General features: G+C 40.4%; 400 protein-coding genes, 5 tRNA genes and 2 pseudogenes (2 of these 407 cut by a window edge). 189 read left to right on the top strand and 218 right to left on the bottom strand.

Going from position 1 to position 461,373, the window contains the following annotated elements; all coding sequences use genetic code 11:
* Positions 1-606 carry the 5' end (the start) of an aspartate--tRNA ligase gene (aspS, locus tag CJ263_RS07060; protein WP_094996620.1) on the bottom strand. 1,143 nt of this gene lie to the left of the window's left edge, so 606 of the gene's 1,749 nt are visible here — the first part of the coding sequence; the start codon lies at positions 604-606; its stop codon lies beyond the left edge, outside the window.
* Between the two features lie 263 nt (positions 607-869).
* Here aspS and CJ263_RS07055 point away from each other — a divergent pair, with 263 nt between their 5' ends.
* Entirely contained in the window at positions 870-1,217 is a 348-nt protein-coding gene (locus tag CJ263_RS07055; RefSeq protein WP_094999146.1) for a toxin-antitoxin system YwqK family antitoxin, read from the top strand.
* A 123-nt stretch (positions 1,218-1,340) separates the two neighbouring features.
* Here the strand turns inward: CJ263_RS07055 and CJ263_RS07050 are convergent, their stop codons facing one another.
* The 6 genes from CJ263_RS07050 to CJ263_RS07025 form a co-directional block, all read right to left on the bottom strand.
* Entirely contained in the window at positions 1,341-4,805 is a 3,465-nt protein-coding gene (locus CJ263_RS07050; protein WP_094996619.1) for an efflux RND transporter permease subunit, read from the bottom strand.
* A gap of 6 nt (positions 4,806-4,811) precedes the next feature.
* Entirely contained in the window at positions 4,812-5,975 is a 1,164-nt protein-coding gene (locus CJ263_RS07045; protein ID WP_094996618.1) for an efflux RND transporter periplasmic adaptor subunit, read from the bottom strand.
* 26 nt (positions 5,976-6,001) lie between these two features.
* Positions 6,002-7,342: a TolC family protein gene (locus CJ263_RS07040; RefSeq protein ID WP_094996617.1), complete on the bottom strand. Its 1,341-nt coding sequence runs from the start codon at positions 7,340-7,342 to the stop codon at positions 6,002-6,004.
* Positions 7,343-7,948 (bottom strand): TetR/AcrR family transcriptional regulator, encoded by a 606-nt coding sequence (locus CJ263_RS07035; RefSeq protein WP_094996616.1) that lies wholly within the window; start codon positions 7,946-7,948, stop codon positions 7,343-7,345.
* 216 nt (positions 7,949-8,164) lie between these two features.
* Positions 8,165-8,587: a hypothetical protein gene (locus CJ263_RS07030; protein ID WP_094996615.1), complete on the bottom strand. Its 423-nt coding sequence runs from the start codon at positions 8,585-8,587 to the stop codon at positions 8,165-8,167.
* Between the two features lie 13 nt (positions 8,588-8,600).
* Positions 8,601-9,134 (bottom strand): RNA polymerase sigma factor, encoded by a 534-nt coding sequence (locus CJ263_RS07025; protein ID WP_094996614.1) that lies wholly within the window; start codon positions 9,132-9,134, stop codon positions 8,601-8,603.
* A gap of 140 nt (positions 9,135-9,274) precedes the next feature.
* On the opposite strand from CJ263_RS07025, the gene CJ263_RS07020 reads away from it, so the two are divergent.
* The gene (locus CJ263_RS07020) at positions 9,275-10,249 is read left to right on the top strand and encodes a polyprenyl synthetase family protein (protein ID WP_094999145.1); all 975 of its coding nucleotides are present in this window, start codon (positions 9,275-9,277) and stop codon (positions 10,247-10,249) included.
* On the opposite strand, the gene CJ263_RS07015 is transcribed toward CJ263_RS07020, so the two are convergent.
* On the bottom strand, positions 10,246-11,394 hold the full coding sequence (locus CJ263_RS07015; protein ID WP_094996613.1) for a lycopene cyclase family protein: 1,149 nt from the start codon (positions 11,392-11,394) through the stop codon (positions 10,246-10,248). The genes CJ263_RS07020 and CJ263_RS07015 overlap by 4 nt on opposite strands.
* A gap of 48 nt (positions 11,395-11,442) precedes the next feature.
* Positions 11,443-13,707 carry a TonB-dependent receptor gene (locus CJ263_RS07010; protein ID WP_094996612.1) on the bottom strand — a complete coding sequence of 755 codons (2,265 nt, stop codon included), beginning with the start codon at positions 13,705-13,707 and terminating at the stop codon, positions 11,443-11,445.
* Positions 13,708-13,809: 102 nt separating this feature from the next.
* Between CJ263_RS07010 and CJ263_RS07005 the strand changes: the two genes are divergently transcribed.
* The 3 genes from CJ263_RS07005 (at position 13,810) to CJ263_RS06995 (ending at position 15,862) form a co-directional block, all read left to right on the top strand.
* The gene (locus CJ263_RS07005) at positions 13,810-14,472 is read left to right on the top strand and encodes a metal-dependent transcriptional regulator (protein ID WP_094996611.1); all 663 of its coding nucleotides are present in this window, start codon (positions 13,810-13,812) and stop codon (positions 14,470-14,472) included.
* A gap of 10 nt (positions 14,473-14,482) precedes the next feature.
* Positions 14,483-15,304, top strand: a complete 822-nt coding sequence (locus tag CJ263_RS07000) for a ZIP family metal transporter (protein ID WP_094996610.1) — start codon at positions 14,483-14,485, stop codon at positions 15,302-15,304.
* A 120-nt stretch (positions 15,305-15,424) separates the two neighbouring features.
* Positions 15,425-15,862 (top strand): hypothetical protein, encoded by a 438-nt coding sequence (locus CJ263_RS06995; protein WP_094996609.1) that lies wholly within the window; start codon positions 15,425-15,427, stop codon positions 15,860-15,862.
* Between the two features lie 4 nt (positions 15,863-15,866).
* Here CJ263_RS06995 and CJ263_RS06990 read toward each other — a convergent pair whose 3' ends face one another.
* Positions 15,867-16,295: a TonB-dependent receptor gene (locus CJ263_RS06990; protein WP_094996608.1), complete on the bottom strand. Its 429-nt coding sequence runs from the start codon at positions 16,293-16,295 to the stop codon at positions 15,867-15,869.
* 58 nt (positions 16,296-16,353) lie between these two features.
* Between CJ263_RS06990 and CJ263_RS06985 the strand changes: the two genes are divergently transcribed.
* The gene (locus CJ263_RS06985; RefSeq protein ID WP_094996607.1) at positions 16,354-16,740 is read left to right on the top strand and encodes a DUF423 domain-containing protein; all 387 of its coding nucleotides are present in this window, start codon (positions 16,354-16,356) and stop codon (positions 16,738-16,740) included.
* Here CJ263_RS06985 and CJ263_RS06980 read toward each other — a convergent pair.
* The 8 genes from CJ263_RS06980 to CJ263_RS06945 form a co-directional block, all read right to left on the bottom strand.
* Positions 16,737-17,459 (bottom strand): DUF4097 family beta strand repeat-containing protein, encoded by a 723-nt coding sequence (locus CJ263_RS06980; protein WP_094996606.1) that lies wholly within the window; start codon positions 17,457-17,459, stop codon positions 16,737-16,739. The two genes, CJ263_RS06985 and CJ263_RS06980, sit on opposite strands and share 4 nt — an antisense overlap.
* 102 nt (positions 17,460-17,561) lie before the next feature.
* The gene (locus CJ263_RS06975) at positions 17,562-18,314 is read right to left on the bottom strand and encodes a DUF4097 family beta strand repeat-containing protein (protein ID WP_094996605.1); all 753 of its coding nucleotides are present in this window, start codon (positions 18,312-18,314) and stop codon (positions 17,562-17,564) included.
* Between the two features lie 44 nt (positions 18,315-18,358).
* Positions 18,359-19,156, bottom strand: coding sequence for a HEAT repeat domain-containing protein (locus CJ263_RS06970; protein WP_094996604.1), 798 nt, complete (start codon positions 19,154-19,156; stop codon positions 18,359-18,361).
* Complete coding sequence (locus CJ263_RS06965) at positions 19,153-19,674, bottom strand: RNA polymerase sigma factor (RefSeq protein WP_158657104.1); 522 nt, start codon at positions 19,672-19,674, stop codon at positions 19,153-19,155. The genes CJ263_RS06970 and CJ263_RS06965 overlap by 4 nt, the downstream gene beginning before the upstream one ends.
* 121 nt (positions 19,675-19,795) lie before the next feature.
* Complete coding sequence (locus tag CJ263_RS06960) at positions 19,796-21,316, bottom strand: carboxypeptidase-like regulatory domain-containing protein (protein WP_094996602.1); 1,521 nt, start codon at positions 21,314-21,316, stop codon at positions 19,796-19,798.
* Between the two features lie 280 nt (positions 21,317-21,596).
* Positions 21,597-23,822 carry a ferrous iron transport protein B gene (gene feoB, locus CJ263_RS06955; RefSeq protein WP_094996601.1) on the bottom strand — a complete coding sequence of 742 codons (2,226 nt, stop codon included), beginning with the start codon at positions 23,820-23,822 and terminating at the stop codon, positions 21,597-21,599.
* Entirely contained in the window at positions 23,819-24,064 is a 246-nt protein-coding gene (locus tag CJ263_RS06950) for a FeoA family protein (protein WP_094996600.1), read from the bottom strand. The genes feoB and CJ263_RS06950 overlap by 4 nt, the downstream gene beginning before the upstream one ends.
* 107 nt (positions 24,065-24,171) lie before the next feature.
* Positions 24,172-24,840: an SCO family protein gene (locus CJ263_RS06945; protein WP_094996599.1), complete on the bottom strand. Its 669-nt coding sequence runs from the start codon at positions 24,838-24,840 to the stop codon at positions 24,172-24,174.
* Between the two features lie 163 nt (positions 24,841-25,003).
* Here CJ263_RS06945 and rseP point away from each other — a divergent pair, with 163 nt between their 5' ends.
* Together rseP and CJ263_RS06935 are read left to right on the top strand one after the other, a co-directional pair.
* Positions 25,004-26,356 carry an RIP metalloprotease RseP gene (rseP, locus tag CJ263_RS06940; RefSeq protein ID WP_094996598.1) on the top strand — a complete coding sequence of 451 codons (1,353 nt, stop codon included), beginning with the start codon at positions 25,004-25,006 and terminating at the stop codon, positions 26,354-26,356.
* A gap of 80 nt (positions 26,357-26,436) precedes the next feature.
* Positions 26,437-26,510, top strand: a tRNA-Asn gene (locus tag CJ263_RS06935).
* Between the two features lie 143 nt (positions 26,511-26,653).
* Here the strand turns inward: CJ263_RS06935 and CJ263_RS20905 are convergent.
* Positions 26,654-27,121 (bottom strand): CPBP family intramembrane glutamic endopeptidase, encoded by a 468-nt coding sequence (locus tag CJ263_RS20905; RefSeq protein WP_158657103.1) that lies wholly within the window; start codon positions 27,119-27,121, stop codon positions 26,654-26,656.
* 559 nt (positions 27,122-27,680) lie between these two features.
* Between CJ263_RS20905 and CJ263_RS06925 the strand changes: the two genes are divergently transcribed.
* A complete protein-coding gene (locus CJ263_RS06925; protein ID WP_158657102.1) occupies positions 27,681-28,523 on the top strand; it encodes a helix-turn-helix domain-containing protein in 843 nt (280 codons plus the stop codon).
* A 27-nt stretch (positions 28,524-28,550) separates the two neighbouring features.
* Here CJ263_RS06925 and CJ263_RS06920 read toward each other — a convergent pair whose 3' ends face one another.
* From CJ263_RS06920 to CJ263_RS06900, 5 genes are read right to left on the bottom strand one after another with little or no spacing between them, the layout of a single operon-like run.
* Complete coding sequence (locus tag CJ263_RS06920) at positions 28,551-28,976, bottom strand: DUF3052 family protein (protein WP_094996595.1); 426 nt, start codon at positions 28,974-28,976, stop codon at positions 28,551-28,553.
* Between the two features lie 6 nt (positions 28,977-28,982).
* A complete protein-coding gene (locus CJ263_RS06915) occupies positions 28,983-29,414 on the bottom strand; it encodes an SRPBCC family protein (protein WP_094996594.1) in 432 nt (143 codons plus the stop codon).
* Between the two features lie 13 nt (positions 29,415-29,427).
* Positions 29,428-29,940 carry a DUF6265 family protein gene (locus tag CJ263_RS06910; protein WP_094996593.1) on the bottom strand — a complete coding sequence of 171 codons (513 nt, stop codon included), beginning with the start codon at positions 29,938-29,940 and terminating at the stop codon, positions 29,428-29,430.
* A 13-nt stretch (positions 29,941-29,953) separates the two neighbouring features.
* Positions 29,954-30,799: a VOC family protein gene (locus CJ263_RS21245; RefSeq protein WP_158657101.1), complete on the bottom strand. Its 846-nt coding sequence runs from the start codon at positions 30,797-30,799 to the stop codon at positions 29,954-29,956.
* Positions 30,800-30,829: 30 nt separating this feature from the next.
* Positions 30,830-31,201 (bottom strand): VOC family protein, encoded by a 372-nt coding sequence (locus CJ263_RS06900; protein ID WP_094996591.1) that lies wholly within the window; start codon positions 31,199-31,201, stop codon positions 30,830-30,832.
* A 692-nt stretch (positions 31,202-31,893) separates the two neighbouring features.
* Here CJ263_RS06900 and CJ263_RS06895 point away from each other — a divergent pair.
* The 13 genes and pseudogenes from CJ263_RS06895 to CJ263_RS06840 form a co-directional block, all read left to right on the top strand.
* Positions 31,894-32,591: pseudogene (locus tag CJ263_RS06895) on the top strand (transposase); the annotation flags it as partial.
* A 396-nt stretch (positions 32,592-32,987) separates the two neighbouring features.
* Positions 32,988-33,290: a putative quinol monooxygenase gene (locus CJ263_RS06890; RefSeq protein WP_094996590.1), complete on the top strand. Its 303-nt coding sequence runs from the start codon at positions 32,988-32,990 to the stop codon at positions 33,288-33,290.
* 66 nt (positions 33,291-33,356) lie between these two features.
* Complete coding sequence (locus CJ263_RS06885) at positions 33,357-34,229, top strand: helix-turn-helix domain-containing protein (RefSeq protein ID WP_094996589.1); 873 nt, start codon at positions 33,357-33,359, stop codon at positions 34,227-34,229.
* 615 nt (positions 34,230-34,844) lie between these two features.
* Complete coding sequence (locus CJ263_RS06880) at positions 34,845-35,876, top strand: aldo/keto reductase (protein WP_094996588.1); 1,032 nt, start codon at positions 34,845-34,847, stop codon at positions 35,874-35,876.
* A 27-nt stretch (positions 35,877-35,903) separates the two neighbouring features.
* Positions 35,904-36,731, top strand: a complete 828-nt coding sequence (locus tag CJ263_RS06875; protein WP_094996587.1) for a dienelactone hydrolase family protein — start codon at positions 35,904-35,906, stop codon at positions 36,729-36,731.
* Between the two features lie 6 nt (positions 36,732-36,737).
* Positions 36,738-37,217, top strand: a pseudogene (locus CJ263_RS06870) (glutathione peroxidase).
* 3 nt (positions 37,218-37,220) lie between these two features.
* Positions 37,221-37,673, top strand: a complete 453-nt coding sequence (locus tag CJ263_RS06865; RefSeq protein ID WP_094996586.1) for a MarR family winged helix-turn-helix transcriptional regulator — start codon at positions 37,221-37,223, stop codon at positions 37,671-37,673.
* A gap of 39 nt (positions 37,674-37,712) precedes the next feature.
* Positions 37,713-38,039, top strand: a complete 327-nt coding sequence (locus CJ263_RS06860; RefSeq protein WP_094996585.1) for a hypothetical protein — start codon at positions 37,713-37,715, stop codon at positions 38,037-38,039.
* A gap of 10 nt (positions 38,040-38,049) precedes the next feature.
* On the top strand, positions 38,050-38,148 hold the full coding sequence (locus CJ263_RS21440; protein ID WP_373288335.1) for a DUF6526 family protein: 99 nt from the start codon (positions 38,050-38,052) through the stop codon (positions 38,146-38,148).
* A gap of 32 nt (positions 38,149-38,180) precedes the next feature.
* Complete coding sequence (locus CJ263_RS21240; protein WP_158657100.1) at positions 38,181-38,471, top strand: DUF6526 family protein; 291 nt, start codon at positions 38,181-38,183, stop codon at positions 38,469-38,471.
* A gap of 240 nt (positions 38,472-38,711) precedes the next feature.
* Complete coding sequence (locus CJ263_RS06850; RefSeq protein ID WP_229702442.1) at positions 38,712-39,647, top strand: MBL fold metallo-hydrolase; 936 nt, start codon at positions 38,712-38,714, stop codon at positions 39,645-39,647.
* Between the two features lie 290 nt (positions 39,648-39,937).
* Positions 39,938-40,201 (top strand): DUF6090 family protein, encoded by a 264-nt coding sequence (locus tag CJ263_RS06845; RefSeq protein ID WP_094996583.1) that lies wholly within the window; start codon positions 39,938-39,940, stop codon positions 40,199-40,201.
* A 166-nt stretch (positions 40,202-40,367) separates the two neighbouring features.
* Positions 40,368-41,258, top strand: coding sequence for a bestrophin family protein (locus CJ263_RS06840; RefSeq protein WP_094996582.1), 891 nt, complete (start codon positions 40,368-40,370; stop codon positions 41,256-41,258).
* Positions 41,259-41,433: 175 nt separating this feature from the next.
* On the opposite strand, the gene CJ263_RS06835 is transcribed toward CJ263_RS06840, so the two are convergent.
* From CJ263_RS06835 to CJ263_RS06820, 4 genes are all read right to left on the bottom strand, one after another.
* Entirely contained in the window at positions 41,434-44,604 is a 3,171-nt protein-coding gene (locus CJ263_RS06835) for an efflux RND transporter permease subunit (protein WP_094996581.1), read from the bottom strand.
* A 36-nt stretch (positions 44,605-44,640) separates the two neighbouring features.
* Positions 44,641-45,705: an efflux RND transporter periplasmic adaptor subunit gene (locus CJ263_RS06830; protein ID WP_094996580.1), complete on the bottom strand. Its 1,065-nt coding sequence runs from the start codon at positions 45,703-45,705 to the stop codon at positions 44,641-44,643.
* A gap of 8 nt (positions 45,706-45,713) precedes the next feature.
* Positions 45,714-47,051 carry a TolC family protein gene (locus CJ263_RS06825; protein WP_373288338.1) on the bottom strand — a complete coding sequence of 446 codons (1,338 nt, stop codon included), beginning with the start codon at positions 47,049-47,051 and terminating at the stop codon, positions 45,714-45,716.
* A 100-nt stretch (positions 47,052-47,151) separates the two neighbouring features.
* A complete protein-coding gene (locus tag CJ263_RS06820) occupies positions 47,152-47,592 on the bottom strand; it encodes a hotdog fold thioesterase (protein ID WP_094996578.1) in 441 nt (146 codons plus the stop codon).
* An 86-nt stretch (positions 47,593-47,678) separates the two neighbouring features.
* On the opposite strand from CJ263_RS06820, the gene CJ263_RS06815 reads away from it, so the two are divergent.
* The 4 genes from CJ263_RS06815 to CJ263_RS06800 all read left to right on the top strand — a co-directional run bounded on the left by CJ263_RS06815 (position 47,679) and on the right by CJ263_RS06800 (position 50,908).
* A complete protein-coding gene (locus tag CJ263_RS06815; protein WP_094996577.1) occupies positions 47,679-48,287 on the top strand; it encodes a TetR/AcrR family transcriptional regulator in 609 nt (202 codons plus the stop codon).
* 64 nt (positions 48,288-48,351) lie between these two features.
* Positions 48,352-49,224: a lysophospholipid acyltransferase family protein gene (locus tag CJ263_RS06810; RefSeq protein WP_094996576.1), complete on the top strand. Its 873-nt coding sequence runs from the start codon at positions 48,352-48,354 to the stop codon at positions 49,222-49,224.
* 197 nt (positions 49,225-49,421) lie between these two features.
* Complete coding sequence (locus CJ263_RS06805; protein ID WP_094996575.1) at positions 49,422-50,018, top strand: TetR/AcrR family transcriptional regulator; 597 nt, start codon at positions 49,422-49,424, stop codon at positions 50,016-50,018.
* An 83-nt stretch (positions 50,019-50,101) separates the two neighbouring features.
* The gene (locus CJ263_RS06800; protein ID WP_158657099.1) at positions 50,102-50,908 is read left to right on the top strand and encodes a universal stress protein; all 807 of its coding nucleotides are present in this window, start codon (positions 50,102-50,104) and stop codon (positions 50,906-50,908) included.
* Between the two features lie 95 nt (positions 50,909-51,003).
* Here CJ263_RS06800 and CJ263_RS06795 read toward each other — a convergent pair whose 3' ends face one another.
* Complete coding sequence (locus CJ263_RS06795) at positions 51,004-51,591, bottom strand: HD domain-containing protein (protein WP_094996573.1); 588 nt, start codon at positions 51,589-51,591, stop codon at positions 51,004-51,006.
* A 604-nt stretch (positions 51,592-52,195) separates the two neighbouring features.
* Between CJ263_RS06795 and CJ263_RS06790 the strand changes: the two genes are divergently transcribed.
* From CJ263_RS06790 to CJ263_RS06770, 4 genes are all read left to right on the top strand, one after another.
* Positions 52,196-52,735 (top strand): peroxiredoxin-like family protein, encoded by a 540-nt coding sequence (locus CJ263_RS06790; protein ID WP_094999144.1) that lies wholly within the window; start codon positions 52,196-52,198, stop codon positions 52,733-52,735.
* A 304-nt stretch (positions 52,736-53,039) separates the two neighbouring features.
* A complete protein-coding gene (locus CJ263_RS06780) occupies positions 53,040-53,411 on the top strand; it encodes a DoxX family protein (protein WP_094999143.1) in 372 nt (123 codons plus the stop codon).
* Positions 53,412-53,519: 108 nt separating this feature from the next.
* Entirely contained in the window at positions 53,520-54,350 is an 831-nt protein-coding gene (locus tag CJ263_RS06775; RefSeq protein ID WP_199768162.1) for a dioxygenase family protein, read from the top strand.
* A gap of 27 nt (positions 54,351-54,377) precedes the next feature.
* Positions 54,378-54,827: a MarR family winged helix-turn-helix transcriptional regulator gene (locus tag CJ263_RS06770; protein ID WP_094996570.1), complete on the top strand. Its 450-nt coding sequence runs from the start codon at positions 54,378-54,380 to the stop codon at positions 54,825-54,827.
* A gap of 162 nt (positions 54,828-54,989) precedes the next feature.
* Here the strand turns inward: CJ263_RS06770 and CJ263_RS06765 are convergent, their stop codons facing one another.
* Complete coding sequence (locus CJ263_RS06765; protein ID WP_094996569.1) at positions 54,990-55,763, bottom strand: NUDIX hydrolase; 774 nt, start codon at positions 55,761-55,763, stop codon at positions 54,990-54,992.
* A gap of 114 nt (positions 55,764-55,877) precedes the next feature.
* Here CJ263_RS06765 and CJ263_RS06760 point away from each other — a divergent pair, with 114 nt between their 5' ends.
* From CJ263_RS06760 to CJ263_RS06745, 4 genes are all read left to right on the top strand, one after another.
* Complete coding sequence (locus CJ263_RS06760) at positions 55,878-59,333, top strand: ThuA domain-containing protein (RefSeq protein WP_094996568.1); 3,456 nt, start codon at positions 55,878-55,880, stop codon at positions 59,331-59,333.
* A gap of 33 nt (positions 59,334-59,366) precedes the next feature.
* Positions 59,367-61,835, top strand: coding sequence for a beta-N-acetylhexosaminidase (locus tag CJ263_RS06755; RefSeq protein WP_094996567.1), 2,469 nt, complete (start codon positions 59,367-59,369; stop codon positions 61,833-61,835).
* A 4-nt stretch (positions 61,836-61,839) separates the two neighbouring features.
* Positions 61,840-62,703 carry a ThuA domain-containing protein gene (locus CJ263_RS06750; protein WP_094996566.1) on the top strand — a complete coding sequence of 288 codons (864 nt, stop codon included), beginning with the start codon at positions 61,840-61,842 and terminating at the stop codon, positions 62,701-62,703.
* 180 nt (positions 62,704-62,883) lie between these two features.
* On the top strand, positions 62,884-64,845 hold the full coding sequence (locus CJ263_RS06745; protein ID WP_094996565.1) for a glycoside hydrolase family 3 protein: 1,962 nt from the start codon (positions 62,884-62,886) through the stop codon (positions 64,843-64,845).
* Between the two features lie 248 nt (positions 64,846-65,093).
* On the opposite strand, the gene CJ263_RS20900 is transcribed toward CJ263_RS06745, so the two are convergent.
* Positions 65,094-65,330 carry a hypothetical protein gene (locus CJ263_RS20900; protein WP_158657098.1) on the bottom strand — a complete coding sequence of 79 codons (237 nt, stop codon included), beginning with the start codon at positions 65,328-65,330 and terminating at the stop codon, positions 65,094-65,096.
* An 81-nt stretch (positions 65,331-65,411) separates the two neighbouring features.
* Here CJ263_RS20900 and CJ263_RS06740 point away from each other — a divergent pair, with 81 nt between their 5' ends.
* Together CJ263_RS06740 and CJ263_RS06735 are read left to right on the top strand one after the other, a co-directional pair.
* The gene (locus CJ263_RS06740; RefSeq protein WP_067030315.1) at positions 65,412-65,681 is read left to right on the top strand and encodes a helix-turn-helix domain-containing protein; all 270 of its coding nucleotides are present in this window, start codon (positions 65,412-65,414) and stop codon (positions 65,679-65,681) included.
* A gap of 2 nt (positions 65,682-65,683) precedes the next feature.
* Positions 65,684-65,953, top strand: coding sequence for a hypothetical protein (locus tag CJ263_RS06735; protein ID WP_094996564.1), 270 nt, complete (start codon positions 65,684-65,686; stop codon positions 65,951-65,953).
* A gap of 22 nt (positions 65,954-65,975) precedes the next feature.
* On the opposite strand, the gene CJ263_RS06730 is transcribed toward CJ263_RS06735, so the two are convergent.
* From CJ263_RS06730 to CJ263_RS06720, 3 genes are all read right to left on the bottom strand, one after another.
* The gene (locus CJ263_RS06730; protein WP_094996563.1) at positions 65,976-66,227 is read right to left on the bottom strand and encodes a hypothetical protein; all 252 of its coding nucleotides are present in this window, start codon (positions 66,225-66,227) and stop codon (positions 65,976-65,978) included.
* Positions 66,228-66,266: 39 nt separating this feature from the next.
* Positions 66,267-66,512 (bottom strand): hypothetical protein, encoded by a 246-nt coding sequence (locus CJ263_RS06725; protein ID WP_158657097.1) that lies wholly within the window; start codon positions 66,510-66,512, stop codon positions 66,267-66,269.
* A 152-nt stretch (positions 66,513-66,664) separates the two neighbouring features.
* Positions 66,665-66,895: a hypothetical protein gene (locus tag CJ263_RS06720; RefSeq protein WP_094996561.1), complete on the bottom strand. Its 231-nt coding sequence runs from the start codon at positions 66,893-66,895 to the stop codon at positions 66,665-66,667.
* A 161-nt stretch (positions 66,896-67,056) separates the two neighbouring features.
* On the opposite strand from CJ263_RS06720, the gene CJ263_RS06715 reads away from it, so the two are divergent.
* Positions 67,057-67,443, top strand: coding sequence for a plasmid mobilization relaxosome protein MobC (locus CJ263_RS06715; protein ID WP_094996560.1), 387 nt, complete (start codon positions 67,057-67,059; stop codon positions 67,441-67,443).
* Entirely contained in the window at positions 67,440-69,752 is a 2,313-nt protein-coding gene (locus CJ263_RS06710; RefSeq protein ID WP_094996559.1) for a relaxase/mobilization nuclease domain-containing protein, read from the top strand. Before CJ263_RS06715 ends, CJ263_RS06710 begins: the two co-directional genes overlap by 4 nt.
* A 197-nt stretch (positions 69,753-69,949) precedes the next feature.
* Here the strand turns inward: CJ263_RS06710 and CJ263_RS06705 are convergent, their stop codons facing one another.
* Positions 69,950-71,266, bottom strand: coding sequence for a tyrosine-type recombinase/integrase (locus CJ263_RS06705; RefSeq protein WP_094996558.1), 1,317 nt, complete (start codon positions 71,264-71,266; stop codon positions 69,950-69,952).
* A 766-nt stretch (positions 71,267-72,032) separates the two neighbouring features.
* Between CJ263_RS06705 and CJ263_RS06695 the strand changes: the two genes are divergently transcribed.
* The 6 genes from CJ263_RS06695 to CJ263_RS06670 all read left to right on the top strand — a co-directional run bounded on the left by CJ263_RS06695 (position 72,033) and on the right by CJ263_RS06670 (position 76,401).
* Positions 72,033-72,302, top strand: a complete 270-nt coding sequence (locus CJ263_RS06695; RefSeq protein ID WP_094999142.1) for a helix-turn-helix domain-containing protein — start codon at positions 72,033-72,035, stop codon at positions 72,300-72,302.
* Positions 72,303-72,377: 75 nt separating this feature from the next.
* Positions 72,378-73,583, top strand: coding sequence for a primase-helicase family protein (locus tag CJ263_RS06690; protein WP_094996556.1), 1,206 nt, complete (start codon positions 72,378-72,380; stop codon positions 73,581-73,583).
* A gap of 208 nt (positions 73,584-73,791) precedes the next feature.
* A complete protein-coding gene (locus tag CJ263_RS06685) occupies positions 73,792-74,748 on the top strand; it encodes a toprim domain-containing protein (RefSeq protein WP_094996555.1) in 957 nt (318 codons plus the stop codon).
* Positions 74,745-75,050 (top strand): mobilization protein MbpA, encoded by a 306-nt coding sequence (gene mbpA, locus CJ263_RS06680; protein ID WP_094996554.1) that lies wholly within the window; start codon positions 74,745-74,747, stop codon positions 75,048-75,050. The genes CJ263_RS06685 and mbpA overlap by 4 nt, the downstream gene beginning before the upstream one ends.
* Complete coding sequence (locus CJ263_RS06675; protein WP_094996553.1) at positions 75,047-75,916, top strand: relaxase/mobilization nuclease domain-containing protein; 870 nt, start codon at positions 75,047-75,049, stop codon at positions 75,914-75,916. Before mbpA ends, CJ263_RS06675 begins: the two co-directional genes overlap by 4 nt.
* An 11-nt stretch (positions 75,917-75,927) precedes the next feature.
* Positions 75,928-76,401 (top strand): DUF6730 family protein, encoded by a 474-nt coding sequence (locus CJ263_RS06670; protein ID WP_094996552.1) that lies wholly within the window; start codon positions 75,928-75,930, stop codon positions 76,399-76,401.
* 241 nt (positions 76,402-76,642) lie between these two features.
* On the opposite strand, the gene CJ263_RS06665 is transcribed toward CJ263_RS06670, so the two are convergent.
* From CJ263_RS06665 to CJ263_RS06630, 8 genes are all read right to left on the bottom strand, one after another.
* A complete protein-coding gene (locus tag CJ263_RS06665; RefSeq protein ID WP_094996551.1) occupies positions 76,643-78,901 on the bottom strand; it encodes a xanthine dehydrogenase family protein molybdopterin-binding subunit in 2,259 nt (752 codons plus the stop codon).
* Positions 78,902-78,917: 16 nt separating this feature from the next.
* Positions 78,918-79,382, bottom strand: coding sequence for a (2Fe-2S)-binding protein (locus CJ263_RS06660; RefSeq protein WP_094996550.1), 465 nt, complete (start codon positions 79,380-79,382; stop codon positions 78,918-78,920).
* A gap of 96 nt (positions 79,383-79,478) precedes the next feature.
* Positions 79,479-80,081: a flavodoxin gene (locus tag CJ263_RS06655; protein ID WP_094996549.1), complete on the bottom strand. Its 603-nt coding sequence runs from the start codon at positions 80,079-80,081 to the stop codon at positions 79,479-79,481.
* Positions 80,078-80,461 carry a helix-turn-helix domain-containing protein gene (locus CJ263_RS06650; RefSeq protein ID WP_094996548.1) on the bottom strand — a complete coding sequence of 128 codons (384 nt, stop codon included), beginning with the start codon at positions 80,459-80,461 and terminating at the stop codon, positions 80,078-80,080. Before CJ263_RS06650 ends, CJ263_RS06655 begins: the two co-directional genes overlap by 4 nt.
* A 42-nt stretch (positions 80,462-80,503) precedes the next feature.
* Positions 80,504-81,628, bottom strand: a complete 1,125-nt coding sequence (locus CJ263_RS06645; protein ID WP_094996547.1) for an aldo/keto reductase — start codon at positions 81,626-81,628, stop codon at positions 80,504-80,506.
* Between the two features lie 44 nt (positions 81,629-81,672).
* Complete coding sequence (locus CJ263_RS06640; RefSeq protein WP_094996546.1) at positions 81,673-83,292, bottom strand: carboxylesterase/lipase family protein; 1,620 nt, start codon at positions 83,290-83,292, stop codon at positions 81,673-81,675.
* 30 nt (positions 83,293-83,322) lie between these two features.
* Positions 83,323-83,769, bottom strand: a complete 447-nt coding sequence (locus tag CJ263_RS06635) for a nuclear transport factor 2 family protein (RefSeq protein WP_026810978.1) — start codon at positions 83,767-83,769, stop codon at positions 83,323-83,325.
* Between the two features lie 26 nt (positions 83,770-83,795).
* On the bottom strand, positions 83,796-84,641 hold the full coding sequence (locus CJ263_RS06630; protein WP_094996545.1) for a DUF4440 domain-containing protein: 846 nt from the start codon (positions 84,639-84,641) through the stop codon (positions 83,796-83,798).
* Positions 84,642-85,001: 360 nt separating this feature from the next.
* Here CJ263_RS06630 and CJ263_RS21235 point away from each other — a divergent pair, with 360 nt between their 5' ends.
* Positions 85,002-85,100, top strand: coding sequence for a hypothetical protein (locus CJ263_RS21235; RefSeq protein WP_158657220.1), 99 nt, complete (start codon positions 85,002-85,004; stop codon positions 85,098-85,100).
* Between the two features lie 37 nt (positions 85,101-85,137).
* Here CJ263_RS21235 and CJ263_RS06625 read toward each other — a convergent pair whose 3' ends face one another.
* Genes CJ263_RS06625 through CJ263_RS06600 form a run of 6 tightly spaced genes read right to left on the bottom strand, consistent with a single transcriptional unit; the run spans position 85,138 to position 90,017 of the window.
* On the bottom strand, positions 85,138-85,569 hold the full coding sequence (locus tag CJ263_RS06625; RefSeq protein ID WP_094996544.1) for a putative quinol monooxygenase: 432 nt from the start codon (positions 85,567-85,569) through the stop codon (positions 85,138-85,140).
* A gap of 4 nt (positions 85,570-85,573) precedes the next feature.
* Positions 85,574-86,668 carry an alpha/beta hydrolase gene (locus CJ263_RS06620; RefSeq protein ID WP_199768173.1) on the bottom strand — a complete coding sequence of 365 codons (1,095 nt, stop codon included), beginning with the start codon at positions 86,666-86,668 and terminating at the stop codon, positions 85,574-85,576.
* A gap of 39 nt (positions 86,669-86,707) precedes the next feature.
* Positions 86,708-87,199 carry a cupin domain-containing protein gene (locus tag CJ263_RS06615; protein ID WP_094996542.1) on the bottom strand — a complete coding sequence of 164 codons (492 nt, stop codon included), beginning with the start codon at positions 87,197-87,199 and terminating at the stop codon, positions 86,708-86,710.
* Entirely contained in the window at positions 87,196-88,254 is a 1,059-nt protein-coding gene (locus tag CJ263_RS06610; RefSeq protein WP_094996541.1) for an alpha/beta hydrolase, read from the bottom strand. Before CJ263_RS06610 ends, CJ263_RS06615 begins: the two co-directional genes overlap by 4 nt.
* A gap of 4 nt (positions 88,255-88,258) precedes the next feature.
* Positions 88,259-88,999, bottom strand: a complete 741-nt coding sequence (locus CJ263_RS06605; protein ID WP_094996540.1) for a carboxymuconolactone decarboxylase family protein — start codon at positions 88,997-88,999, stop codon at positions 88,259-88,261.
* 34 nt (positions 89,000-89,033) lie between these two features.
* Entirely contained in the window at positions 89,034-90,017 is a 984-nt protein-coding gene (locus CJ263_RS06600) for an aldo/keto reductase (RefSeq protein ID WP_094996539.1), read from the bottom strand.
* A gap of 231 nt (positions 90,018-90,248) precedes the next feature.
* Between CJ263_RS06600 and CJ263_RS06595 the strand changes: the two genes are divergently transcribed.
* Positions 90,249-91,160, top strand: a complete 912-nt coding sequence (locus tag CJ263_RS06595) for a helix-turn-helix domain-containing protein (RefSeq protein WP_094996538.1) — start codon at positions 90,249-90,251, stop codon at positions 91,158-91,160.
* Between the two features lie 223 nt (positions 91,161-91,383).
* On the opposite strand, the gene CJ263_RS06590 is transcribed toward CJ263_RS06595, so the two are convergent.
* From CJ263_RS06590 to uxuA, 5 genes are all read right to left on the bottom strand, one after another.
* Entirely contained in the window at positions 91,384-92,604 is a 1,221-nt protein-coding gene (locus tag CJ263_RS06590) for a site-specific integrase (protein ID WP_094996537.1), read from the bottom strand.
* 513 nt (positions 92,605-93,117) lie between these two features.
* Positions 93,118-94,428 (bottom strand): TRAP transporter large permease, encoded by a 1,311-nt coding sequence (locus CJ263_RS06585; protein WP_188669462.1) that lies wholly within the window; start codon positions 94,426-94,428, stop codon positions 93,118-93,120.
* Entirely contained in the window at positions 94,429-94,902 is a 474-nt protein-coding gene (locus CJ263_RS06580) for a TRAP transporter small permease (RefSeq protein ID WP_094996536.1), read from the bottom strand.
* The gene (locus CJ263_RS06575; protein ID WP_094996535.1) at positions 94,902-95,909 is read right to left on the bottom strand and encodes a TRAP transporter substrate-binding protein; all 1,008 of its coding nucleotides are present in this window, start codon (positions 95,907-95,909) and stop codon (positions 94,902-94,904) included. Before CJ263_RS06575 ends, CJ263_RS06580 begins: the two co-directional genes overlap by 1 nt.
* A 9-nt stretch (positions 95,910-95,918) precedes the next feature.
* On the bottom strand, positions 95,919-97,115 hold the full coding sequence (gene uxuA / locus CJ263_RS06570) for a mannonate dehydratase (RefSeq protein ID WP_094996534.1): 1,197 nt from the start codon (positions 97,113-97,115) through the stop codon (positions 95,919-95,921).
* Between the two features lie 498 nt (positions 97,116-97,613).
* On the opposite strand from uxuA, the gene uxaC reads away from it, so the two are divergent.
* The 11 genes from uxaC (at position 97,614) to scpA (ending at position 112,163) form a co-directional block, all read left to right on the top strand.
* Positions 97,614-99,011 carry a glucuronate isomerase gene (gene uxaC, locus CJ263_RS06560; protein WP_094999140.1) on the top strand — a complete coding sequence of 466 codons (1,398 nt, stop codon included), beginning with the start codon at positions 97,614-97,616 and terminating at the stop codon, positions 99,009-99,011.
* A 24-nt stretch (positions 99,012-99,035) separates the two neighbouring features.
* Positions 99,036-100,076, top strand: coding sequence for a sugar kinase (locus CJ263_RS06555; protein WP_094996532.1), 1,041 nt, complete (start codon positions 99,036-99,038; stop codon positions 100,074-100,076).
* Positions 100,077-100,188: 112 nt separating this feature from the next.
* The gene (locus CJ263_RS06550) at positions 100,189-100,866 is read left to right on the top strand and encodes a bifunctional 4-hydroxy-2-oxoglutarate aldolase/2-dehydro-3-deoxy-phosphogluconate aldolase (RefSeq protein WP_094996531.1); all 678 of its coding nucleotides are present in this window, start codon (positions 100,189-100,191) and stop codon (positions 100,864-100,866) included.
* Between the two features lie 173 nt (positions 100,867-101,039).
* Positions 101,040-102,488, top strand: coding sequence for a tagaturonate reductase (locus CJ263_RS06545; RefSeq protein ID WP_094996530.1), 1,449 nt, complete (start codon positions 101,040-101,042; stop codon positions 102,486-102,488).
* A 4-nt stretch (positions 102,489-102,492) separates the two neighbouring features.
* Positions 102,493-104,109: a UxaA family hydrolase gene (locus CJ263_RS06540; protein WP_094996529.1), complete on the top strand. Its 1,617-nt coding sequence runs from the start codon at positions 102,493-102,495 to the stop codon at positions 104,107-104,109.
* A 288-nt stretch (positions 104,110-104,397) separates the two neighbouring features.
* The gene (locus CJ263_RS06535; protein WP_094996528.1) at positions 104,398-105,945 is read left to right on the top strand and encodes an aldehyde dehydrogenase (NADP(+)); all 1,548 of its coding nucleotides are present in this window, start codon (positions 104,398-104,400) and stop codon (positions 105,943-105,945) included.
* Positions 105,946-106,240: 295 nt separating this feature from the next.
* Positions 106,241-106,612, top strand: coding sequence for a hypothetical protein (locus CJ263_RS06530; protein ID WP_094996527.1), 372 nt, complete (start codon positions 106,241-106,243; stop codon positions 106,610-106,612).
* Positions 106,613-106,734: 122 nt separating this feature from the next.
* The gene (locus CJ263_RS06525) at positions 106,735-107,778 is read left to right on the top strand and encodes a sensor histidine kinase (protein WP_094996526.1); all 1,044 of its coding nucleotides are present in this window, start codon (positions 106,735-106,737) and stop codon (positions 107,776-107,778) included.
* Positions 107,775-108,539 carry a LytR/AlgR family response regulator transcription factor gene (locus tag CJ263_RS06520; protein WP_094996525.1) on the top strand — a complete coding sequence of 255 codons (765 nt, stop codon included), beginning with the start codon at positions 107,775-107,777 and terminating at the stop codon, positions 108,537-108,539. Before CJ263_RS06525 ends, CJ263_RS06520 begins: the two co-directional genes overlap by 4 nt.
* Before the next feature lie 92 nt (positions 108,540-108,631).
* Positions 108,632-110,017 carry a methylmalonyl-CoA mutase subunit beta gene (locus CJ263_RS06515; protein ID WP_094996524.1) on the top strand — a complete coding sequence of 462 codons (1,386 nt, stop codon included), beginning with the start codon at positions 108,632-108,634 and terminating at the stop codon, positions 110,015-110,017.
* Positions 110,010-112,163, top strand: coding sequence for a methylmalonyl-CoA mutase (scpA, locus tag CJ263_RS06510; protein ID WP_094996523.1), 2,154 nt, complete (start codon positions 110,010-110,012; stop codon positions 112,161-112,163). Before CJ263_RS06515 ends, scpA begins: the two co-directional genes overlap by 8 nt.
* 57 nt (positions 112,164-112,220) lie before the next feature.
* Here the strand turns inward: scpA and CJ263_RS06505 are convergent, their stop codons facing one another.
* Positions 112,221-113,462 (bottom strand): MFS transporter, encoded by a 1,242-nt coding sequence (locus CJ263_RS06505; protein ID WP_094996522.1) that lies wholly within the window; start codon positions 113,460-113,462, stop codon positions 112,221-112,223.
* A 235-nt stretch (positions 113,463-113,697) separates the two neighbouring features.
* On the opposite strand from CJ263_RS06505, the gene CJ263_RS06500 reads away from it, so the two are divergent.
* The 7 genes from CJ263_RS06500 to CJ263_RS06470 all read left to right on the top strand — a co-directional run bounded on the left by CJ263_RS06500 (position 113,698) and on the right by CJ263_RS06470 (position 119,123).
* The gene (locus CJ263_RS06500) at positions 113,698-114,261 is read left to right on the top strand and encodes a RidA family protein (RefSeq protein ID WP_094996521.1); all 564 of its coding nucleotides are present in this window, start codon (positions 113,698-113,700) and stop codon (positions 114,259-114,261) included.
* A 16-nt stretch (positions 114,262-114,277) separates the two neighbouring features.
* Positions 114,278-115,093 carry an alpha/beta hydrolase gene (locus CJ263_RS06495; protein WP_094996520.1) on the top strand — a complete coding sequence of 272 codons (816 nt, stop codon included), beginning with the start codon at positions 114,278-114,280 and terminating at the stop codon, positions 115,091-115,093.
* A 50-nt stretch (positions 115,094-115,143) separates the two neighbouring features.
* Entirely contained in the window at positions 115,144-116,016 is an 873-nt protein-coding gene (locus CJ263_RS06490; protein WP_094996519.1) for an SMP-30/gluconolactonase/LRE family protein, read from the top strand.
* Positions 116,017-116,028: 12 nt separating this feature from the next.
* Entirely contained in the window at positions 116,029-116,622 is a 594-nt protein-coding gene (locus tag CJ263_RS06485) for a HEAT repeat domain-containing protein (RefSeq protein ID WP_094996518.1), read from the top strand.
* A gap of 66 nt (positions 116,623-116,688) precedes the next feature.
* Positions 116,689-117,534, top strand: coding sequence for a fumarylacetoacetate hydrolase family protein (locus CJ263_RS06480; RefSeq protein WP_094996517.1), 846 nt, complete (start codon positions 116,689-116,691; stop codon positions 117,532-117,534).
* 15 nt (positions 117,535-117,549) lie between these two features.
* Entirely contained in the window at positions 117,550-118,314 is a 765-nt protein-coding gene (locus CJ263_RS06475; RefSeq protein WP_094996516.1) for an SDR family NAD(P)-dependent oxidoreductase, read from the top strand.
* Positions 118,315-118,316: 2 nt separating this feature from the next.
* Positions 118,317-119,123, top strand: a complete 807-nt coding sequence (locus CJ263_RS06470) for an SDR family NAD(P)-dependent oxidoreductase (RefSeq protein WP_094996515.1) — start codon at positions 118,317-118,319, stop codon at positions 119,121-119,123.
* A gap of 285 nt (positions 119,124-119,408) precedes the next feature.
* Here CJ263_RS06470 and CJ263_RS06465 read toward each other — a convergent pair.
* Together CJ263_RS06465 and CJ263_RS06460 are read right to left on the bottom strand one after the other, a co-directional pair.
* Positions 119,409-119,480, bottom strand: a tRNA-Arg gene (locus tag CJ263_RS06465).
* Positions 119,481-119,633: 153 nt separating this feature from the next.
* Positions 119,634-120,344, bottom strand: coding sequence for a hypothetical protein (locus CJ263_RS06460; protein ID WP_094996514.1), 711 nt, complete (start codon positions 120,342-120,344; stop codon positions 119,634-119,636).
* 480 nt (positions 120,345-120,824) lie between these two features.
* Between CJ263_RS06460 and CJ263_RS06455 the strand changes: the two genes are divergently transcribed.
* From CJ263_RS06455 to CJ263_RS06380, 17 genes are all read left to right on the top strand, one after another.
* Positions 120,825-122,276: an arginine decarboxylase gene (locus tag CJ263_RS06455; RefSeq protein WP_094996513.1), complete on the top strand. Its 1,452-nt coding sequence runs from the start codon at positions 120,825-120,827 to the stop codon at positions 122,274-122,276.
* A gap of 20 nt (positions 122,277-122,296) precedes the next feature.
* Positions 122,297-123,235, top strand: coding sequence for an agmatinase (gene speB / locus CJ263_RS06450; protein ID WP_094996512.1), 939 nt, complete (start codon positions 122,297-122,299; stop codon positions 123,233-123,235).
* Positions 123,222-124,199, top strand: coding sequence for a deoxyhypusine synthase family protein (locus CJ263_RS06445; RefSeq protein ID WP_094996511.1), 978 nt, complete (start codon positions 123,222-123,224; stop codon positions 124,197-124,199). The genes speB and CJ263_RS06445 overlap by 14 nt, the downstream gene beginning before the upstream one ends.
* Before the next feature lie 5 nt (positions 124,200-124,204).
* Positions 124,205-124,531 carry a hypothetical protein gene (locus CJ263_RS06440; RefSeq protein WP_094996510.1) on the top strand — a complete coding sequence of 109 codons (327 nt, stop codon included), beginning with the start codon at positions 124,205-124,207 and terminating at the stop codon, positions 124,529-124,531.
* Between the two features lie 215 nt (positions 124,532-124,746).
* A complete protein-coding gene (locus tag CJ263_RS06435; RefSeq protein ID WP_094999139.1) occupies positions 124,747-126,273 on the top strand; it encodes a bifunctional GNAT family N-acetyltransferase/carbon-nitrogen hydrolase family protein in 1,527 nt (508 codons plus the stop codon).
* Between the two features lie 2 nt (positions 126,274-126,275).
* A complete protein-coding gene (gene rimK, locus CJ263_RS06430; protein WP_094996509.1) occupies positions 126,276-127,643 on the top strand; it encodes a 30S ribosomal protein S6--L-glutamate ligase in 1,368 nt (455 codons plus the stop codon).
* 54 nt (positions 127,644-127,697) lie between these two features.
* Positions 127,698-129,053 carry a TrkH family potassium uptake protein gene (locus CJ263_RS06425; protein WP_094996508.1) on the top strand — a complete coding sequence of 452 codons (1,356 nt, stop codon included), beginning with the start codon at positions 127,698-127,700 and terminating at the stop codon, positions 129,051-129,053.
* A 267-nt stretch (positions 129,054-129,320) separates the two neighbouring features.
* Positions 129,321-129,458 carry a hypothetical protein gene (locus CJ263_RS20890; RefSeq protein WP_158657096.1) on the top strand — a complete coding sequence of 46 codons (138 nt, stop codon included), beginning with the start codon at positions 129,321-129,323 and terminating at the stop codon, positions 129,456-129,458.
* Positions 129,458-129,787, top strand: a complete 330-nt coding sequence (locus CJ263_RS06420; protein ID WP_094996507.1) for a zinc ribbon domain-containing protein — start codon at positions 129,458-129,460, stop codon at positions 129,785-129,787. The genes CJ263_RS20890 and CJ263_RS06420 overlap by 1 nt, the downstream gene beginning before the upstream one ends.
* A 129-nt stretch (positions 129,788-129,916) precedes the next feature.
* Entirely contained in the window at positions 129,917-130,354 is a 438-nt protein-coding gene (locus CJ263_RS06415; protein WP_158657095.1) for an SRPBCC family protein, read from the top strand.
* Positions 130,355-130,436: 82 nt separating this feature from the next.
* Positions 130,437-131,000 carry a hypothetical protein gene (locus tag CJ263_RS06410; protein ID WP_094996505.1) on the top strand — a complete coding sequence of 188 codons (564 nt, stop codon included), beginning with the start codon at positions 130,437-130,439 and terminating at the stop codon, positions 130,998-131,000.
* Positions 131,001-131,371: 371 nt separating this feature from the next.
* The gene (locus tag CJ263_RS20885) at positions 131,372-131,542 is read left to right on the top strand and encodes a hypothetical protein (RefSeq protein WP_158657094.1); all 171 of its coding nucleotides are present in this window, start codon (positions 131,372-131,374) and stop codon (positions 131,540-131,542) included.
* 155 nt (positions 131,543-131,697) lie between these two features.
* Positions 131,698-134,088: a glycoside hydrolase family 95 protein gene (locus tag CJ263_RS06400; RefSeq protein WP_094996503.1), complete on the top strand. Its 2,391-nt coding sequence runs from the start codon at positions 131,698-131,700 to the stop codon at positions 134,086-134,088.
* Between the two features lie 168 nt (positions 134,089-134,256).
* Positions 134,257-136,464, top strand: a complete 2,208-nt coding sequence (locus tag CJ263_RS06395; RefSeq protein WP_094996502.1) for a S41 family peptidase — start codon at positions 134,257-134,259, stop codon at positions 136,462-136,464.
* 884 nt (positions 136,465-137,348) lie between these two features.
* On the top strand, positions 137,349-138,365 hold the full coding sequence (locus tag CJ263_RS06390; RefSeq protein WP_094996501.1) for an amidohydrolase family protein: 1,017 nt from the start codon (positions 137,349-137,351) through the stop codon (positions 138,363-138,365).
* Between the two features lie 551 nt (positions 138,366-138,916).
* Positions 138,917-140,200, top strand: coding sequence for an HNH endonuclease family protein (locus CJ263_RS06385; protein ID WP_094996500.1), 1,284 nt, complete (start codon positions 138,917-138,919; stop codon positions 140,198-140,200).
* A gap of 6 nt (positions 140,201-140,206) precedes the next feature.
* Positions 140,207-140,905 carry a hypothetical protein gene (locus CJ263_RS06380; RefSeq protein WP_094996499.1) on the top strand — a complete coding sequence of 233 codons (699 nt, stop codon included), beginning with the start codon at positions 140,207-140,209 and terminating at the stop codon, positions 140,903-140,905.
* Positions 140,906-141,197: 292 nt separating this feature from the next.
* Here CJ263_RS06380 and CJ263_RS06375 read toward each other — a convergent pair whose 3' ends face one another.
* Together CJ263_RS06375 and CJ263_RS06370 are read right to left on the bottom strand one after the other, a co-directional pair.
* Entirely contained in the window at positions 141,198-142,328 is a 1,131-nt protein-coding gene (locus CJ263_RS06375; protein ID WP_094996498.1) for an IS91 family transposase, read from the bottom strand.
* Positions 142,328-143,167, bottom strand: a complete 840-nt coding sequence (locus CJ263_RS06370; RefSeq protein WP_308423278.1) for a tyrosine-type recombinase/integrase — start codon at positions 143,165-143,167, stop codon at positions 142,328-142,330. Before CJ263_RS06370 ends, CJ263_RS06375 begins: the two co-directional genes overlap by 1 nt.
* Before the next feature lie 252 nt (positions 143,168-143,419).
* Here CJ263_RS06370 and CJ263_RS06365 point away from each other — a divergent pair, with 252 nt between their 5' ends.
* The 10 genes from CJ263_RS06365 to CJ263_RS06320 all read left to right on the top strand — a co-directional run bounded on the left by CJ263_RS06365 (position 143,420) and on the right by CJ263_RS06320 (position 151,928).
* On the top strand, positions 143,420-143,827 hold the full coding sequence (locus CJ263_RS06365) for a hypothetical protein (protein ID WP_094996497.1): 408 nt from the start codon (positions 143,420-143,422) through the stop codon (positions 143,825-143,827).
* 115 nt (positions 143,828-143,942) lie between these two features.
* The gene (locus tag CJ263_RS06360) at positions 143,943-145,589 is read left to right on the top strand and encodes a S41 family peptidase (RefSeq protein ID WP_094996496.1); all 1,647 of its coding nucleotides are present in this window, start codon (positions 143,943-143,945) and stop codon (positions 145,587-145,589) included.
* Positions 145,590-145,668: 79 nt separating this feature from the next.
* Positions 145,669-146,220, top strand: a complete 552-nt coding sequence (locus tag CJ263_RS06355; protein ID WP_094996495.1) for an ASCH domain-containing protein — start codon at positions 145,669-145,671, stop codon at positions 146,218-146,220.
* A gap of 42 nt (positions 146,221-146,262) precedes the next feature.
* A complete protein-coding gene (locus CJ263_RS06350) occupies positions 146,263-146,805 on the top strand; it encodes a DinB family protein (protein WP_094996494.1) in 543 nt (180 codons plus the stop codon).
* Between the two features lie 31 nt (positions 146,806-146,836).
* The gene (locus CJ263_RS06345; RefSeq protein WP_094996493.1) at positions 146,837-147,550 is read left to right on the top strand and encodes a hypothetical protein; all 714 of its coding nucleotides are present in this window, start codon (positions 146,837-146,839) and stop codon (positions 147,548-147,550) included.
* 3 nt (positions 147,551-147,553) lie between these two features.
* Positions 147,554-148,006, top strand: a complete 453-nt coding sequence (locus CJ263_RS06340) for a pyridoxamine 5'-phosphate oxidase family protein (RefSeq protein WP_094996492.1) — start codon at positions 147,554-147,556, stop codon at positions 148,004-148,006.
* A gap of 101 nt (positions 148,007-148,107) precedes the next feature.
* The gene (locus CJ263_RS06335) at positions 148,108-149,154 is read left to right on the top strand and encodes a DUF4421 family protein (protein WP_094996491.1); all 1,047 of its coding nucleotides are present in this window, start codon (positions 148,108-148,110) and stop codon (positions 149,152-149,154) included.
* Positions 149,155-149,244: 90 nt separating this feature from the next.
* On the top strand, positions 149,245-150,135 hold the full coding sequence (locus tag CJ263_RS06330; RefSeq protein ID WP_094996490.1) for a cation diffusion facilitator family transporter: 891 nt from the start codon (positions 149,245-149,247) through the stop codon (positions 150,133-150,135).
* 99 nt (positions 150,136-150,234) lie between these two features.
* On the top strand, positions 150,235-150,996 hold the full coding sequence (locus CJ263_RS06325) for an SDR family oxidoreductase (RefSeq protein WP_094996489.1): 762 nt from the start codon (positions 150,235-150,237) through the stop codon (positions 150,994-150,996).
* A gap of 8 nt (positions 150,997-151,004) precedes the next feature.
* Positions 151,005-151,928 carry a helix-turn-helix domain-containing protein gene (locus CJ263_RS06320; RefSeq protein WP_094996488.1) on the top strand — a complete coding sequence of 308 codons (924 nt, stop codon included), beginning with the start codon at positions 151,005-151,007 and terminating at the stop codon, positions 151,926-151,928.
* Between the two features lie 3 nt (positions 151,929-151,931).
* Here CJ263_RS06320 and CJ263_RS06315 read toward each other — a convergent pair whose 3' ends face one another.
* Entirely contained in the window at positions 151,932-152,873 is a 942-nt protein-coding gene (locus CJ263_RS06315; RefSeq protein WP_094996487.1) for an L-threonine 3-dehydrogenase, read from the bottom strand.
* 65 nt (positions 152,874-152,938) lie between these two features.
* Between CJ263_RS06315 and CJ263_RS06310 the strand changes: the two genes are divergently transcribed.
* Positions 152,939-153,439, top strand: coding sequence for a hypothetical protein (locus CJ263_RS06310; RefSeq protein ID WP_094996486.1), 501 nt, complete (start codon positions 152,939-152,941; stop codon positions 153,437-153,439).
* Positions 153,440-153,648: 209 nt separating this feature from the next.
* Here CJ263_RS06310 and CJ263_RS06305 read toward each other — a convergent pair whose 3' ends face one another.
* The 4 genes from CJ263_RS06305 to CJ263_RS06290 all read right to left on the bottom strand — a co-directional run bounded on the left by CJ263_RS06305 (position 153,649) and on the right by CJ263_RS06290 (position 158,070).
* A complete protein-coding gene (locus CJ263_RS06305; protein ID WP_094996485.1) occupies positions 153,649-154,350 on the bottom strand; it encodes a tetratricopeptide repeat protein in 702 nt (233 codons plus the stop codon).
* Between the two features lie 133 nt (positions 154,351-154,483).
* Entirely contained in the window at positions 154,484-154,858 is a 375-nt protein-coding gene (locus CJ263_RS06300; protein WP_094996484.1) for a hypothetical protein, read from the bottom strand.
* 127 nt (positions 154,859-154,985) lie between these two features.
* Positions 154,986-155,792, bottom strand: a complete 807-nt coding sequence (locus CJ263_RS06295; RefSeq protein ID WP_094996483.1) for an SDR family oxidoreductase — start codon at positions 155,790-155,792, stop codon at positions 154,986-154,988.
* Positions 155,785-158,070 (bottom strand): M28 family peptidase, encoded by a 2,286-nt coding sequence (locus CJ263_RS06290; RefSeq protein WP_094996482.1) that lies wholly within the window; start codon positions 158,068-158,070, stop codon positions 155,785-155,787. The genes CJ263_RS06295 and CJ263_RS06290 overlap by 8 nt, the downstream gene beginning before the upstream one ends.
* A 119-nt stretch (positions 158,071-158,189) precedes the next feature.
* Here CJ263_RS06290 and CJ263_RS06285 point away from each other — a divergent pair, with 119 nt between their 5' ends.
* Positions 158,190-158,654, top strand: a complete 465-nt coding sequence (locus CJ263_RS06285; RefSeq protein ID WP_094996481.1) for a CBS domain-containing protein — start codon at positions 158,190-158,192, stop codon at positions 158,652-158,654.
* Positions 158,655-158,718: 64 nt separating this feature from the next.
* Here the strand turns inward: CJ263_RS06285 and CJ263_RS06280 are convergent, their stop codons facing one another.
* From CJ263_RS06280 to CJ263_RS06260, 5 genes are read right to left on the bottom strand one after another with little or no spacing between them, the layout of a single operon-like run.
* The gene (locus CJ263_RS06280; protein ID WP_094999137.1) at positions 158,719-159,033 is read right to left on the bottom strand and encodes a hypothetical protein; all 315 of its coding nucleotides are present in this window, start codon (positions 159,031-159,033) and stop codon (positions 158,719-158,721) included.
* Between the two features lie 40 nt (positions 159,034-159,073).
* Complete coding sequence (locus CJ263_RS06275; RefSeq protein WP_094996480.1) at positions 159,074-159,565, bottom strand: DUF6265 family protein; 492 nt, start codon at positions 159,563-159,565, stop codon at positions 159,074-159,076.
* Between the two features lie 52 nt (positions 159,566-159,617).
* Entirely contained in the window at positions 159,618-160,001 is a 384-nt protein-coding gene (gloA2, locus tag CJ263_RS06270) for an SMU1112c/YaeR family gloxylase I-like metalloprotein (RefSeq protein WP_094996479.1), read from the bottom strand.
* Complete coding sequence (locus CJ263_RS06265) at positions 160,001-160,573, bottom strand: pentapeptide repeat-containing protein (RefSeq protein WP_094996478.1); 573 nt, start codon at positions 160,571-160,573, stop codon at positions 160,001-160,003. The genes gloA2 and CJ263_RS06265 overlap by 1 nt, the downstream gene beginning before the upstream one ends.
* 16 nt (positions 160,574-160,589) lie before the next feature.
* Complete coding sequence (locus tag CJ263_RS06260) at positions 160,590-163,739, bottom strand: WD40/YVTN/BNR-like repeat-containing protein (protein ID WP_094996477.1); 3,150 nt, start codon at positions 163,737-163,739, stop codon at positions 160,590-160,592.
* Positions 163,740-164,072: 333 nt separating this feature from the next.
* On the opposite strand from CJ263_RS06260, the gene CJ263_RS06255 reads away from it, so the two are divergent.
* Positions 164,073-164,804: an SGNH/GDSL hydrolase family protein gene (locus tag CJ263_RS06255; RefSeq protein ID WP_094996476.1), complete on the top strand. Its 732-nt coding sequence runs from the start codon at positions 164,073-164,075 to the stop codon at positions 164,802-164,804.
* Between the two features lie 42 nt (positions 164,805-164,846).
* Here the strand turns inward: CJ263_RS06255 and CJ263_RS06250 are convergent, their stop codons facing one another.
* The 8 genes from CJ263_RS06250 to CJ263_RS06215 all read right to left on the bottom strand — a co-directional run bounded on the left by CJ263_RS06250 (position 164,847) and on the right by CJ263_RS06215 (position 172,213).
* Positions 164,847-166,400: a M20/M25/M40 family metallo-hydrolase gene (locus tag CJ263_RS06250; RefSeq protein WP_094996475.1), complete on the bottom strand. Its 1,554-nt coding sequence runs from the start codon at positions 166,398-166,400 to the stop codon at positions 164,847-164,849.
* Positions 166,401-166,469: 69 nt separating this feature from the next.
* Positions 166,470-167,768: a Zn-dependent hydrolase gene (locus CJ263_RS06245; RefSeq protein ID WP_094996474.1), complete on the bottom strand. Its 1,299-nt coding sequence runs from the start codon at positions 167,766-167,768 to the stop codon at positions 166,470-166,472.
* A 2-nt stretch (positions 167,769-167,770) separates the two neighbouring features.
* Positions 167,771-168,739: a 2-hydroxyacid dehydrogenase gene (locus CJ263_RS06240; protein ID WP_094996473.1), complete on the bottom strand. Its 969-nt coding sequence runs from the start codon at positions 168,737-168,739 to the stop codon at positions 167,771-167,773.
* A 172-nt stretch (positions 168,740-168,911) separates the two neighbouring features.
* On the bottom strand, positions 168,912-169,406 hold the full coding sequence (locus CJ263_RS06235) for a VOC family protein (RefSeq protein WP_094996472.1): 495 nt from the start codon (positions 169,404-169,406) through the stop codon (positions 168,912-168,914).
* 5 nt (positions 169,407-169,411) lie between these two features.
* On the bottom strand, positions 169,412-170,575 hold the full coding sequence (locus CJ263_RS06230; RefSeq protein WP_094996471.1) for a mandelate racemase/muconate lactonizing enzyme family protein: 1,164 nt from the start codon (positions 170,573-170,575) through the stop codon (positions 169,412-169,414).
* Positions 170,576-171,463 (bottom strand): sugar phosphate isomerase/epimerase family protein, encoded by an 888-nt coding sequence (locus tag CJ263_RS06225; protein WP_094996470.1) that lies wholly within the window; start codon positions 171,461-171,463, stop codon positions 170,576-170,578. It lies immediately after the preceding gene.
* Between the two features lie 27 nt (positions 171,464-171,490).
* Entirely contained in the window at positions 171,491-171,913 is a 423-nt protein-coding gene (locus CJ263_RS06220; protein WP_094996469.1) for a (4Fe-4S)-binding protein, read from the bottom strand.
* A gap of 6 nt (positions 171,914-171,919) precedes the next feature.
* Positions 171,920-172,213, bottom strand: a complete 294-nt coding sequence (locus CJ263_RS06215; protein WP_094996468.1) for a GNAT family N-acetyltransferase — start codon at positions 172,211-172,213, stop codon at positions 171,920-171,922.
* 282 nt (positions 172,214-172,495) lie between these two features.
* Here CJ263_RS06215 and CJ263_RS06210 point away from each other — a divergent pair, with 282 nt between their 5' ends.
* From CJ263_RS06210 to CJ263_RS06185, 6 genes are all read left to right on the top strand, one after another.
* Positions 172,496-172,795: a hypothetical protein gene (locus CJ263_RS06210; RefSeq protein ID WP_094996467.1), complete on the top strand. Its 300-nt coding sequence runs from the start codon at positions 172,496-172,498 to the stop codon at positions 172,793-172,795.
* Positions 172,792-173,334 carry a hypothetical protein gene (locus CJ263_RS06205; protein ID WP_094996466.1) on the top strand — a complete coding sequence of 181 codons (543 nt, stop codon included), beginning with the start codon at positions 172,792-172,794 and terminating at the stop codon, positions 173,332-173,334. Before CJ263_RS06210 ends, CJ263_RS06205 begins: the two co-directional genes overlap by 4 nt.
* A gap of 75 nt (positions 173,335-173,409) precedes the next feature.
* Positions 173,410-174,315 (top strand): IS1595 family transposase, encoded by a 906-nt coding sequence (locus tag CJ263_RS06200; protein ID WP_094996465.1) that lies wholly within the window; start codon positions 173,410-173,412, stop codon positions 174,313-174,315.
* The gene (locus CJ263_RS06195) at positions 174,308-175,477 is read left to right on the top strand and encodes a virulence RhuM family protein (protein ID WP_094996464.1); all 1,170 of its coding nucleotides are present in this window, start codon (positions 174,308-174,310) and stop codon (positions 175,475-175,477) included. Before CJ263_RS06200 ends, CJ263_RS06195 begins: the two co-directional genes overlap by 8 nt.
* Before the next feature lie 4 nt (positions 175,478-175,481).
* On the top strand, positions 175,482-176,387 hold the full coding sequence (locus CJ263_RS06190; RefSeq protein WP_094996463.1) for a S1 family peptidase: 906 nt from the start codon (positions 175,482-175,484) through the stop codon (positions 176,385-176,387).
* A gap of 660 nt (positions 176,388-177,047) precedes the next feature.
* Positions 177,048-177,380, top strand: a complete 333-nt coding sequence (locus CJ263_RS06185) for a single-stranded DNA-binding protein (protein WP_094996462.1) — start codon at positions 177,048-177,050, stop codon at positions 177,378-177,380.
* Positions 177,381-177,663: 283 nt separating this feature from the next.
* Here the strand turns inward: CJ263_RS06185 and CJ263_RS06180 are convergent, their stop codons facing one another.
* From CJ263_RS06180 to CJ263_RS06025, 32 genes are all read right to left on the bottom strand, one after another.
* The gene (locus CJ263_RS06180) at positions 177,664-179,325 is read right to left on the bottom strand and encodes a C45 family autoproteolytic acyltransferase/hydolase (protein ID WP_094996461.1); all 1,662 of its coding nucleotides are present in this window, start codon (positions 179,323-179,325) and stop codon (positions 177,664-177,666) included.
* Positions 179,326-180,201 (bottom strand): cupin-like domain-containing protein, encoded by an 876-nt coding sequence (locus tag CJ263_RS06175; RefSeq protein WP_094996460.1) that lies wholly within the window; start codon positions 180,199-180,201, stop codon positions 179,326-179,328.
* A complete protein-coding gene (locus tag CJ263_RS06170) occupies positions 180,201-181,742 on the bottom strand; it encodes a phytoene desaturase family protein (RefSeq protein WP_094996459.1) in 1,542 nt (513 codons plus the stop codon). The genes CJ263_RS06175 and CJ263_RS06170 overlap by 1 nt, the downstream gene beginning before the upstream one ends.
* Positions 181,739-185,422: a 1-acyl-sn-glycerol-3-phosphate acyltransferase gene (locus CJ263_RS06165; RefSeq protein WP_094996458.1), complete on the bottom strand. Its 3,684-nt coding sequence runs from the start codon at positions 185,420-185,422 to the stop codon at positions 181,739-181,741. Before CJ263_RS06165 ends, CJ263_RS06170 begins: the two co-directional genes overlap by 4 nt.
* On the bottom strand, positions 185,415-186,584 hold the full coding sequence (locus CJ263_RS06160; protein ID WP_094999136.1) for a DUF2062 domain-containing protein: 1,170 nt from the start codon (positions 186,582-186,584) through the stop codon (positions 185,415-185,417). Before CJ263_RS06160 ends, CJ263_RS06165 begins: the two co-directional genes overlap by 8 nt.
* A gap of 90 nt (positions 186,585-186,674) precedes the next feature.
* On the bottom strand, positions 186,675-187,157 hold the full coding sequence (locus CJ263_RS06155; protein WP_094996457.1) for a hypothetical protein: 483 nt from the start codon (positions 187,155-187,157) through the stop codon (positions 186,675-186,677).
* Positions 187,157-187,525: a 3-hydroxyacyl-ACP dehydratase gene (locus CJ263_RS06150; RefSeq protein WP_094996456.1), complete on the bottom strand. Its 369-nt coding sequence runs from the start codon at positions 187,523-187,525 to the stop codon at positions 187,157-187,159. Before CJ263_RS06150 ends, CJ263_RS06155 begins: the two co-directional genes overlap by 1 nt.
* Complete coding sequence (locus CJ263_RS06145) at positions 187,526-188,116, bottom strand: porin family protein (protein ID WP_094996455.1); 591 nt, start codon at positions 188,114-188,116, stop codon at positions 187,526-187,528. It abuts the gene before it with no gap.
* Positions 188,113-188,721: a hypothetical protein gene (locus CJ263_RS06140; RefSeq protein WP_094996454.1), complete on the bottom strand. Its 609-nt coding sequence runs from the start codon at positions 188,719-188,721 to the stop codon at positions 188,113-188,115. Before CJ263_RS06140 ends, CJ263_RS06145 begins: the two co-directional genes overlap by 4 nt.
* Entirely contained in the window at positions 188,702-189,319 is a 618-nt protein-coding gene (locus CJ263_RS06135) for a LolA family protein (protein WP_229702456.1), read from the bottom strand. Before CJ263_RS06135 ends, CJ263_RS06140 begins: the two co-directional genes overlap by 20 nt.
* Positions 189,312-190,088, bottom strand: a complete 777-nt coding sequence (locus tag CJ263_RS06130; protein WP_094996452.1) for a polysaccharide deacetylase family protein — start codon at positions 190,086-190,088, stop codon at positions 189,312-189,314. The genes CJ263_RS06135 and CJ263_RS06130 overlap by 8 nt, the downstream gene beginning before the upstream one ends.
* Positions 190,082-191,149: a beta-ketoacyl synthase N-terminal-like domain-containing protein gene (locus tag CJ263_RS06125; RefSeq protein WP_094996451.1), complete on the bottom strand. Its 1,068-nt coding sequence runs from the start codon at positions 191,147-191,149 to the stop codon at positions 190,082-190,084. Before CJ263_RS06125 ends, CJ263_RS06130 begins: the two co-directional genes overlap by 7 nt.
* A complete protein-coding gene (locus CJ263_RS06120) occupies positions 191,146-192,345 on the bottom strand; it encodes a beta-ketoacyl-[acyl-carrier-protein] synthase family protein (protein WP_094996450.1) in 1,200 nt (399 codons plus the stop codon). The genes CJ263_RS06125 and CJ263_RS06120 overlap by 4 nt, the downstream gene beginning before the upstream one ends.
* Positions 192,346-192,408: 63 nt before the next feature.
* Positions 192,409-192,663 carry a phosphopantetheine-binding protein gene (locus tag CJ263_RS06115; protein WP_094996449.1) on the bottom strand — a complete coding sequence of 85 codons (255 nt, stop codon included), beginning with the start codon at positions 192,661-192,663 and terminating at the stop codon, positions 192,409-192,411.
* Positions 192,656-193,267 carry a 3-oxoacyl-ACP synthase gene (locus tag CJ263_RS06110; RefSeq protein ID WP_094999135.1) on the bottom strand — a complete coding sequence of 204 codons (612 nt, stop codon included), beginning with the start codon at positions 193,265-193,267 and terminating at the stop codon, positions 192,656-192,658. Before CJ263_RS06110 ends, CJ263_RS06115 begins: the two co-directional genes overlap by 8 nt.
* A gap of 4 nt (positions 193,268-193,271) precedes the next feature.
* Entirely contained in the window at positions 193,272-194,333 is a 1,062-nt protein-coding gene (locus CJ263_RS06105) for a methyltransferase (protein WP_094996448.1), read from the bottom strand.
* A gap of 59 nt (positions 194,334-194,392) precedes the next feature.
* Positions 194,393-195,535, bottom strand: coding sequence for a beta-ketoacyl-[acyl-carrier-protein] synthase family protein (locus tag CJ263_RS06100; protein WP_094996447.1), 1,143 nt, complete (start codon positions 195,533-195,535; stop codon positions 194,393-194,395).
* Positions 195,528-195,965, bottom strand: a complete 438-nt coding sequence (locus CJ263_RS06095) for an acyl-CoA thioesterase (protein WP_094996446.1) — start codon at positions 195,963-195,965, stop codon at positions 195,528-195,530. The genes CJ263_RS06100 and CJ263_RS06095 overlap by 8 nt, the downstream gene beginning before the upstream one ends.
* Entirely contained in the window at positions 195,955-197,220 is a 1,266-nt protein-coding gene (locus CJ263_RS06090) for an ABC transporter permease (RefSeq protein ID WP_094996445.1), read from the bottom strand. Before CJ263_RS06090 ends, CJ263_RS06095 begins: the two co-directional genes overlap by 11 nt.
* The gene (locus tag CJ263_RS06085; RefSeq protein WP_094996444.1) at positions 197,213-197,956 is read right to left on the bottom strand and encodes an ABC transporter ATP-binding protein; all 744 of its coding nucleotides are present in this window, start codon (positions 197,954-197,956) and stop codon (positions 197,213-197,215) included. Before CJ263_RS06085 ends, CJ263_RS06090 begins: the two co-directional genes overlap by 8 nt.
* Before the next feature lie 16 nt (positions 197,957-197,972).
* On the bottom strand, positions 197,973-198,980 hold the full coding sequence (locus CJ263_RS06080; RefSeq protein WP_094996443.1) for a BtrH N-terminal domain-containing protein: 1,008 nt from the start codon (positions 198,978-198,980) through the stop codon (positions 197,973-197,975).
* Entirely contained in the window at positions 198,964-199,374 is a 411-nt protein-coding gene (locus CJ263_RS06075) for a hypothetical protein (protein WP_094996442.1), read from the bottom strand. The genes CJ263_RS06080 and CJ263_RS06075 overlap by 17 nt, the downstream gene beginning before the upstream one ends.
* Positions 199,375-199,376: 2 nt before the next feature.
* Positions 199,377-199,832 (bottom strand): ABC transporter permease, encoded by a 456-nt coding sequence (locus tag CJ263_RS06070; protein ID WP_094996441.1) that lies wholly within the window; start codon positions 199,830-199,832, stop codon positions 199,377-199,379.
* Between the two features lie 5 nt (positions 199,833-199,837).
* Positions 199,838-200,272 (bottom strand): hypothetical protein, encoded by a 435-nt coding sequence (locus CJ263_RS06065; RefSeq protein ID WP_094996440.1) that lies wholly within the window; start codon positions 200,270-200,272, stop codon positions 199,838-199,840.
* Complete coding sequence (locus tag CJ263_RS06060) at positions 200,273-201,406, bottom strand: beta-ketoacyl-ACP synthase III (RefSeq protein ID WP_094996439.1); 1,134 nt, start codon at positions 201,404-201,406, stop codon at positions 200,273-200,275.
* Positions 201,403-202,332 (bottom strand): flavodoxin family protein, encoded by a 930-nt coding sequence (locus tag CJ263_RS06055; protein ID WP_094996438.1) that lies wholly within the window; start codon positions 202,330-202,332, stop codon positions 201,403-201,405. The genes CJ263_RS06060 and CJ263_RS06055 overlap by 4 nt, the downstream gene beginning before the upstream one ends.
* Positions 202,329-203,216 carry an LpxL/LpxP family acyltransferase gene (locus CJ263_RS06050; protein WP_094996437.1) on the bottom strand — a complete coding sequence of 296 codons (888 nt, stop codon included), beginning with the start codon at positions 203,214-203,216 and terminating at the stop codon, positions 202,329-202,331. Before CJ263_RS06050 ends, CJ263_RS06055 begins: the two co-directional genes overlap by 4 nt.
* A 24-nt stretch (positions 203,217-203,240) precedes the next feature.
* Positions 203,241-203,483 (bottom strand): acyl carrier protein, encoded by a 243-nt coding sequence (locus CJ263_RS06045; RefSeq protein ID WP_094999134.1) that lies wholly within the window; start codon positions 203,481-203,483, stop codon positions 203,241-203,243.
* Positions 203,483-204,712, bottom strand: coding sequence for a beta-ketoacyl-[acyl-carrier-protein] synthase family protein (locus tag CJ263_RS06040; RefSeq protein WP_094996436.1), 1,230 nt, complete (start codon positions 204,710-204,712; stop codon positions 203,483-203,485). The genes CJ263_RS06045 and CJ263_RS06040 overlap by 1 nt, the downstream gene beginning before the upstream one ends.
* Positions 204,713-204,725: 13 nt before the next feature.
* Complete coding sequence (fabG, locus tag CJ263_RS06035) at positions 204,726-205,457, bottom strand: 3-oxoacyl-ACP reductase FabG (protein WP_094999133.1); 732 nt, start codon at positions 205,455-205,457, stop codon at positions 204,726-204,728.
* A 28-nt stretch (positions 205,458-205,485) separates the two neighbouring features.
* On the bottom strand, positions 205,486-206,607 hold the full coding sequence (locus CJ263_RS06030; protein ID WP_094996435.1) for a WG repeat-containing protein: 1,122 nt from the start codon (positions 206,605-206,607) through the stop codon (positions 205,486-205,488).
* Positions 206,604-208,139 (bottom strand): HAL/PAL/TAL family ammonia-lyase, encoded by a 1,536-nt coding sequence (locus CJ263_RS06025; protein ID WP_094996434.1) that lies wholly within the window; start codon positions 208,137-208,139, stop codon positions 206,604-206,606. Before CJ263_RS06025 ends, CJ263_RS06030 begins: the two co-directional genes overlap by 4 nt.
* A gap of 123 nt (positions 208,140-208,262) precedes the next feature.
* On the opposite strand from CJ263_RS06025, the gene CJ263_RS06020 reads away from it, so the two are divergent.
* Positions 208,263-209,507, top strand: a complete 1,245-nt coding sequence (locus tag CJ263_RS06020) for an NAD(P)/FAD-dependent oxidoreductase (protein ID WP_094996433.1) — start codon at positions 208,263-208,265, stop codon at positions 209,505-209,507.
* Between the two features lie 76 nt (positions 209,508-209,583).
* Here the strand turns inward: CJ263_RS06020 and CJ263_RS06015 are convergent, their stop codons facing one another.
* The gene (locus tag CJ263_RS06015; RefSeq protein ID WP_094996432.1) at positions 209,584-210,870 is read right to left on the bottom strand and encodes a serine hydrolase domain-containing protein; all 1,287 of its coding nucleotides are present in this window, start codon (positions 210,868-210,870) and stop codon (positions 209,584-209,586) included.
* A gap of 221 nt (positions 210,871-211,091) precedes the next feature.
* Between CJ263_RS06015 and CJ263_RS06010 the strand changes: the two genes are divergently transcribed.
* Positions 211,092-212,750 (top strand): solute:sodium symporter family transporter, encoded by a 1,659-nt coding sequence (locus CJ263_RS06010; protein WP_094996431.1) that lies wholly within the window; start codon positions 211,092-211,094, stop codon positions 212,748-212,750.
* Between the two features lie 3 nt (positions 212,751-212,753).
* Here CJ263_RS06010 and CJ263_RS06005 read toward each other — a convergent pair whose 3' ends face one another.
* Positions 212,754-213,584 carry a phosphatase PAP2 family protein gene (locus CJ263_RS06005; RefSeq protein WP_229702457.1) on the bottom strand — a complete coding sequence of 277 codons (831 nt, stop codon included), beginning with the start codon at positions 213,582-213,584 and terminating at the stop codon, positions 212,754-212,756.
* A gap of 127 nt (positions 213,585-213,711) precedes the next feature.
* Positions 213,712-214,614: a histone deacetylase family protein gene (locus CJ263_RS06000; RefSeq protein ID WP_094996430.1), complete on the bottom strand. Its 903-nt coding sequence runs from the start codon at positions 214,612-214,614 to the stop codon at positions 213,712-213,714.
* Positions 214,615-214,666: 52 nt separating this feature from the next.
* Here CJ263_RS06000 and CJ263_RS05995 point away from each other — a divergent pair, with 52 nt between their 5' ends.
* On the top strand, positions 214,667-215,623 hold the full coding sequence (locus CJ263_RS05995) for an L-threonylcarbamoyladenylate synthase (RefSeq protein ID WP_094996429.1): 957 nt from the start codon (positions 214,667-214,669) through the stop codon (positions 215,621-215,623).
* Positions 215,624-215,638: 15 nt separating this feature from the next.
* On the opposite strand, the gene CJ263_RS05990 is transcribed toward CJ263_RS05995, so the two are convergent.
* From CJ263_RS05990 to CJ263_RS05970, 5 genes are all read right to left on the bottom strand, one after another.
* Complete coding sequence (locus tag CJ263_RS05990; protein ID WP_094996428.1) at positions 215,639-217,789, bottom strand: Tex family protein; 2,151 nt, start codon at positions 217,787-217,789, stop codon at positions 215,639-215,641.
* A 107-nt stretch (positions 217,790-217,896) separates the two neighbouring features.
* On the bottom strand, positions 217,897-219,354 hold the full coding sequence (locus CJ263_RS05985) for a hypothetical protein (protein ID WP_094996427.1): 1,458 nt from the start codon (positions 219,352-219,354) through the stop codon (positions 217,897-217,899).
* A 7-nt stretch (positions 219,355-219,361) separates the two neighbouring features.
* Complete coding sequence (gene metG, locus CJ263_RS05980) at positions 219,362-221,437, bottom strand: methionine--tRNA ligase (protein ID WP_094996426.1); 2,076 nt, start codon at positions 221,435-221,437, stop codon at positions 219,362-219,364.
* A gap of 125 nt (positions 221,438-221,562) precedes the next feature.
* Positions 221,563-223,263 carry a DUF1501 domain-containing protein gene (locus tag CJ263_RS05975; RefSeq protein WP_094996425.1) on the bottom strand — a complete coding sequence of 567 codons (1,701 nt, stop codon included), beginning with the start codon at positions 223,261-223,263 and terminating at the stop codon, positions 221,563-221,565.
* 13 nt (positions 223,264-223,276) lie between these two features.
* Positions 223,277-224,770, bottom strand: coding sequence for a DUF1800 domain-containing protein (locus CJ263_RS05970; protein ID WP_094996424.1), 1,494 nt, complete (start codon positions 224,768-224,770; stop codon positions 223,277-223,279).
* A gap of 189 nt (positions 224,771-224,959) precedes the next feature.
* Between CJ263_RS05970 and CJ263_RS05965 the strand changes: the two genes are divergently transcribed.
* Complete coding sequence (locus CJ263_RS05965; protein WP_094996423.1) at positions 224,960-225,319, top strand: YraN family protein; 360 nt, start codon at positions 224,960-224,962, stop codon at positions 225,317-225,319.
* An 87-nt stretch (positions 225,320-225,406) separates the two neighbouring features.
* Positions 225,407-226,066 (top strand): aspartate kinase, encoded by a 660-nt coding sequence (locus CJ263_RS05960; RefSeq protein ID WP_094996422.1) that lies wholly within the window; start codon positions 225,407-225,409, stop codon positions 226,064-226,066.
* A gap of 23 nt (positions 226,067-226,089) precedes the next feature.
* Here CJ263_RS05960 and CJ263_RS05955 read toward each other — a convergent pair whose 3' ends face one another.
* The 6 genes from CJ263_RS05955 to mfd all read right to left on the bottom strand — a co-directional run bounded on the left by CJ263_RS05955 (position 226,090) and on the right by mfd (position 235,021).
* The gene (locus tag CJ263_RS05955; RefSeq protein WP_158657093.1) at positions 226,090-226,992 is read right to left on the bottom strand and encodes a hypothetical protein; all 903 of its coding nucleotides are present in this window, start codon (positions 226,990-226,992) and stop codon (positions 226,090-226,092) included.
* A gap of 132 nt (positions 226,993-227,124) precedes the next feature.
* Positions 227,125-228,441, bottom strand: coding sequence for a TlpA disulfide reductase family protein (locus tag CJ263_RS05950; RefSeq protein WP_094996420.1), 1,317 nt, complete (start codon positions 228,439-228,441; stop codon positions 227,125-227,127).
* 19 nt (positions 228,442-228,460) lie between these two features.
* Positions 228,461-229,762 carry a serine hydrolase domain-containing protein gene (locus tag CJ263_RS05945; RefSeq protein WP_094996419.1) on the bottom strand — a complete coding sequence of 434 codons (1,302 nt, stop codon included), beginning with the start codon at positions 229,760-229,762 and terminating at the stop codon, positions 228,461-228,463.
* A gap of 2 nt (positions 229,763-229,764) precedes the next feature.
* A complete protein-coding gene (locus CJ263_RS05940; protein ID WP_094996418.1) occupies positions 229,765-231,039 on the bottom strand; it encodes an APC family permease in 1,275 nt (424 codons plus the stop codon).
* An 83-nt stretch (positions 231,040-231,122) separates the two neighbouring features.
* Positions 231,123-231,458, bottom strand: coding sequence for a TerB family tellurite resistance protein (locus CJ263_RS05935; RefSeq protein ID WP_094996417.1), 336 nt, complete (start codon positions 231,456-231,458; stop codon positions 231,123-231,125).
* Positions 231,459-231,562: 104 nt separating this feature from the next.
* Positions 231,563-235,021 carry a transcription-repair coupling factor gene (gene mfd, locus CJ263_RS05930; RefSeq protein ID WP_394339922.1) on the bottom strand — a complete coding sequence of 1,153 codons (3,459 nt, stop codon included), beginning with the start codon at positions 235,019-235,021 and terminating at the stop codon, positions 231,563-231,565.
* Positions 235,022-235,163: 142 nt separating this feature from the next.
* Here mfd and CJ263_RS05925 point away from each other — a divergent pair, with 142 nt between their 5' ends.
* Positions 235,164-236,513 carry a dihydrolipoyl dehydrogenase family protein gene (locus CJ263_RS05925; RefSeq protein ID WP_094996416.1) on the top strand — a complete coding sequence of 450 codons (1,350 nt, stop codon included), beginning with the start codon at positions 235,164-235,166 and terminating at the stop codon, positions 236,511-236,513.
* 2 nt (positions 236,514-236,515) lie between these two features.
* Here the strand turns inward: CJ263_RS05925 and CJ263_RS05920 are convergent, their stop codons facing one another.
* The 5 genes from CJ263_RS05920 to CJ263_RS05900 are packed head-to-tail and all read right to left on the bottom strand — an operon-like array spanning position 236,516 to position 243,225.
* Positions 236,516-237,319: a hypothetical protein gene (locus CJ263_RS05920; RefSeq protein ID WP_094996415.1), complete on the bottom strand. Its 804-nt coding sequence runs from the start codon at positions 237,317-237,319 to the stop codon at positions 236,516-236,518.
* A 56-nt stretch (positions 237,320-237,375) separates the two neighbouring features.
* Positions 237,376-238,047, bottom strand: a complete 672-nt coding sequence (pdeM, locus tag CJ263_RS05915) for a ligase-associated DNA damage response endonuclease PdeM (RefSeq protein ID WP_094996414.1) — start codon at positions 238,045-238,047, stop codon at positions 237,376-237,378.
* A 13-nt stretch (positions 238,048-238,060) separates the two neighbouring features.
* On the bottom strand, positions 238,061-240,529 hold the full coding sequence (locus CJ263_RS05910) for a ligase-associated DNA damage response DEXH box helicase (protein ID WP_094996413.1): 2,469 nt from the start codon (positions 240,527-240,529) through the stop codon (positions 238,061-238,063).
* A gap of 6 nt (positions 240,530-240,535) precedes the next feature.
* Positions 240,536-242,206 carry an ATP-dependent DNA ligase gene (locus tag CJ263_RS05905; protein ID WP_094996412.1) on the bottom strand — a complete coding sequence of 557 codons (1,671 nt, stop codon included), beginning with the start codon at positions 242,204-242,206 and terminating at the stop codon, positions 240,536-240,538.
* On the bottom strand, positions 242,203-243,225 hold the full coding sequence (locus tag CJ263_RS05900) for a ligase-associated DNA damage response exonuclease (RefSeq protein WP_094996411.1): 1,023 nt from the start codon (positions 243,223-243,225) through the stop codon (positions 242,203-242,205). The genes CJ263_RS05905 and CJ263_RS05900 overlap by 4 nt, the downstream gene beginning before the upstream one ends.
* Positions 243,226-243,326: 101 nt before the next feature.
* On the opposite strand from CJ263_RS05900, the gene CJ263_RS05895 reads away from it, so the two are divergent.
* On the top strand, positions 243,327-243,749 hold the full coding sequence (locus tag CJ263_RS05895; RefSeq protein ID WP_094996410.1) for a tellurite resistance TerB family protein: 423 nt from the start codon (positions 243,327-243,329) through the stop codon (positions 243,747-243,749).
* Between the two features lie 43 nt (positions 243,750-243,792).
* Here CJ263_RS05895 and fbp read toward each other — a convergent pair whose 3' ends face one another.
* On the bottom strand, positions 243,793-244,803 hold the full coding sequence (fbp, locus tag CJ263_RS05890) for a class 1 fructose-bisphosphatase (protein WP_094999130.1): 1,011 nt from the start codon (positions 244,801-244,803) through the stop codon (positions 243,793-243,795).
* Positions 244,804-244,913: 110 nt separating this feature from the next.
* Between fbp and CJ263_RS05885 the strand changes: the two genes are divergently transcribed.
* The 3 genes from CJ263_RS05885 (at position 244,914) to CJ263_RS05875 (ending at position 248,563) form a co-directional block, all read left to right on the top strand.
* Positions 244,914-245,393, top strand: a complete 480-nt coding sequence (locus CJ263_RS05885; protein ID WP_094996409.1) for a GNAT family N-acetyltransferase — start codon at positions 244,914-244,916, stop codon at positions 245,391-245,393.
* Between the two features lie 23 nt (positions 245,394-245,416).
* Positions 245,417-246,664 carry an aspartate kinase gene (locus CJ263_RS05880; RefSeq protein WP_094996408.1) on the top strand — a complete coding sequence of 416 codons (1,248 nt, stop codon included), beginning with the start codon at positions 245,417-245,419 and terminating at the stop codon, positions 246,662-246,664.
* 84 nt (positions 246,665-246,748) lie between these two features.
* On the top strand, positions 246,749-248,563 hold the full coding sequence (locus tag CJ263_RS05875) for a GNAT family N-acyltransferase (protein ID WP_094996407.1): 1,815 nt from the start codon (positions 246,749-246,751) through the stop codon (positions 248,561-248,563).
* Between the two features lies 1 nt (position 248,564).
* Here the strand turns inward: CJ263_RS05875 and CJ263_RS05870 are convergent, their stop codons facing one another.
* The 13 genes from CJ263_RS05870 to CJ263_RS05810 all read right to left on the bottom strand — a co-directional run bounded on the left by CJ263_RS05870 (position 248,565) and on the right by CJ263_RS05810 (position 257,997).
* Positions 248,565-249,059, bottom strand: coding sequence for a GNAT family N-acetyltransferase (locus CJ263_RS05870; RefSeq protein ID WP_094996406.1), 495 nt, complete (start codon positions 249,057-249,059; stop codon positions 248,565-248,567).
* Positions 249,060-249,076: 17 nt separating this feature from the next.
* Complete coding sequence (locus tag CJ263_RS05865; RefSeq protein ID WP_094996405.1) at positions 249,077-249,562, bottom strand: DUF6428 family protein; 486 nt, start codon at positions 249,560-249,562, stop codon at positions 249,077-249,079.
* A gap of 15 nt (positions 249,563-249,577) precedes the next feature.
* Positions 249,578-249,901 (bottom strand): ArsR/SmtB family transcription factor, encoded by a 324-nt coding sequence (locus tag CJ263_RS05860; RefSeq protein ID WP_094996404.1) that lies wholly within the window; start codon positions 249,899-249,901, stop codon positions 249,578-249,580.
* An 82-nt stretch (positions 249,902-249,983) separates the two neighbouring features.
* Positions 249,984-250,370 carry a hypothetical protein gene (locus CJ263_RS05855; protein ID WP_094996403.1) on the bottom strand — a complete coding sequence of 129 codons (387 nt, stop codon included), beginning with the start codon at positions 250,368-250,370 and terminating at the stop codon, positions 249,984-249,986.
* A 54-nt stretch (positions 250,371-250,424) separates the two neighbouring features.
* On the bottom strand, positions 250,425-250,811 hold the full coding sequence (locus tag CJ263_RS05850) for a VOC family protein (protein ID WP_094996402.1): 387 nt from the start codon (positions 250,809-250,811) through the stop codon (positions 250,425-250,427).
* Between the two features lie 7 nt (positions 250,812-250,818).
* Positions 250,819-251,274, bottom strand: a complete 456-nt coding sequence (locus CJ263_RS05845; RefSeq protein ID WP_094996401.1) for a DUF1801 domain-containing protein — start codon at positions 251,272-251,274, stop codon at positions 250,819-250,821.
* 1 nt (position 251,275) lies between these two features.
* Entirely contained in the window at positions 251,276-251,647 is a 372-nt protein-coding gene (locus tag CJ263_RS05840) for a VOC family protein (RefSeq protein ID WP_094996400.1), read from the bottom strand.
* 32 nt (positions 251,648-251,679) lie between these two features.
* The gene (locus CJ263_RS05835; protein ID WP_094996399.1) at positions 251,680-252,624 is read right to left on the bottom strand and encodes a 2-hydroxyacid dehydrogenase; all 945 of its coding nucleotides are present in this window, start codon (positions 252,622-252,624) and stop codon (positions 251,680-251,682) included.
* An 8-nt stretch (positions 252,625-252,632) separates the two neighbouring features.
* Positions 252,633-252,998, bottom strand: coding sequence for a cupin domain-containing protein (locus tag CJ263_RS05830; protein WP_094996398.1), 366 nt, complete (start codon positions 252,996-252,998; stop codon positions 252,633-252,635).
* A gap of 295 nt (positions 252,999-253,293) precedes the next feature.
* Positions 253,294-254,646 (bottom strand): magnesium transporter, encoded by a 1,353-nt coding sequence (gene mgtE, locus CJ263_RS05825; RefSeq protein WP_094996397.1) that lies wholly within the window; start codon positions 254,644-254,646, stop codon positions 253,294-253,296.
* Complete coding sequence (gene rsmA / locus CJ263_RS05820; RefSeq protein ID WP_094996396.1) at positions 254,633-255,502, bottom strand: 16S rRNA (adenine(1518)-N(6)/adenine(1519)-N(6))-dimethyltransferase RsmA; 870 nt, start codon at positions 255,500-255,502, stop codon at positions 254,633-254,635. Before rsmA ends, mgtE begins: the two co-directional genes overlap by 14 nt.
* Positions 255,503-255,519: 17 nt before the next feature.
* On the bottom strand, positions 255,520-256,149 hold the full coding sequence (locus CJ263_RS21385; protein ID WP_308423266.1) for a DUF4286 family protein: 630 nt from the start codon (positions 256,147-256,149) through the stop codon (positions 255,520-255,522).
* Between the two features lie 63 nt (positions 256,150-256,212).
* Positions 256,213-257,997: a tetratricopeptide repeat protein gene (locus CJ263_RS05810; protein WP_094996395.1), complete on the bottom strand. Its 1,785-nt coding sequence runs from the start codon at positions 257,995-257,997 to the stop codon at positions 256,213-256,215.
* A 207-nt stretch (positions 257,998-258,204) separates the two neighbouring features.
* Between CJ263_RS05810 and CJ263_RS05805 the strand changes: the two genes are divergently transcribed.
* On the top strand, positions 258,205-259,512 hold the full coding sequence (locus CJ263_RS05805) for a ComEC/Rec2 family competence protein (protein WP_094996394.1): 1,308 nt from the start codon (positions 258,205-258,207) through the stop codon (positions 259,510-259,512).
* 3 nt (positions 259,513-259,515) lie between these two features.
* On the opposite strand, the gene serS is transcribed toward CJ263_RS05805, so the two are convergent.
* Positions 259,516-260,787, bottom strand: coding sequence for a serine--tRNA ligase (serS, locus tag CJ263_RS05800; RefSeq protein ID WP_094996393.1), 1,272 nt, complete (start codon positions 260,785-260,787; stop codon positions 259,516-259,518).
* A gap of 80 nt (positions 260,788-260,867) precedes the next feature.
* Here serS and CJ263_RS05795 point away from each other — a divergent pair, with 80 nt between their 5' ends.
* On the top strand, positions 260,868-261,248 hold the full coding sequence (locus CJ263_RS05795; protein ID WP_094996392.1) for a VOC family protein: 381 nt from the start codon (positions 260,868-260,870) through the stop codon (positions 261,246-261,248).
* On the opposite strand, the gene CJ263_RS05790 is transcribed toward CJ263_RS05795, so the two are convergent.
* A complete protein-coding gene (locus CJ263_RS05790; RefSeq protein ID WP_094996391.1) occupies positions 261,245-262,564 on the bottom strand; it encodes an HTTM domain-containing protein in 1,320 nt (439 codons plus the stop codon). The two genes, CJ263_RS05795 and CJ263_RS05790, sit on opposite strands and share 4 nt — an antisense overlap.
* Entirely contained in the window at positions 262,564-263,493 is a 930-nt protein-coding gene (locus CJ263_RS05785; protein WP_094996390.1) for a bifunctional riboflavin kinase/FAD synthetase, read from the bottom strand. Before CJ263_RS05785 ends, CJ263_RS05790 begins: the two co-directional genes overlap by 1 nt.
* 53 nt (positions 263,494-263,546) lie before the next feature.
* On the opposite strand from CJ263_RS05785, the gene CJ263_RS05780 reads away from it, so the two are divergent.
* A complete protein-coding gene (locus CJ263_RS05780) occupies positions 263,547-267,332 on the top strand; it encodes a reprolysin-like metallopeptidase (RefSeq protein WP_094996389.1) in 3,786 nt (1,261 codons plus the stop codon).
* Positions 267,329-268,012, top strand: coding sequence for a hypothetical protein (locus CJ263_RS05775; RefSeq protein ID WP_229702458.1), 684 nt, complete (start codon positions 267,329-267,331; stop codon positions 268,010-268,012). Before CJ263_RS05780 ends, CJ263_RS05775 begins: the two co-directional genes overlap by 4 nt.
* Positions 268,013-268,018: 6 nt before the next feature.
* Here the strand turns inward: CJ263_RS05775 and pth are convergent, their stop codons facing one another.
* The 3 genes from pth to CJ263_RS05760 form a co-directional block, all read right to left on the bottom strand.
* Entirely contained in the window at positions 268,019-268,648 is a 630-nt protein-coding gene (gene pth / locus CJ263_RS05770) for an aminoacyl-tRNA hydrolase (protein WP_094996388.1), read from the bottom strand.
* 83 nt (positions 268,649-268,731) lie between these two features.
* On the bottom strand, positions 268,732-269,379 hold the full coding sequence (locus CJ263_RS05765) for a 50S ribosomal protein L25/general stress protein Ctc (RefSeq protein WP_094996387.1): 648 nt from the start codon (positions 269,377-269,379) through the stop codon (positions 268,732-268,734).
* A gap of 50 nt (positions 269,380-269,429) precedes the next feature.
* Positions 269,430-270,371 carry a ribose-phosphate pyrophosphokinase gene (locus CJ263_RS05760; RefSeq protein WP_094996386.1) on the bottom strand — a complete coding sequence of 314 codons (942 nt, stop codon included), beginning with the start codon at positions 270,369-270,371 and terminating at the stop codon, positions 269,430-269,432.
* Between the two features lie 186 nt (positions 270,372-270,557).
* On the opposite strand from CJ263_RS05760, the gene CJ263_RS05755 reads away from it, so the two are divergent.
* Positions 270,558-270,639 (top strand) — tRNA-Leu (locus CJ263_RS05755).
* A 201-nt stretch (positions 270,640-270,840) separates the two neighbouring features.
* On the opposite strand, the gene CJ263_RS05750 is transcribed toward CJ263_RS05755, so the two are convergent.
* From CJ263_RS05750 to CJ263_RS05735, 4 genes are all read right to left on the bottom strand, one after another.
* Positions 270,841-271,845: a PorP/SprF family type IX secretion system membrane protein gene (locus CJ263_RS05750; protein ID WP_094996385.1), complete on the bottom strand. Its 1,005-nt coding sequence runs from the start codon at positions 271,843-271,845 to the stop codon at positions 270,841-270,843.
* A complete protein-coding gene (locus CJ263_RS05745; RefSeq protein WP_094996384.1) occupies positions 271,845-279,365 on the bottom strand; it encodes a T9SS type B sorting domain-containing protein in 7,521 nt (2,506 codons plus the stop codon). The genes CJ263_RS05750 and CJ263_RS05745 overlap by 1 nt, the downstream gene beginning before the upstream one ends.
* A gap of 933 nt (positions 279,366-280,298) precedes the next feature.
* The gene (locus CJ263_RS05740) at positions 280,299-281,651 is read right to left on the bottom strand and encodes a TolB family protein (protein WP_094996383.1); all 1,353 of its coding nucleotides are present in this window, start codon (positions 281,649-281,651) and stop codon (positions 280,299-280,301) included.
* Between the two features lie 98 nt (positions 281,652-281,749).
* Positions 281,750-282,661: a hypothetical protein gene (locus tag CJ263_RS05735; protein ID WP_094996382.1), complete on the bottom strand. Its 912-nt coding sequence runs from the start codon at positions 282,659-282,661 to the stop codon at positions 281,750-281,752.
* A gap of 185 nt (positions 282,662-282,846) precedes the next feature.
* Between CJ263_RS05735 and CJ263_RS05730 the strand changes: the two genes are divergently transcribed.
* Positions 282,847-283,959: a Gfo/Idh/MocA family protein gene (locus tag CJ263_RS05730; RefSeq protein ID WP_094996381.1), complete on the top strand. Its 1,113-nt coding sequence runs from the start codon at positions 282,847-282,849 to the stop codon at positions 283,957-283,959.
* 48 nt (positions 283,960-284,007) lie between these two features.
* On the opposite strand, the gene CJ263_RS05725 is transcribed toward CJ263_RS05730, so the two are convergent.
* Positions 284,008-284,967 carry a 2-hydroxyacid dehydrogenase gene (locus tag CJ263_RS05725; protein WP_094996380.1) on the bottom strand — a complete coding sequence of 320 codons (960 nt, stop codon included), beginning with the start codon at positions 284,965-284,967 and terminating at the stop codon, positions 284,008-284,010.
* A 16-nt stretch (positions 284,968-284,983) separates the two neighbouring features.
* The gene (locus CJ263_RS05720; RefSeq protein WP_229702459.1) at positions 284,984-285,805 is read right to left on the bottom strand and encodes a 3-keto-disaccharide hydrolase; all 822 of its coding nucleotides are present in this window, start codon (positions 285,803-285,805) and stop codon (positions 284,984-284,986) included.
* A 128-nt stretch (positions 285,806-285,933) separates the two neighbouring features.
* Between CJ263_RS05720 and CJ263_RS05715 the strand changes: the two genes are divergently transcribed.
* From CJ263_RS05715 to CJ263_RS05690, 6 genes are all read left to right on the top strand, one after another.
* Positions 285,934-287,148 carry a DNA polymerase Y family protein gene (locus CJ263_RS05715; protein WP_094996379.1) on the top strand — a complete coding sequence of 405 codons (1,215 nt, stop codon included), beginning with the start codon at positions 285,934-285,936 and terminating at the stop codon, positions 287,146-287,148.
* A 321-nt stretch (positions 287,149-287,469) separates the two neighbouring features.
* Complete coding sequence (locus tag CJ263_RS05710) at positions 287,470-290,517, top strand: DNA polymerase III subunit alpha (protein ID WP_094996378.1); 3,048 nt, start codon at positions 287,470-287,472, stop codon at positions 290,515-290,517.
* Between the two features lie 445 nt (positions 290,518-290,962).
* Positions 290,963-294,049, top strand: a complete 3,087-nt coding sequence (locus CJ263_RS05705; protein ID WP_094996377.1) for a SusC/RagA family TonB-linked outer membrane protein — start codon at positions 290,963-290,965, stop codon at positions 294,047-294,049.
* A gap of 41 nt (positions 294,050-294,090) precedes the next feature.
* Complete coding sequence (locus CJ263_RS05700; protein WP_094996376.1) at positions 294,091-295,836, top strand: RagB/SusD family nutrient uptake outer membrane protein; 1,746 nt, start codon at positions 294,091-294,093, stop codon at positions 295,834-295,836.
* A gap of 101 nt (positions 295,837-295,937) precedes the next feature.
* A complete protein-coding gene (locus CJ263_RS05695) occupies positions 295,938-297,014 on the top strand; it encodes a phosphatidylinositol-specific phospholipase C1-like protein (protein ID WP_094996375.1) in 1,077 nt (358 codons plus the stop codon).
* Between the two features lie 78 nt (positions 297,015-297,092).
* Positions 297,093-298,877 (top strand): alkaline phosphatase, encoded by a 1,785-nt coding sequence (locus CJ263_RS05690; RefSeq protein ID WP_229702460.1) that lies wholly within the window; start codon positions 297,093-297,095, stop codon positions 298,875-298,877.
* Between the two features lie 70 nt (positions 298,878-298,947).
* On the opposite strand, the gene CJ263_RS05685 is transcribed toward CJ263_RS05690, so the two are convergent.
* From CJ263_RS05685 to CJ263_RS05670, 4 genes are all read right to left on the bottom strand, one after another.
* Positions 298,948-300,393 carry a TolC family protein gene (locus tag CJ263_RS05685; RefSeq protein WP_094996373.1) on the bottom strand — a complete coding sequence of 482 codons (1,446 nt, stop codon included), beginning with the start codon at positions 300,391-300,393 and terminating at the stop codon, positions 298,948-298,950.
* Entirely contained in the window at positions 300,386-303,625 is a 3,240-nt protein-coding gene (locus CJ263_RS05680) for an efflux RND transporter permease subunit (RefSeq protein ID WP_094996372.1), read from the bottom strand. The genes CJ263_RS05685 and CJ263_RS05680 overlap by 8 nt, the downstream gene beginning before the upstream one ends.
* 22 nt (positions 303,626-303,647) lie before the next feature.
* Positions 303,648-304,730 (bottom strand): efflux RND transporter periplasmic adaptor subunit, encoded by a 1,083-nt coding sequence (locus CJ263_RS05675; RefSeq protein WP_094999127.1) that lies wholly within the window; start codon positions 304,728-304,730, stop codon positions 303,648-303,650.
* 138 nt (positions 304,731-304,868) lie between these two features.
* Positions 304,869-305,282 (bottom strand): hypothetical protein, encoded by a 414-nt coding sequence (locus CJ263_RS05670; RefSeq protein WP_094996371.1) that lies wholly within the window; start codon positions 305,280-305,282, stop codon positions 304,869-304,871.
* Positions 305,283-305,558: 276 nt separating this feature from the next.
* On the opposite strand from CJ263_RS05670, the gene CJ263_RS05665 reads away from it, so the two are divergent.
* A complete protein-coding gene (locus CJ263_RS05665) occupies positions 305,559-305,969 on the top strand; it encodes a VOC family protein (protein ID WP_094996370.1) in 411 nt (136 codons plus the stop codon).
* A 296-nt stretch (positions 305,970-306,265) separates the two neighbouring features.
* On the opposite strand, the gene CJ263_RS05660 is transcribed toward CJ263_RS05665, so the two are convergent.
* The 8 genes from CJ263_RS05660 to CJ263_RS05625 all read right to left on the bottom strand — a co-directional run bounded on the left by CJ263_RS05660 (position 306,266) and on the right by CJ263_RS05625 (position 316,234).
* On the bottom strand, positions 306,266-306,940 hold the full coding sequence (locus CJ263_RS05660) for a hypothetical protein (RefSeq protein ID WP_094996369.1): 675 nt from the start codon (positions 306,938-306,940) through the stop codon (positions 306,266-306,268).
* 12 nt (positions 306,941-306,952) lie between these two features.
* On the bottom strand, positions 306,953-307,306 hold the full coding sequence (locus CJ263_RS05655; protein WP_094996368.1) for a DUF4870 domain-containing protein: 354 nt from the start codon (positions 307,304-307,306) through the stop codon (positions 306,953-306,955).
* A gap of 88 nt (positions 307,307-307,394) precedes the next feature.
* Positions 307,395-307,601 (bottom strand): hypothetical protein, encoded by a 207-nt coding sequence (locus CJ263_RS05650; protein ID WP_158657091.1) that lies wholly within the window; start codon positions 307,599-307,601, stop codon positions 307,395-307,397.
* A 61-nt stretch (positions 307,602-307,662) separates the two neighbouring features.
* Positions 307,663-308,574: a DUF4412 domain-containing protein gene (locus CJ263_RS05645; protein WP_094996366.1), complete on the bottom strand. Its 912-nt coding sequence runs from the start codon at positions 308,572-308,574 to the stop codon at positions 307,663-307,665.
* A gap of 10 nt (positions 308,575-308,584) precedes the next feature.
* Positions 308,585-309,085, bottom strand: coding sequence for an outer membrane beta-barrel protein (locus tag CJ263_RS05640; protein WP_094996365.1), 501 nt, complete (start codon positions 309,083-309,085; stop codon positions 308,585-308,587).
* A 51-nt stretch (positions 309,086-309,136) separates the two neighbouring features.
* Entirely contained in the window at positions 309,137-309,454 is a 318-nt protein-coding gene (locus CJ263_RS05635) for a hypothetical protein (protein ID WP_094996364.1), read from the bottom strand.
* 354 nt (positions 309,455-309,808) lie between these two features.
* On the bottom strand, positions 309,809-312,616 hold the full coding sequence (locus CJ263_RS05630) for a response regulator (protein WP_094996363.1): 2,808 nt from the start codon (positions 312,614-312,616) through the stop codon (positions 309,809-309,811).
* Between the two features lie 9 nt (positions 312,617-312,625).
* On the bottom strand, positions 312,626-316,234 hold the full coding sequence (locus CJ263_RS05625; protein ID WP_094996362.1) for a sensor histidine kinase: 3,609 nt from the start codon (positions 316,232-316,234) through the stop codon (positions 312,626-312,628).
* Positions 316,235-316,586: 352 nt separating this feature from the next.
* On the opposite strand from CJ263_RS05625, the gene CJ263_RS05620 reads away from it, so the two are divergent.
* Complete coding sequence (locus CJ263_RS05620; protein ID WP_094996361.1) at positions 316,587-317,849, top strand: site-specific integrase; 1,263 nt, start codon at positions 316,587-316,589, stop codon at positions 317,847-317,849.
* 30 nt (positions 317,850-317,879) lie between these two features.
* Here the strand turns inward: CJ263_RS05620 and CJ263_RS05615 are convergent, their stop codons facing one another.
* Entirely contained in the window at positions 317,880-319,007 is a 1,128-nt protein-coding gene (locus CJ263_RS05615; RefSeq protein ID WP_094996360.1) for a Fic family protein, read from the bottom strand.
* 340 nt (positions 319,008-319,347) lie between these two features.
* A complete protein-coding gene (locus CJ263_RS05610) occupies positions 319,348-321,243 on the bottom strand; it encodes a phospholipase D-like domain-containing protein (protein WP_094996359.1) in 1,896 nt (631 codons plus the stop codon).
* 566 nt (positions 321,244-321,809) lie between these two features.
* Between CJ263_RS05610 and CJ263_RS05600 the strand changes: the two genes are divergently transcribed.
* Entirely contained in the window at positions 321,810-322,781 is a 972-nt protein-coding gene (locus tag CJ263_RS05600) for an IS110 family RNA-guided transposase (RefSeq protein WP_094996355.1), read from the top strand.
* Positions 322,782-322,910: 129 nt separating this feature from the next.
* Here the strand turns inward: CJ263_RS05600 and CJ263_RS05595 are convergent, their stop codons facing one another.
* Both CJ263_RS05595 and CJ263_RS05590 read right to left on the bottom strand, forming a co-directional pair.
* A complete protein-coding gene (locus CJ263_RS05595; RefSeq protein ID WP_094996357.1) occupies positions 322,911-323,798 on the bottom strand; it encodes a glycerol kinase in 888 nt (295 codons plus the stop codon).
* A 44-nt stretch (positions 323,799-323,842) separates the two neighbouring features.
* Complete coding sequence (locus tag CJ263_RS05590; RefSeq protein WP_094996356.1) at positions 323,843-324,640, bottom strand: Rcat domain-containing protein; 798 nt, start codon at positions 324,638-324,640, stop codon at positions 323,843-323,845.
* A 359-nt stretch (positions 324,641-324,999) separates the two neighbouring features.
* Here CJ263_RS05590 and CJ263_RS05585 point away from each other — a divergent pair, with 359 nt between their 5' ends.
* Complete coding sequence (locus CJ263_RS05585; RefSeq protein WP_094996355.1) at positions 325,000-325,971, top strand: IS110 family RNA-guided transposase; 972 nt, start codon at positions 325,000-325,002, stop codon at positions 325,969-325,971.
* A 136-nt stretch (positions 325,972-326,107) separates the two neighbouring features.
* On the opposite strand, the gene CJ263_RS05580 is transcribed toward CJ263_RS05585, so the two are convergent.
* Positions 326,108-327,094, bottom strand: coding sequence for a type I restriction enzyme HsdR N-terminal domain-containing protein (locus CJ263_RS05580; RefSeq protein WP_094996354.1), 987 nt, complete (start codon positions 327,092-327,094; stop codon positions 326,108-326,110).
* Between the two features lie 974 nt (positions 327,095-328,068).
* On the opposite strand from CJ263_RS05580, the gene CJ263_RS05570 reads away from it, so the two are divergent.
* From CJ263_RS05570 to CJ263_RS05515, 12 genes are all read left to right on the top strand, one after another.
* The gene (locus CJ263_RS05570) at positions 328,069-328,359 is read left to right on the top strand and encodes a helix-turn-helix domain-containing protein (protein WP_094996352.1); all 291 of its coding nucleotides are present in this window, start codon (positions 328,069-328,071) and stop codon (positions 328,357-328,359) included.
* Between the two features lie 139 nt (positions 328,360-328,498).
* Positions 328,499-328,837: a plasmid mobilization protein gene (locus CJ263_RS05565; protein WP_094996351.1), complete on the top strand. Its 339-nt coding sequence runs from the start codon at positions 328,499-328,501 to the stop codon at positions 328,835-328,837.
* Positions 328,838-328,917: 80 nt separating this feature from the next.
* Complete coding sequence (locus CJ263_RS05560) at positions 328,918-329,709, top strand: type IV toxin-antitoxin system AbiEi family antitoxin domain-containing protein (protein ID WP_094996350.1); 792 nt, start codon at positions 328,918-328,920, stop codon at positions 329,707-329,709.
* Positions 329,706-330,497, top strand: a complete 792-nt coding sequence (locus CJ263_RS05555) for a nucleotidyl transferase AbiEii/AbiGii toxin family protein (RefSeq protein ID WP_094996349.1) — start codon at positions 329,706-329,708, stop codon at positions 330,495-330,497. The genes CJ263_RS05560 and CJ263_RS05555 overlap by 4 nt, the downstream gene beginning before the upstream one ends.
* Positions 330,494-333,559 carry a type I restriction endonuclease subunit R gene (locus CJ263_RS05550; protein ID WP_094996348.1) on the top strand — a complete coding sequence of 1,022 codons (3,066 nt, stop codon included), beginning with the start codon at positions 330,494-330,496 and terminating at the stop codon, positions 333,557-333,559. The genes CJ263_RS05555 and CJ263_RS05550 overlap by 4 nt, the downstream gene beginning before the upstream one ends.
* Positions 333,559-335,178, top strand: coding sequence for an HsdM family class I SAM-dependent methyltransferase (locus CJ263_RS05545; protein ID WP_199768161.1), 1,620 nt, complete (start codon positions 333,559-333,561; stop codon positions 335,176-335,178). Before CJ263_RS05550 ends, CJ263_RS05545 begins: the two co-directional genes overlap by 1 nt.
* Complete coding sequence (locus tag CJ263_RS05540; RefSeq protein ID WP_094996346.1) at positions 335,171-336,958, top strand: restriction endonuclease subunit S; 1,788 nt, start codon at positions 335,171-335,173, stop codon at positions 336,956-336,958. Before CJ263_RS05545 ends, CJ263_RS05540 begins: the two co-directional genes overlap by 8 nt.
* Positions 336,955-338,802, top strand: a complete 1,848-nt coding sequence (locus tag CJ263_RS05535; RefSeq protein WP_094996345.1) for an AAA family ATPase — start codon at positions 336,955-336,957, stop codon at positions 338,800-338,802. Before CJ263_RS05540 ends, CJ263_RS05535 begins: the two co-directional genes overlap by 4 nt.
* On the top strand, positions 338,795-339,772 hold the full coding sequence (locus tag CJ263_RS05530; protein WP_094996344.1) for a hypothetical protein: 978 nt from the start codon (positions 338,795-338,797) through the stop codon (positions 339,770-339,772). Before CJ263_RS05535 ends, CJ263_RS05530 begins: the two co-directional genes overlap by 8 nt.
* Positions 339,772-342,036 (top strand): McrB family protein, encoded by a 2,265-nt coding sequence (locus tag CJ263_RS05525; protein ID WP_094996343.1) that lies wholly within the window; start codon positions 339,772-339,774, stop codon positions 342,034-342,036. Before CJ263_RS05530 ends, CJ263_RS05525 begins: the two co-directional genes overlap by 1 nt.
* Entirely contained in the window at positions 342,029-343,246 is a 1,218-nt protein-coding gene (locus CJ263_RS05520; protein WP_094996342.1) for an McrC family protein, read from the top strand. The genes CJ263_RS05525 and CJ263_RS05520 overlap by 8 nt, the downstream gene beginning before the upstream one ends.
* A 492-nt stretch (positions 343,247-343,738) precedes the next feature.
* Complete coding sequence (locus tag CJ263_RS05515; protein WP_094996341.1) at positions 343,739-344,962, top strand: site-specific integrase; 1,224 nt, start codon at positions 343,739-343,741, stop codon at positions 344,960-344,962.
* A gap of 425 nt (positions 344,963-345,387) precedes the next feature.
* Here CJ263_RS05515 and CJ263_RS05505 read toward each other — a convergent pair whose 3' ends face one another.
* Positions 345,388-349,353, bottom strand: coding sequence for a hybrid sensor histidine kinase/response regulator (locus CJ263_RS05505; RefSeq protein ID WP_229702320.1), 3,966 nt, complete (start codon positions 349,351-349,353; stop codon positions 345,388-345,390).
* Between the two features lie 225 nt (positions 349,354-349,578).
* On the opposite strand from CJ263_RS05505, the gene CJ263_RS05500 reads away from it, so the two are divergent.
* From CJ263_RS05500 to CJ263_RS05440, 13 genes are all read left to right on the top strand, one after another.
* A complete protein-coding gene (locus tag CJ263_RS05500) occupies positions 349,579-351,387 on the top strand; it encodes a glycoside hydrolase family 2 protein (RefSeq protein WP_094996338.1) in 1,809 nt (602 codons plus the stop codon).
* Between the two features lie 46 nt (positions 351,388-351,433).
* On the top strand, positions 351,434-351,625 hold the full coding sequence (locus tag CJ263_RS05495) for a hypothetical protein (RefSeq protein ID WP_094996337.1): 192 nt from the start codon (positions 351,434-351,436) through the stop codon (positions 351,623-351,625).
* 328 nt (positions 351,626-351,953) lie between these two features.
* Complete coding sequence (locus CJ263_RS05490) at positions 351,954-354,959, top strand: SusC/RagA family TonB-linked outer membrane protein (protein WP_094996336.1); 3,006 nt, start codon at positions 351,954-351,956, stop codon at positions 354,957-354,959.
* Between the two features lie 31 nt (positions 354,960-354,990).
* Positions 354,991-356,523, top strand: a complete 1,533-nt coding sequence (locus tag CJ263_RS05485) for a RagB/SusD family nutrient uptake outer membrane protein (protein ID WP_094996335.1) — start codon at positions 354,991-354,993, stop codon at positions 356,521-356,523.
* Positions 356,524-356,661: 138 nt separating this feature from the next.
* A complete protein-coding gene (locus tag CJ263_RS05480; RefSeq protein ID WP_158657090.1) occupies positions 356,662-360,270 on the top strand; it encodes a VCBS repeat-containing protein in 3,609 nt (1,202 codons plus the stop codon).
* Positions 360,267-361,352, top strand: a complete 1,086-nt coding sequence (locus CJ263_RS05475) for a glycoside hydrolase family 43 protein (protein WP_229702321.1) — start codon at positions 360,267-360,269, stop codon at positions 361,350-361,352. Before CJ263_RS05480 ends, CJ263_RS05475 begins: the two co-directional genes overlap by 4 nt.
* A gap of 17 nt (positions 361,353-361,369) precedes the next feature.
* The gene (locus tag CJ263_RS05470; RefSeq protein WP_094996333.1) at positions 361,370-362,452 is read left to right on the top strand and encodes a glycoside hydrolase family 43 protein; all 1,083 of its coding nucleotides are present in this window, start codon (positions 361,370-361,372) and stop codon (positions 362,450-362,452) included.
* Between the two features lie 44 nt (positions 362,453-362,496).
* Positions 362,497-363,510 carry a glycoside hydrolase family 43 protein gene (locus CJ263_RS05465; RefSeq protein WP_094996332.1) on the top strand — a complete coding sequence of 338 codons (1,014 nt, stop codon included), beginning with the start codon at positions 362,497-362,499 and terminating at the stop codon, positions 363,508-363,510.
* 164 nt (positions 363,511-363,674) lie between these two features.
* The gene (locus CJ263_RS05460) at positions 363,675-364,838 is read left to right on the top strand and encodes a glycoside hydrolase family 43 protein (RefSeq protein WP_094996331.1); all 1,164 of its coding nucleotides are present in this window, start codon (positions 363,675-363,677) and stop codon (positions 364,836-364,838) included.
* A 28-nt stretch (positions 364,839-364,866) separates the two neighbouring features.
* Positions 364,867-365,940: a cellulase family glycosylhydrolase gene (locus tag CJ263_RS05455; RefSeq protein WP_094996330.1), complete on the top strand. Its 1,074-nt coding sequence runs from the start codon at positions 364,867-364,869 to the stop codon at positions 365,938-365,940.
* A gap of 4 nt (positions 365,941-365,944) precedes the next feature.
* Positions 365,945-367,126 (top strand): aldose epimerase family protein, encoded by a 1,182-nt coding sequence (locus tag CJ263_RS05450; protein ID WP_229702322.1) that lies wholly within the window; start codon positions 365,945-365,947, stop codon positions 367,124-367,126.
* A gap of 201 nt (positions 367,127-367,327) precedes the next feature.
* Complete coding sequence (locus CJ263_RS05445; protein ID WP_094996328.1) at positions 367,328-368,008, top strand: SGNH/GDSL hydrolase family protein; 681 nt, start codon at positions 367,328-367,330, stop codon at positions 368,006-368,008.
* Between the two features lie 65 nt (positions 368,009-368,073).
* Complete coding sequence (locus tag CJ263_RS05440; protein ID WP_094996327.1) at positions 368,074-370,386, top strand: GH92 family glycosyl hydrolase; 2,313 nt, start codon at positions 368,074-368,076, stop codon at positions 370,384-370,386.
* Positions 370,387-370,555: 169 nt separating this feature from the next.
* Here the strand turns inward: CJ263_RS05440 and CJ263_RS20875 are convergent, their stop codons facing one another.
* Positions 370,556-370,720 carry a hypothetical protein gene (locus CJ263_RS20875; RefSeq protein WP_158657089.1) on the bottom strand — a complete coding sequence of 55 codons (165 nt, stop codon included), beginning with the start codon at positions 370,718-370,720 and terminating at the stop codon, positions 370,556-370,558.
* A gap of 333 nt (positions 370,721-371,053) precedes the next feature.
* Here CJ263_RS20875 and galK point away from each other — a divergent pair, with 333 nt between their 5' ends.
* Genes galK through galE form a run of 3 tightly spaced genes read left to right on the top strand, consistent with a single transcriptional unit; the run spans position 371,054 to position 374,326 of the window.
* Positions 371,054-372,217 carry a galactokinase gene (gene galK, locus CJ263_RS05435; RefSeq protein ID WP_094996326.1) on the top strand — a complete coding sequence of 388 codons (1,164 nt, stop codon included), beginning with the start codon at positions 371,054-371,056 and terminating at the stop codon, positions 372,215-372,217.
* Positions 372,217-373,260, top strand: a complete 1,044-nt coding sequence (locus tag CJ263_RS05430) for a UDP-glucose--hexose-1-phosphate uridylyltransferase (protein ID WP_094996325.1) — start codon at positions 372,217-372,219, stop codon at positions 373,258-373,260. The genes galK and CJ263_RS05430 overlap by 1 nt, the downstream gene beginning before the upstream one ends.
* Positions 373,261-373,282: 22 nt before the next feature.
* Positions 373,283-374,326, top strand: coding sequence for a UDP-glucose 4-epimerase GalE (gene galE, locus CJ263_RS05425; protein ID WP_094996324.1), 1,044 nt, complete (start codon positions 373,283-373,285; stop codon positions 374,324-374,326).
* A 739-nt stretch (positions 374,327-375,065) separates the two neighbouring features.
* On the opposite strand, the gene CJ263_RS05420 is transcribed toward galE, so the two are convergent.
* Both CJ263_RS05420 and CJ263_RS05415 read right to left on the bottom strand, forming a co-directional pair.
* Complete coding sequence (locus tag CJ263_RS05420; RefSeq protein WP_094996323.1) at positions 375,066-377,366, bottom strand: relaxase/mobilization nuclease domain-containing protein; 2,301 nt, start codon at positions 377,364-377,366, stop codon at positions 375,066-375,068.
* The gene (locus CJ263_RS05415; RefSeq protein ID WP_094996322.1) at positions 377,363-377,749 is read right to left on the bottom strand and encodes a plasmid mobilization relaxosome protein MobC; all 387 of its coding nucleotides are present in this window, start codon (positions 377,747-377,749) and stop codon (positions 377,363-377,365) included. The genes CJ263_RS05420 and CJ263_RS05415 overlap by 4 nt, the downstream gene beginning before the upstream one ends.
* 574 nt (positions 377,750-378,323) lie before the next feature.
* Between CJ263_RS05415 and CJ263_RS05410 the strand changes: the two genes are divergently transcribed.
* On the top strand, positions 378,324-378,857 hold the full coding sequence (locus CJ263_RS05410; protein ID WP_094996321.1) for a hypothetical protein: 534 nt from the start codon (positions 378,324-378,326) through the stop codon (positions 378,855-378,857).
* Positions 378,858-378,916: 59 nt separating this feature from the next.
* Here CJ263_RS05410 and CJ263_RS05405 read toward each other — a convergent pair whose 3' ends face one another.
* The 10 genes from CJ263_RS05405 to CJ263_RS05360 all read right to left on the bottom strand — a co-directional run bounded on the left by CJ263_RS05405 (position 378,917) and on the right by CJ263_RS05360 (position 389,273).
* Entirely contained in the window at positions 378,917-379,813 is an 897-nt protein-coding gene (locus CJ263_RS05405; protein ID WP_094996320.1) for a nucleotidyl transferase AbiEii/AbiGii toxin family protein, read from the bottom strand.
* Entirely contained in the window at positions 379,800-380,573 is a 774-nt protein-coding gene (locus tag CJ263_RS05400; protein ID WP_094996319.1) for a type IV toxin-antitoxin system AbiEi family antitoxin, read from the bottom strand. Before CJ263_RS05400 ends, CJ263_RS05405 begins: the two co-directional genes overlap by 14 nt.
* 137 nt (positions 380,574-380,710) lie before the next feature.
* The gene (locus CJ263_RS05395; protein WP_094996318.1) at positions 380,711-380,956 is read right to left on the bottom strand and encodes a hypothetical protein; all 246 of its coding nucleotides are present in this window, start codon (positions 380,954-380,956) and stop codon (positions 380,711-380,713) included.
* A 2-nt stretch (positions 380,957-380,958) separates the two neighbouring features.
* A complete protein-coding gene (locus CJ263_RS05390; RefSeq protein ID WP_094996317.1) occupies positions 380,959-381,228 on the bottom strand; it encodes a helix-turn-helix domain-containing protein in 270 nt (89 codons plus the stop codon).
* Between the two features lie 149 nt (positions 381,229-381,377).
* A tRNA-Asp gene (locus CJ263_RS05385) sits at positions 381,378-381,454 on the bottom strand.
* 72 nt (positions 381,455-381,526) lie between these two features.
* Positions 381,527-382,456, bottom strand: a complete 930-nt coding sequence (locus tag CJ263_RS05380; RefSeq protein ID WP_094996316.1) for a DUF58 domain-containing protein — start codon at positions 382,454-382,456, stop codon at positions 381,527-381,529.
* Positions 382,457-382,527: 71 nt separating this feature from the next.
* On the bottom strand, positions 382,528-382,845 hold the full coding sequence (trxA, locus tag CJ263_RS05375; RefSeq protein ID WP_094996315.1) for a thioredoxin: 318 nt from the start codon (positions 382,843-382,845) through the stop codon (positions 382,528-382,530).
* A 98-nt stretch (positions 382,846-382,943) separates the two neighbouring features.
* Entirely contained in the window at positions 382,944-384,179 is a 1,236-nt protein-coding gene (locus CJ263_RS05370) for a multiheme c-type cytochrome (RefSeq protein ID WP_094996314.1), read from the bottom strand.
* Positions 384,180-384,197: 18 nt separating this feature from the next.
* Complete coding sequence (gene dnaE, locus CJ263_RS05365; RefSeq protein WP_094996313.1) at positions 384,198-388,634, bottom strand: DNA polymerase III subunit alpha; 4,437 nt, start codon at positions 388,632-388,634, stop codon at positions 384,198-384,200.
* 183 nt (positions 388,635-388,817) lie between these two features.
* On the bottom strand, positions 388,818-389,273 hold the full coding sequence (locus CJ263_RS05360; protein WP_094996312.1) for a ferritin-like domain-containing protein: 456 nt from the start codon (positions 389,271-389,273) through the stop codon (positions 388,818-388,820).
* A gap of 275 nt (positions 389,274-389,548) precedes the next feature.
* Here CJ263_RS05360 and CJ263_RS05355 point away from each other — a divergent pair, with 275 nt between their 5' ends.
* Together CJ263_RS05355 and rimM are read left to right on the top strand one after the other, a co-directional pair.
* Complete coding sequence (locus tag CJ263_RS05355) at positions 389,549-390,133, top strand: 30S ribosomal protein S16 (protein ID WP_094996311.1); 585 nt, start codon at positions 389,549-389,551, stop codon at positions 390,131-390,133.
* Between the two features lie 11 nt (positions 390,134-390,144).
* The gene (rimM, locus tag CJ263_RS05350; protein WP_094996310.1) at positions 390,145-390,672 is read left to right on the top strand and encodes a ribosome maturation factor RimM; all 528 of its coding nucleotides are present in this window, start codon (positions 390,145-390,147) and stop codon (positions 390,670-390,672) included.
* On the opposite strand, the gene CJ263_RS05345 is transcribed toward rimM, so the two are convergent.
* Positions 390,669-391,712: a sugar phosphate isomerase/epimerase family protein gene (locus tag CJ263_RS05345; RefSeq protein WP_094996309.1), complete on the bottom strand. Its 1,044-nt coding sequence runs from the start codon at positions 391,710-391,712 to the stop codon at positions 390,669-390,671. The genes rimM and CJ263_RS05345 overlap by 4 nt on opposite strands.
* Entirely contained in the window at positions 391,709-394,522 is a 2,814-nt protein-coding gene (locus tag CJ263_RS05340) for a DUF7133 domain-containing protein (protein ID WP_094996308.1), read from the bottom strand. Before CJ263_RS05340 ends, CJ263_RS05345 begins: the two co-directional genes overlap by 4 nt.
* A 93-nt stretch (positions 394,523-394,615) precedes the next feature.
* Between CJ263_RS05340 and CJ263_RS05335 the strand changes: the two genes are divergently transcribed.
* Together CJ263_RS05335 and CJ263_RS05330 are read left to right on the top strand one after the other, a co-directional pair.
* Complete coding sequence (locus tag CJ263_RS05335) at positions 394,616-396,058, top strand: sulfatase family protein (RefSeq protein ID WP_094996307.1); 1,443 nt, start codon at positions 394,616-394,618, stop codon at positions 396,056-396,058.
* On the top strand, positions 396,055-396,768 hold the full coding sequence (locus CJ263_RS05330; protein ID WP_094996306.1) for a tRNA1(Val) (adenine(37)-N6)-methyltransferase: 714 nt from the start codon (positions 396,055-396,057) through the stop codon (positions 396,766-396,768). Before CJ263_RS05335 ends, CJ263_RS05330 begins: the two co-directional genes overlap by 4 nt.
* A gap of 5 nt (positions 396,769-396,773) precedes the next feature.
* On the opposite strand, the gene CJ263_RS05325 is transcribed toward CJ263_RS05330, so the two are convergent.
* Positions 396,774-397,274 carry a hypothetical protein gene (locus tag CJ263_RS05325; RefSeq protein ID WP_094996305.1) on the bottom strand — a complete coding sequence of 167 codons (501 nt, stop codon included), beginning with the start codon at positions 397,272-397,274 and terminating at the stop codon, positions 396,774-396,776.
* Between the two features lie 106 nt (positions 397,275-397,380).
* Here CJ263_RS05325 and CJ263_RS05320 point away from each other — a divergent pair, with 106 nt between their 5' ends.
* Positions 397,381-398,559, top strand: coding sequence for an acyl-CoA dehydrogenase family protein (locus tag CJ263_RS05320; RefSeq protein ID WP_094996304.1), 1,179 nt, complete (start codon positions 397,381-397,383; stop codon positions 398,557-398,559).
* Positions 398,560-398,720: 161 nt separating this feature from the next.
* Here the strand turns inward: CJ263_RS05320 and CJ263_RS05315 are convergent, their stop codons facing one another.
* The 4 genes from CJ263_RS05315 to CJ263_RS05300 form a co-directional block, all read right to left on the bottom strand.
* Positions 398,721-400,064 carry a GH1 family beta-glucosidase gene (locus tag CJ263_RS05315; RefSeq protein ID WP_094996303.1) on the bottom strand — a complete coding sequence of 448 codons (1,344 nt, stop codon included), beginning with the start codon at positions 400,062-400,064 and terminating at the stop codon, positions 398,721-398,723.
* Between the two features lie 17 nt (positions 400,065-400,081).
* Positions 400,082-401,083 (bottom strand): glycosyltransferase family protein, encoded by a 1,002-nt coding sequence (locus CJ263_RS05310; RefSeq protein WP_094996302.1) that lies wholly within the window; start codon positions 401,081-401,083, stop codon positions 400,082-400,084.
* A 23-nt stretch (positions 401,084-401,106) separates the two neighbouring features.
* On the bottom strand, positions 401,107-401,967 hold the full coding sequence (locus tag CJ263_RS05305) for a UDP-2,3-diacylglucosamine diphosphatase (RefSeq protein ID WP_094996301.1): 861 nt from the start codon (positions 401,965-401,967) through the stop codon (positions 401,107-401,109).
* Between the two features lie 527 nt (positions 401,968-402,494).
* A complete protein-coding gene (locus CJ263_RS05300; protein WP_229702323.1) occupies positions 402,495-403,370 on the bottom strand; it encodes a nucleotidyltransferase family protein in 876 nt (291 codons plus the stop codon).
* Between the two features lie 206 nt (positions 403,371-403,576).
* On the opposite strand from CJ263_RS05300, the gene hemN reads away from it, so the two are divergent.
* Together hemN and CJ263_RS05290 are read left to right on the top strand one after the other, a co-directional pair.
* Positions 403,577-404,938 (top strand): oxygen-independent coproporphyrinogen III oxidase, encoded by a 1,362-nt coding sequence (hemN, locus tag CJ263_RS05295; protein WP_094996300.1) that lies wholly within the window; start codon positions 403,577-403,579, stop codon positions 404,936-404,938.
* 25 nt (positions 404,939-404,963) lie between these two features.
* Entirely contained in the window at positions 404,964-405,785 is an 822-nt protein-coding gene (locus CJ263_RS05290) for a universal stress protein (RefSeq protein WP_094996299.1), read from the top strand.
* A 62-nt stretch (positions 405,786-405,847) separates the two neighbouring features.
* Here CJ263_RS05290 and CJ263_RS05285 read toward each other — a convergent pair whose 3' ends face one another.
* The 11 genes from CJ263_RS05285 to CJ263_RS05235 form a co-directional block, all read right to left on the bottom strand.
* Positions 405,848-407,239, bottom strand: coding sequence for a Gfo/Idh/MocA family protein (locus CJ263_RS05285; RefSeq protein WP_094996298.1), 1,392 nt, complete (start codon positions 407,237-407,239; stop codon positions 405,848-405,850).
* A gap of 145 nt (positions 407,240-407,384) precedes the next feature.
* Complete coding sequence (locus tag CJ263_RS05280; RefSeq protein WP_094996297.1) at positions 407,385-407,780, bottom strand: group III truncated hemoglobin; 396 nt, start codon at positions 407,778-407,780, stop codon at positions 407,385-407,387.
* 196 nt (positions 407,781-407,976) lie between these two features.
* Positions 407,977-408,465: a GTP-binding protein gene (locus CJ263_RS05275; RefSeq protein ID WP_094996296.1), complete on the bottom strand. Its 489-nt coding sequence runs from the start codon at positions 408,463-408,465 to the stop codon at positions 407,977-407,979.
* A gap of 7 nt (positions 408,466-408,472) precedes the next feature.
* Entirely contained in the window at positions 408,473-409,177 is a 705-nt protein-coding gene (locus CJ263_RS05270; RefSeq protein WP_094996295.1) for a sulfite exporter TauE/SafE family protein, read from the bottom strand.
* Positions 409,178-409,180: 3 nt separating this feature from the next.
* Positions 409,181-409,627 (bottom strand): FixH family protein, encoded by a 447-nt coding sequence (locus CJ263_RS05265; protein WP_094996294.1) that lies wholly within the window; start codon positions 409,625-409,627, stop codon positions 409,181-409,183.
* Between the two features lie 16 nt (positions 409,628-409,643).
* Positions 409,644-411,062 carry a cytochrome c oxidase accessory protein CcoG gene (gene ccoG / locus CJ263_RS05260; RefSeq protein WP_094996293.1) on the bottom strand — a complete coding sequence of 473 codons (1,419 nt, stop codon included), beginning with the start codon at positions 411,060-411,062 and terminating at the stop codon, positions 409,644-409,646.
* Between the two features lie 139 nt (positions 411,063-411,201).
* Positions 411,202-412,185, bottom strand: a complete 984-nt coding sequence (locus CJ263_RS05255; RefSeq protein WP_094996292.1) for a cbb3-type cytochrome c oxidase N-terminal domain-containing protein — start codon at positions 412,183-412,185, stop codon at positions 411,202-411,204.
* Entirely contained in the window at positions 412,182-412,373 is a 192-nt protein-coding gene (locus tag CJ263_RS05250; RefSeq protein ID WP_094996291.1) for a CcoQ/FixQ family Cbb3-type cytochrome c oxidase assembly chaperone, read from the bottom strand. The genes CJ263_RS05255 and CJ263_RS05250 overlap by 4 nt, the downstream gene beginning before the upstream one ends.
* 2 nt (positions 412,374-412,375) lie before the next feature.
* Positions 412,376-414,577: a cytochrome-c oxidase, cbb3-type subunit I gene (ccoN, locus tag CJ263_RS05245; RefSeq protein WP_094996290.1), complete on the bottom strand. Its 2,202-nt coding sequence runs from the start codon at positions 414,575-414,577 to the stop codon at positions 412,376-412,378.
* A gap of 6 nt (positions 414,578-414,583) precedes the next feature.
* On the bottom strand, positions 414,584-414,787 hold the full coding sequence (gene ccoS / locus CJ263_RS05240) for a cbb3-type cytochrome oxidase assembly protein CcoS (protein ID WP_094996289.1): 204 nt from the start codon (positions 414,785-414,787) through the stop codon (positions 414,584-414,586).
* Positions 414,788-414,890: 103 nt separating this feature from the next.
* Positions 414,891-417,287 (bottom strand): heavy metal translocating P-type ATPase, encoded by a 2,397-nt coding sequence (locus CJ263_RS05235; protein ID WP_094996288.1) that lies wholly within the window; start codon positions 417,285-417,287, stop codon positions 414,891-414,893.
* A 121-nt stretch (positions 417,288-417,408) separates the two neighbouring features.
* Between CJ263_RS05235 and CJ263_RS05230 the strand changes: the two genes are divergently transcribed.
* Together CJ263_RS05230 and CJ263_RS05225 are read left to right on the top strand one after the other, a co-directional pair.
* Positions 417,409-418,098, top strand: a complete 690-nt coding sequence (locus CJ263_RS05230) for a Crp/Fnr family transcriptional regulator (RefSeq protein WP_229702324.1) — start codon at positions 417,409-417,411, stop codon at positions 418,096-418,098.
* An 86-nt stretch (positions 418,099-418,184) separates the two neighbouring features.
* Positions 418,185-419,090 (top strand): universal stress protein, encoded by a 906-nt coding sequence (locus CJ263_RS05225; protein WP_094996287.1) that lies wholly within the window; start codon positions 418,185-418,187, stop codon positions 419,088-419,090.
* On the opposite strand, the gene CJ263_RS05220 is transcribed toward CJ263_RS05225, so the two are convergent.
* The 6 genes from CJ263_RS05220 to hutH all read right to left on the bottom strand — a co-directional run bounded on the left by CJ263_RS05220 (position 419,083) and on the right by hutH (position 426,795).
* Positions 419,083-419,310, bottom strand: coding sequence for a hypothetical protein (locus CJ263_RS05220; protein WP_094996286.1), 228 nt, complete (start codon positions 419,308-419,310; stop codon positions 419,083-419,085). The two genes, CJ263_RS05225 and CJ263_RS05220, sit on opposite strands and share 8 nt — an antisense overlap.
* Before the next feature lie 62 nt (positions 419,311-419,372).
* Entirely contained in the window at positions 419,373-420,581 is a 1,209-nt protein-coding gene (locus CJ263_RS05215) for a hypothetical protein (RefSeq protein WP_229702325.1), read from the bottom strand.
* A 344-nt stretch (positions 420,582-420,925) separates the two neighbouring features.
* The gene (hutG, locus tag CJ263_RS05210) at positions 420,926-421,900 is read right to left on the bottom strand and encodes a formimidoylglutamase (protein ID WP_094996285.1); all 975 of its coding nucleotides are present in this window, start codon (positions 421,898-421,900) and stop codon (positions 420,926-420,928) included.
* Positions 421,901-421,966: 66 nt separating this feature from the next.
* Positions 421,967-423,967 (bottom strand): urocanate hydratase, encoded by a 2,001-nt coding sequence (locus tag CJ263_RS05205; protein WP_094996284.1) that lies wholly within the window; start codon positions 423,965-423,967, stop codon positions 421,967-421,969.
* Positions 423,967-425,217 carry an imidazolonepropionase gene (hutI, locus tag CJ263_RS05200; protein WP_094996283.1) on the bottom strand — a complete coding sequence of 417 codons (1,251 nt, stop codon included), beginning with the start codon at positions 425,215-425,217 and terminating at the stop codon, positions 423,967-423,969. The genes CJ263_RS05205 and hutI overlap by 1 nt, the downstream gene beginning before the upstream one ends.
* Positions 425,218-425,220: 3 nt before the next feature.
* On the bottom strand, positions 425,221-426,795 hold the full coding sequence (gene hutH / locus CJ263_RS05195; RefSeq protein ID WP_094996282.1) for a histidine ammonia-lyase: 1,575 nt from the start codon (positions 426,793-426,795) through the stop codon (positions 425,221-425,223).
* An 86-nt stretch (positions 426,796-426,881) separates the two neighbouring features.
* Here hutH and CJ263_RS05190 point away from each other — a divergent pair, with 86 nt between their 5' ends.
* Positions 426,882-427,769, top strand: a complete 888-nt coding sequence (locus CJ263_RS05190) for a LysR family transcriptional regulator (protein WP_094996281.1) — start codon at positions 426,882-426,884, stop codon at positions 427,767-427,769.
* A 38-nt stretch (positions 427,770-427,807) separates the two neighbouring features.
* Positions 427,808-428,362 carry a nitroreductase family protein gene (locus tag CJ263_RS05185; RefSeq protein ID WP_094996280.1) on the top strand — a complete coding sequence of 185 codons (555 nt, stop codon included), beginning with the start codon at positions 427,808-427,810 and terminating at the stop codon, positions 428,360-428,362.
* Here CJ263_RS05185 and CJ263_RS05180 read toward each other — a convergent pair.
* On the bottom strand, positions 428,359-428,874 hold the full coding sequence (locus CJ263_RS05180) for a DUF456 domain-containing protein (protein WP_094996279.1): 516 nt from the start codon (positions 428,872-428,874) through the stop codon (positions 428,359-428,361). The two genes, CJ263_RS05185 and CJ263_RS05180, sit on opposite strands and share 4 nt — an antisense overlap.
* Before the next feature lie 116 nt (positions 428,875-428,990).
* Between CJ263_RS05180 and CJ263_RS05175 the strand changes: the two genes are divergently transcribed.
* From CJ263_RS05175 to rfbD, 19 genes are all read left to right on the top strand, one after another.
* Positions 428,991-429,434, top strand: a complete 444-nt coding sequence (locus CJ263_RS05175) for a hypothetical protein (RefSeq protein ID WP_094996278.1) — start codon at positions 428,991-428,993, stop codon at positions 429,432-429,434.
* A 110-nt stretch (positions 429,435-429,544) separates the two neighbouring features.
* Positions 429,545-431,770 (top strand): TonB-dependent receptor, encoded by a 2,226-nt coding sequence (locus CJ263_RS05170; protein WP_094996277.1) that lies wholly within the window; start codon positions 429,545-429,547, stop codon positions 431,768-431,770.
* Between the two features lie 119 nt (positions 431,771-431,889).
* A complete protein-coding gene (locus CJ263_RS05165) occupies positions 431,890-432,252 on the top strand; it encodes a BlaI/MecI/CopY family transcriptional regulator (protein WP_094996276.1) in 363 nt (120 codons plus the stop codon).
* Positions 432,249-434,153, top strand: coding sequence for a M56 family metallopeptidase (locus CJ263_RS05160; protein ID WP_094996275.1), 1,905 nt, complete (start codon positions 432,249-432,251; stop codon positions 434,151-434,153). Before CJ263_RS05165 ends, CJ263_RS05160 begins: the two co-directional genes overlap by 4 nt.
* 55 nt (positions 434,154-434,208) lie before the next feature.
* Positions 434,209-434,646: a tetratricopeptide repeat protein gene (locus tag CJ263_RS05155; RefSeq protein ID WP_094996274.1), complete on the top strand. Its 438-nt coding sequence runs from the start codon at positions 434,209-434,211 to the stop codon at positions 434,644-434,646.
* Entirely contained in the window at positions 434,580-435,356 is a 777-nt protein-coding gene (locus CJ263_RS05150; RefSeq protein WP_233726898.1) for a tetratricopeptide repeat protein, read from the top strand. Before CJ263_RS05155 ends, CJ263_RS05150 begins: the two co-directional genes overlap by 67 nt.
* Positions 435,357-435,397: 41 nt before the next feature.
* Positions 435,398-435,874, top strand: a complete 477-nt coding sequence (locus CJ263_RS05145; RefSeq protein ID WP_094996272.1) for a hypothetical protein — start codon at positions 435,398-435,400, stop codon at positions 435,872-435,874.
* Between the two features lie 3 nt (positions 435,875-435,877).
* Positions 435,878-436,480, top strand: coding sequence for a crossover junction endodeoxyribonuclease RuvC (gene ruvC, locus CJ263_RS05140; RefSeq protein ID WP_229702326.1), 603 nt, complete (start codon positions 435,878-435,880; stop codon positions 436,478-436,480).
* 53 nt (positions 436,481-436,533) lie between these two features.
* Positions 436,534-437,679 (top strand): radical SAM family heme chaperone HemW, encoded by a 1,146-nt coding sequence (gene hemW, locus CJ263_RS05135; RefSeq protein ID WP_094999122.1) that lies wholly within the window; start codon positions 436,534-436,536, stop codon positions 437,677-437,679.
* A gap of 24 nt (positions 437,680-437,703) precedes the next feature.
* On the top strand, positions 437,704-438,456 hold the full coding sequence (locus CJ263_RS05130) for a cyclase family protein (protein ID WP_094996271.1): 753 nt from the start codon (positions 437,704-437,706) through the stop codon (positions 438,454-438,456).
* Positions 438,453-438,812, top strand: coding sequence for a DUF4260 domain-containing protein (locus CJ263_RS05125; RefSeq protein WP_094996270.1), 360 nt, complete (start codon positions 438,453-438,455; stop codon positions 438,810-438,812). The genes CJ263_RS05130 and CJ263_RS05125 overlap by 4 nt, the downstream gene beginning before the upstream one ends.
* Complete coding sequence (locus CJ263_RS05120; protein ID WP_094996269.1) at positions 438,805-439,434, top strand: DUF4230 domain-containing protein; 630 nt, start codon at positions 438,805-438,807, stop codon at positions 439,432-439,434. The genes CJ263_RS05125 and CJ263_RS05120 overlap by 8 nt, the downstream gene beginning before the upstream one ends.
* A gap of 72 nt (positions 439,435-439,506) precedes the next feature.
* The gene (locus CJ263_RS05115; RefSeq protein ID WP_308423199.1) at positions 439,507-439,830 is read left to right on the top strand and encodes a Dabb family protein; all 324 of its coding nucleotides are present in this window, start codon (positions 439,507-439,509) and stop codon (positions 439,828-439,830) included.
* A gap of 9 nt (positions 439,831-439,839) precedes the next feature.
* Complete coding sequence (locus CJ263_RS05110; protein ID WP_094996267.1) at positions 439,840-440,196, top strand: MmcQ/YjbR family DNA-binding protein; 357 nt, start codon at positions 439,840-439,842, stop codon at positions 440,194-440,196.
* A 138-nt stretch (positions 440,197-440,334) separates the two neighbouring features.
* A complete protein-coding gene (locus CJ263_RS05105) occupies positions 440,335-440,934 on the top strand; it encodes an ExbD/TolR family protein (protein WP_094996266.1) in 600 nt (199 codons plus the stop codon).
* 3 nt (positions 440,935-440,937) lie between these two features.
* A complete protein-coding gene (locus tag CJ263_RS05100) occupies positions 440,938-441,435 on the top strand; it encodes an ExbD/TolR family protein (protein ID WP_094996265.1) in 498 nt (165 codons plus the stop codon).
* A gap of 224 nt (positions 441,436-441,659) precedes the next feature.
* Positions 441,660-443,432: a MutS-related protein gene (locus CJ263_RS05095; protein ID WP_094996264.1), complete on the top strand. Its 1,773-nt coding sequence runs from the start codon at positions 441,660-441,662 to the stop codon at positions 443,430-443,432.
* Positions 443,433-443,649: 217 nt separating this feature from the next.
* Complete coding sequence (gene rfbC, locus CJ263_RS05090; protein WP_094996263.1) at positions 443,650-444,198, top strand: dTDP-4-dehydrorhamnose 3,5-epimerase; 549 nt, start codon at positions 443,650-443,652, stop codon at positions 444,196-444,198.
* Positions 444,199-444,207: 9 nt separating this feature from the next.
* Entirely contained in the window at positions 444,208-445,086 is an 879-nt protein-coding gene (rfbD, locus tag CJ263_RS05085) for a dTDP-4-dehydrorhamnose reductase (protein ID WP_094996262.1), read from the top strand.
* A 27-nt stretch (positions 445,087-445,113) separates the two neighbouring features.
* On the opposite strand, the gene tamL is transcribed toward rfbD, so the two are convergent.
* Together tamL and CJ263_RS05075 are read right to left on the bottom strand one after the other, a co-directional pair.
* Positions 445,114-447,438 carry a translocation and assembly module lipoprotein TamL gene (gene tamL / locus CJ263_RS05080; RefSeq protein ID WP_094996261.1) on the bottom strand — a complete coding sequence of 775 codons (2,325 nt, stop codon included), beginning with the start codon at positions 447,436-447,438 and terminating at the stop codon, positions 445,114-445,116.
* A 16-nt stretch (positions 447,439-447,454) separates the two neighbouring features.
* Positions 447,455-452,437 carry a translocation/assembly module TamB domain-containing protein gene (locus CJ263_RS05075; protein WP_094996260.1) on the bottom strand — a complete coding sequence of 1,661 codons (4,983 nt, stop codon included), beginning with the start codon at positions 452,435-452,437 and terminating at the stop codon, positions 447,455-447,457.
* Positions 452,438-452,731: 294 nt separating this feature from the next.
* On the opposite strand from CJ263_RS05075, the gene CJ263_RS05070 reads away from it, so the two are divergent.
* The gene (locus CJ263_RS05070; protein WP_094996259.1) at positions 452,732-453,094 is read left to right on the top strand and encodes a VOC family protein; all 363 of its coding nucleotides are present in this window, start codon (positions 452,732-452,734) and stop codon (positions 453,092-453,094) included.
* Here CJ263_RS05070 and CJ263_RS05065 read toward each other — a convergent pair whose 3' ends face one another.
* From CJ263_RS05065 to CJ263_RS05055, 3 genes are all read right to left on the bottom strand, one after another.
* A complete protein-coding gene (locus CJ263_RS05065; protein ID WP_094996258.1) occupies positions 453,095-454,195 on the bottom strand; it encodes a DUF4407 domain-containing protein in 1,101 nt (366 codons plus the stop codon). It lies immediately after the preceding gene.
* Between the two features lie 117 nt (positions 454,196-454,312).
* Positions 454,313-456,340, bottom strand: coding sequence for a M56 family metallopeptidase (locus tag CJ263_RS05060; RefSeq protein WP_094996257.1), 2,028 nt, complete (start codon positions 456,338-456,340; stop codon positions 454,313-454,315).
* Positions 456,340-456,705 (bottom strand): BlaI/MecI/CopY family transcriptional regulator, encoded by a 366-nt coding sequence (locus tag CJ263_RS05055; RefSeq protein WP_094996256.1) that lies wholly within the window; start codon positions 456,703-456,705, stop codon positions 456,340-456,342. Before CJ263_RS05055 ends, CJ263_RS05060 begins: the two co-directional genes overlap by 1 nt.
* Positions 456,706-456,843: 138 nt before the next feature.
* Here CJ263_RS05055 and CJ263_RS05050 point away from each other — a divergent pair, with 138 nt between their 5' ends.
* Positions 456,844-457,422, top strand: a complete 579-nt coding sequence (locus tag CJ263_RS05050; RefSeq protein WP_094999121.1) for a PhnA domain-containing protein — start codon at positions 456,844-456,846, stop codon at positions 457,420-457,422.
* A gap of 15 nt (positions 457,423-457,437) precedes the next feature.
* Here the strand turns inward: CJ263_RS05050 and CJ263_RS05045 are convergent, their stop codons facing one another.
* From CJ263_RS05045 to CJ263_RS05035, 3 genes are read right to left on the bottom strand one after another with little or no spacing between them, the layout of a single operon-like run.
* Entirely contained in the window at positions 457,438-457,860 is a 423-nt protein-coding gene (locus tag CJ263_RS05045; RefSeq protein ID WP_094996255.1) for a hypothetical protein, read from the bottom strand.
* Positions 457,861-457,882: 22 nt separating this feature from the next.
* Entirely contained in the window at positions 457,883-458,770 is an 888-nt protein-coding gene (locus CJ263_RS05040) for an alpha/beta hydrolase (RefSeq protein WP_094996254.1), read from the bottom strand.
* Positions 458,771-458,791: 21 nt separating this feature from the next.
* Positions 458,792-460,180: a dipeptidase gene (locus CJ263_RS05035; RefSeq protein ID WP_094996253.1), complete on the bottom strand. Its 1,389-nt coding sequence runs from the start codon at positions 460,178-460,180 to the stop codon at positions 458,792-458,794.
* Positions 460,181-460,454: 274 nt separating this feature from the next.
* Here CJ263_RS05035 and CJ263_RS05030 point away from each other — a divergent pair.
* Both CJ263_RS05030 and CJ263_RS05025 read left to right on the top strand, forming a co-directional pair.
* A tRNA-Leu gene (locus CJ263_RS05030) sits at positions 460,455-460,536 on the top strand.
* 381 nt (positions 460,537-460,917) lie between these two features.
* A protein-coding gene (locus CJ263_RS05025; RefSeq protein WP_094996252.1) for a ParB/RepB/Spo0J family partition protein crosses the window boundary here: on the top strand, positions 460,918-461,373 show its start. Its footprint extends 1,332 nt past the window's final position; the window shows 456 of its 1,788 coding nt (coding positions 1-456); it begins with the start codon at positions 460,918-460,920; its stop codon lies off the right edge, out of view.

Below are 461,373 nucleotides of genomic sequence, written 5' to 3'. Positions count from 1 at the left end.
CTGTTTAAAAGTCTGTGGGGATTGGGGTAGGGCATAGAACTGTCCTTCGTTCATTCTACTTGGAACCACAAAATCCCGGGCTCCCTCTGGTGTAGACTTGATTAAATAAGGAGTTTCCACTTCTATAAACCCTTCTTGGGATAAATAGTTTCGAACTTCCATGGTCACCTTGCTCCTAAAAATAAGGTTGTTTTTTACGGGATTACGACGGATGTCCAGATATCGATATTTCATCCGAAGGTCTTCGCCACCATCAGTTTCGTTCTCAATTGTAAAAGGAGGGGTTTTGGAAACATTAAGAACCGTAAGTTCTTTGACCAATACCTCAATGGCTCCCGTTGGTATTTTATCGTTTTTAGAGGCTCTCTCTATTACAGTACCCTTAATCTGTATTACGAACTCACGTCCTAGATTTCTGGACTTTTCCAATAGCTCCGCTGAAGTACGGTCTTCATCGAACACCAACTGTGTGATACCATAGCGATCACGCAAATCTACCCAAACCACAAATCCTTTATCTCGGGTCTTATGGACCCAGCCAGATAAAACAACATCGGTATTTATATGTGAATCCCTTAATTCTCCACAGGTATGGCTTCTATACATAATGGTCTTATTATAAAAAGAAAGGCAAATTTAAGAAGTCTTGGTCGATTAAAGATTTATTTGTGACACTACCTTTTTTAAAATGTAAGGAAGGGTATAATTGTTAAAGTTCAAATTGTAAAACACTGTAACACAAATAATTATATTTTCAATGTAAATTTAATGTTAAGTAAACGTTATCTAAATATTGATTTATAGTAAAATAATTATATATTTGTAACGTTAATGTTATGTCGAAGATAATTATAAAAAATATATATCCTATGAAACGTATTCTAATCATGGCCGTTCTAGCACTTTCTTTTAGTGCCCATGCACAACAAGTAGAACCAAAATTTGAAAAAGTAGGGGACAAGGTAAAGGCTACCTATTTTCATGCCAATGGTGAAATTTCCCAACAAGGTTTTTTCTTAAATGAAAAACTAGAAGGCAAGTGGACCATGTTTGATGATAAGGGGGAGAAAATTGCAATGGGTAATTACGACAAAGGAGTGAAAACTGGTAAATGGTTGTTTTGGGAAGGGGATACCGTAAAAGAAGTTAATTTTGATAATAACAGGATTGCCAGTGTAGAAAAAATGGATGCTAAGGAAGCCATTGTAACTAACTAGTAATACGAATACTCTTCTAAATTATAAGAAAAGCCCGATACTTTAGTATCGGGCTTTTTTTCTTTACATAATTTTAAAGCGCTGAATCCATTGTCTTTTCTCATCAAAACAAATACATAGGTTTTAGTTATTTACCGCACCCCTTACTTTAATCTTGATACGGTATATAATATTGAATAGTACCGGTACAATGATCAAGGTTAAAAAAGTGGCCACTATAAGACCAAATATTACGGTCCAAGCCAATGGCCCCCAGAATACTACGTTATCCCCACCAACATAAATATGTGGGTTGAACTCGGAGAACAAGGCAAAGAAATCGATATTCAAACCTATGGCTAAAGGTATCAATCCCAGTACCGTGGTTATGGCCGTTAGGATTACAGGTCGTAACCTTGCTTTTCCACCTTTAACAATGGCCTCCGTCGCATCTGATAAGGTCAAAAGCGCCTTATCGTCCATGTCCAGTTTTACCTTTTTACGATCTACCAGGATTTGGGTATAGTCCAATAGTACCACACCGTTGTTTACTACGATTCCTGCCAAGGAGATAATTCCCATCATGGTCATCATAATTACAAAGGACCACCCCGTAATCATTAGCCCTCCAAAGACCCCAATAAAACTTAAGAATATGGCAATCATTATAATTAAGGGCTTGGAGATTCCCCCAAATTGGAAAATAAGAATCAGCATAATCAAGCCAAGTCCAGAGAAAAACGCTCCGATCAAAAACATCTGTTGCTTGTTCTGTTCTTCAATCTCACCGGTGTAGTCTACTTTGACGTTGTTCGGCATTTCTTCAAACTGTTTCATTTCCTCCTGAATCTGGGCAACAATGGCCGCTGCGTTTCCTCCAGCTTTTAAACCGGAATACACAGTTACCACACGATTACCGTCCCGGTGCTTGATAGCACTAAATCCAGAAGTATTCGTCTCTTTGGCTACGGCGGAAATAGGAATTTCCTTAATCTGCCCGTTTGCGGGATCCCTAAAAATGATATTCTGATTGAAGAGCGCGCTCTTGTTATACCTTAACTCTTCATTAAAGCGCACGTTGATGTCATAATCCTCACCATCTTCTTTGTAGACCCCTGCTTTTTCACCAAATAAGGAACGCCTTAATTGATTTCCTACTTGGCCCACGGCGACACCAAGTTCCCCAGCTTTTTCACGATCTACTACAACCCGCATGGCCGGTTTACTCTTGTTTACATCCACTTTTAACTCCTCAATACCCTCAATGTTCTTGGTGTTGAGGAAATTTCGGATATCCTCCGCCGTGTTGATCAATTGGTCGTAATCCCTACCTTCCAATTCTATATTGATCGGTGGTCCCGCTGGTGGTCCGTTTGCTTCTTTTTCTACGGAAATGGCCACTCCAGGATAAATACCACTAACAGCTTCCTGTACTTTCGCCCTAATATTCTCCGTATTTATGCCGTCCCTATACTTAAATTCGGCGAAGTTGACGGTCACTTTTCCCTTGTGCGGCATTTCTGCGGAAGATCCACCATCCGTCAGGGGGTTTCCAGCTCCTTCACCCACTACGGAGACGGCGGAAGTAACTATAAAGTTCTCGCCATTTTTCTTATAGGCAGGGTCGTCCATGATTCCATATACCTGATTTTCGACCTTCTTGGTAATTTCATTGGTTTTTTCAATCGCGGTTCCTTCCGGATATTCGATATAGACATAGATTTCGTTGGGAGTATTATCCGGGAAGAATTCAACCTTGGTTCTTCCAGATCCTAATGATATCCCGAAAAGGATAAATATGGTTATCAGCAGGAGGAAGGTCAGACTAAAATACCAATACACATTCTTACCTCTCAAAGCATGCTTCAATTGCTTTTCATACCAATCCTCGAATCGGGACATGGTCTTTTTCTGGAAACGCTGTGCCGCACCTTTAATGACATACTTGTACACCCAAAACATAATTCCGGTAAGTATGAGTACGGATCCCAATCCTCGCATTGCACCACCAAATACAAGAATTAAAATACCCAGCCCACCTAAAATAATACTCATTCGTATAAGCTGTTTTCTGGTCAACTCCTTTTCACTGGTACTCATAAATTGGGAAACCAACATGGAGTTCATAAAAATGGCCACAATCAAAGAAGAACCCAATACCACCGATAGCGTTATTGGAAAATACTTCATGAATTGCCCAAAAATCCCCGGCCATAACCCAAGAGGTACAAAGGCGGCTACCGTAGTGGCCGTGGAAATGATAATTGGAAAAGCGATTTCCCCGATACCCTTCTTGGCCGCTTCAATTTTTGGCATGCCTTCGTCCATCAATCGGTATACATTCTCAACAACCACAATACCGTTATCTACCAACATTCCCAGACCCATAATCATCCCAAATAGAATCATTGTGTTTAGGGTGTACCCTAGCCCAGAAAGTATCATAAAGGACATGAACATGGACATTGGGATGGCAAAACCAACAAATAGGGCATTCCTAAACCCTAAAAAGAACATAAGAACGGTAACCACGAGGATTATCCCGAAAATGATATTGTTCACCAAGTCATCAACTTGGTTCAAGGTTCGGCTAGAAGAGTCGTTGGCAATGGAAATATGAAGGTCGGCGGGGAAATAATTAGCCTGTTCCTCCTTAACGATTTCCTTAATTTTATCGGCAGCCGAGATGGCATTTCTTCCGGCACGTTTTTTTACATCCAACATGACCACATTGTCCCCGAATTCCCTGGCATAGGTAGTTTTGTCCTTTTCCTCGAAGGTAACTTTGGCGATATCCTTTAGGTAAACCGCCCCATTTTCGGACTTCACTACAAAATTGTCCAAATCACTGGGGTTTTCGATTTCACCCAATACCCTTATGGTTCGACGTTGTCCGCTGGTTTTCAAGTTTCCCGCGGAAATGGTCATGTTTCCATTCCCTATGGCGTTCAAGACATCCTGAAAACTTATTTTGGCCGCCATCATCTTATAGATATCTACCGCCACTTCTACTTCTTTCTCTTGTGCTCCACGAATATCCGCTTGTTTGATTTCCGGTAGGTCTTCAATTTCATCCTGTAGGTATTCCGCAAAATCCTTTAATTTTTCCACAGGATAATCCCCAGTAAAATTGATATTCATAATGGGTACCTCCTCGGAAAAATTAAGGTCGAACACATTAGGTTCTACTTTAGCACCGTTGAATGTTGGCCAATCCTCACTTGCTTTTTCGGAATCCACCTCATCCTTTACTTTTTGCTTGGCCTGCTCCACGGTTATTTCCTCATCAAACTCTACCGTAATAATGGCGTAGTCCTCTTGGGAAGTAGAAACGATTTCCACCACGTTACTTATGTTTTTGAGTCGGTCCTCGAGGGGGTCGGTTATCAATCTTTCTATATCCTCCGCTGTGTTGCCAGGATATGGGGTGCTTATATACACCTTGGTTTCCACGATTTCGGGGAAATCTTCCCTTGGCATTGCCATGTAGGCTGAAAAACCAAGCCATAGAAATATGGCGATCATGACATAAATGACCGAAGGATTATCAATGGCCCAAGAAGATAATTTAAACTCCTTATCGGCGTTTTTCTTTACTTTATCGCTCATTGAATCTTACTTTTGAATTTTTACTTTTTGACCGTCCTTCACACTTCTCGCACCTTCTTTAACCACATGGTTTCCGCTTTCTAAACCGCTAAGTATTTCAACGGATGGGCCTTGGGTCTTACCAATGGTGACAAAGGTTCTTTTTACTTTTGCCTCGCCATCGGCATTCGGTTCTTCGGCCACATACACATATTGGTCGCCCTCCGCATTTTCAGAAATGATACTTGATGGTAAAAGAATCGCATTTTCACTGGTATAATCATTTAGGTTCACCTTGCCCGTAAGGTTTGGCTTAATTTGTCCATCCTTGTTCGGTACTGGTATTTCAACACTAAAGGAGCGGTTCGCCGGATTGATGAAGTTGCCGGTTTCCCTGATTTCGGTTTCAATACTATCGCCCAAGACTGGGAAATACACTAAGGCCTCTTTACCCTTGGAAATAGAACCAATATATGTTTCGGGAACATCAACTTCAATGTACATGTCCGAAAGGTTTACAATTCTGAAGATTTCAGAACCTGGGCCTGGGGAAACTACGGTTCCTTGGTCTTTGATGACATTGTCGATAATACCGGAAAAAGGGGCCCTAATGGATGATTTTCCTAGCTGACTCTCCGCTTGTTTTACGGCATCTTGTCGTGCCTCATACTCTGCCTTGGCCGATAAATATTCGATTTCGGAACCAATTTGCTGTTCCCAAAGCCTTTTTCTTCTTTCAAAAGTAGTTTTGGCCAGTTCTGCCTGGGTCTTTAATTGGGACAATTGACTTCCCATACCACCATCGTCTATGGTAGCCAAGAGTTGTCCTTTATTGACCCGTTGACCTTCTTTTACATATACGCGCTGCAATGTCCCGGACATTTCTGGGTAAATAAGAACGTTCTGTTTGGTGCTTACACTACCTTGAAGTTCCAAATAGTGCTTAAAAAGCTCGGGTTCTACGGTTATCGTATTTACCAATGGCAGTTTTTCGGCTGGTCCATATAGAGAAATAGCAGAATCTATCTGAATCAATTGGTATTCAAGTTCCTTCTGTTGACTTACTATTTCGTTCTTTTTGGCTCTTAAAGCCTCCACATCACCATTTTCTATTAAGCCGGATACGGATTGGTTTTCACCTCCGCAGGATAATAGTCCCAATGAAATGGCTAGGAAAAGTAGTTTTTTCATAATGATATATTTAATTGATTGATTGCTTAGGATTGTTCGTTAAGGATTATTTCTAGTTCTGTTTTCTTGTTGATGACCTCCACCATATTCTGTAAGTATTCTTGCTGGGCCGTGTATAACTGTGTTTGTGCCTGGCGTAACTCAAAACTACTGGCAAGCCCTTCGGTATACTTTATCTGGTTCTTCGTTTCTATTCTTTCCGCCAACTCCAAATTATTTTTAGAGGTCTGATATTGTTCAATGGCCAGTACGTAGTTACTTTTGGCATTCTCCAATTGTAGTCTGATCTGTTGTTCTGCTTCGGTTAATTGGGTCTTTGCCTTTTCCAGGGCGATTTTTGCCCTTTGGGTACTTGCACTTCTTTTTAATGAGCTAAAGATGGGAATGTTAAGGTCTATCCCAAAGGAGGAAAATTCAAAATAATCCTGTCCTCGATCCAAAAACGAGAATTCGTTCCCAAAAGATAGGGCACCATAGCTCACAAAACCATTTAACGTAGGTAAGGCCCGGCTTCGTGCAAGTTTCCATTCAAAATAGCGTTGTTCATTTAGGTTCTGCGCAATTCTGTAATCCACATTATTTTCTAGGTTCAAGTCCGCCTCCATGATTCCCAAATCAATTTGTTGCTGGGTAAGATTTTCCAGGTCTTCCTTTAAACGTGTAGGAGCATTCAGATCTAATCCCATGACGAGGTTCAACATTTGTAAGGTGATTTCCTCCAAACGAACCGCGTTCTTCAACTGATTTTCAATGGAGGAAAGGGTGATCTTAAGCTGGTCTACACTTTCTTCGTCACTAAGCCCATTTTCAAAAAGTTTGGTGGTCTCATAAAGGTTTTTGTCTAAGGTCTCTTTATTCTTTTTAAAGATGGCCACACTTTCACGGGCCAAGAGCACGTTTCCATAAGATTCAACTACGGCCTTTCTAACGTCTTGGGCCGTCTTTTCATTGTTGTTGGCACTATATCGAAGAAAAGCCTTGGTCGCCTGTACCCCAACGATATAGGAACCATCAAAAATTTTCTGCCTTAAGGTGGCCGAAGCATTCACTTGCTGAGGTTGGCCAAAGACTACCTCCACAAAGGTACCGGGCTCGCCACCGGCAATTTCACCCGGCAATTGTACTACTTGTTGTATCAGTTGGTTTTGATAGCTAACGGCCCCTGAAATCTGTGGCAGTCCTTCCGCAATAGTTTCCCATTTTTGTTTTTGGGCGTCTATAAGGTCCCTGTCCGCATTAATGGCGCTATAATTATTCTCCAAGGCAAAGCTAATGGCCTCTTCCAAGGTAAAACTATAGGTTTCTTCCTGTGCATAGCCGGTTGTAAGAGCTAAGAACAATAGTAAAGTGATTAGTTGATTACGCATTTATTGGTGATTTGAATTGATGATTTCGTTTAATTTTTTTAGTCCTTCCGGCGATACAATGGCCCTTAGGTGGTATTCCAAATAGGATTCCATTAAGAATACCATGGAAAATCTTTCCGAGGGGAAGATTATAGGGTCCTTTAAATAATTAATGCCCGCAAAGTAAATCCTAAAGATGAACTGTACATGCAAATCGGAGCGGTACAGCCCAAGTGTCATACCCCGTTCAATATTTGAAATTACACAGTGCTGCATTATGTCCCACTGTTCTTTTTGGAATTTGGCAAAGATTCTTGGGTAGTACTTGGTCAATTGATACTGTGGGGAACTTTTTTGGTTTTTTAGATTACTCATTACGTACTGTTTAATCTCAAAAACCTCCTCTATTGGGTTTTTTTTAAGGGAAATGATCTTATTGATACCTTCCTTCATAATAGAGAATTTGGACATCACACAGGCCTCTACCAATTCCGTTTTATTTTGGTAAACCGCATAGATAGTCTTTTTTGATATACCTATGGCTTGGGCTAAATCGTCCATGGTAACACTTTTAAAACCATAGTTTAAGAACATCTCCATCGCTTTTTCCCTAATTTTGTCTTCCATAATGGGGACAAATGTACAAAAGGAAACTTTAAAAACAATAAAAGTTTCCAAAGTTTTATTGTTTGTTAACAAACCACGGCAGATTAGTTGCTTTCATTGGGTAATATGGATTGTTTTACAAGTTTTGCTTCGTCTTCCAAGTCCCTTGGATTAGGTAAGTTCAAGCTCCAAAAGAAAGCCTTGTTAAAAAAATTATATTTCTTTTTTGATTTATGCTTAACCTCCTTCATGATTACCGTTATTAATTCTTTTCACATAATTTTTATAGGCCTGTTCTCCTTCTTCCTTCCAAAATTCATCATAGTGATCCCAATCTGAAAAGTCTCTTCGCATGCCTTTACATCGATTTGTAAAGAATTCCTTCTTTTTGGATTTTTTCTTGTTATTGTGGCTTCCGCCTCCACCAAATCCGAAGATAATTTTAGCTAGAATCAACACACCTACGGCTTCCCAGTAACTCACTTGTGGCAGTCCGAACAAATGCGGCATCAACCAATTCCATAAACGCATTACGATGTAGCCGACCAAAAAGGCAATGGCTATTCCCAACAGAATAAAAAAGAAGATTTTTACTCCTTTTTTCACCGATTTCTTAACGGTGTCCTCGACCTTTCTCTCAATGTTTTCCTTTGTTTCCATATTTCTTTGTTTTTTATTTTTTTACCAATTCCAATTTTTTTAATAATAGGGACATTGCCCTGTGCCTCCTTGACATTAATGTGCCCGTGGGTATTCCCGTTTGTTTGGAAATCTCTCGGTAGGTATACCCTTCAAAATCTACCGCGATTACGATGTCCCTATAAACAGGTTTAAGTTCTGCAATAGCCTGTTGTAGCTTTTCCTTTAGTTGGTCCGGATATTCTTCCGAAAAATCTTCGTAGAACATACTCGCGAATTCTGTCCAAAGCAGCTCTAGGGTTTTTTCGTTACGTATCCTTTCCTTTTTTGTACGCATTACATCGATAATCCTATTTCTTATGGCGTTGTATACAAATCCGCCAATATTTTGGATGGGCAATGCGTCCAATGGCCTAGAAAATATCCGAAGGGCAACATCCTGAATAATATCTTCGGCATCACTTTCTGCCGTATGCGTTATTTTTGAGCGCACATAGCCTTTGAGGGAACTATATTCCTCTTCGAAGAAATCGGTTAGGTTGTTATTCTGTTGTTTTCTAGAAACCACTGACGGTTTTTCTTTAGGTCTTCAATAGTAGAGACGATGATTTTAAAAACTATTGCATTTTTTTTGAATCTTTTTTCTATATCATCTGACGTATATATCCACTTTTTGTAACAATGGATGTATTTTTGAAAAAAAAGTGCATGCATTCCATTGATTTTTATAGGGCTGAATTCATGGATTATTTGGATTCCAAGTTTGTTGTTCAGGAGCCAACGAATCTTTATGAACCCATAAACTATATTTTAAAATTAGGGGGAAAGCGTCTTAGGCCGGTATTGGCTTTATTGACTGCGGAAATTTTCGATGGTAGCTATAAAGAAGCTCTGAATGCGGCCTTGGCGATTGAAGTATTCCATAATTTTTCTTTGGTGCACGATGATATCATGGATGCCGCACCGGTACGAAGAGGAAAAACTACGGTACATGAAAAGTGGGATACCAATACCGGAATTCTGTCAGGGGATGCAATGCTTATTTGTGCCTATCAGCTTTTTGAAAATTATGAACCCAAAACTTTTAGGGCTTTGGCGGAATTGTTCAGTAAAACGGCACTACAGGTTTGTGAAGGACAACAGTACGATGTAGATTTTGAGACACGAGATGATGTTTCGTTACCGGAATACTTGAAAATGATAGAGTACAAAACCGCTGTTTTGGTTGCCGCTGCAATGAAAATGGGTGGCATAGTGGCCCAAACCAGTAAAGAGAACCAAGAACTTATTTATGGGTTCGGTTTAAATCTTGGAATTGCCTTTCAATTACAAGACGATTTACTTGACGTATTTGGGGATCCAGAAACTTTTGGCAAGCAGGTAGGTGGGGACATTATAGAGAACAAAAAAACCTATCTCTTTATAAAAGCGATCGAGTCCGGATCTACGACAGTTAAAAAGGAACTTTTAGACCTGTATTCCATACAACCTAAGGAACCTGAAGATAAAATTGAAGCTGTAAAATCGATTTTTCAGGAAAGTGGAGCCTCGAAAGCCACTCAAGAGGCTATTTCATTATACACCGAAAAGGCATTTGAAATTTTGGAATCCCTGGATATTTCGGATGACAAAAAATTAATACTTAAAGATTTCGGGGAAAACTTAATGCGAAGAACGGTTTAAAATAGCCTTTTGAAAAAAGCTTTTAGGAACGGCATTTTGGGACAACCCAATATATAATATATTTCTTCCCACAAATTGGTTTCCTCATCCAGAAACTTGAAAATTAATTGGGGCTGTCTGCTTTGAAATAGGTTCGTAAAAATTTGATGTCCAATGGCATTGTTGGAGTGGAGGACATCCAAGAATAACAGGTCATAGAACCAAAAACGTTTTTTCGCTTTTAAACCCTTAAATTCTGTTTCCGATTTAAGAAGGCTTACAAGCTGAGGGACTTTTTTAGAGGTACTCATAAAAGTATATCCCGTACTTGGTTTGGCCCAACCCCCACCCGTTCCTATGTGGAAAATTCTTTGGGTATTGTTCTGGGTGAAATCGAAGCACGTCATGGGGATATTACCTTGTTCCTTTTCTAAAATTTCAAATGGCTCGCAGTTGAGGTGTTCCTTGATATAATTCTGGATAGCAGCTTCATATTCCTGTTTAGGCAGCACATTCTCGGAGAACAGCGTGTACTCCACTAGGGCCACATTTTCTTCATAGGGGAGCACATACATGAATCTTGTATTTCCTTTCTGGGGAATGGAAAAATCCATGTAAGTGGCCTTGTCCACATCAAAAATTGGAGTTTTGGTCTTTATGACCCATCCCACAAAATGTTGTTGGAGAACGGGGTATTTACTTGAGGAATTCGTTAAGGTATAATCAAAACGACTATCAAACACTTTACGGCAGGTATAGGTGTTTGATGGTGTCGATACAATCACTTTTTCCGGGTTTTCCTTGACATCTTCTACCCCTTCTTGTATAAATGTAATGTTGGCACAATCCTTTATCCTTTTCAAATAATCGGAATAAAAATCAATGCCCCGGACCATTTTGTAGGAATACGGGCCAATATCATAACTTTTGGAAAAATCCTGAGCCTTAAAAGAAATATGACCCCAGCTTTTATAAAGGATATCATCAAATTTACCTTTTCCTTTTTCCCAAAAGCACCAAGTTCTGTCATTGGTATTTTTGCTGTCCTTATCCAAAAGTAAAATGGACATATCTGAAAAATACTTATCCTTTCCCATGGCCTCGGCCAACATAAGACCTGCTGCTCCCGCCCCAATAATGATGTAATCGTAGTCCAAATTGGCCATATCCAAAAATAGGTATTTAAGATGGGAAGTTATTGGAAAGAAAAGGGATTAATTAAGTCTATACCGCATCCCGAAAAAACCACGGATACCTTGGTTGGGCCCGTAGACATAAGAAGGGTCAAAGGTTAATGCATTGGGATTATTCGGTGTGGAAACCGGGTTTCCATTGGTGTCAAAGGTTACTTCCCTATCAAAAGGGTCGTTAGCCCTGGCAATGATAAAGGGGTTGCCACGGTTGGGTGTCCAGTTCAATAGATTCTTAATGCCTCCGTAGAATTCAAAATTATCCAATCCCTTATAGGTAAATTGAATGTTTTGAATACTCCAAACCGGCGAATAATCACTTCTTGGGTCACTTTCACCTAAAGTAGGTAGCCGCATAGGGCCATATAAATTCCCAGTGTAATCCAGGGTAAGGTCGAGATTGTTGAACGTATAGCCTAAATTCCAAGTCCCTGTATAGCTTTCCGTTAGAATTTGTCTTGTTGTGATTCCACTCTCGGTCTGACTCACATCTTGTAACGTTGCACCCAGTAAAAATTTGAATCCGTTAGGGAACACTACATCCAGATTAGCACTTATTCCTTTGGAAACCGATTTTCCATCTAAATTGTCGTATATAATCTGATTGGGATTCGTATCATAATCGGGTAAAATGGCATTGCTAAAGTGAGTATAAAAAAATGATGCATCAATGTTGGCAAACGTACCATTAGACCCATATATTTTTTTTAGATAGTTGAGGTTGACATTAAACGAACGTTCTGGTTTTAATTCCTCGGTAACGATTACATCTCGAGCTCCCGTTAGTGCGGCATGTTCTTCAGTGAAAAGGTTTACTACCCTAAAACCGGTGCCCGCGTTAAAACGCAGTATATCATTATCGGACACTTTAAATCGATAGGCAGTTCTAGGTGTAAAAATAGCACCGTGTCTTTGGTCATAGTCATAGCGTAGACCTAAGAGCAAAGAATGTTTTTCGGCCAAATTGATTTCATCTTGCAGAAATAAACTGGGAATTAGAACCTCATCGGCAACGACAGTGGCCGTAGTATTATCGTCATAAAAATTATACCTAAGGGAGGTGCCCAATAAAAGGTCATGCTTGCCTAATTTTTTATCCCAAGTCAATTGTGAAAACCCAATCCGCTGGTCAGCTACGTAAGGAATATCCCCGTAAACCGAATTTTGGCTATGGTCATTGTAGGAAAAGGAAAACAGTAGTTTTTCCCGTACGGGTAATTGATACTTTCCAAGTATTTCCCATCGTCGGGTATAGATGCTTTCACCATAAATTTCGTTTCCACCTCGGTACTCTGGTGTCCATTGTAATTCTCCACCCCAACGGTCCTCATAAAAATAGCGACCGGCCAAGGAAAATATACGGTTGTCCTTTCGTTCAAAACTCCATTTTTGAAAAATAGATATGCGATTTTGAAGGGTTAAATCCGTAAAATTATCTCCGTTATTATCCACCAATTGGTCGAAATTAAAATAGTTTACCCCCAAAAGGACATTCGTTTTTTTTCCGAATTCAAGTTTGGCCCCTAAATCCAGATTGTATTCTCCCCAACCTGTTAGGAATGTGTCGGCGGCAAAGTCGGGTGCCTCCAAATTGTTTTTGGTTATAATATTGATCAAGCCTCCCACCGCTTCACTACCATAAAGACTAGAAGCGGGACCCTTAACGATTTCTATCTGCTCTATAAGGGAATTGGGGATTCCAGAAAGGCCGTAGACCGTACCTAATCCACTGACGATAGGCATGCCGTCTATCAGCACCAAGGTATAGGGACCTTCCAATCCATTGACATGTATGTCGCCCGTATTGCAGACATTACAATTGATTTGGGGTCTTACACCGTTCACGTTTTGTAGGGCCTCAAAGATGTTTGCCGTTGGATTTTGTTTTAAAAATGTGGGGCTATAGACTTCTACGGGAACCGGGCTTTCGGAACGACTCACTGCTTTTAATGTCCCGGTCACTACCATTTCCTCCAAATTTTCGGTGGATGGTTCTAGCTCAATATCTAGCAGTAGTTTCTGATTTTTAGTAAAGGTTATTTTCTTTGAAAAAGGTCTAAAACCAATAACGGAAGTCACCAAAACATAGGTACCGGGTCTTATACCTTCCAAAATAAATTCCCCACTTTCGTTTGAAGAAGTTCCTATTTCCGTGTTCTTAAGAAAAATGTTCGCAAAGGGTACTGTCTCCTTTTCAGACGTAATTACACCCGAAACACTTGCATCTTGGGTGTAGGCCAGAAAACAATTAAAAATTAAAAAACAGAATGTCAATAGTTTTAATGACATATCCTAAAATATTATTTTAATGGTTCTAAATATAATTTTAGATAAAACTAAATATTAGTTTTTAGATATAAAAATGTAATTTAGTCTTTTGAAAAACTTGAAATGACACTTTCAGAAGAGGATTACATAAAAACAATATATCATTTGGGCAGCGGGAAGGAACAGCCTATATCCACAAACGCCATCGCAGATCAAATGAATACGAAACCGTCTTCGGTTACGGATATGCTTAAAAAGCTGTCCGAAAAGAATATGGTGAACTACAAAAAATATAAAGGGGTTTCGCTTACCGAACATGGAGAATTGACTGCGCTTTCCATAATCAGGAAACACAGGCTATGGGAGGTTTTTTTAGTGGATAAGTTAGGTTTTGCTTGGGATGAGGTACATGAGGTTGCTGAACAGTTGGAACACATCAAGAGCGATAAACTTATAGATAAATTGGATACCTATTTGGGTAACCCACGGGTGGATCCCCACGGCGACCCCATACCATCAAAAGAAGGAGAATTTAAGAAATCGGTTAAAAAATTGATAAGCGAACTCCCTACAGGCTCTGAAGGTGTTTGTGTAGGAGTAAACGATTCCTCAGTGGCCTTTTTAAAATTTTTGGACAAAAATCAAATATCCTTGGGCGACACCTTAAAAATATTAGAAAAGGAAGATTTTGACGGTTCGGTAAGCATCATTATCAATGATAGGGAAATGAGAATATCCGATCAAATTGCCTCCAATTTGTTTTTGGAAGTATTGGAAAAAAATTAATTGAATAGATATGAATCAAGTAATAGATTATTTTGAATCGATAGATCCTATCTTGGCGGCATTTTATGCCACTTTGTTTACTTGGGGTCTTACCGCAGTCGGAGCCGCCCTAGTGTTCCTGTTCAAAACTATGAATAGGGCCGTTTTAGATGGAATGCTTGGATTTACGGGAGGAGTTATGGTGGCAGCCAGTTTTTGGAGTTTGTTGGCACCGGGAATTGAAATGAGTCCAGGCGATGGTTTTGTAAAAGTTATACCCGCAGCCGTAGGTTTTCTATTGGGAGCAGGCTTTATCTTTGGACTGGATAAAATTCTCCCCCATCTACATATCAATTTTAAGGAAAGTGAGGCCGAAGGAGTCAAAACCCCTTGGCATAGAACCACCTTGCTTACGCTTGCTATTACTTTGCACAATATTCCGGAAGGTCTTGCCGTAGGAGTACTTTTTGGAGGTGTTGCCGCTGGTTTTGAAGGTGCCACTATCGGTGGGGCGGTGGCCTTGGCCTTGGGGATTGGATTACAAAATTTTCCGGAGGGTTTTGCCGTTGCCATGCCTTTAAGAAGGCAAGGATTGAGCAGAAAAAAGAGTTTTTTATATGGTCAGGCCTCTGCAATAGTGGAGCCCATCGCCGGTGTTTTGGGCGCGTGGGCCGTACTTACCTTTCAGCCTATATTACCTTACGCCCTTTCCTTTGCAGCTGGAGCCATGATTTTTGTTGTCGTGGAAGAAGTAATTCCCGAAACCCAACAGGATAATTATACGGATATTGCAACGATGGGCTTTATCGGAGGTTTTATAATCATGATGACCTTGGATGTAGGGTTGGGCTAACCACAATTACAAGTTGTGTTTTAAATAATTTTTTTGGGAATACGCAGTTATAGTTATTGAACGTACGCTTTTCAATTTGAATAATCGATGGTTCAAGTACTTATAATTTGATAATTGAATATGACTTCTAAAAAGAGGCATTGGTTTTGGAACTTATTATTGGTCATTACGATAGTAGTCTGCGTTACCGTCTTGACCATGCACTATAAAAACTGGATTAAGAACACGCCAGATCATGTACGACTCCTGTCTGGTTTTTACTTGGAAAAGGTGCCGTATTCGGACCTGGACAGTGTTGTTTTCGTAGAAAGAATTCCGCCTATGCTTCGCTTGAACGGTTTTTCTGCACTTGAAAAGGAAAAGGGAATTTTTCAAGAATTCAAGGATTCCTTGACGGATAAAAAAATCTATGTTTTTGTGGACAATATTTCGCAGCCCAAAATTAAGTTAGTCTACAAAGACTCCCTAAAATTATATTTTAATCTCAAGGACTCCGTTGAAACGGTAAATATGTTCAATGATTTAAAGGGGAAATTACAGGTTGACCCCCTGAATTAAAGTACTATTGAAAAGTTGTTATTATAATAACCCCGTTTCCTCCCTGCGTTCCATAGCTTGAAGCTTCCGGTCCTGACAATATCCTTATCGATTTTACATTAAAACTGTCAACGAGGTCATTTATGGAATCAAACGAATTGCCAATAACCTGAGAGTTTACAACATATAAGGGTTCCTGACTTCCTTCCGAACTAAATGAATTGGCAGACTTATTCAGTAAAGGCACTCCATTTCTAACAATCACACCACTTTTTTTACGTATTCTATCCAACAAGGAAATATCTGTACGCTCCCTATCTATGGTTTTCGTTTTGGAACTATTTTCTACAGCACTTTTTGGAGTTCCACAATTTGATAAAACTATGGGGATTGCAATCAAAATAATTAATATGAGTTTTTTCATTTTCTTTATTTCTTCTTTAAAGTTAGTCATATCTTAAAGCTTTACTTTTAAAGCTGAAATAAATTACCATTATATTTGAGAAAAAGTCATGGTACTACTTTCACAGGTCATGGGAGCTATACTTGGTATATTGGCCGTAATTTTTGGTGCCTTTGGTGCACATATCCTCAAAAAATCTTTTACTCCAGAACAATTGACAAGTTTTGAAACTGGGGTTAAATATCAAATGTATCACGCTCTCGTGCTTTTAATGATTGGGTTTAACTTCAATCTGGATACTGGTTTGGAGAAGTATATGGTTTATTGCTTTATAATTGGAACATTGCTTTTTTCCTTTAGTATCTATGGTTTGTGTATAAGCGCATCAAAAGGGAAGAAATTGAAGTTTTTAGGTCCAGTAACTCCCCTTGGTGGGCTATTTTTGGTAACAGGTTGGAGCTTGCTGCTCTACTATTTTGTTCGAAATCTTGTTTAAAGTCTCAGATACATATTCCCATTAATGGTATTTAAGCGTAGCCTGTTTTTACCCTCCGCTATTTGACCGGCAATTTTTTGACCTACATGACGGTCCTCGGAACTGAATTTCAATTTTTCATCCGCATAGATGTCCCCATGAATTGTCTCGGCCACTAGGATGGCATTTACCATTTTCAAGTCTATTTCGCCATTTATGGTTGTTAGGTCCAAGTTACCCGAATATTGTGCTATATCGATATTGCCATTGATTAAATCTGCTGTAAAATCACCTTCAATGATTTCGGATTTTAGGTCTCCATTGATACTGCTTACTTTAAACTTGGCTTTTTTTGGCACATATATCACATAGTTAAAATCATACCAATCGCCTGTATTATAGTACCTTCTTTTCTTGTCCTTATTGTTCTCGTTCCACTCACCTTGAAACTTTTTAAACACGCCTTCGGCCATGGAAGTTATTTTTATTTCGTTTGAAGTTTTATTAATGTCCAATTTATACTCATCCAAGAATTTTGCATCTTTGGTGTGAATATTGGCCTTAAAGTAAACTGAATTCTTATCCCAAGTTTTCACTTCTATTTCCGAAGCGAATTTTACATCCAAGTCTATAAATTGACCATTATAATCGAAGGATTCTTCTATAATTTTTTGAGCATTTAACGTAAGGCTGATGAGGCCTAGCAACAAGGTAAGTTTCAATGTTTTAATCTGTTTCATTTTGATTGATTTTTAAAGGTCAGATAGAATTCGCCATTTATATTCTAGAATACTAAGAACTTTAGTTGGCTCATTTCATGACTGTTCGTTTTTATGATTGTTTTATTTTTTTCTTAAATAAATATTTCCATTAGTGGATTTAAGCCTAAGGGTGGTTCCACCTCCATTAATGGCCCCTTTTATATTCTTGCTGGATATGGATTTGAGTCCATCTTTGTCCGGCCTTGCAATGTCAAAGTTGGAGTAGATATCCCCGTTCCAAGTGCTAAGTTCCAAATCTGCTTTGGCAGAGGAAGGGATAGTGACATCAATTTCACCATTAGTCGTGCTTAGCACAATGGGAGCATTTGGATTAAGTTCGTCGAACGATAGCTGTATCCCATGATTTAGGGAATAGGCGGTAACGGGACCGGAGAGATTCTCCAAGACAAGCTCTCCGTTTAAATTAGAATTGGCTTCTACTTCCCCTGAGAACCCGGAAACGTTTATTCGTCCTCCCCAAGAATTCGTAATGGAAACATTTTGTGATTTGGGTAAATAGATTTCCGCTTCCTGATTTTTTCTAATGTTTTCTACAAGCAGGTTATTCCCAGCTTGGGCTACGTTAAACCCTACATTGGTATTATCTACTCCAGTGGCCCCAAGGAGTTTTAAACCTGCAGCCTTTTCAGGCTTTGGCTTAGGATCACTTATTTTGATTAACACTTCATTTTTATCGTGTGTTTTAATTGTGATACTCGATTTTGTTTCGATTTTCACCCATTCGATTCCGCTTAACGACTTACTGAATTCTGACTGTGCCTGTAATCCGATGGATAGGGCAACCGTAAATAGAAATAATTTAATTTTTTTCATGATTTTTCGTTTTTAGATGCCTCGCCTAGGCTCAGCAATGATGTTTATATAATTTGTGGTAATCCTTTTTTGATTTCTTCTTTGATAAAAGGTTGGGTTTCTTCCAGCTCCAGCAATTTTTTCATTGGTGCAGTAGCTTTTTTCTCCTGAACCCTGACCAGGTTTTTTATAATGGCAATTTGTACACTCGGGTTCTTTTCAGTTTCCAAAGCGGTTATAAAGGCCGATTTAACAAGTTCCGAATCGGAAAAGTTAGACAGGGCTTCAACTGCAGCTATACGCACATTGGTGTTTTGGTCCAACAACATTCTATCCTTTAAGGCATTCAATACCTCCACATCAGGCGCTTTAAATGCCTCGATAAAATTGACACCTTGAATTCGCTTACTTGCAGATTGGTTTTCCATAAGGGAAAGCATAGCCATTTCCTTGGATTTCAATGCCTCGTTCTCCAATAAGGCATACTCCAGTTCGGACTCTTTCGATTCATATAATTTACCCATCATAAAAGCGGTGACCAATATGGCAAAACCGGCTGCTATTTTGCCCAATACCATAAAGTTTAACCCGTTGTTGGATTTTTTGTTCATGGTAATGATTTTACCTTGGCTCATCTTTTCAGTTTCCAAAGCTTCCAGAAATTTAAGACGGAGGTTCGGGGATGGAGCCTGCAACTCTTCTTCTTGAAAGGTTTTGGACAGACTTTTGAATGAATCAAGAGTGTCCCTGCATTCCTTACAATCTTCTAAGTGCTTTTCTACCATTTCTATCTCTATGGGGTCTAATTCACCAGTTAGATATAAGGGTAATAAAGAATCTATTTTTTCGTGTGATACCTTCATAACTCTTTAAAATATATGGTCTTCAACTTTTTTAAAGCCCTACTGACTTTAGTTTTTACGGCACCCGGCGTACTTCCGGTTATTTCTGCCAGTTCTTTATATTTTATCTCCTGAAACCGATTAAGAACCAGTAATTCTCGATCAGAAGCGTTTAGTTTTGCCAAGGCCAATTGTAACTGCGAATATTCCTCGGAATTACTCTCATTTTCGGCAACGAGGTTAAATGACACATTTTCAATATCATCATGCGGTCTATTTCTTTTAAAATGTGTTTTTAAACTATTTCGGGCAATGGTGAACATCCAGGAAACAAAACTGCCATGATGATAAGAGGTTCTATACTTCATAATTTTATAAAATACCTCTTGCGTCAAATCTTCACTTAACATTCTATCTCCGCACATCTTATACAAAAAATTAAACACATGAACATGGTGCCTTTCAAAGAGAATCTTTAAAGTGTCCAATTGTCCGTTTGAAACGGATGTCATTAATTCTTCGTTGGTTAGTTCTTCCAAAAGGTGTTCTTTGTTATTCCTTTACACTATATAGTCAGGAATTTATAAAAGGTTACATCAACGCATAAAAAAATCGCTTCTTAGGGAGCGATTTCTTGAAATGTATTCCTTTATATATGGATTACTCTTCTTCTTTCACGACGGAAGTAAATTCCTTAATGGCCGTATTAGGCTCCATAATACTATATCCTTGCCAGAATTCTGGATCGTAATTGGGCATGTATTGGGGAAGTACATCCTTTTTTTCCGTAAAGGATTCGAACGTGGACTCAGAAATGGGATCCGTCTCAAAAACGACTACTTCGTATTTGTTGCGTCCGTTAAAAGCTGCATCTATTTTTAGATGAAGTTCATTTTGTTTCCTTCGTCCCTTTACGTTTTTATTTTTCTCAATGATTTTTACGGGCCTTTTGAAACCGACCCTATTTCCTTTGGTAATTTCGTAATAACGGAGGCTATATTTACCATCGTCATCCTTCCCAAATAGAATACTTCCCTTAGCCAGGTATTCGTTCAATGAAATCCCTAGTAGTTTAAATTTTCTGAGGGGTTCCACATTTTCAAAATCCATTTTTACCAAGGCAAAGTCATTGGCGTCAATATATAATTTACCCCTAAATTCTTCTGAGCGCTTGGGCTTAAAATCGATTACATATAGTGCCTTGTCCCCAATAAATGTAAATGCTTCAAGCGTAAGGTCATATCGTCTGGATTTCCAGAGTACATTATAATCGGTATCCTCAAAGATGGGAAGATTGGTATATAAATTGGCGAGGGTACTTTTTTTGTAGTTAGAAAAGAACTTTTTTCGTTCCGTTGTTTCCTCAAGCTCTTCATTCAAGGATTTAACGTCATTAGAATCCACTTCCGTTTCAAAAAGTTCGTCTGCATCTACCTTCGTGCCGAACAATCCGGATTTTATCTTGAAATAGGAATCGGTTTTTACATTTTTCTTGATAATCTCATTAAATCTCTCTTCCAAGTTTTCAAGGTCCAGGCGACTGCTCTTATCATATAGTTCGGAAGCTTTTATCAAGTCCAACTTCTGTTCGTCCTCGTCTTCGTTTCCGTAAAGATCACCCAAAACTTCGGTATAGTACGTGTCATTTGTGGGTACGGAACGTAGTACACTATCTAGAAATTCCCTGTTCAATTCAGGTATCGTGGACTCCTTAATGCGATAATCGGATTTTGAAATATAGTTTGAATTTGATTCTCTGAGGAACAGTCTTTTTTTAGTAAAACCAAGCCGATAGTTTTTCTCGATGTTGTCTTCTACGAATTCAAGTATTTCCTCTGGAGTATAGTCCTTATTGGAAACAATGACCTCTCGAAGTTCTATAGCTTTTGGTGCTAAAAGAATCGTTTTTTCCTTGAACTCTTTTAAAGGTTTGCCAATAGATTCATATCCGATACAGGAAATAAAAAGCGAGTCGGTTTCCTGAACACCTTCATCAATCAAAAAAGTAAATTTACCTTCTTCGTTCGTAATTACTCCTTTATTGTTCAGTAGAACCGTGGCATAAGGAACGGGTTTTTGAGTAACGCTATCCAGTACGGTAGAAGTTAAGGTTTGAGCAAAAAGAAAAGGACTAAATAAAATGTGAAGCCCCCAAATAAAAATGGGTAGTACTCTATTCATATGGTAATTCTGCTAGAATACAAACTAAAGTATCCCCTGGTACAAAACCATACCCTTTTGGATATTATTGTGAAATTTTTATTGATTCCTTAACATAGCAAGGGGACAAATGACAATGTACAAACCTCTTTTAGTGGCAACCACAATCGTCTTGGCCACAAGATTTTGTATTGTTCTTTCCGTTTGAGAATAACGTTTTGGGCAGTACAAACTTAAATAGAAGATACACGAAAGAAATCGCTACGGTAATATAAACTAATATATGTTGGAGTATTTCCATTTATTTTAAGATTTGATAGGCAACCAAGGCAATAATATAAGCAAACAAACTCATAAATACTAATTGATAAGTGGGCCATTTCCAGGAGTTGGTCTCCCTTTTTACTATGGCCAATGTGCTCATACATTGCATGGCAAAGGCATAGAAAAGCAATAATGAAATACCCGAGGCTAAATTAAATAACGGTTCCTTGGTTACCGGGTTTACCTCCGCCGCCATTCTGTTTTTAATCGTTTCTTCTTCATCGTTCCCAACACTATAAATTGTTGCCAAGGTGCCCACAAAAACCTCTCTTGCGGCAAAAGATGTCAATACGGCAATTCCGATTTTCCAATCGTATCCTAAAGGACTAACAATGGGTTCTATCGCTTTTCCCATATAACCCATATAGGAATGTTCCAATTTATAGCTTGCTATTTCTTGATTCAACGCCTTTTCTTCCAATGTTGAATTCATTGCTACGATAGAGTCCTTAAAAGAGGAAGATGTTTGGTCTATTTCGGCATTGGTCAATGAAGATTTGTACTCTTCTAGATTATTTGCGATATAGGTTTTACTGTTATCGGAAAAGCCATTTTCTGCAATGCGATTGGCTACGATAGATTCTGCATTTTTAAAATCGTCAGAGTATCCATTGGATCCCAGGAACCAAAGAATTATGGAGATGGCCAAAATTATCTTTCCTGCGCCAAAAACGAAACTTTTGGTCTTTTCCAAAACCGTGTATCCCACATTTTTTAGAAGTGGAAGTTTATAGTTTGGAAGTTCTATAACGAAGAAAGACCTGCTTTTTATTTTTAATATTTTATTGAGTGCCATAGCGGATAAAATAGCCGCGGCAAACCCTAAAAGATATAAGAGCATTAAAGTTAAAGCCTTAAAACTAAGTCCTAGGAAGCTTCCTTCAGGAATTACTAAGGCAATAATGATGAGATACACCGGTAACCTTGCCGAACATGTTGTAAATGGGGTTACCAAAATGGTAATCAGTCGCTCTTTCCAGTTTTCAATGGTTCTAGTCGCCATTACTGCCGGTATGGCACAGGCCGTTCCAGAAATCAAGGGAACAACACTTTTTCCACTTAGACCAAAGGGTCTCATGATTCTGTCCATTAGAAATACCACCCTGCTCATATACCCGGTTTCTTCCAAAAGGGAAATGAACAGAAAAAGAAACGCTATTTGAGGTATAAAAATCACTATCCCGCCAATACCAGCCAAAACGCCCTCGGCAATAAGATTAGTGAATACGCCGGGAGGTAAGGTTTCCTTTACCCACTCCGTAGCAGAGGCAAAGAAACCGTCTATCATATCCATCGGATATTCACTCCAGCCATAAATGGCCTGAAAAATGGTCAAAAGGATAATAAAGAAAATAAGATAACCAAAGACTTTGTGGGTCAGCACCTTATCTAGTGTAGCCCTGAATCCTTTGGCAGCATTTATATCTACTTTGTATGTTTCTTTTAAAATGCCATTGATAAACTGATAACGGAGTATGGTTTCCTTTTGCTGTAACCTTTTTAACTCGGATTTTGACTTTGTACTAAATGAGGAGGCGTCCTTAATCAGGTTTTTTTGGATGGGCATGAAATTGACATCCTGGGTTATGACCAACCATAGTTTGTAAATATCCTCCTTTGGAAAGGTGTTTTTGAGCTTTTCAAAATACTCCGGGGCTATAACGGTAGTATCAACATTCGGAGTTTTGGACAAGTTTTTATAATCCGCAATAAGTTCTTTAAGTTTTTCTATACCCGTACCTTTTCGTGTACTTACTAATGCGATTTTTGCATCTAGTTTTTCCTCTAAAAGTTCAATATCGATGCTAATGCCCTTACGGGTCATTCTATCGGCCATATTAATCACTAAAATGGCCGGGATTTTTAAATCCTTTATTTGTGTAAAAAGAAGAAGGTTTCTTTTTAGGTTCTCCACATCCGATACTACCAAGGCGACATCGGGGTGGTCCTTATCGTTTTTATTGAGTAGAAGTTCCACTGCGACACTTTCATCCAGTGAGGTGGTGTTTAAGCTATAAGTTCCGGGGAGGTCAATGATGTGGGCTCTAACCCCTCTAGGTAGCTTACAGATGCCCTCTTTCTTTTCTACCGTAATACCAGGGTAATTCCCAACTTTTTGATTGAGTCCGGTTAATTGATTGAAGACGGAGGTTTTTCCAGTATTAGGATTTCCAATAAGAGCTACATTGATTTGTTTGCTCATAGCACAACATCTTCATCAATGATCTCTAAAGCGATTTGCTCCGCAATCACGCGCCTTATGGCAATATGTGACCCATTGACATTTATATATATTGGATCCTTAAGGGGTGCCACTTGTACCAGTTCTACTTCGTTGCCTGGCAGACAGCCAAGCTCCAGAAGTTTAATGGGAAGTAAATCCTCGGTAAACTCCTTGATAATTCCCTTTTGACCTCGCTTTAAACGTGCAACTGTTGTCTCCAATTCTTATTTAGATTCAATATAATTAAGCAAAAATAACGCAATTTTTATCATAAGCAAGAATTATTAGGCTAATATCTGTACTGCAGACATTCCAATGATGGGAAAATCTATTCTTCGTAGCTGCATTTGAGAATTTTCAAATCTTCCAGTAGTTTTTGTACCTCTTCTTCGCTGGTGCCGTCGTAGAAACCGCGTATACGCTTTTTTTTGTCGACCAAAATGAAATTTTCTGTATGAATCATATCATAGGGACCTCCATCTCCGTCTGTTTTTACGGCCAAATAGGACTTACGTGCCAATTCGTAGATTTGTTTTTTATCGCCGGTAACCAAATTCCATTTTGAGTCGTCCACCCCTTTTTCCAAAGCGTATTTTTTTAACTGTGCTACGGAATCTATTTGCGGAGTTACGGAATGGGAGAGCAGCATGACGTCATCCCCAACTTTATCTTGGATGGATGCCATGTTCTTGGTCATAATTGGACAAATGGTAGGGCATGTAGTAAAGAAAAAATCCGCAATGTAAATCTTGTCCCTATAATCATCTTGTGTAATGGTATCCCCATTTTGGTTTATCAGGGAAAAGTCCGCAATCGTGTGATATTTACGGATGTGTTGAATTTCCTGGTCCACCAAGTCGCTGTTTACCATAGCGGGAGAGTAGACAGGGAGCGTTTTTTGGGGCTGTAGGGCATTATAAAAGAGGTAAATGATGACCGCCGAAATCCCCAGCATTACCATGCCGAAAAATTTGAATTTATTGAAAAAAGAGCCCATGATGCTTTTTGTACAAAGGTAAGTGAGGACACGGTGTGATTCAAATTATTAATACGTTGATGTAGCCAAAATATTCTTAAAAATAACGGGTGTATAGCGAGTTTCTTTTTTTAAGACTTCGTAAAGCCGTACTTTTGTCCGATTTAAATTTTAGAAGACGCTAATGAGTCCCATTGCCATTAAGACCATCCAATTTTTTCTAAGCCTTTCCCTTTTGATCGTGCTTCATGAACTTGGACATTTTATCCCCGCCAAATTATTCAAGACCCGTGTAGAAAAGTTCTATTTGTTCTTTGATGTAAAATTCTCCCTTTTTAAAAAGAAAATAGGGGAAACTGTATATGGAATTGGATGGCTTCCTTTGGGAGGGTATGTGAAAATTGCCGGTATGATCGATGAGAGTATGGATACCGAAGCCATGAAGGAAGAACCCAAACCTTGGGAGTTTAGGAGTAAACCCGCTTGGCAGCGCTTGATCATTATGTTGGGTGGCGTTACGGTCAACTTTATTTTGGCAGTAATCATTTATATTGGAATGGCCTATTCTTATGGAGAACAGTATATTCCTGCAGATAGTTTAAAGGATGGTTTTTTGGTCACTGAAAAGAATATTGGGGATGAGCTGGGTATTAAAACTGGAGATTTAATTGTTGCAGTGGACGGTGAAAAGGTGGAAAAATTTAGTTCATTGCCCTTGGAAATTATTAATGGTAATACCATTACGATTCAACGGGACGGTAGAACCTTTGATCAAGAAATCCCGGTTGATTTTATAGCTACTTTGTTGGAGGACGAGGATAAAGCACGATTCTTAAGTTTAAGAACGCCATTTGTAGTTCGTGAAATACCTGAAGATTCTCCTAATTTAAATAGCGGCTTAAAGGAAAAGGACGAAGTTATAGCGGTAAATGGACAGAGCGTAATATACCAAGATGAAATAGTTCCCATTTTGGAGGAAAATAAAGGAAAAAAAGTTGAACTGACCGTTAAAAGAGATGGAAAAACAATACCTATTGAGGCGCAGGTTACCAACGAAGGGAAATTAGGTGTTTTTGCCGGTTATAACTCCTTTGATGAATATGCGGAGAATGGTTATTTTAAAATAGAAAAGGTAAAGTATTCTTTTTTGGAGTCCATCCCCGCCGGCATAGACAAGGGTGTAAGTACCTTGAGCGGCTACGTAAAACAAATGAAGAAGATTTTTAACCCTTCAACGGGGGCCTATAAGGGCGTTGGTGGATTTGCCGCCATAGGAGGTCTTTTCCCCGATGGTTGGGACTGGCCAGCTTTTTGGAGCGCTACTGCCTTTATCTCCATTATACTTGCCTTTATGAACATTCTTCCCATCCCGGCATTGGATGGTGGACATGTTATGTTTCTTTTATATGAAATGATAACAGGAAGAAAGCCAAGTGATAAGTTTTTGGAATACGCTCAAATTACTGGATTTTTCCTCTTAATAGCGTTATTGTTGTTCGCAAATGGCAACGATTTATACAAATGGTTATTTAAATAGAAAAACCACTTTTTTTTGTTTGGCAAATTTTAAAAAACAATTATATTTGCAGCCGCTTTAAAGGATAAAGTAAGGTATTTTCCTCCTTAGCTCAGTTGGTTAGAGCATCTGACTGTTAATCAGAGGGTCCTTGGTTCGAGCCCAAGAGGGGGAGCTTTAAAATCAGGCAGTTACATGAAAATGTAGCTGCCTTTTTTATTTGACGGCGTGCTTTTGGCGTGCTTTCTTGAAATTGACTTTATAGTTACCACTAAGACAAGAGATGTCTGTTAAATTAAATCAACGTGACAGTTATTGCTATAATTTCTTTCCTTTGATATGTTTCAAATAGGCCAGTGATAGCAAAAACATAACGACGAACCCGAAAAGCCCCAATATTCCGGCTTCAGGACCATATTCTCCACCAGTCAGCAAATCGGCACCTTTGTTTTCAATTTCGTAAAATGAATTTACAGCCTTGTTACCACTCATTGTAAATCCCAATTGAGTTTGTGTAAAATTCCATGCCATATGAAGGCCGATTGACAGTCCTAAATTTTCGGTCATTATAAACGGAATACACCAAACCATGCCATTTATTGTAAGTAATACTATTGAAAGAATGGAAGCGTCATTGTTGCTAAAATGAGCTAACCCGAAAAAAAGTGATGATAACATCAAGGAAATTAAAAGTGCTTTTTTTTTAAATAATCTCTTTGATTTGAATCCATCATAAAGATTAGTAAATAAATAACCTCTAAAAAATGTCTCTTCCAAAATGGCCACAAGGAGCATTTTAAAAGCGAAGGGAATGACCAACATAGGTTCGGGCATCGATAAAAATTCAGAAACTAGTAGTATACCCGTTATCTTTCCAATTAACAACATCAAAGCAACCGAAATTATGGCGATCAAAATTCCGAAAACTAAATGAACGAGAGTTTCTTTCTTGAAAACCAGACCATACTCATTGATATTCCTTTTATCCAGATATTTCGCATTAAGGTATAAGCCAAAGATCAATATCAATGTGGCTCCGATGAATTGTAAGTATGAGTTGCCTATCAGAATAAGTGGCGCTATTGAAAAGGATAGCAAGGAGATAAAAATCAGGATTCTCCAAAAAGCCCTTATTCGACCGCTATTATTGTAAAAAAGCATTTGAAAATCCATCACGTCAAATATATCAAATAAGATTTTGGACTATTTATTGAATTCTTGAAGAACTATGAAAGCCAAATACAGTAAACTGGTCGTACCCCAAACCATTTTTTATGGGATTATAGCGTTTGGTGCATCCTCTTACAAAATAATCGTTCTACCTTGAATCTTTAGCGTATATTCAATGTTCAATAATTTAGTTTTGAATATCATTCCTCATATTCCTAGTCCAGTTTTAAGACCCATTATCCGGCAGATGTGGATTGTTGAAGAGGAAAACGGGGTCGAAATCGAAGTAAACTCATTTCCTGTCGGTTATCCCTTCATCAATGTAATCAGTTCGGGTAAATTCATTCTAAAAGGCTATCAAAATGATATTTTGGAAACCAATAGTTACTTGGTCGGTCAGACCCTTTCTCCTTTTTCGTTATATATGAAATTAATCAAAAGGGCGATTACGATACAGTTGGTTCCCAGTGCCATTCCCTCTATTTTTGGACTAAGTGCCCACGAATTTCTCGATAGGCGCATTTCATTGGCCGATCTGTGCCCCGACCTGGCGCATCGACTTGAAGACTTGATCGAAAGCGATCTTCCGAGCCAGGAAGTTTTATCGAGGACGGACAGGTATCTTTCCGTGTACATCAAGGAAAATGATGATGAGCCAAGGATAAATCGTACAATAGAGCTTTTAATAGAGACAAAAGGAATCCTGAGGATGAAAGAACTTGCTTTTGAGCTGAACCTTTCCCAAAGAAGGATGCAGCAGCTTTTAAAAGAAAATATTGGAATCCCCGGTAAGTCCTACGCCAGGATCATCAAATTACAGTACCACACCTTCAGACTATTGCAAAAGGAAACGATAGCGGATATGGTTCCCGAGGGCTATTTTGACCAATCGCATTTTATTCATGATTTAAAAGGCCAAACAGGAATGTTGCCCAACGCTTTCAATGCCTATATAAATGACCCTTCAAAAAAAAAGGCATACTATTTTTCAAATCTTTATTTCGGATACAAAGAATAGTAAATTGATGATGGACCGATAACACTATCATCTATCCTTCAACCTGTACATGAATTTATGCCCGCCCCAATCGTCATCAATAGCGGCAACTTTGGTATCCACAAGTCCATTTTGCAATCCATGTTCCAAGATGGCGAACTTATCTAATTCTGTATTCATACCAGAGGATTTTTTTGGCCAGCTGACCCATAGGATACCGCTCTTTTTCAAACGTGCTTTTGCTTCGGCGAAATAGGTGTCTAATTCTAGTCGGGATTTCACGAAAATGTGTATAAAGTCAACTCTTGAAAAGGAAACTGATCGAACATTTTCGGCAAGTGTTACATGTGAGGGGAAATCCATAAAGAATTCCACGTAGGGCTTCGGAGAGTTATAAACTTTTAAGATATATCCTGCCTTGATTCCCAATTTTTTGGCGAGCGGTGTTCCAGAGTATCCGGCCTTAGTTGTCATAATCGGTCATTCACGGTCCTCAAAGGAAACAATAGCCCCTTTTTCACAATAGTTCTTCAATCCGTTCAACAACATGGCCCAACAAAAGGAAGACCTTCTAAAGTGGTGGTTACGTTCAGGCCAGGACTCGTGGAAGAATTTTAAGTTCATATCCTCTACATTTGGTTCAATATCAAACCCGAAAGAGGTGTTTTCCCAATCTGTATCCGCGTCGGTCATTCTTATGTGGAAGGCGAAATCGGGTTTACATTTAATGACTTTGCCAACCCAATCGTATTCCGGTGTAAAATAGAAATTGTAGATGGCTCCGAGCTCAGGTTTTCCCGAACATCGCCTTGGCCACCAATTCTCTAGGTGTCGCGGTTCGGTAATTCGTTCAAAAACTTGGCTTGCTGAAGCCTTAATTGCAAGATCATGATAAATATCGTACGTTTCCATTTTTAGCGGTTTTTCATTCTTTGAATCGCGTATACAGAAAGGGAACTTCTTCGCGCTTACCCTTGTTTTCGATAACTACATAAATGGTCATTTCGTCATCGCTAATTCTTTCAAAGGTAAATTCATCAAAATATACTTTATCCTCCGAAATTTTCACAAGTTTGAAGTCAATGGATTCATCCTTGGCCTCCCAACCTATCATTTTACCATCGAAGTGCTTCAGGCGCATAATCAGCGTTCCATTCTCCTCGCTGATCGTTACCAGTTCATAAAACTGAACCTCATTTTTTACGATTAGCTTGAAAGCACACATCATTGAATTACCGTGAGGGGGTGTCCATACTTCTTCGGTAACACCACCGAATGCCTCGCCTCGCCAATGGCCCTGAATCCAATCTATATCGGAAAGGCTCGCGCTTGGAGATGCTGACCTGTCATCGAATTTCAGGGTATTCTTAAAAAGGTTCTGAGCGGATATTCCACAATGACTTATCAGTATAATGAAGGTACAAATGGTTTTTTTCATCGAGATATAAGTTTTAGTTGCTCTTCATACGTTGTTCGGTAATCTCGTCATAAATGCTATCGTTGGGCTGCCATAGTTCTACCTTTCGGCCCTCCAGATCTAATATCCAAGCAAAACTTCCGTAATCGTAGGTTTTGGTCTCTCCCACGATTTCAACCCCTTTTTTACGAAGGTCTTCTAGAAGGCCTTCCAGGTTTTGCACACGATAGTTAATCATAAATTCTTGGCCGGCAACATCAAAGTAATCGTCGGTTTTCGAAAAAGCATGCCAGACCGTAAAGCCCGATGATGTAGGATCATCGACTTTCCGCCATTCGAACGAGGTTCCCTCATCCCCACCTTCGATTCCTAAATGTTCTCTGTACCAAATTCTTAATTCTTCCGGATTTTTGCTCCTAAAAAAGAAACCTCCAAGTCCTTTTACCTTCGGCTCCTTTTTCTCTAAGGTATTCTTGTTGTTGACCACATAACCGGAATAAAAAATATCGAAGGGATACAATGCCACATCGAACGTTTGGAATATCACTGAAGAATCCCTTTGAACAATAGCTTCGGCCTCCTCAATATTTTTTGCTTTCAGAAGCATAAACCCCTTGTCGTCATACCGGCCGCCCATAACAATTTTATCTGTTTTTCGAAGCAGCGCAAGGTGTCTGGAATGTGCCGTAAAATAGGATTGGTCATGAACGGGAATCTCATCGTTCCAATTTTTTCCAACGGTATAGACCATTGCATACATGCTGTCAACTTCGATTTGTTGGGCGAATGAGGTAAAGCTCAAAAAGAGAAAGAAGTATGTTGAAATAAAGAACCTATATCTTTGCATCGGCTTCTGTAATGAATGAAACGTATTGGTCATTATCTTTTTCTATGAAAAGATAGCAATTAATTATTTTTTGGAATACAGACCTACACGGTTTCCTTCGGTATCCTTGAAGATCCCGAAAAAGCCCATTCCGGGACCCAACTCCGTCTTGGGAAACAATTCCTTGCCACCGGCTGTGGATACTCGGTCCAGGAACGGTTGCAGGTCTTCCCCCGCCTGCAAATAAACAAGGGTGCCGTTATCCGAAGGTTCGAGCCACTCCGCCTCGATAATAGTGCCTCCAACCCCGTCTTTTGTGTCGTATCGGAAGATTGCCATTTTAGCGCCTTGAAATTCCATTATCTGCAAGTCATAGCCCATTACGGTAGTATAGAACTTTAACGCACGGTCAAATTCAATGACCGGTATTTGAAAGTTTTGGATTGCGTGTTTCATAATCTAGTGCTTCTTAAAAATTGGCAGTATAGTTAAATTAGGGTTGAACAGATTTTTACAGAAGCGAAAGTTAATGTTTAGAGGTCTTTGTGGATTGTAAAAAAGCGAAAAAAATCTTTTTACTGAAATTGGGATGATGCTTCAACTTCCAACTTTTTCGATCGAAAGTCCATGAATTTCCTGTCGTAAGATATTTTATGCCTGTATATTCAGAACCAAAAACTGCCGTCTATTAGAACCTATTGAAAAAGTAAAAATGTCTAAAAAAAGGTCTATTTTACCGGACTAATCACCAACAGGCTCGCTAGAGCCTTTCATAGCATACGTTGAAAATTTCTTATTTCAATCAATACTGTTTCCTTTTTCTGATTCAATTCCAATTCTCCATCCAATCTTAAGACTTTACAATTGAATAATTCAATCCAGTTGTTATGGGTTTTAAGCGACCTACCATCAAAATTAACGTCTTCATATTGTCTTGCCCATTTCAAAAAAGCCTCCGAATTTTGTCGTATTGCAGCTTTTCCCCGTTACGGTCGATTTCACGCTTTTCAAGGCGTTCCATTCTTTTTTTGTCATTTAGTTGAATGAATATTGCCAAATCAAATAACGTTTGCCACTCATTCCCCCAACTTACCAATGAACCACTGATAATAATATTTTTATGTTTCTCGAAATCGGCTTTTAGATTTTTATTCCGTTCTACTATCACCGAGGTCAGCTACACGGCACAGACCACTGTCGATGACGAACATAAACTGCTTATCGACTATAAGCTCGCGAACCAGAACGATAAAAAGGCCATGGGTACGATGCTCCGAACGGCAAAGGCCATTTTAAAGACCAACAACTTTACGGCCTTGTACGATAAAGCCTATCACACGGGAAGTGAGTTCCAGACCGCCCATTCCCTGGGAATCAAGACCCTAACGGTCATACCGGCCATCGGTAGGGCGAGCCAGGCACCCGACCCCGAATACAACTCGGAACATTTTCAATACAATCCCACCAACGATCGATATACATGCCCCCAAGGAAACCTGCTCACCAGTAACGGCTCATGGTACAAAGGAAGAAATTATCGATTCAAACAGTACAAGACTAAGGCGTGCAAAAATTGCCCCGTACGGAATCGATGCACTTCGCCAAAGGCAAACGGGAAAATTATACAACGAAGTGAATTTACCCGATATATCGAGTACAATGCACAAAGAATCAAGGCTAGCGGTAATACTTACAAAAAACGGCAGGCCATCGTCGAACATCCTTTCGGAACCATGAATCGGCAATGGGCTTCGACCATATCATGACCAAAAAAGGTATAGCAGCGGCATCGGCCGATTTCGGGCTCATTGCCCTTGCCTACAATCTGAAAAGAATAATGAACCTAAAAGCGGTGGTTGAAGACGGCATAAAAAATGCATTGTTAAGCCCTTATAACATTGCAAAGACCCAAATGATGACAGAACAAGGTCAGTAAAACATTGTTCGGATAACTCGATGAAAAACTTGTTTGCCAAACCAATCCTTGATTTTTATCTTAATCACGTAATTTAAACCTCAAAACAGGTAGTTTTGAGACAGACTGTCGTTATTTGCAATTCTAGAAATCAAACCAATAAACCCTGTTAATTCTCGAAAGTAATCTTATAAATATTAAGTTGAAATAGATACTTTTTTGATTTGTCATAGAAAAAAATGTCCATCATTAATCCTAAACTGTCTATTTTCAGAAAGAAACCTTAGCTATAGATTTATAGTATTATTAATCATTAAAATAAAAAATATGAAATTCGCATTATTAGTCAGATTGCAAGCAAAGACAGGAAGAGAGCAAGAGGTAGAAAACTTTATTACAAACGCGCTTCCTCTAGCGATTGATGAACCAGATACAATGACTTGGTATGCTATTAAAATTGATGCTTCTACTTTTGGCATCTTTGATACTTTTCCACACGAAGAAGGAAGACAAGCACATTTATCAGGTAAAATTGCTAATGCACTTATGGCAAATGCTTCAGAATTATTAGCTGAAGACCCAACAATTGAAAAAGTGGACATATTAGCAGCAAAAACGCAAATGAGCTAATTTTAAATTTATACCTGAAGATTAAGTTAAATTATAAAATCTTCAGGTATTTAAATTATTTTTAGAGTGAAAAATAAAGCATCAACACTTATCAATGAGACAAATGGAGAACTAGCATTTAAGCTATTTTCTTTTAGTGACGATAGTAATTTTGACCATATACAAAGGCATAATTATTATTCTATTATACTTCTTCTCAAAGGTGAGGCCCAGTTACAAATAGAGCTAGAAAAATATACGATTTCTAATAAAAAAGTTATCTGTATTTCACCTTATCAGCCCTATTCCTTAAAGTCTATCAAACTTATTTCCGGAATCGTGTTGAATTTTCATTCTGACTTCTTCTGTACTTATAAGCATCAAAATGAGATTGAAACAGAAGGCATCTTATTTCATAATATTTTTGGACCTTCCTTTTTCAATTTGCCAAATGAGGAAACACTTCTAAATATTATGACTCAAATGGAGTTGGAAATTACACATGGCAAAATAGGACAACACGAATCACTTGTGTCTTATTTAAAGATATTTCTTATTTCAATCTTAAGGATAAAAAACTTAGATACAGATAGTGAAAAAATAGCATCTAAAGGAAATAGTAAACCTCAGATTTTACAATCGCTGATAAATTCTATTGAAGCAAATTACAAGACAAAACATACTCCCAAAGACTATTCTGAAGTTTTAAATATTTCTTCGACTGTGTTAAGTAAACTTGTTAAAGACTATTTTAACAAAACACTAACCAAACTTATAGCACAACGAATAGTTGTTGAAGCAAAAAGAGAGTTATATCTTACATCAAAATCCGTAAAGGAAGTCGCTTTTTTACTCGGATATACAGATGAATATTATTTCAGTAGATTTTTTAAAAAACAAGTCGGAGTCTCTCCTAATATTTACCGTAAAACAGTTGGTTTTGCAAAGGCGGAACGTTAATCAAAAGCACATAAGAGGTGCATAACTCATTGCTAGTTATAGTCTACTTGCGAACATCCTAGCGGATTTCCTATCAGTGATTTATTTGCCAATCTTAGGGCTTACACACGCAAGGAAATCATACAAAAGGGCGATGATGTATAATACACCTGGGGCGTACCTTTTTCTGCACTCCTCTGCAGACAATGCATCAAAAAGCAAGTCGACATCATCACCACGCTCCGTCAGATTGCTAAAAACTTAGGATAAGTAACTTTTTTGTCAAAACCGCCGCTACTGCTCAATAACTCCAAATATCAGGATGCTATATGCAATTTGGTGCGTCTAATTTTGATCCCTATACCTAAAAATCTACAAGGAAGCGTTTTCCTTGGCGAATAATGATATTTGATTAAACGGAAGTCAACTTTGAATATCATCGTTGATGGGATTTTGCTATAGTTCCTTAAAATTAGCCGGACTTCACATGGCGCGACATTACCAGTCAGTGTAAAAGAAGCCACAGAAAAGTAAAAAATGAGAATCTAACTTTTTACAATATAAATCGCTTGCGATTTAATCTACAAAGATTTATATTTACATATTAATATTTGCAAAAATTAAAATTTTAATAAGATGAAGTATAATCAATTAGGAAATTCAGGGATTTTAGTTTCAGAACTGTGCTTGGGAACGATGAGTTTTGGAAGCAGTGGCTACTGGAGTGTAGTGGGGTCTCTAGATTATAAAGACAGTAAGAGATTGGTGGACATTGCTATAGATTCGGGTATCAACTATTTCGACTCGGCAGATGTGTACTCTCACGGTCAATCAGAAGAAATATTGGGAAAAGCAGTTAAAGACAAACGAAAGGACATGATCATCGCTACCAAAGTACGTGGCAGAATGAGTAAAGAAATTAATAATGTGGGGCTTTCCAGAAAACATATTATAGAGAGCTGCCACAATAGCTTAAAACGATTGGGCACAGACTATATTGACCACTACATCCTACACAGTTATGATCCCATCACTCCATTTGAAGAGACCATCTCTACCCTTGACGACCTCGTATCACAAGGAAAAATAAGATATTATGGAGTAAGTAATTTTCCAGCCTGGCAGCTAATGAAATTTATCAGTACCGCTGAAAAAAATCACTGGCAAAAACCAGTTTCATTGCAAGCCATCTATTCCCTTATTTCAAGAGATGTAGAATATGAATTGATGCCTCTTTGTTTGGATCAAAAATTAGCCTTTACCCCTTGGTCACCATTAGGTGGAGGATTTTTAACAGGTAAATACCGAAAAGACAAACCTATGCCTGAAGGAGCAAGAAGAACTAACGAAGAGCAGAATTTTATCCAAATAGACCCTGAAAAAGGTTATGCCTTGGTTGATGAGTTAGAAAAAATTGCTATTAAATATGATGCTACAGTTCCGCAAGCTGCACTCAACTACCTTTTGAGAAAAGATGGTGTAACCTCGGTACTTATTGGTGCTACCAAGCCACACCAATTAGAAGACAATATTAAAACCACTGACTGGAAAATGGAAGCTGAAGATGTAAAGAAGCTTGACGACTTAACCACACTTAACCCAATCTATCCACATTGGATGCTTCAATTTACTGCAAAGGACAGAACCAATGGCGAATTTTTCATGTAAACGTTAAAGCAACTAAATCTTATAAAGATGAAAAACACAAAAACATTCCTTTTATTGCTTCTTGCAATAACACTTAGTGCGACTTCTTTGATAGCACAAAGTAGAGACCAAGAAAAAAGTAAAATAAAAACTGAAGAGATTTCTTATAAAGACGGAGAAGTTAACCTTAAAGGTTTTGTTTATTACCCTGCAAAGCAAAAAAGCAAACAACCGGCAATTTTAGTAGTGCCTGAGTGGTGGGGTCTTAATGAATATGTAAAGAGCCGTGCCAAAATGCTGGCTGAACTTGGGTATGTAGCTTTTGCAGTAGATATGTACGGAAATGGTTTTGTGGTAGATAATCCAACCGATGCCCAAGCAAATGCCGGAAGTTTCTATAGCGACCCTAATCTGATAAAAAGCAGAATGCAGGCTGCCTACAAAACCGTTACTCAACTCGAACAGGTAAATGCTGCTAAGGTAAGCTCTATTGGCTATTGCTTTGGAGGAACGGTTTCATTATTTGCGGCTAGTTTGGGAGTGCCTTTAGAAACAGTGGTGAGTTTTCACGGTGGGTTAACAGGATTTCAGGCTAGTCCTGCCATGCAAAATACCGAGGTTTTAATATGTCATGGGGCAAGTGATTCTTTTGTACCTCAAGCTGATATCGATAATTTTCATGAACAGATGAAAAAAAATAATATAACCTATCAGTTTAAATCTTATGAGAACGCTACACACGCATTTACCAACAAAGAATCCACTGAGGTTGGAGAAAAATTCAACATCCCAATTTCCTATAATGAGGAAGCAGACAAAGCTTCTTGGAAAGACATGAAAGCATTTTTTAAGATGTATTTCCCAACAAACAAATAGAGTACTATGGATTCAAATATTTTTAAATTTGAAGTCAAAAAACTCAATGGGGAAAGTATTTCTTTAAAAGAGTTTGAAGGTAAAACCATTGTAATTATAAACACGGCCAGCAAGTGTGGCTTAACTCCCCAATATAAGGGATTGGAATATTTATATAAAAAATACAGCGACAAAGGATTGGTTATTTTGGGTTTTCCGAGCAACCAATTTGGTCAACAAGAAAAAGGGACAGCCGAGTAGATTAGTGAGTTTTGCGAAATTAATTATGGTGTAAGTTTCCCCATGTTTGACAAAGTGGAAGTGAACGGAACTAACACACACCCTGTATTTAAGTATTTGAAATCCAAACTTAGAGGGGTTTTTGGCAGTAACATCAAATGGAATTTTACGAAATTTATAATTGATAAAAACGGTAATCCTGCGAAAAGATTTGCTCCTATAACAAAGCCTGAAAAAATGGAAAGTTATCTTCAAAAAATTCTTTAAAAAATGAATGAAGAACCAAGTCTAGAATTAGAGAATCAATATTGTTTCCCCATTTACGCAGCTTCCAGAGTTGTAACAAAACTTTATACACCACTTCTCAATATGTTGGGGCTTACCTACCCTCAGTATTTAACCATGTTAGTACTTTGGCAATACCACACCCTAACAGTAAATGAAATTGGGGATAAATTAATGCTGGAGTCCAACACATTAACTCCTTTATTAAAAAGGTTGGAAAACCAGGAGTTGATAACTCGTAAACGCTCCTCTATTGATGAACGTGTGGTAGAAATTAGCCTGACAAAGAAAGGCGTAGAATTAAAACAGCAGGCAAATATCATCCCAGAAAAATTGGCTTATTCAATAGGTACTTTGGGTATAGACCAAGAAGAAATGGAAAAAATGAAACGAACCTTGCAAAAGCTCATTGCCATTTCAGTACAAAAAAATAGATAGTGAAGAATCAGTAAATTACATTCTAAAAAATTAAAATTTATGGAAATTTCAAACAATAAAAAATGGTATCATTATGTAGCTGCATTTTTTGCGGGTATGTTTCTTGCCAATGCTATTCCCCATCTGATAAATGGGATATCCGGCGACCCATTCCCTACACCGTTTGCAGACCCACCTGGAAAAGGCCTGTCTGCACCTTGGGTAAATGTATTGTGGTCATTTTTTAATATAATAGTGGGTTACTTCTTATTCCAATATGCAAAAATCACAATCAAAAATAAATTGTCATTAATCATCTTTATTATAGGAGCCTTGGTTATTTCAATCGTGCTGAGCATTGTGTTCTTAGATAAAGTAAAACTTTAAATCATCAACTATGCAAAGTTTTAAAAATCACACTCGTTACTATCCACTTCATCATTTTATTTTATCACCCCTTACCTTAATCGGGGTGACATTGAGCATCGTATTGTAGTCTTCTGATTATGGCCTTACTGAAAAATTTTTATGGTTGTAGCAGTCAGTGTTTTTCTTACTTCGTTGATAGCACGTATGTATGCTACTAAAAATCAGGACAGAACCATAAGAGCAGAACTAAGGCTTCGCTACTATATTTTAACAGGTAAAAAATTTGAAACCTTGGAAAGTAAATTAACTATGGGTCAAATTGTAGCCCTAAGATTTGCTTCAGATGAAGAGTTGCCTTCCTTGACAGTAAGAGCAGTTAACGAAAATATTAGCCCGAAAGCTATCAAAGAAAGTATTAAGAACTGGTTATCTGATGAGCACAGAGTTTAACCACAGTACAGCTCTAATGAATAAAAAAAGAAAAATTGCATTTTGGGCATGGCAGAACTTCTTACCGTTTTTTTGGTAATGATGGCAGCCAACAAACTTGTCCAAAACCCCGGAATGTTCTCCTCTCTAGTTAAAGGTAAAAAACCCTGAATTTGTGCAAAGATTTTTAAAAAATTATTTAAGATGTTGGGGGTAGCTTTAGGAGTTGTTTCAGTAATGATACTATCAATTGTACTCTTTATGCAACAAGATAAATATGGAGCAGTTCCCTCAAAAGAAGTCCAGCTTGGGTACAAGCAATTTTCAAATTATAAGGATGGTAAATTTCAAAATATCAACTCTACCCCAATGCTCACCCCAAATTATTCCTGGGCACAATTGCTAAAAGAACAGTTGTTTGAAAGACCACAGGAAGCTGTTCCCAAAGAGGCATTACCAATTGTTAAAACAGATTTGCAAAATCTATCACACGATAAAGATATTCTGGTATGGTTTGGCCATTCTAGTTACTTCATTCAGTTAGACCAAAAAATCTATTTAATTGACCCAGTATTTAGCGGAAATGCTTCTCCTATTCCAGGTACAAACAAAGCTTTTGCTGGAACAAATATTTATCAGGCAGAGGATTTCCCTGTAATCGATTACCTACTTATTACCCACGACCATTATGACCATTTAGATTATCCAACGATTTTAAACCTAAGAGAAAAAGTGGACAAGGTAATATGCGGATTAGGTGTAGGCAGTCATTTAAAAAAATGGGGGTATTCTTCTGACAAAATCATCGAGTTTAATTGGTATGAAAACACTAAACAAACTCAGGACTTAGCCATTCATTGTGAACCTGCCCGACATTTTTCTGGAAGAGGATTTTCTCGCAACAACACGCTTTGGGCATCATTTGTCATTCAATCGCAAACAATGACCCGTTATGTGGGTGGAGACAGTGGGTACGATAGGCATTTTGAAGAAATTGGCAATAAATATCCTTCCATAGATTTTGCCATTCTGGATAATGGACAGTACAATGCTGCTTGGCGGGCTGTACACTGTTTTCCCGAAGATGTTATCCAAGCTACCAAGGATTTAAAAGCAACTCGAATATTGCCAGCACACTCCTCCAAATTTAAAATGGCTAATCATAACTGGTTTGAACCCTTAGAAACCCTAATCTAGCTTAATCAAACAGAAAATCTAAACATAGTAACTCCAAAAATAGGCGAAGTTGTTTACCTGAAAGACACTACCCAAGTTTTTGAATTTTGGTGGAAAAGCAAGACATAAAATGTTTATTTTGAAAAACACCGAACCGCTAACATCACCTACCTAAAAGTGGAGGTTCAGTGTTTAAATCAAGCTTTGTGCTTCTATCGAAGTTTCTGCTTGGTTGACAGTAAATCGCTCCGAAATCGCCATCTTCGGGTAGCTGCAGACCGTTGTGCTTCATTATCCGAAACCGCTAACCAATGATAAAATTCTTTAGAAAAATTCGCCAGAACTTGCTTATGGAAAATAAAACTGGAAAATATTTTAAATTTGCAATGGGGGAAATTGTACTTGTTGTAATTGGAATTTTAATTGCGTTGCAAATTAGTAATTGGAATGAAAGGCGAAAAGATTTAGCTCAAGAACAATTAGTTCTGATGCAATTGCAAAGAGAATATATTAGCAATCTCAATCAACTAGATGAGAAAATACTTATGAGAAACGAAAGGATTAGTAGCTTGTAACATTTTACTAAATCAAATTGATAATCCACAATTAGTCAATACCGACGAATTTTATAAATCAACACGGAGTGGGAAATGGATAATGAGGTGTCCAATCCGTTTACCGGACAACTGGATTTGAAATTCAACTAAAAAAACTGGGATAGCTAAAATATTATCATAGAATATGAAAGGTTTTTATCAATTTTTTAAACGATTCGGACTTTCTTGGAGGTATATATTTTGGTCTTTTGCAGCGGCTTCCATTCCATTCTTTTTTACAAGTTTTTATAGCAAAACATTTTTGGTTTTTCCAATAATTATCTCGATTTTTTTAGGAATATTGCTCTACCTATATTTCGGTATCTTCTTAAAAAAAGCATTTCTTGAATGGCACGAAGCTCAAAAATTACGGAAGCAAATTATCGGATTAACGAAAACCTTTTTCTTTCAAATTGCAAATAACACGTTTGACGATAACAAGCTGGCTTCAGAAAAAATTATGGGAATCCAAAGAAGAATTATTTACAGACATCTGGCTTTCCTCATTTCAATGAAGGAATTGGCAATACAAAATACTTCTAAAGATTTTGAAGGATATCTCGATAAGAAGGAGTTCAATGTTGTAAAACGGGCACTTAATGTACCATTAAAAATTTTAAAACTTCAATCCGAAGAACTAAAGAACTTAAATAAAAAAGCTTACGTGCATGAACAAGCTTATGTGGATCTCCACAATCTAGGAATGAAGTTTATCCATTGTGTTGGTGATTGTGAATTTCTGGTCAATAAAGAATTCCATAATACCAATTACGAAATAGCCAATATAGGCATCTGTTTTTTTATAGTTATCACAACGTTAAGTACTGCTCCGTATTTAGGATTTTGGTCTATTTTTTTTGCTGCTTTTTGGGGCTATGGTCTTTTCTTGCTGCAAAATCTTCAACAGTATTATTTAACTCCCTTCAATAATTCGACGTCCAAAATTGAGATTGATAAGACCATAAATGAAATTGAATATGCCTCCTTGTCATTAATTGTTGGTGAGGAAGTGAACAATTTATTAGGAAAGATTTAATGCCCTAATTCCACCACATAACAAATGATGATAAAACGACAGCTATGATTTAAGAAAAAGGAATAACTATAATGACGAACATAGATCCAAAATCACCGAACAGGTTACCAAGAACTGCCACGGGATAGCATTTTAGAATTCGATAAAGCTCAACAACCGGAACACGGCCAGCATATTAGAGTGTGTGGTCCGGGTTAAAGCCATCTACCAATTTTTTATGCTCGTAATCGGCCACCATAAGCTCCTCATAATCAGTTTTTGTTCCCTTGGTAAACCTATGTACCAATTTTTCCATTAAATTATATATTACCGGTACTATTATCAAGGTCAAGAAAAGCGAACTTATCAATCCTCCGATGATAACCCAGGCAAGACCATTTTTCCATCCTGATCCTGGGCCTGAAGCCAACGCAATGGGAAGCATCCCGAAGACCATGGCAATGGTGGTCATCAGAATTGGGCGGAGACGTGCGTGGTTGGCCTGTATCAAAGCGTTCCTGACCGTTTCCCCTGACCGGACCCTTTCGTTGGCAAAGTCAACCAGGATAATGGCGTTTTTACACACCAGCCCGATCAGCATAATTATACCAAGAATGGTAAAGATGTTCAGGGAATTGTTTGTTAACGCCAATGCGAGCAAGGCTCCGATGAACGATAATGGAATGGAAAAAAGAACTACGAATGGGTGCACAAAACTGTCGTATAGTGAAACCATTACTAAATAGACCAATATAACAGCCGCCAACATAGCAATTCCCAGTGTTCCGAACCCTTCCGACTGCCTTTCTTTATCCCCACCCCATACGTAATCGACCCCTGTGGGCCGTTCGACATCTTGAAAGGCAGCTTCCCATTCATCCGCGACCGTACCGGCCGGCCGGCCAACGGACTGCCCTTTTACGGTAACCGAAGCGGTCTTGTCCCGGCGTTCCAATTGACTCGGGCCTGAAGCTTCCACAATGTCGGCGAATTGTGAGAGTTTTACTTCTCGCCCTTGATTGTTCGTAAGGATTAGATCCCCTACATCGGCAATGCTTTTTCTATTAAAACTATTGTAGCGTATGTTAATATCATATTCATATTCTCCCGCCCTGAATTTGCCATCGGTATTCCCGTTAAATGCGGTCTGCATTGTCAATCCTACCGTTTGTAACGATAAGCCGAGGGAGGTCATCTTATCCCGATCTACCTGAACATTGATTTCAGGGTTTCCCGTTTCTACGGACAATTCGATTTCCGTGGCACCGGGAATTTTATATAGTTCCGCCTCGGCCTTTCTGGCAAAGACCATGGCACTATCCAAACTAGGCCCGGTCACGACCAAGGCCAACGGGGCTTCCTCCGCCACTCCCAAAAGACTTATAGGTACCGTCTTTACCCTGGCACCTACCAATATTTTCTCTAAACGACGTTTTGTTTTGGCTGCAAATACATAAGAATCGTCCACCCGTTCCTTTTCATCTACCATTTGAACGTTGATTTCCGCCTTGTAAGCGGTGGCCTGTGAAGCACCTAAGCCCTCGCTGGTCTGGCCTACAGTAGTGATAAGGCTCTTGACCTCTTCCTGGGTATTCAAAAAGGCCTCTGCTTTTTGGGCCATAAAATTACTTTGTTCCAATGAGGCATCTTTCGGTAGTTCTATCTGCACCAAAAACTCGCCCCTATCCGATGCGGCAAAGAATTCGCCCCCAATAAATCCAGCCCCTACCAAGGCAATCGAAGCAAAGAATATAACTAAAACGACAGACAAAGTTGTTTTATAGTGATCCAAGCACCAAGTCAATAAACCGGAAATCCAATTCGTGAAACGTTTTAATTGTGTTTCGAATTTAATGATAAGCCTACCGAACAGGTTTTTACCTGTGATATGCTCCAATTTTCCAAAACGGGACGATAACCAAGGAATAATGGTAAACGATGCCAATAGGGACAACAGAGTCGAAATTATGATGGTCACACAAAATTGCGTAATGATTTTGGACACCAGACCGCTGCTCATGGCGATCGGAAAAAAGACGACCACGATTACCAACGTTATCGATGTTACCGTGCCCCCTATTTCAGCGGTACCGTCATAGGCCGCGCGGACACGGTTTTTGCCCATCTCCATATGTCGGTAGATGTTTTCGAGCACAACGATGGCATCGTCCACCAAGATGCCTACGACCAAAGACAATCCCAACAAACTCATTAGGTTCAAGGTATAGTCTAAAAACAAAAATCCTATAAATGTCGCCACCAACGAGGCGGGTATGGACACCATTACAATTAGCGAGTTTCTTACACTGTGCAAGAAGAACAGCATGACGATCGCTACCAATAACACAGCGATCAATAGGTCATGGATTACCGAATCGGCCGCTTCTAGAGTAAAAACACTACTGTCATTGGCCACATTGAGCTTGAGATCTATGGTTCTATAATCGCTCTCAAGCTGTGTTATCCGTTTTATAATATCTTCGCTTACGGCCACGGCATTGGCATCGGACTGCTTGATCACCTGCAATAGAATGGCACTTTTTTGATTTACCCTTGCAATTTTTTCGGGTGTTTTTTGACTGTCCTGAACATCCGCAATATCACTGAGCCTCACTTGGATGCCATCTTGATCAGCGACCACTAGGTTACGCAGCTCTTCAACGCTTTTATATTTTCCGGCCAAACGGATCAATATTTTTTGCTGTCTGGTCTGAATATTTCCTGTGGGGAAATCCAAATTCGAGGCCAGGATGGTCTGTTGGACCTGAGGTATGGAAAGGTTATATCCCTGTAGTCGGTCGGCGTCTAAATTTACCTGGATTTCCCTTTCTTGCCCCCCGATCAAATTTATCTGTGCCACACCATTGATTCGAGAAAGTAAAGGGGCAATTTTTTTATCGATAAGGTCGTAAAACTTAATTTCATCCATCGTGCCATTAGCACCGATTGTCATGATCGGAAGGTCGCTCAATGAGAATTTACTTAAGGAGGGTGTTTTGGCATCATCGGGCAAATCACTGATAATGGCGTTGATTTTCCGTTGTGCATCGTTTAGGGAAAAATCAACATTGGCACCATCCGTCAAGGTAATCGCAACCGTGGAAAGACTTTCATAAGAACGGGATTCTATTTTTTTGATGTTCTCCAGAGAGGCAACCGCATCCTCTATTTTTTTTGTCACGGTATTTTCGATTTCGCTGGGCGAGGCACCTGGGTAGATAGTGGCGACTGTTATAATATTTCGGTCGAATTTGGGTATCAATTCATATCCCAGTTGGTTATAACTAAAGAGGCCTCCGAGGGTAAGTATGGTAAACAGCACAATGACCAATGAAGGCCTTTTTATGGAAATTTCCGCTAATTTCATAGTATGGAATAAAATGTTTGAGGTTATTGTCCGGCTCTAGTCGATGATGTCTATCTTGGAACCGTCCTGTAGATTGATCTGCCCGGTAACTACTACAAGTTCATTGCTGTCCAGGCCATCTAATATTTCGACCTTATCACCGAATATTCTTCCGGCCGTTACGCCAGTCAGTTTTGCGACGCCATCCTCGGCCACAAAAACCTGGTTACTGCTTACACTTCCCAAGAACGCATTTCTAGGGGCTACCAGTATCATTTGGCTTTCCCGGTCCGACGAAGTAAACGTTGCCGTTCCGTACATGCCCGCCTTCAAGGCATTGTCCGGATTGTTCGATATTTCGATTTCCACGGGAAAATTTAAACTGCTATCCGATTTCGGTGCTATAAACGTAATTTTTCCAGAGAATGTCCTGTCAGGTAAAACACCGGCTTTCACATTTACCAGGTCGCCCACTTTTAAACTGGCCACTTGGGACTCGTTGACCGTAACCCTTAGTTTCAGTTTCGAGACATCGACAATTTCGAACATTGGCGTTGCCGCTCCTAGAACAGAACCCGGTTCGATATAACGTTTGTTCACAACTCCTTTTATCGTAGCTTTTATGTTGACATCCCCTGCATTTACCTTGGCCTGTTCCAGTCTCGATTGTGCGGTAACCAAGGTCAACTTGGCCTGGTCCATTTGTTGTTCGGTCACTCCACCGGTTTTTAGGGCATTTTCAAAACGTTTGAAATTTGTGGTCGCATTCTGATAGGCCGCTTCGGCCGCGTGCAGTTCTGCCGATACCTGCTCACTTCTCACAATTGCCAAAGTCTGGCCCACCCTGACATAATCGCCTTCTTCTACCAAAACCCTAACGACCCTACCTGGCTTTTCCGCAGAAAAATCCAGTTCTTTAAAAGGCTCAAAGTTGCCATTGGCGGTAAAATTGAGGGAACTGTTTTCCGTTTTTACCGTATCCACTTTTACGGCGACGCTAGCATTTTTTTGTGCAACGATATCCGTCTTTGCTTGATTTTCCTGTTTATTGTTCATTAAGGTAAAGGCGATTAGGGCCAATGCCACTACAATTACAAGTATGTATATTATGTTCTTTTTCATTGTACTTATTAATTTGTTAATGTCATTAATTCCCCTTTGGCCTTCAACAACAGGATTTCTGCCAGTTTGTATTGTAAAATTGCGGTGTTAAAGTTGTTCCTGGCCTTGGTCAAAGCGTTTTCTGCATCCAGTAGATCCGTTAGTGGAGCCAAACCTTGGACGTAATTGTTTCTTGTATTGTCCAAAACTGCCTGTGCCAACCTGACATTTTCGGTTTGATTGTCGATGGTTGCAATACTATTGTTTATTTGGGTTCGGGCATTTTCGTAATCAAGGTCCAATGCCAATTCGGTATCCTTGATATCCTCTTGTAAGATCTGCAGATCGATATCGGCCTGCCTTACTTTGGAACGCGTCCCAAAACCCGCGAAAATGGGAATTTTCAAATTCAATCCTATCGATGAAAAATCAGACCAATATACATTGTCCTCCGGCTTTTTGAACCAGGGAAGATCCGGGCCTTGGCCAAGATAATTGTACCCACCTGTCAGGGAAAGGGTTGGATAAAATTCCGCCTTGACAGCCATTTTTTGGTAGGTCAGCAATTGTTCCTGCTTTTTAAGAAGCAGATACTCCGTTCGATTCTCGGTATCCGGGAATGAAACTACCTCACTTGGTCTGAATTCGAACTCGATTTCCGGAATTTCGATTTGTGCGGTTATGGGCATACCCATAAAAAATTTCAGGGTATTTTCTTGAAGCTGCAGCGCATTGATTATCTGGAGCTGTTGGGTCTCGAGATTTGAAATTTTTACAATGATCCTGTCCAGATCGATTTTCTTAGCCAGCCCGTTTTGAAACTGGCCTTCAATGATATTTTTTGCCTTGATCGTGTTTGCCAATGTACTATCGAGTACCTGAAGGTTTAAACGTTGTAGATATACTTGATAGTAACTATTGGCTACCTTTTCTATTACCTGCTCTTGCGTCAATCGATTATTGATCTGATAAAACTCACGGGTAGTTTTTGCGGCCTTTAAACCTGTGAAAACCGATTGGTCAAATATGGTCTGGTTCAACGAAACACCGAAGATCGAATTCCATTTTTGGCCCAAAGTTGCCTGTATAATGGTGCCCGGTTGCCCAAATGAACTTCCATCTATCACATTGGTCTGTAGAATAGGATTATAGACCAAACTACCGTTCCCTGTGATCTGCGGCAATGCCCGCGAACGAACTTCCTGGATTTGGTACTCACTATTTTCAATGGCCAACTTCGATTTTTGTGCATCGGCCTTGTTCTCAAGTGCATAGGTAACGGCCTCCTTTAGGCTAAGCTGTTTTATTTCTTGGGCATTGGCTACGCAAACAAGGTATAAAAGGGAAATGCTTAAAAAATTTTTGATCATAAACGGATACGTATTTAATGGGAAGAAATATTTGGATGTCCTATAGTGTTTTTTAAGATTTCTCTTTTTTTTACAAAATTCTTTATCCCCTAAAGCCCTAGGAGCTGTTTCTATGTATGCTATAGATACATCTTGCCAAAGCCACTGGATCCTTTTGTTCACTTTGGAAAAGTTCCACGTCCACTACGGCGGTCGCCTTACCACTTTTAACGATCTTTGCCTTGGCCAAAATATCCTCTTCAACGGTAGGATGGAGATAATCGATGCGCATATCCAAAGTATTTATCCTATCCTGTAAGGAATCGAGGGTCGTCGCCCCGGCAGCTCCTCCTGCCGTATCGGCGATAGCGGCCAAAATACCTCCATGCCATCGTTTTTGCAGATAGTCGCCTATAAATTCTTTCTTAAAAGGGACTTTGATGCTCACGTACCGAGGTTTGATCTCCATGATTTCCAGCCCGAATATTTTATTGGCCGGCATCATGTTTTCAATGGCATGCTTTAGAAACGAATGGTCATCTTGCCCTTTTTCCTGCATTGGTTTGATTTTTAAAAATTAAAGGAATAATATTTTTCTTTTGCGAATATAAATACTATTTTCGACTTTCTAACTAAAAAAGTCAAATGGTCAATACTAAAAGTACCGATGTTTTTTCGTCGATAGTTGATTCCGCCGAGAAAAGATTTTGCCGTTATGGCCTTAAAAAAACAACCATGACGGAGATTGCCGGAGATATAGGTCTATCGAAAGCATCCCTCTACTATTACTTCCCCAATAAAGAAGAACTCTTCAAAGAAGTAGTAAGTCAAGGTCATCAAACGCTTTTGAACGAGTTTGAAGGTCTGCTTTCTTCAGATGTTCCTGCGGAAGAGTTATTCCATATTTACCTTAAAAAGCGATTGGTCTTCTTTCGTGATTTTGCACACCTCAGTTCATTGAGCCTGGAGTCCATAAACAGTTTGAAGCCTGTTTACGCCGAGCTATTCGAGAACTTTCGCAAAGAAGAAATACTGCTTGTAGGTAAAGTATTGGCAAAAGGTATTGCCGCCCGAGATTTTGACAATCTTGATATCGCCTATTTTTCCGAATTGTTCATCGCGATCTTCCAAGGGTTGCGCCACAATGTAATTATTAAAAAAGACATCATAAATATTACGGAAACTGAGTATTCTTTATTGCAGAAACAATATGAAAGTGCATTGAATATGTTCGTGAAAGGAATCAAAAAATAAATGATAGGCCTTTAGAGAGAGGAAACTAATTACTCGTTGCCTGTGAAGTTATAATTTTTGGAAAATGAAAAACAAGATGCTGCCCAAAATAAGGTATTTGCCTTTTTATGCAATCTCGGCACTGCCGATGCCTGTTCTGTACGTATTATCCGATATCTTGTTTGTGGTGGTCTATTACCTAATGAAGTATCGAAGAAATGTAGTATCGGACAATATCAAAAATTCCTTTCCTCAAAAGCCACAGATCACTCGGAGAAAAATCGAAAAGGACTTCTATCGGCATTTCTGTGATATACTTGTCGAATCCATTAAGACATTGACCATCAGTAAAAGGTCGGCGATGAAACGTTTGCGCCTAGAGAATCCGGATTTGGTCGAACATTATTTAAGCGAGAAGAAGAATATTTTGCTTTATACGGCCCATCAGGGAAATTGGGAATGGCTGATATTCCTACCACTATTTTTTCCATACCGATCAAATACCTTTTACAAACCGATTAAAAACCACTATATCAATGGCCTATTTAAAATTATCAGGGAACGATTTGGTGTCCATTGTATTGAATCTACCAAGGGATATAGGACCATTATAGACCTTGAACGAAAGAATGTCATTATGATGAACTGCATTATCGGTGATCAAAGCCCCGTTAGAATCAATGCTAAACATTGGTGCCATTTTTTGAATCGGGAAACGGCTTTTTTTGTAGGGGCAGAAAAGCTTGCCAAAAAAACCGGTGAAGTTGTTCTGTTTCCTTCTTTCAAAAAAATAAGAAGAGGATACTATGGACTACGTTTTAGTTTAATTACGGACAATCCCGTTTCCATGAGAACCAATGGGATTATAGAAGACTATGCCGGGGCCTTGGAAAACGCAATCTTGAAATCGCCGGGACTTTGGCTATGGAGCCATAGAAGGTGGAAGTTAAGTGCCTGAAGATGGGATTTTAAAGGTCCCAGCATTATCTGGTCTATCCAAAAAGCTATTGAAATTTAAGACCAATTATATTTGACTAGAAAGAACCGAGACAAAAGGTTTAACGACCTAATACTATTTATCATTTTGGTAATTCTTATCATATTCGCTATCGTGGTAAATATGTAAACTTTATATTGCCTTAATAATCTGACCCAATGATCAGTAAATCCGAACTTGTCGCGTGCTCCGCCTTAAACTTCACTCAATTTGGGAGCAAACGGTTCACACTCGATGAGTTGGCAAATCAGCTCGGCATATCAAAGAAGACCATCTACCATTATTTTAACAAAAAAGAGGAATTGGTTCAAGAGAGTACGGCCTATCTGTTGCAAAGCTATTCAAGGGAGATTCAAGAACCTGAGATTGCTTTCTGTAAAGATCCGCTCGAAAAGATCATACTGATATACAAAAAGGGTTTCGAACATTTAAAATATTTCAGTCCCACGTTCCTATTTGGGCTAAAGAAATATTATCCCAAGGCCTATGACCTCTTCAATGACTTTCGGAATGATCTGGTAAATAAAACCGTTTACGAACTCTTTGTCGATGCACAAAAATCGGGCTTTGTTCAAAAAGAAGTGAACTTGAAGTTGGTTTGTGAACTGTATTTTTTGAATTTGAACGCTATCGCTTTTGGTAGATCAAGTCTTTTCGATAAATATACACAGCAAGAGATTCTACAACATCTCATAATCAACACTATAAAAGGTATTGTGACGAAAGATTACACCAATAAGTTTATCCAAAAATAGACTGACAAATGTCATTTGGTACAAAAGTATTTCAAGGTAAATTTGGTTGAAGCGAAAACTACCAAATATAAATGCTTGCCGCAATGAAAAATATACTAATACCAACGGATTTTTCAAAGGATGCCCAAAAAGCAATCGACTATGCCATTCACATTTTTAAAAGGGAAGAATGTGTTTTCTATCTGTTACATGCTTATTTCATTGTTCCGTCCGCCCCTGACAATAGGGAAAATTACAAACAAAAACTTGACGAGTTAGCCGATAAACTTGACACTGAGGGTCATAATCCAAAACATGAATTCAAAGACCTGTTTGTATTTGGCACTCTTGCCAACGCTTTGGAAGAAACTATACCAACCTACAAAATAGATTATGTGTTCATAGGCACCAAAGGGTCTACGGCAATGCGGGAAATGTTTATGGGCAGCAATACCTTTAGGACGATTAAGACTGTTGATTCTTGCCCTGTAATGGTAGTACCGAACAACCTGCCATTTTCTACCGATGAAATAATATTTGCAACGGAATTTACGGACAATCCTGATGAAAATGAGTTGACCCCAATGCTGGATATAGCACGTATTTGGAATTCTACCATTATAGTTGTGCATATTGGGACCGGGAAAGAACTAAATGCCGGTCAATTAAAAAATAAGGAACGCCTTGAACAGCGATTGAAAGGATTGCCCCATAGATTTCTAGAGGTCAAAGAAACCGTTTCGGTCACCAAGGCATTGCACCGCTTGGCAAAAGAGAACAATAAGATTGGGCTGATAGCAATGGTAAGGCATAGGCATAGTTTTTTTGTAGAACTTTCCCGCGAATCCGTTGTGAAAAAAATGGCGTTCAAGGCAGAAGTTCCTCTTTTGGTCATACCCGATATCAATTAGCATTTTACACCTTTAAAGTACAAGTCTAAGTGGGAAGCCCGACTTTACAAGGCGGTATTGTTTTTGAAACACAAACACAATTCTTATGAGTTCCCTTAATTATAAAAGCTAAGAATATACTTCACTTTTGCCTCGTTGACCAGTTTCCCTTTTTCCAAAATATCTTTTCCATACCTCGTTTTGAAATGGTTCTCGTGTAAAAATTTCAGGTTTACATGGTGCCATTCCATTTCGTTTACATTCATTATCCCATTGACCGCCCATTCCCTTCGTAGTAGCAGTTTTTTAAAGAAAAAATTGGGCGTGCCAATATGAAAAAGGTCGGCGTCGCACAAAACCTCGGCATACTTGTTCTTGGGGCATTGTGGCATTTTGGTGGCATCGATACACTCAAGGACAGTATCCAACCTATTGGGATCATAATGCATTTTCTTTAAAAACCCGGAGGCCAATGCTTTGCTGACTTCCTCATGACCAATATAGGTTTTGGAAAGTCCGGTGTCGTGGAACCACGCAGCTATGAGAATTGGCTCGGTTTCATCGTCCGTGAATCCAAGATAGTTGGAAATAAGCCTTGCATTGTCCACTACTTCCTTGGTATGTTCTATATTATGAAAGGGAAGTTTGCTACAGGAACCGTTTAAAAGTAGTTGAGTGCAATGGTCTTTAGCTTTATCGATCATAGTAGTATGTTTTTACGATTGCCCAAAGGTTTTTTTGCTTTATTGTTGTTTGGCATTTTGATATAATTATTTAACGATGGATATATACTAAATCTTATTTGAAGATAGGGGTTTAACATCGATTTATGTAGAAACAAGAGCATTGGGCAAGTGGAAGGTTTAAGTATAATTCTTCATTTACGTCATGGTAATCCCACATTTTAAATATAGCGAGTGGCAGAATACCATGATGTTTTCCATTGCTTTTACTTTTAGCACTTTAAGGTTTGTTCAAAAAATTCTCAAATGATTTTCGGGGCAATAATTTCATGGGTTGCTGTTGACCAAGATTTTCGGACATAGGCTCTCGGCAAATGGTAAGACCTCCCTTCGATAATTTTGTAGAGAATTAACTTAGGATTCTCTTCGGACTTAGTCTTTTTCCAAAACCGTAGTTGTTCAATTTCATCATATTTCCATTGAAAGACCAGAACTGCCCACTAAAGGCAGTTACCGCTAATACTATTAACAAGTTCTTGAGAGTTTTTTAACAATATTATATGTTACAACACACTTTGTTTTAACTTATATTTGTATGCCTTTGAAATGAAATACAGGAATGGTTGTGAAATCGGTAAAGGAATGTAACGGATTACCTGTAGGAAATGCAGTCATTGAATTTAGTGGAACTGACCATAATGGAAATGAAATTCTGTTATCTGATTTACTAAAAAAAGGCAAATTGGTAGTTGTTTTTTATAGAGGACAATGGTGTCCCATATGTATGCCACATTTAAGAAAGTTACAGGAGGATTTAAAGAAAATAGAAGATAAAGGAGCAAGTCTTATAATTATTACTCCGGAAAAACAAGAAAACATTAAAAAAACCATACTAAAAACAAGTATTACCGTTCCCATAATATATGATAAAAACTATAAGATAATGAAGCAATTTGATGTAGCTTTTATTCCAAGCAAGGGATTAAGGTTTATGTATAATACAATGCTCCGTGCAAATCTAAAAAATGCACAATCTGATGATTCTCAAACACTCCCTGTACCCGCAACATTTATTATTGATACAGATGGTAAGGTAATTTGGAGACATTTTAATCGTGATTATAAAAAAAGATCAAAGATTAAAGAATTATTAAATCAATTATAAATTGATGTTTACCCCGTTGCAAATATTTTTTGGAACACAAAATGAAGGTATAATCTGAAAGAAACAAAAATTGCACAAAAGATGCTTTAGGTTATTGATGAAGAAATTCGTAAAAAATACTGGTGCACTTGCAGAGAGAACAGCATCCAACCCTATTATGATGGTATGCATAAAAGAACCTATTCCGTACTTCCGGACGTAGAAATAACAGAAGACCAAAAAGTAGAATTGTGTGGTTGTAATCAAACTGCTAAAGGTGCTTTTTGTGATGGGTCATATACTAAACTTTAAAAATAATTTTAATATGGAAACACAAGGATTAAGTAAAAAAAGAAAAATCGCGGGATGGGTATTTGCAGGGTTACTAACGGCTTTGCTTTTATTTAGTGCAATGGGTAAGTTCACTATGCCTGAAATGGCGGAAAATTTTACCAATTGGGGACTAGGTGATTGGCGTACCATTATTGCTCTGGGAGAAATAATTTCTGCCTTCCTTTTCTTGTTTCCCAAAACAAATGTTTACGGTGTATTCTTATTAAGTGCACACATGGGTGGTGCCATTGTCACACATATGAGTCATGGAGAACCATTTATTGTGCAATCTGTCATTCTCGTTTTAGTGTGGATAACTGCCTTTATTCGTAACCCGGAACTGCTTCCAAAATTCAAGAGCTAAGAGAAAACTTGGCCTGAGGGAGACAGGCTCATGGCGATTCGCCAGATAATTTATAGGTCAATAGCTATTATGGGAATTTTGGGGTCAGAAACATTTAAATTATCGGGATTGGCTAAAGCGTTAGAACAAATAAAGCCTACCGGCAAAAACTTACCGGTACTTTTTACTTCGCACGGAAGCCCAATGGATATTCCCGTACCCCATTATGGCAATCCTTTCAATACTTACCTTGGGGATTTAGGAAAAGAAATTAGGAAGAACTACTCCATTAACGCTATTTTGGTAATTTCTGCACACTGGTGTACCGAGGGAAGTTTTGTCAATATATCTCCTGCACCAAAAACGATATACGATTATTATGGTTTTCCTGACAACTACTATACTATTAAATATCCAGCATCTGGACATCCTCTATTGGCTAAACAGGTAGCTGAAGGTATAAAGGAAATACAAACAACTACCGAGTGGGGATTTGACCATGGAAATTGGCCAATGTTGATGCACCTCTTTCCAAATGCCGATGTTCCCGTATTTCAACTTAGTATTGATTATTACAAATCTGCTCAATATCATTATGATTTAGCAATTCAATTAAAAAAATATAGAAAACAGGGGGTGCTAATTATCGGGAGTGGGGCTTTGATTCATAATTTAAATTTAGCAATGAGTAAAATGCAAACAGGGGACACAGAAATATATGGTTGGGAAGCAGAATTTGACGATTGGATAAGAAAAAGAATTGAAGATAGGGATGTGAAAGCCTTGATTGATTACAAAAAAAACAAATTAGGGGAAATGGCCGCGCCCACTCCTGACCATTACGTTCCAGTTCTTTACGCAATGGCATTAGCTGATGACAATGACAATATTCGACATACTTTTTCGGATGTATTACCAGGGTTTAGCAACAGAAGCTTTATTATAGAATCTAATAGTTAACACTTTGTAATTGATTAATTGTGAAAAATGAAAATTGAAGATGAAATAAAAGGTAGATTTAGGAACGAGTACCACAAAGGGCTGATTAATTTAGTTTACACCGAGAAGCATGTTAGTTATCAATTTTTACAATATTTAAAAAAGTACAAATTGACAGAGTCGCAATACAATATTTTAAGGGTTATCCGCGGTGCTAGCGCAGAAGAAAATGTATCTATCCGTTATCTAAAAGAGAGAATGCTTGATAAGAATTCGGATGTAAGCCGGATTGTCGACAAACTCTTTCACAGAGAATATATTGACCGAAAAGAAAACTCAATTGACCGCAGACAAAAAGAAATTTCATTAACGACAAAAGGATTGACTTTGCTCGCTGAAATGGATGACTGTGAAAAAAAAGTAGATTTATTATTAAAAAACCTTTCCTTGCATGAGGTGAAAAACCTGAACAAATTATTGGATAAAATACGAGGGTAGGTTATAAATTTTACTAGTTCTGTAATATTGAAAATAAGTTGGGTAGTAAAGGTGAATTTCATAGAATTTTCTTATGTTATGTGTAAGCTACCCCAGTTTAGAATTGCTTTATTGTCTAAATTATCGACACTAGCTAACACCGGATACTTTCGGTTTAACTGGCTAAAATCCCAACTTCACATCTTGGGTCAAAGAATCGAGATATTTCTTTTCATTCAATTTATATAGAATGGGCGGGCGACTCCCAGTTTTTTCTTTGGACTGCCCAATCTTGATTAGAATCTTGGACTTCAAAATCCGCTGACGAAAGTTACCGCGATCCACAGGTCTTCCCAAAATGGCCTCAAACAATTTTTGTAATTCGGGTATGGTAAAGATTTCGGGCATGAAATTCGTAATCAAAGGCCTGCTTTGGAGTTCTGAGCGGAGGGTCAATAGTGCTTCCGATACCAATTGTGGATGATCCATTGCCAAATGATCGCTTTCAAGAACATTTATCCATTTGACTTCTTTGAAAAATGGACCAGTTTCCAATCCGATCTGCTCTTGTCCTACAATACTATAATACCCGATTGTAACAAAACGCTGCGAAATCCATTTTATAAGCTCTTCGGGAAATCCCAGCGTGGAAAATCTACTGATTTCTTGGGCAAACTCACGTTGCGCAGCTCCGAATGTACCAAACTGACTTAATAGAAGATTGTCCAGTTGGGTCTGTTCGAAAAGAATTCTTTTGGCGGCAAGGTCAATATCCTCGGTTTGACGGACAAAACCGCCGGGTATGGTCCACATATCTGCATGTACTTGTTGCACAACGGCAACCTGCAATGCTTCCCCATCAAATCTAAAAATAACACAGTTGATGGATAATTGGGGAATGCATGAATTTAATTCCTCCCGAATAAATTCAAGGGTTTCTGTTGTGAATTGGGTCATTCTGTATGCATAAACGATTGATTGCAAAACGAATATAATTGATAAAAATGTAAATGGGGTTCTTTTTTTTATATATTTGAGTGAATTTCACTCAAATAATTAATTCTATTAAAAATGACTAACTCTAAAAAGGGAAGGACTAAAAGGAGAATCCTTAGGGTTCTTGCCGTTCTAGGAATATTATTGGCAATTATCGCAATCGCCGCCTACTTCATGTTCAAACCCGCCGAGGTAAAGGTTCTGGTTTTCTCGAAGACCGACGGCTATCGGCATGAATCCATAGAATCTGGTATCGAAGCGATTAAAAAACTCGGACAACAAAATGATTTTACGGTTGAAGTCACAGAAGATGCCACCCTATTTAATGAAGCCAAATTAAAGGATTTCATGGCAGTCGTCTTTTTGAACACCACCGGCGATGTTTTGGATCCCGTACAGCAAAGTCAAATGGAACGTTTTATCCAAGCTGGTGGTGGTTATGTGGGCATCCATTCCGCCACCGATACGGAGTACGGTTGGCCTTGGTACGGTAAGCTATCCGGAGCCTATTTTGACAGCCATCCCATGAATCCCAATGTACAGGAAGGTAAAGTTACTGTTGTGCAACCCAATCATGTTTCAACGGACTCGTTACCAGAATCTTGGATGGTTGCGGATGAATGGTACAATTATAAGTCAATAGAACCGACCAACAATGTGTTGATTACCGTAGATGAATCGACCTATGAAGGCGGTACCAACGGAGCCAACCACCCGATTGCTTGGTATAAGGAATACGACGGTGGACGTTCTTTTTATACGGGGATGGGCCATACCGATGAGCAGTTTTCAGATTCAAAATTTTTAAGCCATCTTTTAGGTGGTATCAAATACGCTATTGGTTTGGGCCAACCTGTTGATTACAGTAAGGCATATGCTGAACTCATGCCTGAGGAAAACCGTTTTGCCAAAACGGTCTTTACTCAAAACCTGAACGAACCAATGGAGCTTGATTTTCTATCGCCAAATGAAATAATCTTCATCGAAAGAAGGGGCGACGTTCATATTTATGACCTTGAAAAAGGTACAGATTCCGTAATCCATACCATGGATGTTTTCTCAGGCTTGGAAGATGGCTTGTTGGGCCTTGCCGTAGATCCGAATTATAAGGATAACAACTGGGTCTATATGTACTACTCGATACCTGATGAAGACAAACAAAATTTATCTCGTTTTGTACTGAAGGATTATACTTTAGATCTTGCTTCCGAAAAAGTATTGCTTCAGGTCGATACACAACGTGAAGAATGTTGCCATTCGGCAGGTTCGATCGAGTTCGGCGCGGACGGACTGCTTTACCTTTCCACGGGAGACAATACCAGTCCGCGAGCCGATGGTTATGCGCCAATCGACCATCGCGAAGGCAGAATGCCATGGGATGCTCAAAAATCTTCCGCGAATACAAACGATCTTCGAGGGAAAATCCTAAGAATAAAGCCGGAAGATGATGGAACATATAGTATTCCCGAAGGCAATCTTTTTGCCAAAGGAGAAACGAAAACCCGCCCAGAAATCTATGTGATGGGCAATCGCAACCCATATCGTATTTCGGTAGATTCGCGAACAGGATTCCTGTACTGGGGTGAGGTCGGCCCAGACGGAAACAATGATTCCCTGAATCTTGGGCCAAGAGGCTATGACGAAATCAATCAGGCGCAAAAAGCAGGAAATTTCGGTTGGCCTTATCTTATTGCTGACAATGAGGCGTATCACGCCCGTGATTATGTGGCCAATACTACGGGAGCCGCTTACGACTCCTTAAAACCAATTAATGAATCCCCTAATAATACGGGATTACGTGAACTTCCACCATCGCAACCCGCAATGATTTATTATCCGTATGCAGTTTCAGAAGAATTTCCGAATTTGGGTACTGGGTCACGGAATGCCATGGCGGGCCCTATTTACCATAGCGAAGATTATCCTGATAGTGGTCGTAACTGGCCAGATTATTTCGATGGAAAATTGTTAGCCTATGATTGGATGCGGGGTTGGATATTCGCCGTGACCTTTAAAGAGGATGGATCGTTCGAAAAAATGTCGCAGATCGTTCCGAACATGAAGTTTAACAATACCATCGACATGGTCTATGGGCCTGATGGTGCGCTCTATATTTTGGAGTATGGCACGGGATGGTTTTCGCAAAATGTGAATGCCACGCTTTCCCGAATCGACTTTATAAAAGGGAATCGCGCGCCGAAAGCCGAAATCGCTGCCGACAAAACTATCGGGGCAGATCCATTGATCGTAAATTTTGCGGGAAGAAATTCCATCGATTATGATGGGGATGAGCTTTCCTATAAATGGACGTTCAGCGATACCGGCAACGAATCGACAGAAATAAATCCGTCATACACATTTACGGAATCCGGTAAATACAAGGTAAACTTGGAAGTAACCGACTCCGAAGGAAATACAGCGGAAACTGAAACCGAAATCATGGTGGGCAATGAGCTGCCCGAGCTATCATGGGAAATTACCGGTGGAAACAGTAGCTTTTTTTGGCCCGATTCCCCAATAGATGTCAAATACAAAGTTGATGTCAGCGATGCGGAAGATGGTAAACTCTCGAACGGTACACTTGATGCCTCGCGTGTGATCATTTCCTTTGATTATCTGGCCGAGGGGAGCGATAAGGTGCTAGCGATGAAAGATCATTCCGAAATGGCCGATGCATCGTATTCCTCTATAGGAAAAAGCTTGATCGGTGGCTCGGACTGCGTTTCCTGCCATAAGGAAAAGGAGAAATCCATAGGGCCTGCATATCTCGACATTGCCAATAAATATGCTTCCCATACGGGTGCATTTGAAATGCTGGCCGGAAAAATCATCAATGGGGGTAGTGGCAATTGGGGCCAAGTCGCTATGGCTGCGCACCCTGATTTAAGCGAGACCGAGGCCAAACAAATGGCCGAATATATTTTGAGCCTTTCTGAATCGGCTACGCCCAAAAAATCGAAATACCCACCTTCGGGAAGTTACACAAACGATTCTCATATCGGTAGCAAGACGAAAGGAACCTATATTTTGACCGCTAGTTATACCGATCAAGGAGGTGGCGAAATCGAAGGCTTAAATGCGCAACAGACATTTCTGCTAAATTACCCAAAAATTGAGGCCGAGGATTTTGATGAAGGTTCGTCACAAAAAATGAACGTACCTGCCGGTACGGTCCCTGATTTGGATGAGGCTTTGAGCATCGCCATTGGTCAAAAAGGAAAGTATTTCATGTTCAAGGATCTGGATTTGACTGGTGTCAAGGCCATAAAAGGAAGGTTTGCCGTAGCTGCCGGAATTATTAAGGGTGGCGATGTGGAATTCCGTGTGGGAGGTATAGATGGAGAGTTACTCGGCACGATAACAGTGGAAGTTGGTTTAACTGAATTTGGTCTGAAGGAGTTTCAAACAAATTTCAACAAATCGGTGGAAGGAAAACAAGACTTCTATGTAGTGTTTAAAAGTGAAGAGAAAGACGAATCGACCATGGTCGGTATTGTCGATTGGTTCGAGTTTTTTAACAAGCCGCTCTAGTGCTTTTTTTGCGTAAATGAAATAGATTTAGGAATGAAAAAATTCTTTAAAATTCTAGGAATAATAGTTGTTGTGCTGCTCATTGGGGCAGCGGTAGCTTGGTTTGGATTTTTAAAACCCGAACCACCACCGATTTCCGATGAAGATAGAGCGCTGGTCAATCTAATGCCATTGCCTTCTGAAATGGAACATGGCAATGGAAATTTTCTAATTAATGTTGATTTTGGCCATTCCCTAAAGGGTATGAGCAATTCGAAAATCGAAAAAGGCCTTGAACGCTTCTATTCTCGATTTGGGGAGATCACCGAAATACCTATTAAGAACAAAGAAGGTGTTGAATTGGTAATCGATTGTAAAAAAACCACTAAAGCATACCCTTCCTTAAATGACGACGAATCTTATTCCTTAATTATTTCCGATTCCAAAATAGAGCTGTCTGCGAATAGTGATACTGGTATTTTGTACGGATTGGAATCGCTCTTGCAATTGACAAAACAAGAAAATGGCGACTGGGTCTTTCCAGAATTGGAGCTAAAGGATAACCCTAGATTCCCTTGGCGTGGATTGATGATCGATGCTGGGCGACATTGGGTAAACAAAGAAACCATCCTTAGAAATCTAGATGCGATGGCTGCCGTCAAAATGAACGTTTTGCATTGGCACCTTTCGGAATACCAAGGGTTTCGGGTGGAATCGAAAAAGTTCCCGAAACTTCACGAAATGGGTTCACAAGGCAATTTTTATTCCCAAGAAGATATAAAGGAAATTGTCGCATACGCTTCCGATCGAGGTATACGTGTTATTCCTGAATTCGATGTGCCGGGGCATACGACGGCTTGGTTTGTCGGCCATCCTGAACTGGCGAGTGCCCCGGGCCCTTATGTTCTGGATTCCGTATTCGGTATCCTCGATCCGGTAATGGATCCGACTCGCGATGAGGTCTATGATTTTTTGGATGTGTTTGTTGGCGAAATGGCCGATCTGTTTCCTGACGAATATATGCACATTGGAGGCGATGAAGTGAAGACCGCTCAATGGGATGCCAATGATTCAATCCAAAACTTTATGAAGGAAAACAACATTGAAGATTCCCATGAACTACAGGCCTATTTCAACATCCGTCTTCAAAAAATACTGAAAAAGCACAGCAAAAAAATGATGGGCTGGGACGAGATTATACATCCAGATTTACCTAAAGATGGTATAGCCGTACAATCATGGCGATCACACAAATCGCTTTGGGATGTCGCCAGATCTGGTAATAAAGCGGTATTGTCTTCGGGATATTATTTGGATCACAAGCGACCCGCAGCCTTTCATTACACCGTAGATCCGATGAAAATCGAGGGCGGTGTAACCATCGATATCGATTCGACGAATTGGAAAGGGTATGAGTGCAAATTATATGTACAGGGTACCGAAATAGATGGTCATGTTTATTTCTTCGGGGAAGGCGAAAATCTAAGGGGGGTCATGAACTTTATGGAGACTGCCACTGACTTTTCCAATGTGCAGCTTGATGACGAAACGATGAAATTCGAGGCCGAGGCTTCCGTAGGAACAATTAATTATGAACTAACGACCAAGGCTGATTCCCTTCTTGGCGAGGCCAGCATTGCTATGTTTACAATTGATGTAAAGGGAAGGCAAACAGGAGGAAGCGATATGCCCGAGGGGGAAGCCTTGCCTAAATTTGAGAAAATTCAGCCGTTGACTGCCGAGGAAGAAAAAAATATCTTGGGAGGCGAAGCCTGCCAATGGAGCGAAATGGTCGATAACCGAACCATAGATTCCAGAATTTGGCCGAGGGCGGCCGTTGTGGCCGAAAAATTATGGAGTCCACAGGTGCTTACATCCAATGTAGATGATATGTACCGCAGGTTGATGGAGTTGGATGATGACTTGGATCAAATGGGAATCCAGCATCAAACCAGTGGCCCGGAAATCGTTCAAAATATTGTTCAGGAACCCTACCAAAAACCCCTCCAGAATTTGGTGGATGTTTTACAGGAGGATGAATTTTTTAATCGCATGCTGATTTACGAACCCCAGTTGTACACGACCACTCCTTTGAACCGAATCGTCGATGCCGCACGGCCGGAAAGTTATGTAGCCTATAGATTCAATAAAGATGTCGATTTGTACCTTGAGACCAATGATTCTGATGCCAAAGAACGTATTTTATATGAACTGCAAGTTTGGTCGAAAAATCATTCGCAATTGGCACCTGCCCTCGGAATTCCGGAAAAGTATATTGAAGATAGTCCGCTCTCGTTGGAAAAACTTCCCGAAGAAAACTCCCGTTTGAAAGAAGTCGAAGCTCATTCAAAAAACCTGTCGGCACTATCCGAATTGGCGTTGAGTGCATTGAACGGACAATCTGTAAATACAAATAACTCGGAGATGGATTCGCTCTTTATCGATGCAGGTAGGGGTCATGGCGGCACCAAACTTTCGATTGAGTCAGGACTGAAAAAATTGATTCAACATAATCAGGAATAGTAGTATGAAACGCAAACTAAAAATCGCCTTAAAGATTGTTTTGGGATTGTTTTTACTGTTCGTAATAGCAATAGGTCTTTTTATCTATAAAGCGCGCTATGGATTTAATTTTTACGAAAGCGACCCACCAGAGCTACCTGCGGATATGGTCGGACATACGGTCCTGCTATTCTCTAAAACCAATGGGTTTCGACATGGCGAAGCGATTGATGCTTCCATTCCCGCTTTTGAGAAAATGGCCAAGAACAACGGATGGAAACTTTTCTCTACAGATAATGGTGCTGTTTTTAATCCAGAGCAATTGCAAAAATTCGATGTGGTCATCTGGAACAATTGTAGCGGAAAGGTTTTGGACAAGGAACAACGTCAAAATTTCAAATCCTATTTGGAAAATGGAGGCGGTTATCTGGGCATTCATGCCTCTGGCGATAATTCACATCAATGGGAATGGTATGAAAAAAATGTAATCGGTACCCTGTTTTCACATCATTCGTTGAATCCACAATTTCAAATGGGGACAATGCATTTAGAGGAAGGAAATGCAACACTGACTAAAGCTCTACCGACCAAATGGGATCGTGAAGAGGAATGGTATGTTTTCTATGACAGTCCGCGCGATAAGGGTTTCAAAGTTCTTTACGCATTGGATGAAGGCAATATGAACATGAGCGGAAACATTCCACTTTTGGCTTCGGATAAGGATTTTGGTATGGGCGAAGACCATCCTATAGTTTGGTATAATACGGTTGGAAAAGGTCGGGTGTTCTATTCCGCCCTCGGCCATGCGGGTAGTGCGTTTGAGGAACCTGAACATTTACAAATGCTTGAAAATGCGATTCAATGGGCCGGAAAATTCAATGACGAATAGAAAAATAAGAATATCCTAACTTAAAAAAAGAACACATGAAAAAATCGATTGTTAATCTATTGGTTATGGCATTTATTATGTCAGGGGCGATCTTATCCGCCCAAACCGAAAAAACCCTTGGTTGGATTAACGATTAAGTTTTCCGGAGTCGGTTATTAGTTGTCACTTAAATACATAGAAATGAAAAAAGTCTTAAAATTTCTCAAATACGGGCTATTGGCGGTCCTAGGAATACTAATTGTCGCTTTCTTAGTGATTTACATAAAAATGGCATTGGCATCAAGTGGTAATTTTGATTTGCTTGGCGAAGAGGCGACTTCTAGTACCCAAAACGGAATCTTGTATAGGGATTTGAATAAAAATGGAAAATTAGATGTCTATGAAAATCCAAAAGCATCCCTAGAAGACCGTGCTAACGATCTCGTATCCCAAATGACCTTGGAAGAAAAAGCGGGATCTATGTTCGTCAATATGATCGGTACGACCCCTGAAGGGGAACCTATGGAAAAGCCTGTTTTTACATCCGACCCCATGACATTAATGATGGCCTTTATGCTGCCGTCCAATTCGGAGATGATCGCCAAAAAGAAAATGAACAGCTTTAATATTCTGACTTCCATAGATGCCGATCTTCTGGCAAAATACAATAACAGCATACAAAAAATGGCCGAACGCACGCGTTTGGGCATTCCCATAACCATTGCCTCTGACCCCCGTCACGGCACCGAAAATAATCCGGGAGCGAGTTTGTACACTCCGGCATTCTCGCAATGGCCTAGTTCGTTGGGCCTGGCAGCAACAAGGGATACGGTATTGGTTCGTGAGTTTGCCGATATCGCAAGACGGGAATATACGGCTGTCGGTATACGTTTGGCACTGCACCCAATGGCCGACTTGGCAACTGAACCAAGATGGGGTAGGTCGAACGGCACTTTTGGCGAGGATGCGCATCTCTCTGCAATGATGACCAAAGCGTACGTTTTAGGATTTCAGGGCGATTCGTTAGATCAAAATGGGGTCGCCTGTATGACAAAGCACTTTTCGGGGGGCGGCCCGCAAGAAGATGGCGAGGATGCCCACTTTCCATATGGCAAGAACCAAGTATATCCAGGGAATAATTTTGACTATCACGTAATTCCATTTACAGAGGGGGCTTTCGAGGCAAATACGGCCCAGATAATGCCTTACTATGGAATTCCGATAGGGCAGACCAACGAGGATGTGGCTTTTGGTTTCAACAGGGATATCATAACCACATTACTTCGAGATTCTTTAAACTTTAAAGGGGTAGTTTGTACGGATTGGAATATCATTACCGATTCACGAATGGGCGAGGGCCGTGCATGGGGCGTTGAAAATTTAACTCCTAAAGAGCGGGTAAAAAAGGTAATCGATGCGGGTTGCGATCAGTTCGGAGGCGAAAGCATACCGGAACTTATTGTAGAATTGGTAAATGACGGAGCCATTTCCGAAAACCGCCTAAATATTTCCGTAAAACGGATTATGCTTGATAAGTTTCGTTTGGGACTTTTCGATAATCCTTATGTGGACGAAAAAGAAGCTACACAGATTGCCGGAAAAAAGGCTTTCCGTGAGAAAGGAAAAATTGCACAGGGCAAATCAATGGTGTTATTGAAAAACAATGGATTACTTCCGCTTAAAAAAGGGACGAAGATTTATGCCGAGGGAATGCTGACCCCAGAAGTCATATACACCAATGGAGCATTAGTGGACAACCCTCAAGACGCCGATGTTATCTTAAAAAAGATACGAACACCGTACGAACCACGGGATGAGTATTTTCTGGAAAGTTTCTTCAATCAAGGAAGGCTGTATTATTCGGATGAAAAGAAAAAGGAACTATTGGAGCTGATAAATCAAAAGCCTTCGATCGTAGTCGCCAACCTGGAACGCGCTGCGATCTTGACAGAAATCGATAAAGCCTCAAGTGCCCTGTTTGGAGAATTCGGTACAAGCGATGAAGTATTGATGGACGTACTTTTCGGAAAAGTGAATCCCTCTGGAAAATTGCCTTTTGAGCTTCCGTCATCTTGGGAAGCCGTGGAAAACCAAAAAGAAGATGTTCCCTATGATTCGAAAGATCCGCTATACCCTTTTGGGTTTGGGTTGTCTTACAAGTAACTACAAATCATGATATTCTTTAATTTGAGAATTGAAGATGTTTAGACAACCTCGCCAAACCTTTATGGGATTTGGGCTATGAAATCTTGATTTATAGTATGACATTTTGTTACTCCCAATGTAAACTATCTTTTTGATCTCTTACTGATTACTATATAAGGGCGAGGTATCAATATGTTATTTATAAATGTCGCAAAGCCTTGTTTTAATCAGTAGTGAAACATTCATTTAATTAAGTAATTAAGTAATTAAGTAATTAAGTAATGCTTGGGTTTTCCCCAAGCCTCTGCGGAAATCGGGCAAACCTTCCACTGCAATCCTCCCCAAGCGGACACGCTTCGCCGGTCCGCCCGTGGCGTCTTTCCGTTCCAGTTTTGCCCGAAATCCTCGATGCCGCGCAAAAGAACAAGCGGCGGAAAACCGCTTGCCCTTTTCTCTCCCCGAACACAAAAGCTTAGGATGGGTCTATCCAAATTATACCCCACAACGATTTAACGAGTGATTTGTCGAAATCCAAAGCCTTTGGCTAACTAGAAAACATACCTTATTGGTGTATAAATCATTTTATGGAGGTGGTCGTTTTACATAAGGAAGCTTTTTATGCCCTGTTCAAAAAGGTGGTCGAACACCTTGAAGCGGATAGGAAGGACACCGAGGATAAATGGATCGATGGGGCGGAAGTGATGTCCATACTAAGAATAAAGTCCACGACCACATTACAGAAATTAAGGGACGAGGGAAAAATCAGGTATTCCCAACCTCAAAAGAAGATCATCCTTTACGATAGGGAATCGGTCATGGAATATATCGAGAAACACGCCAGAGAAACCTTTTAGTTATGGAAGAAGAAATTAGAGTGGACGAAGATTTTAAAAATTCCTTTAATATGGGCTACCGTGTAGCTCAGGAACTCAATCTAAAAACCCAAATACTTAGGGATCACGAAAAGCTCGTGCCCAATAACCCAATACACTTGGGCATGCAACAGTATATTGATGAAGCCAAACTAGCTATCAACATCAAAAAGAAAGAATCTTTAAATCAAAGTACAGATGATACACTAAAAAAGAAGAAAGGTAAATCCCGTGGGAGAGGGCCGAGCTTGTAATTGCCGGAAGATTCTATAAAAATCAATTTATCGCCGAGCAGTACATTTCCATTACTTCAAAGATATCCCTATAAGTATGTTCATCCACCAGCGACAAATCCAATTCACTGGCGAAATTACATAAGAGTAGTTTGAGTTCTTCCATAACATCCTCCTCCAATCCACTGGCAATAGGCTCATAGATTTTATAGGCCAGCGACCTGCCGAATTCAGTATCGAAATTTTTTCCCGAATAGTTGTCGCAGTCGGCTAAATAATCCTCGAAATAGCACATGTATTTTCGGTCCAGGCCCCAAAAGTACAGCGCGGTAAGTTAGTCTTTTTCAAGGCTGTTTTTGAACCGCCATAACTTTTCAAATAGGCCAAGTCTGATTTCATAGGGCAAGTCAAATCCATAGTGATTGACGCTTTGAAACAAGTCGGTAATAACGCTATCATTTGATAGCGGTTCGAAGGAAAAAGCCATCAAAAGTTTACGAAGAACCGACTTTTTAAAATAGGCCACGGTAGCCGAATTGACCTCTTTCGTGATGAACATTCTGTCGCTGATACTTATCAAAGTGCTTTAAATTTTAGAGATGTTTGCAGATTAAAATCTTGAGATTACCCAAAGATACCCAGTAAAGAAATTATCCGAGGATGCTATTCACAATTTAACTTTTGCACCCAATCGTATGTTCTCCAAGCCGTTGCGGAAGTCGCACAAACCCTCTACTCCAATCCTCCCGAGCAGGCGACCTTTGGCCGCCCGCTTTCGGTCGTCTTTCCGTTCCAGTTTTGCCCGACACCCTCGCGGCCGCGCAAAAGAACAAGCGGCGAAAAAGTCGCTTGCCCTTTTCTCCCCCTACCCACAAAAAGCCTGAACATTTCCGTATTTCCTTCCATTTTTTCAATGTCATATCGAACCAGATAAATTTCGTAATTGTACCCATTTGAGCCCATATGGTCTTATCTGATTTTACGAGTTAAATAATTGATTATAAGTTAGTTGTATTCATATTTCATTGATTATATTTATCCGTGAAACGGATAGCGAGGTGCATTCTGAGTAACTCAGAATTGTCTACTTCTTGCGAAGTGTTTTGCCTTGAAAAGCAATAAAAATGAAAGAACGGAAAAGAGGTCGAAAACGATTGGGGAACAAGAAGCGGTACCATAACATCATGCTGCGGTTCAACGATTCGGAATATGAAAAATTGAGGCAACTATGCCAATCCTATAATCTGGATATTTCGCAAAGGGGAACGATAAGTCCGCTTTTAAGAAGATTGGTTTTGCAAAGCGAATCCGGAGAAAAGGATATGCTCCCGGACACCTCGAACCTTGCCTACCATCTCAATAAAATTGGTAACAATATTAACCAACTGGTAAAGATTGCGCACCATAAAAATCTGAGAAGTCCGAACAGTAGTTTGCAAAACGAGATACAAAGAACAAACGAATTGCTTTACTCACTTATCAAAATTGCGACAGAAGAAAAACCAGCATGATAGCGAAGATCATTTACGGCCAAACCTGTACGGGAACGTTGAACTATGTCCTCGGCAAGGAAGGTGTGCAAGTACTCGGTTACGGCAATACGTTTTCCCAAAGTATTTCGCCAAAGTTTTTCGGGAGCGTGCTGTATTTTCAGGGACAGCGCAACGCCACCAAGAACCGCTATGCCCATATCTGCCTGAACCTTCCGCACGGGGAACATTTGGATGACAGGACCTTTTATAAAATTTCCGAGGAATATATGGAGAATATGGGCTTTGGACACCAGCCTTATATTGTCGTACGGCACAAGGATACCAAACACGAACACGTCCATATCGTAACCACTATCGTAAAAGAAGATGGAAAAGTCCTGCCTATTTACAATAGCCATAGAAGGAGCATGGCGACACGGCAACAGCTCGAAAAGAAATACTGCCTGACACCAGCTCCAACAATGAGACGAAAGGAACAGCTGCCGATACACAGATTGCCGAAACTAAAAGTAGGTGCGGATGCAAACCAAGGAACCCGATATTATTTACGGGATGTGCTCAACACCATCAATCAAAGATATAAGGTATGTAGTTTCGAGGAACTCGCGAGATTGGTCAAACCCTATCATATCGAAGTAAAGACCAGGGAAAACAAATCGGGACGGATAGGGGTAAAATATGGACTGGACAACCAAAAGGGCTATCGAACGAGTTTCATCAACGGCTCCGAGGTGCACCGTAACCTGAGCGGCCCGAAACTGCAAAAGGTATTCGATATCCATTCCAAGTCGAAGCTGTTGCCGATACACCGCAAACGCCTTTTGAAACAGATAGGGACAACTTACGACCTTTTCCAAACTATACATCCGTATGATCTGGAAGAAGTTGCCAAAGAATATCAAAATATCGATATCAAACTAGATAAGAACGAAAATCTCATCGAAGGATATACCGTATATGATAAATCGATGTACGTTTTCAGGGCAAGGGAACTTTCCCAAAAAATTCGAATGCAAAACCGTTTGGATATTTTCGGTAACGGCAACGAACCCACGCAAATCGATACCGAGAGCAAACAGTTCAAATTGGAAGTCCAAAAAACGATAAGGGAAGCATTGACAACATCCTACCTACAATCCCCGAAACGGGGAGGACTGCTATCGGAACATATCGCGACCAGGAATTTTGGCGATATCGTTCCGAACTTAAATACTTCGGAAAAATTTCGCTTTTTGGAAAGTTATGTACCCGAAACAAAAAAAGGGAAATTCAGGAAATCGTTACACGATACCTTTACATTGGTCAGAGCTAGATTGTATGAACTTGAGACCAAGAAAGAGAAGGCCGCCCTGCAGAACAAATTCAATCTCATAGGTAAGGTATTGAAAAATAAAATCTTCAACGTCGGCACGGAGCAGGGAAGCGTTCGTCTTTTGTTCCAAGCATTGGGTGTGAAGTATCATAATGACCGATTGTCCTTTACCAATTCGAACAAGCATGCCGTGCCTGTGAAGTTGGGTAAATTATCTTTTCCAAAGGAAATGGAAAACTATGTGTCTTCAGGCTTCGTGCGTCAAAACCATTTGATGTTGGAAATGTTGTCCGAACAGTCGTCCGAAAGGGGTCCGAAGTTGACGGCGGCCGGAATGTTCTTGCCGATGATATTCCCCAAGCTCTATAAACGAATGAACCCGGAATATAAAACGCGGTACGAAAACTTGGCATTAAGTGCATATATAAAACATGCCGAACGTAGGCATGCCCCTTTCGAAAAATCGGCAAAGGACTATATCGCCCTTTTCAATGCCAAGGGGTTCTATTTTGTAAAAGGGGAAGAGGGGCTGAGGGTCAAGTCGATTTATACAGGTAACGAATCGAGTCATACACTCTCTAGAAGAACAAGCCTTTATTTGAGTTCAATTCCCAATTTGACCGAAACATTAAAAGAACAGCAACCCGTTATCAATAACTTGGTTGAAGATAGGAGGAACAGGCTCGAAAACCTGTGGTCAGGACATCTAATAGAAAGAGGTGTGTACGATAAAGTGGCCTTTATGTTAACGGCCGAAAAAGTCTACCCGAACTTACATCGTGAGATGGTACAGCACCATATGGATAATGGTCTTCGTCAAAGTATAATCATCGCTTCCGAAAGGCAATCCAGTATCCAGCAAAATCAGGTACTGCGCAAAGGTGCCTATGCTATCAGTTCAATATTGGGCGGTAGTAGTACAAACACCGAAGAGATGTACAATGGGTTCAAGGACGAGTTTACTGATTTTGCAAAAAACAAGAGGAAAAGTAGGGGTATGGGGCTTCCGTGGTAAATTTAAGAGAATTGCCTTCGGTTAATGATTTTGCGCCCTGACGGGCGCTTTTTTGTGGATAGGGAGAAGAAAGAAAAGAATCTATTTGCTAGGACAAATAGAAAACCAAAAACCGCTTTCTGCTCATTTGGATAATCCCGAGACCAACCCCGGACATAACTAAGTTTATGGTAGTTATAATTGAACTAGTCTACTTCCTATGATGATGTGATTTTGGCATTTATTTCGTCCAGTATTTTCTCTGAAACGCTTTTTCCATAATGCTTTTCTGTTACCTGAACACTAGAATGCCCAAGTCCCGATGAAATTTTGCGGATGTCGATACCCATATCCAAGCCGATGTTTGTCCAAGTATCCCTCAATGTATAAGTAGTTATCTTTTTTTCAATCCCTGCCAATTTCGCAATTCTTTTAGCGTACTTATTGAATGTCTTGACCTTTCCATTGTTTACCATATGTAATCTTTCAGGCGTAGTACTCTCTGGAATTATAGGAAACAGGTACTCATCATCATTTTGGCCGTTCAGATAATATCCTATTATTTTAAGGGATTCTTCATTTTGTAGAACGCTAAAGTAATCTCCTTCATAAATAGTCTTTTTACGGAAATATTTGATGCGATTGTCGTTGAATTGAAAACGTTTTAAAATGGCCATGTCAAAATGGTTCATGCCCATATTGTTGAACATGAACAATAAAAAATTACGGGTATCCCATATCGGAGTGCGAGCTTCTAATTCTAACTTTCTGATAGCGTTTATATCTTCTAAACTAAGAGGGGCAGGTGCATTCTCATGGCTTTGTTTTTTAATACTCGACAATGGCTTATGGTCTTTTAGGTCTTGATATGTTTTTCCTGCATCGTTCATGATGGCCTGTAAGCTTCTAAGGTGTATAGCGGGCGTATTTTTTGATTTATAGCGGTTGCTCATGTATGCCTTAAAATCTTTTGAAAAGGCGTAGTCCATTGCTTTGATTTCCATATCCAAATCTTTGTAATCATCGAGCACTTTTAATTTGCCGTCTTTTAATTCGAAAAGTGTTTTGATTAAAACCGTATCATCCTCCCCTTTTAGACTTTTGCGGAATTTAATCAAGGCTTTCAGAGCGTCTTCGTAAGAACTTGCCGTGGAAAAACGTTCTTCAAGTCGCAGTCGATTTAGATATACCGCACCATGGTTGAGTATGGAATTAGATGGGGACTTCTTGAAGAATATTCGCTCGATTTCAGATTTCAATTTTTTTATCTCCCAATTCTTTATTTCGCCTGCATGCTCATCCATCCATAAATCTACATCCGAATAAATCTTACGGGTGCGCTTGGTATGTCTTGTAGCGTTCATAATTCCAGTAATCTTTCCGGTTGAAAAATCATACTGTTTTTCCTTCAAATGTAAATTGAAAGGAATATCTCGGGTTTTTCTGGCGTGCCCTACGCGCAATACCAAAGGAAATTTTTTATCTTTAGTTCTGTGATCTGCCCGTTTATCAAAGGCTATCTTGATTGTGGCCATAATTATTAGCTTAAAAAAGTGGCGTGCTTTTGGCGTGCTTTTTTTGATTTTAAATGGTTTGTAGTGATATTAAAGATAAGTAAAATCCCAGTAAAATGGGCATTTCAAGACATATAAAACCATATGGGACCATAAGTGAACCGACTGTTAATCAGAGGGTCCTTGGTTCGAGCCCAAGAGGAGGAGCTAGCAATAGCAAGGCTTCAGAGAGTTTTCACTCCTGGAGCCTTTTTTATTTGCACATAATTTGCACATAATCCATTTTAATTCTTGTATAGTTTTAATTGGTACTATTTGGATGTATTTGAAACCAAATCAGTACGAGATACGGATTTCTCATCAAAATTTAAATGTTTTACGATTTTTCATTGCACTGTAAAGCTTTCGATTTTCAAAACTTCTGGAAGATAATCCCTGCCGATTATAAGATTTTGAAGCTCTAGAATAAACTGGTTTGAATCTTTTCAAATAAGGCCCTATTTTCTTAATCCTCAATTTCAATTGTTGATAACTCCAAAATCCATCCATTTTTAGAAAAACGCAAATGGTAGCATTTGTATCGTTTTGAAACCAACTATTATTCACCAAATGATATTTGGTTTCATTTATACCGATTTGGTACAAGTCATTGTTTATCAAATATTTGTGGATAAAACTAGTCAATCAGCCTTACCTTTTCCCCTCCTTCTTTTTACCTTTATACCAGGAATTCTCTAAAAGAAAACAAAAGCGCTTTTGTTCATTTTTTAATCTAAAAAGAAACAAAATGGACAATTTTTTGATACTCGAACGGCTCGACCGTTTGGAAAGGCTGTTGATTGCCAATAAAGAGGTACTGACCTTTGAGGAAACCTGTGACTATACGGGAATATCCAGAAGCTATCTGTACAAACTGACGGCTGCGGGGCATATCCCGCACTCCAAGCCCAACGGGAAACTGATCTTTTTCGAAAGGAAGAAGATCGTCGATTGGCTGCTCCAGAACGAACGCAGACCCGTTCCCGAGACCGGAACTATAGCGGAACCAATTCGTTAGGTAATACGAATCCTGGATTTTTGTCGATTCACAATATGCCTCTGGAATCACCATTGGCCTCTAAAACCTTATCATATGAAATCAATTCCCTATTTAAGGGTGGGCACCTCGTACTACAAACGGGTACAGGCACCGACTATCGCCGGGCATTTCAACGAGATCCTGGTGCACTGGAACATCGAGACCATCCGCCAGGACCATGGGAAGGATTATTTGAGCAAGGTGCCCAAGTACGATGGCTTCACCTGTATCCCGAGCCACATCGGTTTCAAACAGGAATATAAGGGCTTCTACAATACCTATTCCCCGTTACCGGCAATCCCCAAAGAAGGGGAATACCAAACCTCATTGGGATTTGTCGAACACATATTCGGGAAGCACTATGAAATGGGGTTGGACTACCTGCAATTACTGTATACAAAACCGGTCCAGGTGCTGCCCATTCTATGCCTGGTCTCCAAGGAACGTTCCACGGGAAAGAGCACTTTCCTCAAGTGGCTGAAGGCCATCTTCGACAACAACCTGACCTATCTGACCAATGACAGTTTCAGCAGCCAGTTCAACGCGGATTGGGCTAACAAGCTGCTCATCTGTATCGACGAGGTACTGTTCAACAAGGAAGAGCTTACCGAGCGCATCAAGTACCTGAGCACTACCAATATCAACAAATTGGAGGCCAAGGGAAAGGACAAGCGGGAAGTGGAGTTCTTCGGGAAGTTCGTTCTCTGTAGCAACAACGAGGACAACTTTATCAAGATAGATGGGAACGAGACCCGGTTTTGGGTACTGAAGATACCAACGCTCAAAAAAGAGAAAACGGATTTCCTCCAACAACTGGTATCCGAAATACCAGCTTTCCTATACTATCTGCAAAAACGAAGATTATCGTCCGGGCATACCACCAGAATGTGGTTTGCCCCAAAACAGATTAGAACTGCGGCGCTAATAAAGTTGGTACAGAACAATCGGAATCGGGTGGAGAAGGAACTGGCCAGTATCCTGTTCAGTGTCATGGAAAAGTTCGATACCGAGAAAATACATCTCTGTCCAATCGATGCGCTGCACCTGCTGAACAAGACACGTGTCAAGACCGACCTGACCCAATTGCGGAAATTGCTGAAGAACGATTGGAAACTCGTCAACCAGGACAACTCCAACAAATACCAAAAAGTGACCATTTGGAGCGATGGAGATATCCACATGACCGATGCCAAGGGAAGATACTTTACGGTGGAAAAGGACTTTTTGACCAAAAATTTTGATGATACGATGACGGAATAGCACGGGGCCAATGTTCATGGGGTCCGAGGCTGTCATCATTCTGTCATCATTCTGTCATCAAAAAAAATAATGATGACGGAAAACACTTTGAAAAAATGAAGAACGATGACGTGATGACAAAACGATGACAGGGAAAACCTAATACCGTAGGGGCCTTAGAAGGTGTTGTCATCATATCATCAAAAAAACAGGTAAAACCATTCGGCTTATGAAAAAAGAAAGAACAAACAAGTTAACGTGCGAAAGAGCCCGGGCTTTTCCCATCGAAAAAGCGCTGGCAAAACTCGGGCACTTTCCGACCAGATCGACCGAAAAAGAAGCTTGGTTCCTGAGCCCGTTCCGCTCGGAGACCCAAGCCTCTTTCAAGGTGTCCAGGAAACTCAATAGATGGTATGACCATGGGGCGGGACAAGGCGGTAATGTAATCGACCTAATATGCCAAATCAATAATTCTTCCGTTAGCGAAACCTTAAGGTTCTTGGAGCAGGGCCAGACCTCTTTCTCTTTTCAACGGCAGCCTCCAGTTGGAACCCAAAAGGATACAGGGCTAGAAATTCTGCATGCACGTCCTATTCGGCATTACGGGTTGTTAAACTATCTATTTGAACGGAAAATTTCCATTTCTACGGCATCGACCATATGTAGGGAGGTCCATTATCTTCATAAGGGACGACGATACTTCGCCATAGGATTGAAGAACGATTCCGGTGGATGGGAACTACGGAACAAATATTACAAGAATTCCAGCTCCCCGAAGGATATCACCCACATCAAAAATGGAAACCGAAAACTCATCGTTACCGAAGGGATGTTCGACCTATTATCCATTTTGGAATTTAATAAAGAAGTAGAAACCGAATACGATTTTTTGGTCCTGAACTCTACGGCATTGGTCAAAAAAGCGATTAAGCCAATGGATAATTACGACCGAATCGACTTCTATCTGGACAATGATGCAACTGGTAAAGCAACGACCCAAAACTTGCTGGCCCATTCCAATAACTGTTTGGACAAATCAAGTTTATACGAGGGGTATAAGGACATGAACGAATGGTTGATTTTTAATGCTAAAAATGGATTTGGTCAGGAAGCGCAAGATGTGTTTTTGTTGCCACAAAAACGATCTTGCTTTGCTCCCGATGGTCGCAAAGTAAAAAAGAAATGAAGAGGACCTACATCAAGTTCCGGTGCTCCATCTACGAGAAGAAGCTGCTCAAGAAAAGGGCGGAACGGGCCGGTATTTCCCTCTCCGAATATTGCCGCAGTTCGGCTTTCGGGAATTCGGTCATCGAGCGTTTGACCGAAGAACAATTGGCCCACTATAGAATGCTGGTGAAGTACAAGGGAAATTTTACCCGCATCGGTAATATGTTCAGGAAGCACAATCCGAAACTGGCCAGTGAAGTCGAGACCTTGGCAGCGGAAATAAGAAAGCACCTCCATAATTTTAAAAGGACCAAGAAATGATAGGAAAAGGGACATCCATAGCGCACACCGGGACAAGTATCGATTACGGTTGGAACCAGGAGAAGGGTGCCGAGGTGGTCCTTAGTCAACACCTGGCAGGGGAAAACCCCAAAGATATCACCGAAGAGTTCAGGCTGGTCCAGGAGGAGAACACGCGTTGCCAAAAGAACACCCTCAGTTTTATCCTTAGCCCGACCCGGAAGGACGGTAGGAATTTGACCAAAGCACAACTAAGGGAAATGACCCAACGGTTCATAAAAGAAATGCAGCTGAAGGAACGACAGGCCATCGCCTTCGTGCACAGGGACAAGGCACATACCCACGTCCATTTATATGTGAACAGGATAGGGTTCGATGGCAAGGCCTATAACGACAGCTTTATCGGAAAGCGCAGCCAACTGGCGGCGGAGAACGTTGCCAAGGAAATGGGGCTCACTACGGTCAAGGAGGTACAACTGGAAAAGGAACTGGATTCCATAAAGGTCCGGATGGAAATAAAGGACATCCATCATAAAGTAATGGAAAGCGATAGACCAAAAACATTGGACTCCTACATCAAGGCCATGCAGGAAAGGAACGTGGAAGTCATCCCGACAATAAACCGGGCCAACAAGTTACAGGGATTCCGGTTCCAATATGAAGGCCATAATTTCAAGGCAAGCGAGGTACACCGTTCCATGTCCGGGGGAAGGATAATGGCACAGCTTTCCCGGAACAAAGGTGTAACCAAACCAAAGGAAATCGGCAAATCGGTCCAGCTGTTAGGGAAAACGGTGGAACTGGGTACCAACCTCGCAACGGGCATCGCCAAGAACATCATCAAGAAAACCATCAAAAAGGCCATCGACACGGGAATTGGAATTTAAAACCGAAAATTATGGGATATAAAAAATTGGACGAGGTAATGGAACTGCTCACCGACGAGTTGGACGGGTTCAACAGGTCTCTGGAAAAGCTGGAGAAACTGACCAAGAATGCGGACCATATCAAAATCAGGCCGGACACCTCGGAAATCGAACGATTGCTCCGAGAGCATCTGAATTCCGAGAAAGCGAATAATTCAAAGCTTGATGAATACGTTCGAGGAATTACCGAGCAGATTTCAAGTGCAAGATTGGTTCCGAAGGTACAGTTGTGGGTTCATTACTCGATTTGGTTCATATCCTTGGTTATCATAGGTTATCTGATTTTCAAAGTTTCTGGCATAACCTCTGTTCAAGAAAAGGCTTTTGCGAAGGGAGAGCAAGAAGTAATTTCAAATCTAAAAGGATATTTTGACCAAAACCCTAAGCATTATCAGTCGTATAAAAAATGGATAAAAGAAAAAGATAGCGTTCCAAATCAAAAGTAGTGTGCGCCCTATGGAATTTTTGCTTAACGCTTATCTGCCGGAACACTACAAAAATTCCACAGGATCCAGGCGCAAAGTTTGGGTAAGGATTTGGGACGATATGTGCAAAAAGATCAGTTTTTGATTGTCCAAAAAATTGTTCAATTCTTAAGACCATCTTTCAAAAAATGAATCCGGCAATAAATGAACGTTTGTATATAGCTGTTTATTAAAGGCCAACCGTTAAGTTAGGTATAATCGGTTATCCTACTATTTGATTTCCAGTAACAAAAGGTTGTTCATAATGCCTTTGGCCCGTTGCTTTGTACAAAGCATTGGCCACCGCTCCAAAAACAGGGGGAAATGGCGGTTCTCCCATACCTGTGGGGTCTATTTCATTCTGTACAAAATGTACGTCGATTTCCTTTGGCGCTTCGTTCATGCGAATCATTTGATATTGGTGGAAATTGTTTTTCTGTGGCACCCCATCCTGAAAGGTCAATTCCCCATAAAAGGCGTTACCAATACCATCTGTAATGGCCCCCTCTGCCATGTTTGTTGCTGCATCGGGATTTACCACCACTCCACAATCAATGGCACAAACTACTTTTTCAACTACGGGTTTACCGTTCTCCATCTTTAAATCCAGTACATGCGCCGCATAGGAGTTATGGCAAAAATAGGCCGATACACCTCGATGTTTTGTTGAATCATTTTCTTTCCAAGCCGATTTTTCACGAACCAATTCCAGGACTCCGGCGTACCTATCGGCATCATAATCATTCCGTTCGCCTACAGGATTTTCCTTGGCGCGTTTTAGCAGGTCCAAGCGAAATTGAATGGCGTCCTTGCCCATGGTTTCAGCAACTTCATCCAAGAACGCTTGTTCGGCACCGGCCATAAAATTAGATCGTGGAGCTCTAAAGGCACCTATGGAAATGTTGGAATCAATGGTCCACTCTTCTGCCATATAATTATCAATGGCCCCTGCCGGAAAACGATTGGCGAACAATGGACTCTCCGGCACCCCGCCTGCTTTAACATGTAATGCCGTTAAATTATTGTTTTCATCAAAAGCCGCGCGATAGGTTGCGTGATAGGTTGGGCGATAAATACCATTGGTCATATCGTCTTCACGGCTATATACTAACTTTATAGGGGCATTGACTTTTTGTGAAATCAGGGCCGCTTCCACTACAAAGTGGGCATAGGCCTTGCGTCCAAAACCACCGCCCATTCTTGGAAGGTCCATCTCAATATTCTCTTTCGGTATTCCCAGACTACTAGCAATGGTAGGGATGATCAAAGACGGAATCTGTATTGGTGCTGCAATTTTCGCCTTTTCGCCTGCTACATGGGCAAAAGCATTCAAGGGCTCCATGTTATTATGAGCAAGAAAAGGCGCCGAGTAACTTCTTTCCAAAATTGTTGTTGCATTTTTGAAGGCTACTTCTGGATTTTCATCTTTTCGGACAACTTTTCCCGGTTTTGCAGCAAGTGCTTCCATTTGTGATTTATGGATCTTGGTAGATTCTAGTCCTGCGGGTATGTTAATCGTTTGTTTTCCACCAAACCCAGCGATTATTTCCGAATAGGCGGTAATGGGTTGCCATTCAACTTTTAATTTCTTTTTAGCTTGCATCACCTCCCAAGTAGTGTTGCCCACTATCGCAACCAATTCAGGAAAAGCGTTGGTGTCGAAACCGCCTTTTTCATATCCGTCCTTAAAACTCTTGATCGTAACCACATCCTTGATTCCAGGCATGGCTTTGGCCGCTTCACCATCCACTGATTTGAAGGTCAAACCAAAAGCTGGTGGATGTTCGATCATGGCGATCAACATTCCTTCCTCTTGAATATCCATGCCAAATAAAGGCCTACCGGTTACAATGCTTTTTGCATCTACATTTTTTTGCGAACGGCTGATCAGTTTAAAATCCTTTACCTCTTTTAGTTGTACTTCTTCGGGTACGGTAAGTGTTGCTGCAACTGAAGCCATTTCTCCGTACCCGGCCGATTTTTTGGTGGCTGCATGTTGTAATACTCCTGCTTCTGCGGTAATCTCTTCCTTGGGTACCTGCCAGGTTTCTGCCGCCGCCGCTATCAACATCTGCCTTGCGGTTGCTCCGGCCATTCTAAGCGGCTCCCATCGGGCACTTATTCCCCTACTGCCCCCCGTAAATTGAAATCCATATTTGTCTGCATGATAGGGCGCCTGTTCAACCAGTACATTTTTCCAATCTACATCTAACTCTTCTGCTACCAACATGGGCATGGATGTCCTGATATTCTGACCGAATTCCGGATTGGGCGTATAAATGGTCACAACCCCGTTATCACCTATTTTCAGATACGAATTCATCTCGAACCATTCTTTGGGCATTTCCCTGACAGCCATCTCTTTTGCCTGCTCAGATTTGCAGGAGTTTAAAATACTAAAGCCAAGTACCAAACCGCCACTTGCCAAACTTGTATTCTTGATAAAGGCCCTACGTCCCATATGCGTCTTTAGCTTTGTCATCTCCTAATTTTTTTGATTAAACGTTTTCCGAACTAGCGGCTGTTTTTATTGCTTTTTTGATTCGCGTATACGTTCCACACCTACAGATATTCCCGTTCATAGCGCTTTCAATTTCTTCGACCGACGGATTGGGATTCCTTTTCAACAAGGCCGAGGCCGACATTATCTGCCCTGCCTGGCAATATCCGCATTGGGGTACATCGATTTCCAGCCAAGCTTTTTGTACAGGATGATCACCATGTTCCGACAGTCCTTCAATGGTCGTGATTTTTTGCTCCCCAACAGCCGAAACAGGTAATTGGCAAGAACGTACCGCATTGTCACCTAAATGCACCGTACAGGCACCACATTGAGCGATACCGCAACCATATTTAGTACCTACCAATTTAATATGGTCTCTTAGTACCCATAGCATTGGAGTATTTGAATCAACATCTACACTGTGTTCCGATCCGTTAATATTTAAGTTGAATATTGCCATTTTTAAAAAATTTACTTAAAAATAAAGATTATATATTGGGTGTTGCCTACGAAATTCAAACAGTTTTAACCTACTTTGTCAAAATCCTAATTGTTTTTAGTTTATGATAGTCAGGGGTTTAAGCTTTTCAAGCCATTCCACAAGTAATTCCTTCACTTCTACTTTACGGTTCCCTTTTATGGCCAAGTAAATTCCATCTCTCTCAATACCCCCGGTTACCGAAAACCCTTCTAAAATGTTGCAATCGGAGCAAAGGCTTTCCACCGTTCGAAAGGTACTGCCAATACCGTACCCAGCATTGGTGTTAAAAGGAATGACCGTTTTATCCTTAAGGTCGTGCCGGGTCAAAAAGCTTTTAATTGGTGGAGGCAGTTGCATTCCCCATGTGGGGAAGCCTAAAAAAACGGTATCATACTTGTCCATATTTATCTGTGTTTTTAGGGGCGGAAGAAACCCGGTACGATTTTCTTCTGCCACTTGTTCCACAATCGACTTGTAGTTTTGCGGATAAGGATTTTTTAATTCCAGTGCCACCAGATCACCGCCCACATTTTCATGGATCATTTCGGCCACAACCTTAGTATTGTTTGTTCTTGATAAATAGACAATCAATATGTTGTCCGCTTTATTCTCGTACCCTTGGGCACTACACCATACGGATACCAAGAAAATAATAAATAGTAAACGAGATATTATCATTTTTTAATTTTCAATTTTCTGAAATCTGTTGGCGTATGTCCTACATGTTTTTTAAAAAAGGTGCTAAAATGATTTACTTCCCTAAATCCTAAGACTGTAGCTATGGTAGTAATTGACCAGTCATTTCTTTTGAGCAATGCCCTTGCTTCCTGAATAAAACGTTCATTTATATTTTGGGTAGTCGTTTTTCCAGTATACAACTTGACGGACCTATTCAAGTGATTTACATGAATATTTAAAATATCCGCAAAATCTGAGGCTTTGCGCAACTTTATGGGTTGTGTGTCCTCTGTAATGGGGAATTGTCCGCTCAGTTGCATCAAAAAATTTTGGGCTATTTGAATATAGGTTTTTTGATTTGTTGAGAGGGACGAATCCATATTTTCAATATCGATAACTACAGTTTTTTTTGACGTATTCTTCTATTGATCTACCAAGGCAGTTTCCGGCCCACGGACACCTACCAGTTGTATCTTCTCCAAAGCATTCCTGAATTCCTTTAATTCCGTATCGGAAAAAGTAACGTTCAGTGCACCTTGGTTCTGTTTCACATGATGCAGTTTCGTAGTTCCTGGAATAGGAACAATAAAAGGTTTTTGTGCCATGACCCACGCCAATGCTATTTGGGCCGGAGTGGCATCCTTTTTTCGACCCCATTCGCGTACCAGCCTGAGCACCTCCATGTGAGCTTCAATAGCTTCCGGTGTAAAATAGGGCACTTGAGATAAGCGGGAGTCACTAGAAAAACGGCTATGCTCGTTAAACTTATCGCCTAAAAATCCACGACATACCGGTCCCCATGGCACGAACCCTATGCCCAATTCTCCACAGGTATCTATTACTTCATTTTCAAGGGCACGCTGAATAATGGAGTATTCGCTCTGAAGGGCAGCAACGGGCTGCTCTGCATGGGCCTTTCGTATGGTCGTTGGTGAAACTTCGGAAAGTCCAAAATGGAGCGCCTTCCCTTCCTTGATCAAATCCTTAACCGTTCCGGCAACGTCCTCAATCGGAACGTTTGGATCCAAACGATGCAGATACAACAAATCGATACGATCGGTACGAAGGCGTTTCAACATGCCCTCTACAGTGCTTTTAATATGCTCTGGCTTGCTATTTCTACCTGCCCTTTTTCCATTTGAAAAGTCAAACCCAAATTTACTGGCAATGACCACGTTGTCTCTAATAGGTTGCAGTGCCTCACCTACTAATTCCTCATCAGTAAATGGGCCGTACACTTCGGCAGTATCAAAAAAGGTAACGCCCAAATCATAAGCCCCACGAATTACGGGAATCATATCCTTGGTATCTCTTGGTGGATTGTAGCTGCCACTTTTCATGCTCATACAACCCAACCCAATTGGCGATACTTCCAATGCGCCCAACATTCGCTTTTCAGGGTTGGAAGCTGCTTTTAAACCCTCAATTGTACCAGGTGAATTTTTCTCATTGGCAAAGGCCATTGGGCCTGCCACTATACCTGCTCCCAAAAGGGCGGATTTCGAAATAAAATTTCTTCTGTTTACTGAATTACTTTTCTTTTCCATACCAATATGCTGTTATCGTAATATTTTAAAACCCAATAAATGGACTAAATTCCTCGTGATTGTAGTTTGTTTCTAAGTTTGACACCCTTTTCAACGACATCCAATCTGGCTTTTCTTGGGTCTGGTTTTCCAACGGCTTCACCATCTAACTGTATATCCATGATTTCACCTTCATTTTTAGTATAGACTGGCCAGTTTGGTAATCCATCTCCATTCGGGTTTCCGGTCTTGGCGAAATTTACCCAGTATCCGTTCATAAGTTCCGCCACCTTCTTGTCCTCTGGAGTGGTCTCGGGATTGCCCCAACGTGCATCAAGATTATTAAACACATAGCCAACTTCGGAACCATGGCCGGCACCATATTTCATTCTTTCCTTCATAGGTTCGGGTACAAACCCAAAATGGTAAATAAACGTGGGTTCACCTTGTTCCGCGAAAGCTCTTGCGGCAAAACGTCCTGGTTCTCCCCACACCCAATCGGTATTGAACTTGGTAATCACCTCTTCGAATGCTTTACTTCCATCAGGATCATAGGCAGCTTGTGCTTCCTCCTTAAACTCGCCAAAAAGTGAAAATAGTTCTTCTTTTGTTTTACTGTTGTTGACAAAACTACCTCCGATTTCGGCGCTGTTAGAACCGATCATCAACGGTATTTGCATTTGTCTACCAGCGTTGTAGGCACTTTCGGCAGTTTCCGTTACCAATTTGCCGTCCAAAATCGGCCCGGAATAGATTCTAGGGCCTCCTTCACCATCCGTTTCTTGACCGCTATCCACAATTTCTTCCACTGGCAATGCGCGCAGGTTGGTCAAGGCATCGGCATCCGTACCTTCTATTCCGTGTTTTTTGGCAAAGTTGATACCAATGGTTTCTGCCGATAAGGGGTAAAAAGCACTTGCATTTTCTTCCTTTATTGGCCTTCCGGTAAGGACACCATCTCGGGCACCACCAGATTCGCTAATGGCTTTATGAAAAAGTCCTTTTGCATCTGGAATGGTCATCAAAGAATGTACGGAAACCCCTCCGGCAGAAAAACCAAAAATTGTCACATTATCTGGATTTCCGCCAAAGGCAGCAATGTTCTTTTGTACCCACTGAAGTGCCGCAATCTGATCCATATAAGCATAGCTACCCTTGTGTTCTTCAGGATGTTCTGCACTTAAAGCAGGAAATGCAAAATGGCCCAAACGCCCCAAACGGTAATTAATGGTGATTAAAACCACTCCCATCTTCGCAAATTCATCACCCGCGATTCCAGCTCCGGAACCACTTCCTCCAACAAAGCCTCCACCATGAATCCAAACCATGACCGGCAGGTTCGCACCCGAATTTACATAAGCGGGTTTCCACACATTCAGGTACAGGCAATCTTCGGATGAACCTTCACTAATGGTTCCCGGGGCACCGCCCCATCCGGACTGTGCGCAGTTTGCACCGTACTCCGTAGCATCCAATTCACCTTCCCAGTGGGATAATGGTTGAGGGGCTCTCCAACGAAACTCACCAACTGGAGGAGCCGCAAAGGGTATTCCTTTAAAGCTATCAACACCATCTTCATAGACGCCTCGAATTACCCCTAATTTGGTCTTTACTTTGGGTGTACTTTCTTGCGCGGAAATAGTAACTCCAAGGAGTACCAACAATCCTAATATGTATTTTTTCATTTGAGTGTTTATTAAGTTGCGTTGTTCAAGTTATTCCCTTGTCATTGTTTTGCTAAAGGTCAGATCGGCCAATTTCCAAGTGTTATCCTCCTTTACATAAACCTCCGTTACCATAAAGGGATTGGTCACTTCATTACTGCCTACTACGGCCAAGAGTGTAATTTGGTTCCAAAGTATAACGGTATTATCATTCAAGACTTCGACCATGACTTCATGGACATCAGCTTTTTTATAGTGGATGAACCCACCTCTAATGATTTCTACTTCGCGGTCCTTTCCCCATGTGCCGCCCATGTGGACGAACTTGGCTTTATCATGAAAAAGGCCTTCCAATTTATCGGCATCCTTATCGGCCATCCATTGCCATTTATGAATGGACAGCTCTCTGATTTCCTTTTCTAAATCAGTCGATTGGGCAAGGGCGACTTTTCCTGTGATGAGCATAACTAATAGACTTAGTATTATTTTCCTGTTCATTTTTATAAATTATTTGTTCTGAAGTATTAATGCGCAATTTCATGGGTATCACGAACGCTGCTAAAGGTAAGGTCCAATAATTTCCAATCGTCGCCTTCTTTTTTATAGAATTCGGTCACGGTAAATTCATTGGATACATCGTTACCACGAACATGGGCCGTAAGTGTTATTCTGTTCCAAAGTACCACGGTATTGTCATCAAAAGTTTCCACGACCACATCGTGTACATCGGCATTTTTATACCAAATACTTCCCGTCTCGATGATTTCCAATTCCCTGTCCTTTTTCCAGGAGCCGCTCATGTGTACAAACCTTGATTTGTCATGAAACAAATTGGCCAACTTGTCCACATCCTTTTCGGCCATCCATTTCCATTTGGCTTTAGAAAGTTCCTTGATCTCATTTTCAAGACTTGAATTGTTAATTTCAGGAAGCGGTATTTTGTTATAATCCTCAACACTAAGTTCATCTGTCCATTTGGTAGGTGTGCTACCACCTATCGCCAAATAGGTCACTGCACTTTTAGGAGTGGCACCATGCCAATGTTCTACGTTGGGAAGGCATTTGATAACGTCACCAGCTCGCATCACTTGTACTTCCTTTCCTTTTTCCTGATAAAAACCAACGCCGCTAGTAATCAACAATTGTTGGCCGTCTGGATGTAAATGCCAATTGAGAAATGCTCCAGGTGCTGAAACCGCTTGGGCTACGTTATGTTTAAAAGTTTCATCGGCATCTACAACATGCGTAAGCCAAATATCACCTGTATGGTGTACGTTTTTCGCTTTTGCCCCCATCGGAAAAATAGCTTCTTGCGCAAAGGAAGATATGCTTAGCATACCTATAAACAAGCCTATCAATAATGCTCTCATTTTGTTTTATTTAATTGATTTAGATTATAAATTACCTTTTCCAAAGCTATGGTATAATTCATAGGATAGGCTTACCACAATTACGGATTCACCTACCATTATTACGGATTACAGGGGTATAAACCCTTTGTTCACAAAGTATTAACTAAATTCGAACAATAGTTTTCTTCTCTGTCCAACACAAAAGATTAGATATGGGTCGATGATTATTGTTCCGAATTTAAATTTAGGTACAGGGTACCCACTGAATGGTGAACTTGATTTAACTGAAAGAAATTAGATGAAAGAAAAACATTCAGTGCAACCTTATTCATGTAGCGAAACAAAAAATATCCGACCCCTGATAAATCGTTAAATAAAATTGCATGCGACCTTGGTTTTAAATATCCACAGCATTTCAAAAGACTTTTTAAGAAAATGGTGGGGTATATCCCTCAGGAGTATCGCATGTTGAACTAATAGTTTCCAGCATCCAAAGTTATTCGCCCATTTCGAACTAGAACTTGTATTTTTTAAAAACCATCGACATCGATTCAGGATCAATAGCTTCCATATCAATCAGTTTTAAATCTTTTACCATTTCTGCTGTGGTTGTTTTATACTTTTGAAAATGAGGTGTTTTCAAATGCAATTCGTAAGCCTCCTTATTGGCATAAATTTCCAAAAGTCGTATCTGTGTAGGATTTTGCTTTTGAAACATGGGGTAAATGCAGATTACCCCGGGCTCCAGCCTAAGTGATGCTTCCGATTCCTCTTTGAGTATCTCCAAATATTCATCCAGATAGTCCGTCCCAATTTCAAGTTCCGCAATGCGAACCATCATTTTCCCTTGATCAGCATCGGCTTTTAGGGCATCATCGCTTTGCCCGAAACCAAGTAAAGACAGATGCAGTAATACCAATAACAGCCCCAATTTTTTAGTCAGCATAGTGTCATTTTTTATCCAACCCTTTTTCTTTTAGCCATTCCGCTAGCAGTACGGCCACCTTTTCATTGTTCAGGTCGGACATCGGAAAGTGCGTATTTCCCTTAAGACCCTTTTCTGGAAGGTGTACCAAGGTGGCATCACCCCCATGCTTATTCACCGTTGCCGTCCAAAGCTTTGCCATTTGCAAGGCGGCTCGCCATTGTTCCTGACCAGGGTGCGCTACAGGTTCGTTGGGTATATAATCCCCATAATAGATAACAATGGGTATTTCCGTCAATCGGTTGAACTCTGTCATCGGTACGCTTCTCGCACTTAAAGCTCCTCCCACATAGTGGATGGTCTCGGGGACTTCGCCTTCCGGAAAGACAAAATTACTACCGGGTTCATAGGATGCAATGCCTTTGATGTTCCCATTTTTTAAGGCCGTCAACCAACCTTGACCGCCACTATGGGAATGGGTGACCAAAACACCTGGTCCAATCTTATCGAACAGCGTGGAAACCGCCTCTATGTTAAGGTTAATGTTCAATGGTCCCGTATCCGGGGTAATTTGCCTAAAGAACTGGTTCAGCGCCTCTGGGTCTTCGGAAAACTGAACATCTGGATAAAATGTGCTTCCCGTCCCCAATCTGAATATCCCAAACCACAATTGATCATCCGTGGCTGCCGAAATCGTAGTAGGTTCCGTACTCCTCCCTGATAATCCTCTACGGGGCTGGTCAATGAGGTATATGGGAAAATTACGTCTTAAAAATAGCGTTTGAAACCCCTCCCTGCCATCTGGGGTCGTTTGCCAGGTACGCATGCTCTGTCCATACCCATGCCAAAAAACCAAAGGTAATTTTTTTGCACTATCAGGAATTTGATAAAAAACAGTGGCATGGTCTCCATGCAAGGTTTGTCCTTCGGTAGCCTGATTGGAAGGATTAAATGCGCCATGGGCAACTGGGTCAAAAGTACCAGGGCTGGTTTTAACGCTACCACCCACGGTAAAACTGCCTTGTTCTACAAGGGTAATGGGCTGCTTTTGAGCATAAACGTCATTTACCAATAATTGAACCATTAAAAGCAATAACAATGTTGTCTTGATATTTTTCATCATTAAGATTTTATTAATTTAAAAGTATAGAGGTACTTCTTAATTTCCATTTAAATATTGTTCTTCGGTCACAGGATCTAGCCATTCCGTCGGACCGTCAACTCTACTTGTTATAGCGATTTGTATAAACGGTTTTTCTGCGCTTGCACCGTGCCAATGCGGAGTGTTTGCAGGGCATTTGACCACATCGCCTTTTCGTAGTATTCTTTTCTCACTACCTTTTTCCTGATAATAGCCTTCGCCATCTAAAGACATAATAATCTGTCCGTTGGGATGTGAATGCCAGTTGGACCTAGCCCCGGGATCAAAGGTTACCGTTCCCACTGAATTTTGGTTCACACTATCCGCCATCACTTGCATATGTACCCATACATCCCCAATGAAATTATTGTTCGTGACCTTTTCCCCTTTAGGGAAAATCAATTCTTGTTGGGAATTCAAATCGACGGTTTGATTTTTCTCGGCTGCTTGCTTACAGGAAAATATAAACGTTCCCATCAATATAATCGCTAAAAGATTTTTTCTGTTCATAGGTCTGTATTTGAAAGATGGTTTTGGTAAAAGTCCACTAATTTATTTACGGCTTGATTCACATATTCTGGCTTCCAATAGGTTTCTATATGCGTTGCACCTTCGATAAGGAACAATTCCTTGCTTTTCGAATTGGTCGCCTTTGGAAAAGCATCCAAGGTCAAATATAATGTTTGGGCATTGCTACCGGCGATCATTAATAAAGGTTGGTCTATGAGGTCAATATCGTCGGTAGCATTCCAGGCCATTAAATCCATTAAACTGCTTGTGGTGTAAAGAAACGTCGAATTGGGATGGGCGTGGGTTCTAAAATAATATTCATAGCCTTGACGATAAAAAAGCGTTGAAACTTTTGCTAGTTCTTCGTCGGTAATACCGTCTACTCCGGAATAAACAATTTCGCCGCCTCCAGCCTCCTGTTCTCTTGCCTTTGAAGCTTGCTTTAGCCTTTCTTGAATGGTCGAAATCTGCGAATTCAAAAAGCCATTTTTTCGTACAATTCCTGTATTGAACATACTCAGGGTTGCCACTGCTTTAAACCGTTTATCGGATTGAACCGCTTTCAACGTATAGCCTCCGCCGCCACAAATGCCCAAAGCACCTAAACGTTCTCTATCGACCCCAGGATACTGTGAAATAAAATCGGCCATTCCTCGGATATCTTCTGTACGAAATTGGGGTTTGTCCATATGGCGTGGCTGGCCCCCACTTGCACCCTGATAGGCAGCATCTGCCGTAATGGTAATATAACCGGCCTCTGCCAAATGCTGTGCATATAGGCCTGCTGTCTGTTCTTTTATCCCTCCGTTAGGATGTGCAATTGTTATTGCCGGATATTTCTTTGTTCGGTCATAATTGGCTGGTGTATAAACATTTGCCGCAATATCGATTCCGTTCAGTTTATACCTAACGGGAAGTATGTTGACTTTTCCATCCACATTCTCCGTAATTGCTCCCTCATATACCAATCCAAAAGGATTTTTCTCGCTTTGTGCCCTAATCGTCTTATGTATTGATAGCATACTCATTAAAATAAATAATCCTAAATATTTCATTTCCTTACTGCTTTTTAGATTCCAATAATTCGTTCAATACTTTTTTGGCCGAATCGATTTTTTCTTGATCTACATTTTTCCCCACCACATCCATCAATTCCTTTAATTGAATTGGCGTAATTCCTTGAATCAAACAGATGTTCATGTGCGAATGCAGCATAGGCTCCACACCGCCGATGGTTGCCAGAACGGAAACCGTGACCAGTTCCCTTTGCCGATAATCCAAAATGTCTCTGTCGAAAATATCCGCAAACAGATGCTCCTTCAAAAAGACTTCGATAATCGGGGCGAATTGGGCATAATCGGCCGGAGGACCGTCCAATTTGGCCTGTACCAAGGTTTCCAAATTCGCTTTGCCCCGTTCGTATTTTGTACGATTATCTTCTATTGGGGTAGCTTCCGCTCCTAGCTGATCTTCCACCCCTTCCGCCTTGCGTTTGTCCAAAACTTTGATAAACGTCCGTAAACCACGCAAGCTCCTTGGAAATCCACAATAGGCATATAGATGCACCATAACTTCCTTGATTTCTCTTACGGTCAATCCTGCATCCAGACCTTCCGTTAAAGCGGATTCCAAAGTTTGCAGGTCGCCTTTTGCGGTGAGTGAGGCAATGGCAATTATGGATTGTTGCTTCGCATCCAAATTCACGATTGTATTATCCTTGGATTGGGCATTCACATGATTTGTGACGCCAAGAAACGCAGTAATCACTATGGCAATACCAATTGTTATAAGCTGTTTCATCCTTTTGCTATTATTTTTAATTTTTCGCTACTTACTAGCGGTTTATCATTTTCTGGTTCGCTTCGGAATAGCGTTCACCCACCAAATCAATCTTTGAGGTGGCCTCCGTAATTTGTTGCAGTTCCCCATCTGTAAAAGAAATACCGGTCGCCCCTAAATTTTCTTCCAGCCTTGAAGACTTTGTAGTACCGGGAATGGGTACGATCCATGGTTTTTGGTAAAGAATCCAAGCCAAAGCAACTTGTGCCGGAGTGGCCTCTTTTTCCTTGGCAAAAGCCGTAACCAAATCTACCAAAACAAAATTATCCCTCAGGTTCTCTTTGGAAAATCGAGGCACGGTACTTCTAAAATCATTATCGGAAAAACTGGCGTTCCTATCTATTTTGCCTGTCAAAAAACCTTTCCCCAAGGGACTAAAAGGTACAAAACCGATACCCAATGCTTCCAATACGGGCATGATTTCTTCTTCCGGCTCCCGCCAAAACAATGAATATTCGCTTTGCAAGGCAGTAACCGGTTGCTCCGAATGTGCTCTTTTGATTACTTCGACACCTGCTTCGGAAAGTCCAAAATGTTGCACTTTTCCCTCAGCTATCAAATCCTTAACCGTACCCGCAACTTCCTCAATGGGAACCTTTGGGTCAACCCGATGCTGATACAATAAATCTATAGTATCTACCTGTAAACGCTGTAAGGAAGCATCCACCATTTTCCGAATAGTGTCAGGACTACTATCCAAGCCCGTCACTTTTCCATCTTGATAACCAAATCCAAATTTGGTGGCTATGTGTACCTGATCTTTAAACGGTTTTAAGGCCTTTCCTACCAATTCCTCATTAATATAAGGCCCATACACTTCGGCGGTATCAAAAAAGGTGACCCCCATTTCTACCGCTTTTCGGACGACTTGTATCATTTCCTTTTCGTCCTTCGCAGGGCCATATCCAAAACTCATCCCCATACAACCGAGACCGATATCTGATACTTTCAGATTCTTTCCTAATGTTCTTGTTTTCATTTTTTATTTTTTAAAGATTATCCCAATCAGTTCATCATGTTTTAAACTTTACAGATAAAAATAGTGGCCGAAATCTTGTTCCCTTTTATCGGTTTGATACAAAAGTAGTGGGTCAAAAACCAAATAGGCTTACCCAAATTACGGTTATACCTACCACTATTACGGATTTTCCAATAACCGTTTGAATTACTGGTAATCAATGGCTTATCTTTAACAAAAAATTAGAGGTTAATGAAAAATGTACTGCACATCGACACCGTTGGAGATTACCTTAATTTGAGAAAACAAGAGGTGTTGCACCCTCTAGTGGGTATTGTTGATTTTGAGGACGTAAACAAAGAAGGCTACGAAAACAAAGACTATGATGCCTTCCATTATAATTGCTATGCTGTTTTCTTGAAGGATGCCAAGGGATGCAAAATGCATTACGGAGGGAAGCCATACGATTATGATGAGGGAACCCTTGTCTTTATGGCTCCCGGTCAAACCATTGAATTAAGCGGTTTTGACCCTGATTATGTGCCCAAGGGGTATGCAATACTATTCCACCCTGATTTATTGATAGGTACGGAATTGGGAAAAAAATTGCATAGCTATAGTTTTTTCTCCTATTCAAGTAACGAAGCACTCCATCTTTCCAATAAAGAACGAAAAGTGATTCTAAGTTTGATCGAAAAAATACAGTTTGAGTTGGAACAAAACTTGGACAAGCACAGTAAAAAGTTGATCGTAGCCAACATTGAACTCTTTTTGGATTATTGCACTCGTTTTTATGATAGACAATTCATTACACGAGAGGTAGAAAATATAGGTTCTTTGGAGAAATTCGATGTTTTGCTGAGCCAGTACTTTTCATCAGATAAACCACAAAAGCATGGCACTCCAACTGTGGGTTACTTTGCGGATCGCTTGCACCTTTCGCCCAACTATTTTGGAGATTTGGTGAAAAAGGAAACGGGAAAATCTGCCCAAGAGTACATCCAGAACAAGCTGATAGAAGTTGCTAAGGAACGCGTATTTGACCCATCAAAATCTTTAAGTGAGATAGCATATGAATTAGGGTTTAAATATCCACAACATTTCACAAGGCTCTTTAAACAAAGGGTAGGACATTCGCCCAGTGAATTTCGGAATTTGAACTGATTTTTCAGTTAAAAAGAAAATAGGATAGAGAGTAGGGTTCTTTTTATTTTCAAACTCATTTTCAAAACTACAATTCTTTAAAATGGCCGATTTACGGCACACTTTTCCTAGTCTAGACGAATTTTGTGAAACGTGTCCCATTAGCCGTCTCTTTTAGTAGTTTCATTAAAAATGTTTTTACGAGACTTTTAATTCGTCGAATATATAATTGATTTGAGGGTCTTTAGAGAACATTCATCTCCTCTTGATAGGTATCTAGAACATTGCTTGGAAGAGATTTTAGGTAGATCTGTGTAGTAGATAATTTACTGTGGCCTAACATCGAGGAAATTGCCGGCAAGGGAATATTCTTAAATAGGGCGTGGGTAGCAAAGCTATGCCTTGAAACATAAGAGGTTAAACGCTCTTCAATTTTGCAAAGCTCCGCGATCTTCTTAAGGCCTTTGTTATAATTTTTTAATGCCCATTGCGCATCTTTGTATTGAAGTTCTAGCGAATCTCTCTTTAGAATTGGAAGAATAAAGTCTTTTCTTTTCTTTTTGGTGGTATAGAATTTTAAAATCTCCTGCATTTGCTCAGTGACTTTAATATCGTACATTTTAGATGTTTTCTTACGCTGGAATTTGATTCTGCCGTCCACAATATTCTCCTTTCGTAGAAACGCCATATCAATAAAGGACATGCCCATGGTCATGTAGGAAAGAAGAAAATAGTTTCGGTAATGAAATAAGGAATGTTCCTTACTTAAATCCAGCTCTAAAATTCTTTTGATATACCTTACCTTTATTGCTCTCTTTTCAGTTGGATTCGTTCTAATTTGATATTTGTAAAAAGGATAATATTCCCTCTCTATTATATCGTCCTTAATGCCTTTGTTATATATCGCTTTTATAGTCCGCATATAGGAAGCTAAACCATTTTGGCTATTACCAGGTTTTGATAAGTGAAATCGTTCGAAGCGTTTTAAAAAGTCATGGTTCAATTCGTTGAACTTTAAATCCTTTTGTTTTGTGAACACTTTTAGGATACTTATCACCCCTTCATAGTTTCTGGCAGTACCAAAGCGCTGCGCAACCCTTAATTCCTTAGCTTGATTCAGACCATATACATAGAAAGAATCATACTTCGTTTTTCGAACTATTTTATCTTTTAACTGCTTAACGGATAAAAAATCCAGTTCTCCTTTGTAATGCAGTCGGTTAACAATTTCTTGAGCTTTGGCCAGTTCTGTGAGGAGCAGGTTGTTCAAAAAATTTACAGATTTCACCCCTTTATAGGAACGTTTTACCTGTTTTTTTGAATCGTCCCAATACATTTTTTCTACGGATTGGCCAGTGGCAATCGAAGTGGTTTTTTGAAAGTGACCCAACCGAATAATTATAGGGAATGAATTATCCTTTCGTTTTCTTCGGGTATCCAAACTTAGGCTTAAACTCGTCTGCATATTTTAAAGGTAGATAAAAATTTGCACATAATTTGCACATAATTTGCACATAAATATACGGTTTCAAATCAGTTTATAAAAGATTAAATTTTATTAAAAAACTAATAAACAATTAATTATGAATTGAAACATATCAATATGTATCCATAATCCGACCGCTGTTAATCAGAGGGTCCTTGGTTCGAGCCCAAGAGGAGGAGCAAAAACAAAAAGAACTGCACGAAAGTGTGGTTCTTTTTTTTTACCCATTGGCGGCAAGAAGTTTACCCTGAGCATTTCGGCTACGCTCAATATAAACTTTGTCGAAGGGAGCCCAAGCCTGTACTGAGTATTTCTGTTTCGTTTAAAGTAAACGTATACAACAGATTGCCCAAGAGGTAGGTGAAAACTTTTAAATCTAATCGACTATACTTCAGTAATATTTTTGTCTTTAGAAAATCAAAATGCATTTAAAAGAATACTATTTATTTTCCAGCTAAAAACAGTATTGGGTCTCATTCTGGTATTTTGGCCTTAATCGATCAATCCAAAAAATTGGGGCAGCCACAATGATATACCAGAAAAATAAGTTATCAAAAATAATACAAGAACCATAGCCAACAAAAGCGGTATTAAGGGTTTAATAACCTTGCCAACCGGTACTTGGGCCACGCCACTGCCCACAAAAAGTAAAGTACCCACCGGGGGGGTACAAACTCCAATACACAAATTCAATACGATCACCATACCAAACTGTACGGGATGCATCCCAAGCGCCATGGCAACGGGAAGGAAAATAGGAGTAAAAATTAGAACCGCGGGCGTCATATCCATAAAAGTTCCTACGATGAGCAATATTATATTGATCAAAAGGAATATCAGTATGGGATTACTTACGGAGTCTACCATGAGTCCCGTAAGCAATTGCGGTATGCCCTCAAAGGAAAAGACCCAGGACATGGCCATGGAAGTGGCAATCAAGAACATGACAATGGCCGTTGTTTTGGCACTTTTCAACAAAATTCCCCTAATATCCCTAATACGTAGCTCCTTGTTCAGGAAACCTAAAAAAGCGGCATATACAACGGCTATGGCCGCAGCCTCAGTCGCTGTAAAAATACCGGCAACGATTCCTCCAACCACAATAACCAAAAGCGTAAGGCTGAGAAAGGCTTCCTTAAAATGAATAAAAAGCTGTTTAAAACCTACCCTATCTGCCTTGGGTAACTTCTTCTTTTTTGCATAAAAATAGACCATGATCATAAGTGCAAGGCCCACCAAAATACCGGGGATATACCCTGCCACAAATAGGGCGGCCACCGATGCCGTTCCACCACTTGCCAATGCAAAAATGATGAGTACATTACTGGGCGGTATCAATAGGCCCGTAGTGGATGAACTAATGTTTACGGCGGCACTAAATTGCCTGGGATAGCCCTCTTTTTCCATTTTGTCAGTTAGGGTACTCCCAATGGCCGATGCCGCGGCTATGGCCGAACCTGAAATCGCCCCAAATAGCATGGCTGAAATGATATTCACATAGGCCAGTCCTCCTGGAAGACTGCCTATTAGGGATTTGGCCAAAGCAATAAGCCTATTGGCCACGCCCCCACGGTTCATGAGCTCCCCGGCCAGGATGAAAAACGGAATAGCCAGGAGCGCAAAATTATCTATACCAGTGGTCATACGCTGGGCCACCGTAGTTACAGAGGGGTTAAAGGCCATATTGATAATAAGTACCAAAGTAGTGGAAATGCCTATGGAGTAGGCCACTGGTACCCCATAGAGCAATAAGAAGGCAAAACTTACAAAAAGGACCAAAACACTTATAAGTTCTATACTCATTTATATTCTATTTAGTTGTTTAAAGTTGTACCAAGAAAAGAACATGATGATAAGACCACATAGGGGCACAATACTGTACACATACCCTAAAGGTAAATGAAGTGCAGAGGAGGTTTGTCCCAACCGAAGTGTAGTATAAACCAAATTACCACCGCCAATGACCATAACTACCAAGGCAAAGACGGCCATACTTATTTGGATTACCTTTTGTCTTCTTTTTCGTTTGGCCTCAGGCAATTTTAAAAGCAAAAAATCCATGGACAAATGACCTTCTTGCTGTCCGTTGATATAGGCTGCGCCAAGTACCGTTAGCCAAATCAGTGAAAAACGTGCGAATTCCTCCGTAAAGGAACTGGATTGGCCCACGACATAACGGGATACCACCTGCCAAACGACGTCTATTACCAACAAGCCGAAGATAATTACTAAAAGGCTTTCGATTATTTTGTTGATGAGGTTGTAGGTTTTTTGCATTATTCTGACCGTATTTTTTCAATTACCGCTTTCATTTTTTCATCCTTCATCATTTTCTCCATGATCGGAGCGGCATTCTTTGAAAATTCGCTTTTATCCGGGTATAAAAATTGAACATTGGCCTTTTCCAACACCTTCATATTTTCTGCCACCGTTTCTTTCCAATATTGTTTTTGCTTTGCTACACTTTCATCGGCAGCTTCCTGAAGCCATTCTTTTTCTATATCGCTCAATGTTTCCCAAAAACGGGTCCCAATCACTACCACATCGGGTACCATGGTATGTTCATCGAACGAATAATATTTACAGACCTCGTAATGGTTACTGGTAACAAAGGATGGGATGTTGTTTTCCGCTCCATCAACCACATTTTGCTGTAAGGCGGTATAAAGTTCGCCATAGGCCATGGGGGTTGCGGAACCGCCAAGGGTGTTTACCATATCAACGGACATTTGGTCGTTCATGGTCCTAATTTTCATCCCCTCTAAATCCTCTGGACTTTTTATTTGATGGTTCTTGGCATAAAAGCTTCGGGCCCCGGCATCATAGAAACATAGCCCACGTAGTAAATATTCCGTACTACTCATCAATAGTTCCTTCCCAATTTCACCTTCCAATACTTTGAACAGATGTTCCCTGTCCCTAAATAAATAGGGAATACTGGTTACCTGGTAATCCGGGGCAAAGTTGGATAGGGAGGCCGCGCTTACCTTTGTCATGGAAATGCTTCCTATTTGTAGAAGTTCCAGGACTTCGCGCTCTGTTCCCAGTTGTCCATCAGGAAATACCTTTATTTGCAATTGCCCGCCTGATTTTTTGGCCAGGGATTCCTTCATGTCCATAATGGCCCTGTGAACTGGATGGGTAACAGGAAGGGAATGTGCAAAATAGAGCACCTTGGTGTTCGTTTCCAAAGCGCAGGATTGTAACAAAAGCAAAGTACATACCCACAAAATCCTTGTGCGTATTCCTTTCCAAGCGATAGTGTACATTTTGTGAATCAACATTATGTTTTTTTATACATCCAAGCTTGCCCGTACGCCCATTTCCAACCCGGAAAGTTGGGCAAGTCCCATGGCTCTACCAATGAGCGAGTAACCGGAGTAAAATTCCTGCTGGCGCTTTTTATCATCCAACAAAACATGTCCATGATCTGGTCTCATGGGTATGTCCACAACGCCATTTTGTGTCATATGTCGTTTTTGTTGCTGTTGTACGATGGCCTTCATGACCTTTTGCATAGGTACGGAACCACTAAGATGGTCGGCCTCATAAAAACTGCCATCTTGGTCACGGGATACGTTACGGAGGTGTATAAAATGAATCTTGTCCCCAAAATCCTCAATGATCTTCACCAAGTCATTGGTTTCCGATGCACCCAAAGAACCGGAACAAAAGGTTAGCCCGTTGCTGGGGGAAGGACAGCATTCCAGCAAAAACTTAATATCGTTATAATTGGAAACTATACGGGGCACTCCAAAAACGGAAAATGGAGGATCATCCGGATGTATGGCCATGCGTACCCCCAACTTTTCTGCCTCTGGAATCACCGCGTTGAGAAAATAGGACAGGTTTTCCTGAAGTGTTTCCTTTTTTATACCCAGTACGGTTGTGTGGTTCTTTTTAAACTCGCTTAAATCTATTTCTTTTCTGGAACCTGGCATACCGGCCAGAATAGCTGCTTTTAGATTCTTTTTTTCTGAATCGGACAAGGCTTCAAAATAGGTCTTTGCTTCTAGATACTCCTCTTTTGAGTATGACTCTTGGGCTCCTTCGCGTTCCAAGATAAAAAGGTCAAATGCCGCTGCTGAAATAGGACTATATCTAAGGGCCGAGGCTCCGGTTGGCAAAATATAATCGAGATCGGTGCGGGTCCAGTCTATGAGTTGCATAAAATTGTAGCATACGTTATAAATACCGTGGGCCGCCAAATTTTTCAAAGTTTCTATATAATTGGATATATACAGATCCCTTTCCTTGAGTCCGTACTTGATGGCCGTATGCACATTCACACTTTCCACCACGGACCATTCCATACCATGGTTTTCTATTTGAGCCTTAAGTGCCCCAATGGTGTCCTTGGGCCATATCTCGCCCAACGGTACTTCCTGGCAGGCCGCCACTATGCCTTGTACGCCCAATTGCCTTATCTCTGCTAACGATACACCAAAATCGGGTCCAAACCACCTAAATGTCTTCTTTAGATTTTTCATTCTTTCATTAAAAAATATATGTTATCCTCTTTTTCAAAGGTAGGTCACAATATACAGTTTTATGGTCATTTCCAAAGCATGGCAAAAGTATTAGAGATGTTTTCAGTAAAGAAAATTTATTACAACTATGGTGTTGAAAATGCTTTAAACAACAAAATATCAAGGTAGTAGGTCATAAAGCGACACTGTTTCAAAAACCCTAAGTCCAAACATACTGATTATCAAAAATTGCTATTATATACTGAGGCCTCTTGCTAAGGGAAAGCATTATTGCCCATCTCAAATAAAACCTAAATTTAAGGCGGACACTGCCATGTTGGTTGAATAATATAGAGACAACAATTAAATTTAACAAAAGCTCCAAAATATGGAATAATCCAATGAAAACTAAGCCTGGGTACCTCCGTATAGTACCAAAATCATTAATTTTAGCTATTTGGACAACATCCATTGTTAAAAAAGGATGAAAACCGAAGGACCAACCTTAAAAATGAACTTATGAAGTCCTTTATGGATAGCGACTTTTTATTGGAGAATGAATACTCCAAAATACTGTATCATGAGTACGCCCATGATATGCCAATTATTGATTATCACAATCATTTGTCACCTGAAATGCTGGCAAATGATACCAAATTTGACAATTTGAGCCAGGCATGGCTTTATGGAGACCATTACAAATGGCGGGCCATGCGTACCTTGGGAATTTCTGAGGAATTTATTACGGGGAATGCGAAGGACCGAGAGAAATTCGAAAAATGGGCGTACACGGTACCTTACACCATGCGAAACCCACTATATCACTGGACCCATTTGGAACTGCAGCGCTATTTTAATATCTCGGAAACTTTATCGTCGGATAACGCTATACAGATTTATAATCAGGCCAACGATCATTTAAAGGGTGAAGATTTTGGGAGTAGGGGATTGATCACACAAATGAATGTTGAATTTTTGTGCACCACGGAGGACCCCACGGATACTCTAAAGCATCACCAAACGTTGGCACTAAGCAATTTTAAAACCAAGGTGAGCACGGCGTTTAGACCGGATAATGCCATTTTCATTGAAGCGGAGGGTTTTGTTGACTATTTGGAAGAACTTTCGGAAGTTTCTGGGGTTGCCATTAAGAGCTTTGCCACCTTGTGCGATGCGCTTGAAAAAAGAATAGCATACTTTCATACCCATGGTTGCAGGATAGCGGATCACGGACTTCCCCATATGTACTTCGCTTCCTTCAATGAACATGATCTGAACACCGTGCTGAACAAAAGGTTTGACAGCAAAACCATCAGCAATGATGAAATGCATTCTTTCAAGTGTGCCATTCTCTTGTTCCTTTCGCGGAAATATCATGAGTATGGTTGGGTGCAACAATTTCATTTAGGGGCTTTAAGAAACAATAATAACAGGATGCTGGCCCAATTGGGACCTGATACCGGTTGGGATTCAATAGGGGATTGGCAGCAAGCGGAAGCTTTATCCAAGTTTTTAAATGAGCTGGATACCCATGACCAACTATGTAAGACCATAATCTATAATATCAACCCAAGGGATAATGAAATGATGGCGAGTATGATCGGTAATTTTAACGACGGTTCTATCCGGGGAAAGATCCAGTTTGGGTCCGGGTGGTGGTTCCTTGATCAAAAGGATGGTATGGAAAAGCAGATGAACGCACTATCCAATATAGGGCTGTTGAGTTGCTTTATTGGGATGTTGACGGATTCTAGGAGCTTTCTCTCGTTTCCACGTCATGAGTACTTTAGAAGAATTTTGTGCAATCTCATCGGAAGGGATATTGCCAATGGGGAGCTCCCCAATGACACAAAATGGCTAGGTAAAATGGTACAGGACATCAGTTATAATAATGCAAAGGAATATTTTAATATTTAAAACAATTTTCAATCTAAATTCATAATGAAAAAAGTAGTTACTTTCGGTGAGATCATGCTACGATTGTCACCTCCCGGTTTTTTAAGGTTTTCCCAAGCGAACGAATTCGATGTGGTATATGGTGGGGGAGAATCCAATGTAGCCGTTTCTTTGGCCAATTATGGTGTGCCCGTAGAGTTTGTGACCCGCCTACCTAAAAATGATATTGGTGAGTGTGCGCTTATGGAAATGCGTAAGAGGGGCGTAGGCACCAATAAAATTGTGTTCGGTGGGGACCGTTTGGGTATCTACTTTTTGGAAACCGGTGCGGTAAGTCGTGGAAGTAAGGTAATATATGATAGGGCACATTCCGCAATTGCGGAAATTAAATCGGGCATGATCGATTGGGACGATGTGTTTGACGGAGTAGAGTGGTTTCATTGGACGGGTATAACCCCGGCTATTTCCCAAGGTGCCGCCGATGTTTGCCTGGAAGCGGTAAAAGCCGCCGATAAGAAAGGGATTACGATTTCTACGGATTTAAATTATCGTGCAAAGTTGTGGCAATATGGGGGCGACCGTGAAAAAATAATGACGGAACTTACTTCCTATTGTGATATCATCTTAGGAAACGAAGAGGATGCCGAAAAGCATTTCGGTATACATCCGGAAGGCCTGGATGTCCATAAAGATGGGGCAGACGTGAAGGCAGAAGCTTTCCTGTCCGTATGCAAGCAGATGATGAAGAAATTTCCAAAGGCCAAAAAGGTGATTACGACCTTAAGAGGTTCCATATCGGCCTCCCATAATACATGGGCTGGGGTACTTTGGGACGGTTCCAAGATGTACGAGACCCGTCAGTACCAAATTACAGATATCGTGGATAGAGTCGGTGGGGGCGATTCCTTCATGGGCGGACTCATCTATGGCTTGATGAAGTATGAAGGCGATGACCAAACCGCATTGGACTTTGCCGTTGCCGCTTCCTGTTTGAAACATACGATCAAGGGAGATGCCAATTTGGTAACGGTCGATGAGGTCGAAAAGCTGATGGGAGGAGACGCCTCCGGTAGGGTGGCGAGATAGGCCTAAACAAACCCCTCCAAAGGAGTATGATGAATAGATTTATGTTTAAAATTGAGTATTAATAGTTAAAAAAATGAAGTTCTTCACTTTGGGAAGGATTTAGGATGGGCTTATGGCAAAATATTCGAGATTGGAAGTGGCTGCGGTCATGAAGGAAACAGGCATGGTGCCCTTGTTTTATCACGCAGATATAGAATTAGGTAAAAAAGTACTGAAGGCCTGTTATGAGGGCGGTGCCCGTCTTATGGAGTTTACCGCCAGGGGGGACTTTGCCTTTGAGGTTTTTTCCGAGTTGAACAAGTATGCCCTTAAGGAACTACCCGGAATGATCATGGGTGTTGGTTCCATTACAGATGCCGCCGCTGCCAGTATGTTCATGCAAATGGGAGCTAACTTTATCGTAACTCCTTCCCTGCGGGAGGATATCGCCCTTGTCTGTAATAGAAGAAAGGTACTTTGGTCTCCAGGTTGTGGTTCACTGACTGAAATCAATAGGGCCGAGGAACTGGGTTGCGAAATTATAAAGTTGTTTCCAGGTTCTACCTATGGCCCCGGTTTTGTAAAGGCAATCAAAGGGCCCCAACCTTGGACCAGCATCATGCCCACAGGTGGTGTAAGTACCGATGAGGGTAACCTGAAAGGTTGGTTCGACGCCGGGGTGACCTGTGTAGGAATGGGTTCGCAACTTATTGGCAAGGAAGTACTGGCAAATAGGGATTTTGATGGACTTACTAAAACGGTCAAGGATACTTTGGCCCTTATCAAATCCATAAGAAGAGTAGAATCTTAGAAGGAATTCCAGGTATTTATTACTATTTTGATGAAATTATTGTGTTCGGCACTCTATTTCCAAAATTAGATAGTGCGTTTTACCAAGGAATTGTTGTCCTTTTCCAAACGAATTACAGTAAGATTATTATAAAACTTTCGCAGGGTCTTGGAAGAAACTATCCATAGAATTTTATGAAAAATCTAAATAGGGAATTTAATAATAGCGTAAATAATTTACCCATAAAAGTGGTCCAGTTTGGAGAGGGTAATTTTTTGCGTGCGTTTGTGGATTACGCTTTTCAAGTTTTGAACGATGAGGTAGGCTTCAATGCCGGTGTGGCCGTGGTGCAACCCATTGAAAAAGGTATGGTATCCTTGCTCAACGAGCAGGACGGATTGTATACACTGTTTACCAAAGGTATTAAGGATGGGGCTGAGGTTCAGGAAAAGATACTTGTTAAGAATATTATCAAAGGTATTGACCCTTATAAAGATTTCAAAGCATTCTTGGCCTTGGCGAAGGAAAAAGAACTCGAGTTTGTCATATCCAACACCACCGAGGCCGGAATCAGCTTTGATGAAAATGATACGCAGGAAATGCAGCCTCCCAATTCATTTCCGGGAAAGTTGACCCTTTTTCTGCATGAGCGATTTCAATATTTTAAGCGAAGCAAGGATTCAGGGTTGACCGTTATTCCATGCGAGTTGATCAATTACAACGCAGATACCCTAAAGACCATCATCCTAAAATATATAAGCCTATGGGGGCTTTCCGGGGACTTTAAACACTGGGTGCTTAATGCCTGTACTTTTCACAATACCTTGGTAGATAGGATTGTCCCGGGCTATCCAAAGGATGATATTGAGGAATATCATGGTCAATTGAATTATAAGGATAGATTGATTGTCAGTGCCGAAGCCTTTTTCCTATGGGTAATAGAGGGTGATGCCTATTTAAAGGAGAAACTGCCATTTCATAAGACCGATTTGGATGTACGCATTGTTCCAGATATGCAACCGTATAGAACAAGAAAGGTACGGATATTAAACGGGGCACATACGGCCATGGTACCTTTAGGATTGCTCTATGGTAATGAAACTGTAAAGGATACGGTAGACGATTCTTTCACTGGTACCTTTATTCATTCCCTAATATTCGAGGAAGTAATTCCTACGTTGGAAATGGACAAAAGGGAATTGGAGGATTTTGCAAAGGATGTCCTTGACCGTTTCAGAAATCCGTTTATCAAACATCAATTGTCCAGCATCGCGTTAAATTCAATCTCCAAGTTTAAGGTCAGGGTACTGCCAAGTCTATTGGAATATGTTCAATTAAATAAAAGGCTGCCATTAAAAATGGTTTTTGCCTTTGCTTGTTTAATCCGATTTTATCAAGGCCAATGGAAGGGTGTGGATTTGCCATTGAATGACGATGCGGCTATTATTGATAATTTTAAAAAGCTCTGGGATCTTCCCAACCTGTCGAATACCGTTCATCAGGTATTGGGCAATACTTACTATTGGGATACCGATTTAAACAACGTGGACGGCCTCTCTGAAGCCATTGAGTTGGCCATAAACCATTTGGAAGCAAATGGTGTAGAGGAGGGATTCACGAAATTTGTGGACAGCTATAAATAAAAGCATGATGCAACAGTTGATTAAAGTACATAACGAGGACAATGTCGGCATAGCCTTGGCGGACTTAACCCAAGGCCACGTGGTACGTTTTGAAGGCCAGGACATTACCATATTAAATCCTACCAAGGCAAAACATAAAATAGCCCTCCAGGATTTAAAGGAGGGAGACAGCGTTTTTATGTACGGGGTTTTAGTAGGTAGGGCTCTCCACTTTATACAAAAGGGGGGACTTTTAACTACGGAAAATGTAAAGCATCAGAGTGCGGAAGTACAAGGAAGAACGGATAGATATACTTGGAACCCTCCCGATATTTCCCAGTGGAAGGAACGAACTTTTATGGGGTATCACAGGCTGGATGGCCAGGTTGGTACCCAAAATGTATGGCTGTTCTTTCCCTTGGTATTCTGTGAAAATAGAAATATAGAGATACTAAAGGATGCCTTTGAAAAGGAATTGGCCATTGGAAAAATAAGTAAACAAAGACGACTCTTGAGGCGACTTATACTAGGTAGTAGCCTCAATGATATTGATGCAGATGATACGGCGGGTGAACGAACTTTTGAAAATATAGAGGTTAAATTTATTACCCACCAAGGAGGATGCGGTGGTATTCGTCAAGATTCGGAAACTTTGGCCAAATTATTGGCAGGATATATCAAAAACCCCAATGTGGCGGGAGCTACGGTTTTAAGCCTTGGATGTCAAAATTTACAAATAGATCTTTTAACGGAGGCCTTAAAATCCTTGGATGCTAATTTACAGAAACCCGTATTGATCTATGAGCAACAGCAATTGGGAACCGTAGAGGATATGTTGAATATTATCATCAAGGAATCTTTTAAAGGGATTAAAGAAGCAAATAACATTCAAAGAAAACCCGCTCCCCTTTCAAAATTAAAATTGGGACTGGAATGCGGGGGTTCCGATGGATTTTCTGGAATTTCGGCTAACCCGGCGCTAGGTTATGCCTCTGATCTGTTGACCGCTCTGGGAGGTTCTCCTGTTCTTTCTGAATTTCCCGAGTTATGCGGGGTAGAACAGGAGCTGGTGAACCGATGCGTCCGCGACGAGGATGCCGAACGTTTTATGCAATTGATGAAGGCCTATGAGAATTCCGCGGAACGGGTGGGGTCTGGTTTTGATATGAACCCCTCGCCAGGAAATATCAAGGACGGTCTCATCACGGATGCCATGAAGTCGGCCGGTGCAGCTAAAAAAGGGGGCACATCCCCCATACAAGGGGTATTGGATTATGGCGAATATGTGACTAGACCAGGACTTAATTTGCTCTGCACCCCAGGGAACGATGTAGAAAGCACTACGGGAATGGTTGGCTCTGGAGCCAATATTGTTGTTTTTACCACCGGCTTGGGAACTCCTACGGGAAATCCCATCGCTCCGGTAATCAAGGTGTCCTCCAATACGGAATTGGCCAAAAAAATGCCGGATATCATTGATATTGACACGGGAGCGGTGATTAGAGGCGAAAGGTCGATTGAAGAAATGGGAGCTGAAATATTGGAATATGTAATCCAAGTAGCGAGTGGAGAAATAAAGGCAAAGGCCGATGCATTGGGGCAAGACGATTTTATCCCTTGGAAACGTGGCGTTTCCTTATAATGGACTTAGTTGTTTGTTTTTCAGGGAATTCTTCAATTCACATGGAGTCTAGTAGAAAGAATCGATTCAAAATTTATCGTTTGAATTCATGGTTATTGTTTTACTGTTGCCACAAAAGTGAAAGTCCATATTTCAGCACAAAAAAACATGTCAAAGAAACTGTGATTTATAGATTTTAAACAGATTACGAACAAAATAGTCAAAAATCCAACTACAAAACCCAAGGTCAACTGTTACACATTTAGTAATTTTAGGGATACATTAAAAACAAAGGAAAAAGATCATCAAATGAATAGTGATACAACGTATTATCAGGCTATAAATCCGGCAACAGGGGAAAAATTGGAAGGCGAGTTTAAAAATTCAACTCGAGAGGATGTGGATAAAGCGGCAAAAAATGCCGCAAAGGCTTTTCAGGCCTATAGGAAGCTGGACAATGAAACCAAGGCAAAATTTTTGGAACAAATTGCAGACGAAATCAATGCCCTTGGAGATGACTTGTTGGAACGTTGTCATTTGGAGACGGCATTGCCAATAGGCAGACTTACTGGTGAACGTGGAAGGACCATGAGTCAGTTACGATTGTTTGCCAGTGTGGTGAGGGAAGGTTCTTGGGTAGATGCTAGAATCGACTTGGCCCAGCCCAATAGGGAACCATTACCAAAATCGGATATACGACATATGTTGATTCCCTTGGGACCGGTTGCGGTCTTTGGGGCCAGTAATTTTCCATTGGCGTTTTCAACGGCAGGAGGGGATACAGCTTCAGCTTTGGCTGCGGGATGTCCTGTAGTATACAAAGGTCACCCTGCACACCCTGGAACCACTGAAATGATTACTGGGGCCATCCAAAAAGCCATAAAGGAGATTGGTTTGCCAGAAGGTGTATTTTCCATGGTGCAAGGAACTTCCATTGAAGTAGGGGGAAACTTGGTAAAACATGAGGATATCAAGGCTGTTGGTTTTACAGGTTCTTACAGAGGGGGAATGGCTATTTTCAATTATGCGAACTCGAGACCTGTTCCTATCCCTGTTTTTTCTGAAATGGGCAGTACCAATCCTATGTTTATTTTGCCCAGAGCGCTTAAGGAGAGGGCAGAACAAATCGCACAAGGGTATTCCAATTCCTTGAACATGGGTGTTGGACAGTTCTGTACCAACCCGGGATTGAGTTTTTATCCCAAAGGTGAAAAATCAGAGGAGTTTTTAGAAGAACTTTCTGCCCAAGTAAGTAAAACAGACCCGGCCATTATGTTGACCGAAGGAATTCAGTCCGCCTATAACAAGGGTTTGGAAGAATTGTCTAAAAACGAAAAGTTGATGGTTCTAGGCGAAGGCAAAAAAGTAGACCATAAGATTGGGGTTTGTTCAAAGGTCTTTAAAACCACTATAGATACCTATTTGAAAAGCAAAGAGTTATCGGAAGAAAATTTTGGGCCCTCCTCCATTGTCGTTGAGACCACTGCCAAGGAAGATCTTTTGAAGGCGGCCAGGGAATTGGAAGGTCATTTGACCGCCACGGTCCATGGTACTGACGAAGATTTGGAGGAATATGCTGAACTATTTAATATTTTGGAGCAAAAAGTAGGTAGGGTTCTGGTCAACGGATATCCTACTGGGGTGGAGGTTTGCCATTCCATGGTACATGGAGGTCCGTTTCCTGCCACAACGGCCCCAAGTTCTACATCTGTAGGTACCAATGCCATAAAACGTTTTGTAAGACCGGTATGTTATCAGGATTATCCTGAAAGTCTGCTTCCCGATGAACTTAAAAACGACAATCCATTACATATTTGGCGATTGGTGGATGGTGAATTTTCCCAAAAATCCATTTAGGTTTTATTAGTTGCATTAAACACTAATTCTGTTTTTTTTAGATATAGATAGTATCCCAATAGGGTACGGGCAGCATTTCAAGCCAGTACCCTATTGGGATTTCTCATTTTAGTCGAATTCAAGGGCTATTATTTACTTGAATTTGAGAATACCTCTGTACTTCGTTTAAGCATGAAGCAGTTTCAGGTTCATTTTCGGTCACTTCACTTTAATATTCCCAGGATGTAGGTACATAGCTCCTACATTTGTCCTGTAAAGAATTCACAATCAGATTTATAATTAAGAAATAAATATCATGAAAAAAATAAGTGTATTAATAGGAATTGGAATATTGGGAGCTTTATTGCTTTCTTCAAAAGCAGCACATTACTGTACAGGAGCAGATAATGATGGGCATAGTTTGGAAAATAACCCTTTTGCTGAAGGACTAAAAATGGAAATGGAATCTGCGAACATGGATCCTAGCGAAATCGTTTTGTTCGAAGAGGAAGAAGAGGTTGTATTGGGCTTTGACACTTCAGAATACCTGCCATTGGGATTTAACCCGTATGAAGGAATGGAATTGGACGCAAAGGATATTATCGTGCTCGAGGAAGAGGAAGAAGTAGTGTTGGATTTTGATGTGACACAGTACCTGCCCCAAAACTTTGATGCATATGCAAAATAGGTGGTTGATTGTTGTTAGTTAACACCCTTTGATGGGCCTTCATTCATTTGAGGGCCCATTCTTCTTAAATCCAGAGCAATAAAACCAACCAAATTTAATGTACATTTGAAACCATACCCACCATGCAGATTCCCATGATGTTAAAACCTATTAAGAATGGTCAGATAATTAAGATATCGCTCTTATTGGCCATTTTAATTTCCCTACCAAGGTCAATCTACCTGTACAATATGTTCAGTGGGGGTAATATTGACCTGTCCGGTGATTTGTTTATCGATTTTCTATATCGGTATGCTTTTTTTGTGGCCTTTTCATGGATGATATTGCAAGTAAATACCAATTTGGTATACCTCAAATTGAACGGTTCGCACACGTTAAGAATGATAGTTGCCATTTTGGCGGACACCATTATTATTCTACTTTTTCTGTATTTGTTCAAATCTTTTTTCATGTATGTAATTGGCCATGAAATAGACAGGAAGGATGAAGGTTTCACCAATTTTAACTATGTGGTTCTAGCAGTGGTACTATTCTTTATAGCCCGCGTTTTAAGATTGCAGACAGACCAGCAAGAAAGCAATTTGGAGAACGAAAGATTAAAACAGCAAAATTTACAGAATGAATTGGCGGCACTTAAGAACCAAATAGATCCACATTTTTTATTCAACTCATTAAACTCGCTTACTTCTTTAATTAGGGAAAATAAACCGGCGACCCAATTTGTAAACAAGTTGTCACACATGTACAGGTACATCTTGCAGAGCGGAGATTTGGATTTGGTTACCGTGAGGGAGGAACTTAAATATTTGGAAAGTTATGCCTATCTTATAGAAACAAGATATAGGGATCGGTTTAAGCTTAACATTCAAATAGGCGATGAATATCTTGATAAAAAATTACCTCCGCTGGCCTTGCAATTGTTGGTTGAGAATGCGGTAAAACACAACGAAATATCAGCTTCCAATCCCCTAATAATTGACATTTTCCAGAAAGGGGATTCCATTTTTGTAGAAAATAGGATTAGACCTAGAACAAATTTGGCTGATGGAACAAAAAATGGCTTATCAAACTTAAAAAAACGATATGCCCTACTTCTTAAGCAAGAGCTTACTGTACGTACAGATGACCAAATATTTAGCATAGAGCTTCCATTGACCAAAGAATGATGAAAGTAGTTATTGTAGAGGACGAATTGGCGGCAAGTGAAAACCTGGCCTATCTACTTCAATCTATAGATGATACCATTGAAATAGAACAGGTGTTAGAATCGGTTACCGATGCCGTTGCCTTTTTCGCCCAACCGTATAAAGCTTCCCTTATTTTTATGGATATCCATCTTGCGGATGGCTTATCTTTTGAGATTTTTGAAAAAGTCGAGGTAACTACCCCGATTATATTTACCACAGCCTATGATCAATACGCATTAAAGGCCTTTAAAGTGAACAGTATTGATTACCTCCTAAAACCTATCGACGAGGAGGAACTCCTTGAAGCTATAAATAAATTCAAAAGTAGAACGACCGAAAAAGGTATAGATAAACATCAGATCGAGGGTTTGTTGAACTTGATAGGGGGTAGTGCAAAAAACTATAAGGAGACTTTTCTTGTAAGTCAGCGGGATCAGCTTATCCCCTTAAAAACTAATAACATCGCCTATTTTAGAATAGATACGGGTATTGTCAAGGCCGTAACCAAGGATAATCAATCCTTTGTGATGGATAATAAATTGGAAGAAATTGAGGAAGAGTTGGATCCCTTTAAATTTTATAGGGTCAACAGACAATTTATTGTCCAGAAAGATGCTTTGGAAAGTATAAAATATTATTTCAATGGTAAGCTCATAGTAACCCTTACACCTTCTTGTGAGGAAAAGGTGGTGGTAAGCAAGGCCAAGGCCACGGCTTTTAAAAACTGGGTAAATTCTTAAAGTGCCCATTTTGTTTTAGGGCCACTTTTCCTAATCGTATATCCCTTTTTCTTATTGTATCTTTGAGTAACACCCATTGAGATATTTGAGTGATGTCAAAGAAAAAAGCAGAACTTCTTTTCGAAGAATTTCCTCCGGTTTCCGCTAAAGCTTGGAAGCAAAAAATCCAGTATGACTTAAAGGGAGCTGATTATAATGAGGAATTAGTATGGAAATCTAGGGAGGGAATCCATGTAAAACCCTTTTATCATAGGGAAGACCTTGGGGATATCTGCCTGTCAATAGATTCCGAAAAGACATGGAAAATAGGACAGTCCATATATGCCGGAGTGCCCGAAAAAGCGAATAAAAGAGCCCTTAAGTTTTTGGAAAGGGGCGTGGAAACCCTTCATTTTAGTGTTCCCAATGAAGAAGTTCAGTTTAAGGCCCTACTTAAGGATATAGATTTGCAACAGATTCCAGTATCTTTCCATTTTTCCTTCCTGTCGGTTTCATATATAGAGTCTCTACTTAATTATGCTGAAAAGGGATGTTCAAATTTCTTTCTCAATATTGATATCATAGGTAATTTGGCACGCACTGGAAATTGGTTCCACAACCTAACAAAAGATCATGAAATTCTGGAGCGACTTTTAAAAACCGAAGCCGATAACCTTTTGAGCGTTGACACCACGTTGTATGAAAATGCAGGTGCGGATATTGTGCAACAACTTGGCTATGGTCTTGCCCATGCCAATGAATATGTGCAGCATTTGTATGACAAAGGGGTGCTGGATGGAATGGAAAAATTCACTTTCAAGGTGGCCACTGGGGGCAACTATTTCTTTGAGATCGCAAAACTAAGGGCGCTACGTCTTCTTTGGTGTACTTTAATGGAGGAATATGGTCTAAATATTGACTGCCATATCGTTGCCGAACCAAGCCGAAGAAACAAAACGGTGTACGACTACAACATGAACATGGTCCGCACAACTACGGAATGTATGTCGGCCATTCTTGGTGGTGCACATGTCGTTTTTAATCAGCCTTATGACAGACTTTATCATAAGGACAATGCCTTTTCAAGTCGTATTGCCTTAAATCAGTTATTGATATTTAAGGAGGAAGCATATCTGGACAAAGTTCAAAATGCTGCTGATGGGGCCTATTATATTGAGTCCCTTACCCGCCAATTGGCCGAAAAGGCATTGATTTTATTTAAATCCGTCGAAAAGGAAGGGGGATTCCTAAAACAGTTAAAAGGCGGAATTGTTCAGCAAAACATCAGGGAAGCCGCTAACAGACAACAGGAGCAATTTAACAAGGGTACGGAGGTACTTGTGGGTACCAATAAATTTTTGAATGGTTCAGACCGAATGAAAGACGATTTAGAGTTATATCCCTTTGTTAAAAAGCGCCCCAGAAAAACCTTGGTCGAACCCATCATTGAATCCCGTTTGGCAGAGGCCATTGAACAAAAAAGGCTTAATGATGAGTAGAAGGGACGTACAGCATATCAGTCTTAAACCAGGGAGAATCGATAATCCTTCAAAGGAACCGCTTGGTGAATTTGAGACTGCAGAGGGAATACCATTGAAGCGAACGTATTCTGAAAGCGATTTGGATCCATTGGAACACTTGGATTTTCCTGCCGGATCACCTCCTTTTTTAAGAGGTCCCTATGCAACGATGTATGTTCAAAAACCATGGACCATCAGACAGTATGCCGGTTTTTCAACGGCCGAAGAGAGCAATGCATTTTACAGAAGAAATTTGGAAGGAGGGCAAAAGGGCCTATCGGTAGCCTTTGACCTTCCAACCCATAGAGGTTATGATAGTGACCATGAACGAGTAGTAGGTGACGTAGGCAAGGCCGGAGTTGCCATTGATTCCGTGGAGGATATGAAGGTGTTGTTCGACGGAATTCCGTTGGATAAAATGTCGGTTTCCATGACCATGAATGGTGCCGTAATTCCTATTATGGCCTTTTATATCGTGGCTGCCGAAGAACAAGGTCTTTCCAAGCAGCAATTGACGGGAACCATCCAAAACGATATCCTGAAGGAATTTATGGTTCGCAACACCTATATCTATCCACCAGCTCCATCGATGCGTTTGGTAGCCGATATATTCGAATATACCAGCCAAAATATGCCCAAGTTCAATAGCATCAGTATTTCCGGGTATCATATGCACGAAGCGGGTGCTCCCGCCCATATGGAACTGGCCTATACCTTGGCAGACGGTTTGGAGTATATTAGGACAGGTTTGGAGGCAGGTCTAAAAATCGATGATTTTGCGCCAAGGCTCTCCTTCTTTTGGGGTATTGGAATGAACCATTTCATGGAAATAGCCAAGTTACGGGCAGGAAGAATGCTTTGGGCCAAAATGGTCAAGGGGTTCAGTCCACAGAACGTAAAGTCGCTTATGTTGCGTACCCACAGTCAGACCAGTGGTTGGAGTTTAACGGAACAGGATCCTTTCAATAATGTCGCTAGGACCACTATAGAAGCCATGGCGGCAGTCTTTGGAGGAACGCAAAGTTTACATACCAACGCCTTGGATGAAGCCATAGCATTACCTACTGATTTTTCGGCAAGAATTGCACGGGAAACGCAATTGTTTCTTCAGGAAGAAACCAAAATCACCAAAACCGTAGATCCATGGGCAGGCAGTTATTACTTAGAAACCTTAACCGATGAATTGGCACACAAGGCTTGGAAGCTTATTGAAGAGGTGGAGGAACTTGGAGGAATGACCAAAGCGATTGAGGCCGGAATTCCCAAAATGAGAATCGAGGAGGCCGCCGCCAAAAAACAGGCCCGATTGGATAGTGGAAAGGACGTACTCGTTGGGGTAAATAAATATCGTCTGGAACAAGAGGATAACCTTAGTATTTTGGAGGTTGACAATGAAAAGGTACGAATCCAGCAAATAGATCGGTTGACTACATTGAAGGCACAACGTAATGAAGAACAAGTACGTCATATATTGAATCGTATCACCAGTGCAGCAAAAGATTCAATTAAAGAAAACAGTCAGCGAGATAATTTACTAGCTTTAGCTGTAGAAGCGGCAAGGTCAAGGGCTACCTTAGGCGAAATCAGTCAGGCACTTGAGGAAGCCTATGGCAGGCATACCGCAGCCAATAATACCATTTCGGGGGTGTATTCCAAAGAAATTAAACAGGACGAAAGTTTTAAAAGGGCAGTTCAGCTAGCGGACCAATTGGCGGAGCAAGAAGGACGACGACCTCGGATCATGGTGGCCAAAATGGGACAGGATGGACACGATCGTGGGGCCAAAGTGGTTGCTACCGCCTATGCAGACCTTGGTTTTGATGTGGATATAGGACCTCTGTTCCAAACTCCTAGGGAAGTGGCGAAACAGGCCGTGGAGAATGATGTACATGTTTTGGGAATCTCATCCTTGACGGCGGGACATAAGACCTTGGTACCGGCCGTTATTGAGGAACTTAAGGCCTATAATCGAGGTGATATACTTGTCGTGGTGGGAGGTGTCATTCCGAAACAGGATTACGGATTCTTACAAGAAAAAGGAGTAACTGCAATATATGGTCCGGGAACTAAAATTAGTGAAGCGGCTATCGAAATACTGGAAATTTTACTGAAGAATAATAAATAACATATAATAAAAAAGGGACCATAACTATGGTCCCTTTTTAATATTGATAATAAGGTATTAAGCAGTAGCCACTTCACCGGATTTTCTGTTTTTCATCCAAAAATATAGAATCGTGAAAAGAATTATTAAAGCTCCGGGGAAAAGAGTAAGTTTTTCTAACGTCATTTGTCCTGCTACTAATTGTAGTTCATCACCCGTAAAACCTTCTCTAGCTGCTTCAGCTAAATCACTATCGATCCATCCGCCAATAACCGGTTGGACGGCTCCTGTCATGAACATTCCAATGGCTCCTATAATAGACATTCCTAATGCTCCACTCTTTGGTATTTTATCGGCTACAAAACCAATCATATTAGGCCAGAACAGTGCTATTCCGAACGCAAAAAAGATAGCGGCCAAGTAAGCCATAGCACCTGTTTGGGTACTAAATAAATACACTCCTATGGTAGCTAAAATAGCAGAACCAAGAAGTACACCTGATTGGTCGAATTTTTTAACAAAATCACCGCCAAAATATCTCGTTATGGCCATTAATCCAGTGGTTAATGCAAGAATAATCATTGGATTGGCACCACTTTTATCTAAGATAAGACCCACCCATTGGTTTGGTCCAAATTCAGATATGGCGGTTAATGTCATACAGAAGGCAATAAAAAGAAATAACGGGGAGAATATTGATTTAAAATTGCCGCTTAAAGTTGCTGCCTCCTCCACTTTTGCTTTTGGCCAAGATTGTCCAAAAAATAGGAAAGCATAAATAATCGTAGGTACTAGAATTATCCATATTTGGGTCTGCCATGATAAACCGCCATCAGTCATGAATTTCGATAATAAACTACCTATTGCAATTCCTCCAGGAAACCACATATGAAAACGGTTAAGCATCTTGCTCATTCGTGAGCCTTGATAGGCATCTGCAATCATGGGATTACAAGCTGCTTCGGTACAACCGTTACCGAGTCCTATAAACAAAGTGGAAATCAACAAGCCAATATAGCTTCCGGAATATATAGTGAGAATAATCCCTAGAGTATGGGCAAAAAATGCAAATTGCATGATGGCTTTGCCGCCAACTTTATGGTATATAAGTCCACCTACGATCATTGCCAAAGGAAATCCAAGAAACCACATAGAATTAATAAATCCTAATTGCTCTCCAGTGAGGCTTAGCTCTTCGCTTAATTGGGGTAAGATACCTGCTCTAATGCTAAATGAAAAGGCAGTGGTAATCAAGGCGAAACAACTGGCATAGAACAGTCTGTTCGCATTTACGTTTGAAGTTGCTGTTGAACTCGTCATATTTGTTGGTTTTGTTATTATGTTTTTTGGTTAGCATGCTAAGCTAATAAAAATGCCATAATTTCCCTTGTTTTTTAAGAAAATCATAGTTTAACTGTATAAAATTGAATGATTAATAGGTTTTAAAAAGGTAGGATTGAATTTTAATTGAATGTAAATCAGGAGATATAGGTATTTGTAAAGTAAAATGTTAAAGATTACCTTGGTTCAATATTCACGCAATTTATTTTAGTTTATGAAAAAACTGATTCCCATATTTTTTCTTTTGGTCCTAACCAGTTGCCAAACCAAGGTTTCCGAAAACGAGACCACAGAGAAAAATGAACCTGCAGCAGACTATAATCCCGAAGCGAAACTGGAACAATTGGGCATTGCTTTAAGACCTATCGGAAAACCTGTTGCAAATTATGTGCATGCCGTACGAACGGGAAATTTGCTTTTTCTGGCCGGAAAAGGACCAAAGCAAGCAAATGGGGAAAATGTAGTAGGGAAAGTAGGGTCAGACCTGACGGTTGAGGAAGGCTACAATGCGGCTAGGGAAGCGGGTATCAACCAATTGTCCGTTCTAAAGGAGGAATTGGGCAATCTAAGTAAGGTAAAACGAATCGTGAAGGTAAAGGGCATGGTCAATGCGGGACCCGAATTTACCGATCACTCCAAGGTGATCAATGGATATTCCGACCTAATGGTCGAAGTTTTTGGTGAAAACGGAAAACACGCAAGGGCTGCCGTAGGGATGGGTTCATTGCCCGGAAATATGGCCGTTGAAGTTGAAATGGTAGTCGAAATTCAGGATTAATAAATATAAGTAGAGCATGAAAAGAAGTTTCTTTCTGATTTTGGTAATGTGCATAGGTCTTCCGGCCTTGGCCCAGGACCTGTCCTATACCCTAGAAGAGAATATTGGGTATTATAATGGACTCACGGATTCACAAACGGACTATCAAAAAGAGCGCTGCAAACTAGATGTCTATTATCCCAAGGACACTACAGATGTTCCCGTTGTGGTTTGGTTTCACGGTGGGGGATTGGAAGGCGGTGAAAAGCATATTCCTGATGGATTGAAGGAAAAAGGAGTGGTGGTCGTGACCGTGAATTATCGCTTACATCCAAAAGTGCAGCACCCTGTTTATATTGAGGATGCCGCAGCTGCGGTTGCTTGGACCTTTAAAAACATTGAAAAATATCACGGGGACAATAACAAAATCTTTGTAACGGGTCATTCTGCGGGAGGCTATTTGGCCAGTATGGTAGGCCTGGATACCGGTTACCTTTCCAAGTATGACATTGACGCCAATAAAATTGCCGGACTTATTCCCTTTAGTGGGCATTCCATCACCCATTTTACCATCCGGAAGGAAATGGGTATACCTGGTACGCAGGCGATAGTGGATGAGTTTGCACCTTTATTCCATATTAGGAAGGATGCTCCGCCCATGTTGTTGATTACCGGAAACAGGGAATTGGAAATGCTGGGCAGGTACGAGGAAACCGCCTATTTTTATAGGATGATGAAAGTTATTGGCCATCCTGATGTGGAATTGATGGAATTGGATGGGTACGGGCATAACATGGTGTATCCGGCCATTCCCCTTCTGTTGAATTTTGCAAAGGAAAAATCAAAGGAATAGTTAAGATCTTGCTTGTGAATATTCCAGAATTTCTGAAAGAAATATAAATCATGGAGGTAGAAGTTGTACATGGTCACCAATGTGAATTAGGCGAGGGACCGGTTTGGGATTCTAAAAACAATGTAATCTGTTGGGTGGATATTTTGAACGGGGAAATTCACGAGTATTCGCCGAGCAAAAAGAATCACAAGATTTATCCGGTTAAAAAAATGGTTGGCTGTATTGCGGTATGCAGCGACAACAATTTTATTTTAGCTTCTACATCGGGTATCGGTTTTTTAGACAGGGAAACTGGAAAGATAGAATATGTAGATAATCCTGAAAGCCATTTACCGGGTAATAGGTTCAATGATGGGAAGTGTGATCCGGCGGGCAGATTGTGGGTGGGCAGTATGTCCCTATCCGAAGATGCCAATTCAGGAGCGGTCTACGCCTTTTCAAATAATGAAAACGATTTAAAGATTAAGAACACTACCATTTCCAACGGAATGGCCTGGAGCCTGGATCACCAAACTTTTTATTTTATTGACACACCAACACAAACCGTTGTAGCTTACGATTTTGATAAGGCCGACGGAAATATTAAAAACAAAAGAGTGGTCATAAGGATAGAAGAGAAGGAAGGTTTTCCCGATGGTATGACCATTGATTCAGAAGGGATGCTTTGGATTGCCCATTGGGGCGGATGGCAGGTAACGCGTTGGAACCCCAAAACGGGAGAGAAGTTGTTAAGCATTAAGTTTCCGGCAGCAAAAATCACTTCCTGTACCTTCGGCGGAAAGGATTTAAAAGATCTCTTTGTAACTTCGGCAAAGGTAGATCTGACCGATAAGGAATTACAGGAACAACCTTTGGCAGGTGCCCTATTTGTAGTTAAAGATTGTGGTTATCAAGGTGCGCCCGGATTCTTATATAACATTTAGCTGTGACAATTTATGGACCTATATAATGAACTTAATACGGAGCTTAAAAAGCATGGAATTAAGGATATGGAAGTTTTTGGAGAAGTTCTTAGGCCAATTGATAGACTAGTAAATTCCAAAATGTCGTCCAAACCTTATGTAGATATTTTAATTAAATATCTTGATAAACTTAATGGAAATGAGGCGGAAATGGTTATCAGAGCTTTAACTGAAAAGGGGAATCAAAAGGCGGTTCCAACGCTAATCAACTTATTTAAAAGGGAAAAGGGAGAAAATTTATGGATTGTAGGTAACGCTCTTTACGTAATTGATGACAAAAATTCATATACTGAAATATTGGATATTTGTCGCAATAAATCCTTTGGAATAGCTAGACAAATGTTAATGGGAACTTTAGCTAGAATAAAATCCGATGAGGCTTATGATGTTTTGATTAATTGTTTATCAGATGCCTCTGTAAAAGGACATGCAATTGAAGGTTTAGGAAGATTTGGTAACCCCGAGGCAATTAAAATATTGGAAAAAATTGATGTGGAAAAAGGAAAATACGAGTATAAAGCCAAAAATAATGCAATTAGGAAATTGAAGAGGAAACAAATTATATAATACTAGACTTACATTTTTAAAATTTAAAAGTGCAAGACCACAGCTGAAAATTAAAATTAATTAAAAATGAAACTTATAAGATTTGGCAAACCTGGAGCGGAGAAGCCGGGAATTTTGGATGTTAAAGGCAAGAGAAGGGACTTATCCAGCACCTTTACGGACTGGGACCGCTCCTTTTTTCAAAATGGGGGACTCGAAAAACTACGTGGTCTGGAATTATCCAAGTATCCAGAGGTGGATGACAAGGTTCGGTTGGGGTCTTGTGTTCCCCGTCCGGGTAAAGTCATTTGTATAGGACTTAATTACTCGGATCACGCCGCAGAATCGGGCATGGCCATACCGGAGGAGCCCATAATTTTTCAAAAAGGGGCCAACACAGTAGTTGGGCCCAATGACAATATTCTTATTCCAAGAAATAGTGAAAAAACCGATTGGGAAGTGGAGTTGGGTATTGTGATTGGTAAAGATGCCAGATATTTGAGCAGTGCTGAGGAAGCCAAGGACTATATTGCCGGTTATTGTATATCCCACGATGTATCGGAAAGGGCCTTTCAACTGGAGATGGGCGGGCAATGGACGAAAGGAAAATCCTGTGATAACTTTAACCCTTTAGGTCCGTTTTTGGCAACTTCCGAGGAAATCGAGGATGTACATAATCTAAAAATGAAACTTTGGGTCAATGGGGAACAGATGCAAAACGGAAATACCAATACCATGATTTTCGATTGTTATTATGTGGTACACTACCTTTCGCAGTTTATGACCCTTGAGGCAGGAGATGTAATCTCTACCGGGACCCCACCAGGGGTAGGTCTGGGAATGAAGCCGCCCAAGTACTTAAAGGCTGGGGATAATGTGGCCTTGGAAATAGAAGGTTTGGGCAGACAGGAACAAACCTGCAGCAATGCATAACCAATTTTGTAAAATATGTTCAGTTTAAAGGATAAGATAGCCGTTGTTACGGGAGCAGGAAGTGGGATAGGACGCGCCATTGCAGTGGTCTTGGCAAAACGGGGTGCAACAGTTCATATTTTAGAAATAAATGAGGAAGAAGGCCAGGGAACATTGTCTATGATTCAAAAAGATGGGGGAAAGGGTCAGGTGCATATTTGTGATGTAAGCCATCAACAGGAGGTTGTTTCCACTTTTGAATCCATTGGAAAAATAGATATTCTGGTCAATAATGCAGGGGTTGCCCATATTGGTACGGCAGAGACGACAACCGAAGCAGATTTAGACCGAATTTATCAAATCAATATAAAAGGGGTTTATAATTGCTTGCATGCGGCCATACCCCTCATGAAGAAAAATGGTGGTGGGAGAATCATCAACATGGCAAGCATAGCGGCAACCATCGGAATTCAGGATAGGTTTGCCTACTCCATGTCCAAGGCCGCCGTGGCAAACATGACCCTAACCGTAGCCAAGGATTTTATCAAGGACAATATCACCTGCAATTCCATTTCGCCGGCCAGGGTACATACACCTTTTGTGGACGGCTATCTTGTCAAAAACTTTCCGGACAACCAAGAGGAAATGTTTGAAAAATTATCGCAAACGCAACCTATCGGTAGAATGGCAAAGCCCGAGGAAATAGCGAATTTGACACTATATCTATGTAGTGATGAGGCCGCATTTATAACAGGTACGGACTATCCTATTGACGGAGGATTTATAAAATTAAATAGCTGAACATGAGACTCGATAAAAAGATTGCGTTGGTAACGGGTGCAGGTAAAGGTATAGGTAGGGAAATTGCCCAAGGGTTTGCTGCGGAAGGTGCCATTGTCATCATAAATGATTTACCTGCAGCTGATTATGCAAAGGACGTTGTCGACGGAATTAGTAGCAGGGGAGGCAAAGCGGAATTGTATGCGGCCGATGTCTCCAAAGTGGAAAATATTCGCAATATGTTCCGATATATCGAGGAAAAATATGGACGATTGGACATTTTGGTCAACAATGCCGGCATCACAGGTTGGAGTGATTTTTTTAATACCGAGGAAGCCTTGTTTGATAAGGTCATCAATCTGAATATTAAAGGGACCTTGTTCTGTGCCATCGAGGCGGCCAAATTGATGAAAAAGAACAAAAACGGAGGTAGTATTATCAACATATCTTCCATATGTTCGGTATTGAGCGTAAAGAACCTAATTTGCTACTCCACGAGCAAAGGGGGAATCGAGGCTATGAGCAAGCAAATGGCCGTTGAACTGGCGCCGTATAAGATTAGGGTCAATACATTTGGTCCAGGCCCGATAAACACAGCAAGAAACTTGGAAGAGGATCCGGAATATCGGGAGAATTGGGGTCGTGTGGTTCCCATGAAAAGAACAGGTGAACCTGAAGAAATGATTGGCCCAGCCGTTTTTTTGGCCTCTGATGAATCCAGTTATGTTACAGGACAATTGTTTTATGTAGATGGGGGTTGGAGCGTCCAGGGAAAATTCGCTGAAGATAGTATGGATAGCCAGTTAAAAAATAGTGGAGGAAAGGATTAATGATTTTTGACTAGGATATTCCGGGTATTTGATAATGCGTAAATCCTATCTTTATGTCACCTCGAGCGCAGTCGAGTGGTCCTTTTTTATAGACAATATTTAGATTTTCTTGATATCTAAAATAAGCCTCGGCAAGAGATAACTTCGTTGTTCTTTGGTAGCTCATGTTGAAAATGCATACAGATGGCTATCGCTTTACAAACTCCAACAAAAAAAGGACCAGCAAGCTGTCCTTTTTTTATTTTCGGTTGCAGCACCTTCGGTGCATCTATATGCATTTATTTGTAGCCTCGGCAAGAATCGAACTTGCATCTAAAGTTTAGGAAACTTCTATTCTATCCATTGAACTACGAGGCCAATATTCACTTTTTCAAAGTTTTCAAGATTCAATTTATCGTATCCCTAAAACTCAATCTATTTATAGAACCCTATCTACCTTTAGGTAGGTACGAGGCCAAATAGGCTGGCAAAAATAGAACTTTTTGTCAATTTTATGCAAAAGGAACTACATCAATTTCTTTTGGACCAAATTTCATACATCGGTTCGCCCCGGCTATTTTGGCCCGTATGGTGCCAATCGTCGCCTTTTAGTTCGTAATTGAACTCTAAACTGGCCCCCACACGATTATTGTCCCTTGAGAAGAACTCAATGTTTTCTGTGTAAACTCCGTCCTTGGAAGTGAAGCTTCCCCCTCCGGTACCGGAAAATTGCATGGTCTCCGTTTGGTAGGCGATCCATTGAAAACGTCCATCCAGCAAGAATTTTAAAGTTTTTCTCGGATTTTCCTCGCCACGGCGTTCCTGCCCTGTATCTGGGCCACGAGTGGCAAATAACCATTGTCCATCCAAGTCTTGTTCAATGGGTTGCTTTTTTTCTAAGGTAACGGCTTTTTCCAACTGAAAAGTGATATTATTCGCATTAAACGAATAGGGTATCTCCATCACTTTAAGACTGTCCTTTTCAAAGTCGGAATTGAACTCGAGATTAATTTTGATGTTGTAGCCATCGGCCGTGTAGAAGCCTCCAAGCGTCTTTACAAACTCGGCGGGATTCGTCTTGTAGATAGTATGTGTGAGATAACCCTTATCGATTTTAAGCTCATGACGAATATTTTCCTCATTGGATAGGTACACGCCGGAAGAAATTTGGGCATTTGCCAAGGTGACCAACAAGGCAAAAATCGCAAAATGGATTTTTTCTATATATTTCTTATGTTTCATCTTAATGCGTTTATGTCTAAAGATAGGGATTAAGATACTGAATATAAATAACTTGTGGTTTTTATGAAATAAAAAAATCAACCTCTTTGGTCTATTTTGTTCCCTTGAACGTATTTTGTTTCAAAACCGTTGTTTTTTCAATTTTTTTGTTTTCATTTGTGCCGTAAAATAAGAGAAATCTCTTTGTAAGGCCTTTGCCTTTAGCTGAACAGAATGCAATTTGTTTCTATGTTCGGATTTTTGGGAATTAGGAAGTCAAACCCAAAAATGGCTTATAAGATAAGCAGCCGAATATTAAAGCTAACTTCCGCTTTTAATACTTCGATTGTGCAAAGTCAGCACATCTATTTCTTCATTCCCACTACTCAGGAACAAATTCTTATTTGATTGGACAATACATCATGTTTTCTTAACATGATATGAGCACACTTTTTTAAATTATATAACGTATTTTCCAACATAATAAAAGTACTTTTTTAAATGAATACTAAATATATTGATCTGATCGATCAAACCTATTTCTTTCCACAAGAGGAATTTGAACTGGATGGAGACAACTTGAAATTTCATAATATTCCTTTGAACGAACTGGTGGAAGAGTATGGAAGTCCCTTGAAATTCACCTATTTACCCAAAATATCGGAAAATATTGCCAGGGCAAAAAACTGGTTTTCTACAGCCATTAAAAAGAACGACTACAAGGGTAAATACCATTATTGCTATTGTACCAAAAGTTCCCATTTTCAACATGTAATGCATGAGGCCTTAAAGAACGAAATACATATTGAAACTTCCTCTGCATTTGATATCAACATTGTAGAGCAGCTAAAAAAGGATGGTAAACTAAAGGATAATGCCTATGTTATCTGCAACGGGTTTAAGCGCGAACAATACATTGAGAATATCGCGAGGTTGATCAATAACGGGCATGACAACTGTATCCCCATTATTGATAACTACGAGGAAATAGACCTTTTATCGGATAGCATAAATGATACCTTTAAGGTGGGCATACGCATTGCTTCGGAAGAAGAGCCAAAATTTGAGTTTTATACCTCACGACTGGGCATCGGGTACAAGAATATTGTGCCTTTCTACGAAAACCAGATCAAGGACAACGATAAGGTGGAACTTAAGATGCTTCATTTTTTCATCAATACCGGTATAAGGGACAACGCCTATTATTGGAACGAATTGGTAAAATGTCTTAAGGTCTACGTAAGGCTTAAAAAGATTTGCCCTTCTTTGGACAGTCTTAATATCGGTGGCGGATTTCCCATAAAGAATTCCTTGGCCTTTGAGTATGACTACCAATATATGGTGGACGAAATCCTGAACCAAATCAATATTGCCTGTGCCGAGGCCGACGTACCGGTTCCCAATATATTTACGGAATTCGGGAGCTTTACCGTAGGGGAAAGTGGTGGAGCCATTTATGAAATTCTCTATCAGAAACAGCAGAACGATCGTGAGAAATGGAATATGATCGATTCTTCTTTCATTACTACCCTACCCGATACCTGGGCCATCAACAAACGTTTTATCATGTTGCCCATCAACCGTTGGAACGATGAGTATGAAAGGGTTCTATTGGGTGGATTAACCTGTGATAGTGACGATTACTATAATAGCGAACAGAACATGAACGCCATCTATTTGCCCAAATACAAAAGGGACAAGCCTTTGTATATTGGTTTCTTTAATACCGGGGCGTATCAGGAAACTATAGGAGGCTTTGGGGGCTTACAGCATTGCCTCATTCCGCAGCCCAAACATATCCTTATTGACAAGAACGATAAGGGAGAATTGGTAACCACGTTATACAGTCCACAACAGACTGCTCAGGACCTTTTGGAAATTTTGGGTTATGGGGAGTATCAAAAAGAGAAAAATAAAAAAACGGCAAAGGCCAAAAAAGAACTATCTAATTAATTTGTTCAAACTTTAAAACAATGAGTACATCAAAGAATTATGCAGGTATACCTGACAAATTCGCACAATTGGAAACCGCTAAGGTTATTTTGATTCCGGTCCCTTATGAAGGTACCACGACTTGGGGTAAGGGAACGGTAAACGGACCCAAGGCCTTTTTGGAAGCCTCTGAGAATATGGAGCGCTATGATATAGAGACCGATACCGAGGTGTACGAACAAGGTATTTACTTGGCAGAAGCCGTTGAGGGCCACACCTCGCCGGAAGCCATGGTGAACGAAGTCCACAAAATCACAAAGGACTATATAAAACGAAATAAATTTGTAACCTTGGTAGGAGGGGAGCATTCCATTTCCATTGGTTCCATCCGTGCTTTTAACGAGTGCTTTGACAACCTAACCGTATTGCATATAGATGCCCATGCAGATTTGAGGGAATCTTATGCTGGCACAAAATACAACCATGCCTGTGCCCTACACGAAGCCAGCCAGACCACCAATCTGGTGCAAGTTGGGATACGTTCCATGGATGCCATAGAAAAAACGATTATGGACGAAGAGAAAACATTCTTCGCCCATGAAATGGTAGCCGATGAGTATTGGATGGATAAAGTCATCGAGGCCATGACAGACAATGTCTTCATTACCTTTGATTTGGATGCCTTGGATCCTTCCATTATGCCATCTACGGGTACACCGGAACCTGGCGGGCTTCTTTGGTACGAGACCCTAGAGTTTTTAAAGCAGGTCTTCGAGGAAAAGAATGTAGTTGGGTTCGATTTGGTCGAACTCTGCCCCAATCCATCGGCTAAATCCTCAGATTTTGTTGCCGCAAAGTTGTATTATAAGATGTTGAGTTATAAGTTTATGGGACAGGACGCAGATGAGGAGTATGACAACACTTATGATGTGGACTATAAATCGAACAATAGTTTAAAATTTAATGATGACGAAGAATAAGGGAGCAATCTCCAATTTTATTGAAAAATATTATTTACACTTCAATGCTGCCGCCTTGGTGGATGCCGCCAAAGGGTATGAGGAGCAACTGAATAATGGAGCCAAGATGTTGGTTTCCTTGGCAGGGGCTATGAGTACGGCAGAATTGGGAAAAATTTTCGCGGAGATGATCCGCCAAGACAAGGTGCAGATTATCTCGTGTACCGGGGCCAACCTGGAAGAGGATATCATGAATTTGGTAGCGCACTCGCACTATAAGCGTGTACCCAACTATAGAGATCTTACCCCACAAGAGGAGTGGGATCTGTTGGAAAAAGGATTGAACCGAGTAACGGATACATGTATTCCAGAGGAAGAAGCCTTCCGTAGGCTGCAAAAACATATTTTTAAAATATGGAAGGATGCAGATGATAAGGGAGAGCGTTATCTACCGCATGAGTTTATGTACAAAATGCTACTTTCCGGTGTTTTGGAGGAGTATTATGAAATAGATTTGAAGGACTCGTGGATGTACGCTGCAGCGGAAAAAAACCTGCCCATTATCTGTCCGGGTTGGGAAGACAGTACTATGGGGAACATTTTTGCCTCTTATGTTTTAAAAGGAGAATTGAAGGCCAGTACCATGAAATCGGGAATTGAATACATGACCTTTTTGGCGGATTGGTATACCGATAACTCCGAAAACGGTATCGGGTTCTTCCAGATTGGTGGAGGTATAGCCGGGGATTTCCCTATTTGTGTGGTCCCTATGCTGTATCAGGATATGGAACGTACGGATACGCCATTCTGGAGCTATTTCTGCCAGATCAGTGATAGTACCACCAGTTATGGTTCCTATTCCGGGGCCGTACCCAATGAAAAGATTACCTGGGGAAAACTGGATATAGACACCCCTAAATTTATTATAGAAAGTGATGCGACCATTGTTGCACCTTTAATTTTTGCTTATCTTTTGGACTTATAATTATTATGGACAAGAACGCACATTTAAAAAGAGTCATTGTAGATTTCAAGAAGTTGACCCCCGAGGTACTGAAACTTTTGGTGGAGCGATACCCTGATGGGTATGATGATCGTAATATCATATCCTTTAAAAATGCCCAAGGTGAACGTATCGAGGCCGTTGAGGTTTTAACGGAGGACACCAAATATTTGGTAAAGATTAGTGCCAAGTTGGAGTATACGATGGAAAACTACGATGAAGACGATTACGAGGATTTTGATGATGATGATCCAGATGCAATCATGGAGCCTGATCCCAAGGACATGGTGGATGGGGAAGATGACGTGGATTAACCTTGGGTCGTCTCAAACCGGAAGTACATCAATTACATAGAGAGATTATTGGGTTTGGGTTTTTTGCCTAAACCCATACTTTTTTGTCAAAGGTCGGTTTTGGTGTAAATCGATAAGGGAACATGCCATTAAACCAGACTTTTTTGAGCTGGTTACCGTATAAATATTCGAGCACGGGACACATCAGACCTTCCAAAAAAAAAGAATTTCAAGAGATGAAAGTAGAGGAAATTGAAAATATAGAACTGGAGTACCTTAACCTTTCGGACTATAAGGAGTTAAAGGCCGCCATGGTATCTTCCTATCTGAATATGCACGATGCTTTCTGGACGGAAAAGGAAATCGATAGATTGATCAAGAAGTTTCCCGAAGGTCAGGTAGTCATTAAGATCAATGGAAAACTGGCAGGTTGCGCCCTTTCCATTATTGTGGATTATGCCAAATTCGAGACGAGTCATACCTATAAGAAGGTAACGGGCAACTATACCTTTAATACCCATTCAGACGATGGCAATGTGCTCTACGGTATCGATGTTTTTATTGTCCCTGGCTTTAGGGGCATGCGTCTGGGCAGAAGGTTATATGATTACCGTAAGGAACTATGTGAGAAGCTCAATCTAAGGAGTATCGTCTTTGGGGGTAGGATGCCCAATTTTCATAAGTATGCCAACGAGCTTACCCCAAAGCAGTATATTGAAAAGGTACGCCATAAGGAAATCGAGGACCCCGTATTGAACTTTCAGATCAGTAACGATTTTCACCCCTCCAAGGTCATGAAGGGGTATTTGGAAGGGGATAAGGATTCCAATGATTTCGCCATTCTCATGGAATGGGATAACATTTATTACCAAAAGCCTTCGGAAGCGGTATCCGTAAACAAGACCATCGTCCGTTTAGGATTGATCCAATGGCAGATGCGTCCGTATAAGGATATTGAAGAACTCTTGCAGCAGGCGGAATATTTTATCGATGCCGTATCAGGGTATCGATCGGATTTTGCCCTATTTCCGGAGTTTTTCAATGCGCCCTTAATGGCGGGAAACAACCATATGAGCACTCCGGACGCCATCCGTGAGCTGGCCAAACATACCGAAGTTTTGGTACAGAAATTCTCGGAATTTTCCATCACCTATAACATCAATATTATCACAGGCAGCATGCCGGAAGTCATTGATGGTAGACTGTACAATGTGGGCTATTTATGCCGTAGGGACGGTACCATGGAACGCTATGAAAAATTGCATGTGACCCCGGACGAGGCCAAGGTATGGGGCATGCAGGGCGGCACCAAATTACAGGCCTTTGATACCGACTGTGGTAAAATTGGGGTGTTGATCTGTTACGATGTGGAATTCCCAGAACTTCCACGGCTGTTGGCCAAAGAAGGGGTGGACATTCTTTTTGTACCCTTCCTGACCGATACGCAGAACGGGTATTCCCGTGTGCGAAATTGTGCCCAGGCCAGGGCCATTGAAAACGAATGCTACGTGGCCATTGCAGGTAGTGTAGGGAATTTGCCCAACGTACAGAACATGGACATTCAGTTTGCACAAAGTATGGTGTTCACCCCCTGCGATTTTTCCTTTCCAACCAACGGAATCAAAGCAGAGGCAACGCCCAATACAGAAATGATATTGATTGCGAACGTGGACATTAGTCTGTTGCGGGAATTGAATCAATTTGGTGCGGTACGCAACCTTAGGGACCGCAGAACTGATATTTTTGAACTAAGAAAAAAATAACATTGGAAAATTTAGACATTATAGGAAGTGAAGAGTGGTGTATTTTTAAAGAGCTTGGTGTCCCGGCCATTAAGGCAAGGGTGGATTCCGGGGCAAAGACATCGTCCATTCAAGCGACCAACTTAAAAATATTCAATAAAGGTGCCCAGGAATGGGTGAAGTTTGAGGTGAACCCCTTACAGGAAAACCGAAGTATTGCCATTACCTGTGAGGCCCGTTTAATAGACCGCAGAATGGTGAAGAGCTCCAGCGGAATTTCCGAAGAACGTTTGGTAGTGCGTACGCCTGTTACCTTAGGGGATAACACCTTTGATATTGAACTGACTTTAGCGAATAGGGACACCATGGAGTTCCGGATGCTTCTGGGACGTGAGGCCTTAACAGATCGCTATATTGTGAACCCGGCAATTAACTATCAGGTACAGGATTTTACCGAGGAGGAAATCGGTGAAAAATATAAACCTTATTACAAGGAAAAAACGGGATTGAAAATCGGTTTGTTGGCCAGTAATCCCAATTTGTACAGTAACAAGCGCCTTATGGAAGCGGCCGAGGCCCGTGGGCATGAAATCGTATTTTTAAATGTGGAACAGGCTTACATGAAACTGGATGCCCATTCCCCGGAAATTCGATATCGAGGCGGGAATATTTTAAGGGATTTTGATGCCGTTATTCCACGTATAAAACCGGCCGTCACTTTTTACGGCTGTGCTGTAATCCGTCAATTCAATAATTTAGGGGTGTATTGCCAAAACTCAGCGGAGTCCATTACCCAATCCCGGGATAAATTGTTTGCCTCACAGCTGTTTTCAAAGTATGATATTCATATTCCAATCACGGGTTTTGCCAAGTCGCCCATGGATACCAAGGATCTTATCAAAATGGTGAACGGAGCCCCTCTGATTATTAAATTATTGGAAAGTACCCAAGGAAAAGGTGTGGTCTTGGCCGAAACAAACAAGGCAGCCGAAAGTGTGATCAATGCCTTCAAGAGTGTAAACACCAATATCTTGGTGCAAGAGTTTATCAAAGAGGCCAATGGCCAAGATATCCGTTGCTTTGTCGTCAACGGCAAGGTAGTGGCGAGTATGCAGCGCCAAGCGGAAAAAGGGGAGTTTAGGGCCAATATCCATCAAGGGGGTAAGGCTTCCATGATCAAGATTACCCAAGAGGAAAAGAAATTGGCGTTAAAGGCCTCCAAGGCACTGAATCTGGCCGTTGCCGGTGTGGACATTATCCGTTCCAATAAAGGGCCTTTGTTGTTGGAGGTAAATTCCTCTCCCGGTCTGGAAGGGATTGAAAATGCTACCGGCAAGGACATAGCCAATGAAATGATCAAGGCGATTGAAAGGAAGCTAAAATTTAGTTAGAAAGCACCTTTTTTGAAGCATGCGAACTACTTTTGTGATTCGTAAACTTGCGGAATGAAAAAGAAGAAAAGTCGGATTGAGCAATTCATTCGCTGGTATAAAAAGTTACAGATAAGCAAATCCCCCCAAATGAATTTGGTATGGGGCTTCTTCCTGTATACTCTAGTAGGGTTTGTACTGCTCTCACTCCCTATCTTTCATAAAACCAGTGTCGGCCTGTTAGACAATTTGTTCATTTCCACTTCGGCCATATCTACAACCGGACTCGTAACCGTAAGTTTATACGATTCCTACAATTTTTTTGGACAGCTCATTGTAATGGCCCTTTTTCAAATAGGGGGTATCGGTTATATGACGCTAACAACGTACTACTTGTTATTTACAACGCGTAACATATCGGCTTGGCATAATAAAATATTGGGTGCGGAGTTTACCATGCCTAAAGCTATAAAAATCAAGGACTTCCTAAAGAGTGTGGTGGTTTTTACTGTGGTTATGGAAGTACTGGGGGCCATCTGCTTCTTTATTGCATTCAGACAATCCGGCATGGAAACCCTAAAAGCGATTTGGTTCTCTATTTTTCATAGTGTTTCGGCCTTTTGTACCGCTGGTTTTGGCTTGTTCAATGACAGCTTTGAAGGGTATAGCGACAGTGTGTTTGTCAATACCATTATATCCGTATTGGCCATCGCGGGTTCTTTAGGGTTCATCGTCATCACTGATTTATGGTATCGAATAAGCGGTAGGTCCAAAAAAATCTCCTTTACCACAAAAATCATCACCTATGGCTTCGTGGTGCTTCTGGGGTTGGGAACCCTCCTTGTATATGCATCGGAACCTAGTATTCAAAATTCGGATTCAAAATTGACGGAATCCTTTTTTCAGGCCATGACCGCTATGACAACGGTAGGTTTTAATACCATCCCCACAGGGGGATTGAGCCTTCCCATTTTGTTACTGGTGATATTCTTAATGTACATTGGTGCCTCGCCATCAGGAACAGCGGGCGGTATGAAGATTACGACATTGACGGCCATGATATCCATACTCAAAAGTAGGTTGTTCGGCCAGCGAGAAATTACCTTTTTAAATAGGATCATTCCTTTTGAAAGACTCTATGTGGCTACTTCGACATTTATTCTATACACGAGTATCATTTTTCTGTTCACTTTCCTATTGACTTATACCGAAAGATTCGAATTGCGGCAAATCCTATTTGAAGTAGCATCTTCTTTAGGCACTGTAGGTCTCAGCACGGGTATTACTGGTGAACTTTCTGATCTGGGAAAGGGTTTGGTTATACTGTTAATGTTCATAGGCCGGGTGGGCGTTCTTACTTTTGGCTTCGCCTTGTTGGAACGCAAATCGAAAACATCCCTTGAGATCATAAAGGATGATTTGGCGGTTTGAAACAATTCGCTTTTGTTCTTTGATTAGTCAATGAAATGAGATAGATGAGGAAAGGTTTTTTATGTTCTGATGGGGCCTTTAATTTTTTGCGCACCAGGGATTTAAAACACGTTTATTGTACCTATTTATTTTATACATTTACCCATGATAATACAATACATATGTAGGCTAGGTTTTTGCACTTTTGTGATTTAATGGGTACACCCTGAGGGAGGTTAGAGCCTTTATCAATCAAGCAAAAAATTGTTAACTTAATATGTGTTTATTATGAAATCTTTTCAAAGACCTCAAAACCAATCTTTTTGTGAGTTTAGCAATTATGATCTTGGCCGTTTTTTGGGTATTCCATCACTGCAGGATACCTTGGTGAACGACCATCAATACGGGGTTCTTTCTACCAAATAATGGAGCGTTTTGAATGTAAACAGTGTGGAGCCAAGAATTCCTCGCTGGCCAAGTATTGTTCCGGTTGCGGGTATCGTTTACCGGAATCCATTGCAATAGTGACTGAAATACCAGATTCCAACATCAATAAACCTGAAAAGGGAATTGGTAAAAAGATCGATACCTTGTCATTCAGGGGTACCATGGAGCCCTTTTTAACTAATAATCTCATGACCAGTCCGGACATGAAGGTTTTTAGGGAACATAAAACCACCCTAGGGTATAACTATAAGGATAAAAATGGGGTTTTCGTGCTTAAGCTTCTGGTTTCGTCTCAAGTTTTAGAATAAAGGTAAAAGCAAATGAAATGAAAACTCATTTATGCAGTTTCACTTGTTTCAGTGTTGATTGCGACCTTTTTTATTTACGAGCAGTTTGAATATGACACAAATAGAACAAGAAACAAAAATATTGGTGATATGAATATTCCTATAAACAAAAATGCACCCGTACAATCAAGCTTCAATATTTATATAGATGCGCCAAAAGAAAAAGTATGGGGGCTATTGACGAATATCAATGACTGGCCAAACTGGCAATCTGATATTACACAAGCTATTTTGAACCAAGATTTAGGTGAAGGAGTTGCATTTAAATGGAAGGCAGGAGGCTTATCCTTTAATTCACAAATTCATACTATGATTCCCGAAGAAAAATTGGGATGGACCGGAAATACCATTGGAGCCAAAGCCATACATAACTGGTTCCTGTCAAGTGCAGGAAAAGGAACGGAGGTTTATGTAGAAGAAAGTCTTCAAGGTGTTTTCCCAAACCTTTTTACTGGATATTTCCAAAAGAATTTAGATAAAGGTGTACAAAAGAATTTAATGGAATTAAAACTGGTATCAGAAAAATAGGGCGTAACGCTATTTTAAGTCAAATAAATCTTCAGAGACTGGGGCAAATTTGATTCCACAACAATTAAAACTTAATATAAATATGAAAAAATATCTTTTTATAGTATTTCTAATCCTCATCACAAGTGGTGCTAGTGCACAATTTATAAAGGAAAAATCCGTAAACGCCCTGATTGGATATGGTTTGAGCTATCCCAACAATAGTTTGGGAGACATTTACAACGACGGACTCTACCTACAAGGTGAATTGGTGCTAAAGGCTGCTTCTTGGGTGTCCTTTAGACCCTATGCAGGTTTCATTTTCACCGGAAATCAAGGCAAGGATTTTAATGGGGAACCTACGGATGAAAGTGCCTCCTCCAAGGCCTTGTTGCTGGGAGGAAAGGCACGGTTGCGCGGCCCCATTCCGTGGGTAGCCCCTTATCTGGAACTGGGTGTGGGAACATCCATTGGTAGCTTTAGGACAATGACGTATTTTGATGATTTTGACAAGACTGGCGTAATCTATCACATGCCTCTTTCTTTTGGCCTGGAGTTGGGGAAACACCATAATGTGGACCTAGGGTTTACGTACTACTATCAACCAAATGTGGAACAAATGGTGGGCGCCTTTGCCGTTGGGTTGAACATCCCTTTGCGCTCTTAATAACCATAACCAACTAGTGGAGAGCATTCCTTACAAAGGTACGGAATGCTTTTTTTTGTTTTGGAAGCATATTTTGTTTTTGAAGGATGAGCTTGGACCTGTACAGGGCTAAATAGGGTTGGTAAAAAACCGATACCAAAAATCCGTAATCGACAAAATCAAGCCACCGAAATTATCACGGTGACATTTCTGTTGCCAAAAGGATTATAATCCGATCAAGGGGTTTGTTTTTTTAATACATTCAGTCTTAACAAAATGATTTTTATATAGTTAAGTTTTGTATTAAAGTGATTTTGAGGGTACGTCCCAAGGGTGATTTAGCCATCTAAAATCGAGCTAAAAAAATTAGTAACAAAAAAAAACAGTATCCTATGAAGCCATTTCAAAAACCTTCCCAGCAGAGCGAAAGCACAAACTTGTTTTTTCAAAGACCGGTCAACCGTTCCGCACAGGATTTGGTGCCCAAGGACAATTGCTTTCTTTTTGGTATCCAGCATACCTGGAATACGTTTAAAAGACAGCATACCTACAGTTTCAAGTAAACCGAGTAGCATCCGCTGTGGTGCCATGATGATTTAAAATTTTAAACCTTTGAAAAGCCCTTCATTTTGGAAGGGCTTTTTGTTTTTGGAAGAATTTTTTCTTTTAGTTTTATCTTTAGCCCAATGGTTATGCCCGTATTACTAACAAGAACCTCATGAAGAAATTATTGTGTCTTGGTTTTCTAATCTATTTGCTACCTTCAAAACTTTGCGCACAGGCAGATAAAGTCCTGTGGTATGACGGACCGGCCCAATATTTTGAGGAAACTTTGGTACTGGGCAATGGCACTATGGGTGCGGCCCTATTTGGCGGGATTGACAAAGAAAAAATATACCTGAACGAGGCCACTTTATGGTCGGGAGAACCGGTTGCACCCAATCCCAATCCCAATGCGTACAAAGCCGTTGCGGAAATACGTAAGGCGCTGGCTGAAGAAAATTATCGATTGGCCGATTCCCTGCAAAGTAAACTCCAGGGCCCCTATTCCCAATCCTATATGCCCTTGGGTACCTTGGAAATCGATTTTGGGCATTCCGGGGAATCGACGGAGTATTACCGGGAACTGAATCTTGGCAAGGCCATGGCGAAAACGACCTATACAAACAACGGTATTCATTTTACACGGGAGTATTTTGTTTCCCATCCGGACCAAATTATGACCATTCGGTTGACATCGGACAAAAAACAGGCCATCAATTGTAGTATTGATTTTCAAAGTTTACTCCAGTTTAAGACTGAAATCGAAGGGGATAAATTAATGGTCAATGGATATGCGCCCTACAATGTGGAACCCAACTATATTGACGATGCACCGGAACCGGTTCAATTCGATGAAAATCGGGGGACTCGGTTCACTTCCTTATTCGAGATACAAAGTAGTGACGGGGAGATAACTACTACCGATTCCAAACTGACCCTCTCCAATGCCACCGAAGCCGTAATCTATATTTCCATCGGGACCAGTTTCAATGGTTTTGACAAAAACCCTGTAACGGAAGGTTGGGATAACGAAGCCCTTGCCAAAGAGCGCCTGGAAATAGCCATGGAAAAATCTTATGCCACCTTACAAAAGAACCACTTGACCGATTATCAAGCCTTGTTCAATCGGGTGGAATTGAACCTTGAAGCTTCTGAAAAGGCAGCTTTGCCCACCGATCAACGTTTATTGCAATATACCGATGGAGCAGAGGATAAAAGTTTGGAGGAACTGTATTTTAATTTTGGTCGGTATCTGTTGATTTCATCGTCCCGAACTCCTGGTGTTCCAGCAAATCTGCAGGGAATATGGAATCCGTATATGCGACCTCCCTGGAGCAGCAACTACACCGTAAATATCAATGTGGAGGAAAATTATTGGATGGCGGAAACCGCCAATCTCTCCGAATTGCATCAACCTTTATTAGGATTTATTGGCAACGTGGCGACTACGGGCAGGGAAACGGCAAAAACCTATTATGATACAGAGGGTTGGGTCGTGGGCCACAATTCGGATATTTGGGCCATGAGCAATCCTGTAGGTGAAAACTCGGGCGGTCCCAGTTGGGCCAATTGGAACATGGGCGGGGTTTGGCTGTCCACCCATCTTTGGGAACATTATGCCTTTACCCAGGACAAAGATTATTTGGCCCAGGAAGCCTATCCCTTGATGAAGGGTGCCGTTCAGTTTTGTTTGGATTGGCTGGTAAAGGACAAGCAAGGCAACTACATTACCTCCCCAAGTACCTCTCCCGAAAATATTTTTATCACCCCAGAAGGGTATAAAGGGGCAACCTTGTACGGCGCCACGTCAGATTTGGCCATGATTCGGGAATTGTTCGAGGACTTTATCAAGGCCTCCGAAATTTTGGATCGCGATGGCGAATTCAGGGAAAGGGTAAAGACCGTCCATGATCAACTGTACCCGTATCAAATCGGGAAAAAGGGGAATCTACAGGAGTGGTATTACGATTGGGAAGATGAGGACCCAAAACATCGGCATCAATCGCATCTTTTTGGCCTGTATCCCGGGCACCATATCACGATGGAGGAAACCCCGGAATTGGCCCAGGCAAGCCGCACCACCTTGGAAATAAAAGGAGACGATACCACGGGATGGTCCAAAGGATGGCGAATCAATCTGTGGGCAAGGTTGTGGGATGGCAACCGGGCCTATAAAATGTACCGGGAATTGCTCAACTATGTAGGTCCGGATGACATGAAGGGGTCGCGTAGAGGCGGGGGTACTTATCCCAACCTATTGGACGCCCACCCGCCATTTCAGATAGATGGCAACTTTGGAGGTTCTGCAGCAGTCATTGAAATGTTGATGCAATCCCGGGACGATACAATTTTCCTTTTGCCCGCTCTGCCCGATACTTGGGAATCTGGGTCCATAACAGGTATCAAGGCCAGAGGGGGGTATGAGGTAGCGCTGGAATGGGAAAATACCCAATTAAAAAAAGTGGTGATTACCGCGACGGTAGCCGGAAACCCAACGCTGGTCTACAACGGCAAACAAAAAGAAATTACCCTTACACAAGGACAGACCTTGGAAGTGGATTGGTAGGATTTTGTTTATAATTGCGAACCCCAATCTAAATACAAGTCTTGGCCGTTTGTATTTATTATCAATACGTTAAAGTTCAGCTCTTTATTTGTCCCTACCAATTATTTGTAGGATTTTTAAGGCACTTCCCCCCAAAATTATAATGTATCGCTAATACCATTATTTAGAATGAAGAAATTCCTGTTTTTCCTTTTAGCATCAATAATGATTTCCTGTACCGCCCAAGAAAGCTCAAAATACAATCTGGGCTTCGAAACCCAGAAAGACCCACTGCAATTAGCCGATGGTTGGATTGAATGGGGGAAATATGAAATTTCAATAGATACCTTGGCCCATTCTGGGAACTACGCTGGGAAGATAAACTCCGGTGAATCGGAGGACGGTTTTGGAAGTATAGCCTATGAAATACCCGCTAATTATAAGGGTGAGCGCATCGAGTTGAAGGGTTATATGAAGATTAAAAATGTCTCCGACGGGTTTGCAGGGCTTTTACTGCGGGTAGATGGTAACGGAAGTACTTTGGCTTTCGATAATATGCAAAGACGGCAGATTACCGGTACAAAGGATTGGGAGCAGTATAGTATTACCCTGAATTATCCGGAGGATGCCCAGAGAATATACGTGGCCGGTATTTTGGTAGGAAAGGGAGAAGCTTGGTTCGACGATTTTGTACTTTCTATAGATGGAAAGGATGTGCAGATGCTCAAGGAAGTAGAATATAAACCTAGCAAGGCAGAGCTGGATAAAGAATTTATTGATGCTTCCCGGATTGAACTTACGGAGCCATCACCTAAGCAAATCGAGAGCTTGGAATTGCTAGGTAGGGTTTGGGGTTTTCTTAAATACCACCACCTGGAAATTGCAAAAGGCAATTACAATTGGGATTTTGAACTCTTTCGATTTTTACCTGCCTACATAAAGACGACGGATAAAAATGAAAGCAAGCGGCAATTAGTGGATAGGATAACGTCTTTGGGCAAATTGGAAGACTGTACAAATTGTGAACCCACGAATGAAAGTGCATTTCTAAAGCCAGATTTGGAATGGATATATCAACAGGAAGAAGATTTAAAATCGGCCTTATTGGATGTATATAAAAACCGCTCACAAGGAAAACACTATTACATTACAAAGGCCGCCAATGTAGGTAATCCGGAATTTAAAAATGAGAATTCGTACTATGACATGCCGTATCCGGATGATGGTTATAGGTTATTGTCCCTGTACCGTTATTGGAACATGATCAACTACTTTTTTCCATATAGGCACCTGATGGACGAAAACTGGAACACCAAACTGGCCGAATACATTCCTGTCTTTCTAAATGCTAAAAATGAATTGGAATACGAGCTGGCCGCGCTTCAACTTATTGCGGAGATACAGGACACGCACGCCAATATTTATGGTGATATGGAGCAGTTAGATGCTTGGAAGGGAATCAATTATCCGCCTGTGCATGTGCGTTTTATTGAGAACCAATTGGTAGTGACGGACTATTACAATGAGGAGTTCGCAAACAGGGACGGATTAAAAGTTGGGGATATAATTTCTGAAATCCAAGGAAAGCCCGTTGACGAAATTGTAGCGGAAAAAACAAAATATTATCCCGCTTCCAATGTCCCCACTCGGTTACGGAATCTTTCCGAGGATATATTGCGTTCCAACAACAAGGAATTGGATATAACTTTAATCTCGAAAGATAGGAAACCAAGGACACAAAGCGTGACCTTATATCCCAAGGATAGCCTAGAGATTTTCAGATGGTATAAAAAAAGCGAGGGAAGTTCCTATAAGATCCTGGATGGCAATATCGGTTATGTAAACCTTCAAAACATTAAGGAATCCGATGTTTCCAAAATAAAGGAGGAATTCAAGGGTACCAAGGGAATTATAGTGGATATCAGGAATTACCCTGCAATCTTTGTCCCCTTTAGTCTTGGTCCCTACTTTGTTTCCCAATCCACACCTTTCGTAAAATTTACTCAGGGCAATATTGACCATCCCGGTGAATTCACGTTTACGGATACTTTGGAGATTCCCAATGACGGTGAAGCCTATAAAGGCAAATTGGTAGTGTTGGTCAATGAACTCACCCAAAGTATGGCAGAATATACGACCATGGCCTTAAAGGCAGGGGAAAACATCACGGTTTTGGGCAGTACTACGGCCGGAGCGGACGGTAACGTATCCACCATTCTTCTTCCTGGCGGACTTAGGACCATGATTTCCGGTATTGGGGTCTACTATCCCAATGGGGAAGAGACCCAAAGAGTTGGAATTGTTCCAGATGTTGAAGTAAAACCTACCATTGTGGGCATTAGAAATGGGAAGGACGAGGTTTTGGAAAAGGCGATACAACTAATTTCTGAGGAATAGCAAGATTGCTAAATTGGGGAAAAGACTTAGAATTTTGTCTACGATGATGACCATAATTTGCTCCCAGGTCTTTGAGGGGATTATGGCGAACTCTCCTTTTTGAAATTCCAATGATCCACGTCCTTTTTTGCCATAATTACAACATACTCAATGTGGATGAGGAATCTCTTTTAGCGACGGATGCTTTGTTTCACACGGCATAACCAGTTATTGGGAATCATAGTCTTTCTATGACCCATATCCATTTTTGGACTTTATTGCTCCAATGGAAAAAGTATAGTTTATAAACCCCAACCCTCCCCGTTCCGATCTCTCGAAACACCCCTCCCTAACCAGGGAGGGGGAGCTTTTTTTGGTGTTACAATGGGCGATGTAACACAAATTCGTGTTTAGTCAAAACCGGCCTATGATAGGATAGGTAGTAAATCCGGGAGGACTTGGCGATTGCTGAAGGAAATCGTCCAAAAAGTATTCCGATGTAATCGGAAACGGTCTGGGCGATGTGGCCCAAGGACTGCTTGGATTTCAAGTATCCTAGAATCAGCCTAGCCTTTTTGGATACTTTTTCGGTGATGGAAAAAGTATCGTGACTTAAACTCCGACCCTCCCCGTTTCGCTGAACCGAAACACCCCTCCCTGACCAGGGAGGGGAGCTCTTTTGTTAAGTTCAATGAAGCTCTTGGTTATTTTGTGGAAATTCCCCCCATTCTTGTCCTTCTGACGACGATCATGGCGAGGAGTAAGAATCTGTTTTTACCTTTGCCCTTCAATTACCCAAAATATTATTTGCACCGACCAATTATTTATAGGATTTTTAAGGTACTCCCCCTAAAAAACAATCAATCCAAAGGCATATTTTAACTATATGCTGCCAATTTTATATCATGAGAACATTTAAATTATTAATTGTTTTAAGTATTATATCTGCCTTTAAATCAATGCTAATAAGTCAAGATAAAAAGGGCGATGTTTCCTTGTATAAGGGCCCAATTATCGATATGCATTTACATGCCGAAAACAATAGTACGTTGCCGCCAGAAGAATTGGGTCTATGTATCCCCCTTTCAAATTTGGTTCCTCATTTTGACCCAAAACAGGAGTTTGGTGAAGCTTGGACCGCTGCCTTAAAAAATCCTTCGTGTAAAAATCCAATGTGGTCCTCCACATCTTTTGAAGGATACACCTCAAAAATTCAATCACAATTGGAAACGTATAAAGTTAGGCCCGTGGTAAGTGGTTCAACACCTATATTGGAGGAATGGAAGCAAAAATTCTCCAATACCATGATTCCCAGTTTGGAGTTTCAACTGGAGCGTGATTCAATTCCTTTAGATAGTCTTAGAGGATTGTTTGAAAACAACGGTTTTCAGGTATTGGGGGAAATATCCAATCAATATGCGGGAATACCGCCAAACGATCCAAGAATGGATGCCTATTATGCCCTTGCGGAGGAGATGGAAATACCTGTGGCCATCCATATGGGGACGGGAGCTCCAGGTAGTCCCTATTTATTTAGCCCAAAGTATGTAGCGGCATATTCCAATCCCTTGTTATTGGAAGAGGTTTTAAAAAAGTACCCGAAACTGCGTATCTCCATAATGCATTATGGGGAACCGTTTATAGATGAATTAATTACCATGATGTACCATTACCCTCAGATTTATGTGGATCTGGGAGGAATCCAATGGGCGTATCCCTCGGACTATTTTTACCAGTACCATCTTAAAAAAATCATGGCAGCAGGGTTTGGAAAACGCATTATGTTTGGTTCGGACACGTTTCTTTGGCCAGAATTGCTGGGGAAGTCAATCGATATCATCAATGAAGCGGATTTTTTGACCTTGGAACAGAAAGCGGACATCTTTTATAATAACGCCGCTAGGTTTTTAAGGATAGATTAATGTGTGTGTATTTCAGTCGCAAGTATAGTAACAGAAGAATTCGTTTTAGGCAGCATTAGCAATCACTGTGCGTTGTAGTCGTTTATAGTAACAGAAGAATTCGTTTTAGGCAGCATTAGCAATCACTGTGCGTTGTAGTCGTTATAGGGCCATGCCCATTTATGAACATACGCATACCCGTTTTGTTATTCTGAGTACGCCTTTTTTTATCATTCTGAGGACGGTCGTAGTGTGGAGGAATAATCTGTTCTAGCTTGGTGGCGTGGAATGCTTCGACAGGCTCAGCATGACATCGCATATTCAATTGTCAGGTCGATCACTGTCACTTCGAGCGGAGTCGAGAACTTGGGAACACCTACGAATCACCTCTGTAAGGTCGAGTAGCTTGTTCTGAGCGAAGTCGAAGGGCAGTCGAGACCTAAAAACCCCGTATAACCAAAACTTTATTTGCACCAATCAATTATTTGTAGGATTTTTAAGGCACTTCCCCTAAAATAGAAATATGTGTAATTATACACATATACAATTGTTAGCACCTATTAAATTAGAAAATGCCAAGACAAACAGTACCAGATATAGACTTTGATCATTTTGCCCTTGGTGAAATACAAGAGCTTTTTGATAACGATAAGATATTTATTAATGAATCATATCAGCGGGGGGACATCTGGAAAGATCGACAGAAAATTGAACTGATTAAGTCGATCGATCAACGGTACTCTATAGGAGTGCTGGTTCTTTTTATTAATGAAAAGGACCAGTATGAAATCCTCGATGGACAACAAAGGCTACTCACTATCAAATCCTACCTAAGTGATGAAATAAAAGGTATTGACGATGACTTAACCAAGTACTCAGAGCTATCACGTAGGGATAAGCTTCAAATCGATGCATATTCTGTATACTACCTTAAACTCAAAAGTCACGATCCGGAAACGAAAGAAGAAGATATTGTCCAGACATTTCTGAGACTCCAAGAAGGGACTCCTCTGAACAAAGCAGAAAAGCTAAATGCCCATCGAGGGGAATTCAAAAATGTATTTAAGGACATCGCGATTACTCACCCACTTTTCAAATTCTTAGGGACAGAGAGAAGATTCAGATTTAGACAATTAGCAGCTGAACTTATGACTTTGGAGTTCGAAGGTGATTTTGACAACTTAATTTTCCCATCTCTCGACATCCATACCCTTACAGGAACAATTAAGAAATATGAAAAGAAGGTTCCCAAAAGGCAGCTTAAATTCTTCAAAGGAAACCTTGACTATATGCACAATAGTATAAACATGCTTTTGGGAGCCTTCAAAATTCGAGACGTCATTTCTTTCTATCTACTCATATCATACTTGCGAAAGAAGCGGGCAGGAAATAACAACTTAAACACAGAACTCTCTGCTTTTGCTAAAGAGTTCATGTGTAACCTAAACAAGTTCTCCATTTATGACTTGAAGCCTCCACGGGGTATGACCAAGAAGGAATTTGACACATATAAATCGTATAAAACCGAGTCAAAACTGATGACTACACCGGCTTCTTTCAAAACAAGACTGGAAATTATGATTTCAGAATTTGACAGGCTTCTGCCTATAATAGAAAAGGACCCTGAACGACTACACAATGAAGAACAAAGAAGAATTCTGTTCTTTAGACAAAGGGGGATTTGCCCTGAATGTAGTAAATCACTAGACTTTAAAAAAGCAGAAGCTCATCACGTCATTCATCATTCCAAAGGTGGCATAACAGACGACTTAGAGCATTCTGTACTTCTTCATACAAACTGTCACAAACGAGTTCATAAAAGAGAGAAAAAGAAACAAACTAAACTTGATATTTAAACAGAATTGAGGACTGTAAAAAAAATAGCGGAAGGTGTAGCAGGATGGCTTTTATATGAATTTCATTGTATGAATGCCGATATGTTCGATGAAAAGTATCTGACTCAACCTATTGGCAATATTCTCAAAGCAAAATATGGGAATAGAGTTGATGCGGAGTACAACCACCCAATTCTTAATCAAGGTAAAAAAGGAAGAGGAAGACCTCCTCAAATTGATCTAGTTATTAAGGATAACCAAAATCAAATGATAGCTGCTGTTGAATCGAAATGGTATGGAGATTCAGCTGTAAGTATAAAAGACATTATGTGGGATTTGGTGAGATTAGAAATAGTAAGACATCAATACGGCATACCATGTTTCTTTGTGATGGGTGGTATGAAAAAACGTCTAAATAATCTATTTACTTCAAAAACATTTTTGGAACCGAACACTAAGGGTGAAGATCGACCACTTCTAACTACTGAAAATCATGGTCGGAATTTTTTTGTTTTCACCAATCCAAGTTCAAAACGAAATCAGTTAATCAAGGATAAATTTGAGCAATATCCGGACCTAATGATACCTGAGAAAATTTCTGTACAAAATCCATCCTACTATCCAAGGGTTGGTAGAAATGCAGATCATCAAGTTTTTGCATGGGAAGTTCTTTCCAATAATTCTGTACCAAGGTTTAATGCTAGAAGGAGTAAAATATATAAATAAAAACAGGTGCTAATAACTAGCGTTCGTGTGGTCGGTACGACCCAGCATGAACGTCGTGTTGACTGAACCGGTTCTCTGTCGGTCAGCCTTCTATGGGTATTGGTCTGTTTTAGGATGGGTTATTTAAGGTCTGCACTTGAACCGTATAGTGATTTGGAGGTCTTGTTTTTCTCCCGAGTATGTCCATCACTTCTTAAATTCTATTGAACCTCCTGTTTTTGGGGTATTTTGGCCGCTTTTGCTTGGTTTCGGACATAGGCTTCCCTATCCCGTTCAAAGGGCGTTTATTTTCTTACTGTGCTTTAGTGTATTTTTTAAGTTTTGTGATCCAGTGTGCCGGTGGTCCCCGTGCGGTAAACGTATGCAGGGTCACCAGTTCTCCCTTTTTACAAGATGGGCAGATTCGGTGTTGCAGGGGCGGTTTTTCTTGGAGCTGTACCTTCCCCAGGGTTTTACCCAAGTGGTCAAGACTTTTGCGTTTATGGTAAGCACTTAATATCCCATAATGGCGGATGCGCACAAACCCCTTAGGGAGTATGTGCAGGGCAAAGCGCCTGATGAATTCAGTATCGCTCAGGTACATCAGGGATTTGTTTCCCCCGTGGCGGTAATCTTTTACCGAAAACACCACGCCGCTGTCATCCAGGTTTTTGATTCGGTGGTTGCTGATCGCAATTTTATGGGTATAGCGACCAAGGTATTCCACTACCTGAGGTGGCCCTAAAAACGGACGCTTGCAATAGACGACCCACTCTTTTTTGAACAGGCTTTGGTAAAGGGCCTCTGGTTGTTCTGTTTTAATTTTTTTACGTAACCCTGCAACAAAGCGGGCACGGAATACCTTGCTCATGGCCTTGACCGGGAACAGGTATTTCCCCTTGTTCCGGGCAGGTTTCCACTTACCACTTTTGGTTGCCCCACCACCGGGCACGATACAATGCAAGTGCGGATGCAGGGACAGGTTCTGTCCCCAGGTATGCAGGATGGCGATCATCCCGGGACCGGCACCTAAAAACTTAGGATTGGAAGCAAACCCCGCTATGACTTCCCATGAAGTTTTGAACAGCAGGCCATACAGCAGTTTGGGTTCGTACAGGCACAGGCGGTTGAGTTCTGAAGGCAGGGTAAATACCACGTGGAAGTAAGGAACGTTCAAGAGCTCTTCTTCCCGTGCCCTGATCCATTGTTCCCTTTTGTGCCCCTGACACTTTGGGCAATGCCGGTTGCGGCAACTGTTGTAGCTCAGGTGCAAGGTATTACAGGATGGATTCGTGCAGTGGTCAATGTGACCGCCCAGGGCAGCCGTACGACATTTGCGCAGGGCGTGCAGGGTCCTTAGTTGCCAGCTGGTGGCACAACAGTCTGCTAAAGACTCCCTGTTGCGATTTAATACCTGGGCCACTTCGTGAGCAGCGGATGCCATTACTCTTTGTAGAGCCGATCCAGTGGACTGAAAGGCTTTTGCCTGCCCAGTTGTGCCACGTGAAGGTAGGTCAGTGTGGTCTGTATATCTGCGTGCCCCAAAAGGTCCTTTACACTCATAATATCCAAGCCCATTTCCAGAAGGTGGGTAGCATAACTGTGGCGCAGGCTGTGGGTGGTCACTTCCTTTTGAATACCACTATGTTTACGGGCTTCCCGTACAATCCAGCGAACCCCTTGGGTAGAAAGCGGGACTGGACGCCCTTCGGTATTGTTCCCAGTGAAGCACCAGGTGCAAGGATTTTCTGCCGCAAGATATGTTTTAAGTCCGCGGATCTGCATCCTCGACAAGGGTACATACCGATCTTTCCTGCCTTTGCCTTGGCGGACGTGAAGCATCATACGATCAAAATCCAGATCTTTTAACTGTAGGTTGCACAGTTCAAAACAGCGCAGTCCGCAGCCATAAAGCAGCGCCAATACCAGACGGTGCTTCAGTAGTTTTGGGGCTTTTAAGAGTTGCTTTACTTCCCTACAACTTAAAACTACAGGGAGTTTTTTGGGACGCTCAATAGCGGGGAGCATTACCTGCATCTCTTTACGATTTGATATCCGGTAGGCATACCTCAGACCATAAACGGTATGCTTGAAGAAGCTGCTCGACGGGGTCTTGTGCCGGGACTTTAAAACATGTAGATAATCCAGCACCTGTTCTTCATCCAGATCGAGTGGACTGCACTTAAAATGCAGGGCTATGTGTGAAAGACAGCGGGCATAGTTGGTCAGGGTGCTTTGGCTTTTGCCCGATAGTTCAACAGAACGTTTTAGTTTGAGATACAATTCCTGGAATTCTGGAACACGTTCACAGGCTCGTTCGATCAGGGTACTACTTTTTTTTCATAATTTGCTAAATATTAGTTTTATACATCTTAAAGGTAGTGAATGGAGATTTAGATAACTCCTGAAGCTACCTTTAGGTTTAGTTCAACAATGGGTAAAATGCATAAGCTCCTACGGTCGCTTACGACATCTTACCCGAGACCGTTGTGTTTAATACTGGACAGATAAGATTTTAATTTTGAAATCTATTTAATGAAGAAAAAGATTGATTCTACATTGTATTTTTTTCAATACTTAATTTCTCGAATTAATGTAATCATTGGCTTTGGATTCTGGATTTATAGTATTGTAATGCAAAAAGTCGATGCAATTATTTTTAGTTCATTGTATTTGATTTCAGGAGTTTATATTTCAAAAAAGAAATTTCCCAAACCCGATGACCTTTCTTTTGACGGAGATTTCCTTTATCTCAACAAATTATCTGACCCAATAAAAATGACGGATATTAAATCTTTAGAAAATGGAGTAGTAATTTATAATTCCAGTGGAACGATTTGTAAGGCAAGTTTACCGAATTACTACTTTATTGACAAAAATTTTAAAAAACTTAAAAAAGTTATAGAAAATAAAAGCACTAAAACACAACACGGCGCTTCATGAATTGTTGTGGGATTTTCCAAAAGGTAATCCTTACAATCAATTATCTTTAAATTCAGAAGTATATCTTCCAATGGAGAAGTCCACAACTTATGATCCATGAACCGTTAGCCACAATATGAATAAAGCCTTCCTAATATTATTGGTTTTTGTTCTTAGTTCTGTTACAATCTATTCTCAACAAGAACTTTCTGAAAATGAAAAACTTTTCATAACTGCCAAAGTATGGGGCTTTTTAAAGTATTATCATCCGAATGTAGCAAAGGGAGAATTTGACTGGGACAAGAAACTAATTGAGTTATTTCCAAAAATAAAAAAGGCAAAAACAAAGGAGGATTTATCTATTGTTTTTTCTGTTTTGATTGATAGTCTTGGAAAAATCAAAGAATGTCGGTCATGCACATCCTCAAACAAAATAAATTATTTTAATAAAAATTTCAACTTGTCATGGACACAAGACAGTACTATTTTCACCAGTGAATTATCGGAGAACTTAAAACACATTGAGAATAATAGATTTCATGGCAAAAGTAATTATGTAACAAAAAACAAAAAAGCGAGTAATGCAATTTTGATTAATGAAAAAGCTTATCAAAACTTTGACTGGAAAGATGAAAATTTAAGAGTATTGTCTCTTTTCAGATATTGGAATGCGATAGAGTATTTTTTTCCATACAAATATCAAATGGACAAAAATTGGGATAGGGTACTAAAAGAAATGATTCCGAAATTTTTGAATCCCCAATCCGAAATGGATTATCATTTAGCGATGTTAGAGATCACCGTTAATTTAGACGATAGTCATGCCGGATTTAATACCAGTTTAACGAATGACTATTTTGGCTCAAAATATATTCCTGCAAAATTTACTATGGTAGATAATAAAGCAGTTATCACTAGTTTTTATAATGATTCCTTAGCTGATATAAATGATTTAAGAATTGGAGATGTAATTGAAAAAGTAAACGGTAAGACTGTAAATGAAATATTACAACAAAAAAGTAAATTTATCCAAGGTTCAAATACTTCGGCAAAGTTTGCATATGCTTTTAATAAAATTTTTAATGGTGCTACAGATTCCATTGAGATTGAGTTTTTAAGAAACGACAAGATTAAAGGAAATAAAATTGGAAGGTATTCTTTGGACCAATTCAAGTATAAAAAACCCTCAACTGATAAGTGGAAGATACTTGAAAACGATATTGGATATATAAACTTAGGAGAAGTTGAGGTATCTGATGTTTCCACTATTTTAGAAGAAATAAAAAATACAAAATCCATTATTTTTGATTTAAGGAACTACCCAAAATTTACATTACCATATATTTTGAATTTTTTAAACCCATCTGCCAGAGAGGTTTTAGTTTCCATTATTCCCGACTTGAATTACCCTGGAAAATTCTACTGGGAAGAACCAATATCAATGGGAGAAAATAACAATAATCCTTATCGAGGAAAAGTAATTGTTCTCGTTAATTCACGTACAATTAGCTATGCTGAATTGTATGCAATGGGCTTACAAACAGTAAATAATTCAATTACAATTGGCAGCCAAACTCTAGGAGCTGATGGCAATGTCAGTAGAACGGAGTTTATTGGAGGTTTTAAGACAGGTTTTTCAGGTATAGGCGTATTCTATCCTGATTTTACCGAAACACAGAGGAAGGGTGTAAGAATTGATTTAGAAGTAAAGCCCACTATTTTGGGTATTAAGCAAGGTCGAGATGAAGTTTTGGAGAAAGCGATTGAAATAGCAAATGAATAAACTACTGTTATCAACATTGATTTTAAGCAATGGTGTTGTTTTCGCCTATTTTATAAAATCCATTTCAAAAAAAAAATAAATGAAAAACCTCCCTTTTATTATACTACTCCTTTTGGCGAGCTGCAAAAGTGAACCCAAAACGGAAGCTCCTACGGAAACCGAAATTGATCCTACGGTTTACGCCATGTGGGAGGACTATAGCCAAGCCCATCCAGAAACGAAAAGCGAGGAGATGCCAGAATCCTGGTTTTTTCACGATAACCAAAAAGATGCCGATCGGTTGGCAAAACTGGTTATAGACGGGAAAAAGAGGGCTTCATCCGGGCTTTATAAGTGGTATGGGGATGCAGGGGCGGATTTGCCTGCTGTGGGCACCAAAAGCATCATCACCAATTTTGACGGTACGGCACAGGCCATTATTGAGATTGTACAAGTAGACACAATACCTTTTAAGCAAATTTCAGAAGCCTACGCCGCTATGGACATGGGTACGCAGGAAGAACCTCTTCCAAAATGGAAGAAGGCGCACCGTGCATTTTTTGAGAGTACCTTTGAGGATGGCCCAGAAACTTTTTCTGAGGATATGCTCGTGGTCTGCGAAACCTTTAAGACCATTTGGCCCATAAAATAAGTTTAAAAACAATTTCATATCAATCTTAAAAAATCATCGATTATGAAGCCTCTCTATTTTATCCTTTCCCTACTACTCGTTTCCACCATAGCATCACCGCTCTTCGCCCAAGAGGATGCATATATCCAGGAATATCTGGAACGTATGGAAAACTCCAAAAAATACCTGCTGCTGGTCGCGGAGATGATGCCCGAGGAAAAATATGACTTTAAGGCCACCCCAGAGTCGCTCAGCTTTGCTGAAAATCTTATGCATATCGCTTGGGCCATGGATTGGCACAGTCAGTCCCTTATGGGAGGCCGTCCCGCCCGCAATTGGGAAACGGATATGGAACTCCAGGTTGCAGAAAAGACCAAGGCGGAGATGATGGAGACCATCGAAAACACCTTTGATACCACCATCCAGTTTATCAAGGACTTTGATGTCAATAACCTCAAGGAAGAACTGGATTATTTTGGACTTACCCGCTCCAAGCGGCAGATTTTAATGCTGTTGGCGGACCATATTACCCATCATCGCGCGCAGATGTTGGTCAGTCTAAGGCTAAACGGACTTAAACCGCCCAGATATGTTTTGTTTCAGTAACTTGGGAACCCTTAAAACTGATAAGTAACCCATGTTGGCACAATTTGAAGCCTTTTATGTCACTATAAAACAAAACCGCTGGTATTGGCTATTTTCCCTTTTCTGTAGGATCAGTTTGGCCTTTGCCTTTCTAGTGGCGGGTTGGGTAAAGATCATTGGGGAACGTTTTGCCAGTGGCTTGGCGGTACAACATCCCATGGGGGCTTATTTGGAGGCCCTGCACCATACGGGCTACTATTACACTTTTATTGGTGTGGCACAGATCGTGGCGGCCATATTGTTGCTTATTCCCAGAACGGTGACCTTAGGCGCACTCTTATACTTCCCTATTATCGTGAATATTTGGTTGCTCTCCTATGCCGTGCGTTTTGAGGGATCGTATGTGACCTCCCCGTTGATGGTGTTGGCCTGTCTCTTTTTGTTGGTATGGAACTACGATCGGGTACGGTATCTCTTGCCCCTAAACCACTTTTCGGATTTGGGGATTGTTCAAAAACCGGAAAAATACAGTTGGAAGTTTCCATACCTGTTTGCCGGTTTTGTACTCTTGACCCTAGTGGCCACCGTGGCCTTTGCCGAATTTGGCCATGAAGTCATGCCCAGGAATTCCCTCAAGGACTGTAAAAAGCAATTTGTGGATGCACCCAACCAAGAAGCGGGATACCAATTTTGTGAATGCATTCATACTGTTGGAAATCCCTTGGATGCTTGTTTGGAAAACTATAAAAAAGCGGTAAGCCCTTAAAAAATGAAACTATCCAAAGAAATAAAGCGGTGTATGGACAAAAGTGTATTGTGCTGGTTGGCTACGGTAGCCCCGGATAATATACCCAATGTATCCCCAAAGGAGATTTTCACCTATTACCAGGAGGAGTATATCATCATAGCCAACATTGCCTCGCCCCAAAGTGTAAAAAACATAAAGCACAATCCGCAGGTATGTATCAGTATTTTGGCTGTACTGGTTCAAAAAGGGTTTCAACTCAAAGGAACGGCGGAGCTTGTAAAAAAGCAAGATTCGGGATTCGATAAAATGGAGCCATTGTTGAATACCATGACCGAGGGAAAATTTCCATTCAACACCATTATTAAAATTAGAGTGGAGCAGGCTAAACCCATTATCGCACCAAAATATATCCTGTATCCGAAAACCACGGAGGAGGAACAGATTGCAAGTGCCAGAAAGTCCTATGGATTCTAAAACCCTTTTCAGGGCATATGATTTTTTTGTGAAGGCCATGAAATCCAAAAGTCTACATTGGATTGTTTTGTATATTTAGTTGGGCATCCAATGCACTAACCATGAAACTTAAGAGCAATCTTTTCCATATCCCATTTAGATTACGTTTGTGTTTAGGTGTTCTTATTTTGGCCCACTTACACATGAAGGCCCAGGATTCCACATTGATCGTGGCGGATGGTTGGATTGAAAAAATGGACAATAAAATGGCCATGGACCTCTCCCTGAACAATGCCTATGAGGTTTTTGAGGTGCGCATGCCCAATGAGCGATTGGTTATCCACCCGAATGCGAAGACCCATCTAAGGTATAATCTCAATTATCGATTTATTTCATTAGGTTTTTCCCTAGCCCCGAACTTTATTCCCGGCAACGGGAACGAGAACCTAAAAGGGAAGACCAAAAGTGTTAGTTGGGGTACGGCACTTAACTTTAAGAAAAGCTTTTTTGAGGTGTCCTATGACAGGGTCAAAGGCTATTATTTGGCCAATACCAATGATTTTACGCCCCGTAATCATGGGGATCCCTTTATTCAGTTCCCAGACCTTAGGTATACCGGTTTCTCCCTTTCGGCGGGGTATTACAGTAATTCCCGCTTTTCCTTTAGAAGCCTTACCTCCCAAACGGAGCGGCAGTTAAAAAGCGCTGGCAGTTTTATTCCGGTATTCAATTCACGCTATTATATTATAGACGATACCTCCGAGACCCCAGGTACGCAAAAATCCAATAATTGGGAAACAAGTGCAGGTCCGGGATATGCCTATACCTTTGTGGCCAACAAAAAATATTACCTTTCGTTGGGGACGCAGGCCCAAATAGGGTATCTACATACCAAATTAACGACCCGGCTCAATTCTGGAGAAGTTATTACCGATCAGAATAATTTGTTGTTCCGATGGGGTGGTAAAATTGGCGCGGGCTATAATGGCAATCGCTTTTATACAGGGCTATATACCACACTTTCCGGTGCGCAATACAAGCAGGAATATACTACGGTCGTAAACCACGATACCAGAATATTCTACCATTTGTTTTTAGGTATTCGATTCAATGCTCCCGATTATTTGAAACGAAAGGTAGGGGCTTTTGAAGACAAATACCTAAAGTAGAAAAGAGGTCTAAAATTATCCCAGAAGTCGGTGACAGAAAGATGGGAAGGTGGTATTTTTGCTACAGTTTTGAAGGGTGTCCAAAGCAATATGACGAACGAGGAAAGTGCCATACGAACCACGTATTTCAGTATCATAGGAAACACCTGTTTGGCCTTGGTAAAAGGGTTAGCGGGATTTTTTGGAAATTCCTATGCCTTGATTGCCGATGCCATTGAGTCTACCACGGATATATTTTCCTCCTTATTGGTTTTATTGGGACTCAAATACGCAAAAAGACCGGCGGACGAGAACCACCCCTACGGTCACGGAAAAATAGAACCTTTGGTAACCTTTTTGGTCGTTGCTTTTTTGGTGACGTCGGCCACGGTCATCGCGTACGAGAGTATTGAAAATATCAATACTCCACATAAAGTCCCCAAACCATGGACCTTGATCGTACTTGGGGTCATTATTTTATGGAAAGAAGTCTCCTATAGAATTGTCCTTAAAAAAAGCAGGCAGACCCATAGTTCCTCGTTAAGGGCAGATGCCTGGCACCATCGTAGTGATGCCATTACCTCGATTATGGCATTTATCGGTATTTCTATCGCCCTTATTTTTGGCAAAGGCTACGAAACGGCGGACGATTGGGCGGCCTTACTGGCATCGGGCTTTATCCTCTATAATAGCTATCTTATTTTTAGACCGGCATTGGGCGAAATTATGGACGAACATCGCTATGATGATATCTTGGATAGCATCAGGACGGAGGCGAACAAGGTGGAAGGCATTGTGGGTACGGAAAAGTGTTACATCCGTAAGGCGGGCATGAAATATCATATCGACCTGCATGCTATGGTGAAGGCCGATATTTCCGTGCGGGACGGACATGACATTGCACACAGGTTACAGGATCACCTCAAAGCCGTGATACCCAATTTGGAGCATGTACTGATCCACATAGAGCCTGATGATTTGGGTGAAGGTGATGATGTTTAATCCTGTTTTAGGGCGAAAATTGGATTTGGCTCCTTAATCCATGGATATGGATACTTTTTTTGGATCTATCTTTTCGAACTTTGTAAAAAAACAAAACTTATGAGCACAAAGAAAATAGCGGTAATTACCGGAGGTAGTAGGGGTCTTGGTCGCGATATGGCCTTCCAAATTGCAAAAAAAGGTCTGGATGTTGTTATTACCTATCACTCCAACCAGGCTGCAGCGGAGGATGTGGTAGCACAGGTAAAAAAATCAGGGGTAAAATCGGTTGCTTTGAAATTAGACACCAGTGACGTGTCCACTTTTGATGCCTTTTATGGTCGATTGGAAGAAGCCCTTAAAGAAACCATGGGGAGCAGCAACTTCGACTTTCTCATTAATAACGCTGGAACGGGCATTTACAAACCCTTTGTGGACACCACCGAAGCGGATTTTGACGAAATGATGAACATTCACTTGAAGGGCGTCTATTTTCTGACCCAAAAGGCCTTAAAATATATGAACGACGGTGGGGGAATCATTAATATTTCCTCCGGTTTGGCACGATTTACCTTTCCCAAGTCCTCGGCCTATGCATCCATGAAAGGAGGTGTGGAGGTCTTTACCCGCTATCTGGCCAAGGAGCTTGGGGAGCGTAAAATAAGAGCCAATGTGGTAGCGCCTGGAGCCGTGGCCACTGATTTTGGTAACGGGGAGAACAAGACCAATGAACAGAAACGAAAAATGGTATCGAGCGTAACGGCCCTGGGAAGGGTAGGGGAACCTGAGGACATTGGAGGGCTTGTCGCGTTTCTTTGTACCGATGATGCCCGTTGGATCAATGGGCAGCGTATTGAAGCCTCAGGGGGAACTATGCTGTAAATTTGAATATGGAAAACAAACCCATACATAGAATCGATTCCATAAGCGAGTTCCATCGGATTCGTAAGCTTCCCAAGCCCGAGCATTCCTTGATCAGTGTGGTGGATTATAGTTCCATAGTACACACACCGGAGAACCACAACGTGAGTTGGCTACAGACCTATTACTCCATTGCGCTTAAAAAGGATGTTCCCGGTAAATATCGGTATGGACAACAGGAATATGATTTTGATGATGGACTCATGTCTTTTTTTGCTCCCAATCAGATTTTAAACATCAATTATGTGGAAAAAGACAAGGATAAGGAACCTTCCGGGTGGATATTATTGATTCATCCGGATTTTCTCTGGAACACCCCTTTGGCCACTTCCATCAAGAAATATGACTTTTTTAATTATTCCCTAACCGAAGCCCTCTTTCTATCCGAAAAGGAGGAAAAGGTCATTGCCGATATCCTTAGAAATATAAAACAGGAATATCAGGCGAACATGGATCGGTTCACTCAGGATATCATCATCGCCCAAGTGGAATTGTTGCTCAATTATGCACAACGGTTTTATGAACGCCAGTTTATCACCAGAAAAAAGAACAATCACGAGGTATTATCGCGTTTGGAGGAGATTATGGATGCCTTTTTTGATGTGAAGGAAGGGATGGACAAAGGCTTGCCCACGGTACAATTCATAGCGGATAGCTTAAACCTTTCCCCAAATTATTTGAGTAGTACCTTAAAACACTTGACGGGCCTAAACACCCAACAGCATATACATGAAAAGTTGGTAGAAAAGGCTAAAATTCAACTGAGCACGACCAATAGGAGTATTAGTGAAATTGCCTATGCACTTGGTTTTGAACACCCGCAGTCTTTTAGCAAACTCTTCAAGACTAAAACCAATTATTCTCCCAGGGAGTTTAGGCAATCCTTTAACTGATTCCTACACCTTTAAATTTTCCAACATAGTCGCCGTGGTACGTTCCAAATCGAAATCCGGTTGCCAGTTCCAATCTTTTTGCGCATCAGCATCATCAATACTTTTGGGCCAGGAATCCGCAATGGCCTGTCTAAAATCAGGTTCATAGGCCATTTTAAAATCGGGAATATGTTGTTGTATACTTTTGGCAATTTCCTCTGGATTAAAGCTCATGGCGGCAAGGTTATAGGCGGAACGTACTTTGATGTTTTCGGTATCTGCTTCCATTAATTGGAGTGTGGCCTTGATGGCATCGTCCATAAACATCATGGGCAGGGAGGTATCTTTTTTAAGAAAACAGGTGTAATGCCCTTGACTTAGGGCCTTGTGATAAATCTCAACGGCATAATCCGTGGTACCGCCACCCGGCATGGTCTTCCAACTAATAAGACCCGGATAACGGATGCTACGTACGTCCACACCAAATTTATTATAGTAGTATTCGCACCATCGTTCCCCGGATTGTTTACTTATGCCGTAAACCGTACTAGGTTCCATAATCGTATTTTGTGGCGTGTTCACTTTAGGGGTGTTAGGCCCAAAGACTGCAATACTGGAAGGCCAAAAGACTTTATTAATTTTTTTCTCCTTGGCCAAGTTCAAAACATTGAAAAGGGAATTCATGTTGAGGTTCCAGGCGCGCATGGGGAATTTCTCCGCGGTGGCACTCAACATGGCGGCCATTAGATAGACCTCTGTGATATCATGGTAGGCAACTACTTCTTCCAAGGCATCGTAATTGGTGGCATCCAGGATTTCAAAAGGTCCGGAATTCATCAAATTATCGCTTCCTTCGCGGATGTCACTGGCGATAACGCGATCATTGCCATAGCGTTCCCTTAGGGTGAGGGTCAATTCCGTTCCAATCTGTCCGCAAGCACCAATAATCAATATATATTTTTCCATCAAAAAAGAAGTTAAATCACCTATTGGGTAAAGATAACTTTTCTCAAAATTTGTACCTTCGATCCATGCCAAAATTCCTGTATTTTCTCGTATTGCTGTTGGTTCTGGGATCCTGTAGGCAAAGTGCCTCAGAGACGGTTACCGAAGAGGTGTCCAGCTTTGGGACCATGGCAGAGGAATTGCCTCCTGTTACATCCATCAATGCAAAGGCCAATTCCATTTTGAAGACTTGGAAGGAGTTTGATGACTTTGATAAGAGCTTTAATAGGATTTATACGATTGACTATAGAGAAGACCTTGTATTGGTCATTGATGATTTGGTGGAAAAGCAAAAGCTTTTGGAGAAAGGGGAGTACCCAGAAGAATTTAATATTCCCCAAATAAAAGGAAGACAGAAGGTGGTTAAAACCTATATATTAAAAACAAAGGGCGACCTGGAATATCGTTTGAACCCGGAAAATTCCATCAAGGAATTGATTGCTGCCTATAATGCGCTGCGGGAACAATTCAATGTGACGGTAAACAACACCCTGCCTTCTGAATTAATAGATAATCAATCCATTTAGTTCATACTTCTACACCGTACCCCTTTTAAGATACAGCCAAGGTAAGTGAGATAGCAAACTTGGAATCCCACGCATGGAGCGAGCAAAGAGGTCAATTTTGATGCTTGTTTTGAATTGATAACGGACGACTATGGCTTGTTTAGGGGAATTTCATAAAAAATAAAAAGCGGGCATCGCCCGCTTTTAAATGATATATTGGAATTGATTGCTTACTGTTTCGGTTCCGTAGTCGGTGCCTGTTTTCTGGAGGTGAGCGCCTGTTTGCTCAAGCTTGCCAAGTTAAAATTGGGATCAATGGCCAATGCCTCGTCAATGGTGGCAATCGCGGCATCAATGTTCTCTTTGTCCGTATTAAATTGTACCAACCCCTTTAAGTGGAGAAAGGCTGCCTTTAAAGGAACCTCATAAGGCTGCTGACGCTCATAAAAAGCATAGCGCATATCATCCTGGGCATTGGCAATACCATATTCAATATTGGTCAACGCTCCCGCATTGTCGCCAATCTGGATTTTTAAATCGGCAAGCTCATAGGCCAAATATGCATTTGGATTTCGCTGATTCAATATTTCAAATTGTTCCAACGCTCTTTTGGGTTGGTTCAAGGCCTTTAGGGAAATAGCTTTGACCTGAACGGCCAAATCAGAATCGGAATCCACTTTCTCGATACCAATAGTGTTAAGGGCCTGTAAGTGCTGATTGTCATTGGCGTAAATATAGGCCAAGGTATCCATACGCTCCTTGGAGGGCGAAAGTACATTTAAATGGGTCAGGGCATTTATGACACCATCTATATCACCCTGCAACCGCATTTGAGCATAAAATTCTTCATAATGCTTTTGAAGCTCACTTTTGGTCTGCGCGGTTCCATAAAGACCTATGGAAAGCACAAGCACCATAACTAATTTTTTCATCACGTAATGATTTATTTTTTGGTGCGCTAAACTATTAAAATATTCCGAATGAACTTGTTAAGGAAAGCTTTAATTGCAGGTAAAAGAAAAAAGGATGCCTTTAAGGCATCCTTTTTTATGATTTTTTAGGTATCTAGACGAGGGAATAGACTTCCTTTTCCTTTCTAAAATTGCTTAAAAGTTGTGCATAGAATCCAAGACTTTTTCTATCCCTGTCAATACAGGAGCGTAAAAAGGTCCTCAAGTTTCCAAACAATAGATTGGTATATATTATGGGCAAGTTGATATTTGGCTTGCCAGGTGTATATGAAGAATCGTCTGCAAGGACGGCCATCTCGATCCGGTGTCTATGATAATCGATGGAAACATCGGCTGCGTTATAGTACTTTTTTAAGAGAGCAATATGTAACTGTGTAAACCTTTTGGATTTTCGTTTCTCTCCACAACTTTTTGTAATTAAACCTTCCAACTCCATGATAATCCGTTCGTTAAGCTGAGAATTTTTCATGATACTTTATTTTTAAAGTTTACATAAAGTTATGTATTTCGTCGATAACTATTTAAAAATCAATACTTTATTAACATAAACAATCAACATTTGTTGTGAAATGCTCGAAATGTGTGGCGAACTGAGTTTAAATGGGGGTTAAAAATCGGTAGTTTTTTGTAAGAAAAGTATTACTTATTGTTATTTTTTTATGATTATTGCCCTTATTTTCTTGATATTCCGGGGCTTGCAGATTCTTTTTTAATGCCATTTGGGCATAGTATTCCCTTTTTGTAGGATGTTCGGGGTTAACCCCATTGATGAGTTCTCCCCAACCATTTTTCTCAATAATTGTGGTAATAATGCCGATACAATCATCTAAGTGTATCAGGTTCGTAGGTGCATCACCTCCACTGAGATTTGTTCTACCGGAGAGCATGGTAACCGGGTGTCTATCCGGACCGATAAGGCCTGCAAATCGGATAATGGTCGACTCAAAATGAATATTGTCCCGTATCAATTTTTCGGTTTTCAATAGTTGTTTTCCGGATTCGGAAGTGGGCATCGGTTGGGTTTCCTCATTGACTTCTCCCTGATCGTTGCCGTACACAGAAGTACTGCTCACAAATAGAACCTTGCTTACTGTTGAGATTTCTATTTCCTTGATCAACAACGCAATCTTACTAACATAATTCTCTTTGGTACCTTTTCCCCGTAGTCTGGGAGGTATGTTTACGACCAGTATATCCGTACTTTTTAAAAAATCGGCTATATCGCCTTCAATTTCTGTTTCTGAAATTTGTATCAAAGAAGGTGTAATGCTCGATTTGGAAAGCGTATTTATTTTATCCCTAGAGGTGGTAGTTCCCTTTACGGTATAACCTTGTTCCTTTAGTTGTATGGCCAAAGGAAGGCCCAACCAGCCACAGCCTATAACCCCTATGACCTTATTCAAACCTCATTTTTTGAATGGTGAGAATGGCATCGTTCAATACAAAAGGCATGGGAATAATATCTTCAGGCCTTTTCGGCACAGAAAACAAGGGGTTATCCAATAGATCATTACTGGCCTCGTAAAAGGTTAGTTCCAGATTCCCTTCGGAAGGATATTCCAACAGCAGCTTTGTGGTGTCGTTTTCGCTGATATAATGAGTCACCAATTTTCCATTTCTTCGGCCTTTTAAATAATAGTCGGATAGTTCTATATCATTTACCGTGGCCTTGCTGATGGTAGTATTATTCGTGAAAATTTCCAATCGGTTTACGTCCCTTTGTGGTATCACGTTAAGTTCAATAGACCTTTTGGTGCCAATAATGGTATCTGAAATAATCTCAATAACGGGAGTTAGGATATTCTTTTTAGGGGCGTCGGAGATATAGCTGAACCCAGACCCATACTTACTGCTTATGGTATTTTCCGATAAATCCTGTGGACGCTTTTTGTCGGCGCCAATGTACTGCTGTGTCCAATCCGACAATACCTTTTCATAAGTGGCCCAGCGACTTTCGTTTTTGTCGACATCCCATACATACAGCAAACTAGTGGGTTTTGGGTTATCCTTATTAAAATCGGAATTCATATGTGCCGATACCAAAAAGCCCAAAAAGAGCAAAAAGCTGAGGAAGGCCAAACCTCTTTTGTTGCGATATCGAATGAAAAGGGGCAGCAACAGAAAAAACGTCAAAGTCGCAAATATGGTACTTGCCACCATCATTTTAAGTCCTAGGGCAATAGGAAAAAGTTGAATAAAGGGAGACAGGATAAAAACGGCCGGCAAGCCCAAGAAAAGCATTAGAAACCCGTTAGGACTCTTTTGATTGATAAGAATGTACAGGGCAACCAGGCCTGCATACACGGGGATAATGAAAAATGCCGCACCATTTAGGTAAACACAGAGCAAGGTGCAAATGACCAACCATAAAAATAACGGGGCAATCAAAAGATTGGGGGTTTTAACGACCTGGAACTTATGATAGGCGTAAAAACAAATGCTCAAGGAGAAAAAAACAAAAACCAGGATATAGGCATGACCGTTATAGGTGAACCCATGTAGCATATCCAAATACCCCGGATATATTGACGTCAACGCTTTCCAAGAAAAGTAACCTACGGCTCCGTTTATTACCAAGGCCATTAACATGGGGACAAAACCTTTTAAGATATCCTTTCCGTTCAGTACTTTTTTTCTGATGCCCAATACCAATAAGGCGATAAAAAAGGCAATTCCTATAAAAAGCATGGGCCAAATCCACTCAAAGGGATAGGATACCATTTTAAAAAAGGGCACATTGAAATACACGGATTCTTTTAGGCTTCGGATACTATCCAGATCCAAAGCACTAAAATGGTCCAATAGTGCACTAAGATAACTCCCTTGGTGGGCCAAAGTGTTTTTATCCAACCGATCATGGGTGTCCAAAGCGGTATGATAGTCGAAATGGTCATCAATAAAGGCAAAATTAAACCCGTCAATGTCCCCTTTTTCCCGAAACACCGTAAGGTCCGTATCGTTAGGAAGTAATTTGTATATACTATAGGCCAGGGAGTTTGCCACAGGATATTCTGGATTTGCCCTGCTGAATTCCTTGATGAGATTGTAGTTGCCCCTATTGGTTTCCAACAACATGATTCCGGGTCCCCCACTTCCACGCGCCTCGAAATTGAGTACCAGGCCCACATCCTTGGCCCATGGATGCTCCCTTACGAACAAATCGGCGCCGTTAAGGCCCAACTCCTCGGCATCGGAAATTAGGATGATTATATCGTTTTTAGGGGCCTCGTTTTTTGCTAAAAAGGCCCTAATACCTTCTAGGATAGCAGCCACTCCGCTACCGGCATCACTGGCGCCATAGGAAGAATGTGGGCTACTATCATAATGGCTTAAAAGTAACAGTGCTTTTCCATTCCCTGATCCCTTTATTCTCGCCAAAATATTGGTGGCTTTGCTCAAGTTGGCCCAGTCCCCAGCCGTATATCCTGTTTGCAATTGGGTTTGTAACCCCATTTTCTCCAATTGTGAGGCGATATAGGACTGTACTTTTTTATGGCCTGGAAACCCAACTCCATGGGGCTCCTTGGAAATAGCTTCCACATGTGTCATGGCCCTATCCGTAGAAAATACCGTTTCGTTTTTATCTTGATCTGGGGAATAGGTGGGCATAAGTGAGGCAATACTCCAGTAAACGGCCAAGATCAACAGGAGTAATGTTATTACGGAGGTGGTCTTTTTCATTGGTGTTCAGTTCTGTTTAAAAGTATTAAATATTAAAGAGACGGCACCATTCATCTATTTTTTTTAGCATATTAACTTTTTTTTAATATATTTATTAATTAATCAACAAATAAATCGCTATGGGTATCAAAAGCTTTCAAGGAATCAGGAAGATTGTTAAAAAAGAATTTGAGGCCCCAATATTGGTGGCCGATTATATGACGACCAAATTAGTGACATTTAGACCAGATCAGTCTATTTTGGAGGTAATGGAAAAGTTTGCCAAACATCACATTTCAGGGGGTCCAGTATTGGACGACAATGGGTTCCTGGTTGGGATTATCTCAGAGGCCGATTGCATGAAACAAATTTCGGAGAGTCGTTACTTTAACCAACCTATTCTTGAGAAGAATGTAGAGAATTTCATGACCAAAAATGTGGAAACCATACCGGATGATATATCCATATTTGATGCCGCCGGAATTTTTGCTCAACATAACAGAAGAAGATTACCGGTAATGCGAAACGGAATCTTGGTAGGTCAGATAAGTAGAAAGGATATCGTAATTGCGGCCTTAAAATTGAGTGGTCACAATTGGAAATAAATTTTTAAACCAAGTTAGTTAAAGAAGGTGCTTCCGAAAGGAGGCATTTTTTAGTAAAAAAACACTATTCGCGTTTTACGATCATATAGTAATCGTTGTCCAAGGGAAGATATCCCAGGTCATATATAAAGTAATAGGTAGTTCCCTTTTTTGTCGTATAGAGATTGGTAATATACTCAAAATCAAACCCTTTGTCCATCAAACGGGTTTTGGTAGTTTTTGTTTTCCCATCGTTGAGTTTAAAGCTGTCCAGGATACGATAATTTTTTCTTAACCGATTATTGATGTTCCGCATCAAGTTTTTACTGTCCTTGTTGACCTTGTTATTGTAAGCGTTTCTGCAATAATCATTACAAAATTTCTTGTCTATTCGGCCCATGATTTCGGAACCACATTCCAGACATTTTCTTTTTTCCACTTTATTGTCTTTTGTAATTGAATTGAACTTCTTCCTGGTTCCCTTCATCGTCTCCAACGACAACATATAAATTAATTTCTTGGTCCGATATCCTTTCTAGTGTAAAGTCATCAAAAAACACCTTATTAGGTTCTAGTTTAACTAATTTAAAATCGACCGTATCGTTCTTTTCTTCCCAACCCTTTAAATCGCCGCCAAAGTGTTTCAATTGTAATAACAAGGTTCCACCCACCTCCTTGATATGTCCCAATTCATAAAAATTGACCATTCCATTCACTACAAGTTTAAAGGAAAACATCATACTTCCTCCCAAGGGCGGGCTCCAGATTTCCTCAGTAATACCTCCAAAGGCCTCTCCTTTCCAATGACCGGTCATCCATTCGACATCTAAAAGTGTAGCTTCTGGGGAGGTAGTACCTTCTTCGAAGGATACCGTGTTCTGCGCAACCAATGACTGAACAAATAATACGGAAAAGAAAAAGAAAAGTCTCATAGATGATTAGTTTACAACAAGGTAACAAATATCCGTTTACAAACGCTTAAAATTAGTTTTCATAAAATTCGATGGGCAAATTATCCGGATCGGAAATAAACGTGAATTTCTTTCCCGTGATTTCATCCATCCTGATAGGTTCAACGAGCATATCATGTTTTTTACAATGTTCAACAATACGCTCGATATTAGGAACCTGAAAAGCCAGATGCCTCAGCCCGCAGGCCTCCGGTCTTGAGGTTCTCTCGGGAGGGTTAGGAAATGAGAACAATTCTATGATATAGTCGCCGTTGAGGGCCAAATCCAATTTATAGGATGCTCGTTCTTTTCTATAGGTTTCATTATTGATAGTGAGTCCAAGAAATTGGGTGTAGAAATTTTTGGACTTTTCATAATCGGAACAAATAATGGCGATATGATGGACTTTTGAAATCATCAAGGGCTTACACGTATTTCATGTTTGCCCAAAAGGCCCGGCAAACTTGCCAAAGAAAATAGTGCATGCTTCAATTTGTTCTGCTCCGGGTCCATGGTTATATGGTACGAAGTACCCAAATCGGCATTGGATAGGTCCGTATTGATGAATATGGCCTTATCTAGATCACAGTTATCAAATTTTGAGCCGGATAAATTACTATCCGTAAAATCCGTGGCAACAAGATTACAATCAATAATCTGTATGTTTTTTAAATCCAATCCGTAGAACGAGGTGTAGTTTAGCGTACAATCCAAAAATGAAAAGTCCATTAAAAAATCGTTACAGTCCTCGAATTTCATACCCATCATTTTGCAGTGCTTAAAGTCCACTTCCTTAAAAATGGTATTGGTCAAATTGGCATTGCTAAGATTACAGTCCGTAAAAGTGCACTCCATAAAGTTTTGATTGTCCAAAAAACCATTGGAAAAATTACAGCCTTCAAAGGTGCAGTTTTCATATTCCGCCCTTTTCAATCGTATTTGCGTAAAGTCCTCGGATTTAAAGTTCCTGTCGCAGATAAAATCGGTCATCTCGTATGAATTAATATTATTCCATAATAATGGCCGGAAGTTCAAGTGTTTTGTAGAGGTTGTTATAACTGGCCATTTCTTGCTGAATTATGGTCTTTTGTTCTTGTTTTAAACTGCTCCAAGCAGTTAATAAATCCCTCAATCTTTCCTTGGCACCTGCCGTAACTTTAGGTTCGGGCACATCAACATAATCCTTGAGATTCAGGAATTGTGCATTGAGTTGGTTCTTGAAATTGATAACATCTTGAAATGTTTTCTGTTTCGGCTGAATTAATTTTTCTTCCCAATCCGTTATGTGTCCCAAAATGGAATCTCCCTGTTTCAGGAGTTCTGTTGCTTTTTCGTTATCCTTTAAGAGCTTGTTATAGGTTTTAAGTTGCGATTTGGCAGAGCGCATGGCATTGACCGCTTCATGAATTTCCATAACGGTTTTATCTATGGTGTTAAGTACCTCTTGCTGTTCTTGATAATCGGCAGGAGAGGCATCAATATTGGGATTGGCCAAAATGTTTACGCTGGTTTCGGAATATTCATCCGGTGTGGATAGTCGAAGGGTATATGTTCCAGGGCCAACGGTAGACCCTTGGTCGCCTCCATAAACAAAAACCTTGTCCACGGCGGGAAGCGGGTCTTTCCTAAAATTCCAAGTGTAGCGGTTGTACCCTTTTTTGGAAGGTAAAACTTCCGGTTTTGAAGGACCTCCCGGCCAAGATTTAAAATCCTTTGGTTTCTGGTTGGTAATGGTACGAATGACTTTGCCATTATGCAGGACTTCTAGTTGGAGTTCCGTGGAATCCAATTTCGACTCCAAGTAATAATCGAAGGTAACTCCACTTTTTGGGTTGGAACCTAATCCGGGAACGGGCTTTTCGTTATATCCTCCAATAAATAAATAGGTGTCCTTAGGTTGAAAAATGGAAACCTCCTGTTGTTTCTCGGTCTTTATGTTTTGTAGGGCCGATAGGTCGTCCAATATCCAAAAGGCCCTACCTGCTGTGGCGGCCACCAAATCATTGTCATGAATGATGAGGTCGTTGATGGGGACTACGGGCAGGTTCAATTGTAAAGGTTGCCAATTTTGGCCATCGTTTAAGGAAATAAACAAGCCGGTTTCCGTACCTGCATATAGCAGGCCTTTTACTTTTTTGTCCTCGCGAACGACTCTTGTAAAATTATGCTCCCCAGTGATGCCATTTACTATTTTGGTCCAAGTAGTACCGTAATCCGTAGTCTTAAAAATATAGGAATTCAAGTCCATGGACTTGTAGCGCATTACCACTACGTATGCGGTGGCGGGGTCGTGAGGGGAAACCTCTATACTATTTACGATTCCGTCCTTTATCCCTTCCGGTGTTACATTTTGCCAGTTTTGTCCTCCGTCCTTGGTCATATGCAATAGACCGTCATCATTGCCCGCCCAAAGAAAGCCTTCTTCGTGGGGGGATTCTACCAAATAGGTAATGGTGTTATAATTTTCGCCACCGGCGGCCTCATTGGTAAAGGGGGTACCCCCTGGACCGTGTTTATCTTTTTCGTTTTTGGTGAGGTCTGGACTTATAGTGGTCCAACTGATACCTTCATCCGTAGATTTGAAGACTACGTTGCCTGCATGATAAATGGTTTTTCGGTTGTGCGGTGACGTGATGATAGGGGCATTCCAGTTATATCGGTATCGTGCATCCTTGGGAGCAATACTTAGTCCAAGTTCTGGATATTCCTTGATGGGTTTTGAGGTTTTCGTAGCGGCATCCCACTTGTCTATATTTCCTTGGTAGGTGCCCCCATAGATGAATTTTGGGTCATTTGGGTCAAACGCCAAGAAGGCACTTTCCCCACCGGCTACAGCATGCCAATCCTTCCAGTCGATACCGGAATCGTTGGTTCTAGAAGCAATTGCGACCGTAGAGTTGTCCTGCTGTCCACCATAAACGTTGTAGGGGAATAGATTATCAGTAATCACCCTGTAGAATTGTGCCGTTGTCTGATTCTTTTGCGTACTCCAACTTGTACCGCCGTTGTTGGAAATATTGGCACCACCGTCATTGGAGTTGATCATCTTTTGATTGTCGTGTGGATTGATCCATAAATGATGATTATCTCCGTGTGGGGTAGGAACGGGGGTGAACGTTTTTCCACCATCGATGGATTTGGTCACCGGAGCATTTAACACATAGACGACGTTCTCGTTTTGTGGGTCGGCAAAAATTTCAATGTAATACCAGGCCCGTGCGATGTTAATGCGGTCCTTGTTTACCTGAGTCCATTTTTTACCGGCATCATCTGAGCGATAAACCCCTCCTTTTTCACCTTCGGCCTCAATAACGGCGAATACCTTTTCAGGATTTGCACGGGAAACGGATATTCCAATTTTACCCATCTCATCGGGTAAGCCTTCCTTTAACTGCTCCCAAGTGGCCCCCCCATCGGTTGATTTATAAATGCCAGAACCTTTTCCACCGGATTCCATCACCCATGAATAGCGCCTATGCTGCCACATGGCCGCATAGAGAATCAATGGATTGTTCATGTCCATGGATAGGGAAGAGGCCCCTGTATTGTTATCCACAAAGAGCACGTTTTCCCAAGTGGCCCCGCCGTCCATGGATTTATAAATTCCTCGTTGCGCACTGGGACCGTATTGAGCACCTTGGGCCGCTACAAAAACAATATCTGGATTGGTAGGGTCAATAATAACGTCAGAGATATGTCGGGTTTCATCCAAGCCAATGTGGGACCAAGTCTTTCCGGCATCGGTAGATTTATAAACCCCGTCACCCATGGAGGTCATTACACCCCTTGCGGCATGCTCGCCCATGCCAACGAACACGATATTAGGGTTGCTTTCGGCCACCGCAATGGCTCCAACGGTTCCAGTTTTTAAAAATCCGTCCGAAATATTTTTCCAAGTTATTCCGTCATCGGTCGTTTTGTAGATGCCACCGCCTACGGTTCCCATGTAATAGGTCATGGGCTCACCAATGACCCCGGTAGAGGCGACACTTCTTCCGCCTCGTGAAGGACCAATGTTACGCCACTTTAAGCTGGTAAACATGGAGTCCTGAACTTTTATGTAGTCTGATTGGTTTTTGTTTTTTTTGCGTTGTGATTCTACAGTTGTTGGTAAAATAAAGAGTAGGGCAAGGAGGAAGCTTAGTTTTTGTATCATGGTTATGGATGGTTTTAGGGCTATGAAGATAATGAATCGGTATTTATTTTTTTAATCCATAGCGAGGTTTTAAACATGAGGGAGAAGGAATCCAATGAGGAGATTTTAGAAATGAATTTTTTTTGAATATTTGGTACCTGCCATATTTTAAATTTCAATGTCAGGTCGAGCGCAGTCGAGACCTAAATTTTGATAAAATTATCTTCATTGGCCTCTCGACTGCGCTTGAGGTGACAGTTTGTTATGATTGGTTACGGACAATTAGTTTTTATTCCACCAGATTGATATTAATGTATAATACTGATGTACTTCTTGGTATAATGTACCTTTGCGATGAAGTATTTAGGAATGGATTATCTAGCGCGATTAAAATCGGTAGTTGCTGATTTTTGGAAACATTTGGGGTTTAACGGGTCTGCCGATAAGGTTCAGGATGACACAATGAGAACATCGCAGACTGACGGAGAAGACCCGTCCGATTTTTGGCGTCACCAGATTGACCGACTCAAAAGAAGGGTGCGGACCTTGGATCAACAGGAAAACCTAATTGTCTTTTATGGAAGCTCCTCCATACGGCTATGGGTTCATATGAAAAATGACCTAGCGCCCCTGAATGTGTTGAACCTAGGTTTCGGTGGTTCCAACTATGCTTGGTGTGCCCATTATTTTGATGAGATATTCGGTCCTTTACATCCTGGCAAAATTGTTCTATATGCCGGGGAGAACGATTTGGGCGAAGGCAAGTCGCCCGAGGTGGTGTTGACAGATTTCAAAAAACTCGTACAAAAAATCAAGGAAAAGGATATAACGATTGAACTTGCGGTAATCAGCTTGAAGCCCACCCTGGCCAGACAAGGGATGATTCCGGAAATTCTGGAAACCAATCACTTATTGAAACAGTACGTTATCCATGAACTTGGGGCCCAGTATATAGATGTGTTCAATAATATGATTGGGCCTAACCAAAAGCCCCTTTACGATATCTATATGTCCGATGGCTTACATTTGAACAAGGCCGGGTACGACATTTGGAGCCGTACAATTCGAGCGGCCATGCTTTCCTAGTTCCTTCAGATTCAAGAAATTATTAAAAAAAGCACCAAATTATTAATCCAATCCACCCCTACGATTAGGGCTTCGTTGGGATGGCCATTCCCGTTGTTCCCCCGTTCTTGGATTGATACCCAATACCGCTTTTTCCCTCGATGTTTTTTCAGGGTCCTCACAGGCCATATAGGTCAAAATGGCCGTTAGGATGGCGTTGTTGCGCACATCGTCAAACACAATTTTGTCATAGGTGTCCAAATTGGTGTGCCATGTATAATTCCAATAGGCCCAACTCAGGGAGCTTAAGGAAAATGCCGGTGCACCAGCGGCGACAAAGGATGCATAGTCGGAACCTCCTCCACCTGGAGTTCCGGGAAAAGTGGTTTCAATTTCATTTTTATAGGCATCGGGAACGGCTTCCAGCCATCTGCCCAAATATGCATAGGAATTTAAAAAACCTTGTCCTGAAATGCGTACCACTCTTCCCGTACCATTGTCCTGGTTGAACAGTGCCTGTAGGCCTTCAACAATTTTTGGGTTATCCTCCACAAAGGCCCTTGAACCGTTTAACCCCTGTTCTTCGCTACCCCAGTGACCAATAAGAATAGTTCTTTTTGGGTTGGGATATACTTTTTTCAAAATTCTGGCGGCCTCTAACATGGTAATGGTTCCCGTACCATTGTCCGTTGCTCCCGTAGCTCCATCCCATGAGTCAAAATGGGCGGAAAGGATTACATATTCATCGGGAAGTTCCGTTCCGGGAATGGTAGCGATGGTATTGAAGGTAGGTACCTCTCCCAAATCTTCCGATTCTGCTACAATTTTAATTTGTGGTTTTGCACCGTGTTCTACCATTCTATACAACATTCCATAATCTTCCAAGGAGATGTCCACCACAGGAATTTTATCCGTACCCGCGCTGAATATTTTATTGGCTCCGAAACCTCGAGACCAGCGGGATTGCGCAATGGCTACCGCTCCCGCATCTTCCAAAGCTTTGTTGATGGTCCTACTGGAATATCCGGTGTTTTTCATGTTTTCGTCCCAGGCTTTTTCCATCGCTTCCCTTTCCTCTTTCATTTTGGCAAAGGATGCTTCGGTAGCGAATTCTTCCCAGTTATCATCCGGTCTTCCTGTAGGCTGCATCATGCTGACCATGACTATTTTCCCCTTTACGGAGGGAAGCCACTTGGCAAATGCCATGGAATCCCCCACTGTGGGTAATGTAACCAATTCTGCGGTAACCCCTTTTTTGCCCGTACTTGGGCTCCATGCCAATTGAGTGGCTTGTAACGAGGCCACCCTAGGAGAAACCATATCCACATGGGTAATGCCCCTTTGCCAACCCTTCCAAGTTCCCCATTGCTGGTTTTCGGCATCAATGCCCCAACTTTTATACGTATTTACGGCCCAATCGTGTGCCGATTTCATTTCCGGTGTCCCCACCAATCGGGGTCCGTTGTAATCCATAAGCTGATAGGCCAATTCTTCCAGTTTTGAGTTTTCAGTGCCTTCTTTTTCAATGGCGGCTACGATTTCTTCAGTAGTCTGAGCCTTAAGGTTTATAATGGAACCAATAAAAAATAGAAAGAAAAATAGTAGTGGTTTGTTCATTTTCTGTTGCTTTACGGATGAAGCTCCAAGTTAGCAATTAAACCTCGAAAATGAATCTTACCCTATGGATTAATCCATCATTTTATCTAAGGAAAGCAGGGAACTCAGCAATACATTGGCCCCGTTTGCCATATCTTCTGCAGAAGTGAACTCTTTTGGGGAGTGGCTAATGCCACCTTTGCTGGGAACAAAGATCATTCCGGTAGGGGCAATAAGTGCCATATCCTGGGCATCGTGCCCTGCACCACTGGGCATATATTTATAGGTAAGCCCCAAGGACTCGGCATTTTTAGCAATGATTTTTTGGATTTGTGAATCCATAATGGCCGGGTCGGCCGTGGTATCAAGGGGCTGGATTTCGACTTTGACATTGGAAGCCTCCGCTATGTCCTCTGTTTTGGCTTTGATGGCATTAAATACTTTTTCAATAACCTCAGAAGAAAGATCTCTAATTTCAAGGCTGGCGACGACTTTTCCGGGAATTACATTCGGAGCACCTGGTTCTGCCTTGATGCGTCCTACAGTACCTACCTGGGCGCTCTCAAAACTATTGGTAATCTCGTTTACGGCAACAATATATTTAGCGGCTGCCAATAGGGCATCTTGTCTTGCATCCATAGGCGTTGTACCGGCGTGATTCGCAAAACCTGTAAATTCAACATTCCACCATTTAAGTCCAACAATACCTTCAACTACCCCGATTTCTATGTTCTCCTTTTCCAAAGTGCCTCCCTGTTCGATATGAAGTTCCAAGAAAGCGGTAACATCCCCCTCTTTTCTTGCGACTTCAGCGATGCGGGTAGTATCGCCTCCCAAACGCATGATTCCCTCACCCATGGAATACCCCGTGGAGTTTCTCACGCCCAAAGCGGTTTTACCCAAATGCCCGGCAATGGCCCGACTGCCCATGACCCCGCCTTCTTCATTGGAGAAAATGACAACTTGAAAAGGATGCTTCGTTTTGATGTTGTTCTCATTTAAGGTTTGGATGACCTCCAAAGCGGCCATGGAACCCACACAACCATCGTAATTGCCTCCGTTTGGGACACGATCAATGTGCGACCCAAAGACTATGGGTTTCATGTTCTTCTTAGTACCCGACCTGGTCGCCACAATGTTTCCCGCAAAATCGGTGTGGGTTTCCAATCCCATTTTTGTCAATTCCGATATGACCCACTTATTTGCTTCAATATTGGCATCGCTGAATGCGACCCGCTCCGTTTCCCCATTTTCCTGAAGTCCGAATTTTGCCAAATCGAAAATGCGCTGTTCCAATCGGTCCTGGTTTACGGATACTTGTGAATGCCCAGAAATAATGGTGAAAAGAGTGAATATGGATAGTAACGTCAGTTTGGGTTGATACTTCATGTTTATCGATTAGGCTCGTTTAATTCTTTTAAGTTATAAATACAGTTGTTTGCTGGAGCTTCTCCACGCAGAATGGCCAAGGTATTCTCAACAGTAGACAAACACATAAAGTCATAGGTAGTCTTTGTGAGACTTCCAACATGGGCGGTGATATACGTGTTGGGCAGTTTTAATAATGGGTCGTTTTTATGCGGGGGTTCTTCGGAAAGTACATCAGCAGCAAAACCTCCTAATTGATTTGCATAGAGTGATTCGGTCAAAGCTTTTTGATCAATAATCTTGCCCCTGGCCGTATTGATAAGCAATGCAGTGGGTTTCATCTTCTCCAATGCCGAAGCATCGATTAAATTTTCGGTCTCTGGGGTCAAGGGCAAGTGTATGCTAATAGCGTCCGATGTTTTTAATACGGTATCCAAATCGGTAAAGGCATAGGGCACATCTTCTTTTTTGTGGCTCCAATACACCACCTTCATTCCAAAGGCATCGGCAAGTTTTGCCACTTTTGTTCCTATATTTCCCATACCCAGAATACCTAAGGTTTTTCCATGTAATTCGTCCCCCACATAACCTGCCCTATCTTGCCATCGGTCTTCCTTCACCATGGTAATGGCATTATAGAGGTTTCTTTGCAAGACCAAAAGGAGGGAAAGGGTATGTTCGGCAATGGTATTTGCATTGGAGTTGGGCGCGTTTACTACCTTGATGCCTCTTTTTGTCGCTTCGGCTACATCGATATTATCCAAACCAACCCCACATCTAGAAATTACCTTTAAGTTAGGAAGGGCATCCATTAAGCTGGCCCTTACTTGGCCTTTTCCTCGGGTAATAATGGCATCGATTTGATTTTCGGATAGCTGTTTTTGCAGTGAACTTTCATCAAATCCGGTAAGGATGTTCATATCCTTGGCCGATTCCAATACGTTCATGGCTTCTTCGGCTACGGTTTCCAATAAAAGGATGTTTTTTGGCATTTAGTTACTTTATTGTTTTGAGGAAGTCTAAAAAGTATAATGGGTTATAAATTGTCAGGTTGAGCTTGTCGAAACCGATATTGATTTTCAATAATTCAAAAATATTTCGACAGGCTCAATATGACATTTGTTTAACTTTTTAGACAGTCTTTACGCTGTCCAGTAAATTAGTCTATTTGTTGTGATATAGCGTGGCATCCTTGGTTTTGTATCCCCTAAAATCGTTCCTGCCGGAAACGTAGATTCCCTCCTTATATAGTTCGTCCTCAAAAATTTTAGGGTCTATGTTATCCTTATCGTCCGGGTCCGAAGAGATTTCCACCAAATTCCCCGAAGGATCTCTAACGAACATCTGAATCGCTCCATCCGGAAGTTGACGTACCTTGCCCCAAGGGTTAATATCAATTACCCCAAGCTCCTTCATCCTGAAGAAAACTTCATTAATATCATCTACAGTAACGCACAGATGCCCCCTGAAGGAATAGGTGTCCTCCCACTCCGTCAGGTGCAATTGTTGTTCTTCGTTGAACTTGAAAAAGGCCGTAGGGTAGTCGAACAAAAATGCGGGGATGGGTTCCAGGCCCAGTTCGTGTTCATAGAATTTACAAGCTTCCTCCAAATTACTTACTACCAATGCTACGTGGTTAATCTTTACTGCTCTTGCCATGATATTTATTGTTTAAAATCTTTTACAAAATCCCAATTGGGGTTTAAGCCCAATCCGGGTTTATCCGGTGCCGAAATCATCCCCTTATCGTCCACACGTATGTGTTCCTCCACCAAATCGTACATCATTGGATTTCCGCCCAAGGAGAATTCTATGACGTTTGCGGACGGGGAGGCGAAGGCCACCGAAAGTCCGGCCATAAAGGAAAATGCGGAACCCCAACAATGAGGAGCCAGTTCTAATTGATACGTGTGTGCCAATTGCGATACCCGCATAGCTTCCGTAATTCCACCAATTATGGCACAATCCGGTTGTAACACATCCAAGGCTCGTTCCGAAATCATATCCCGAATGTCAAAGGCCGTGTATTCGCTTTCACCTGCCGCAATGGGGATATCGGTTTGCGAGCGAACTTCTGCAGTGCCGATTTTATTATCCGGATTGATGGGTTCCTCAAACCAATATAGGTTACAATCCGCCACACCGCGACAAAACTGTTTGGCCTCTGGTACACTAAAGGTGCCATGGGCATCGGTCATCAATTTTATGTTGTCCCCTAAAGCTTCTCGAGCTGCCTTTACACGTTCTACACTGGCCTTTACCGTTTCATCCATAATGCCTACGCGCATTTTTACTCCGGAAAATCCTTTACTCGTATAGCCTTTCAGTTGTTCCCCAATGGCATCCACTTTGGCCCATCCGCCACTGGCATAGGCTTCCATTTTATCCCTACAGCTTCCACCCAACAATTCCACCACCGGAACTCCCAGGGATTTTCCCTTAATGTCCCAAAGGGCGGTGTCTATGCCGCTAAGCGCTGAAATGGTGAGGCCCCGTCGTCCCAAAATGGGAAATTTTCGACCACGGGACAGCGAGTAGTGGTCCCGGGTGCCATTATAGACCATTTCCCAAATACGGGAAATATTTCGGGCATCCTGACCTATGAGTTGGGGTTTTAATTCGTTTTCCACACAACTGACGATGCTGGCGCAAGATCCTGATGAGCCCACGGCCGCTTTGGCTTCCCCAAATCCTTGTAGACCAGAATCCGTAGTGACCACAATCAAGGTCATATCAAAATTGGTCAATAGTCCATAATCGCTAAAATGCTGCTTTTCCTTGGGTATGGGGCAACGCAACCAGAAGGCCTCTATATTTGCTATTTTCATCTATTGGATAAGTTTGGTCAGGGTTTCCATGGATTTCTTCGTCAACATGGTATAAAATTCGTCGGTAATGGCAGAACTTCCATGGTCTTCCAAAAACTTTTTTTGTTCCGCCGTTAATTCCTTGGGGTCGGTCTCGATGGAGTTTGGAAAGGGATTCGCGGGAGTTCTATCCAACGGGGCACAAAATTCCACTGAAAGTACTTTGTCGTAATTGATTTCCCTTAAGGTATCTATAATTTTTTTCCAGTTTAAATGGCCCATGCCCGGTGCCATTCTATTATTATCGGCTACATGGAAATTTACCAATCGGTTGCCCACTTTTTTTATGGTCTCGAACATGTCCACTTCCTCAATGTTCATGTGAAAGGTATCCAGGCATACCCCACAGTTAGGCCCAACTTCTTTGGCCAAGGCCAAGGCCTGTTCACCCCGATTGATGAAATAGGTCTCAAAACGGTTAATGGGCTCAATCCCTATCCGTAGCCCTAAATCTTCGGTATACTTATATATTTCTTGAACACCTTCCACGGCCCATTCCCATTCTTGGTCCGGAGTGGCATCTGGGATTATTTTGCCCACTGTGGCAGGAACCAGGGAAATGACGGAGCCGCCCAAATCCGAAACCATTTTGGCCAAATCCTTTACATATTGTACGGACATTTTACGTTGTGCGGGGTCCTTGGCCAAAAGATTACGTTCTTCCAGCATCAGTGTTACCGAGCCCCAGCATTGAATTCCGTAGATATCCATCTGCAGTTTTACCTTTTGTGCATCATAACTTTCGGGTGCCCCCTGTATTTCAAGATACGTGTAATCCAGTTTTGAAATTCGGTCGAGGGTATGTTCCAGGGACTCTGCCCGCATCCAGTTGTGTATGGCTAATTCCATGAAATGCTATTTGTTTTATGCTATTTGTTATCCTTTAAATCCTGATTTTCGGTGTGTGCCATCGCAAAAGGGCTTGTTTTCCGAGGCACCACAACGGCAAAAACTCGTTGGACCATCCTTGTGAATGGTTTCCCCGGATGCTGTCTCAATTTTTACTTTGCCCATTATGCGAAAAGGGCCGTTTTCCAAAATCTTGATTTCAACATGTTGCGAATCTGTCTTGTTTTCTTCTCCTTTCATGTAATAGGATAAGGCGCCGGAAGGACATGCTTTGATTTGTGATTGCAGGTCTGAAACAGTAGCATTTTCCGGGGTAATCCACGGTTTTTCCTTCGGTTTATAGACATCGGGCAATTTTTCTACGCAAACCCCGGAATGGATACATTTATTCGGTTTCCACACAATGGTCAAGTCTTCTTTCGTGTATTCTTTGGTTATTTCTTTATCCATAGTTCTTTATTCTATATTGATGCCTTTCATGACCAATCTTCGCCACTCCGGATACTTTTTTAAGTACATGGCTACAAATGGGCAAAGAGGCACGAGGGTAAGCCCCTGCTTTTCGATATCCTCCAAAACCTTTAACACCAAAGAAGAACCGATGCCTTTTCCTTCCAATGCACCCGGTACTTCGGTATGGGTAAGATAAATTTTCTCCTTGGCCTTGATATATTCAATAAAAACAAGGGAATCTTCCACAATGGCCTCATATCGTTTTTTGGCCGGATTATCGGTTATATTGAATTGCATAGGGTGATTCTCGTTTAGCAGCTTTTAAGATAGGAAAAAGGATTTAATCTTTAACATGGCATAAACGATTATAGATATTCGAAAATCTATTTTCACATATTTGTTTTTAAATAATTAATAATCGGGAACTATATATCACTTTACACTAGATAAAAAATTAATCATTTTTAAAATAAAGTAATTACTTACATGTTTAAAAGGTATATTCTTGATTTTAAACCTGCTAGTCATCGAAAATTATGATATTTTTAATATGTTTGTCGCTATCTTTTTTTACTTTTAATGGGTTACGACATAAAAAAATCTCTTTCCGAATGGATTGAGCAAGCACTACAAGAATATGGACTTGTCATAGCATGTTTGATAATAGGCATGTTAATAGGGTGGTACGGAAAACTTTTATTTGCAGACCGGAAGTATAATAAACAGATTCAAAAAAGGTTTGATGAAAAAGATGAAAGAATCGCTCAACTAAACTTTATAGTACACGAAAAACTTAACAAAATAACTGTTCCGCAAGCAGATAAAGATTTCTTCAGAAGGGTGAAAAGATTTTTTAAAAAATTTGCGTCTAAAAAATGATGAACATAGTCTTACTCATATCGTCATTAATTATTCTGATAGTTTTTATTGTAGGTCAAATAATTAAATACAAAAGGTTTACCCATATAAATGCAATGAAAAGCATTTATGATGAAATGGAGATGCATTTTGTTACAAACAAAATTATATTAAAAAAGGATTATATAGAGCTTCTAAAAGTATTTAAAAATCTTTCTGTTAATCCTGACTTTTTAGATATTCAAATGCTCGCATTATCTAAAATAGCTGCTGATAAATCTGGGAAATTAAAAGATGATAGAGACTGGTTTGACAAAACATTAAATTCATTGGATAATAAATTCCATGAACTTTTTTTGAGATTCGACTATAACTCCAACAAGGTTATAGATCTTAGTTTTTGGAAGCCTGACTTTGTTTTTTTTGCAATCAGAATGCTTATAATGTACTTCTTTCTATCTAGGGCAAAATCATTGGCCAAATTAAAATTTGAATATAATTTCATTAAAAACAATGAAGGCGCGATTTCATATTCAGGAATGAAAATGGCAAATTGTTGAATTAGTATTTAATTACACTTTATTATTTGTTTTAGTGTAATTAACTACTTATCTTAGCTGTATAATATTACAGTTATGATCAACCAAGACTTCAACTCGATTTTAGAACTTCTAAAAGCATTTCCCGATGAACAAACCTGCATCGACCATTTAGAGCAACTAAGATGGAACGGAAACGTAGTAAGTCCATTTGACCCGACTTCAAAAGTCTATAACTGTAAGGGGAACAGATATAAATGTAAGAATACTGGTAAATACTTCAACGTAAAAACCAACACAATTTTTGATAACACTAAAATGGAACTTCAAAAGTGGTTTCTTGCTATTTGGTTGGTCACTTCACACAAAAAAGGAATTTCATCTTTACAATTGGGCAGGGATTTAAAAATTACCCAAAAATCCGCTTGGTTCATGCTTTCAAGGATTCGTCAATGTTTCGGCCTTAACAACGACGACCAATTAGATAATGAAGTTGAAGCGGATGAAACTTTTGTAGGTGGAAAGAACAAGAATAGACACGCCAATAAGAAGTTTAAAGAAACTAGAGAAGATAAAACCCCTGTATTGGGAATGGTAGAAAGGAACGGTAAATTAAAGGCCAAGAAGGTCAAAAATACCACCTTGGAGGCACTTTCATCCGAGATACTTAAAAACGTCAAGGAATCCGCTACAATTTATACAGACGAATACACCTCATACGCTAGATTAAAAAGGGTTTATGACCATGCAGTAGTTAAGCATAGCCAACACCAATATGTTAACGGTCGTGTACATACCAACACTATTGAAAGCTTTTGGGCATTGCTTAAAAGGGGAATATTCGGTATCTATCATTTCACATCAAAAAAGCATTTACAATTGTATGTTGATGAATTTGTATTCCGTTACAATTCAAGAACTTCTACCGAAGCAATGAGATTTAATTTACTTTTGCAGAACACCGAGAATAGAATCACTTATAAAGAATTAATTAATGGATAATTTGTCTCAAAACGAATCTGAATTTATTTTTTATCGATCAGATGAAGGAAATATCAATATTCAGGTAATAGTTGATGATAATTCAGAAACAATTTGGGTCAATCAAAAATCAATGGCAGAGATTTTTGATGTAACTACTCAAAGCATAACTATACATCTAAAGAATATTTTTGAAAGTGGTGAATTAGATGAAAGTTCAACTTGTAAAGAAATTTTACAAGTTCAAACAGAAGGAAAGAGAAATGTTCAAAGAGAAATCAAGTTTTATAATCTTGATGTAATCATTTCTGTAGGTTATAGAGTAAACTCATATAAAGCTACTCAATTTAGAATTTGGGCATCTACTGTTTTAAAGCAATACATGATTAAAGGTTTTGCTTTAGATGATGAAAGATTAAAACAAGGGAAGAATCTTTTTGGTAAAGATTATTTTGATGAATTACTCGAAAAGATTCGAGAGATTCGAGCATCCGAAAGAAGGTTTTACCAAAAGATTACGGATTTATACGCAACTGCAATAGATTATGATTCCAAAGCCCCTATAACGAGAGATTTTTACGCAACTGTACAGAATAAGCTTCATTGGGCAATTCATCAACATACGGCTGCTGAATTAATAGAAAAGAGGGCTGATGCTTCTAAACCAAACATGGGTTTGACTTCCTGGAAAAACTCTAAGGATAAAGGAAAAATTTTAAAAAGTGATACCGAAGTTGCTAAGAACTATTTAACCAAAGATGAATTGAGTGACATGAACGCCCTTGCTGCTATGCTACTTGACTTTGCAGAGAATAGAGCAAGAAGGGGTATGACAATGAAAATGGTTGACTGGATTGAAAAATTGAATGATTTCCTAAGGTTCAACGAGTATGAGATTTTGGATAATCTTGGAACTATTACGAACAAATACGCAAAGCAAAAAGCCTTTAAGGAGTTTGAAAAATTTAGGGTAAAACAAGATCAAGAATATGAGTCTGATTTTGATGAAGCAATTACTGTAATAAAAGAAACGGGTAAACTTCCCGAACCCCCACATGAAAGATTTAGCATTAAAAGTGCAATGAAGCAATTAAAGGAAAGAAACGAAAAAAAGAAGCTATCCGATTTTAATCAAAAATTAAAACAAGGTTTAGATTGGAATCCTAAAGAAAGTAAATCCTGAATATATGATTAGATTCTTTAGATTTCTGATTATTCCCCTTTTTATTTCTTGTCAAGTATATTCTCAATCATTGGGCTTGGATAGGGTTGAGAAACTAAAAAGATGTACGGTGCGCCTAGAAACAGAAAATAAAACAAGAATTGGAACTGGCTTTTTTGTATCGGAAAATGGACATCTTGCGACTAACTTTCATAATGTTAATAAAGCTATTAAAAGAGACTCGATTACCAACGACATTTTATCAATAGGAAATGTCTGGGCTTTTTTTGATGATGGGCGTAAGATTCGGATGGGCATAGCTCCTCACTTTCTTTATGAAGATGATGGTTCGTTCAATTATGATTTTTATAAAAAAGGCATTATTGGAGATTTCATATTATTGTTTCCGGCTGAATCTACTATCAAAAAATTTGAATATTTAAAATTAGGTAGTTGGGAAGATATATCGGAAGGTGACGAAGTGTACACGGCTGGGTATCCTTTAGGAAATATAGATTTATCATTTTTTAAAGGAATTGTATCTACTAAATTCATACAAACAAGAAGCATGAAGATCAATGGTATCGAAAATATTGAAACAATATCTGCGGCATATCTAGATGTTACTATAAATGGTGGTAATTCAGGTGGTCCATTAATCAAATATGAAAAAAAATCTAAAAAAGAACGTGTGGTCGGGATTATTGGATTTAGGAAAAATCCGAACAGTTCTAAAACACTAGACAAAGCGCTGAACTATATTAGAAAGTATAACGAATTAAATACTACAGACGACATAAAATATAAAAAAGAAATTGATGATAAAAAGGATGTTTTTTATGCCCTTTCACAAAATTCCGTTGGCATAGGTGGGGCTTATCCCATTAATATTCTAAAGAATATATTGTCGAAGTTGTATCAGAAACAATAATCAAACTGGATTTTTTTGAAAGTTTGCTTCTGTCAAAATTCTCGGGCGTAATTACAGAAAATTTTTTGTCACTTGAAAATTCCGCAGATGTTGTGGCGCAACTTGAAACTACAACCAAAATAAAAAGTATAATTGATGTTCTCATTTTTAATGTATTAATTTTTTCTAAATTATTCAGCTTATTATGTTTTATGAAATAAATGTTGTTAGATGACCTTAATGAGTTGTGAACTATTTAAATCATGTTATTTATTCAATAACTTTAATCTTCTACTGCATCGGTTCTGACCGTACAGTCTTGGAAACGTCCTAAGAAAACGATTCATCGACAATGCAATACGCTCTATGAAATACGGAATTACCCATAGTGCCAATTTGCCTTTGCTCTTTTGGTTTGAATCAGCGAACCGATAACAATGGGGTATCGACCGTAAAAAAAATAGGATGGTTCTCATCCGAAACAAAACTTTACCTATTGGTGTAAAGTGATATATAGTTCCCTAATAATCAATATTATAAAAGTTTTTAAACGACTATAAACGATTACAAACGAAAATAAGTGTTTTAGAACCGAGTAATCTTTTGAGCTGTAAATATGTTTGCCCTGTCAAGTCAAGGAGGCTTGATAGTATTAACTGTTTAACGCAAAAAATTAATATTATGAACGCACTTAAAAACAAAGTACAGTTGATTGGAAACTTGGGACAGGACCCAGAAATTATCACCATGGACAACGGCACTAAATTGGCCAAATTCTCATTGGCCACTACCGAGAGCTATAAAAATGCCAAAGGGGAGAAGGTAGATGATACCCAATGGCACAATATTGTGGCTTGGGGCAAGACGGCAGAAATTGTAGAGAACTATTTGCTCAAAGGCAAGCAGGTGGCCGTAGAAGGTAAACTTACCCACCGCTCGTATGAGACCAAGGAAGGAGAAAGAAGATATATTACGGAAATCCGATGCAATGAATTATTGATGTTGGGAAAATAATGTAATGTGAGTTCAATATTAGAGAGCCATTATCCATTTGACTTTCATGATTCTATTACAATTGTCAGGTCGAGCTGTCATATCGAGCGCAGTCGAGATGCGAGACCTACTGCGACTTGAAGATTTCAAAAAGACTTCTCGACTGCGCTCGAAGGGACCTTTTTATTGGCTTCAGCACCAATACAGTGTAGATTTCAATGTCGAATGCTCGTCAAACTAAATTGAAATTTGATATGCCCCGATGCCCTTTATGGGTTTCGGGGTAATTTTTTGGAATCCCTAGTTATCGCAGTTTACGTAGATACTTTTCCACATTCTCCCGGTCGGGTACTGTGGTGATTTCTTTTTCCAGGGCCTTTTCAAAATATTTCTTGGCGACATAATCATATCCCATGTTGTAATTGTATACTCCGGCCAAAAAATACCCTTCCCAAAAATTGGGGTTGAGTGCAACCAGATTTTCTAATCGGGATTGGTCTATATGGGCTTTTTCAGAAATGTCATCTTCTATTTCATCCCTCAACATTCTGTACCGCTCATAATTTTTATAAGCCTCACTTTGTAAAAAAGGGTCTTTAGGGATATTCAGGTCGGTCTGCGCGATAGGCTGGTTCGTTACCTTGGGAAGGTTGAAAACTTCTTTTAAATCATACGCTACAAATTCACCCAGTTGATAGGGATTGCTGGACACCCATACCAATAAATCTTCCGGTTGAAAAACAATACCATGATGCGCCAACAATTGATTCAAGGCCTTTTCATTTCCGTACCCTATTTGCTCCTCGTCCAAACCCTGTTTATCCCTTAAAATGGAAACCACTTCGGTAGGATTTACTTTGGATGTTTCTTCCAACAGCTCTTCCATCCGTTCGTATCGGTATTGGGAATGGCTTTCCAAAATGTGTTTTTGATTCTTTTTGTCATCCGCATAGGCAGCACTTTGGAAGTGGTTGGCACAAATCAACTGATTGTTGTTTTCCACCTCATAGACTCCGAAATTATGCGGTGAAACCTCAATAATAGCCGCTTTTTTATCCTTGGCACTACCCACGAATATCGATTCCGAGACAAAGACGTCTCTCTTTTTGGCAATTGCAATGGCTTCTTCTATGGTGGAAGCATATTGCAAAATTTCCCGTGTGACCAAGGAAACCGGAGTTTTGGCAATCAATGGAAATTGGGACTTTCCTGCGTTGATGGTTACGGTAAGCCCTTGGTCGTTCATCCCGGAGACCACTCCGATCATTCCTCCCCAGGTAACCGACATGAATTTGTGTCCATTTTCTGGTTCTACAAAGGCAATTATTTTGTTCTTGGCGAATTCATCACCTGCATAAAAATCGAAATTCCTACCGATGAATAATTTTCCGTCCTCGGTTTTGTCGCCCCAGGCTGCGAAGGAAGAACAGCCTACCAAAGCCAAATCCTGTAATGCATGACCTATATCATGTGCTCCATGGAAATACATGACGCGCTGATAGGGCTTAGCGATATAATCATAATCCGGAGAGGCATATTTGGATATTCCATAAAGCTCCGTTTTATATTGGGCATCTATGTTGAGGTACATTTTCCGGTTAAACCATGCCAAGAACTTTCTCAGCAAATTTTGATAGCCCTTGGAGGGCACCAATTCATCTATCTTCTTTACGAAAATATCCTCCTGTTCGTTAAATAATTCCTGAGTAAGGCTTCCCGTTTTTAAACCCAATTCCAAAGGATTTCCACTTACACGGAGCTCCCAAAGCCCTTGTTTATTCTTTCTCAAAAAATTATCCGACAGGGTGTAGGTAGAATCGTTGATTTTCTGCCGCTGGGGAATTTGAGTTTCGTAGGCGGCGATATCCGGTTTTTCCTGTAAGGATTTCCTAACCCCACAAGAGGAAAGAACACCTATACTTAGAATCAGTGTAATTGCACGGTATAGTATTTTTAATTTTCCCAATTAGGTAAGATTAAGGATGTTCTTATGCGTTTTTTCTATGGCCTTTCTATCCTTGTAATCTAACCACTTTTGCCCCCAATGTTTACGGGTGAAATTATCAAAATGACGCATTACCAACACATTATAGAGCATATTGGCAAATCTTTTGGGACTTCTGGGAAGCGCACGTAAGGTCATGGAAAAACCACCGTCCAGATATTTGATATAGTGCCAGTAACCACTGGGCATAAAAAGGGCGTCCCCATGTTCCATATTCGCCGTTATACCTTCAGCATATTGTAGGGCAGGATACTTTTCAAAATCGGGATGGTCCATATCTATGGATTCCAGATTATGGATGGAATAGGGAACCCGATATAGATATTTTGTCTGTTCCGGTGAAAAGAGGGTCACATGTTTGTGTCCATCAAAATGAAAATGCATGCTATCGGGCAAATCAATGTCATAGTGCATGAACACCTTGGATTCTCCACCACCAAAAAAGAGTGCGGGTAATTTTTTAAAAAACTTTAGGCCAATATCCGGATATTGGAAATCATCCACCAAATCCGGCATTTTCTTCAATATTTCATAAAAGAATATACGAAGGTCCGTGGGCTTCGTTTTTAATATTTCAATATAATCAAACAGTTTCATCTCCTTTACTGGAGCGTATACACTCTGTTTGTCCTTGGCAGGTTCGTTATTGTAGAGGGGTACAATTTGGTCACCTGCTTTGTCCTGTATATAGTCAAGGGTCCATTTTTTATAGGCCGGCCAGTCCTTGGTCAAGCCTTTTAAAAGCACTGGTTTCTGGGGCTTGTAATAATTTTCAATGAAATCTTCCTTAGAGATTGTTTCCAATACGGTAATTGGCGACGTTTTAAAAGTTCCCATTAGACTATGATTTTTTCATTGGACTTCTCATTGGTAATTTTATTGATTAAATAGGCACCACCCAGAATTTCAGAACAGGTAACCACGCCACTAATGGTGACACCAAGAATACCGTGCATATTTAGACTCTGACCTGTCAGATAAAGATTTTCAATTTTAGTTCTGGGAGAAATAAAGGATTTTAAGGGCTCGTTCACATCCTTTACATATCCGTACATACTGCCTTGATGGTTGCCTATATAATCCCTGTAGGATAGGGGGGTGGAGGCATGTACCGATTGTATGCAGTCCCTGATATTTGGAAATTTCTTTTCCAACTCCCTTAGAAAAATTTCAGTCTTATATTTTTTGAATTCTTCGTAGGATGTGCCTCGTTCATTTTTTAAGGCTACCGTATTAAAAGTATGTTCCCACTCCTTGACCTCCTCGTATCGCATATAGGTGATGGCCGTAAGTTGTTCGCCCCATTCATCTTGGTTCTTGCGTACACCCATGGATACCATATAGGTTTCCGGCCAGGATTCTTGTGTATAATTGTGTGCCTCCCATACCCTTCTATAGTCCTTAAAATGGTAGTAGTTTTTGTTGAGGTATTTAAAGGTTTTTGGTTTGAGAACGATATGAATACTGAAAGCGGAAATTATACTTTCCATTTCTTGAATCCGACGGTTGTAGGACTTTCTAAAATGCCCCTCCCCAATCATTTTCAAAGTATGTTTAGGTTCTATATTGGAAATAAAAAGGTCTCCGTAGACCTCGGTTCCATTTTTAAGGGTAACGGATATTAATTTCCGGTCCACACAGGTCATATCCACTACCTCGCTATGTTTGTAGGCTTCGCCACCATGTTCCCTTAACCTTCTTATCAGCAGTTTGGTAATCTGGCTCCCCCCATCTGCACATCTATAGGCACTCTCAATATAGGAGTTAATGGATAAGGCGTGAACGTATAGAGGGGTTTTATTTGGGTCGCCTGCATACAATAGGTTTGACCCGGCCAGCACGGCTCTCAATTTTTCGTTTTGGGTAATACTGTCTATATAGTTCTTGGCCGTTTGCTGAAATAGTTCAGGGTCATTGCCATAGGGCTTACCCTCTTCCAGATTGTAGAGCGGAAACTTATTGCAGATTTCCTGTAGTTTACGGCAATAGGTTTCTATAGCTTCTTTTTCCTGAGGAAACCTTTTGCACAGTTGAGCGGTAAAATTGTCATAGCCTTGGGCATGGGGATAAGTAGAGTCATCATTGTCAAAAGTGATGATGTCAAAACCATCTTCGTTCATTTTTTTCAAAGGAAGTCCATCCAAAATACCCAGATAGTCAAAATACCGATTTAGGTTTTGTCCTTTGGATAGGCCACCTATGTAATGTACACCAGTATCAAAAATGGTACGTTCCCTAACAAAGGTCTGCAAATTGCCCCCAAATTGATTGTTCTTTTCAAGAACACAGACACTACGACCTTCGCAAGCCATGATATTGGCGGCCACAAGGCCTCCCATACCACTTCCTATTATCACAACGTCGTACTGTTTTTTCAATTGGAACTTTTTGTGTTAAGTACAATAAAATTATCATTTTGCCCAGTAATCAAAAAATCTAAACCCAAAACTTCTTTATAGTCCAGGGATTTCCCGGCTTTTAGGAGTATGATGGTTCTAAAATTACGCAGGTTCACCTGATCCATTGGGACTTCTTCCATATTAACGATCAGCGTGTTGGCCGATTGGGAAAGTGCATCCTGTAAGGTCTTGTGAACCGTAATCTTGCTATAATGATGCGTTAGGAAATTTTGCGATAGTCCCATTCGTGCCTCTGGATTTTTTAAGTAAGTATGGATTTTTCTGTCTATGGAATCGAGGGACAATAGTAAATCCAATTGCCCATCATCCATGGTAAGATGTATCAGGGTTTCCTTTTTTGGAAGCACTTGTAGTATCTTATGGTATAAGGTGCCACTTTGCTGCAAATCTGTCCTGACCCTTCTATAGATGTGATTCCCCCTATACCGAAAATTTTCCAATATGGCTTTATCCCAGTAGCCGGCAACCTCAATTCCCTGCCTTAGTTGAAGAAACTGATTTCTAAAATAAGCACCGACCAATTTCGCTCTCTCCGTATAAGTGCTTCCAAAAGAATAGTCTTGAGGGGAAATTCTGGGTAGAATTTTCACCGTTATACTGCCATCCCTTATTACAAAACTTCCCTTGGGTAATACTTCTGAATTTCCATGAATCAAAATGGGAATGAGGTCCAATTGAAATTTTTCGGCAAGATAAAAAGCACCCTTGTGAAACCTTTTTATTTTGTTGGAAGTAGAGCGGGTTCCTTCCGGAAAGGCAATGATGGAAAAGCCTTGTTCCAGTTTTTGTTGTAGATAAGCTTCACCATTTTCAACACCTCCTGAAACGGGGTAAGCACCTGCTAATTTTGCTGCTTTTCCAAAAATAGGAGAGTTGTATACCCAATCGTTAACTAGAAATATAAGCTTGGGGTGCAGCATTCCGATGCATAAAATATCTAAAAAGGAAGTATGGTTGGCAATCAACATGGCAGGTTTTTCAAAAGTTTCCTTGGAAGGATACAATACCTGCTTTTTAACGAAAGGGTTGGTATATAAAACCGATTTCATCAATTTGGAGACTGCCTTGTGGAACCCAAGATTTTCTTTTTTAGCCTGATCGGGATTGAAAAGGGTGACAATCCAGGCATAGATGGAAAAGAATATTCCGCCCAAGCCGAAATACAAAAATGACAGTACAGAATGAATAAAATAGCGTAAAGAAATCGGTCGCTTATTTATATTGCCTATAAAAAGCCGAAACAATAAGGGTTGTATGGTAAAGGCGACAAAAGCTGCGGAGAAAATACCAATTAACGATACCCGGGAAATAGCATATAGTGCCGGGTGTTTGGCGAATATCATGACCCCCACACTGGCAATGGTCGTAATGACCGAAAGGATAATGGAGGTCTTATGGGTGGGTAGGGATTTGATTCCCGTTTGATGTTCCAACAATAATCCATTGGTGACAAAAATGCTATAGTCTACCCCAAGGCCAAAAATGAAGCTGCAGATAATAATATTGAATATATTGAATTCAATGCCCAACACGCCCATTAAACCAACAGTCAGAAACCAAGTAAGGAAAATAGGAACGGCCGTTACCAAGGTTAAGGATAGACTTTGATAAAACAGTGCCAGAATCAGGACGACGGTAATCAGGGATAAGAGTAAAAGTCTATTGAAATCGTTCTTTAAGGTGCCCAAGAATGATTCGTTCACTTCCTTTCGGTTGATGAGCAGGGTATTTGGAGTGTCCTCAAATTGAGATTTCAAGTTATCATATTGGTTTTCGTTTAACTTGATCAAGGAAGTGACCGTGGTTCCTGTGGAGTCGGATACAATGTAATCTTCCGTCGTTAGGACAGGGAAAGCTTTAAAATCCGATATGCTCATAGGCTCAAATCCGCTATTGAGCCAATCATAAAAATTTTGAAATGTATTGGGCTTAAAGCCGAGATTTTCAGAATTGAGGTTTAAATCGGTCTGCAAGGAATCCAATCTGGACTTTGTCCAAAAATGACGCCATTGGTTTATCTTGGCTTCCTGGGTCTTGCTCGATTTGACCAAACTGGACACCGAGGTAAAATTTAATAGTTGTCCTTCATTTTTTAATTGTTGAAGTTTTTTATAGATAACATCATTTTGCTGCAATACCTGTTCCTGGTCTTCGCCATATGTGGATAGGTAAACCGATTTGGACTCCAAATCTGTAAGGTTTTCCAGTTTTTTCCTGGCTTCATTTAATTGAGGGGACTCGTAATTAAGCTTGCTGATGTCTTGGTTGAAGGTTACCTTGTTATAATAAAATAGGCTGATGATACAAGCTATGGCAATCAACCCTATTGCCCACTTGCTTTTATGAAACTCGAAGGCCGCCACTTTTTCCAAGAAGGTGGATTTTCCATTTTGATCTCCTTCAAAAGCATATACTTGGGGAATGAACAACAAAGAAAAAACAGCGGCACCCACCACGCTTATGGAGGCAAATAGCCCTAGATCCTGCAAAGCTTGGGATTCAAGGAACAGCAAACATAAAAATGCCGATGCCGTTGTTAGGCTGCTCATGAGAATGGAGGGGGCCACTTCACGATACATGAGTTGCAGATTCTCTCCTTTTCTAATATGCGTTAGGATATGGAGGGCATAATCCAAGGTTACTCCCAAGAGAATAGCCCCTATACCAAGTGAAATGGCAGAAATATAATCCCGGGTCAAAGCCAAAATGGACATGGCCAAGAGCGCACCAAAAACCGTAGGGGTGAATAATATTAAGGGGAGCGAAATCCTTTTGTAGAACAGAATCAACAAAATGAGCAGGATAACCATGGCAATACTTACCGTGAAAAGAATGTCATTTTTTACCTGTTGCGCATTGGCCACCGCCACAAGTGCCGCTCCAAAAAAAGAAACATCGATGTCATTGCCATAGGTAGACTTCAATTTTTCCTTCAGTACTTTGAGTCCCTCCGCCAAGGGTTCGTTTTCTACAGTGGCACTAGAAGGGTTTACTGGTGTTAGAAAAAGAAGAATGTTGGTTTCCTCCTTGTTCAACAAAAAGCCGTTCTTCAATTTAAAATCTTCCGCAACTCCCAGTTTTTGTAGTTTCTTTAAGGCGATAAAGGAAAATCCCAAGGGATCTTTGATAATGGATTTCTTGGCAATAATACCGGAAGGGGACACCAAAGTGCGGTAGTTCTGTTCCATTTGTGATCGGATGCTATCACCTGAAAGTTTCCGGTCGATAGTCCTATAATCGCTTTCTTCCAAAAAAAGGGGAAGGTTATCATATACAAGGTCAAGTGTACTAAGTATTTGGGCGTCCGCTACCTTTCCTTGAACGGACTTGATGTATGCTCCGTAGTCCTTTTGTAGGCTATCTACAAGATTGGATGCATATTGGGTAAGTTCTTCTACGGTCGTAGCTTCTCCCTTTTCAATATTTACAATGATTTTGTCCGTAAAGGAAATCGACTTAAGGACCTTTTGTATGCGCCGAGTTTCCGGATTCGATGGGATAAGGGCAGTGATATCGTCCTTGAAATGTACTTTGGAAGCGTAATAGGCAAGGCCGGCGACTACCAATAATAGGTATATCAACCAAATAAATCTGTGTTTATTGATATAGCCATATGTCTTAAAAAAGAAATCACCCATTATTAACGGCCATTTTCCGCTTTCCAAAGTATGTTAGGGTAATATAGCCTATTCCTCCTAAAAGAAGGGCTCCACCACAAGCCAAAATCATACTTCCTATTAAATAGGCCTTTAAATGGGTCAAGAAATCAAAATTAGCGTTTATGGATTCCAATGAGAACGTAAAGGACTCACCTAAAATCCAACTGCCTGTTTGCAGGCTTCCCAATACGATAAACGGAATGAAGGGAGGCAGACTCACATTGGAAAAGGCAAAAGCAATGGGCTTGTTCAATTTTAGAATAAAGGATAAAAAAAGGACCAATATGGTATGTAGGCCCCAAAATGGGCTTAAACCTACAAATACCCCAAGGGCAATGGATAGGGCCTTTTTTGCCGGGGTGTCGTTACTGCCCAAAACATCGTTCAAAAGAAATGTTTTAAATCCTTTCTTTTTGATTTTCCTAAAAAAATCCCTGGGTTTTATATAGAATACAGTTACCAAAACGAACCATGTATTCAGGATGCTGATTCTTGTAAAATCCGGAACGGTTCTAAAATGTGACACTCGATCAACATCGTCATACAGAATTTTGACGGGTACATTTTTTACCAAGGTTCCATGCCAAGAAGCTTTTACGATGACCTCGATTTCAAACTCGAATTTTGGTGTATACAAGGAAAGCTTTTCTATTTCCTTCAAGGGATACAAGCGAAATCCACATTGTGTGTCCTGAAGCCACGTACCAGTCTCAAACCAAAACCAAAAATTGGAAAACTTATTTCCAAAACTACTTTTACCGGGAACATCGGCCTGGGCCATGTTTCGGGCGCCTATATATAAAATATTTTTAGTGGTTTCCCTTTCCAGGGCATCCAAAAAAACGACAATATCTTCGGCAAAATGTTGCCCGTCAGAATCCATGGTAATGGCATAATGGTATCCTTTCTTAAGGGCTTCTTCAAAACCTACCCTAAGGGCCTTTCCTTTTCCCTGGTTTTTTTCAAAATGAACTTGATCTATTTCAGGAAACCCCTCCAGTATTTTAGCGGTATTGTCGGTTGCGCCATCGTTTACCACGATGATGTTACTGGTAAACCGTAGAACATCCCTTAACACCCGGGCTAACGATTTTTCGTTATTATAAGTGGGTATTAGCACACAGCAGTGCCATTGTTGCATTCTTTCCTGTATGGTTTTTAGATTGGGCACTTGTTGCTGAATTGGTAGATTTTCTTTAGAATTTGAGTAAAGATACACAATAGTAATGCGTTAAAAAGTCGCCTTTTCCTCCTCGGTAAAGGCTTTCGAACTTTTGCAATAGGATTGTATCATTTCCTTTACTTTACCTTCCTTAAGTAGCGAATAATTTTTGAGAATTATGGCTTTATCGGATTCTATTTGGTCGTGGTAATTTACGATTCTGGGAGCGTTTTCCTGAACGGTAAGCCTAATGAAATGTAATTCGACATTTTCAGGGTCAGCAGCTATGGCATCCTCCATCATTTCCGCCCCCTCTTTAAAAAAGGCCTTTTTGTTCTTGATGCCTTTGGCATATTTGGCCTTTAGTGTAGCTATAGCCCCCTTATAACCATAGAGAACAAGATTGTCCTTTATCCCAACGGAAGAAAGTTGTGAATACAACGAATCTACAATGAATGCATCATCCTTCGCCTTTGGGTATAATTGTCTTACTTCCTGTAGGTTTATGGAAAATAAAAAAAAGTAAATAAGCCCTAACAACAAAGATTTCATTACCCGATTATTTTAAAGGTGGCATTCAACTTTAATGCCAAGGTCTCTTCAAAACGTACTGTGTTCTTGATTTTAACATCCCCTTCATCTTGTGCAAGTTGAATTTCAAATTGCACTACGTCATTTTTTTCCGGATTGATGACCGACATAAACTTTACATTGGAGGCCACGGACAACATGAGTTTCTTCTCTAGGGACTTTTCCGTTAATTCTTTAATAATCTGTATCACACAAACACCTGGTAAAACTGGGTGACCTGGAAAATGCCCTTCAAAGATTCTGTGTTCTTTGTTGAGTTTGATGGTGGCCCTTATATTAGGTTCCATGTATTCAAATTCCCGAATCTCGTATAATCCTTCTAATAACATCTATTTTAATTTAAATTTATAGGAGGCTCCCAATTGAAAAACACCGTTCAAGTTACTCCCATCTTCTTCGTAAAAGTCATCCGAACCAAAAAAATCGACACTAACGGTTCCTTGTTTATAGCGGGCCTCCAAGGTTAGGCCAAAATCAAATTCATAACCTATACCACCAAACACCACCATATCAAATGGTGATATCTCGCCATCACCGTCCCCATTAAAGAGATTTACAAAATTGTTTTTTAAGTTGACGTCCAGACCAAGGCCAAGATTAAAATGGAATCCTTTATTAGGTCCTACGTACAATTTATTGGCGGCCATAATCGATAAGTAGTCGATTTGCACATCTCCATAATCCGGACTTATAGAGGTTCCCCCTTGGGAGGAATAAAGGATTTCCGGTTGAATACTATATCTGGCCGATAAAGGAATATCAATAAATCCTCCAATGTACAATCCAGATTTTGGCTCTAGTCGTGTTTTGCTGATACGGCTTTCATTATAGCCCAACTTTATGCCCGGAGCTACCTGCGCACTTAAAAAGGATACATTTGCACCAACAAGAAACAATAATATGGTCGTTAACTTATTCATCTAATGGCCTGTAAAGATATGGTAAGTTTAATATTATAATGGGTGATTTGAATATGTCTTGCCACACTATCTTTAATTTCGGAGAATTCAAAAGTTACTTTTTTCTTTTGATTACCTACTCTAATGATTTCGGATAGTGTATCATTTTCAAATTTGTAGAAATGTAATTTAGAACCTATTTTGGCCTTGGTGAGCACTTTATTATCTTTTGCAAAGATTTCTAAAGGGGTAATTTCTTCCCGTATCAAGGTTCTAAAATCTTGCTCCAATACATTTAAAAGTATCCTACTGTCCATTTCCTTTAGGATGCGGTTTACCTTAAAATCTTGGTCACTGAGGTTAAAGTCAAAAATGGTATTTCCAAATTCCGTTGTAAAGGCTATTCTGTGAGCCGTATTGTCCAACTTTTTTATCACTAGAATTCCTCCAAACCGGTTATCAAAAACGGTTATATTGGCTTTGTACACGTAGTCTTTTTGGGAATCTGAAAAATACGGATTGATTGATTCGTGGATATCATTTTCCAAAGGTTTATAGCCCAATTTTTTGGGATAAGGGGTACAGCCCAAAAAAAGAAGGATAAGGCTACTGGCTAAAAACCTCATCGGGAATCTTTTTGTTTTCTACCCTATTTGAAAATACGATTTTGGTGTAATCACCACTAGGCTCGATCATTTTAACTTCGTCCACGGTCCCTTCGTTGGAAAACGTAATGTGAAATGCTTTTATGAACTCCGAAAATTGCGGGTCCTTGGGCAAAAAGTGTACTACTCTAGCACTATCTTCCTTCAGGTAAGAAATATCAAACTCATTGGCATTGAACATGTCCCCGTTGATACTGGCACTGATCAAGTGGTTCAATTGCTTAAACAATTCGTTGGAACCTAGGTCCAATTTGCTTTTATTCCCATTGTCGTTAATGAGCAATTTTTCATCCTTGAAAACAACCTTATATGAAAAAGGGGTTAGATATTTCCAGCTGATGTTCTCCGGGGCCTTGAACGCCATTTTTCCACTAGACTCAATATCATTGGATAAAAAATCCAGATGTTTATACTGTGTAAAATCACTGGTAATGGTCCTGGTTTCCTTGGACTTTTGCCTTACTTGTTCCTGAAGTATTCTGGCCTCCTCCTTGGTCATTTGGGTCTGTGGAAAAGCGATGCAGCTGAATAACAACGCTATTATCAGAAATCTATACATAGGCCTTTATTTGAAGTAAATCGTCCACAGTGACAGATTTAAGCTTACTTTCCTCCAAAAATACCAATAATCGTTCCAAAACGAGTATGGATTTTTCACTGGTATCGTGAAGGAGGATAATGTCCCCTTTGTGCGCTTTGGAGGTTATCCTTCGCAAAACCTGCTTTTCATTCCTGAACGTGGTGTCCAAAGACCTTACGTTCCAACCTATTGAGATTAGGCCCAATTTATTAACCGCTTCGGCTATACTGGGATTGGTTACTCCAAAGGCAGGGCGATATAACCTCATTTTTAAACCGACCAATTTTTCAACAAGATTGATGGACTTGGAAAGTTCATGGGCAACCTTGGAGGTACCGTAAAAACCGAAGGTATTGTCATGTGAAAAAGTGTGGTTTCCCACTGTATGTCCTTCCCTTATTATTTGCTTGAAAAGCTCGGGATGTTTCTCAATGTGTTTTCCGATGCAAAAAAAAGTGGCCTTCGCATCGTACTTTTTGAGTAATTCCAGCGCCATAGGGGTATACTGTGGGTTTGGGCCATCATCAAAAGTAATGGCAACTTCGTTTTTGGTAGTACTCTTATTTGAATGTAGGGAAACTAAGTGATAGTTCCATCGCACAAAAAAAGAGCCGAATAAGGTCAATAAGAACCATATAAAACCAACAAGTAAAAAAATATACCAAGGAAAAGACAGAAAAAAAGACAGGCCTACAAGTACTATTAAACCTATGATGAAAATACTATTTACAGTTTTTCTTTTCAGCATTTTTCCAGCAACACTAGACTGTGGTTTTTACCCCTATATTGATTGTAGATCAAGAGTCTTTTGGGGTTATTGATGGGTAGATCGTTCCAACGAAGGGTTTCTGGAACTTTGCCCGTTTTGAAAATTTTGTTCGCCAACCAAAAAGCGAATCCCGAGGCCGTGTCATACTCTCCCGAAAGATGTTTATACACCAATTGTGGGATTTCATGAAACAGGGAAGTACCAAGCTCATGATAAATGGTGTCATGTTCCACATCGCCATTATTTCCCAAAATAACACCGTCCAAATCCTTAATGGATGCCCCGTTCTTTTCCACGAAATGCCTAATGGTTTCTGAAACCTCGTCATTTGAAAGGGTATTGTAAATTCCCATATCCAACAATTTGGAGTAGGTGGATTGCTGTTTCTTGTTAGACAACACGAAAAAGTGGGAGCCTTCCCCAAATACGATTCCTTTGGTACCTGAATTAAGTACATCTCTCATGGAAACCGGTTCCTTTTTTATATGTTCAATAAATTGATGGGTAATTACGTGGTGGTCCACCACTTCATCTACCGCACCGACCAATATTTTTTCGGCTTCGTTATTTGCCAACTGGAGTTTGGCATCCCATAGGCTGGATTCGAACGAAATATTGGAATGCACATAGGTAAAGTTGTATCCCTTGCATCCCATGTCCAAAGCTATGGAGCCCGCAACCGTGTTGTGGGACGATTGGATAAATTTTGTGGGAGTCAGATATTGCTCATCATTGTCCAATAAGTCCCGTACAAATTTCTCCGAGTCGCCCAGGCAACCAAGGCCAGTACCTACGATAATGGCGTCTACATTTTCAAGACCCGCTTCCTTCATGGCATTCTGCGAACTTACAGCACTCATTTTAATACCTTTTGCCATTCTTCGGGCAGCCGCTGGCGGTATGTATTCCTTATAGTTGGGGTCCACGGCCTTAACGGAAATACCTTCGTAATCAACAATTTCGTTCAGAAATTCTGAATTGTTGAAGGTTTTTTGAACCGAAACCGATCCGATGCTATTGATGTAGACTTCCTTTTTCATCCTTCCTTGGTAAATATAAGGGTGGAACAATTCCCTCCAAAACCAAAGGAATTTGAAAGTACGGTACTTATCTCCTTGTTTTTTAACCGTGTTTCAGGGACCAAGTTAAACTCGCTCATGGGAGTTTTAAAGTTGAGGTTGGGATAGATAACATTATTTTGAATGGACAAAACGGAATAAATAGCTTCAACGCCCGCAGCTACGGCCAAGGTATGACCCGTAAAAGGTTTGGTGGAACTAAATTCAGGTATTTTGTCCTTAAAAACCCGTAGAATTGCCCTTCCTTCCGAAAGGTCATTGTTGGGAGTGGCCGTTCCATGTGCATTAATGTAATCGACTTGGCTTGGTGGTATCCCTGCCACTTTTAACGCTTTTTCCATGGCCAGTACCGCACCGTCCCCATGTTCAGATGAAGCGGTTTGGTGAAAGGCATCGTTGGCATTGCCATAACCCTTCACATAGGCCAAAACCTTTTTGTTTTGCTTGGAAACGATTTCATCCGATTCCAAAATCAAAAAGGCTGCCGCTTCACCTAGATTAAGTCCCTTTCTGTTTTCGTCGAATGGAGTATTGTACGTATCCGATAAAATCATCAAGGTCTTAAAGCCGTTGATGGTAAATTTTGAAAGGCTATCGGAACCCCCTACGATAACGCGATCGAGTTCACCACTTTTTATCATTCTAGCGCCAAGCATAATGGCATTGGCCGCAGAGGAACAGGCTGTGCTAATGGTAGTGACAAAGCTCTTGGATAGGCCAATGGCTTCCGCGATTTTTTGGGTGGAGTCTCCGGCATGTAGTCCGTTGATATGATTCCAGTGGGCCTCACTTTCATAATAGTCGTAAAAGTATTGCTCCGCTTTGTCCATACCTCCAACCGTTGTTCCAGAAATAAGCCCTGTTCTATAGGCTAAGATGTCCTTTATACCTGCTTGGTCCAGCGCCTCTTTAACGGCAATAATGCCCAAAAGTGGTGTTCGGGAAAGCGTATCTGGGCCCAAACCTAAAACTGTTTCAAGGTCGCGGTTCGTCATTGGAACTTCGGCTACCATGGTCTCATTCTCGTGCACCGTCCTAATATGTCTGATTTTGGAAATACCCGTTTTACCGGATATCAGGGAAGCATAGTTTTCAGCCACATTGTTTCCAATGGCTGAAATCATGCCCATTCCTGTAATCGCAACTCCTTGGTTCATTGAAAATGTTTAGACAAAACAGCAGATTACACGCTTAGTAAGGATGTGTAATTAGATGTCCGTTTAAGCTTTGTTGGCGCTGATGTATGCGGCCATAGTGTCTATGGATTCAAAAATCTTTCGTCCTTCCTTTGGGTCTGCCAATTTTATACCATAATCCTTATCCAGCATTACGATGAGCTCCAAAGCATCAATAGAGTCAAGACCTAAACCATCGCCAAATAGCGGGTCGTTGTCCGCAATTTCATTGGCGGTAACATCCTCTAGGTTCAACTGCTCTATAATTTTTTCCTTTAATTCTTGTTTCAAATCACTCATGGGTCGTCTTGTATAATCTGTTTATTTCAGCATCGGAATGCACAAAAGTACCTTTCTTTGCCACAACATACAAAAATGCATTATATTTTCCATTATCCACATCTACCCAGCCACATAATACTTTTTTTGCCTTGTTTTCATCCAGTAATTGGGAGGTGTAGGAGCTAAGGATTTCAGGCGAAAATTCATCATTGACAAAGAAGCAGTTTTCTGAATGTATCTTATGTTTGATACTTATTTCGCCCATACAGATATTGGCTAGGGTATAAACAAATACGGCCGGACTTGGATAGTATTGTGTGGCGTCCTTTATCGAGTCTTGATACCCCCGGTCTGTATCCAAACTGGATGCCCTGTTCGAGAATACCATGGCCATATTCTTTTCATTTTCATCCTTTAGAAGAACTTCCGCGGCCAAAAATCCCAATTTACTCAGATTGTCCATTTTAAAGAACTTGGGGTAGTCAATGATTAAATTTTTATAGGCCGCTTTCATGACCGACTTAAAATTGGTCTCCAAAGTCTGAAAAATGATGTTTCCGTTTACGGACACCTTTCCATCCCTAATCTGGCTGTAACGTTCTATATAATAATCGTTCTTCAAAAAATCAGCTTTTTTTACAAACAAACAAGGTATGGAATTCCCCCAAACTTATATCGTCCCTTACTTCTAAACCTGCTTGCTCAACAAGTTCCATAAGATCTGTGGCCTTGTACATTTTACTATTTCCATTGGCCATTGCGGTAAAATAGAGTGAAGTTGCCTCTAATGTAAATTTTGCATTATCGAACTTTTGTCTATCGGTATAGGTTTCGATGAGTATTAACTCGGTATCAGAATCCATGGCATTGGCGGCAGTCCTGAGAATTTTGAGGATTTCCTCCTTGGAGAAGCAATCCAAAAACTGGCTCATCCAAATGGTATCCGCTCCTGCAGGAATTTTTGGGTTTTCGGAAAGCCAGTCTATTTCCGTTCCTTCAACCCTGTTTCCAAAACCTTGGTCGGCCGTGTTCTTTAAAGCAACTTTTAACTGTCCGGGCAAATCAAAAATGTGTACGTTCACTTCCTCATTATAGGCACAGCATTGTACTGCAAATTTACCGGTGTTCCCACCTATATCGAATAGCAATTTGGGTTGGTGTCTAAAAACTACCTTTAAGGCTTCCTCAAAAATACCATCGGAATAAAAATGATCAAAATCAAACCATGACTTTTGGATTTCCGGTTTTAATTGGGACAGACCCTCATAAATCGTTTTCCAATTTCCCAATTCTTTTAGTCCGGCAGGTTTGCCCTCGCGAATGGCCTCCTCCAAATGATAAAGCCCTTGGTAACAGACATCCTGGGTGAAATTCATGTTCACCTTTGTCATGGGGTTATAGTTTAAAAAGTAACCGATCTTTGTAAGCTCATATCTTCCACGTTCGTCCATGGAAACAATCTCTGAACTTTCGGCCATCTCCAAGAGTACACCAAGTCCATATTCACTGATGGAGAGCTCTTTGGATATTTCCTGCAAGGTAACTCCACCTTTGGCCACATTTTTAAAAATGAAATCGAAAACCCCCAGGTTTTTCAAGGAAACGGTCGTTTGGAATACAAATGGGGCAAAAGCTATCTTTTGTGCTTCCTGCAGGGCATCGATGGCCTTTATGTACTTTTTTGGCATTTGCTCAATTCAAGAATTAAAAATGGCGAATTTAATACCCCACATATTAATAACAAAGTTTAGACCTTTTTAAAGATTACCGCAGTATTGGAACCTCCAAATCCCGATGCTGTTTTCAAGAATGTCCCTATTTCCTTTTTCTTAGTTTCCTTAATAATGTTCAAGGGTCTGGACACCCCTAATTCTTGAAACCCTAGGGATGCAAAAAGCGTATTTCGATGCAGGGAATGCATGCCGATTATACTTTCCAATAAGCCTGAGGATCCCAAAGTATGGCCAAAATAGCTTTTTAGGCTGTTCAGGGGTGTCTTGGATAGCCCGGCCCTATCGAAGGCTATGGATTCCATTTCGTCATTGAACATCGTGGCGGTGCCATGACCTGAAATATAATCTATGTCTTTTTTTTCTATACCCGATTGTTGTACAGCATTTTCAATGCACCTAAAAAGTCCTTCCCCTGTACGTGACGGACCAGAAATATGATTTGCGTCATTACAAGAGGCCTCTCCCATAATTTGAACCGATTCTTGGGCCAATTCATTGGGGTTTTTGGTGACCAAAACACTAGTAGCCACTTCGCCGATGTTAATTCCGGTCCTGGAATTACAATAGGGCCTACAAGGCTCCAAACTTAGTGCTTGAAAAGCATTGAACCCGGAAAGGATGAATTGGGTTACCATATCTCCGGCTACGATGAATATACGGTCGTATTTACCTTGTCGTATCATTCTTTTGGCCACGGCAACGGCCAAAATTCCGGATACACAGGCATTGGAAACGATAATGGCCTTATCCTTAAAACCAAAAAAATTCTGTATTTGGTCACCCAATTCGGAAAGATAGGCCCGGGATTCGGGAAAATTGTTGTCATCCTCCAAAACATCAATGTTTCCTTTGGTAGTGGAAATGATCAGGCCGGTACGATCGTCCAAGGGTAAATTGGATTTTAAAATGGTATCCGATAGGGAAACAAGCATCATTTTTTCCAAACGGGTATGCTCTGATTTGGGGTCGAGGTCTTTATATCTTTTTTGAAGTTCGTTTTGATCAATTCTGGAAGAGCAAAAGGGGACATGCAGCACCTTTTTATCCTCATAAACGGACAATCCACAGTTTCCGTTTTCGATATTATCGATTACAGAAATACTATCAAATCCCAGTGAAGAAACAATGTTGTTATGTGACAAGTAAACATTATCCATCCAATAACCCTACTTTTTTCTTCCACTCCTTAAAAAAATCAGGAATGACCAAGGATAACTCTCCCTGGAGTTCCACAAATACCTGCACCGTTTCCCCAGTACAGACCACCTTTCCCTCCGGATTTAATATTTCGTATTTGAAAATCATTTTGGCGGCGGCAGAATCCACATAGGTTGTCTTAATCTCCGCAACATCACCATATCGTAAGGGTAATTTGTGTTCACAGGTGGATTTAACTATAGGTGATGAGAAGTTATGTTTTTTTTGGTCTAAATAGGATATACCATGATGTCTACCAAAGGCCTCCCGGCCATCCTCAAAATATTGTATATAGTTCCCGTGCCAAACAATACCCAATGGGTCGGTTTCCGTGAAACGGACGCGTACCTTACTTGTGAAACTGATTTCCTTGGAATTCTTAGACGGCATTCTTTTTTTCGTTGTAGATAATTGCAATTGCTGTTGTGACTATAAAAAATAACAATAAAGCCGAAATTTCAGGAATGATTTCCCCAATTCCAACATTTCTCAAAAATACGTCATAAAAGGCATTTAATCCCCAATTCATTGGAGAGAGCCTGGAAAGGGTCTGCATAAAATTGGGCATGGCAAAAACAGGTACCCAAACCCCACCAATAGCCGCAAGTATGACCACAAAGGTGGCTCCAAATGGTGCCGATTGCTCCTGTGACTTAGCAATGGTTCCCAATAAAAGTCCTAGACCAATGGCCGCCAAACCCGCAAAAAAGGCTACGGTCAACAATAATGGAATTCGTCCGGTTACCTCCAATTTAGGAAGTCCCATCAATGGAAAAATATAAATGCCCAATAACAACATTAAGATGAACTGAATAAGGGATACCCATAGAAAAATAATGGTTTTGCCTCCCAATACCGTCGCATAGGGGATAGGCTGTGTTCGTAATCTAATAAAGGTTCCCTGGTTTTTTTCGTTTACCATATTTATGGAAAGTGGTAAAATAATAAAGAAGATAGCGAATAGAGTCCACGCCGGAATATTGTGCTGGGTGGAGTTGGGGATACCTTCTTTTTTATTCGTATTTGGAACGATTTCCGTGAAGGAAATAAAGCTTTCCGTATCAAAAATAGATGCGTTTTCGTCCTCGCCCAATTCCTCTTGAAACGCCCGGTAAATGGATTGACTCTCAATTTGGGAAATCATCTTGTCGATATTGTTCCTTACAGAACTTTTAAAAGACTGTTGGGTGGCGGGATCAAAGTACAGCCTGATTTCTTTTTTTTCTATGATAATGGGAGAGCTTTCATGATCTGATTCCACACCAAATTCTGCTAATATGCCGGATACATTTTGATCGATTTTCAGGTTTAAATCCTTTGTGAGGTCTTTGGGTAGTATTATGGCCAGTTGAAAATCTCCTTTTTGTACTAAATCTTGGGCATTGGCCTCGCTTTCTTCCTTTACGATATCAAATAAACTGGATTCCTTTAGGTTGATGATAACTTGGTTGGAGACTGCTCCTTGGTCCAAATCAACCAAAAGAATAGGTATTTTGTTTTCCTGTATCGTCTTAAAAGTATTATCCTGAATGAGAGTTATGGTAATGACCAGCAGCAATGGCATCAGAAATAATACGGCCAGCCCTCCCAAATCCCTGGTTAGCAACCAAAATTCTTTTTTTGCGGATACCAAAAGTTTATGCATAGTCCCGTAATGCTTTTCCAGTGAGGGCAAGGAACACTTCCTCCAAATGTTGGGCGCCTTGTTCATTTTGGATCAACTCCTTTGGCGTGCCCAAACATATCAGTTTGCCATGATCAATGATTCCCACGCGAGAACAAAAATTTTCAGCTTCGTTTAGGTGGTGCGAGGTATATATGATTGTGGTTCCATTAGAATTTAGCTCCTTCAAAAAATCAATGATTACCGTCTTGGATTGCACGTCTACCCCAACAGTGGGTTCATCCAAAAAAAGCACTTTAGGCCGGTGTAACATACCTGCAATAAGATTTACCCGTCGCTTCATTCCCCCAGAGAAGGCCTTTATCTTTTTATGGGCAAATTGTCCAAGCCCTAAAATATCTAGATATTCTTCAATTAAGGCATTAAAGGATGGCCCCTTTAGCCCGAACATACTCCCAAAATAATAAAGGTTTTCATATGCCGTTAGGCTGGGATACAGCGCATATTCTTGAGGCACAATTCCAATAAGTTGTTTAAGTTGATTTTTGTGGGATTTAAAATCCAATCCGTCAATGGTAAAAGTGCCGGATGTAGGCTTTATCAATCCACAGAGTATGGAGATAAGTGTCGTTTTACCAGCCCCATTTGGCCCCAGTAATCCAAATATTTCTCCTGAATTAATCTTTAAATCCAGGTCTAACAAGGAAAAATGTTCAGCATCCTTATATTTTTTCGAAAGTTGTTCGATTTGAATCATAGGACAATTGGTGCTCTTATACCGCTTTTTTCAGGGATTTAAAAAACTGTTCTTCCCTATTGGCCAATGCTTCTAGCTGTAGGGCCACTTCATCATAACCACTACTCGCTGCATTTCTATTCTTGTAGATTCGGGAGGCATCTACGGCAAAATCGCGCCATGCATCTCCGATAGAGGTCATATCCTTTGAAAGTTCCATTAATTTAGGATTGTCCAAAATTGCACTGGCCTCTTGTAAAAATGCAGCATAAATGTATCTGAAACCACCGCCACCGGTGCCTATCTCCTCCTGCATACGAACAATCTGACCTAAATAATGGTTTGCTTTTTTTGGACCTAATTTCTTGGGCCATTTCCTAATATTTTTTGCTACCCATCTCATGGCCTTAACGCCTACTATAGGGACAGGGGCGGTCATATCTCGGGCGGTTTGCTTAATACCTTTCAAGATGGCAGATTTGAGCTCCAATTCATCCGGAAAGGAAATAGGGTAGTACATGTGTCCCTTCGGGGCAAAAGCACCCTTGGCAAAACGCACTTTTTCCAATTCCTTCTCAGTTAGGCTGGTAACTTCCTCCATGACCGGATCGCTAATGAGATACCGGTCATCCTGTTTGCCATAGACCACCATATTGTGCGCATTGAAATGGAAACGGTACTCATCCGGAAAATATACGAGATTATAAACACCTACCTGTAAACCGACAGGATTGTTATTGGCCAAATTTTGATCTAATCGTTCTTTGGCTTTTTGAGGATTTTTAAATTTTTCCCTTTTCATTTTAATACCGGTCCGTTTTGCGAATTTATTAAAGATGAATCCCGGCATAGAGCGGTAGGTGAATACAGGGGCGTAATTTACCTTTAAGAAGGGGAGATAACTGAACAGCAACCCGGAACCGATACCAAAGACCATGGGTTCGCTGATATTAAAGCCGTTGTGCTTCATTAAGTTTGAAACGACTCCGTTTTCGCAATGCGCAGACTGATTATGGGTAAAGTCTATTTTAAGATTCTCCGGCATCAATATTTTTTAATTGTTCAACGCTAATGTCAAAAACATCTGCATATTTTTTTAGGGTCTTTTGGTTGAGTCTTTTAAAAACGGAAGGTTTGAAATTCCTTTTCACCCGCCATTGCCACATACCCACATAACTGGCCAAAACGGGCAGGTCCATTTTGTGTACTTCCATGTAGTATTTTATGGGACTTGTTTCATTATTTAATACCCTGGTTTTTGCATTGGCGATGCGCTCTTCTATTTCTTTAATAGCATTATCCAGGGCAATTTTTTTTGGATTCCAGCCTGTACTTAAAGAAGTGGTATACTTACCATCGTTATCAACTGCGTATACCATCTCCCTAAAATTGGCAGAGGCAAGATTACTCTCGTCCTGAGGCACTTCTTCTTTCTTCATAATTATACTTCTTGAATCAAGCAGTTTAAAGTACAATCTACGATTAAATCATCATTTCTAAAAGTATTGGAACTCATGGTGCAGATGCTAACACCATTAAGGTCATATCTGGAAAGTAGCTTGGCCTTTGTGACCAATGTCTCATTAACTTTTGGTAGCGCGAAGATTTCCACCTTTTTTATCGCACTTATATACCCTATTAAATTGTTGCTATTCCCTTCTAAATCCTCATCGTCGTAAAAACTTTGGCCTACGATTGCCGAGCAGGTTTGGGCTGCGTTTTCGATGAGACCACCTTCGGTAAAAAAATCATTCTCTAGAAAAATGCACTGTGGAGTGATAATGAATTCCGTAATAACCGAAGTGTTATCTATATAGGGCATATTACTGACCAATAACATAGGTGGTCTGTGGGGCAAGAATTTTTTTATATCTATTTTTTGCCCGTTTCCTTCCATGTTTTTTAGGCTAAGGCCGTTTTAATTTCGCTAATTGCAATCAATTTTTCCTCACATTCTACTTTAGCCTCTACCAAGGTAACACCCATGATGTCGTGCAAAATAGTAACCGTGGTAAGCAGCTCCGAGCCCAGTTTGGGAAGGTCAAAGATTTCTACTTTTTTTATAGCGCCAATATAACCAACTGGAGCAGGTTCGTTTTTTAAGTAATAGGTGTAGCCCTTGTGCATGGCCACCGTTTGGGCCATATTTTCTATAAGTCCAGGCTCCAAAAAAATATTTTCAAAACAAAAAAGGTTATTTTCCTGTATCGTAAGGCCAGAGACAATTTTATCTTCAGAGAACTGATATAGCTTGTCCACCATAACAAAAGGTTCTTTCTGTGGAATCAGATTGATTACAAAATCCAAATTGGTTATAGGTGGCTGTACCAATTTCATTTAACAAACGGTTAGGTAAGCGTACATATATGAAAAACGTGCGCTTTCCGGTACATGTAATAGAATCTTATCTCCTTTTTTCAGTTTGCCCGAAGCTACTAATTCTTCTAGCATCACATATATTGAGGCGGCACCAATATTACCGATATGTTCAAGGTTTAAAAACCATTTTTCCCAAGGCATGGGTACACCCTGTTTTTCCATTTCGTTATAGAGACCTTCCTTAAAATAGTAGGAAGAAATATGTGGTAGGTAATAGTCCACATCTTCCGGGCCAATTCCATGCTTTGCGTAGGCCTGCTTAAGGCTGTCCACCCCTTTTACCAAAATGTTGGCACCTAATAATCTGGTATCCTGTTTCATGGCGAACAAGGCCTTTTTTCCCCATTCATCCGCAGGGAACTCGCTCCAAGGTTTTAAGTTACCATCCTCTTTTTTTTCCGCCCCGGCATACATACAGGCGTCCATTTCAAAGGCATAGGAATAACCATCCATCCACTCTATCTTTAATGGGTTTGGACCGTTTGGTTCGCCTTCCAAAAGAACGGCTCCTGCACCATCGGAAAGCATCCATCGCAAAAATTCTTTATTAAAAGCCAATATTGGATTGTCTTCCAAGTCTTTCAAGTGTTCTACCTCATTTTCGAACACATCACTTTTCATCCATGAAGAAGTACGCTCCGAGCCTGCGCAAACGGCATTCTGTACCTGCTCTGTCATCACCGAAAGAAAACCATATTTCAGTGCGTTCATTCCCGAACAACACGCCCCGGAAGGGGAGTTGATTTCCATGTTTCCGTTTTTCAAGTATCCATGTACCATGGCGGCATGGGAGGGTAGAATTTGGTCAGGACTGGAAGTGCCACAAGATAAAAGTTGAATATCCTTGGTCTTAAAGTTTTCATCGCAGAGTTTTTCTACAACTTCCTTCGTTAATTGCGCATTATTATGTGTGGTATTGCCATGCTCATCAATGGCATAGTATCTTTGTTTTATCTGATTGTTTCTTAAAACTACACGCCTAGCCTTGGAAGCTTTCCCATTAATAACTCCCAGTTTTTCCTCCATTTCCTCATTGGAAATTGGTTTGTTAGGTAAAAATTTGGCGATTTTAGTTATAAATACGTCCTTCATTCATTCTCTTTTAACGCAACCGAAGAATAATAGATTTTATCTTTTCTTCTTCGGTTGTAGCTAGGCAAATAAGTCAGCAAAAATACGATAAAAACTATAGGAGCTATGACCCAAATGGCAAATAACAAATAAATCTTGAAGAAACCAATCCATTTTAAGCGTTTAGGATTTCCGGGTGCTCCTTTCTTAATAATATGGTTTGCCCATTTGGAGAAAAGTACGTTTCCCCGCTTATCCGTCATAATTAAAAACGGATTAACCTTAACTCCGCCCAAAGCTAGAATTTGGTTCTGAAGTGTCCCAAATTCATTGTCCATAAGAGCCTTTTTTATAGGAGTCCCAAACCTTTCCGCATTTTGTATATCCTTTTCTGAAACACCTGGTTTAGGGAAAATACCGAGATAACGGTCCTTTCTCCCGGAGAACATCCAATGTGAAATGGTGATTACACTGATATGATTTATGTTTCTATCGACCAAGGCTATGTGACCTACCAAATTTGCCTCAACATCTTTTAACAGCTTTTTCATTTTCTCTTGCGCCATGATCCACATATTTCTACAAGCGACCACGGTGACAACAGGTGTCTCTTTCAAAAGGGCTTTCGAAGTTTCTGACTTAAGAAAGGTGTTAATAGGTATGGATGGAGTTAAGAACCAAACCTGATACCCTAATATTACCAAATCATATTTTTTGTCTAAAATATGCTTGGCGGGCAGTTCGTAATCACTTGGTATCTGAAGGAAGGACTCTGGAAAGGAGTCATAAAATTTTTCTTTTTCCCAAGGAAACTCATATTTTGGTTTGGGAATAATTTCAAAATAGGTGATATTCACATCATTTCCCTCAATTTTCGTTGCCATATTTTCCAATATGGATAATAATTGACCGGTCTGCGAATAGTATATAATTAAAACTTCTTTCATTTCTTAAGACCGTCTTTCCAAAAATCGAAATAATTAAACCATTGAAGCGGGTATTTTTTTAATATCCATTCCATACTTTGTGTGAATTCCTTCAGCAGAGCCTGCGGGTCCCTAGCTTTGGCTATGGCCTTTTTAGCATAGAGGTGGTATTCTTTTTTAGGGCCTTTCATCACATAGACAAAGAGTACAGGAACCTTTAACCTCGTGGCCAAAAGATATGGTCCTAGTGGAAAATCGGCCTCGGCCCCCAAAAAATCCTGTTTTAGGGTTTTGGACCCTGGCAGGTAACGGTCCCCCGTAAAGACCACCAACCCTCCTTGGTCTAACGCAGCGTGAATTTCAAAAATATGCGACATATCTTCCTGTACGACTATAAACTCCATAGATGACTTTGCTACTATCCCATCCATGTATTCTTTTATGTTCTCATGTTCCGCATGTGTAGTAACCATAAAAATTTTTGATATCGAATATCTATTTTCCAAAAAATAATGGGAAACCTCAAAATTTCCAATATGGCCACTTATAAGAATTCCTCCTTTATTTTGTTGTAACAGATGGTCTATATGTTCAATACCATCATGGGTATAGTTGTACTTGTCCCTGAAACTGGTAGAAATTGCTACCCTATCCGTTAGTACCCTTCCCAACATATAGTAACTCTTATATATAGAGGCAATACTTTTTGAAGTTGAGTACTTAAGTCTTCTTTTGAAATAATAGTAAATGCCCCTTGAACTCTTAAAAGAAAACAAAAAGTAATAAAACACCACGAACCGCAGTATAAAATATGCAGTTCCCAATCCAAAAGTGTTGAGGAAAAAAATGTATAGCTTATAGCCTAGGACGGTGCCTTTAGATTTTCCTTCCCACTCAGTCGCCATTCATCTAAATTCTAAGGATTGTTTTTAACCCAGTTTTCTGTCAATAAGATTATAGAAGTCCTGTAATGTAGTAACACCAACGAAGTCCTCACCTACCAATTTAACTCCAAAATTGCTCTCTACGGCAACCACTAAATCTACAAAATCCAAACTGTCCAAACCTATGGTGTCCTTTAGATTTGCACTGGGTTCCAATTCTTCCTCCTCTACTTCAAAGTCTTCGATCAAGAAATCGTTGATCTTCTCGATTATGGTTTGTTTGGTCATCATTTTTGGTCAAGATTTTTTACAATAAGAGCGGAGTTGGTCCCGCCAAACCCAAATGAATTGGACAAAAATACATCAATTTTTTTATCTAACGTTTTGTTCGTAAGGTTTAGTTTAGCAGAGTCTTCGTCGGGGTTTTCCAGATTAATGTTTGGTGCAATAAAGCCATGTTGCATCATGAGCATGGAATAGATAACTTCACTTGCACCGGCCATCCAACATTCATGTCCGGTCATGGATTTGGTAGAACTGATAACAGGTGAACTTTTTCCGAATACTTCAAAAAGTGCCTTGGCCTCATTTGCATCCCCAACGGGAGTTGAAGTTGCATGGGCATTTATATAATCAATGGACTTTGCATCCATGTTCGCGTCAACTAATGCTTTTTTCATGGCCCTTGCGGGTCCATCGACATTGGGAGTGGAAATGTGATCCCCATTAGAGGAAAAACCATAACCAATGACCTCACCTAGAATATGAGCACCTCTTTTAACGGCGTTGTCATAACTTTCTAATATAACAGTGGCACCGCCTCCACTGGGAATGAGACCGTTTCGGTCTTTATCAAAAGGTCTAGAGGCTAGGGTAGGTTCTTCGGGACGCATTCCAAATACGCCCAAACCATCAAAACTTGCCATGGAAATGTGATTCGTCTCCTGTGCACCCCCGGCAATTATGCAGTCCTGTAATCCACTTTTTATTAAATGGTAGGCCAATCCAATCGAGTGCGATCCACTGGCACAGGCGGCACTTAAGGTTAGATTGATGCCTCTAAGTTTGAAAATGGTGGAAAGGTTCATGGTCACCGTTGAGTTCATCGCCTTAAAAATAGCTCCCGATCCTACCAGGGTTGTATCCTTTTTTTCCTTGATGACATCTATGGATTCAACCACGGACAATGCGGTGCTATCGTTGCCGTATATGATACCTACCTCATTACTTTCAAAAAAATCCTCGGATATCCTGGCGTTTTGCATGGCTTCCATAGTAGCCATAAAGGCATACCTGCTCTCCTCGCCCATACTTATCCTTTGCCTTCGGGAAAGCATTTTTTTTAAGTCGGGGTCCTCAACAATACCCGTTAATGGGGACCTAAATCCAAATTCGGTCCTAACTGGGTCTATGCCAATACCCGATTTGCCTAAATACAGTGAGTTTTTAACTTCTTCTAGATTCTTGCCTATACAAGAATAAATGCCCATACCCGTAATTACGACTCGCTTCATCAACCTCTTCTTTTGCTCAAGAATAAATACCTCCGTTAATATTTATTACTTCGCCGGTAATATAAGATGTTTTGTCCGAAGCCAAAAATGAAACTACGTGGGCTACTTCTTCAGGTTTGCCGAATCTATTGACGGGAATCATTTTTTTAAGTTCCGTTTCATCCAATTCTTCGGTCATATCGGTCTCAATAAATCCGGGAGCTACCGCATTTACAGTGACTTTTCTTTTAGCGACTTCTTGCGCTAAGGCTTTTGTGGCACCGATTACCGCACTTTTGGCGGCGGAGTAATTGGTTTGACCCGGAGTTCCTTTGAGTCCAGATACAGATACAATATTTATGATCCTGCCGTACCTATTTGTGAGTAATTTTTGAATGAGAGCATTGGTAACGTTAAAAAAACCATTTAAACTGGTATTGATAACGGAGGACCAATCTTCCTTTGGCATCCACATAAAAAGGCCATCTTTTTTTATTCCGGCATTGTTGACCAATACTTCAATCACTGCATTCTTATTTTTTGTATGCCAATTATCCAAGGTCTCCTGTACTACATCAAAATCCGTAACATTGAACTGTAGTATTTCTCCGGAACCACCCACTTCCTTTACCATTGATAGGGTTTCCTCTGCAGCTTCTTTATTGCTGTTATAATTTATCAAAAGCTTATAATCCAAATCTTTGGCAAGCTGCACACAAACTGCCCTACCAATACCTCTAGATCCGCCAGTGACCAATGCGTATTTTATTTTTTCTTTTCCCATTAAAGAAATTATGTTAGTTTTTTACAAAAGGCTCTGCGTTTTGATACCATTTGTTCCCTAAAAGCTCGCCTTTGGCATTAAAGAAGCCCCAGCCTTCCTTTGATTTTAAGCGGGCATAATCCCCTATAAAACCTTTGTCATTATTTCCAGCTAAAAAAGCCAGCCCCGCGGTAATATCGTATTCCATGGGAATAATAAGGTTTCCGCTGGTGTCAATAAAACCCCAATCTTTATCTTTTACAGGCGCCAGACCATTTTCGGAGAACACTTCTGCGTCCCTGTATTGAAAATCGATAACTATTTTTCCTTCCTTGTTTATGAAACCCCACTCCTTGTTTTCTGCTACAGGTGCCAGTCCATTGGAAAATGCCCTTGCTTTTTTATAGATAGGTTGAATAACCCATTCCCCTTTGGAATTTACAAAACCTGTCATTTTATCCTTTCTGGCATAGGTTAGACCAGAGTTTCCATGAAAGTTCCAGACCTTATCGGCTCCATCGATAACGTTGAAGGAACCGTTATGTATTATACCAAAACTGTCACCTTTTTTACCATAAACCCCAGATTCGTTCCAAGTATTTCCAATTTCCTCATATTCAACTGGAATTACGACCTTGCCCTTGTCGTTGACCATACCCCATAATTCTCCTTTTCGTACTTTGGCATATCCCTCCCTAAAGGATTTTATCTCGTCATAAGTTGGTTCCATAACTATTTTGCCATCCGTTCCAATCAGTCCTATTTTATCGCCTTGTCGTATTAAGGCGACACCTTCCTCAAAATCGAAAAACTTCTCCGTTGACGGCACCTCCAGTTCTTTTCCGGTAGGGTCTATATACCTCCATCTATCATCTTTTAAAACCAGGGCATAACCAGAATTGAAGTATTTTACCTTGTCATAGGTGGGTTCAATGGCCCAATTCCCTTTGGTGTCGATATATCCCCACATTTTATCCTTTTCAACGGCTGCATACCCCTCTGAGAAGTTTTTTGCGCCTTCGAATTGTGGTTGAATCGCATATTCGCCAGATGTGTTGATGTAGCCAAAAAGGTCGTTCTCACGAACCAAGGCCAACTCTTGTCCAAAAGAAAGAACAAAGAAAAATAATGATAATAGTGTTAAAATTCGTTTCATGATTTTTTGTTTTGATGGTTAATAATATAGTTCTTAACTTGATTTACAAAGGGATACATTACAATATCCTCCTTGAATGGGGGAACTATTTTACGAATAGCATCGTACATTGTCTTGGTTTTGGAGGAAACTTTATCGGCCATTCCTAAGTATTCGATGGCTTGGACAACCGTTATCATTTCAATGGCAACTACCTCAAAAGCGTTCTCGATCACTTTTTTAGTAATGAGGGCCGCATTGGTGCCCATACTTACAATATCCTGATTATCGTTGTTGTTCGGGATACTGTGGACATACATGGGATTGGACAACATTTGATTTTCCGCTGTGGTCGAAGTTGCAGTAAATTGAACTCCCTGCATTCCAAAATTTAATCCTAATGTACCTAAATTAACAAAAGGAGGCAAGATATTGTTCAATTTGGAGTTCAATAAATAGTTTAATTGTCGCTCCGCCAACATACTCATTTTAGTGACCACGATTTTCAATTTATCCATTTCCAGGGAAACATAGTCGCCATGAAAATTCCCACCATGATATACGTGCTTTTTCTCCACATTTACGATAGGATTATCATTTGCGGAATTCACCTCTTCTATTAGGATTCTTTCTACTTCGTTCAAGGTGTCCAAAACTGGTCCAAGAATTTGGGGAACACAACGGATAGAGTAGTACTCCTGTACCTTTTCCTCAAAAACCGATACTTCATTATTATCGCTATACAAATGGTGCTCCCGCTTACGGGTCAAGGTACTATCCTTTAAATGGCTTCGCATGGCCCTGGCTATTTCCTTTTGCCCCCTATGCCTCTTGGTGTCGTTGAGCTCGCTGGAAAGATGGTCATCATAGGCTTGCATAATTTCATTAATGGCCGAGGAGCATGAAATGGCCCATTCCAGCAATCTTCGGGTATAAATGGTATTGACTATTCCGATTCCGGTCATTACCGAAGTTCCGTTCATTAGGCCCAAACCTTCCCTTAACTCAACCTTTATAGGCTCAATTCCTTCTTGTTTAAAAACTTCTTCAGTGGGTCTTCTTACTCCTTTATAAAACACCTCACCTTCACCTATCAGTACCAAAGCCAAATGCGCCAATTGAACCAAATCGCCACTGGCTCCTACGCCTCCGTGTTCATAAATTAAGGGAATTATATCCTTATTTAGTAGTTCTGCCATAACGGTAATTACGGAAACATGAACTCCGGAATTCCCTAAACTCAAAGTATTTAAACGGGCCAGCATAGCCGCTTTGACATATTTGGGTTCAATGGGGTTTGCCGTACCCGAAGCGTGACTTCGAATAAGGTTATATTGCAAATCCAAGGTTTCTGAATCCTTGATCTTATATTGGGCCATAGGGCCAAAACCTGTATTTACACCGTAGATAACCTTGTTTTTAGAGAATTCCTTTAAGAAATTATGGCTTTTCTCCACGGTATCCAATAATTCTTTGGAAAGTGTGATCGACTTTTGATCAAAAATTACATCGTAAAAATCTGTTATTCCTAGACTTCCTTTAATTTCTGGCATGTATGGTTGATTCTATAAGGTTTAAATAATACCTTAGTCTTTATAAATGAGCATCCTTCCTAAGTGGCAAATTTAAAATAATTAGTGAATTAGGTTCATGATTGTTCAGGAAATCATCTTACAATGGAAAATGAAAAGATAGATGTATTGGTTATAGGTGCCGGACCTTCCGGATCCGTGGCTGCTTCCTACCTTTTTAACGAAGGCTTTTCAGTGAAGGTAGTCGAGAAAAACAAATTCCCAAGGTTTGTTATCGGGGAGAGCCTGATTCCTAGATGTATGGATCACTTTGAGGCCGTTGGCCTTTTGGATTGCCTTAAGCAAAAGGGTTTTGAAGTAAAGACCGGTGCCCGATTTTTACAGGGGCTCAAAGTCTGTGAGTTTGATTTTAGTAAAAAACATACCAAGGGATGGGACTGGACATGGCAGGTTCCCAGAGCGGAATTCGATAAGACCTTAACGGATGAACTATTGAAACGTGGCGTAGATATTGAATTTGAAAGAGAGGTCACTGCCGTTGAGTTCAAGGGGAATGTATCGATTACAACGGTTTTGGATAAAGAGGGCAATACTTCCACAATCGAGGCTAAATTCATTATTGATTCTAGTGGTTTTGGAAGAGTTCTGCCCCGACTGCTAGATTTGGAAAAACCATCTGAAATACCCAAACATTCCTCCATTTTTACCCATGTAAAGGATGTTAGAAGGCCGGAAGGATGGGAAGGACATCGAATTACTTTTGATATTGTAAGCCGAGAAACTTGGCTATGGGTAATTCCATTTTCCAATGGGTATACCAGTATAGGGTATGTAGGACCTACGGAGTATTTGGAGTCCTTTAAGGGGACTACTGAAGAGAGACTTCGGCAAATGGTGAAATTAAGTTCGCATTATCAGGATAGGTTTAAGGACCTGCCCTATGAGTTTGAACCTAAAATGATCAAAAATTTCGCCAAATCCGTAAAACAGCTCTACGGAAAGGGTTACGTGCTTACGGGTAATAGTGCAGAATTCTTAGATCCTGTTTTTTCCTCGGGAGTTACATTTGCAACTGAGTCGGCACACTTATCGGCAAAGCTTATCGCCAAGGAACTTAGAGGGGATGCAGTAGATTGGGAAAATGAATATTCCCAATACATGCTGGAAGGCGTCCATGTATTTTCTACCTATGTAAAGGAGTGGTATACGGGGAATCTTCAGAAAATATTTTTTACCGATTCTGAAAACCCAGTGATCAAGGAACAAATATGTTCCGTTTTGGCTGGCTATGTCTGGGACAAGACCAACCCATTTGTAAAAAATCACCATCGGTTGGTTAGAACGGTGGCCCACATTACCGATATGGAAAAAGAAAAAGCCGGTCATTGAACCGCTTATTTTTTTACCACTTCCATGTATTTTTGTTTCCGAAAAGGATAAATGCAATATTTTTCTTGAGGGTTAGTTAATCGTCAAGGGCAGCAAAAACCATTTGTCTAAATTTCCAACCCGTATCATCATTTACAGGGCCCTGGGTCTGTTTCATGATGATTCCTATTATATTTTCTTGGGGATCCGCGAAATATTGGGTATTAAAATAGCCTCCCCAGCTAAATGTACCTTCGCTACCTTCAGCACCGGACATGGCGCCTTTTTCATTTACAATTTCAAAAGCAAGGCCGTAATCCTTTCCTCCATCCCAAATAGTGCCAATTTGATTGCTTAAAATGCTATAAACGGTAGTTCTACTCAAAAGTCGTTTCCCATTTAACTCTCCCCCATTTAAATACATTTGAAGAAAAGTGGCGTAATCCTTAGCGGTACTGGATAAACCAGCACCACCCGAAAAAAAGGTTTTAGCACCTTTAATTGGATAATCCGTATCATAAAACGTAACGGGGTATTTTAACCATTTACCATCTTTTTTGGCTTGAACTTCCACAAGTCTGCCTGCCTTTGCATTAGGTTGATAAAACCCAGTATCTTCCATACCCAGGGGCTCAAAAATGTGTTTTTCTAAAAATTCATCGAAAGGCTTTCCCGAAATTATTTCAATAAAATATCCCAATACGTCAAGTCCTTCACTATAGGTCCATTGCTCGCCCGGCTCGTGGTGTAGTGGTAATTTTGCCAACTTTTTAACGCTTTCTTCAATAGTAATGTTCTCTGTAGTGAACAAATCGGTAATTCCGGCCTTTGAGTAGATTTTTATAAAACGTTCGTCACCATCAATGACCCCATATCCTATACCGGAGGTGTGGGTAAGAAGATCACGAATGGTAATTTGATTTTTTGCGGGTTTGGTTGTGTAGGTAGAGTCGGCTTCGTTAAACGTGTCCAATATTTGTGCCGCTTCAAATTGGGGTATATACTTTGAAATAAGGTCGTCCAATTTGAACTTGCCCTCCTCCCAAAGCATCATTACGGCCGTAGCGGTAATGGCCTTTGTTTGTGAAGCGATTCTAAAAATGGCATCCTTTTCCATTTCCTTTCCTTTTTCTGCTTTGGCCATCCCATACGCTTCATGAAATACTATTTTACCGTTACGGGCTATGAGTGCCACTGCCCCGGGCAAATTGCCTTTTGAGATTTCGTTTTTCAACATCAGGTCAATTCTACCCAATCTTTCCGGGGACATTCCCTGTGAGGATGGATTAGCGGTTATAAGGGCTGGACTGTTTTTTATTGAATTTGTTTGTGCTGTTAGGCATAGAGAAAAAAGCACAAGGAACAATTGGAAAAGACGTTTCATATAGAATGACATTTGGTTGTTATTTTTTAAATGTAGCAAAAGTTTTTCTTATTTAATCGGTAAAATGTGTAGGCTAATATTGTATGTATTATATTAGTTGCCGTCCTTTTATGCAAATTTCATAATTTATGAGCTTCTTCGTATTTAGAAGGGATTCTAAATATTTGAAAAGCAGGGCGCAAAAAAGAATCAAACTATAATAACCAACTAATTCCCTCTTTATGGATTTTCTTGCAGTATTTTCCTTTCTCGGCTTTACATTACTTGTGGCGATTATAGCCTGGTACGCTACGCGAAGCACTAATGAAAAATCGTCTGATGGTTATTTTTTAGGGGGTAGGAGCTTAACAGCTGGTGTTATTGCAGGATCCCTCTTACTCACCAATCTATCCACTGAACAGATTGTTGGCCTTAACGGTAGTGCCTATAAGGATGGGTTATCGGTTATGGCTTGGGAAACCCTTGCCGCAATGGCGATGGTGGTAACGGCAGTGTTTTTATTGCCCAGGTATTTGAAAGGCGGACTGACCACTGTTCCCCAATTTTTGGCGGAACGGTTTGATGTAGCCACCAAGACTATCACATCTGCCCTGTTCTTAACCGGCTATGTAATCGTGTTATTACCGGTTATTTTATACTCTGGATCGGTGGCCATTAGCGGTATGTTCGATGTTCCGGGAATGTTCAATATTTCAGAATCGGCCGCTTTGGTCTATTGTATTTGGGGCATAGGAATCATCGGATCTATTTATGCCGTTTTTGGTGGATTAAAGGCGGTTGCGGTATCCGATAGTATCAATGCCATTGGACTTATCATCGGAGGTATTATGATACCTGTTTTTGGTTTAATGGCCATTGGCGATGGAAGTGTCACCCAAGGTATGGATGTTTTGATCAGCTCCAATCCAGAAAGGTTCGACTCTACCGGGGATAAGGGACAGGAAGTGCCTTTTGCTACCATTTTTACAGGGATGATGTTGGTCCAGTTGTTTTATTGGGGTACCAACCAACAGATTATTCAAAGGGCCTTGGGTGCTAAAAATTTGGCCGAGGGTCAAAAAGGATTGCTTTTGGCCGCTTTCCTAAAGATTTTAGGTCCTATTATACTGGTGTTACCGGGAATGATTGCCTATTATTATTTCGAAGGAGGATTGGCATCGAGTGACCTTGCCTATCCAGAATTGGTACGTGCAGTTCTCCCAAAGGCATTGGTCGGTTTCTTTGCCGCGGTGTTGTTCGGGGCCATTTTGAGTTCCTTCAATAGTGTACTAAATAGTTCGGTAACCCTGTTCGGTATCGATATATACAAACAGCACATCAATAAGGATGCATCCGAAGCTACTATTGTAAAGTACGGAAAGATTTTTGGTATATGTTTGGCCTTAGCGGCCATGTTCATTGCCCCCTTAGTGGCCGATGCCGGGAGTCTTTTCAATTATTTGCAGAAAATCAACGGAATCTATAGTATACCTATTTTCACAATCATTGTAATTGGATATTTGACTAAAAGGGTACCGGCAATCGCCGCAAAAATTGGTATTATTTCAGGTTCTGTACTTTATATCATCAGTGAGTTTATGATAGGGCCCAACTTAAGGGAGCAAGCTTTGCAGGTGGCGAAAGCATCGGGTATTACAGATCCCAGCGAATTAACGCTGGTTGAGGCGGAGGCGTACCCACATTATTTGCATGTCATGGCCATCCTTTTTGTGATGAATTGCGTTATTATGTTAATTATAGGTAAAATTTATCCAAGAAAGGAGAATTACGAACTAAAGTATACCCAACAGGTTGATATATCGCCCTATAAGTATGTAAAGCACGTTGGCTTGGTGATTGTGGCCATTGTTGTAGCTATTTATGTATACTTCGCCAAATAACCGCTAAAATTCAATGTTAAGGCCCACTTGTCCAGGGCCGAAAGTAAGATTCCAACTTAGCTTTTTACTTTGGTCATTATATTTCTGGTCATATTTGGAATCTAGATAGCGATCAATAGATTCAACGGTGGCAATACTGATGGCAAAAGCAAAGACCATGTCGCTTAACCAGTGTTGGCCGTCCCAAACCCTAGAAATTCCAGGAATGGCGCCCACCGTATAGATACCGGCCTTAAGCCACGGATTTTTAAACTGTTTCGCAATGGCATAAGCATTTGTAAAGGCTAATATAGCATGGCCTGAAGGAAAGGAGTGAAAGTTTCTACTGGAATTGAAAGGGTCAAAAGTATCTTTACCCAGTTCTGCCAAGGGCCTGGCCCTACCTACAGCTGACTTTAGGACTTGCTGTAAAAGTCCTGCTGAGGTCGCAGATGCTATCAACAAAACCCCAGTTCTTCTTAGCTTTTCATTCTTTAGAAATAGACCGGTTAAATATACACCGGTGGTAGCGATATAATTATTTTCAGGGCTTCCGTAAAGCTCTCCATAATCACGTATCCACCTTGGAACGCCTTCTCGATTGTTTCTTATAAGGCGAGACGTGTTGTCATCAAAAAGATATACAAGCCCTGTTCCACCCACGACCATTCCAAAATCGGCCCATTGCTCCCCTTTCCAATGAAATGGTCTGGAATAGGAGTGACCAACCCCCTTGAATATGTTGCCCATATCGTAGGTCAACATGTGCCATCGGCTGTTTACGGTGTCCAAATCCTTGGTCTGGGCGGTGGCGTATATAGGGATGGCCAGAAGCAATACGGAAAGGTATTTCACAATGTTAATTTAAGGTTTGAAAAGTATTAAAAAATTATTACCCTAAAAGGTCGTAAAAGTAAAAACCTTAACGCATACCCATATCATTTGGAAAATCTTGAACTAAAATTTTATAATATTAGGGAATTCAGCAAAAAAAATCCGCTGCCAATCTAAACGTATTGGCATGGGCCTCTACAATGGTTTTGATTTCCTTGGAATATCCACCTCCCATACTACATTGTACCGGAATTTCATGTTCTCTGCAGGTCTTTAGGACAAATTCATCACGTTGCTTGCAACCATCAATAGATAGTCCCAAGGTACCGAGTTTGTCCGTTGCCAGAACATCAACACCGCATAAGTAGAATATAAAATCAGGCCGATGTTTTTCTATCAGCCCGGGCAGGGTATTCCTTAGAATGGAAAGATATGCTTCATCGCCAGTTCCTTTTTCCAAAGGAATATCTAAATCCGATACCTCCTTTTTAAAAGGATAATTGCCCGAGCCATGCATCGAAAAGGTAAACACGGAAGCATCGCTTTTAAAAATTTCCGCCGTACCGTTTCCTTGATGTACGTCCAAATCCACGATCAGTATGCGGTTTGCCAAGTTTTTGGACTGTAAATATCGGGCACCTATTGCTTGGTCGTTCAGCATACAAAAGGCCTCTCCGCGATTGCTATAGGCATGATGGGTACCTCCTGCAATGTTCATAGCAACACCATATTTTAGGGCATACTCACAGGCTTTCATAGTGCCATCGGCAATGATCCGCTCCCGTTGTACAAGATTTCCGCTCAGTGGAAATCCAATTTTTCTAGCTTCCTTGTGTGGGATTTTTAAATTCAAAAGGTCATAAAAATATTCGGGGTCATGTGCGGCCAAAATGTACTTGTCATTGGGGATTTTGGGTTCAAAGAAATTTTCATCGGTACAGGTTCCTTCGTGCAGCAGCTGCTTGGGCAGGAGTTCATACTTGATCATTGGGAACCGATGCCCTTCCGGCAATGGATGTTTGTAGATGGGGTGATAAGCGATTTTTAGCATAGACGGGTTTCAAAGTACAAAAATATCCAAACCTTAACTACCTTTGGCCCCAATGGAAACTACAATTACAACGGATATTGAAAAAAGCCAAAAACTTCTGAAAGAAGGACAACTGGTTGCCATACCTACGGAAACCGTATACGGCTTGGCCGCCAATGCGCTGGATAGCAATGCGGTGAAACGTATTTTTGAAATGAAGGGTAGGCCAGCGTTTAATCCGTTGATCGTTCATATCCACCAAATGGAGCAACTGCCCATTTTGGCGAAGGATATTCCCCAAAAGGCCTATGACTTAGCAGAGGCTTTTTGGCCAGGTTCTCTAACCTTGATATTGCCCAAGCAGGACATAGTTCCGGACATCATTACGGGAGGAAAGCCTACCGTGGGTGTGCGAATGCCCAATCATAAAACAACCCTGGACCTGTTAAAAGGACTGCCTTTCCCTTTGGCCGCTCCCAGTGCCAATCCCTTTACAAGGGTCAGTCCAACCTCTGCCAAACATGTTCTGGATTATTTTGGCGACCAAATACCCGCTATTTTGGATGGAGGGCCCTGTCAGGTGGGTTTGGAATCTACGATTATCGGTTTTGATGGGGAGATTCCCATATTGTACCGAAAAGGAGGTATTCCCAAGGAAGCCATTGAGGCCGTGGTAGGTAAACTCAGGATATCCACGGAAAATGAAACGGCCCCCGAAGCCCCGGGGATGTTGCTCAAACATTACTCGCCCAGAACCCCATTGGTGGTCTGTGATAATCTTAAAGAAAAACTAAAGGAGAATTCTTTGAAGAAAGTAGGTGTTCTATCATTCTACGAGGAAGATTTTCCTTTGGCTACAAAAGTGATTGCCCTATCCAAAAACAAAATGTTGGAGGAAGCGGCCATGTCCCTCTTTGAAGCCTTACATACCTTGGATGCGAGCGGACTGGATTTGATCCTTGCCGAAAGATTTCCGGAAAAGGGCTTGGGCAGTAGCATCAACGACCGCCTGTTCCGGGCCGAGAACTAAAACACTTTTTAAATCCTAGCCTTTGTGAAGCTTTAACTGGATTCGTTTTCTTTGAATATCTATGGATAACACCTTTACGATAATCTGTTGATGCAGGCTTACATGGGCGCTAACGTCCTTTACAAAAGTATCGGCCAAGTTGGACACATGGATTAGGCCGCTTTCCTTGATGCCGATGTCCACAAAACAACCAAAATTGGTAATGTTGTTTACGATACCGGGCAGCAATTGCCCTTCCCTTAAATCTGTTAAGGACTTAATATTTTGATCAAAGGTAAATACCTTGGCCTTTTCCCTACGGTCCAAACCCGGTTTTTCCAATTCGGAAATAATGTCTTCTAAAGTGGGTAGGCCGATGGTTTCCGTGCAGTATTTTTTGAGATCGATTTCACGTAGCAGTGCCTTGTTTCCAATAAGTTCGGATAGTCCTTTCTTTTTGTCCGATGCCATTTGTTTTATAATGGGATAACTTTCTGGATGTACGGCGGAATCGTCCAAGGGATTTTTGGCATCCTTTATCCGAAGAAACCCAGCTCCTTGTTCAAAGGCCTTTCCTCCCAGTCTGGGCACTTCCATTATTTCTTTTCGGCTATTAAAGGAGCCATGCTTTTTTCTGTGGGCAACGATGTTTTCGGCCAATTTGGGCCCAATTCCGGATACATAACTCAACAAGGGAACACTTGCCGTGTTGATATTGACCCCAACGGAGTTCACACAGCTTTCCACGACTGTATCCAAGGATTTTTTAAGTTTTGTCTGATCTACATCATGCTGATATTGCCCTACACCGATGGACTTGGGGTCTATTTTTACCAATTCGGCCAAAGGATCCGCCAAGCGCCTTCCAATGGAAACGGCTCCCCTGACGGTAACATCGTAGTTTGGAAACTCATCCCTGGCAATTTTCGAAGCCGAATAAATGGAAGCCCCGGCTTCACTGACTACAAAAACCTCGATGGGATTTTTAAACGTAACTCTCTTTACCAATCGCTCCGTTTCTCTGGATGCCGTTCCGTTGCCAATAGCAATGGCCTCAATTTTATAGGCATCGGCCAAGGAGCTCAACTTTTTTATGGCTCCTGTGGTATCATTTTGGGGAGCATGTGGATATATGGTTTCGTTATGCAAAAGATTGCCCTGTGCGTCCAGACAGACCACTTTACAGCCTGTTCTAAATCCTGGATCAATCGCTAAAATTCGTTTTTCGCCCAAAGGAGCCCCCAATAATAACTGACGCAGGTTTTTGGAGAAAACGGTAATAGCCTCATCATCTGCCTTTTCCTTTGCGTTTTTGAGCAGTTCATTGGAAAGGGAAGGGAACAGTAATCTTTTATAGCCATCGGCAATGGCCAATTCAATCTGGTCGGCACATGCGTTTTTGGATTTTATGATCCTGCTATGAATACGATCCAAGACACGCTCATCGTCCAATTCTATTTTTACTCGAATAATTTTTTCGGATTCCGCACGTAAAATGGCCAATAATCGGTGCGAGGGACAACGGTTCAATGGTTCGCTCCAGTCAAAATAATCCCGGAATTTCTGCGCTTTTTCACTTGTGCTGAGCGCAGTCGAAGCATCTTCCTTCATCGCAGTCACCACTTTTGTGGTGATCAAGGCAAAACGTTCCAGTTGGTTTCGAATCATGTTTCTAATGTCCGTACGTTCATTGATCCATTCTGCAATGATGTGCCGGGCACCTTCCAAGGCTTCGTCCTCGTTTTGGATTTCGGGACCCAGGTATTTGGAAGCTATAAACTTTATATCGTCCGAACGTTGGGCCATGATAATTTTGGCCAAGGGTTCCAGGCCTTGTTTACGGGCTACTTCAGCTTTCGTTTTTTTGCTTTTTTTGAAGGGGAGGTAGAGATCTTCCAGTTGGGTCAAATCTTCTGCGGATTCAAATTTGGCCTTGAGTTCCGGTGTTAAAAGATCTTGTTCATCAACTGTTTTAATAATGGAGCTTTTCCGTTTTTCAAGAGCCTTAAACTGTTCCTTGTACTGTACAATACTGCCAATTTGAACCTCGTCCAAACCACCCGTGGCTTCTTTTCGATATCGGGAAATAAAGGGCACCGTGCATTCTTGGTTTAAAAGGTTGACCGTGTTTTGAATACCTTTTTCGGGGAGGTTGGTGTGTTTTTGAATGTAGGAAGTAAGTAACATGGATAATCGATTATTGGCTTGTCGAATAACTGCCAGAATGGAGTTTCTATCGGGATTGTAATCGAGACTTTTTTTAAAAATGTTTTTTAAGCTTTTTAGTGGGTTTTTTAAAATTTATGAATTTTATATTCACGTTCCCAATAATCATAGTAGCCTAAAAAATAGTTTTTTTCAATTCTAAAAATGGTTTTGCCAGCAGGAGATACTTTGTTCTGTTCTTCAAAGATTTTAATTCTTTCAAATGGATTTTCTGGTATTTCTCCTTCCATGTGATTAAAATCAGCATCGGCCAAAGCCTTGATTTCAATAGCTTTTGTAGTATAGTTTTCATATGCGAAATAAGCGGGGTTTATGAAAACTGTAACCGCACCTATAGTGGCAACAGGTATTCCCCCCATAGGCATATACGCAAAACCACTATTATTTTTTTCTTGTATTCCACCAAAAGAAACGACTTGCTCGCTACTATTTTTGTTTCTGTAAAGAGAAATACCTACATTATCTTTCCTAACTTTTCTGATAAGTTGATCAATCCGGTCTAAAGACCTATTATTGTTGAAAGTGCCACCTGTTTGAATAATGTCGGTATTGGAGAAACTAACAGATTCTCCAGAATTGAACGTATATTCACGAATGGTCTCCCCAGTATTTATTTTTTTAAATTGAAGCTTTAGTTGGTCCTTTATAACACCTACCATAGCAATTGTGTCACCTTTTATAAAGCTATTTGTCCTTTTATTTTTTGATTCTGAATATGGTTTTGGGATTATCCTAAATTCAGAAGTATATTCTTTTAGATTTAGGTTTAGTATTTGTGTAAAGTCATAATTTTCATCAAAAGTGAACGTAACGGTACCATCTTCATAGTCAAAATATTTAGTAAGGGTTGAAGCCATTTCTACGGAATGTGGGTTCTCTGTCTCGAACTTTACAAGATCCACGTTCTTTTCCAAACCATAAAAGCCTACATTTTCTGTAAGTAGTTTAAAAAAGGACGAAGTGTTTCCCCTGAAATCCATCGATTGGAAGGACGATAGGTCTAAAGGAATTTTTATAAAATTCTTTCGCTGGTTGTCAAATTTATAAGCATTGATAATAGAACTTTTGTGCGATATAGAAAGAAAGCAAAAGTTGTTTTCAAAATTGGATGTTTGAAGGAACTTTTCCTTACCCAATTCAGTATCAAGTTCTTTGTATTCAACTCCACTTGTATCAAAGTCAAAGCTTGCTACAGCAAAACGTGTTCTTTTTTTATTGGCCAAGAGTATATCATAATTCTTTCCTTCGAAAACATAACCCATTATTTCTGGATATTTTCTATCCCTCTCTTTAACATTTATAGCTTTAATGATTTCAAAATCTGAATTTAACCAATAGGATTGAATATTCTTGCCATCGAAAATTAAAAGAACCATATTACCATTCTCCCGGTCTACTAGAGGGATAGCGTCGTCTGGCTTGATTATTCGGTTTTTAAAAACATCCTTTATGCTTAATACTTGCTCTTGGCCATATATAAAAGTACTTAAAAGGAAGAGTAAGATATTGATGGTAAATAATTTCATAGATATATTAACTTATCGTTGCCCCATTCCCAACGCCACCTCCATCAGGATTTACAAATACTAATTTACCTTCCTTGTTTTCCGTCATTAAAATCATGCCCTCGCTTTCCACACCGCGAAGGGCCCTAGGGGCTAGATTGACCAGAACGGTCACTTTCTTACCAACGATTTCCTCTGGGGTAAAACTTTCGGCAATACCAGAAACTATGGTGCGAACATCTAATCCCGTGTCCACTTTTAGGACCAATAGCTTTTTGGCTTTTGGCATTTTTTCGGCTTCCACGATGGTGCCTACTCGCATATCCAATTTGGAGAAATCGTCAAAGGTAATCGTATCTTTTTGAGGCATAAGTGCTTTGTTTTCTTGTTGGTTTGCTTTTTTAGTGGCTTCCAGCTTGTCCAGTTGCGCTTGTATTTCAGAGTCTTCTATTTTTCGAAACAAAAGTTCCGATTGGCCTATTTTGTGTCCGGGTGGTAACAGGATATCTTTGGAAGATACCTCATTCCAAGAGGTCTCGACTGTGCTCGACCGGACCCCTAGTATGCTTTTTAACTTATCCGATGTAAAAGGTAAAAAGGGCTCACTAAGAACTGCTAATCCAGAAGCAATTTGCAGGGCGACGAACATAATCGTTTTTACACGCTCTTCGTCTTCCTTGATGACTTTCCAAGGTTCTTCATCGGCCAAATATTTATTGCCTAAACGGGCAAGATTCATCAACTCTTGGCCTGCCTCCCTAAAGCGGTAGCGTTCCAAGGAACAGGAGATGATTTCGGGATATTTTTTCAGTTCGTCCAAAGTCTCGGAATCCACTGATGTAAAATCACTTGGACTTGGGGTGACGCCATCATAGTATTTGTTGGTCAATACCACTACGCGGTTAATGAAATTTCCAAAAATGGCAACCAATTCGTTGTTGTTCCTTGCCTGGAAATCTTTCCAGGTAAAATCATTATCCTTGGTTTCCGGGGCATTCGCGGTCAATGTGTACCTAAGCACATCCTGCATATCGGGAAAATCCTCCAAATATTCGTGCAGCCAAACCGCCCAGTTTTTGGATGTGGAAAGCTTGTTTCCTTCTAAATTCAGGAATTCATTGGCAGGAACATTTTCGGGTAGAATATAACCTCCATGCGCTTTTAGGATGGAAGGAAAGATAATACAGTGGAACACAATGTTGTCCTTTCCGATAAAATGTACCAATTTGGTATCCTTATCCTTCCAATAGTGCTCCCAGTTCTTGTTTTCGCGTTCTGCCCATTCCTTTGTTGAGGAAATATATCCGATAGGGGCATCAAACCAGACGTACAAAACTTTGCCTTCTCCACCTTTTACCGGTACGGGGATACCCCAGTCCAGGTCCCGAGTAACCGCACGGGGTTCCAGACCACCATCGATCCAAGATTTACATTGTCCATAGACGTTGGGTTTCCAGTCGTCCTTGTGTCCTTTTAGTATCCAATCCCTTAAAAAATCCTCATAACGGTCCAAGGGCAAAAACCAATGGGTGGTTTCCTTTGTAGTAGGAACAGAACCCGTTATGGTCGATTTTGGATTGATCAAATCGGTTGCGTTCAATGAAGATCCGCAATTTTCACATTGATCCCCATAAGCTTCTTCGTTACCGCATTTAGGACAGGTACCTATGACAAAACGGTCTGCCAGGAACTGTTTCGCCTCCTCATCGTAGAGTTGTGCTGTTGTCTCCTCAATGAAATCTCCTTGCTCATACAATTTTTTAAAGAAATCCGATGCCGTTTTATGATGAACAGGTGCCGAGGTCCTGGAATAATTGTCAAACGTAATTCCAAAATCGGCAAAGGACTGTTTTATGATAGCGTGATACTTGTCGATAACATCCTTGGGTGTAACCCCTTCTTTCTTGGCCTTCATGGAAATGGCCACACCATGCTCGTCGCTGCCGCAAACAAAGGCAACATCTTTTCCGGTTAGGCGTAAATAACGGGCATAAATATCCGCAGGTACATAGACCCCGGCCAAATGACCAATATGAATGGGTCCATTGGTATAGGGCAGGGCAGCGGTAATTGTATATCTCTTAGGTGCTGTAGTTGTCGACATCAAAATAAATTAAAACGACAAAAATAACCATTTTTAAAGCTGTGTTGGGCCGTTTTTATTAAAAACAAAAACCCTCGGTGTACCATAGTACGACCGAAGGTCAAGTTACATAGTGGGGAAATCGTTTAAGCTACCATAACCGATTTGCTCATTTTTTGGTTCTGTACACTTATTCTGTATATGTACTTACCGGTTGATAGGTGCTTGGGCACGCGCTCTCGTATATTGATTTCGGTGGAACCTTCTAGCATCATTTCGTTGAAGACGGTGCCTACATGTTGCCCAAGAATATTGTAAAGCTGAATATCTACCTGTGCCGAGAAGGGCATTTCTAAGTAAATATGGGGTGTACTATCCGTAGGATAAAAGGGTTTATGAACAATGGCGTTCAATAAATCCGGATTTACAGGGTCCGTGCCTTCCTCGCCAGGTGGAGTAGGTGGTGTTACAGGTCCATCGCTGTAAACGATATCCGGGAAATCAGTACCACTACAGTTGAACCCTAAATTAACCGGGTTATAGGGGTGGTCCAAAAGATGTTGTTCCACCAAGGGAATGTCCACACATAACCATTCTGCCAAAACCGTGGCATACAGGTCCCTAAAATCCATGGTATACTCCAAATTTCCACGTCCATCCGGATTTTCCAAGGTTGGATGGTCACCTACGAAGGCACTACCATTTAGCCCAGAACCAAAGAAAAGGGTAGGAGCAGCCTTACCGTGGTCCGTACCATTAGACCCGTTCTCAAATATTCTACGGCCAAATTCAGAAAAAGTCATACTTAAGACTTTATCGTCTTGCTGGGTATAGCCTAAGTCCTCATAGAAATTATTAACTGCTACGGAAAGATTGGTCATTAATCTTTCATGTGCCAATGGTTGATTTCCATGCGTATCAAAACCACCCATGGATACCATGTAGACCTTGGTACCTAAATTACCTTTGATCAATCTGGCCAATAAGGCCATTTGACGCGCAAAACCGTTCTGTTGATATTCTACTTGGTTTTGACCTCGTTCATAAGCCTCATGAATTAGGCCCGAATATTCGTATGTCGTATTGGCGACACCTCTTAAAAACTTCAATTGGTCTCCATACATACAGCCATTGAACAAGGCATCGTCCAATCCATATACTACACCAGATTCTGCAATTTCTTCAAGTTGGTCCACGTTAGAAGTGACAAAAGCATAGTTGGTCTCTTCGCCCTGGAACACCAAATTACCAAACTGCCCAATCTGAATGGCAGCCGGTGCAGCCGGTGGATTGATTAAATAATCAGGATAAATGTTTTCAAAATGTCTTCCCATCCATCCTGTATTAAGACCACTGAATCCGGTTGTGGTCAAATCCGTGTTGGCATAGATGTCCGATCCCGTAAAATGGGAAAGGCTTTGGTTCTCGTATCCTACACCGTGAACGGCCTTAAACTGGCCATTGCCCCACATGGGCTCCAAAGCGCCCATATAAGATGGAACACCAAATTCATCCGTAAGCTTTAATACCTTACTTTCCGGGATATAGATATTGGGCCTTGCATTGGCATAGCTGTCATATTGTTCAATTGGAATTACGGTGCTTAGCCCGTCATTTCCTCCGGAAAGTCTTATAAGTATTAGGATGTTGTCCGTTTCGGCAGCTGCAATTCCTGCGGTCAACGGAGAGGGAGAAGAAGCTGTTAGCATATTGGCTCCCAATAACATAGAACCGGAACCGGCGATTCCTAAAGCTTGGAGAAAGGAACGACGGCTCCAAATTTGATGTTCATTGTCATGACCATCGTGTTCTAGTCCTTTATGGGGTGAGTGGTGTGTATGGCACATAGTAGTAGGTATGTTATTTTAATTGATATTCAGGTTGTCTAGCTAGGTATTGCATCAATAGATACACTTGATATGGGGCTTGTGGCCAGGTGGCCAAGGTCCAAGACTCTTGGTTACCACCTTCGTAGTATACATCCTCCACATCACTTCTGAAAATGGCGAATGCTTTGGCATATTCTCCTTCATCTAGTAATCCCTTGGGGAGGATAAAATCTATTATGAGTCTAGCTACGTTATCTGGGTTGGCACTGGTCAAACCCGTAGTTCCTGTTATGGATAGGCCTAACGACCTGAATTGTTCATTGTCTTGTTGGTAAAATGCCTCTAGCAAACTTTCAATGGTGAGCCATCTACCTATGATAAAATTGGTGTTGATCCAACTTCTATCCCTTTGCCAGCCTGCAACATCAAAAGGGTCGAACAGTTCTTGTCCTAAAAGTCCACTATAATTTAACATGGAACTCAGGACGGAATCATCGTAGGCAAAACTTGTTTCTTTAAGGGTGTTCAGGTAGAAATCGAACGGACTTTTAATGATTACGCCAATAGCCTCATCGTCAAAAAAGTGCTGGCTCTTAAAAAGTTGCCTTAACACAGGGGCCAGTTCAAAATTGCTGGAAATAAAGGTCGATGCCATTCCATTAATAATGACTTGGGCGTTGTTTGCATCGTCCTGGGAATCTGGATGTACAAAAAATTCGTAGAGTTTACGGCAGATGAATTCTGCAATTTCGTTTGGCCTTTGCTGAAACAGAATATTGATGACATCACCATAGCCCCACGCACCTGTTTGTCCTAAAATGGTTTTGGTGCCGGTATCATGTTTTGTAGCATCAAAGGTAACTTGGGTACACCCTTCCTCTCCTCGTTCAACATAACCGCTTAAAGCCCTGGCTGTTTCTATAATATCCTGTTCCGTATATCCATTTCCTTCACCAAGGGTAAAAAGCTCATAGAGTTCACGGGCATAATTTTCGTTAGGATTGTTCCCGTTGTTATAGACACCATCCAAATAATAGAGCATGGCACTCGTAAGACCTATTTCACTTACAAAGGTACGGAAGTTGCCAATTGAATTTCGTTGTAGACAATTAATATAATGGTACAGGAAGGAGTTACATTCATAAACATCCAACTCTGTTACAAAATGGTTACTCCAGAAAAAACTTAAACGATCCCTTAAGTTATTGTTCAATAGTCCATTAGTGTAACCTAGGGCAAATTCTGACCTTTGTTGGTTGACCAGTTGTCTTCTTGCATCATCATCAGCAGGGTAATTGGAATTGTTCCAATCTGCCCAGGTAGGTGCGGGCATTGGAGCCATATTTAGGGCTTGGTCCACTAAGTTGTCCACCAAGGTTCCGGCGTTTTGGCCAACAGCTTGGTTTATAGTATCAACTGAAGCACTGAATCCTAATCTTCTGTAAAGGTGTAAAGCTCTTGTCTGATCTAATGGTACGGTGTACGGAGCAAGCGTAGAAGTATTACAATTAATGAAATATTCCATAGTCTTGTTGTAGGGCGTTAGTAATGTTACGTTCTATAGAGTTGGGGCTTCTATTTAACGAAACGAAATTTAGGATAGTATATTTATCCGTATATTTTCGTTGACCGACAGCCGAATTTAAACTCTTCTGTTTTTAAAAACGCTAAAAAGCGTATTTTTTCGACGAAATGCACTTATTTACAAAATATTATGGGAAGGCATAATGAATTTGGAAAGGAAGGCGAGGAAATAGCCAAAAATTATCTTCTTAAAAAAGGATACGAAATCTGTTATCAAAATTACAGATATCAAAAGGGCGAAATCGATATCGTAGCAAAAAAGGACGGTGTTCTTGCTATTGTTGAAGTACGTTCTAGGAGTTCAAGATTCATTGAAAATATTGCGGAGACAATAACGCCAAAAAAAATAAAGCTGTTGGTTATGACTGCCGACCAATACGTTACTTCGTCAGGGTTGGATGTGGATATACGTTTCGATATTATTACCATATTAAAAGTAGGTGGAAATTTGGAAATAGAGCATTTGGAGGATGCCTTTTACCATTTTTGAGTATCCTATTAAATCTGTAGAATAATATTTAAAAACATTTTGTTTTATTTATAACAAGTTGTTATATTTGCATATCAATCAAGACCTATGAAAACAATATCATCCGTTGTAGAGCACTACATTAAGAAGAAGCCCTTTTTGCAAAGTGCCTTGGCCCAAGGAATTATCAACCTTACGTCGCTTTCCAGAATTGTTAAACCCGAAATTGAAGCGGAACTCGGGAAGGACATACGAAATGGTGCCATTGTTATGGCATTGAAACGATTATCCGATGATCTCGAGTTTCGGGCTACGCACAAAATCCTTAAAGTTTTGAAGAATATCGGAGAAATTACCGTTAGGTCTTCCCTTACGGATTATACTTTTTTAGCTTCGGATAAAATTTTGGTACATCAAGCCAAGTTACTTGAGGAAATCAATGAGAATCAGGATGTTTTTTATACCTCCAGTAGGGGTGTGAACGAGATAAATATAGTAATCAGTAGTATCATGGATGATACGGTCCAAAAGTTGTTCAAGGATGAAAAGTGTACCCAGAAGGCAGATAATCTTTCCTCTATCACAGTAAAGTTACCCGCTGAGAATGTTTCGGTACCCGGTATCTACTATTTTATTTTCCAACGGTTGGCCTGGGAGGGAATTATTCTCTATGAGGTCATTTCCACAACCAATGAATTTACCATACTAGTAAATGATGAACAGGTAGATATAGCTTTCAAGACTATAAAGGATTTAAAGACTCTTTAATTAATAACGAAATTCTCTAAATTTCAGGGGGAGTCATCAGGCATGTAGTTTCGGATATAAATCTTAAAACTACCATTATTGAGCTTTTTAGGATAAGTAACTTCTTGAAATGTAGATTCAAAATTAAGCTCGAAGTTGCCTTCAAGCAACATCTGGTTTTCAAAGTATTCAATCTTTGTTATTGTAACATTGCCGGCAATAAAATTGTCCGCATCGTACGATAAATAATAGGCGTTACCAAACTCAGCATCATAGAAGGATACTCTTAAATATGCCCAATTTATTGGATAGGTCCCCAAAGAATCAATCTGTTGATCAATTATAAAGTTAACCTCACTGTATTCAGAGTTGCTTAACCTACAATTATATGATAGGTTATCATTTGCACTAATGAATATGGTTGATTTGTTTACAAAATATCCATTAATATTCTCGTATTGATCTGAGGCATCAAAATCCACATCAGTCTCACCAATATGATTATTAATTTTAATAGATGCTTTCATAAATGATTGGGGCCGTTTTTTCATTTTCAAAACAATTGAATCGTTTCGAACAAAACTCCTTAAACCTCCGTTCAATCCGTTATCTAGTGGTATACTTAAAGTATCGTTGCTAATTGAATAAATAGAATCATTAAAAATATTCTTAAAGCAATTGGTGTTTTCAACATGGGAGAAACTTCCATTTTTTGCCATTATTTTATCAGTAAACCTCTTATCAATTTCTGTTTCCCCATTAATTTGATCAATCTTCAAGTATCTTAGGGTACCATCCTTTTCTATTCTAATACCAGACGGTGTTGAGATGTTGATCCATTCTCCCACTAATAATGAATCTACTTCAGCTACTTCAAAAATGCTGTCTTTTAATATTTCATCTTGGATCTGAAGAATATCGCTTTCAACTTCTGTACAAGAAGACAAAATGAATAAGCTTAGGGCATAAATAAAACAATAGTACCCAAAAATTGTATTGGATTTTCTAATATTCAATATAGATACAAATGAGGAGTTGTTGACTAGTTACGAGTATTAAACGATAAGGCTGTAACTTTATTACTTTAAATATTCGATAACCGCCTGGGCACTTTCCGGTCTGTCCAGAAAGCGTTTTTCCTTATCCAAAATAAAGTATGTTGGTGTCTGTTGTATGGCAAAAGTTTTGATATAAGGACTTTCCCATTTACCAAGTGCCAAGGCATGATGAAAATCAGCTAACTTGGGAATTGTGTTTTCCCAATTTTCAGCACTGTCCTCAAGTCCGACGGCAAGGACCTGTATATCTTTCATGCTTTTAAGTGCTTCATGAACTTCGGGTAACTCATTTAAGCAATGGGGACAAGTACTACTCCAGAAAATAACGAGATATTTTGAAGCACCGGAAAGTTCGGATAAGGATTTTTTTACTCCATTTTCTTCCCAGGTAATTTCTGGGGATACGGCACCTAATCTTAACCTTGTTTGTGTCTCAATGCTCGTGATAAGATTTTCATTTCCGGTTTCTAGGGCCAATTTCCTCAAATAGGTATCCATTATATGGTCCGCTACATCATAAACCTTATTTTCATTGGCTTTTTGCCATGCCTTGTTCCATAAGTTAACCTGCAATGCCTTCGGTACCACTTCCAATTTGGTGGCCAAAAAGTCTACATTTTTATTGATTTCCTTAATAAGTTCATTATTGTCGGTAATCCCCGAAGGAACTGCCCAGAACATGTAGTTCAATATTTTATCCGCAAAGAATTCCGAGGCCTGTAGGGTAGGACTTCTAAAATCGATATGGTCAAAATAATGCTTCTTCTTTTCAATCAAATATTCTTCAAGTGGTATATATTTCTTTGGTAGGTAGTAAGCGTTGGCGCTTATGAAGTGGTGAGCTATGGTTTCTTCTGATTTTGCCTCATATTCTTCCTGTATATTCTTAAGGTTATTGACCAAACTCATGTATTCCTGTTCGTTGGATTTTTCCTTGCTGTAAAAATCCATCAATCTGTCCTTTGCGCTGTCTATCTTTGAAAAATAATCCCTATAAAGCGTATTTTCCTCAGAACTCACAATTTGCAGGCCCGAATCCAAATCGAAATTAAAGACAATATCTTCTTCGCAATTGTAAATTATATCAATAAAATATTTATCCTGAGGAACGGCATAGACCAATCTATATATGCCCGGTGAAACTGAATTTGGTAAGGTAAATGAAAACTGACCATCCTTTACACCGGTATCCGTTACATATTGTATACCATTGGTTTCCAAATGGTACACCATGAGGTATCTAAAAGAGTTGGCAGGAGAGAAATTCCCTGAAACCGTATGTTGTGATTGGGTTCCAAGGGTAAAAAATAATGCAATAAAAATCTGTAATAACCTCATGGTTTATTTTTAAATTATTTTAATTTTCAGTCTTTAGAGGGCCATAAACGGCGTCCCTAAAATTTTTATGTAGGCCTATTTGGTCATAAGGAAAGAGTTGAACGAACATTACGGCGGTCAATTCATTGACGGGGTCCACCCAGAACAACGTACTCGCCGCTCCGTCCCAAAAGAACTCGCCCACCACGCCGTTATTTTCTTCGGCATTTTCAGGAGGTGCTACCCTAACGGCAAAGTCGATTCCAAAGCCTACACGGCCTTTGCTCGGTAGCCAAGACCTTTCGGTAATACTGTCCGGCAATTGGTTCGTGGCCATTAATTTTACGGTTTCCGGTTTTAGTATTTCAACGGAATCCAAACGTCCTTCATGGACGAGCATTTGGGCGAATTTCATATAATCGTCCAAGGTCGAGGTCAATCCAGAACCTCCACGGGTCAGCGGCCAGTGTTCCGTATAATTGCTATAAGTTACAGAATCCTTAACCAGTTGTCCTTCACCTGTTCTTCTATATAGTTTTGCAAACCTGTCCCTGTCTTCTTCAGGTATGTAGTAACGCGTTGTTTCCATTCCCAAGGGATCCAATACATTCTTCCTTACATATTCTTCATAGGGAATTCCAGAAATCCTCTCTACCAATAGGGCCTGTACATCAACACTGGGTCCATATTCCCATTGCGTTCCGGGTTGAAACCATAACGGCACTTTACTCATTTTTTCGGCCATTTGTGTCAAGGTATTTTCCCTGTTCATGGCATCGGCATCGGCCAACAGCTCACTCAGCCCTGGTATATCCGGTCTATTGGGAAAGCCTGCGGTATGTCTGGTAACATCCCTAATGGTTATTGGTCTATCCAAGGGTTCGGTGGTCACATTTCCATTGGCATCTACTCCGGTGTATACCTGCATATCCGCAAATTCCGGGATGAACTTGGAAATGGGATCATCCAAATCAAATTTTCCTTCTTCATATAAGGTCATTAGTGCCGTGCCCGTGACGGGCTTGGTCATGGAATATATCTGCACAATGGTATTGCGCTCCATTGGTTTTTTAGATTCCTTGTCCGCATACCCAAAAGCATTGTAATACACCTCCTGTCCTTGTTCATATATGAGTGCCGAAACACCTGCGATATTACCTGAATCAATAAAGGATTTTAATGTGGAATCAATCCTACTTTTTGTGGATTCCGTGACCACGGAAATTTCCGAGGTTTCCTTTTCCAAGGTTTTTATATCCTTCTTGCAGGATACGGAAAGTATGAGTGCAAGGCCTAAACCTAGGGTAATGGGTTTCTGAAGCTGTCTTAACAAAATATTCATGACTATTTTTTCGATTTTTTATAGATAAACTCCATAAGGAAGCAGCTAAAGATAATTGAAATTGAAACGATTACCCCAAGTTTATTATCGGAATATTGTTGTATTATGAGCACCAAGGAAGCGATCAGGCATAAAATGAAACCTAATAATGGTATGCCTTTTTTTGCCTTTATTTTTGGGGAAAGTTTAAAGGCACTATAATTTACCAGTGCAAATATCAATAGAAACCCTACACTTCCTGAAGTGGAAATACTCTCCAATTTCAAAGTATTGACCAGAACCAAGGTAAGAACTGCGGTTATGACCAAACCTACTGGCTGGTTCCAAAATTGACTGGTTAGTTCGTGTGGAAGTTCATCATCTTCAGCAATTTCATAGCTTACCCGGCTTCCCCCGTACAGCGACGCATTTATTGCCGAGAATGTTGAAATTAATGCCGCTATGGTCATAATAGTAAAACCAATCTGTCCAAGCATTGGTTTTGCCGCCTCGGCAAGCACATAGTCTTCTGCCTTCGCAATCTCCTTAAATGGTAGTGTACCGATAGTGACGGAAGCTATGATTATATATAACAGAATAACGAATAGTACGGACCAGTAATATGCCCTTGGAATGTTTTTTTTCGGATTTACAATATCCGAAGCTGAGTTAGCTATCAATTCAAAACCTTCATAAGCCACAAATATGACCATACCACCGGTCAAAAGCTGTACTGGGCCCTTCCAATGTTCCAGATTGAACTGCTCCAAATTTGGGTTTCCTATTGAACCATATATTCCTACCCCTATAAAGCCCAATAGGATAATTAACTTAATTATTACCGCGTAAGACTCGATTCTGCCAACTATCTTTATACTGTAGTAATTGATGCCCGTTGCAATAAGTATGATGGCACTGGAATATATATGGGAGTCCAAGCTTGTTTCACCCGTTATAGAAAAAAGATTTGGGGCGTAAGATCCAAATGCCGAGGAGTAAAGGGCCAACATTATGATATAACTGATCCAAAGTAGGTTGTTCAAACCGCCGCTAAAGACATTTTTTCCCAATCCCTCATTGATAAATTTAACCGTACCCCCTCTATCTGGATAGACCAAGGACAACTTAGTGTAACTGTATGAAGTCAGTAATGCCAAACTACCCGCAATTAGAAAAGCTATGGGGGTTCCGCCCTGGGCCAATGATACGGCAAGACCAAGTACTGCAAATATACCACCACCCACCATTCCGCCAATACCAATAGACATGGCTTCCTTAAGTCCTATTTTATCGCTCATGCAATTTTATATGTTTAAATAAAAAATCAATGAGCTACAAGTTAAGGTTATAAATTGTAAAAACTAAGTGGAATTATGAGGACTTAGACCTTTGAAGATTTTATTTCTAGCCTGATGGATGAAAGTACATTTTCCATCATTTCAATTTCCTTTTGATGTACGAAACCATCGGATTTTGCTACCTCTTCCATAAGGTTTTCCAGTAATTCTTTTTTCTGATGGGAGAAATTCTTGACCATGGCAATACTTTGTTCCATCTCCAGCATACGTGCCTGGATCAAAAAGTTGGCATCAAAATCAAGGAGTTCCATAAGTTTGCCAAAGGCATTGATTTCCCCATTGTGTACAACCCCATCTGCATGGATGAGCGTGTCGATAACCTTTGCGATGGCCAGTTTTTCAGATATTTCAAATTTCATGTTCAAAGAACTTGAAGCGATTATTTGTTGTTTACGGTTAGGCTAATATAACCTCATCTCTTAGATTATGTCTTTTAAATCTGTTGAAAGTAATAATTATTGGATTAATCCCTTTTTTGTCCCTCTAATTTTGAAGAGTTTTCATTTTTAGGTGTTCTATCAAAAGGCAATAGTGATTGTAGCGCCTTGTCCACACTGGTAATACCATCAAAAGTTAACAATAGGCGAAGCCCGTTTCGGGTCTGTTTTTCCTTGATCTTACATTTTTGATGGTGTGACTGTACGTATTGTAGTACCCGGGTGAAATTCTCCGTTTGATAAAAGTCTGATTGCTGGTCGCTAATAAAATAACCAATCATTTTCCCTTTTTTCATTACAATTTTTTCCAGCCCAATACTATTGGCTATCCACTTGATCCGTACCGAATTTAATAAGTCTTCGGCTTGGGATGGTAGTTCCCCGAAACGGTCAATAAGCTGTTTCTCAAAGTTTTGGAGTCCCTCTTCATTCTCGACTTTATTTAAGTCCGTATACAAAGTCAATCGTTCCGTGATGTTATTGATGTAATCATCTGGGAACAACAGTTCAAAATCGGAATCGATTTGCGTTTCCTTTACATAAATCTTTTCATGCGGACCTTCTACTTCATCATATAGTTCCTTGAATTCATTTTCCTTAAGTTCCTCAATGGCTTCCGCCAATATTTTTTGATAGGTTTCAAAACCTATTTCGTTGATGAAGCCACTTTGCTCGCCACCCAAAAGATCTCCGGCGCCACGTATTTCCAGATCTTTCATGGCGATATTGAATCCACTACCGAGTTCCGTAAACTGTTCCAAAGCCTCGATACGTTTTCTGGCGTCCGTAGTCATTACTTCATAGGGTGGAGTGATAAAATAACAGAAAGCCTTTTTGTTGCCACGCCCCACGCGTCCCCTCATTTGATGAAGGTCACTTAAACCAAAGTTGTTTGCGTTGTTGATGAAAATGGTATTGGCATTGGTTACGTCCAGGCCGCTTTCAACGATAGTCGTGGAGACCAATACATCAAATTCACCGTTCATAAAACCTAACATTAAAGTTTCCAGTTTTTTCCCATCCATTTGGCCGTGCCCAATTCCAACTTTGGCATCGGGAACCAAACGTTGAATCATACCGGCAACCTCCTTAATGTTCTCTATTCTGTTATGGATGAAAAAAATCTGTCCTCCTCGTTCTATTTCATAGCTTACCGCGTCCCGAATGGTATCTTCGTTAAATCGAATCACCTGACTTTCAATCGGGTACCTGTTTGGGGGTGCCGTATTGATGACCGATAAATCCCTGGCTGCCATTAAACTGAATTGTAATGTTCTTGGAATTGGGGTAGCGGTCAAGGTTAGTACGTCTACATTTTCTTTTATGGATTTGAGTTTATCCTTTACCGATACCCCGAACTTTTGCTCCTCGTCTACAATTAACAGACCTAAGTCCTTAAACTTTACATTTTTGTTCACCAATTGATGGGTGCCAATAATTATATCCACTTTGCCATTGGCCAAATTCTCCAAGGTTTCGCGTTTTTCTTTGGCCGTCCTAAAACGGTTAAGATAATCTACGGTTACCGGCATATCCTTCAATCGTTCCGAAAAAGTACGGTGGTGTTGAAAGGCCAAAATAGTGGTAGGAACCAAAACGGCCACTTGTTTACCATTATCTACGGCCTTAAAAGCTGCCCTAATGGCGACTTCGGTTTTTCCAAAGCCAACGTCTCCACAGATCAATCGGTCCATGGGGCGCTCACTTTCCATGTCTTTTTTCACATCTTCGGTCGAACTACTTTGGTCCGGCGTATCCTCATAAATGAATGAAGCTTCCAATTCGTTCTGCAAATAACTGTCCGGGGCATATTGGAAACCTTTTTCCAATCGTCTTTTTGCGTATACCTTAATGAGATCAAAAGCAATTTTCTTTACACGGTTTTTGGTCTTGTCCTTGATTTTCTTCCAAGCTCCCGAACCGAGTTTATAAATTTTGGGAACGGCACCATCCTTGCCGTTGAATTTGGATATTTTGTGCAGAGAATGAATACTCACATAAAGGATATCACGCTCGCCATACATCAATTTTATAGCCTCCTGTTTTTTACCCTCTACGTCTATTTTCTGTAGCCCACCGAATTTCCCGATTCCATGATCTATGTGCGTAACATAATCCCCAATTTCCAGCTTATTAAGCTCTTTCAGGGTGATGGATTGCTTTTTGGAGTACCCGTTCTTTATATGGAATTTATGGTAACGTTCAAAAATCTGATGGTCAGTATAACAAACTAGTTTCAAGTCATCGTCTACAAAGCCTTGGTACAAGGGAAAAACTAGGGTCTGATAATGTACTTTTTCGTTTACCTCCTCAAATATGTCCTGAAATCTTTTGGACTGTTGTTCACTGGCACAGAGAATATAATTGGTATACCCTTTTTCTCTATAGCTGTTGAGGTTATCAATAAGCAAATCGAACTTTTTGTTGAACGAAGGCTGTGGTTTTGTGTTGAATTCAAATACGTTTTGGTCCCCTTTTGAAATGTCCCCGGACAATACAGTGAAATTCTGCAGATGCTCTTTAAACGCACCTCCGCTCATAAAGAGCTCTTCCGGACTGGCATGTTTTATATCTTCGGACAGTTTTGAAAAGGCTTCTAGGGCCTTTTCAAAAAAATCATCGAGTCGGCCAAAAAGCAAATCGGTATTCTTGGCATAGACCAATGTATTGGAGGCTACGTAGGTAAGGAAACTTTGACGCTGTTCAACAAGGAACTTATTCGCCATATTGGGAACAATGGTGATGCTTTTGACTTTGTTATTGGATAGTTGGGTCTCTACATCGAAGGTTCTGATACTATCGATTTCATCGCCAAAAAACTCTACCCGATAAGGTTCGTCATTGGAAAAGGAATACACATCCACGATACCCCCCCGAACCGAAAACTCCCCCGGTTCGGTAACAAAGTCCACCCGTTTGAACTGATATTCGAACAACACCTCATTCAAGAAATCGAGGGAGAGCGTGTCTCCCAAATTCATTTTCAAGGTGTTTTTGTCCAGTTCCTTTCTTGTTAGAACTTTTTCAAAAAGCGCATCGGGGTAGGATATGATAACTGCCGGTTTTTTTCTGGAATTGATTCGGTTCAGCACTTCTGCCCTAAGCAGCACGTTGGCATTGTCCGTTTCCTCGATTTGATAGGGACGTCTATAGCTTCCGGGATAAAAAAGTACGTCGTCTTCACCAATAATTCGTTCAAGGTCATTAAGAAAATAGGCAGCTTCCTCCTTATCGTTAAAGATGGCTAAAAAGGGGCGTTCCTGTTTTTTGAAAATTTCGGAAAGGATAAAGGATAGAGAGGAACCCGTTAATCCTTTTAGACCAATTTTAGAAGTGTCTCTATTTTCTGAATTTTGAATTTGGGAAATAGTCTCCTGCAGTTTCCCTAGTTGGGGAGACTGTCCAAAGGCTTGTTGGATTTGGGATGTATTCAACAAAAAAATTTTTGCAAATATAAGGATACACAGGCAATGGATACCATTCATTTTTATCGAATATGGGTCAGTTAGTACCTCAAAAAAATCGGAGATTGTATGAACTTAAAACCTGAACACCCTATTGTTGAATTATTCCCGAGTATATGTTCGGAAATTGTATGAGGAGACGGTGTTTTTAAAATGTATTTAAATGGACTCAAAAAAGTTTGATGTATTTGTCATAGGAAGTGGAATTGCGGGGCAGACGGTTGCCAAAGCTTGTGCAGAGGCCGGAAAAAAAGTGGCAATTACGGAAAAAAGAGCGTTTGGGGGTACTTGTGCCAATAGGGGTTGCGATCCCAAAAAAGTGCTACTAGGGGCAACCGAAGCCGTTGAACAGGCAAATAACCTCAAACAAAAAGGAATTGTAAAAGCGATATCCATAAACTGGAAAAAGCTACAAAAATTTAAAACTGAGTTTACGGGGCCTGTTCCAGAGAGTACGAAGAAAAAGCTCAGTGATTTAGGAATAACCCTATTTCATGAGTCCCCAAAATTCATAGACGAGAAAACACTAACCATTGGAAAAAAGAAGGTTACGGCAAAAGTCATTGTCATTGCCACAGGTTATGAACCAAGAAAACTACTCTTTACGGGAAATAAATACTTGCAAGAAAGTGGTGATTTTTTAATGCTGAAAAAACTGCCTAAGCGTATTACATTTCTTGGTGCTGGATATGTAGGGATGGAATTTGCGCACATGGCTGCAAGGGCGGGTTCCAAGGTTGTGGTTATGGACAGCGGAGATTCAATTTTACACCCCTTTGATATAGATTTGACCAAAGAATTGAAAGACTATTCCGAGAAATTGGGTATTCGGTTTATTTTCAATGTAAACCCTGTTGCAATAAAGAAAAAAGGGAAAAAATATAAGTTTTCTTATACAGTAAACGAATCTCAAAAATCGATTAAAACAAATTTGGTTTTCAATACTGCCGGCCGTGTTCCGGCCTTGTCCGGCTTGGATTTGGAAAAAGGGAATGTGATTTTTGATGAGCAAGGAATTACCACCAATGCCTTTCTTCAAAGCACTTCGAATTCAAGAGTATATGCATGTGGGGATGTTTCCGACAAGAATTTACCGCTAACACCACTTTCAGGAAGGCAGGGTTATGTGGCATCGGAAAACATACTAAATGGGAACACCAAATCTTTGGACGTTCCCGTTATTCCTTCTGTGGTATTTACCTTGCCCAATTTGGCATCTGTTGGATATTCTGAAGAAGAGGCCAGGAGTAGATATAAGAATGTAATTGTTAACTATAAGGTAGTTCCTAATTGGTTTAATGCGAAAAGAATAAATGCACCGCTATATACTTATAAAATTATCATGAACAAACGTACCGGTGAAGTAGTGGGAGCCCATCTTTTAGGCCCTAATGCCGGTGAAACCATAAATATATTTGCGATGGCCATGAATCAAAAAATGACCGGGGATGATTTACAAAGAACCATATTTACCTATCCATCCTGGGCGAACGATATAAAGAGTATGGTATAGAATTAATTATCCTCTAAACGTTGCTTTAGTTTGTAGACCGGATTTGTATGTCTATTCCTATAACCATGAATCAAAGAAACAATGGTTAGAAGTATTGCGCCTGACATTGCAGTATAGGCAATGGCCGCATATGTATCTTGATGTCTTACAAAAATAGCCACCAAAGCCCAAATGCCCACTGCGCTAAATTCTCTCATATTCCGTTTCCAGATCATTAGAAGATTGATTAAAACGGCTATTATAATCATAATTAGTGTCCAAGTAATTTCTGAAAATGGACCACCTTCCCAATTTACTTTACTCAAATAGGCGGATATGTTGGCTACTGTGGCCACCGTAATCCAACCACTATAAAGACAAATTGGCCACCATATAAAAGCAATGATTGCAATAGGGGCATCCCATCGTTCCATGTTGGTATTCAAGATGACTTTAATGAGCGAGACTAGGATTCCGACCATAATCAATACCGAAAAGCCAACAAAGTCGTATAAAAAGGCAAATACCCAAGCACAATTCAAAATGTTGGCCAAGGCAAACCAAAATCCAGTTTGTTCTATGAAAGAACTTTCTTTATTGGAAAAAAAAGCCCTTCTAACTTGAAAAATAGAAAATGCCAATAACCCTAAAAAAATAAGGCCCCAAATAGCGAAGGCGTAACTGGCCGGTGTAAAGAGGTTGTCATACCGCTGGCTTATTCCCCTAATGGTTGTATTGTTGAATGAGAAGGCCTGGGCACTATAGTTGACTGCAATAACCCCTATTACAGATATTAGATTAAGAAGAGCAAATCCTTTTTTGGTCATAGTCAAAAGTACATGTAAAGAACCGTATTCGTTTGTCTAAACCAAAAATAAAAGGACTATTTACGATTTCTTCTTTTTTTCTTCACTTCCTTAATGGGAACGGGTAGCACGGCATCACCCAAAAGGGCGTAAACCTCACAATCTTCACAGGGTTCCATGGTATAAGAACCCGTAAACTCACCAAAAGCGGGTAAAATCATTTGGTCATTGGTCTTATAAAAACAAGGCAGGCGAACCGATTGTCTTCCCAGTCCGTTTAACCGGATAGCCGGATGGATATGTCCTGAAAAATTAAAATAATCCTCCCGTTCCTCCGGATGATGAGTGAGTAAAAATCCATCTAAAAGCAACTCCGGCAAAATTTGAATTTTTAAAGCCTCATATTTTAAGGGGGATATAATATCGTGATTCCCCGAAACCAAAATAAAATCCATTGTTTTTGACGTTACCCAAGCTTCGAACAGTTTCCACTCATTGTTGAGGTGCGAATGGAAGAGGTCGCCCAAAAAAATGACGGTCTTGGGAAGAAAGGTCTCCAAGGAATCATCCATGGCCGTAAAATTTTTTTGTATCGCTTGCTGGGGTACCGCTGCACCAAATTTTCTAAAATGGGAAACCTTTCCCAAATGGACATCACTTATGAGCAAAATCGATTTTTCTTCCCAGAAAAGGGCCCCGGAATAGTGCATTTGGAAAGACTGGTCACGAATGGTAATACCATGCATCATGAGGTAAAATTACCTATTTCTTCATCAAAATCGCTGCCATTCGTTTAATTCTGTCCTCCAATTTTTCGCTGGATAATTTTTCCCGGCTCAAACGGTCTGTAATTAAAGGAAAGGCAAAGGGAGTGGCCTTTTCGCATTGTTTCCACATGATGTTCTGTGTGGCGATACGTTCCAATGAAAGTCGTAATCGGCCTTCCTCCAGCTGGTGCTCAAAGGTTTCCGTAAATGCCTGTTGAAAGAGTAGATTGTCTGGCTCGTAATCTCGGAACACTTCGAACAATAACTGGGAATTGCTTTGTAGGTGCTTCATTTTTATTCCCTTATTCGGATACCCTGTAAATACCATACCGCTGATGATAGCAATGTCCCTAAACTTTCTTCGGGCCATTTCGGTCGCGTTCAGGCTCTTTTGAAGGTCGTCCAACAAAAAATCGGTAGTGAAAAGATTGTTGTCCAACACCTCCTGCATGTCTATGGGTTTATCCGATAAAAGTTCAAAGCCATAATCATTGAACGCCAGTGAAAAGGTAATAGGGGAGAGCAGACTGATGCGATATCCCAAAAGACTGCCCATGGCCTCGTGGACAAACCGACCTTCGAATGGATAAAAAACAGCGTGGTAGCCGTCACGACTTTTGAAGGTTTCAATTAAGAATTCATCCGGTTGTGGTACAATACTTTCCCGTCTTTGCCTTTCAAAAATATGGGTCAAGGATTGTATTTCAATGGACTGCTTTTCCCGCTCTTCGCCAGAACTATACAATTCGTTACGCAGTAATTCGGACATTTGGGCCGATAGGGTCAACCGACTTCCCATCCAACTGGAAACTTTACTGGTTTTCTTCTTGGAATTACGTACATGGACCTGCATATCCTTAATCCTGATAAACTCCAGGTTTCTGCCGGCGAAAGTAAATACATCGCCCTTATTGAGCTTTGAGACAAAGTATTCTTCTATAGTACCGATATACCCGCCTTTTTGATATTTTACAGTAAGGTTCACATCCCCCACAATGGTCCCGATTTGAAATCGGTGACGCATGGCCACACCGCGATTGTTCACCTTGAATCTCCCATCTTCCTCTACATCAACTTTTTTGTATTCATCATAGGATTGCAGACTTTGGCTACCCATGACCAAAAAATTCAATAGCCATTGCCAGTTTTCTTCGCTGAGTGCCTGATAGCAAAAAGTATCCGATACTTCCCTAAAGATTTCATTGGGATAAAACCCATCTGAAATGGCCAGTGTAGTCAAGTATTGGAGCAAAACATCATAGCTGTTAAGGTATGGAATACGGTCTTCCACAGTATTTTGTTTCACCGCTTTTTGAAGTGCCGAAGCTTCAATGAGCTCAATGGCATGTGTGGGAAGAAAATAAATGACACTTTCCTTTCCCGGTCGGTGGCCACTTCTTCCCGCTCGCTGTAAAAATCGGGCAACTCCCTTTGGACCACCAATTTGTACCACGGTCTCTACAGGAGCAAAATCAACACCTAAATCCAGACTGGAAGTACATACCACGGCCTTTAGGGTTTCATTTCTAATGGCATTTTCGACCCAAATCCTGGTTTCTTTATTGATGCTCCCATGGTGCATGGCGATTTCACCAGCAAATTCGGGATGCTTTTCCAATATTTTTTGAAACCATATTTCGCACTGACTTCTAGTGTTGGTGAATAGCAAGGTAGTTTTACTGTTATTGATAATTGGAATAATATATTCTAAAAGATGCAAACCAAGATGTCCTCTCCAAGGAAAGGTTTCCATTTTCTTTGGAATGATACTTTTAACCGTAATTTTTTTGTTGATGTTGGCCTTTATCATTACTGAATTTTCCAATGCTTCGGATTGGGGGCCTAAGAGGACTTCCCGTGCTTGCTCCATGTTTCCTATAGTGGCTGAAATACCCCAAATACGTAAATGTTTTGAAACGGTTTTGAGTCTAGAGAGCGCAAGTTCCATCTGAACGCCCCGTTTAGTACCTAAGATTTCGTGCCATTCATCCACAACTATGGAGGTGCAGTCCTTGAATATTTTATCATATCCTTTGGAGGCTAATAGTAGTTGAAGACTTTCGGGGGTCGTAATCAACAAATCGGGCATCTGTTTTTTTTGTTGTGCACGAGCTTTCGTCGAGGTATCTCCAGAACGAATACCTACGGTCATCTGAGTATCCAAATCCGTTACAACGCGCTCTGCAGATTGTCTTATTTCTTGAGACAGGGCTCGTAAGGGCGTAATCCAAACCGCTTTTAATCCTTTTTTATGCTTGTTTTTATAATCGGGATTTTGTTTGATATAATTGAGGACAATAGGAAACCACAAGGCATAGGTTTTCCCACTTCCGGTAGGGGCATTTAGCAGTCCGTGCTTTCCTTGCAGAAATGCTTTCCAGGTTTCTTTTTGAAAAGGAAAGGGTTTCCAATTCTGCTCTATAAACCAATTTTCAGCAATATCAAATAGTTCCTGCCTATTCATAAGGTTTTATGGTATCATTTCTTTAAGGTCCGATAGCGTATTGGCCTCATGAATAGTTTTATCCTTACGCCATCGTAACATACGGGGGAAGCGGGTAGCCACACCGCTCTTATGTCTTTTGGAAAGTGCAATCCCTTCAAAAGCGATTTCAAAAACATGGTGTGGGGTTACGCTACGTACTGGACCAAACCGCTCCAAAGTGTTTTTCTTTATCCAAGCATCCAATTTTCGGAATTCGGCATCCGTTAATCCGGAATACGCTTTTGCAAAAGTGACCAATTCCTTTTCTCCTTCCTCGTTCTCGTTCCAAAGCGCAAAGGTGTAGTCCGTAAACAAATTACTTCTTCTTCCATGACCTCGCATGGCGTAGGTTAGAACCGCATCTATGGTCAATGGATCTACTTTCCATTTCCACCAATCTCCCTTTTTTCGTCCTACTAAATAGGGGGAATCCTTTCGTTTAAGCATCAGTCCCTCGCTGTGTTTTTCTCGAGACTGTTCTCTTTCTAGGGCAACTTCTTTCCAAGAGGTAAAATCCATGGTTTCTGAAAGGTGTAGTGGAAGGTTACTTCGGCTCTGCTCAATGACCTTATTTCTACTTTGCTCCGTAGCTTTTGATTTCTGCTGGCCGAGCGTAGTCGAACCCACGCTGTCATATAAGTCCTCCAATAGTTCTCGACGCTCCTTAAAAGCTTTATTTCTAATATCTTCTCCTTTCCATTCCAAAAGATCATAAGCTTTCAATACAACCGGTACTTTGCTAAGTAAGTTTTTGCTGATGGTCTTTCTTCCAATTCGTTTTTGCAGGTCGTTGAAGTTACCTATTTGTCCTTTTGGGTAGGGTAGTATTTCGCCATCGATGACCGTTCCATTGGGAATAACGCCGATGAACTGTTCAAATTCCGGATACTTGTCCGTAACCAGTTCCTCCCCCCGGCTCCACACAAAGATTTCGTCGTTTCTCAAGATAACCTGCGAACGTATACCGTCCCATTTATGCTCCGCGAACCATTGTGATACATCGCCCAATTCCTCAGGTTCACCTTCAATGGCATAGGCCAAATAAAAAGGATAAGGTTTTGATAAATAGTCACTTTCGTTCTTTTCCAAAACCAGCTGTTGGAATGAAATTTTATCAGGGTCCCAATTTCCCATTAATTTGTAGGCCAGAATATCCTCGTCGATTTCCGTAGCTTTAGAAAGTGCTCGAGTCATCAATTTTTGGCTTACACCAATTCTAAATCCACCTGTAATCAATTTAGTGAACACAAAACGTTCATAGTAGTTGAGCGATTTCCAATTCTGATGTAAATAAGCTTTCTTAAAATCTTCAGGTTTGGATTTTAACGATTTTATCTCTTTTAAAAATGATGTGAGGCTTTTAGAAGAGGTTTTGTTCGAATTTGGGACTACCAAGGCAATAGTTTCGGCCAAGTCGCCTACGATATGATAACTTTCCTCGAACAACCAAAGTGGAATATTCGCGAGTTCAGAAGCCCATTCTCGTAGCAAGGTGGTGTTAACAGGTCTTGGTGGTCTCCTATGTGAAAGTATGGCAATGGTCCAAACCTTGTCCTTATCATCCGCCTGTTGAAAATACGCGGTAAGCGCATTAACCTTTACCGTGGTCTTATTGGTACTGTCCAGGCCCTTGATAAGTTGAGCGAATTTTTTCATGCGTCGGTATTCGATTTTGAAGATTCCAACTCGCCAAGTTCGCCTTCGTATTGGGTAGCTTCCGTACGGGCATCATAGCCCTGTTCCCTAAGGTATCGGGAGAAAATATCGCTATATCCATGCGTACAAATGATCTTTTCCGCGCCCGTAGCTTCAATACTGGAAAGTAACCCTTGCCAATCGCAATGGTCACTCAGCACAAACCCCTTATCAATAGCTCTTCTTCTACGTGCCCCCCTAAAGGTCATCCAACCACTAGCAGAAGCGGTGACATAGGGAACCATTTTTCGTATCCAAGTGCTTCCATGGGCACTGGGTGGTGCCAAGACCATATTGCCCAATAATTCTTTTTTGGTGGTTTCTCTGGTAATCAGTGTTGTCTTGGGAAATGAGACTAAGGGTCTTAGTACTTCCGTCATGTTTTCTATGGCCCCGTGAGTGTAAATCGAACCGATATCGGTATCCAAATATTTCAGTAATCGCTGGGCCTTACCCAGGCTATATCCAAAAAGTATGGAAGTTTTTCCGTCATTTTGATTTTCTTTCCACCAATCGTTGATATCCTGTAACACCTCATTTTGTGGAATCCATTTAAAAGCGGGTAGTCCAAAGGTACATTCGGTTATGAACGTATTGCATTTTATCGATTCGTAAGGAGTAGAAATGCCATCGTCCTCGGTTTTATAGTCACCGGTAAAGACCCAAACCTCACCTTTGTGTTCAACCCTAATTTGCGAAGACCCAATGATGTGTCCCGCAGGATGCATACTAAATTTTACATTATTTATGGTGAAATTTTCTCCCCATGCTACGCCTCTGGTGTTGATATTTCCAAGTCTGTGGGAAATGATGGGTATATTTCTATGATGCGTAATATATTTTTGATGACCCCATCTACTATGGTCTGCATGGCCATGGGATATTATGGCCTTATCAACAGGTTTCCATGGGTCTAGATAAACTCCTGCTTTTTCGCAATAGATTCCTTTATCCGTGAATTGTAGGAGTGGTGATTTCATAGCCAAGTGAAGTTACAAATTTGAGTACAAACAAAGTTGTACCCGATATAAACTATGACCTCTAAAAAAATTATATTTGCTCAATAATTTAAAATACAACTATGTCTATTGCAGATTTATATACCAGTGGGGAGCACAGAAGAAACCTGGCCCATTTTGCGGCTTTGGCCACACTTGCTTCCGTGGACGGGGAGGTTAGTACCGAGGAGAAACAATTGTTGGACCGCTTTGCTACCAAATTGGATATTACCCGCGCAGAGTATGCTGAGGTACTGAAGAAGGAGAATAAATATCCGATTGAAGCAACCCATGATTCTGAAAAGCGGTTGGAACGTTTGTATGATCTATTCCGTATTGTTTATTCCGACCACGAAATGGACCCAGAAGAGAAAACCCTGGTAAAAAAATATGCCATCGGTTTGGGTTTTAGCGGGGATAAGGCCGATAAGGTTATTGAACGTTCCGTTCAGATTTTTGGCGGAAAATTGGATTTTGAGGATTACTTGTATTTGGTTAAAAAATAGTTTATAAGTAAAGAATAGAAAGGGAGCTAAATCGCTCCCTTTTTTATTGGTATTTTTTAAGGAATTCCTGAAGCTTTCCAACCATTTGTTTACTGCCACAGAAAAAAGGTACCCGTTGGTGTAACTCTGTTGGCTGAATATCAAGTATGCGTGTTTTACCCCCTATTGCAATACCATTTGCTTGCTCTGCAATAAATGCCATGGGGTTACATTCGTATAACAATCTCAATTTTCCATTTCCGGTAACACTGCTTTTAGGGTACATGTAGATACCTCCTTTAATCATGTTTCTATGGAAATCCGATACCAAGGAACCAATATATCTAGAGGTGTACGGTCTATCACCTTCTTCCATTTGACAGTATTTGATGTAGTCTTTTACCCCTTGGTGAAAATGAACATAATTTCCTTCATTGACCGAATAGATTTTTCCAGTCTCTGGAAATTGCATTTTTGGGTGAGATAGATAGAATGTTCCCAACGCCGGATTAAGAGTAAATCCATTGACGCCATCCCCAGTTGTATAAACTATCATAGTGGAGGTGCCATAAACCACATACCCTGCGGCAACCTGTTGGTTTCCGGGCTGTAAAAAATCTTCAATAGTCACCGGGGTACCTACCGGGGTAACCCTCCTATAAATGGAAAAAATAGTACCCACGGACACATTTACGTCGATATTTGACGAACCGTCCAAAGGATCAATCAAGACCACATATTTGTTTTGATGGTTTTCATCACTGCTATTTATAGAAATGAAACTATCCTCCTCTTCAGAGGCGATACCACAGACTATTTCACGATTCGTAAGCGTCTGAATAAATTTTTCATTGGCAAAAACATCCAACTTTTGCTGATTTTCACCTTGAATATTAGTTTCGCCTGCAGTACCTATAATATCTACAAGCCCAGCTTTGTTCACCTCATGGTTGACCACTTTGGCCGCCAATCGAATGGCGTTGATTAGCTTGGATAACTCTCCTGACGAATATTGAAATGATTTTTGATTCTCTATAATGAACTCCCCTAAAGTCTGTTTTCTGTTGGTTGTCATAGGAAATGGGTAGATTTCACTACAAATATCGCTTATTTTGTGAAACTCTTGCGTTTGGTTTTTCACTTCTTTATTTAAATTTATAACTTTGTGTTTTATTTGTAACAACTATGGATTTTACAATTAGACCTTCCCAAAAAGAGGACATGCCCCAAGTTTTAAAACTGATTCAGGAGCTTGCTGTATTTGAAAAGGAAGATAATGTTGTAGAAGTGACGGTATCTGATTTGGAGCGCAGTGGTTTTGGACCAGAAAAACACTTTCATTGTTTTGTAGCCGAAAATGAAGACGTTGTTGTAGGTATGGCTTTGGTATATCCTAGATATTCAACTTGGAAAGGGCCCATTATTCATTTGGAGGATTTAATCGTAACCGAGAATATGAGGGGAAGCGGTTTGGGTACCGCTCTGTTGAACGAAGTAGTCAAATATGGAAGGAATTTGGGGGTGAAAAGAATAAGTTGGGAGGTTTTGGATTGGAATGAACCGGCCATTGATTTTTATAAAAGTAAAGGAGCCGATGTAAAACGGGATTGGGACGTTGTGCATTTGGATGAAAAGGGAATTGCCAATTATTTGGTCAATATTTAAAAAGGAAGAAGCGTAGGAAGTTTATGAGAATATTTAAGTTTGGTGGTGCATCTGTTAAAGATTCAGATGCCGTGAGAAATGTTGTAAACGTATTGCAACAGGTTGGATATGAAAATACCTTGTTGGTGGTTTCCGCCATGGGTAAGACCACTAATGCCATGGAAGAAGTGGTCAATGCCTATTTTAAAAATAAAAAGGATATCCCTTCCAAAATATCGGATATAGTAGAATACCATAATGGTATCATTTTCGAGCTTTTTGAAAACAAGCAGCACAGGATTTATCAGGATTTTAGGGTGTTGATCGATGAAATCAATGGTTTTTTGGTCTGGAATAAATCGCCCAACTATAATTTTGTGTATGATCAAATTGTGGGCTATGGGGAGTTGATTTCTACCACGATTATCAGTGCCTACCTAAAAGAGGTTGGTATTGCCAATAATTGGTTGGATGTACGCAATTATATTAAAACGGATAATAGTTACAGGGACACTACTGTAAATTGGGAAAGAACCCAGAAAAATGTGGCTGATATCGATAGAAGAGTTCTTAACATTACCCAAGGTTTTTTAGGAAGTGACGATAATAATTTTACCACTACCTTGGGCAGGGAAGGATCGGATTATACAGCTGCGATATTGGCCTATTGTTTAAATGCCGATTCCGTTACTATTTGGAAGGACGTTCCCGGGGTCCTTAATGCCGATCCCAGATATTTTAAAGAAACACAGTTATTGAACAATATTTCATACAGGGAAGCCATAGAGTTGGCATTCTACGGAGCTTCGGTAATTCACCCAAAGACACTACAGCCTTTACAGCGAAAAGAGATACCTCTTCACGTAAAATCATTTTTGAATCCTAAAAATCCAGGAACAACAGTGGGCAAAGGAATGGGTATAGAGCCAAAGGTTCCCTGCTTCATCGTCAAGAAGAACCAAGTACTCATGAAGCTGTCCTCCTTGGATTTCTCGTTCATGGTGGAAAACAATATCAGTGAGATTTTTAAACTCTTCCATGAGTATAAAATCAAGGTTGATCTTATTCAAAATTCCGCAATTAGTTTTTCCGTATGTGTGGATAACAAGTTTGGGGGACTCGAGGACTTACTTCAACAATTAAAAGGCAAGTTTAAAGTGGTACACCATGAAGATGTGTCCTTATATACCATTAGACATTTCAACACCCAAGCTCTTGAATCGCTGCAGAATGGTCATGAGATCCTTTTGGAACAAAGAGGTAAGGAGACCGTACAGTTGGTGGTAAAATAAGGTTGATAAATACTTTTCATTTAGATAAAATAGTGACCTAGTCCTGCTATTGTCTATATTTATAGTTAGAAATAGAATGGATATATGGGTTTAGTGACCGCAAAGGAAGTAGCAAAAGCCGTTAACTTGTCCAAGTTTGGCTTTCTAGGAACTTTTATGGGTTGGGCATTGATGAAGGTGACGCGCATCTCCGGTGTTAACCGGTTTTACGATAGTATTTCCCATTTAGAGGGACCTGAATTTACCAAGGCGGTTTTGGACCATTTTGAAATCGATTTTGAGATTCCGGAAGAAGATTTTAAAAGATTGCCAAAGGAAGGTCCCTTCATTACGATTAGCAACCATCCCTTAGGTGCCATAGACGGTGTCTTATTGATGGATCTAATGCTTCCAAAAAGACCGGATTTTAAAATCATGGCCAATTTTCTTTTGCAGCGAATGGTTCCTTTGGATCCTTATATTCTTCCGGTTAATCCTTTTGAAGGACATAAGGATGTAAAGAGCAGTGTCATGGGGTTTAAAAAAACCCTGGAACATTTAAAAAATGGACATCCTTTGGGCATTTTTCCGGCAGGTGAAGTATCCACCTACCGAGATGGAAAATTGATTGTGGACAAACCTTGGGAGGAAGCTGCCCTAAAGCTTATCAGAAAGGCGGAAGTACCCGTAGTTCCTATTTATTTTCATGCCAGAAATAGTAAGCTTTTTTATAGGCTTTCCAAGGTGAACGATATTTTTAGAACGGCCATGATTCCTTCCCAGGTGTTTTCGCAACATAGCCGACCCATAAAAATACGAATTGGTCAACCTATTTCGGTTCAGACCCAGAAGGAACAGGAAAGTGTGTTGGAGTTTTCGGATCTGTTAAGAAGGAAAACTTATATTCTTTCGAACGCTTATGAAAAGGAACGACTAATCGACCAATTGCCAGCTTCCCTTAAGCTACCCAAACCTCCAAGAAAAATTGCTTCTGCAATTCGAAAAGAAGTGATGCAGGGAGAAATTGAAAAATTACGTGAAAAGGATTGCCGTCTGTTGCAAAGTAAAAATTACGAAGTCTTTTTGGCTAAGGAAAAAGACATGCCCTTTATCCTAAAAGAAATTGGTAGACAGCGCGAAGTTACTTTTAGGGCCATAGGGGAGGGGACCAACAATGCCATTGACCTGGATAAGTTTGACTCATACTACTACCACCTATTCCTTTGGGACGATACGGAAAAGTGTATTGTAGGGGCATACAGAATGGGATTGGGCTCAGAAATTTTTCCAGAGTACGGTATTGATGGTTTTTATTTGCAGGACTTGTTTCGTGTAGAGCCGGAACTATATGGAATGATGAAAAATTCCATTGAAATGGGTAGGGCATATATTACCAAAGAATATCAACAGAAACCTATGCCCTTGTTTTTGCTGTGGAAAGGAATCGTACATACAACCTTAAGACATCCAGAGCATAAGTATCTTATTGGAGGCGTGAGTATAAGCAATCAATTCTCAAATTTTTCCAAATCCTTGATGATAGAGTTTATGAAATCCAATTATTGGGATCCATATGTGGCACAATACATACGACCCAAAAAGGAATTCAAGGTGAAGCTCAAGGATGCGGACAAAGAGTTTGTTTTTGATGAAACACAGGCCGACTTAAATAAATTCGACAGAATGATTGATGAGGTGGAGCCGGGTAGTCTGCGTTTACCCGTTCTCATAAAAAAGTACATCAAACAAAATGCAAAGGTGGTTGCCTTCAACGTAGACCCCTTATTCAATAATTCCGTGGATGGCTTAATGTACATTAAGATTGCCGACTTGCCAGAGAGTACCGTTAAACCCGTAATGGAGGAGTTTCAGGCAGAGTTGGAACGAAAAATGGCGGAAGCGCAACAGAACCCGGAATAGATTATTTTATACCGACTACTGTACTTCTTCTTTCGTAAAGCACATTGTCTATCCATTCGCCTTTTAGGTTGCCTACACGCTCCCTAATGCCTATTTTCCTAAACCCTACGGATTCATGAAGTTTTAAACTTGCCTTATTGGACGGAAAAATTCCGGATTGTAGGGTCCAAAAACCCTCTTTTTCACTTTCCAAAATCAAGTGTTGCATCAGGGCCTTTCCAATACCCATTCCTCTATAGTTTTTGCCAATATATACGGTTACTTCTGCAACGCCTCTGTACACATGACGGCCGGAAACAGCGGATAATATGACCCATCCGGCAATCTCCTTTTTAGAGATTGCGACAAATCGACAATTTTTTAGATGGGCACTGTCCCACTTCTCATAACTGGGAACTATGGTTTCAAACGTAGCCATACCCGTTTCTATACCTTCTTTGTAGATGTTGGACACTTGATTCCAATCAGAGGAATCCATTGTTCTTATTATAAGCATTGTAACCTACAGGGATTTTAACAGCAACCGCTACTAGGAGCACATTCTGATACCGTTTCGGCAACGGTTTCTGGAATACCGCACGTTTCCTTCGCCTTGCAATCCGTTTGTTCCACGCCTAACTTAAAGATTAAATTTTCGCCGCTGACTTGATAATCGTTCACATACAGTTGTGAAGTGTGAAAGGAGGCATTACTATATTCAAACTTTACCTCTACTTCCCTTTCCATAGGCTTTATTTTGTCCACCTTGTTTAGGATGGAAAGAGCTTTGTAGGCGGACATGTAATCGCGTTTACCCTTTTCTTTTGGGCTTTCCCATAATTGAATCACGGTTTCCTTCCAAAAGTCGGGATTTGCACCACAATCAATGGAGTCAATGGTTACGTTTTTAACTTCCGTAATGTGATAATGGGCTCCCACAAATTGTCCAGGGGTATATTCAAAAAGTAAGTTCTTAGTTGAATTTTCCTTGAGGATGTTTAAAAGTTCTTTAGTCTTCATGATGAAATTATTTAGTTAACAGCAATTTGTTTTGGTCGAATTAAAAAAGGAGTTTAACAATTCTTGTATTGCAGACCATTTTTTAAGATTAATACAGTAGCATACCTTTTTGCCCTCTATCTCGCCAGAAATAAGATCAATACTCTTTAATTCTTTTAGATGTTGGGAAATGGTGGGCTGAGCCAAACCAATTTCGTCCACAATATCATTACAGATACAGGCTTCTTGTTTGCTTATATACTCAAGAATGGCAATCCTTGCCGGATTGGCCAAAACTTTGAATATTGTAGCCAGTTCATTCTGTTTTTCGTTAAAGATCTGTGTTTTGGTAACTCCCATTTTTAATATTTATATATTGCAATATTACGATAATAATTTGAAATTAAAAAGACTGAAGGAAAAATTCAGTCTTTAAATATGATTATAGGCTTTTGAACCAGTCTTGGAAATATTCGCCAAGTCCAACTATGGGAACCATTTTATCATTTGCAGCATTTACAAGACTTATTATTATAAGTACTACACAAATAATAAAAGCAAAACACCCCACAACCGGTATAATACCTAGTATGAACCCTAAAATCCAAATTCCAAGGGTTTGCCGAATATAGTAGCTACCAAACTCTGTTTTATTTTGACTATTCATTATTAGGGCAACTATCCATCCAATAACGGTGATATGTGCAATGATGGCAACGGTTTTGCCACTGTCCGGATTTTTCGGGTCAAATGTTTGTTTTAAATCTTCTTTGAAATCATTGGCAGCGTCCTCTGCCTTATCTCCAAAGTCTTTATTTTCTTCTGACATGGTATTGTTTTTTTGGTGGTTAACTATACTTTAAATGTAAAGAATAAAATGATATCACAAAAATGCTTTATCAATGGGTTCCCAAAGTTCTATTTTATTACCGTCCGGATCCAAAATCCATCCAAATTTACCATAGGAATATTCCTCAATTTCTCCTACTACCGTTACTCCTTCCTCTTTTAACACTTTCAAAAGTTCAACCAAGTTTTCCACCCTAAAATTCATCATAAATTGGGACTTGCTTGGTTCAAAATATTTTGTATCTTCTTTCATAGGACTCCACTGTGTAGAACAGTCTTTTCCTTCTTTGTCTTTCCACCAAAATGTACATCCATAATCGTCGGTGTTAAGTCCTAGATGGTTTTTATACCATTCTTTAATTTTGTTGGGGTCAGATGTCTTAAAAAAGAATCCGCCTAATCCTGTCACCCTGTTTTTCATGTGTTTGTTATTTTTTAGTGTTTTTCTCGTAAAGGTTTATCCATTCCTGTATAGTCATTTTTCCTGTGAGCTCCGCAATAAGTTTATAAGGAATATCGTCCATGCTCCTAAATCGAACACAACTTTTGCCCATATCCAGTTTACGTTTACAATGTTTTGGATATTCCAATGTAAACCATTCCAAGAGTGCAGGATCGGCATAAAGGCCGGAATGGTACAGTGCGATAAAGTTTTTCTGTGATGCTAGATTTATAAAGGGTAGGGGAAGTTCCGGTTTTACATGATATCCTTTAGGATATATGGAGTGGGGTACTACATAACCCAACATACCATAACTCATTTGTTCCTCGAAACCCTCAGGTAGATTTTCCAGAATTTGCTGTCTAATTCCCGAAATCACTTTCCTTCTTTCTTCGGGCAATTGGGAAATATAGTCTTCTGGAGATTCTGCCTTGTACTGCATCTTAAACGTGCTGATCTATAAGAATAGGGTTTCCATCAGGGTCCAAAAGGGTAATACTTGCCGGACCGGATGTGCCTTCTTCAACTTCACGGACCAAATTTAACCCCTTGGCTTTCAACATTTTTTGAAGTTCTCGAATATCGGTAAAGCTATTGAGGGGATTGGCATTGGAATCCCAACCAGGATTATAGGTGAGGATGTTCTTTTCGAACATACCTTGAAACAGTCCTATTGTAGAGGTTTCATTTTTTAGAATCAGCCAATTTTGTTCAATATTGCCATGGAAAACCGAGAAACCCAAGGCTTCATAAAATTCTTTGGAAGCTTTAATGTTTTTTACGGAAAGGCTGATGGAAAAAGTGCCTAAGTTCATTTTAAAGGTGTTTAAGGTTGACTATCAATCCCTTAAACTACAAATTTATTTTTGATTTTATTCACCACGGTCTGCGCCAATTTGATTTTGCTCTCTACCGTCCATCCGGCTACATGGGGAGATAACAATACGTTGTTGGCTTTGGTCAAATATTCAAAAGCCTCTGGAAGTCCGTCCCCGGTAAACATATTTTCAAAAGAGGATTTTTCGTATTCGAGAACGTCCAATCCCGCACCCAAAACTTTTTTTGATTGTAGTGCACTTACCAAATCCTCGGTCTTAATGCATTTTCCCCTGGCCGTATTGATGATCCAGATATTTTTACGGAACTTATTTAAAAATTCCGAATTGATCATACCTATGGTCGATGCCGTCTGTGGAACATGCAAGCTCAACACATCGGTGCGCTGGTGTAATTCCATGATGCCCACTTGTCTGGCGTTTTCGTCCTCAACGCCGCCTTCAATATCATAGCAGATGACCTCGTCAACATCAAATCCTTTTAACTTTTTCGCGAAGGCCTTACCCATATTTCCATACCCAATAATACCAACGACCTTGCCCTCTAATTCAACCCCACGGTTTCCTTCCCGGTCCCATTTCCCGTTTCTCACTTCCGCATCTGCCTTATTAAGATTGTTGAAAAGGGACAATAACATACCCAAGGCGTGTTCGCCTACCGCATTACAGTTACCTTCTGGAGCGGCGGCCAAGAATATGCCCAGGGACTTGGCATATCTGGTATCAATATTTTCCAGTCCCGCGCCCAATCGGCCTATGAATTTTAAGTTTTTTGCCTTATCCAAAAAGGAAGCGTCAATGGTAAACCTACTCCGGATAATGAGTCCGTCATACGCTGCTATTTTATCTTCAATCTCTTCTTTTGATGATGTGTAATCCTCATCATTCTCAAAGCCTAATGCATTGAACTGCTCTATAATCAAAGGGTGGTTAACATCTACATGGAGCACTTTCATAAGGTCTTTTATATTTTTGGATAATGGGTTTGGGTCATTTCATGTTCAACGTTTCCAGTGTGGGCCGTGGAAAGTTTTTCAAATAAAAGCACGTGAACCTCTTCATCATTTTTGGTCATAGGGCAGTGTTCTACGCCCTTGGGTACAACAATTAGTTCCCCTTCCTTGACAACCTCTGTCCTGTCTCTGAACTGCATATATAAGGTTCCTTTTAACACTTGGAACAATTCATCCTCATGCTCATGGGCATGCCAGACAAATTCACCTTTTAGCTTTGCCAAAAGCACCTGCATGTTATCTACCACGGCGATTTGTTGAGGATGCCAATGGTTGGTGAACAGGGAATGTTTTTCCTTAAGATTTATAGTTTCCATTTAAAATTAGTTCAATGAAATTATGACCGCTTGATAAGGTAATAAATTAACTTGGTAATTATTTATGGAAAGAGATCCGTAATCATTTGTACATTTTTTATTCAAGTCCATTCCTTCATCTTTAGATTCTTGTTTTTCTCCTCTTCACATCCAAGGCATAAAAGTGCAAGAAGAATGGGTACTAGGAGAAATCGGTTCATAATAGATATTTAAATGTTCTTACTGGATATTGCCGATGTTTTCGAGACCTTAATTTAAGCAAAAAGTATATTAAAAATAGACTTCCCATCTAGACTTATATGCCTAAGATAAGTTTGGCGATCATAAAATAAATAAGAATGCCAAAAATATCATTACTGGTAGTAATAAAAGGACCCGTAGCGATTGCGGGATCTATCCCTCTTTTATGAAGGAAGAGGGGAATGAAGGTTCCAATAAAACCGGCCACTACAATAACCGCAATCAAGGATATGGAAATAGCCAGCGAGGAAAGAAAGGCTCCTTGCCACACCCAAGTAAATAAAAGTAAAATTGTAGCCAGTATGACTCCATTAAGTAAGGCCAGAAGCATTTCCTTTACAAGTCTATTACTTATACTGCCCTTAAGGTCATCGTTTGCCAGACCTTGAACGATAATAGCACTGGACTGAACCCCTACATTTCCGGCCATGGCGGCAATCAAGGGGGTAAAGAAAAAAAGTACGGCATGTTTTGCGATCATTTCCTCAAAACCTCCCATAATAGCGGCTGCGCCCAGGCCTCCAAATAATCCCAAAATCAACCATGGTAGCCGGGCACGGGTTAATTCCCATACACCATCATCGGCTTCCACATCTTGGGAAATACCAGCGGCCATTTGATAATCCTTATCAGCTTCTTCCCGGATTACGTCCACGATATCATCTATGGTAATACGTCCTACCAACCTGCCGATCTCATCCACTACGGGAATGGCTTCCAAATCGTATTTTGACATGATTTTGGCGACCTCTTCCGGTTTTTCATTAACATTGACAGAATCTACCTTGGCTATGTAAACGTCCTTGATATGGGTTTTGGTAGAAGTAGTCAATAAATCCTTTAGGGACAGTCTTCCAATAAGTTTATCCTCTTCGTCCACTACATAGATGGAATGCACCCTGGTCACATTTTCTGCCTGTGCCCTCATTTCCTTTACACAGGTCAAAACGTTCCAGTTTTCCCTCACTTTGACCAACTCTTTGGCCATAAGACCACCGGCGGAGTTTTCATCGTAACGTAAAAGGTCTACAATGTCCTTGGCGTGTTCCCGGTCCTCAATTTCAGAGATGACCTGCTGTATCATCTCCTGTGGGAGTTCCCCAATGATATCGGCGGCATCGTCCGTATCCAATTCTCCTAGCTCATCAGCGATTTCCTTGGAGGAAAGATTTCCAAGAATGGCCTCTCGCACGTCTTCATCCAATTCGGTCAGGACATCGGAGGTCTTATGGCTATCCAGAAGTTTTATAAGATAAGTGGCCTCATCTTCGTTCAGTTCATTGATGATTTCTGCGATATCGGCATAATGTACATCCCCCAATAGGGAATTCAACTCGGTATCCCTTTGGTTTTCAATGAGCTCCTCTATTTGCGCTATGAGTTCCTCTGTGAGTTTAAACGGTGTCATTTGCTATCTTCTTCGTCAACGCAATAAACCCGGAGACGGAAAGCTGTTCCGGACGTTGGTCAAATATAGCATCTTCTTTAAGATTATCTGAAAGTCCAAGTGTTTTTAAACTGTTGCGCATCGTTTTCCTTCTTTGGTTGAAGGCGGTCTTAACTACTGTAAACAACAATTTTTCATCACAATCTAGAATATATTCTTTTTTCCGGGTAAGGTTCAATACCCCAGACTGCACCTTGGGCGGTGGGTCAAAAACTTGGGGATGTACCGTAAATAAATATTCGGCATCGTAAAAAGCCTGCGTCAAAACCGATAAGATTCCATAGGTCTTGTTTCCTTCGCTGGCACATATACGTTGGGCCACTTCCTTTTGAAACATCCCTGAAAATTCTGGTATCTGACTTCTCATTTCCAGCATTTTAAATACAATTTGCGTAGAAATGTTATAAGGGAAATTCCCGGTTATGGCAAACGGCTCATTGCCAAACAGGGTTTGCAGGTCATAGTTAAGAAAATCCGCTTCCACCACTTTAAGGGAACCATTGCCTTGTAGGACCTTGGCGTGTTCCAAGGGAAAGCTATGGTTAAGATAGATGATAGAGTCCGCATCCAGATCCATGGCGACTAGGTCAATCCCGCGGTTCAGAAGGTATTTTGTGAGAACCCCTGTTCCAGGACCTATTTCCAAGACCTTTTCATATCCTTCCAACGAGAGGGTTTCAGCAATTTTTTGCGCAATGGCTTCGTCCTTCAAGAAATGCTGGCCAAGGTGTTTTTTGGCCCTGACCGGACCTTCTTGTTCTTTGTTCTTGACTTTGTCATAACGCCCATTCTTGTTTTTCTTTCTTTTCTTCCCCATTACATCTCTTTAGGCATTTATTTTGCGAGGTATACCCAAGCTTTCTTCCCCGAACTTAGAAGGACTTCCCTACGCTCATAGGCATCCCCTTCATAATAGTCGGCCTTTTGGAGTTCCTCATCGGTGAGGACATACACTGTTCCCTTAATTAAATCCTCTGAATTTTGACTTGTTTCTATTGTTGGATATAGCCCCGCGACTTTATATTCTGATATTTTATGTCCGTGTAATATATCATCAAAACCACCTAGTAACCTCGAAAACACACCCAATTGTACTTCTTTTTCCTTTAAGGTTCCATACGTGAAGAGGTGATGAGTAGCGGTATTCCGATGAACGAAAAATTCATCAATAACCTCCAGCTCTGTCCTAAAAGAAATTATTTGGTCCGCAAAGAGCTGTAGGGCATCTTCCCTAAGTTTTGGAGCATCTTCCTCGTAGTATGCCTGTAGAATTTCCTTGCTCGCCGCCGTATATTGTACGGAATACGTTTGTCCGGTACCTTCCTCTGCAAGTACTTTGGTCATTTTTGCACTTAAAAACTTACCTGTGGAAAGCACTTGGGGAATATGGATTGTTTTCATCCACTGAAGCCATTTTTTATGGGCTTTATCCTCAATGTTGGTGGTAACGTTATATATATACATGGTCAATAATAATACTGTTGGTATGGTATATAGGGCTTTTAGCTACTTGATGCGAAATCCTACTTAGTTTATGGCATCACCCCTTAATAACCTGAAATTCTTTCTGGCCTGCGGAAAATAATAACTGTCCTGATAGTCATAGATGATGCGTTCATAATACGTTTTGGCTTTTTCCTTTTCGTTCAAAACATTTCTATATAATTCCCCAAGGGCGAAATAGGCATCATCGGCCAAGATACCGTTTCCGTAGAATTCTACAATCTTTAAGTAGTTGAGCTCCGCTTTTTCATACTCTTTTTTAGACTCGTAAAGTTGGGCCTGTTTTAACAGGGCTTCGTCCTCTATTTTTTCCCCTTTATGGTTTTGGAGAATGTCATCCAGAGCTGTAATGGCGTCGTCCGTTTTGTTCTGATAGGCCAAAAAGTCTGCCCGTGCATACTTTTTTAAAGCTGTTTGTGTAGAATCTTCCAAGGAATTATCGGAAATGAGCAGGCTCAACTGCATGGCATCATTTGCTATAAGCTGGGAAGTAGACCCCCTAAGGACTTTGAGCTGTGTCAACGCCCAATCAAAATCGCCCTTATAAAAACTGGTCTCTGCCACTTTATAACGGGCATCCTGTCCCATAACATCGTTTTTTAACTTGTCCTGAATCTGGGAAAAGTAAATAAGGGCCTCGTTAAATCGCCTATCGTATACTAAAATATCCCCCAAGGCCAATTTTATATAGGCCTTGCTTCGCTCGTTCATGGGAAGCTCCAAACTATTTTTAAGAAGTTCAATGGCCGGAACAGGGTCATCCTTTTTAAACGTAAGAAATCTGGAATAGGCCACTTGAAGCTGAAGTGTTTGGGTTTGATATCCATATTGATCAATGAGCGCCTCGTATTGTTTTTGAATATTGTCCAACTGATTCTTACCAGCCTCTTCCAGTACAATATCTATCAGGTGCAACTCCGCATTCAATTGCACAATAGGGTCAGTACTAACGTCTTTTATGTATTCAAAAATTTCCTTCGCCACCTGGTTTTCATTTTCTTCAAGCGCTACGGCCCCCAAATTTTCCAATCTTCCTGTGGAACTTCCTTCCATACGCTTGAATATGGCCTTTTCCTGCCTAAATGCACTACTAAATTGCTTTTGTTTAACGAACAACCAGCTAAGAAGTTCGTTCCACAGAACATCCGGATTTTTCTGAGCTTTTTGAAGTAGGAGTACTCTTAAGGTTTGATTGTTTACATCTTCCGGGTCTTGGGTTATAAAGTCATCAATACTTCTAAGGATATTGGATTTTGATGTTTTGTTGTTCATTAAAAGTTCCAAATATGAATTGTACATACGTTCAATATCACCTTGTTCTCCGTAAATTCTGGCCAATTGATAGTTGTAGTCCAGGGTTGGGTTTAGTTCCATGGCCTTTTCTAAGGCCGCAATGGCCCTATCCAATAAAGTATATTTTTGGAATTGATAACCCAGTGCATATCCATAGTTTGGATTTTCCTCTATAAACCTCAAGGCCTTGTCATAATACTCATCCGCCTTATCCGGCAAATCCTGAAGGGAATAGTTATAGCCCATTTCAATCAACAAGGTGGGATGAGGGTTTCTTTGGTTTAACTGTTCGGTTAAGTAGGCCTCAACATCATCGTACCGTTCCAATTGTTGATAGCAGGCTATTAGACCTTGCAAGTAATCTGTACGCCTAGGGTTTTCCTTGGCCAATTTTTCATAGAAAACAACAGCCTTTTCAAAATCGCCGTCCGCAAAGTATTGCTTGGCCAAAAAGTCCTCCTGTGCAGATATGCCCGAGAAAAAAAGGAAAGCCAATAAAAAAAAAGAAAACCTCATGCTTGAAATTTATCAAATTTACGGAAGCTGAATAAAAGAATCTGTTAAGTGAAGCATAATTAGGGTAAGTCTATGTCTTTATAGTCCAAGGATTAATGCGAAAAATACACAATATTAAACCAGTTGTAAATTTTTAATATGTAGGAATAGGATTATATCGTAGCTTGTATTATGTAAAAGAAACCGCTCAAATCAAATATAACATAAATGGAAACCAGATTTTTAGGGTCTAAAACTAAACGCTTTTATTTTAACAACGGGGCAGAGGATGTTAGTTATGTGGTAATCTATGGTGATGAGCTACAGGTAGAACCCTTAGAGGACAATGTTGCCGAGAGTTATAGAACGGCCATATATAGGGGAAGAACGGGCAAAATAGCGTCAAATACTACCTTGTTAAAAAAGCGAAGCCTTGAGTTCTATTTTTTGGACATTGGCCAAGGAGACGCCTCGTTTACCGTTACTCCGGATAACATAAAGATTTTGGTAGATGGCGGGTTAAAGGACAGGGCTTTGGGATTCCTAATTTGGAAATATAGGTTGGACCAGCCCGATACTAGCGTAGTAATAGACCATTTGTTTTTAAGCCATGCGGATAAAGACCACATAGAAGGCTTGGCGCCACTGTTGAGCCATCCAAAAATTACGGTCAAACATATTTATCATAATGGCATTGGATTATTTTCCGAAGGGCATAATACAGAATTGGGAACTGTGCAGGATGAAAGATTGGTGACCCTTCATGATACTGTGGAAGATTTATCAGGTCAAAAATTAAAAGATAGTTTTAAGACTTGGATAGATGCCGTAAGCACATCGGATGCCACCTATAAAAGGGTAGATGCTTCGGATGGTTATTTGCCCATAGGGGATGCCAGTGTTCAATTGGAAATTTTGGGACCCACCCTGGAACAGGACAATACCTTGAAATGGTTTAATGGAAAATCACATACCATTAATGGTCATTCATTGATTTTTAGAATGGACTATGGCCATGTAAGAACCTTTTTTTCCGGGGATCTCAACATTGAAGGCAGTGAACATCTTTTAAGCATACCAGGAAATACCTTAAAGGTCAATGCCCATATTTTTAAGGCGCCCCATCATGGAAGCCACGAATTTTCACAAGATTTATTGAACCATGTAAATCCCATGGTTACTGTAGTTTCCTCGGGGGAAACACCGGACCATGGCCATCCCAGAGCGGTGTTTTTGGGAGGGTTGGGACTAGCCGGTAGAGGAAGAATGCCACTCATTTTTTCTACGGAACTATCGGCCCTATTTATTGATGCAGGGGATGTAGAGGCACAAGTACATTCAGATTCAGAAGTAACCACACTGGATGACCTTGATTTTTCCAATTCTACCTCAAATTCTGAAGCCCGTCAACGATTTAAAAAGGTTTTACCGGGAATTATCAATGTACGAACCGATGGTGAACGCATCTATGCCTTTAGACGTGTCCAGATGGGATACCAATGGGAATCCTATGAATTAAAATATAATGACCTCTAGGTGTTAATCGATGAGGTCAAATCCACAGTAAGGGACCAAAACCTCAGGAATTTGGATTCCTTTTTCCGTTTGATAATTTTCCAATATTCCGGCCAAGACTCTGGGTAATGCCAAGGAACTGCCGTTGAGGGTATGTGCCAATTGACTTTTGCCGTTTTCATCCTTATACCTCAATTTTAAACGGTTTGCCTGATAGGTTTCAAAATTGGAAACGGAACTTATTTCCAACCATCGGTCCTGAGCCGTTGAGAAAACCTCAAAGTCATAGGTTAGCGCAGAGGTGAAACCTAAGTCACCGCCACATAGTCTTAAAATGCGGTAGGGTAGTTTCAAATCCCTTAAAATGCCCTTTACATGTTCCACCATGGCATCCAAGGCTTCATAGGAATTATTAGGGTGTTCAACACGAACAATTTCCACTTTGTCAAATTGGTGCAATCTATTTAAGCCTCGTACATGTGCACCATAACTTCCCGCCTCTCTTCTAAAGCATGGGGTATAACCCGTATATTGAATAGGAAAATCACTTTCCTGTAGAATGGTGTCCCTAAAAATATTGGTGACCGGAACTTCTGCAGTAGGAATTAAGTAAAGGTCGTCCGCGGTTACATGGTACATCTGCCCTTCCTTGTCAGGCAATTGTCCAGTACCGTATCCGGAAGCTTCGTTCACCAAATGGGGCACCTGCATTTCTGTATATCCGGCATCGGTGTTTTTATCAAGGAAATAGGAAATCAACGCTCGCTGTAAACGGGCTCCTTTTCCTTTGTAAACTGGGAATCCTGCTCCGGCAATCTTGACCCCAAGCTCAAAATCGATTATATCGTATTTTTTGGCAAGCTCCCAATGGGGTAAGGCATTATCTACTAATTTGGGAATATCACCTTCCTTAAAAACTTCTTCATTGTCCTCCTCAGAACTACCGGCGGGAACCAAATGATGTGGAACATTTGGTATCTGATACAGAAGGGATTGAAGTTCTTCTGCCGTATTGGCCAAGTCCTCCCCCAATTGCTTGGATTCATCCTTTAGGGTAGATGTTTTTTCCTTTAAGGCATTGGCTTCTTGTGCCTTTCCCAATTTGAAAAGCATTCCAATTTCCTTGGAAAGCTTGTTGGATTCTGCTAGGATATTATCCAATCGTGTTTGGGTAGCACGTCTTTTTTCGTCCAAAAGAAGTACACCGTTCAACATGGATTCGGCATCAATATTTCTTTTCTTAAGGGCTTTGATGATGTTATCCTTTTCCTCTCGTATGACCTGTAATTGTAGCATTGCTCCGTATAATTTGGCAGCAAATTTAAGTTAAACTTATCATTTAAATGGTATACTTTTAGATCCTAAAAGAAAGGTTTATGGTTTTTGAGCATTTTGCCTTGAATGTAAGGGAAATCGAAAAAGTGGTTACTTGGTATTGTAAGCATTTGGATTTGACCGTGGTCAGTGAACAGAAAATTTCCCCATATATGACTTTTTTGGCGGATAGCACCGGCAGGGTCGTTTTGGAACTTTATAGTAGGGAAGATGCCGTTATGAAGAATTTTAAGGAAGAACATCCATTAACATTTCATGTAGCCTTTGTTTCTGATAACGCAAAAAGGGACATGGAGAGATTGGTTGGGGTAGGGGCAACCTTTTATGAGGAAGTTCATAAGCCAGACGGTAGTCACTTGGTCATGTTAAGGGATCCTTGGAGCATGCCGTTGCAATTATGTCAAAGGGCCATCAAGTTTTAGTCTTCCAAATTTGAAGGTAAAATCCAATCGCTATGCGATAAAGGTGACCAAGGGATATTGGCCAAGTCTACGGTAGGACTTATAAAGGGAGTGGGCGGCCTACCATTGATACTCACTTTGGAATCAATCAGAAATACTGATATTTCCTTGCCTTCTTCCTTCAAATCACGTTTTAAATACTGGGCGAATTGCCATGTAAAATCGGGGTACGCCAATACTTTTCTTTGCTGGCCTTTGGTAAGCAGTGTTTGGATATCCACAAAAATTTCACTACCGTTCTTTCTAACCACCTTAAATTGCCCGCTTCCTTGACGATCCCTGAGCATCATACGCCAACTCATTCTATGGCCCTCTTCTGTCCATAGAACATCGTCCTTGATAAAATAATGCCTAATGGGGAGAATCAGCTGAAATAAAAAATAAGCACAAAAACCAATCAGAAATGTTTTTTTATAGTTTGGAATAATGGTTTTTTGAATTTGAAATGGAACTTTTCTTTTGAAAAAGAGCTTGCGTATTGTCTCCGGTTCGAAAAAGAATACACTGAAGGCCAAGGACAGGTAAGGGAAAATGCCAATCTGAAATATAATGGAATTGAACAAATGAAAGAATATAGAAGCAAAAAATGCCCATTTTCGGGTTGGTTTCCAAAGTAATGCTGGTATGACGAGCAGGTCGAATAGAATCCCGCAGGCACCTATAACTTTATGCGCCCATGCTTCCTGTAATAAAGCTCCCACCACAGGGTAGTCAGATTTCGGTTTCATAAGTAATTCTATCATACCAAAGTCAATCCAATCACCGTATAGCTTGGCAATGGAAGCATATGTGTAAACGATAAACAATTGCAACACTACTATCCATTTAATATAACTGTACATGGAATTTTCCCTTTTGCTATATCCCATTCTTACATCTAGGGAATAATCCTTATGCGCCGGAAAGAAACACATCAAAAAGGAAATAAGGATAAGTAGGTAATAATGGTTGTTGTAGGCGGTTTTTTGCATTAAATAGCTCCCGGTCCAAAGCAGTGTGAACCCTATTATGGAAAGCCTATACTTAAAGCCTATGGCAATGGATATTCCCAAAATTCCCATAAGGAAATAGTATAGGTACATTCCCTCTCCCGTGAACACTTCCAGCCAAGAAAAGTCGATAAAAGGAAAGGTGTATTTGGGTTCTATAAGGTTCCGTTTGACCCAGCCTGTGGCGATGGCACCAAAACATTCCAAAGCTACAAGGATGCCAAAAAAAATACGAAAGATAATTAAGGGGCTGTTGTCGATTCTTTGAAAAAACAACCTATTTAGCATTACCGATTGGATATGAATTGTAATGACTTTTCCTTGTCCCTGGCCAATTGTGATTTAAGTTCTTCCAAGGACCCGAATTTTTTTTCTTCCCTAAGTCGAGAAAGCAGGTCTATCTGAAGTTTTTTACCGTATAGATTATCATCAAAATCAAAAAAGTGAACCTCAATGGTTTTTGAGGTACCATTTACGGTTGGATTATAACCTATGTTCATCATGCCAAAAACATCCTGTGCATGTATTTTGCTCTTCACAATGTAAGAGCCGTTCTTGGGTATAAGTTTATAGGTTTCCTCTATATTCACGTTTGCCGTTGGAAAATGTATTTTTCTTCCCAGGCCCTTACCTTTTTTTATAGTTCCCGTGAGCATATATTCATAGCCCAAATAGGAATTTGCAGTTTCTACATCCCCTTGTTCCAAAGCCTTTCTTATTTTAGTGGAACTAACTGAAACTTCATCGATTTCTTGGGCCGGAATTTCCTCAACGGAAAAGTCCAAGGTGTTTCCAAAAGCGATTAGGTCGTTTATGTTGGCGGTTCTATTTCTTCCAAATCTATGGTCATATCCAATGATGATCCTCTTGGCCTTTAGTTTATTGACCAAAAGGTCACGAACAAATTCTGTTGCGGTAAGTCTGGAAAATTCCTTGGTAAATGGATGGATGACCAAAATATCAAGTCCCATTTTTTCAAGAATCCATTTTTTTTCGTCTATGGTATTAAGAAGTTTGATGTTGGCATCCTTTTGGAGCACCATTCTGGGGTGAGGAAAAAAAGTAAGCACCGCTGACTTTAGTTTAGAATTCTTGGCATGATTTATGACTTTTTCCAATATTTTACGGTGACCGATGTGTACTCCGTCAAAGGTGCCAATGGTTATGGCAACAGGGTGTTTTTCATCGTATTTGGAAATGCTTTGAACTGTAATCAACTGCGCTAGAAAATAAAAAGAACTATATTTGATTTGGAGATAAAAGCCCCTAAATGACTGCTAAATTACGTCTTGTTTTTTCAATTACCATAGCATTTCTTTCCTTTTATGGGGTTGCACAGACCAAATATTGGCATGGTGTGGATATCAATAATCGGGACAGGCAGATAACATTAAAGCGATTGGATGTACAAAAGGCTAGGGCATTTACCTTGGATGAAATTGCTTTTAGAGGCGAGCTATCCCGTGTTTCCAAAGCTAAAAATTCTTTCAAGACACTGTATTTTCCGGATGGTGATGGTAACTTGATTCCCTTTCTTGTGGAAGAATCCAAACTTTTTGCCCCTGGGTTGGCAAAAAAATATCCTAATATAAAGTCATACAAGGGCATTGGATTGGGGCCAGGTCAACAAAAAATATTCTTCAGCGTTTCTCACAAGGGAATCCAAACCATGATTATGGACCCGGGGAAGGAAGGAACCGTTTTTATGGAAAAGGGTGCAAGCGGAAATTATGTTATTTACAATGGTAAAGATCATCTGACCCAAAAATTGGACTTTATCTGTAAAACTAATCCTGATGCATTTACCTCAAGGTCCAATCCATTGACCGCAAAGTTGGTGGATGACCAAACTCTAAGAAGGTTTAGGGTCGCCATAGCGGCATCAGGGGAATATACACAATTCCACGGCGGGACTATTGCCGATGCGCTCGCTGCAATCAATGCCACTTTGACAAGAGTAAACGGAGTTTTTGAACGGGATCTGGGAGTTACCTTAGAATTGATAGATAACACAGATCAGGTCATCTATACTAATCCCGATACAGATCCATTTTCGGGAGGATTAAGTTCCCAGACACAGAATACCTTGACTAATATCATTGGGGAGGAGAATTATGATATAGGCCATTTGTTCAATCAGCAAAAAGATGCCCTGGATGGAAATTCCGGTTTTATCGGGTCTGTATGTCAGGATAATAAAAAAGGAAGTGCATATACCACTTTGTTTGCCCCTCAGGGCGATCAGTTCGATATTGATCTCGTAGCCCATGAAATGGGGCATCAGTTTGGTGCAAACCATTCATTTTCCCATTTGTCCGAAGGAACTTTAGTTCAAGTGGAACCTGCTAGTGGTACCACCATTATGGGGTATGCTGGAATTACGAACGCCAATGACGTTGCTACCAATTCTGATGATTATTTCCATTATGTAAGCATTGTCCAGATTCGGGAATATCTGGAGACCATTAGTTGTGGGGAAACCATACCGTTAACCAATAATGCCCCCATAATAAATCCAGTAAGTAACTATACGATTCCCGTAGGCACGGCTTTTGTATTAACGGGCAATGCGAATGATCCAGATCCTACGGATGTGCTAACATATACCTGGGAACAGATTGATAATGGTATCGTTACACAGGCAACCTTTGGCCCCAATAATCCAACAGGCGCCATGTTTCGTTCTTTGCCTCCATCCATATCTCCGGAACGTTATTTTCCCAGGTTGAGTAGGGTAGTCTCTGGAGATCTTACCCAAACCAGTCCCCTAGAAGGTGGTGCTTGGGAAACGGTGTCCAATGTACAGCGAGAATTGAACTTTTCTTTGACGGTGAGGGACAATGTATTAAATGGTGGCCAATCCGCTTCAGATGAGGTTACCGTATCGGTAACAAGGGAAGCCGGTCCCTTTGTGGTAACTTCCCAATCAACTACAGTATCTTTCGTTGCGGGGGAAACGGGAACCATTACCTGGGATGTGGCCAATACCAATGTACTTCCAATAGGAGCAGAGACCGTGGATATCTTTCTATCGACCGATGGCGGGTTGACCTTTCCCAATTTGATCGCTCAAAATGTGGACAATGACGGAAGTCATGCCATTGTGATTCCCGGTGGTTTTAACACTGAATCTGGTAGATTTATGGTAAAGGCTTCTAGTAATATTTTCTTTTCTGTTAACCAGGCGGATTTTTCCATCATGGAATCTGAAGTGGTGCTTAATTTTGATAATCTGAATTATGAAGTTTGCAAGCCCGAAGATTTGGTCGTTAGTTTTGATTATGAAGCCTATATGGGGTTTGCAGAGGAAAGCACGCTCAGTGTGGAGTCTTTGCCATCTGGGGTTACCGCGGTTTTTTCCCAGGATACCGTGTCCGTTTCAAATACAACAATAAATATTACACTTTCCGGAACTGCTAACCTGGCCATTGGTAGTTATTCGGTAGATGTTGTTGCTACGGCTCCGTCAGTGACAAAGAGCGTAGCCCTGCAATTGAACGTTTATGATACCAATTTTTCTGAAATTGTGCTGACGGCACCGTCTGATGGAAGTCTAGACGTATCAAAAGATGTGCTGTTGGAATGGGAACCAGATTTAGCCAGCACTGCTTATACCGTTGAAATAGCTACAGATACTGGATTTACTAATATTGTGGAGACGAAAACGGTAGCAACCAATACGTACGAGCCCACCTCCCTTTTGAACGAAACACAATATTTCTGGCGGGTTAAGCCCTTAAACAGCTGTGGAGAAGGAATCTTTGCAGCCCCATTTAGTTTTACGACCATCCAATTCAATTGTATTACCAAGGCAAGCAATGCTGTTCCAATCAATATTTCCCCTGTGGGGACACCCACGATAACATCCAGGATTTTCTTTTATCAGGATTTGAATTTGGCCGATATCAATGTAAATCTGGATATTGAACATACCTATCTTTCGGACTTGGTCATCAGCCTAACATCGCCCGCAGGAACCACTGTGGTTTTAGTTTCCAGTGCCTGTGGAAATAGTTCTAACATCAATGCCATTTTTGATGATGAAGCGGCTAGTACTTTTTCATGTTCAGGGTCTCCTGCCATAAGTGGCACAGTGCGTCCCATTGGGACTTTAAGTTCATTCTATGGGGAATCCATACTTGGGGAATGGACTTTGGAAATTCAGGACAACGCAGCTTCAGATGGTGGAAGATTGAATAATTTTTCTTTGGAGGTTTGCGTGGAGGGAGACTTTAGGCCGGACGAGGATGAGGATGGTGTTTTTGACGATGGTGATGATCTATGCTTTGGAACACCATTGGGACAAGAGGTGAATGGGAACGGTTGTGCCATTTATAGGTTTACCCAGGAGAATTTTAATGTAAGTCTGGAGAGCGAGACCTGTAGGACCAATGATGATGGTGTCATAAGGATAGAACCCAAAGTTTTCTTGGGTTATGAAATTACCGTAAATGGGAATGGGGTTGATATTACCGATAATTTTTCCAATAGTTTCAACCTAACGGATTTAAGTTCGGGAACTTATGATATTTGTATATCGGGAACCGATGGTACCATTACCTATGAGCCATTTTGTTTGGCTGTGGTTATATCAGAACCAGCTCCATTAAGTGTAACCTCCAAGGTGCTTTTACAGGCTTCCCAGGTGGTCATGGACTTGGAAGGGGCTGATGGGTATTATGTTGAACTGAACGGGGACACAAAGTATACCATGGATAAGAGCATTACTTTGGATTTGGCCAAGGGAATCAATTTTCTAAAGGTATATACCGATATTCCTTGTCAAGGAATTTACGAAGAGGAAATTATTGTCTCGAGTGGCCCCGTGGTTTATCCAAATCCGTTTCAAGATGTGATTCAAATCTATTTTGATGTTCCAACACAACGGGCCTCGATGACTTTGTTCGGTTCAGATGGAAGGTTACTGAGAAGGGAAAAAATAAGGGACGGTTTATCCTCGAAAGAATTCGATTTGAGTATTTTACCCGTTGGGATGTATTATTTGCAGAACGAAAATAGGGGAACGAAAACAACAACTAAGATTTTAAAAAGATGATGAGAAAAATATTCCTTCTTATATGCCTTTTTACGGTGTTTAGTTGTAAAAAGAAAGATAATCCAAATCCTCCGGAACAGGTACGGCTATTATTTCCAGAAAAGAATTCTGAATGTACCACTGGTGTTGATCAAGACGCCACTACGAGCAGGGTATCCTTTAGCTGGCAAAGGGCTGATAATACGGATAGTTACGAGCTTAGGGTTACCAATCTCAATACCAATACGGTACAGACCATCTCAACTTCGGCCACTTCCTCAAGCTTACCGTTGTTAAAAGGTCAGCCTTACTCATGGCTGGTACGATCTAGAAATAATCAGGTGAACAATACGATCTCAAGTGAAGTATGGAGTTTTTATAATGCGGGCTCAAGGACCACCTTCGCCCCATTCCCAGCAGAAATATTGACACCAGATATGTCCGAAAAAGTGTTCAAGGACATCAACAACGAAGTAACCCTTTCATGGTCGGCATCAGATTTGGACAATGATATTGAAAATATAGAGGTATATTTTTCAGAACAGAATCCTCCACAAAATCTGGAAGCAACCTTGTCCGCAACGGCAACTTCATTGAAAGTGTCCGTGTTGTCGAGCACAACCTATTACTGGAGTGTAGTTACCAGGGATTTGGAAGGCAATGCAACGAATTCCGGAGTCTATGTTTTCAGCGTGCTTTAGTAGACTCTAAACTCCGTTAAATTGGTTCATGGTTCTAGCTACCCCAGAAAGTACAAAAGAGTCTATGAGTGCCACGGATTTTCCCATTCGTTCCTTCATCTTGGAGTTTTCCTCGTCATTCCATTGCCCTAGAACATATTCTACTTGTCTACCCTTGCCAAAATCTGCACCTACTCCAAATCTGAATCGATTATAGTGGGTAGTTTGCAATACGTGTTGAATATCCTTTAAACCGTTATGGCCACCATCGCTTCCCTTCGTTTTCAACCTAATTGTACCAAAAGAAAGATTGATATCGTCCGTGATCACAAGGATATTTTCCAAAGGAATTTTTTCCTTTTCCATCCAATATCGCAACGCCTTACCGCTTAAGTTCATATACGTGGAAGGTTTTAAGCAAAGGATGCTTCGGCCTTTTAATTTATAAAGGGCTACATCCCCTAACTTTTGGGTTTCAAAATGAAGTTCTTTTTCATTCGCCAAGGCGTCCAATATCTTAAAGCCGATATTATGCCGGGTTTCTGCATATTCTTCACCTATGTTTCCCAGGCCAACGATTAAATACTTTTTCATGGTGTCAATATTCGCAAATAAGGGCGGTTCAATGCCCATTAATTTTTTAAGAAACCTGTACATTTTAAATCTTTCAACGATTCCTTAAAAATACAAAAGCACCTCGATAATAAAACCGAGGTGCTTCTTGTTTTGGTAAATCAAGATTATTCTTGAGCAACTTCTTCAGCTGGAGCCTCAGCTCCTTCTGCACTTGCTTCTGCCCCTTCTTCATCAGTTTCTTCATCTTCATCATCCGTAACAATTGCGGTACGAGCAGTTTTAACTTGAACCACTGTTGTAGAATCTGGGTGAAGAATAGTAAAATCATCATTTAATAACGAGGAAACGGCAATGTTTTGTCCAATTCTAAGTTTGGAAATGTCCACGTCAAAGAAATCTGGTAATTTATCCGGTAATGCCTTAATGGCCAATTTTCTTTTTCTGAACAATAGACGTCCACCATTTCTAACTCCAGGGGAATTTCCTTGCAACCTAACAGGAATGTTCATGGTTACTGGTTTATCCTCGAATAATTGATAGAAATCTATGTGCATGATATTATCAGTCACCGGGTGGAACTGTATGTCCTGCATTACTGCGTTCACTTTGGTCCCATTTTCCAATTCAATTGCAACTGTGTGCGCATTGGCGGTGTAAACCAAGTCTCTGAACGCTAGTTCATCTGCTGAAAAGTGCAATGGTTTATCCCCTCCGTATACTACGCAAGGAACCTTTCCAGCATTACGTAGGGCCTTTGTCGACTTCTTGCCCACGCTTTCTCTTTCTGATCCTTTAATTGTAATTGACTTCATTATATATATTAAAAATTAATAATTCATAAGGTTGCCATTTCGCTTTTTGGTTACATCAAAAATTTTGACGAAATGGAATTGTTATTGTGAACTTTGTGCATTACGTCCGCAAATAAATTGGCACAGCTAAGTACTTTTACCTTGTCACTTTTTATTTCTAGGGGAATAGAATCCGTAATGATCAATTCCGTTAATTTTGATTTTTCTATTTTATCATATGCATTACCGGACAGTAAACCGTGGGTCGCAATGGCCCTAACGCTTATAGCACCTCGTTCCATCATCAAATCGGCTGCTTTGGTCAATGTTCCGGCGGTATCTACCATGTCATCTACCAAGACTACGTTCTTTCCTTGTACATCCCCGATCAATTCCATGTGGGAGATGATATTGGCCTTCGCTCTTTGCTTGTAACAAACCACCACATCGCTATCCAGTGCCTTGGAATAGGCATAGGCCCTTTTAGACCCCCCCATATCTGGGGAAGCTATGGTGAGGTTTTCCAAACCTAAATTTTGCAAATAAGGAAGAAACAGGGTAGAGGCGAACAAATGGTCAACGGGTTTTTCAAAGAACCCTTGAATCTGATCTGCATGCAAATCCATGGTAATAATACGGGTAGCTCCCGCAGTCTCCAGCATTTTGGCTACCAATTTTGCCGCAATGGGAACTCTTGGTTTATCCTTTCTATCCTGTCTGGCCCAGCCAAAATAAGGCATAACAGCCGTTATGTGACGTGCTGATGCTCTTTTTGCACCATCAATCATCAACAGCATTTCCATAAGGTTTTCAGGACCAGGATGCGTGGAACCAATAATAAAGATTCTAGCACCCCTGATGGATTCCTCAAAGGAAGGTTGAAACTCACCATCACTGTAGCGGGAAAAAATAACTTTGCCTAGTTCCACACCATAAGCCTTGGCAATTTTTTCCCCTAATACGGTACTTTGTGTACAGGCAAAAAATTTAGGTTCTGGTACGCTGTATGGCATGACTTAATTTATTGATACTTTCCTTGAAACGAATATGTGGGAGGTCACTACTTTGACTACCCTAAACATAGGGGTTTTCTAAGGAGGTGCAAATTTAGAAATTAATTTGTCTTGCTAAAGGATAATTGTTGAATTTTTTGATGTTTAAATAAAAATATTTTTTAGTTTTGCAGTCCTATTTTACAAGCTCGAGTGGCGGAATTGGTAGACGCGCTGGATTCAAAATCCAGTTCTTTCGGGAGTGTGGGTTCGATTCCCACCTCGAGTACAACAAGGAAAGCCGAGATTTATGTCTCGGCTTTTTCTTTTAAACTCTACACTGTAATTCTTTTTTTCTCTTGACATGCTCCAAAGTTAATTTAAACGAACACACTCTTATCTTATCGTCCAGTTAAATATAGTAAGTTCAAACATACGGGCAATTAATAACTTTTGTACCAAACAACGGTGACTAAAACAGTCAAAAGTTCTATTCATAGAATTTACTGTAATCTTTTCTTCCCCGCTCCCCGAACCTTGAAATATCGAAGACAAGAAACAGTTCCAAGGCCTTTGGTAAAAACATTTTAGAAGTATTACCAAATGGCATTCTATAATTTAAACCGAACTCAAAGGTTTCTAATGTAATACTGCTGGCAAAACCTATTTCTGTAAACGAAGCCGATTCCAAAAAACTAAAATGCTCATTGACGCCTAAGCTTACATTTCCCAATTGAAGGTCTTGATAAAAATCTAACCGTGTACTGGATCCTTGGAGTGATACGGTATTGAAAAAATACAAATAGGAGTATTCGGGTAATTTTAATTGACCATACTGGTTGATATTCCATTCATAACCGAACTGACCCGAAACCAACGTTTTCAAATTGACCCTATCCTCGCTTTCTTCCGAGGATAATTTTGGCTGATTCAAATGCTTGGCGGAAAGTCCAAACACCATATTCAAATCGTTGTGTATAAGGACCGACGCCCCTAGATCTAGATAACCCACAGTTCTTGAAGCTGCTGTAGGATCAATAGTATTTGCACTAATTTGACCAGAAAATATATCTATTTGATCTTGAAAGGTAAGATTGTTGAAATCGAACTTATAATTACTATATCCAGCCGTTATACCAGGGTACAATAACCATTCATTGGGCAATCGCAATTTATACATGTAACTGATGGCCGCAGAAGTGTAATTGAATCCACTATTTTTAAGGTTGTTATTGAACAGGTCTATCCCTAGTTCAAAATTATATTCCTCAAAAAAGGTAGAGCCAAAAGCATATTTATGCTGTGATTGATTGCCTTGACTCTGGTTGGCCAATTCTCCCAGGACTCCAATTCTGGTCTTCTCTTTAAAAGCATGAAAACTAGGGTTCACGAATACGGGGACCTTACTTAGGTTATGAATATATTTATCTTGGGCATTAGCGCCTAAGACTATAAAAAGGACTATAAAGGTTAGCTGCTTAAGTCTTTTGATCATTATCGTAAGATTGTGGCTTCGCCAGTTTCGGTTATTTGCTTATTGTCTCCTGTGGTGCCTACGAATATATATCTAAAGGATAGGTTTTCATATACATTGCCATTGCTGTAATTTCCATCCCATCCCCAATTTATAGGAAGGTCGTTATAGTCGTGGGCCGTACTAAATACCAGCGCACCCCACATGTCGTATATCTGGAAGGTAAAGGAGGAAATACCTGTAAACTCCCCTTGAAAATAATCGTTGATGCCATCCCCATTGGGGGAGAAAACATTAGGGAACATGACATCATAGCCAGAGCCTATCTGCACCGTCTGTACCATATCACTACTACACCCTTGGTCATTAAAAACACTAAGGGTAACATCAAAAACGCCGGGGAAATCAAAAGTATGGATGGTCAAGGTACCATCGGTTTCCGGGTCAACGGTAACCAAAGCGCTCCCATCCCCAAAATCCCATGTGGCATAAGCATAGTCACCTTCGCCAGTATTCAGGAACCGTACATCTTCTTTGGCCAATAATAGGCCCGTAACATCAAACTCCGCCGAACTATAAGTAAAATTCGGTTCGATAACATCAACGCTTAGTGGAGCGGTAAACCCACAGCCAAAATCATTGACCACATTCAAAGATCCATTAGCAACTGGGTCTGCAATTTGAATGGAATAGATATCCGGTGACGTTTCGATTCCTGGAACCAAAACCCCTTCGTAATAAAAGCTAAGGTCTCCACCCTGACTATTGAATATGGTTGCGGTAATGCTTCCAGGTTCTCCAGAACATAGCGAATCATCAAAATAAGGGCCATCAACCAATCGAAGTGATTCTGCTTTATTAATAGTAATCAGTTCTTGATATCTATATGAGGGATCGGTTGGCGCACATCCCGCAATAGTACTGGTAATGGTTAACCGAAGTCTTCCTTCAGGCAGATTGGTCAAACGTAACGTGTTCTGTCCTATTGGTGTAAAAACCGGATTTGGATCACTACTACTTCCTGGTTGCTCCTGTTCCCAGAGGATGTCATAGGGTCTATTGCCCCCATTGATGGTAATAGCTATGGCTCCGTCATCATCAGCGCCACAACTTACCGGGGTTATCGTTTTATTCACCATAATAGGGTCATAGGTTGGGGTAAAGGTGAATTCCAGTTCTTGAGATTCACAATTGTTCCCGTCAACAATGGTTAGGAAATAACTTCCGGATACTGCATCAAAGGTAGTGATATCCTGAGCCGAAAAATTATTGGGACCTCGCCATTCGAATAAATAATAGGGTTGATTGTTCGTGTCATAAAACGGTGTTCCCCCTGTAATTAAATTCTCGTCCAATGCGAACGGATAAACTCCTGAACATGGTTCGATTGTAAATGCCATTGTGCCGTTATACGTGATAGGTTCCGAACGCTGTAACGTGAAGGTCTGTACCGCGCACTGATTGGCATCGGTAACCGTAATCACATGACTATCATTCGAAAGTCCGGCGATGACGACTTGACTCGTGCTAAACGTAACTGCCGTATTCCCATCGACCGCATATTCGTAAGGTGCCGTACCTCCGCTCACTTCAACGGTAAAACTGCGTTGGGCATTCGCCGCATAACATTGTGTACCATTGGTGGTTACCTCTGTAGCACTAAAAACTTCAGGAGCCGTAATTACTATGGTCTGCCTAGCCGTACAGGGTGCATTTGGGTCGCTATTGATATCGGTTACCACAACCTCATAACTACCCGGACCTAGATTCGTTAAGTTAGTGCTATTGGTGGCAAAGCTTGTTCCGTTCTTAAACCAATTGATCTGTATTTGACTGCTGGCATCCGATGTTATTTGAATTCCTATTTCTGCATCGGTATCACCGGCACATTGTAATTGCTGGTTGACAACTTGTACATTCCGTATTTCCAAAACAGATTTGGATGCAATATTGGCCGTGTAGGTGGCAGAACATCCTATTTGATCTGTGACCGTCAATACATAAACCCCTGGAGCCAGGTTGTTGATATTTTGCGTGTTATATACCGCATTATCAGGACCTGTCCAACTAAAATTATAGGATGGTGTTCCCCCGGTTACCGTGGTGGCCCCGTTATTGAGGCTGATGCTACCATCGTTTTGTCCAAAACAAGTCACATTTTTAACGACCACCGAAGCTTCATCGAACTGAAGTCCGAGTGGAAGGGTCACCGATTTTGACTCGGCAATGGCACAGGTAGACCCTTTGACAGAAACCGTATAGGACGCGCCCCCGGTAAGACCGGTATAGGTAATACTCGGATTATTGGACGTATTTACAATAGTGGTTCCATTAGGCCGTGTTAAGGTAAAGGTAAAGGGAGCTATACCTCCGGTACTGTTGGCGGTCAACGCCGTATTACAGGTATCTGCAATATCCAAGGTGAGTTCATCGGGCTCGGTAATCAAGAATGGTTCTGAGGTAACCCCACAAAACTCGTTATAGACCGTCAAAAAATACACCCCTGCAGTCAAATTTGAAATGCTTAAGGTGGAGGCCGTAAACGAATTATCACCTGCCTTTACCCATTCATAGGTATTGGCCACCCTGTTTTCTTGCGTGATGACACTAGAGGCGCCAGCGTTCGTTGTACTGTTGGTACTTGCAAAGGCGGTAAAACCGACTCCGGTTATTTTGGCACTCAACAGTAATTCATTGGCGTTCGCCGATGCAATTACCGGACTCAATCGACTGCCGGTAGCAGAATTAATTTCCTGTACCAAGGCCTGAACAATTTCATCATTGTTCTGTGTCAAGTTTGAACCGTTCAAGGTCACTTGGTGCTCATAAACAATATTATCGATAATAATGCTGTACGTACTCCCCAGTTCAGGTGTTCCGAACAAGGTAACCGTATTGATCTGTTGCTGGGCCGTGTTGCCGCCCGTAATTCTTCCGTTAGGGATGATGATACTACCATCATCTCCACCAAAACAACTCACATTAGTGATATCATTGGCAATGATCGCATCGTTATCGATAATGGCGTAAGGTATGACCGTTACCAATACCGGTGACGTAGCATCGGTACAGTCGACCCCGTTCAAACTACTGGTAACGACCCTTTTAAAATAGGTCGATGTGGTCAAGGTCGTTGGTGGTAAAAAATTAGGCTGTGTAGCCCCGGCTACTTCCGTATACGTCTGATCATCTGGAGACGACCACCACTGGTAGGATAATTGTCCTGCACCCGTTGCTCCGTTTACCTCAACAAGAGCGGTGGGCTGACTCCCTTCACAAACCGACTGGTTGCCTACGATATCACCCGCTTCTACGTTGTTTACAATAACCTTAACGACGTTCGTTTCGGAAAAGCAAGTCAAATTGTTCAAGGAGGTTCGGGTGATCCTTCTCTTGTAAAACATGGTCTGTGTAGGTGCGGGAGGAGAATAAGAAGCCGTCGTCACCCCGGTATCATTGTAAATGACCCCATCTACGGAGGAGTACCATGAAATACTTTGGTCTCCAAAAGTACTACCCCCCGTCACTGTTAAAGAGGCTGGTACATCTCCTTCACAAATGGTCTGGTCACTGTTCAAGGTACCGGGAACAATCTCTTCTGCTACGGAAATGGTTATGGTATTACTATCCTCGATACATTCCACGCCGTTAAACGTTGAAATGGCCGTGCGTTTGAAATAGCGTGTAGGGAAACTACCCGCTTCTGGATCGTACGTGTTGTTTTCGGCGCCAACGATAATAGCCCACGTAGTATTATCCTCGGATGAATACCATTGGTAGCTGAGAACGCCCCTTGCCGTGCCTTCCGTTTCTGAATTTAACAAGGCAGGATCTTCCCCAAAACAAATTTGTTGATCTTCAGAAATGGTTCCTCCGGTCACATCGTTGATAAAGACATGAATGATATTACTGAAGCTTTCAGGGCCACATTGCACCCCTTCTACGGTAGCAATATACCCTCTACGATAATATTTATCGGCTGTAAGCGCGGTATTCGGAGCATAGGTTGCACCTGTAGCACCAGGAATAGCGGCAAACGCAGAGCCATCATTGGAATCGTACCACTGAAAGCTTAGGTTAGCTTCCCCTTCAATTAAAGAAACATCTCCCAAGGTCGGCGGTGTTTCTCCGGTACAAAGGGTAATATCATCACCGATTAAATCGCCTTGTGGCACCACTACTGTAATGGCATTACTGTTGACCTCACAGGTAGTGCCGTAAATATTTTCACTGTACGTTGCCCGTACAAATCTTGTGGTGGAATTTATGGCCGCCGTTGGTGTAAAATCTATTCCAGTGGCACCTGATATTGCCGCGCCATTGGCAAACCATTGATAGGTCAATGTGCTTCCGGTGGATGCGGTCAACTGTTGCATAGGACTTGGAACAGTACCCCTACAGACGGTCTCCAAACTGGAATCACCGCTAAAGTTGTTCGTCGTACCAATAGTTCCTCCTGTAGCACTACCGGCATTTATAAATTGCAAGGTATTACTAGTGACTTCACAGGAAACCCCATTAAGGGTAGACGTGGTTATTCTTCTATAGTAAATATCAGCATTTACGGTAGGGGCATCATATAAGGCTGACGTCGCACCAGAAATATCCGAAAAAGTAACATTATCGTTAGACACTTGCCATTGGTAACTCAAATTCCCTGAGGCGAGCAAATCAAAATTCACATCAAAAGCGGCTGGATCGGCTTGGTTGCAAATTTCAAAAGGATCCGTTGAACCATTGGAAAAGGTAATACGGTGGTTGGCAGCATCTTCAAAACGGTTAACATACACGATTACAGGTTGCGTAACGACATCGCAGGTTGTGCCTTGAAGTGTTGCGGTAGCCCTTCTTCGATAATAGGTTTGTAACTCATCTGTAATCGCTGGGGTATAGGTTGCCTGATCGGCTCCCGCAATGGTTCCCCATGTCGCATTGTCCAGTGAGCTCTCCCATGAATAGGTAATTGTGCCATTCGAAACCGCATCGGCCGTACTCGTTAGGGGTGGCACACTGGCACCCCCACAGACCGTTTGGGTCTGCCCGATACTTCCTTCCGATAAGGACAAAAGCGTTACCAAGGTGGGTGTGCTCATAGCGGTACAGGTATTACCCCCTGAGGTCTGGGTCACTTCCCTACTGTAATAGGTCGAAGCTGTTATTCCTCCAGAAAAACTTAAGGTTTCCCCGGTTTCTCCCGCTATAGGCGTATAATTCGTATTGTCTGTCGAAGAAAACCACTGAAAGGCGATGCCTGTGCCTGCAGCTGTTCCGTTGGTGACGCTTAACGTAGTCGGGGCTTCCCCTTCACAAACCGTTTGGGCGGCAGAACCATCACCACCGGAGATGGACCCGGCAACAGTAATGGTGATTTCATTGGTATAGGCCGTGCAGGTTTTTCCGTTCAAAACACTGGAATCCAATCTTCTGAACACCGTGGTGTTGGCCAACACTCCGGGTGTATAGGTAGCACCACTGGCCCCCGCTATCGAACTATAGTTCGCACCTCCATCGGTAGAGGATTCCCAAGCATAGGAAACCGTTCCTTCGGCGGAGGTATTGCTTAAACTAAGGAGGGTATTGGGTGCTTCCCCGGCACATATATCTTGATTTGAACCGATCACCCCTGCGGTAATGTTGTTTACAAATACAGTACTTTCCGTAGAAAAATCGGTACATACTTTTGCGTTATTGGAGATAATGGTCTGCCTTCTATACGTGGTCGTACTACTCGGCGTGGATGCAAAACTTAGGTTCGCATCGGTTTCCCCCACCATATTGGCAAAATTCCCCGATGTTTTGGACTGCCATTGGTAGCTGCTGTTTGCAGTGGCGGCACTAGCATTGGTAATGCTGATCGAACTAGGGATTTCCCCTGCGCAAAGGGTCTGGTCTGCCGAGGCATCACCACCATTAATCTCGCTCAAAACTTGAATGGTGATTTCGTTGGTAGTTTCCGCACAGGTAAATCCGTTGAGCTCAATGGTGTCCAGTCTTCTAAAGGATGTATTCTGCTGCAGGGCTCCAGGCTGGTAGGCGGTGGTTGTTGCCCCGTTTATGGCGAACCAAGTACTCCCATCAAACTGCTGCCACTGATAACTAATGGTACCTGTTCCCGTGGCATCAGCATCCGAATTTATAGCCGCTGGGGATTCATTATAACAAATGGTCTGGGTGCCGGAAATGCTGCCTACCTCAAAATTACTATAGGTAATGGTCGCTACCGTGCTCACCCCTTCACAACTAGCCCCAGAAACCGTGGTAATTCTTCTGTAGCGGCTTACCCCGGGCGTAATATTGCTACTGGCATTGAAATTAAGTTGCGTAGCTCCAGGAATATCTTCCCAAGTGCCTAAATTATCTTTTTGCCATTGGTAGGTTCCATTATTCTCCCCATTATTAACGGTCAACAACTGTAGCTCCGATAGGGTACAGATATTCTGGTCGGTCGTGGTGCCGCCAGCTACTACCGAATTGACCACAATGGTTACGGGTGGGGTTTCTTCAAAGCAGGTAACACCGTTGAATACGTTGGTAATCCTTCGTTTGAAAGAAGTGGTCGTCGAAAGGGTGCTGGGCTGATAAAAAGTGTCCGTCGCCCCGTTAATAATATCCCAAGTGCCGGTATCGTTCCGATACCATTGATAGCTGGCCGTACCGCCCACAGTAACCGCAACATCACCTGACGTACTTAATTGTTGTGGGGTTTCCGTCGCACAGATATTTTGCCCTGTACCCGAGGTAATACTTCCCGGGTATATTTCATTGACCGTAACCGTGGCGGTGGTACTGGTGAGGGTACAGGTTTCCCCATTTAGGGTAAAGGTTGTATTTCTTCTAAACCTACTAATACCGTTCGGGAAGGTATTGGTATCTATCACCAAAATTTCGGTATTGGAATTGGGAATGGCCGTCCAAACCCCGTTTTCCTGTTCTTCCCAATCGTATACCCTACTTTGTGTAACCGTGTCTCCGGTAATGCTTATGTTTTGAACATCATCCGTTTTACAAACTTGCTGGTCGACCCCTTGCCCGCCACTCAACGCGGTAAAATTGAGGGTCGCTAAGGTCTGACCATCGGTTAATCCATTGAGATTATTGGTATTTCCGTCGAGTACATAACTTAAGGTTCCGTCCGTTACGGTGCCGGACAGTAATTGTATACGCACATTTTCTAGGGTCAATTGATCTATACTGGCTTCCGCAACAACGGTCACGGTAACTTCCAATTTGGTATTGTCGCCCGTGGCCTGGGCCACTGTCGCACTGGTAATGTCCGTGCCCGAAATAGCCGTGGTGGTTGCCGTAATCTGAAAATTTGACGGAGCCTCTACAAAGAAGGTGTACGTGCCGGTCGTAAAATCGGTTGCCGCAGTTTCTGAAAGAACCACGTCGCCCAAAAGTAGTTCTGCCTGAGGTAAGGCTTCACCACAGGTGTCAAAATTTTCTTGTTGTACTGTCGTTGTTATTTGAGCGAGACCGTTCCAAGCAATAAGCTGAAGCGTAAAGGTCAAAAAGACCAATTTTACTATATATTTTGTCATTTTTTGCTTTGCGTTTTTGCAATGAGGCTAAAGTAAACACCATTTCTCATATACGTAGGAAATTACTTACTAACGTGAAATTGCCCTCCTCTATTGTACTAATCCCTTAATTATAATTAATTAAAGGGCTGCCTTTTAGAATATGGGTATGCGCTAGCATCTGTTTCCATGGAAGGCGATGTAGTTATAACCAGTGTTAAACTAAATGAGATTGAAACCTTAATATTAGAGTTGCCCCTCAACTAGTTCGTTGACCTGCGTACTGTTGCTATACGACAACTTGGTGTCATTGTTGAAGATTTTGCCCGTTGATTTTTTAAATCGAAATTTTTCTCTTTCAAATTATAGTCCAAAGGAAGCTAAGTGGTTTTTCTGTTATATGTAATCCGAAGTACCAAAGGAAAAGTACTACCACTTATTTGTCTAACTTTATTAAGAAGGACCTTGGTGGTTAGCATTTGTTTTAAAATTCACAAACTATTTATACACAAATAATGTTTTATTAAATTTTATAATATATTGTATTTCAATAATATAAATACAAATAGGGTCATTTTAAACCAAGAAAAAAATTACCTGTCACGCAGGAGGTCGCGGGTTCGAGTCCCGTCCAAAAAATACAACGAAGTTTTAATTATCAACAAAATATAATAAAGGGAAAAGGTTAAAAACCAAGATTGGCCATTATTAATATTTGGGAAAACTTAAGGCTAAAAGATTCTTTTTGAAAGTTTTGATACAAAATTCACGGTCAAAAACTTAAATTTATATTAAAGGTTGCAAATTTGGTTACACTTCAATTTCAGTTCTTTGAAAGGCCTAAGAATAAGGTGTTATGAACAATTATCGACACTTCTGCCTCGAGTACTTAAAGGAAAAGCCCTGTTAACGAAAGTTTCAGGGCTTTTTGATTTTTTAAGAATTGTTCTTCTTTTAATTGACCGAATAACTTACAAAGGCCAATTTTTTGCTGTCCGGGCTCCAAGAGGGTACGTTTATGGTTCCTTGACCCCCAAAGAAAACTGGGGTAATATCACGAATTTCCTTGGTTTCCACGTCCATAAGTCTGAGTTTGACCTGTTTTCCAAACAGGTGACTTTGTTTTTGGTCAGAGGTATAGGCGATATAAACAATCCATTTTCCATCAGGTGAGGGGTGTGGGAACCAATTGGAGTTTTCGTCAAAAGTCAGCTGTTCAGGTCTTTTACCATTTGCATTCATCCTCCAAATTTGCATGTGGCCTGTTCTGTAGGAATTAAAGCATATGTACTTTCCATCCGGGGAATACTCCGGACCATCGTCCAATCCCTCTGTAGTGGTTAGTCTTTTTTCCTTTCCGCCATTGACCCCTATGGTATACACGTCATAGTTGCCGTTACGTTCGGCACAGTAAGCCAAGGTGTTGCCGTTGGGGGACCAGCCATGCCAATATGATGGTACGTTAGCGGTTATACGCTTTGGTTTTCCACCCTTAATGGGCATAATGAAAATGGCCGATTTACCAGATTTGGAGGATGGGTTGTCTTTATCGTTGTGGCTTATTGCCAACCACTTATTATCTGGAGAAATGCCATGGTCATTGTTACACTGATCGGCAAAACCGGTATCTAGAAGGTCTAATTCTTTCGTTTTAAGATCCAAGGTATATAATTTGCCTTTACTGTTCACGATCAAATAACCGTCCGGATGCCAGTTGGGTGCTTCAAAATGTTCATTAATACGCAGTACTGTCTCAATTCGGCCAGTTTCTATATCAACGGTTTGGATGTAACTGGTGGTGTCTATCTTATTTTCAGGTGGATGGTTATAAAAATGCATGGACTGGCCAACGAGCTTCCAATCATCATTGAATTTTTCCAAAAAACGTACCTCATAGGAAAGCGTCTCCTTACCTTGCGTATCAACCGAAACCTCGTCATGGCCAACCCATGCCGTATGTTCACCGATATGCATTTTATGATTGAAATGAAAGGCAAATCCACCGTTTCCAATCATATTGGGCGAAGGATTTATCACCATCTCAATAGGAATGTTTATTAAATTGCCGTCCGCTGTTGACATGGCCATGATACCATTTGGGGTAGCTTCCCAGCATTCGGCATGCTTTTCTTTATTGCCAAGACGCCAAGTGAGTCCCTCCTTTTCCAATAGCCTAATAATTTCTACGGAATCTTTTTCTATTTGGGAATACAATGCGTTACAAACAAGGATAGCAAAAAGGGGTATCCAATTTTTATGAAATAGCCTTGATTTGAAATTAGCCCAAAGATTCAGGTTTTCTTTCATGGTAATCTGTATTATGCACTTGTTATAAAAGTACATTTTAATTACACTAAACCTTACTTATTTAATTTATAAAGGTGAATAAACCTGTAAGTTCCCCTTTACTTATTCACACTAATCATAACAGCCTCACAACTCTGAAGATCTGAATTCAGGATTAAATTTTCCGACTTTGTTCCATCCGAAATTTCAACCGAAACCGTATTTGGCGGGGCATCGCCCAAATTGTGTGCGTAGAGGAACAGGTCGTTGGATTTATTAGGGTTCAGCTTCACCTTAAATTCCCGCTTGTAATAGGTCAAATAGTGTTTGGATACAACCGGGGAACCGTTTAGGTATATGGATACAATGTCCCCGTCCTGCCTTCCATGGTCCCAAATTTTAATCGTTATGTTTTCATTGCTGAACGATAGTTCTTCGGTATAGGAAATTTTTCGACCATCGAACTGTTCCCTCATTGAAGGTTTGGGCTTGGGGCTTTCCTCGGTGGGTACAGTGCTTAAAGTCTGAACCGGTTCCTTCTTTTCTTTCCTATTCCTTTTCCTTTCTTTTTTCGTAAGTCCTCTTTTTGCTTCCTCGGCCATCTGATGCTTTTTTTTCCGTTCATCAGATGCTTTGTTGGTAATGGAAAAGAAAGGGGTTACGAATTTTGCAATATTGTACTTATCGTCCGGAAACAATTCTATGCCCACCACTTGGTATTGATTTCCGGAACCAATGTTTTTGGCAAGTTCAATCCCAATGGCGCTACCCGTATTTTTGAAAGACCCCAGTTCTTGAACGACCATTTCATTTCTTACAAGAAAAAATCGAATGGATTTTTCTGGGCCAATATTTTCTGTAGTCCACTCCAAGGAAACTTCCTGTGGTATGTTCCAAACAGTAGCCTGAGAAGGGTTTGTAATTTGAATTCGTGACTTTTCTCCTTGACAAAAACCGAATTTTAGGCTAAAAAAAATAAAAAATATAATCAGGTGGGATTTCATAAAAAAGGACTGTAAGGGGGAAATCATTTTTTCATCAATTAATAAAACTATAAAAAGTATTGATTTTTATGATAACGCCTTTTATTCTAAAATGTTGGATGGAATCATTCTAATCTCTAAAACCCACATATTTGTTCTTCATAATTGACTGACAGTAGTATTATGTGTATGGAAAACACTATTTTTATAAGATTGACTAAAACAACTTAACTATGGCAACGAGAAGAAAATTTTTGGAAAATATCGCAATTTCATCCATAGGGGTGTCATTATTGAGTAATCCCACGAGTCTTTTGGCCTCGCCAAAGGAAATCTACGAGGGCCCTATGCTAAGGGTGGCCATTATGGGCTTGGGGAGTTACGGCACACGGGTGGCAGAGGCTATGCAAGATTGCAAAAAGGCTAAATTGGTAGGTGTTATTAGCGGCACCCCATCTAAAATTACCGATTGGCAATCCAAATACGGTATTCCTAAAAAGAACTGTTACAATTATGAAAATTTTGATGCCATAAAGGATAATGACGATATAGATGCGGTGTATGTCATTACACCTAACGGTCTACATTGCGAACAGACGATTCGAGTTGCAAGAGCCGGTAAACATGTCATTTGTGAAAAACCTATGGGAATCAATGCCGAGGAAGGTCAGAAAATGGTGGATGCCTGCAAGGCGGCGAACGTTAAGTTATTGATCGGTTATCGGATGCATTTTGAGCCTAAAACGGTACATGTTATCCAAATGCGCAAGGATGACAAATTTGGTCAGCCCAAGTTTTTTCAAGGTCAGTCCGGATTTGTAATCGGAGACCCAACGCAATGGAGATTAGATAAGGAACTTGCCGGTGGCGGTGCGATGATGGATATTGGAATTTACTCTATTAATGGTGCAAGATATATCCTAGGTGAAGATCCAATATGGGTGACCGCACAAGAAACCAAAACTGACCCTGTTAAATTTAAGGAAGGAGTGGACGAGACCATACAATTTCAGATGGGTTTTCCCAGTGGTGCCGTGGCCAATTGTCTATCTACCTATAATATGAATAATCTGGACCGTTTCTTTATGACCGGCTCCAAAGGATGGATGGAGATGAAACCATCCACTGGGTATGGGCCCATCCAAGGGCGTACCCATAAGGGAGAATTGACTCAACCTCATGTAACACACCAAACCTTACAAATGGACGGGATGGCGGAACTGATTTTCAATGGAAAACAACCTATTGTACCGGTGGACGGTGAGGAAGGAGTTAAGGATATGAAAATCATCGATGCCATTTTCAAAGCGGCAAAGACTGGTGATAAGGTTGAAATCAATATTTAACAACCGTCCATATAACCAAGCTAATTGGAAATATATCGTTGAATTGATTTAGCGAACCAAGTTTGTCAATGGCTCCCCTTTTGAAAATTGAATGATGTTCAAAGCTGCCAATCTGGACATTTCGTTGCGAGCTTCAACGGTTGCGGAACCTATGTGTGGGGTTACCGCAACGTTTTCCATATTTAGCAAGGGATTGTCCTTTTTCATGGGCTCGGGATTGGTAACATCCAGACCCGCACCCCAAATGAGATGGCTTTGTAAAGCCTCGATGAGGCTTTTCTCATTGTGGATCCCTCCTCTGGCAGTATTTATAAAAATGGCCGAAGGTTTCATTTTGGAAAAGGCATCGGCATTGAACAATCCCTTTGTTTCATTTGAAAGCCCGGCATGAACGGATAGTACATCGCTTTGCTTCAATAATTCCTCAAAGGATACGTAGCTGGCATTCAGCTCTTTTTCCATCTCTGGGTTGGGTGTCCTGTTATGATAAATGACTTTCATGTCATAGGCCCCGCGGCAACGTTTGGCGAATTCGCTTCCTATTCGTCCCATTCCAAAAATGCCTACAGTTTTTCCCTTGAGCTCCATGCCTAAATTGGCTTGTGGCCTAAAATGTCCCCAATTTCCGGATATGATGGTCTTATGCATGTAGAACATTTTTCTGGAGACGGCCAACATCAGTCCAAAAGCGATATCGGCGGTAGCATCGGTCATGGCATTTGGGGTATTGGTAACCGGAATACCAAGCTCTGCCGCTTTTTTCAAATCGATATTGTTATAACCTACGGCAAATTGGGAAATAAGCTTCAGATGTTTATTCCGTTCTAGAAAATCGGCATCCAACGCATAAATACTAGAGGATAATAGTATATCGTGTTCCTGGGTGGCTTGGATGAGCTGTTCCCTGGTCATGGGGATATCATTCGTCCAAACAGTAACATCCAACCCTTCTTTTTTAAGCATTTCTATACATAAGGGGGGGAAGTTCAAGGAAACCAATACCTTCATAGTTGTAGTTTTTGGGCTAGTTATAGGGTAATAATTCTATTTTCCTAAAATCAATGGGATGGCTGTTGGACTGCAGGGAAATATATCCGCTTTTTACCGTGGAATCACCCTCCTTGATAAAGGTCTGGGCAAATTCATTTTCCGGGTCGTACACGGGATTGGCGTAGCTCATGATTTCTTCCCCGTTTACAAAATGCTTCATTTTTCCGTCCCGTACATCGATCTCAGCGGTAACCCATTGGTCACCATGAAACGTTTTGGGGACTTTGGCCGGATTGCAGAACAGGTCGCTTCGCACCCCGTCTATTTCTATCTTCATTCCAATACCGCAAATAGCGCCCAATGGTCTGTCCTCGGTTCCATTGCCACCATGTAGATTGTATTCTAGGCAAATGGGGAAGCCTTGGTTCAATTGTACGGTATTGGGCGGTTGGGTATGTATCTGTACCCCGCTGTCCTTATAGCCCCACTCGGGAGCACCGGGAGCGGTTTCGCCCACAAATCGATACTCTACTTTTAATCTATAATTGGACAGTTCCTCATCATAGAAAAGTGCGCCGAAGCGCTCGCCAAATTCGGGTCCGTATCCGTCATAACGTATTTTTAAGATGCTGTCTTCTACCCTAAAGGTGTTTCCAAAATTCTCCCCTAACGGGTATCCGTTTATCTTCATGGTCCAACCGTTAAGATTTTCACCATTGAAAATAGATATCCATTGGTCTTTGGGTTGTTCCGAGATAGTTTTTTCAACCTCTTTTTTATTGTCCTTACAACTGGTGAAACAGATAAAAGCGGTAAGCAAAAGACCTTTGCAAAGAAACGCGATAGGTTTCATCATTTTTTTCAATTTTTGGAATGGTTTTTAAAAGTAATCATATTCTCTATGAAATGATGTAAAATAAAAATGGAATATTTCCAATAATATGGATTTATTCCATAAATTAGTCTTCCTTTTTCGGTTTAAGAATGGACAAGACTATTTTACATTTAGATTTGGATACGTTTTTTGTATCCGTAGAGCGCAGACTGGACAGTAAACTGCTGAAAAAGCCGATTCTCGTGGGCGGGCTGAGCGACCGTGGCGTGGTAGCGGCGTGTAGTTATGAGACCCGTGGATATGGTGTGCATTCCGGGATGCCCATGAAAATGGCCAAGGAACTTTGCCCTGAAGCGGTACAGATTAGGGGAAATGCGGGCACTTATAGTCAATTTTCAGATGTGGTCACCGGTATTATCAAGGAAAGCGTACCCCTTTTTGAAAAGTCCAGCATCGATGAATTTTATGCGGATCTTACAGGGATGGACCGCTTTTTTGGTGCCTATAAATATGCCTCGGAATTGCGGCATAGAATTACCAAAGAAACCGGACTTCCCATTTCCTTTGGCCTATCTGTGAACAAAGTGGTCTCCAAAGTGGCTACCAACGAGGCGAAGCCCAACAATCAATTAAAAATAGATTATGGCCTGGAAAAGCCCTTTTTGGCTCCCCTGTCCATAAAAAAGATTCCCATGGTAGGCGATAAGACCTATCAAACGCTTAGGAATTTAGGTTTACGCCAGATACGCACTATACAGGAAATGCCTATGGATATAATGCAGCGCGTACTAGGTAAAAATGGCACGGTAATTTGGAACAGGGCCAATGGTATAGACGATACCCCTGTCATTCCGTTTTGTGATCGCAAGTCTATCTCTACGGAGCGTACTTTTGATCGGGATACCATAGATGTAATAAAATTAAAGGGGATTCTTATTGCCATGACGGAGAATCTGGCCTATCAGCTTCGTAGGGGAGAAAAATTAACGGCCTGCATTACGGTAAAAATTCGCTATTCGGATTTCAATACCTACTCCAAACAGCTACGGATACCCTATACCAGTGCAGACCATATCTTGATTCCCAAAATCTTGGAACTGTTCCGGATATTGTACAATCGAAGGTTGTTGGTGCGACTGATAGGAATTAGGTTCAGTCATTTGGTATCGGGAAATTATCAGATCAATCTTTTTGACGATACCGAGGAACGGTTGAACCTATATCATGCCATGGACCATATCAGAAATCGTTTTGGGGAAAAAAGTATCGTCAGAGCTTCCGCCATGGGAAAAAATACTATTGGGCGCATGCACAATCCGTTCGATGGTCGGCCACCGATTGTATTGGCGCATCGGAAACAGTAAAAATTAGTTATTGGTTTTTAGTTGTTAGTTTTTAGAAATAGATGTTATTGATTACCAACAACGAACAGCCAACAACCAGTAGTTTTTGAATTTGAATTTGAATTTGAATTTGAACTTGATACTTGAACTTTTAAGGAAATAGTGAGGAAGTGAAACAATGTTTTTGCTTGGCTAGCACCAGAAACCTGAAACTTTGAACTTAACACTTGAACTTGAACTTGTGTTTTTTTGCCAACAACCAACAACCAACAACCAACAACGAACAACGAAAAACCAGAAACCAGAAACTTTGAACTTAATACTTAAACTTGAATTTGTCCCTTGTATTTGAATTGCCACACATATTACAGTCTGCGCTACGGAACTTTTTCCGAGACGGAACTTTTGGATTTGGCGCAAAGGAACGGGGTTACAAAATTGGTGCTTACGGATATCAACAACACGTCCGCAGGTCTCAATTTTGTGAGGAAGGCACCTGAATATGATGTGACACCCTTGTTGGGAATCGACTTTAGAAATGGGGTTGATCCATGCTTTATAGGTATTGCCAAAAACAATGAAGGTTATCTGGAGCTGAACAATTTTCTATCGGAGCATTTGCACAAGGAAAGGAAGCTACCTACAATTGCACCAAAATTCAGTAATGCCTATGTGGTTTACCCTTTTGAGCAGGTACTCCGTAATGAGATGTATTCCTTTTCCGATCAGGAGTTTATTGGTATATCGATTGCTGACCTGAGACGCTTGCCATTTTCAAGGTTGTTGCGGTTAAAGGACAAATTGGTGGTGCAGCAACCCGTGACTTTTAGGCATAAGAATGATTTTAACACCCATAGGTTGTTAAGGGCTATTGATAACAATGTGCTGTTGAGTAAATTGGACAAGTCCGAAGAAGGTAGCGAGGAAGAAAAAATGTACTCCATTGAAAATTTGGCCGCCGCCTTTGCAGAATACCCCTTTATTCTGGAGAATACGGATGGTTTGTTGAAATCATGTTCCATTCATTTTGATTTTTCAAAGGATAGGAAACCACAAAATCTACAGACCTATACGGGAAGTAAGGAGGAAGACGAAAAAATGATTGACCGTCTCTGTCAAGAAGGGCTGTCCTACCGGTATCCTGATGGGGGGGAGGGTATTACCGAAAGACTCAATAAGGAGTTGGGACTTATTAAGGGCATGGGTTTCGTATCCTACTTTTTGATCAATTGGGATATTGTTACAGAGGCCAGAAGGCAGGGAATGTATTATGTAGGCCGTGGTAGCGGTGCCAATAGCATTGTAGCCTACCTACTTCGGATTACCGATGTGGATCCCATGGAACTAGATCTTTATTTTGAACGTTTTATAAACCTGTACCGGGCCAATCCTCCTGATTTTGATATTGATTTCTCGCATCATGATCGTCCAAAGATTACGGAGTATATTTTTGAACGTTTTGAGAACGTAGCACTTTTGGGAACGTACGTAACCTTTAAGGAAAGGGGAGTCATCCGTGAACTCGGAAAAGTATTTGGATTGCCCAAGGATGAGATAGAATTTCTTTCCGAAGGAAGGTATAACGTTTCCCAACTGGATGAGGTTTCGCGCTTGGTGCTCAAATATGGTCGTTTGATCATGGATATGCCCAATTATTTGAGCATACATGCCGGGGGTATCTTGATCAGTCAAAAACCGCTACACTATTTTTCGGCCACCCACCTACCACCAAAGGGATACCCTACCACACAGTTTGATATGGTCATCTCCGAGGATGTAGGTCTATATAAATTTGATATTCTGGGCCAAAGGGGATTGGCCAAGATTAAGGAAGCTTTGCAAATCATTGAATATAACCGACCCGATGCACTCAAGGCCATCGACATCCATGATGTTAAGAGGTTTAAAAAAGACCCAAAAATCAATGGTTTGATTAAGACCGCCCAATGTATGGGGTGTTTTTATGTGGAATCCCCGGCCATGCGTATGCTGTTGAAGAAACTGGAAGTGGATAATTACTTGGGGCTTGTCGCTGCCAGTTCCATCATCCGTCCGGGAGTTGCCAAAAGTGGTATGATGCGGGAATATATATTACGACATCGTGAAGAGGGGAGGACGCAAGAAAACGCACATCCTGTGATGTTGGATATCATGCCGGATACCTATGGGGTAATGGTATATCAGGAAGATGTGATCAAAGTAGCGCATCATTTTGCAGACCTTGATCTGGGCGAAGCCGATGTTTTAAGGCGGGGGATGAGCGGAAAGTTTCGGTCACGGGAAGAGTTTGAGAAGGTACGCCTAAAGTTTATAGATAATTGCCGTAAAAAGGGAGAGCCCGACAGTATCATTTTTGAAGTTTGGGAGCAGATTGCCAGCTTTGCGGGATATGCTTTTGCCAAGGGACATTCGGCCTCTTACGCCGTGGAGAGTTATCAGACATTGTTCCTACGGGCATATTATCCATTGGAGTATATGGTGGCCGTGCTTAACAATGGAGGTGGATTTTACCGTACGGAATTCTATGTGCACGAAGCCCGTATGTTGGGTGCGAGTATACATCCTCCCTGTTTAAACAGCAGCAATTACAGTAACGTCATTTATGGGAAATCTATCTTTTTGGGACTAGGTTGTCTAAGGGATTTGGAAACCCGCGTCGCGGAACGTATTCTAAAGGAAAGAATGCTTTCCGGAAAGTTTATTTCTTTGGAAGATTTTTTGGATCGTGTGGTTATTTCCATAGAACAGATCAGTATTCTTATCCGTATCGATGCATTCCGATTTACGGGTACAAATAAACATCAATTGTTGTGGAAGGCGCACTTGTTCTTGAACAAGGGGGCCAAATTGGAACATCCCAAGCTCTTTCCTGCAGTCCATCAAAATTTTCAGATTCCCCAGCTGCACACCCATAATCTAGAGGATGCCTTTGCACAATTGGAATTATTGGGCTTTTGTTTGTGCAGTCCGTTCAAGCTATTGGCCAAACCTCCTAAGAATAATCGATGTGCTAAAGACCTGGAACGTTTTTTAAACCACAGGATCGATATTTATGGTTATTTGGTAACGGTAAAAAACACGAAAACCCATACAGGAAAACGCATGTACTTTGCCACCTTGGTTGATCAAGAGGGAACCGTTTTTGATACGGTGCTGTTTCCGCCCGTAGCGGCCAAGTACTATTTTAGGGGCAAGGGTATATATCGGTTTTATGGTAAGGTGGTGAGCGAATTCGGTTTTTTGAGTATCGAGGTAATTAAAATGGAAAAACAGGACTATGTACAAGATCCCCGTTATGCAGATATGAAAACCAGTACCAAGATTTTTTCCAACAATGCGTTGTTGCTTTCAAAGACTAATCCTTCCGATAAGCTTCAGTTAGAAGATTAAAATTGAATTTTTGCCCCCTACTTTATTGGCAGTCGACATCAACGAATACGAAAATTGGTATAGAACCAGGTTTTTAATAAAAAAGAAGTAACAAGGTGTAAATGGCAAGAAGAATAAAACACTTTTTCATAATGTAATTTGTTTGGTGTTATTTAATTCTGAGACTAATTTAAAGACACCTACCTCTTTTTCAACAAACTCTTCGAACACCTGTGGGAATTAATCGGTCAAAACCACTTTTGTTTCTTCAGAAGACCAAAAAGTGTGGTTGAAGTGCTTCGTATTTAACATTCTTTAATTAATCAAAGCTTAATATATAGGTAACACCGCTGTGGCCTTACAGGAATTATTTTTGGCCCGTAATGAAAATGAATAAAAAGAGCCTGCGGCAACAGGCTCTCTAAAAAAGTATCGAAAATCAATAAAAATTCAACACTTAAACTTTATGTATTTTAAAAACCGACTATCCAAGGTCGTCCTAACTTCTTTAGTGGCGATTTTAGGAAACAGTTTCTTACGAGGAAACTCAAAAACCACTAGTAAATGTATTGAAAAAGAATCAGTATCCATAACAGATGTTAAGGGTTCTTTTCTTTTTGACGTTCAAAACTCGGTAACCGGACAAATTACGGATGAGACGGGAGCACCTCTCCCAGGCGCTTCGGTCATGGAAAAGGGCACTACCAATGGTACCATTACCGATTTTGATGGAAACTATGTTATAAACGTAGCGCAGGGTGCCACTTTGCAAATATCCTATTTAGGATATACACCTAAGGAAATTACCGTTGGAAATAATAACACCATAGACGTTCAATTAGAGCCAGATGCTACACAACTGGATGACGTGGTGGTCATTGGTTATGGTACACAAAAAAGATCTGATGTAACTGGGGCCATTGCCTCGGTCAAAAGTGAGGACTTTAATAAAGGCGTGGTTACCAACCCGGGTGAGTTGTTGCAGGGTAAAATGGCAGGTGTGAACATTACTGCAAATAGCGGTGAGCCCGGTGCCTCACAGAATGTCATTATCAGAGGTATTGGTAGTTTGCGATCCGGTACTCAACCGCTGTACGTAGTGGATGGTTTTCTATTGGATAATTCTTCCAATGGAGTCGCTACCAATCCTTTAAATTTTTTAAACCCTAGTGATATTGCAAGTATAGACGTACTTAAGGATGCAAGCGCCACTGCAGTTTATGGGTCAAGAGCCTCAAACGGGGTAGTGGTCATTACAACTAAACGGGGTCGGGCAGGAAAGACCGAGATGAATCTTTCATTGTCCACTGCGGCATCCTCTATGTCTAACAAAATCAATGTCTTTGATGCCGATGAGTTTCGGAACCAAGTAGTAGCAACTGGAGGTTCTTTAGATGATTACGGAGGAAATACAAACTGGCAGGATGAATTGTCCCAAACAGGCATCACCAATAACCTTAATTTATCCATGAGTGGTGCAGGTTCGGAGAAGTTCAACTATTTCGCTTCCCTGGGATATCAAGACCAAGAGGGAATCCTCAAGAACAGTAATTTAGAACGTTATTCCGGCAAGTTGAACATGACCCAAAAGGCGTTCAATGGCAAGGTTAATATCGATTATAATCTGACGGCTTCCCATACTGAAAATTTACGACCTGATATAAGACCAATTATTTCAGATATGCTGGCACTTAATCCAACTGTACCCACCTACACAAATGGGGAGCCTACCTTGTTGAATACCAATGCGCTAAACCCGATTGCTAGATATAATATTTTTAGCGACCAGGCGGTAAACAATAGAATATTGGCAACTATTTCACCTTCTGTGGAGATTATCAAAGGGCTAACCTATAAACTGAATTTTGGCATCGACTATTCTGCTACTACGAGAGACAGGCAATACAAACCTTATACCTCAGTGGTAAACGAATCTGATATTTCAAACGGGGATGTCGTGACCACAATAAGTTCCAACTCCAATCAGCTTACGGAGAATACGCTTACCTATAATTGGAATCGAGACGTACATAACCTATCGGTTTTGGCGGGTCATTCCTATCAAAAGTTTATGGATGAGACCCGCTTAATATCCTATCGAGGATTTGCCGATAACAATATTGAGCCAATCTATCAGGATCAAACAAGTTCGGACACATACCCAACTTCGGTGAATTCCTCTGCCGTAAAGAACGAGCTTCAATCGTACTTTGGACGAGTAAACTACGGATACGACAATAGATATTTACTTACGGCTACATTCCGTGCAGATGGTTCCTCAAAGTTTGGTGACAATAGAAAATATGGTTATTTCCCGTCTTTTGCACTTGGCTGGAACATCAGCAACGAGAACTTTATGGCCGATTCATTTTTCGACAATCTAAAATTGCGAGCTAGTTGGGGGCAAACGGGTAACCAAGAAATTCCATCCAAGATTACAAAGGCCAGTTATTCCGAAGACCGTTTAATTTCAGGTGGGGAGAGTCTAAATACATACCCTATAGATACCGATGCTACTTCCATAGACGGTTACCCTTACGGCATTGTATATACTCGTTTGGCGAATCCGGACCTTCAATGGGAGGTTTCTACCTCTGTAGGTGTAGGTATCGATTTTGCACTGTTGAACTACCGTTTGTCCGGTACCTTGGATTATTTCAACAAGCAGTCTTCCAACATATTATTGGAGGTTGTGCCTGCCGATCCTGTAGAGCCAACTCCAACCTATTGGAGCAATATAGACAACATGAAAATTCAGAACAATGGTATTGAATTGGCCTTGGATTATAGCAGCGATGCTACACGTGATTTCTCGTATAACATTGGGGGAAATATTACTTACATTCAAAACAAGGTTAAGGATTCTCCCTACTCCGTGTTAACGACTGGGTCTGCCCAGGGATCTGGCCAAACGGGAGCAACTATCAATGGGTATATTAATGGAGAGCCTATAGGTTCTTTCTATATGTTTCAATTTGAAGGTATTGAATCGGATGGTCTTAACCAGTTTAAGGACATCAATGGCGATGGGGCCATTTTAGATGATGACCGTTCCGTAGTAGGTAGTGCCATTCCAAAATTTACCTATGCCTACTACCTCAATTTTAAGTATAAGGCTTTTGATTTGGGATTAAACTTTAATGGTGTATCCGGTAATAAAATCTATAACCATACTAAAATGTCGTTATTCACGAAGGCACAATTGTCTAGGTCTAACAATACAACGGATTTTGCTATACAGTATCCTAACGAGTCTACCAGTAACTCCAATACCGTGTCCACGCGTTATTTGGAAAATGGTTCTTTCCTAAGGTTGAATAACGCCACCTTGGCTTATAACCTCTCAGCAGAAAATATAGGACTTGGAGATTTCGTACAAAACATTCGTTTTTCGATAACCGGACAGAATCTTTTTACCATTACAGATTATTCGGGCTTTGATCCTGAAGTTAATACAGGATCCACTTCCGGAGGTATACAGACGTTTGGAGTGGATTATTTTACCTATCCGAAGGCAAGGACTTTTCTGGTTGGACTTAACCTTACCTTTTAATCAATCAACGATTTTAAAATAGAAGTATAAAACAGTACAAAATGAAAAATAAAATTTTTAGCAAAAATCTTCCATTTATAATTTTTCTATTGGCATTCTTTGGATGTACGGATTTAGAGGAAGAGATACTTGATGAATCTTTGACAGGTACCGGCGAAGCAGAAGTGGTTAGTGGTTCGCTAGCCCCGGTTTATGGTAACTTAAGGTATGTTTGGCAACATACAAAGAACTTTGGCTTGCAAGAAGTTGCATCGGATGAGGGAATACTTCCCTATCGCGGTGGTACGGACTGGTATGACGGGGGTAAGTTTATAGCGGTACATCAACATTTAATGACACCTGGCAACGGTTTGGTAGGGGATACCTGGAATTATATTACGGCAACGCTTTCCAGGTCCGTAATTGCCATTGAGAGATTGCAACCGGAGGCCGATGCGGGTAACTCCAAGGCACAGCAGGCAATATATGAAATGACGGCAATGAAGGCATATTTGAATTTGCTGGCCTTGGACAACTGGGGCTTGGTCTTCAAAAAAGAAAGCTCCGACCAAATTTCTGAAATCCTAAGAGCTCATGAAGCGGTAGATTATATTGAAGGGGAACTTTTGTCCGTTGTGGATTTGGTTTCTACCGATACGGATCCGGGAAGGTTAAATCAATACTCCGTAAAGGCGCTATTGGCCCGTTTATATTTAAATGCCGCTGTATATCGCAATCCTTATGGAACTCCAGATTTTCAACAGGCGGACATGGATAAGGTAATTCAATATACCAATGACATTATAGCAGGTCCCTATTCCTTGTCTTCGGAATATTTTGAGCTTTTTAACGATGACAACCACAATAATCCCGAGTTGATATTTGCTTTGGACCAACGAGGTGTTTTACAAACGGAGCATAGCCGATGGGCCTACTGGTCCATGTCCGGTGATCAGGTACCAAGACCGGAAGTGCCAAGTTCAAGGGGAACAGATGCGGTCGCTGCCACACCTGATTTTTATCAGACATGGGTAGATGCCTATGGGGATATAGATCCAGCACAGGCGGATGCCCGATTCTTTCAGGAGAATACTATGATTCCAGATGAACTTAGGGATCTTACAGGTGTAGACCCAACAAATGACCAAGATCATTATTACTGTGTAAAGGCGGAGGATTTTCAGGTAAACAGAGGAATACTTCGTGGAATTATCTGGGGGCCTAGAAAGGATGAAAGCGGAAACATTATGACCTGCGACGATGGTACGGTAAGAATATATCCCGTTATCAATAGAAGAACCAGTGGGGCCGATATTAAATACGTAGATCATAATCTACAGGTCGATTTTACGGCCGAAGGAAGTCTGCACAATACGGGATATCGTTTTTCGAAATATCAATTCAGTAAAACGGGAACCAACTGTTGTCATTATAGCAGTGTAGATTTAGTGCTGATTCGATTGGGGGAAATTTATTTAATGCGCGCCGAAGCCAAACTCAGAAATGGAGATGTGGCTGGCGCCCTTGCCGATGTGAATACATTAAGAACGTCCCGAAATGCAAGACCGAACCAAACACCTGAGGCGTTGGATGCCGTTGATTTGGATATATTATTTCGTGAGGCAGGATTTGAGCTTTATTGGGAAGGTTTTAGAAGAAATTACCAAATCCGATTTGGCAAGTACGAGGACAGTTGGACAGAAAAGACCGATAGCGATGTGAACAAAAGACTATTCCCTATTCCTCAGCAAGCCATCGATGGGGCTTCTAGTGAGGAAGGCTTTTTGGTGCAAAACCCGGGGTATTAATAATTGCTTAATGAGAGATGTAAAATACAGTCGGGATTGTTTTTCCGGCTGTATTTTACTTTTCTAGAGTTCCAAACAGATACTTAAATCAAACCAATATTATGAAAAAGTATAGTCAAACACTGATCTTTTTCCTTTATATACTGCCATTGATGTGTATTTCCCAAATAAAGGAGATGGGAAAACTAAGGTTGAATGAAATTCAGGTAATCGGGAGTCATAATAGTTATAAAATAGCCATTGAGAAACCTTTGTGGAACTATCTTTTTCAGCAAGATTACATGATGGCCAGGTCCCTGCAATATGAGCACTTGACCTTAACGGAACAATTGGAATTAGGACTTCGAAATTTGGAATTGGATGTTTTTCATGATCCAAAAGGTGGTTATTACAAATACCCCGCTGGCCTAGAAATCGTAAAGGCTTCCGGAAAGAAGCCTTTGCCTTTTGACGTTGCTAATAAATTGGATGAACCGGGGCTCAAGGTATTTCATGTTCAGGATATAGATTTTAGAAGCCATCAATTGCTATTTAAAGATGCCCTGAAGGAATTATTGGTCTGGTCCGGAGAGCATCCAGAACATATACCAATTATTATCACCTTAAATACCAAGGACGGCAAAATATCCCGCTTACGAGATCCGTTGACTTTTGATGCCGATGCCTTGATTCAATTGGATTTGGAAATACGGGACGTACTTTCCGAAGAAAAATTGATTACACCAGATTTGGTACGGGGAAACAGCACTTCCCTTGAAAAGGCAATTTTAGGCCGTGGGTGGCCACGCCTTGAAAAGGTAAGAGGGCGTTTTCTTTTTGTCCTGGATGAAGGTGATGAGAAAGGCAATCTTTATCTTCAAAAATTTCCAGAACTAAAAAACGCAGTGCTATTTTTGAACAAGCAAGAGGGAAGTCCTGAAGCGGCATTTCGCATAATTAACGATCCCGTTGCAAATTTTGAAAAAATACGGGCTTTAGTGGAAAAGGGAAACTTGGTACGGACCCGGGCCGATGCAGGGACTTTTGAGGCACGGGAGAATGATTATAGCAGGTTTGAAAAGGCCAAATCTTCCGGCGCACAAATTATTACTACCGATTACTATATGCCAAGTACCCTTTTTGAATCCAATTTTAAGGTCGATTTTGGAGAGGGCGTATACGAACGAGTTGGAAATTAAAATAGCATAGGAAACCCTACTTCCTCAAGTTGTATTTTTATAGATAATTGCAAAAGGGAAGCCTTAATAACATTGAACATGATGAGAATTAAACAATTTTTAGGACTTGTGCTGCCTGTTTTAACACTCGGGTGTATTGGTCAATTTGCTTTTGGACAAGAACCCTACAAAGTGCATTCACATAACGATTATGAACAGGAATTTCCTTTTTTTGAGGCCTACATCAACGATGCGGCATCCATAGAGGTAGATCTTTTTCTTAAGAACAATACACTTTATGCCACCCATGAGGAATCGGAAATCATAGAAGGAAATACTTTCTCCAAACTGTATCTCGATCCCTTAAAACGGATGCAGGAAAAGGGTAAGCTGCGCGATGTACAGTTGCTGATTGATATTAAATCGGAAGCAAAACCGACTTTGGTTGAAATTCAGAACGTATTAAAAAAATATCCGGGCCTTATAAAAGGTGGCAAAGTGAAATTTGTGATATCAGGAAACCGACCCAAACCCGCCGATTATGCAAATTATCCGGAATATATATTGTTTGATCACCAAAGTATCGATGATTTGGACAGTATTCCTTTGGAAAAGGTAGCGATGATAAGCTTAAGTTTTCAGAGATTTTCGGTATGGAACGGTTCTGGCCGTATGGTGGCCGGGGAATTGGATACGGTACAGTATATTCTGAACAAGGTTCAAGCCTATAAAAAGCCTTTCCGGTTTTGGGCAACGCCAGATACAAAGACAGCTTGGTCTCGAATGGCAAAATTAGGTGTGGATTTTATCAATACGGATAATCCGGCATTGGCCCATAACTATTTGGAATCTTTGGACACTAAGATGTATACCGGGGAAATTAAATCAACCTACATTCCCAAATACAACTTTGACCCCAACTCCAAACCACGGAATATTATTCTTATGATAGGCGACGGGAACGGGTTGGCCCAAATTACGGCCGCTATGATAGCGAATAAAGGAAGCCTGAGTGTTACGAATATCAAGGATATTGGGCTTATTAAAACATCCTCCTATGATGATTTGATCACGGACTCCGCCGCTGGAGCAACAGCAATGGCAACGGGTCAAAAGACAAACAATAGGGCCATAGGTTCGGGACCAAAAGATGAGGTTTTAAATAACCTGGTCAATATAGCATTCAGCAAAGGGTATAGAACTGGTATTATTACAACGGACGCCATCTATGGGGCTACCCCTTCTTCTTTCTACGCGCACGTAAAAGACCGGGATAATACCCAAGGGATTTTACAGGACTTAAAGAACAGTAATCTTGATTTTTTTATTTCTGGGGGTAAAGGCTTCGAAACTGAGTTAAGCCACATTTTTAAATCGACAACGCTGGAGAAATTCAATACAGTGGATAATAAAACGGCGATTTATCTTGGGGATAATAAGATGCCTACGATGAAAAATGGCAGAAAGGATATGTTACCAAAATCCATGGAAAAATCTTTGAATGTACTTTCAAGTGGTAACAAACCATTTTTTATGGTGGTCGAGGGAGCTCAAATCGACAACGGGGGACATGAAAACCAAGTGTCTACTATCGTTGATGAAATGCTGGATTTTGATGCCGCTGTTGCGGAAGCCTTAAAATTTGCCGATAAAACCGGAAATACCTTGGTATTGATTACCGCAGACCATGAAACTTCTGGTTTTGGTATTGTGGGCGGGGATATCCGAAAAGGGGAGGTGCAGGGCGATTTTCTGACCATGGACCACACGGCTATCATGGTCCCCTTGTTCGCTTATGGCCCACAGGCGCAAAACTTTAGAGGGATTTACGAAAACTCGGAGATTTTTTCAAAGATTAATGCGGTGCTAGATTTAAACAATTAAGAATCAGATTTCTTTAAACAAAAAAAGCCTCCGATTTTCGGAGGCTTTTTTAGTGGTTTCGGGGTAAAAGCTAATTCCATCCACCACCTAGGGCCTTGTAGATATCTACACGGGCCACCAACTGGTCTCTTTTGGTTTCTACCAGTTCCATTTTGGATTCAAGCGCCTCTCTTTGGGTAAACAAAACCTCTATGTATTCAATTCGTGCCGACTGGAACAATTGTGTCGACAGATTTATCGATTCCGTTAGGGCCTCTACCTGCTGTGCTTTTAAGTCATAGGTCTTTTTTAGGTTGTCCAGGTTGGACAACTGATTGGCAACCTCAATATACCCCTGAAGAATGGATTTCTCATACTCATATACCGCCTGAACTTGTCTTGCACTTGCAGTATTGTATTCGGCCTTAATCGCATTTCTGTTGATTAACGGTGCCACTAGGTCACCTACCGCAGAATATAAGAGCGACTGGGGGGTCTCGGTCAGGTATTTAGGCTTAAATGCCTGCAACCCAACTCCGGCCTTTATACCAATGGAAGGATAAAAATTGGCTCTTGCCACTTTAATGTCCAGTTTGGCAGCCTCTAACTCAAATTCCGCTTTGCGGATATCGGGCCTGTTTTGAAGCAATTGTGCAGGTATGCCGGCATATATCGGGTCGATTGGACTTTCTATGAATCCTTCCGAATTTCTTTCGATGGGTTGGGGTGACCTACCGATAAGAAAATTGAGTTTGTTCTCCGTCTCTACGATCTGCTGTTGCACTTCAAACTTATGGCTTTGGTTCTTGAGAACTTCGGCCTCAAACCTGCGTACCGCCAACTCGGTCGCCCTAGCTGCTTGCTTTTGCAGACGGACCATTTTCAAGGCGTTTCCCTGTATCTCAAGGTTTTGCTCGATAATGGCCAATTGGTTGTCCAGCGCAATCAGTTCATAGTAGGAATCCGCTATTTCGGCAATCAAACTGGTTACCATGAAGTTTTTGCCCTCCACAGTGGCCAAATATTCCATGACCGCTGCCTTTTTGGAGTTTCTCAGCTTTTTCCAAACATCCAGTTCCCAAGAAGCAAAAATGCCGGCCGAGTAATCCGTTAAAGGTTCTGGAAATTCTTCCTCCTCCCTAATATTCAGGTTTTTCTCAACGGCACCGTTTCGGGTATATTCACCTACTTTTTCAACCTCCGCGCCTGCCTTTAGATCTATAAAAGGTAGATACTCCCCTTTTCTTGCCTTTATCTCGTTTTGGGCCACATCAATTTGCCTGAGCATAATGTTCAGTTCCTGATTGTTTACCAAAGCGGTATCTATCAATGAAATGAGATAAGGGTCAGAGAAAAAATCCCGCCATTGAACATTTGCCGTATTCGTGGTATCCGTGGACTGGGCTTGATAGCTTTCCGGAACACTTTTGTTTTCCTCCATCGACTTTTTGGTCGGGACACAGGAATACAAAACCCCCAATAGGATTGCACAGACGAAAAGCGATTTGCTGGTTTTTGTTTTTCTTATATTATTCATCGTCTTTTCTTTTGGTTAATTTTTTCAAGAGTTTTCTCATTTCCCTAAGCGCAGCTTTAGTTTTGCTTTCTTCTTCTGACATTCTCATAAACTCTTCGGAAACGGGTTCAGAGACCTCATCTCTTATAAGGCTTTTGCCTTCGGACATTTTAGCGAAAATGTAGTAAAGTCCGGGTATCACCAAGACTCCTCCGATGGTTCCTATAAGCATTCCACCTAAGGCGGAACCACCAATGGTCCTGTTTCCAATGGCTCCTGCCCCTGTGGCTACTACCAATGGAATAAGCCCGGCAATAAATGCAAAGGAGGTCATGAGGATAGGTCTAAATCTGGCCCTGGAGCCCTCAATGGCCGCTTCAAGGACAGTCGCGCCTTGCCTGTGCTTCTGCACGGCAAATTCCACGATCAATACCGCATTTTTACCCAAAAGCCCAACCAGCATAATTACACCGATCTGTGCATATACGTCATTGGCCAAGCCCATGAATTTCAATAAGGCAAAAGAACCAAATACACCCACGGGCAAAGAGAGTATAACCGCGAACGGTAATAAAAAGCTTTCATATTGGGCAGCCAAAACGAAATACACGAAAATGAGCACTACTATAAAAATGTAAAGCGATTCATTTCCTCTATTCGCTTCGTCGAAAGAAAGACCCTCCCAGGCAATATCGTAGCCACGAGGTAAGGACTCAGCGGCTACTTCCCTGATGGCATTAATGGCATCCCCTGTAGTATAACCGGGGGCGGGAAGTCCATTTATAGTTGCTGAATTGTATAGGTTATACCTCGTAATTTCGTTGGGACCCAACTTTTTTTCCAAGCTCATGAACGCCGAGTAGGGTACCATTTCCCCTTCTTCATTCTTTACGAACAGTTTTTCCAAATCCGAAGGAAGGGCCCTGTACTCTGGAGCTGACTGGGTATATACCTTGAAGAACCTTCCATAAAGTATAAATCCCTGTTCGTAGGTACTACCTATAAGAATGTTAAGGTTTTCCATGGCTTTTCCAATGGAAACTCCTTTTTGCATGGCAATCTTATTGTTTATTTTCAGTTCATACTGCGGATAGTTTGCCGAGAAGAAAGAGAAGAGACCGGTCAATTCCTCACGTTTGCCCAACGCATCCATGAAATCATCATTAATCTTCCCGAATGCTTGATAATCTGTTGAGTTGGTCTTGTCCAACAAACGCATGGAGAAACCTCCGGAAGATCCAAATCCGGGTACGGCAGGAGGTTCAAAATACTCAATCCTTGCCCCAAGATTTTGGGTTTCTTCCTCCAATTCTTCCATAATCTCGTGAACGGAATGATGACGTTCTGACCATGGTTTTAAGTTGATCAAACAGGTACCGGCATTGGAACCCCTACCTTCTGTCATAATTTCATAACCAGCCAAAGAAGAAACCGATTCCACACCTTCTGTTTCTTCACATATTTTCTGAAGTTTACGGGCAACTTCATTGGTACGCTCCAAGGTAGAGCCCGGAGGTGTTTGGATAATGGCATAGATCATTCCTTGATCCTCGTTTGGGATAAATCCTGCGGGAAGCGATTCATTGGTAAAGAATATACCAACGCAAAAAGCGATAAGTATTCCAAAGGTGACAACTCTTCTCGCCACGATTTTGTTTAATAGCCCAACATAACCTCCCGTAAGACGTTCAAAACCTTTGTTGAACCAGTCAATAAATTTGTCTACAGGGGATTTTCTTTTTTTACCATGGTTGTTCTTAAGCATGATGGCACAAAGAACAGGTGTAAGGGTCAAGGCCACCACTGCCGAGATTACGATAGATCCAGCCATGGTAATGGAAAATTGCCGATAGAATACTCCAACGGGCCCGGTCATAAATGAAATAGGGATAAAAACGGATACCATAACCAAGGTAATGGCAATAATGGCTCCACCTATTTCCCCAAGTACCTCTTTGGAAGCCTTAAATGGATTTAGTTTTTCTTCCTCCATTTTAACGTGAACGGCCTCCACTACCACAATGGCGTTATCCACCACGATACCAATCGCCAATACCAAGGCAAACAGAGTAATCAGGTTGATGGAAAGGTCAAATAACTGCATCACGAAGAATGCCCCTATCAAGGATACGGGTACCGCTATAATTGGAATAAGAGTAGACCTCCAGTCACCCAAGAATAGGAATACCACAATGGCCACTAAGATAAAGGCATCCCTTAAAGTATGGAGCACCTGTTCAATGGAAGCATCCAAGAAGTTGGCCACATCGTAGTTGATACTATAATCCAATCCCGGGGGTAGTTCTTGTTTAAGGTCTACCAATTTGGCCTTCACTTGATCTATAACATCCTTACCGTTACTTCCTAAAGTCTGTTTTAAGATAATGGAAGCGGAAGGATGTCCGTCCAGATTGGAATAGATATCAAAGAATTCACTTCCCAGTTCAACATCGGCAATATCTCCTAAGGTAATCGTTTCCCCTTCGGCATTGGCCCTAACAATAATCTCTTTGTATTGTTCTGGTTGGTTGTACCTACCTACATAGGTAAGAACATATTCCAACGACTGGGACCTTATACCGGAACTTTGTCCTAATCGTCCTGGGCGTGCAATAATACTTTGGTCTTGCATGGCCTCCATAACTTCTTCGGCCGAAACATTATACGCGCGCATACGGTCCGGTTTGAGCCAAACCCGCATGGCATATTTTCGGCTACCCAATATTTGGGCACTTGCAATACCATTTATACGCTGTATTTCAGGAATGATTTTGGTATAGGCATAGTTGTATAGGAATTTTTCGTCATTTTTGCCATTCTTATCAAATAGGTTGACATACATAAGCATACTGGGCTGAACGGGAGTAATTACCACCCCTTCTCTCTGAACCAGTTCGGGTAAGTTTGGCATTACCTGGTCTACCCTAGTCTTTACCATTACAACCGCCCTATTGGGATCCGTTCCCGGTTCAAAGATGACACGTACGGTTCCTTCACCGGCACTGGTAGCATCAGAAGCCAAATAGCGCATTCCCTGAACACCATTGATGGCCGTTTCCAAAGGAATTAAGGTAGAGTTTACCAATACATCGGCACTGGCCCCTGGATAAGCAATGAAAATGTTAACAGTCGTTGGGGCAATTTCCGGGAATTGGGATATGGGCAATTGTTTGATGGCCAAAAGGCCTGTGAAAACTATCATAACCGATATGACAATAGCCAACACCGGTCTTTTAATAAATTTTTTGAACATTTTTTTGGAATTTGTGGGTTACCTATTCGGTATATAAGGATAGATTACCGATCACGGATTTTGGATCGATAAATTCAGTCTCGATTTCATCACCGTCCTTAACCATTCTTATACCATCAAGAATTATTTTTTCATTCCCTGTAAGACCTTTTTCTATAAGGAATAAATCCGGTAATTCCCCTCCAATGGAGATTTCTGTCTGATGGACCTTACCTTGATCATCCACTACAAAAACGAACTTTTTGTCCAAGACCTCGAAGGTTGCCTTTTGGGGTATGATCATAGCATCTTTAAAAGGAATGGTCATTAAAACACTACCGGTTTCGCCATGCCTTAATATTTTATCGGGATTTGGAAAAGTGGCCCTAAAGGCAATGTTTCCTGTCTCATTGTTGAACTCACCTTCTATGGTCTGTACAATTCCATCTTGGTTAAAGCGCTTATTATTGGCCAGTAAAAGACCAACCGTCTTTTTCTCGTCTTTGTCCTTGCTCATGATATAATCAAGGTATTCAGCTTCTGGAACATTGAAATAGACCCACATTTGGGAGTTGTCCGATAATGTGGTCAAAAGCTCTCCTTCATCGAGCAAACTACCTTCCCGAACATGGAGGTGGTCCATGATACCATCAAAAGGGGCCCTCACATCTGTAAAACCCAAATGCGTCTGCGCAAGGGCAACTTCTGCCTTTGCTTTTTCCAAAGTGGCCTTGGCCATGGACAGTTCATTTTCAGAAACTACATTTCCATCTGCCAATAGTTGGGTATTCTTAAGTTCTATCTCTGCAATTCTAGCCTCTGCCTCGGCTTTTTGTAAATCGGCTTGGTATACATTGGGCATTATATTGAACATTTTTTGTCCCTTTTTTACATATTGACCTTCATCAACATGGATTTCCTTGAGATATCCTTTTTCAAGGGCCCTTAATTCAATATGTCTTATGGAGTGTATCTGCGCTACATAATCTTTGGTGATTGATGTATCTTTTACAATGGGAGCAGTGACCAAAAACTGGGTCTCCTCCTTATGTGATTCTTTTTTATGGTTACAACTAGTTAGGCCTATAACTAAGCAAAGACCTGCAATCATGGGGATTCTCCTCATAATTTTATTTTTAGAAAATTGGGTTATACTTTGTGTAATTGGAGTGCCAATCAAGATGTATTCCCATAAAAAGAATACTTTTTGTAGAAAGGCTGAACTGAAATGTGGCCTACCTTTGAGCAGTGGCCGGAGAATATTCTATAGTCTAAATACTTGAAACCTAATGTATCTTCTGTAAGGGAAGATTGTACCTGATACATTTAGCAGGTGGTTGGAAACCCTTGATGAGTACACGGAAAACCCGTCCAAGTTTGTGTGGGCATAAGATGTGGAGTTGCTTCCACTATATCTGGAATTTTCTGCTGGTATAGTGTGCCTTATTTCCTCTTCCTGTTCTTCACTTTCGGCTACTTCTACAGCCAGTCTTTTAGGGCTTGAAGAAGGGTTGATGCCAACACTGGCATTCTGATTAGTGTCGTTAGGTTGTAGGAAGGTCTCAACAAGGTTTATGGAAGAGGTATCCTCAACCTTTAAATTGGAATGAACAAGGTAAAGTCCGCACAGTAATGTGAGCACAAAGGGCAAACCGTATTTGATAAACCTTAATTTCATTTCGCTGGCGAAATTATATCAAGAAAAAACTGTTAACAAAAAGTGTTTGTTAAAAAATTCTAAAAATCGTTAGAAAAACGATTGTTTCGGTTTAAGAGTCATTTTTTTGCTCTATTTGTAATAAAGTGTCTGGAAATTAGCGATTAATAGGTCAGTTCACAAGGCTGAAAATCGTTTTTTTAAATTGGAAGACTTGAAAAAATGGGTTTTTGATGCCTGATTTTTGTTCTTGGGAAGATTTTTATATTTGATAAAACAACCTAATACGAATGTAAAATGAAATCAGTTTGGCTAAATCTGCCTGTAAGCAATATCCAAGCATCCAAGGCATTTTTTAAACAAATCGGATTTAGGGAAAATCCAATGCACGCGCAAGCCGATCATATGGCCAGTTTTTTAATTGGGGAAAACGATTTTGTTTTAATGCTCTTCCCTGAATATGCATTTCAGCATTTTACCCAGACAGCGATTTCGGATACGAGTAAAGGTTCTGAAGTCTTGATCAACTTGGATGCTCAAACTAGAATGGAGGTAGATGAATTGGCGGATAAGGTCAAGAAAGCGGGAGGCAAGGTTTTTGCGGAACCCTCTGAAGTAGATGGTTGGATGTATGCCATGGGTTTTGCGGACCTGGATGGTCACAGATGGGCCATGCTGTATATGGAAATGGATAAAATGCCCAAGTAAAAAGCTTATAAATAATATCAAAAAATAGACGGCTTTTCGGCCGGTGTCAACAGTCCCATTGTTTATTTCGTCTGCAAGGATTGTGGCGTTGAGGAAAAAAGAATTGATTCTCGGCAGGGGGGAAGTATTCAAATCCAAAATGTCCATTGGTCAGTACTGCTTTATTGTCCTTTCTACAGATACTGAAGGGAACATGTTTGGACCACATTCTATGGAATAGAATATACTAATTTTGTTAAAGTTGCCGATAACTGTTAATAGTTTAACAATAAGGAGAACATTTATTTCTGTACTCGTTATTCGTTTGGAATATAATATTCAAACGAACCGGTGATGGTATGTTCCAATTCTTGGGGAGCAGTTGTCGGTCCCGTATAGGCCGTTAAAAATCCCGTTCCCTGAAAGCTTCCTTTAATATGTGACAGGGTAAGTATACCAAGGGCATTGTACGTTTCTCCAATTTCTGTTATGGTTACGCCCATGGTTTTTGCCCTTAATAGATTATTAGCATCGTTATCACCGTCATTATCGCTGTCATATAGAGCATAATCAGTTTCCTTTAGGTCTATTTCCATATAATAAATAGGTTCTCCGTTTGCTGGAGCCGGATTTGGAAACTGTGTGCCAATTTCCTTAGCACCTTTTTCGGCAGGAATAACCATTTCAAAATTGCGTTCACCTTCCATACCAAAGAGTTGGGTGAAAAAGAGACTTGCGACCTTTTGTGTCCCTTCTGTTGATTCCTCATAATATATGTGGCCGATGATGATACTTTCATCTTCGGGAATTTCCTCTTCAATGATATCAAAATCTCCATTTATAACGGTTCCTGAAATTTTTAATTTTAGGAACGTTTTACCAGAATTGCTTTCCGTTGTGTTATTTTCATCTCCATCCTTGCTACAGGATATGTAGAAAAAAACAGTGGATATACAGAGAATGCCCCCTAAAATATATTTTAACTTCTTCATAATTTTTATGATTCATAGATTTGCAAACCATTTTTGATATTGTTCACCTAAAAAGGGTACAGGTTTTTCCTTTTCTTTCAATGCGTTTATAAGGCCCAAAATCCACATGTAAATAAGAATAAGAGAACCCAGAACGGAGATAAACCATCCCAGGATGGGTATCATGCCAATAACCCCAAGGGAAAGGCCGGTGATGGCCAAGCCTAAGGATTGTATAATATGGTATTGGGCAAAAGGCCATTTTTTTTCATGGTTCATCACATAGGCGATGATAAGCCCAATAATGGTGATATAAGCCAATATGGCTATGGTTTTACCATTATCCTCCATGGCGGTACTGTTATTGTTTTGTGCTGTTTTTTCCATAGTTATATCGTTATTTTTAAGTATGGTGATTCAAAGGTTCGCCCATTTAATTGAAGGAGGAACATAATCGCCGTGCCTTTACACAAAATCAGTCCATTGTGTCCTGAACTGTAATTGTTTTCGTTGAGTCTATTCCTTGTTCAATGTTTGCCGATGGGTCTTGAACGATAGGTAAAAATCTGTAAATGCAGTCCGATCCCTCTTCTTCACAAGCTTCTTGTTCCTCCTTACTGCAGGAATATAGGGTTAAGCCTGCGACTAGAACTATTGATAAGAATTTAATTTTTGTTTTCATAAGAATTGATTTTTGTAATTGATATTCGTGTTCTCTAATTTTTGGTGTGCTTTGGGCTATTTCAATTTTGGAAACCACCTAAGGAGGTATATTCATTCTTTGCAAGGAAAATATCCTGTTCCTTGATTTCAGTACATATCATCCTGAAATTGTCCTTTTTCCGCTTTTGGGATTCAAACTGCATTTCCATGAACATGGTCTTTTCGTCAATCGGCAGAGCTACGTTGGGCAGTTTTTCGGTCTGTATCATACCTCCCATATAACCTACCGGGGCCTCATTGGTAATCCACACTTTTGAAATACCGTCCTTGGAGGTTATTTGGTAGCCTTTGCAACGATATCCAAGTATGGTTTTATTCGCAATGGGAACAATTTTTACATCATCACTGGTGTTTACGTTCTCTTCCTCCATTTTCTGTATCATTTTGTCTATTGTCATTTTGTCCAAAGGCATCTTCATAGCCGTTTTTTGTTCGCCATTGGTATTGAACATTACCATGGACTCGTTCTCCAAATCCATAACACTAATACTATGCGTTTTACCTTGGTCTATTTCATTTCCAAAATACCGCTCTCCAGGCTGAAATAGGTAATTCATTACTGTTTCGTCCTTTTGGGAAGTAAGCTTCATTTTTACCCGATAGGAGAATTCATATACATCGGGGACATCATCTAGACCCATGGCGCCCATAATATTCGCCATTCTGCTCTGTAAGGCAGATTCTTGGGTGCCCTGATCTAGGTTTTTCTCCGTTTCCCCGATATTTTTGGATTCTCTTTTTCCGTTTCCTCCCTTGGTAATGGAGTCGATGGCCTTGTCCGTTCCCTTGGATACTTCTCTGTCCGTCCTATTCAATACGGTACGTTCGGCAGCTTGTTCTGCTTTTTTTGCCAATTTTTTAAAGAATTGGGCATTTACGCATGTTGCCATAAGTATCATGAAAAGACCAGTTATAAATCTTCTGGTTTTCATTTTAGCAGTCTTAGAGATTAAATTTTACACCTGCGGCAAGAACTAGTTGTCCCTCATCTATGATTACATATTTAAGCTCCGCAAATGGTAATATGTTACCGCCCATTTGAAAATTGGCACCACCACCTAGATTAAGGCCAAGGCGTCCATCGGAGGCTGCACTACTGAGGAATCCGGAATAAGCGCCATCGTAGCTCAACCTTACGTTAGTATAATTTAAACCGGCCTGCCCATAGACATTTATGTTACCTTCGTCCAAGAAATAGTAATTGGCATTTCCATTGAACTCAAACCAATTAATGCTTACACCAGAAACTTTCTTGGGCAAATAGTAGATGAACGAAGGGGAAACCGTAAGTTTTTCAATGATGGGAAATTCCGCATTTACACCGATTCCAATATTTTCCACTTCGGTGCCATAGGCTAGCATACCTCCGATTCGTATATCATTTTGAGCATTTGAAAATTGGAAGATGCAAGACATTAGGGCAGTCAATATTACTTTTTTCATTATTCTGAATTTTATGATTTACTATGTTTAAATTTTCAAAAAATTATTCTCTTAGTTTTGGGAACAGTCCATATTTTTCCATTCCTGAGCTGCTTGTTCGAATGCTGCATTGGTTTCTTCTTGCAAATAATTGGGACATTTGGCATATGCCTCTATCAGGTCTATGGCGGCGACCTTTAGTCCGTTACAGGTGGTCTCGTTCTGGTTTTCCTGAAATTGTAAAAGGGATTCCTGGTACTCTTCGGTTACCGCCAATAATCCCTGAAAGCATGTAGCTTCGGAATCTTTGTGCCCATCGTCATTTTTGGAACATTTAACCGCTATAAGCAGTACGGCAATTATGATTAAATTTCTTGCTATTTTTCTCATATACATTAATCTTTTAAAAGGTTATCGTTTAATAATTTTTATAGATTTAATTACTGTTTCCTTTTCCAAAATTTGAAGTTTGTAAATACCTGGTTTAAGGTGGTCAATACTCAAATAAATGATGTTTTTATTTTGGGGTTTAGACTCAGAATTCAATACGATTCGGTTAAATGGGGGAGATGAAAATTTCCTTAGTTGGAAACTTTAGGATAAAACTATAGGATAGGTTTTTGAGGGTATATCAAAACAATGCCAAAAGATGCAACAAATGTGACATGTCCGAAAACCTTATGTTTTATAGGTTTTTCGGAATGATACTTTTGAATGTTTTAAATAGATAGGCGATTGAAACGTCTATTTTTTTGCCGAAAACTCGTTTGGGGTAATATGATAAACCTCCTTAAAGGACTTAATGAAGTAGGAGGGTGAATTAAAACCTACTTGATAGGCAATTTCGGTTACGGTAGCGTCTGACTTTGAAAGTAGGTCCGCCGCCAGTTTCAGACGTTCATTTCGAACAAATTCATTTGGTGTCATATGTATGATTGCCTTGAGCTTACGGTAAAGTTGCCTGCGGCTCATACCCATAAGGCTGCTGAAGGTCTCGGTGTTAAATTCGGAATCCGTTATATGTTCGTCCAAGACTTTTTTTAACAATTTAAGGAAGTCGGCCTCTATATTTGTAATGGCCAATTCAGGATTTATACTAAAGGTGTTCCTATAATGTTCGGAGAGACGTTTTTGAGATTGGAGAAGCTGTTTTGTGCGTACCTTTAATTTTTCAACACTGAATGGTTTGGTTATATAGGCGTCAGCCCCGGTCTTAAAGCCCTTTATCTCGCTTTCCTCTCCAACTTTTGCGGTAAGCAGTATCACGGGAATATGGCTAGTAAATGTATTTTGTTTTACTGCGTCACAAAACTCAAAACCATTTCGTTCTGGCATCATTACATCACTAATAATAATATCTGGTAAATGTTTTATAGCTTGTTCCATGCCCATACTGCCATTCTCCGCCTCTAAAATTTGGTACCCCTTTGTAAAATTGGACTTAATGAATGATCTCATATCCGCATTGTCTTCAACAATCAAGAGCTTTGGGTGGCCATGTGATGTGGGTATGTCCAGAGGAACGGGAACCCTGACCGGCGTTGTAATGATTGCTGCCTCAATATCATCATCGGAAAGGCATTTTGTTTTAAACTGATCTTCCTGGTTCTCATTGTTTTCCGTAAAAAAGGATTCTTCAATAGGTAGGGATACGGTAAACTGTAGTTCATTGTCCCTTAAAGTATTGGCTATAATATTTCCATGGGATAGCTCAACGAGCTCTTTGGTAATGTTCAATCCGACTCCTGCACCATTTGAATTTTCGCCTGCACGGTAATAACGGGTAAAAAGTTTTGAAATATCAATGGGATTCTTAGTTTCCGTAGTATTGGTGACATTAAAAATCCAGTATCCATTTTTGACGTGGGACCGTACTTTGATATTTCCGTTTTGTGGTGAATGGTTTACGGCATTGGAGAGTAGATTGGTAGCTACTTTTTTAATTACATCTGGGTCAAACCAAGCATTGTTTATGTGCTGCATGTCAGCACTAAATAAAATCTTTTTTTCTTGAGCTTTTTTTTGGTAAATGTTTATCAAAGGATTCAAGAACATTTGGAGATTACTTGGTTTTACGGAAAGTTTAACATTGTTTTCCTCCAATTTTGCCAAATCTAACATTTGGTTTACCAAACTTAATAACTGTTTTGCATGACGTTGCATTAGGCTTAATTCTTCCTTTTCTTTCAAGGATGTTTTGGCTTGGGACAACTTTTTTTCAATTGGCGATAGGATAAGCGTTAAAGGTGTTCTGAACTCATGTGTTATATTTTCATAGAATCTGGACTTGGTATCGTTCAGCTCTTTCAAAGTTTGGTTTCTCATTTTTTGAGTTTCAAGGGTGTATTGATCCATGATACGTTTCCGGTTAATTTGTTTATTGCGTAAGGCAACCACAATAGAAAATAGGATTATTTCAAGAATCATTAATTTCAAAAAAAAGGTGTAATCCCCTAAAAAAAGGGAAATTACATTACCAGTTATAAGAACCAGGCTCCCAATGAGTACAATTTTGGATATGAAATCCGGTTTTTGGAACATCAGGAACAAAAAAAGGATTATTGAAGTCGCCATCACCACGATGCGGAAAATATCCATTACCAAGAACCGATAGGGGAAGAAGGGAAAAAATATAATTTGAAAACCGTATAGGAAGCCGAAGATCAATATACCAATAAGCAAACTGCGAGTAAATTTAAAGGCTTTGCGAAAATTCTGTTTAAAGTTTAAAAAATGAAAGACAAACCAAATGTAAAGACCGATATTGGCAATATGTGTTATCTGATTTACATAAAAGTAAAGCTCTGGCACGCTTTTTTGGTATGCATTTAAAAAAAGGGAAAGCCTATTGGCATAATAAATGGTCACTCCTAAAAGGTAGAGGCTGTAGATCAAATAACTCTTGTCTTTACTAATGAAAAAATTTACCAGAAATAGAAAAAATGAAATAAAAACAATGCCGATATAGAAATACATGTCGTTTTGTTCGTTTCGTATTTGCAATAGATAGGATTCTAAAGGGTGTGTATTGGAAGCAAACAAATATCCTGGTAAGTATTGCCAATTGAGTTTTGACCATTGGGTCATTATTCTTTTGTTGACGAAGAATGGCCTGGAAAAATCAATATTCTTTGTGCCTAATTCAAGGATATGGAGCTCATCGCTTTCTAATACTTTTTTTTCTTTTTTTGCGAAGTGACCTATGGTGTGATGTTCATAGGACTTGGGGCCCATTACGGGAACAAAAACATCGGATAAGTCCGTCATTCGAAGATGCAGGAACAGCAAATTGGACTTTTGTCTTTCTGGCAGGTGAAATTTGTACCAATAAGTAGATTGAAGGTTGAAGCTTTCCGTTTGTCCTTTTATAAATTCCTTTTTTAATACCTCGTTAAAGGATAATGAATTGGTGGAGTCCTTATAATACTCCACATTGTCCCCATCCAGTGTTTTCCAGTTTTCAGGATCTTGGGTCTGAGGAATTATAGTCCATGGCAAGCATATAAAAACAATCAAGAGTATTGTCTGTTGGATATTTAAAATATTTCTCATCCCAATAATTTATCTTTGGTTGACGGGAAGGTTTACCGAAAATTGAATTTGATTGTTTTCTATGGTGCCTACGGTAACGGTTCCTTGGGCAAGTTCTACCAATTCCTTTACCAATGCGAGGCCTACGCCGATGCCTTCGGAGGTGTCGTTGTCCTGATAAAATCTTTTGAATATTTTGGAAAGGTCCATATTGCTAGATCCTTTTGTTACATTAACAACGGTTAATAACAGAGCATTGTCCTTTTCTTTGGCATCTAAAAGTACACTACTATTTTCAGGGGCATATTTAATGGCATTGGAAAGTAAGTTGGACACTATCTTCTCGATCATGTCTTTGTCAAACCAGCAATTATGTAATCCCTGTATGGTTGTACGCAGCGTCATTTTTTTGGAATTAGCCTTATATTGAAAGGTTTCCGATAATTGTACGAGTTGCGAATTTAAGTTTCCTTGTGTAAGCTTAAATGTTCTCTGGCCGGAATCGAGCAATGATAGATCGGTCATTTGAGAAAAAAGTTCGGTTAGTCTATCCGTATTGTTTTTGGCCATTGTAAGCTCTTTAATATCCTTTTCTGTAAGATTTTTTCGGTTCAACTGGTTTTCCAATGGCCCGGAAACAAGGGAAAGAGGTGTTCTGATTTCATGCGATATGTCCGTAAAGAGCTTTGTTTTTAATTCATCAATTTTTTGCATTTTGTTTTTTTCCATCTCAACACTATAAAATTTATGTCCCAAACCCATGGAGAATACGATTAGTTCCAGAAATACACCCATTTGGGATATGTTGAAACTATAGAAACCGAATACATTGTTAGCTTCTGCACCACCGGAGAACGCATTCTTGGAACCAAAGTATACACCTACCATGGTAAACGCAATCAAAAAGAAATTACCCAAAATGATATAATACCTTAAGGTAGATTTTACAATGATATAGGCCTTTATGACCGCGTAAATAGAGAATATGTGCAAGGGCAGCAAAAAAAGGTTGAGACGGTCTTTTACCAAACCAAAATCCTGGGTAGTAAGTAAGTATAAAAGTGATAATGCCGCGATTATATAAACAACAATGGAGAACCAATAAAGTTCCCTAGAAAACTTTGGGCTGTAACTTTTTATGTCTGCGAAAGAGCTGACGAATTGGATAAATATCCCTGTTACCAATAATAGGGTCGGGGTTAAAATGTAGTAAAAAAGATTTCGGTTATTTGTGAAAATACCCGTTTGTAACTCTAAGTCTATACGTAGGAAGAAATAAGTGGCAAAAAGTAGGATATAGGTTCCATAGAGTAAATAATCGCGCCTATGCAACCTAAGATAGAGTAACAACATAAATAGTCCGATTGCGATAAAACAGCCCTGAAATACAAAAGAAGTGAAAACGGCAACGGCCATATTTGTTATGTGCCAAGGTTGCTCTATTTCAAAATCATAAGCGGCAGGTGACTCTCCCCATACACCATCGTAATTACTTGACAATACTTCAAATTTGTACTTTCCAGGGGAAAGATTGGTATAACGGACCTCATTTTTATTACCGGAAAAAATCCAATCTTCATCGAGGCCTTGTAATCGATATTTGTACTTATTCAGTTTGGGTTGGGAGAATTGTAACGAAGCAAAGTTGAAAGCTATGGTGTTTTGTACGTGTTTTAACGGAATAACGTCGGATAAACTTCGGACGTCGTCAAATACCTTAACTTGGGTAATTACAGTATTGGGCTTAAATGGATTAAAATGAATCTGTTCTGGCTTAAACCAATTTAATCCTTCTAGCCCCCCAAAATAAAGGGTCCCCTCTTTATCCCTAAAATAGGCTCCGGTATTGAATTCGTAAGACTGTAAACCGTTATAATTTCCATAATTTTCAATAGAGGCCCTGCCCTTTTTATGAGAAAATTTAGTAATGCCTTTATTGGAACTCAACCATAAATTATTCTCCCCATCGGGTAAAATACCGTAAATTACATTATTCGCCAGGCCATTTTGTGTAGTAAAATGAAGTGTATTTCCGGTTGTTGGGTCATAGCATTTTAGTCCGTTTCCATTAGTTCCGATCCATAGTGTTTTACCATCATAATATAATGATTTGATTTTGTCGGGGATAGATTTTATTTGTTTGATCTTATCAGTTTCCGTGTCTAATAAAAAAAGTCCGTTTAATTCTGTTCCTATCCAATAGGAATTACTATTTCCTGGTTCAATAGTACGGATGTTATCGGCATTTAGAGAAGAGTTTTTAGAATTATAATGGGCTAGTATACCTTTTTCCTTGTCATAGCGTATTAAACCATGATTACGGGTGCAAAGCCATAATTGACTTTCCGATGCTTTTAAAATTTTCCAAATGGTGAGGTTGTCAATTTCTTTAATATCGGTAATAATACCATTGGAATCCATTTTCTGTAAACCATGTTCTTGGTGACCTATCCAAAGTGTCTGTCCGTCATAAAGTAGGGACATAATTCTATTTCCCTTTAAATTAGAGGCGCCGGGTTTTATGGTGGTGCCTTTCAGCGTTTTCAGATTTATTCTAGTAAGGCCTTTGCCCGAAGTTCCCAACCAAACATTATTATTTTCCTTGGCTATTGACCTTATGATATCTACATTAATGTTTAGGGGCAGCTGTTCGTTGGTCAAAGAATTGAACTTGCTTAGATATTCATCATAATAACTAAGGCCGGCACCATCTGAGCCCAGCCAAATAGTACCCGATGAATCCTGAAAAAGTGATAAAATATCATTATAATTAATGGTATGGGGATTATTTTTGTCAGCGGTAAAATGTTTTATTTTCTCAGAAGGAAAATCAATGATGTATAAACCTTGGCCGTAGGTTGCTACCCAAAGCCTGTCATAACTGTCCATCATTAAATCAAGGATTACTATACTTGTGGGGAATTTTTCTTGAGAAAAGCCCTTGAACAATTTCAGTTTTTTTTCCTGTGCAGAAGCTATAAAAAGACCTTTTTGGTAACTCCCCACATATATATTATTTTTCTTTTGTGCCAAAGAACTGAAATTGATATTGGACACTTTCAAGATTGTGTCCAAGCGATTATTCTTGGGTTCATAACTATATACACCTCCGGAGCCAGCAATCCAAATATGGTCCTGCCATTCCAGGAGATCATAGATTCTTAGAATACTATTGGATTTATTTAATACCTGTATGGTATCGCGGTTAGTATTGTTTATTTTAAAGAGACCCTTACCGTAAGTGCCTATATAGATATTTTTGTCAAGATCTTGGGTTATTACACTAGCGCTATCAATAGACTTTATACTATGGAATTGTCCCTTGTTCCTATCATAAAACTTTAAGGTTCCAGGATTGGTAATGGCCCAAAAATTATTTTCATGGTCTATATACACTTTTCCTAATTTGCTATAGCTAGGCCGGGTAACATCTTCAAATTGCTCATTGACTATTTGAAACTCCCTACCGTCATAACGATTTAAGCCATCCTGTGTAGCAAACCATAAAAATCCCGTAGTGTCTTGCGCAATGCTTATAACACTGTTCTGTGATAGTCCATCATCTACCGTAAGCTCATTAAATGAAAACCTGTCATGTGCCAGGACCAAATCTTGAGCTTCAATAGTATTCAGTACCAAAAACGAGATTAAAAAAACTACATGAAAAAAATTGGATAAAAGTGGATTACTATGATTTTTACAGTTGTACAATATTCTAAGTGGTTGGTTGTATAGATATTACAAGATAACTAAAATATAACCTGTATTAAAAATGGGAGAAGTTACTTTTGGAAGTTTAGTTTTTTAGAGACTGTAAAAAATATCAAAAAACAAAAAAGCCTTCAATGACTTGAAGGCTTTTAGCGGTCTGGACGGGATGCTGCCCTGCATTTTTAACATTTCATTAACATACATTATTTTACTGGTAATCAATTAATTAAATGTATATTGATTTTTATTTTACATCATAAAACACTACTTTTCATGAAAAATGCAGCACGAATGCAGCACGCAAATGTATAATTACAATTTTTATATTTCAGAATCACCAAACAAAAATGGCACCCATAGTATCAAGTTGAGATACTATGAAAATCGTCATGTAAGAATCCAAATCGATACAGGAATTGAAATTGCAATGAAGTATTGGAACAAGGATAAATCGTTTCTTAAAAAATCAAAGGAAGTGGGTTCTGAATTTGTTCAACTTACCCAAATGGACAGCTTGGCCAATCAAATTGTTTCCAGCCATCGAAATCAGGGCAGGCCACTTTCAAAAAAAATGTTCAAAAAACAATTTGAAGAAGGTGAACCGTCCATCAATTCAAAACCTGTCCAAGACTTTTTTACTGAATTTGACCATTATCTGGAAAGCAAAAGGAGCAAGGTGGTCAAAGATGTTATCAAGGATTACAATTCACTTAGAAAGCATTTGGAGGGTTTCCAGGAATTTTCAGGGATCATCATCGATTTTAATGCCTTTGATTTTCATTTCTATCAAGAATGGACGGATTACCTAGCGTACCATGCGCCATTAAAAAATGGAGGTGTCGGAATGAAGAACAACACCATAGGCAAGTTGGTTAAAAACTTAAAGGCTTTCTTAAACGACCGTATGCGCAGAAACCGTATAAAGCCCATAGATCTTTCGGCATTCAAGGTAGTCCAAGAAGAAGTGGATCACATCTATTTGTCCGATGATGAAATTCAGGCTATTGCAGCCGTAGATTGTAAAGCCGATGAAGAATTGGGGAAAGTAAAAGACTTCTTTGTAATTGGGTGTTTGACAGGGCTTCGGTTTTCTGATATTTCAAGGATTCGACCTGAGTATTTGGATGATAATGGGTTTTTGAATATCCGACAAAAGAAGACTTCTGGCCGAATTGTAGTGCCACTTCGTTCCCAAGTCAAGAGTATTTTGAGAAAATATGATGGATATGCCCCAGATATTGATTCATTCACTTTCAATAGGCGTATAAAGGAACTTGGGGATTCAGCCAAGCTTCACCAAAAAGTAGAAATTGAACATAAACGAGGAACAATTAAAGAAGCACAACTTTTGGAGAAATATAAATTGATAAGTTCCCATACCTGTAGACGTTCTTTTTGCACCAATGCTTACCTAAATGGTATTGATGTGCAACTCATCATGAAGATTTCCGGTCATAAATCAGAAAAGGCTTTCCGTCGTTATCTCAAAATTTCAAACTATGAGGCCGCTCAAAAATTGAAAGAGGCCTGGGGTATTTCATAAAACGAAAACGTGTATGATTGTCAAATAAAATCAAACTTCGTTTTTGAACTTTAGGTTTAGTGAGTACCGGGTGCTTTTGAGTTCACCAGATTTGACTAATATGGATTTGTTGACCAAATCCTTTAAATCACGTGTGGCCGTTGATGCAGATGTTTGGGCTATACGAATATAATTGTCTGCACTAAGCCCTCCTTTAAATCCCTTATATCCTGCTTTGAACATACATTGGACTACTTTTAGCTGGCGTTCGTTCATCAAACGGGAGTATTGATCAAAAAATCTGGCTTTTTGAATCAAAAAGTCAATGGTTTTGATGGTGTGTTGTTGTGCTGCAAGTATAGTTTCCCCAAAGTATAGTAGGAATTCAGTAAGGTCTAGTTTGAAATTATGGGCTTCTATGGAAGAATAGTATTCTTTTTTATTGGACTCAATGGTCTGTGATAGGGATATAAGTGCTGGTCTGCCCAAATCCATGGAAATCGATTTTTCTGAAATCCCTCTAGCAATACGTCCATTTCCGTCTTCAAAGGGGTGGATGGCCAAAAAGTAAAAATGTGCCAATCCTGACTTGGCCAATGGAAGCATTTTGGATTTGTTTGTCGTGTGGGTTTCGTTGAACCAACGAACATAAGCTTCCATTTCATTCGTCATTTGTGATGAAGGAGGTGCCTCATAATGTACCGTCGGTTTGTCGAGGCGTCCTGAAACAACTTGCATAGGATCTTCATGGGTCCGATATCTTCCAATATCCACTAAATCCCTTCTGCCATTGGCGAGCATCTGATGCCACTCAAAAAGTTGTTCATGGGTCAATGGTACTGCATATGTACGATATAGATTGACCATCATTTCAGATATTCCATATTCAGCTTGGGGAAGTTTCTTTCTTTCCGTTTCAAGTCCTAAGTTTTTTTTGATGGATTCCTGAATACTCCCACGGTCAAGATATTCCCCTTCAATTGCCGATGTAGTAAGAGCTTCATCCGACAAAACTTCAATTAAAAGCTCATTTTTGTCTTCCTCATCAATATGTTTAATTGAACCAAGAGCTACTCCACTAGTTTGGACAAACTGATATTCCAGGTGCTCCAAAGCTGCCTCATCATATCTGAAATTGGGCCAGTCCTTTTGTTGCCAGTTCCATTTAAAAGCTGTCATGAGCCAAATAATTAATTTTTATAGCTCAAAAATAGTAAAATTATGAGCTATAAATTAATTTTTTATAGCCCAAAACAGGTGATGTGGGTGAGCCGGGTAAACTGAGAACCACTAAAAATGGATTATTTGAACTTTTGACAATCTCGTGCATTTGGTTTGCACTGCTCACTTTCATCCGCCGTAGGTGGAATACATTGACCGTCCTATCCAGCTTGCGTACAACGGTCTTTTATATGAAAAGTAGCGGATTTATGTGCTAATTTTTCAGTTTAATAATGACCTCTAATTTATTCATTTTGTTTTGATTAAGCGATTAAACCGCTATTACTTTTATACAATGTTAGCAAATGTTATTTCTTTGATTTATAAATTTTACAACAATTCTTTTTCTTATCATTTCTAGTATTTCTTTCGTTAATTTCAAGAGTATTGGCTTGTCATCTAAAAAATCAACATATTTTGGGCTTAAGTAATAATAGTATTTAATGAAATTTTGTCCAATTAAATTTTTTACTAAAACTTTGTCACGGAATTTTCTAAATTCCATGGTATGAGGATGTTCTAAATGACCATAAACTCTTGTGGCTATAAAACACGAATCTGATTCCTTATTCAAATTCGCAATTCGTTCAGCATCTTTTTTAATTGCTTCAAATTTTTCTTGTTCCTGTTTATAAATAAGTGTGAATTTTGAAATAATCTTTTTTGCTACAGCAATTTTTTCACTGTCATTTATTAATGAAGAAGTTTTGTCTACAAATTCTAATGTAGCTTGATTAAAGTCTTTAACCTTTAAATCACTTTTTACTATGAACATAGCAAGACAAAATAAACCATATTTTTTATCACTGGCGAATCTTAAAACAGAATCATTACTCATTCCAATTCTCATTCTATTTGGAATATTAAACCCCTCAATTATAGGTTCTCCATATTTGAAAATTTTCATTTTTTTTAGGTCAAGTATTATTTCTTTATGAACCCATAATGGACTTGAGTTATTTGCCAAGTGCTTTATATAGTTTCCCGAACTATAAGCTACAGGGTATTCTTTAAAAACGTATTTGTTTTCGTCTTTTATGAAATTATAGTCAGAATATTTAAAAATTGGTCTTGTTAAACTTTGTCCGTCAGAATTATAAAGAGCACTACGACTAAAGTTATTTTCTTTATCGACTAACACTCTTGCACAAAAAAATTGATTGTCTATTACTTTTGACTCTGAACCTATGAAGTAACTTTTTTCAGTGAAATTTATACTCCCATCTCTTTGATTGGCTTGAAAATCTATTTTTTTTCCGTTCTCGAATATTATTTGATATTTTTTGTTTTCACTTATTAAAAGTCTATTTTTTTTGAGTATTGCAATAACAATTGATTCGTTAACTATCTCACCATATTGGTCAAAACTGAATTTTTGACCCCAATGATATTTTGTACTCAGCTTTTTAAGGGCAAAGATGTTCTTCTTAAGTTCAACAACTTTTTCGTCATTAGAGAAAGGATAAATATCTGTATAATGATTTAGGTTGAATTGAAACTCTAAATCGGTTTTCCTTTTCAGTTCTCGTAAGTCAAAGCCGTTTTCGATATAAAAAAGATATTTAAAATCGTTTTCTAATTCATTGAGTGATTTGATTAAATAATAACCTTTTTCAAGATATCCATATTTGTTGTATGTAAATTGCCTGCCTTTTCGTTCTGCGTCCACAAAATAGAAAAAAGGAAAATTATTCTGTTTCAGGCTCCAAACTGTGTTGTTGAATTCTGATTCTATATCATTTATATGATATTTGTTAATTTTCAGTTTATCTTCAATATTGGGACATTTTCTCCAAAGATTTAGAAACTCTTGACTGTAATCTTTAACTAAATCTATTTCGTTTTTGTTTATGGTAATATTCTCATCATTTCTTGAAGCATTTCTTGTCCAATTGAAAGAGCCTGATATGACTGTTTTTGAGTCGATAATGCAAAATTTGTTATGCATTAGTCCTTTACTCAATTTTATTTCTGCTCCTTTATAGTATAATTTTTTTAATGCATCTGTATTGTTGATTTTGTCATCAAATGCAATGATGCGGACGGAAATTTCTTGGTTTAATAAGCTTTCAAGAGCTTTGATTATATCAGGTTCTGTAATCCAAGCTACTGCAACATCTATTTTGAAATTTGTACAATTAATTTCATCTAAGAGTATGTTTTTAATATTCTCGAAATGAACTTTAGTAGGCATTTATGTAGTTTGGTTTTAATATTTGCAAAAGGCCACGTGGCTATGGCGAGTAGCGTTGACCCGCTATGCAGGGCAAGAGCTTCTGGGAGCCATTAGGCGCTTATTCGCTATAGCCGCTAGTTGGGAAAAGTGCCCGTTTTTCCAATGCGGCGCGCGGGCCAATTTTGGTTTGTTTCGGATAAATATAGGGAATAAGCAGTCGTACTGCGTGGCCTTTGGGGGAAAATAGCACGGGGAGAGGTGCCGCTTGCGATACTGGCCGAGCGGCGGCCGGCATTTTTCCCCAACGGTTAGTGTATGGAAAATTGCAACTAACTTTGGTTTAGCCTAATACCAGCAATTTTTTATATACGGCTTAAGTTTGATTCTCTATAAATTGATTGTATAAATCAGAAAGAACAAAAGAGAGAATTAAGGTTACTATACACGGTGAAGCTTTAGACTTCGACAACATTGATAATCCTCTCTCTTTTACTACTTAAATCACGTTCAGTTCTGTGAGACCTAGATCTCGTTTTCAAGTTGTTGTGAGCAGAAGTAGCCAGTTCTTTCATAAAACATTCGTTATGAATAAATATAAAGAAACTTTTGGAGTCGACATCAGTAAGGATGTCTTTGATGTACATGGTAGTAACATTGGTCACAGCCAGTATAAGAACGATGAAACGGGATTCAGGAAATACCTTAAGGAATTGCCCCAAGGTTCATTGGTGGTTATGGAAGCTACCGGTTATTATCATTATAGACTTGCACAGTTTCTTTACAAAAACGGAGTAATCGTTTCTGTTGTAAATCCATTGTCCATAAAGCGTTTCATACAAATGAAACTGGCCAAGGTAAAGACGGACAAAAGTGATGCAAAGGCTATTTGTGAATACGCTTTGTCCAATGATGTTCCACTCTACAATTCCTTGACGGATACCCAGAGTGAATGTTTACAGTTGTTCCGGTTATTGGACACCTATTTAAAACAACGTACCGCAACTAAGAACAAGATACATGGAGAAGCTGTTCTGGGTATTCCCTCAAAGTTTGTCCATCGTTCCTTGGTGCGTAACAAGAAGCAGCTTGATAAGGAGGTGATAGCCATCGAATCAAAAATCCTTTCCTTGGTAAAAGAAGACCAACAAGAGCAATTGACCTTAATCACCAGTATACCGGGAATAGGTCAAAAGACCGCATTGTTCTTGATAGTTGTGACGGATGGTTTTTCCAAGTTCGAGAATGCATCACAGCTCTGTAGTTATGTCGGAATTACCCCAACGATCAGAGAATCGGGGAGCAGCGTTAGAGGTCGTGCACGGATAAGCAAAGTGGGCAATAGAAAGCTACGTAATCTTTTGTTCCTATGTTCCTTTACCGCCTGCAAGCACAACAAGGCATGTAAGGAGGTATATGAGCGAATCGTGAACAAGGGGAAGAGCAAGAAACTGGCATTGATAGCTGTAGCCAACAAGCTTCTTAAACAGAGTTTTGCAATCGCCAGATCCGGATTGCCCTATGATGAGGGTTTTGTCTCTGTTCTGACTAGAAGGTAGAATGAAAGTAAATGATTTTTTTGACCATAATCCTTACCTATGGGTTGTGGTAGAGGATAACTATGTTTCAAATTTAATGCGGAAAAGAGTTGTTTTTTAGCTCAGTTCTTTGTTGGACAACGTATTTTTTTATTCCACTTTTATTTCAAATTTCAGCAACATCCTCGGTAAGTGGTCATCTAAATTTTCAATGTGTTTGTCACTTAGCTCAATTAAATTCAAGTCGTATTTTGAATAAATTTCTTTTTTGATTTCTTTTCGTTTGGAATATTTAGGATCATTTTCAAGTCCCCAAAACTCGATGTAAACTGCTTTTCCTCCATTTTTTGAAGGAATATAAAAGTCCGAGTAAACATCTTCTTCAATCGGTAGTTTTCTTTCATAAGCGTGTGCTAAACCATAATCGTAAAGTGCATTGTCAATTATAACTTCTGCTCTTGACCTAACTTGGTGCCCGTCTTTAGTTCTTAAATTTGCTGGAAACTTAGTCCTAAAATCATTTAGTTCAGAATCTGCTTGGTTATTGATTATGGTTTCAGGTTCGTTTGAATCTTTATTATTTATTGAACGTAAAAGTGATTTATTACTAATAATTTCCTTTGGCCACATTACATAAGTTCCTCCTGAAGGATGCTCGAATTGAACTCCTCCTACTTTTCTTCCTAATGATGTAACTGACCAACCTTTTATTGCTTTTTCTGTCCAACCAATTTCTGCGAAAACTAAATTTATTCGTTGTGATGATAAATCAAAGTTTTTGCCAACTGTTGTTGCATTTACTAATTCCTGGCGTGTATTTTCTTGAAGGTTAATTGGGTTAAAGTCGGATGGCCAAACTATAAATTCCCCATATTTTTTATTAAAGACTGTTTCTCCTCCGAATTCCTGACCTTTTTTTGTCAGATTCCACTGGTCGTCTTTTCTGTAAATTAATTTTTTTTCAACCAAGTTGTCGAAAAGTTCTCGACTTGAAATTTCTAAATTTTTTGAAAGTTTGGTAGTACTAATTTTTTCCATTCAGTTCTGGTTGTTTATATGTTGCCCAACGGTTGGGCTTAGTTTTAATTAATTGTAAAATTCATAGTTCTTCCACAAGTTGGGTTCGGGCAACGAACAGATGTATATCCTGTTAATTGCCGTTTGTCAACTTGAATCTTTGTATTGCAGAATGGACAATTACCAGAAACTAAATTTGGGTTTCCACCAAATATAAGAGCACTACCTGCACCTAATCCTATACCACTTCCTTGAACAGTAATATCTCCTTGTGTGGTTATTCCATCCATTCCTACACTTCCTTCAGAGCTAGAAAATCTAGTCTTATCTATAAAGTTTTTACTATTGTCTTTTGCGTGAAGATGGGTTTTCTTCGCTTTAATTTCCGTATTCTCAACAACATTTGTGCTATTGTTTTTAGCAATTATAGCAGCAAAGTCAGCTTCAACAAATGAGTTTAAAACTTCTTGATAACTCCAATTTTCGGTTTCCATAATCCACTCGGTTTCAGTATCAGATTTTAACTCACCAATAATCTCATCTATAATAGATTCTACTTGTTCTTTTAGTGAGTTATTATAATTAACTGTTCCACCAATTTCCTGAAGTTTTTCAATGTCATCTTCAATAGTTGAAATTTTATCGTTCGTTGAGTTTATTTCAGACCAAATGTCGTCTAACCTTATCTTGAGAGCTTTGTTGGATGCAATTCTATCTATAACCTGATTACACTGTTGAAATCCAGGAATAGGCAAAAGACCGAGCCAAAAGGCTGTGTAGCTAACATCATCGTGAAGATTTTCGTTTCCAAGATGAATTTTTACAGTTTGTATTAACTCTTTTATCTTTTCAATTGGTTTCATGTTTTATCTGTTTTTTAATTAAGCCCAACGTGTTTGTATATGAGCCGTTGCGTGGGATTTCCCGAACCATTCCAAGTACAAAACCAAGTTGGAAAATCCGACAGGATTTTCCAAATAAGCTCTGACCAAGCAATGGCTTATATACGTCTTAAGTTTGATTCTCTATAAATTGATTGTATAAATCAGAAAGAACAAAAGAGAGAATTAAGGTTACTATACACGGTGAAGCTTTAGACTTCGACAACATTGATAATCCTCTCTCTTTTACTACTTAAATCACGTTCAGTTCTGTGAGACCTAGATCTCGTTTTCAAGTTGTTGTGAGCAGAAGTAGCCAGTTCTTTCATAAAACATTCGTTATGAATAAATATAAAGAAACTTTTGGAGTCGACATCAGTAAGGATGTCTTTGATGTACATGGTAGTAACATTGGTCACAGCCAGTATAAGAACGATGAAACGGGATTCAGGAAATACCTTAAGGAATTGCCCCAAGGTTCATTGGTGGTTATGGAAGCTACCGGTTATTATCATTATAGACTTGCACAGTTTCTTTACAAAAACGGAGTAATCGTTTCTGTTGTAAATCCATTGTCCATAAAGCGTTTCATACAAATGAAACTGGCCAAGGTAAAGACGGACAAAAGTGATGCAAAGGCTATTTGTGAATACGCTTTGTCCAATGATGTTCCACTCTACAATTCCTTGACGGATACCCAGAGTGAATGTTTACAGTTGTTCCGGTTATTGGACACCTATTTAAAACAACGTACCGCAACTAAGAACAAGATACATGGAGAAGCTGTTCTGGGTATTCCCTCAAAGTTTGTCCATCGTTCCTTGGTGCGTAACAAGAAGCAGCTTGATAAGGAGGTGATAGCCATCGAATCAAAAATCCTTTCCTTGGTAAAAGAAGACCAACAAGAGCAATTGACCTTAATCACCAGTATACCGGGAATAGGTCAAAAGACCGCATTGTTCTTGATAGTTGTGACGGATGGTTTTTCCAAGTTCGAGAATGCATCACAGCTCTGTAGTTATGTCGGAATTACCCCAACGATCAGAGAATCGGGGAGCAGCGTTAGAGGTCGTGCACGGATAAGCAAAGTGGGCAATAGAAAGCTACGTAATCTTTTGTTCCTATGTTCCTTTACCGCCTGCAAGCACAACAAGGCATGTAAGGAGGTATATGAGCGAATCGTGAACAAGGGGAAGAGCAAGAAACTGGCATTGATAGCTGTAGCCAACAAGCTTCTTAAACAGAGTTTTGCAATCGCCAGATCCGGATTGCCCTATGATGAGGGTTTTGTCTCTGTTCTGACTAGAAGGTAGAATGAAAGTAAATGATTTTTTTGACCATAATCCTTACCTATGGGTTGTGGTAGAGGATAACTATGTTTCAAATTTAATGCGGAAAAGAGTTGTTTTTTAGCTCAGTTCTTTGTTGGCAACTGGCTTTTTTATATTTTTATCTGTCAATTGATACATAAACTTTTTCAATTCCGAGTTTTTGCCATTTTCCATTTCTAAATTCTGGTCTTGACCTTAAATTTCCTAAAACACCAGACGTTTCTCTAAATCTGTGAGCATTCCAAACTTTTTGTTTAGAAGTTCCATTTTTGTAGAAAGTTGTTATGTAAGCTGTTTTTGTCAATAAAAGTCTGCGCTTAAAATCCGATTCAGAAGATGGATTTAATTCGATTGGTAAAATTCCGTTCGAGTAGTCAATAATTCTCGGTTCAGAATATTGCTTTTTAGGCAGGTCAGATTGAGGCGTTTCCGTTTTTTTGCTTTTAATCTCGACTTTTAATTCTTTAAGAACGGACTCAATCAATTCTCCGTCATATTCGCTCAAAAAATCCTGCTTTATTAATTCCGCCATTTTTTCTTGATAAGATTCTGACAGAATTTTTTCGGTCAATTTTTTGTGTTCCTCTTTGCGGTTTATTTTTTTAAGTGCGTTAAGGGTAAACAATTTTAATAATTCAGTGCTATAACTTTCTTTGCTGAACAGTTCCACAAATTTTTGTCCTTTTTCACTGTCCTCTGTAAATTGGATGGTTTCCAATAAAATCGGGTCATCTTGATTGATTAAATTGCCATCGTAAAAAATTTGAATTGCTTGTCCGATTAAAATTCCATAATCGAGTTTTAGTTGTCGCATATAAGAAAACAACTGACGTTGAAAGGTCGAATTAATTGGAATGCTTGGTAGTTTAATTTCGATTACGAATAATCTCGAATTATCCAATTTTATGATAAAGTCAGGTCTTAATTTATTTACCGAACCAAATTGAAGTGAATGTTCTTTTTCGATTTCGCCCTTGTATTCTTTCCAGTCCAAAATTCGAAGGGCTTGGATTACTTTTTGTCCAAAATCGGTTTCGCTTAAATCCGAAGGAAAGTTCTTTTCAGATAACAAATAACATATTTCATTCCATTTTTCTTTGTTCATTCTCGGTTGTTTTCAGCTTGTTGCCAAAGGCCACGCGGCTATGGCGAGTAGCGTTGACCCGCTAAGCGGGGCAAGAGCTACGGGGAGCCATTAGACGCATATTCGCTATAGCCGCGAGTTGGGGAAAGTGCACATTTTTCCTCTGCGGCGCGAAGGCCAATTTAGGTTTGTTACGGATAAATATAGCGAATAGCGGTCGTACTGCGTGGCCTTTGGGGGAAAATAGCTCGGGGAGAGGTGCCGCAAGCGGTGCCGGCCGAGCGGCCGCAGGCATTTTCCCCCAACGGTTGATTATCTAAAGTAGCCGTTTTAAAGATATGTTAAATGCTCGAGACGGAGTTATTGTCTACTTTTTGTTGTGAATTGTCATAACCCAAATTTGGCAAGTTATTTTATACTTAACTGTTAAATTATAGCAATGCATCCAAGTTAAGGTCCAAACTTTGTTCCATGGTACTCATCCTTGCATACCCAAAAACCATAATCTGAAAATTCAATAAAACGGTTCTTACAGGTTGGACATTATTAAACAAGATCTTAGTTGACACTTCAGGAGAACTCTTATCAGGCTTTAAGCAAATAAATATTTAATGATATATACAATTGTATGATCATACATGTATTTAAAATAGCTTGAAATTTCTGTAAAATATTTGTGGAAAGGGAGAAAGAAGACCAAAATCAGGGTTTGTCCGAGTGTCAGCGTAAACTGAATTTTTTTTTCTCCCTACCCATAACCCTACGGTAGTTGCCAAAAACATCGTTTTTGGCAACACCCTCAAAAGAATCGAATAGTGATGGTAAGCCTCAGGAGGCTTACCATCACTATTTTGGATTTAACCTCAATTCCTTTGCAAATTTATTTTGAATTCTTCTTGATTTGCCATACACGAACCGATGTACGGCAAACGAGTTAAATGCTGTTCAATGTTGCTAGGTTTGTTCAATAAAGTAAATCAACAAATACCAGTACTATGAAGCGCATATTTATCATGGACGACGATGGATTAAAGGAGTACGTTCCTGTAGAATCTCTCAAAAACAATCTAGCTCCAAAACTGGAGGATAAGGATAATGGAAATCAAACTGAAAATGAAATGTTGACTATTGCCGATTTGGTCAAGAAATTTAAAGTGACCAGGCCGACCATCTATTCCTGGATGGAAAAAGGGTTGCTCAAAAAGATACCTATTGGCGGACGTGTTCTATTTCATCCCAATGACATCAACGAGCTTATCGATCGGTTAAGGGGTATTTCTTCTTAGAAACAGATTGATGATCCAAAGTCAAAATAAAAAATGGATTTTATTAATCGGAGGTCACGAAGCAAGTTGTGTTTTTGTATACAAAAACTGCTCACTTTGTTCGCAAGCTTGTTGAAGATACTCCTCAATTCCTAAAATTATGGCACGGCCAAAAAAAGAAATTAGAGAGCTTAAAGCAATTCATATCAGTTTTAGAACTACAGTAGATAATTATCTCATTGTAGCTCATAATGCAGAATCTTACGGACTTTCAATCGCTGATTATATCCGGAAAAAAATTACCGGAAAACCTTTGCCTAGATATAAGGTCTCTCCTTATGAAAGAAAAATTTTTGTTGAGTTGAGTAGGATAGGTAACAATATTAACCAGTTGGCCATGAAAGTTCATTTAGGGCAGAACCAACCCGAAAAATTGACGGAACAACTTGTGGAATTACAAAGGGTGCTTTCCGATGTAAAACAAATTATGGTAAAATAAAGTCAAAACAGTTTGATTAAATTTTAGTAAAAAAAAAAGAAAAATAGCAATAATTGCTAATATTCTTCTAAATTTACTAAATGCAGCTCGCCGATTTTATCAAAAATAGATTGTCATTGGAAGAATATTCCTTCTCCCGTGATGAATATATGACTTATTCAGGGAAGGACGCAAATGCTATTGCAACGGATTTAGCCTATTTATCTGAGAAAGGGGAGATTTTTGCCTTAAGAAAAGGATTCTATCTTATCATACCGCCAAGATATTCAAAGTTGGGTGTTTTGCCATTGGAGCTTTATGTCAATAAATTATTTGAACATTTGGATAAGCCCTATTACATTGGTTTATACTCGGCAGCACAAATACATGGAGCAGCCCATCAACAGGTACAGACTGGATACATCATCACACAAAGTACTAGAATGTTGGATATCCATAAAAAAAATATAACCATAAATTTTTTTCTTACCTCTAATTGGCCTCAGGCCAATATTGTCCAAAAAAAATCGGATGCTGGTTATTTTAATGTTTCAGACCCGTTACTGACCATTGTAGATTTAATATACCACCAAAGAAAGTTAGGAGGAATAAATAGAATATTGGCAAACATCGAGGAACTTTTAGAAGAAGTTGAGTCAAGTGAAATGGATTCCTTATTGCAATGGTATCCGCATAAAAGTGTTTTACAACGGTTGGGTTTTTTGATCGATTATATAAACCCAGAAGAGAATTTGCGTGAGCCACTTCTTGCGCATTTGGAAAGACATGGGTTTTACCCTGTACTGTTGAATACATCGGATAAAATCAAACCAGGTGCAGTGGATAATAAATGGAAAGTGGATGTGAACTTAGCTCTAGAAAGCGATATATGATACCACGGCCCTACATAGCAGAATGGCAAGAACATGCTCCTTGGAAATCATTCGCCCAGATAGAGCAAGATTTGATTATAAGTCGTATGCTGGTTGCCATATTCTCCGATGATTTCTTATATGAAAACCTAGCTTTTAGAGGTGGTACGGCATTGCACAAGTTATACCTTAACCCAGCACCTCGGTATTCAGAAGATATTGATTTGGTTCAAATTAAGGAAGGACCCATTAAACCTATTATGGAAAGACTGGATCAGATTATAGATTTCTTTGAAGAGCCAAGAAAAACGCAAGTTAGAGGTCATGGCGCAAAAGCTCTATATCGATTTAACTCAGAGTATGAGAATATCCGTATGCGGGTTAAAATTGAAATCAATTGTCGAGAGCATTTTAATGTTCTTGACTGGGTTGAATTCCCATTCGAAGTTGAGAATACCTGGTTTACAGGCAGGACCAAAATAAGAACATATAGCATCAATGAACTTTTAGGAACTAAGTTACGGGCATTGTACCAACGAAGTAAAGGCCGCGATCTTTTTGATTTGGATTATTCGCGGACGCACATAAATTTGGAAACGGCTTCTATTATAGAATGTTTCAATGAATATATGGCCTTTTCGGTTGGAAAGCCACCAAGTCAAAAAGAGTTTTTACAAAATATTGAAGCTAAGGAAAATGATTCTGGTTTTACTGGGGACATGGAAGCCTTGTTGCGTCCTGAAATTGAATATGACCAAAAAGCAGCATTTAGATGGTTGAAAAATGAAATACTTAAAACCGAAGAATGATGTTCAACGAAGACTCCAGAGTAAAGATACCAGCGATTTTACATCTCACGCAGCTTGGGTATACGTATTTGTCCCTTAAGGAATCCAGCTGGGATGTGGAAACCAACATTTTTGCGGACATTTTCAAGACTTCGATTGAACGAATAAACCCGCATCTTGAAAGTCAAGATATTGAAAGGTTATATCAGGAAATAAGCCTTTCTCTTGACAATAATGATTTGGGCAAAGCCTTTTATAATATGTTGGGGCAACGTTCTGGGACTAAACTTTTGGATTTAGAGAATTTTGGAAACAATTCTTTCCATGTAGTAACAGAACTTACCTATAAAAATGGTGAGGATGAATTCCGGCCAGACGTTATTGTATTGATTAACGGTATGCCATTGGTTTTTATCGAAGTGAAAAAGCCAAACAATCGCGATGGGGTTTTGGATGAGCGGAGGCGAATTAAAAGAAGGTTTCAGAATAAAAAGTTCAAAAAGTTCGTGAATCTTACCCAGTTCATGATTTTCTCCAATAACATGGAGTATGACGACAATGAAATTGAGCCCTGGCAGGGTGCGTTTTACGCCTCCCCCTCCTATACCAATCCCATCTTTAATTATTTCAGGGAAGAAATTGGCTTCAACCTTTCCCAAGTTTTAAAACCTTTGGACCCCGACACTGAGGATTTTGTTTTAAGGGACACTAATTACCAAGCCATAAAAAACAGTCCAGAATTTTTAACCAACAAGAAACTGGATTCCCCAACAAATAGAATGCTCACTTCTTTGTTGAGCAGGGAAAGACTGGAATTCATGTTGCGCTATGCATTGGCCTATGTAAACGAGTACTCAGGTATTCAAAAACATATCATGCGTTACCCTCAGTTTTTTGCAACTATGGCCATTCAAGAAAAACTGGATAAAGGAATAAAAAAGGGAATCATTTGGCATACCCAAGGTAGTGGCAAAACGGCTCTTGCGTATTACAACACCCATTTTTTAACCGATTACTTTCAGGCCAAGAAGATTATTCCAAAGTTCTATTTTATAGTCGATAGGTTGGATTTGCTCACACAGGCTAGGGATGAGTTTACGGCGAGAGGTTTGAAGGTTCATACCGTAAACTCTAAACAGGAGTTTCTAAATGATTTAAAAACCACCACCGCTGTTTATAACGCCAAAGGTGTCCGTGAAATTTCTGTGGTAAATATCCAAAAGTTTCATGATGACAAAGATTTACGTATCAACCTTGACTATGATATTTCCATTCAGCGGATTTATTTTTTGGATGAAGTGCATCGCAGTTACGATCCAAAAGGTAGTTTCTTGGCCAATTTAGAACAGAGCGATAAAAATGCCATCAAAATCGGATTGACAGGAACACCTTTAATCGGGAGAGATTTGAAGTCCAAAGACTTGTTCGGTGATTATATCCATAAGTACTACTACAATAAATCCATAGCTGATGGCTACACTTTAAAGCTGATACGCGAAGACATAGAAACCGAATACCAAATAAAATTAAAGGCTGCGCTTGATTCCATTGATATAAAAAAAGGAGATACAGATAGAAAATTGGTGTATGCCCATCCCTCTTTTGTAGAACCTATGTTGGAATATATCGTCAACGACTTTGAAAAATTCAGGGTTCGTAACAATGATGGTAGTTTAGGGGGCATGGTTATATGCGACAGCAGCGAACAGGCGAGGGAATTGTTCAGGATTTTTAATGAGAAATTTGGTTCCGTGTTTAATAGTCTGCCAAAAGTCGCTGAAGAAGATACTACCTATGGTAATGAATGGTCTGCAAACTTTAAACCTAAAAAAGCAGGGCTTGTTTTGTACGATTCTGGATCAAAGGATGAATTGGCCGAACGCAGGGATCAATTTAAGTCTGGGAAAATTGACTTGCTTTTTGTTTATAATATGTTATTGACGGGTTTTGACGCCAAACGGCTAAAGAAACTGTATCTGGCAAGAGTAATAAAAAGCCATAATCTTTTGCAGGCATTGACCAGGGTAAATAGAACCTATAAAGATTACCGATATGGATATGTGGTTGATTTTGCCGATATATCCTTGGAGTTTGACAAGACCAACCGTGCCTATTTTGATGAGCTTCAAGAGGTATTGGGTGATGAGATGGAAAGCTATTCCAATCTCTTTATGTCCAAAGAAGAGATTGAAGTCAACATATCCGAAATAAAGGAGACTCTTGCCGATTATGAACTAAAGAATGCGGAGATTTTCTCCAGCCAAATTTCGGAAATACGTGATAGGGGTATCATGCTAAAAATCAAAAAGGCCTTAGAAGATGCCCGTTCCCTTTACAACGTTATTAGATTGACTGGGGAATATGATCTGTTGGAAAAATTGGATTTCCGTCAATTGGGACGATTGCGTATAATGGCGATAGACCATTTAGCATTGATTAACGCCAAACAAGCCTTGGAGCACAATGAAGAAATGGGCAACCTATTGAATATGGCTCTGGAGGATGTGGTATTTCTGTTCAAAAAAGTAGGGGAAGAAGAACTGATTCTGGCCGATAGACTAAAAGACATCCTAAGAAAAACGCGCGAAGGCCTTGCCAGTAATTTTGATACCAAAGACCCTGAATGGATTAGCCTATATGATGAATTAAAAAGACTTTTTGAAAATAAGAACCTAAGTGAGGTCACTCAGGAGGAAATGCAGCGGAATATGCATTCACTGAAAACCATTCATGAAAAAGTGAAGGAATTGAACCGGAAAAATGAGTTGCTGCGTGCTAAATACGAAGGTGATCAAAAATATGCCCGGGTTCAGAAACGGTTGTTGGAAGCAGGAAAACCTTCAAAAATTAGGACGGCAATAATCGAGGCCTTACAAAATATAAAGGAACAAGCTGATATGAGCATACTACAACGAAACAATACCTTGGACAATGAAGCATACTTTAAAAGGGAAGTGGCACGCTATGTAATGAAGTCATTCAACCAAAGTTTGACCACCGCTTTGGATTACGACACCGTAATTTTTATTAGTGACATCATTGTAAACGAATATATGAACGAGTATTATAACAGACCGGCATAATGACTGTAGAGAATACAACACAAACTAAAAAACTAATAGACAACCTAAAGGCTGTATGTGCCAGTTATGGTTTAGGGAATGATGGCAACGAGTTTAAGATCATCACCCAGGTGTTTTTGTACAAATACCTGAACGATAAATTCTCATATGAGTTAAAAAAAGTAAAGCCAAGTTTAACTAAAAGGGAAAAATGGCAATTGGCATTGAGTGAGATTGATGAAGGAGAATACAAACTACTACAGTTTGACTTGGAAAGTAATACGGCCTTTCTCTATCCACACCATGTGATTGAGTATTTATTCGATAGACAGAATGAACCTGAATTTGGTAAACTATTGGATGATACCCTTTTGGACATTGCCGCCAAAAACAATGATCTGTTTGCAGTAAATACCGATGGTGGTGCCAAAATCAGATTGTTTGATAGGGTCACTGAATTTATTTCGGATCCTACCAAACGGGATGCCTTTGCGAAGGCATTGTTGAATAAATTAGTGGATTTTAGTTTTGAGAATGTCATGACCGAAGGGTTTGATTTTTTCTCCACCATTTTTGAGTATCTGGTAAAAGATTATAACAATGACGCTGGGGGTAAATATGCTGAATACTATACTCCGCATGCCGTGGCCAAGATAATGGCTGCTATTTTAGTGCCAGAACCTGTTAAGAATGTGACCGTATATGATCCCAGTGCGGGATCGGGTACCTTGCTTATGAATCTAGCTCACGCCATAGGGCCAGATAAATGCACTGTATATTCTCAAGACATTTCGCAAAAATCCTCTACACTGCTACGATTAAACCTCGTGTTAAACAATTTGGTGCACAGTATTGAGAATGTTATCCAAGGTAATACCATGACAACCCCATATCATAAAGAGCACGGAGCTTTACGCAAGTTCGACTACATCGTCAGCAACCCGCCCTTTAAGCTGGACTTTAGCGATGATGTGGAAGAGTTGCAGAAGAAAGTAAATAAAGGTCGCTTTTTTGCGGGAATCCCCAACGTACCAAAAAAAGCCAAAGACAAAATGGCGATTTACTCGCTTTTTTTACAACACATCGCATATTCTTTGACCGAAACGGGGAAGGCAGCGGTAGTCGTACCTACAGGATTCTTAACGGCGCAAAGTGGTATTGATAAAAAAATACGTCAATACTTAGTTGATCATAAAATGTTGGCCGGAGCGGTAAGCATGCCCAGTAACATTTTTGCCACTACAGGCACAAATGTTTCCATTGTTTTTATGGACAAAAATAATGATGGAAAAGTGGTGTTTATTGACGCCAGCAATTTAGGCAAAACGGTAAAAGAAGGTAAAAATCAAAAAACGGTTTTAAACACTAAAGAGGAAGACCGTATTATAAACACCTTTATCAATAAAACAGAGGTGGATAATTTTTCCGTAGTGGTTGAATACGATGAAATCACTACTAAAAACTATAGTTTTAATGCAGGGCAATATTTTGAGGTAAAAATTGAATATGAAGATATTACTTTAGAAGATTTTACAACACTAAAAAACACTTTTCAAAGTAATCTGAAAGAACTATTCGCTGAAAGTGAAAAGTTAGAAAAGCAGATTCAAGAAAACTTTAAATTCTTGAATTATGAATAAACTAAATGATGCGGTTACTTATGTTAAAGAAAGAATGCCTCGTGAAGAGTTAAAACTTGAAACATATATTACAACAGATAATTTAAAACAAAACAAGGGGGGTAAAGAAAACGCAATCTCTCTTCCACCTTCAGGAAATACATTTCCTGCATATTCGAAGAATGATATTTTAATCGGAAACATTAGGCCATATTTAAGAAAGATATGGTTTGCAGACTCGTCAGGTGGACATTCTGCGGATGTATTAAATTTAAGGGTCAATAAGGGGATTTGTCCAAGGTTCATTTATTACAACTGCTTCCAAAATGAGTTTTTTGACCATATGATGAAGGGGTCGAAAGGTTCAAAAATGCCTCGGGGAGATAAGAATCAAATACTAACTTTTCCAATCCCAGATTATAGTTATAATTATCAACAACAAATCGCCAAAGTCTTATCCGATTTAGATAATAAAATTGAAGTCAATATCAAAATCAATATGGAGTTAGAAGCCATGGCCAAGTTGATTTATGATTATTGGTTTGTCCAGTTTGATTTTCCAAACAAAAATGGTAAACCCTATAAATCTTCTGGCGGTAAAATGGTTTATAATAAAGAATTGAAACTTGTTATTCCAGAAGGTTGGGAGGTTAAGCCATTAACCGAAGAAATGGACTTGCAATACGGCTTTCCGTTTAGCACAAAATTGTTTAATGAGGAAGAAAATGGTGTTCCTGTAATTAGAATTCGAGATATACAAAATGGTTCGATTTCATATCATTCAACCGAAGATGTTGATGAAAAATATAGACTTAACAAAGGTGATGTTTTGGTTGGAATGGATGGTAATTTTCATATCAACTACTGGAATCTTGAGAATTGCTATTTGAACCAACGGTGTTTAAGAATTAGGTCAAAATCCAACTCTATTTCTGAAATACAAGCTAGGTATATGATAGAACCATTTATAAAAGCAAGAGAGAAAAATGTTTCAAGAACAACCGTGGGCCATTTGAGTGCAAAAGACATTAATGATTTAAAAATAATTGTAGCACATCCTGAATTGCAGTCCAAGGCTAACAAACTTTTCAACTCAATTTTAAAGAAAATCATTTCTAGTAGAGAAGAAAACCAAAGACTGGGTGAACTTCGTGATTGGTTATTGCCCATGCTAATGAATGGCCAGATAAAGGTAGTGCAGACTGAAAAAGATACTTTAAAAGAGCTTTTCCCAGATGTTAATTTGTATGCTGAAGTGGCCGCCCTTCAGTTCCTTGACAAGAAGGCCAATAGTTTGTCTCATGGTAAAACGTATATCCAAAAGGCCATGAGCCATTTAAAAGACATTAAGAGGGAAAAAAGGTTAAAACATATAGAATTTGAAGAATACCATTGGGGCATGTTCTCTAAAACAGTAGCCAAAAGTATTGACAGTAATCCATTTCTTTATCAGGAAACCACCCCAAATGGCAAAAAAGTATACAAAGTAAAGGCCAACAAAATGAAGGAGCTTATAACATGGATGGCCTTACAAGAAAATCAAGGTTTTGTAAAATCCGTTGAAGAACTGATTGCTCTGTACCAAGAACCCTTAATTGGTAATGACATAGACAGGATAGAACTTTTAAATACGGTGCATCGCTGTATGACTAAGTTAAACTCCGATAAGTTAGTCGATATAAGAAAGGAAATGCAGGAATGGCCAATGAAAGAGAATAGTTATAAAAACAAAGCTGAGAAATTTACCGAGAACGAGACCTTGCATATGATTGGGTTTATTAAAGAGCTATTGGTGAAATGAGGATTGCGGCTATTTTTATTCCTCAGAATGGACTTCCATATATATTCGGAAAGGACCACCACGAAATAACACTAAATTTAGGAGGGCAGTTTATTTACGAGGTTGTCGAAACTACTCAAGGATATAAAATATTAAACAAAAAGGAGAATTCAGAATATATAGAAGGTTTTTGGTCGAAAAATATAAATAACATTTCTGCAATAGTAGGGGCAAATGGCTCAGGTAAATCGACCATATTGCAAATATTGAAAGAGGGTGGTTTTCCAGTAGTTGGCGAAGAAGATGGACAATCCCAAATATGTTGGCCTAAAGATGCCGGAATATTCATTTACTATACACCCTATTTAAGTGAGACAAGGGAAGAGTCTGAGCAGAGTTTTACCCAAAATATTTCAAAGCTATCTTACTTTAAACGGGACATCCCCAATGAGCCATTGGATTTCAACTCTTTTTGGGAATTACATAATTCTGAACAATTAAAAAGGATAATAACCTTTGTACGTTCAGATACTTTTTCTGATGAACTCAGAAACTTGAAAATCCCAAGCTTTGATAGGGTTAGGATACAAGTTCAAAAAATCTCTAAGGATGATTGGCAAACTTCAAGAAATTTCAGACCGTTTTTTGATTCTTTCAAAGAAATAAAAAATGCTCAAAGGACTCGTGAAGAAATAGAGTTGGCTAATGAGCTTGGAATAAGAACTAAGGAAGATTATGATGAAAACAAAGAATATACTAGTTTAATCAACAAGTTGAGATTAAAACTTGAAATTTTGGATGGAGTTATTTGTAAAGTCCATTCAATATTTGAGAATAGCGGAAATAAATATTTAGAAGAAGGTTTTATAGAAAATGAAATACATACGAGTGACCCTGAATTTGCCAAAATAGATACCTTAAAAGAAGCATTTTATTGGTTTATAGAAAACGCATTTATTAAAAAGAGTAGTCTTAGATTCCACCTGCCCATTAAACAAATAAAAAAACTAACAGAATTACTCCTAAAGGTAGCAGAAGAGGATGATGATATTGAGAATTGGACAATATTGACAGTGAATTTTGAAAATTGTTTTGAAATCATTGAATCTTATAAAGATTTCCTTCTTTCTTTCAAGGAAAAATTTAGTTACGATAAAAAAGCCATGTTAATATTTGAACCAGACATTAGGCTAAGTACCGGTGAAATGGCCATGTATGAACTTTTTTCAGTTTTACTTGACTTACAATATCGCTTGGAAAACAAAATTGATGATAGAATTTGGATGAAAGATGAATCCGAAGATATTCAAAACTATTATATTTTATTGGATGAGGCTGATTTAGGATTTCATCCCTCTTGGAAACGAATGTTTGTCAAATCCTTGGTGGGTATGATTCCTAAAATTTTTCCGGACAAAAATCTCCAAATAATCCTAACAACACATAGCCCTTTAAGTTTGTCAGATATTCCTAGTAATAACATGGTGCTACTGTCAAAAGATTTAACATCAGGAAATACAAAAGTAGCTTCGAATGATGATTCAAGGTTTAACTCGTTTGGAGCAAATATTAATGATTTATTGGCCAACTCTTTCTTTCTGGAAGACTATTTAATTGGAGATTTTGCCAAAGACAAAATAGAGGAAGTAGTGGACTGGATTAAGAAAAATAAGGAAAATGAGCAGTACAACAAGGAAGAGTATGAAAAGATGCAAAAAACAATTTCTATGATTGAGGAACCAGTCTTGCGAAACAAATTGGTCGAAATGTTAAGCGAAATTGAAATCAATGAAGATTTTATAAATGAAATGATAGCTAAAGAAACGGCATATTTAAGAAGTATTTTAAGAAGAGACAATGATTAGCCTAGACCCTATATCTACAAAAATCATATCTGCTAAAAAAGTACACCATGATAAGCTATTCTCCATAGTCAAACAAAGAGTAAATGCATTACCTGTATCAGAATTAAAGACTTTTTTGGCGGATTGGAGAATAAGTGCAGTTTTGACCGACCCGCCAGAATTTTTAGAAGAACATCACAACGATTTGCTGGATTATCTTACCCCTTACTCTTTGGTGGATTGGATAGAATTTTTAAGAATAAAAGGAATTAGATTAAGTAATAGAACTTATGGTGAACAAAACTTATTTGACCAATACAACAGTCTGGTTAATGATATAAGTTCAATTTTTAAATATACAGGAGGTTTTGCTAGGAAAGACAGCGTTTATTCGGCCTATGATTTGGCCGAATCTTTAGATATGCAGACATGTACGTACTGCAATCGAATCTACACAAAAACAGTTCGGAATCCTTCGAAAATTACGAGACCTGAATTTGATCATTGGTTTCCAAAAGAGACTTACCCAATACTTGCTCTGTCTTTTTATAACCTGATTCCCTCATGCCATGTTTGTAACAGTAGTGTGAAAGGAAATACGAGGATGAACCTTGGTGATTATATTCATCCTTATGTAGATAGTGACTTGAAATATAAGTTTAGTTATCGGATAAATAAATATAACGCATACAAATTCAAAATCGACAGGGTGGCAGGATCTAAAGAAGATGCTACCATTAAGGCATTTAAACTGGAAGAGATTTATGCCACCCATGAAGATGAAATTGAAGATCTAGTGAGACTAAGAAAGCTTTATTCCACTAGCTACTTAATTCAGTTGAAAAAATTGCTTGCCAAAACTGGTCAAGCTGTTTCAATGGAAGAGCTTTATCGTCTTGCCTTTGGAACATATATCAATGAAGTAGATTTTCACAAACGCCCCCTAAGTAAAATGAAGAAAGATATTCTAAAAGAATTAAATATTATCTAATGACCTTCCATGAAACCATTTTAAGTAAACTACTAGAGTATAGGGAGAATCATCCACATTTTAATTTTCTAATGCGTCAACGCGCTGGGGCTGGACAGCGATTTGAAAGTGGTCATTGGTTTCAAGGCAATGATGATTATGCTTTTGTTGGTTTAATCAATGCAAGTGGAGGCTCCAATAGAACTAGAAGCGTTGGTATATTGTTCTATCCAACTGATAATGGATATACCTGTAATCTAGAAGTAGTATATAACGAGGAAAAAGATGAAAACCTCATTGCAGCATATCAAGCTTTAATCCATCGAATTGGTCCTTTCAAAAAAATTACAGAAACTAAGTTTTCACTCCATATAGGAGAAGTTTCAAAAGATAATTTTTCAACTCTCTTTACATTCCTGGATCGTAATTACCAATCCATTACCCAAGAGTTTAGAAATCAGGGCAAAGAAAATGTATTGGTAAGTAATAAGAAGTTTGATAGTATGCTTTCAAGAATAAACGAAGTGAAGGCTTCTATCAGCTCGAAAACGCAAACAAATATACTAGCCTATTATTGTGTTGGCATTACTTTTAAGGATGGTGACAATGAAAATCAACTTTCAAGATTTAAAAAGGAAAACATATGGGAAAATGGTTATGGAGATAAAAATATCCAAATAGTCAAGGGAGTTAAGCCAGGGTCGATGATAGCTGCCAAAACGACTTATACCGAAGGAAAAAATGGCTCTACAGTTTCAGTATTAAAAATTCATGCAATTGGAAAAGTAATAGCAAACCCTGGAGATGGACATATATTGAAGGTCAAGTGGGAAGATAATTTAAATCCATTTGTCCTTTATGGAAAAGGTGGTTATCGAAGTACAATTTCACAGATAAGAAATCAAGAAACAATTGATTTAATTTTTAAAGTTAGAAAAGGAAATAGCCCTGATGAACTATATAAACTAAATATAAACGAAATGGCATTGAATCAAATTTTATATGGCCCACCGGGGACAGGTAAAACATATTCTACAAAGGAATTGGCTGTGCAGATTGCCAACCCAGCACTTTCAATTAAAAAGGACTTGGATAGTGTCCAAAAGCGGGAATTGATTTTGAGTGAGTATGATAGATTGTGTGAAGCAGGACAAATTGTATTTACCACCTTTCATCAATCATTTGGATATGAAGATTTTGTAGAAGGTATTAAACCTGTCACCACTGCTGACCAAAAACTTATTTATGATATAAAACCGGGTGTATTTAAGAAAGTTTGTAAAAAGGCAGAGGACAACTATCTAGATTTTAAGAAAGGGGGTGCCAACGAAATGGCGTTTGACGACGCTTTTGAAAAATTAAAGGAAGAATGGGAAGAAAATGAGGAAATAAAATTTCCCTTAAAAAGAGAGGGGTATGATTTCACTATCATAGGTTTTACAGAAAAATCAATCCAATTTAAAAAATCAAGTGGGGGAACAGACCATACTTTGAGTATCTCAACCTTAAGAGACGCTTATTATGGCACAAGAGAAATTAATGAGACGGGGGTTGGTATCTATTACCCCAGTATTTTAAAAAGGTTGAAAAGTTATGAGTCCGAAAATGATTCTTCTATAAAGTCATTTAAAAACTATGTTTTAATCATAGATGAAATCAATCGCGGAAATGTTTCTTCAATTTTTGGGGAATTAATTACACTGTTAGAGCCTGATAAAAGGTTGGGAGCTGATGAGGAAATACTTTTGAAATTACCATATTCTAAGGATGAAACATTTGGCGTACCTCCAAATCTTTATATCGTTGGCACAATGAATACTGCCGATAGAAGTGTGGAAGCTTTGGACACCGCCTTACGGAGACGGTTTATCTTTGAGGAAGTTATGCCCAAGCCCCAATTGTTGGAAAAAATCACATATGACGGCTTTAACCTTAAGGAGGTTTTGGAGACTATAAATGAACGTATCGAAGCCCTGTTGGATAGAGACCATACCATTGGTCATTCATACTTCATCAAATTAAAAAGTGGTGATGTGGATGGACTTTCACGTGTTTTTAAGAACAACATCATCCCATTATTACAAGAGTATTTTTACAACGATTACGAAAAAATCGCCTTGGTACTTGGCGAGGGTTTTGTAAAAGAGAAAGGTACAGGGAAGGTCAATTTCGCCCAAGTTAAAAATATAGATGTGCCGGAAAGTGAAGCAACTTACATATTACTTCCACAAATTGATGATATTGAAGCTGCTGTAGGCAGGTTACTGTATACATCTAATGAATAATCGAAAAAACATACTTCAGGTTTTTGAACATAGTAAGCTGCAAGTCGGACGGGAATATAATAATGTTCTTTTCGAAGAAAAGCACCTTAATGCTTTAGCTAAATTAAACCAGCTACATAACAATGAATATTTTACGCTACTCCATAAAGGCATTAAGTTTTCTCAATATGTCGGTGTAATTCAAATTGATGGTCTTACCATTGAGATTTTACCAAAAATTGACGGTGGATCAAACAATGAATCGCATTGGCAAAAGGTATTGATTAACATGCTTAGGACCACAAGACGATTAAAAGTCAATAAGGTGGGACAAGCCAAAGTTAGCAAACAGCAAATCCATTTGTTGGACATTTATTTTGAATGGTTTCTGAATGAAACACAACTATTGATAAGGCAAGGTCTCATAAGACAATACCGCACAAAAAAAGGAAACATAAAAGCCCTAAAAGGTAAATTGGTTTTTGCCGCACATTTAAATCACAATCTAATCCATAAAGAACGGTTCTATACTGAACATCAAGTGTATGATTATGACCATCAAATCCATCAAATTTTATCACAAGCACTTGACATCATCGGTCAATTTTCATCAGGTACTTATTTGTATTCCAAATGCAAACGAGTACAAGCAGCATTTCCCGATGTTTCCAATACCGCTGCAAATCTCCATACATTCGATAAACTGGTAAGCAATAGAAAAACAAAACCTTATGCGACTGCCCTTGAAATTGCGCGACTCATTATTTTGAACTTTGCTCCAAATATCTCAAATGGAAAGGAAAAGATGTTGGCTCTGCTTTTTGATATGAACAATTTGTGGGAGGAATATGTGTTAGCAAAACTGAAATCTGTTCACATAGATGGTCTTTCGGTAAAAGGTCAAGAATCGAAACCATTTTGGAATCGAATTAAGATTAGACCTGATATTGTTCTAAGAAAAGACAGCAAAACCTATGTGATAGATACTAAGTGGAAAAATATAGGTAGCAATAAACCTTCGACCAATGATTTACGCCAAATGTATGTCTATAATAAATATTGGGAATCTTCTCGGGCTTTGCTGCTTTACCCTTCCCTCATTACAGAAAAGCCAAATTTTATATCCTTTAAAAATGAAAAGCAAGAATGTGGCATAGGTAAGCTAAATATTCTTGAAGATGGTAATTTGAAAGATAATTGTGGTCAAGAAATAATAAACTGGCTAAATTGACAACTAAATCTTGATAATTTGAGCCGAATAACACTTCTAATCGGCTCACTGGAGAAAAAAAGTGATTCCAAACACCGCGAAAAATGTAGTTTGTTGCAAATGCATTTTAATGGCAAGATTATTTTATCCTACTTTTTAAGGAGTAATTTTTCGGAATGAAAAGTATTGTAAAATGCTGCAAAGAAGTAAAAAAGAATCAAAAATGCAGCACGAACGCAGCACGCTAATTAACTTTTGTTTAACATTTGGTTTTGTAAATACCTGAAAAACAGAATGTTATAAAACAAAAAAGCCTCATAAAATGAGGCTTTTGCGGTCTGGACGGGACTCGAACCCGCGACCCCCTGCGTGACAGACACGTCATTTATGGTTTTATTTAATTCAAAAAATAATTAAAATGTTGTTTTTCAGTACATTAATTATTTTATAAAACCATATAGAACCAAATAATACCTATATTTGTTTATAAATAGTTTATAAATTTATAAACACATGCTAACCACAAAAGTCCTTCTAAACAAAGTACGTCAAAAACAGGATGGTACATTCCCGTTGGTAATTCGCATTACTTATAACAGAAAATCAATATATCTCCCACTTGGTTACAACCTTGCCGAAAAAGATTTTGATGCCAAGAATCAACGGATAAGGCCATCAAGTAAAATTGCTTCCAATATTACTCGCCTGAACAATGGCATACAAGAAAAATTGAAGAAGATTTACGATACAGTTACTCGCTTGGAAGAAGAAGGTAAAATTGAAAGCCTCTCCATGTCCTCCCTGAAAAAAGAAATAGAGGGGAAATCTGTTGGCAACAAGGACTTTTTCAATTTCGTTGATTCCCTGATACAAGATCTGAAGAAGGCCGGGCAATATGGCAATGCAGAAATCTATAGGACCCTCCGAAATAAAATAGAAAAATTCCATGGGCAGCGCTCCCTCCCTTTTCGTCAAATCAATTATGCCTTTGTAAAGAAGTTGGAGACCCAGCATTACGCTTCCGGAAATACGGCAGGAGGTCTGAGTGTGTACCTTAGAACCCTGAGATCAGTTTACAAAAAGGCCATTAAGCATGGGTTAGCCAAGGAAAACCACAATCCCTTTAACGATTATTCCATAAAGAACGGAACTCCGAAACGACAGTTTTTGAATAGAGAGCAATTGGAAACTTTAAAGGATGCTCCGGTCGAGGAATCCCATTTGGCCAAAGCTCGTGACCTTTATATGGCTTCTTTTTACCTGCGGGGGATGAACTGGATGGATATGGCTTTGTTGAAGGGGGATAATATACAAGGTGACTTGGAGCGGATAATGTACATACGGTCCAAAACAAGGAACAAAATGTTTTCCATTAAAATAACCCCTGCCTTAAAGCAAATCCTACTTACTTATAACGATGGGAAAATAAAGGAAGATAATTTTGTATTTCCCATTCTTACTGGAGATATTTCACAAAATCAAATCCACGAAACTATAAAAAACAAAAGAAAAAGACAGAACATCTACCTAAAACGTTTAGCTGAAAGGCTTGAACTTCCCAAATTTACCATTTACAGTGCCAGACACACCTATGCCAATATTCTGAAAAGAAGCGGTGCTCCGAGCAATGTGATACAAGACAGTCTTGGGCATACTACTGAGGCCATGACCCAAGCCTATCTTAGTTCGTTTGAAACCAATATCATTGATGACTATGATGCGAAAATTATGTCTTAAGGTTCATCTTGAATGAAGCCTTTTTTTCTCGATTTGATTAAAATTCCGCTTTTTCTTCTTCTCCCTAACCACAAAAAAGTGCCCGATAGGGCACCAAAATCTATGACGGATTTCAAATTTAGTTTTTGAAGATTTTGGTTCTTTAAGAAGTTAACAGCTCGGCCTGTAAAAAGCAAATAATTATCTATTTGTCAACAAGATTATGTAAAAACTTGGGGGAAATCATGTTGGGAATCGCAGGGAAAGGTATAAATTAAGGTCAAAACCTTTTCGAGTATATCTGGAAAGCAAATATTTACCGGCTTGTTCTCGCTCTAAAGTGTTATTGGGGCCAATGTGTGGACTTTTTTGCAGGATTCATATTATCGAATTAATTCCTAGAGCATACGTTTGATTCTCTTTCTTTGATATTTAGTACATTCGTCTCAAAAATCAGAATTACTATTCATATATTCCGAAGGTGTCATTTCAAATTGTTTTTGGAAGTTGCGGCCAAAGCTGGTCGCTGAATTGTACCCTACGATTTCCGCCACTTCGAAGATTCGATATTTTCCAGTTTTCAAGAGTTCGGCGGATTTTTTTAACCTTGTGATGTTTATCAGTTCATTTGGACTGAGATTGGAGATGTCCTTTATTTTTCGATAAAGTGTGGAACGGCTCATGTGCATGATTTCTGCCAAGGTCTCTACATTAAGATCATGATCCGCCATATTTTCGTAAATGACATCATCCAGTTTTTCTATAAAAGTTTCGTCGGTCTTGGTATTGGCGATGCTTCGAATATGGGCAAGGGGCGAACTGGCATAATGTGCCATTATATGCCTTCGGTTCTCGATCAGGTTGGTGACATTTACTTTTAGATGCTTCATGGAAAATGGTTTTTCGATATAGGCGTCTGCACCTGACTCAAGACCTTCCAATTTTGCCGTCATCGCACTTTTCGAAGTCAGAAGGATTACAGGAATATGGCTCATTTCAAGATTGGTCTTGACTTTTTTACAAAGGGTAAAACCGTCGATTCCCGGCATCATAACATCGCTCACGATTAATTGGATATTTTCTTCTTCCAAAAATTTCAAGGCATCCTCCCCATTTGTGGCTTTGAATACTAAATAATCTTCTTTCAATTCCTGAGCTAAAAAGTCTAAAAGTTCTTCGCTATCCTCCACCAGTAGTATGCTGCTTCTCCCATTTGAGACTACTTCCTCTTCCGAAACCGGGGTTTCGATATCAAATTTTTGAACAGTACTGGGCCGGATCATGAATTCTCTTTCCTGATGGATGGGCAGTTGGAGCACAAAACTATTCATCGCCCCATTACTGGTATCCAAGTTCAAACTTCCTTCATGCATTTCTGTGAGCGATCTCGCCAATGCCAGCCCTATGCCAGTACCGGATTGATTTTCCATTCCGGAAACCCGATAGAACGGTTCGAATATTTTGTCCTTTAAATGTGCCGGAATGAGTTTTCCATCATTATTAATAATGAGCTTTAATTTATCTTCATCGCTATCCAAAACCACTTTAACTTTTTTGCTAGCATACTTTATGGCATTCCCGAAAAGGTTGCTAAGTATCTTTCGAAGAGCCTCTGCATCTACAAAGGCGTGTACATCTTTTTTACCGAGATCCAAATCAAAATCAACGTCTTTGTCTTCTATGGCTTCGCTGAATCGCTCATGGGTTTTTAGTACAAGCTCCGAAATGTTCGTATCTACGAACGTAAGGTTGACACGTTCATTTTCGGTCTTTCTAAAATCCAACAATTGATTTACCAAATCTAAAAGACGATTCGTATTTTTTTCGATGATGGATAGATTTTCCGATACCTCTGGCAACTCACTCATCTTTCGTATTATTTTTTCCAAAGGACTTTTTATTAACGTTAGCGGTGTGCGTATTTCATGGGAAATATTGGTAAAGAACTCGATCTTGGCTTCATAGATTTCCTTTTCTTTTCTATTGTTCAATTGTCGTATCCGTTGCACATTTTTCGCCTTTACCCGTTGGTGGTACATCCTAAACCCAATAAAAATAAGCAAGGCCAACAACATCGCATATAGAAAATAGGCCCAATTACTTTTCCAGAATACGGGTAAAACCTCGATCTTTAACGGGGAAGATTCCTTGCTCCAAATACCGTTATTATTCAATGCTTTGACCTTGAACGTATAGTTGCCTGCAGGCAATTGTGTAAAGGAAATACTGTTTTTTTTCTTTAAATCGATCCAATCGTCATCCAGACCTTCCAATTTGTACCAATATTCGGTAGTCTCGGGAGCGGTAAAGCCCAATGCTGCAAAATCGATGCTGAAAGATGATTGATCGGGCTTTAGCTCGATTTTGTCCGTCCGTGTCACCGATTCCTTTAAAGGCGACCCTTTCTCGGAAACTCCGACTTCAGTATTGTTTATTTGCAGACCTGTAATAAAAACAGGTGGTTGGTAAGTATTCTCACTAAAGTTTGAAGGATTAAAACTTACCATCCCGCCAACACTTCCAAAGTAATGGGTGCCGTTATCGTCCTTAAAGGCCGAATTATAATTGAACTGGTCGCTCAACAGTCCATTGGCCTTGGAAAAGATCCGTTTTTCATCGCTTGTGGGATCGAACGCTACCAATCCGTTAGAAGTACTTATCCAAAGAATACCGTCATCGCCCTCAATGATGGAATAAAATACATTGCTCGGAAATCCGTCTTTTATGGAATATGTTTTGAAGTCCTTGGTGTCATCCCGGTATCGGTTGAGTCCGCTTTCCGTAGTAATCCAAATGGTGCCGCCACTGTCCTGAAAAATACTGTTGACACCATTACTACTAATGCTATGCGGATTGTCATTATCGTACTTAAAGACCCTTTTCTTATTTGTATTCGGGTTAAAATTGTAGAGTCCGTCCCAATAGGTACCTGCCCAAAATATTCCTTTATTATCTTTCAGGAAAGCGGTAAAAAAAGTGTTTTCGTCAAAAGCGTCCAAGGTTGTAAAGGCATCGGTCCCGAAGTCGTACGACTGTATGCCCGAAGCGGTCACCGCAAAAATGTTCCCGGATTCATCTTCGTAAAGGGCGAATACGAAATTGCTCGATAGACCGTGACCATCTTCTTCAGAATAGTGTTTGAGGATTTTTCCCGTATTGATATCCATTATATCAAGACCGTGTTCAAAAGTGCCAGCCCAAAGCTTATCACCACGTGGCAAGATAGCATGTATATTGTAGTGGGATAGTGTTCGGCCAGACCCCGAAGGGCGATAGTTCGTAAATTTGCCGGTGTTCGGATTAAATTTGTTCAAGCCCGCATCTTCCGTGCCAATCCAAAGGTTGCCTTTATCATCTTTCCGTATTTCACGAACGGCCTTGCCACTAATTGAATTCTCCCCGGTTTTCGGAAAATATTTGTCGAATCGTGAATATTGTTTCGGGTAATAGTTTATTCCCCCAAAGTAGCTGCCGATCCACATACCATTTTCATCATCTAATGTAAGCGAATAGAGAGCATTATCTGAAAGCGCATATGGGTCGTTATAGTTTTTTCTTAGATTTTGGTAAGTGTCCTTCTCCAAATTGTAAATGTACAGTCCTGATTCGGTTGCAATCCATAGTTCATCATCGTTTTTCAGTGAAAAATCGCGAACATAGAGTGGATCTTCGCTATCCGGAAGAAGTTTTCTAGAGACTTCCTTAGAAATGTCGAAGGAGATGACCCCATGGTTTTGGGTGCCGATCAATAAAGTGTTGGTGTTGAGCGAAAATATCTTGCTGATCCGTAAGGGAAGCATGCTTTTGTTCTCGCTACCTATTTCGATGGTTTTGAACGCATTCGTTTTGTTGTCATACCGAAAAAGAAAGTTCTCGTTCGCCCCCCAAATACCGCCATCAATGGTTCTGGTGATGTCCTCCACTTGAAAGAAATCCTTTTTATCGAAACGAGTGGTTTTTTTGGTGGCGACCTCATATTTTACAAGCGAATTACCCGATACAAACCAAAGGTTGCCGTTGTTGTCATGGTCAATATCGAGGACCGGGAAATTTAGGGAAGCTTCAATAGCCTCAAAATTCTCAAATCTTTCATCATAGCTAAACAGACCATTGTCGGTACCTATCCACAATTTGCCACCGTATTCATGTAGGCTCTCCACAAAGTTGCCGCCTAGACCTTGGGGATTTTCGGAATCGTAATGAAAAACCTTGAACGTATAGCCATCGAATCGGTTCAGGCCGTCTTTGGTGCCAAACCATAAAAACCCTCGCTCGTCTTGCAATGAACTGAGCACAGTGTTATGGGAAAGCCCATTTTCTACTTTATAATGTTTGAAATAGAATTCTTGCCCCATTAGTGCAAGAACAGGGAAAAGTACCAGCAAAAGAGTAAGAGCACCTATTTTTTTCAAAACATCTAAAACTAGGTCGAAAGATATAATTTATGGGCACAACAAAACATGCCATCTTTCATCAAATTGTTGCAACATTAAGTCCAAAGTCTTGGAATCATGTATTTTGACCAGTATGTATTGTAAATTGAGACAACAAGTTGTCTTCATTACCAAGAAATTTAGCTTCTTGTACAAGTGGAAATCCCGACTTAAAAACTATAAATTACAAAAACTTGATATGCCATGAAAAAAATCCTGATTACCGCAGTATTGTTATTACTTTTCGCCCCGTTAACAGCACAATGGAAACCTGCTGGAAACAAAATAAAGACGGCTTGGGCAGAAAAAATAGACCCAAATAATGTCTTGGCTGAATATCCGCGCCCCATTATGGAGCGTTCTGACTGGAAAAACCTGAACGGACTTTGGGACTATGCCATACGACCCAAAGGAAAATCCATACCCGCAAAATATGATGGCAAGATTTTGGTGCCTTTTGCGGCCGAGTCAAGTTTATCCGGTGTAATGAAAGAAGTGGGAGACAGTAATGAACTTTGGTACCATACCAATTTTGAAGTGCCCTTGAATTGGAACGGCAAGAGTATTCTTCTTCATTTTGGTGCCGTGGACTGGAGGGCGGATATTTGGGTCAACGATATTAAGGTAGGGTCACACGAAGGCGGTTACACACCTTTTTATTTTGATATAACTCCTTTTCTAAAGGATGGGTCGCAAACTTTGGTTGTGAAGGTATGGGATCCCACGAGTGAAGGCCCCCAACCTCGGGGAAAACAGGTGGACGAACCGGAAGGTATCTGGTACACGCCCGTTAGCGGTATTTGGCAAACTGTCTGGATGGAACCTGTGGCTAAAAAAAGCCTACGTAACCTTAGAATTGTCCCTAATATTGATAACGGAACGATAACAGTTTCCGCCCAGACCGATGGAACGGGCTTTGGCGATATTGTGGAAGTAACCGCATTTGATGGTACGACTGCAATAGCCACTGCAAAAGCATCGGTAGGCCAAGACCTCGTACTTTCCATTGACAATGCAAAACTTTGGACACCGGAATCTCCCTTCTTGTATAATCTTTCCGCAAAGTTGATAAGTGGTGAAACCACGACGGACGAGATAAAAAGCTATTTCGGTATGCGAAAAATATCCATGAAAAAAGACGAATACGGCATTATACGCATGCAGCTCAACAATAAAGATTATTTTCAGTTCGGCCCTTTGGATCAAGGGTGGTGGCCCGATGGGCTATATACAGCCCCCACCGATGAAGCCCTGAAATATGATATCGTGAAGACCAAGGAACTCGGTTTCAACATGATACGCAAACATGTAAAGGTAGAACCGGCTCGTTGGTACACCCATTGCGACCGATTGGGGGTTTTGGTCTGGCAGGATATGCCCAATGGAGATAAAAGTCCACGCTGGCAGAATCGACAGTATTTCGATGGTACGGAACTCAAAAGAACTCCGGAATCCGAACGTATTTACAGGACCGAGTGGAAAGACATCATGGATTACCTGTATTCACATCCCAGCATCGTGGTTTGGGTTCCCTTTAACGAGGCCTGGGGTCAGTTCAAGACGGAGGAGATTACCGAATGGACGAAGGCCTACGACCCAAGTAGGTTGGTAAATTCCGCTAGCGGCGGCAATTTTTACCGCACCGGCGATATTGTGGATTTGCATAACTACCCCGGACCCGAAATGTATTTGTATGATGCCCAGCGCACGAATGTTCTTGGAGAATATGGGGGCATTGGCCTCCCTTTGGAGGGACATCTCTGGAAACCGGACAACAACTGGGGATATATCAAGTTCAAAAACTCAAAGGAAACCACTGCGGAATATGTAAAATATGCCAAAGAATTGAAAAAACTTGTAGAAGCTGGTTTTTCCGCGGCGGTCTATACCCAGACCACCGATGTAGAGGGCGAGGTCAACGGGTTTATGACTTACGACCGAAAAGTGGACAAGATGAATATACCAGAGGTCAAAAGTGTGAATCTTGAGGTAATCAATGCTTTTCAAGATTAATGTTGGTCAAGCTAGACCTATGGAGGTTTAACATTGGAGCAGTATTGTGGTCAATGAATCGGCAAACAGTACGGTTATTAGGCGAGCAGGCGGAAACGAGCTGACCTTTTTGCATAAGAACATCAAAAGCCTAGTCAGTTCGCAAACTTCCCTGATGCCGGAATATGAACAAGCACTCAGCCCGGAAGATTGCGCCGATCTTATTTCTTGGATTAAGGAGTCCTTGACCATTAGATAGATAACCCTTTGACTTAGGATAAATCTAGTGATCTTATCCCTCTCTTCAAGCCTTGAATCCTTCATAAAACACAACAATGCGTTTCATAACCTAACAATTTGATTCAAAACCGACCATTTCATAGTGGTTTCTCAAATCTTGAACGATTTGTACGATAGATTGAGACAAAAAGGAAGGTATTAAAAATACTTTATCATTTCTTTTGATAAGTGAGAATTTGCCAAGGATTTAGCATTCAATCACTTGAAATCGATAAAGCAATATTAAACTTTCTATCTAATAGATACTAATGCTAAACAAACCTATATCAATTTTAAAATGAAACACAATGAAAAAACAATTGACGAAACTAATTAAAAAGGTGTTGATGCCTTTGCTCCTATGGTGTATAGCCATGCATGTCGGATATGCGCAGGACGGACTGAACATCAGTGGAACGGTTACCGATGCCGAGGGCGTACCGCTGCCTGGAGCGAGTATCGTAATCTCCGGAGCACAAACTGGGACGACTTCAGATTTCGATGGCAATTTTGAACTAGCCAACGTTCCCTCGGATGCTGTATTGATATTTAGCTATATAGGTTATCTCACTCAAGAAGTCAATGTAGATAATCGTTCAACAATAAATGTTACCCTGTCCGAAGACACCAACAAACTCGATGAGGTGGTAGTAATTGGCTATCAGACCGTAAAGAGAAGCGATATTGTTGGTTCGGTAGCTGTGGTAGACACCGAGGAAATGCTTAAGGCTCCTGCTAGCAACGTCGGTCAAATGTTACAGGGTAGGGCGGCTGGCGTTACCATTACATCGACCGGTAATCCGGGGGCATCTTCTTCCGTTAAAATCAGGGGATTGAATTCATTTTCAGGGCAAGATTCGCCCTTGTATGTGGTAGACGGAATGTTGATCAATTCCTTGGGTGCTGATTTCAACCCCAACGATATTGAATCCATTCAAGTTCTGAAGGATGCTGCGGCTACGGCCCTCTATGGTTCTAGGGGCATGAACGGTGTTATCGTGGTAACAACGAAAAAAGGTCGATCAGGGCCTTTGAAAATTGATTACGATTTTTATTACGGCTTTCAGACTATTGCGAAAAAACTACCATTGACCAATGCGGCCCAGTTTATCGAAATCAATAATCTTGCTTATCAAAATAATGGTGATGAGCCCCAGGGTCTAAGAACCGGGGTAGATACCGATTGGCAGGAAGAATTATTCAAAACCGGTACTATTTCTGAGCACAACCTAAATTTTTCGGGTGGTGCGGAAAATTCCAATTATTTCATTTCCTTAAACTACTTTGATCAAGAAGGGGCGATAGTAGGTCCCGAGTTCGAACGGTACCAAATTCGTGTAAATTCGGAAACGAAGAGAGGGCGGTTTACTTTTGGGGAAAATATCGCCATGAGCAGGAGCAATCAAACAAGGGTCAATGGCAATCCGTTCATTGATGTCGTTTGGATGCTGCCGACTATTCCGGTTTATGATCCGGATAACGAAAGTGGTTATGGATACGGTGACGATAACAATAGCACATTTGCGACTAACCCTATTGGTTTGCAGGAGCATTACAGCAATACTGCGGTAACGAGTAAAGTATTGGGGAGCGTATATGGTGAATTCGAAATCTTTCCTTTTCTGAAGTATAAATTAAACTTGGGGCTTGATTATGCCCAAATCAGGGAAAAATACTTTCAAAGGGCAGGCGCATTAAGACAAAATACCCCAGGGGCTTCCTTTTTGGAAGATAGACATACCGAATTTTTTAATATCCTTGCCGAGAACACCCTAAACTATAACCAAACCTTCGGAAAACACACTATTTCTGCTTTGGCCGGTTACACTACCCAAAAAGATAATTTTGCATTTAACTATGCGCGTGTTGAAAACTTGAACGGGGAGTTTTGGGTTCAGGACAATGGCACGGCCGCACCGCAAACGGCGGGAAGGGAAGAAGTAGCCGGCTTAAGATCATTTTTAGGCAGTTTAAATTATTCCTATGACGATAAGTACACCTTATTGGTAAACTTTAGGCGAGACGGTTCTTCAAAATTTGGCAAGGATAACCAATATGCCAACTTTCCATCTGTATCGGCATCGTGGCGGATTTCCGAAGAAGGTTTTATGGAAAACAACAATATATTCAGCAACCTAAAACTTCGAGGTAGTTGGGGTATTGTGGGTAACCAAGCGATAAATAATTATGCTACCCAAAGCGTACTCAGGTATAACCAGAACTATGTTTTGAACAATCAGGTAGTCCCGGGTGCTACAAACCTACAACTGGTCAACCCCAATCTTCGATGGGAAAGTAAAACGACCACAAATGTTGGTCTGGACATGGGATTTTTTGATAACAGATTGAGCCTGACCGCTGATTACTATGTGGCCGATGTCAAAGATCTTTTATTGGCCGTTCCTATTCCACTTTCCTCCGGTAATACTGGAGGCGATCCGCTGGCGAATGTAGGCCAGGTGCAGAACAGAGGATTGGAACTTAGCCTAGGCTATCAGAACTCCGTAAATGATTTTAGTTATGGTATACAGGCCAACGGTACTTTTCTGAAGAACGAAGTAAAGGCCTTGGTAGCCGAGGCAGGCAACTTGCCGATTTTCGGTCAGGGGCAGATTTTGCGGACCGCTATAGGGGAGCCCGTAGCTTCGTTCTATGTATTGGAGACGGCCGGTATCTTTCAAGATCAGGCCGAAATCGATGCTTGGGGCGTACAGCCCGATGCCCAGCCAGGGGATGTAAAATATATTGACCATGATGGAAATGGATTTATCAACTTTGATGACCGTGTCGTTGTTGGCAAAGCACTTCCAGATTTCGAGTATGGTCTGAACTTGAATGTAGCCTATAAAGGATTCGATGCTACCGCGTTTTTCGCCGGTGTTGTTGGTAACAGTATCTTTAACGAACAGAAATGGTGGTCACAACGCTATGATGATAATGCCAACTACTTGGTCGATGATGTGTTTTGGACAGGGCCGGGCACTTCCAATCTGATACCCAGGCCAAGACATTTGGATCCTACCTTGAATCCCACCCAGAATTCTGACCGTTATGTGGAAAAAGGCGATTATTTTAGATTGAAAAATTTACAGATCGGCTATGCCCTTCCTGAGGATGTTATTGGCAAGATAGGCCTTAGTAAGCTTAGGTTATACCTTACGGGACAAAACCTTTTCACTATTACCGATTATACTGGGTACGACCCCGAAGTGGTCGGGGCCAACGGCAACGGCGACTTCCTTAACAGGGGATTTGATAATGGAAACTTCCCTTCCTTGAGGTCTGGTATTATGGGAATACAAATAGGATTTTAAAATCGATATTAAATATTAAAACTCCATAAAAATGAAAAAGATAAGGATCATAACAATATTGATAGTGTTTTTGGGAACGACATTATCCTGCGAAAACGACCTTTTGGATCAAGTGAATCCGAATGCTCCGACACCTGACACCTTTTGGAATACTCAAGAGGATGCCATTTTAGGAATCAATGCAGTATATGCAGGTATACAAAACCGTGAACTCAGTCTTTGGGAAATTTTCGACTACGACATGAGGTCGGACGAGGGTTACAGCCAAAGTCCTTGGACAGATCTTGCGAATGTTGGCCGACATGTCAATATAAATTATGACTTTCCTTGGTTATTGGAAGTTTGGCGAGAACTATACAGAACTATTTATAAGGCCAATCAGGTTTTGGAAAACGTCCCCAATATTGAAATGGACGAAACCCTTCGGAACAGAATCGTGGCCGAGGCATATTTTTTAAGAGGGCATTGTTACTACAAATTGGCCACACTATGGGGCCGGGTACCTTTGGTTACTGGTATCGAAGATGCCAATACACGATACCCGCAAGGCACCATTGAAGAAGTTTGGGCAATAGTTGAGCAGGATTTTATAGCTGCTGCAGCCGGGCTTCCTGATGGCTATACGGGTGCCGATGTTGGCCGTGCCACGAGAGGGGGAGCCATAGGTTATTTGGGAAGATCTTATTTACAACAGAAAAAATGGGCGGAAGCTGCTGCGGAATTTGAAAAAATCATCGCTATGGTACCGGGCACCTACGATTTGATGCCCGATTTCAAGGACAATTTTACCGAAGAGTTCGAGAACAATAAAGAATCACTTTTTGAAATTCAGTTTACCAACAACAACGGAAAGACCGGTGGTTTCCCTACCTATAACAATGCCTCGGGGGATGAAACCAGTGAAAGGGCCCAATTCTTTGGGGTACGTCCCTTGGGATGGACCGATGGGCAACCAACAAAGTGGCTTTTAAACCAATTCTTGAGCGAGACCGATAAAGATGGCAACGAAGATCCGCGTTTACAATATACCATGACCTATGATCACCCTGGGGAACTGCTGTACGGTTTAACCTACGAAGAAAGGGGAGCAGGTCCCAACGATCGTTTTTGGAGAAAGTACACCAATTACTGGCAAGATTACGAAAGTTACTTCTCCGGAATCAACACAAGGGTGATTCGTTTGGCCGATGTATATCTAATGCACGCCGAGGCCCTTAACGAATTAGGAAGAACCCAGGAGGCGATACCCTTTGCCAACTTGGTACGCCAGCGTTCCAATATGAACGATCTGCCGTTAACGTTGACACAACAAGAATTCAGATTGCAGCTCCGTCATGACAGGGTGGTAGAACTGGCAGGTGAAAGTGTACGTTTTGTTGACTTGGTACGCTACGGAATTGCAGGGCCTGAACTTGCTGGCCCCAATCCGGAGCTATCTGCGGCAGAATCCGATTTTGATACCGAATTTCAAAATTTCGTAAAAGGAAAATCCGAGTATCTACCGATACCGCTACGGGAAATTGACGCCTATGGTGGTGGATTGGAACAAAACCCTGGCTGGTAAATAATAGTAGTTAGTTTTAAGTTCGAGTAAAATGAGTGTCATTGTCATTTTCCAAGCAATGGCACTTATTTCTCAATTTGATTTGTAGAATAAAAATATTCCTCATTGATTGTGACATACCAATAAATGTGCTCCTGTTTGAACATAAAATGGTTTGATTCCCTATCCCTAAAAAAAGTCTTATTGGGGTGTATTGCCCTCATTATCTTATTTGCATGTTCGGAAGGGACTGAACAACCTACCTTGTTCAAACTGGTTTCAAATGAATACTCAGGTATAAAATTCAACAACCAAATTCAACCATTTGAAAGCGATACTTTAAATGCCCTTGAATATGACGTTCTTTTTAATGGTGGTGGTGTGGGCATAGGCGATTTTAATGGCGATGGTTTACAGGATGTCTTTTTTGCTGGTAATTTAGTCTCTTCCAAACTGTATTTGAACCGAGGTAACTTGAAATTTGTTGACGTTACGGAGGAGGCGAAGGTATCCACCAACAAATGGTGTACAGGCGTTTCCGTAACCGATGTCAACCAAGACGGCCTTTTGGATGTGTACCTTTCCGTGGCCAATGCCACTGGCTCAAAATCCGATAAATCAAACCTTCTATACATCAATCAGGGAAATAATGAAAAAGACATACCCAGCTTTAAGGAATCAAGCGAGGAATATGGGCTAGCCGATGATGGGTTTTCCATCCAATCGGCTTTTTTCGATTACGATAAAGATGGTGATCTGGATTGCTACATCCTTTCCAATGCCATGGAAAAAACAGGTCGAAATCAACTACATAGAAAGAAAAATGATGGACAAAGTCCTTCCAATGATCGTCTGTATCAAAATATCGGCATTGAGAATGGCCATCCTATTTTTAAAAACGTGACCTTAAGTGCGGGTATCGTTAAAGAAGGGCACGGACTTGGGCTTTGTATAACCGATTTGAATCAAGACGGCTGGCTCGATGTGTATTGTGCCAATGATTTTGTTTCCAATGATGTTATTTGGATTAATAACCACGACGGCACTTTCATCGATAAGTCAGCTGAATTCTTGAAACACACCTCCTATAATAGTATGGGCGTGGATATTCAGGATTTCAACAACGATGGTCTCCCTGATATCTGTGTGGTGGATATGCTGCCCGAATTGGAGCAGCGAAGAAAAATGATGGTTATGAAGACCAGTAGGGATTTTTTCAGGATTGCGGAAAATCTCGGCTATCAAGATGAATATGTGCGCAATGTTTTACAGCTTAATCAGGGAAAAAACAATCACGGAAGCCTTCAATTTAGTGAAATCGGCCAGTTGGCAGGTGTTCATGCGACCGATTGGAGTTGGGCCCCTTTATTGGCGGATTTTGATAATGACGGGTTGAAGGATTTGATGGTAACCAACGGCTATCGTCGAGACATTACCAATTTGGATTATGCCGTTTACCTGAACCAAGCAGAATCTTTCCATGGAATGTCAGAGGAAGAGGCACGAGGGCATCGCATCAAAAAGCTTTATGAGCTTCCAGAAATGAAAATGCAGAACTACATATACCGAAATAATGGAGATTTGACTTTTTCCAATGTCTCCAATGCTTGGGGCCTTCAGGAAAAAACCTATTCTAACGGAGCTGCATACGCCGATCTTGATAATGACGGGGATCTAGATCTGGTAATCAACAACATTGATTCCGAGGCGAGTCTGTACAGAAACGAACTGATTTCATCAGATTCCACAAATCATATCGATGCAAATGACAACGCACATTTTGTCCGTCTAAAATTAAAGGCCGATACCGATGAAAATAAAACGGTCGGAGCCAAGGTTAAGATTCAACTCCCTTCTGGGGAAATAAAATACCAGGAAAATCTTCCTGTCAGGGGCTATATGTCCTCGGTAGATCCGGTACTTTCCTTCGGATTGGGCAACAACACCACGTTTGCCGTTGAAGTAACCTGGACGGATGACAAAGTACAGCGCATCGAAAATTTAACCCCAGACGCTTTGCATGTTATTACTTATGCCCCTCAAGAGGGTGCACATCCGGTTATTGAAACGGATGAACAAACGGTTTTCCAATTACTAAATGCCGATAGTTTGGGGCTAACATTCAAACATGAGGAATATCCCTTCGATGAATTTAAACGTACTTTTTCACTACACCAGCAATACAACCAGTTGTCCCCGGGACTTGCTATAGGCGATATGGACGGAAACGGTCTCGACGATATTTTTATCGGTGCGGATTCCAAAAGGTTGCGCAGCATTTATCTTCAAAAAAAACCTGGCCATTTTGAAGCTTTGCCGCAAGGTGAGAACAATATGGAGGATATGGGCGCACTACTCTTTGACGCGGATAACGACGGCGATAAAGATCTGTATGTTGTGAGCGGTGGAAGTGTAAACCTTAAGGACAAAGATTATATATACAATGATAGGTTATACCTGAACGACGGTAACGGCAGAATGGTGCGTTCTGAAAATTTGATTCCCAATACCCTGTTTAGTGGCAGTGTGGTGGTCGCAGCAGACTTTGACCGTGACGGCGACCTTGATCTTTTTAGGGGAAGCCGGGTTTCCGCTGGTGAATACCCCTCCATTCCCGATAGCTATCTTTTGAGAAATGACGACGGGGTATTTAAGGATGTTACCAAAGATTTGGGTAATGGGTTGCAAAAAACAGGTATGGTAAGTGCCGCGCTTTGGACGGACTATAACCAAGACGGTTGGTACGATTTAGTTGTGGTTGGGGAATTTATGCCGATTACGTTCTATAAAAACCAAAATGGCAAACTAGTAAAAGATGAGGAAGCCACCCTTCCCGATTCCAACGGCTGGTGGAACAGCATTACCGCCGGTGATTTTGACCAAGATGGCGACATTGATTATATCGCTGGAAACTTGGGCCTCAATAGCCAATACAAGGCATCGATTGACGCGCCGATAAGGGTGTACGGGTCCGATTTTGACGGTAATGGATCTATCGACCCAATCATTACCTATAGCAAAGAGAGCAGGGATGTTCCCGTAGCGGTACGGGATGTAATGCATGAGCAAATGACAAGTATCATCAACAAACGTTTCGGAAGCTATGATGCCTATTCACGCGCAAGCATTCATGATATTTTTGATGATGTGGAATTAAAGGAAGCTAAGGTGCTCTCGGCAGTTGAAATGCGAAGTTGTTATATTGAAAACAGTGGTAATTCGAAATTTGTTTTTAGGCCATTACCGATAGAGGCACAAATCGCCCCAATTTTCGGATCACTGGCAGGCGATTTTAACTCAGATGGTTTTTTAGATGTACTGTTAATAGGTAATTCCGATGCTTTCGAAACCTATACCGGCCCTTATAATGCTTCTATGGGAACATTATTACGGGGAAATGGAAAAGGCGGTTTTTCTTATGTCCCTCAACAAAAATCAGGACTCTATCTTCAACATGACCAAAAGGCTTTGGGTGTGATCCGTACAGGGAAGGAAGATTTGATCGTACTGACCAATAATAATGCGGAAACCCAATTGCTACGACATTCTGTTCAAGAAAACGGGAAATATGTTTCCCTTAGTCCAAATGAGGCCTCTTTGCAGATTATACTTTCCAACGGAAAAACGGAAAGAAGGGAAATCGGCTACGGAGGAGGTTATTTGACACAATCTTCCAGGGGTTTCCTTGTTCCCAAGTATACGAAGGAAATTCATGTTTTTGACTTTTCGGGAAAACGAACAAGAACTATCGATCCAACAGAGGTATGAAAACCAAGGCAAAAACATATGGTATCAAAGGCAGATTGGTGGTCAAGTTTCCACTTCTACTGGTTTTGTTGGCCGTTTCAAGTTCATTTGGCCAACAGCCCGACCCGCCGGGGCAAACGGTCCAAGGTGAAACCGCCAAAAACGAGGCCTACCTTTTTGCGCATATGACCCATGAAGATTATGGCAGATTGTATTATTCGGCCAGCAGGGACGGTCTGCATTGGCAAAAACTAAATGATGGAAAAAGGGTGTTCGATGAATATCAGGGCCACCCCGACATTTGCAAGGGCCCAGATGGAAAGTATTATATCGTAGGCAATACCAGCGACTCGTCCCCCGACATTAATATTTGGGTTTCGGAAGATTTAATCAACTGGATAAAGCATTCTGTTTATACGCCTAATCTTAAAAGTACACCCAATTATTCCCAGGCCTTGCAGCGAATCGGTGCACCTAAATTATTTTATGATGTGGCTTCTTCACAGTTCGTAATGACCTGGCACACCCCACATAAAGAAGGAACCAAGGAAGACCCTGAACGCTACTGGGCAAGCCAACGTACCTTATACGTACTTTCAAAAGATTTAAAGACCTTTTCAGACGTTCCAAAACGTTTATTTGATTGGGATTTTGGAACCATCGATGTAATCATCAGAAAAGTGGGGGATACCTACTATGCGTTCATCAAGGACGAAACTTATCCAACCTTATATTGGCCGACCGGAAAGACCATTCGGATTGCAAGATCGGGCTCGTTGCTCGGGTCGTATTCCTTGCCTTCCGACCCTATTAGTCCCAATTTTAGGGAGGCCCCGATGCTGATTCCCTCTCCCGACGATAAAATTTGGTATCTGTATTACGAACAATATCCTGGAGTTTCTTACGGACTTTCCATCGCCGATAATCCGAACGGCCCTTGGTACCAGGCATCGGGATATACCTTTTATAACGATTGGGACAAATATTCATTACCCGAAAAAGTCAGGCACGGTTGTATGATTACGATTTCGAAAAAAGAGTACGATACATTGGTCGATACATTCGGGATTCAGAAGGAAACGTTGAATCGGCAGCCCAACTAAACTTAAAATTATAGCAAATGAAATCAATATTTTATAGCTGTCTAATTGTATTGCTGGGCTTTTATGGCTGCTCTGGACAAAAAGATAAAAAGGAAAAAGAACCCAAAGAACGTCAAAAAGACTTGGCGAAAACCTTTACCAACCCGCTTTTGCCGTCAGGACCTGATCCTTATAGCACCTATCACAACGGTTATTATCATTACATGAGCACCGAGGGCAACAAATTGGTGCTTAAAAGGGTAAAAAATTTGGCTAATCTCAAAAATGCCGAGGTCAAAACAATTTGGACCCCACCTGAAGGAACTTTGTATTCCCATAACATTTGGGCACCTGAAATTCATTATATCGACGGAAGATGGTATTCCTATTTCGCTGCCGATGACGGAAACAATGTCAATCACAGAATGTATGTCATAGAAAATACCTCCGAAGATCCCTTTACGGGAACGTTCGAGTTCAAAGGGAAGATTGCCGCTGCAACGGATAAATGGGCTATTGACGGTAACGTTTTCGAGTTCAAGGGGCAACTCTATATGATATGGTCCGGCTGGGAGGGAGACGATAACGGGCAACAGGATATTTTTATCGCCAAAATGAAAAACCCAATCGAAATCGAAGGAGACCGCGTAAAAATTTCCTCGCCCACTAACGATTGGGAAAAGCATTGGAATACCGGAACTTCAGATGAAAATCCTCCGCACGTACTTGTAAACGAAGGGCCTCAATTTCTAACGCACGATAATAAAATATTCATTGTTTTTTCAGCTAGTGGCTGTTGGACGGACTACTATAGTTTGGGATTGCTGACTTTTACAGGTACCGATAACCTGCTAGATCCGCAAAACTGGCTCAAATCGCCGGAACCAATATTTACCCAATCTCCGGAAAACGAGGTGTATGGCCCTGGTCATAATTCCTTCTTTAAATCGCCGGACGGTACGGAAGATTGGATTTTGTACCATGCCAACTCAAAGCCCGGCGAGGGCTGTGGACCCCTGCGTTCACCTAGGATGCAAAAGATTGGATGGGACGAAAATAGCTATCCTATTCTAGGAAAACCTGCCTCCGAAAAGGAAGAAATGGAAATCCCTTCCGAGTAATAAAACTCAAAAAATATTTTCATGATAAAAAGTAAAAGAAGGATATGAAAATTGGAAAAAAGTTGTTGACCTCTTATATGTGTTTGCCCTTGCTCTTTTTACAGGTTTGCAAGGGTCAGGATAGCGATACTTTTACCAACCCGATTCTTAAAGACGGAGCTGATCCCTATGCCATACTCCATACGGACGGCTATTATTACTTTATGGCCACTAGGGGGGATAGACTTGACATATGGCGCACCGACGACCTGACAAAGCTGGAATCCGTTACCCCAAAAACGATATGGTCGCCCCATAAAAAAGGCCCCAACAGTTGTTGTATATGGGCACCGGAAATCCACCATATCGATGGTAAATGGTATGTGTATTACACGGGATCGGATAAGGATGACGAAGGGGACCATTCCCGATTTGTCTTTGTTCTGGAAAACAGCAGTAAAAACCCGATGGAAGGCAAATGGATCGATCGGGGTAAGGTCAACACGAAATACTATGGGATCGATGGATCCATTTTTAAATACAACGGGAACCTTTTCTTCTTGTATTCCCCCTACGTGAACGATCATAGCGATATAGCTATCGCCACAATGAAAAACCCTTGGACGTTAAACGATGACGAGTCGATATTGGCCGCACCCAAATATGATTGGGAAAAAACCGATGAAAGAAGCATCCTTGAAGGCCCTATGTTTTTGGAGGGCCCAAAAGATGAGGTTTTTATCGTGTATTCGGCAGGAGCCTGTTGGGACGATAATTATTCCTTGGGAATGCTCGCCTCCAAGAAGAATGCAGACTTTCTAAAGGCGGGGTCCTGGCAGCGATTTCCCAACGCTGTCTTTGAAATGTCTAAAGAGAATAAGGTATATGGGCCAGGGCATCATGGATTTACCACTTCGAGCAGCGGCAAGGAGCATTGGCTGATTTTCCATGCCAAGAACCAACCGGATTTGGGGTGTGCGCAAAGAAGTACAAGATTGCAACGATTTACTTGGCACAAAGACGGCAGGCCAGATTTTGGTATTCCATGGCCACTGGAAAAGATAATTCAAAAACCGTAGAAAAATAATTGGGGTTTTCAAAGCATTTTCTTGGTTGGCAAAGTGATATTTGAGTTAGTTTAATTGAGTTGTTTGAGTTAGTTTTTGAAAATTATCGGGCTTTGAAAAAGGCCCGGTAATTTTATCAAAAAGAAAGACTGAACAAACTATAATTGTAAAAAAGAATGAAGAATAAGAAGATAAAAACAATAAAGTTCCCACTGGCCATTACTTTCATTATAGTAATTTTTGCTTTTTCCTGTAAATCGGAAAAAAAGGAAAAAATCGGAATATCCTCCGAAGAAAAAATAGCCGAATACACAAACCCCTTGGACGTCGAATTCGGTGATCCATACATTTTGGACAACGGTGACGGCTATTTTTATATGTACGGCACCGGTGGTGGGGCAAAGGATGGCTTTGCCACTTATTCCTCGACCGATCTGGTGGACTGGAAATTCGAAGGCCAAGTATATCAAGGCAATACCGAAACGTCATGGAACCTAAAAAGCTTTTGGGCACCCGAAGTATATAAAATCGATGCGAAGTATTATTTATTTTATAGTGCCGATAAAAAGGATAACCCTACGAACGAACTGGAAACCTTTAGCATTGGGGTGGCCGTTTCCGATAGCCCAACAGGTCCTTTTTCCGATTTGAAGAACGAACCTCTTTTCGAACCCGGCTATCCGATTATCGATGCCAATGTCTTTCACGACGATGACGGAAAATACTATTTGTATTATTCCCGCGCCTGTTACAAGCATCCTGTGGAAAGCGAGATAGCAGATTGGGCAAAAAGGGAAGGGCTGTACGAAGAAATCGAGGAAAGCTGGGTCTATGGCGTGGAACTTGCCCCAGATTTCAAAAGTGTAATCGGAGAGCCCGTTCTGTTGCTGCGCCCACCTAAAACTATGGACGATAAGAATGCCGAATGGGAAAGCCGTTCGGTAACCTCAAAGGAAATCAATAGAAGGTGGACCGAAGGTTCCTTTACGTTTAAGCATGGCGGCAACTATTATATCATGTATTCTGCCAATCACTATGCAGGCCCAAACTACGCTGTGGGGTATGCGACCTCCGAACATCCTTTGGGACCCTATACCAAGGCCGAAAACAATCCGGTCTTGGAAAAGAATGTTGAAAAAGAGGGTAACGTAACCGGTACGGGGCACAATATGGTACTCTTTCTTGAAAATGGGAAAATGTATGCCGTATATCACGGCCGCACGAAACAGACCGGAAGTGAGCGAGTCGTTTTTATGGACGAAATGGAAATTTTACCAGATGGTAAATTGGTGGTACACGGCCCGACCACAGAACCAAGACTACATCCACTATCAAAATAAATTCAATAAACTATAAAATGAAGAATCCATGAAAAAATCAATACTTGCAGGTCTTTTGTTATGTGCCTTTTATATTGGCTCAAGCCAAGAAAACCTCCTCGAAAAAAATAAATGGTCTCGCGAAAAGGCCCATGAATGGTATGCCCAACACGCCTGGATGACGGGTGCCAATTTCAATCCGAGTACGGCCATCAACCAATTGGAGATGTGGCAGGAAGAAACCTTTGATCCAGAAACCATAGACCGGGAACTGGGTTATGCGGAGAGCATCGGTTTTAATACCATGCGGGTTTACCTGCACAGCCTTGCCTACAAAGCCGATCACGAAGGATTCAAAAAAAGGATAGACACCTACTTGGGCATCGCCGATAAACATGGTATCAAAACGATGTTCGTCTTTTTCGATGATGTCTGGGGCAAGACTCCAAAAATCGGGAAACAGCCCGATCCCGTTCCGGGCACCCATAATTCAGGCTGGGTACAGGATCCTGGAGACCCCGCATCCAAGGAAGAAAAGAATTTTCCAGCTTTGGAAAGCTATGTCAAGGATATTCTAAAAACCTTCGCCAACGATAAGCGCGTGCTGATATGGGACCTGTACAATGAGCCGGGCAATACCGGTAAACTGACCAGCTCACTGCCTTTGCTCAAAAACGTATTTATATGGGCACGGGAAGTCAATCCAAGCCAACCCCTGACAGCAGGTCTTTGGGCATGGGATTTTCAAGAACTCAATACATTTCAGGCCCAGAATTCAGATATTCTTACATACCACCATTATGAGGATACGGAAAAACACCAACATGTAATTAATCTATTAAAGACCCACGGTAGGCCAATGATCTGTACCGAATATATGGCACGTACGAACAACAGCCGATTTTCCAACATTCTCCCGCTACTTAAAAAAGAGAACATCGGGGCAATCAATTGGGGTCTGGTCGCCGGAAAATCAAATACCAAATATGCTTGGAACACACCTATAAAAGATGGAAGTGAACCAGTAGAATGGTTCCATGAAGTCTTCCGAAAAGACGGTTCACCATATCGACAAGACGAGGCCGATCTGATCAAAAAACTGAACAACGAGGTAAAAAAATAATCGAATGAAAATAAAGAGACCACGTTGGATTGTGGCCATGTCTATAATTCTGTTGATGACGGCTTGTAAGGAAAAGCAAAAGAGGGTCGAAGATGCAGATTTAAAACAAGAAATAAAATTAGAAGTTATGTCTTCTAATTTAAAGGAAGAAAATTTCAATACCACAATCGATGGCAAACCGGTAAAACTATACTGGTTGCAAAACAAAGATTTAAAAATGGCCATGACCAACTATGGGGGCCGTATCGTAAGTCTTTATGTGCCCGACAAGAACGGGCAACTGACAGATGTAAGCATTGGTCGTGGCAGTATCAGGGAATACGTCGAATCCGCAGAAGCCTATTTCGGGGCTACCATTGGCAGGGTCGGCAACCGTATCGCCAAGGGAAAATTTACTATGGACGGCATAGAATATTCGATACCCACCAACAATAATGAAAATGCATTGCACGGAGGTTACAAAGGTTTTCAGGATGTAGTCTGGGATGCGGATCGGCCCAACGATCATACCCTAGTGCTTACATATAAATCGCCAGATATGGAGGAAGGTTTCCCAGGTAATCTGAGCGCAAAAGTTACGTATTCCATAACGGATGATAATGCGGTTAGAATCGAGTACGAGGCCACGACCGACAAGCCGACAATAGTCAATTTGACCAATCATACCTATTTTAATCTCAATGGGGAAGGTAGCGGTACAATCTTAAATCATTCTCTTCAGCTTTATGCCGATAAATTTACTCCTGTGGACGAGGGATTGATACCCACTGGCGAATTTAAGGAGGTAAAGGGCACACCTTTCGGTTTTACAAGTCCGCATACCATCGGCGAACGTATTGAAACTGACAACGAGCAAGTAAAGTTCGGCGGCGGTTATGACCATAACTTTGTGCTGAATGATAAAAAGGAAAATGGCATGAACCATGCTGCCAAGGTTATAGGGGACAAATCGGGCATTGTAATGGATATATATACCCAAGAGCCTGGTATACAATTTTACAGTGGAAATTTTATGGCTTCCGAAAACACTTTGAAATCTGGTGCCAAGGATGATTTCAGAACGGCCTTTTGTTTAGAGACCCAACATTTTCCCGATGCGCCCAACCAGCCCGCTTTTCCTCCGATACGATTGAATCCGGGAGAAATGTATCATACGATTTCTGAGTATAGATTTTCAACTCAATGAAATAGGGATATGATAAAATAGATTTACAGTATCAGGGCATGTAGTGCTGTTTTAAGTAACTTATCCTACCAAATACTTTGGCAAGGCTAATCGAAGGATGATTTTGTACATTCTCTTTTTCTTATCTTGATGACTGTATTTCAATCGTTACTTTTTATAGCATCGACCTCCGATAAAAGGGAATAACAAGCACCGCTACAAATGAAAAAGATAATCTTACCGCTTTCAATGGTCTTGAATCTGGTACTGATTATATACCTGCTTTCTAACGACTGCAAGGAAACCGCTTCAATGGAAGAACCCAGTCATCTTGTTGCTGCAAATCATGTGGTGGACGAAAAGGGACTGACCGTGCAACCGGTGAATATAACGATGTTGGGCAACTCGATTACCTATGCAGGGGATTGGCAGCAACTGTTAGGCAGAAAGGATGTGTTTAATGGCGGAAAAACGGGCTGGACCAGTCAACAGCTTTCCTGGGTCATCAAGGATTTCATAGTCCCCAATAGACCCAGGCTATGCTTTTTCATGGCCGGGATCAATGACTACACCTTGGGCATAACCACACAGCGCATCTATGAAAACATGGCCATGATCATGGATTCCATACATAGGGTCGGAACACACCCGATATATACGACTACACTTTACCAAGAGGGCAACATGGAACGCAACCGTGAAATAGATACCCTGAACGCAAAAATGCGGTCGTTTTGTTCGCAAAGGGGCTACGACTTTATGGACCTAAGGCCCTTTTTATGCGAGGACGGTGATATTTTGGGCGAGTACGTACAGGAAGACCATACCCATTTAGAACCTTCCGCCTACCCGCAATGGGCCAAGGCGATGCGACCAATCTTAAAAAAATACGACCTGGACTGAGGGCGGGCCCCGAAATTATAGTGGCCGTTTATTTTTAATTTACGACATCCCAATAAACCTAAAAAATGAAAAAATATTACTGGATCCTTTTATTTCTTTTGGCAGCACAGGTCGGTCTGGGACAGAAAAGTCCGAACGACTATGTAAACGTCTTTACCGGAACCTCGAATTCGCGATGGATGTTGTTCCCCGGCCCTACCATGCCCTTCGGAATGGTAAAGCTCAGCCCAGATAACCAGGCTAATGTCTGGAACGGTGGCTATGAGTATGCTATATCGAGTATTTCCGGGTTCAGCCATGTGCACGGCATGAGCCTATCTGGGGTCAGTTTTATGCCTTTCGTGGGCGACCTGTTCTTCGGGGAGGAATACCCGAAACTTTTCCCCGGTACGGCCGATGGCCCCTTTGGGAACATGTGGACGGCCGGCTACCGCTCACGATATACCAAGGAAAGTGAAAAGGGAAGCCCAGGATATTATTCGGTGCACCTTTTGGATCACAAGGTGACCGTTGAACTTACCGCCACAAAACGATGCGGGATGATACGAAGTACGTTCCCAAAATCGGATAAAAGTTACCTCCTCCTTGATTTCGATTCGCCCACAGAGGAGCTGACCGAGATATTGGATGTGGGTTTCAAAAAGATAAGCGATACGGAAATCGAGGGGGCGATTACCTTTAAAAATGGATATGCGGACAACACCACGGTCTATTTTAGGTCAAAGTTCAACAAAAAAATCAAGGGCATGGACGGGTGGCAATACGAACCCTATACAGGAAAAGACGTGAACTACGGGGTGCAATGGCGAAGGGAATGCGAGTTGACCAAAGATATCGGCACCTTTTCGGGCAAGGCGCAAAGCGGCATAGTGCTGCATTTTGAAACGTCGGAAGGAGAACAGGTAGTCACATCCACGGGGCTTTCGTTCGTCAGTCTCGAAAATGCCGCAATGAACCTGGAATCGGAACTGGGATCCCTGGATTATGATTTCGATAAAGTCGTGGCCCATGCAAAAAAGGAATGGAACGACCTTTTAAGCGTGGTCGAAGTAAAAGGAAAGGAAGAGGACAAAGAAAAGTTCTACACCAATTTCTACCGCTCGTTTACGGGCAAAAACCTCATGAGCGATGTCAACGGCGAATATGTCGATATGTGCGAGAACGTGCAAACGGTCCAGGCTCCCGCCAAAGCTGTCTATAGCAGCGATGCGCTTTGGGGCACCCAATGGAATCTATTTCCTTTATGGACCTTGGTCGCACCTGAATATGCGAATTCCTTTGCCAATTCGTTGATAGAACTTCAGCGGCACGGCGGTTGGATTCCCGAGGCTCCTGTCGGACTTGAATATTCCCCCATCATGGGCGCACAGCACCAAAACGCCCTTCTCATTAGCGCCTATCAGAAAGGGATAGCACAATTTAATCCGGAAGAGGTGTTCGAAATGATAAAACACGATTACACGACACCGGGCATCGAACATCCCTGTGGAGGGGTTGCGGGAAACAGGCACATGAAGGACTACATGGAATATGGCTACGTACCGGAGGAAACGGGAGCGGCCTCCAATACCATGGAATACGCCTTCGATGATTGGTGCCTTGGCCAATTTGGCCTGGCATTGGGCAAAAAAAGGGATGCCAAATTCTTTTTGGAGCGGTCCGGCAATTACAAAAACCTTTTTGATAAAGAGACAGGCTATCTAAGGAGAAGGCACAAGGACGGTAGTTGGGCCGACGATTTTGATCCTTTCCGAATGGGTACCGAAGGCGGTTGGAATGGCCCTGGTTATATGGAAGGCAATGCATGGCTATACACCTGGTTCGCCCCACAAGACTTGCCCGGACTCATGAAATTGATGGGAAAGGATGAATTCAATAGACGTTTGGAGGAAGGTTTTGAAAAAGGCCATGTCGATCTTACCAACCAGCCGAACCTTCAGGCCCCCTTTCTTTTCAACTACTCGGGCAAGCCATGGCTGACCCAAAGGTATTCGAGGATGGTAGCCAACAAGTTTTTCAGCACTTCGCCCTATTCCGCTTGGCTCGGCGAAGAGGACGAGGGACAGATGGGAGCCTTTTACTGTCTTCTGTCCATGGGCCTGTTCGAAATGAAGGGCGGTTGTTCTGTAGAGCCCTACTACGATCTGAGCAGCCCTGTCTTTGACGAAATGATCATACACTTGGACAGGAATTATTACCAAGGAAAAAAGTTTGTCATCAGGACGCAGAACAATTCCCCAGAAAACGATTACATCCGATCGATTTCCCTCAACGGTAAAATAATCGATGAACCCAGACTAATGCATAAGGATATCGTAAGCGGTGGAGAATTGGTCATCAGTTTGGGCGACACACCGGATATGGAATACTGGAGGTAATTGAAATTCAGTACTACTGATGATTTAAGAACTGCCTTTTGTCTAGAGACCCAACATTTTCCCGAAGTGTCCAAACAGTCCGATTTTCCTCCGATATGATTGAATCTGGGAGAAACTTACCATACGATTTCGGAATATAGGTTTTCAACCCAATAAAATAGGGATATTGCTAAATGAGATTTGCAGAGTTTACTTTGATTCCATAAAAAGTATAGCGATCAAATCGGGTAAGATGATTCCAATTTGGACCCAAAATCCATAGATCCATACTCATCTTAAACGATGCTTTTTCTGCATTGCGAGATGGACTTTCATCTACATTGGTATGGCTCAAATATTAGGATTTTGCATATGGGATGTGGTGTACACACATTCCATTATGTGAGAAAACACTTCCCCGCTTTACAAAATCGATTAATATAATTTGATTCAGAACACAACAATTTGATTCAAAAAAGAGAACTAGCCCAAAAGTTCCAAAAGATTGAATCAAATTGACTAAGAAATGGAATAAACCAATGTGTTCCATTATTGGTTTTATGATACTTTGCAATACAATCAATTTGGATGTACGTAACTAGAAACCAGAGAAATATGATTGTACGGTTTCTATAAACTTTCAACAATTTCGTAAAATGTTTAGGGGCAATTAATTTTAAGTTAACTCATGTCACATCAGAACCCGAGCAAACCTTTGCAGAAATTCACTGACAATCGGCCAACGGTGCAGATTTCGTCACCCGGAAGAATCAATCTTATTGGAGAACATATTGATTACAATGATGGATTTGTTTTGCCCGCAGCAATTGACAAGTGCATTTACCTAGCACTAAAGGCAAATGGACATGAAAGCCGTTGTACCATACGAAGTGAGGGCTTTAAAAATACTTTGGTAGTGGGCCTAGACAAACTGGGCCAAGGTACGGAAGGTTGGCACAATTATGTAATCGGCGTAATAGCCGAAATCAATAAACTTTCTGGTAAGTTAAGGGGTTTTGATTGTAACATTGAAAGCAAAGTGCCAATCGGTTCGGGGGTAAGTTCTTCTGCCGCCTTGGAATGTGGTCTTGCCTATGGATTAAACGTACTTTTTGGATTAGGACTGGACAAGTGGGAATTGATTAAAATTGGTCAGCGGGCCGAACATAATTTTGTTGGGACAAAGTGTGGTATCATGGATCAGTTTGCATCTGTAATGGGAAAGGACGGACATACGATGCTTCTTGATTGCCGCTCCCTTGACTTTAAATACATCCCGACGAATCTTGAACCTTATCGTTTACTTCTGCTGAATACCAACGTTTCGCACAACCTTTCCACAGGTGAATATAATGTTAGAAGGGAGCAATGCCAAAAAGGCTTGACCATTTTAACGAAACTCTTCAACATAAAACCGTCTTTTAGAAATGTAACCCTTAAAATGCTCGATGAGGCAAAGGAAGAACTGGGAACATTATTATACGACCGCTGTTCTTATGTCGTTGAGGAAACCAAAAGGGTTTTGGACGCAGCGGAAGCCTTAGAAGCCAATAACCTGGATAGAATGGGCCAACTTATGTACGAATCCCACGAAGGTCTCAGCTCAAAATATGAAGTAAGTTGTCCCGAACTGGATTTTCTGGTAGAATTTTCAAATACGGAACCACAAATTCTAGGTACGCGAATGATGGGCGGGGGTTTTGGCGGCTGCACTTTGAACCTCATCCATAAGGATGCACTTGAACGGTTTATTCGCAAAGTCACCCAAGCATATAAGAAAGAGTTTGATTTAGATCTATCATATTTTCAAACCGTTCCGAGCCAAGGAACATCGACAGTAAGCAGACGCTGATGAAATTAGACATTAACGAACATCCGCATAGAAGGTACAATATCTTAAACGATGAATGGGTGTTGGTCTCCCCGCACCGTACCAAAAGGCCATGGCAGGGCAAACAAGAAAAAACGGCACCCGCCGACAGACCGACCTATGATGCGGGTTGCTACCTCTGTCCTGGGAATGTACGAGCCAATGGAGATTCCAATCCAAACTATAATACGGTATATAGTTTCAAGAATGATTTTTCCGCACTACTTACAGACACTCCTTCTGATGAGATAAATGAAGGTTTGTTGCGGACCAAAGGGGACAATGGTATTTGTAAGGTGATATGCTTCTCCCCGGACCATTCTTTGACATTACCTTTAATGCAGGTGCGATCAATTGAAGATGTAATTGGTATTTGGCAAAAGGAATACCATGAGCTCGGTGATATAGAAGGTATCAATTATGTTCAAATATTTGAAAACAAAGGCGCTTTGATGGGTTGCAGCAATCCGCACCCCCATGGACAGATTTGGTCTCAGAATTCAATTCCACAAGAAGTAGTAAAAAAGTCGAAACAGCAGCTTTCCTATTGGAATGAGAATAAAAGAAGTCTTCTAGGGGATTACTTGAAACAAGAACAACAGATGGATAAACGACTCATATGGCAGAATGAACACTTTGCCGCCCTAGTTCCCTATTGGGCGGTTTGGCCCTACGAGGTTATGATTATTCCAAAACGACACGTACGAAGTATTGCCGATTTGACCGAGATTGAGAAAACGGGTTTTGCTAAGGCCATTAAGATCGTAACCACGAAATATGACAACCTGTTTGAAACCTCTTTTCCCTATTCAGCCGGAATTCACCAAGCACCAACGGATGGAAAGGCACATCACGAATGGCATTTTCATATGGTATTCTACCCACCCTTATTACGTTCGGCGACGATTAAGAAATTTATGGTCGGTTATGAATTGTTGGCCAACCCCCAACGTGATATTACCGCCGAACAAGCGGCGGGTACATTAGAAGGGCTTTCGGAAGTCCATTATTGTCAAAGGAAATGATGATTTTCAACTATACTTGATTATGAAAAAAAAGATAATTGTAACCGGAGGATGTGGCTATATTGGGTCACATACGGTAATCTCTCTTTTGGAGGATGGATATGAAGTCGTAGTATTTGACGATTTTTCAAATTCAGATGTGAAAACACTTGACCGAATAAAGCAAATAACGGGAAAAACTGTTCAATATGAAATGGTGGATCTTAAGGATACGCAGAAAACCAATAAGGCATTTAACCGGCATGGCGATGCGATCGCCATAATTCATTTTGCCGCATACAAAGCTGTGGGAGAATCGCAAAAAAAGCCGCTGTCCTATTATCGCAACAATCTATTTGGTCTAATAAACATCGTGCAGAATCAATTGGAAAATGGAATCGAAAATCTGATTTTTTCCTCATCGGCAACGGTTTATGGGGAGCCGGACACCCTGCCCATCAGTGAAGGGAATGAAGTCAAACGTCCTTTCTCGGTTTACGGAAACACGAAAAAAATAGCGGAGGAAATCCTTCAAGATACGGCAAGAGCAAATCCAAAATTTTCCGGAATATCCCTTCGTTATTTTAACCCAATAGGAGCCCATGGATCTGGATTGATCGGTGAACTTCCTTCAGGGACTCCCAATAATTTGATGCCCTTTATTACCCAGACAGCCATCGGTCTGAGACCTGAATTAAAGGTATTTGGAAATGACTACGAAACAAAAGATGGAACTCCAATAAGGGATTATGTCCACGTAATGGATTTGGGAGAAGCCCATGTAAAGGCTCTGAATTATATCCAGTCGAGTTCAAAAAAGACAAATTGGGAGGCATTCAATTTAGGGACAGGGAATGGGTATAGTGTTTTGGAGATTATCAACACCTTTGAGGCTCTTACCAAGAACAAACTAAATTACAGAGTGGTTGAAAGGAGGGAGGGAGACGTTCCCGAACTATATGCATCTTTTCAATTGGCTGAGCAAACGTTCGGCTGGAGGCCCAAAAGAGGATTGGACGAAATGATTCTGTCCTCGTGGGAATGGGAGCGGAATTTTAGAAAACAACAGGCCAATATGCTAAATTAATTTTAAAATACATACAGTTGTTGATAACAACAATTTTTTTGTGTTGCATAGGCTTTATTAATAAATCATATGTATATCGTAAATCGACTGACCTATATATTGGTTTAGCAATACTTTTTTTGGGCATAAGATAACCACAAAAGCAGTTGGGTAGATTCTTGAACACGGATGTAAGAATTTGCAATTAACTTACATTTCTACCAGGATTTTTGAATTCAAAAATGCTTCAATAAAGGGAAAGAAAAACGACTTTGTAAAAAAGGATTGCTAAAAGAACGGTCTTTAAAATGTAAGATTTTGGGATGAGCATATATACGCATACATTCGTTAAAAAATCGATGGTCAGGCTAGTTATAATTGGCATGTTTCAATTTTTTTTATTCACTTCGATACTTTTAATTATCATTGAATTATGCCACGACTTCAAATTTTTAACTAAATATTAGTTCTCGGTATTTAAAAATATCAATGATTTGTTGATTGCCGAAGGCAACTATTTCCTAAGCAATAGGACTCCTATATGAACAAGATTTCCAAGTGAATTAAGCGTTCAAATGTAATAAGCATCAAAAATTCAGTATGTCTTTGTTGGATTAAACAATCGGCACATTTTTTTTTGGGGAGAGCATTAATTAGCTAAAGTAGAAATGATTGAAACAACGTAGTTGATATTGTGGCATACATCCCCCAAAGAATGTTATATCAGTTTTACAAAATATCTCTTGTACAATTTATCGGATTAAAATGAAATACCTTCACGCTTATATTTCGACCAATCGGTCAACTCGTCCTTGAACCCGTTAAAGACCTCCTCTTGTTTTTTGCCCCTGTCGCCCGATAAAGAACTGATAGCGTAAATGCCCCTTCTGAGCACGCGGTTTTGTTGGATGCTGGATTTTCTTGTTATGGCTCCTTGCAAGGTTTTCCGAAGTCCATTGTCCATGTGGTGCTGCACCATTTCCCGATGAAGGTTAGGGTACACTTTTTTCGCCGTTAGCATAAAGGCGACTTTGTCGTACATCCCCCTTTCCATGAGATTTCCCGCCCATAGGTTTTCAAGGTTGTTCCTGCCGTCATTTACAAGGCCATTGATAACGGGTTGCTGTTCTTTTAATGCTTCGGTCAAATCGGGTGTTGAACTCAAATACTGGCTCGTTCTATTCGGCAATGGGCAACTAGTTCTGTTGTCCGTGTAAACTGATTTGACCTCAAAACCTTTATCTCCTTTTATAAAATAGAAACCCTTGGCATTGAAAAGGGCAATATAGTCCTTCGGGGATTTTTCAAAGGGGGCGTGCATCCGTTCGACATTTTTCACATAGGAACCCAATGCGACACTTTCATATTGCTTTTTGTAGACAGGATTCATTTTTTCATAGAGCTTCGGAAAAACCATGGGAAGGAACATGGCCGTTGCAGTCAGCTTGGGGCTTTTTTGGGAAGACTGTTCCGACAGCATTTCCAGCATCAAATGGTTTTGGCGGACAAAACCCGAGGATACATATTTTTCCATATGCTCGGGGAAAGGCAAGCGACCCAAAGGAACGGGAACCGTATGCTTGTTCGAATTGGCAAAGGACAATTGGTTATTGTGATACTTTACGCCCAGAGATTGGAACAAAAGACGAACGCTACCCTTTTCTATTCCAACATCGAACATGCCTTTCTTCAATACCTTGCCGATAAGTTTGAATTTATTTTCCAAGATTTCTTTTTCCTTTTTGGTCTCAATTTCATACAATCTGTCCCTGACCATTGGAAAGGCATTCTCTAACGCTTTTCTGAATTCGGTCTTTTGACTTTTTGGGATGTAGCGTTCCAAGAAATAATGCTTTTTTGAAGCGGTCAAGCTGGGGACGATATTCCCGAAGTTGGTTTTCAAAATATGTTCCGAAAGCAGTCCTTGCTGTTTTGGGGATTGCAGATAGGATGTTATCAATGCCTCTTTTATCATTTTTTGGATTTCCAGTTTAAACTGTTTGCTCTCGATATCGATTGTTGTGGGTTCATCGCCGTTCCCAAAAATGTCCAAGCGATTCTGCATCCGAACGTTCTTGCCGAGTTCCCTTGTCCTGAAAACATAGCGCGATTTGTCAAAGACGGTATACCCCTCGATAGCATCTCCTTTTTTGTCCAGTTTGATGTCGATGCCCTGATACTCCTTTAATATGTCTTCTAGGCCATGCGGATCGATAGTATGAAAAAGGTCATAGGTTGTTTCAATTTGTTTCAACAGGCGTTTTCGGTGCATCGGTAACAGTTTCGATTTGGAATGGGCATCGAACACCTTTTGCAGTTTTGGGCCGCTCAGACCTCGGTGCACGGCGGAACCATTGATGAACCTTGTTTGGTAGCCTTTTTGATTGTTCAGGCCATAGGCGACCCCAATCCTTCCCGATTCGCTTTTGATCTGTCTGATTTCGATATGATAGGGCTTGATCAGTCTTGCCAGTTCCTCGAAACTCCGTACTTTGTATTTTTGGTTGATGCTGTTAAGCACATCCTGTAGATAGAATTTCGTCCCTTTTTCCGCATCCATACCGAATTGTTTTTCCGGCAATCGGTATATGGGCAGTTGGCTTTTTTGTTTCGTTGTCGGTGCCTGGGACAGCCCGTATTTCTTCTCCAAGTACTGCCTTGTCGCCATGCTCCTTTTATGACTATTAAAAATGGGCAGGACTTTTCCATCTTCTTTTACGATAGTGGTTACGATATGGACATGCTCATGCTTGGTATCGTTGTGCCTGACCACCACATAGGGCTGTTCTCCAAAACCCATATTTTCCATATATTCCTTGGAAATCCTGTAAAAGGTTCTGTTATCCAAATGTTCGCCATGGGGAAGGTTCAGGCTGATATGGGCATAGCGGTTTTTTGTAGCATTGCGCTGTCCCTGAAAATGGAGCACGTTCCCAAAGAACCTTGGCGATATACTTTGGGAAAACGTGTTGCCGTAACCGAGTATTCGCATACCTTCTTTCCCGAAGATATAGTTCAATGTCCCCGTACAGGTTTCGCCATAAATGATTTTTGCTATCATCCTGTTCTTTCTTCCATTGTTATTTCGATAAGTGAGTACAGCAGTTCGTTGGTCTTTCTTATTTCCTGTTCGAGGTTCGAATTTGGGCTTCTCAGGTTTTTGTGGTGTGCGATTTTGACCAGTTGGTTGATGTTGTTGCCTATCCTGTTGATGTGGTAGGCAAGGTTCGAGGTGTCGGGGAGCATATCTTTTTCCTCGGCCCCTTGTTGCAGTACCAATCTTCTAAGCAATGGACTTATCGTTCCCCTTTCGGAAATATTCAGATTATAGGATTCACAGATTTTTCGCAATCTTTCATATTCCGAATCGTTGAACCGCAGCATCACGTTATAAAGTCGCTTCTTGTTTCCCAATCGTTTTCGGCCTCTTTTTCGTTGCTTCATTTTTATTGCTATTTAAGGCAAAACACTTCGCAAGAAGTAGACAATTCTAAGTTACTTAGAATGCACCTCGCTATCCGTTTCACGGATAAATATAAGTAATCAATTTTGAATTTAACTATCTTATAATCAATTATTTAACCGACTAAATCATATCGAACCATATCAATATAAATGGGTACAGATAGGAGATTTATATGGCCTGATATGGTGTTTAAAAAATGAAAGAAATATGAAAGAAATATGAAAATATCTAAGCTTTTTGTGGGTAGGGAGAAAAAAGGGCAAGCGGCTTTTCGCCGCTTGTGCTTTTGCGCGGCCGCGAGGGGGTCTCGCAAAACTGGAACGGAAAGACGATCGAAAGCGGGCGGGCGAAGGTCGCCCGCTCGGGAGGATCGGAGTGGAATTTTTGCATGACTTCCGCAGTGGTTTGGGAATATATATGAATGAATAAAATAGTTAAAAAGTGTGCTATGCCATTCGCTAATATCTTTACTCGGTATCTTTGGGTAATCTCAAAATATCACCCTACGACCAACAAAAAATTTATAGCCCATTGATAAGTATTAGCGACAAAATGTTCATTACAAAAGATATCAATGCAGCTACTATAGCCTATTTTAAAAAGTCGGTTCTACGTAAACTATTGATGAGTTTTTCCTTTGAACCACAATCAAAGAATGAAATTATTACCGACCTGTTCAAAAGTATTAATCATTATGGATTTGACTTGCCCAACGAGCATGAATTAGACCTTTTTGGAATGTTATGGCAGTTCAAAAATAACCTTGAAGAGAACGAACTAACCGCTCTGTACTTTTGGGGCTTGAACCAAAAATACATGTATTATTTCGAGAATTTTTTAGGTGAAAGTGATAGCTATCCAGAAAAGAAATTCGACAAGGAATTTGGCAGGTCTCTTGCCTATAAAGTCTATAATCCTAACGCTAGTGGATTGGAGGAGGACACCATAGAAGAACTCAAAGTACTCTTATGTAATTTCGCTAGTGAATTTGATTTATCGGTTATAGATGAATTTACATCAGAAGAGATAGTAGAGGTTATTGATATCTACTGTTCATCATCGAATAATTTCGTGCCGGTTCTCTAGTTAAGAATTGTACTTACGTGTTAACGGAGTGTTTTTATGTAGAATGTTCATAACTAGGATTAAGCTGTAAGCCCACTTTCTAAAAGATCTAATTGCTCCGTATGCTTTTCAGGATTCGCTTCTTTTAGCTTTTGTAGATTTTGCAGTTTCCATTGCACTGCAGGGTAATCTCCAAAATCCAATAACCTCCAATCGGGAGTCCCATTTTGGAAACTCAGAAGAAATTTATTGTCGGTATCGGTAAGATTCTCATGAATGGTTTTGATAAGCAAACTTCTCGTAACCTCAAAATCTTCATAGGTAAATTCTTCTTCACTCATACCCTCAAATTGATTCGCCATAGCTGAACGTTGGTCAAGTAAATTTGGAGCAAGCATTTCATGTAGTGGTCTATTGCTACTTAACAGTCCAAAGAGAAATCCTGCTCTGACTTCCTCGGCAAATCCCTCGTTTTCTAAAAGATATTTGACATCGAAAAAATCTCTAGGATGCTGACGATCCAACGCAGCACAAATCTTACCTCCATAGAGCTGGCCAATAGGAACAACTTGGATTTCACAAAAAGCATCGAATGCTTCCTGTGCCTTTTCACATAAGGTCATTTTGATAGGTGGCGCAATGGTTCCACGCATTGCCTGATTGACTTCCAGTTTTATTTGAGCTTGTGTATTGGAAATTTGCAATTTAAGTTCAGCTTGTTTGTGTATAACCTTGGCGTTTGGGACAACCGCTTGAATAGTTGCTTTAATTCTTTCCAAGGCCCCCGTTATATTTTTAAAAGATGTTTCCCTATTCTCGACCGGAACGTAGGTTAAATCAATATCTACGGACAACCCAGGCATTTCGCGAACGAACAGGTTAATGGCCGTTCCTCCATGGAGGGCAAAGCGTGTTTCTTTTGCAACTTCCGGAAGTACATTCAACAACAGTGAAGCTTGTGATTTATAATTCGCCATTTGCAAATTCGGTAGGGACGGTTATTTTATATTTTGAATTGTAAACACCATTTTTTACTATACTTCGTTTACCACTTCCTAAATCTATTTTTTCGAGGTTTAAATGTTGAAGCCAACTATGACTAGCCTTTTCGGCCAGAAATAAAAAGAGACGTTTTACTTTTATAGAGGAACAGTTTTCCAATAGATTTTGAACAAGATTGGGTCTTAGGTTATTTAACCCTTCCATTAATTGGTAACACTCCAGAAGATCTTGATTTTTGGGTGTTAAAAATAAACACTCTAGCATTGCCCTTGCAGCACTGGAAACTTTTATGGTAAATGTGTTCAACTCCACTTCGGTAAGTCCTATTTCTGCTGGTAGAAAAGAAGAACTATAGTAGTCTAGGGTTACGCCCCAATCATGCTTTAAGCACCAAGTGGGCAGCTTATCGTTTTTTCCACCGAACAGTGTAACCTTTTTTTGGGAAAGTTCTAAATAATGTGATTTTCCAAGTAATGAGAAAGCGGTCTTCCCCGCTGGATGTACAAATAGCCCTGCTTGATTTTGGAGAGCATAGATTGCACCTTCGTAACCGACATTATCGCCCGAGCGTATCATGGCTCCTGTACCTATTGAGGTAAACCAGTCACTGCTACGATACCTTTTTTGTAAATCAAGGCTATACCCTTGTGCTACTAACCATGAGGATAGGTAAACGATTCCCGAAGGATTCGTGCCCAATAATTGGTTTATTTTTAATTTACTATCGGTACTCACGGTACCAAATTACGTAATTTCTTAAACTTTATTTGGAATTGGTTTATAATTTATGACATACCGGTACTTGTAGTACCATAAAATAAGAAATATTAAACTATACTTTGGAGATTTTTTTTCAAAGTTAAAATAGCTCACTAAAGGCCTAAACCTTTACCCCTTCTCTTTTTGACACTTTTTTCGACGGTTTTATCCTGTCTTTTATTTTTAGAAAGTTTGGCTTCATCTATAAACTGCTGCATGCCCAAGTGCATGGGATTTGAGGGCATGATTTTCTCCTGATTTTCAAGCATAGGGGATTTGAGATTCAATTCCTCTGCCAATCGATAACCCAAGTTAAAGGCATGCTTAAATTTTTCGTCAACTTTGATGTCTTCTTCCATTTTTAAAAAGTTTCTCGGGCGTGTTTCTCGATGTATGCTATAATAGAATCCCTATCGTAAAGGATAATCTTCTTTTGGGGTTGGGAAAACCTAATTTTTCCTTCATCCCTTAATCTCTGAAGGGTAGTCGTAGATTTTATTCTAAGGATAGACATTGCTTCTTCCCCATCAATCCATTTTTCGGGCTTATCCTGCCTTTTGGATTCAACATGCTCAATGACCTTTTTAAACAAGGCATAAAAGGCTTCCTCTTGTAGACAGACGACTTGCATGACAATTAAATAATGGGATGTTTATGGTTCAAGATAAGACTTTTTTACTTTTATATAAAATCTTGATTATTAAACTCTTGAATGTTTATAAATAGTTTATAAATGAAGAAATAAAAAAGCCCCCAATCTCTTGGAGGCCTTGATTTTATTGGCGGTCTGGACGGGACTCGAACCCGCGACCCCCTGCGTGACAGGCAGGTATTCTAACCAACTGAACTACCAGACCGTGGCGTTTAGCGTGTGCAAATATACATCCCTTATTCAATTGCACAAATATTTTCTTTTAAAATATTATCCTTTAGAGAAATTTGCTTCGCTCTACCAAAAAAGTATTTAGAATGGTGGAAAAATCACCGTTAATATCTACCTCTACATATTTCATGCGATATTGTGCACATTTTAATTTAATATCGGTGTAGAAATCCGTTATCTTTTTTTCATAGGCCTCCTTTATATTATCTGCATACAGATCCAGATATTCCCCGGTTTCCACATCCAAAAAGCGTTTGGGCGTATTCTCAAAATTAAAATGAAATTCCCGCTCCTTATCCATCAAATGAAAAAGTACCACCTCATGTTTGTTGTATTTCAAATGCCTAAGGGCCTCAAACAATTCGCTATCCTCTTTTTCCGTCTGAAACATATCAGTAAATAAGAATATGAGACTTCTTCTTTTTATTTTTTCTGCAATCTGGTGTAGATAGGTATAGGTATTGGTTTCTTTTGCCGGTTGTTGGGAGGTGCCTATTTCGTTCAGTTTGGCCAAGAGCATTTGAAAATGGCGTTCACTACCTTTTTCTGGAGCATAATAATCGTAATTGTCTGAAAATACACTAAGCCCCACGGCATCACGCTGTTTTTTGAGCACATTCATCAATGCGGCAATGGCCAGCACGGCAAAACCTATCTTGTTAAGGTGGTCTAGGGATATGTCCTTGATCTTGGGATAGTACATGGAGGCCGAGTTGTCCAATATCATGTGGCACCTTAGATTGGTCTCCTCTTCGTATCTTTTGGTATAAAGCTTATCGGTTTTTGCAAAGAGCTTCCAATCGATGTGTTTGGTACTTTCCCCGTTGTTGTAGATTTTGTGTTCGGCAAATTCGGCGGAAAAGCCATGAAAGGGACTTTTATGGATACCACTTATAAAACCTTCCACCACTTGGTCTGCCAACAGTTCCAAGTTGGGGAATAGCGAAGCATTATTTAGTTCTTGCCGTATATCCACAGCTTAAAGATAGGATAAAAAAAGTCCGGTGTAAAACCGGACCTTTCTCAATATAATTTCAAAATAGAATTTTATAAAAGCGCATCGATAGCGTCAGTATAAACCTTTTTAGGGGAAACACCAACCTGTCTACTTGCAATTTCACCATTTTTAAAGACCAAAACGGTAGGAATATTTCTTACTCCATATTTAGCTGCGAATTCCTGGTTGGCATCAACGTCTACTTTTCCAACAATTGCCTTTCCTTCATATTCGCTACTTACTTCATCGATAATAGGACCTACCATTCTGCATGGTCCGCACCAAGCCGCCCAAAAGTCTACAACTACTGGTTTGTCACTTTTTAAAACTACTTCATCGAAAGTAGCATCTGTTATTTCTAATGCCATGATTATTACTTTTAAATGATTATGCAAATTTAGTCAAATATTCAACGGTTTCCTTACGCTGATTGTATTCGTTTTGATTATTTCCAAATTGATGGAATCTATTCTACTTGGATTTCGTCAACGGAACGGTCCGGATAAACTGCGATAAGGTGTGTTCTAATGCCTATAGGCGTAGCATTTTCTAAGGTTTTGAGCTGTACTTGCATATTTTTTGATGGTATAACTGGCATATGGCATTGGATACAATTACTTCCGTTTTTTCCCATTTTGGTGGAAGGAAGGGTGCAGTGCATATCACCTTGCTTATGGCATGACAGGCATTTACTGTTAAAATATTCCTGTTCGTTTCTTTGGTTTTTGTGGGGGTCATGGCACGTGATACAATCCATTTGGTCCGATGCGGTAAAGCATTTACTGCTGATCAATAAACCATATTGATTTCCATGTACATCCAAGGTTTTACTGGGTCTAAGGGATTGATAGTTCTTTGAAAAATTGGACAACGTATCACCGGGTAAAAAGGTAAAAGGGTTTCTGATCTGATTGTTTCTAAGTCCCGAGTGGCAAGAGGCGCAAAGGTCAAGGCTTTGTTGTCTTGACAAGGAAGTCAGGTTGACCAAAGAAGAGTCTATACCATTAGCTCCCGTACTGTTTCTTTGGAAAGCTACATGTTTTTCTGCAGGTCCATGACACTTTTCACAATCCACTCCCAAAACCATTTTTGTTATGTCGTATTGGTTTTTATTGGAGGCATTATCCTTGCTTCTGGCAAAGGTAACATGACATTTTAAGCACATATCGTTTACAGGGCGCAAAGGGTTTAGCCTATTGGTATAATTGGGGCTATTGATCCATTCATCGGTGGGAACAAAATAGGATGCCTGAAGTTGAAATAGACCATCGGATTGATCCGTAAGGTAGGACTGACCTTTTAATCCAGATCCAATAGTAATATCCATACCCCAATCGAAGGTGCTTTTATCACCATATTTGATTTGTGCATGCTGAAATGGTTTGCCGTCCCTTTCCGTTATTGTTATATCTGCATCTTGTAAAGAAACTACGTTTTCCCCTGTCTTAAGACTTCCCTTGATATTGTCTATATTGGTAAATACAGAGGTATTGTAATGGGCGGTTTTTATATGGGTTTCATATATGTCCTTATGGCATTCCATGCATGTGGCAGAACCTATATACCCTTGGCCGTTGTAATGATATGCAATTACCTTTAAATCCGAATATTCCTCGGTGGGCCCAGTAGTATATTGAAATAGTTTTATTCCGATAAAACCTATCAGGAACAAACCTATAATGTAAAGGGCTTTTTTCTTCAAGGGCAGAATTTCTTAATACTAATTTAGTTTAAAATGTACCTGCTGTTCTTCCAATCGCTGTAAAAGCTCACTGGAAATCTGAACTTTTTGTTTTCGGCTGGATAGGCGGACCTTTATCTGCTCCTTCATTTCGTACACGATGAAATTTAAGGCGTGGTCTCCCTTATGAGAAATCAAAGTATCCTTTAATTGATGGACATTTTCTTCTTCTAGCTCGTCAATATTCAATTTTATGGTCAATTTTTTTGCATAGGATTCCATGACATCCTGTAACAACATAAAACTATTGAACTGCATTCTTGGTTCTCCCTTGAGTCCGGTATCCCTATTCACCCAACCTTCCCGAACGTAAAGTTTTATGTACGCAAAAGAATTGAGCATTAAAAAGTGTCTGAACTTAAGATATTCCTCACCAAAAATCCTAAATTCGAAGGAGTCCGTATAATCTTCCATGGTAAAGGAAGCCCAACCCTTGCCGTTCTTGGAAATTCTATGCTGCACGTCCGTTATGACACCTGCGAATGTGAGTTCCCTGTTTACATAACTTGCCAAATCGTTACAATGGGACAGACTGGCATTACAGAACGCCTTGATTTCCGTTTTAAAATCGTCCAGAGGGTGACCGGAAATATAAATTCCTACAACGTCCTTTTCCCTTTTCAATTTTTCCATGGTGCCCCATTCCTCGCAAGGGGGTACAACGGGTTCCGGTATGGAAACTTCACTGGCTTCACCAAAAAGGCTTACCTGGGCAGAGTTTTCGTTCTCTTGAAATTTGGCTCCGTACTTGATTACCTTTTCCAAGAAGGTAATTCCGTCACCCTCATTGTGGAAATACTGCGCCCGATGCGAATTCCCCAAGGAGTCAAAACCACCGGCAAGAGCCAGATTTTCAAACGCTTTTTTGTTTGCTGCTCGTAAATCGATACGTTTTGCCATATCAAAAACGGATTTATAAGGTCCGTTTTCCTTACGTTCTTCCACAATAGCTTCTACGGCCCCTTTTCCAACTCCTTTAATGGCACCCATGCCAAAACGTACCGCTCCTTCTTTGTTTACGGCGAATTTGTAGTAGGATTCGTTGACGTCTGGGCCAAGTACATCCAATCCCATGCGCTTACATTCCTCCATAAAAAAGGTCACCTGTTTTATGTCGTTCATGTTGTTACTAAGAACGGCCGCCATATATTCGGCAGGGTAGTGGGCCTTGCAATATGCCGTTTGGTAGGCTATCCAGGCATAACAGGTTGAGTGGCTCTTATTGAAAGCATATGCGGCAAAGGCTTCCCAATCTTTCCATATTTTTTCCAGTTTATCCTCTGGATGACCTTTTTCCGAAGCCTGTTGGATGAACTTGGGCTTCATTTTGTCCAGTACATACTTTTGCTTTTTTCCCATGGCTTTACGAAGCACGTCCGCTTCACCTTTTGTAAAATCTGCCAACTTTTGGGAAAGGAGCATCACCTGCTCTTGATATACAGTGATACCATAAGTTTCTGCCAAATACTCTTCACAGGCTTCCAAATCGTAAACGATTTCCTCGGTGCCATGTTTCCTTGCGATGAAGCTTGGAATGTATTCCATGGGACCTGGTCGGTACAGGGCATTCATAGCAATGAGGTCCGCAAAAACCGTTGGTTTTAAAGCCCGCATGTGCTTTTGCATCCCGGGCGATTCGTATTGGAACACCCCGATGGTTTCTCCGCGTTGGAAAAGTTCATAGGTCTTTTCGTCATCCAGCGGAAAATTTTCAGGATCAAGCTCAATACCATGTTTCGCCTTTACGATTTTAACCGTATCCTTGATCAAGGTCAAGGTTTTAAGACCTAGGAAGTCCATCTTTAATAGCCCTGCGCTTTCCACTACGGAATTGTCGAACTGCGTGCAGTACATGTCCGAATCCTTGGCCAAGGCCACGGGAACAAATTTTGTGATGTCATCCGGGGTAATGATGACCCCACAGGCATGTATTCCTGTGTTACGCACCGAACCTTCCAGGACATAAGCTTGGTTCAAGGTTTTAGATTCCAAACCATCGCCTTCGGATATGGCCAAGAGTTCATTGATCTTTACAAGGTCATCACTGTTGAACTTGCTTTTTAGAACCTTTTCATCGACCCCCATAATCTTTTTCAACTTGGACATATTGGGAATCAACTTAGCCATACGGTCGGCATCTCCCAACGGCAGGTCCAAGGCCCTGGCGGTGTCCCTTATCGAAGACTTGGCCGCCATGGTGCCATACGTAATGATTTGGGCTACTTGGTTTGCGCCATATTTTTTGATGACGTAGTCCATCACGCGGCTACGGCCTTCATCATCAAAATCAATATCGATATCCGGCATGGAAATCCTGTCCGGATTTAGGAAACGCTCAAAAAGTAAATCGTACTGAATAGGGTCTAGGTTGGTAATCCATAGACAGTAGGCAACCGCAGAGCCTGCGGCAGAACCACGACCCGGACCTACGGAAACATCCATTGCGCGCGCTGCTCGAATAAAATCCTCCACGATTAAAAAATACCCGGGGTAACCGGTTTTTTCTATAACCTGAAGCTCAAAATCCAGTCGCTCATCAATTTCAGGAGTAATTTCCCCATACCTTTTTTTGGCACCCTCATAAGTGATGTGCCTCAAGTATTTGTTTTCGCCCCTTTTGCCTCCGTCCAATTTGTCCTCTTCAAACTGAAATTCCTCTGGAATATCAAAAGCGGGTAATAATACATCCCTGGCCAGCGTGAACGTTTCAACTTTGTCGATTACTTCCTGAATGTTGATGATGGCTTCAGGGATGTCCTTGAAGAGCTCCTTCATTTCATCGGAGGACTTAAAGTAGTACTCCTGGTTGGGCAATCCGTAACGATATCCACGTCCTCTACCTATTGGGGTAGATTGCTTTTCACCATCCTTAACACACAGTAAAATATCGTGGGCATGGGCATTTTCCTTTTTGGCGTAGTAGGTGTTATTGGTGGCGACCAACTTTACATTATGTTTTTGGGCGAATTGTATCAGTACCTGGTTTACGCGGTCTTCATCCTCCTGTCCGTGGCGCATGATTTCTATATACAGGTCGTCCCCAAAGGTGGATTTCCACCATAAAAGGGCTTCTTCGGCTTGGTTCTCACCTACGTTCAATACCTTACTGGGAACTTCGCCATATAAATTTCCAGTCAATACAATGATATCCTCCTTGTATTGTTCAACAATTTTTTTGTCAATTCTGGGGACATAGTATTTACCGTCCACAAAGGCAATGGAGGACATTTTTGCCAAATTGAGGTAGCCGTTCTTGTTTTTGGCAAGCATCACGATTTGATAACCGTTATCCTTTACCGATTTGTTGGTGTGGTCTTCACAGACCTGGAATTCACAGCCAACGATCGGAGTGATTTCAAGTTCGGGCTCAGGAAGGATTTCCAAGGGTTCCTGACCTTCTTCCAAGGTTCCGTTCAAAGTGGCTTCGTGCCGTTTTCTGTTTTCCTCGTTCCTAGACTTTACCCCGTTATTATGATTGATTATGCCATTGACAAAGTGAAAGGCCCCCATCATATTGGCGTGGTCCGTCATAGCTACGGCAGGCATTTTTTCATCTGAAGCTGCCTTAATCAGGTCTGGTACGCTAATGGTTGACTGAAGTATGGAAAATTGGGTATGGTTATGGAGATGTGCAAAAGGTGCAGTCTCCAAAGTGGCTAAATTTTCTTTTATTTCCTCTTTGGAAATGCCACCCGTATCCTTTTCCCAAAGGGCATCTGCAATTTTTTTGGAAGCTTTTTTGAGATTGATGTGTTTTAGACCGATGAGCTGAATTTCCTTTGGATTGGCCTCGGAAAAATTCTTAAAATAATTCGGTTGAACATCCAATTGCTCGGTTGTATATTGCCTTAAGCGTATCAACTCCAAAAAGCAACGGGTGGTTGCTTCAACATCCGCAGTGGCGTTGTGTGCTTCCGCAAAAGGTTCCTTGAACAAAAATTCATGAAGTTCCGTTAGGGTAGGTAGTTTAAATTTACCTCCGCGACCACCGGGAATCTGACAGAGCTCGGCAGTGTGTTCCGTACAGGTATCCAGTACAGGAAGTTCCTGCAATGGGTTTTCAACGTTCATTCTATGGAACTCGGCACCCATGATATTCACGTCAAAACCTACATTCTGCCCCACGATAAACTTGGTTTGGGCCATGGCCTTGTTGAATTTTTCCAATACTTCAGAAAGAGGAACACCCTCTTGTTCCGCCAAGGCCGTGGAAATACCGTGAATCTTTTCGGCATCGTAGGGAATGTTGAAACCATCAGGTCTTACCAAATAATCTTGATGCTCTATAAGGTTCCCCATGGCATCGTGCAACTGCCAGGCAATCTGAATACATCTAGGCCAGTTGTCCGTATCGGTTATGGGGGCGTCCCAGCGTTTTGGTAATCCAGTTGTTTCGGTGTCAAATATTAAATACATGTGCTATTTCCTGTCTATTTGGGCTGTCGGCCTGAGCGAAGTCGAAGGACATGGACAGCGTAAAAAAGTATCGATAAAATTAAAGAAAAGAGCTGGTCTGGGAAAAGGGAGTTTTTATAAGTTATGAACGAAAAAAAAGCGGACGTTTAAACGTCCGCTTTTTCAGCAAATTTAATATAATGCTTAGGAGACTGCCTCTTCATATGTCTTGGCATTGTTCAATGCTTCCTTAATCTCGTTTCTATGCTTTATTAGCATATTTTCAGTGGAAGGTGCAAGTACCATGTCATCGTCGTTTAGGATTTCATTGTACTCTTCCAAACTTGCTTTTTCCCCTCTTTCAACTTCCTCCAATATCCTTTCGGTATCATCACTGGTGAAAGTAGTAGTGAAATTCATCCAAGTCCTGTGTAAGTCTCCTTTGATGCTTCCGCCTTTGTCCGGTAATTCGCCAAAGGTCTGTATCTCCTTTTTTAGCTCATGGCCAAAATTATAGCGCTGCTGCACTTTATCGGCCAAGAATTTCTTTACGGTTGGATTGTCCACCTTATCTTGTGCCAGTTTATAGCCTTTCTCGGCATCGTATGTTCTGGTTAGTAAGTCGTTTAATCTATTTGAAATTTTTTCTGAATACTTCATAATGTCTCTTATCATTTAAATTTACTTTCGTTATTGTCTTTCAATAACTACACTATATAAGATACAGGAATATCTCGGAACCCCAAGTATTTACAGGGGTTTAGCATAGGTTTAACGTTATTTGTGAGGGTATCTTAATGCATTTAACATCCTGGGATTGATTTTTCAGCTTTAATGGTTGTCAAATCAAACTAATTAAATTACATTTGCAGCCCTTTTTCAAGGATAAATAGAATTAATAACCAAGGGTCGGGCACCCTATAAATTAATGTGATATGCCAGTTAAGATTAGATTACAGAGACACGGTAAGAAAGGTAAACCATTTTATTGGGTGGTTGCCGCCGATTCAAGAGCCAAACGTGATGGTAAATTCTTGGAAAAATTAGGAATCTACAATCCTAATACAAACCCAGCTACTATAGAATTGGATGTTGATAGTTCCGTTAAATGGTTACAGAACGGTGCGCAGCCAACAGATACTGCAAAAGCGATTCTTTCTTATAAAGGAGTTCTTTTGAAGAGACATTTGTTGGGAGGTGTTGCCAAGGGGGCCTTGACCGAGGAGCAGGTAGAAGAAAAATTCAACGCTTGGGTAGCTGAAAAAGAAGCTGCAATCGATGCCAAAAAAGGTGGATTGGATAAGGCAAAAGAAGAAGCCAAGGCAAAAGCATTGGCTGCTGAAAAGGAGATAAATGAGAAGAGAGCTGCCGAAGCTGCGGCCGCAGAACTTCCTGAAACTCCGGAAGGTGAAAGTGCGGAGGAAGAGGTAGAGGCTGTTGAGGAAGCTCCTGAGGTTCCAGAAGAGGCTCCTGCCGCTCCTGAAATGAAAGAGGAGGAAGCTCCTAAAGAAGGAGAATAGTATTTGTAACGATGCAAAAGGAAGATTGTTTCTACCTAGGCAAGATCGTTTCAAAATATAGTTTTAAAGGTGAGGTACTGGTAAAGCTGGATACCGATGACCCTGAGATATACGAAAATATGGAATCAGTATTTATTTCATTGGGAAATAATCTGGTTCCATTTTTTATTCTACGCTGTAGACTTCATAAATCCAACCTGCTTCGAATAGACTTTGAGGAGGTAAAGAACGAATCCGATGCTGATCGGATCATGAGATGCGACCTTTACCTACCCTTGACCATGCTCCCTAAACTTACCGGGAACAAGTTTTATTATCATGAGGTCATTGGTTTTTCCGTTTTGGATGATGTCCATGGGGATATTGGGGTAATCGAAGGTGTAAACGATACTACTTCCCAAGCGCTCTTTGAAATAAAAAAAGGGGACAAACAATTGTTAATCCCCATCAATGATGAAATTATCAAAAAAGTAGACCGGCAAGGCAAAACTATTTCCGTGACTACTCCAGAAGGCTTGGTAGACCTCTACCTTTCTTAACCTTCCAATGCTTCTTTGGCAAATGCCAAGCATTTCTTTACTTCCGCAATGGCATCGGAACCTTCAGGAATCTCATATTCCAATTCTATTGTGGCCGGAAAGGAATATCCATTATCGCGCATCAATTGAAGTGCTTCTGCCAGAGGAGTATCTCCCTCGCCCCATACGACATTACCTTGGCCATGTTCCGGCGTTTGTCTATCCTTTACATGCATACTCTTGATATGATCATGTTTTTCCTTCATAATTTCAAGCGGAGCTTCATTACCTGCTGCTACAAAATGACCTAAATCCAAGTTGAGCGCATTGTATTTGGACTGTTCCAAGGCTGTGTCCCAAAAAGTTGGTGTTTGTTGGGTGTGTCCGTGATAGGCAACATAGATGCCATGTTTCGCGGCCATTTCCCCTAATTTTTTCGTGTGTTCGTCATCACTTGGGTGTTCCAACGTCACATGGGATGCTCCTAGGGCCTTTGCGGCTTTGAACCCATAGTTTATTTCTTCATCGGTATTGTCCTTGCCAAAAGCATTGGGCTTGAATGCGTAAATGGTTATCCCGGCATCATTATACATTTTCTTAAGTTCCTTGAACTTGTCCATAGAAACTTGAGACCTCCAGGTAGCCACTTTCGCATTATAGATGTCCATGGCCTCTTGCATTTCCGTCAACCTTTTTTCATCCGCTGTTGTTATGGTTCCTTCTCTTTTGGAACGCATTAACCCCCAAAGTGTTCGTCTATCCAAAGAGCTTTCGGGTTTTCCGGCAAAGGATTCCGCGGGGTCTCCCATTAATTCAATGGCGTTAATGCCCGAATCCAATACATATTGCAGCGTAGCTTCTGCACTTTGGTCAGGCATACTTCTAAAGGAATACGTAATTACCCCAATTTGCACCCCTTTTATTTTAGAGTTTGGAACAGGTGAATTTAGTAACTTATTTCTGCCAAAAATATTTGGACCTATAAGTGTTGTCCCAATGGCTAAAGCGGCGGAACTCGATATGAAGTTTCGTCTTGAAACTATGTTTTTTTTGTTATTCATAATACCGGTTTTTTTGATGCTCCATAAATCTTCATTTGTCGCATGGACCATGGTATTTCACGGTCCTCTTGCGGACCGAAGTTTTTCGTTAAGCTCATGCGAACAAACTTGGCCTCAACGGGGTCGAAAATCAGGGAAACATCTGCCTGCTCTCCTTCGCCTTTTTCGATTTCCTTCCATGTACTTCCATCCATGGAGGTTTCTAATCTATAGCCACGCGGAAAGGTGTGAAGTGGCGGTGGCGATCCTGGACGCCAACCCCTGGATATGGGTGTTGAGTTATAATGAATTTCAGAGATGCTCATGGTTTCCGGGAACTCTATTTGAAACCACATGCCCTCTTCCTGATTACCTCCAGTACTCCATCCCTCAAAATTAAACGCACTGGTAGGGGAGGCACGGCCACCAATTCGTGTGGGTACAGAATGGCTTGCCGTAATATTCCAATCGTCGCTTGGCACCAGGAGTTGTGGAACGGATGTCATTAACTCATTATATACATAAGGCCCGTTACGCTCCTCCGTTTTGGTCCTAACATTATGGACATCCTCGGCGGATACCAAAGTTGCTTCATTGGATAAGTTGGTTCGAATATAGGATACAATGGACGCAATCCAATCATCGGATTGTTCTTTGTTACCGACCATAATACCCGCTGGGTAGGTTTTTCCATCCAATGGGCCTTCCAGTCCATGCATTACCGTTTTAATGACATATTCTGGGTGAGATTGTACCCGAACGGAACCACTTAATGCAGGTGCCATGACCAAACCATCTCCAACCGGTGTTCCTTTGCCGTCGTTTCCATGACATTGTACACAGAGTTCGTTGAAGATGACCTTTCCTTTTTCCAAGCTGCTCTTTTGGGCTTCGGTAAGCTGATTATTGCCAACTTCCCACCAATTTTTGACTTCTTTTGGTTCTAATATCTGTTTGCCAATAGTCTGTATTCCTTTGGTCGAATTCGACTTGAGTAATTTATTAAGGGCAACGTCGAAGGATGGGACTTCAAGGATGTGTGCCGACAAAACGGCCTGTAAGGCCACATCCACATTTTTATCTTCAAGTAAATTTAAATAATCGTCTCCAAGCGATTTTTTGCCCGACTTATAAAGTGTTTCCCCGGCACGCATGGCCTGAATACGCATTCTAGGATTAGGGTCGTCCATTAATTTTTCAACCATTTTCTCTTTCAATGAACCCAGGCCTTCCAAGCACCACAAGGCATGGAAACGGGCCAACATATTATCGCTGTTGTTAACCAAAGCTTCAAGTTCTGGAACGATACTCCTATCCTGTGACAAAACAATCAACTGTTGTGCCTTGTCCCGCCACCAACCATTCGGGTGTTCCAAATGCTTTACAAGTTGGGCCGGTGTTTCATTGAGCATATTCGGTTTGGTTCTGTCCCGTTCCTTGCTATCATGGGTAATACGCCAGATTCGTCCGAGCCCAATTACCTTATCCAGTTGGTACTGCTCAATTTTTGCACGAAGATACGTGCCTTTTTGTGCCCACTGGCCTTCTTGTATAATGCCATGGTACATATCGGTAATATATAGGGTGCCATCGGGTGCGGTCGTCATATCTACCGGACGGAACAAGGGATCTGTCGATCTCAAAAACTCCGACTTTTGATTTTGAAAAGCATTATGTAATGTCGTTATACCTTCATTGACCACAGGATTTACCTGGCGCACGATACGGGCAACAGGTTCTCCATAGAATAACTGGCCATACAAGTTTTTTGGTAACCGGTCACCACGATAAATATCATTTCCAGCTGCTCCCGTAACCCGTTTAGGTCCTCCATTATTTTCCCGTACACGGTCCATGCCCTCTTGCAGGTCACCGATTAAAACCGGGGCACCCCAAGGTTCTTCAAAACCTTCGGCATAGTTGTCATTATCTTCATATTTAAAGTTTCCGTAATGTACAGGTTGTTGAAACTGTGACGGTAGGCCACTTGCACCTCCCAAAAACCAAACTTTTCCGTCATCATCGTGTGTTACGCCCCATTGCGCGCGGTTATACCCCGTATTTTCACGGATGACCCCTGTTGGTGTTTCCCGTACCCGAAAAGCGTTATAGGTGCTGTATAGCCAATTATCCATATTGTAATACATAAAGGCCTGTTGGTGTTCCACATTTCCAGAGCGTCCATAGTTAGTGGTAAAAAGTTCCTTTGTATCAGCCTTACCGTCACCATCGGTATCGGTGAACTTATACACATTGTCCTCGTCCGAATTCATGGTCAGCACAGCATCCTTGCCATAGGGTAACACAAATCGTGGAAAAATAAGACTGTCTACGAAGACCGTTCCCGTTTCATAAACACCATCATTATCGACGTCCTCCCATCGTGAAATCCTACTGGTAGGTTCCAAAGTTCCGTCAGAATCGGCAGTGAGCATATAGGTGCGTAGTTCCAGAACGAACATGCGACCGTTACCGTCGAATGAAATCGCCCCGGGTTGCTGTATTTGGGGTTCGGTGAGAATGGGTTCAATATGGTATCCGTCGGGCAATAAAAACTTTTTGGCTTCTTCCTCTGGATATAATGGGAGTACTGGTTCCTTGGGCTCCAGATCCGCTCCTTTCCAATCTTCATGCTCAGGGTCTGCACCTTCCGGTAGGGCAACAATAGGAAGCGAATCGGACATGGAGGAAATAACTTCCGCCACGTTATCCTGAACCTTTTCTTTCTTTTCAGGTTCACAGCTTATTAAAGAACAAACGATAAGGATGGGTAAAAAAAAGACAAAATGGAAAGGGTTTTGCTTGTTGGTTTCTTGGTTGTAAAATTTCATTGTGGTATTGATTCTTCTAAATATGCGTTCGGAAATTAACTATATTCATGGCATCTTACAAGGATTTTAACGCTGTGTTTTTAAAAAGTGTCAATGAAACATTTAAATTTTAAAGGAATTATCTTTTTTATCCTGCTTTTAATGCTGTCTTGCAAAGAAACCAAGGTGGAAACTAAATCGAAAGAAACCCAACCTCCCAATGTTGTTTTGATATTTACGGACGACCAAGGCTATAATGACGTAGGGGTTTTTGGGGCTAGTGATATAAAGACCCCTAACCTAGACCAAATGGCTAAAGAGGGGTTAAAATTGACAAGTTTCTATGCCGCACAAGCGGTTTGCTCCGCATCCAGGGCTGGTATACTGACCGGATGTTACCCCAATAGGATTGGCATCCATAATGCATTGATGCCCAACAGTAAGCTTGGACTTAATCCAGAGGAAACTACTTTGGCAGAAATGCTAAAAGCAAAAGGATATGCCACAGGAATTTTTGGTAAATGGCACTTGGGAGATGCCCCTGAATTTATGCCCAATAATCAGGGGTTTGATGAGTATTTTGGAATTCCTTATTCTAACGATATGTGGCCTTTACATCCTCAGCAAGGGCCGGTATTTAATTTTGGTCCCCTGGAACTTTATCAAAATGAAAAAGTAATCGACACCCTTACCGATCAATCAAAACTGACCACTATGATTACGGAAAAAAGTGTCGATTTTATTAATAATAACAAGGACAAACCATTTTTTCTATATGTTCCTCACCCACAACCCCATGTCCCTTTGTTTGTTTCCGATAGTTTCAAAGGAAAATCGGAAAGGGGATTGTATGGTGATGTTATTATGGAACTGGATTGGTCCGTTGGTGAAATTCTAAAAGCTTTGGACAAGAATGGTCTTACCGAAAACACGATTGTAATTTTTACTTCGGATAATGGCCCATGGCTCTCTTATGGAAACCATGCCGGTAGCGCATATCCTCTTCGGGAAGGTAAGGGTACCGCTTGGGAAGGGGGGCAGAGAGAACCTTTTTTGATTAAATACCCAGGAAAAATCCCTGCCAATAGGGTAGTCAATACTCCGGTAATGGCCATAGATATTTTGCCTACCATCGCTGAAGCAACGAATACTAAATTACCAGAGAAAAAGGTTGATGGTAAAAGTGCGTGGGATTTGTTTTTGGGCAAAACCGATGAAAGTCCCCAAGACACCTATTTCTATTACTACAGGGTCAATGAACTATTTGGGGTGCGTTACGGAAAATGGAAGTTGTATTTTCCACATTCTTATAGAACCATGGAAGGACAAGAACCTGGAAAAGACGGTATCCCCGGTAATTATAAAATGGTTGATCTCAAAGAAGTGGAATTATATGATTTGGCAAATGATGAAAGTGAGACCAATAATGTAGCGAATCAACATCCTGATGTGGTAAATACAATTAAAGAAATGGCAGACCAAATACGGGCAGAATTAGGTGATAGTTTGAAAGGAATTGAGGGTATGGAAACTAGAGAACCCGGGAGAACCCAATGAACAAGCCATTTAAATTTAAACAGTTCACGGTACATCAAGACAGATGCGGGATGAAAATCGGAACGGATGGAGTGCTTCTTGGAGCATGGACGGCCGTGGAGCAAGAGTTGGAATCTATTTTGGATATTGGTGCGGGAACAGGAATTATTTCTTTGATGCTTGCCCAAAGAAGTGATGCTCCCACCATTGATGCCATTGAAATTGATGCAGATGCGTACGAACAATGCGTGGATAATTTTGAAGCATCTCCTTGGGGTAATCGACTGTACTGTTATCATGCAGGGTTGGACGAGTTTGTTGATGAAATTGATGATAGGTACGACCTCATAATAAGTAATCCCCCTTTTTATAGTGAAGCTGTCGCCAGTGGCGATGTTTCAAGGGATTTAGCACGACAAAACAGCGCTCTGCCTTTTAAAGAGTTGTTGCAAGCCGTATCCATTTTATTGTCGGACAGCGGTATTTTTTCGGTCATTATTCCATACAAAGAGGAAACGGAATTTCTCAAAATGGCCGCCAATTTTGGATTGTTTCCAAAAAGGGTAACCCATATTAGGGGTCATATGAAAACACCGTTCAAAAGGAGCTTGATCGAGTTTTCTAGAACAAAGGAAGCTGTTGTTGCCTATGAATTGACCATTGAGAAAGAACGCCATAGCTATACCCAGGAATACATTGATTTGACCCAGGACTTTTACTTAAAAATGTAATGGTCTTATTGGGTAATTGTCAGCTTTTTGAGTCCGACAGAAATTTCCTTTAATGACTTTATTTCACTATTATAGAATACTGAATCAATAGCAAATATAGGTCCCGAACAAGAATTGAAATCTGTCACGGTAGTATATACCGTCAAGAGTTCCACTTTAGAGGAAGTAGGGGAGAGAGAAATGGTGTAGCTATTTTTTCCTTCGGAATATCCATTGATCCAAATCAAAAACTTGGTTTCCTCGTTATACAGATCTACAACATCTTGATAATATTGGCCATTAGTGCCCACGGTTACCTCATTGGGGTCGTAGGTATTATTTTCAAAAACATTCTCACCCGCTTCGTTAAGATATTCTAATACCAGTTGTTCGTTCAAGGCTTGATCTTGGGATTTTGAGGTAAAGGGGCTTAAATCAAACGCACTTGGTTCCACACAGCCTCCTCCACCGTTCTTACTACAGGAAATAGCTATTAGGGCAACTAAAATAACAATAGGCTTTTTCATGTTTTTTGTTTTGAAATTAGTTTTTTTAAACCGAAGGATTTGTATTTTAAATGGAACATTTTGTAATGTAAATGTTATATTTTTACAATCCTGTTAAATTGAATGTATGAAAACAGACTTATTTGAGGCGCCGGATTATTATAATTTGGACGATTTATTGTCCGAGGAACATTTGTTGGTTCGTGATGCGGCTCGACAATGGGTCAAAAGGGACATTTCCCCAATTATTGAGGAATATGCCCAAAAGGCGGAGTTTCCAAATCAGATTATCGGTGGATTGGCGGAAATAGGTGCTTTTGGCCCTTATATTCCCGAGGAATATGGAGGAGCGGGCCTAGATCAAATCAGCTATGGTCTTATCATGCAGGAAATAGAACGAGGGGACAGTGGCGTGCGATCAACGGCCTCCGTTCAATCCTCCTTGGTGATGTATCCTATTTATACGTATGGTACTGAGGAGCAACGTAAAAAATATTTGCCCAAATTGGCCAGCGGTGAGATGATGGGCTGTTTTGGTCTTACCGAACCCAACCATGGCTCCAATCCCGGAGGAATGGAAACCAAATTCAAGGATATGGGAGATCATTATTTGCTTAATGGGGCAAAGTTGTGGATTTCCAATTCCCCTTTTGCCGACATTGCCGTGGTATGGGCCAAAAATGAAGAAGGTAGAATCCATGGGCTCATCGTAGAGCGGGGAATGGAGGGGTTTTCCACCCCGGAAACACATAACAAATGGTCTTTGAGGGCATCGGCTACAGGTGAACTTATTTTTGACAATGTAAAAGTGCCGAAGGAAAACATATTGCCAAACAAAACCGGTTTGGGAGCACCGTTGGGATGTTTGGATTCGGCCCGATATGGAATATCTTGGGGAGCCATAGGAGCAGCGATGGATTGTTATGATACGGCACTTAGATATGCCAAGGAACGTGTTCAATTTGGCAAACCTATTGCGGCCATGCAATTACAGCAAAAGAAATTGGCCGAAATGATTACGGAGATTACCAAAGCTCAATTATTGGCTTTTAGGCTAGGTCAACTCAAGAATGAGGGCAAGGCCACAACGGCACAGATTTCTATGGCGAAACGGAACAACGTGGAAATGGCCATTAAAATTGCTAGGGAAGCCCGACAGGTACTTGGAGGAATGGGTATTACGGGCGAATATAGCATTATGCGTCATATGATGAACTTGGAGAGTGTAATTACCTATGAGGGAACACACGATATACACCTCTTGATTACGGGAGCGGATATTACAGGTCACCAGGCCTTTAAATAAGATAACAAATTCCTTAGGTTAGCTTAACATATCCTCAAAAATAGGGTCTTATTTTTGCCGTGCGTGTAATTAAGATTCATGTAGTTTTTTGAGTTAGTTAGCTTAAGCCGATGGGAGCATCGGCTTTTTTTGTGGCTTAAATTCTGAAAAGTCGCTAGGGATTAATTTTTTAGAAACTTCATATACCACCTTCCGGAACTCTTTATGGTTCGCTTTTGGGTACCAAAATCTACATGGACCAGACCGAAACCGGGGTTATAACCTTCGGCCCATTCGAAGTTATCGGTAAAGGTCCATACAAAGTAACCATGAATGTTGAGACCTTCGTTTTTGGCCTTTAAGACCTGTTCCAAATGGTCCTTCAGAAATTTTTTGCGTTTTTTGTCCTTGACCTTTCCTTTTTTAAAAACATCCTTGAATGCAGCACCGTTTTCGGTTATAATAATATCGGGCATATTCGAATAAGCATCGTATTTGCGTATCATTTCATAAATGCTTGGTGGATATACCTCCCATTCCATCAAAGTTGTTCTGACATTTCTTTTAGGTGCCTTAATAATTTTAGCACCTATATAAGGTACAAAATAGCTATGTTCAATAATCTCACGGGTATAATTTTGAATTCCGACGAAATCAAAATTAAAACGACTTTTTTCCATATCACCGGGCAAAATGTAGGGTGCCAATCTCTTTAACACAGGAAGATCGTTCATGGGATATCCCAAACCCAAAACAGGTTCTATGAAGAGTCGGTTCAAAAGTGCATCTGCCTTTCTTGCCGTTTTTAAGTTTTTTGGGGAATTGTTTTTTGGGACGATGTACGAACAGGAATAGGTGGTGCCAATTTTTGCATCGGTAATCAATTTTCTTAGGGCACGGCCTCCTACGGCCTGTGATAATTGGGCGTGATGTACAGCGGGAAGAAAATTCTTCATGCGCTTCTTGCCCGGTGCATGGACTCCCAAAAAATAACCGCCCCCCGTAAATACCATGGGTTCGTTGAGAACCATCCAATGCTTAACCCTATCCCCAAATGCCTTGGCGCAGACTTCAACAAACTCGGTAAACCAATCTAGGATTTTCCTGTTGGTCCATCCCCCTTTGGATTCCAGTTCATAGGGTAGGTCCCAATGGTATAAGGTTATCCATGGGGTAATATTGAGACTAAGGCAAAAGTCGATGACATTGTTATAAAAATTGATGCCATCAGGATTAATTGTTCCTGTGCCAGTTGGCAGTATCCTACTCCATGCTATTGAAAATCTGAAGTTCTCGATATTCATGGATTTCATCAATAGGATATCCTCTTTATACCGATGATAAAAATCACAGGAAACCTTGGCCGTTTGATTTTTATGGATTTTTCCTTTTTTCAGCGTGAACATGTCCCAGATAGAAGGTCCTTTGCCATGTTTGTCATGGGCGCCCTCTATTTGAAAGGCGGCCGTGGAAACCCCCCATATAAAATTCTCCCCAAAGTCTGAAGCACATATCTTTTTTGACATTCCCGTAATTCAAATGGTCAATCAGTGACTTGTAAGCTGACCTTGAGTAAACTTTGTACAATTTCTGACGTGATATTGGGGTAATCCACTTTAGCCTTATGGTGGGAGTCCACCCAGTCCATTACCTTGGGAAGGTGTTTTTCCTTAAGAGACCGTATTACGGGTATATCCATTTCTGCCAGTGCGGCTGCATTACATTGTTGCTCATACTGGCCCTTCATAGGAACGACCATTAATTTTTTTTGCATGAACAGGGCCTCTGCAGGAGTTTCAAATCCTGCTCCACACAAAACCCCCCGACTATTGGCCATACTGTCAACGAAGGCTTCGTTGGTAATAGGTCTAATACTCAAGTTTTTTGTTACCACTTCCTTGGTGTTATGCTTTGAAAAAACATCCCACTTTACATTGGGTATTTGTGAAAGGAAGTGAATAATTTTTCCATCGCTGTAGGAAGGAAGATAGACCGTGTAATGTTCGCCTTCACGGATTTGGGCATTACGTATGTCGGATCTTATTATAGGGGTGAAAATGTCCTTTTCGTAGGCTTTAAAATGTAGTCCGAACCTGTGACTAGCAGGTGCATAGCTTTTCAGAATCATTTTTCCTAGGGCATCGGTTTTTTTGGGTTTGGGAGCCTTTTCCATCAAGACTGCCGATTGATGGCTAAAACTAAAACAGGGTTTGTCCGTCATTTTACAGGCCCAGGCAGTTATCGGTTCAAAATCGTTAATGATCAAATCATATTTATTGACGGGTATACTTTTTATTTCTTTTTGTAATCGTAAGGTGTTGGATTTTAGATAGGTCTTCCACATGTCTACGCCGCCCTTTTTTCCAAAGATGAAGCTTAATCCCTTACATTGATATTTTATAGGATAGGGAATCTGGATATCCGCTTGGGTGCCGCTTATAAGAATGTCCAAGGCAATACCTTCTTTTAGCAAGGCTGGGATTACGTCCCTGGCCCTACTTAAATGCCCGTTGCCTGTACCTTGAATGGCGTATAATACCTGCATATATTTTTATAGAAAGTGAGGAACTATTTTATCTTTATCAATCCGCTGGTGCGGAATTCGTCCATCAGGCTTTGAAAAAGTTCCGCTTTTTCCAAAACAGGATAATCGTCAATGGTTTCATCCAATTGGCTTTGGATTTCATGGTCCTTGTAGAATGAATACTGGCTCCACTGCCCTTCATTATATTCAAGTGCCGTTAAGTTTTCAATCCAATCACCAGAATTTAGATAGGTTACTTCTCCTTTGTCCGTTTTGATTTTTCGTATTTCGGGTTGATGGATATGCCCACAGACCACATAACCATAGCCGTTTTCTATGGCAATTTCGGAAGCGGTCAATTCAAAATTGTTAATGAACTTTACTGCGGACTTCACTCCGTTTTTAATTTTTTTGGACATGGAAATGGGCCCCTTTCCCAATTTCTTGCTTAAAAAATTAATGGCCCTGTTGAGAAGTATCAAAAAATCATAGCCTTTGGCTCCTAATTTGGCGACCCATTTGGAGTGTTGCATGGTAACGTCAAAGACATCTCCATGAAAGAACCAAGCCTTTTTATCGTGTAAGGGGAGTACCACTTTATTGACGATACTCAGGGACCCGATTTGGAGCCCGGTAAACTTTCTAAGCATTTCATCGTGGTTGCCAGTTATATAGTGAATCTTTACCCCTTTGGCGATCCAACCCATAAAATACTTTATCACTTTCATGTGCGATTTGGGCCAATAGCGTTTGCTAAACTGCCATATGTCAATTATATCACCGTTCAGAATGACTTCCTTCGGGGAGATGCTTTTGAGGTATTTTAAAAGTTCGTTTGCGTGACACCCATAAGTGCCCAAATGTACATCGGATATAACAACGATATCAACAGGTCTTTTTTTCATAAGTATAAAGGAGTTGGAGGGTAGTCGGTCTTTGAGGTGAAGTTAAAGGACCGCAAAAGGAGCTTTCTAAGAAACTTGGAGTGAGTGAGGGAATGCCGTTCAGTCTAATTTTCATTTAAAGAAAATCTCTGGCTACAAAGTTGATAAATTAAGTATCTAATATAGTTACGTACAACTTATCTTTTGGTTATCTGATTGTTAAGGCTATTTTTTTATGGGCTAGAAATAGCTGCCAAAGCCTCAATGGTTGTTTCATAGGAGGATATTTTGGCGGTAACAACAGTTTCTGCTTGGTTCACCACAAGAATGTACCAACTTGCAACAAATAGTTCCCTAGGCAGAAATAGGCAACTATATTTACTATGTAATAAAAAAGCAAATAATTTTTCATTTTCATATAGTGTTCTCGTAAAAGAGTCTGGTTAAAAAAAGCCAGACTCTTTTTAGTTTGATGTCTTTAGGGAAAAAAATAAAAAGGGCCGTTTGAAACTTCAAACGGCCCTTTTTATTTCATAAAATAGGTTTTTCTACCACAAAGGAGTTCTATACAGCCCCTGTTCCGTTTTTTCTTTAAGGTTCTGTACGGCCTTCTCGCGGTCACTGGCATAGGTAACCCCAAACCATTCCGCACCGGAAGGAATACACTTTACCTCGGCTTCGTTCGCCTGTAACATTTCCTGTATCATAAAAGGCAGATAGAGTTCGCTTGAAGCTATTTTGTCCTCATCCTGCAGGAATACCTTCAACTCAGCATCTATTTTATCAAAAATGGAAGGCCTACAAACCCAGAAATTCATACTGGCTTGTTCGTCACCCGTAAATTCGAGTCCGGTATCCTCATCAACAATTTTATCACCTTTTTCTACTAGTTTTAATCGCTCGTTTACAGAAACTAAATTATCGCCCTCTACCTTACATACTCCTCTTGAAACGGAACCGTGTTCAGATAGTGTATCCTTTAAGGTATATCCCAAAAGGGCGTATGCCTCGTTATTGGATTTTATGAAGTCGGCCGCTTTTTTATAAACGACCTGTCCGTAATAATCATCAGCGTTCAGTACAACAAAAGGTCCATTGATTACATTTCTAGCCGTCCAAACGGCATGTGCCGTTCCCCAAGGTTTTTGCCGGTCACCTTTATAATCCACTCCATTCGGCAGATCCGTTAATTCCTGGGCAAGGACATTTAGTTTTATGTTTTTGGGTAATCTTTCCCTTAGATGGTTTTCCAAAAAGGAAACATTTTCTTTTTTGGTAATGACCACTATTTGTTCAAAGTTGTTTTGAATGGCATCGTAGATGGCGAATTCCATTAGGAATTCTCCCTCTGGGCCCAAATCATCAAATTGCTTAAGCTTTCCGTATCTACTACCGCTACCGGCGGCCATTAAAAGTAATGTCATGGTTTTAAATTTAGGACCCAAAAATAAGGATTGTAATCAAATTAGATGTGAAGAATTGGTCAAACAGGCTATGAAAATCTATCAAGATAACTTTTAGATCATATTAAAGAGGACCGTGTCTTAATAAGCCCTTGACCGCTAAACTGATAATTATCATATTTTTTGGGAGGTATCGGGATTAGATTTGTAACATATTTATACCAACTATGTGCAATCTTATTCAAAAATATAACATTCCTGGTCCTAGGTATACTAGTTACCCAACGGTGCCATTTTGGGATATTCATTCATTTTCCGGTAAAAAATGGGAGGCTACCGTGAAGAAAAGCTTTTCGGAATCCAACGCCAAGGAAGGCATCAGTCTTTATATTCATTTACCTTTTTGTGAAAGTATGTGTACGTTTTGTGGATGTCATAAGCGTATCACCAAAAGGCACGATGTAGAGGTTCCTTACATTAACACACTGCTGAAGGAATGGTCCCTTTATCTGGAACTTTTTGATGAAAGACCCGTTGTTAAGGAATTACACCTGGGTGGAGGTACTCCAACATTCTTTAGTCCGGAAAACCTAAAAATGTTGATCAACGGTCTTTTTAGAAAAGCGGATAGGGCAGAAGGGTATGAGTTTAGTTTTGAAGGGCACCCCAACAACACCACTAAGGAACATCTTCAAGCACTATACGATGTTGGATTTAGAAGGGTCAGCTTTGGGGTTCAGGATTATAACGAGACCGTACAAAAGGCCATTCATAGGGTACAGTCCTTTGAAAATGTAAAAAATGTTACGGATTGGGCAAGGGAAATTGGGTATACTTCCGTTGGACACGATATTATCTTTGGGTTGCCACACCAAACCTTGGAACATGTTTTGGAAACCATAGCGAAAACCAAATCCTTGATGCCCGACCGATTGGCATTTTATAGTTACGCTCATGTTCCATGGCTTAAGGGTAATGGACAAAGAGGGTATAAGGATTCTGATTTACCATCCGCAGAACAAAAACGACAGCAGTATGAAGCTGGAAAACTGGAGTTGGCCAAAGCTGGTTATGTGGAAATAGGAATGGATCATTTCGCCTTGGAGACAGATAGCCTCTATCACTCCATGCAAAATAAAAAACTACATAGGAATTTTATGGGTTATACGGCTTCCAAAACACAATTAATGGTAGGGCTTGGAGCATCCAGCATAAGTGATAGCTGGTATGGTTTTGCCCAAAACGTAAAGAGTCTGGAGGAATATCAACATTTGGTGGAGAATAACATCATACCCATTTTTAGAGGTCATATTTTAACTGATGAAGATATCGTTATAAGAAAACATATTCTTAATTTAATGTGCCAATTGGAGACTATCTGGTTCGGGGAATCAATGCAATTCAAAGCGCTTCCTGTCGTTATGGACAGGTTGAAGGAAATGGAAGAGGATGGACTTTTGGAAATAACTCCCTATCAATTAAGAATTACCCAAAAAGGAAGGCCTTTCGTTCGCAATATCTGTATGGCCTTCGATATAAAATTACATGAAAAGGCTCCTGAAACAAGACTATTTTCAATGACGATCTAATTGTTTAACCTAAATCACCATAGATATGAAAAGTATAATCGTTCCCATAGATTTTTCTGAAATATCAGAGAATGCCTTTGAAGTGGCAGCTTCCATTGCCAAGAAAAACGATGCAACCTTGTATGTACTCCATATGTTGGAGTTGAATCAGGCAATGCTAACTTCTACGGAGGGTTTTCATCCAGAGCAAACGGTTTTCCTTATTAAACTGGCAGAAAAAAGATTGAACGACTTTTTGGACAAACCGTACTTGAAGGGGGTTAAGGTAGAGCCGATAATTAAACACTATAAAGTTTTTGGGGAAATAAGCAATGTTGCCGAAGAAAACAATGTCGATTTGATTGTTATGGGAAGCCAAGGTGCGGATGGGCTCAAGGAAATGTTCGTAGGGTCCAATACTGAGAAAGTAGTTAGAAACTCTGATATTCCCGTTTTGGTCATTAAGTCCAAGGCAAAGGATTTCAATCCCAAACAAATGGTTTTTGCCTGTGATTTGAAAAGCGAGAATATTCATGCCTTGCAAAGGGCCAAGTCGATTGCCGATAGTTTTTCGGCAGAATTGAAACTGGTGTATATAAACACCCCTGGAGATGATTTTTTAAGTACCGCCGAAATTCAACAACGAATAAAATCATTTTGCGACCTGGTCGGTTTTGATCTCCTTATAGCCATTTATAACGACTACAACGTAGAACGAGGTGTACTGAATTTTGGAATGGAGAGCAATGCCGATATGATCGGTGTCCCCACCCATGGAAGAACAGGCCTGTCCCATTTTTTTATGGGCAGTATAGGAGAGGATATTGCTAACCATGCAAACTTACCTGTGGTAACCTTTAAGATTTAGTGTAGGTTAAATAGTCACAGTTTATTTTAGTTGGTTGGAAAAGGGTGCGAAAGCACCCTTTTTTATGTTAGCATCATTTTTACGGGATCCCAGTTGACAGGTTGTTTTTTATAGTAGCTTTCATTGGCCAATAGGGCGGCACCTGCCGCTCTTAAACCAAATGTAGGATCTTCAATTACGGAACCGTTGTTTCGTATTGCGGTAAAAAAGTTATTAAAGTGGTCATAATGCCCACCTTTATAATCCCTTTCCGCCTCCCAAGTTGTTGTTCCAGTGCTTAGGGAAGATGACCTTGGTTCCAGATTTTCCTGTGCATATCCTTCACGGATTTTTTTCTGCATGTCTTCGGTAAAGGATACCATGGAATAACCTTGCGGTATCATGTTCAGTTTGGAGCGCTTTACCGAAACGGAATTTTGGCCTACTTCCATTTCGCCCTCGGTACCTATAAGTTTAAATCCTCCACCTCCTCCACTTCCGGCAATGAAATTGATTCTAAAAGCCGCATTGAAGGCAGCATGGGTGTCGGTCCTGGGGTAGTCATACAAGGTAATGGAAACATCCGGGACGTCCCTGCCGTCTTTCCAATATCTGAGTCCGCCCGTGGCTAATGCCCTGTTTGGACCTTGTGAGCTTATGACATAATTTAAGGTGGAGAAGGCATGAACGAACAAATCACCCGCCACACCGGTACCATAATCCTGATAGTTTCGCCATCTAAAAAAGCGCTTGGGCTCAAAAGGTACTTTGGGGGCCTTTCCCAAAAAAGTGTCGAAGTCGACGGTTTCCGGATTTGCATCTGGCGGTATGGGATACTGCCATGCGCCTTCGGCGGAATACCTATCGTTATACATATCCAACATGACGATATCACCTATTGCCCCTTCCTCATACAATTGTTTGGCTTTTTCGTTCCCTAAGGAAGACATACCCTGGCTTCCAATTTGGCATATTTTACCGCTAGCTTTTTGCGCATTTATTATAGCCTCGCCTTCTTCTGCCTTTTGCACCATAGGTTTTTCACAGTAGACGTGCTTTCCCGCCTTTAAGGCATCGATTGTAATCTTCTGATGCCAATGATCAGGTGTCGCAATAATAACTGCATCAATATCTTTTCTATTCAAAATATCCCTATAGTCCCTGGACGTAAAAATAGAATCGCCCCAAAGTTCCTTGGCACGCTCCAAGCGGCCTGTATACAAATCACATGCGGCCACCAATTGTACACCATCGACCCTTAATGCACTTTGGGTATCATATATGCCCTGTATGCCCGTTCCTATCAGTGCAAGGTTAATACGGTCATTGGCACTATAATTTTGAGGTATATAATCTCTTGTAAGTAAAAGCCTTTCTTCAAAGTTCGAAGCGAAAATATATGGGGCGGATGTTACGGCAGCTGAGGTTAAGGTAGCTTTTTTGATAAAGGACCTTCGGGAGTTTTTGTTGTTCATGGAATGGATTAATCGGTTTTATAAAATTTTGGTGATTTTAAAAATAAGGATTTTTAACCGATTTGTTCCTTGTTAAAATTATACTTCCTGTAAAAGTGCCAAAGTGGTCTGATAATAGCCTTTGGTTGATTCTTAAGTGCATCCTTTATTTGGAGTTACGATGCTCATATATTTTCATGAACAGCATAGTATTCATTTTCCGGGCCCTATTTTTTGCTATCCAAACCGTTTCACCTGAAAAAAGCTCGTCTAGGGTAGCGAACCAAAGATTTAGCCATATGCCAAAGTGCTCCATGGTCATGGTATTGCCCATGAAATCATCTGTTTTTTGATGGGCCTTAATGGGGTCCCCGATATACTTTCTTTTCATGAACAGCTGCGATTCCCAAAAATCTGTCAAGATTTCCAAGTGGGCATCCCAATCAGTAATTATACCGTTGAAGATGGGGGCAAGAGTGGCATCCTTTCTTACCTTTTCGTAAAAGATGCTCACTAGGTGAGCTATATCTTTTCTGTTTTTGAGTTCGGGTTTGTTTACCATAAAATCTTTTTTAGAAGTAAGGAATTAATCTTTTGAACAATTTCTAATTCAGGTCTAGCGCATTCCAGACTTCAATTTAAAAAACAATTGGTCAAAAGACCTCTCGCCCGCCCTTGAGGGTACAGTAATTAATGATTTATAACGGTCATTCGGTAACCTTTTAAAGTGCTTTCTCATGGACTTATGTGAGAAGTAATTATCCCAGCGTTTCCATCATAAAAGCATATAATTCCTGCATTTGGGGTTTGCCTTTTCTTTTGCCCATTTGTCCAAAGGTATAAAGGGCAAACCATATGACCACAAGTAAGGCCATGAACGCTAGTTGAAGTCCGTAAGGTTTATGGAGCGAGGAGCTTACATAGGCCCAAATGCCCACTATGATGAACAAGGTGGCCACAATAAAATGTAAAAACATAAAGAAGGTCCAAAGGGTAGGGTTTGGACCAAAAAAGCCATATATTTTTGATGTTTTTTCATCAAGGGAATCAATTTCCAAATGAAGTTGAGGTGATCCAAAATGTGCTGCTTGCGTATTGAATTTTATGAAAATATGGTTGTCCAGACATTTAATATGAAATGGGTCTTTTTTAGCATCCAAGAATTTTCTCAATAAGAGTTCCCTTTTGCCGAGAATCTCCAATTGGAATCTTGGCCTAAGAACAATATCATTGGGAAGTTTTTTCATTGGCCGTTCATTGGTGGCATTCGATATTTGCAGAAACCATTTCCGTGACCGGTTTGGGAGACAAATATGGAATTCCAAGTCCCAGACCCCTTATGATGAAAAGAGTCCCCATTAGAACCACAAAAACAGGAATCAGTTTTTGGATACGTTGCTTTACGCTTCCTTTCAATAGCGCACTGAAGTATACGGCACTGGTCATTAGTGGAACGGTCCCCAAACCAAAAAGTACCATATAAAGACTTCCCTGGGCTACACTACCCATGGCAATGGCACCGAAAAGTGCCATATAGACCAATCCACAGGGAAGAAAACCATTTAGGAAACCTATGGTTAAAAAGGTGTCTGGTGTTTTCTTTTTAAATTCCTGGCCCAACCTACTTTTTATTTTTGATATGACTTTATAAACAGGGCGCCCTATATGGATTTTTTTAAGGATTTTAGAGGGAATAAGTACCAATAGTATCATAAGGATTCCAATAGCAATGGAAAGTCTTTGCTGCATTCCAAAAACAAAAAGTCCTTTTCCCAATAGACCAAAAACCAAACCTATAATTCCATAGGCTAGAAGCCTTCCAATGTGGTAAAGACTTATTTGACCAAATTTTTTGAGATTGTTACTATGGTCAACCGGCAACATAAAGGCAATGGGGCCGCACATACCTATGCAGTGTAGACTTCCCATAAAACCTAATATAAAGGCCGATAGTACCATGGTCTAAAAAGTGATTTTTTCTTTATGTAAATATTCGGTATCGTTGTATTCCCAACTTACTTTAATGTCCCAACGACCATCCAACAAGCGGTTGTCAGGTATGAGCAAATGGTTATTGGACAAACTTATGGGTAAGTCAAAATCCAATTGCTTATTAGATGGTCTATATAGGGACACTGTTCCTTGTATTTTTTTTGGGTCCAATTTATTAGGGAATACGATTTCCAGACCGTTCGCCTTTTTGTTCAACAGTAATCTGGTAATATCCTTATTGGCATTGTTTTGGGCATTAATTTCCTGCTGGTAGGCAAGTTCTTCCCTATAATAGTCCTCGGTTACCAAATCATGGTTGGCACGGCTATCCGTACTCATCCTTACCACAAAAAACAGGATAAAGCCAATAAACCCTATAAATGCCAGTACTATTCCAGTTCCCCAATTGATTTTCATCTTTATCTTTTATTAATTATTTATAACTTCTAGGTGCCATAAAGGAGCACATGGTCGTTTCCACCAATGTATCCCCACTATATACCCCAACTTTTAATTTTTCCTTATCACTTTTTACGGCGGCATTGTTAATCTCTATGAAGAGCGTTCCTTCGGCCAAATCCTGTGCTGGCACTGTGAAATTTTCGTTTCTGACCAGCTTTACCGTGCCCTTGTGTGAAAGCAACTTAAAACTTACATCCTCTACTGGTTTTGTAGTCTTGTTCACCAATTTGTAGGTATAAACGTTACTAATAATATTACCTTCCTTATGTTCGTAAAGTTGTCCTGGCAATCGAAGAATATTGGCTTCCAAATCATTTCTTAGAAACATCATGCCAACCAAAACCCCAATGAGTATAAGAAGTACGGCAGAATATCCTTTTAATCTGGGAGTGAATTTGAACTTTTCCTTTTTGGTAATTTCATCCTCACTCGCGTACCTGATCAATCCTTTAGGCAAGTTTACCTTTTCCATGATGGTATCGCACTCATCGATACAGGCCGTACAATTGACACATTCCAATTGGGTACCGTTCCTAATATCGATACCGGTAGGGCACACGTTTACACATTGAAAGCAATCTATACAATCCCCATATCCCAAAGCTTCCCTGTCTTCATTTTTGCGCCATTTTTTACGACCGTTTTCGGCCTCACCGCGTTTATGGTCATATGCCACAACGATGGATTTGTTATCCAACAGTACCCCCTGCATTCTGCCATAGGGACAAGCTATGATACACACCTGTTCCCTAAACCAGGCAAAGACGAAGTAGAAGACCCCGGTAAAAATCAATAAGGAGGCAATTGTGCTTAAATGTTCAAAAGGCCCGTCGGTGATATATCTTATTAATCTGTCACTACCTATCAAATAGGCCAGGAATACGTTGGCGATCAAAAAGGAAATTATAAAGAAGATGAACCATTTTAAGACCCGTTTCCTAATTTTTTCGGCATCCCAAGCTTGACGGTCCAATTTTATCTGGGCACCACGGTCACCATCGATCCAATACTCGATTCTTCTGAAGACCATTTCCATGAAAATGGTCTGGGGGCACATCCATCCGCAGAAAATACGTCCGAATGCAACGGTAAAGAGTGCGATAAAAATCACACCTATTATCATGGAGATAACGAACAAATGAAAATCCTGGGGCCAAAAAGGAAATCCAAAAATATTGAAACGGCGTTCCAGGACATTGAACATCAAAAACTGGTTGCCATTAATTTTTATAAAAGGTGCCGAGAATAAAAACGCTAACAGAAAATAGCTTACATATTTTCTATATTCATAGAACTTGCCACTTGGTTTTTTGGGAAAAATCCAGGCTCTTTTGCCATCTTCGTTAATCGTTCCAATGGAATCCCTAAAGTTTTCTTGATCTTGTGCCATTACGGTTTAGTTTATCTTGCTTTTGATTAGGGATAGTAATCTTATTATGAACTGTTTTATGGTCGTTTGAGTACTCGATACTTTTAATCTAACTGCCATATGCCTTAAATAGAGTATATGGCAGTTAAATAAGGTGCTGCTATTCAATTACGCTACCCTCTTCGTCAATGGTTTTAATGAATTCCAAAGTGTCTACCTCAACCTCTATTTTTACGGAGTCTACGGCCGGAGCGCCTTCTACATCCATGTGTGGGTTTATAATAATGTCACCTTCCGGTGCTTTGGGGTTGGCCGGTGTTGTTCCTTGAAAATTCAATACGTAACTGGCTACCTGTGCAATTTCTGCAGGCTTAAGGCTTTGTTTCCAGGCAATCATGCCCTTACCGTCTCGTCCTCCTTCTGAAATTGTATTAAAGACCGTTTTGATATCCCCGCCCAATATCCAGTTTTGATCGGTTAGGTTTGGACCAATACCTCCTCCACCGTCTGCCATGTGGCAAGCGATACAGTTCGATTCGAAAATGGTTTTACCGGCAGCAATGTCCGATGCATCGGTTAAAATTTCCACGGTATTTACATCTACCAAGTCCTTTGCATTTTTCTTGTATTCCGCAATTTCGGCTTCGGCCAAGGTAACTTCCGTTAGGTATTCCGTGTCTTGGTCATAATCATGGAAAATATGGAAGCGAACCAAGTAAACTATACCAAAAATGATGGTGGCATAAAACATATATACCCACCACGGCGGAAGTTTATTGTCCAACTCCCTAATGCCATCATAATTGTGGTCCAAAATGATTTCCCCTTCGGCTTCAATAGGTTTGGAGCCCAATAGCTTTTTGTACATTCTTTTGCCCCATGCCCATTCCATTCCTTGTTCCTTGGAAGCCAGATAACGTTCCTTAGCATCCTCAGATAGGGTTTGGAACATGACATTTTCAATAGAGGCTAGAATAAGTTCAATTCCAATTAGAAGTAGCAATATAAAGCCCAAGAATAGGGTAACTATTGGATATTCAATAAATGCCGGTTTGTCCCCGGAGTCGACGAAAAACTCCGTCAATCCAAATGCGGCGAAAAAAAGTAGTGGAAGTCTGATCCACCAAGGTCCTAGGTTTTTCATAATTCAATATTTTGTTGGTTGTTATTGTCTAATGGAATTTCGCTTACTTCTTTTACATAATCCTTGGATGCGGTAAATACCCACCAGAACAGTACTACGAAGAAGACGAAGAAGATCATCAACGAAATCATTGGGTAGGTGGCTACCCCCTCAATGTTTTCCATATATCCTTTTACGAACTTTAACATGGCTATTTATTTTCTGATATTAATTCGTTTGTTTCCTTAATTTTTATGTCCGTACCCAATCGTTGTAGGTAGGCGATCAATGCTACAATTTCCCTATCGCGCATTTCTATGAATTCCTCACCGTTTTCAGCGGCATATTTTTTGTCGGCCTCATAAGTCTTCGCAAAATCGGGGTCGCTATAGAGGTTTTTCTCTATTTGAGTGGCCTGTGCGCCCATATTGGCTTCGGCATTGGCAATATCCTCATCGGTATAAGGAACTCCCAAGGACACCATGGCTTCCATTTTGTCCTGAACTCCACTTCTGTCATGCTTGTTGCGTACCAACCATGAATAGGAGGGCATGATGGAACCAGAGGAAGTGGTCTGTGGATCGTACATGTGGTTTAGGTGCCAATTGTCCGTATATTTTCCACCGACCCTTAACAAGTCCGGACCGGTTCTTTTACTTCCCCATAGGAATGGATGGTCATATACAAATTCCCCGGCTTTGGCATATTCGCCGTAACGTTCTACTTCACTTCTGAACGGCCTGATCATCTGGGAATGGCAACCCACACAACCTTCTCGTATGTAAAGGTCCCTTCCTTCCAATTCAAGTGGTGTATAGGGTTTTACACTGGTTATGGTAGGTATGTTGGATTTTACCATAATCGTAGGTACTATTTGTACGATGCCCCCGATCAGTATAGCAACGGTTGCCAGGATGGTCAATTGGATGGGTTTACGCTCCAACCAAGTGTGAAAGGTTTCTCCAGCGGTCCTGCCTTTCGAGACTCTTGTAAGTGGAGCGGCTTCAGCCAATTCATCCTCCACTTTTTGTCCGGATTTTATGGTTACGACCACATTGTATACCATTACAATGGCTCCTACAATATAAAGGCTACCGCCAATGGCCCTCATCCAGTACATAGGGATGATCTCGTTTACGGTTTCCAAGAAGTTACCGTACACCAAGGTGCCATCTGGGTTGAAGTCTTTCCACATTAAGGCTTGTGTAAACCCGGCTACGTACATAGGCAAAGCATATAGGATAATACCTAGGGTGCCAATCCAGAAGTGGAAGTTTGCAAGCCCAACGGAAGCCAAGCGGGTCTTGAACATTTTTGGAACCAACCAATAGATCATACCAAAGGTCAAGAAACCGTTCCATGCCAGGGCTCCAACATGCACGTGGGCAATAATCCAGTCGCTAAAGTGTGCTATGGCGTTTACATTTTTTAAGGATAGCATGGGTCCCTCAAAAGTGGCCATACCGTACCCTGTAATCGCTACCACCATAAATTTAAGGGTAGGGTCTGTACGAACTTTATCCCAAGCTCCCCTTAAGGTCAATAGACCGTTGATCATACCACCCCAGGAAGGAGCTATCAACATGACAGAGAAAGCAACACCAAGGTTTTGCGCCCAATCCGGTAAAGCTGAATACAAAAGGTGATGTGGACCCGCCCATATATAAATAAATATCAATGACCAGAAGTGTACAATGGAAAGTCTATAGGAGTATACAGGTCTGTTCGCCGCTTTCGGGACAAAATAGTACATCAGCCCTAAGAACGGTGTCGTTAAAAAGAATGCAACCGCATTGTGACCGTACCACCATTGTACCAAGGCATCTTGCACCCCTGCATAAACGGAGTAACTTTTTAATGCACTTACCGGTAATTCCAAACTATTGAATATATGAAGTACCGCAACGGTAACGAATGTGGCCAAATAGAACCAAATGGCAACGTATAAATGGCGTTGTCTTCTCTTGATCATGGTTCCGATCAGGTTCACCCCAAATGCTACCCAAACAAGGGCTATTGCAATATCGATAGGCCACTCAAGTTCTGCATATTCCTTAGAGGTTGAATATCCTAAGGGTAGCGTTATGGCGGCGGCCACGATAATTAACTGCCAGCCCCAAAAGTTGATGTTGCTCAAGACATCACTGAACATCCTTGCTTTTAAGAGACGCTGGGTGGAGTAATAAACACCGGCGAAAATGGCATTACCCACAAATGCAAAAATCACTGCATTGGTGTGCAAGGGTCTTAAACGGCCAAAACTTAGCCAAGAAATCCCGTCCGTTACATTTGGGAACAGGAACATAAAGGCCAACAAAAGGCCCACGGACATACCCACAATTCCCCAAAGCATTGTGGCGTAGATAAACTTTTTTACGATTTTATTATCGTAATAAAACTGCTGTACTTCCATAGTTGATTAGTTATTTGATTCTATTGATGTATCCATGTTGGATTTTTGTAAACTCTTCTTTTCTTTTACCACTTCGTCCTCAAAGAGCATCCGGACCGATGGCGTATAGGAATCGTCATATTGCCCATTTTTTACGGAAAAAATAAAGGCTGTAAAAAAAACAATGGCAACAACGATACTAATGGCCAATAACACATATATAACACTCATACCTACCTGAATTTCGGGGTAAAATTACCGTTGTTAATACCTTTTAAATATGACATTTATCAGTTTTAAAAATTTTATTCAAATACTTTTCCTTTGTCATTATTTAGTTCAATTTTCTGCCCAATAGGTTGGTCATTACCGTTGTAAAGGCAACCACACTAATGGAACTCAAGGGCATTAGAATCGCTGCTATTACGGGCTGCAACTGCCCGGTAACCGCAAAATAAAGTCCCACTACGTTGTAAAGGAGGGATAATAAAAAGCTCAGCTTTATAATCTTCATGGCCTTTTTGGAGGCTATGATGTATTGGTATAAGTTTTGGAATTTTGAGGCGTCCATAATACCATCACAGGCAGGAGAGAACACATTAATGTTTTCTGATATGGTTATGCCCACTTCTGCCTGGGCAAGCGCACCGGCATCGTTAAGACCGTCACCCACCATCAACACCTTTTTTCCTTGCTCCTGCAGGGAGGTTATAAAGGCCAGTTTATCTTCTGGCTTCTGATTAAAGTACAATGGGGTGACTTTTGGCAGGAGTTTTTCCAAGTTTTTCTTTTCCCCTTCATTATCTCCAGATAGGATTGCCAATTGCAGTTGCTCGGACATTTGCTTGAAAACCTCGGAAACACCTTTCCTGTACTGATTATGGAACACATATTTGCCCTTGTACCCATTATTGCTGGCAACATGCACGGCCGTATTCAAACTATCCGATACTTCTAGTTTCCCAACAAATTCTGATGAACCTATCTTGATGTGCTTATCTCCTTTGCTGCCCTCCAGGCCTTTACCCAGGTGTTCCTCGTAGTCATCCAAGGTGTAGATATTATGGTCAGACAGAATATCGTACAATGTTCTGCTCAAAGGATGGTTGGAAGCTCTTAAGGTGTTCTTTAATAAAGATTCTTCTTCTAAGGTCAATGGCATGCCTTCATATGTGGCGGTACTTCTTTTGGCTGTTGTAATCGTTCCGGTTTTATCAAAAATAGCAGTGTCTATCTGGGCCAATTGTTCTATAACGCTGCTATCGCGTAAATAGAACTTTTTTTGACCGAAAATACGAAGCATGTTGCCCAAGGTAAATGGGGAGGCCAAGGCTATGGCACACGGGCAGGCAATGATGAGCACTGCAGTAAATACGTTCATGGCCAATGATGCATCAAAATATAACCAGAATAAGGTTGATGCGAAGGCAATAGTCAATACGGCAATGGTAAAGCGTTTACCTATGCCATCGGTAATATTTTGGAATCGGGTGGATTTATCCGTTTTAAAGACGGAATTGCTCCAAAGCTGGGTAAGGTAACTTTGGGAAACCGATTTTAAGGCCTCCACCTCTATGGGGCCGTTCATTTGTCTTCCTCCTGCGAATACCTTTTCGCCAAATTCCTTCTCTACTGGTGCCGATTCCCCTGTCACAAAACTGTAATCTATCTGTGCCTTGCCTTTGTAAAGAACACCATCCACAGGAATTAATTCCTCATTTCTGATCAGCAAGAGGTCTCCTTGTTTAATATCATGTACCTGGGTGCTTACCTCCTTGCCATCGGCATTTATGCGGGTTACCGCTATGGGGAAATAGGATTTGTAATCTCGTTCAAAGGAAAGGAAGGAATAGGTCTTTTGCTGAAAAAACTTCCCCAATAGCAGGAAGAAGACCAATCCGGTTAGGGAGTCGAAAAAACCGCTGCCCCAATCGAATACAATTTCCAATGTACTGCGAACGAACAATACCAAAATGCCTAGGGAAATGGGAACATCTATATTCAGGATTTTGGAACGAAGGCCTTTGTATGCCGAAATGAAGTAGTCTGCCCCTGCATAAAAAACGACCGGAAGGGAAAATGCGAACATTAACCATCTGAAAACCACTTCATATTGATTGAGCCAGAATTCGCCACCAGAGGTTTTGCTACTATTTAAATCAAAATAATCCGGAAAGGAGAGAAACATCACATTGCCAAAGGCAAATCCTGCGACTCCCAACTTGTATATGAGGCTTCGGTCCACCTTTTTTTCCTTTCCATCAATATCTTCCAAAGATATATAGGGTTCGTACCCTATTCTTGCGAGTAACAGCACCACCTCTTTTAAGTTGGTTTTTTTGCTGTTATAGGATATCCGTACCGTTTTTTTTGAAAAGTTAACTTGTGATGAGGTGATGAAGGGGTTTAGCTTGTTCATGTTTTCCAATATCCAAATACAAGAGCTACAATGTATTAATGGAATATAGAGATTCACTATTTGAAGGTTCCCATCATTAAATTCTGTTAATTTTTCAACAATGCTCTCGGTTTCCAAAAAGTCATATTTTCCATCGATGGCATTGGGCGTGGAACCCGCAGAGGATTGTATGTCATAATAATAGGAAAGATTGTTTTCCGAAAAAATCTCGTAGACTGTCTTGCAACCGTTGCAACAGAAGCATTTTTCGTCATATTGGATAGTCTCGGAGCCGCAATCGTCACCACAGTGATAACAGTTTTGCTTTTCCATAATTCATTTGCTAATACCTTGGGCAAAGGTTTAGTTTCAACAATTCTTAAAATATGATAATTATCAGTTTTTACCTACCTTTAAGATGTTAAATTTGTGGAGTCAGGTAAATTATAATGAAATGGAAAGCAGATGTGAAAATTGTATCATACGTCAGTTTAATTCCTTACGTGCAATGTCCAAGGAGGAATTAAAACGGGTGTCCGATTCAAAAACTACGAGACTTGTTAAAAAGGGTGAACCAATTTTTAAGGAAGGCGAAAAATTGGACGGCGTTTTTTGTGTTCGAGACGGGGTTTCCAAACTATCCAAATTAAGTGCCAATGGCAAAGATCAGATTGTAAAACTGGCCAGTAAGGGCGAGGTTATTGGACAACGGTCCGTGGTGGCCGAAGAAAGTGTAAACTTGACTGCCGTGGCCGTAAGCGACATGGAAGTTTGTTTTATTCCTAAGGAGGGAATAGTCTCTACCTTACATACCAACCCCAATTTTACCTTAGAGGTGTTGAGACATATGGCGCACGACCTTAAAGAAGCGGATGATGTCATCGTGAACATGAGCCAAAAAAATGTAAAACAGCGTATGGCCGAAGCTTTTCTTTATCTGAAGAAGAATTTTGGAGAGGATGAGGAAGGATTTTTACGGTTGGTGCTTTCCAGGGAAGATATTTCCAATGTTGTGGGAACTGCTATAGAGTCCTGTATCCGTATCATTTCAGAGTTCAAGAAAAAGGGATATCTCAAGACTTCCGGCAAGAAAATAGGAATCGCAGATGAAAAGGCCTTAAACAATCTTATAGAAGGTTTTTAATACCCTATTTTTTTAAAGCTGATATTTGTCATAGTTTGAACATCCAGTTCAGTCTAATTTTATCGCGGATTCAAAGATGAAATTAGATGAAGAATATTTTAATCCCCACGGACTTTTCAGAAAATTCCTGTAATGCCATTAAGTATGCGATTTCCATGTTTTGGGACCAGGAATGCATTTTTTATTTTTTGAATACCTATACTCCGGCAATAGCCGGAAGTAGGTTTATGGCCGCATCCTTTGAAGAAAGTATGCTCACCAATAGCGCCGCAAAATATTCTCAAAAAGGTCTGGATGATTTATTGCAGCGGGTGAAAAAGGACTTCGTAAACGAGAAGCATAGTTTTAGGACTATATCTTCCTTTAGTTTGTTGGTGGATGAGGTTGTGGAGAGTATCAGAACATACGACATAGATCTTGTTGTTATGGGTACTACGGGTGCCACGGGTATGGAAGAGGTTTTTATGGGCAGTAATGCGGTACGGGTCATTAAATCTGTAAAGGACTGTCCGGTCTTGGCAATTCCGCAAAATTTTGAATTTGAAAAACCCACGGAAATCGCTTTTGCAACAGATTTTACCCGATTTTATACCAAATCTGAATTAAAGGCATTATTGGAATTGGCTGCAATTTTTGATGCGACCGTAAGAATAGTACATGTTCAGTATGAAATCAAGTCCCTTTCCGAATTGCAACTGTTCAATTTGGGAATGCTAAGGAAATATCTTGGCGGGGTAGAACATTACGTGCACACGGTATCGGAACTCAATTCCGTATCCAAAACGTTAGAGGTGTTTTCCAAGGAAATGGATATTCACCTACTGGCCATGTTGAACTATCAACATAGCTATATGGAGCAATTGATAAGGGAGCCCGTTGTAAAAAGAGTCGCCTTCCACACGCAGATACCACTTTTGGTCATTCCGGAATTGGGCATGACCTCCAACTTGAAGGAATCTAGTAATAGGGATAACGTCTTAATGTCTAATTGACCCTATTCCCAATAGGATGGTCTTCATAAAAATCATTAAAGGTTTTATTTGTAGTGTAATTGTCCGTCAAGACCTTATACACCATAAGCACAATTAGGGCCTGCCCCAAAACGGTACAGTAAAATATCCAATTAAAGGGAAAGTTCATCACGGACATAATGGTTACCGTTACCAAGGCCATTGTAGCGGCCAACACCCAAACATAGACTGAATCTTTCATTTTTATTAGAAAGATAGTATTTAGGGATTGGTAAATACGTTAAAGGATTTTTAAAACTTACTTTAAAAATCTTGTGACCAAAATTTGTCCTCTTCGGGAATCAGGGTTTTTTGTTCCCCTTCTAATGGATTGAAACCAGTCTTGGCAAAGTAATACCAAAGGGTAGATGAAAGGGCGGGAGTAATATCGGCATGGTCCCATAATTCGCTTTCTCCGTAGGACGTACCAAAATTTGCTGCGTAAGGTATGCCTTTGTTATTTTCAAAATTCGGACTTTGTATGATAGACTTTTCGATGTTTTCCATAATTTTTTCGGAAAGGTCAAACCTCTGAATACTGTTAAAGGCAACAGCCATTTGTGCAGTACCTTCCAACCATATTACATCCTTATCCTCATCGAAACCATATCCGGAAATAGTTTCCCCGCTTAGTGTGGCCGTTTGTTCATTGATAAATCTATTTGCTTGAAACAATACATCATCGTGTAAGTCCTTAAAAATTAGTTTACTTAATGAAAAGACATCCAGGGCATATGCGTATTCAGGATTTTCGGGCCAGGCCATCAAAAGTCCCAACTCGGCATCCCATCGGTTGTTTTCCAAGAAGCGTAAAATGTCCTGGTGGAATTCATCATAACCTCTTACCGCAAGGAAGGCGGTAATCATACCTTCCGTAACATTTGGAATTTCCGTCGCATCTGGATTCGTACCTCCTTTTAGGGCTCCAGATTGTATTTGGAGCGACCGTAGCCAGCTATCCAGTTTAAGGGCAAGTGGTCCATATTTTGAGGATTGATATTTGTTCTCATATTGGTTCAAGGCAATGAGCAACCAAGCATTGTCGCCCATCCAAACTCGCTCAGGATGGGAACCGTCAGAATTTCTGAACTGATAAAAACCTCCAGTTTGTGGTAGTTCGTAATCCGCTATAGAACTATAGTAATCAAGAATTTTTTCAGCATGTTCCTTTTTATCCTCCTGTATGAAGAAAATGACGGTAAGCGCATTGTCATACAGGGAAGTAAAGCTGGAAATTTCAGTACTTTCCATTAAACCTGAGGATTGCTGTCTATTTGAAATCCAGTTGACGAATGCCTCTTCAAAGACTTGGGATTTTTGATTTGTCTTTTCGGATTCGGCGGCAATTTCCTCATCCAATGTTACTTTTAAATCCTCGTGCAAGGTGGTTACGTCCTCTTTGCTGCAAGAAAGAAAAAGGAATATGGAGATTAATGAAGCAGTCAATCTTGGGTTCATGTGGTAGGTCGTCACTGATTTGGACCTACAAGGTACTTTGCATAGTGGCGAAGGCTAGGAAGAATCGACCAAACGAAAGTATTCCCGATGTCACCCTTTTCGTACGCCATTGGTCTTGTTATCTGGTTTTTAATCGATATTATTGGAAAAGGGATACTTTCTCTTCAAAGAGGAAAGCACTCACTTTATCCGTCCATAATTTAAAAAAGACCTTAAAATATTAAAATTCCTTTCTTATCTTTGTCTCGTTGTGTTGTGTCTCAAAAGCAGTTTTGGGACAATGGAATGAATAGGTTTTTGCCTATTTCAAACCAATGAAAGGCTTTCCGTTTGGGAGGCTTTTTTTGTTTAGGGACCTTTTAAGGAAGGTCGTGGATAACGTAATGTACTAGGGACGCCGCAAGTTTTGCGGTCTGATTGTCCACGTCAAAATCTGGATTTAATTCTGCAATATCCAAAGCCCTAAGTTTGCCGGAACCCATTATGGTTTTTAAGGACTCCAACACTACATCTGGAGTAAAACCCATAGGAGAAGGGGCGCTTACCCCAGGTGCATAGGCGGAGGAGAACCCATCAAGATCAATGGTTACATAAATATGATCGACACTTCCGGTAAAGGCATTGATCCAAGCATTTATTTCATTATGAAACTGGATTCTAAAGGTGTCTCGCATGATATATTTTACATCCAATTCCTTAGCAGTTTCAAATAAGGTCCTGTCGTTGGCGTCCTTTCGTATTCCTAGGCAAAGATATTTGAAGGGTGTTTCGTTTTGTTTACAATCCTGAGCTATTTGATAAAAGGGGGTACCTGAATTGTTTACAATAGTAAGATCTTCCGGTTGGTTATTTCGAAGGTCAAAATGTGCATCGAAATTGATAATACCGATTGAGCCGGAGTTTGACAAGTGTTCTTTAAGTCCATTGAAGGTGCCATAGGAGACGTCGTGCCCCCCACCAAGAACAATGGGGAAATGGTTTTGATTTAGTGTTTGAGATACCAACTCCGACAGGTCTTTTTGGGAATTTTCCATATCACCGTTCATACAGTGAACGGTGCCTACGTCATAAACAGCAACATCCTCAAGTAGGTGATTTGGTAATTTGCCCAGTTGTTTTCTTATGGCATCAGGTCCATTTACAGCGCCCATTCTTCCCTGATTCCTCTTTACCCCTTCCTCACAGGAATAACCAATAATGCTGAAAGCCCTTTTGGAATTACCTGTTTCGATTTTCGTTATCGGAATGCAGGAAATTTTCTCATGGATATAAAGTCGGTCTGCAGAGGACCTTCCGAAATAAATGGTGGATAAGGTTTCTGAATAGCTTTTCATGTATTACTTTCTGATTTTTCCATGAGTCCAATTTAGGAACGGGACCTTTGGCCTTGAAAAAAATCCCTAAAAAATTGAATTCAAAACTTCATCTTCTACGAAGTTAGGCAAATTAATGTTTAGCTCAGGTGTACGGTCCATCTCACGTTTTAAAGCAAAAATAGCTTCTTTGTTTCTGGCCCAGCTTCTTCTTGCGATTCCATTGTTAACATCAAAGAAAAGCATGCTTTTAAGTTTTTTTGAAGCAGCTTCGGAACCATCCAATACCATTCCAAACCCTCCATTAATCACTTCTCCCCAACCTACGCCACCACCATTGTGAATGGAAACCCAGGTCGCTCCCCTAAAACTATCACCTATTACATTATGTATGGCCATGTCTGCCGTAAACTTACTACCGTCGTAAATATTGCTGGTTTCTCTGTAGGGACTATCCGTTCCACTCACATCATGATGGTCTCTACCCAAAACGATAGGAGCGGATATTTCCCCAGATTTCACGGCGCTATTAAATGCTTCGGCGATAGAGGCCCGTCCTTCTGCATCGGCATATAGTATTCTGGCTTGTGACCCCACAACCAATTTATTTTTTTCGGCTTCCTCGATCCATTTAATGTTGTCCATCATCTGTTGCTGAATTTCCATGGGTGTGGTTTTTTCAATTTTCCGCATCACTGTTAAGGCGATTTGATCGGTTCTTTGTAGGTCTTCCGGTTTACCTGAGGTACAGACCCATCGGAAAGGCCCAAAACCGTAATCAAAACACATGGGCCCCAAAATATCCTGTACATAGGAGGGATATTTGAAATCGATGTTGTTTTCCGCCATCACATCGGCACCAGCTCTTGATGCTTCCAATAGAAAGGCATTACCGTAATCAAAAAAGTAGCAGCCTTTTTCTGAATGTTTGTTGATAGCCTTGGCATGCCTTCTTAAGGATTCTTGAACTTTTTCCTTGAACAGTGTTGCGTTGGAACTCATAAGTTCGTTTGATTCTTCAAAACTTAACCCAGCAGGATAATATCCACCGGCCCAAGGATTGTGCAATGAGGTTTGGTCAGACCCCAAATGGACAAAAATATTTTCATCGTATAGCCGCTCCCAAACATGAACCACATTACCGATATAGGCAATGGAGACCACTTCTTCATTTTTAACCGCCAGTTTAATTCGTTCCACTAATGAATCCATATCCTCCAAGAGTTCGTCCACCCAACCCTGCTCATATCTCTTTTGGGCAGCACTGGGGTTTACTTCGGCACATACGGTAATGCATTCGGCAATATTCCCTGCTTTGGGTTGGGCACCGCTCATTCCGCCTAGTCCGGCGGTCAAGAATATTTTGCCTTTGGAAGATTCGCCATTTTTCAGAACCTTTCTAAAGGCGTTCATGACGGTAATGGTAGTGCCATGAACGATTCCTTGCGGGCCAATATACATGTATGAACCAGCCGTCATTTGACCATATTGGGTTACGCCTAGAGCATTGTATTTTTCCCAGTCGTCCGGTTTGGAATGATTGGGAATCATCATTCCGTTAGTGACTACGACCCTAGGAGCTTTCTTTGATGAAGGGAACAATCCCATGGGATGACCCGAATAGATATGAAGTGTTTGCTCTTCCGTCATGGTGGCCAGAAACTGCATGGTCAACAAATATTGCGCCCAGTTTTGGAAAACCGCACCGTTTCCACCATAAGTGATCAATTCTTCCGGATGCTGTGCCACTTCGGGATTCAAATTGTTTTGAATCATTAACATAATAGCAGCTGCCTGAGCCGTTTTGGCAGGGTATTCGGAAATCGGTCGCGCATACATGTCATATTCCGGTATAAAGCGATACATGTAAATGCGGCCAAATTCTTCGAGTTCTTCGGCAAATTCTTTGGATAGCTCAGGGTGCCATGATTGCGGAAAATAACGAAGGGCATTCCTAACGGCCAGTTTCTTTTCATCCAAGGAAAGGATATCCTTTCGCTTTGGTGCATGGCTAAGGCTTTGAGAACGCTGTTTCCTATTAGGTAAACTTTTTGGAATACCTTCTAATATTTCTGATTTAAAATCCATTAAGCCTTGTGTTTGTTGAAAACCAAACTTCCTGCTTTCCAAACCATACAGGGTTTTAAATTTCCTTGATTGTATAGAATTTCTTGGTAGTTATCCGTATGAAAAAGACTAAAATCCGCTAATAGCCCTTTGGCTAATTTACCTCGGTCCTTCAGTCCTAAAGCGGCCGCCGCCCTAATTGTAATCCCGGCAAGGACTTCGGCATTGGATAATTTTTCAAAAGCTCCTAAAATGGCTGCTTGGGTCAATAGATCACCCATAGGTGCAGAGCCGGGGTTATGGTCACTTGCGATAGCAAGGGTAGCTCCGGCATCCAACAATTTTCTGGCGGGAGTGAAATTACAGCCAAGTCCGAGCGAAGCTCCAGGCAAAGCCGTGGCAATGGTGTCGCTTTGAGCCAAAAGCTGGATTTCCTTTTCGGTACTTGCTTCTAGATGATCGGCACTGATCGCACCAAAGTCAACGGCAACTTGACTGCCTCCCGGGGTAAATTGATCGGCATGCACGGTAATATCAAACCCCATTTTCTTGGCGGTCTCAAAATAAGGAGCGATTTCTATTGGAGAAAAGGCACTTTCCTCAATAAATGCATCGATTCTATGGGCAAGGCCTTTTTCCTTTATCATTGGTAAAAGCTTCACGACTAGTTCTTCCAAATACTCTTTTTTGGTTCCTTTATAATCTTTTGGAAACATATGGGCGGCGAGGCAAGTAGCAATTAAATCAGAGGGAATAGTATCGTTCGCCTGCTTAATTGCTTCCAGCATTTTAATTTCCTCCTCGACCGAAAGACCATAACCACTTTTTACTTCGAGAGTAGTAACTCCAGTTTCAAGATGGCGATTGGCAAGTTTTGTAGTTTTCTTGATCAACTCCTCTTTTTCCGCTTTTCTTGTTTCTGTCACGGTATCCCAAATACCACCTCCCGATTTCGCTATTTCCAAATATGTTTTGCCAGAATTCCGTAGAGCATAATCGTTTGCCCTACTTCCACCAAAACAAATATGGGTATGGGCATCTATAAAACCCGGAAGGCACACATGGTCTCCTTTTAGTTCGTACAATTCGGCTTTGGAATAATCCGTTTTTAGGCGTTCAAAAACTCCAATGGCTAAAATTTTTCCGTTGGAAATCAAAATACCCGCCTGCTCTACAATTTGAAGTTGGCTATCTGAAAGAGGCCCTTTCAATGGAAGTGCCTCCATAGTAACAAGTTGCCTGATGGGTCCAATTAATTTTAGTTCATCCATATGCTAATAGTGTTCAAATTGTGCTGAATATTTTGTTTTGAGTGATATATCCTTTTTCTTTTCGATAGAATCTATGACTGAAATAATGGTCTTATTTCTGATCATTTCAATCCCTTTTTCGATGTCATCCGAAAAAACGCGGTCCTTATCTGCAAATGATACCTTTTTTCTAACTGATTTATGAATTTTATCCAAAAATATACCTGATTTAAGTGGCTTACGAAATTCAAAAGCTTGGGCCGCGGTCAATAATTCAATGGCCAATATCTTTTCAACGTTCTCAATGACCCGCAAAGCTTTTCTTCCTCCTATGGACCCCATACTTACATGGTCTTCCTGTCCCAAAGAAGTGGGAATACTATCTGCACTGGATGGAAAACATAGCCCTTTGTTCTCACTGGCCAAGGCAGCACTGGTGTATTGTAAAATCATATAGCCAGAATTTATTCCGGTATCCTTCATTAACAATTTCGGGACTCCGGGGCTATTCCCTTCCAAAGCTAAATAAATGCGTCTATCCGAAATATTTCCAATTTCCGAAGCGGCCAAACAGGCATAGTCCAATGCCATGGCCAAGGGTTGACCATGAAAATTACCCCCGCTAATGGTTAGCTCTTCGTCAATAATAACAGGATTGTCCGTAACGGAGTTTAATTCCGTTTCCACCAATTCCTTCAAATGTAACCATGTATTGCGAGATGCGCCGTGAACCTGTGGCATACAGCGAAGTGAGTAAGGGTCTTGTACACGTTCACAATCAATATGGTCCTCCATAATTTCGGAGCCCTTTAACAAGCGTTTTATTCTTCGGGCCACGTGAATATTGCCTTTAAATGGCCTCAGTTCATGAAGTTCCTTGTAGAATGGTTTTACGGAACCTTGCAAGCCTTCTATCATCATGGCACCAATGATATCCGCTTGAGCAAGTATTGAATGCAGTTTTTCCACAACTTTTACAGCGTGTGCGGCTATAAACTGTGTGCCGTTTATCAAGGCCAAACCTTCTTTTGGACCCAAATCCAGCGCTGTAAGTCCGGTAATCTGAAACAATTCCTTTGTTTCTATAATCTTATTTTGATATCGAACCTTTCCCAGTCCAATTAGGGGTAAAAATAAATGGGATAGGGGAGCCAAGTCCCCCGAGGCTCCAACGGAACCTTGGGATGGAACAATAGGTAAGGCGTCCTGTTCAATGTGCCATATAATGCGCTCCAAAGTAGCGATTGCAATTCCAGAATAACCCTTGGCCAAGGAATGGGCTTTCAAAATCAACATGATTTTTACTAATTCCTCAGGAATAGGTTCCCCTACACCTACGCTATGACTTTTAAGGATATTGTTTTGCAGTATTTTGGTTTCCTCTTTGGAGATTTTGGTCGTACAAAGTGGTCCAAAACCTGTATTTATACCATATACGGGGTTTCCTTTATCCACTATTTTTTGTACGATGTGCCAGCTGTTTTCAACCTTGTCCCTACTGGCTTGGCCCAATGCTATACCGGTTTTCCCTTTGCAGATATTCAACGTAATTCCGGCTGTAAGCCAATCTTCGCCTAATTTAAATGAATTCGATATCACAAACTACTATTTTGGATTTTTCACATATAAAGATATTTGTTAAGTTTGATAATTACCAATATCATTTGATTGATTAATCAATAACTATGAGTTCTCAAATAGAATTACGACATCTGACATACTTTTTGGCCGTGGCAGAGGAACTTCATTTTAGGAAGGCTGCGGAGAAACTTTTTATTTCGCAACCCGGACTATCCCGGCAGATTAAGCAAATGGAGACCATTTTACAAGTAGATCTTTTTGTGAGGGATAAAAAGAAGGTTTCATTGACGCCCGCTGGCCACTATTTAAGAAATAGGGCAGAGGATATATTCAAGCAATTGAAGGAGACCAAACGCCAACTACAATTGATTGGTGATGGTGATACCGGGGAAATTAGAATTGGGTTCCTTGGTTCTGCTATGCAGGAAGTTATTCCCGACCTGCTGTTGGGGTTAAAGGACAAATTTCCCAAAATAAAAACGTCCTTGCTGGAACTATCCAATCAAAATCAAGTGGATGCTGTACTAAAGGATGAATTGGATATGGGTTTTGTTCGGTTGGGCAGGGTGCCGGCAGCCCTAAACATGAAAACGGTTTTCGAGGACACATTTTCTTTAGTGCTACCGGAAAGCTACCCTATGCTTACTAGAGAATATGACGGCATGGAAAGGTTTGCTGACGATAATTTCATTTTGTTCAGTCAGGATTATAGTCCATATTATTATGAAACCATTATGAGTATTTGCTCAGATGCTGGATTTGTACCCAAGGTTTCACATAAATCCGTCCATGCGCAGACCATTTTTAAACTGGTGGAGAATAATTTGGGTATCGCCATTGTGCCAACGGCTTTGCAATACGGATTTCAAATGCGGGTAAAGTTTGTTGAGCTAAAGGATATTAGACAAAGGGCATTGTTATCTGTAATTTGGAAGAAGGAAAATAGGAACCCGGTGTTGCAGAACTGTATCGACCTTTTGTTTGATTCGTGAACCAAACATCTTAATTTTATAGTACTAAAACGGATAATATGATTTTTGACCTCATACGGAAAAGGCGTTCGGTTTTTCCACCTCAATATAATGATCGACCCATTTTAAAACAGGACATAGAAAAAATATTGGAGGCCGCTAACTGGGCTCCAAACCACAAGCATACCGAACCTTGGCGATTTAAAGTGATTCAAGGTGATACGAAGGCAAGGTTGGGTGAATTTCTTTCTGAAAAATATAGAGAATCGGACCCAAGGCCGAAGCAAATGAAAATCAAAAAGCTTCAGGAAAACCCAAGGAAAGCTGCCGCGGTAATAGCAATTTGCATACAAAGGGATCCAAAGGAAAGTCTTCCGGAGTGGGAGGAAACTGCCGCAGTTGCCATGGCGGTGCAAAATATGTGGCTTTGCTGTACTGAAATGGGCATTGGGGCCTATTGGAGCTCACCGGGACTCATAAAATATATGGATGGGTTTTTCGATTTGAATGAAGGTGAAAAATGTTTAGGCTTTTTCTATATGGGTTATTTTGATGGAGAATTGCCCGAAGCATCGAGAACACCGATATCAGAAAAAACAACCTGGCTCAATTAATCAAAGTATGGAAAAAGGGCCAAGCGATATTCCCATGCCGTGGCTATAAACAATCCAAGGTACACTATGGCCACAAGAAATTTTAAAAATGTCCCGGTTAGGAAACCTAGAAAAGAACCAAAAGCGGCCCTAGTGGCCGTTTTTTTATCGGCCTTGTTCAACAATTCCCCAACCAAGGCACCTATAAATGGCCAGATAACAATACCAAAAGGACCAAAAAAAGGAAAAACCAAGGCGACCAACAATCCAACTGTTGTTCCAATGACCCCGGCCCTTGTGCCACCAAACTTTTTAGTGCCCATAGCTGGGATTATATAATCCAATCCAAAAACGATTAGGGCAATGGCCAAGGTGGTTCCCAAGATCCACCAATTGTTGGGTATGGCCTTTGTTAAATATAAAAGAAGCAGCCCTATCCAGCTTAAGGGAGGACCAGGTAGAACGGGTAAAAAACTTCCTAAAATACCAATTAGCATAAAAACAAACCCAATGACCAACAAAACGATATCCATGGTAAATCTTTTTTTAGGTAAGACAGGTCTAACCTGTAATTGTTACAAACAAAATAAAAATAAAACCTTCGCCATTTAAGTTTCGTAGGTATTTTTGAAACCTGTAGACCAAATCAATGGTGGAATGTACCAAAGAATATGCAAAAAGTAAGTTACTTCGATTAGGCGGAGGACTCATGTGCATATTTTATTTCCTAGGAATTTTCAATGGCTTGGTGATGGAGACTTTGCACGAAGTGTCCCACATGCTGGCTCCCAAAGGCCATCATCATAGTTACGCCTTTGGGCACGAATTACCGGATTATTCATCCTTGGAGGGTATGGTGGGCCATTCCCATAAGGCTTTGGAAGAACTTAAGGAATTATTGGAAGCCAATAAACAGCAGAAAAAGGATAAAAAGGATGCTGATACTGAAAAATTGGACAAACATTTTTCAGGTGAATCTAAACTGATGCCTGCTACTGTCCTCGCAGAAAATAAACAACCCAATTGGTGTTATATCAAAAGACAGCATTACAGGTATATCCATATAAGTACACCTCCTCCCCAGCGTAAATAAATAGTAAAAGGGTATAATCTCTCTTGTTCGAAGTTTACTATTTCGGCAAATGACCTATACCCTGAAATCCACAATTATTCACGCTAATCAAATTCAATAATTACGATATTATGAAATATATTATCGCGGGGATATCCATGTTTTTCATGGGTACCATTGCCGCACAAAACTTAAAGGGTAAACTGGTAAATGAATCCGGTACGCCTTTGGAAGATGCTGGGATATTCAATAAAACCAGCGGTCAGCATAACCATACCGATGCTACGGGACATTTCGTACTGGATAGGACCACGGTAAACGATACCATTTATTTTTCAATTTTGGGATATGAAACCCAAACCCGGGTTGTGAGTCGGACAGATTTGGAGAAACCTATTACCATTGTTCTCAAGGAAAGCTTCATTTCACTGGATCAGGTGGTTTTGGTATCCAAGGTGGATGCTTTAAGCCGACTGGTTGATGTTGACGTTAAAACAAACCCGGTAAAATCCTCACAGGAAATTCTTAGAAAGGTACCAGGGCTGATTATTGGTCAACATGCCGGAGGAGGAAAGGCGGAACAGATTTTTTTACGCGGTTTTGACGTGGACCACGGAACCGATGTGGCCATTAGCGTGGAAGGAATGCCGGTTAACATGGTTTCCCATGCCCATGGACAAGGTTATGCAGACCTTCATTTTGTAATTCCTGAGACCATAGAGAACATCAATTTTGGAAAAGGGCCTTATTATGCAGACCAAGGGAATTTTAACACCGCTGGTTATGTTAACCTAAAATTGCGAAAGCGCCTGGACCAAAGTATGGTGTCTACCGAAATAGGACAATTTGGTACCCGTAGGTTCATGGGGATGTTGAATGTGCTGGAAAATCAAAATAGCAGTGCCTATTTGGCTTCTGAGCTCTATTTAACGGATGGCCCTTTTGATTCGCCCCAGAATTTTAATAGAATCAATGTTATGGGAAGATATAGCTATGCCTTGCCCGGAGAACAGGAACTGATTTTGACGGCATCACATTTTTCCAGTAAATGGGATGCTTCGGGGCAGGTGCCACAAAGAGCGATAGACCAAGGGCTAATCGGTCGCTTTGGTGCCATTGATCATACCGAAGGCGGACAGACCAGTAGGACCAACGTGGTTTTGAACCATACCAAAAATCTAGGTTCAAGTAAATCCTTGGAAACTATGGCCTTTGTGTCCCAATATCATTTTAACCTTTTTTCCAACTTTACGTTTTTTCTGGAAGACCTAGTGAACGGAGATCAAATAGAGCAATATGAAGACCGGTTAATGGCCGGGGCCAAGACCGTTTTCAATAACAAATCGGCCAAATTCGGCAATTTGGAGTTTGAGTACAACGGGGGTATTGGTTTTCGATATGATAATATAGATGACAACCAATTGTCCAGAACCTTAAACAGGCAAGAACTATTGCAACGCCTGGCTTATGGGGATATCGATGAGGTCAACGCCTATGCTTTTGCCGGGGCTAGCGTAAATTCGGGTAAGTTCACCTTTGAACCGGCACTGCGACTGGATTATTTTAAGTTTGATTACTACAACAAGTTAAGCGGACTGTATGATAACCGCAGTGAAGAAAAAATGGCCATCAGTCCCAAATTCAATACCATTTACAGCCCCACGCAGAATACACAGTTCTTTCTAAAGACGGGAATCGGTTTTCATTCGAACGATACCCGGGTAGTAGTGGCGAACGGGGGCCAGGAAATCCTACCGGCAGCATATGGTGTTGATCTTGGAACTATTGTCAAACCTATGGATAAATTGGTGCTTAACGCCACCTTATGGAGTCTGTTTTTGGATCAGGAGTTCGTGTACGTTGGCGATGCGGCCATTGTAGAACCTAGTGGCAAGACAAGGAGAATGGGGGTCGAAGTGGGAGCACGATATCAGCCATTGGATTGGCTATATCTATATTCCGATGCCAATTATACCCATGCACGGAGTACCGAGGAAGCCGATGGAGCTGACTATATTCCCCTTGCTCCGGATTTTACTATGTCTGGAGGAATGACCTTGGGAAATACTGATGGCTTCTTCGGTAGTCTCAATTATAGGTATATCGATGAAAGACCTGCTAATGAGGACAATTCCATTGTGGCCGAGGGCTATTTTGTAACCGATGCAACCTTAAATTATAGTCTAAAGAATTGGACTTTCGGTTTAATCGTTGAAAACCTTTTTGATACTGAGTGGAACGAAACGCAATTTGCGACCGAAAGTCGGTTATTCAACGAGGCTTCCTCTGTTGAGGAAATACATTTTACACCGGGAACTCCTTTTTATGTAAGGGGAAAGGTTACCGTTAGTTTCTAAAACATAATCCGTCAGAGTACTACCTGGCGGATTTTTTCAAACCTTTTTAACTAAAAAATTAGTTTAAACTAAATATTTAGTTATATTTGTTTATATTGAACTAAAAAAATAGTTGAAAAATGAAACAGCTCACAAAGGCAGAGGAAGAAGTAATGCAGGTGTTATGGCAGTTGGAAAAATCCAACGTTGCCGGGGTGATAGACGAACTCCCGGAGCCTAAGCCGGCATATAATACGGTGTCTACCATTATAAGGATTTTGGAAAGCAAAGGTTTTGTGGACCATGAGAAAGAGGGGAAGGGTTATCTATATTTTCCCGTGGTAAGAAAATCGGATTATAGTAACCAGAGCATCAATAAACTAGTGGACGGTTATTTTCAGGGCTCTTTTAAAAGTATGGTGTCCTTCTTTATGAAGAAAAACGATATGAGCCTTTCTGAATTGGAGTCCATCCTAAACGAAATAAAAAAGGATAAAAAATGATACAGTATATTTTGGAGTGTATCGCCTTTCAATTGGTGTTCCTCGTCATTTACGATTTTTTCCTAAAACGGGAGACCTTCTTTCAGTGGAACCGGGTTTATTTGTTGGTTACCTATGTGTTGTCGCTCATTCTTCCTTGGATAAAAATAGAGGCCTTTAAGACCGAAACCCAGGTTTTTTTAGGATACTCGGAATTTCTCTGGAATATGGATCAATCTGAAGTGGCCATAGTTCCTAACCCCGATAATCATTTTACACTTACTTGGCAAGAGGGTATTTTTTGGGTTGGGGCACTTTTGGCTGCTATATGGTTTATTATCAAATTATGGCGCCTGTATAAGTTGCGCTCCCAGGGAAAAATCAGTTATTTCAAAGATTTTACCCAAGTTTTAATACCCAAGAGTAATATCGCCTTTTCCTTTTTCAGGTCTATTTTTCTGGGTGAAAAAATAGTGGGAAGGGAATATGACAGTGTGGTTTCCCATGAGTTGGTTCATATAAAGCAATGGCATTCCTTGGACCTACTGTTTTTTGAGGTGATGCGCATTGTTTCATGGTTTAATCCCTTGGTCTATATCTACCAGCAAAGAATAACGGAACTCCACGAGTTTATCGCAGACTCCCAAGTTACCAAAAAAGAAAAAAGTCGACATTACGAGATGTTGTTGTCCCAAATGTTTGAGGTGCAGCATATCTCCTTCGTCAATCCATTTTTTAAATCATCATTAATCAAAAAACGAATAGTCATGTTACAAAAATCAAAATCAAAAAGAGTTTATCGGTTAAAGTATTTGGTGTTAGTACCACTTGTTTTAGCAATGTTGATTTATACTTCCTGCGAAATCGAATCTGATTCCAAAGAAAATTTGAATTCGACTGAATTAAAAAGTAAAACTCTACCCTATGGTGCAATAGAACAAGTGCCCATTTTTCCAGGTTGCGAGAATTCTGAGGACCAACGGGCCTGTTTCAACGAACAAATACAATTACACATTAGTAAGAACTTTAATTATCCAGAGGAAGCCCTGAAGCAAGGTATTGAAGGAAGGGTCAGTGTGATGTTCACCATAAACTCTGATGGAAACATTGTCAATATCAAAAAACGTGGTCCACATCCTCTTTTGGAAACTGAGGTAGAACGTATTATTTCTCGTTTGCCCCAAATGAAACCAGGTAAATCGGAAGGAAAAGCTGTGAATGTGCCTTATTCTATTCCTGTAGTTTTTAAACTGGACGGTACTTCGGTACAAGCCTTTAAATCAGGTGTTAATGGAGAAACGGATTATACGCCCTTTGCTAAGGTTGATGAAGTCCCCGTTTTTCCGGGCTGTGAAAATGCCAGCGATAAACGCGCCTGTTTCAATGATAAAATCATGAAACATATCAGCAAAAATTTTAGATATCCTGAAGAGGCACAAGAAAATGGTGTTCAAGGTAGGGTAAGCGCCTTGTTTTCAATTTCCGATAATGGGAATATTGAAAATGTCAAATTAAGAGGTCCGGATAAGCTCTTAGAGGATGAGGTTGAGCGCATATTGAATCGTTTGCCCGTTATGGTCCCCGGAAAGCATGAAGGTGAAGCTGTAGCCGTTGCCTACTCGATTCCTGTAAACTTTAAGTTACAGGAAGATAATGACCAAAGCTCTAATGAAGATTCCGCAAAAGACTATCTACAGGTAAATGGTGGATTAACGAATGAATATGGGAATAGCGTTTTTAAAGGCAAGGTAATGGACAGTGAATCCATGGGTATACCGGGAGTAAGTATAAAGGTTGAAGGAACCAATAATGCGGTTATTTCAGATTTTGATGGTCAATTTTCCATAAAGGTCTCCGAAGGCAAAATATTGAAATTTCAATATGAAGGCTTGCCTGAAAAGAGAATGCTCGTGTCCAGATAGAAAAAATGGGTTTACTATTTTATATTCATCAAAGAATAAATCAATTGTTTTAAGTTTGGGCAAGAAAAAAAATTTATGGATTATTTTTTTAATCCTAGTTTCCTTTAATATCTCTGCACAGATGCCTTTGTCCCAGAAGGCGGACAGTCTTTATACCATTGGCAACTACATCCAAGCCATTAATATATATTCCAAAGCAGGTACGGTAAAATCTTCCCTTCAGATTGCGAGGGCGTACAATGCCATAGGGAATTTTGAAAAGGCCGTGGCTCAGTATGAGTCTTTGGTGAATACAAATCCAGCAATGGAAACTCCCCGGTTTGAGCTTGGGAAGTTGTACCTTAAAACCAAACAATATCCTTTAGCCAAGGAACTCTTTTCTACTTTGGTCCAAAAGGTCCCAAGAACCCGGAATATCATTTCTATTTGGGGGAATCTATTCGGGAAGTTGAAGACCTGGACCTGGCAATTCCCTCATATAAAAACGCTGTAGCGGTGGACAGCACACATCTAAGAAGCTTGTTTCAATTGTCAAAGTATTATCTAATTAAGCGAGAAAAGGACTCCGTGTTATATTATACTGATATGGGACTTGATTTTTATCCTACTGATGTGTCGCTATTGAACTTTAAGGGGTTAGCCTATTTCAACAATGATAATTTTAGGGACGCTATTCCTTATTTTGAAAAATTGTTGGATTTGGGTGAAACCAAACCGTTTGTTTATCAAAAATTGGGTTATGCCTACTTTAAGGCCTGGGAATTTGAAAAGGCAAAGGCTATGTATAAAAAGGCCATTGGGATGGAAGATAATAATCCTGAACTCTACTATGAACTGGGTCACGTTTACCTAAAAGATCGGGCCTTGGATTCCGCACAGTTTTATGTTAAAAAATCAATTGAGGTAAAGAAACCAAATTTGGCCAGTGAGTATGAGACCTTGGCGGGTATTGCCCGTCAGAAGGATAAATTGAGTGAAACGCTCGTTTACTATATGTTGGCCCATGAAGAACAACCAGATGAACCTAGATATTTTTATCAGATTTGTGCAATGAAGGATGGATTGGATAAAAACCCAAAGGAAAGCCTGGATTGTTACCAAAGCTTCTTAAATAAATATAGGGACCCCCATCCTTATTTTCACGAAATCGTATCCAAACGCATTTCTGAACTTAAAACAGAAATACACTTTTCCCAGAACTAGACTGCCCAAAAAATTGTAATTTCCACCATAGATTTGGTGTCATGCAGCGCATTTTGGTCTTTTTTGTTTTTCTGATGTTGGTTTCTTGTAATTTCTTTGAATCCAAGGAAAAAAGAACCCAGGAAATGATCAATGCGGAGTTGAGGGAAATGGACTGGAATTCCATCGACTCCTATCCACTTTTTCTGGATTGTGATGAAACGGCTACCAAGCAGGTACAAAAGCAGTGCTTTGAGCAGAAAATAACACGTTACTTCGAAACTACCTTGAACGAGTTCGAATTTACGGTAGATTCCGATAAGAACGCTATTGTAGATGTTATCTTTGTAATTGATGCGGAAGGTAAAATCAATGTTGTGGATATTGTTAAGGATGCATCAATCCTAAGGCAAATGCCCGAGTTCGATGGTATTATCACCCAAAGCTTGAAAAATATTCCTCCCATCGCCCCGGCATTAAAAAGGGGTATCCCGGTAAAAACAAAATTTAAGATTCCGGTTCAATTAAATACCAAATAGGCATTGGCAATAGAGAAAATTATTTTAGGTATAGATCCCGGTACTACCATAATGGGTTTTGGACTGATCAAGGTTGTTGGCAAAAAAATGGAGTTCATACAAATGAACGAATTGCAACTAAAAAAATACGATGATCCGTATACCAAACTAAAACTCATTTTCGACCGAACCATAGAACTCATCGATACCTATCACCCAGATGAAATTGCCATTGAGGCTCCTTTTTTTGGTAAAAATGTGCAATCCATGCTAAAATTGGGAAGAGCTCAGGGAGTCGCCATGGCGGCAGGCTTATCGAGGCAAATACCCATTACGGAATACCTACCTAAAAAAATAAAAATGGCCATTACGGGCAATGGTAATGCGAGTAAGGAACAAGTGGCAAAAATGTTACAGAGTGTTCTGTCCCTAAAATCACTACCGAAGAATCTGGATAGCACCGATGGATTGGCCGCAGCAGTATGTCATTTTTATAATGAGGGTAGAGTAGAGATTGGTAAGTCGTACTCCGGTTGGGAGGCTTTTGTGAAACAAAATAGCCCCCCAGCCCCCAGAGGGGGAGTTAAAAACTCTTTGCAGGTGAATTTGCGGAAAAAGAAAAACTAAACCATAAATTGGACAAGGCTAAAGATTCAAGCGGTTTGGAAAAAGTTCCCCCTTTGGGGGCGGAGGGGGCTGGCATATATATCCACATTCCTTTTTGCAAGCAAGCGTGCCATTACTGTGACTTTCATTTTTCTACTTCTATGGAAAAAAAGGAAACCATGGTGCGTGCCCTCATAAAGGAGCTAGAACTCCGAAAATCCGAATTTAAGGATGACAACGTGGAAACTATTTATTTTGGAGGGGGTACCCCTTCAGTTCTAGAGCATAAGGAAATTGAAAGGATTATCAATACAGTTTATGAAAATTATAATGTCTCTGATAATCCTGAGATAACACTCGAGGCCAATCCCGATGATTTAACAGAAGAAAAAATTTTAGAGTTGTCCCAGGGTCCCATCAACCGTTTGAGCATAGGAATCCAATCTTTTTTTGAAGAAGACCTGAAGTTGATGAACCGTGCCCACAACGTGGAACAAGCTGAGAAATGCTTGCGATTGGCTTCTAGACATTTTGATAATATTTCAATAGACCTTATTTATGGAATGCCCAATATGAGTGTGGCGCGATGGAAAAAAAACATTGAAAAAGCACTCAGTTTTAATGTGCCCCATATCTCCAGTTATGCCCTTACGGTAGAGCCCAAAACCGCTTTGGCGAGATTTGTTGAAAAAGAATTGATCGTGCCGGCAACCGATGAGGAAACCCAAGAACATTTTCACGTCCTGTATCAAATGCTATTGGAAGCTGGATATGATTGCTATGAAATTTCCAACTTTGGAAAGCCAGGGTATTTTTCCAAAAACAATTCGGCCTATTGGCAGCAGAAAAAGTATATGGGCATCGGTCCTTCGGCACATTCTTTTGATGGTCGGCGTCGTGGGTGGAACATCAACAATAACCCCAAATACATAAAGGCCATTGAAAATGGGGAACTACCCATGGAAATTGAAGTGCTGACTACTAGGGACAAATACAATGAGTATATAATGACGGGATTAAGAACCGTTTGGGGAGTATCCTTAAATCGGATTCAAAGGGAATATGGCGGGAAATATGAAGAATATCTGCTTTTGCAATCCGAAAAATTTAGAGATCAAGAACTATTGAATCTAGATGGGGACATTCTTACCACAACCCAAAAAGGCAAGTTTTTGGCCGATGGAATTGCCGCTGATTTGTTTATGATTAACTTGTCCTAGTTAAATGCTTCATATAAACTAAGGTTGAAAACAATCATAAAATATAAAAAGCTCGAATTTAAAATAGATTTATCCCAACCGTTGGATATATCCATTCCTATGACGGGTGATATATCAAATGTAAATGCTTGGTATGTAAATCCCCCTAGAATTGAGCCCCATACGGAGCATGGCTTTACGGGAAGTGTTAAGGCCGGTGCATCCACCAATTTTAATGATATTTGGTTCAACCCGCATGCCCATGGAACACATACGGAATGTATTGGGCATATTACCACTAAATTCCATTCGGTCAATGACGCCTTAAATAGGTATTTCTTTTTGGCAGAGGTCGTAACCATTGCCCCGGGAAAGCTAGGGGAGGATTTTGTAATATCTCGTCAGCAGCTGAAAAACGCCATAAAATCTACAAATTTGGATGCCCTTGTCATCAGAACCTTGCCCAACACCAGGGAAAAGTTTTCAAAACAGTATTCCAATAGTAATCCACCCTATTTAGTAGAGGAAGCGGTAGAATTTTTGGTCGGATTAGGGATAGATCACCTCTTAGTGGATCTGCCATCTGTGGATAAGGAAAAGGATGATGGAGCCCTACGCGGACATAAGGCTTTTTGGAATTTCAAGGGTGACCTTAGGAAGGAAGCCACGATTACGGAGTTTATTTTTGTTCCTAATGAGGTAGAGGATGGGGTCTATTTTTTAAATATTCAAATGGCACCCTTTGTAAACGACGCAAGCCCCAGTAGGCCGGTTTTGTATAAAATAGAAAAAGCATGAAGAATATTTTAAAATTGGAAGAACTGGCCATGTTTGCCTTGGGATTATTTATGTATGGCCTTCTGGGCTACCCTTGGTGGCTTTTTTTTGTATTGATTTTAACACCGGACCTAGGTATGTTGGGTTATTTGTTCAATCCTCGTATTGGAGCCATTGGCTATAATATTTTCCATCATAAAGGGATTGCTATTTTATTATATTTTTTTGGCATGTACTTGTCGTTTCCGGTGATTGAAATGATTGGTGTTATTTTGTTTACCCACTCCTCCATGGATCGGATTTTTGGTTACGGGCTCAAATATGACAAAGGTTTTAAATACACACATTTAGGAGAAATAGGAAAAACCAATGGATAATATTTTGGATGTTTTTTTAGGGCTTGTTTTAGGAGGGATAAGCATGTATTGGCTGTTCTCTCTTTTTAGAAGGAAACAAAGCAAGGAGATTACAACCCATCAATCTGCCGTATTGATGGAAAAGATAAAGAGTGTATGTAAATTAATTTCGGTTGAGGGCGATTTTGCCGAAGTCTATAAATACGAAAATTCCAAAGAGCGCTTTATGAGTTTGCTCATAAGTAAAAAACGGGCGTTAATCGTTATTAAGGCCAAAGCACATATAGGATATGACCTCAGTAAGATTTTAATGCATGCCGATGAAAGCAAGAAAAAAATAATCCTATCCAATTTCCCTGAACCGGAGATACTTTCGGTAGAACCGGAACTGGAATTTTATGATATAAAAAACGGACTTTTCAATCTTTTTACGCCAGATGATTTAACGAGTTTAAATGTAGAGGCCAAGAAGCATATTAGGGAAAAGATACCGGAGAGCGGTCTTATGGACACTGCTCGTAAGGAAGCTTTACAGGCGGTTTTACTTGTAGAAAAAATTGTAGAGACCATTGGGTGGAAACTGGACTATTCTGCCCTTAAAATAAATGAAGAACAAAAGAAATTATTGGAAAAACAGGAATAGAAAATGAAAACAATTGCAACTTTATTATTTTTGACACTCTCATTAACGGCTTTTGGCCAAACAAAAAAAGAAATGAAAGAATTTGATCCACATTTTAACCATACCGTATTTTTTTGGTTGAAAAACCCTGATAGCGAAGCAGACCGAACTGCCTTTGTAAAATCACTTACCAAATTTTTGGACAACTCAGGGTATGCGAAGACTAAATTCATTGGCAAACCACCAAAAGCAAGTCGCGATGTTGTGGATGGGTCTTTCACGTTCTCCCTTATGGTTTCTTTTGAGTCCGCCGAGGCACAACAGGCCTACCAAGATGAGGCTCCCCACAAGGTTTTTATAGAGGAATCTGAACATCTTTGGGAAAAGGTGATTGTCTATGACTCCCAAGGTATTTAAAATTGTGTGATGAACATCGAAGTCTTTCGGGATTATTGCCTGTCTAAAAAAGGAGTGACCGAGGAATTTCCGTTTGATGAAAAAACCTTGGTCTTCAAGGTGATGGGGAAAATGTTTGCTTTGTCAGGTCTTGAAAGAACACCTTCTCAGGTTAACTTAAAATGTGATGAAGAACGTTCAGTTGCCTTACGCGAGGAATATGACGGATTGATTATTCCCGGTTATCATATGAGCAAGGCACACTGGAACACCATTTTTATAGAAAGTTTGCCGCCAAAACTCGTCTTGGAATTGATAGACCATTCTTATGATTTAATAGTTTCTAAGTTCACCAAGAAATTAAGGTCGGAGTATGATGCTATTTAAAAGTTGATTTCCCGACCTTCAATTTTAAGAATTATAGCGCATTCACTCACCCAGAGGTACCTTTCACTCATTCAAAGTTTGATTCCAAAGATTATTTACGGTAATTGATAGTGTAGTTAAAATACAAACTCACTATTTATGGCAAAGCACAGAACAACCCAAGAGGTAAATGCCGGTTCCATGGCAGATATTGCTTTTTTATTGTTGATATTTTTTTTGGTAACAGCTTCTATAGAAACCGATTCTGGTCTTAATCGTATGCTGCCTCAGAAAAACCAAGAGGCCGTTGCAGATATCAAGGAAAGAAATCTTTTTGAAATCAGTATAAATAATGCTGATGAAATCATGGCAAATAGAGAAGTCATACAGCTTGAAGTTCTTAGGAAGGGCGTGACTGAATTCATTGATAATGGAGGGTCGAATTGTGAATATTGTCTAGGCAATGGTACGGATGAACTTTCCGAACATCCGGGTAAGGCCATAATTTCCATAAAAACGGAGAGAAATACTAGCTATCCGGTCTACGTGTCGGTTCAAAATGAAATACTTGGCGCCTATAACCATTTAAGGGATAGGGAAAGTCTACGGTTGTTCGGGGTTCCATTGGAGGAAATGGAATTGGAATATTACAAAGAGGAAACAAACGAAGAAAGAAAACAGCTTTTAAAGGAACATATTGAGGTAATTAGGGAAATGTATCCCCAAAAAATATTGGAACCGGAAACTGTAAAAAATTAGATTATGATAAAATTCAACAGCTTCAGGTCGGTCAATAGAAATTTGCCAGCTATATCGACTGCATCATTACCTGATATAGTATTCATCTTGCTTTTCTTTTTTATGACGGTAACGACCATTAAGGAACAAAATTTAATGGTGGAAAATACACTTCCAAAGGCGACGGAAACAGAAAAACTGGACAAGAGAGACCGTATTATCGAAATTTTTGTGGGAAATTCTACAAACACACATCAATCCATGATGGGGAGTGGAACTAGAATTCAAATGAATAATCGTTTTGTGGCTATTGAGGAAGTAGGTGATTATGCCTTGCAGGCTTTGTATCAAATGCCAGAACATCTTAGAAAAGTTGCCACAGTATCCATTAAAGCAGATGTTGCTGTAAAAATGGGAATCATTGAGGATTTGAAAAAAGAGCTGAGATTGGTCAATTTATTGAAAATAAACTATACCACTTTTGAGGGTAATGTCTTCGATAATCAAATGCGGGTGGATTAAGTTTTCAGTTTAATTTCTAAGAATACTTAAACAGCTAATATTTTGTTTTACAATGAAGGTGTCTAATTTGCGAAATGTCTTTTGCTATCAATACCCACTGAATTTGAATACTTTAACCATATCTCTCAAATCTATATTTATCATCTAGGCCAAATTTCCATGCTAGTATCAATGAATAAGGATTGAAACCCTAACTTTGTTTAAAATCTGGAGTTAGCGAAAGCATGAATGAACTTTTATCTTTTTACCAAAAAGAAATAAACACCTATAAAGAAGGATTAAAAAAGTTAAAAGCACAATTGCTAACCTCCAGTATGATCCGGTTGGTTGTTTTTTTACTCGCCGCCTTGGGTGTGTACCTTTTTTTTGAAAATACAAGAATAGTAGTTGGTCTGGTGGTTGTGGTCATTGCCATCTTTCTCTATCTAGTCTCAAGACACACAGATTTACAATATAAACGCGATAAGTTAAAGAAATTGATAGCTCTAAATGAGGTAGAGATTCAAGTGCTTCATCGAAAGTTTAAAGACCTACCAACAGGGGATGAATTTAAGGACGGTAATCATTTTTATAGTCAAGATATAGACCTATTTGGTGTTGGGTCCTTTTTCCAGTATCTCAATAGAACGAGCTTAAGGGAGGGAAGTTCGTTACTGGCTAACATGGTAAAGGAAAATTCCATTGTTAACATAAACGATAAACGAGAAGGGCTAAAGGAATTGGGGAATATGCCGCATTGGCGACAGGATTTCTCGGCAACGGCATCCTTGGCACATACGGAAACCACAACATCCGCTGTAATTAATTGGATAAACAATTACAAACCTTTTGTTCCCAAGATTATGGGTAAAATTCCCTGGGTGTTCTCAGGTTTGAGTCTATTATTTTTTGGGCTGTTTTATGCGGATTTTATTAGTGCTTCCGTATTGCTATATTGGTTGTTGTTCGGACTTGTCATTACTGGTTTTTTTACCAAGAAAGCAACAGCCTTGGTAGCGGGAACAGGTAAATTGCAATCTATCTTTGAACAATACAATCAATTGCTCGGTTTAATAGAATCGCAAGAATTTACCTCAAAGGTATTCAAGGATAAAAAATCGGAAATACTTAGTGAGGGAAAAAAAACTTCTTTGGTCCTAAAGGAATTCTCTAAACTATTGGGGGACTTGGACCAAAACAATAATATATTATTTCTCATATTTGGAAACGGTCTGTTTCTTCGGGGACTATACACCTGTTACAAGGTTGAAAAGTGGATGGCTGTTCATGGTAAATCCGTTAAGAACTGGTTTGATGTGATCGCTTTTTTTGATGCTCAAAATAGTTTGGGAAACTTTGTGTTTAACCATCCGGAATATGCCTTTCCGACGCTAACGAAAAATAAAGTGGTTATCCGGGCAGAAGAAGCAGGTCATCCTTTATTAAATCCCGAAAAAAGTATCCTCAACGATTATGAAATAAATAGAGAAGACTTCTTTATTATCACTGGGGCGAATATGGCGGGGAAAAGTACGTTTCTAAGAACAGTCTCCCTACAGATTGTTATGGCCAATATGGGTTTACCCGTTTGTGCCAAGTCCATGGAGTACACTCCCATAAAGTTAATAACCAGTATGCGCACTACGGATTCCTTAACCGATGATGAATCCTATTTCTTTTCAGAACTACAGCGATTAAAGTTTATTGTGGATGAAATACAAAGGGATAGTTATTTTATCGTATTGGATGAAATATTGAAAGGGACCAACAGTACTGATAAAGCAAAAGGATCTAGGCAATTTGTGGAACGTTTGGTAAGCTCAAAATCTACAGGTATCATAGCCACCCATGACTTAAGTCTCTGTGAAGCCTCCAAAGTGTTACCGCAGGTAAAGAACTATTATTTTGATGCGGAAATAATAAATGATGAACTCCATTTTGATTATACTTTTAAGAAAGGAATTTGTCAGAATATGAACGCCTCTTTTCTACTCAGAAAAATGGGTATTGTCAACTAATGAGGGATTCTCTGTTATTTTAAAGTTGCAATTTTGAAAATGATTGATTCGAATTTGTAGCATAGACAGAGTCAGGTATTTTGGGAATGGAAAAACTAAAATAAGTATCTTGGTTCTATGTAAGATGCAGATGATGGTAAATCATTTGATATTATGAATTAAAATTTATGGTAGAAAAATATTTTAATAACCCTGCAATTTGAACCATCAAAAAACGATGAAGATTTCTAAAACAAACATTAAAGATTGTTATGAGTTGGAACCCAACGTTTTCACGGACCAAAGAGGGTATTTTTTTGAAAGCTTTAACCAACGAAAATTTGAAGAACTCACCGGGTTAGCTATAAATTTTATACAGGATAATCAATCTCTTTCTTCCAAAGGGGTTTTGCGAGGTTTGCATTACCAAAAAGGTGACAGTGCTCAAGCCAAATTGGTTCGGGTACTTCAGGGTAAAGTGATGGACGTGACAGTGGATATCCGAAAAGATTCGCCTTCATATGGGGAGGTATTTACTACTATTTTGTCTGATAATAATAACAAACAAGTGTTTATCCCAAGAGGATGCGCCCACGGTTTCATTACACTAAGTGATACAGCTATTTTTTTCTATAAGTGTGACAATTACTATGATTCCAAAGCGGAATCAGGGATTATATATAATGACTTGAGTTTAAAAATTGATTGGATACTGCCAGAGGACGAACTCATCATTTCCGAAAAAGATCTTGTTTTGCCCAAATTCAAGGACCTGATAATTCATTAAACCTTATTCATGCAAAAAATCAAAAAAGTTTTGGTAACGGGTGCTTCCGGTCAATTGGGAACTACTATCAAAAGTATGCGTCATAGAGTTGAGGGTTCCTTACAATTTGAATTTACGGATTCAGATGATTTGGATATAACAAGTTTGGAATCCGTCAAGGAGTTTTTTGGTCAAAAGGGATTTGATTATTGCATCAATTGTGCTGCATATACGCAGGTCGATAAAGCTGAAGAGGACTCTGAAACCGCACTTAAAATCAATGAAGAGGGGGTAAAAAATTTGGCCCAAGTGTGTCATCAATCAAATACCATACTGCTCCATGTTTCCACGGATTTTGTTTTTGATGGGCGAAAGAATGTACCTTATTTAGAGACCGATAGAGCCAACCCGGTAAGTGTATACGGACATTCCAAATTTAAGGGCGAACAACAGATTGTTAGGAATATGGACCGCTACTTTATAATCCGTACTTCTTGGTTGTATTCTGCCCATGGTCATAATTTTTTCAAGTCTATGTTGAAATATGGCAAGGAAAGAAAGGAGTTATCCGTAGTTTTTGATCAGGTGGGGACTCCTACTTCTGCCCATGATTTGGTAGAGGTTCTTATCATGATGATAACCAATGAGGTAGATAACTATGGCATTTATCATTACAGCAACGAGGGAGTTGCGAGTTGGTATGATTTTGCCTCGGCTATTTTTGAAATAAATGATATTGCCGTTGATCTTAAGCCTATCCGATCAAAGGATTATCCACTTCCTGCTGAGCGTCCGGCATATAGTGTAATGGATAAACATAAAATCAAAAAAGTGTTAGACCTGACGATACCCCATTGGAGAAAAAGCTTGGTTGAGGTTTCCCAAATTTTTAAAAAGGAAAGCAAGTAAATTTTAGGATGTAGGTTTTTGTTCTTTTTAAAACGGATATCCAATGGCGAAGTTTAAGGTCATCTTATTTCCTTTGTCCCCAAAAAACGGAATGTTCCATCGATCATTTTCCGGGCGATAGGGAACACGGAACGGCGAGGCCAAGTCCAACCGAATCACAAAGTTTTGAATATCGACCCGCGCACCGAATCCAAATCCGGCAGCCACTTCACGAATCCAGTCCGATTCAAACTTACCATCAGTGAACAAGGTATTGGAGAAATTACTGTTTTGTTGGTCGGCCTCTAATTCATCGTAATTCCCGGTAAGCCAAACGTTACCCGCATCCACAAAAAAGGCGCCTTTTAAATAGGAATAAATAGGGAATCGATATTCCAAATTGGCTTCCAGTTTTAGATTACCGGAACGGTCAAAATAGTCGGTAGTGGACTCATCTTCTTGGGCATTGAAATTACCTGGACCCAAGGAGCGTATGTCAAAAGCCCTGACACTATAAGGTCCGCCGGAGAAAAACTGCTTTATAAAGGGCATGGTCTCACTGTTTCCATAAGGCACGCCCCAACCGGCATATACCCTGGTTACCAAGGTTTGCTCCTTGCCCCAACGCAGATAAAACCTAAAGTCTGCATCCACCTTGGCATATTGCGCATATTCCGAACCGATTATGGTCCCGGAACCACCATCGAGCAAACTAAAAAGATTACCCGCAATATCCATGTTCGTTGAGAAGAAAATAGGATAATCCTTGCCTAGATCTGATACTTCATCATACGTAAATCCATACAAAAGTCCGGCTATAAAGCGCTGTTCAAAACTTCTTCTTAGAAACGGATTGTCACCTAAAATGGTTTGAAATTCTTCGGTTACATTGGATAAACGGGAGTAGTTTATGCTGATGGGGTCCAGTTGATGGTATACGTACTTATTCTCTTTCCAGGTATATCCAAAGGAACCATTAATGGAACTCAAGGTGAAAAGTTGACTACGTCTTAAGAAATCAATTCCCGTGGAAATCTTGGTTTTTGGAACGGAATACCTAAAATTTCTGGGTGAAAAAGGGATGGACCTTGGAAAAATCAAATCGCCCTTTATACCATAAGCAATGCTGCTTAAATTGGAATTATTCCCGGACGAGAGCTGTGATTCATAGGAGAAATGCGTGGATAGGCTTAAGGTTTCCCCTCCTTTGAACAAATTTCTATTGCTATAGGTCAGTTGCACACCGGGTCCAGTAAATCCGTTGGATTTTGTAACGGCCTGTACCTCTGCCCGAAGGGAACGTTTGGTCAACGGTGCCAAGTAGATATCGGCCGCTAGGGAACCGTAATCGCCATCGGTCATGGTGGTATCCAACTCTGTATATTGGATATTCACATATTTGTAACTGCCCAAGGAAGCTAGTCGATCGCTGGTAATTTTAGAGGTATTTGCATTATAAAGGTCTCCTTCCCTAAAAAGGAGATAGGTTTCCAGTAATTCAGGCTTAAAGAAATATTCGTTCTGTATAAAATCGGTTCCATTGACCGTCACCGGATTTTGTCGTGATTTTGGTATAGTATCCCCTTCTAGAGAATAATTTGGATACACGGTTATGGAATCTATGGTATAAGGTATTGCCGATTTTTTGGGCACTTCTTTTTTTAACCTAAGAAACAAGTCGAACTTCCTATTTTTATATTGATTGGTGTCCGCCTCGAATATGAGCAGGTTTGCCTGGCTGTTGTAATAGCCGCGTTGTTTTAGATTGAAATCCAAACGTTCCCTTTCGGCCTTTAAGAGGTCAAGGTCAAAACGATCGTTCTTGGATAAGGGCGTATCCTTGATGAGGTCTGACAATTCCTTGTAAATTGGAAGGGAGTCGTTGTCTAGTTGGTAGTTTTCCAAAGTATAGGGCTGCTGTACTGTAGCCGCATAATTTACCGAGGCGTATTTTTCTTTCAAGACAGGTTCCGAACTTGTTCGGCTATAGAAGAAGCCATTGTTGTCCAAACGGTTCAATAGCAGTTCCTCTACTTTTTCCGGTTTGACCTCGGAAAAATAGACCGGTTCCTCACCAAAGGATTTGTTCAAAAATCTATAAATAAAACCTGGTTTTTCCCGTTGTGCCTTGTAATAAAAATACAGTGCCGGTTTCATGCCCAAAAACGTTGTATTGGGATTGGGCTCGATAAGATTGACCAATTCGGATTTAACATCCTTTAACCCCTTGACCTCACCAATGGTGTCCAATTCTAATTGGGCACCCGTATAAAGTCGTTCACCTTCCGGGATGAACTTCCCTATACTACATGATTGTATTAGGAAAATTCCCAGTCCAAATAAAAAAAGATATTTTATGATAGATTTTTTCAAAGAATCGGTTTCAGGTTCATGGTTTGTCTTTTCCTTTTTTAGGGCTGTCCCCTGTTTTGGCCGTATTTTTTATTGGATTGAACAACTGACTGAATTTATTGAACTCTCGATCAAAAATGAAGGCAAGTCCCGTAACAATGAGTTGTCCATCAATGATATTTTGATATTCCTGTCTTCTAAACCCTTTTAGGCGATAGGTTCCTTCCTCTGTCAATAGATACTCCAAGGTTACGTTTCCAATGAGGGGCGTAGCGGTATCGGAATTGGAAGCACTTCCCTCCACGTCCACAGCACTACCCGCGGTAACGATCAAGCGGTCATTGAAGAGTTTCTTGCTTGCATTGATATTCAATTGGGTTCTATTTTGATAACTGTTGCCCTGATTCTCTTGAAAGCTGTCCAGATCAAAATCCAGTTCAAAACCACTATTCCCCAAAAGCTTATTGGAGATGGAGTTGAGTTCGCCAGATAGTACTTTATTTACGTTGTTTCGTGCCAAGGCCACAGCACCACCACTACTTCCATCACTTCCTGAGGTGGGATAGAATCGGTTCAAGGCGAGTAGGGAAAATACCTGTTTGTTGAGTTCTGATTCTTGCTCGTTCAACTGTTGTATGCGGCCATAAACCGCTCCGCCGTAGGTTCCCTGTGCATTCTCGGGCATGTCCAATGCAAAGGATAGTTCCGGTGTTGTAATTTCACCTCCCACATTTAGATACACCAAAAAGGTGGACGATCTTTGGTATTGCCCTGAAATCCCGGTATCCTGCCCAAAGCTTATAGAAGACATAAGGGGAGCAGCCGAGGTTTCAATTTCATAGATGGCCGTAACGTCCAGTTTCGCATTATAGGGGTCACCGGTCCATACCACGCTACTTCCTTCGTTAATCTTAAATTCCCGGCTTACCAGATTATAAAGGCTTGTTCTGTAGAATCCAGAATTTAGCTCTAGTCTTCCCGATAATCGTATATCCTGATTTGGATCAATATTGAGGTTTAAAGTCGCATTACCGGAGGCTTGTAGTTTATCCTGCGTTTTTTCATCCAAGACGATTGTAAATGTGGCTTCATCCGAAATTTTCAATGTAGTATTTATATCCATACCGGCAAAGATTGAACTGGTCGTTTCACCGGTGGTTCGTGTCAATATGGCATCGGGATTTTCCCGGTTTACAAAAATCACGACCCCTTCCCTTTCTTGTATTTCGTATTGTGTTTGGGGAACCAAATAGGTCAGGTCCGTTGCATCACCAATACTAAGACTACCGTTAATCACCGGTAATTCAATATTTCCCGTCACTTCCAGATCAGTGTTGACTATGGCCTTGCCATATACCAAATCGTTATCTCCTTTTTTGGAATCCAAAGCCGTGAATTTATTTGCTTTTATGGTGAGGTCAAAACTTGGTTTAAACATATTTTCCGTAAGTATAGTCCCGTCCAAAACCAAGTTCCCCCTATCACCGTCCAGTATGCTAAAACTATCAAAAGTTAGAGCTTCCTCATTAAGATCCAGGGTCTGGCCATTAATTTTCATATTTGTTTTAAAGGCGGATAAAGTAAGACCTACATCATTGAAATTTAACCTGCCGGAGTAGGCGGGATTACTAAGCGTACCATTGACCAGCATACTGCCGGAGATATACCCAGACGGATTTGAAATTTGATCCTTAAGAAAGCCCTGTATGATGCTAGTTTGAAATTTTTGAATGTCCAGTTCCAAGTTTAAATCGGCATCATTTTGTTTGGCCACGTAATCTCCGGTAAGCCTCAGATCTGCACCCCCATCTTTTAATATCAGATCAAAATCGTAGTTGTTCAAGGATTTGGAGGAGGCATTTAGGCTTAAGGTACCCAAGGGGGTTCCCATGAGTCGAAATTCTGAAATATCCAATTCCGATACCAAACCGGATGCTTCATACGGGTTAAGTATTACAAAATTACCCTTTACTTTACCCTTGACAATGGGTTCGTCAGGATTCAAAAGGCTTAAAAAGGACTGCAATTGAAAGTTTTCAAAAATGATTCCTATATGGTCGCTCTTCATTTTAGGAATCTTCGTGGAAACTTGAAGCGTCTGGTTGTTTCTAGAAAGGACCAGATTTTGAAAATCCGTATAGGATTCTGCCATAACTATTTTGTTATCCTCTGGTACTTGCCATGGGTTTTTGTTCAAAAAAAGGTTTTTGGGCGAGACATGGAGGGTCAGGGTGTCTTTTTTAAATACAAGTTCGGAGTTGATATGCATTATCTGGGTGGTGTCGTTCACAGAATTAAAATCCAATACCAATTCCTTGTTTTGCAGGTTTCCTGTTAAATATGTTTTTTTTAAGTGAAGTGGTTGGTACTCAAAACTGGAAAGACCTGCGGAAAATTCAAGATTTAAAGAATCACCAAGTACGTTAACATCAAGACTATCTACGATACTGCCGGCATAGGAAAATTTGGGGATAAAGAGTTCACCGCTTATTTGCTTTGAACGGGCATCAAAATGGGCATCAATATTTAACGAGTCCAAATCTTCGACGCCGTCAAAAAATACTTTTGAAAGGATGGGAGTAGGAATAAGGGCCAATTTTAATTCCGCTTTAACATCGTCCAAATCTAAATCACCAGCCTTGCCTTCCGCTGTAAAGTAGTTTTCCAATTGCCTTTTCAAGGCCTTATTGATTCTGTTGGGGGATGCATTGGAGTAGAGTTTTCCATTTAAAAAACCACTTTCAAGGGTTGCATCCGTAATGGAATCCTCAACATGGGTATTTAGAATTATTGGGGAAATTTGGTATTGTTCATTACCTGTCACCGCTATGCCATTGTTAATGGATGTCTGTATATTGAAATTATTGGAGATGCCCGAATAGGATCCGTTTATGTCAGCGGCAATTTTTATATCGTTTTTGGTAAAACCTAGTTCCCGAAGGTCCGCACCTATTATGTTAGACGTAAACTTGATGTTGTTCACTTCCGAGGTTAAATCAATAAAGGTATTCGATTTAAAATTGAGGTTTTTGTCGTGCACATTTAAGGATATATCCCCTGAACCATTTTTTAATGTTCCAGAAAGTTTAAGATCCTTATAATTGTATGCATTGAGTTGAAATTGGGAAATCTCGCCATTAATTTGGGCATTCATGTTGGAAAGTTCCGAACCTGAGCCTGAACCTTCGACTTGAAGGGAAACGGTTCCAAGGTTTTGGTTTTGCAACAATGTTCCCAATTGCAGACTATCCGTGCTCACTTGTGCCTTGAATTGTTTTTGGAAACCGAGATCTGCAGTGGCATCCATGTGTATTTTACCTTCTGGAATTACCAAGGCCAAATGTGTCTCAAAGGAATCCATGGTTCCTTGCGCCGTTCCGTTGAGTGATAGATTGTCTGGAATCTTAACAGGTAGGTTTTTGGACAATATAAACTTTTCAAGGTCTTTTTTTGTTGATATTATATCAATATTGTTCAAATTAAAGATAAAGGCTTCGGGTTGGGTGAGATTTGAAAGAACTCCCTCCATGGTTATAAGGGTATTGGGGCCCCAATTAAGTTCAGTATCAAAGTCCTCTACTTTTTTCAAGCTCCCCTTGGCTTTTAGGCTTCCGGTAATGGGATGTTTCGAAAGAGAATCCAGATAGGTGTTTTTTTGTAATTGGGGTATCCATCTGATAAAATCAGTGGGTTCCAGTTTGAGTTCCGTAAGGGTAACTTCCAGATTGCTGTCCGCTGGATTCTTCATGGCTCCATCCAGAGAAGTATATTCTGTAGATACATTGGCACGGGCCTTACTTTGGTTCAATTGTATGTTTAAATTGGAGATGAAGGCTTTTTTATCCGTTAGACCCGTTTCAAACTGCAATTGTTTTAGGTTGATTCCGGTTGACTCTGTGAACGAAAGGTTTTCTACTCCCAGATGTACATTTTTAGGATTGTAACTTGCATTTTCAGCTTTTAGCTGCAAATCGTTTATTGCAAAGGCATCGGGGTTGAACAAGGTATCATTTTGTACGGCGCCGTTTCGGGAAAAAGTAAAGGAGTTCGACTCAAGATTAACACTATTCAGGGAAACTTCCAGTTGGGGCCACTCAAATGGAGTGTTTTCTTTTTGTATGGCAACGGTGTCCACAGGTTGATTTAATGCTAAATGTATGTTGGAGTCCTTTAGTCGAATATCTTTTGCCTCGTACCTGTTTTTGGATAGGTCTATAAACCCATCAATCAATCCAATATCGTTGAGTTGCATTTGGGATTTAATTCCATCAGGTTGGGAATCGTACGACACTTTCACTTTTTTTATTTCGAAATTACCCAAATCAATGATAGGCATCGGGGTGGTAGTGGAGTCATTGGATTCAGGAAAATCATGGGTTTGATGATAGGTTATTTGGCTATCGGTCAACCTAAATCCGTCCACGGAAAAGGTCATATCTTCCAGATTAAAAACATCTATTTGTGTCTCTAGGTTTCCAAGGGATACGTCCAATTTTGTCCCCAAATAAGCATCTTCGTAGCGAACTTTCCAGTCTTTTAAATAAAAATCGCCCAATGATATGGACATGGGTTTTGTAGTGGTAGTGGTATCCTTTGAGGTTGCGAATGCTTCCATCAGAAATGAAAAATTGAAGCCATTGGGATTTTTGGTCCTACTGATGTTCGCAATGAGTCCAGTGGCGTACACATCGTCAATGGACAATTCATTTTTAAAGAGTAGTGGGTAGATGGGTAAATCCATCTGAAGTTCTTTGGAGTAGAGCAGCGTATCGCCCTGTTTGTCCTCCAAGAAAACACCTTCTGTCTTGATGGCCCCTGAAAATGTTATGAAGACATGCTCCACTTCCACTTTTGTACCTGTTTTATTCGAAATAAAGTCGGTAATCTTGGTCACGATAATATTCTGTGCCCAAGGTGTCCTGATAACCAAGACCAAAATAAAGAATAGCAGAATTAGGGCTAGAAAAAACTTTCCCGCCGTTTTCAATATCCGCTTTCGGTTCCATGTTTTGATTTTCATACATTCCTAAAGAAAAGAGATAGATTGGCAATTCGACCAAGGTCTTATTATTCGGCGTTTACCAAAAGTGCTGTGGCGATGACAATAATCAAGGAAACAACAATGACCAGGTTATAAATTCTTCTCTTTCTTTGCTTTCTTTCCTTCAAGCTACTCATAACTTTACAAAAATACCCCGTTATTTTAATAGTGCGATGCTGATTTGCTATAAAGAGTGTCTCTTTTGCACTATTAAGAATTGTTTCTATTTCATTTAGGTGATTTTGGCTAATTTCAATGCGCTAAATGAGGGTTATGTTGGGACTTAGAACCGAAATTTATAAAGTTGGAAGTATTGAAGAAGCCAAATCTTGGTACACCAAGGCATTCAAAACAGAACCCTATTTCGATGAACCTTTCTATGTAGGGTTCAATATTAAGGGATATGAACTGGGTTTGCAACCGGAAGAGCAACCCACAACCGATAAAACGGAAAGTGTAACGGCACTTTGGGGTGTAGCGGATATTCAGTCGGAATTCGACCGACTCCTAGGGCTTGGAGCTACCTTATATGAAGCTCCTAACTACGTAGGCGGGAAAATTATGGCAGCCTCAGTCAAGGACCCTTGGGGCAATATTATAGGCCTTATCTACAACCCGGAATTTAAATTGCCTTAGCTACAAGTTTTTTACCTGAACTTCATGAAATTTATCCGCCTGTAGTCGTAACAGTTCTTCGGCTTTCTGCTTTTTGTAACCGTAAAGTTCCTCTTCACCTTTTAGATCCTCATAGATTTTCTGATTGATTTCTCCATCCGTAGAAACTATCAGTTGTCTTTGAGCCACTTTTTGAGCTACCCATGAGCTAAGAATACTTTCTTGTTCCTCCAATTTTATATCGTACTCCCCTTTAGGGGCCAATAGTTTTGCAATAATAGGAGAGGTTTCAATGGCTAGAAAAAGAAGGAAAATAAAGAAGGAGGGGAACCAAGGAAGCTTCCCTAAAGCGGTAATTCGGGCCATGAGGCCGTCAAATCCATCAATAATAGGTTGGGAGTTTTTTACTACCTCGGCGTACTCGGTATCCAAGGTAGCAATTTGGGATTCCAACGTCTTTATTTTTTCACCATTGGTAACCTTTAATTCCTGTAGTTCCGCTAATGCCGCATCGTGTTTTTCACGTTTCTCCTTGTATACGGGACCTTTCCCTAGGAGTCCGGTTCCGGCGGTTCCTTCTGCCTCGGTGATGTAAACATCGTAGAGCGCATTTGTTTCGGCTTCTTGGGTGGCAATTTCCGATTTTAAGGTTGCGATATCCTGATTCAATTGTTCCACTTTTGGTGTGTACTGCAATGCCAATTGTTCCTTGTTGGCCAAGGTCAATTCATTTTTCTGCTCCAAAAGCACCTGGTTGATTTCTTTTTCAAAAATCTTCATCTCCAGAGGTTTGGAAATGACCACTGCAATAATGATGGCCAATAAAATACGGGGAGTGGCCTGTAGCAATTCCTGTGAAAAATTATTACGCTTTTTAATGGTGGAAACGATGAATCGGTCCAGGTTAAAAATTAAAAGCCCCCAAATAAGCCCAAAGAAAACCGCCGCATAAACACTATCAAAAACGGTATATAGGGCGTAACTACTGGCAATAAAGGCCATGACGGCCGTAAAAAAAACGGTTGCGCCAATACCGGCATATTTGTTCTGCTCTCCTTTGGAACAGGTTTTTAAAATTTCGGAATCCGCCCCGGAACAGAGGATAAAAAAGTCTTGAAGCATGTTGATTTGTTTTTTGATTGATTAAAGCCTTACCTGTTAGAACGCTATTTGTAAAAGATTGTTACATAAAAAGCCCCGATTAAGGGGCTTTTAACATTATTCAATATTAATTTCTTTCTAGTCTTCTATTTGTATGGGTGCCGTTGATAGTTTTACAATGGGTTCTTTTCCGCTGTTGCCCCTAACATCTATGTTTATTTTGTTGTTTTTTTTGATGACTTCAATGGCTTTTTCAGCGGATATTTTCTTGCCATTATGTGTAAAAGTCGCACCTTTTTCAGCCATTTCCTTAATGAGAACTAGTGGAGATTTGGGCTTTGGCGGAGTAGGAGGCAGATTGGGATTAGTTTCATTGATATATGTTGGAGGTAATACAGGCTCTGGTTGTTTTGGCTGTGTTACACCTATGTTCCCCCCGACTACATCATAAGGGTCCTGTTTCTCAATTATGGCTTCTATTTGGTTCGCTGCATAATCCGTATCCGAAGCATTTTTGGGAGGTTTTGGTGCATCTGGAGTAGGAGGTAGGGGTGGGAAATCTGGAAAAGGTTCTGCATCTGCCCGTTGTTTTTTTGACATCTTCCCATAAATCACTTTTAATCGGGATACTTCACTCTTTTTGATATACATCTGATTGCGGTCCATTTCATTATACTTCTTCGCCAGTGTATTGTATTCTTTCATTTCCTCACGGGTGGCACTTTGCTGTTGACGGATTTGTATCGATTCCTCCGGACCAATAATATTGATGGTAGCGGAACCATATTCTGTTAGGATTTTATCTACTTTTTGGATGACCTCCTTTGGGGTTTTGGTGTCGACTTTAATAATGGAACGCACTACTTTTTTTCGGTCGTCAAAGGAAAGATGTTCATTAAGTTTGGATAGATAAGTTTTTAAATCCTCCAAACGTATCAAATCATCCTGAACCAATAATTGACCGTTGTTGTTGATATTGATTTCTATGAAATCCACCCTTTTTTGATTTTGGGGCAGACATTCTGGAAATGGTTGTGCTACCTTTTTCTGTGCCTCGTTCATTTTACCATAGATGGTTTCCAGAGTTTTGAGATCATCCATGGGTATTTTTCTTTTTTCAACCGGAATGGCATTGTACTTTTTGGCAAGAGCATTGAATTTTAATAATTCGTCCTTTGTAGCCGACCAAGGACTGTAATCAACGTTATTTTTTGATTTCAACGTTGTCTCTAAGGCTGCTTTTTCGCTAATAGGAATTTCCTTTTTTTCACTAAATCCAAATAATAGAATGGTGGTTAAGGGGAGAAGCAAAAAGCTTCTTAGAACAATCGATTTTTTTGATGTTTTTGTTTTCATGACTGTAAAACGTTTTTTGATGCTTCGACTTCGCTCAGCACGGGTTGATGAATAAACTATAGCGTTCGCTATTTTGATGGATGAATGGTGATTTTCACTTGCCTTTGATAAAAAGGAAAGTAAAAGATGTTGGTATTTGGGTATGCTTATATTGCTGTTTACGACAGCATTATCTGCCAAAAATTCATGATTAAGCTTTATGGAGGACTTTAAAAAATAAATAAGGGGGTTGAACCAAAATAACACTTGAACCATTTCAACTAAAATTACATCCAAGCTATGTCTTTGTTTGGCATGGGTTTCTTCATGTAGCAGTACTTCTATGGGGATATTTTTTTCCTCGAATTCTTTTTTGTTCAAAAAGATATAGTTGAAAAAGGTGTGTGGTGCGACTGACTGTCTTAGGAGTACCCGGGTGATAAGGTTCTCCTTCAATTTGGGGTTCAGTCGAATCCGGGACCAAATTTGGAGCAGATGCCTTATAAATCGAAATCCAAAAATGATAACCCCAATGCCATAAATGCTCCATACAATTACATTCCAATCTAAAAATGATGCCTTTGGAGCCACAGTCTCGGTGTTCATGGCTTGTAAACCTTCGGTCACCTGAGGGATGCTTATTTCGGTACCTGGTGTTACTTCAACGTACTCCGTAAATACAATGTTGGGAATTACAAAGGAGGTAATCAAGGCTCCAAGCAGGAAAAATCGCTTAAAAGTATGAATGCTTTCCTTTTCCAAAACAAGTTTGTAAAAGGCCAGAAAAATGGCCAAGCATGCGGTCGATTTTAAGAGAAAGGCGAGTATCATTACTTCTTTTTTATTTCGTTGTCTATTAATTTTTTCAATTCCTCCAATTCGGCTTTACTCAAATTTGTTTCTTGGGTAAAAAAGGAGGCGAATTGTCCCGGACTATCGTTAAAGAAATTCTTGATCAACCCATTTACATGTTTGGAGAAATAGTCTTTTTTCTTCACTAAAGGATAATATTCCCTGCTTCTTCCTATACTATTGTAAGCCACAAAACCTTTATCCGTCATGCGTTTCAAAAGTGTAGCTACCGTGGTAGTGGCCGGTTTGGGTTCTGGATAGGCGTCCAACAAATCTTTCATGAAAGCCTTTTTTAATTTCCATACTATGTTCATGAGTTCCTCTTCGGATTTTGATAGCTGCATCTTCTACATTTTTAGAGTGTGTTCTACAAACATAGAATAAAAAATTATATTCTACAAATGTAGAGTTTGTTTTTTTGACCTGATAAAAGAATTTATAATCGTAAAGCAGTATGTTTGCTTTCCTAAAAAATGAATTTTATGGGGTTATTGGAGGATTTACAAAATAGGAGCGGCCATGTTTGCGAACTCTGCGGAGCAAAGGATAATCTTGAAGTTTATGAAGTGCCACCTGTCTCGACCGGAGGTTTTGATGGGAGCGTGCTGGCATGCACTACCTGTATTGGTCAAATCGAAAATCCTGATACGACCGATTCCAACCATTGGCGTTGTCTTAACGATAGCATGTGGAGTGAATATGATGCCGTAAAGGTATTGTCATGGAGAATGTTATCTAGATTAAAATCCGAGGGTTGGCCCCAAGACCTATTGGACATGATGTACCTGGAAGACGAAACCTTGGAATGGGCGAAGGCCACTGGAGAAGGAATTTCAGATGCTGATAAAATCATACATAGAGATGCCAATGGAGCTATTTTGGAGAATGGAGACTCCGTTGTATTAATCAAGGACCTAAAAGTAAAGGGGTCCAGTATGGTAGCCAAACAGGGAACGGCGGTTCGCAGGATTTCCTTGGACCATGAAAATGCCGAATATATTGAGGGCAAAGTAGATGGTCAGCAAATCGTAATCATCACAAAATATGTGAAGAAGGTCTAACCTTACTTTTGGACATCACATTTTAAATATTTCCATTCCTTTGATCCAGAATATGTCCGATTTATAAAATTTTAATCGGGTTTTAATTTCACGGTCTGTTTTGTCACGTGCCGATTTTGATATGAAACGGGCCTTTGTTCCCGTAAAATTTAGGCTGAATTTTTCGTCCATATCCTGTTTATCGGAATAAAAAGAAACAATGTCCTTATCGGAAGTCCACTTTCCTTTTCCGTAAGTGTGAACAGTCGGTGGTATTCCTTTTTGGTTGTTGGAATACGAATGGAAAGTGAAAGAGCCATCGCCACTTAACGTGAGAGAATATTCAATCAGATGGTCTTCATTTCCCAATTTCACTAGATAATCTCCCGATGCATTAATAACTTGTGAATGGGAGTAAAAACTTATTATCAGTACAAGAAAACTAACTGCCTGTTTCATATTCTGGTATATTTGGAATTTTTCAGTCCTTCCATAACCATTTTAAGGCCTCCGGAAATATAGCTCCTCCATGTTTTCCGTTGTGCCCACCCGTTCCTTTTACAAAAATGTAATCATAATCCCTAAATTCTAGGGAAGATGCCATTTGTTGATTGGCCAACCACCAATTACCATATTGATTGTTCAAATCCCCGGAACCATCTTGCAAGTAGACTTTAATATTTCTCTTTGCATGCCTTCTGATCATAGATGGATAGTTATGACCACCACGAATATTCGTAAAACTTCCAATATGGCTCAACACCCTATAAAAATAATCAGGCCGCTCCCAAGCTGCGGTAAATGCACAAATGCCACCTGAAGAAAGTCCGCAAATGGCACGCATTTTTGGGTCGGAGGTTAGATTGTAGTTCTTTGCTACTTCGGGAATAATTTCCTCGATTAAAAATCGGGAGTAAAGATCACTTAATTCATCGTACTCCCAACTTCGGTTACTGGCCCTAAAAGGATTTTCGGGCAGTTCCGAGGATTGATGTCCGGGATTGATAAAAATACCAATGGTCACGGGCATCTCTTTTTTATGGATGAGGTTGTCGAATACGATCGGCGTCTTAAAGTCGCCATCTTCCTTTACGTAGGCATGTCCGTCCTGAAATATCATTAAGGCCGCCGGTTGGTCTTTCCTATACTGCTGCGGCACATATACATAATATTCCCTAGTGGTTCCTTCAAACAGGTCGCTTTTAAAAATATGTTTGGTAACGGTTCCTTTGGGTACATTGGGCTGAGGTTTTGAATCCTCGGATAATGCGTAGGACTCTTCTTGAGATAAACCTACATGAACACTGCATATAAAGAATAGGACCGCTAGGATGGGTAATGCTTTTGAACCGTTCTCTGAAATTTTCATAATCCAGTATTAAAAATTAAACTACTGCTTGCTTTCAGCAAAGTATTCAAAGAAATAGGGTATGGTTTCGATGCCTTTTAAATAGTTCCAAACACCGAAGTGTTCGTTTGGGGAATGAATGGCATCACTGTCCAGCCCAAATCCCATTAAAATGGTCTTACTATCCAGCTCCTTTTCAAACAGGGAAACAATAGGAATGCTACCCCCGCTTCGTTGTGGAATCGGTTTTTTTCCAAAGGTGGTCTCATAGGCCTTGGAAGCTGCTTGATAGCCATCGGTATCTATTGGGGTAACGTAGCCTTGGCCACCGTGGTGCGGTTTTACCTTCACCCTGACACCTTTTGGGGCTATGGATTCAAAATGATTTTTGAACAGTTCCGTAATTTCCCTCCAATCTTGATTGGGTACCAGACGCATGGAAATTTTTGCATAGGCCTTACTGGCGATGACCGTTTTGGCACCTTCGCCCGTATAACCTCCCCAAATACCGTTGACATCCAACGTGGGTCTTATGGAGTTTCTTTCGTTGGTCGTATAGCCTTTTTCGCCGTACACGGATTCAATGTCCAATGATTTTTGATATGCTTCCAAGGAAAAAGGTGCTTTTGCCATTTCGGCACGCTCCGCTTCCGAAAGCTGTTCTACTTTGTCATAAAATCCTGGAATGGTGATGTGGTTGTCTTCATCATGAAGGCTGGCAATCATCTTGGCCAAAACATTAATGGGATTGGCTACGGCACCTCCATACAATCCGGAATGAAGATCTCGATTGGGTCCAGTTACCTCGACTTCCACATAACTTAAACCTCGAAGTCCCGTGGTGATAGAGGGTATATCGTTGGCGATCATTCCCGTATCGGAAATTAATATGACGTCATTTTTCAGTTTTTCCCTGTTCTCCGAAACATAGGTGGCCAGATTATTACTGCCCACTTCTTCTTCGCCTTCGATCATAAATTTGACATTGCAGGGTAATTGGTCAGTTTTAACCATGAATTCCAATGCCTTAACATGCATGTACATTTGACCCTTGTCATCACAGGCTCCTCTTGCAAAAATTGCACCTTCAGGATGAAGTTCCGTTTTCTTGATTACCGGTTCAAATGGGGGAGAATTCCATAAATCCATTGGGTCCGGGGGTTGTACGTCATAATGTCCATAAACCAGAACGGTAGGAAGATTTTCATCAATAATCTTTTCACCATAAACTATGGGGTAACCATCGGTTTCGTGTATTTCCACGTTGTGACATCCAGCATTTTCCAAGGCCAGCTTTACGGCATCTGCTGTATCAAGTACATCTTGGGAAAAGGCCGAATCGGCACTAATGGAGGGAATTTTTAGGAGTTCAATGAGTTCTGTAAGAAAGCGGTCTTTGTGATTGGCGATGTATTCTTTAACGTTTTTCATTTATATTTTTTGGATAAACTACTTAAAAATACAAAAAGCTCGAGTTTAAAGATTGAAACATCCATTGTAAATTTTTAGGTGTAAAGTGGAACAATAGGTGGGGATGTTAAATCTGACCTTCGAAAAACCATAAATATAAATACATGAAAATTTAGAGAATTGAAATTTTGCTTTATATTTGCAGCCCGTTTTAACGGAAATGCAGGCGTGGTGGAATTGGTAGACACGCTAGACTTAGGACATAGCGAAATAAAAAACGTTAAAATATTAAAATGCGGGCGTGGTGGAATTGGTAGACACGTCAGACTTAGGATCTGATGCCGCGAGGTGTGGGAGTTCGAGTCTCCCCGCCCGTACAAAAGCCGAAGAGAAATCTTCGGCTTTTTTCATTAAAAAAACAGTCGTAAAAAATGTCAGGTACAACATAGGTACAACATTTTGCTATTTTGAAGACAACATTCTTATTGATATTAAATCGTTTCATTTGTCATTTATCTTTATGAATTACCAAATAAGATAATAGATTCTGCCAAATCACAACCTTATTTCTTCGTAAGGGAGGTTTATTATCATACAATATACACGCAAGGTAAACTCGTAAAATACTTCCATCAAAAGACTACGGCATAAAGCCACCGCTTGTTCCCCTACTCATTTATTCCGTTTCCTTTTGAGCCAAGATTTTATCTTTCGTTTGGTTTCTGCTCAAATATTGTTTAATCAAAAATTTGAGTATTATGACAACAAAAGCGAGTACCACAAAGAAGCGCAGTAGAGCGAAATCTACTGCCAAGAAAGAAGTAAACGGAAAGAAATCATCCGTACTTCAAATTCAGAACTTACCATTGGGCAAAATCAAGCCTGACCCAAAGCAACCAAGAAAGACCTTTAACGAGGATGCGTTAAAGCAGCTTTCTGAGAGTATCGAAAAGCACGGTGTGTTGCAGCCAATCACGGTAAGGCAACTAAATGGCCATTATGTCATCGTGATGGGCGAACGCCGATATCGCGCAAGTAAATTAGCAGGAAAGAAGACTGTACCCTGTATCGTGAGGACTTATGAGAACAATGATGTTCTGGAAGTGCAAATCATCGAAAATCTGCAAAGACAAAATGTTGAGCCTACCGAAGAAGCTGAGGCGATTACTTACCTAAATGAGAAATATGCGCCTACCGAAATAGCGAAGCGATTG

This window comes from Maribacter cobaltidurans, from assembly GCF_002269385.1.
GTDB classification, from domain to species: domain Bacteria; phylum Bacteroidota; class Bacteroidia; order Flavobacteriales; family Flavobacteriaceae; genus Maribacter; species Maribacter cobaltidurans.
The sequence above is the reverse complement of the archived record's forward strand: the minus strand, read 5'-3'. Positions and strand labels throughout refer to the sequence as shown.

What these genes read in the sequence shown, in the direction of transcription:
- CJ263_RS06910 (WP_094996593.1), bottom strand. Translation starts at nt 29,940, where the DNA reads ATGAAAAAAACCATTTGTACCTTCATTATACTGATAAGTCATTGTGGA.
- CJ263_RS05465 (WP_094996332.1), top strand. Translation starts at nt 362,497, where the DNA reads ATGAAAATTGGAAAAAAGTTGTTGACCTCTTATATGTGTTTGCCCTTG.
- CJ263_RS06575 (WP_094996535.1), bottom strand. Translation starts at nt 95,909, where the DNA reads ATGTTGATTCACAAAATGTACACTATCGCTTGGAAAGGAATACGCACA.
- CJ263_RS06420 (WP_094996507.1), top strand. Translation starts at nt 129,458, where the DNA reads ATGGAGCGTTTTGAATGTAAACAGTGTGGAGCCAAGAATTCCTCGCTG.
- CJ263_RS06030 (WP_094996435.1), bottom strand. Translation starts at nt 206,607, where the DNA reads ATGAAACGAATTTTAACACTATTATCATTATTTTTCTTTGTTCTTTCT.
- CJ263_RS05645 (WP_094996366.1), bottom strand. Translation starts at nt 308,574, where the DNA reads ATGAAAACCAGAAGATTTATAACTGGTCTTTTCATGATACTTATGGCA.
- CJ263_RS05250 (WP_094996291.1), bottom strand. Translation starts at nt 412,373, where the DNA reads ATGTTAAAGTTCGTAAAAGGATATATGGAAAACATTGAGGGGGTAGCC.
- CJ263_RS05060 (WP_094996257.1), bottom strand. Translation starts at nt 456,340, where the DNA reads ATGATACTCGCCTTTCTCTTAAAATCGACCGCATGCTTGGCCATTTTT.
- CJ263_RS06760 (WP_094996568.1), top strand. Translation starts at nt 55,878, where the DNA reads ATGACTAACTCTAAAAAGGGAAGGACTAAAAGGAGAATCCTTAGGGTT.
- CJ263_RS06600 (WP_094996539.1), bottom strand. Translation starts at nt 90,017, where the DNA reads ATGAAAACAAGAACATTAGGAAAGAATCTGAAAGTATCAGATATCGGT.
- CJ263_RS06590 (WP_094996537.1), bottom strand. Translation starts at nt 92,604, where the DNA reads ATGCAGACGAGTTTAAGCCTAAGTTTGGATACCCGAAGAAAACGAAAG.
- CJ263_RS05335 (WP_094996307.1), top strand. Translation starts at nt 394,616, where the DNA reads ATGAAACATTTAAATTTTAAAGGAATTATCTTTTTTATCCTGCTTTTA.
- CJ263_RS06345 (WP_094996493.1), top strand. Translation starts at nt 146,837, where the DNA reads ATGTTGGCACAATTTGAAGCCTTTTATGTCACTATAAAACAAAACCGC.
- CJ263_RS05750 (WP_094996385.1), bottom strand. Translation starts at nt 271,845, where the DNA reads ATGATCAAAAGACTTAAGCAGCTAACCTTTATAGTCCTTTTTATAGTC.
- CJ263_RS05680 (WP_094996372.1), bottom strand. Translation starts at nt 303,625, where the DNA reads ATGTTCAAAAAATTTATTAAAAGACCGGTGTTGGCTATTGTCATATCG.
- CJ263_RS06285 (WP_094996481.1), top strand. Translation starts at nt 158,190, where the DNA reads ATGGGTATCAAAAGCTTTCAAGGAATCAGGAAGATTGTTAAAAAAGAA.
- rsmA (WP_094996396.1), bottom strand. Translation starts at nt 255,502, where the DNA reads ATGGGGAAGAAAAGAAAGAAAAACAAGAATGGGCGTTATGACAAAGTC.
- CJ263_RS05965 (WP_094996423.1), top strand. Translation starts at nt 224,960, where the DNA reads ATGGGAAGGCATAATGAATTTGGAAAGGAAGGCGAGGAAATAGCCAAA.
- CJ263_RS06880 (WP_094996588.1), top strand. Translation starts at nt 34,845, where the DNA reads ATGAAGTATAATCAATTAGGAAATTCAGGGATTTTAGTTTCAGAACTG.
- CJ263_RS05255 (WP_094996292.1), bottom strand. Translation starts at nt 412,185, where the DNA reads ATGAAAAACCTAGGACCTTGGTGGATCAGACTTCCACTACTTTTTTTC.
- CJ263_RS06820 (WP_094996578.1), bottom strand. Translation starts at nt 47,592, where the DNA reads ATGCAGGAAAAAGGGCAAGATGACCATTCGTTTCTAAAGCATGCCATT.
- CJ263_RS05990 (WP_094996428.1), bottom strand. Translation starts at nt 217,789, where the DNA reads ATGTTACTTACTTCCTACATTCAAAAACACACCAACCTCCCCGAAAAA.
- CJ263_RS06155 (WP_094996457.1), bottom strand. Translation starts at nt 187,157, where the DNA reads ATGAAATCTTTGTTGTTAGGGCTTATTTACTTTTTTTTATTTTCCATA.
- CJ263_RS21245 (WP_158657101.1), bottom strand. Translation starts at nt 30,799, where the DNA reads ATGACCAATACGTTTCATTCATTACAGAAGCCGATGCAAAGATATAGG.
- CJ263_RS06265 (WP_094996478.1), bottom strand. Translation starts at nt 160,573, where the DNA reads ATGACCGATTTTATCTGCGACAGGAACTTTAAATCCGAGGACTTTACG.
- CJ263_RS05570 (WP_094996352.1), top strand. Translation starts at nt 328,069, where the DNA reads ATGAAGCGCATATTTATCATGGACGACGATGGATTAAAGGAGTACGTT.
- uxuA (WP_094996534.1), bottom strand. Translation starts at nt 97,115, where the DNA reads ATGAAAAATCTAAAGAAGACATTTAGGTGGTTTGGACCCGATTTTGGT.
- CJ263_RS06915 (WP_094996594.1), bottom strand. Translation starts at nt 29,414, where the DNA reads ATGGAAACGTACGATATTTATCATGATCTTGCAATTAAGGCTTCAGCA.
- CJ263_RS06200 (WP_094996465.1), top strand. Translation starts at nt 173,410, where the DNA reads ATGATCAACCAAGACTTCAACTCGATTTTAGAACTTCTAAAAGCATTT.
- CJ263_RS06655 (WP_094996549.1), bottom strand. Translation starts at nt 80,081, where the DNA reads ATGATAATATCTCGTTTACTATTTATTATTTTCTTGGTATCCGTATGG.
- CJ263_RS06875 (WP_094996587.1), top strand. Translation starts at nt 35,904, where the DNA reads ATGAAAAACACAAAAACATTCCTTTTATTGCTTCTTGCAATAACACTT.
- CJ263_RS06120 (WP_094996450.1), bottom strand. Translation starts at nt 192,345, where the DNA reads ATGAACCAAGGAGTTGCGATTACAGGAATGGGCATGATTTCAGCCATT.
- CJ263_RS06840 (WP_094996582.1), top strand. Translation starts at nt 40,368, where the DNA reads ATGAAAGGTTTTTATCAATTTTTTAAACGATTCGGACTTTCTTGGAGG.
- mgtE (WP_094996397.1), bottom strand. Translation starts at nt 254,646, where the DNA reads ATGACACCGTTTAAACTCACAGAGGAACTCATAGCGCAAATAGAGGAG.
- CJ263_RS05715 (WP_094996379.1), top strand. Translation starts at nt 285,934, where the DNA reads ATGGACAAGACTATTTTACATTTAGATTTGGATACGTTTTTTGTATCC.
- CJ263_RS05125 (WP_094996270.1), top strand. Translation starts at nt 438,453, where the DNA reads ATGAAGAATATTTTAAAATTGGAAGAACTGGCCATGTTTGCCTTGGGA.
- CJ263_RS06485 (WP_094996518.1), top strand. Translation starts at nt 116,029, where the DNA reads ATGGACCTATATAATGAACTTAATACGGAGCTTAAAAAGCATGGAATT.
- CJ263_RS05285 (WP_094996298.1), bottom strand. Translation starts at nt 407,239, where the DNA reads ATGAACAACAAAAACTCCCGAAGGTCCTTTATCAAAAAAGCTACCTTA.
- CJ263_RS06140 (WP_094996454.1), bottom strand. Translation starts at nt 188,721, where the DNA reads ATGAGGTTTTTAGCCAGTAGCCTTATCCTTCTTTTTTTGGGCTGTACC.
- CJ263_RS05230 (WP_229702324.1), top strand. Translation starts at nt 417,409, where the DNA reads ATGGAAAGCAGATGTGAAAATTGTATCATACGTCAGTTTAATTCCTTA.
- CJ263_RS06640 (WP_094996546.1), bottom strand. Translation starts at nt 83,292, where the DNA reads ATGAAAAAATACATATTAGGATTGTTGGTACTCCTTGGAGTTACTATT.
- CJ263_RS05550 (WP_094996348.1), top strand. Translation starts at nt 330,494, where the DNA reads ATGATGTTCAACGAAGACTCCAGAGTAAAGATACCAGCGATTTTACAT.
- CJ263_RS05535 (WP_094996345.1), top strand. Translation starts at nt 336,955, where the DNA reads ATGAGGATTGCGGCTATTTTTATTCCTCAGAATGGACTTCCATATATA.
- CJ263_RS05410 (WP_094996321.1), top strand. Translation starts at nt 378,324, where the DNA reads ATGTTCATTACAAAAGATATCAATGCAGCTACTATAGCCTATTTTAAA.
- CJ263_RS05280 (WP_094996297.1), bottom strand. Translation starts at nt 407,780, where the DNA reads ATGGTAAACAAACCCGAACTCAAAAACAGAAAAGATATAGCTCACCTA.
- CJ263_RS05445 (WP_094996328.1), top strand. Translation starts at nt 367,328, where the DNA reads ATGAAAAAGATAATCTTACCGCTTTCAATGGTCTTGAATCTGGTACTG.
- CJ263_RS05055 (WP_094996256.1), bottom strand. Translation starts at nt 456,705, where the DNA reads ATGCAGCTATCAAAATCCGAAGAGGAACTCATGAACATAGTATGGAAA.
- CJ263_RS05960 (WP_094996422.1), top strand. Translation starts at nt 225,407, where the DNA reads ATGAAAACAATATCATCCGTTGTAGAGCACTACATTAAGAAGAAGCCC.
- CJ263_RS06135 (WP_229702456.1), bottom strand. Translation starts at nt 189,319, where the DNA reads ATGTATAGATTTCTGATAATAGCGTTGTTATTCAGCTGCATCGCTTTT.
- CJ263_RS06210 (WP_094996467.1), top strand. Translation starts at nt 172,496, where the DNA reads ATGGGTTACGACATAAAAAAATCTCTTTCCGAATGGATTGAGCAAGCA.
- CJ263_RS06645 (WP_094996547.1), bottom strand. Translation starts at nt 81,628, where the DNA reads ATGGAAAAGAAAAGTAATTCAGTAAACAGAAGAAATTTTATTTCGAAA.
- CJ263_RS05865 (WP_094996405.1), bottom strand. Translation starts at nt 249,562, where the DNA reads ATGAAGACTAAAGAACTTTTAAACATCCTCAAGGAAAATTCAACTAAG.
- CJ263_RS06305 (WP_094996485.1), bottom strand. Translation starts at nt 154,350, where the DNA reads ATGAAAAAATTAGTTATGGTGCTTGTGCTTTCCATAGGTCTTTATGGA.
- CJ263_RS06230 (WP_094996471.1), bottom strand. Translation starts at nt 170,575, where the DNA reads ATGAAAATAGCAAATATAGAGGCCTTCTGGTTGCGTTGCCCCATACCC.
- CJ263_RS05440 (WP_094996327.1), top strand. Translation starts at nt 368,074, where the DNA reads ATGAAAAAATATTACTGGATCCTTTTATTTCTTTTGGCAGCACAGGTC.
- CJ263_RS07015 (WP_094996613.1), bottom strand. Translation starts at nt 11,394, where the DNA reads ATGGCCAATTTGGACTACGATTACATCATTATTGGGGCGGGAGCAGCA.
- CJ263_RS06650 (WP_094996548.1), bottom strand. Translation starts at nt 80,461, where the DNA reads ATGGATTCGTCCCTCTCAACAAATCAAAAAACCTATATTCAAATAGCC.
- CJ263_RS21385 (WP_308423266.1), bottom strand. Translation starts at nt 256,149, where the DNA reads ATGTATATATATAACGTTACCACCAACATTGAGGATAAAGCCCATAAA.
- CJ263_RS05555 (WP_094996349.1), top strand. Translation starts at nt 329,706, where the DNA reads ATGATACCACGGCCCTACATAGCAGAATGGCAAGAACATGCTCCTTGG.
- CJ263_RS05900 (WP_094996411.1), bottom strand. Translation starts at nt 243,225, where the DNA reads ATGAAATCACCACTCCTACAATTCACGGATAAAGGAATCTATTGCGAA.
- CJ263_RS05145 (WP_094996272.1), top strand. Translation starts at nt 435,398, where the DNA reads ATGCAGCGCATTTTGGTCTTTTTTGTTTTTCTGATGTTGGTTTCTTGT.
- CJ263_RS06280 (WP_094999137.1), bottom strand. Translation starts at nt 159,033, where the DNA reads ATGGGCCGAATAGACAAGAAATTTTGTAATGATTATTGCAGAAACGCT.
- CJ263_RS06865 (WP_094996586.1), top strand. Translation starts at nt 37,221, where the DNA reads ATGAATGAAGAACCAAGTCTAGAATTAGAGAATCAATATTGTTTCCCC.
- CJ263_RS05270 (WP_094996295.1), bottom strand. Translation starts at nt 409,177, where the DNA reads ATGGTACTATCGGCCTTTATATTAGGTTTTATGGGAAGTCTACACTGC.
- CJ263_RS06290 (WP_094996482.1), bottom strand. Translation starts at nt 158,070, where the DNA reads ATGAAAAAGACCACCTCCGTAATAACATTACTCCTGTTGATCTTGGCC.
- CJ263_RS06095 (WP_094996446.1), bottom strand. Translation starts at nt 195,965, where the DNA reads ATGCCGTCTAAGAATTCCAAGGAAATCAGTTTCACAAGTAAGGTACGC.
- CJ263_RS05520 (WP_094996342.1), top strand. Translation starts at nt 342,029, where the DNA reads ATGAATAATCGAAAAAACATACTTCAGGTTTTTGAACATAGTAAGCTG.
- CJ263_RS06980 (WP_094996606.1), bottom strand. Translation starts at nt 17,459, where the DNA reads ATGAAACAGATTAAAACATTGAAACTTACCTTGTTGCTAGGCCTCATC.
- speB (WP_094996512.1), top strand. Translation starts at nt 122,297, where the DNA reads ATGAGTACATCAAAGAATTATGCAGGTATACCTGACAAATTCGCACAA.
- CJ263_RS06010 (WP_094996431.1), top strand. Translation starts at nt 211,092, where the DNA reads ATGGATTTTCTTGCAGTATTTTCCTTTCTCGGCTTTACATTACTTGTG.
- CJ263_RS05390 (WP_094996317.1), bottom strand. Translation starts at nt 381,228, where the DNA reads ATGCAAGTCGTCTGTCTACAAGAGGAAGCCTTTTATGCCTTGTTTAAA.
- CJ263_RS05880 (WP_094996408.1), top strand. Translation starts at nt 245,417, where the DNA reads ATGAGAATATTTAAGTTTGGTGGTGCATCTGTTAAAGATTCAGATGCC.
- CJ263_RS06250 (WP_094996475.1), bottom strand. Translation starts at nt 166,400, where the DNA reads ATGAACAAACCACTACTATTTTTCTTTCTATTTTTTATTGGTTCCATT.
- CJ263_RS06115 (WP_094996449.1), bottom strand. Translation starts at nt 192,663, where the DNA reads ATGAGTGATTTGAAACAAGAATTAAAGGAAAAAATTATAGAGCAGTTG.
- CJ263_RS06220 (WP_094996469.1), bottom strand. Translation starts at nt 171,913, where the DNA reads ATGGATAAAGAAATAACCAAAGAATACACGAAAGAAGACTTGACCATT.
- CJ263_RS06410 (WP_094996505.1), top strand. Translation starts at nt 130,437, where the DNA reads ATGAAAAAATATCTTTTTATAGTATTTCTAATCCTCATCACAAGTGGT.
- CJ263_RS05345 (WP_094996309.1), bottom strand. Translation starts at nt 391,712, where the DNA reads ATGAATAACAAAAAAAACATAGTTTCAAGACGAAACTTCATATCGAGT.
- CJ263_RS06720 (WP_094996561.1), bottom strand. Translation starts at nt 66,895, where the DNA reads ATGGGCTCAAATGGGTACAATTACGAAATTTATCTGGTTCGATATGAC.
- CJ263_RS05615 (WP_094996360.1), bottom strand. Translation starts at nt 319,007, where the DNA reads ATGACAGCTTTTAAATGGAACTGGCAACAAAAGGACTGGCCCAATTTC.
- CJ263_RS06145 (WP_094996455.1), bottom strand. Translation starts at nt 188,116, where the DNA reads ATGAATAAGTTAACGACCATATTATTGTTTCTTGTTGGTGCAAATGTA.
- mfd (WP_394339922.1), bottom strand. Translation starts at nt 235,021, where the DNA reads ATGAATGGTATCCATTGCCTGTGTATCCTTATATTTGCAAAAATTTTT.
- CJ263_RS05430 (WP_094996325.1), top strand. Translation starts at nt 372,217, where the DNA reads ATGAAATTAGACATTAACGAACATCCGCATAGAAGGTACAATATCTTA.
- CJ263_RS07005 (WP_094996611.1), top strand. Translation starts at nt 13,810, where the DNA reads ATGACACTTTCAGAAGAGGATTACATAAAAACAATATATCATTTGGGC.
- CJ263_RS07030 (WP_094996615.1), bottom strand. Translation starts at nt 8,587, where the DNA reads ATGGAAACAAAGGAAAACATTGAGAGAAAGGTCGAGGACACCGTTAAG.
- CJ263_RS06595 (WP_094996538.1), top strand. Translation starts at nt 90,249, where the DNA reads ATGAAAAATGTACTGCACATCGACACCGTTGGAGATTACCTTAATTTG.
- CJ263_RS05745 (WP_094996384.1), bottom strand. Translation starts at nt 279,365, where the DNA reads ATGACAAAATATATAGTAAAATTGGTCTTTTTGACCTTTACGCTTCAG.
- CJ263_RS06630 (WP_094996545.1), bottom strand. Translation starts at nt 84,641, where the DNA reads ATGAGAGCATTATTGATAGGCTTGTTTATAGGTATGCTAAGCATATCT.
- CJ263_RS05185 (WP_094996280.1), top strand. Translation starts at nt 427,808, where the DNA reads ATGATTTTTGACCTCATACGGAAAAGGCGTTCGGTTTTTCCACCTCAA.
- CJ263_RS06470 (WP_094996515.1), top strand. Translation starts at nt 118,317, where the DNA reads ATGAGACTCGATAAAAAGATTGCGTTGGTAACGGGTGCAGGTAAAGGT.
- CJ263_RS07000 (WP_094996610.1), top strand. Translation starts at nt 14,483, where the DNA reads ATGAATCAAGTAATAGATTATTTTGAATCGATAGATCCTATCTTGGCG.
- CJ263_RS05660 (WP_094996369.1), bottom strand. Translation starts at nt 306,940, where the DNA reads ATGAAGAAGTTAAAATATATTTTAGGGGGCATTCTCTGTATATCCACT.
- CJ263_RS05675 (WP_094999127.1), bottom strand. Translation starts at nt 304,730, where the DNA reads ATGAGGAGAATCCCCATGATTGCAGGTCTTTGCTTAGTTATAGGCCTA.
- CJ263_RS06990 (WP_094996608.1), bottom strand. Translation starts at nt 16,295, where the DNA reads ATGACTAACTTTAAAGAAGAAATAAAGAAAATGAAAAAACTCATATTA.
- CJ263_RS05655 (WP_094996368.1), bottom strand. Translation starts at nt 307,306, where the DNA reads ATGGAAAAAACAGCACAAAACAATAACAGTACCGCCATGGAGGATAAT.
- CJ263_RS05970 (WP_094996424.1), bottom strand. Translation starts at nt 224,770, where the DNA reads ATGGAATATTTCATTAATTGTAATACTTCTACGCTTGCTCCGTACACC.
- CJ263_RS05395 (WP_094996318.1), bottom strand. Translation starts at nt 380,956, where the DNA reads ATGGAAGAAGACATCAAAGTTGACGAAAAATTTAAGCATGCCTTTAAC.
- CJ263_RS06395 (WP_094996502.1), top strand. Translation starts at nt 134,257, where the DNA reads ATGAAGAAATTCCTGTTTTTCCTTTTAGCATCAATAATGATTTCCTGT.
- CJ263_RS06275 (WP_094996480.1), bottom strand. Translation starts at nt 159,565, where the DNA reads ATGAGACTTTTCTTTTTCTTTTCCGTATTATTTGTTCAGTCATTGGTT.
- CJ263_RS05175 (WP_094996278.1), top strand. Translation starts at nt 428,991, where the DNA reads ATGGTGGAATGTACCAAAGAATATGCAAAAAGTAAGTTACTTCGATTA.
- CJ263_RS06670 (WP_094996552.1), top strand. Translation starts at nt 75,928, where the DNA reads ATGGGATATAAAAAATTGGACGAGGTAATGGAACTGCTCACCGACGAG.
- CJ263_RS06260 (WP_094996477.1), bottom strand. Translation starts at nt 163,739, where the DNA reads ATGATACAAAAACTAAGCTTCCTCCTTGCCCTACTCTTTATTTTACCA.
- CJ263_RS06835 (WP_094996581.1), bottom strand. Translation starts at nt 44,604, where the DNA reads ATGAAATTAGCGGAAATTTCCATAAAAAGGCCTTCATTGGTCATTGTG.
- CJ263_RS05315 (WP_094996303.1), bottom strand. Translation starts at nt 400,064, where the DNA reads ATGTCAAAAAAGATATGTGCTTCAGACTTTGGGGAGAATTTTATATGG.
- CJ263_RS06550 (WP_094996531.1), top strand. Translation starts at nt 100,189, where the DNA reads ATGGCAAAATATTCGAGATTGGAAGTGGCTGCGGTCATGAAGGAAACA.
- CJ263_RS06215 (WP_094996468.1), bottom strand. Translation starts at nt 172,213, where the DNA reads ATGCAATTCAATATAACCGATAATCCGGCCAAAAAACGATATGAGGCC.
- CJ263_RS06240 (WP_094996473.1), bottom strand. Translation starts at nt 168,739, where the DNA reads ATGCCAAAAAACATCCTTTTATTGGAAACCGTAGCCGAAGAAGCCATG.
- CJ263_RS06195 (WP_094996464.1), top strand. Translation starts at nt 174,308, where the DNA reads ATGGATAATTTGTCTCAAAACGAATCTGAATTTATTTTTTATCGATCA.
- mbpA (WP_094996554.1), top strand. Translation starts at nt 74,745, where the DNA reads ATGAAGAGGACCTACATCAAGTTCCGGTGCTCCATCTACGAGAAGAAG.
- CJ263_RS06475 (WP_094996516.1), top strand. Translation starts at nt 117,550, where the DNA reads ATGTTCAGTTTAAAGGATAAGATAGCCGTTGTTACGGGAGCAGGAAGT.
- CJ263_RS05780 (WP_094996389.1), top strand. Translation starts at nt 263,547, where the DNA reads ATGACTGCTAAATTACGTCTTGTTTTTTCAATTACCATAGCATTTCTT.
- CJ263_RS06765 (WP_094996569.1), bottom strand. Translation starts at nt 55,763, where the DNA reads ATGACCCAATTCACAACAGAAACCCTTGAATTTATTCGGGAGGAATTA.
- CJ263_RS05045 (WP_094996255.1), bottom strand. Translation starts at nt 457,860, where the DNA reads ATGAAACAGGCAGTTAGTTTTCTTGTACTGATAATAAGTTTTTACTCC.
- CJ263_RS05470 (WP_094996333.1), top strand. Translation starts at nt 361,370, where the DNA reads ATGAAATCAATATTTTATAGCTGTCTAATTGTATTGCTGGGCTTTTAT.
- CJ263_RS06100 (WP_094996447.1), bottom strand. Translation starts at nt 195,535, where the DNA reads ATGGATAATGTTTACTTGTCACATAACAACATTGTTTCTTCACTGGGA.
- CJ263_RS05110 (WP_094996267.1), top strand. Translation starts at nt 439,840, where the DNA reads ATGAACATCGAAGTCTTTCGGGATTATTGCCTGTCTAAAAAAGGAGTG.
- hutI (WP_094996283.1), bottom strand. Translation starts at nt 425,217, where the DNA reads ATGGATGAACTAAAATTAATTGGACCCATCAGGCAACTTGTTACTATG.
- CJ263_RS06625 (WP_094996544.1), bottom strand. Translation starts at nt 85,569, where the DNA reads ATGCTGACTAAAAAATTGGGGCTGTTATTGGTATTACTGCATCTGTCT.
- CJ263_RS06660 (WP_094996550.1), bottom strand. Translation starts at nt 79,382, where the DNA reads ATGGCAATATTCAACTTAAATATTAACGGATCGGAACACAGTGTAGAT.
- CJ263_RS05050 (WP_094999121.1), top strand. Translation starts at nt 456,844, where the DNA reads ATGGGGTTATTGGAGGATTTACAAAATAGGAGCGGCCATGTTTGCGAA.
- CJ263_RS06995 (WP_094996609.1), top strand. Translation starts at nt 15,425, where the DNA reads ATGACTTCTAAAAAGAGGCATTGGTTTTGGAACTTATTATTGGTCATT.
- CJ263_RS05225 (WP_094996287.1), top strand. Translation starts at nt 418,185, where the DNA reads ATGAAGAATATTTTAATCCCCACGGACTTTTCAGAAAATTCCTGTAAT.
- CJ263_RS05070 (WP_094996259.1), top strand. Translation starts at nt 452,732, where the DNA reads ATGTTGGGACTTAGAACCGAAATTTATAAAGTTGGAAGTATTGAAGAA.
- CJ263_RS05485 (WP_094996335.1), top strand. Translation starts at nt 354,991, where the DNA reads ATGAAAAAGATAAGGATCATAACAATATTGATAGTGTTTTTGGGAACG.
- CJ263_RS06615 (WP_094996542.1), bottom strand. Translation starts at nt 87,199, where the DNA reads ATGAACAGAAAAAATCTTTTAGCGATTATATTGATGGGAACGTTTATA.
- CJ263_RS05300 (WP_229702323.1), bottom strand. Translation starts at nt 403,370, where the DNA reads ATGACATTACTTTTAATGGCCGCCGGTAGCGGTAGTAGATACGGAAAG.
- CJ263_RS05630 (WP_094996363.1), bottom strand. Translation starts at nt 312,616, where the DNA reads ATGAGAAATATTTTAAATATCCAACAGACAATACTCTTGATTGTTTTT.
- CJ263_RS05985 (WP_094996427.1), bottom strand. Translation starts at nt 219,354, where the DNA reads ATGAAATTATTTACCATCAATATCTTACTCTTCCTTTTAAGTACTTTT.
- galK (WP_094996326.1), top strand. Translation starts at nt 371,054, where the DNA reads ATGTCACATCAGAACCCGAGCAAACCTTTGCAGAAATTCACTGACAAT.
- CJ263_RS06190 (WP_094996463.1), top strand. Translation starts at nt 175,482, where the DNA reads ATGATTAGATTCTTTAGATTTCTGATTATTCCCCTTTTTATTTCTTGT.
- CJ263_RS05415 (WP_094996322.1), bottom strand. Translation starts at nt 377,749, where the DNA reads ATGAAGCAACGAAAAAGAGGCCGAAAACGATTGGGAAACAAGAAGCGA.
- CJ263_RS05600 (WP_094996355.1), top strand. Translation starts at nt 321,810, where the DNA reads ATGAATAAATATAAAGAAACTTTTGGAGTCGACATCAGTAAGGATGTC.
- hutG (WP_094996285.1), bottom strand. Translation starts at nt 421,900, where the DNA reads ATGAAAAGCTATTCAGAAACCTTATCCACCATTTATTTCGGAAGGTCC.
- ccoS (WP_094996289.1), bottom strand. Translation starts at nt 414,787, where the DNA reads ATGAGTGTTATATATGTGTTATTGGCCATTAGTATCGTTGTTGCCATT.
- CJ263_RS06480 (WP_094996517.1), top strand. Translation starts at nt 116,689, where the DNA reads ATGAAACTTATAAGATTTGGCAAACCTGGAGCGGAGAAGCCGGGAATT.
- CJ263_RS05940 (WP_094996418.1), bottom strand. Translation starts at nt 231,039, where the DNA reads ATGAGCGATAAAATAGGACTTAAGGAAGCCATGTCTATTGGTATTGGC.
- CJ263_RS06085 (WP_094996444.1), bottom strand. Translation starts at nt 197,956, where the DNA reads ATGATTCAAATCGAACAACTTTCGAAAAAATATAAGGATGCTGAACAT.
- CJ263_RS05670 (WP_094996371.1), bottom strand. Translation starts at nt 305,282, where the DNA reads ATGAAATTAAGGTTTATCAAATACGGTTTGCCCTTTGTGCTCACATTA.
- CJ263_RS05920 (WP_094996415.1), bottom strand. Translation starts at nt 237,319, where the DNA reads ATGACCAAAAAAGGATTTGCTCTTCTTAATCTAATATCTGTAATAGGG.
- fbp (WP_094999130.1), bottom strand. Translation starts at nt 244,803, where the DNA reads ATGACAACCAACAGAAAACAGACTTTAGGGGAGTTCATTATAGAGAAT.
- CJ263_RS05095 (WP_094996264.1), top strand. Translation starts at nt 441,660, where the DNA reads ATGAATGAACTTTTATCTTTTTACCAAAAAGAAATAAACACCTATAAA.
- CJ263_RS07055 (WP_094999146.1), top strand. Translation starts at nt 870, where the DNA reads ATGAAACGTATTCTAATCATGGCCGTTCTAGCACTTTCTTTTAGTGCC.
- CJ263_RS06325 (WP_094996489.1), top strand. Translation starts at nt 150,235, where the DNA reads ATGAGCACAAAGAAAATAGCGGTAATTACCGGAGGTAGTAGGGGTCTT.
- CJ263_RS05275 (WP_094996296.1), bottom strand. Translation starts at nt 408,465, where the DNA reads ATGAAAAAACTTCCCAATGATATTGTTCTTAGGCCAAGATTCCAATTG.
- CJ263_RS06000 (WP_094996430.1), bottom strand. Translation starts at nt 214,614, where the DNA reads ATGCTAAAAATCGCTTATCACCCCATCTACAAACATCCATTGCCGGAA.
- CJ263_RS05475 (WP_229702321.1), top strand. Translation starts at nt 360,267, where the DNA reads ATGAAAACCAAGGCAAAAACATATGGTATCAAAGGCAGATTGGTGGTC.
- CJ263_RS05835 (WP_094996399.1), bottom strand. Translation starts at nt 252,624, where the DNA reads ATGAAAGTGCTCCATGTAGATGTTAACCACCCTTTGATTATAGAGCAG.
- CJ263_RS05455 (WP_094996330.1), top strand. Translation starts at nt 364,867, where the DNA reads ATGAAAAAATCAATACTTGCAGGTCTTTTGTTATGTGCCTTTTATATT.
- CJ263_RS05810 (WP_094996395.1), bottom strand. Translation starts at nt 257,997, where the DNA reads ATGAGGTTTTCTTTTTTTTTATTGGCTTTCCTTTTTTTCTCGGGCATA.
- CJ263_RS05515 (WP_094996341.1), top strand. Translation starts at nt 343,739, where the DNA reads ATGCTAACCACAAAAGTCCTTCTAAACAAAGTACGTCAAAAACAGGAT.
- CJ263_RS06675 (WP_094996553.1), top strand. Translation starts at nt 75,047, where the DNA reads ATGATAGGAAAAGGGACATCCATAGCGCACACCGGGACAAGTATCGAT.
- hemN (WP_094996300.1), top strand. Translation starts at nt 403,577, where the DNA reads ATGTGCAATCTTATTCAAAAATATAACATTCCTGGTCCTAGGTATACT.
- CJ263_RS06020 (WP_094996433.1), top strand. Translation starts at nt 208,263, where the DNA reads ATGGAAAATGAAAAGATAGATGTATTGGTTATAGGTGCCGGACCTTCC.
- CJ263_RS05580 (WP_094996354.1), bottom strand. Translation starts at nt 327,094, where the DNA reads ATGAACAAAGAAAAATGGAATGAAATATGTTATTTGTTATCTGAAAAG.
- CJ263_RS06065 (WP_094996440.1), bottom strand. Translation starts at nt 200,272, where the DNA reads ATGAAATTGGTACAGCCACCTATAACCAATTTGGATTTTGTAATCAAT.
- CJ263_RS05490 (WP_094996336.1), top strand. Translation starts at nt 351,954, where the DNA reads ATGAAAAAACAATTGACGAAACTAATTAAAAAGGTGTTGATGCCTTTG.
- feoB (WP_094996601.1), bottom strand. Translation starts at nt 23,822, where the DNA reads ATGAGCAAACAAATCAATGTAGCTCTTATTGGAAATCCTAATACTGGA.
- CJ263_RS06580 (WP_094996536.1), bottom strand. Translation starts at nt 94,902, where the DNA reads ATGCAAAAAACCTACAACCTCATCAACAAAATAATCGAAAGCCTTTTA.
- CJ263_RS07045 (WP_094996618.1), bottom strand. Translation starts at nt 5,975, where the DNA reads ATGAAAAAACTACTTTTCCTAGCCATTTCATTGGGACTATTATCCTGC.
- pdeM (WP_094996414.1), bottom strand. Translation starts at nt 238,047, where the DNA reads ATGATGCATGGTATTACCATTCGTGACCAGTCTTTCCAAATGCACTAT.
- CJ263_RS06300 (WP_094996484.1), bottom strand. Translation starts at nt 154,858, where the DNA reads ATGAAAAATTCTCAGCTTAACGAACGGATTATCATGGAGTTGGAAGGT.
- CJ263_RS06205 (WP_094996466.1), top strand. Translation starts at nt 172,792, where the DNA reads ATGATGAACATAGTCTTACTCATATCGTCATTAATTATTCTGATAGTT.
- metG (WP_094996426.1), bottom strand. Translation starts at nt 221,437, where the DNA reads ATGTCGACAACTACAGCACCTAAGAGATATACAATTACCGCTGCCCTG.
- CJ263_RS06770 (WP_094996570.1), top strand. Translation starts at nt 54,378, where the DNA reads ATGAAAATTGAAGATGAAATAAAAGGTAGATTTAGGAACGAGTACCAC.
- CJ263_RS05075 (WP_094996260.1), bottom strand. Translation starts at nt 452,437, where the DNA reads ATGAAAATCAAAACATGGAACCGAAAGCGGATATTGAAAACGGCGGGA.
- CJ263_RS05525 (WP_094996343.1), top strand. Translation starts at nt 339,772, where the DNA reads ATGACCTTCCATGAAACCATTTTAAGTAAACTACTAGAGTATAGGGAG.
- CJ263_RS06665 (WP_094996551.1), bottom strand. Translation starts at nt 78,901, where the DNA reads ATGACAAAGCTAAAGACGCATATGGGACGTAGGGCCTTTATCAAGAAT.
- ccoG (WP_094996293.1), bottom strand. Translation starts at nt 411,062, where the DNA reads ATGGCACAAGATCAAGAAAACTTTAGGGATTCCATTGGAACGATTAAC.
- CJ263_RS05790 (WP_094996391.1), bottom strand. Translation starts at nt 262,564, where the DNA reads ATGCTAAATAGGTTGTTTTTTCAAAGAATCGACAACAGCCCCTTAATT.
- CJ263_RS06530 (WP_094996527.1), top strand. Translation starts at nt 106,241, where the DNA reads ATGAAAAAAATAAGTGTATTAATAGGAATTGGAATATTGGGAGCTTTA.
- pth (WP_094996388.1), bottom strand. Translation starts at nt 268,648, where the DNA reads ATGTACAGGTTTCTTAAAAAATTAATGGGCATTGAACCGCCCTTATTT.
- CJ263_RS06025 (WP_094996434.1), bottom strand. Translation starts at nt 208,139, where the DNA reads ATGCCAGAAATTAAAGGAAGTCTAGGAATAACAGATTTTTACGATGTA.
- CJ263_RS06710 (WP_094996559.1), top strand. Translation starts at nt 67,440, where the DNA reads ATGATAGCGAAGATCATTTACGGCCAAACCTGTACGGGAACGTTGAAC.
- CJ263_RS05190 (WP_094996281.1), top strand. Translation starts at nt 426,882, where the DNA reads ATGAGTTCTCAAATAGAATTACGACATCTGACATACTTTTTGGCCGTG.
- CJ263_RS06515 (WP_094996524.1), top strand. Translation starts at nt 108,632, where the DNA reads ATGTCAAAGAAAAAAGCAGAACTTCTTTTCGAAGAATTTCCTCCGGTT.
- CJ263_RS06150 (WP_094996456.1), bottom strand. Translation starts at nt 187,525, where the DNA reads ATGTTATTAGAAGGATTATACGAGATTCGGGAATTTGAATACATGGAA.
- CJ263_RS05885 (WP_094996409.1), top strand. Translation starts at nt 244,914, where the DNA reads ATGGATTTTACAATTAGACCTTCCCAAAAAGAGGACATGCCCCAAGTT.
- CJ263_RS05405 (WP_094996320.1), bottom strand. Translation starts at nt 379,813, where the DNA reads ATGGCGAATTATAAATCACAAGCTTCACTGTTGTTGAATGTACTTCCG.
- CJ263_RS05120 (WP_094996269.1), top strand. Translation starts at nt 438,805, where the DNA reads ATGGATAATATTTTGGATGTTTTTTTAGGGCTTGTTTTAGGAGGGATA.
- CJ263_RS06505 (WP_094996522.1), bottom strand. Translation starts at nt 113,462, where the DNA reads ATGACGAGTTCAACAGCAACTTCAAACGTAAATGCGAACAGACTGTTC.
- CJ263_RS06390 (WP_094996501.1), top strand. Translation starts at nt 137,349, where the DNA reads ATGAGAACATTTAAATTATTAATTGTTTTAAGTATTATATCTGCCTTT.
- CJ263_RS05610 (WP_094996359.1), bottom strand. Translation starts at nt 321,243, where the DNA reads ATGCCTACTAAAGTTCATTTCGAGAATATTAAAAACATACTCTTAGAT.
- CJ263_RS05805 (WP_094996394.1), top strand. Translation starts at nt 258,205, where the DNA reads ATGGAAACCAGATTTTTAGGGTCTAAAACTAAACGCTTTTATTTTAAC.
- CJ263_RS05870 (WP_094996406.1), bottom strand. Translation starts at nt 249,059, where the DNA reads ATGCTTATAATAAGAACAATGGATTCCTCTGATTGGAATCAAGTGTCC.
- CJ263_RS06245 (WP_094996474.1), bottom strand. Translation starts at nt 167,768, where the DNA reads ATGAAGTATCAACCCAAACTGACGTTACTATCCATATTCACTCTTTTC.
- CJ263_RS05875 (WP_094996407.1), top strand. Translation starts at nt 246,749, where the DNA reads ATGGGTTTAGTGACCGCAAAGGAAGTAGCAAAAGCCGTTAACTTGTCC.
- CJ263_RS06730 (WP_094996563.1), bottom strand. Translation starts at nt 66,227, where the DNA reads ATGTGCTATTTCGAGGATTATTTAGCCGACTGCGACAACTATTCGGGA.
- CJ263_RS05160 (WP_094996275.1), top strand. Translation starts at nt 432,249, where the DNA reads ATGATACAGTATATTTTGGAGTGTATCGCCTTTCAATTGGTGTTCCTC.
- CJ263_RS05355 (WP_094996311.1), top strand. Translation starts at nt 389,549, where the DNA reads ATGCCAGTTAAGATTAGATTACAGAGACACGGTAAGAAAGGTAAACCA.
- CJ263_RS05590 (WP_094996356.1), bottom strand. Translation starts at nt 324,640, where the DNA reads ATGAAACCAATTGAAAAGATAAAAGAGTTAATACAAACTGTAAAAATT.
- CJ263_RS06445 (WP_094996511.1), top strand. Translation starts at nt 123,222, where the DNA reads ATGACGAAGAATAAGGGAGCAATCTCCAATTTTATTGAAAAATATTAT.
- CJ263_RS05265 (WP_094996294.1), bottom strand. Translation starts at nt 409,627, where the DNA reads ATGAAAATCAATTGGGGAACTGGAATAGTACTGGCATTTATAGGGTTT.
- CJ263_RS06310 (WP_094996486.1), top strand. Translation starts at nt 152,939, where the DNA reads ATGCCAAAATTCCTGTATTTTCTCGTATTGCTGTTGGTTCTGGGATCC.
- CJ263_RS06050 (WP_094996437.1), bottom strand. Translation starts at nt 203,216, where the DNA reads ATGGCGACTGAGTGGGAAGGAAAATCTAAAGGCACCGTCCTAGGCTAT.
- CJ263_RS06330 (WP_094996490.1), top strand. Translation starts at nt 149,245, where the DNA reads ATGACGAACGAGGAAAGTGCCATACGAACCACGTATTTCAGTATCATA.
- CJ263_RS06425 (WP_094996508.1), top strand. Translation starts at nt 127,698, where the DNA reads ATGAAAAAGAAGAAAAGTCGGATTGAGCAATTCATTCGCTGGTATAAA.
- CJ263_RS06945 (WP_094996599.1), bottom strand. Translation starts at nt 24,840, where the DNA reads ATGGGCTCTTTTTTCAATAAATTCAAATTTTTCGGCATGGTAATGCTG.
- CJ263_RS06715 (WP_094996560.1), top strand. Translation starts at nt 67,057, where the DNA reads ATGAAAGAACGGAAAAGAGGTCGAAAACGATTGGGGAACAAGAAGCGG.
- CJ263_RS05595 (WP_094996357.1), bottom strand. Translation starts at nt 323,798, where the DNA reads ATGGAAAAAATTAGTACTACCAAACTTTCAAAAAATTTAGAAATTTCA.
- CJ263_RS21440 (WP_373288335.1), top strand. Translation starts at nt 38,050, where the DNA reads ATGCAAAGTTTTAAAAATCACACTCGTTACTATCCACTTCATCATTTT.
- CJ263_RS05765 (WP_094996387.1), bottom strand. Translation starts at nt 269,379, where the DNA reads ATGAAGTCAATTACAATTAAAGGATCAGAAAGAGAAAGCGTGGGCAAG.
- ccoN (WP_094996290.1), bottom strand. Translation starts at nt 414,577, where the DNA reads ATGGAAGTACAGCAGTTTTATTACGATAATAAAATCGTAAAAAAGTTT.
- CJ263_RS05360 (WP_094996312.1), bottom strand. Translation starts at nt 389,273, where the DNA reads ATGAAGTATTCAGAAAAAATTTCAAATAGATTAAACGACTTACTAACC.
- CJ263_RS06815 (WP_094996577.1), top strand. Translation starts at nt 47,679, where the DNA reads ATGGTCAATACTAAAAGTACCGATGTTTTTTCGTCGATAGTTGATTCC.
- CJ263_RS05420 (WP_094996323.1), bottom strand. Translation starts at nt 377,366, where the DNA reads ATGATAGCAAAAATCATTTATGGCGAAACCTGTACGGGGACATTGAAC.
- CJ263_RS05330 (WP_094996306.1), top strand. Translation starts at nt 396,055, where the DNA reads ATGAACAAGCCATTTAAATTTAAACAGTTCACGGTACATCAAGACAGA.
- CJ263_RS05840 (WP_094996400.1), bottom strand. Translation starts at nt 251,647, where the DNA reads ATGAACTTAGGCACTTTTTCCATCAGCCTTTCCGTAAAAAACATTAAA.
- CJ263_RS05795 (WP_094996392.1), top strand. Translation starts at nt 260,868, where the DNA reads ATGGTTTTTGAGCATTTTGCCTTGAATGTAAGGGAAATCGAAAAAGTG.
- CJ263_RS06080 (WP_094996443.1), bottom strand. Translation starts at nt 198,980, where the DNA reads ATGCCGGAGAATCTTAAAATAGACTTTACCCATAATCAGTCTGCGCAT.
- CJ263_RS06360 (WP_094996496.1), top strand. Translation starts at nt 143,943, where the DNA reads ATGAATAAAGCCTTCCTAATATTATTGGTTTTTGTTCTTAGTTCTGTT.
- CJ263_RS06800 (WP_158657099.1), top strand. Translation starts at nt 50,102, where the DNA reads ATGAAAAATATACTAATACCAACGGATTTTTCAAAGGATGCCCAAAAA.
- CJ263_RS06620 (WP_199768173.1), bottom strand. Translation starts at nt 86,668, where the DNA reads ATGAAAAATATCAAGACAACATTGTTATTGCTTTTAATGGTTCAATTA.
- CJ263_RS06375 (WP_094996498.1), bottom strand. Translation starts at nt 142,328, where the DNA reads ATGGCATCCGCTGCTCACGAAGTGGCCCAGGTATTAAATCGCAACAGG.
- CJ263_RS05690 (WP_229702460.1), top strand. Translation starts at nt 297,093, where the DNA reads ATGATGAGAATTAAACAATTTTTAGGACTTGTGCTGCCTGTTTTAACA.
- CJ263_RS06805 (WP_094996575.1), top strand. Translation starts at nt 49,422, where the DNA reads ATGATCAGTAAATCCGAACTTGTCGCGTGCTCCGCCTTAAACTTCACT.
- CJ263_RS05565 (WP_094996351.1), top strand. Translation starts at nt 328,499, where the DNA reads ATGGCACGGCCAAAAAAAGAAATTAGAGAGCTTAAAGCAATTCATATC.
- CJ263_RS06845 (WP_094996583.1), top strand. Translation starts at nt 39,938, where the DNA reads ATGATAAAATTCTTTAGAAAAATTCGCCAGAACTTGCTTATGGAAAAT.
- CJ263_RS06545 (WP_094996530.1), top strand. Translation starts at nt 101,040, where the DNA reads ATGAAAAATCTAAATAGGGAATTTAATAATAGCGTAAATAATTTACCC.
- CJ263_RS06075 (WP_094996442.1), bottom strand. Translation starts at nt 199,374, where the DNA reads ATGAAGAAAGAAGAAGTGCCTCAGGACGAGAGTAATCTTGCCTCTGCC.
- CJ263_RS07010 (WP_094996612.1), bottom strand. Translation starts at nt 13,707, where the DNA reads ATGTCATTAAAACTATTGACATTCTGTTTTTTAATTTTTAATTGTTTT.
- CJ263_RS06385 (WP_094996500.1), top strand. Translation starts at nt 138,917, where the DNA reads ATGCCAAGACAAACAGTACCAGATATAGACTTTGATCATTTTGCCCTT.
- CJ263_RS06435 (WP_094999139.1), top strand. Translation starts at nt 124,747, where the DNA reads ATGAAAGTAGAGGAAATTGAAAATATAGAACTGGAGTACCTTAACCTT.
- CJ263_RS05860 (WP_094996404.1), bottom strand. Translation starts at nt 249,901, where the DNA reads ATGGGAGTTACCAAAACACAGATCTTTAACGAAAAACAGAATGAACTG.
- CJ263_RS06745 (WP_094996565.1), top strand. Translation starts at nt 62,884, where the DNA reads ATGAAAAAAGTCTTAAAATTTCTCAAATACGGGCTATTGGCGGTCCTA.
- CJ263_RS06500 (WP_094996521.1), top strand. Translation starts at nt 113,698, where the DNA reads ATGAAAAAACTGATTCCCATATTTTTTCTTTTGGTCCTAACCAGTTGC.
- CJ263_RS06585 (WP_188669462.1), bottom strand. Translation starts at nt 94,428, where the DNA reads ATGAGTATAGAACTTATAAGTGTTTTGGTCCTTTTTGTAAGTTTTGCC.
- CJ263_RS06365 (WP_094996497.1), top strand. Translation starts at nt 143,420, where the DNA reads ATGAAGAAAAAGATTGATTCTACATTGTATTTTTTTCAATACTTAATT.
- CJ263_RS06750 (WP_094996566.1), top strand. Translation starts at nt 61,840, where the DNA reads ATGAAACGCAAACTAAAAATCGCCTTAAAGATTGTTTTGGGATTGTTT.
- CJ263_RS05585 (WP_094996355.1), top strand. Translation starts at nt 325,000, where the DNA reads ATGAATAAATATAAAGAAACTTTTGGAGTCGACATCAGTAAGGATGTC.
- CJ263_RS06320 (WP_094996488.1), top strand. Translation starts at nt 151,005, where the DNA reads ATGGAAAACAAACCCATACATAGAATCGATTCCATAAGCGAGTTCCAT.
- CJ263_RS05950 (WP_094996420.1), bottom strand. Translation starts at nt 228,441, where the DNA reads ATGAGGTTATTACAGATTTTTATTGCATTATTTTTTACCCTTGGAACC.
- CJ263_RS20885 (WP_158657094.1), top strand. Translation starts at nt 131,372, where the DNA reads ATGAAGCCATTTCAAAAACCTTCCCAGCAGAGCGAAAGCACAAACTTG.
- CJ263_RS05290 (WP_094996299.1), top strand. Translation starts at nt 404,964, where the DNA reads ATGAAAAGTATAATCGTTCCCATAGATTTTTCTGAAATATCAGAGAAT.
- CJ263_RS20890 (WP_158657096.1), top strand. Translation starts at nt 129,321, where the DNA reads ATGAAATCTTTTCAAAGACCTCAAAACCAATCTTTTTGTGAGTTTAGC.
- CJ263_RS05165 (WP_094996276.1), top strand. Translation starts at nt 431,890, where the DNA reads ATGAAACAGCTCACAAAGGCAGAGGAAGAAGTAATGCAGGTGTTATGG.
- CJ263_RS06755 (WP_094996567.1), top strand. Translation starts at nt 59,367, where the DNA reads ATGAAAAAATTCTTTAAAATTCTAGGAATAATAGTTGTTGTGCTGCTC.
- CJ263_RS05850 (WP_094996402.1), bottom strand. Translation starts at nt 250,811, where the DNA reads ATGAAAAACAGGGTGACAGGATTAGGCGGATTCTTTTTTAAGACATCT.
- CJ263_RS06735 (WP_094996564.1), top strand. Translation starts at nt 65,684, where the DNA reads ATGGAAGAAGAAATTAGAGTGGACGAAGATTTTAAAAATTCCTTTAAT.
- CJ263_RS05450 (WP_229702322.1), top strand. Translation starts at nt 365,945, where the DNA reads ATGAAAATAAAGAGACCACGTTGGATTGTGGCCATGTCTATAATTCTG.
- CJ263_RS06860 (WP_094996585.1), top strand. Translation starts at nt 37,713, where the DNA reads ATGGAAATTTCAAACAATAAAAAATGGTATCATTATGTAGCTGCATTT.
- CJ263_RS05530 (WP_094996344.1), top strand. Translation starts at nt 338,795, where the DNA reads ATGATTAGCCTAGACCCTATATCTACAAAAATCATATCTGCTAAAAAA.
- CJ263_RS06070 (WP_094996441.1), bottom strand. Translation starts at nt 199,832, where the DNA reads ATGGAAGGAAACGGGCAAAAAATAGATATAAAAAAATTCTTGCCCCAC.
- CJ263_RS06850 (WP_229702442.1), top strand. Translation starts at nt 38,712, where the DNA reads ATGCAACAAGATAAATATGGAGCAGTTCCCTCAAAAGAAGTCCAGCTT.
- CJ263_RS05035 (WP_094996253.1), bottom strand. Translation starts at nt 460,180, where the DNA reads ATGAAAAACGTTAAAGAATACATCGCCAATCACAAAGACCGCTTTCTT.
- CJ263_RS06255 (WP_094996476.1), top strand. Translation starts at nt 164,073, where the DNA reads ATGAAGTATTTAGGAATGGATTATCTAGCGCGATTAAAATCGGTAGTT.
- CJ263_RS05665 (WP_094996370.1), top strand. Translation starts at nt 305,559, where the DNA reads ATGAAATCAGTTTGGCTAAATCTGCCTGTAAGCAATATCCAAGCATCC.
- CJ263_RS06740 (WP_067030315.1), top strand. Translation starts at nt 65,412, where the DNA reads ATGGAGGTGGTCGTTTTACATAAGGAAGCTTTTTATGCCCTGTTCAAA.
- trxA (WP_094996315.1), bottom strand. Translation starts at nt 382,845, where the DNA reads ATGGCATTAGAAATAACAGATGCTACTTTCGATGAAGTAGTTTTAAAA.
- CJ263_RS06635 (WP_026810978.1), bottom strand. Translation starts at nt 83,769, where the DNA reads ATGAACAGGAAAATAATACTAAGTCTATTAGTTATGCTCATCACAGGA.
- CJ263_RS05650 (WP_158657091.1), bottom strand. Translation starts at nt 307,601, where the DNA reads ATGAAAACAAAAATTAAATTCTTATCAATAGTTCTAGTCGCAGGCTTA.
- CJ263_RS05205 (WP_094996284.1), bottom strand. Translation starts at nt 423,967, where the DNA reads ATGGATTTTAAATCAGAAATATTAGAAGGTATTCCAAAAAGTTTACCT.
- CJ263_RS05500 (WP_094996338.1), top strand. Translation starts at nt 349,579, where the DNA reads ATGAAAAAAATCCTGATTACCGCAGTATTGTTATTACTTTTCGCCCCG.
- CJ263_RS06890 (WP_094996590.1), top strand. Translation starts at nt 32,988, where the DNA reads ATGAAATTCGCATTATTAGTCAGATTGCAAGCAAAGACAGGAAGAGAG.
- CJ263_RS05845 (WP_094996401.1), bottom strand. Translation starts at nt 251,274, where the DNA reads ATGCAGTACAAGGCAGAATCTCCAGAAGACTATATTTCCCAATTGCCC.
- CJ263_RS06455 (WP_094996513.1), top strand. Translation starts at nt 120,825, where the DNA reads ATGAATACTAAATATATTGATCTGATCGATCAAACCTATTTCTTTCCA.
- CJ263_RS06165 (WP_094996458.1), bottom strand. Translation starts at nt 185,422, where the DNA reads ATGGGTGATTTCTTTTTTAAGACATATGGCTATATCAATAAACACAGA.
- CJ263_RS05995 (WP_094996429.1), top strand. Translation starts at nt 214,667, where the DNA reads ATGGAAACTACAATTACAACGGATATTGAAAAAAGCCAAAAACTTCTG.
- CJ263_RS05760 (WP_094996386.1), bottom strand. Translation starts at nt 270,371, where the DNA reads ATGCCATACAGCGTACCAGAACCTAAATTTTTTGCCTGTACACAAAGT.
- CJ263_RS05735 (WP_094996382.1), bottom strand. Translation starts at nt 282,661, where the DNA reads ATGATTTCCCCCTTACAGTCCTTTTTTATGAAATCCCACCTGATTATA.
- CJ263_RS06355 (WP_094996495.1), top strand. Translation starts at nt 145,669, where the DNA reads ATGAAAAACCTCCCTTTTATTATACTACTCCTTTTGGCGAGCTGCAAA.
- CJ263_RS06960 (WP_094996602.1), bottom strand. Translation starts at nt 21,316, where the DNA reads ATGAATAGAGTACTACCCATTTTTATTTGGGGGCTTCACATTTTATTT.
- CJ263_RS06830 (WP_094996580.1), bottom strand. Translation starts at nt 45,705, where the DNA reads ATGAAAAAGAACATAATATACATACTTGTAATTGTAGTGGCATTGGCC.
- CJ263_RS06335 (WP_094996491.1), top strand. Translation starts at nt 148,108, where the DNA reads ATGAAACTTAAGAGCAATCTTTTCCATATCCCATTTAGATTACGTTTG.
- CJ263_RS05170 (WP_094996277.1), top strand. Translation starts at nt 429,545, where the DNA reads ATGAAATATATTATCGCGGGGATATCCATGTTTTTCATGGGTACCATT.
- CJ263_RS05945 (WP_094996419.1), bottom strand. Translation starts at nt 229,762, where the DNA reads ATGAATATTTTGTTAAGACAGCTTCAGAAACCCATTACCCTAGGTTTA.
- CJ263_RS06015 (WP_094996432.1), bottom strand. Translation starts at nt 210,870, where the DNA reads ATGAAACGTCTTTTCCAATTGTTCCTTGTGCTTTTTTCTCTATGCCTA.
- CJ263_RS06525 (WP_094996526.1), top strand. Translation starts at nt 106,735, where the DNA reads ATGCAGATTCCCATGATGTTAAAACCTATTAAGAATGGTCAGATAATT.
- CJ263_RS06610 (WP_094996541.1), bottom strand. Translation starts at nt 88,254, where the DNA reads ATGAAATATTTAGGATTATTTATTTTAATGAGTATGCTATCAATACAT.
- CJ263_RS05925 (WP_094996416.1), top strand. Translation starts at nt 235,164, where the DNA reads ATGGACTCAAAAAAGTTTGATGTATTTGTCATAGGAAGTGGAATTGCG.
- serS (WP_094996393.1), bottom strand. Translation starts at nt 260,787, where the DNA reads ATGCTACAATTACAGGTCATACGAGAGGAAAAGGATAACATCATCAAA.
- CJ263_RS06780 (WP_094999143.1), top strand. Translation starts at nt 53,040, where the DNA reads ATGGAAACACAAGGATTAAGTAAAAAAAGAAAAATCGCGGGATGGGTA.
- CJ263_RS05320 (WP_094996304.1), top strand. Translation starts at nt 397,381, where the DNA reads ATGAAAACAGACTTATTTGAGGCGCCGGATTATTATAATTTGGACGAT.
- CJ263_RS06350 (WP_094996494.1), top strand. Translation starts at nt 146,263, where the DNA reads ATGAAGCCTCTCTATTTTATCCTTTCCCTACTACTCGTTTCCACCATA.
- CJ263_RS06055 (WP_094996438.1), bottom strand. Translation starts at nt 202,332, where the DNA reads ATGAAAGAAGTTTTAATTATATACTATTCGCAGACCGGTCAATTATTA.
- CJ263_RS06925 (WP_158657102.1), top strand. Translation starts at nt 27,681, where the DNA reads ATGTTCAATAATTTAGTTTTGAATATCATTCCTCATATTCCTAGTCCA.
- CJ263_RS06685 (WP_094996555.1), top strand. Translation starts at nt 73,792, where the DNA reads ATGAAAAAAGAAAGAACAAACAAGTTAACGTGCGAAAGAGCCCGGGCT.
- CJ263_RS06315 (WP_094996487.1), bottom strand. Translation starts at nt 152,873, where the DNA reads ATGGAAAAATATATATTGATTATTGGTGCTTGCGGACAGATTGGAACG.
- CJ263_RS05065 (WP_094996258.1), bottom strand. Translation starts at nt 454,195, where the DNA reads ATGCTTCAAGACTTTTTTATCCTCTGTTCCGGGGCGGATTCCGAAATT.
- CJ263_RS06795 (WP_094996573.1), bottom strand. Translation starts at nt 51,591, where the DNA reads ATGATCGATAAAGCTAAAGACCATTGCACTCAACTACTTTTAAACGGT.
- CJ263_RS06705 (WP_094996558.1), bottom strand. Translation starts at nt 71,266, where the DNA reads ATGGCCACAATCAAGATAGCCTTTGATAAACGGGCAGATCACAGAACT.
- CJ263_RS06415 (WP_158657095.1), top strand. Translation starts at nt 129,917, where the DNA reads ATGAATATTCCTATAAACAAAAATGCACCCGTACAATCAAGCTTCAAT.
- CJ263_RS05725 (WP_094996380.1), bottom strand. Translation starts at nt 284,967, where the DNA reads ATGAAGGTATTGGTTTCCTTGAACTTCCCCCCCTTATGTATAGAAATG.
- rfbC (WP_094996263.1), top strand. Translation starts at nt 443,650, where the DNA reads ATGAAGATTTCTAAAACAAACATTAAAGATTGTTATGAGTTGGAACCC.
- CJ263_RS06440 (WP_094996510.1), top strand. Translation starts at nt 124,205, where the DNA reads ATGGACAAGAACGCACATTTAAAAAGAGTCATTGTAGATTTCAAGAAG.
- CJ263_RS06090 (WP_094996445.1), bottom strand. Translation starts at nt 197,220, where the DNA reads ATGCATAAACTTTTGGTATCCGCAAAAAAAGAATTTTGGTTGCTAACC.
- CJ263_RS05905 (WP_094996412.1), bottom strand. Translation starts at nt 242,206, where the DNA reads ATGAAAAAATTCGCTCAACTTATCAAGGGCCTGGACAGTACCAATAAG.
- rimM (WP_094996310.1), top strand. Translation starts at nt 390,145, where the DNA reads ATGCAAAAGGAAGATTGTTTCTACCTAGGCAAGATCGTTTCAAAATAT.
- CJ263_RS21240 (WP_158657100.1), top strand. Translation starts at nt 38,181, where the DNA reads ATGGTTGTAGCAGTCAGTGTTTTTCTTACTTCGTTGATAGCACGTATG.
- CJ263_RS06985 (WP_094996607.1), top strand. Translation starts at nt 16,354, where the DNA reads ATGGTACTACTTTCACAGGTCATGGGAGCTATACTTGGTATATTGGCC.
- CJ263_RS05740 (WP_094996383.1), bottom strand. Translation starts at nt 281,651, where the DNA reads ATGAAAGAAAACCTGAATCTTTGGGCTAATTTCAAATCAAGGCTATTT.
- CJ263_RS06175 (WP_094996460.1), bottom strand. Translation starts at nt 180,201, where the DNA reads ATGGGAACTTTTAAAACGTCGCCAATTACCGTATTGGAAACAATCTCT.
- CJ263_RS05635 (WP_094996364.1), bottom strand. Translation starts at nt 309,454, where the DNA reads ATGAGAAAAATAGCAAGAAATTTAATCATAATTGCCGTACTGCTTATA.
- CJ263_RS05640 (WP_094996365.1), bottom strand. Translation starts at nt 309,085, where the DNA reads ATGAAAAAAGTAATATTGACTGCCCTAATGTCTTGCATCTTCCAATTT.
- CJ263_RS06555 (WP_094996532.1), top strand. Translation starts at nt 99,036, where the DNA reads ATGAAAAAAGTAGTTACTTTCGGTGAGATCATGCTACGATTGTCACCT.
- CJ263_RS06160 (WP_094999136.1), bottom strand. Translation starts at nt 186,584, where the DNA reads ATGCAACAATGGCACTGCTGTGTGCTAATACCCACTTATAATAACGAA.
- CJ263_RS05700 (WP_094996376.1), top strand. Translation starts at nt 294,091, where the DNA reads ATGAAAAATAAAATTTTTAGCAAAAATCTTCCATTTATAATTTTTCTA.
- CJ263_RS07040 (WP_094996617.1), bottom strand. Translation starts at nt 7,342, where the DNA reads ATGCGTAATCAACTAATCACTTTACTATTGTTCTTAGCTCTTACAACC.
- dnaE (WP_094996313.1), bottom strand. Translation starts at nt 388,634, where the DNA reads ATGTATTTAATATTTGACACCGAAACAACTGGATTACCAAAACGCTGG.
- CJ263_RS06490 (WP_094996519.1), top strand. Translation starts at nt 115,144, where the DNA reads ATGGAGGTAGAAGTTGTACATGGTCACCAATGTGAATTAGGCGAGGGA.
- CJ263_RS07050 (WP_094996619.1), bottom strand. Translation starts at nt 4,805, where the DNA reads ATGAGCGATAAAGTAAAGAAAAACGCCGATAAGGAGTTTAAATTATCT.
- CJ263_RS05235 (WP_094996288.1), bottom strand. Translation starts at nt 417,287, where the DNA reads ATGGAAAAGCAAAACTGTTATCACTGTGGTGACGATTGCGGCTCCGAG.
- scpA (WP_094996523.1), top strand. Translation starts at nt 110,010, where the DNA reads ATGAGTAGAAGGGACGTACAGCATATCAGTCTTAAACCAGGGAGAATC.
- rfbD (WP_094996262.1), top strand. Translation starts at nt 444,208, where the DNA reads ATGCAAAAAATCAAAAAAGTTTTGGTAACGGGTGCTTCCGGTCAATTG.
- CJ263_RS06340 (WP_094996492.1), top strand. Translation starts at nt 147,554, where the DNA reads ATGAAACTATCCAAAGAAATAAAGCGGTGTATGGACAAAAGTGTATTG.
- CJ263_RS05695 (WP_094996375.1), top strand. Translation starts at nt 295,938, where the DNA reads ATGAAAAAGTATAGTCAAACACTGATCTTTTTCCTTTATATACTGCCA.
- CJ263_RS05975 (WP_094996425.1), bottom strand. Translation starts at nt 223,263, where the DNA reads ATGTGCCATACACACCACTCACCCCATAAAGGACTAGAACACGATGGT.
- CJ263_RS05730 (WP_094996381.1), top strand. Translation starts at nt 282,847, where the DNA reads ATGGCAACGAGAAGAAAATTTTTGGAAAATATCGCAATTTCATCCATA.
- CJ263_RS06495 (WP_094996520.1), top strand. Translation starts at nt 114,278, where the DNA reads ATGAAAAGAAGTTTCTTTCTGATTTTGGTAATGTGCATAGGTCTTCCG.
- CJ263_RS06695 (WP_094999142.1), top strand. Translation starts at nt 72,033, where the DNA reads ATGGACAATTTTTTGATACTCGAACGGCTCGACCGTTTGGAAAGGCTG.
- CJ263_RS06690 (WP_094996556.1), top strand. Translation starts at nt 72,378, where the DNA reads ATGAAATCAATTCCCTATTTAAGGGTGGGCACCTCGTACTACAAACGG.
- gloA2 (WP_094996479.1), bottom strand. Translation starts at nt 160,001, where the DNA reads ATGATTTCAAAAGTCCATCATATCGCCATTATTTGTTCCGATTATGAA.
- CJ263_RS06975 (WP_094996605.1), bottom strand. Translation starts at nt 18,314, where the DNA reads ATGAAAAAAATTAAATTATTTCTATTTACGGTTGCCCTATCCATCGGA.
- CJ263_RS06105 (WP_094996448.1), bottom strand. Translation starts at nt 194,333, where the DNA reads ATGCCAAAAAAGTACATAAAGGCCATCGATGCCCTGCAGGAAGCACAA.
- CJ263_RS05895 (WP_094996410.1), top strand. Translation starts at nt 243,327, where the DNA reads ATGTCTATTGCAGATTTATATACCAGTGGGGAGCACAGAAGAAACCTG.
- CJ263_RS06225 (WP_094996470.1), bottom strand. Translation starts at nt 171,463, where the DNA reads ATGGAATTAGCCATACACAACTGGATGCGGGCAGAGTCCCTGGAACAT.
- CJ263_RS06535 (WP_094996528.1), top strand. Translation starts at nt 104,398, where the DNA reads ATGAATAGTGATACAACGTATTATCAGGCTATAAATCCGGCAACAGGG.
- rseP (WP_094996598.1), top strand. Translation starts at nt 25,004, where the DNA reads ATGAGTCCCATTGCCATTAAGACCATCCAATTTTTTCTAAGCCTTTCC.
- CJ263_RS06920 (WP_094996595.1), bottom strand. Translation starts at nt 28,976, where the DNA reads ATGACAACTAAGGCCGGATACTCTGGAACACCGCTCGCCAAAAAATTG.
- CJ263_RS05720 (WP_229702459.1), bottom strand. Translation starts at nt 285,805, where the DNA reads ATGATGAAACCTATCGCGTTTCTTTGCAAAGGTCTTTTGCTTACCGCT.
- CJ263_RS06400 (WP_094996503.1), top strand. Translation starts at nt 131,698, where the DNA reads ATGAAGAAATTATTGTGTCTTGGTTTTCTAATCTATTTGCTACCTTCA.
- CJ263_RS06045 (WP_094999134.1), bottom strand. Translation starts at nt 203,483, where the DNA reads ATGACCAAACAAACCATAATCGAGAAGATCAACGATTTCTTGATCGAA.
- CJ263_RS05775 (WP_229702458.1), top strand. Translation starts at nt 267,329, where the DNA reads ATGATGAGAAAAATATTCCTTCTTATATGCCTTTTTACGGTGTTTAGT.
- CJ263_RS05705 (WP_094996377.1), top strand. Translation starts at nt 290,963, where the DNA reads ATGTATTTTAAAAACCGACTATCCAAGGTCGTCCTAACTTCTTTAGTG.
- CJ263_RS06900 (WP_094996591.1), bottom strand. Translation starts at nt 31,201, where the DNA reads ATGAAACACGCAATCCAAAACTTTCAAATACCGGTCATTGAATTTGAC.
- CJ263_RS05180 (WP_094996279.1), bottom strand. Translation starts at nt 428,874, where the DNA reads ATGGATATCGTTTTGTTGGTCATTGGGTTTGTTTTTATGCTAATTGGT.
- CJ263_RS05340 (WP_094996308.1), bottom strand. Translation starts at nt 394,522, where the DNA reads ATGAAATTTTACAACCAAGAAACCAACAAGCAAAACCCTTTCCATTTT.
- CJ263_RS05305 (WP_094996301.1), bottom strand. Translation starts at nt 401,967, where the DNA reads ATGAAAAAAAGACCTGTTGATATCGTTGTTATATCCGATGTACATTTG.
- CJ263_RS05540 (WP_094996346.1), top strand. Translation starts at nt 335,171, where the DNA reads ATGAATAAACTAAATGATGCGGTTACTTATGTTAAAGAAAGAATGCCT.
- CJ263_RS06810 (WP_094996576.1), top strand. Translation starts at nt 48,352, where the DNA reads ATGAAAAACAAGATGCTGCCCAAAATAAGGTATTTGCCTTTTTATGCA.
- CJ263_RS06185 (WP_094996462.1), top strand. Translation starts at nt 177,048, where the DNA reads ATGAACGCACTTAAAAACAAAGTACAGTTGATTGGAAACTTGGGACAG.
- CJ263_RS06460 (WP_094996514.1), bottom strand. Translation starts at nt 120,344, where the DNA reads ATGAAACATAAGAAATATATAGAAAAAATCCATTTTGCGATTTTTGCC.
- CJ263_RS06060 (WP_094996439.1), bottom strand. Translation starts at nt 201,406, where the DNA reads ATGAAGGACGTATTTATAACTAAAATCGCCAAATTTTTACCTAACAAA.
- CJ263_RS06125 (WP_094996451.1), bottom strand. Translation starts at nt 191,149, where the DNA reads ATGAAAAAGGAAGTCTACATCAATAGCATCGGATCGGTTTCGGTTCAA.
- CJ263_RS05100 (WP_094996265.1), top strand. Translation starts at nt 440,938, where the DNA reads ATGATAAAATTCAACAGCTTCAGGTCGGTCAATAGAAATTTGCCAGCT.
- CJ263_RS05220 (WP_094996286.1), bottom strand. Translation starts at nt 419,310, where the DNA reads ATGAAAGATTCAGTCTATGTTTGGGTGTTGGCCGCTACAATGGCCTTG.
- CJ263_RS05460 (WP_094996331.1), top strand. Translation starts at nt 363,675, where the DNA reads ATGAAGAATAAGAAGATAAAAACAATAAAGTTCCCACTGGCCATTACT.
- CJ263_RS05620 (WP_094996361.1), top strand. Translation starts at nt 316,587, where the DNA reads ATGCAGCACGAATGCAGCACGCAAATGTATAATTACAATTTTTATATT.
- CJ263_RS06130 (WP_094996452.1), bottom strand. Translation starts at nt 190,088, where the DNA reads ATGCTGAAAAGAAAAACTGTAAATAGTATTTTCATCATAGGTTTAATA.
- CJ263_RS05685 (WP_094996373.1), bottom strand. Translation starts at nt 300,393, where the DNA reads ATGAATAATATAAGAAAAACAAAAACCAGCAAATCGCTTTTCGTCTGT.
- CJ263_RS05830 (WP_094996398.1), bottom strand. Translation starts at nt 252,998, where the DNA reads ATGGAAACTATAAATCTTAAGGAAAAACATTCCCTGTTCACCAACCAT.
- CJ263_RS05935 (WP_094996417.1), bottom strand. Translation starts at nt 231,458, where the DNA reads ATGAAATTTGAAATATCTGAAAAACTGGCCATCGCAAAGGTTATCGAC.
- galE (WP_094996324.1), top strand. Translation starts at nt 373,283, where the DNA reads ATGAAAAAAAAGATAATTGTAACCGGAGGATGTGGCTATATTGGGTCA.
- CJ263_RS05545 (WP_199768161.1), top strand. Translation starts at nt 333,559, where the DNA reads ATGACTGTAGAGAATACAACACAAACTAAAAAACTAATAGACAACCTA.
- uxaC (WP_094999140.1), top strand. Translation starts at nt 97,614, where the DNA reads ATGAAGTCCTTTATGGATAGCGACTTTTTATTGGAGAATGAATACTCC.
- CJ263_RS05325 (WP_094996305.1), bottom strand. Translation starts at nt 397,274, where the DNA reads ATGAAAAAGCCTATTGTTATTTTAGTTGCCCTAATAGCTATTTCCTGT.
- CJ263_RS05310 (WP_094996302.1), bottom strand. Translation starts at nt 401,083, where the DNA reads ATGCAGGTATTATACGCCATTCAAGGTACAGGCAACGGGCATTTAAGT.
- CJ263_RS05910 (WP_094996413.1), bottom strand. Translation starts at nt 240,529, where the DNA reads ATGAATAGGCAGGAACTATTTGATATTGCTGAAAATTGGTTTATAGAG.
- CJ263_RS05115 (WP_308423199.1), top strand. Translation starts at nt 439,507, where the DNA reads ATGAAAGAATTTGATCCACATTTTAACCATACCGTATTTTTTTGGTTG.
- CJ263_RS05560 (WP_094996350.1), top strand. Translation starts at nt 328,918, where the DNA reads ATGCAGCTCGCCGATTTTATCAAAAATAGATTGTCATTGGAAGAATAT.
- CJ263_RS06970 (WP_094996604.1), bottom strand. Translation starts at nt 19,156, where the DNA reads ATGAAGGTATCACACGAAAAAATAGATTCTTTATTACCCTTATATCTA.
- CJ263_RS06540 (WP_094996529.1), top strand. Translation starts at nt 102,493, where the DNA reads ATGATGCAACAGTTGATTAAAGTACATAACGAGGACAATGTCGGCATA.
- CJ263_RS07020 (WP_094999145.1), top strand. Translation starts at nt 9,275, where the DNA reads ATGCATTCCATTGATTTTTATAGGGCTGAATTCATGGATTATTTGGAT.
- CJ263_RS07035 (WP_094996616.1), bottom strand. Translation starts at nt 7,948, where the DNA reads ATGGAAGACAAAATTAGGGAAAAAGCGATGGAGATGTTCTTAAACTAT.
- CJ263_RS05040 (WP_094996254.1), bottom strand. Translation starts at nt 458,770, where the DNA reads ATGAAAATTTCAGAGAACGGTTCAAAAGCATTACCCATCCTAGCGGTC.
- CJ263_RS05855 (WP_094996403.1), bottom strand. Translation starts at nt 250,370, where the DNA reads ATGTCAGAAGAAAATAAAGACTTTGGAGATAAGGCAGAGGACGCTGCC.
- CJ263_RS06605 (WP_094996540.1), bottom strand. Translation starts at nt 88,999, where the DNA reads ATGAAACAGCTTATAACAATTGGTATTGCCATAGTGATTACTGCGTTT.
- CJ263_RS06235 (WP_094996472.1), bottom strand. Translation starts at nt 169,406, where the DNA reads ATGGCAAGAGCAGTAAAGATTAACCACGTAGCATTGGTAGTAAGTAAT.
- CJ263_RS05105 (WP_094996266.1), top strand. Translation starts at nt 440,335, where the DNA reads ATGGCAAAGCACAGAACAACCCAAGAGGTAAATGCCGGTTCCATGGCA.
- CJ263_RS06520 (WP_094996525.1), top strand. Translation starts at nt 107,775, where the DNA reads ATGATGAAAGTAGTTATTGTAGAGGACGAATTGGCGGCAAGTGAAAAC.